This window comes from Stenotrophomonas sp. ZAC14A_NAIMI4_1 (assembly GCF_003086915.1).
GTDB lineage: Bacteria > Pseudomonadota > Gammaproteobacteria > Xanthomonadales > Xanthomonadaceae > Stenotrophomonas.
This window is the reverse complement of record NZ_CP026002.1, coordinates 1,813,751-2,275,123: the sequence shown is the minus strand read 5'-3', so window position 1 is coordinate 2,275,123 and position 461,373 is coordinate 1,813,751. Positions and strand designations below refer to the sequence as shown.

The following is a 461,373-nucleotide window of genomic DNA, read 5'->3' as shown; positions in this document are numbered from 1 at the left end:
AGAGCCGGCGTGCGGTATCGACTCGCGTTGCAGCAGGGTGTTCTGAGCCAAGGAATGTCAGCCAGCTGTCCAGTGATGCTCGTGGCGACAGATTCTCCTCGTAGACAACCAGGCATTCCTTGCCCAGCCTCTCAAGTACTGCAGTGTTGCCAATTGCCTCCTCTAGGCGAATCATCTCTCCAGCCTCAAGAAGTTCGCTGTAGGCAGTTCGATGGGTGAAATTCTCCCTGAGGAAGGTCTTCCAGTTTGCACTCGTCACCGCGCAAATGGCGGGGATGCCATCCGGGCCATCGACCGGGATAAATGATGGCTTTCCGAGAGACATGGCTTCCATCACGCCTCTGCCGATCCCGACGAATACATCCTGGCTGTGCAAGTACTTCGGGCCAGATTCCGTGGAGGCGGCATCCGAAACCATGTAGCGAGGAAATGGGATCTGGATCGCCTGGATGTCACGCAGCAGGGCTTCGTCCTGTACCGTTCCCAGGTGCGTAAAGGAGATCCGCTCCGCAATGGCCGGAGAGGTCATGTGGGAGAGGGCGCGGTGAAGCATCATTGCGGGGCGACGCTTATCCGACGCGATTCTCATCACGGTAGCGATCGCGACGCGCCCCGGCCCTCTATCGGGTACGGTAGCCTTGCCCAAGTACTCTTGGTCAAACGCCGGCGGAGTGACCCGGCCAGGGACCAGCGCCATATGCCGATTGGGTTCGAGTTGTCGATAGACGTCGTAGTCTTTCAAGTGAAAGACTGCGACTGAAATGCCCGCCAGCAGCCGCGGATGGCGGGCTGCGTCACCGCCCGGTTTCAAGTGGACGTGCCTCACCCGGAGACCGGTTGCAGCAAGAGCTGAAATGCAGCTAAACATCCATCCGACGGTCACAAGAGTGACGCGACGCTCCGAACGGCCGTCAATAATGTGCCTGACAGCCTTTCGAAGTCCATGAATGCCATTTGGGGAAAATGGGCTGCATGTGTGGATGTGGCGATATCGTGGATCTCCGTCAAATACCGGCGACGGAACGTCTCCCCACGTCAAGACATCAACGTCCAGCTCGCTTGAAAGCAAGTCGGAGATCTCCTTGATGGAGCGATAGTGCCCACCGATGCCAGTATTGACACCTTTGAGAGATGACACCAGGAAGATCACGCTATGTCTCATTGAGTCCGCCGCATTGCAGATTCTAGGTATTTGACCGGGGAGAGTACGGCGACTTACGCCTCGACGTCAGCGCCAAGTGAACGGAGCTTGGAGACGAATCCGACATAACCTCGGGAGATCTGCCAGGCGTCTGAAATCTCCGTCTCGCCCTCCGAAATCAGGCCGCACAGCGTCAGCGCAGCGCCCGCGCGAAGATCCAGTGCGCGGACCTTGGCGCCCACGAGGTTGCCGCCCTGTCCGTGCAACCGCAGCATGTCGCCATCTACGCTGTACTTGACGCCCATCTTCGCCATTTCTTCCGCGTAGCCATATCGACCGGGGAACCGGAGGTCGATAATGCGGGACTCGCCACGGGCTTTCGCTGCCCACGCTGCCAGAATCGGCTGCACATCAGAATTGATTCCGGGATGCGGTCCGGTGCTGATTTCAACCGGGTAGCAGCGATCTCCACGAACGATCAGCGACTCTTCGCCTTGATAGAGCTTGGCTCCAGCCTCTCTCAGGTGAGCAAGGACGACTGCGAGATCTGCGTAGGGGAAATCACGGATCTCGATATCACCACCGGTCATGGATGCCGCCACGAGCCAAGTGATGGCTTCCATGTTGTCCGGAATCACTCGATGATCGACTGCGTGAAGCGCGTCCATGCCGATCACCTCAATGTGCTCTTGGCCATGCACGACAATCTTTGCTCCCATGCCCTTCAGCATCGAAACCAGATCAAGAATCTCGGGTCGGATGTGCGGATTCCAGATCCGAGATACACCCTTTGCCAAGCTTGCGGCCAGAATGGCATTCTCAGTGGCACCGGTTGAGCGCATCGGCAGGTGGATCTCCGCGCCGACAAGGCCGTTCGGGGCCTCCGCGCAAAGCTGATCGCCTTCTTCCCAGATACGCGCGCCCAAGGCCTCCAGAAGCATGACGTGAAGGTCGTACTTTCTTTCACCAAGCTTGCAGCCGCCCGGCAGCGGGACGCTGCCTGCGCCAAGACGCGCGGTCAGTGCGCCCAGGATCAGCAGGGTGTTGCGGATAGATCTGCCTTCCCAGATCAAGCTCGACTCGAGCTTCCTGTTCTCGGAAATTCGAATGGTTGTGGCATCAATCAGCTCGACCGACTTGCCGAGTGCGGAAAGCATGTCAACATGGACTTGTGCGTCAAGCAGCTCGGACGGGTAGTTGCGCAATACGACGTCGCCCTCTGTGAGCAGCGAAGCGGCAAGCAGGCGAAGCGCAGAATTCTTGGCTCCAGCGAGCGTTACCTGCCCCGACAGTTGAGATTTGCGAACTTTGATTACGCTGTTCAATTTGATAGTCCTTGAATGTGAGAAGTCAGTTTAGGCGGATCGCGAATTCGTCGGTGCTACGGTGGGGCGAAACCGTTACTCTGAAGCTGTCCGGGACGTGGCCCGCGACCATCATCATCACAACGGCATGCTCTGCCGGGATGCCGAACTCTGAGCGAAGCGCGTGATCATCCAGTGCATCCATGCTCCAGTTGAGCATGCAGACCCCATAGCCTTTGGAGTGCAGGGCGTAGTTGAGCGACATGGCGAAAAGACCGCCGTCAACCCAGCCTTGATTGCGCTCGCCGGACTTATAGAAGGCTCGCATGTCGCTGGTCACAATGAACAGGGCGCCAGCGAGATCGCCGAAACCTCTGTTTCCGCTCTGACGAGCGAGGGCTCGGTCGATGACTGTCCTGTCGTTAGAGAAATAGGCGCGCGCAGAGGCTCTATTGCAGACAGACGGGGACTTTCTTGCGATGTGTATCGAGTCGATCAGATCGGACTCGCTGATTGCCTCGCCGGTGAAGTTGCGCACGCTCGATCTGTCCAGTGCGAATGATCGAAAGTCAAAGTTCGCTCGGGACAGAAACTCTTCCCGCGTGACGTCGAGGTAGCCTGCGAGAGCCTGGGCAGAAGGGTCGAGCTGATCCTCGCCGGCCCCAGCGCTGGTCCCCGTCCCGCCGTTGGGCTGGAACGCTCGGTGGGAAGCCAAGGTCGCCATGCAGAGTCGATAGACTTCGTCATCGCCATGGGTATCCTTGTACCAAGCCGCTTGGTTCCGGATATTGTTGGCCTTCGCTTTGCCAAACCCCGGCGTCGGCGAAGGAAGCGCCATTCCCTTCTCCAGCGAATGGGTGAGGCGAAGAAGGTGCATGGCTGCTGCCTCCTTGTCCATTCGACGAACGTCCGAACGTGAGTTCCTGGAGCGTTGGAAGCGATAAAGGTCGTATGCGTGATTGACCAATACGTTCAATCCGCTGCGTCGAAGGACCTTCGAAACAAAAACTCGTAGATTCATCTGAAAGTCCAGTAGCTATTCGTTTGCGCCCGGGCGCAGCTTGCGCAATGCAAGCCACACCCCGACTGTGTAATGGGCGGAAAGCAACAGTGCATACGCGAGGAGCGCTTGGTCTATGGTCGCGCCGAGCTGCTCGCCTATCCAGAAACAGCCGAACGTCAGCAGAACCCTTTGGATGTTCAGGAATAGTACTTCCCGTTGTCCGTCGAATACTGACATCAGGTACGAAACGGTTGCGCGATTGACGAACTGCGCAATCATAAGTATCGATAGGAATGAGGCGAAGTGCCCAGCAAGTGCCCACTTGCTTCCGAATGCATGGGTAAAGATCCATTCGCCCGCAAACATCAGGGCGATTGTCGGTGCAAGAGCGAGCAGGAGCACTGTGCGAATCACAGAGAATGTGAGGGCCCGGATCTCCCTTGGCTTTCTGCGGCCCAGTTTGGAGATCCCGGCAAAGTATGCCTTGCCTACGCTATCCGCCATAAGCGTTGCAGGAACAGCCAGCGCTGTGAACGCAAGGGCGAGTTGTCCTGTCGCGTCCTTTCCGTAGAAGGTGGCTGAAAGAAGCACAGGCATCTGCGCTGAGCCAACCAACAGTACCTGCGAGGGGAGCCTGTACGCTGGGAACGACCAGTACCGCTTTGCCAGCCTCTTCATTCGTGTCACTGACACGAACCTGGCCAGTCGGCGATATTCCTTGCGCTGAGTCAGCGCCAGTGACGAAATTCCCCCGCTCTGGGAAACGAGTTGCCCGAGCATCAGGCCAAATGGCCGGAGGCCTGCGAGTCCCAGTGCGATCTTCAGCCCCTCTCCCATGAGCGACTGGACAACCTGGGTGCGGGCAATAATCGAGAAGGCATGCTTTCGAGTCGCCCACATGGTCAGTCCTTCGTAGACGGCAACAGCCACAGCCCCGACGATCACAAGGCCTCGCCACGGCGTAAGGGCGTCCATCTCCAAAGCCCCGAGCAGTCCAGGTCCAAACAGCCACATTGCTGCACCGCCAAGCATGGAAATTGCTACGACAAGCAGTGCGGAAAGCGCCATGACGTTGGCGGCTGCTGCATCCGTCTTCGGAAGCGGCACCGCAATGACATACCTGAGGGTCATCACCGGAACGATGATGTTTACCAGTGCGCTGTAGATGGCCAGGACTGCATAGTCGTCAGGGCTATAGATGCGTGCAAGGACCGCGATTGACGCAATTCCGATCAGCTTCGCGAACCCGGCGCCCATGGTCAGTGAGATCGTCCCCCGCAGAATGCCAGAGGCATCTTTGCCCTTGAAGCGATCTCGCAGTTTTTGAAAGAGCTTCACGGGGTGATGCCTACAGATGCTGCCAAGGATGGTCGCGCGAGGCACGGAATGTCCTCGCGATATGAAGTTTGGTGGGCGCTGGGGCTGCTCGCTCAGTCGGATCCGAACAGGTCTCGCGTGTAGACCTTCGCTGCCACGTCATCAAGAATGCTCGAGTGCCGATTGGCGATGATGATGTCTGCTTCCTGCTTGAATGCAGCTAGATCGTTGACGATGCGGGAGTTGAAGAAGTTTTCTTCGTTGAGCGTCGGCTCGTGGACAATAACTTCAATGCCCTTGGCCTTGATCCGCTTCATGACCCCCTGAATCGCGGATGCCCTGAAGTTGTCCGATCCCGACTTCATGACGAGTCGGTAGATGCCAACAGTCTTGGGGTTGCGTCGGATGACCTCATCCGCAACGAAGTCCTTTCGGGTCCGATTGGATTCGACGATTGCGTGGATCAGGTTCTGCGGGACATCCGTGTAGTTCGCGAGGAGCTGCTTGGTGTCCTTGGGGAGGCAGTATCCGCCGTATCCAAACGAGGGATTGTTGTAGTGGCTGCCGATGCGCGGGTCCATGCTGACCCCATCAATGATCTGGCGTGTGTCGAGTCCGTGCGTCGCTGCGTACGTATCGAGCTCGTTGAAATATGCAACGCGCATTGCAAGATAAGTATTGGCGAAAAGCTTGATGGCCTCTGCTTCAGTAGCATCAGTAAAGAGGGTTTCGACATCCTTGCGGATGGCGCCCTCCTTCAGAAGCTCGGCGAATGTGCTTGCACGCTCAGAGCGTTCGCCGACGATGATGCGGCTTGGATGGAGGTTGTCATACAGTGCCTTGCCCTCGCGCAGAAACTCAGGCGAGAAGATGATGTTGTTTGATCCGTACTTGGCTCGCAGCTCTTGCGTGCAGCCAACCGGCACCGTCGACTTGATCACCATGACAGCGTCAGGGTTGATGTCGATTACATCCTTGATTACGGACTCAACCGATCCAGTATTGAAGTAGTTCGTCTGAGGATCGTAATCAGTAGGCGTTGCAATGATGACGAAGCGAGCGCCGTGATACGCGTCCTTTCGATCAAGCGTTGCGGTCAGATTCAATGGCTTGTTTGCCAGAAAATCTTCAATCTCACGGTCTTCGATGGGCGAATGGCGAGCGTTGATCTTTGCAACCCGCTCAGGATTGATGTCAAACGCAACCACTTCGTGGTTCTGGGCCAGGAGGACGGCGTTGGAGAGGCCTACATAGCCAGTTCCGGCCACAGCAATCTTCATTTCAAAAAATCCCTTTTTTCCGCAACCAATCTGACGGAGCTGTTCAATCGCCAGCTGGTTGCGATGCTGGTCGAGTCTCAAGATTTCCGGCAAGTGGAGGAGCCATCAATGTAGGGGTCCACCCTGCCATGCGTCGGGAATCCTACTACACGCCGGTTGGCGATTGCCCGGCATTTCCCGTTCAGCATGGGCCAGATCATCCGGCGGCGTATGGTCGTCAGCCCAGTGCCCAAGGGGCCCTGCAGAGGGGACGGGATGATAGCAGGGCAGGGCTGCAAGCGTGGACCCGGCCTCCGCCAGAAGGGTCAGACCCTGCGGGCTGCGACATGAGGCGGCCCTTGCTGCTCTGGGCCTCCAGGCCTCCCAAGAGCGGTGATTCGCGCCGGCCACCCGTTGGAGGTAGACTGGGGGGCTAGGCGAGGGTAGGGGGTTCCGGGGTCACCTGTCGGTGCTTGACCTCCCTCAGTATCTGCGTGCTCATCTGTGTGGTGCACAGCCGCGCCGTGAGCGTGCAGTTGGATTCAACCAATCTCCAAACGAACTGCCCTGGGTCGTTGGAGTTGTTCCCGAATTTAAGTGGAAGCGATGACCAATAAAACGGAATCCCGAGCAGTCAAGGATGATGATATCGATCTGCGGGAGTTGATCGGAGTCCTGCTTGATCGAAAGTGGTGGATCGTGATCACGACTGCCGTCTTTCTTGTACTCGGCGTGCTTTATGCCCTCCTGGCCAAGCCGATTTATCAGGCTGAGGCCATGGTGCAGGTGGAGTCGAAGGTCCCCTCGCTTCCCGGTTTGGCCGATCTTTCCTCGCTGAGCGGAAGCGGTAGCACGATGGCTACCACCGAAGTTGCTCTTCTCACCTCGCGCGCGGTGGTGGGGAAGGCGGTGGACGAGCTCCACCTTGATATTTCTGCCACGCCCGTGCGTTTCCCCGTTGTTGGCGATTTCATTGCCAAGCGCTTTCAGCCCGAAACGCCTGATGCCGTCGCTTCGCCCCTCTTCGGTATGTCGAGCTACGCTTGGGGTGGAGAGAAGATCGTCGTTGATCGGCTGGAAGTGCCGGCCACTCTGTTCGACATTCCCTTGACTCTGGTCGCTGCTGGTGACGCCTCGGGGTCGTTCGTCGTTCTTGGTGACGATGACGAGGAGCTCCTGCGCGGCAAAGTCGGCGAGCGCGCCAGCGGCCACGGTGTCTCCGTCGATGTGTCCAAGCTGAACGCGCGGAGCGGCACGAGATTCCAGCTTGTGAAGCAGCGCAGGCTGAGTGTTATTTCGGATCTCCAGCAGCTGGTGCTTGCTTCTGAGCAGGGGCGGGATTCGGGCATCTTGCAGGTCACCTATCAGGATGCAGACCCGGTTCGCGCGCAAGCGCTGGTCCAGCGAGTCGCTGAGGCCTATGTCCGCCAGAATGTGGAGCGAAGCTCGGCTGAAGCCGCTTCCCAGCTTCAATTCGTGAGAGAGCAGCTGCCGACAATTCGCAAGCAGGTTGAGCAGGCCCAGGCAGCAATGAGTGCCTATCAGTCGCGCTCGAACGCTGTAGATATCACGATGCAGACCCGGGGCTTGCTTGAGCAGGAAGTTGCTGTCGAGGCGAGCATCCAGCAGTTGCGTCTGAAACAGGCGGAGATGGACCGCGCTTTCACCCGCGAGCATCCCGCTTACAGGGCCCTGATGAAGCAGATTGGTGATCTGGAGGGCCGCAAGGCTGGGTTCCAGCGCCAGGTCGGCCAGCTGCCGGATACCCAGCAGGAACTGCTTCGCCTGACCCGTGATCTTCAGGTCAGCAACGAGCTCTATACGGCGCTCCTCAATCAGGCGCAGCAGCTTGACGTCGCTCGTGCAGGTGCAGTCGGCAATGTGCGCATCGTTGACTCGGCGGTGGTGGACGTAACCAATCCCGTCAAGCCCCAGAAGAAGCTGATCGTAGTCATCGCCACGCTTCTCGGCGGATTCCTCTCGGTTGCCGTCGTTTTCCTCCAGCGCATGCTCAACCCGGGCATCGAAGACCCGGCGGACATCGAAGCCCTCGGCCTGCCGGTCTACGCCGCGATCCCGCTGAGCGTGTCCAACACCCTGCCCAAGCTGCGCAAGGGCAAGCACGGTACGCGCGTGGTGGCCGACGGTCGCCAGCACCTGCTGGCGGTGAGTGCCCCGGCCGACCCGACCGTGGAAGCGCTGCGGAGTCTGCGTACCAGCCTGCACTTCGCCATGCTGGAAGCGAAGAACAACATCCTGACCATCTCGGGCCCGCGCCCGGGCGTGGGCAAGACCTTCGTGTCCACCAACCTGGCCGCGGTCATCGCGCAGGCGGGCCAGCGCGTGCTGGTCATCGACGCCGACATGCGCAAGGGCACGCTGCACAAGATCCTGGGTGTGTCGCACCAGAAGGGCCTGTCGGACGTGCTGGGCGGCAAGCTCAGCGTCGACGACGTGATCCATCCGGTGGCCGGCCTGGACAACATGCACTACATGGTGCGTGGTGACATTCCGCCGAACCCGGCCGAGCTGCTGATGCACCCGCGCTTCGCGCAGCTGCTGCAGGACATGTCCGGCAAGTACGACCTGGTGATCGTGGATACGCCGCCGATCCTGGCCGTGACCGATCCGGCGCTGGTCGCCACCCACGCTGGCTCGAGCCTGCTGGTCACCCGTTTCGGCGTGAACCAGGCCAAGGAAATCGAGCTGACGCTGCAGCGCTTCGAGCAGAACGGCGTGCAGATCAAGGGTGCGATCTTCAACGCGGTCGAGAAGCGTGCCACGGGCTATTACAGCTACGGTTACTACGAGTACAAGTCTGACGAAAAGGCCTGATCTTTTCGCAGGGCAGGACACCGGGGCCCGGTGCGCGCAGGCGCATCGGGCCCTGTCTTTTCCAGGTCCGCGCCGCCGTCCTTCCAGCGCAGGAGTATCCTATCGCCATGGCTGACACCCCTCTTTCCGCGCCGCATCCGGCGCCGACGCCGCGCTGGCGTCACTACTGGTCCCTGATGCGCGCCGATCGCCCGATCGGCACCCTGCTGCTGCTGTGGCCCACCTGGTGGGCGCTGTGGCTGGCCGCTGGCGGCCTGCCGCCGCTGTGGACCCTGTTCGTGTTCACCGCTGGCGTCTGGCTCACCCGTTCTGCAGGCTGCGTCATCAACGATTACGCCGACCGCTGGCTGGACCCGCACGTGGAGCGCACCAAGGCGCGCCCGCTGGCCACCGGGGCGATCAGCGGCCGTGCGGCGCTGGCGCTGTTCGCCGTGCTGATGCTGGTGGCCTTCGGCCTGGTGCTCACCCTGAACGGGTTGACGATCGGCCTGAGCTTCATCGGCGTGTTCCTGGCCGCCAGCTACCCCTATCTCAAGCGCTACACGCACCTGCCGCAGGTCTACCTGGGCATGTCTTTCGGCTGGGGCATCCCGATGGCCTTCGCCGCCGTGCAGGGCGAAGTGCCGATGCTGGGCTGGCTGCTGTACGCCGGCAACATCCTGTGGTCCACCGCGTATGACACCTGGTACGCCATGGTCGACCGCGAGGACGACCTGAAGATGGGCTCGCACTCCACCGCCATCCTGTTTGGTGAGCTGGACCTGGTCATCCAGGGCGTGCTGTACGCGCTGTTCCTGGCCACGATGGCCCTGGTGGGCGTGCGTGGCGGGATGGGTGGGTATTACCTGGCTGGCGTGGCGGTGGCCACGGTGCTGGTGGTGTACGAATTCTGGATCTGCCGCAACCGCGAGCGCGGGCCGTGCTTCAAGGCGTTCCTGCACAACAACTGGGTAGGCGCGGCGCTGTTCGCCGGCATCGCCGTGGACCTGGCGCTGCGCTGATCGACCGGGGTCGGATCCCTTTCCCACCGGGAAAGGGCTCTGACCCCATCCTGGGTTGCCGGTAGAGTCGAGCTTGCTCGACTGATCCGCGCGGCCAAGCCAGAGCAGTCGAGCAAGCTCGACTCTACGACCAATAGGTGGCTGACAGCCCGCACCTCACCGCCCAGAATCGGCCCATCGAACCTGGGAGGGTAGGCGATGGCCTCGACGGCAGCAGTACAGGATGGCTGGATGGCGCGCGCGGCGCTGCGTTCGGCCGCCTGGGCGGAAAAGTGGTTCCCCGACGCGTACGTGTTCGCGGTGCTGGGCGTGGTCATCGTCGCGGTGGCGGCGATGGGCTTCGGCTCGACCCCGCAGGCCACGGCCAGCGCCTTCGGCGACGGCTTCTGGAGCCTGATCCCCTTCACCATGCAGATGGCCTTCGTGGTCATCGGCGGCTATGCGCTGGCCACGGCGCCGGTGGTGGCGCGCTTCATCGATTTCCTCGCGCGGGTGCCGCGCACCGGCCGCGGTGCCGTGGTCTACGTGGGCCTGGTCAGCATGTTGGCCTCGCTGCTCAGCTGGGGTTTCTCGCTGGTGTTCGGCGGCCTGCTGGTGCGCGCGCTCGCACGCCGCACCGAGCTGCGCATGGATTACCGCGCCGCCGGTGCCTCGGCCTACCTGGGGCTGGGCGCGGTGTGGGCGATGGGCCTGAGTTCGTCGGCCGCGCAGCTGCAGGCCAACCCGGCCAGCATGCCGCCCGGCCTGGTGGAAATCACCGGCGTGCTGCCTTTCACCGAGACCATCTTCCTGTGGCAGTCGATCGCGCTGACCGCGGTGCTGATCCTGGTCTCGCTGCTGATTGCCTGGCTGACCGCGCCGGCCGCTGGCAGTGCACGTACCGCCGAGGATTTCCCCGGTGCCGCGCAGGCCGAACCCGAGCCATTGCAGCAGCGCACGCGCCCGGGTGAATGGCTGGAGTACAGCCCGCTGCTGACTGTGCTGCTCTCGCTGCTGGCCTTCGGCTGGCTGTTCAACGAGTTCGCCAACAAGCCGGTGGTCACCGCCATCGCCAACCTCAACACCTACAATTTCCTGTTCATTTCGCTCGGCCTGCTGCTGCACTGGCGCCCGCGCAGCTTCCTCAACGCAGTGGCCAAGGCGGTGCCCAGCACCACCGGCGTGCTCATCCAGTTCCCGCTGTACGGCGGCATTGCGATGATCCTCACCCACGCGGCCGGCGGCGATGGGCAGACCCTGGCGCATCGCCTGTCCAGCCTGTTCGTGCACGTGGCCAGCACCGATACCTTCGCCCTGGTGATGGGCGTCTACTCGGCGGTGCTGGGCTTCTTCGTGCCCTCCGGCGGTGGCAAGTGGATCATCGAAGCGCCGTACGTGATGCAGGCGGCCAACGAACTGAAGGCGCACCTGGGCTGGGCGGTGCAGGTCTACAACGCGGCCGAGGCCCTGCCGAACCTGATCAACCCGTTCTGGATGCTGCCGCTGCTGGGCGTGCTGGGCCTGAAGGCCCGCGACATCGTCGGCTTCACCTTCATCCAGCTGCTGGTGCACATTCCGCTGGCGCTGGGCCTGCTGTGGCTGCTGGGCATGACCCTGACCTACGTGCCGCCGGTGATGCCGTAGGGCAGATTCGGGGCTCATGTGGGGTCAGAGCCTCTCCGCTGGAGAGGATCCGACCCCGGGGTCAGATCCCTTCCGCGGGAAGGGCTCTGACCCCAGACCCTCAGCCCGCCGCCTGCTTCTCGATCTCCGCCTTGCGCAGCAGGAACCGCTGCACCTTGCCGCTGGGCGTCTTCGGCACCTGCACCACGAACTCCACCTGGCGTGGGTAGGCATGCGCGGACAGGCGATGGCGCACATGCTGCTGCAGTTCGTGCGCCAGCGCGTCGCTGCCTTCGAACCCATCACGCAGGATCACGAACGCTTTGACGATCTCGGTCCGCTCCGGGTCGGGCACGCCGATCACCGCCGCTTCGGCCACCGATGGATGCTCCATCAGCGCGCTCTCCACGTCGAACGGCCCGATGCGGTAGCCGGACGAGGTGATCAGATCATCGGAGCGACCGATGAAGCTGATCGAACCGTCGTCCTCGCATTCCACCGAATCGCCGGTGCGGTAGTAGCCCTCGGCGATGGCCGGGGTCTCCGCCCGGTAGTAGCCGGTGAACCACATGATCGGTGACTGCTTCAGGTCCACCGCGAGGATGCCGGGCGTGCGCGGTGGCAGTTCATGGCCGTTTTCATCCAGCACGGCCACGCGGTAACCCGGCATCGCAAAGCCCGATGACCCCGGGCGCACGCGGTGGACCAGCGCATGGTGGTTGTTCACCACCATGCCGGTCTCGGTCTGCCCGTAGTGGTCCAGCACGGTGGTCTGCAGGTGCTCGGCAAACCAGCGGGCAATCTCCGGGTTCAGCGGTTCGCCGGCACTGCTGACCACGCGCAGCTGGCCCTTGATGCCGGCACTGGCCTGGGGGCCGGCGGCGATGATCTGCCGGTACGCGGTGGGCGAGCCGGCCAGGTTGGTCACTCCCAGCTGGCCGATGATGGTGTTCAGGCCATGCACGCTGAAGCCGGCTTCGCTGAAGGTGGTGGCGTGGCCCAGCAGCAGCGGGCCGATCACCGCGTAGTACAGGCCATAGGCCCAGCCAGGGTCGGCGATGTTCCAGAAGACGTCGTCCGCGCGCAGGTCGACGGCCAGTTCCATGTAGCTGGCAAACGCCATCATCGCGCGCAGGGGCACGGGCACGCCCTTGGGGCTGCCGGTGGTGCCGGAGGTCGACAGCAGGGCCATCAGCGCATTGCCGGGCAGCAGCACCGGCTCCAGCGTTGGCGCGGCCGCCACTGTGGCCGCACGCCAGTCGATGTCACCGTCGCGCAGTGCGTGGCCGGGGGCGAGCACTGTGGCCACCGGCGGGCAGGCATCGAGTTCGTCCAGCTTGCTGCGGTGTGCGCTGTCGGTCACCAGCAGGCGGGTGCTGCCGGTCTTCAGGCGGCTTTCAATGGCCTTGGGGCCGAACGCGGTGAACAGTGGCTGGTACACCGCGCCCAGGCGCCAGGTGCCGAGGATGGTGGCCAGCAGGTCCGGCGTACGTGGCAACAGGCCGGCCACCACATCGCCCGGGCCGACGCCGGCGGTACGCAGCACCTGCGCGGCGCGGGCGGCGGCATCGCGCAGGTCGTCGAAGGTGTACAGATGCAGGGCGCCCTGCGCATCGATCCAGCGCAGGGCCAGACGATCGCTTCCGCAGTACCGGTCGCAGCATTCCACGCAGGCGTTGATGCCCTGGTCCAGGCGCCCCTGGAAGCGGTCCTGCCACTGCGCGATATCGAAGCCATCGCGGGCTTCATCGTAGGAAGGGCGTACTGCGGTCTGCGGGGCCATGCGCGTCTCCGGCGGGTGTCCGCCTGACCATAGCGGTGCCGCGCGCGGCTGCAAATGGGACCATGGGTGTAGGCCGTCATGCGCGCGTCACACGGGCCGAGGCCGCTGAATGCGGCTGTTGCCGTGCGGGCATGAGCACATGCACACGTCGCATGAATCCTTCAGGGGCTTGTGCCGCAAGGGGCGCGCGGTCTTTTGTGGGGCGCGTGCACGCCAGCCTAGCTGCGTTGCAACGCATGGTTAACCTTCGGCTGCAGAGGATGGCCCCGTCCACCGCATTCCGCGCGTGGCTTCGGAGACACGGACATGGCACAGCAGAACCAGCAGAACCAGAAAGGTCAGCAGAACCAGCAGGGTCAGCAGAACCAGCAGGATCAGCAGCAGGGTCGCGGTCGTGACCAGCAGCAGCAACAGCAGCAGGACCAGCAGCAGGACCAGCAGCAGAAGCGCAACCAGCAGCAGGGCAGCCAAGACGAAGAAGAATGACCCTGGCCCCCCCCCAGGTCTGAATACTGAAGCCCCGCCTCGCGCGGGGCTTCGCTTGTACAGCGCGCCGATTTAAAGCACGCCGACCCATTCCAGCACCGCGCTGGCGGCCATGTCGTTGGGGTTGGTGCCCGGCAGGCCCTGCGGCACGTCCATGCCCATGCCGCGGTACAGGTCCACCCAATGCTGGGCGATCTCCCCGGTCTGCGGGTTGCGGAAATTCATCGGCTGCAGTGCGAACACATGGTGCGCGCGGAAGGCACGCTCGATGAAATCCGAACAGTAGTAGCTGTCCTCGTTCAGCACGTAGGCCGTGTTGTACGGCTTGCCCAGCATCGTGCGCGCTTTGGCGACCGCATCGGTGATCGCACCGGCCGGCGCCGCACGCAGCCGGTACACGACGATCTGCCGCTGCTTGCTGCGGGCGTCGCGCTGGAAGTCGAGCAGGGCCTGCTGCCGCGAGCCCTTCTCATCGGCATGCAGTACCTGCCAGCCGTGCGCGCCGGCAGCCACCAGGGCCACGTGGTCGAAGCTGGTCGCGCCCTGCGTGGCGGTGGCATCGTCGATGGCCGCACTCAGTCCGCTGTGCCCGGCGGTGACGAACAACAGGTCGCCCTCGCGCACCTGTACGCCTGCGGCCAGCGCAGTCGAGAGCGGGGCGAGCAGCAGGCCGATGACCAGCAGGAAAGTGCGCATGTGAAGGCCGGACAGGCGGGGAACGGGCTAGTCTACCCCCGCCGCGGTCTGCCCATGGCGTAGAGTCGAGCTTGCTCGACTGCTTCCGCCAGGCGCAGTCGAGCATGGCTCGACTCTACAAAGGAAGCTGTCATGAACATCCGCAGGATGCGATGCATCACCGCCGCCACCGTGCTGCTGCTTGCCGCCGGCACCGCCAGCGCGCAGACGCTGCACGCCGACGACCGCAGCTGGTTCGCCGATGCGGCGGCCGAGCAGGACGCACGCGCGAAACTTGCCACTGCCATCGCGACGCTGCGCGATGCCGGACCCGAGGATCCGGCCGTGCGCGTACAGCAGGCTGACCGGCTGTTCGGCCAATGCCTGCGCCACCATGGCTATCTGCACCTGCAGGCCGCACGCAATGCGCGTGATGTGCGCCTGGTGCAGGCACAGGAAGGTATCGCGGACCTGTGTGGCGATGCCGCGCGCATCGCACGCAAGGCGTTGGTCAGTGCGCCGGCCGATGCGGGCTGGGTGGCCCCCTATGCCTGGCTGCGCACGCGTGCGCTGGGCACCACCGGCAGCTCCACGGCGCCGCGCGCCGCAGGCCTGGACGATGCCGTGGACGAGGTGGCCAGCCCGGCGCTGGATGCATTCGCACGCCTGCAGCGGCAGCTGTTGCAGCACGCCAGCTACCCGCGCTTCGAGCGCGATGGGCGCACGCTGGACAGCAGGAAGGACAGTACGGCCCTGGCCCAGCACCCGGATCGCGCGCTGCGCGAGGCCGGTTGGAAGGGCTACTGGCAGGGCGTGGCCTCACAGCGCGAAGCCATGGCCAGCACGCTGCTGGCACTGGTGCATGTCAATGATCGTGCCTCGCAGCTGCAGGGCGATGGCAGCGCACCCGAACGCAGCTACCGGCACATGGGCCTGGACACGCCCGCGGTGCTGGCCACGCTGGCCGCAGTACAGCGCCATGCGCCGCAGCGCCGCGCCTACCAGCAGGTGCTGCTGCAGCATGCCGAACGCATGGGCCTGGCCGACCCGCAGATCTGGGATCTCAGCCTGCCCGATGCCGGCTTCGTGCCGCCGGTCCTCAGCCTCGAGCAGGTGCGCGACACCGCCACCGGGGCGATGCAGGGGCTGGGCCCCGAGTACGCCGGTGAAGTGCGCGCGCTGCTCGACCCCGCGCAGCAGCGCATGGACCTGGCGCAAACGCTGGGCCCGCGCACGGCCGATGCCTTTGCGGTCACGGCGCCGGGCGCGCCCGCGCTGCTGTTCGTCGGCGAGCGCCGGGGCACCCTGGAAAGCGACGTGGAGGCCGTGCACGAAGCCGGCCACGCGGCACACGGCCAATGGATGCAGCGCGGGCAGGTCTCGGCGTTCTACCGCAACGGCACCTCGTGGTTGAACGAGGCCTACGCGATCTTCAACGAACTGGAGTTCCGCGACCAGCTGTACCAGCAGGCGCAGGATCCCCGCGCCAAGGCGTACTACCTGAAGTCGCTGCTGGATGACATCGTGCTGCAGCTGTTCATCGCTTCGGAGGAAGCGCAGCTGGAGCAGTCGATCTACCAGGGCGTGTCCGCCGGCACGCTGGGTACGGCCGATGACCTCGATGCGCTGACACTGAAGGTGCTGTCCGGCTACGGGATGATGGCCGAACGCTACCCGGCGCTGGGTGCCACCTGGGAAACCAAGCGGCTGATGTACGAAGACCCGCTGTACCTGGCCAACTACCTGTTCGCCGGCCTGGTGGCGGTGCAGCTGTACGTGCAGGAACAACAGGATCCGCAGGGCTTCCGCCAGCGCTATCTGGCCGTGCTGTCCGAAGGGTTCGACCGCGCCCCGCAGGAACAGGTGGCGCAGTTGCTGGGCCACGCACCGGACTGGGCGGAACTGGTCGACGCCGACCTGCAGGTGTTCGATGAACAAGTGGCGCGCCTGCAGGCGCTGCATGCGCAGATCGAAGCCGGGCAGGGCAGCTGAGGCGACATTCATGGAACACGTGATGGCACGATCGCAACGCCTGCACCGGCATCTGCTGGCCTACCTGTGGTGCGCCCTGTTGCTGTGCGCGCTGCCCGCGATGGCCATTGGCCAAGCGCCGGTGCCCACGTTGGACTCGCCGGTGGTCGATCCCACCGGCGTGCTCTCGGCCAGCACCACCGAGCGTCTGGAGCAACAGTCACGCGCGCTGTTCGAACGCAGCGGCGGCGCGCAGCTGCAGGTGCTGGTGGTGGGCAGCACCGGCGATGAAAGCATCGAAGCCTACGCCCAGCGGGTGTACGACCAGTGGCAGCTGGGGCGCAAGGGCGTGGATGATGGCGTGCTGCTGCTGGTGGCCGTGCAGGACCGGCACGTGCGCATCCAACCGGGCTATGGCCTGGAAGGCGCGATTCCCGATGCGTATGCCAAGCGCATCATCGAAGAAACGATCCTGCCGCGCTTCCGCGACGGTGACATCGACCAGGGCGTGATCGACGGCAGCGCGCAGCTGGTCGCCTTGATCGATGGCGAGCCCTTGCCACCGCCCCGCAGCAACCATCTGCTGGACCTGGCCTGGCAGGCCATGGACAGTATCCTGCTGCTGGCCGTGGTCTGCGCGTTCGGCCTGGGACGCTGGCATGGCCGCGCTGCGGCCGTCCCGGCGCGGCGCTGGTGGTCGCTGCTCTTGAAGTGGCTGGCCATCATCGTGCTGGCCGCTCTGGGCATGGCGGCGTGGAAGCCGCGTCTGCTGGTGCCAGTGGTGTTTCTGTTGACCTTGGTGGTACCACTGGCCTGGTCCTGCGGGCACCGCTGGAACCAGAGCGCAGCAACGCGGCGCCTGGTGTGGGCCATGCTGGCCGCCAGCACGGCCATCTGCATCTTCGTGCTGGTTACGCGGGGCACCGTTCCGGGTCTGTTCGTGCACGCTGCGCTGTATTTCTTCGCCGGCATCGCCTGCGTAGTTGCGTGGTTCCCTTTGGCGCTGACGCGCAATCGCTGGCAGACCAGTCGACGCGGATTTGCCGTGCGCGCGCTGGCGTTCTGCGGCGTGTTCGGGGCAGGCCTGGGCTGGGCGCTGACCCGCTCTGATCCGTTCGATCCCGTCGCGCTGCTGATCGTCTTCGGCGCAGTGGGCTACATCGGCTGGAACGTGGCGATGCTGATCGGGACGGGCGGCGGTGGCGGCGGTGATGACGACGACCGCCGCAGCGGCGGTTCGGGCTCCTCGTCGTCGTCGAATAGCAGCTGGTCCGGCGGCGGTGGCAGCAGTGGCGGTGGCGGCGCGTCGGGCAGTTGGTAGGTGTCAACCTTGGTTGACACAGTCCCACCGACCATCCACGCATGGCGTGGATCTACTGGATCACGCGCCACCCCTGCGCGGTATCGGCAATCTCGCCGCTGCCCTGCACATCGCCCACGCGCAGCGTCAGGCCCTGCGCGTTGGGCAGGTCCTTCTGCTCGGGGAACCAGCGGCGGTCGGCGGCGACCACGATCAACAGTCCTTCGTCATCGCCCATCGGCGCGAACTGCGGCGAGGGCGTGCTGAGCGGCTGCAGCCCGAAGCGCGCGCTGGTCTCGGCGCGTACCGCATCCACGTCCGCGCTGGGCAGGCCCACTTCGCTCAGGCAGGTCAGCTCGCTGCCGTGGAACGCGCCGCTGCGTGCGCTGGCTGGCAGGCGCTTGCGGCCGATCAGCTCCAGGATCAGGCCATCGGGCCCGGTGAAGTACACCGACTGCGACTGCCAGGTGCTCTCCAGCGCGAAGTAATCAATGCCTTCGGGATTGCGTTGCAGCGGCACGCGCTCGCGCAGCCACGTAATGGCCTCGTTGAAGCGGTTGTCCGGCACGTTGAAGGCCAGGTGCACGCCGCCCAGCGGCTGGCCATCGGCCGGTTGCAGCTCGATGGTGCTCCAGCCGATGTGCACGTGGTGGCCGACCACGCGCAGCTGCAGCACGTCGTGGAACCAGGCGGCGACGGTACCCACATCGGACACCGGCAGGGTGAGGTGTAGCAGGCGCATGATGCGGTCTCCTTGCGTGCGCGATGCTTCGATTCTATTACGCGCGTGGCAAGGGCGTCCCCACGACGACTTCCTCCTGTCGCGTTCACGTAACGCCCGCTTCACACATCGCGCCGAGACTGCGCGACTTGTCCAGGCCGCCTGTACAGGCGCGCCTGACCCTGTCGTGCAGTCCCGGAGTACCCGTCGTGCAGAGCTCGTTGTTGTCGCGTTCCATCCTCCTCGCCCTTTCCATGGTCAGCGCAGGAGGCGCGATCGCAGCAGATGCCAGTACGGCAGACACCGCCGGTGGTGGCACCACCCACGCCGCGCCGACCCAGCTGGACGCCATGCTGGTCACCGGCACCCGCGCCTCCAACCGCACCCAGTTCGAAACGCTGGCGCCGGTGGATGTGTTCACCAAGGAAGACATCAAGTCGGTCGATTCCACCGACCTGAAGGACGTGCTGGCGCAGCTGGTGCCGTCGTTCGTGGTGCAGCGCCTGCCGATGGCCGATGGCCAGGTGTTCGTGCGGCCCGCCACCCTGCGTGGCCTGTCGCCGGACCAGACCCTGGTGCTGGTCAACGGCCGCCGCTTCCACCGCAGTGCGCTGTTGGGCAACCGCGGCGCACAGGCCGCTGACCTGGCGCAGATCCCGACCAGCGCCATCAAGCGCATCGAAGTGCTGCGCGATGGTGCATCGGCACAGTACGGTTCGGACGCCATCGCCGGCGTCATCAACATCATCCTTGAAGACAGCCCCGGCACCGAGATCACCGCAGGCTACTCGCAGTACGCGCAGGGCGATGGTGCCTCGCGCGACTTCAGCGCCCGCACCGGCTGGGCGCTGGGCGACTACGGCAGCCTGGCGCTGTTCGCCGAATCGTCGAACTCCGATGCCACCTCGCGCACCCGCCAGCGTCCCGATGCCATCGCCTTCCAGGCCGCGCATCCCGATCTGGACGTGCCCAACCCCGTGCAGCGCTGGGGCCAGCCGGAACTGGAAAGCCGCCGCGTGGGCTTCAACCTGAAGGCCAATGCCAGCGATACGCTGGAGGTCTACGCCTTCGGCCTGTACAGCCACAGCGATGGCGTCAGCGATTTCAACTGGCGCAACCCGGACACCACCACCGGCGCCTATCGCACCACCAGCATCTTCCCCGGCTGGGATCTGCGTTCGCTCTATCCGGTGGGCTTCAGCCCGCAGTACGGCAACGTGCAGAACGACCTGCAGCTGGTGGGTGGCCTGCGTGGTGAGATCACGCCCAAGCTGCGCTGGGATGCCAGCGCGTCGTATGGCCGCAATGCCATCGACTACAGCCTGGACAACTCCATCAATGCCTCGCTTGGCCCGGACAGCCCGACCTCGTTCGACCTCGGCCGCCTGACCCAGACCGAGAAGAACGCCAACGTCGATTTCAACTACGAATGGGACGTGGCCGCGCTGGCCAAGCCGGTCAACGTCGCCTTCGGTGCCGAGTTCCGCCAGGAAACCTATGAAGTGCGCGCCGGCGACCCCGCCTCGTACGCGGTCGGCCCCGGCGCAGTGGCCGGCCTGGAAGCCAATTCCAACGGCGCGCCGGGCTTCTCGGCCAGCCAGGCGGGCAAGTGGGACCAGCGCAGCCATGCTGCCTATGTCGATATGGAAGTGCCGCTGGGCGAACGCTGGAGCATCGGTGCCGCCGGCCGCTATGAAGACTTCTCCAGCTTCGGCAGTACCGTGGACGGCAAGCTGTCGGCGCGCTTTGCCATCACCCCGGACGTGGCCCTGCGCGGCACGTTCTCCACCGGCTTCCGCGCGCCCACCCCGGCGCAGTTGAACACCACCAGCACCAGCCAGGGCCTGGACACGCGCACCCTGCAGATCTTCACCAGCGGCCGCCTGTCGCCGAACGATCCGCTGGCACAGCTGCTCGGTGCCAAGCCGCTCACCCCGGAAGAATCGCGCACCGCCTCGCTGGGCCTGACCTGGCGCACCGACATGGGTCTGTCCGGTTCGGTGGATGTGTACCGCATCAAGCTCACCGACCGTTTCAGCCAGTCGGCCAGCTTCGCCATTCCCGCCGGCACGCCCAATCCGCTGGGCTACACCTCGGTCAACTACTTCACCAACGATTTCGACACCACCACCAGCGGCGTGGACGTGGTCGGCAACTACCTGCGCGACCTCGGCGCCGGCCGCATGACGCTGACCCTGGCCTACAACTTCAACCGCACCCGCGTGGACAATGGCAGCACTTCGGTGGCCACCAACGAGACCCAGCGCGTGCTGTTCGAAGATCGCCTGCCGGAGCACAAGGGCAGCTTCACCGGCAGCTGGGACGTGGGCGCGTGGTCGCTGATGGCGCGCGTGCGCTACTACGGCGCGTGGACCGATTCGACCGGCAACGCCGCTGGCGACATCTACCAGCGCTTCGGTGACATGACCTTCCTCGACCTGGCCGTGGGCTATCGCATCAACGAGCACCACAGCCTGCGCGTGGGCGTGGACAACGTGTTCGACCGCTACCCGGACGAGGCGACCTTCCAGGCCAGCCGCGGCCTGATCTACTCGCGCAACGCACCCTACGACACCGATGGTGCCAACGTGTACGCGCAGTACCGGCTGACCTTCTGATGGACAGCCGCCGCCGTAACCTGCTGCGCGCCGGCACGCTGCTGCCGGCCGCCGCAGCGCTGTCTTCACTGCCTGCCATGGCCGCCGCGCGTTACGCTGCGCCCATGCAGATTCCCGCAACGACCGTGGCGCCGGACGTGCTGGCCCGCGATGAAGGCTACTGGGCCGCCGTGGCCAGCCACTTCGACATCACCGATGAAGTGAACCACCTGGAAAACGGCTACTGGGGCGCGATGGGTCGCGAGACCCTGGCCAGCTACCAGCGGCACACCGCCGAGGTGAACCGTGGCAACGCCTGGTACGGGCGGCACACCTTCCCCGCCGAGTACATGGCCGTGCACCGCCAGGTGGCGGACATGCTGGGCGTGGGTGCCGATGAGATCGCGCTGACCCGTGGCGCCACCGAGGCGATGCTGGCCCTGATCGGCGGCTACAACCGCCTCGCGCCCGGCGACCAGGTGCTGTACGCCGACGTGGACTACGACAGCATGATCGGCGCCATGCGTTGGCTGCAGCAGCGCCGTGGCGTGCAGGTGGAGCGCATCGCCCTGCCGGCGGTGCCCGACCACGCGCAGATCCTGCAGGCCTACGATGCCGCCTTCGCGCGGCTGCCGCGCCTGAAGCTGGTGCTGCTGACCCAGGTCAGCCACCGCCATGGCCTGGTGCTGCCGGTGGCGGAGATTGCCGAACGTGCGCGTGCGCGCGGAATCGATGTGATCGTGGATGCGGCCCATGGTTTCGGCCAGATCGCCTACGCCGTGCCGGACCTGAAGGCCGATTTCGTGGGCATCAACCTGCACAAGTGGATCGGCGCACCGGTGGGCGTGGGTGCGATGTATGTCCGCAAGGGCCGCGTGGCCGACCTCGACCCGTACATGGGCGAGGCGGACGATGGCCGCGTCGGCAGCCGCGTGCACACCGGCACGGTGAACTTCGCGGCGTACCTGGCGCTGCCCGAAGCCATTGCCCTGCACCAGCGCATCGGTGCGGCCAACAAGCAGGCGCGCCTGCGCTACCTGCGCGAGCGCTGGACGGTGCCCGCCCGGCAGATGGCGCATCTGGAAGTGCTGTCCTCGCCTGACCCGGCACTGGCCAGCGCGCTGGCCAGCTTCCGCCTGCGCGGGCGCACCAGCGTGGCCGACAATATGGCGCTGCAGAAGCGCCTGCTGGATGAGCACCGGGTGTTCACCACGCATCGTGATGGCCTGGAATCCGGCGCCTGCGTGCGGGTCACGCCTTCAGTGTTCACCCGGCCGCAGCAGATGGATGCATTGGTGGACGCGCTGGCCGGCATGTAGTTCTGGTAGGTGCCGACCGTTGGTCGGCATGTAGTTCCGGTAGGTGCCGACCGTTGGTCGGCATTTGTTTCTGGTGGGTGCCGACCGTTGGTCGGCACAAAAACCCCGGCCGGCCAGGAGAGGTACGCCAGCCGGGGCACCACACAACGCCCTAGATCACTTCTTCTCTTCCCACTGCACCAGGTCCGCCTCCGCCGCGCGGATACCCGCGGTCGACAGCAGCTTGGTCGTGGCATCCAGCGCCGCGTTCACCGACGGGTATTCCACAATCGCCCGCCCCGAAGCCTTCGACACCTTCACCACCGTACCGCCAGTGGCCGCTGCCGCCTTCTGTGCCGCCGCCGCATCGGTGAAGAACACCTTGACCCTCGATGTCGCCACCACCGGTGCGCCATCGCTGGACACCGCAGCCGCAAACTTGCGGGTGCCCGCATCAGCAGCACCCAGCGAACGCTTGCTGCGCGAGCCGCTGGTCGCCGCCGCCGACGGGGTGATCTGGAACTGGCCGCTGGCCGCCTGCTGCACGGCCACCGTGGGCGCCAGCTGGAAGCGGTTGCCGCCCACATCGAACGAGCGGCCGGTCGCCTCCGCCTTCAATGCCTGCACATCCACGGTGGACAGCGTGCGCGCCGCCGGCGTGGCGCCTGTGCTCTGCGCCCAGGCCGGGCCGGTCATCGCCGCGAAGGCGAGGGTGCTCAACAGAATGGTTGTCTTCATCATCAGTGCCCCAGAACGCGGATCTTGAAGAATTCGAGGTTGCCGCGCGATGCAGCGCCGGCGGCTTGCCCCATGTCGGTCACTTCCAGCGTCCACGTGCCCGTGGCGCTTTCATCCAGGAACGCGTTGCTGGACAGCAGATCCCAGTTGGTGAAGTTGCGCTGCACGCCACCCGTGCCGGAACCGATGGCGGTGAACGCCGGTTGCACCACGCTGCGCGTGCCGCTGGGCGACACCAGCACGAACTGCAGTTGCCGCGTGTTGCTGTGGTTGACCCGGAAGCCGAGCTGCACGCTTTCGACGTTGCGCGCACCATTGGCCACCTGGAAGGTCAGCCGGCCGGCCGTGGCCGAGGTGCTGCCGATCGCCACGCTGCGGGTGGTGGTGCGCCAGCCGGTGTCCAGCAGCGGCCCGAGCGACTGGAACGTATCGGCCACCTGCACCGCGCGTGCGGCATTCACCACGCCAAAGCCATACCAGTTGCTGAAGGCGCGGCCAGCGGCGTTCACCGTCCAGCCCGGCACCAGCGTGCGCCCATCGGCCAGCGTCACCGCCGGCTGGTTGGGATGGGTGCGGGTGGCGGTGGTGGCCAGGATGTACTTCACGTCGCGGTAGCTCAGGCGCGGGTTGGCTTCCAGCACCAGCGCGGCCACGCCGGACACCATCGGCGCCGAGGCGGACGTGCCGTTCATCTTGGCCGTGTAGTTGCAGGTGCTGTCGATGGCCGACAGGTTGCTGTCCAGGCTGTTCTCGCGCGCGCTGTTCTTGTTGCTGCCCACCGTGCAGCCGCCAACGTCGGTGGTGACGATGGCCGGGTCGTAGGCGCGCGCCACCAGGCCCGGTGCGTACTGCGCCTGCAACCCGTATTCGCCACCGAAGGCCGATACCCACAGTGCCGAACCGGTGGACGAGTACGACGAACGCACGCCATCGGCGCGCACCGCACCCACGGTGATCACGTTGAACAGGTTGTTGCGCGGGTCGCGGCCGGCCGGCACGCAGCCGGTGTTGCGGTTCTTGGTATCGGTGGTGCAGACATCCTGGGTCTGGCTGACCGAGGCGTTGTTGAAGTTGTTGCCGGCCGACTTCACGTAGATGCCACCGCGGCCACCACGCGTGCCCGACAGCGCCTGCTCATAGGACGCCACATCGTTCTGGCTGAAGGCCAGTGGCAGGTTCGGGTTGCCCGGCCCGGCGCCCCAGCTGTTGTTGAACACCTGCACGTCGGCCGATTCGGCGCCATCCCACCACGAGTATTCGATGTTGCTCAGCTGGTTGCCCTGCGCGTTGGAAGCCAGCACGTTGAAGCCCTTCAGCGTGGCTGCGGGAGCGACGCCACGCACGCCCACGCCATTGGCACCCACCGCACCGGCGATGCCGCCGACCATGGTGCCGTGGTGGTCGGCATCGGGGTTGGAGGGGGAGGGGTTGGTGGAGCCGTTGGCGAAGTTCCTGCCGGGCACCGCCGCCACGTTGGCGGCCAGGTCGGGGTGGGCGATCTGCAGGCCGTCATCGACGATGCCGATCACCACGCCCTGGCCGCGGATGCCATTGCGGTACAGGCCATCCACGTTGAGATCGTTGCCCGCCACCGGCAGGGTGTCGGCCGGTACCGCCTGCCCGGTGTTGAGCAGGTGCCACTGCAGGTTGGCCAGGGGATCGGCCTGCTGCGCCTGGGCGCTGGCAGCCAGGCTGCCCAGTACCAGCGCAGTGGCCAGGGCCAGCCGCGCGGAACGCGGTGGCACGGTGCGGAGCGTGTTTCGCTTCATACACGAGTCCTTCTGTTGTGAATCGGCATGGCAGAACGGCGGGGCGGAACTGCCCCATCGCCCTTGGCCAAACGCAGCACAACGAAGAACCCCCTACCTCTCGTGCGCGCGGAGATGCGGTTGTGCAAAGCGCGTCACAAACACTTATTCCGGCCGGGAATAACGACCCTCTTGCCGGCGCTCATCCACGCATGGCGTGGATCTACCGCTCTGGTGGGTGCCGACCGTGGGTCGACATCATTTGCTCTGGTGGGTGCCGACCGTTGGTCGGCACATCCCTCCGGGCCACGGACCCCGGCCGCCAGGCATGGCCATCCCCCACCCATGCCATCATGTTTGAACCGCGGATCGCCGCCCGCTTTCCCAGGAAGACACATGGTCAGGAAAGACCCGGACATCGAAGCCGCCGTGGACGAGGCGTTCCGCCCCATCCTGACCTGGATGGCCAATGAGATCGCCTCAGGCCGCGCGCCCGACGCAGCGGGCGTTCGCCTGCGTACGGCCGATACGTGGGAGACCATCACCGACATCATCCAGGACTACGGGGAAACCCTCGTGCCACTGCCCGAGGCCACTTGGGAAACCTCGGTCAGCCAGTGGGATGGCGAGCGCTGGAAGGTCCTGGTCGACCTGCATACGGCCGCAGAAGGGCGAAGTGACCTGGTGATGGATGTGTCCATCACCGAAACCGAAACCGGCTTCGCCTACAGCCTGCATCTGGTCTACGTTCCCTGAGAGGCAGCGCCGATCTCCATCCACGCATGGCGTGGATCTACTGCCCTGGTGGGTGCCGACCGTTGGTCGGCACATCCCTCGTGGCACATCCATCCAAGCAGGGGGCGGGGGCGACCGGCCATCATCGCGCGACCTCCCCGCCGGCTGTGCTACTACGGCCGTGCAACCTTTCCCCTTCGGAGCACGACCATGGTCAACCCCGTCGCCCAGGCCCATCGCGGCCCGGGCACCACGCTTTTCAGCCTGTTGAACCCGATACCGTTCGGCTTCTTCGTCGGCGCGCTCATCTTCGACATCCTCTACCTCAACACCGCCGAGGTGATGTGGGGCAAGGCCGCGGCCTGGCTGATCACCTTCGGCCTGCTCATCGCCATCATTCCGCGGCTGATCAACCTGTTTGCGGTATGGCGCCGCAACGGTACCGCCACCGGCGTGGACCGCGTGGATTTCCTGCTCAACCTGGTGGCCATCGTGCTGGCCATCTGGAATGCCTTCGTGCACAGCCGCGACGCCTACGCGGTGGCCGTGCCGGGCACCATCCTCTCCGCCCTGACCGTGGGCTTGATCGCCATCGGTTTCATCCTGCTGTCGCTGCAGCTGCCGGTGCTGCACGGAGGTCGTCATGGCTGATCGCATCCTGCCCACGCTGGGCATCCTTTCCCTGGCGGTGATGCTGGCCGCCTGCGCCGGCAAGGCCGAGTACCACCCGGCTGACCAGTCCGGCGCACAGCCGCCGCTGCCCAAGCCGGCCAACTTCCTCATGCCGCCCATGCAGGTGCCCAAGGGCGTGGGCTGGGCCGACGGCCAGTCGCCCACCGTGGCCGACGGCCTGAAGATCGAACGCATCGCCGCCAACCTGCAGCACCCGCGCCGCCTGCTCACCCTGCCCAACGGCGATGTGCTGGTGGTGGAGGGCAATGGCCCCGGCGAAGAACCGGTCACCACGCCCAAGCAGTGGATCGCCGGCAAGGTGAAGGCGCGCTCGGGCAAGGCCGGCAAGGGCGGCAACCGGGTCACCCTGCTGCGCCGCACGCCGGGTACCGATGCCTGGACCCAGCACGTCTACATCGAAGGCCTGCATTCGCCGTTCGGCATCCAGCTCATCGGTGACACGCTGTACGTGGCCAACACCGGCAACATCATGCAGTACCACTACGTGCCCGGCGAAACCCGCATGTCCGACAAGGGCCGCGAGTTCACCGACCTGCCCAGCACCATCAACCACCACTGGACCAAGGAACTGCTGGCCAGCCCCGATGGCAGCAAGCTGTACGTGGGCGTGGGTTCCAACAGCAACATCACCGAAAACGGCCTGGCCGTCGAATACCGCCGCGCGGTCGTGCTGGAAGTGGACGTGGCCACGCGTGGCAGCCGCATCTTCGCCTCGGGCATCCGCAACCCCACCGGCCTGGACTGGGAGCCGAGCACCGGCAAGCTGTGGGCCGTGGCCAACGAGCGTGATGAGATCGGTGCCGACCTGGTGCCCGATTACCTGACCTCGGTGAAGGAGGACGGCTTCTACGGCTGGCCCTACAGCTACTACGGCCAGCACGTGGACGAGCGCGTGCAGCCGCAGCGGCCGGACCTGGTGGCCAAGGCGATCGTGCCCGACTACGCCATCGGCTCGCACGTGGCGCCGCTGGGCCTGCTGTTCTACACAGGCCAGTCGCTGCCGGCGAAGTACCACGGTGGCGCCTTCATCGGCGAACACGGCAGCTGGGACCGCTCGCCGCTGAGCGGCTACGAAGTGGTCTACGTGGCCTTCAAGGACGGCAAGCCGACCGGCCGCCCGGAGGCCGTGGTCAGCGGCTTCACCTCCAAGGATGAAAAGACCCTGATGGGCGCGCCGGTGGGCATGGCGATGGACGCCGACGGCGCGCTGCTGGTGGCCGACGACGTCGGCGATGTGGTGTGGCGGGTCTCGGCGAAGTAGAGTCCGCCCATCACCAGCACCACGCCATAGGCTGAGGAGTGACAGGGATGTCCAGGGCACTGATATGGGCCACGCTGCTGTGCACGGGCTTTGCCGCTGCCAACCCGGTGTCCGCATCGGGTTGGCAGGGCAGCTATTCCAACGTCTGCGTGCACCCGCAAACGGGTGACCTGCTGGGCGCGGAGCTGTCCTTCATCGCCTACGGCGGCGGTACGGCCGTGCTCTGGCAGCCTTTCGAGGGCGAGGGGCTGCCACCGCAGGTGCTGGTGCTGCGCGAGGAGCGCGGCACCACGGTAGCCGCCGAGGATGCGAGCGCGCCCGCGCTGTTCTCGATCACGCGCGAGCGCACGCGGATGCGTGTGCGTTACCTGCAGGGGCAGGCCGGGGAAACCATCGTGCTGCGGCCCGGTGCCTCGCAATGGATGGGCGCCCGCCCACCGGTGTGCAGGGCCTGAATGTGTAGAGCCGAGCCCATGCTCGGCTGCTTTGGCTCTGCTTTTGTAGAGTCGAGCCGTGCTCGACTGCTGTTGATAGAAGCAGTCGAGCACGGCTCGACTCTACAAAAAGCGAGAACCAGCCGAGCATGGGCTCGGCTCTACACGGATGAAGTACCACCACGCAGCCCACTGAACACCGATTCCGCTGCAAATCCCACGCCACCCAGCAGCACGCCGAAGTACACCACCGTGGCCACCACGAACGCATAACCGGCCGCCACCGCCGCGCCATCGCGCTGGATGAACCCGATCGCGAACGACATCAGCGCCAGCGCGGGCAGAGTGTTGCTGAAGGGAATCGGCCCGGCCGGTGCCATCAGCAGCAGCGTGGCAAACACCAGCGCCAGGTTGTTCAGCCGCATCATCTTCTTCGAACGCACCATCACCGCCAGCCGCATCGGCTGCGACAGCCGCTCCATGCGGTGCACCCACTTCAGGGCGCGGCCCAGGCTGGCCTTCAGCTTTTCGGTGGCCACCTCACGCTCGGCCAGGCGGCGCGGCACCCACAGCGGGCGGTCGCGCACGCGGCTCAGGCCGATCAGCAGGATGGACGCACCGAACACCGTGCTCAGCCCGGGAATCGACACCGGAATCAGGAAGATCGCCGAGAGCAGGATCACGATCAGCATCAGCCCCTCGTCGCCCAGCGCCTGCAGCAGCGTGCCCACGCGGATCTGCTCGCCGGGCAGGCCGTGGATCAGGTCCTCGATCTGCTCGGCCAACGGTGCGGTGTCGGTAGCCTCGGGGGCGCGGTAGGTCATGCGTCTGGATCTCCAGGGTAGGGCGGTCATGGGGGCCGTCCTGCGGTGGGGGCGCACAGGCTTGCTGAGTATCCCTGCAGCCGCGCCCGGCGGTATGAACCGCGCATGAGGCGGGCAGGTGCACGACTGACCTAAAATAGCGGTCCCCACATGCAAGGTTGGACGTTGATGGACATGGGCCGCAGGCAATCGACCATCGCACTGGTCGCCATCGATATGGATGGCACCCTGCTGGACCCCGCCCATAAGCTCACCGAGCGGGCCAAGGCGGCCATCGCGCAGGCACGCGCGCTGGGCGTACACATCGTGCTGACCAGCGGCCGCCCCGTATCCGGCCTGGCGCCGTTCCTGCAGGAACTGGGCATCAACGGTGACGACGACTACTGCATCGCCTGCAACGGCGGCCTGGTGCGGCGCCTGGGCACCGGCGAGAACGTGGCCGAGTTCCCGCTCAGCTTCGAGGATTTCCGCTACTGCGAACAGGTCGCGCGCGATATCGGCGTGCACTTCCAGGCCCTCGACGGCCAGCGCCTGTACACGCCCAACCAGGACATCAGCCGCTACACCGTCATCGACTCGCATCTCTCGCACGTGCCGCTGTCGTACCGACGCGTGGAGGACATGGACCCGTCGATGTCCTTCATCAAGCTGATGATGATCGACGAGCCCGAGGTGCTGGACGCGGCCATCGCGCATCTGCCGGCCGAACTGACCGAGCGCTTTGCCGTGCTGAAGAGCGCACCGTTCTTCCTGGAAGTGTTCGACCACCGCGCCGGCAAGGGGCCCAGCCTGCAGAAGCTGGCCGAGCACCTGGGTATCGACCGCGCCAACGTCATGGCCATCGGCGACCAGGAAAACGACCTGACCATGCTGCAGTTTGCCGGCACCAGCGTGGCGATGGGCAATGCCATCGATGCAGTGAAGGCGGTGGCGCGTTTTGAAACCACCACCAATTCCGAAGATGGCGTGGCCAAGGCCATCGAACGGTTCGTACTGCAGTAAGCCATTGCTCCGGTAGATGCCAACCTTGGTTGGCACACGTAGAAGCAAAGCGCCGACCAAGGTCGGCCTCTACCAAGCCAGCACGATACCTGCGTATAGCCGCGCTGTACCACGGTGCAATGGTGCGCGCGGCACGGCAGTGCAACACTTCCGCCCGTCGAAATCACCCCATCGCATCGCCCGGCAGTTGACCGTCTTGCTCTGCCCCTGACCGGCGCGCAACGCGCCGCTCCCCCTTCAACGCAATCGCATTCCAGCTACAGCATCGCCGCCGGTGCTGCCACGCGCTGGGCGTGCGCCTGCGCCTTCTTTCCCCTGCACCTGGATCCGGCCATGAACACCCCACCCACGACCCTGCTCGCCCTGGCCCTCAGCGCCGCCCTCGCCGCACCCGCTTACGCTGCCGAAACCAGCGACGCGCCCACCACCCTCAATGCGCTGCAGGTCATCGCCACGCCGCGTGGCGCGGCCGTCGCACCCACGCAGGTGGTCGGCCCGAACCGCTACATCATCAACGCCGCCGACCTTGATGCCATGGTCACCGGCAACAACGCCCTGGCCATGCTCAAGGCCGTGCCTGGCGCCAGCTACACCGCCACCGATGGCCTGGGCCTGGATATCTCCGCCACCAGCCTGTTCGTGCGCGGCTTCCGCATGAATGAAATGGGCATCACCTTTGAAGGCGTGCCGCTGAATGACAGCGGCTTCCTCTCGCTCACCGGCACCAGCGTGGTCAACGTGGGCGTGCCCGACGGCATCGGTTCGATCACCGTCAGCCCGGGCGGCGCACCGGTCAGTGTGTTTTCCAGCAGCGCCAACGGTGGCAGCCTGGAATATCGCCTGCGCGACCTGCAGGACACCGCCAGCCTGCGCATCAAGCAGGGCATAGGCAGCAACCGCACCCTGGTCACCACCGTGTCTGCGCAGACCGGCCAGATGGGCGAGCACGGCCCAAAAGTGCTGGTCGACCTGCAGCGCGTCTCAGCGGACAAGTACCAAGGCGCAGGCACGCAGGATTTCCTGCGCGGCAACCTGAAGGCGCAGCAGGAGGTGGACTGGGGTGATTTCACCGTCTTCGCCTCCGACAGCAAGGCCAAGGTCTGGGGTTACAACAACATCTCCTTCGACATGATCCGAAAGCTGGGCTGGAAGGCCGACAGCTTCTACCCCGATTACGCCTGGGCGTACTACGTGGCCTCGCCGGAGAATGCCGATGAATCCTGCGGTGCCTACACTTGCGGCGAGCTGTCCGAACTGATTCCCTACGACACCGGCCAGATCACCCGCGATCGCGTGGCGTCCATCAACCACCGTTTCCAGATCACGCCCGCATTCAGCGGCAACGTGCAGCTGTACAACGCCAACAGCCACACCCAGGCCACGCTGACCGACCCGACCGTACCATCACCCAATGGTGCGCCGTTCTCCGAACAGGTGCAGACACCGCGCGTGAACCGCCTCGGTGGCATGGCCAACCTGCAGTTCGAGGTCGGCGCGCACACCATCAGCGCGGGCTTCTGGCAGGAGAAGAGCAAGGCCGCTGCCCGTACCGACTGGTACCAGCAGCCGCTGCTGGGGCAGGGCAAGCCGCTGAAGGCCACCGGCCCGTTCGATGTGCATGGCCCGGCCTTCCTCACCGACAACGCCTCGCGCTGGGTCACCCGCTCGCAGCAGCTCTACCTGCACGATGACATCGCGCTGAGCGACACGCTGAAGCTGGGCGTGGGCTTCAAGGCCGTGGATTTCCGCACCGAAGGCGGCGGCCTGGGCGATGCCGTGGACCGACCGGTATATGGCGCGCTGCGCGCCAAGGACAACGTCCTGCCGCACGTCTCGCTGTTCTGGAGCCCGAGCGACGCCACCGATGCCTTCATCGACGTGGCCAACACGATGAACGGCTATCGCGTGGCCCAGCGCGGCAACATCGGCTATACCGCATCGGCGTGGACCATCAGCGACCAGGAAGAGTTCGACCGCGTGGCCGGCACGCTGCGGCCGGAGAAGAACTGGAACTTCACCGTGGGCGCAACGCATCGCTTCGAGCGGCTGACGCTGACCGGCGATGTGTTCTACAACGATATCCGCAACCGATTGCTGTCAGCGGCCATCGGTACGCAGTTCGCGCAGATCAGCACCGTGCGGCTGATGCCGAAGATGCACGTGATTGGCGCCGACCTGGGCATTACCGCGGACATCACCGATCGCGTGCAGTTCTACCAGGGCGTGGCCGTGGCCCGTTCGTATTACGGCAGCGATTTCGTGGTGGGCGATACCGTGTACCCGATCAAGGGCAACGCCCAGCCGGGGTATCCGCAGGTGTCGCTGGTGAGCGATCTGTCCGCGCATCTTGGCAACTGGCGCTTGGGTGCCACCAGCACCTCATACCTGCGCCAGCCCTTTACGTACGAGAACGATATCCGCGTGCCCACGTTCTGGCAGGTGAACACCTACGCCGCATACACGCTGGGCGAGGGCAGTGTGCTGCCCGGGTTGGAACTGCGGCTGGATGTGAGCAACCTGTTCAACCGCAACAACATCGGCACCGCCACGATTGCCGGTTCCTCGTTCTCGGGCGATTACCAGACGCTGCAGCGCAGCGCCCCACGGCAGGTGATGTTCAGTACCGCGATGCAGTTCTAACGGCGGGAATGGGCCGGGGTCGGATCCCTCCGCGAATGCGGAGGGCTCTGACCCCTCGCCATGCGCCCGCAATCCGGTAGCGCCGGGCCAAGCCCGGCGGAATGTCTCCGGCACCGAAAAACCTGCCAACCAAGGTTGGCATCTACCAAAACGGCACACGCATTACCCGGGGTCGGATCCCTCCGCGATAGCGGAGGGCTCTGACCCCTCGCCATGCGCCCGCAATCCGGTAGCGCCGGGCCAAGCCCGGCGGGATGTCTCCGGCACCGAAAAACCTGCCAACCAAGGTTGGCATCTACCAAAACGGCACACGCATTACCCGGGGTCGGATCCCTCCGCGAATGCGGAGGGCTCTGACCCCTCGCCATGCGCCCGCAATCCGGTAGCGCCGGGCCAAGCCCGGCGGGATGTCTCCGGCACCGAAAAACCTGCCAACCAAGGTTGGCATCTACCAAAATGGCACACGCATTACCCGGGGTCGGATCCCTCCGCGAATGCGGAGGGCTCTGACCCCAGTAGATCCACGCCATGCGTGGATGCTCTCCGCAACCGGGGTCAGAGCCCTTTGCTCCGCAAAGGGATCTGACCCCTCGCCATGCGCCCGCAATCCGGTAGCGCCGGGCCAAGCCCGGCGGAATGTCTCCGGCACCGAAAAACCTGCCAACCAAGGTTGGCATCTACCAAAACGGCACACGCATTACCCGGGGTCGGATCCCTCCGCGAATGCGGAGGGCTCTGACCCCAGTAGATCCACGCCATGCGTGGATGCTCTCCGCAACCGGGGTCAGAGCCCTTTGCTCCGCATAGGGATCTGACCCCTCCAACCACTGCACTTTGCACAACCTGCACTGATATTCCGGCACCAGCGCAAGGTTCCCACAATGTTGCTGGGGCATGCTGTCCAGCATGGCCCAGCCCGATCCCGTCTACCTGCCCACCCGCCCGCGTGCCCACGGACGCCCGCGTCCGGTGCCCTACGCGGCGCCGACGGTCGACCTGCAGGCCGAATACCAGTTCTGGCAGGCCTACGAGCGTCTCGTCCGCCCGCTGCCCGGTGGCGGCCTCCGCTTGGCCTGGCTGGTCTTCCAGAACGTCTACCGCGCCCGCGAACGCTTCCCCGATGACACCCACGAAGCGGCACTCGCACGCGTCCTCTTCGGCAGCAACATGACGCCTGAGCGCGCGGTCGAACTGCAGGACCTCTACGGTCTCGTCAGCCGCCGCTTGGCGACTGTCGCCGCGCGGGGGCCCCGTCCGTAGCGTCGAGCTCGCTCGACGGCGCCCCTTATAGATCGCGCGCCCACACCTGGCTGACCTGGTCCTTGCCGAAGCGGTGGTGCTGCTCTTCCTCAACCAGCGCGAAACCGGCCTTCTCGTACAGCCGCACGGCATCGTGCAGTACCGCGTTGGTCCACAGCACCATGCGTGAGTACCCCGCCGAGCGCGCGAACGCGATGGCTTCCCCCACCAGCGTGCGGCCAACGCCCAAGCCGCGTGCACTCGCATCCACATACAACATGCGCAGCTTCGCGGTGTTGGCATCGTGGCGCACCACGAACACCGAGCCGATGATGTCGCCGTGCTGTTCGGCAATCCAGCAACGGTCTGACGCAGGGTCATGGTCGCGCAGATACTTCGACACGATCTCGGCCAGCAATGCCTCGAACTCGCTGTTCCAACCGTACTCGGTGGCATAGAGCTGCGCTTGCTTGTGCACGACCCAGCCCATATCGCCGGGCTGGGGGCCGCGCAGCAGGTAATCCCGGTTGCGCTCGCCCAGCAGTGCACTGATGCGCGCCATCGCCTCCACCACACCCTGTCGGTGCGCTTCGGTGAGCGGTTCAAGCAGCGCCATGGCTTCCTGCCGCGAGGCCGCGTCGTAGGGCTGGAACGTCTCCTGCCCGTGCGCGGTCAGGCTCAGCAGCTGCGAGCGGGCGTCATCCGGATTGGGGGACTTCTGCAGCAGCCCCCTGGCTTCCAGCGATGCGATCACCCGGCTCAGGTAGCCGGCGTTGAGCCCAAGGTCACTGCGCAGATCCGAAGCGCGGGCCGCACCCCTACTGGAGAGTTCGTACAGCACCCGCAGCTCCGTCAGCGAGAAGTCGCTGCCCAGCATGCGGTCCTGCAGCACCCCGATCCGGCGGGTGTAGAAGCGGTTGAAGCTGCGGACCTGTTCGGCCAGATCGGTCAAGGCAGGGGGAATGGCGGGCATGATTGTTAGAGATGGTTGCTTTAGGCAACCAGTATTGGTTGCCCGAGGCAATTAATCAACCTTGGTCCAAGTAGATCCACGCCACGCGTGGATGCACGTCGCGGCCCGCGCGCACGCCCTCAACCCTCCGGCCGCACGCGTTCCTGGATGAACGCCGTAAGCGCCAGCGCGGCCATCGCCAGCCCCTCCAGCACGCGGTCGCCTACGTATTCGTCAGGGTCGCCGTTCTGCTGCGCGCGAATGGCCGCCAACAGTATCTCCTGCACGATTCGCTGGCCCGCCAGCGCGCAGTCGGCATCAGCCAGGGCGATCTGCCGGCCACGCACCTGATGGCGCTCGGGCCAGGGCTGGCCATCGGACGCAGCGCCGGCACCAATGCTCTGCAGAATGGCGATGAGGCTGTTGAAATCGAAGGAAGAGGGGGCGTCCTGGTTGGGGCGCGGGGAGGGGGAATGCGGCTTGGTCATGGCTGGCTCCGTGCAAACAGGCAGAAGCCGCCACCGATAAAGGTGGCGGACGATGCGTGGCTCGAAAACCGGGCTGTTAGGAAACCGGCGGGCACAAGGCCCCCACGCACCGCCCGCCATAGCCGGCAGACGGATTGCCAGCCGGCACCACGCGAAGTGGTGCCGACTGGCAAGCGCAAACTACTTCCCAACAGAACGGGTTTTCGAGTCCCGGCCACCCGTTTTCGGTGGCGGTGCCAGAGTTGCTGGATGTAGTTGGGAAAGGCAAGGGTTGGGGGTCAATGCCGCCAGAACCCATGACGCTTTTGGCATTGTCGCATAGCCCTTGGATCTGCAAGACGCTTGTCGGACAGGCGTCTCGGGATTCTGGAAGTGTGCCCGTCGATCCCTCACGCTGCGGGAATCTCAGGGAGACAATCGCGACACTCGCATTCGAGCCGTCGGTCCAGTTGCGACAGTCATGATCAATGCTTGGCGTGCCTTATCAGTACGTGCCGCGGGCACGGGTGGGTCCCATCCAAGCCGGACATGCCGCAGACCGCCCTCGCCGTAGGTGATAGGTGAATAGATAGAAAAGATATCCATAGTGTCTTGACATCCGCAAAGCACGCGGGCAAACTGGCATCACTCCAGACACAAGAGATATCTTCAATGTCCTACGAAATCGCCGGCGCCGAGTCCGCTGCCACCGACCTGATCCTCGCCCTGGCTGAGGTCATCTACTACATCGCTGACGATGCAACGGCCGCCAGCGCCCTGGTCGGCGTTGAGCCCGCCGTCTATGGAGCCCACGTAGGCGACGCTGGACAGAATCCGGTCCGGGCGGCCGCAAGCCGCTCTCGCCTGGTCGGCCTGACCGGTCGTATTGTCAGGTACGCAAAGGATGGGGCCTGGCCCGCAAGCATGGCGGACTTTGCGGATGCACTCACCGACTTCGAGGTAAGTGCCGAACTGCTCAAGGGGAAAGACGGTCCGTGCCTGTACGGTCCGGACTCGGTGGCCCGCATGCCTGAAGCCTCTGCGGCGGTCCTGCTCGAGGTACTCACTTCCGCACAGGCCCGACTCGCAATCGATCTGGGAGCGGATATCACAGTGCCCATGCTTGCTGCTCTGGCCGGTGTATCGGAAAAGACGATCCGCATGGCCTCCAACCCCAACAACGACCGCCCGCTGAAGACAGTCAAGGACGGTGCTGCAACGCTTATCCAGCCTGACGACGCACTCGAATGGCTGAGCCGCCGGGCTGACTTCAAGCCGTCGCGGTACTTCGCATCCGAGGACAGCCGGCCGCGCCTCGGGACGTTCTGGGAACTGACGGCCCACCTGCGATCTGTGCGCATTGAACGTGGTGAGTCCGTTGAAAGCCTTGCGGACGAGCTTGGCTGGTCAGCCAAGACTGCGGCTGCCTACAGCAAGCTTGAAAGGGGCGAAGCGCCGAAGGATCTCGTGAGCTTGCAGCCGCGTCACCTTGAGCAGCTCGCTCGACACCTCGGCATTTTTGAGCCAGTGGAGTTTGCCCGCGAGGTCTATCCCCTGATTGCCACCGCCTACGGCGAGGCACTCGCCAAGGAGCAGCTGCCGTGATCCCGACCACCCACGCCTGCAAGCGGATGGAGCAACGTGCCATCCCCGCAGACTTCGTCGAACTGCTTGGCTGTTTCGGCATCGCGCTCAACTCGCGCCACGGTGTCGACAAGCTTGCCCTGCCACGCCGCGAAGCCAAGCACCTGCGCCGCCGTATCGAATCCCTTCTGCATCGTTGGGACCACCTGGTAGACGCTTATGCAGTGGTGTCGGACGCCGACATCCTGATCACCACTGCCCACACCACACATCGCGCCCATCGCCGTCGCATGGCCCGCCCCTCCATCACCCGCTGAGGAAAACATCATGAACTCGACGCTCGATCGCTTCCGCTCTGCCATTCTCAATGCCGCGCCGTCAGACGGTATCGCGCCGGATCTGCTGATTTCGCGATCCGGACAGCTCGAAACCTACTACGCACCCTTCGAACACGTGAACACCGATGCACGCGTGGTGCTCGTGGGCATTACGCCTGGACTCTTCCAGGCGCAGAAGGCGCTCGAGCAGCTGCGTATCGGGCTTCGCTCCGGGCTCAGCGATGCCGAAGCTCTGCGCACGGCCAAAGAGGTCGCCAGCTTCTCGGGACCGATGCGCACCGCGCTGGTACAGATGCTGGACTGTGTGGGGCTGCATGCCGCGCTCGGCCTTGGTAGTTGTGCCGAACTGTTCACTGGCGCCAGCGACCAGGTGCACTACACCTCGGCACTGCGCAATCCTGTGTTGGCCAGTGGCCAAAACTACACTGGCAATCCGGCGATCCTGCGCACGCCGTATCTGCGGTCCATGGCGGAGGAGTGGCTTGGCGATGAAGCGCGGCAGCTGCCCGACGCACTGTGGGTTCCGCTGGGTAAGGAACCGACTGCGGTGCTGCGCAGTTTCGTAGCACAGGGGCTCATCCAGAGCGACTGCCTGCTGGATGGCCTGCCGCATCCCTCTGGAGCCAATGCAGAGCGGATCGCGTACTTCCTTGGACGGAAGCAGCGCGAGCACCTGTCGGCCAAGACAAAGGCGGACACGATCGACGCGGCGCGCGATGAGCTTATGCGCAAGGTGGGGCGCTGCGAGGCGCGTTGAGTGGGATCACCGCGGCCCAAGGCTCACCTTCGTCGATCATCCAAAGCAGCTTCCCGCGAGCGATCTTGCCTGGCAACTCATCCGAGTGTCGAAACGCCGTATGGGGATAGGGTTGAGGTGCTGGATGAAGCGCTGGGTAATTCTCTGAAGAAGTGAGGGGGGCCGGCCGCCACCAGTGCTAGGCGGCGGCAAGGCGCTGAAGCGGTCGCTGACACCTGTCACTTGCTCAGCGGGTCCGGCCCGTCAATAGTGAGCGCCACCCACCGCCCTCCGTGCGGGCACTCACTGAAAGGACGTCCCGTGAACCTCCTGCTGCCCATCCTCTCGCACACCCCGATCTGGGTCTGGGTGATCCTGGCGTACCTCATCACCCGTGGCGTCGCGGCCATGCGTCCAGGACAGACCTCGCTGCGCAGGTTGGCGATCGTGCCGGCCCTGTTCACTGTGTGGGGCATCTGGTCGATCAGCCACCGCTACGGCGGTTCGCTGGTGGCGTGGAGCGAGTGGCTCGCCGGCATCTGTGCGGGTGCGATGCTTGGCTGGCTGCTGCTGCGCCGCGCGACGCTGACGGTGAATGAGGCGACAGGCCGGTTGTGGCGCAGTGCGGACTACAGCTTGCTGCCGCTGCTGCTGGTCACGTTCCTGGTGAAGTACGGGTTCGAGGTGGCGCTTGCGGTGTCGCCTGCGATGAGTGCAAACGGCAACTTCAGTGCTGCGTACCTGCTGTTGTCCGGCGGGTTCACCGGCATCTTTGTTGGCAAGTATCTGCGGTATCTGTCGGTGCTGCGCAAGGGCATGCCCAGCAATCTGGGCCCGGTGCATTGAGGTAGGGAGGGGGCTGACGGCTCTTCGATCGAAGCTTTGGCCAAGCCCAAGCTTGTCCATCGAGCCTGCTGGGTCTGGTTGTACGCTGGCTTGGCGGTGCTTTGTGGGTAAGTCGTGTAACCGGACTCCGGGGTCCGTCTAACAGGTAATCAAGCCGCATGGACAGCTCTGATCGCATCTCGCTTGATGATCTCTCAGATGTCCGCAAGGCCGTATCGGTCATGCGTTTACGATCAATTCTCGCCGCAGGTGCCGGCGGAGTCATCTTCAGCGCTTTCGTGGTCGCGGCATGGCTTTGGGTACGCCCTGGAGAGGTTTCTGCGGCCATTTTCCTGGCGGCGGTCAGCTACGTCCTGTTCGGCCTGCCGCTATTGGTGCATTGGGTGCGACACTGGCGCAGGATCTATCAGCGCCTTGCGGACGTTGAGCTGCGAGTCCAGGCTGGTGAGGTCGTGTACGGGTCGCAAGTGAAGTTCCCATAGCTTGTGGCCTGACAGTTCATTCAAGCCGAGCTCGCTGCGCGGGTCGGCTTAATTCCAGAGTTAGGCCTCGTCAGATGATCTCTCAGTACTCCACAGTGGTCGTTACGGAGATTCGGCATCCGCCAACGTTCTACGATCCATTCAAGATCAATAAGGCGCTGCCCCAGGTTGGGGACCGAGGTGCTGTCGTAGATTTACTGCGTGGATTCGGCCAGCCCGACCGATACGTTGTTGAGTGCGTCAGTGCGTCTGGTGAGACAATTTGGCTTAGCGATTTCTCGGCCGATGAGCTGGCCTTAGCACCGCCGGGGGCCTAACAACTCATTCAAGCCGAAGCCGCTTCGCGGCTCGGCTTAGCTCAGGCGTTGAATGTCCGCTTCTGGCCGGAAGCGGACGCTCCGCCAGGTCTACTGACGTCTACTGGTCCAAGGCAGAATCCTGCGCCTCCGAGTGCAACCACTGACGGAACGTCATGACCTTGGGAAGCGATGCACACTCAGGGCGATAGACGATGTAGTAGGCCAGTGTCGCGGCAACAGAAATCTCCGGAAACAGCCTGACGAGGCGGCCGCTGGCGACATCCTCGCGTGCCATGACGCTACGCGCCAATGCGATACCCCTTCCTTCCACCGCTGCCTGTAGCACGGCCGCGGAGTTATTCACCTGCATGCCGCGCATGGCATCCACGTTGTCCGCAGCGGCACGGTGCAGCCATTCACTCCATGTCATGAAGCCGGTTCTGCTGTCCACTGACAGATCATGAATCAGTGGCAAGCCAGCAAGTTGCGCCGGCTGCAGCAGGGGCCCGTGCGCCTCAAGCCAGCCCGCTGAGCAGACCGGGAAGATCTCCTCATCCATGAGCTTGTCAGCGGTCAGTCCGGGCCACTGTCCCCTGCCATAGCGGACGCCAATGTCGATGGCGTCCTGTTCGAAATCCACCAGGTTGAGACCGGTGTGGAGACGGACGTCGGTTTCAGGACATGCGGCCTGGAACCGCTCCAGCCGGGGCAACAGCCACTTCGACGCAAACGCAGGGCTGGTGGTCACGGTCAGCAGGCCGCCTCTGGCACTTTCCTGCAGTCGCGAAAGGCCGCGCGTCAGCCGGTCCAGGCCTGCGCGGATATCAGGCAGCGCCCGTTCCGCCGCATCGGTGGGCGTCAGCCGGCGGCTGCCGCTGCGCTCCCGCACGAACAGCTCGACGGACAGGGACTCTTCCAGACTCCGCACAAGCTGGCCTATCGCGGCGGGGGTTACGTGCAGTTCCGCGGCTGCGCCACTGAAGCTCTGATGTCTTGCGGCGGCCTCGACTGCCCGTAATGCGGTGAAGTTCAGATGGATCTTCATGACGGGATAGTTTTTCTTTGCGTCATCGAAAGAATAAACCATTTGAGGGCGGCGCGAGGTGAGCCGAAGATCCTCGCCATCTTCCCGCAATCCACGGCAGGCGACCGCCCCCAATGAACAGCCCGCGCATTACCCCCTGGCAGGACGGACACCCTGCTCCGGCAAGCCTGCTGGCCGACATCCAGGCGCGCCGCCCAGGCGGCCTGCTGATCGGCATCGATCGCCTGCTGTTGCGCAGCCCTCCTCTGGCGGAAGGCTGGAACGGCCTGATGCGCCGGGTGCGTGCCGAGTTTGAACTGAAGCTGGAATACCTCGAGCTGATCATGCTCCGCGTCGCGGTCCTGAACGGCGCGTCGTTCGAGTGGGATGTCCACTATCCGGTTTACCTGCAGGCAGGCGGCACGGAAGCGAAGGCCGCTGCACTCCAGCAGGCTGAGCCCGACGCAGAGTTTTCCTCGCTGGAAAAACTCCTGATTGAGCTCACCAACCAGTCGACGCGAGGCGTGGTGGTGGAAGACACAGTCATTGAGGCGCTCAAGCAGAGCTTGGGGGAGCGCCAGGCCGTAGAGGCGGTCGCGACGGTCGCGGCCTACAACATGGTCTCCCGTTTCCTGGTTGCTCTGGACATCCGTTGAACCCCTGACGCGAGGCATTCGCCGCGCACCTACATACATTGGAAACTCACATGAAAAATATCTTCGAAGGCAACAAGGTCCTGGTCGTCGGTGGCACCAGCGGTATGGGCAAGGAGACTGCACGCAAGGTGCTGGAAGGTGGTGGCCGCGCAGTCATCGTAGGTCACCGCTCCGACAAAACCGAGGAAGCGCGCGCAGAGTTGTCTGCGTTCGGTGCAGTAAGCGCCCTCACCGCCGATCTCACGTCAGAAGGCGGGCTCAAGGGCCTCATCGCGGACATCGAGCATTCTCACTCCGATGTGGATCTACTGGTGAACGCGGCGGGTGTGTTCTTCCCCAAGCCGTTCCTGGAGCACACCGATGCAGACTATGACCAGTACATGCAGTTGAACAAGGCCTTCTTCTTCATCACGCAGAAGGTTGCGGCCAACATGATCGCGAAGAACTTCGCCGGCTCCATCGTCAACATCGGTTCGATGTGGGCACGCCAGGCGATCGCCGCGACGCCGTCCTCGGCGTACTCGATGGCAAAGGCCGGCTTGCATTCGTTGACCCAGCATCTGGCGATGGAGCTGGCTCCCCAGAAGATCCGCGTCAATGCGGTCTCGCCGGCCGTGGTTCAGACCCCGATCTACGAGGGCTTCATCCCCAAGGATCAGGTCCACAGTGCGCTTCAGGGTTTCAACAGCTTCCATCCGATCGGTCGTGTGGGCACTCCGCAGGACGTTGCTGAAGTGGTCGCGTTCCTGCTGTCCGAGAAGGCTGGATGGGTTACCGGCGCCATCTGGGACGTGGACGGCGGCGTGATGGCTGGCCGCAACTGATCTCACCTTGAACCTTGCCAGGCCCATTGCGATGCATCGGACCTGGCGGGATCCAATCGCAAGAGTGCTTAGAAATGATGAATGACTGGAACAACTATCGTGAGTCCCTGATTGAGAAGGTCGGGGAGTTTGGCAAGGTCAACCCGGATGTACTGCGTGGTCTGGGAACGATCGATGGCGCTGCAACAAAGAGCGGCCATCTTGAACCGAAGATCCATGAGTTGATCGCCCTGGCAGTGGCTGTGACCACCCGCTGCGACGGTTGCATCACGGTGCACACCAAGAAAGCCGTGGACCATGGTGCATCGCTTGAAGAAATCAGTGAGGCGCTTGGCGTGGCTATCGCCCTCAACGCTGGCGCTGCACTCACGTATTCGGCGCGCGTTCTCGAGGCGCGCGACCAACTGCTCGCGGGCTGAAGCGGCCCATTCACCAGGAGAGCCACCATGGTCTATCTGCAAATCACCCTCGCCATTGCTGAATCCAACCGTGGAGCAGCTGCGGAGGTGTACGCCAAGTACAAAGGCCCGTTTCTTTCCACCATCCCCGGCGCAACGTCCAAAGATCTCCTTGTCCGCAAGGAAGACGTCCAGGTGCTGCATGGCTTCGACAGCGAGCAGGACGCAAAAGCCTACCTGGCAAGCGCAATGTTCCAGAACGATGTCGTACGCGAGCTTGGCCCGCTGCTGTCCGCAGATCCGGACGTGCGTATCTACAGCGTGGTCTGAGTAAAAACCGTTGAATCACGGCCCCGGGAACCCTCCTGGGGCCGTGCTGTTCGCCCAATTCCGCCAACCCCTTGCCTGACCCAAGCCATGCAGATCAACGCCGACTTCAATTCCATCGTGTTAGTGACTCCCGATGACTACATCTGGGTTGACTCGCCACAGGCCGGGGTGAAGCGCGTCATGCTTGATCGCATTGGTGCAGAGAAGGCCAGAGCAACAAGCTTGGTGCGATACGCTCCTGGTTCGACATTTCCGTCGCACGCTCATCCCGGCGGCGAGGAGATTCTTGTGCTGGAAGGCGTCTTCTCCGATGAGCTTGGCGATTGCCCGGCGGGCACCTACCTGCGCAACCCTCCCGGATCACGGCATGCACCGGCCAGCCGGGAAGGATGCTTGATACTGGTCAAGCTGCGGCAGATGAGTGCAGACGAGACGGCGACCCTGAGGCTGGACACGAATGCCGGACAGGTGTGGGAACACCTTACCGATCGTCGGTTGTGCCGAGTATTCGAGAGCCCGGAGGAGCGCGTTCGTATCGAGCAGGTGGAGCCCAGCCGGACGCTGTTTCCTCAGATGCAGGCGCCCGCTGAGATCCTGGTCTTGAAAGGCGAGCTGCAGCTTGCCGTCGGTAGCCGGACCCAAACCGTTGCGGCTGGAACATGGTTGCGGGCAGGTGGACCGGATGCCAGCCGCTGCCTCGCGTCGATGGTGGCTGGCAGTCACGGCGTCACTGTCTACGTCAAACAGGGAACAGTGGTGGAGCGTCCGCACCTTACGGCTGCAGAGGCATTCTCATGACCACCGTGGACGTGATCATCGTTGGCGCTGGCCTTGCGGGCCTGCATGCCGCTCGACTGCTGGAAGCGGCAGGCGTCACTGACTATGCCGTGCTGGAAGGCCGCCCGCGCATGGGCGGGCGCATCCATGCGTTTGAGCCTGCTCTGCCGGGGCGCGTAAGCGGGAACGGCGGCTTTGACCTTGGCGCGACCTGGCTATGGCCCGGGTTCCAGCGTGAACTGGCTCTGTTGGTGCAACAGCTTGGGCTGCCCGTCGTTCCGCAGGAACAGGACGGTGACATGCTGTTCGAGCGTGCCGTCCACGAACCGACTGCACGCTTCGCCGGCATGGCCGCGATGCCGCCATCGTTCCGCATCGTAGGCGGCATGGGGCAGTTGCTTCACGCTGTCGGTTCGGCCGCCCAGACGGAGAGGATTCACCTGGGGACGCGTGTCGTTCAGATCGGTGCTGAAGCCGATGGGGTTGTTGTCTCCGCAATCAGGAACGGCGTGCCGGTCACGTGGCATGCGCGAGGTGTTCTACTGGCACTACCCCCGCGCTTGGCGGTGGCCACACTGACATTCGATCCTCCGCTTCCCGCCGATGCTCGCCACGCGTGGCAGTCCACCGGCACGCATATGGCCGCACACGCCAAGTACCTCGCGGTGTATCCCAGCAGTTTCTGGCGGGATCGCGGCCTTTCAGGCGAGGCACGCAGTCTGGTGGGCCCGCTGGGAGAGATCCACGATGCGTCATCGGACGGCCAAGCAGTGCTCTTCGGCTTCTTTGCACTGCCTGCTGCTGAAAGGGCGCGTATCCCGGCCGAGGAGCTGAAGCATCGCTGCAGAAGCCAGCTTGCGCGCTTGTTTGGCGATGCTGCACGTGAGCCGCTCGCCGAGGCCGTCCAGGACTGGAGCGCCGAGTCTTTCACCGCTACGCCGGCCTGCGCCGCACAGACCGCCGGGCATGGCTTCATTCCCGACCTATCACCCGGAGACACGCCTTGGGTGGGACGATTGTTCGGGGCCGGCAGTGAATGGTCTCCGTCCAACCCGGGCTATCTCGCGGGTGCGATCGAGGCTTCTACCCGTGCCGTGCAGGCATTTCTCTCTTCGACCCATCTGAGAGTACAACCATGATGCAATCCACTGACTACGGCGCCATGGAATCGGCGGCACCGGGCCTGCTCCGGTGGTCCCGGCGCCCGCGCCCCACGCCTGCAGACGATGAGGTGCTGTTGCAGGTCGAGGCATGCGGGATGTGCGGCGCGGATGTCTCTGACATCGCGAGACCCGACGCATCACATCTGCGGCGGGTGCCCGGCCATGAAGTGATCGGCAGGATCATCGATCGCGGCAGCAATGTGCCGGTACGCTGGGAAGTAGGACAACGTGTAGGCGTGGGCCGTCTGCGCGGGCATTGCAATGCGTGCGCCTACTGCCGACAGGGCCGATTCGCGCTGTGCACGGATCAGAAAGTGCTTGGCGTTTCCCAGGATGGTGGCTACGCCGAGTTGATGCTCGCCACGTCGACCGGCCTGGTGTCCATCCCTGATGAAATGGAGTCCACGGCTGCAGCGCCCATCCTGTGCGCCGGCCTGGCGACGTTCAACGCCCTGCGCCGCTGTGGCGCAGCGCCCGGCGACACCGTAGCGATCCACGGTGTGGGTGGCTTGGGGCACATGGCCATCCAGTACGCTCGGCGCATGGGGCTTCGAGTCATTGCCGTGGGACGGGGAGATGACATTGCCGCTGCGGCCATCGAGCTGGGTGCGCACCGCTATCTGGACACGAACCATGCAGATGCGGCCGTAGAACTGCAGCGCCTGGGCGGGGTGCAGGCCATCATCACCTCTGTCGGTGACGCCGAGGCTGTGCAGCTGCTGCTGCCTGGGCTGGCTGCGGGCGGCACCCTCATGGTGCTCGGGGTCGGCAAGACCCCGCTGTCCATTGCAAGTGGCTACCTGGTTGGGGGCGAGCGCACCATCCAGGGCTCGATGACCGGATCACCTGATGACAGCGAGCGGGCGTTGCGATTCAGCGAGCTGACCGATGCCATGCCCTGGATCGAATGCCTTCCCCTGTCCCAGGCGCAGCAAGGACTGGAACGACTGATGTCCGGCGATGCAACGTTCCGCATCGTGCTGGTGCCCGATGAGCAGGTGTCGGCGCGGGAGTCGGTCAAGTGAGCCCGGCAACGATGGAAAGCGATGCCGAGCTGCTCCCGCCGGCCCAGCACCGCGCTAACGTCTGGCGGTTGGCCCTTGCGCAGGCGCTCGCCGGCGCGAACTCCGTAGTGATCTACGCGACGGGTGCCGTGGTCGGGAGTGACCTGGCCCCCTCGCAGACGCTGGCAACGCTGCCCATTTCAATCTTCGTGGTCGGCATGGCGCTCTGCACATTGCCGGCAGGCTGGATCGCCGAGCATCATGGCCGCCGCACGGCGTTCTTCGCAGGCACTGCCGCGGGCGTCGCCGCCGGCGTCGTGGCCATGTTCGCGGTGCTGGCGTCCAGCTTCTGGCTGCTGTGTGCGGCTACGTTCCTGGGCGGGGCCTATGCAGCCGTCGTGCTGTCGTTCCGATTTGCCGCCGCTGATGGCGCACCCGCGCACAAACGCGCGCGAGCGCTTTCGATGGTAATGGCGGGCGGCGTCGCCTCTGGGGTGGTGGGGCCTCAATTGGTGTCACTCACCATGCGTCTCTGGCCCGGCCACCTGTTCGCAGCGACGTTCCTGGTCCAAGGCTTGGTCGCCGCAGTGTCGGCCGGCCTGCTGGCCGGTGTGCGGCTGCCGCATGTCGCGCCGGCAATCGGCATGTCCCGTGAACCACTGTCCTCCGTCCTGCTCGACCCGCGTTTCATCGCTGCGGTGATCTGTGGCGCAGTGTCGTACATGCTGATGAATTTCATGATGACAGCGGCTCCGCTGGCCATGCACATGCACGGCCACGCGCAGGAGTCGTCCAACCTGAGCCTGCAATGGCACGTCATCGCGATGTACCTGCCAAGTTTCTTTACCGGCAAGCTGATCGCGCGCGTGGGTGCGAAGCGCGTTGCGGCTGCCGGCCTCGTACTGACGGGTGCCGCCGCTGTCGCGGGCCTGCATGGAATGGAAGTATTCGACTTCTCCCTCAGCCTCATCCTGCTGGGGCTGGGCTGGAACTTCGGATTTCTGGGCGCGTCGGCGCTGGTGCTGGAATGCCATGGAAACGTGGACAAGCGGCGTGTCCAGGCATTCAACGATTTCCTGATCTTTGCGGTGATGGCGGTCGGCTCGTTCCTGTCCGGATGGATCCTTGCGCGCCATGGCTGGCATGTTGTCCTGTGGTCTTCGTTCGTCCCACTGGCGCTGGCCATGGCTGCCTTGCTGGTGACCGCCAGACCCAGGCCGCTGGAGCGGAGCTGATTGCACGACACACCGAGCAGCACGGCGTGCGCTGGCGGCGCCTGCCACGTGCGGCAGGCCTCCGTGGGTATGTCCGCTTCTGGCCGGACGTGGACATCGGTGGGTTAAGCCAGCAAGACCTCAATTACTGGCAAAACTACACCGATCCCAAACCCCCACCCCGCAACCTCCAAAGCAACGCCTGCCTCGCATGCGCCACCCGCGGCTGCCTCAGCCCCGCCGCCGTCCACATCAAGTAGTAATCCAGCCTCGCCCGTCCCACAGGCCCTTCAATCTCCACCAGCGTTCCGCGCTCCAGCGCATCCGCACACAGATAGTGCGGCAGCACCGTCCAGCCCACCCCCAGCTGCAACGGCCGCTGCAGCCCACGCAGATCCTGCCCGAGCAGCGCAGGCAGCGGTGGGCGCACATCCAGCTGGTTGAACTGCAACCACGCATCCACCAGCGGCCGATCCAGGCTGTAGGCCAGCAACGGCTCCTCGCACAGCGCTGCACCACAATCCGCACGCGCCGCGATGCGCTGCGCAACTTCCGGTGCAGCCACCGCCAGCAGCGGCTCCTGCCGCACCGTTTCGCAACGCAGCCGATCATCTTCGGGCGGGTAGACCGTAATGCCCAGGTCGCACGACCCATCCAGCAGCATCTGGCAGACCACGCTGGTGCTGCCGGTCTGCAGCCGCACCCGCATGCCCACCTTGATGAGCGGCACCAGTTCGGCGGCCACCACTTCGGCCAGGAAATCCGCGTGCCCGACGATATGCAGCGCGCCGGCCACTTCGTCAGAACGCGTGCGGGCAGCAGCCAGCGCGGCCTCGGCCTGGTCAAGCTTGTCGCCCACATCGGCCGCCAGTTCGTCGGCGGCCGGCGTGGGCTCTACGCCGCTGGGCAGGCGATGGAACAGGGTGCGGCCAAGCGAGGCTTCCAGGCCGGCGATGTGTTGTGACACCGCAGGCTGGGTCAGGTTGAGGCGGCGCGCGGCGCCACTGATCGACCGCTGGCGGTAGACCTCGATGAAGGTGCGCAGGCGGGAGAGCGACATGGGGCGGACCATAACATTATTTATGACCCTTCATCGAAAGCCTCGTTGGCCGGGGTCGGGCAGGGGGCGTAGCCTTTCTTCCATGGCGAAAGCCCTTGTGCTGCAAGGGGTTTCGCGTCCTCCCCCACGTCTTCCAAGAGGCTGCCCCAGATGGATACCAGCACCCACGCCACTGAACTGAACACGATCCTGCGGGCCATGCGCGCCCATCAGATTGCCCAGGGCCCGGCCACGCTCGAGCAGCGCCGCGACCGCCTGCAGCGCGCCGCCAGGCTGCTGCTGGAGCAGCGCGAGCGCATCGCTGAGGCCATTTCCAGGGATTTCGGCCAGCGCAGCCGCTACCAGTCGCTGCTGGTGGACGTGGGCACCACCGCCGCCACGCTCAACCATGCCGCCGCCAATGTGGGCACGTGGATGCAGAGCGAAGACGTGGAGGCACCGGTAGCCGGGATGCAGACGCGCATCGAACACCAGCCGCTGGGCGTGGTCGGCATCATCAGCCCGTGGAATTTCCCGATCAACCTGGCCTTCGCCCCGCTGGCCGGCGTATTCGCGGCAGGCAACTCGGCGCTCATCAAGCCGTCCGAACTCACCCCGGCCACCTCTGAACTGCTGGCCGAACTGATCGCGGTCTACTTCGACCCGATGGAGCTGGGCGTGGTGCTGGGCGATGCCGAGGTGGGCAAGGCCTTCAGCGAACTGCCGTTCGACCATCTGGTGTTCACCGGCAGCACCTCCGTCGGCCGCCATGTGATGCGTGCGGCGGCCAACAACCTGGTGCCGGTGACGCTGGAGCTGGGCGGCAAGTCGCCGGTGGTGGTGGCGCCCGATGCCGACCTGCAGACCGCCATCGAACGCACGCTCACCATCAAGACGTTCAATGCGGGGCAGATCTGCCTTTCGCCGGATTACCTGATGGTGCCCGAGGGCAGCGGCGCCGCGCTGGTGGAGCATGCGCGCCAGTTCATGGCCCGCATCTTCCCGACCCTGCAGGACAACGAGGACTACACCTCCATCGTCAGCCAGCGCCATTTCGACCGCCTGGTCGGCCTGCTGGCTGATGCGGCCGACAAGGGCGCGGCGATCATCTCCCTGGCCCCGGCAGGCGAGCCCGCGTTCGATGCGGCCACCCGCAAGATCGCGCCGCACCTGGTACTGAACGCCACTGACGACATGGACATCATGCAGGAAGAGATCTTCGGGCCGCTGCTGCCTGTCATGTCCTACGCTGCTGCCGCAGAGCCGATTGCCTACATCAACGCGCACCCGCGCCCGCTGGCGGCCTATTACTTCGGCAACACCGCGGAAGGGCAGGCGGCATTTACCCAGCAGACCACGTCCGGTGCGCTGGTCATCAACGATGTGATGACGCATGCATCGGTGGAAGAACTGCCGTTTGGTGGCGTGGGCGCGTCGGGCATGGGCGCCTACCACGGCGTGCATGGCTTCCGTCAGTTCAGCCACCGCAAGGCGGTGGTGGTGCAGGCCAATGATGGGGCGTCGAACCTGCGCCTGCGTGCGCCGTATGGGGACAAGGTGGGGGCGCTGGGTGAGGCGCTGGGTAATTCCTTGAAGCGCTGATTCCAATAGCCTATGTTGCGGGGTGCATGAGCAATGGCCCCGCCCGGGGAAACAGATCCGGAAGTGATGCCGCATCTGCAGATGCAAACGCGGATGCATTCAACACATGCATTGCAGGCAAACAGGAGTGCCGACAGTGAAGTATGCGATGGCTACCATTGCGGGTTTGGCTGTGCTCTCTGGTTGCGCAAGCTTCGGCGGCGATATGGTCGTGCGCGTTTCGGGAAGCGTGCCGACAGGCCAGAGTGATGATGGCGCGCTCGGTTGCGAGCTGAGCATGCTCGGGGAGAGCGGCAACGTGGTTTCGTCGACACCCGTCGGGCGCGTGTTCTCGGTTCCCATGATGGTCGTAGCCGGTCCCGAGCCCAAGGGTTACCACTTCATCGTCCAGTGCAGGGACGGCCAAAGATTCGAGACCAGCGTGGTTCAGATCAGCAGCCAGCGCTCATATGCCAGGCATCTGGACCTGGGAGAGCTTCAGGCGCGGTAGCTGCGATCAGCATGGGCATGCAGGACGTCGACCGCCGGCCAGGAAGCAGTCGCTGACACCTGTCACTTGTTCAGCGGGTCCGGCCCGTCAATAGTGAGCGCCACCCACCGCCCTCCGTGCGGGCACTCACTGAAAGGATCTCCCGTGAACCTGCTGCTGCCCATCCTCTCGCACACCCCGATCTGGGTCTGGGTGATCCTGGCGTATCTCATCACCCGTGGCGTCGCGGCCATGCGGCCAGGACAGACCTCGCTGCGGCGGCTGGCGATCGTGCCGGCGCTGTTCACTGTGTGGGGCATCTGGTCGATCAGCCACCGCTACGGCGGTTCGCTGGTGGCGTGGAGCGAGTGGCTGGCCGGCATCTGTGCGGGTGCGATGATTGGCTGGGTGCTGCTGCGCCGCGCGACGCTGACGGTGAATGAGGCGACAGGCCGGTTGTGGCGCAGTGCGGACTACAGCTTGCTGCCGCTGCTGCTGGTCACGTTCCTGGTGAAGTACGGGTTCGAAGTGGCGCTTGCGGTGTCGCCTGCGCTGAGTGCCAACGGCAGCTTCAGTGCTGCTTATCTGCTGTTGTCCGGTGGGTTCACCGGCGTTTTTGTTGGCAAGTATCTGCGGTATCTGTCGGTGCTGCGCAAGGGCATGCCCGGCACTCTGGGCCCGGTGCATTGAGGTAGGGAGGGGGCTGACGGCTCTTCGATCGAAGCTTTGGCCAAGCCCAAGCTTGTCCATCGAGCCTGCTGGGTCTGGTTGTACGCTGGCTTGTCAGCCGGACCCGGCCGACCTGGGATCGCGCTGTACCAAGGGGAGAGCCCGCCATGCGGTGCTTTGTGGGTAAATGTGTAACCGGACTCCGGGGTCCGTCTAACAGGTAATCAAGCCGCATGGACAGCTCTGATCGCATCTCGCTTGATGATCTCTCAGATGTCCGCAAGGCCGTATCGGTCATGCGTTTACGATCAATTCTTGCCGCAGGTGCCGGCGGAATCATCTTCAGCGCTTTCGTGGTCGCGGCATGGCTTTGGGTACGCCCTGGAGAGGTTTCTGCGGCCATTTTCCTGGCGGCGGTCAGCTACGTCCTGTTCGGCCTGCCGCTATTGGTGCATTGGGTGCGGCACTGGCGCAGGATCTATCAGCGCCTTGCGGACGTTGAGCTACGAGTCCAGGCTGGTGAGGTCGTGTACGGGTCGCAAGTGAAGTTCCCATAGCTTGTGGCCTGACAGTTCATTCAAGCCGAGCCCGCCCCCCGGTCGGCTTGCCTCCAGAGTTGAGCGTCCGCTTCTGGCCGAAAGCAGCCACTCCGCCGATGTCCAGCGCCTCAACACCGCTTCCCTGATGCGCCAGCGGCACCCCCGTATAACCCGCCACAACCCCACGCCCAACCAACCCCCTACCCATTCGGGTATCCCTCCGCACTCAGCTTGGGATTGGGCCCCGCCCGGGCCAGCACCACACTGATCGCCTCTGTCGCAGAGCCTTTCGGCTCGAAGGAGGCCTCATGTTCAGATCCATCCTGTTGCTCGCGGCGCTCTGCCTGTCAGCCCCCGCGCTTGCCGATGTACCCCCGTTCCCCGACAGCTTCCATGCCAGGGAGGTGGCGGCGAACGGCGTGAACCTGCACGTGCGCGTTGGCGGAAAGGGGCCGGCCATCCTGCTGCTGCATGGCTACGGCGAGACGGGCGACATGTGGGCGCCCCTTGCTGCCGCACTGGAAAACACGCACACGGTCATCGTGCCCGACCTGCGGGGGATGGGGCTTTCCTCCCACCCGGCCGGTGGCTACGACAAGATGAACCAGGGGCGTGACATGCAGGCGCTGCTCGCCTCGCTGGGCGTTGAACGCTACGACATCGTCGCGCACGACATCGGCAACATGGTGGCCTTTGCGCTGGCCACGCAGCAGCCGGAGCGGGTCGGCCGGCTGGTGCTGATCGATGCGCCGGTGCCTGGCGTGGGCCCCTGGGACGAGATCCTGAAGACGCCGCTGCTGTGGCACTTCCGGTTTGGCGGCCCGGACATGGAACGGCTTGTGGCAGGCCGCGAGCGGATCTACCTGGATCGCTTCTGGAACGAATTCTCCGCGCATCCCGATCGCTTCGATGAACGCTCGCGCCAGCATTACGCGGCCCTCTACGCGCGCCCCGGCGCCATGCGCTCGGGCTTCGCGCAGTTCGCTGCGTTCGATCAGGATGCGACCGACAACCGCGCGTGGCTGGCGACCGGCAATCGGCTGTCCATGCCGGTCCTGGCGCTGGGCGGCGAGAAGTCGTTCGGCCTGACCATGGCCGTGGTGATGCGTGCTGCGGCATCGGACGTAACCGAAGGCACCATCGCAGACTCCGGGCACTGGATCATGGAAGAGAACCCCGCGGCCACGGTCAGCCGTGTCGTCTCCTTCCTGGGGGAAAAACAGTGAACGCGCGTGCCATCGCTGCCGCGCTGTGCGGCATTGCCATCGCATTGGCAGCGCATGCGGATGCTGGCAGCGGACAGGCCCGGCTGACACCGGGCGAGATCGCCAGCCTCGGCAAGGGCGGCGCAGGGCCCGGCACCTCCGGCGTCGACGGCATCCGTACCACCGTGCTGATGGGCGACCCCAGCAAACCCGGCCCGTATGCCATCGAAATCCGTGTGCCGCCGCATACCCGGATCGCGGCGCACACACACCGCGATGCGCGAAGCGCGGTGGTGGTGAGCGGGACCTGGTACTTCGGGTACGGGGCTGCGTTGACCGAGGACCGCCTGAAACAGCTGCCGGCCGGCAGCTTCTACACCGAGCCGGCCGATGATGCCCATTTCGCGCTGACCCGTGATGACCCCGCGGTGGTCTACATCACCGGTGTCGGCCCGACAGATACGCACTTCACTGCGCACCGCTGAAGGAGTTGCCATGACATCCCCGAACGTCATTCGTGATCCTGCAACGGACCACCTGCTGACGCCGCAGAACGCGGCACTGCTGATCATCGACTTCCAGCCGGTACAGGTCGCCTCGATCACATCGATGGAGCGCCGCGAACTGATTGCGAACGTCGTTGCGGTCGCACGTGCAGCGAAGCTCTACGGCCTCCCTATCGTGCTTTCGACCGTCAACGTCGCCACCGGTCTCAACACGCCGACGATCCACCAGTTGGCGGACGTGCTGGGCCCGATCGAAGCGGTTGATCGCACCTCGATCAACGCGTGGGAGGACGAGGACTTCGTCGCCGCAGTGAAGGCGACCGGCCGCAGGAAGCTGATCATGGTCGCGCTGTGGACCGAGGTGTGCCTTGCGTTCCCGGCACTGGATGCGCTGGACGAGGGCTTCGAGGTCTACCCGGTGGTGGATGCGGTGGGTGGCACGTCGGTCACCGCGCATCGCGCCGGGCTGGAGCGGATCGTGCAGGCCGGCGCCCGACCCATCACCTGGATCCAGCTGGCGTGCGAGCTGCAGCGCGACTGGCGAAGGGAAGCGACCCGGGCCGGCTTTGCTGACATCGTCTTCTCCTCGATCCACCCCTGAACTCGCCTGGGGAAGGCGGGCGGACCGATTGTCGAAACCTCGGTTATCTCCAATACTGGCCAGACTGACAGACCCGCTGTCTCTGCCGGCAAGGCGAAATGGGTGACAGTGCAATGACCCGGTCCCGAACCGCTCCGACGGCGCTGTCGCTGCTGCTGGCCATCAGCGCGCTGTTCTTCGCCTCGGCCTGCCTTGCCCAGCGCTCGCCGTCCGGGTTTGCGCCGTTCAAGCACGTGCGGGTAGCCGCCGATGATGGCGCGCCGGATGGCGTGCTGCGCATCGCGCAGACGGCCGATGGCTACCTGTGGTTCGCGGGTGACACGTTGTACCGGTTCGACGGTGCGACGTTCGAGCAGATCGACTGGCCCGAAGGTTCGGGACGACGGCATGCATCGCCGTCGGCGCTGATGACCGACAGGAAGGGCGAACTGTGGGTGGGCCTGCGCGATACCGGTGGCGTGGCGGTCTACCGGCACGGTGCCCTGCAGGACATGCACATGCCGGATCCTCCGCGAGGACTGGCGGCCTTCGCGCAGACGCCGGACGGGGCGATCTGGGCCTCCTCGCTCGGCCTGGACAAGCGGCTGCAACGGCTGGGCGACGCCGGTTGGGAGCGCATGGATGAGAGGCTGGCGCTGCCCCCTGGCTACATCATGGATCTGGTCGTGGCCCGGGATGGTGGCCTATGGGTCGCGCTGAGCGCGGAAGACGGCGGGAGTGGCACGCTGGCCCTGCTGGCGCCTGGCGCAGACCGGTTCCAGACCATGGAGGTGCGGTTGTCCGGGCGGCCCAAGATCGCCCTCGACCGCAAAGGCACCTTGTGGACCTCCGATGCGGCCGGCACCCGGATGCTGTTCGGTCCTGACGGTGCCCCTGCAAAGGGGGGCATCGTCTTTCCGGCCTTGCCGGGCACCTCGCGGGCCGCCTTCGCGTTCGACCACGATGGCGGGCTGTGGGGCACGACAGGCGCGGTGGGCGTATTCCACATCGCGGATCCCTTCACTCCGCGTGCCACGCAAGCCGGGAGCGTGAATCCGTTCCGGGAAATCAATGGCCTCACCTCCGACATCAGCTACGTGCCGTTCGTCGACCGGGAGGGCAATGTCTGGATCGCGACCGAGAGCGGGATCGATCAGTTCCGTCGTGCGAGTGCGATCCAGGAGGCCGCGATACCGGCGGATCCCGCCTTTGGCTTGACGATGGCCAAGGCACGCGATGGCAGCGTGTATGTCGCCACCCGGAGAACCCTGTTCCTTGCGCCGCCGGGAGCGGCCCCCAAGCCGATCCGTGCCCTCGACAGTGATGAGGTGTCGATGTGCCCGGCACGCGACGGTGGCGTGTGGCTGGTGCAGCGCAGCCAGACGCTGCTGCTCCACGGCCAGCAGGCGGTGATCGGGCCGGGCTACCCGGGCGAGGAGGGGAGGATTGCCTGCGCCGAAGACGCGGGCGGACGCCTCTGGCTCGGCCTCGCAAGCGGCCAGCTGATATGGCGCGACGGGGACGGCTGGCACCGCGCGTCGGGCGAGCTGGCCAAGCTCAACCTCTGGGACCTGACCACCACGCCCGCCGGCAACCTCGCGCTGATCGTGCCGGCTGACGTTGCGGTGCTGGAGGGGGACCGCCTGAAGACGATCCGGCTTGCCCCCACCGGCATCGGTACGCCGTGGGCGATCCTGCCCGGCAATCTTCCCGGCTCGCGGGACCTGTTCGTGAGCGGCAGCAGCGGCCTGGTGAGGATGCGAGGCGACCGGCTGCGCCAGCTGGATGAGCGCCGCTTCCCCTGGATTACCTGGGTGCGGACGCTGCAGCAGACGCCGGACGGTGAAACGTGGCTTTTCAGCCGCACGGGCGCGTACAAGGTGGCCACGGTCGATTTCGATCGCGCCTTCGACGATCCACGGGCGCCGCTGCCCCATACGAAGCTTGATGCGCTGGATGGCCTGGCAAGTACCGTCCAGAAAGGCGGTTTCGCCGGCACGCAGAGCGTCCTGGCGGGCGATGGCCGGATCTGGTTCCTCAACCGGCAAGGTGCTGCCTACATCGACCCGGCGCACCTGCCGTCGAACAAGATCGCACCGCCCGTCACCATCCGTGCGCTTTCAAGCGGGGGGCGCACCTGGCGCGACCCGACGAAGCTCACGCTGGCGGCCGGCACCCGCACCCTCGACATCACCTACGCCGGCCTGAGTTTCACCGTGCCGCAGCGCGTCCACTTCAAGTACAAGCTTGAGGGCGTGGATGAGCAATGGGTCGACGCGGGCACGCGGCGTACCGTTTCGTACTCGAATCTCGGGCCGGGGCAGTACCGCTTCCTGGTGATGGCCACCAACAACGACGGCGTCTGGAGCCAGCAGAGCGCGCGGCTCGACATCGGGATCCGCCCGACGTTCGTGCAGAGCTGGCCCTTCCGGCTGCTGTGCGGCGTCGCACTGGTGGTGCTGCTGTGGTTGGCCTACTCGCTGCGGCTGCGGGCCGTCGCGCGCAGCGTCAGGTTGAGGATGGCCGAGCGCGTCGAGGAGCGCGAGCGCATCGCGCGCGAACTGCACGACACACTGCTGCAGGCCATCCAGGCCCTGACCCTTCGCTTCCAGCTGGCGGCGGATGATCTGCCGCCCGGCTATCCGGGACGCGCATCGCTGGTGTCCGCGATCGATACCGCCGACCGGGTGATCGCGGAGGGGCGCGACCGTGTGCGGGAGCTGCGGACACAACAGGAGGGCAACATCGAGCAGGTGATGTGCGACCTGATCGCGCAGACGGGGTTCGATCCCGCCGTCGAGGTGGCGATGGCGGTCCATGGCTCGCCGCGCCGGCTGGATCCCCTGGCACTGGAGGAGGTCACCGCCATCGCGGGCGAGGCGCTGCACAACATGCGCCAGCACGCCGCAGCGGGACGGGTGGCGGTGGAGATCCGCTTCGATTCGAGTTTCGGCCTGCGGCTGGCCGATGACGGGGTGGGGATCGCGCCGGGCGTCGCCGCCAGCGGTGGCAGGGACGGCCACTTCGGCCTGGTGGGCATGGCCGAACGTGCGCGGAAGCTGCGTGCCCGCCTGTGCGTGGAGCCGCTCGCAGACGGGGGCACGGAAGTCGTACTCTCAGTGCCCGGCGCCATCGCCTACAAGCGCGACGAGCGGCGCCCCTTCGGACGCTTCGGACGGTAAGGAGCTACAGATGCAAGCCGCACCCCAAAGTCCTGCCCGCATACGCGTCCTCGTCGTTGACGACCATGCGATGGTGCGCGATGGCATCAGCATGCTGCTCAACCGGCAAGCGGACATGGAGGTGGTTGGCGAAGCGTCGGATGGGGCGGAAGCCATCGCGATGTACCGACAACTGCTGCCCGACGTAACGCTGATGGACGTGCAGATGCCGGGCGTCGGCGGCGTGGAGGCCATTGCCGAGATACGCCGGCTCTCACCCAAGGCGCGGATCCTTGTCCTGACGACCTACCCGGGCGATGCGAACGCCGCCCGCGCCATTCGGGCGGGTGCCATGGGCTACCTGCTGAAGAACGGCATCCGCTCGGAACTGGTCGATGCGGTTCGCGCGGTGCATGCCGGCCGTCGTGCGGTGTCTGCCGAGATTGCGTGCGAGCTGGCGGCGCACGCACTGGATGATCCGCTGACCGAGAAGGAAATCGCCATTCTCCAGCTGGTGGCGGATGGGTTGGCGAACAAGCAGATTGCTTCGCAACTGCACCTGTCGGTGGAAACCATCAAGGCGCACCTGAAGACGATCTTCGGCAAGTTGGGCGTCCATGACCGGACGCATGCGGTGACACTGGCGGCGCGTCGCGGTTACATCAATCCGTTTGCATCGGGCTGAGGTGGGTTGGTGGGGCTCATCTGGGCACTGGCTGATTCATCTGGATCCAAACCAGGGCAGGCGACGCACGCCTGCCTGTCGCGGTAGCATTCTTCCCGCCGCAGCCGCGGCTGACGAGAATGTCGCCCATGCGTGGATCGCTGGTTGAGTGGGTAATTGTGATTGCCGGGCTGCTGGGCGTGATCGGGCTTGTGAATCCGGAGTTCCAACCCAGCAGGGGACTGCTGAACGCCGGCGGCGTCATTGCGGTGGCAGCCACTTTCTGCGCCGTGTGGGCGCACCCCAGGCCCGAGGCCGTTTACTCACCTCTTCATGGCAGCCGCAGGCTGGCGCGTTCGCCGTACTCCCCGATATGGGTGGTGCTCCCGATGGCACTGGGGGCCGCATGGGTGTTCACCGTCTACGGCGCGGGCCTGGTCCTGGCCTCCGCCCTCGGGGTCGAGCACACCCGAAGCGGGATCGTGATGTACAGCGCAAGGCACGAGCCCTCTGGGCGCTCGCACCGGCGCCTCTGCACGAACCTCTCCGTTGTACTGCAGACAGAGCGCGGACCGAGGCACATCAGGCATTGCGATGTGCATCTGGCGGGCAGACTCCTGCCCACTGGCTTGACCGTAACGTACCGCACGCGCGAATCGTCACTTGGGCTGTTTGCTGTGCGGGATCCCGCTCTGCCACAGGTGGATGCGGCATTGGAGATGGCCAGGCGAGCAGAGGAGCAGACGGCCCGCGCCGAGGGACGACGCTAGCGTCTGGCATCCTCCAGGGATGGGACACAGCATGAAAAATACGCAGCCACGGAGTTCCAGGGCCAGGCCTCAGACGATGCAGATCCAATGACTGAAACTACATTTCGCATGATTGTACTGCTGGCGATGATTGTCACCGTGGGTGGCATCGTGGCTGACGAACGTGGTGCAAGGACGCTTCCGATACTCCTGCGCGAAGAACGGCTCAGGATCAAGGAGCGTGTTGTTGCGTACAGCAAAGCGCATCCATTTCATGCAGCCCTGCGGATGCTTGTCGTTGTCGGCTATCTTGCTTCTCTCGCAGCCATGGCGTTCTTTGTCCAGTTCAGTCCTTGGGCATTCCTCGTCTTTACCGTGGGGTGGAGCGCCTTGACGATTGCCGACGCCCCTCATGTCATTTCGCGTCCGTTCTCCCTGTTCTACGAAGCATCACTTCTGCTGAACGGCGTCATCCTCGCGCTGTGTCTGTACTCTCCACTATCAGACAAGTTCGCCCCCGCTTTCACCGGGTGAGGGCAGAGCCCTTCAATAAGCCGACGCTACTTCGAGGCGTGGCTCGGTCAGGGCGTTGAGAGCTGTTGCGATCAACAGCGAGGTGGATAGACAGGAGACTCTCATGTTCCTGCCTTGCCCCGATCCAGCTGGCGATACCCGATCGCCTCTGCGAGGTGTGCCGTCCCGATCCCCTCGCACGCCTCCAGATCCGCAATCGTGCGTGCCACCCGCAGAATCCGGTGCATCGCCCGCGCCGATAACTGCAGCCGCTCAATCGCCTGCTCCAGCAGATCCTGATCACCCTCGCTCAACCGCGTACACGCCCTCAGCGCCGCCGGTGGCAGATGTGCGTTCAACCCACCCCGCGCGCGCTGCCGTGCATGCGCCGCTTCCACCCGCGCCCGCACCACCGCGCTCGGCTCGCCCAGTGGTGTGCTTTCCCTTAACTCCACCGCATCCATGCGTGCCACGCTGATATGCAGGTCGATCCGGTCCAGCAGTGGCCCTGACACCCGCGCGCGGTAGCGGGTAATGCGCTCATCCGTACACAGGCAGCGGTTGCTGCGGTCGCCCGCCCACCCACATGGGCAAGGATTCATTGCCGCCACCAGCTGGAACCGCGCCGGGTACTGCACGCTGCGCGCCGCGCGCGCGATGCGGATGTGCCCGGATTCCAAGGGCTCACGCAGCGTTTCCAGTGCGCTGCGGTTCCACTCCGGCAGCTCGTCCAGGAACAGCACCCCGTGGTGCGCCAGCGAAATCTCGCCGGGGCAGGGGGGATTGCCGCCACCCACCAACGCCGCCGCACTGGCACTGTGGTGCGGTGCCCTGAAGGGGCGCTGCCGCCAGCGTCGCGGGTCCAGCCCTTCGCCACTCACCGATGCAATCGCGGCCAGCTGCAGTGCTTCGTCCTCTTCGGTGTCCGGCAGCAGGCTGGGCAGGCGCGAGGCCAGCAGGGTTTTGCCGCAGCCGGGGCTGCCGATCAGCAGCAGGTGGTGGCCCCCGGCGGCGGCCACTTCCAACGCGCGCCGCGCATGTGCCTGCCCACGCACGTCGGCCAGATCGGGCAGGGGCAGCGGTGTGGTGTCCACGCGCTGCACCGGCGGTAGCAGGCGTGGGTTGCCCAGCCCGGCGCAGCATTCCAGCAGGGTGCGGGCCACGCGCACATCCGCATGCTCGGCCAGCGCAGCCTCGGCAGCATTGCCCGGCGGCACCACCAGGATGCGCCCGGCCTCGGCGGCGGCAATCGCGGCCGGCAGCGCGCCGCTGACGGGCCGCAGTTCGCCGGTCAGGCCCAGCTCCCCGAGAAATTCGTAGGACAGCAGCGACTGCGGTTCGACCTGGCCGCTGGCAGCGAGGATGCCCAGCGCGATGGCCAGGTCGTATCGCCCGCCTTCCTTGGGCAGGTCGGCCGGGGCCAGGTTCAAGGTGATGCGCCGCTGCGGAAAATCGAAGCGCGCGCAGAGCAGGGCGGCACGCACGCGCTCGCGTGACTCGCGCACGCTGGCTTCGGCCAGGCCGACGATCTGGGTGACCGGCAGGCCGCCGGACAGATGCACTTCCACCCGCACCAGCGGGGCATCGACTCCGGCGCGGGCACGGCTGTAGACCAGCGCCAGGCTCATGTGTGGTTTCCTGCGAAGGGGCGCTTGATGGTGCCGCCCGTGGACGGCTGGCGACCATCGGGGTTTGCGGGCGGAAGGGCTAGGAGGATTCTGGGAAGTTTGTGGGACCGGTTTCGCCTCGATGGTAGCGACTGCCCTCATGCTGGAAGGCAGACTCCAACGCGCAAAGCCGCTGCAGGCGGCGTGCGTTACCACCGCCTACGAAAGCTTGGCCGGCGCAGTTGCGGTGACTGATATGGCATCGTCAGGTTGATCGACCTCTGCCTTCAGGAAACGGTCCTAAGCTGAATCCTTGGACGATGGCGACATCGCCCCCCTCGCGCCTGCCCGCCACCGCCTCGCTTTTGTCATCCCGGAGCCATTGGTACAGGCTTTGGGAAGTGATCCCAAGGCGCGAGGCAACCTTCGCAACCGAGAAGCCCCTTTTAGTGGCCTGTTTGACCGCATCCGCCTTCAACTCATCAGTGTATTACTTGCTCCCCCACACACAGAAGCCGCTCTTGTTACCACTGATTATGCCTCTGAATTGTCTGCTAAATCCTAGCTGGTCCAATTCAGGTGTTAACAAAGCTACAAGATATTCTCCCTAAGTCCATCCTCATTCTTGTTGCTTTTGGGGGCTGGCCACTCGGATCGGCTCAAGTTGGTCCGATCTGCCGCTAAGACCTCCCACGCTATCGCCTTGAATCTCGCTGGGGATGGCGGATAGATCCCGCTACATGTTGTGGAAAAGCCAATAGGTACGTTGAGATTTGCAGAATGAAAGTCCGAGATGAGTCCGGAAAATGCCTTCTGATGATCTGTATTTCTATGAAGAAATTTGAATTTTCTTGAGGAAACAGAGCCGTCAATAGGGAGTGTGTCTCGGCCTTCGCCTGTAAATGGACGTCGTGACAGCACGGCATCTATGTTCGTGGAGTGCCCCGCTAGAACAAACAGGCAGACGGCTTCTGGGTGTGCTCTTTTCATCAGACTAAGCCTCACGAAGTCTGCCACTACGTTCGACACAGAGCAGTGCGAAGAGCCAGCCCATTTTGCCTCGATCAGAACCTGTGGTTCAGATGCGGGCATTCGCTTGTCGTCATATATAAGCGCAAAATCCACATTTCGCCTCCGACCTCCCCCACTCGCTTTTCCTGCATCTGGCACGCGCTGGATTGCACCCAAGGGGTAGTCTGCATGCACACGAGCTGCCTTGTGATCCCCATGCAGAGAACTCGCGACGCTCCCTATCGCAGCCTTGAAGGAACTTTCCGAAAAGAGCCCGGCCCTGAAACAGCACGCCTCAAAGTGCATCCAGCTTCCCAGAGCCTCGGCGAAACGGCGCGTGTGTTTCATACGCATACGCTGGTCCTTCGTAAATTTGTTTAAGAGGGAAAGCGATAGCTTGGCCCAGAATACAGCGTTGAGCCAGCGCCTTGATGGCGAAGCCATTCAGTACATCTAGGTGCTGGAGAATGCTTAGACGCAAGTTCCGGGTATAAAACCACGCTGTAGCGTAGGCATGCTCGCATGGCAAGAAAGTACAGTCACTTGAACTCCCAGGATCGCGCACTGCTCCAGATCGAGATCAGCCACGGCGCAGGCATTCGTTCCGCTGCCCAGCGGCCAAGTCGCAGCTCGTCCATGCTGTCCTGTCAGCTTCGGCGACGGGAAGGATGACGATCACGCTGATACGCTGGCACGTCAGCGGAACTATCAGCGTCGCAGGAGCAGCGTATGCGAGCACGATGCTGTCGAGGGAGGCGCGCGGTTCCAAAGCATTGAAGACGACGTTGCTGTACCTCTGGTCGCCCCAGCAGATTTCTGCCAAGCATGCGCCGCATGCATGCTTACGCCCGGACTCAGCGCGTCAGCCACAAACCAATCTATGCCAGCATCTACGCTCATCCGCGTGGCGGGCTGAAGGAGGAACTAGTGGATGCCCTGGCGCAGAGCATGCCAGCGCTGGACTTCGATGGACGACCGCTGTCAAGCGGACTTTCTGATACGACCACACCTGTTCGCTCGCTGGCGCGGGCCACACGGTGCCAAGCAGCACGATACATGCCGCAACCGAGGTCAACGCGGTCCTCTTCACTCGCTTACCCCCGTGGGCGCAAGCGTTCGTGGATGAACGCCGTCAACGCGATATCGGCCATCACCAGACCCTCCATCACACGGTCGCCCACGTAACGATCGGGCTCGCATTCTAGGGTGTTCGCTCCGGTGCCAGCAGCAGCTCGTGCACGATGCGCTGGCCCGTCAGGGCGCAGTTGGCACCGGCCAAGACGATTTGCCACCTGCACAGCGCTTGACGTTCGGGCCAGGGCTTCGCACGGCCACGAAGCTGCTGGGATCACGCGCGGCGGCGGCCGATGGCGCTTCCTAGATCGCGCGCGGCGGTTAGAAGCCGCCGCCGATTAGGGGGGCGGACGATGCGTGGCTCGAAAATCGGGCCGTTAGGACATTACCAGCGACTACAAGACCCCCATGTACCGCCCGCCATAGCCGGCAGGCGGAGTACCTGCCAGCACCGCGCGCGATGGTGCCGAATGGCAAGTGCAAACAACATCTCGACAAAGAGGGCTTTCGACGCCCGGTCATCCGTTTCGAAGGCACTATCGGAATTGTGGGATCTTAGTGTGTTCAGTATTACCGTGCTCGCTGATGCCGGTCGGTAAAACGTCTATACCCCTCTCTGATGAAATATTCGCTGCCGATAATGGCTTTCGCTAAGGCCGCTTGCCATGAGTTTACACCTCCTGCTTTCACTTCCCCTTTGGCATAAAAGTTCAGGACGCTGATCATCGCGGTTTCACCCACGTTGCCCCTTACGTCGGAAATGAGTTCGGCGTAGACGGTCAGTCTAGTGGCAGCTTGAATGCCATATCTTCTAGCAAGGTCGAGTGCGTTGAAGTGATTCGTTACCCTCTTCGCTCGCTCTTCCGGCCAGTCCGCAGGGGGGGAGGCCGAGTAGATAGCAAGAATCTCATCCGTTTCAACGATTTCTGCCCGAAGCCACTGTTCCGTCATTACGGCGGAATCCTCGAAGTAGGGGTGAGACGAAGCTTTCTCCATAGTGCAGACATCATCAGCTTTGGTGGTATTGCAGTCTCTGCATGATGGTACGAGATTGATGGGGAGAATCGAATAGCAGGAGTACCGTCCCTTTGGCAAAAAGTGATCTATAGTTTCGACGCTTCCTACTCCGCAGTACGGGCAAATATTCCCCTTCGCGGACATTTTTATGGAATCGTAGTGAATTCGGGCGCTCTTCGATGCTGGAACCATTTGCTTCGAGTACAGAGATTTCAGGTCGGCCCTTGTAGCATCTAGGAGCACAAGATTCCCGTCTCCGCCACGAGGGTGAGGTTGCGCTCTGTAGAGCTCCCTGGCGTCCGCCATCTGCAGGTACTCGCGTTCGCCCAATTTCATTAAATCAGCGATCTGTGTGCATCTAACTTTCGTTGGGGCATCATTAATCCCTGAGACACAGGCTAGATGTACCACTTCTTGCGAAACTCCGGGCCTCTCCAACAGGATCAATTTTTACCTCCCGCCTTCGTCGAGTCCCGTGAAGAGACCATCGAAGCGAGGATAGATATCCCTTCCATACCTATCTTTCCATCGAAGTTTTCTAGGATCTGATCCAGGCTGAATCCTCGGTCCACTTCCTCCTGAAGCAATGCGTGAAATCCTGATTTTGAAACCTCCAGGCCAAACACCTCCGATGTCAGAACGCCGACGTTCTCCGCGAAGGTTTCTCTGGCTGGCCGATCTTTACGCCACTCTAAACCGGATCGCGCAATCTTCCAGACACAGCTTCGAGGGACTTCTTGAACCATTACGGGTGAATGGGTGGCGACAATTGCCACTCCATTTCTATCGTGAAGAATTTCGGAAAGTGCGCGTGTGAAAGCCGACAGTAGTGGCGGGTGCAAATGACTCTCTGGCTCATCCATCAAGAGCAGGGTTTTCTCTTCGACGAGATGGACCAAGGCGGTAGTCGTCAGCAGGACGATCTTGTGGCCTGAGCTCATTTTTTTGAAACGCCTTCTCGCAATGGAAACTGCCTCTTCTTCGCCATACTTGTCGAAAGCAGTGGCGATCTGACTGAGTCGCATTGCCGCAAAATTATCGTCGGACTCAAGGCGATTGATGGCTTTCAACCATCGCTTCCTTCTTATGGTCTGAGACATGCAGGCGAGAAGTGCGCTCTCAAAATCTTCGAAAAGGTCGTGCTCTGATTTGAGTCCACTGGCGCGCCCCTCCTCTTCATGTTCCTTCGGCACTCCGAGTCCATCAGCTTGACGGGATTTCATCCCAAGGTAAGCATATTTTGGCCCGGATGTTGCTTCTAGGCTGTCGGGTGGGGGGATGAATGGATCGAATACGCTGAATGAGATTGAGATCAAGCCATTAAGTGGTTCGGTGGTGGCTCCGAAACTCCCTGGTTCACGCGTGCGAGATCGGAACTCGCCACTGCTCTTCTTGGCATGGTCGGGGTGTATCGCTGCAACCATTCCATTCAGGATTGTGGTTTTTCCTATGCCGTTGCGTCCAATTAGAATGTGAATATTGGTAGGGGGTTTCGAGTCCGCTTCGACGTTGAACGATAGCTCAACGGGAGATCTTTCGTCATCTCCCGGATCTTTGTAGTCAAAGCGGTAGCTCGTCAATACGGCTCCGCCTTCAATGACTCTTCGATATTGAGTCCTTATGATCTGCTCACTGACTCCCCGTAGTAGGGATGTGGCATAGACATCCTCGCTCTGCGCCACCGCCAGTGCGGTGTCACTGTAAGCGACATCGCGAAGGCCCGTCATTACAAATTCTTTCTCGTCTTCTCTGAGTTCAGAGATTTTGCTGTAGAAATCTACGTCCAGCCCAATGGAAAACCACTCTTTTGAAAGCTTAGAGAAAGTTGCTTCCATTGCATCAAGCGTCCAGCCATGGGCTTGACCCCGGTAGCCGATTTTGACATCACCAAGAGCTAGGTGCTCGCCGTTCTCTCTAATTAAGTGGACTGCGAACTGGGTTTTGTAGGAGTAGTCATCCCAATTGTTGGGAATGAGTTGGACAGTGCCCCGAGAGTTCGAGGTCGCATACTGGCCGTACTTCTTTGTTAGAAATTTCATGCTCTATAAATCCAGTTATATTTCGGCATTCCATTGGTATGTCACGGCGGAGGACTGGCGTATCTTTCGTTTGCTGCGCGCAACAAGAATCATTTGGGCTGCTAGATCGGCATCCACGCGAGTGTGCAGCGTCGAATTTGCCTCCCTGCGAGGCGAGATCCAGGAGTTAAGCTTTAGATGGAAGGAGCCTTGCCGATTGTTCGCCTTCTTCTATCGCGTGGCGCCGTGCCTTTCCAACTCACGCACGGTGGCTTCCAGCGCATCCAGCTTCTCGCGAGTCTTCAGCAGCACGGCGCGCTGCACTTCGAATTCCTCGCGCGTCACCAGGTCGAGCTTGGCCAGGCCGGCCTGCAGCGCGGTCTTGAAGGTGGCCTGCAGTTCCTCGCGCGATTCGCGCAGGCCCGGCGGGACCAGGTCGCTCAGGCGGCGGGCAAGGTCATCGAGGTGGTTCAGGTCGATCATGGGGGACTCCGTGGCCTGGCAGGCCGTTCGCGCATAAGGATACTGCCGGCCCGTGCGGCCGCACAGGCGGCGGCGGTTTCGCGCCGGGTGCGTTCAGGCGCTATCCTCCACGCCGGAATACAGGAGATCGACGATGAAGATGGTCATGGCGGTGATCAAGCCGTTCAAGCTCGACGACGTGCGCGAAGCGCTGGCCGAGCGTGGGGTTACCGGTATCACGGTGACCGAGGTGAAGGGCTTCGGCCGGCAGAAGGGCCATACCGAGCTGTACCGTGGCGCCGAGTACGTGGTCGACTTCCTGCCGAAGGTGAAGCTGGAAGTGGCGGTGACCGATGACCAGGTGGAGCTGGTGGTCGAGGCGATCGTGAAGGCGGCGGGCACCGGCAAGATCGGCGATGGCAAGGTGTTCGTGTACGACCTGGGCAGCGTGGTGCGTATTCGTACCGGCGAGCTGGACGCGGACGCGCTGTAAGCGCGCCGCGTGGCGTCTGGACGCGGCTGGGTAGAGTCGACTGTCAGTCGACAATCGCGCGCAGCGCGGGCATTTCGGGTGCGGATGGAAGGGCAGTCGACCAACGGTCGACTCTACCGCTTCGCCCACTTGTAGAACCGCTTCCAGCCCTGGCGCACGGCGGCGACCCAGCCCGGGTCGGCCACCAGCGCGGCCTGCGCGGCGCTCGGCGCCTGGCCGGTCACGCGCTGGCGGATCTTCAGCAGGTTCTTCATGTCACTGCGGCGCATCTGCCGGCTGAGCGGATTGCGGCGCAGCCAGCGCGGGGCGCGCCAGGCCGAGGTGAAATCCAGCAGTACCGGCACGCCGCCGCTCACCACCACGTTGGTGCCGTGCAGATCGTTGTGGGTGATGCCGGCCGCGTGCAGGCGGCTGAGCGCGTGCTGCAGCTGGTCGAACACTTCATTGCCCACCGCCTGCGCGGTGCTGAGCGTCTGGCCCGGAATGAATTCCATGCCCAGGGCGAGGCCGCCGAGGGTGCCAAGCAGGGCCGGGGCATGCTTCCAGCCACCCAGGCGCTGCAGGATGCGCGCTTCGCGGCGCACCATCAGGCGGGCGATCAGCGAAACCGGGGTGCCGCGGTAGCGCGAGTAGTCCTTCACCACCGCCGGACGGCCGTCCAGGCAGGTGCGGTAGACATCGGGGGCGAGGAAGCGATCACCGCGCTTGAGCAGCAGCGGGGCCACGGCATCATCGCCGCAGGACGGGGAGGGGGAAACAGAGGAAGTCATGGCGGGGTCTCGGACGACGACCCGGTGGGTGGCGCTGCAGCGTCAAGCGAACCGGTACGACTGGAGGGGAGGTAGCTAAACTTTCGTTAAGTGAATTTTAGTACCGCCGAGTTCGCTAATCCACGTTTTGTCGGAGAAATGTCGGGGCCGTGGCTGGAACAGTTCGTCGCGCCTGATCGGACAATTTCGTCTCACTTGTCCAATTATTCGTGATGAATCAATGGTTTGACTGAATAATGCGCTGCACGAATGGCAGCAGTGCGTCGCGCAGCTGGTCCAGGCCGGGCTGCTCGATGGGGAAGTGGCCGCATTCGTCCAGCAGTACCCGCTGCTTGGGCGCGGCCAGGCGCTGGAAGAAGCGATCGCTGATCGCCACCGGGGTCCAATCGTCGCAGGCCGGGTGCACCATCAGCACCGGGCAGCGCTGGAACTGCTCGGGTTCCAGCGCCGGGGCGGTGTCGAACAGGGACGCCAGCAGACCCAGCGGCACGCGGTTGCCGCCGCCCAGCGGGTCGGCGCAGACCAGCGCGGTCAGGGCCGGGTCGCGCGACATGCGCTGCATGTGGGTGAACCAGCGCACCGGCACGCGCTGGCCGCGGGTGAGGCGGCTGGTAGGGCGCAGCGTGGGCAGCAGGGCGCGCATCCACGGCTGGCGCACCAGGGCGGCCTGCACGTCGGGGTCGCGCGGGTCAGCCAGGGTGGTGGCCACCAGACCCTGCACCCACGGCGATTCGGCCGCCACCAGATAGGCCAGGTAGCCGCCGATGCTGGCACCCAGCAGCACGATCGCGCGCGGCCGGCGCTGGTACTCGGTCTCGATCAAGGCCAGCAGGGCCTGCTTCCACGTGCCGTAATCGACGGCTTGCCAGGCCGCTGGGCTCAAGCCATAGCCGGGCAGGTCCGGCGCCACCACTTCATGCCCGGCCGCGGCCAGGCCGGCGGCCAGTGGGGCGAACATGCGGCCATATCCGCCGGCGCCATGCACCAGCACCACGGTCGCGGCGGCATCGGCCGGGCCGTGGCGGTCCAGGCGCAGGGTTCCCCCAGCCCAATGGAAGGCCTCGCTGCGTGGCGTGGCCGCTGGCTGGCCCGGGAAGAAGTCCGCATAGCGGGCGCTGAGGGCGGGGTAGGGGGCGTGGTGGAAGGCGGGCATCCGTACCAGTGTAGGTCGGTTGTTCAGCTACGTGATGCTGAACAGGGTGCTTGGGTAACTTGACCCGGGGGCATTGGCTGCCGACCATAAGCTGTTAACCCGCGACATCGGCGGCCGCCCCCACCCGGCACGTCACCGTCCCCTGCCGCGTCCCCACCTGGTGCAGGCCGCGCGGCCGCATCGTTCGTTTCCCTGTCCGGCGCCCGCTGGAGGAAAGTGCTTTGATCATCAAGATTGTCCTGGCAGCGCTGTTCGTGGCCTGCGTGCTGTACATCCATTACCGCGGCAAGGTCCGCGCGCGCTGGTCGCGCCAGTTGCTGGACCACTCCAGCTTCATGGCCCCGATCAACGTGATCATGTACCTGTTCTCGAAGGTGCCCACCACGCCGTTCCTGGACCCGGGCAAGGAGCTCCCCCAGCTGGAGCCGCTGCGGCAGAACTGGCAGGTGATCCGCGACGAAGCGCTGGCCCTGCGTGACGCGCAGAAGATCGCCGCCTCCAGCAGCTACAACGATGCCGGCTTCAATTCGTTCTTCCGCCGTGGCTGGAAGCGCTTCTACCTGAAGTGGTACGGCCCGTCGCATCCGTCGGCCAAGGCCATGTGCCCGAAGACCGTGGCGCTGATCGAATCGATTCCCGATGTGCGCGCGGCGATGTTCGCGCAGTTGCCGCCGGGCAGTGAGCTGCGCCCGCACCGTGATCCGTTCGCCGGTTCGCTGCGCCTGCACCTGGGCCTGAGCACGCCCAACGACGATGGCTGCTACATCGTGGTGGACGGGGTGAAGAAGAGCTGGCGCGACGGCGAGTGGATGATGTTCGATGAAACCTACATCCACCACGCGCACAACGAGACCGACCAGGATCGCGTGATCCTGTTCTGCGATATCGCCCGTCCGCTGCGCTTCGGCCTGCCGGGCCTGTTCAACCGCGCGGTGGCGTCCACGCTGCTGGCCGGCGGTGCCTCGCCGAACCTGCCGGGTGACCCGACCGGTGGCGTCAACAAGGCCTTCGGTGGCGTGTACAAGGTGCGCCTGAAGGCCAAGGCCCTGCGCGAGCGCAGCGTGGTGGCCTACCAGGTCATCAAGTGGGGCCTGGTGGTGGCGGTGATTGCCGGTATCTGGGCGATCTGACCGAACGGTCGTTCATGGGGTTGCCGGCCAGCGGCCGGCACTACCGCAAAGCAAAAAACCCGCGCTGTCGCCAGCGCGGGTTTTTCATTGGGCGGGTGCCGACCGTTGGTCGACACACCTTGCCATCAGCCCTTGAGGGCTGATGCCACGAACGGCGGGGTCACCAGCACGCCGGTGTGCAGCGCGGCGGTGTAGTACAGGGTGTTGAAGGTCTTGGCAGCCGAGTCGGCCTGGCGGAAGTCGAAGCCGCTCTCGCCCTTGCGCGCCATGGTCACGCTCCACCAGCCGGTGGGGTAGCACGGCTGCGGGAACGGCAGGGTCTTGAACGAGCCGAAGCCGGCCTTGCCCATCTCGGTGCGCATCTCGTTGATCAGCTCCAGCTGCATCAGCGGCGATTCGGACTGCTGCACCAGGATGCCGTCGTCCTTCAGGGCCTTGAAGCAGCTCTCATAGAAGGCCTTGTTGAACAGGCCTTCGCCGGGGCCGACCGGGTCGGTCGAATCGACGATCACCACGTCCACGCTGCCGGCCGGGCAGTTGGCCATGTAGGCCACGCCGTCGTCGAACAGCAGCTCGGCGCGGGCGTCATCGTTGGAATCGCACAGCTCCGGGAAGTGCTTGCGCGCCATCACGGTGACCTGCTCGTCGATATCGCACTGGGTCACGCTCTCCACGCCCTTGTGCTTGAGCACTTCGCGCAGGGTGCCGCAGTCGCCACCACCGATGATGACCACGCGCTTGGGCGCGGCGTGGGTGAACAGCACCGGGTGGCTGATCATCTCGTGGTAGAAAAAGTTGTCCTTGCTGGTCAGCATGATGGCCCCGTCGATGGTCATCAGGTTGCCCCAGTCGGTGGTCTGGAAGATCTCGATCTTCTGGAACGGCGACTGCACCTCGTCCAGCTTGCCGGTGATGCGGAAGCCGATGGCCGAGCCAGTGCGTTCGAAGTGTTCGATGTACCAGTTGCTGCTGTCAGTCATTGGATTACGGTCCTGTTCGGAGGGTTGAAGCCGGGCTGGCGGGCGGGGCCGCGTGGCACAGATGCCACATCCGGACGGATCGGCCCGTTCAGGTTCAGACCTGCCACGGGCGCGGGCGCGCATGATAACGAACCTGTGGGCATATAGGCGTTATCATGCCCCCCCTTTTATTGCCAACAAGGCCGACTGCAATGACCGATTGGTCCCTCGACCAAGCCCGCAAGACCTACTCGATCCCGCATTGGGCGGATGGTTATTTCGATGTGGATCAGGCCGGGCACATGGTAGTGAGACCGACCGGGGCAGATGGCCCGGTGGTGTCGCTGCCCAAGGTGGTGGACGCTGCACGTGCCGGCGGCGCCAAGCTGCCGCTGCTGGTGCGCTTCCCGGACATCCTCGGCCAGCGCCTGGGCAAGCTGCAGGCGGCGTTCGCGCAGGCCCAGCAGGACTGGGAGTACCCGGGCGGCTACACCGCCGTGTACCCGATCAAGGTGAACCAGCACCGCGGCGTGGCCGGCACCCTGGCCAGCCACCACGGTGAAGGCTTCGGCCTGGAAGCAGGCAGCAAGCCCGAGCTGATGGCCGTGCTGGCACTGTCGCGCCCGGGTGGCCTGATCGTCTGCAACGGCTACAAGGACCGCGAGTACATCCGCCTGGCCCTGATCGGCCGCAAGCTGGGCCTGCAGACCTTCATCGTCATCGAGAAGCCGTCCGAGCTGAAGCTGGTGCTGGAGGAATCCAAGGCACTGGACGTGAAGCCGGGCCTGGGCGTGCGCATGCGCCTGGCCTCGCTGGGCGCCGGCAAGTGGCAGAACAGCGGTGGCGACAAGGCCAAGTTCGGCCTGTCCCCGCGCCAGCTGCTGGACCTGTGGAAGTCGCTGCGCGATACCGAATACGCCGACTGCCTGAACCTGCTGCACTTCCACATGGGGTCGCAGATCTCCAACGTGCGCGACATCGCCAACGGCATGCGCGAAGCCACCCGCTATTTCGTCGAGCTGTCACAGCTGGGCGCGAAGATCACCCACGTGGACGTGGGCGGCGGCCTGGGCGTGGATTATGAAGGCACCCGTTCGCGCAGCTTCTGCTCGATCAACTACGGGCTCAATTCGTACGCCAGCAACATCGTGCAGCCGCTGGCCAACGCCTGCGAAGAGCACGGCCTGACCCCGCCGCGCATCGTCACCGAGTGTGGCCGCGCGATGACCGCGCACCACGCGGTGCTGATCGCCAACGTGTCTGAGGTGGAGCAGGCGCAGGAAGGCCGCGTGCCGGACCAGCACGACGACGAGCCGGCCTCGATCCGCCACCTGCGTGAGATTCACGAGGAACTGGACACGCGCCCGGCGGTGGAACTGTTCCAGGAAGCGCAGCACTTCCACGCCGAAGGCCTGGCCAGCTACGCGCTGGGCCAGATCGACCTGCCGCAGCGTGCGCGCATCGACGATCTGTTCTACGCCATCGCCCACGGCGTGCGTGCGCGCCTGAGCTACGACGAAAAGAGCCACCGCCCGGCACTGGATGAACTGAACGAGCGCCTGGTCGACAAGTACTTCGTCAACTTCAGCGTGTTCGAATCGATTCCCGATGCGTGGGCGATCGACCAGGTGTTCCCGATCGTGCCGATCGAACGCCTGAACGAGACCCCGGACCGCCGCGGCATCATTGCCGACATGACCTGCGATTCGGACGGCATGGTCAAGACCTATGTCGAGAACGAGAGCCTGGACACCTCGCTGCCGCTGCACGCGATGAAGCACGGCGAAAGCTACCGCATCGGTTTCTTCATGGTGGGCGCGTACCAGGAAATCCTGGGCGACATCCACAACCTGTTCGGCGATACCGACGCGGTGGAAGTGGTGGCCGATGCCGATGGCTACGCCATTACCCAGCAGCGCCGCGGTGACACCACCGATGTGATGCTGGACTACGTGGGCTACAAGCTGGACGACCTGCGTGCGGCCTACGCCCAGCGCGTGGCGGCGGCCGAGCTGTCGCCGGAACGTGCGCAGGAGCTGTCGCAGGCGCTGGAAGCCGGCCTGACCGGTTACACCTACCTGTCCGACGAACCGCTGGCGTGATGTCTGCAGTGCGCCGGGGATGACCCGGCGCGACCGATGCCGATGAGCGCGCGCGCGATTTTCCATCTGTTCCTGCATGCCGCCGTGCCAGCCCTGCTGGCATGGCTGTTCTGGCGCAAGCGTTTCGCGTCCGCCTGGCTGCTGTTGCTGCTGGGCTGGATCATCGACCTGGACCACCTGCTGGCCGACCCGATCTACGCGCCCAACCGCTGCAGCATCGGCTTCCACCCGCTGCACACCGCACCGGCCATCGCCGTGTATGCGGGCCTGTGCGTGCCGAAGAAGACGCGGCTGGTGGGCATCGGGTTGATGATCCACATCGCGCTGGATGCCATCGACTGCTGGTGGATGCACCACCGCTGAGCGCTGTAGCGCCGAGCCGATGCTCGGCTGCCGTTCGCGGTCCACTGTAGAGCCGAGCCCATGCTCGGCTGCAGCGGCGCCAGCCGAGCATGGGCTCGGCTCTACAGCAGCGTTACGGCGCCGCCAGCGGCAGCTCCAGCCGCGCGCGTAATCCGGGGTTCTCGTTGGACAGGCGCAGCGAGCCACCGTGGCTGGCCGCGATCTCTGCGGCGATCGCCAGGCCCAGGCCGCTGCCTTCCACCCGCTCGTCGAGGCGCACGCCGCGCTGCAGGACGCTCTCCAGCTTGGCCTTGTCCAGGCCCGGGCCGTCGTCGCGCACTTCGATGTGCAGCCGGTCGTTCTGCGCCAGCGCACGCAGGCGCACTTCGCTCTGGGCCCACTTGCCGGCGTTGTCCAGCAGGTTGCCCAGCATTTCCTCCAGATCGGTGACGGCGCCGGCAAAGGCGATACCGCGCGGCACATCCATCTGGAAGCGGATGCGGCGGCCGCCATGCACGCGGGTCATCAAGCGGCACAGGGCTTCGGCGGTCGGGGCCACCTCGCTGCTTTGCCGATGGTCGACGGCCAGGCCTGCGGCCAGGTAGCGGTCGATGCTGGCACGCATGCGCGCGCCCTGTTCGTGCAGGGTGCGGCGCCAGTCGCGGCCTTCGCCCTGGGCTTCGGCGGCCAGCACGCTCAGTGGGGTCTTCAGGGCATGGGCCAGGTCTTCGGCGCTGCTGCGTGCACGCGCCACCATGCGCTGGTGGTGGTCGAGCAGGGCATCGAGCTCATCGGCCAGCGGTGCGATCTCGCGGTCCAGCTGGCGGCGGTCGATGCGCTCTGCCTCGCCACGGCGGATGCGTTCGATCTGCTGGCCCAGCCCACGCAGCGGGCGCAGGCCGAAATGGACCTGGCTGGCCAGCACCGCCAGCCACGCCGCCACCAGGATGCCCAGCGCCAGCGCACTGCGGTTGCGGAAGGCGGCGACATCGGCGTCCAGCGCCTGCCGGTCATGCGCCACCAGGGCGACGTACGCCTGCGTGGCACGCGGCAGGCGCACCTGCTGCACGCGCGCGCGCAGCGACTGCTGCATCGGCCCGGACAGGTCACGCTCGGCCGGGCCCGCTGGGATGGCGGGCAGGGTCTGGTCCCACAGCGATCGCGACTGCAGCAGCACCTTGCCGTGGCTGTCGGCGATCTGCCAGTACGCACCGGAAAACACCCGCTGGAAGCGCGCGTCGTTCGGCTCCTGGCGCAAGCGCAGTTGCCCGTCCGGATCGATCTCGGCCTGCGCCAGCAGGGTCAGCATGTCCTGCTGCAGCTCGCCATCCAGGCGGTCGCGCGCGCTGCGCTTGAACAGCTCGCCCAGCAGGACGCCGGCCAGCACCGAAACCAGCACCAGGCCGATGCCGGCCACCAGCAGCAGCCGCCGGCGCAGCGAAGGTTGCCGCGCGCTCATGCTTCGGCCAGCCGCCAACCCTGGCCACGCACGGTATGGATGAGGTCCACACCCAGCTTGCGGCGCACGCGCCCCAGCAGCACGTCCAGCGCGTTGGAATCGGGGTCGTAGCCGCTTTCGAAGATCTGCTCGCCCAGACGGTCGCGGCTGATCACGCTGCCGGCGTGGTGGATGAAATAGCTCAACACTCGGAACTCCTGCGGACTCAGCGCCAATGCCTGCCCGTCCATTTCAAAGCGGCCGGCATTGACGTCCAGCTGCAGCGGGCCGCACTGCAGGCGGGGGCTGGCGTGGCCATGGCTGCGGCGGATCAGGGCGCGCAGGCGCAGCACCAGTTCATCGGCCTGGAACGGCTTGGTGAGGTAGTCGTCGGCGCCGGCATCGAAACCGGCCAGCTTGTCGTGCCAGCGCCCGCGTGCAGTCAGCACCAGCACCGGGAAACTGCGGCCGTTGCCGCGCCAGCGTTCAATCACGCTCAGGCCGTCCAGCCCGGGCAGGCCGAGGTCGACGATGGCGGCCTGCAGGTCCTCGATCTGGCCGATCTCTTCGGCCTGGCGGCCATCGGCCACGGCCTGCACCACGTAACCGGCCTGTTCCAGCAGCGGCTGCAGGCGTTGGGCCAGCGCCGCATCGTCTTCGGCCAGCAGGATGCGCATCAGTCGTCCAGTTCCGTCTTCAGCAGCCTGCCGTTACGCGCATCATAGTCCAGCTCCACCACCACGCCGTCGGCGCGCAGGATTTCCACCTCGTACACGCCATCGTCCAGTTCCACTTCCAGCAGCTGGCCGGGGTGGCGCCGGAGCGCATCGCGCACCACGCCTTCCAGCGCGACGTAGCGGCCCTGCTGCACGGCCCGGCGCGCGACATCCTGCGCCGGGTCCTTGGCAGGCTGGGCGGCGGTCGTGGGGCTGGCCAGGGCCAGCAGCAGCGGCAGGGCGAAAGGAAGCAGCACGGTCGGTTGCGACAATACAGGGAGGAGGGCGCGAGTGTGCCGGTGTGTCCTAACCATTGGCTAACAGCGTTGGCTAAGGCGCTGTTAGCCAGGCGGGGCATCGTGGCGGTGCCGGGATGGTCCGGCACCGAACAGGAGAACCCCCATGTTGAAGTCGCTCACCCTCGCCACCGTCGTCGCCCTGGCCTTCGCCCCGGCCGTGCAGGCGGCACCGCTGGGCATGGCCCAGGTCGAACAGACCCTGCGCAAGGCCGGCTACACGCAGATCCATGAGATCGAGCGCGATGATGGCCTGTGGGAGGCGGATGTCAGCCGTGCCGATGGCCGCTTCAGCGAGGTCTATGTCGACCCGAAGACCGGCGAGATTTTTGACGAGCACGATGGCCGCGCGCTGCTGGGCACCGAGCAGGTGCTGGCCAAGGCACAGGCCCATGGCCTGCGTGAGATCCATTCACTGGAACGCGATGGCGCGACCTGGTCGCTGGAAGCGCGCAACGCCCGCAACCAGCGCGTAGAGGTGCGCCTGAGCGGGCACGACGGACGGATCCTGCACAGCGAGCGTGATGGCTGGCTGGATTGACCTGCGGGTAGTGCCGGCCGCTGGCCGGCAACGCATGATCGGTCCAAACCTGCGAGTCGCCGGCCAGCGGCCGGCGCTACCAGCCGTACGGCGGCGGGTAATCCCAGTAGCCCGGGCCACCGCGGCCATAGAAGCCACCGCCATATGGGCCGAAGCCCGGGCCGTTGCCTTCGCTGACATGGATGTTGAGGTTGACCCCGCGGGTCTTGCCCTCATCGGTGGTGTAGTTCTTGCTGAGGTTCAGCGTGGCAGCGTTGTAGTGCGAGTTGCCGTAGCCCTTGGAGTAGCCGATGCCGGTGGTGAAGCTGCCGGACACCTTCAGCTTGTCGTCGGTTACGTCGGCGATCCTGGCATCGTCGTGCACGCGCGGGCCGCTCTTGTCACCGTAATAGGTGCCGGGCGGGTCCTGCTGCACGGTCGGGTCGTTGAGGTAGCGCATCGGTGCCTGCGGCACGGACAGGTCCAGACCGTTCGACTGCGGGGCCGTGGCGCCCGCGGCGGACTGGGCAAGGACGGTCCCGGGCAGGCTGGCCAGGCACAGCAGCAGGGTCAGGGGACGGATCATCACGATGCTCCAACGGGCAGGGACCGCGCCACGCGCGGCGGTACAGGCCGACGCTAACAGGCGCAGCTTGAATGATGCCTGTCGCCGGCCCGTAGAGTCGAGCTTGCTCGACTGCCCGTAATCCAGTCGAGCAAGCTCGACTCTACGGCAAGCGGTCGAACCCGAAAAGATCCTGCAGCGGGTGCCGGCGCCGCTCGATCCGCGCCCGCAGCAGCCCCGCGCCGATCATCGAATAGGTGATGCCGTTGCCGCCGTAGGCCATGGCCAGGTGAACGCGCGGCCCCCACTGCGGGTGCGGGCCGAAGAATGGCAGGCCGTCGGCGGTCTCGGCGAAGGTGCCGGCCCAGGAAAACGCCGGGGTCGGCTCCAGCTGCGGGAACCAGTGCTGCAGCTGCTTCATCAGCTGCTTCGCCTTGCCCTGCACCCGCCGGTCGCGGCGCGCCGGGATGTCGATGGCATCGTCCAGCCCGCCCACCAGCAGCCGGCCCTCGCCGGTGGCACGCAGGTACAGGTAGGGGCGCGCACTTTCCCACACCATCGTGCGCTGCAGCGGGCCCAGCACCCCGGCATCGATGGGGTCGGTGATGAAGGCGTAGCTGCTGCGGTTGCGTGCCACCCGCTGGTCGATCCAGCGCTGGTTGGCGTAGCCCATCGCGAGCACGACGTGCCGCGCGCGGATCGTCGCCCCGGCCTCGGTGCGGGCGGTGACGCCGCGCGCGGTGGCGTCCAGGCGGTGCAGCACCGTGCGGTCATGCACATGGCCGCCGCGGCGGCGCACGCGCTTGAGCAGGCCATAGGTGAGGCAATACGGATCGACCCGCGCGGCCTGGCGGGTCAGCAGCGCACCGCCGGCGTCCACGCCAAAGCGCTGCTGCAGGTCGTCCGGTTCCAGCCAGCGCGCATCCAGCCCGGCCTGCCGGCGTGCGGCGCCCTCGGCCATCAGCACCGGCACGTCGCGGTGGCGGCTGGCCAGGTACAGGCTGTCCATGCGCTGGAAATCGACGTTCTTCAGCCCGCGCGCCACCTCGCCCAGTGCCGGGATGGCATCGGCGCAGGCGCGGTAGGCCAGTTCGGCGGCGTCGGCACCGTACTGGCCGGCCAGGTCCAGCAGGTGGGTGTCGATCTCGTACTGCAGCAGCGCGGTGCTGGCGGCGGTGCTGCCCCAGCCGATGTCGCGCTGCTCGATCAGCGCCACCTCGTGGCCGTGGCCGGACAATTCATCCGCGATCAGCGCGCCGGTGACACCGCCGCCCACCACCAGCACATCGCAGCGCAGGTCCTGCTGCAGCGGCGGGAAGGCCTGGATCAGCCCGTTGCTTACGGCCCACCACGGGTAACCGCTCTTCAGGTCCATGGGGCGGGCTCAGGCAGTGGGGTGGCCGGTATGCGGGGTGTGGATCAGTTCGGACAGATCGAAGCCCTGCAGGCGGGCCGCTGCAAGATAATGTTCCTGCACGGTGGCATCCAGTCGCGGTTCGCGGGCCAGCAGCCAGAGGTATTTGCGGTCCGGGCTGCCGACCAGGGCGACGCTGTAATCGGGGGCCACCTGGATCACCCAGTAATCGCCCTTTGCGAAGGGCAGCCAGCGCAGGCCCTTCGGCAGGAAGCTGACCTCCAGCCGCGCCACATCGTTGTCTACCGGGCAGGCTTCGCCGGTGGCCTCCTCGACCTCGCCGTCCATGCGGCAGCGGTTGGTGACGCCGACATTGCCGTTGTCGTGCAGGGTGTAGTGCGCGGTGACATCGGTGCAGCCGTCCGGCTCGTGGCGCATGGGCAGGCGTGCGATCTCATACCAGGTGCCCAGGTAGCGGGGCAGCTTGAGGTCGGCGACGGTCTTCAGTGGCGGGTGGTCGGTCATCGTGCTTGGTGCCGGAAGAAACGGACCCCCACCATGCCGCCGGGCTCGCCATGGGCAGGTGAAACCGGGGCGAGCGCCACGTCCAGAACATTGCGTCGCCCGCGCGGCGTGCCAGTGCCCGCCGGTGCGGCGCTATGCTTGCGCCAGCGCCGCGTTTTTCCCCATACCCGCGAAGTGGAGGTGCCGATGTACCAGGTGATCCTGTTGAAGAGTGAAACCGCGTTTGCCCGCGAGCAGTGGCCGCAGGTGGACGATGTGGTCGATTACGAAGGCGTCAGCTACAGCCTGCGCGCCGGCCCGCGGCAGCCGCTGCCGACCGACCACGACTGGCATCCCATTGCGGTGTACGCGCCGGATGAGATCAGCGAAGAGGAATTCCAGGACTGGTACGCGCTGCAGCAGCCCCAGGTGGAAGAGCTGCGGTTGAAGTACTGAGGGCCGGGTAGAGTCGACCGCTGGTCGACTGCTTCTGGCGGGACGCCCTGGAAATCCCGCGCTGCGCGCGGCAGTCGACCAACGGTCGACTCTACCTCCGTCGCCGAGGTTCGCAGCGCCCTCCATCCAGCCTTTACCAGCCGTGCCGTATAGTCGCGCGCAGGCGCGGTGGTCCGCGCGAACCGGTGTGGCTGGCTTGCTTTCCTTCTTCCGAACGATCCTGGGGCGTGGCCCTTCGCTGGCGCTGCTGTTGTGTGGCGCGCTGCTGCTGGCCGCGCCGGTGCTGGCCCAGGATGATGACCCGACGCCGAAGCAGCAGCTGGCCCAGTTCGATGCCAGCCTGAAAGAGGTGGATCGCAAGCGCGATGCCGCCGAGGCCACGGAAACGCTGGCGATGCTGTCCGAGACCGCATCGCAGGTGCGCCGCGATGCCGAGGCCCTGGAAAAGAGCCTGCAGCCGCAGCTGGACCAGTTGACCGAGCAGCTGGCCCAGCTGGGCACGGCACCGGAGGGCACCACCGAGCCGCCGGAGCTGGCGACGCAGCGGCGCAACCTGACCCGCCAGCGTGATGCGCTGGCGTCTTCAATCGCGCAGGCAAAAGCCAGCGCCGTGCGTGCCGGCCAGCTGGCCACCGACATCGAGAAGCAGCGCACCGCACAGCGCACCGAGGAACTGGGCCAGAAGGTCGATTCGCCGCTGTCGCCGTCGCTGTGGCGCAAGGTCGCCAAGCAGCTGCCGGTGGATATCGCGCGGGTCACGCCGCTGGCCGCGCAGGGCCGTGATGCCCTGGTGGATGCGCTGAACAAGGAAGGCTGGTGGACGCCGCTGCTGGGCCTGCTGGCCGCGCTGGTGATGATGTTCCCGCTGCGCCTGTGGCTGCGCGCGCTGGGCCGGCGCTTCGCCGCCTCCGACCGTGCACCCGATGGGCGCCTGCGCCGCTCGGGCCTGGCCATGTGGCTGCTGCTGGTCGGCACCCTGCTGCCGGGCTATGCGGTGGTGGTGTTCATCGCGTCGCTCAACGCCATCGGTGGTATCGCCCCGCGCCTGCAGAACGTGGCCGACGGCGTGGTGCAGGCCACCTTCGTGGCGGCCTTCATTGCCGCGCTCAGCGCCTGCCTGCTGGTGCCGACGCGGCCCTCGTGGCGGCTGCTGAACCTGGATGACACCGCCGCGCTGAAGCTGCGCAAGTACGCCTGGGGTGCGGCCGCGCTGGCCTGGTTCAGCACGGTGCTGGTTGCCATCGACCGGGCTACGCGCACCAGCGACGTCACCACGGTGGCGCTGGACGGCGTGATCGCGCTGACCTACCTCGGCCTGATCATGGCCATGCTGGTCACCTTGTCGCGCCTGCACCGCCGCCAGAATGCCGAAGCCGAGGCCAAGCTGGAGGCGCAGGCCGATGGCGTGGGTGCGGCAGTGCCGGTACGTCGCAGCAGCTGGCTGGTGCTGGCGCGCGTCGCCGGCAACCTGGCCGTCACGGCCGCCATCATCGCCAGCCTGCTGGGCTACGTGAACTTCGCCAAGTTCGTCAACGAGCAGTTGATTGGCGGTGCCATCGTGGTGCTGGCGGCGATGCTGCTGTTCAAGTTCGTCGATGACTTCAGCACCTGGCTGCTCAACGCCGACAGCAAGGTCGGGCAGACCATCCTGCTCAGTACCGGCCTGAGTGTTTCGCGGCTGGAGCAGGCCGGCGTGCTGCTGTCGGCGATGCTGCGCGCGCTGGTGGTGCTGATCGCGCTGCTGGCGCTGGCCGCGCCGTTCGGCAACGTCGGCACGATCGTCGAGCGCATCGCCGCGCTGGCCAACGGCATCACGATCAACAAGGACCTGACGCTGCAGCCGGGCCGCATCGTGACCGGCGTGCTGGTGCTGCTGGTGGGCGTAGGCCTGACCCAGCTGATGCAGCGCTGGCTGACCGACACCTACCTGCCCAAGACCGAGCTGGACCTGGGCGCGCGCAATTCGATCAGCACCATTGCCGGTTACGTCGGCATCATCCTGGTGGGCCTGTGGGCGCTGACCGCGATGGGCCTGGACATGAAGAACCTGGCGCTGCTGGCCAGCGCGTTGTCGGTGGGCATTGGTTTCGGCCTGCAGGCGATCATCCAGAACTTCGTGTCGGGCCTGATCCTGCTGGCCGAGCGCCCGGTGAAGATTGGCGACTGGGTGAAGCTGGGTGACCAGGAAGGCGACATCCGCCGCATCAACGTGCGTTCGACCGAGATCCAGGTGGGCGACAAGTCGACGCTGATCGTGCCGAACTCGGAGCTGATCACCAAGACCATCCGCAACATGACGATGGGCAACAACCAGGGCCGTATCCAGATCCAGTTCGCGGTACCGACCAGCACTGACGTGGCGGGCCTGAAGCAGGCGCTGCTGGATGCCTATGGCGCGCACCAGGCGGTGCTGGCGCAGCCGGCGCCGTCGGTATTCATTGACAGCATTGCCGGCGGCCAGATCACGTTCAACAGTTTCGCTTACGTGGCCAGCCCGAGGCAGGTGTATGGCACGCGCAGCGATCTGTATTTCAGCCTGCTGCAGATACTGGCCGAGCGGGGGATTCCGCTGTCGACCCCGACTGACATCCACCTGGTACGCGATACCCCGCCGGAGTAAGAGGGGGTTCTTTTTGCAGGGCTTGCAGCCCTGCACCTGCTGAAATCAACGTCAACGTCAAAAGCCTGCATTCCGTGGGTTGGCGGGGTGGGTCCGGTTGCGGGGGACGCCGTAAACCCATCCATGGGGGCTTGGTCGCGGCATCCATGCCGCTCACACCCCCGCAACCGGACCCACCCCGCCTTCGACAGTTCTCCGCGATCTGTTGGAACGACGCTCTGCTGTGGTGGGTGCCGACCGTTGGTCGGCACGGGGTCGAACATTAATATCTGACAGATTTCATCCACGTATGGCGTGGATCTACTGGGACGACGTTCTGCTCTGGTGGGTGCCGACCGTTGGTCGGCACGGGGTCGAACATCAATATCTGACAGATTTCATCCACGTATGGCGTGGATCTACTGGGACGGCGTTCTGCTTTGGTGGGTGCCGACCGTTGGTCGGCACGGGGTCGAATATCAATATCTGACAGATTTCATCCACGCATGGCGTGGATCTACTGGGACGGCGTCCTGCTTTGGTGGGTGCCGACCGTTGGTCGGCACGGATGATTTCATTTGATATCTGACAGATGTGCCGACCAACGGTCGGCACCTACCCACAGCCGCGTGAACCTGTCGAAGGCGGGGCACTGTGGGTTTGCGGGGTGTGAGCCGCATGGATGCGGCGACCAAGCCCCCATGGATGGGTTTACGGCGTCCCCGCAAACCCACAGTGCCCCGCCATCCCACGGAATGCCGCTCTGGCTTTGGCCGTTGCCCTGGGTTGAAGCAGGTGCAGGGCTACAAGCCCTGCAAAAAAACCTCTTACCCCCGCGGTCGCCCGCGCGACGGCACCAGCGCAAACGTATCCACCGCCAGCTTCTCGGCATGGTTCAACCACGCCCGGATCTCCAGATCATCCACCTCGTGGTCCAGGCCAAACGAGACGTTGATCTTGCCGTCCGCATCCGGCTGTACCCACTGCTGCGCCAGCACCACCTTGCGCTGCGACGATACCGCCTCGATCCAGAAACCACGGTCAGGGCGCGTGCTCGCCACCAGTTCCAGCATGTACTGGCCCGCACGGGTGCGGCGGCCCTTCTGGGTGATCATGTGCGCCTGGCGCACGCTCGGGCGCGGGCCCTGGAACGATTCCAGCGGTGCATCCACCGCGATGCCGCCACGCAGGTCGTCATCGCGGAACAGCTTGATGCCGTTGTCGCGGTTCACCAGCAGCGCGCACCAGTCACCATCGGCCGAGCCATCCTCGAACGCGGTGCAGCGGTCCACATAGGCCAGGGTGTTGTCCGGGTCGGCATCGTCGAACTGTCGCGAGGTGTTCTCCAGATACACCGACTTCAGGCCCCAGTCCTTGTCGTACTCCAGCAGCACCGGCGGCTGCACGTGCTGCAGTCCCACCACCACCTGGTCATCACCATCGATCTTCAGCTCGCGGGTGGGTTCGCCCAGCCACAGCGAGCGGGCGAAGGCCAGGTACTGCGGGTAATCGCGGCCGCCGTCACGCTGGGTCGCCACGCTGGCACTCGGTGCACGGTGGGTGTCGATCAGCGAACGGCCAAAGCCCATCGTCTTCAGCTGCGGGTCCAGCAGGCTGAGCAGCGTCGCACCCGAATCGAGGGTGGTGCCGGCGTCAGCTTTCAGCTGCTGCGGGGCAATGCCATCGCCCAGGAACAGCAGCAGGTTCTCGCGCTTCTGCCTGGTCAGGATGCTGGTGAGGTCGTTGGGCATCGCCAGGTGGTCCGAGGCGATCACGATCAGCGTGTCCTTGCCGTACGGGCTGGCCTGGATGCGCTGCACCAGCTGAGAGATCAGCCGGTCGCTGCACTTCAGTGCGTTGAGCATGTTGATGTTGCCGTAACTGCTCTCATAGCGCTGGCCCTTGCACGCCACGGGCAGGTGGCCGGCCGGGTGGTGGGTGTCCATGGTCAGCGTGGTCAGCATGAACGGCTCGCCCTTGCGCGAGAGCTGTTCAAAGCGCTGGTAGGCCGTGTCCAGCAGCACGTCGTCGTGCACGCCCCACGGCGAGTAATGCACGCGGCCGATCTTCTTCTGCTGCTTGAACCACTCCAGGTCGTGCACTTCATCGAAGCCGTGGCTGGCCAGGAACTGGCCCTTGCCGGCGAAGCGGCCGCTGGCGCCGCCCAGGTAATGGTTGGTGTAGCCCTGCTGCTTCAGGTAATCGCCCAGGCACACGGCCTTGGGCAGGAAGCTGCCCATGCGGTCCATGCTGTTCTCATCGCCCTGCGAGGTGGTCAACGGCACGCCACACATCGATGACACCAGGCCGGCGATGGTCCAGCCGCTGCCCTCGGCCGATGCCAGGCCGCGCACGTCCAGCGACTGGCTGGCCAGGCGGTTGATGTTGGGCATCAGGCCCGGGAACACGTTCTCGTCCAGGTAGGTGCGCTCCAGGCTTTCGCCATAGATCCAGACGATGTTGCGCGGGCGCTGCAGCGGCTGCGTCGGCACCTGGTATTCGGGGGCGATGCGGGCGAAATCGACCGGGCGCAGCTGCTGGTACAGGCGCTGGCCATCGCGTGCCAGCGGGCTGACCATGATCGTGGCGATCCACACCACCGCGAAGCCCGCGAACCATGCGCCGCCGTGGCCGGGGCGACGCCAGCGCTTCACCCGCGTGGCGAACAGCGGCAGCAGCGAGACCACGATGAGCCCGATGTAGCCGGCGATGTAGCCCTTGAAGTCCGCGATACCCGCGCCTTCCATGTCGGCGCCCAGGTGGTAGAGCGTTGCTGCGTTCAGGCCATCGCCGGACAGCTTGTCGATCAACCACCACGTGCTGAGCAGGAGCAGCAGCAGCGAAAAGGTGCTCGCCTTCCACCACACCCACTTATCGGAGGCGAGGAACAACCAGGCCAACAGCAACAGCGACAGCAGCAGGATCCAGAGCATAAGCGGCTTCGGCAGTGACGGGAGGTGGTGATGGACGTCGTACCGACGCGTGTCCATCCGACCAGCGCTGCCTCAAGCACACATGCATGACAGGCTGATGACCCGATAGTGCATGCACGAACCTGACTGAAATGTTTGTTTGTTACATGAGGTGAAAACGCGTGCTGCAGGTAAAAACAGTGTGAATGCAGCTACGCGATTTCATTAAGAAACGGCGCGATTTCCCGTTTCTTCAACGATGCCCGCGTTCCTCGCGCGCACGTGCACGCCGATCAAACAGCAACGCGCTGGTCACGATGCCCAACCCAAGCACGACGCCGATCAGCATCAGGAACAGTGCGATGGCAGGGTAGCCGAACAGGTGCCAGCCGGTTTCCAGCTTCATCATCAGCGAGGCAGCCATGATCAGCGCTGCACTGATGATGCCGGCCGCCACGCGGTTGGCGATCTTCTGCAGGTTCTCCATCAACCGCGATTCTTCCAGCCCGGTCACCTTCATCTGCAGGCGGTTCTCGGCCAGCAGCGCCATGATGTCGGTCAGCTTGCGTGGCCCATCGCGCAGCAGCTGCTGCAGCTCCATCGCCTCGCTGGCGAGGTTGGCGGCCGACAGCGATTTCTTCAGGCGCGCGCGCATCACGTGCTGCAGCTGTCGCTCGACGATGCGGCGCGTATCCAGGTCCGGCGCCAGCAGGCGGCAGACGGTTTCCAGGTTGAGCAGGGCCTTGCCGACCAGGCTCAGTTCCGGCGGCGTGCGCAGGCCGGACGCGGTGGCGATGCGCACCATGTCCAGCACCACGCGGCCTTCGGAGAAGCTGCCGCTGGCGGCATAGCGTGCGATCAGCTGGCCGGTCTCGCGCAGGTAGCGTTCCTCGTCGAAGGCTTCCAGGCGCGTGCTGATGCTGATCAGGTCGTCAGCCACTTCCTCGCCGCGGCCATCAACGGCGGCGAACAGGATCTTCAGCAGGCGCTCGCGCAGGCGCGGCGGCATGTGCGCGACCATGCCCAGGTCGAAGATCGCCAGGCGCCCGTCGGGGGTCACCCGCAGGTTGCCCGGATGCGGGTCGGCATGGATCTCGCCATGCACGAAGATCTGGTCCAGGTAGCCACGGATCAATGCGGCGGCCAGGGGATCCATCGCCTGCTCGGTGCGGCGCACGTCGGGAATCGCGTCCACGCGCACGCCGGTGGCCAGCTCCATCGTCAGCACGCGCTGGCTGCAGTAGTCCCACAGCGGCTGCGGTACCCACAGGCGCCGGAACGGCTTGAGGTGGCGGCCGAAGCGCGCGAGGTTCTCGGCCTCGGCGTGGTAGTCCAGCTCCTGCATCAGCGTCTTGGCGAATTCGTTGAGCCAGTCGCGCAGGCGCACGCGGCGACCGACCTGGGTGAGGTGGTCGGCCGCCAGGGCGAAGCTGCGCAGCGCCTCCAGATCCGAGCGCAGCTGTGCGGCGACTTCCGGCTTCTGCACTTTCACCGCCACCTGGCGGCCGTCGTGCAGCACGGCACGATGCACCTGCGCGATCGAGGCGCAGCCCAGCGGCTCGGGGTCGAACGAAGCGAACAGTTTGTTCACCCCGGCACCCAGTTCCTGTTCAACGATGGCGTGGATGCGCTCGACGGGAATCGGCGCCACGTTCTCCTGCATGCGCTCCAGCGCCGTGGCGAATTCGGGCGGCACCATGTCCGGCCGCGTGGACAGCATCTGCCCGAGCTTGACGAAGGTCGGTCCCAGCGCTTCGAGGTCGCTGACGAACTGCTCCGGGTTGCCGTCGGCCGGCACGTCGGTATGGCTGCCGGCCGCGTCCAGGTTCATGCCGGAAAAAACGCCCGAATGGCGGTAGCGCATCAGCAGGCGCAGGATCTGGCTGCGCCGGTTCATGCCCTTGACCAGCGGGGGATTGGCCGTGGCGGTGGACGGATTGCTCAAGCGGAACTCCCATGCAGGCAAGACAGGGGTAGTGCCGGCCGCTGGCCGGCAACGCCGGGGCGGGGCGGCTGCCGGCCAGCGGCCGGCACTACCGGGGCCCTGCAGTGTGGCCGGGCGGCGGTAGGCACGCGGTGAACCCGCTTCCGCAGCAGGCACCGGATCAGTCAGAATCCGTCCATCCCCTCTTTGGATCCACCATGGCCGGTGCCAGCCTGTTTGCCCTGCTCGACGATATCGCCACCCTGCTCGACGACGTCTCGATCCTCACCAAGGTCGCGGCAAAGAAAACCGCCGGCGTGCTGGGCGACGACCTGGCGCTGAACGCGCAGCAGGTGACCGGCGTCAACGCCAACCGCGAACTGCCGGTGGTGTGGGCGGTGGCCAAGGGCTCGCTGGTGAACAAGGTGATCCTGGTGCCGGCGGCGCTGGCGATCAGCGCGCTGGAGGCCTGGCTGCACAGCCGGGGCTGGAACGTGCCGCTGATCGTGCCGCTGATGATGATCGGCGGTGCCTTCCTGTGCTTCGAAGGCGTGGAAAAGCTGGCCCACCGCTTCCTGCATTCGTCCGACGAGGACGCCGAGCACCAGGCTGAGCGGCGCAAGGCGCTTGCCGATGCGCAGGTGGACATGGTGGCGTGGGAAAAGGACAAGGTGAAGGGCGCCATCCGCACCGACTTCATCCTCTCGGCCGAGATCATCGTGCTGACCCTGGGCGTGGTGGCCACCGCGGCCTTCACCCAGCAGCTGGTGACCCTGGCCGTGGTCGCGCTGGCGATGACGGTGTTCGTCTACGGGCTGGTGGCCGGCATCGTGAAGCTGGATGACGTGGGCCTGTACCTGTCGCGCAAGGGCGGGGCGGTGGCCGCGTTCGGCCGTGGCCTGGTGGTGTCCGCGCCGTGGCTGATGAAGTTCCTGTCGGTGGCCGGCACCATCGCCATGTTCCTGGTCGGCGGCGGCATCCTGGTGCACAACGTGCCGGTGCTGCACCACGCGGTGCAGGGCTTCGGTGGCGAAGGGCAGTGGGGTTGGCTGATCAGTGCGGCGGCGAACATGGTGGTCGGCATCGTTGCCGGTGCGATCGTGCTGGCCGCGGTGACCGGCATCCAGAAGCTGCGCGGGAAGTAACAACGGCCGCCGGGCGAAGGGCGTGCCGACCAACGGTCGGCACCCACCAGGGCGGGATTACCCCGCCTGCACCCGGTTCTTGCCCTGGCGCTTGGCAACATACAGGGCCTCATCGGCGCGGCGCAGCAGGGCCTCGGCATCATCGCCGGGCTGCCACTGCGCCATGCCGGCGCTGAAATGCACCGGTACGCGCTGGTCCTGCACGGTCAGCACGCGATGGGCCAGCGAGCGCTGCAGGCGCTGCACCGTGGCCATGCTGTCGGCGCCCGGGGTTTCCGGCAGCACCAGCACGAACTCGTCACCGCCGAGCCGGGCAACACCATCGGTGGCGCGCAGCAGCAGCCGGCAGATCGACACCAGGTGCTGCAGCAGGGCATCACCGCCGGCGTGGCCATGGGTATCGTTGGTCTGGTGGAAGTCATCCAGGTCGATCACCGCCAGGCCCAGCGGCGTGTTGTTGCGCGCCGCCCGTGCCATTTCCCGCTGCAGCATTTCGTCCAGCCCGCGCCGGTTCAGGGCCTGGGTCAACGGATCGATGCGGGCCAGGTCGCCAGCTTCGCGCAGTTCCTGTTCCAGCTCGGTGATGCGCCGCTCGGCCCGTTCCACTTCCTGCCGCGCGCTGGCCAGGTGGTCACGCGCCTGCGCGGCCTGCTGCTGCACCTTGCCGGTGTCGTGCATCACTTCCTGCAGCAGGTGGTTGAGGTCGGCGATGCTGCGCGCCTCGCGCAGCTGCAGGGCATAGGTGCCGATGCGGTCGTGGTACTCACCGGTACTGGCGGCCATGCCGTCCATGCGCTCGATGAACTCGCCCATCAGGCCGCGCATCGCCGCCTTTGAATCATCGATGCCCTGGCGCAGCAGCCCCTGCTTGTAGATCACCTCGCGCAGTTCCGCGCGCGTGCGCTCGACCGACTCCGCTTCCAGCGGCCCGGCCAGCAGTTGGCGTACGGCGGCGATCTGCCCCTGCAGCCAGCTGCGGTCATCCAGCAGCTCGCTCACGTTTTCCAGCAGCAGGGCAAACAGCTCCAGCAGCAGCGCCTGCTGTTCCTGCCAGCTTTCCGCACGCACGCCCACCTGGTGGCCCAGCTCGCGCACGCCCTGTTCGATGGGCTCCAGCGGCGCTCCCGGCTGCCATTGCCGCAGCTGGGCGGCCAGCGCCTGGGCCTGCTCGCGCAGGTCCGGGTCGTGCAGCAGCAGCGACACCACCGCGCCGCCCAGCAGCAGGCGCAGCTGTTCGGACAGGCGCAGGCTGTCGGGCTGGCCATCGGGCGAATGCTGCTCGATGGTGCGGATGTACTTGTCGATCAGCTGCCGCATCGCCCGGCCATAGCGCGGCCAGTCGGCGCTGGCCTGCGCCGACTGCAGGCGGTCGCCCATGTCGCCCAGCTCGCCGGGCAGGGTGGCCATGCCATTGGCAAAGGCGGCCAGCAGCGGCTCGGGTGCATCGGCGCCGGCAAACAGCTGCTGCAGGGCCACGGCCGTGCCGCCCTGCAGGACCACCCGGTCGCCACGGCCATCGTCGGGCACCGCGCGCGTGTGCGCCGGCGGTCCCAAGGCGGTGCCGGGGGCAGGGCGGTGGTCGGGCTGGTCCGTCATGGCAAGAAAATCCTGGGGCTGGCAGGGACTGGTGACAGCATATCGGCGCGGCCGCCGACGGCTTGAACGGCTACGATGGGCGACAGGATGCCGCAGTGGAGGTGGGTATGCGCGTGATGTTGCTGGGGGCGACCGGCCTGGTCGGCGGGCTGGCCCTGCCGATGCTGCTGGACGACCCGCTTTGCCGCGCGATAGTGGCCCCGACCCGGCGCCCGCTGGGCCTGAGCCATCCGAAGCTGCATGCTCCCGTGCTGTCGTTCGACGCGCTGCCCGATGCGCCGGACTGGGCGCAGGTGGATGCGGTGATCTGCGCCCTGGGCAGCACGATGGCCCAGGCCGGCAGCCGCGAGGCCTTCTACCGCATCGACCACGATTACCCGCTGGCCTTCGCCCGGCTGGCGCGCAGCCAGGGCGCCCGCGTGCTCGTGCTGAACTCGGCCGCTGGCGCCAATGCAGGCTCGGCGTTCTTCTACAACCGGGTGAAGGGCGAGCTCGAGCGCGATCTGCGCGCGCTCACCTTTGCTTCGCTCACCCTGGTGCGGCCGGGCCTGATTGGTGGGCAGCGGCAGCAGGTACGCCGTGGCGAACACTTCGCCCTGCAGTTGCTGGGCGCGCTGGGGCCGGTGCTGCCGCGGGCATGGCGGATCAATCCGGCCAGCCGTATCGCCAGGGCGCTGGTGGATGCTGCGCTGGCGCCGCCGCCGGGCGAGCACGTGGTGGCGTCCAGCGCGCTGGTCGGCTGATGTCGCGTGCGCTGCGCCTGAGCCAACTGCTGCAGCTGCTGCGCCGGCACCGCCGGCCGGTGGCCGGGCAGGCGCTGGCCGATGCGCTGGGCATCAGCCTGCGCACGCTGTACCGCGACATCGAGACGCTGCGCGCACAGGGCGCCGACCTGCGTGGTGAGGCCGGCGTGGGTTACCAGTTGGTGCCCGGCGACGTGCTGCCGCCGATGACCCTGCCCCCGGCCGAGATCGATGCACTGGTACTGGGCCTGCGCTGGGTGGCCGCGCGCACCGAGCCGGCGCTGGCCGACGCCGCCCGTGATGCGCTGGCACGCATCGCCCACGTACTGCCAGCGGCACGCCGCGAAGCACTGCGCGACAGCGGCCTGCGCGTAGGTCCCTCGAAAGCCGCGGCGAAGGTGCCACCGGCGCGGCTGCAGGCAGTACGCGAGGCGGTAGGCGCGCAGATGCGGCTGCAGTTTGCCTATGAGGATGCACAAGGGCAGCGCACCGAGCGCGTGGTCTGGCCCTTCGCGCTGGGCTATTTCGATGAAGTGCAGATGCTGGCGGCGTGGTGCGAAAGCCGCGAGGACTTCCGCCATTTCCGCCTGGACCGCATCTGCCGGGTACGCACGCTGGAAGCGCGTTACCTGGTGCCGCGCGGCACGTTGCTGCGGCGCTGGCAGAAAGCACAGGGCATCGCCCCGGATTGGCTGGACCAGTCGTGAGTTGCCGGCCGGCGGAGGTAGAGAAGCGGGGGTAGAGTCGACTGGTAGTCGACTATCGCGCGCCGCGCGGGACTTTCTGAGGCAAGAGCAGTCGGCTGACAGTCGACTCTACCAAGGCAGAAACAGAAGCCAGCGCCGCCACGCTGCCGACAGGATCTGTCAGCAGGGCCGCACCACCATGGACACTCCCAACAACGGAGGTTCCCCATGTTCAAGCCCAGCACCCTGCTGCAGTACGTGCGTGATGTCACCGCCAGTGCCACGTTCTACAGCAGCATCCTCGGCACGCCGCCGGTCGAGCAGTCGCCCGGCTTCGCCCTGTTCCTGCTTGGCGATGGCGCGGCGCTGGGCCTGTGGCAGCGTGATGGCGTGCTGCCAGCGGTCACCGCAGAAGCCGGCGCGGCCGAGCTGGCGATGGTGGTGGCCAACGCTGCAGAAGTGCAGCAGCTGCACGACGCCTGGCGCGCACTCGGCGTGCAGATCACCCAGGCGCCGGTCACCCTGGAATTCGGCCACACCTTCGTTGGCGTCGATCCCGATGGCCATCGCCTGCGTGTCTACAGCCGCGCCGAAGGGTTGGTTGCGCGCGATTGATCGCCACGCTGCGCCCACAAAAAAACGCCGGGCAATGCCCGGCGTTTTTTCAGTTCATGTGCCAACCAACGGTTGGCACCCACCCATCAGCTGGCCAGTGCCAGGTCGTCCATCATCGCGCGCAGGAAGCGGGCCGCTTCGCCGCCGGTGGCGGCGCGGTGGTCGAAGGTCACCGACAGCGGGATGACCTTGTGTGCTTCCACGCCGCCCATCACCGGGGTCATCTGGTGGCGGGCACGGCCGGCACCGATGATGGCCACGCACGGCGGCACCACGACCGGGGTCGCGTAGCGGCCGGCGAACATGCCGAAGTTTGACAGCGAGATGGTGTAGCCGCTCAGTTCGGAGGCCGCGATGGAACGGGCTTCCACCTGTTCGCGCAGGCGGTTGACGCCTTCGCGGATGCCGCGGGCATCGAGCATGTCGGCATTGCGCAGCGCCGGCACGAACAGGCCGTCGTCGGTGTCCACGGCGATGCCGATGTCCACCTGCGCGTGCAGGGTGCGGGTCAGCGCTTCGCCGTCGAACCAGGCGTTCATGGCCGGCACCTTCTGCGCGGCCACCACGATCGCGCGCACCAGGCGGGCGGTGACGTCGTTGCCCGGCAGCCAGGCGTGGATGTCGGCGTCGTCATTCAGCGTGGTCGGCACGACCTTGCTGTGCGCATCGGCCATCACCCGCGCCATGTTGCGGCGCACGCCCTTCAGCGGCTCCGGCTGGCCCTTGGCGACCACGCCCGGCGGCTGGGTACGCATCGGCTTGCCGGCGGCGGACAGCGGGGTGCGGGCTTCGCTCTGCACCGGCGCAGCCACCTGGGCCGGGGCCGGGGCGGTATACGCAGCAGCGGCGGCTACCGGTGCCGGGGCAGCCCCCAGCTTGGCGCTGCCGTCGGCCGCAGCCTGCTTGACGTCGGCCATGGTCACCGCGCCATCGGCGCCGGTGGCGCGCACGCGGGCCAGGTCCACGCCCAGCTTGCGCGCGGTGGCACGCACGGCCGGCACGGCCTTGACGCCACCGACGGCCAGCGCCTGTTCGGTGTGCACGGCATTGGAGCTCTGCATCGCGCCGACCACGGTGCCGGCGTCATCACGCTCGGCCTTTTCTTCAGCGGCGGCAGCCACCGGGGCGGCCGGCAGCGGCGGCGGGTTCGGTGCGGCCGGGGCCGCCGGGGCCGCCGGGGCGTGCCCGTGGCTGTGGCCGGTGTCCTGGCCATCGGCGCGCTGCGGCAGGTTCGGGTCGATCTCGAAGCTGGCCAGCACCGCGCCGGTCGGGATGATGTCGCCGGCGGCGCCGGACAGCTTCAGCACCTTGCCGGACACCGGCGAGGGCACTTCCACGACGGCCTTGGCGGTCTCCATCGACACCAGCGGCGCGTCCAGCTTGATCACGTCGCCTTCCTTGACGAACCACTCGACGATGGTCGCGTCCGGCAGGCCTTCACCCAGGTCGGGCAGGTTGAAATTCTTGGTCTGGCTCATGTGCAGTTCTCTTCCAGCAGTTCCAGTTCGCGGGCCGGCAGCCAGCCCGTCGCGCCATTCGCGCGCTCGGACCACCACCACCCACCATGTTCGTGATGCAGCTTCACCATCTCGCCGTTTTCCACATCCAGCTCGCGGGCGTCGTAATCGCGCAGGGCTTCGGCGCGACCATCATCCAGCAGCTGCAGCCAAGCGACGGGCGCCCATCCAGCGCGCCCATCGTTGGTGCGTACCCAGGCAAACGCCGGCCATTCCTCGTCACGTACACCGACTTCGACGATCTGGCCGGTGCGGAACCGGAGCGGGTTGGAATACTGGCTGCGGTAAGCCCCAAGGAGGCGGGCCCGCATGTCAGCCTGCCGCCACCGCGCGCTTGGCCGCGGTCACGATCCGGTCCACGCTGGGCAGGTACTTCATTTCCAGGCGGAACAGCGGAATGTGGGTGTCGTAGCCGGTAACGCGCTCGACCGGGGCCAGCAGGTCGTACAGGGATTCCTCGGCCAGGCGCGCGGCGATCTCGGCACCGAAACCCGCGGTCTTCGGGGCTTCCTGCACGACCACGCAGCGGCCGGTCTTGGCCACCGATTCGGCGATGGTGGCGAAGTCCAGCGGACGCAGCGTGGCCACGTCGATGACTTCGGCACTGATGCCTTCGCCGGCCAGCTTGTCGGCCGCTTCCAGCGCTTCCTTCACCTGTGCGCCCCAGGCCACCAGGGTCACGTCGGTGCCGTCGCGCAGCACGAAGCACACGTCCAGCGGCAGCGCTTCGCCGTCGTTGACGACCACTTCCTTGTACTGGCGGTAGATGCGCTTGGGTTCCATGTAGATCACCGGGTCGGGATCACGCATGGCGGCCAGCAGCAGGCCGTAGGCACGCTGCGGGCTGGACGGCAGCACCACGCGCAGGCCCGGCACGTTGGTGAAGATCGATTCGTTGGCTTCGCTGTGGTGTTCCGGCGCGCGGATGCCACCGCCCCACGGCACGCGCAGCACCATCGGGCAGTGCAGGCGGCCACGGGTACGGGTGCGCAGGCGCGCGGCGTGGCAGATGATGTGGTCGACCATCGGGTAGACGAAGCCGTCGAACTGGGCTTCGGCCACCGGCTTCATGCCCTGTGCGGCCAGGCCGACGGTCAGGCCGGCAATGGTGGTTTCATCCAGCGGGGTGTCGAGGATGCGCTGCGAACCAAAGCGCTGCTGCAGGCCGGCGGTGGCACGGAACACGCCGCCGTTGACGCCCACGTCCTCGCCCAGCACCAGCACCGACGGGTCGTGTTCCAGCTCCCAGGCCAGGGCCTGGGTGATGGCTTCGATCAGGGTGATGGGGGTAGCGGTCATTGCGATATCTCCACCGGCGACAGCGGCGCTGTCGGCGGCATTGGCCTGGGAAGCGGATGCGCCCGTCTTGATGTCATCCATGGCGCTGCTCCAGGGCAATGGCGGCCGCGCGCTGGGCCAGCAGGTCCGCCGGCGGATCGGCATACAGGTAGTCGAACATCGCCTCGACCGGCTGCACCGGGGTATTGAGGTACTGGTTCACTTCCTCGTCCACCTTGGCCGCGCACTGCTCGACCCAGGTCTTTTCTTCGTCTTCGCTCCACACGCCCTGGGCGATGAGGTACTTGCGCAGGCGCAGCATCGGCTCACGGGTCCAGGCGTCCTTCACTTCGGCGTCGTCGCGGTAACGGCGTGCGTCGTCGGCGGTGGTGTGGTCGGACAGGCGGTAGGTCAGCAGCTCCAGCACGGTACCGCCGTCGCCAGCCAGGCCGCGTTCGCGTGCCTGTTCCATCGCGGCCAGCACGGCGATCAGGTCATTGCCGTCCACCTGCAGGCAGTGCAGGCCACCGGCCAGGCCCTTCTGGGCCAGGGTTTCGGCGCCGGTCTGGGCCGAACGCGGCACCGAGATCGCCCAGCCGTTGTTGACGATGCACAGGATCAGCGGGAGCTTGTAGGCACCGGCGGAATTGAGCGCGGCGTAGAAGTCGGTCTTGGAGCTGCCGCCATCGCCGCACACCGCCACCGCGATCTGCGCTTCGTTGTTGAGCTTGAACTTCAGCGCAGCGCCGGCAGCATGCAGGCACTGGGTGGAGATCGGCACGCAGAACGGGAAGTCCTTCACCGCGTTGCCGGTGTAGTCATTGCCGCGCTCGTCGCCGCCCCAGTACATCAGCACGTCGTACGGGCGCACGCCACGCATGAACATCGCACCGTATTCGCGGTAGCTGGGCGCGAACACGTCGCCGGCCTTCATCGCAGCGCCGATGCCGACGTGTGCGGCTTCGTGGCCCAGGCAGGCAGCATAGGTGCCGAGCTTGCCGGTGCGCTGCAGCGCGATGGATTTGCTGTCGAACGTGCGTACGTACAGCATCTGCTTGAACAGCGGCACCAGGACGGCCGGATCCTTCAGGGATGCGGGCAGGTCGTCACGGACGAGCTTGCCGTCCGCGTCCAGGTACTGCAGGTATTCGATCTTGAACTCAGCGGCAACCGTCATTGCGTACTGCACCTTCGACAGAGAAGTTACAAATGATATGAATCGCCATGTTAAGGAACGCGTACGAAATAGCCTTCCTGCGGCGCAACACGGGGATTCCCCTTTGTACCCCTGGCGACGGCTCGGGGGCCAATAACAACAACGTATTCAGTCGTTGCTGCAAAGCATCAGAATACGCCTTTGGCTGACTGCCGGCGCAACGGCGCGAAAGGTTCCACGCGCAACGGCGGTTCCACAGGCCACTGCACGCCCCGGTATGGTCCGTACGCTGCCCCTTGCCCGCTGCCCGCACGGCAGGCAACGCGCTACCCTTGCCGCCCCTGATCTGGTCCCGCCCATGTCCGTCGACAACAACCAACGCGATCTCGAAGCCGGCATCCACACCGACCTGCACGGGCGCCTGACCTACGGCGGCTACCTGCGGCTGGACCAGCTGCTGACCGCGCAGCAGCCGCTGTCCAACCCGCCGCACCACGACGAGATGCTCTTCATCATCCAGCACCAGACCTCGGAGCTGTGGCTGAAGCTGCTGGGCCACGAGCTGCGGGCGGCGATCGGCTTCCTGCAGCGCGATGAAGTCTGGCAGTGCCGCAAGGTGCTGGCGCGCAGCAAGCAGGTGCTGCGCCAGCTGACCGAGCAGTGGTCGGTGCTGGAAACGCTGACCCCGTCCGAGTACATGGGCTTCCGCGACGTGCTGGGCCCGTCCTCCGGTTTCCAGTCGCTGCAGTACCGCTACATCGAGTTCCTGCTGGGCAACAAGAACGCGCAGATGCTGCAGGTGTTCGAGCATGACGTGGAAGGCCAGGCGCAGCTGCGCAGCGTGCTGGAAGCGCCGAGCCTGTACGAGGAATTCCTGAAGTACCTGGCGCGCTTCGGCCACGCCATCCCCGACCTCTACACCGACCGTGACTGGACCCAGCCGCACGTGTCCGACGACAGCCTGCAGCCGGTGTTCGCCCGCATCTACCAGGACACCGATCGCTACTGGCGCGAGTACTCGCTGTGCGAGGACCTGGTGGACCTGGAAACCGCCTTCCAGCTGTGGCGCTTCCGCCACATGCGTACCGTGATGCGGGTGATCGGCTTCAAGCGCGGCACTGGCGGCTCCTCCGGAGTGGGCTTTTTGCGACAGGCATTGGAGCTGACCTTCTTCCCCGAGCTGTTCCAGGTGCGCACCAGCCTGCAGGTGGCACCACCGGCCGGCCCGGCCTGAGCCCCATTCAGCAAGGCCGCCGGCGATGGGCTGGATCGTTTCAGATGCAAGTTCAGCGAGCAGGCCGTGACCTGCCTCAAACGGCGTGTATTTGACGTGAACGCCAGAAGTCGGTGATCCTCGCGCGTTGCTCCAAGCGCACATCGGATGTGCCGTCCATCCACCGAACCAGGAAACCCGCATGAGCCTAAACGCCACTGCGAACACCCCAGAGCCGGCCGTGCCGGAATTCAAGACCCTGATGGGCCACCCGCGCCCGTTGTGGATGCTGTTCATGACCGAGTTCTGGGAGCGCTTTGCGTTCTACGGCATCCGCTGGGCCTTGGTGCTGTACATCGTTGCCCAGTTCCGCAACGGCAGTGCCGCCGGCGAAGCCGACGCCAGCCGCATCTACGGCGCCTACCTGGCCCTGGTGTACGCCGCGGCGATCTTCGGTGGCTACGTGGCCGACCGGGTGCTGGGCTACCAGCGGTCGATCCTGACCGGCGCGGTCATCATGGCCGCAGGCCTGTTCATGATCGCCCTGCCGCAGGAGCACATCTTCAAGCTCGGCCTGGCCACGATCATCGTCGGCAACGGCATGTTCAAGCCCAACATCTCCACCATGGTCGGCAAGCTGTACGGCCTGAAGGATGAGCGCCGCGATTCGGGCTTCACCATCTTCTACATGGGCATCAACATCGGCGCGATGATCGCCCCGGTGCTGACCGAGTACCTGGCCCGCAAGATCTTCGGCACCGCCGAGATGCCGTCCTACAAGATCGTGTTCATCGCCTCCGGCGTGGGCATGCTGGTTTCGCTGGTGTGGTTCTACATCGGTCGCGCCGGCCTGAAGGGCATTGGTGCACCGCCGGCCGGCGCCGAAGGCATCGGCCCGATCATCAAGGTGGTGGTGGGTGCGATCGTCGCCATTCCGGTGTCGTACTTCCTGCTGGCCACCGGCGCCGCTGCGCTGGCCTGGATCCTGGGCGCGATGTTCACCGTCCTGGCCATCCTGCTGCTGGTGGAAGGCATCCGCGAGGGCAAGGTGCAGCGCGACCGCGTGATCGCCATGCTGATCATCTTCGCCTTCAACGTGATGTTCTGGATGTTCTTCGAACAGGCGGGCAGCTCCTTCACCTTCCTGGCCGACAACATCGTCAACCGCAAGTTCGGTGACTGGACCTTCCCGACCGCGTGGTTCCAGTCGGTCAACTCGGTGGCCATCATCACCCTGGCGCCGATCATCGCCTGGATCTGGGTGGCCATGGGCAGCGCCAATCCGTCCATCCCGCGCAAGTTCGGCCTGGGCCTGCTGTTCAACGGCGCCGCCTTCGCCCTGCTGATGTTCGCCCTGTCGCAGATGGTCGTGGACGGCAAGATTCCGTTCTGGACCCTGTTCATGGTCTACGTCATCCAGTCGGTGGGTGAGCTGTGCCTGTCGCCGATCGGCCTGTCGATGGTGACCAAGCTGGCCCCGGTGCGCCTGGTCGGTTTCGGCATGGGTGGCTGGTTCCTGTCCACCGGCATCGGCAACAACCTGTCGGGTATCTTCGCCGGCGCGGTGTCCGGTGAAGGTGGCATGACGATCGAATCGGCACTGAAGGGGTATACCTTCGGTTTCTGGGCCCTGATCGGCTCCGGCGTGGTGCTGTTCCTGGTGGCCCCGCTGATCAACAAGCTGATGCACGGCGTCAAGTAAACACAGAGGGTAGTAGGCATGCGTACAACGTTCGGCAGTGCAGTGGTGGCAGTGGTGTGTGCGGCGCTGATCGGCGCCTGTTCCCAGCAACCGCCGCCGGCACCGGCCGAACCGACGCAGCCGCTCGACACCCGTCCCACCGAGCCACCGGCCGCTGATCCCAGCGCGCCGGTGGCCTCGGGCAACACCCCGGCGGCGGCCGATATCGCCGCCATCGCCGGCCTCAATGCCAGCTTCGACCCGGCCCGCGACCCGGCCGCCGATCTGGAAACGGCCAAGGTCGAAGCCCAGCGCGGCAACAAGCACATCATCCTGGACGTGGGCGGCGAGTGGTGCCCCTGGTGCCACCTGATGGACCAGTTCGTGGAAGGCGATGCTGAGATCCGCCGCTTCCGCGATGCGAACTACGTCTGGATGAAGGTGAACTACAGCGAAGAGAACGAGAACGCGGCGTTTCTCTCGCAGTACCCGCAGGTTAAGGGTTACCCGCACCTGTTCGTGCTCGATTCGGATGGCACCCTGCTGCAGTCGCAGTTCACCGGCGAGCTGGAAAAAGCAAAGAACGAAGGCAAGGGCTACAACCGCAGCAAGTTCATGGCCTTCCTGAAGAAGTGGGCGCCGCAGCGCTGACCCGAATTTGTAGAGTCGAGCCATGCTCGACTGCCCGGCATGCTCGACTGCCGTGGCTCGACCGCTACAGAAACCCACCCCATGGCCGCTAACGGCAAGGACGTCAGTCGACAGGATCGTCGGCTGCCCCTACCGGAGCGCCCATGCACACCGACCACGCCCAACGCCTGCCCGAAGCGGCCAGTGACGCCGCCCCCGAGGGGGTGAGCCTGCCGCCGCAGGATGCCCTGCTGGATGACGCAGGCACCGGCGAGGACACCGTGGAGCTGGCGCCGCCGCGCCACCGCCTGCCGCAGATCGCCCTGCCGGACAACGTCGTGCTGAAGGGCGCGGTGAAGAAGCTGGTTGAACAGAAGTCGCGCCTGGACCGCCTGGCCGCCGAGGGCCAGTTGGCTGGCCTGCTGCCGCCGGAATGGCAGGGCAATGGCCTGCGCGCGATTGATCTGCCCAGCTTCGTGCAGGGCGTACTGCCGTTCCTGCACACCGGCGAACGCGGCGAGACCGCGCCGGCACGCCTGCCGGTGCGCCACGTGCTGGGCGACGACAGCCGCTGGGGCGTGGACGACGTGGCCGAACCGAAATCGCTGGCCTGGTACCTGGCCGCGGATGAGCGCGCCACTGCTGGCAGCAAGGACGTCGCCGAAGCCTGGCTGGTCGGCGCGCTCGGCCTGGCCTGGATGCAGGAAGGGCGCAGCCGCCCAGGGTTCCTGCGCGCGATGGACCAGGACAGCATGGCCGCACGGGTGACCATGCTGGGCTACCCGCCGCCGGGCGAGCTTGCCCTGTACAACGTGACCGCGCACGGCCAGGCGCAGATCTGGTGCGTGTACGGCCGGCGCAAGGTGCGCCCGCTGGTGGCGCCGTGGCTGAGCGTGCCGCTGCTGACCGCCTATGGCGTGGCCGCGCCGGGCGCGTGGCCGGCCAGCTTCCCGCCGGTGGAGGCGGTGGCCGAGGCCATCGCCGCCGCCCGCCCGGGCCGGCTGGTGCCGGAAGTGGACCTTGGCAAGGTGGTGGCGAAGATCGCCGAAGACACCGCCTCGGAGGCCTGGCAGCCGGTCAGCCTGCTGCAGCTCAACACCTGGTCGCCGCGCTGGACCTTCTTCCTCGGCACCTTTGTCGGCCTGCCATCACTGCTGCTGGTAGCTGCCGCGCTGGCGCTGCCCGGTGCGATCGAGGCGGCTACGGTTGCCGCCTCGCTGGGCTTTGCCGGCGGTGCCATCGCCGCGTTGGCCGTGCCGTGGATCCATGCGCGGCGCAAGCACCTGAGCTGAGCGCCGGGGTCGGATCCCTTTCCGCAGGAAAGGGCTCTGACCCCATCGCAGCCATCCACGCATGGCGTGGATCTACTCGCGCACGAGCCGCAGCGCGGTCGCGTAGGCCTTGGCGAAGCTGGTGAAGTCGCGCAGCCGGTTCAGTGACAGCAGGAACCCGGGCGGGCAGGGCTTCAGGCGATGGTGTTCAAACCAGGCATCGGCGATGGACTCCACCGTCGCCAGCGCCTCATCGATGCACTGCAGGTCGGCCTCATGATCGAGGGTGATGGGGGAGGGCGCCGGGTCTTTGCGGCGGGCGGATCGGGACATGGCGGGATTCCTGGGCCTGGATCAACGGGCGTTCAACCCCGGCAGCGGTGCTCCGCTGCGTGCCCAACCTCGCCCCGGCCGGAGCGTTCGTCCAATAGGCAAAATCACTCGATTGAGGCCCTTGGATAGGCCTGATCTGTCCAGGACGATGCTACCGGGCCAATCCCGAAACATCAGGTGGCAACGCCGACAGCCAGTGACGCGTGAGGCCCGGGTGCCGCTCGTCGGCGGACACCCAATTGCACGCGATCAACGTCATCAACGACGGCCCGATGGACCCGCGAAGGGTTGCCGACGACACACCGGGCGAGGCAGGCAACGTCATCCACGCATGGCGTGGATCTACCGGAACGGCGGCCGGCACTACCGGGGACCGGGGCAGGCGCCCCGGAAACCTTCCCCTCAGACGCCTTCGCCCATCCGCTCCAGGCCATCGCCGGCCAGCCGCAGGATCAGCTTCTCCAGCACCTGCTCCTCTTCCTCGCTCAGCACCGACATCAGCTTGCGGGTGATCTCGATCACCAGCGGCGCGATCGTCTCGTATACCTCGAAACCGGCCGCCGACAGCGCCAGCACCGAGCGTCGGCGGTCATCGCCGTGCGTCTCACGCTTGATGAAACCGCGCTCCAGCAGGCGCGCCACCGCGCGGCTGACCGCGACCTTGTCCATCGCCGTGCGATCGGAAACCTCGCTGGCCGACGACCCCGGGTACAGCGCCAGGATGGTGATCACCCGCCACTCGGGAATGGCCAGGCCGTAGCGGTCGCCATAGAGCTTGGCAATGTTGCCGCTCACACGGTTGGACAGCACGCTCAGCCGATACGGCAGGAACTGTTCCAGGTCGAGCAGGACGTGCGAGGCACGCACGCGGGTGGAGGCGGGGTCGGCTGGGCTCATGCTGCGGTGCACCTTGCTGGTGGTTTCAAGTGTAACTATAAGTGGTATGTCCGGACCCTGCATTCTCGCCGGGTCCACCCTAGCCCGCACCTGGTTTGTACCGATGCGGTACCGATTCGGAGCCACGCCATGAATACCGCAGTCCCGACCGCCTCGCACCCGAACCCCGGCATGCAGGTCACCACCTTCGAAAACCCGATGGGCATCGACGGCTTCGAGTTCGTCGAATTTGCCGCCCCGGCCGGCCGTGGCCAGGAGCTGCACGAGTACTTCCGCAAGATGGGCTTCAGCGCGGTGCTCAAGCACAAGCAGCGTCCGATTACCGTCTATCGCCAGGGCGACGTCAACTTCCTCGTCAACGAAGACCCCGATTCCTTCGCCGCCGACTTCGCCGAAAAGCACGGCCCCTGCGCCTGCGGCTTTGCCATCCGCTTCAAGAAGCCGGGCCAGGAGGTCTACCAGACCGCCCTGGGCAACGGCGCCGAGGCCATCGCCTTCAAGCCGGACAGCAAGGCGGTCAACGCCCCGGTCATCAAGGGCATCGGCGATTGCATGCTGTACCTGGTCGACCGCTACGGCAGCGCCGGCAGCGTCTTCGATGGCGACTACGAGGTGATCGACGGCGCCGACCTGCGTCCGTTCGGCTTCGGCCTGACCTTCATCGACCACCTGACCCACAACCTGTACTTCGGCAACATGCAGCAGTGGTCGGATTACTACGAGCGCCTGTTCAACTTCCGCGAGATCCGCTACTTCGACATCAAGGGCCTGAAGACCGGCCTGGTGTCCAAGGCGATGACCGCCCCGGACGGCATCGTGCGCATCCCGCTGAACGAGTCGTCCGACCCGAAGAGCCAGATCAACGAGTACCTGGACGCGTACAAGGGCGAGGGCATCCAGCACATCGCCTGCTTCACCGACAACATCTACGAGACCGTCGAAGCCATGCGCGCGCAGGGCGTGGACTTCCTCGACACGCCGGAGACCTACTTCGATGTGATCGACCAGCGCGTGCCCAACCACGGTGAAGACGTGGCGCGCCTGGCGAAGAACAAGATCCTGATCGATGCCGACCCGGAAACCCACCAGCGCAAGCTGCTGCAGATCTTCACCCAGAACTGCATCGGCCCGATCTTCTTCGAGATCATCCAGCGCAAGGGCAACGAAGGCTTCGGCGAAGGCAACTTCACCGCGCTGTTCGAGAGCATCGAGCGCGACCAGATCCGCCGCGGCGTGCTGTAACGTTCATCGGCAGCGCCGGGCAACGCCCGGCGGCTGCTCACCTGTAGAGCCGAGCCATGCTCGGCTGCTTTCCGTTCCGGCATCGCCGTTCCAGGAGCCACCATGTCCACCGCCATCACCGCCCGCGGCTACCAGTCCGGTTTCGGCAACGAATTCGCCACCGAGGCCGTCGCCGGCGCGCTGCCGGTCGGGCAGAACTCACCGCAGAAGGTGGCCCACGGGCTGTACGCCGAACAGCTGTCGGGCACCGCGTTCACCGCACCGCGCGGCAGCAACCGCCGCAGCTGGCTGTACCGCATCCGCCCGGCGGTGACCCACGGCGAGTTCACCCCGTTCGCGCAGTCGCAGCTGCAGTGTGATTTCGGCGCGCAGCCGGCCTCGCCCAACCAGATGCGCTGGAGCCCGCTGCCGCTGCCGGAACTGCCGACCGATTTCGTCGAAGGCCTGTACACGATGGGCGGCAACGGCTCGCCCGATGCGCACGCCGGCGTCGGCATCCATCTGTACGCAGCCAACCGGGACATGGTGGGCCGCTACTTCTACAACGCCGATGGCGAACTGCTGATCGTGCCGCAGCTGGGCGCGCTGCGCCTGCTGACCGAACTGGGCGTGGTCGAGGTCGAGCCGCAGCAGATCGCGGTGATTCCGCGTGGCGTGCGTTTCCGCGTCGAGCTGCCGGACGGCCCCAGCCGCGGCTACATCTGCGAGAACTACGGCGCGCTGTTGAAGCTGCCGGACCTGGGCCCGATCGGTGCCAACGGCCTGGCCAACCCGCGTGACTTCGAAACGCCGCACGCCGCGTTCGAGGACGTGGACGGTGATTTCGAACTGATCGCCAAGTTCGAGGGCCGCCTGTGGCGCGCGCCCATCGATCATTCGCCGCTGGACGTGGTGGCCTGGCACGGCAACTACGCGCCGTACCGCTATGACCTGCGCCGCTTCAACACGATCGGCTCGATCAGCTACGACCACCCGGACCCCTCGATCTTCCTGGTGCTGCATTCGCCCAGCGACACGCCGGGCACCAGCAACATGGATTTCGCCATCTTCCCGCCGCGCTGGCTGGTGGCGCAGAACACGTTCCGCCCGCCGTGGTTCCACCGCAACATCGCCAGCGAGTTCATGGGCCTGGTGCACGGCGCCTACGACGCCAAGGCCGAAGGCTTCGTGCCCGGTGGCGCATCGCTGCACAACTGCATGAGCGGGCACGGCCCGGATGCGCCGACCTTCGACAAGGCGTCCAACGCCGACCTGTCCAAGGCCGATGTCATCAAGGACACGATGGCCTTCATGTTCGAGACCCGCGCGGTGATCCGCCCGAGCGCGCAGGCGTTGTCCGCCGGCCACCGCCAGGGCGATTACCAGCAGTGCTGGAACGGCCTGCGCAACCATTTCCGTTGATCCACTGCATCCACGCATGGCGTGGATCTACTGGCGGGATGCGGGATCCACGCATGGCGTGGATCCACGTGGTCAATCCGACCGGGTGATGTTGTAGATCCACGCCATGCGTGGATGTTCCCGCGACCCTACGCCGTTGCCGCGAAGGCGTCGCAATGCTCCGTCGGCAGCGCCTCCAGCAGGCGCTGCCGCACGCGCTCGCAGTAGCCGTCGGAGGTCATGCCCGGCAACGCCTGCAACGCTGCCTGCAGCACCTTCACCACATCCTCTTCGGCGCGGGCCTGCTGCAGGTCGCGGAACAGGGCGGCGGCCATCGGATTGCGCTGCATTTCCAGGATGCCCAGCAGGTAGATGCGCGCGGCCACCAGCGAGCGGCGGCGCTCCACCGGGGCGGCGGGTGCAGGCGCAGGCGCAGCTGCAGGGGCCATTGCGGGTGCCACCGCCGCCGTCGGGCGGGGAGCCACGGGCGGTGACGGTGCCGGCGGTGGTGGCGCGGGCGCGCCGGTTTCCAGGTAGCCGCCCTGGACCAGCTGGATCACCATGGCGGGCGCCTCCTGGCCGATCAAGCCGGTCAGGTCGGCGATGCTGCGCTGGCCATCACACAGGATCAGCAGCCGGCGCTGGCGCATGTCCAGCGGCGCGCGGTGGGCCTGCAGCGCGGTTCGGGCGAGGTCGGTCTTGCGCGGTTGCATGGAAAGGACAGCCAAGTCGGTGCACGCCGAGCCTGAACGAGGGCCATGAAACGGCGATGACAATGCAGCGCCTGCACGCGCGCTGCGCTAGCGTGCCAGCACCCTGTGCCAAGGACCCGCACCCATGAAACACCTGCCCATCGCCGGCCTGCTGCTGTTGTCGCTGGCCGCCTGCAACCGCACCGCCGACGCCCCCGCCGAGGCCTCTGCCCCGGCCAAGGACACGGCGACCGCCACCGCCCCGGCTGATGCCGACCTGGCGCCGACGTCCCCGGCCGACCCGCGCAGCGACAGCCCGGCGCGGCTGGATGGCTTCGGCGGCGCCCACCTGGGTGCGCCCATCGCCGAGGTGCGCAGTGGCTTCGGCACGCCGCTGCAGGGCCTGGGCACCGATGCGGCAGGGAAGCCGCTGCCGGCCGATGACAACAACGACGGCTGCTACTTCCTCCGCCCGCAGGATGCCGAGGACCCGCGCCTGATGATCGAAGGCCGCAAGCTGGTGCGCTACGACGTGCGCAGCACCGGCATCGTCGCCCCGGGCGGCGGCAAGGTCGGCATGACCTTGGGCGAGCTGCAGCTGCTGTACCCCGAACGCGCCGACCTCGGCCCGGACAAGTACGACGAGAAGGCCCAGCACCTGCGCGTTCGCCCGGCCCAGGAAGGCGCGGCCATCATCGATTTCGCGCTGGGCGCCGACGGCAAGGTCGGCAGCTGGCGGGTCGGCCAGACCCCGCAGGTGGATTACGTGGAAGGCTGCGGCTGACCACGGCCGCCGTGGCTCACCCGCCAAGGGTGGGCCACGCGTAGAATCGCGCCACGACCGCTGGGGAGTGCTCGATGATCGCCATTTCAATTGCCTGGTTCCTGCTTGGCCTGCTGCTGCTGGCGCTGGGCGGGGATTCCATCGTCAAGGCCGTCGCCGGCCTCGCCCAGCGCTTCGGCGCCAGTGCCTTCACTGCCGGCCTGCTGCTGCTGGGCGTCGCCACGTCGCTGCCGGAACTGGCGGTCAATGCGCGCGCGCTGTGGCTTGGCCAGCCCGAGCTGGCCCTGGGCAACGCCATCGGCAGCAGCATCGCCAATCTCGGCCTGACCCTGGCCGTGGCTGCCATCGCCGCGCCGCTGCTGCTGCGCGCGCGCCTGCAGGGCGTGCTGTGGTGGTCGCTGCTGGCCGCCGGCCTGCTGCTGATCGTGTTCGGCCTGGATGGTCGCCTGCAGCGCTGGGAAGCCGGCGTGCTGGTGGCGGGCTTCGTGCTGGTGCAGATCGTGCTGCTGCGCCGCGGGCGCCTGGAAGCGCCGGACGTGCAGGCGGTCATCGCCGAATCCGCGCTGAGCCGCACCAGCCTGCCGCTGAACGTGCTGCGCGTGCTGATCGCCGCGCTCACGCTCTACTGGGGCGCGCGCCTGGTGGTGGGCGCTGCGGCGGATTTCGGCACGGCGCTGGGCTGGACCCCGCTGCTGGTGGGCCTGTTGCCGGTGGCCATCGGCACCGCGCTGCCGGAAGTGGCCGCGGCCCTCGCGGCGGCGCGGCGCGGCCACGGCGACATGGTGCTGGGCCACGTGCTGGGTTCCAGCGTGGTGAACCTGCTGCTTGTGATCGGTGCGATGGGCCTGCTGCAGCCGCTGGCGCTGCCGGCCTCGTTCGTTCGCCTGGAACTGCCGGCGCTGCTGGCCTTCGCCCTGGTGCTGTACCCGATGCTGCGCGGTGACCTGCGCATCAGCCGGGTGGAAGGCGCGATTCTGCTGGGCGCATTCGTTGCGTGGCTGGGGCTGGAGATCGCCTTGGTCCTGTAGATCCACGCCACGCGTGGATGACCTACCGTGCCGACCAACGGTCGGCACCCACCATCAATGAGCTGTGCCGACCAACGGTCGGCACCTACCGGTTCTGCGGCGTGTCCTCTTCCCGCGCCGGTTCCGGCGGCGGCAGCTGTTCTTCCTTGGCGCGTTCGTTGCCGGGCAGGCTGGGCCGGGTTTCCATCAGCAGCGACAGCGCGGCCTTGGCCATCATGTGCGCGCTGATCGGCGCGGTGATGAACAGGAACACGGTGATCAGCAGCTCGCGCGGCTGCGGGTCCTGGCCCAGGAAGATGTGGTAGCAGACCGAACACGCCAGCACGCAGCCCACGCCCAGCGTGCTGGCCTTGGTCGGCGCGTGCAGGCGCTTGAAGAAGGTCGACAGCTTCACCAGCCCCAGCGCACCGACCAGGATGAAGAAGCAGCCAAACAGCAGCAGCACCGACAGGGCGATCTGGATGAAGGTGATCATTCGACGATGTCCCGGCGCAGCACGAACTTGCTCAGCACCACCGTGCTGCCGAAGCCGAGCATGGCAATGACCAGCGCCGCTTCGAAGTAGATCGCCGAGTTGAGGTACATGCCGAACAGCATCAGCTCGGCGATGGCGGTCACCGACAGCGTGTCCAGCGCGAGGATGCGGTCGGGCACGGTCGGGCCGCGCAGCAGGCGCCAGGTGCCCAGCAGCATGGCCAGGCCGACCACGTGCATGCACACCACCAGGGTGGTCTGGATGATCTGGAATCCAGTCATGGGAAGATCTCCATCAACGGGGCTTCGTAACGTCGCTTGATCGTGTCGATCAGCTCCTGCGGGTCTTCCAGGTGCAGCACGTGCACCAGCAGGTACTTGCGGTCATCGCTCAGCGCGGCCGACACGGTGCCCGGGGTCAGGGTGATCATGCTGGTCAGCGCGGCGATGCCATGGATGTTGGCGATATCCAGCGGCAACCAGATGAAACCGGGGTGGATGTTGCGCTCCGGGCCGAGCACCTGGATGGCCACGCGGATGTTGGACATCAGGATGTCCCACAGGGTGACCACCAGCAGCCTGGGCACCGGCCGCAGCGTGCCGATGCGGGCGAACTCGCGGTCCAGGCGCGCGGCGAACAGCGGCACCACCACGCCCAGCACCAGGCCCAGCACGATCTGGCCGAGGGTGAAGCTGTCGGACATCAGCACCCAGAACGCCACCACCATCATGCTCAGGGCGGGCGAGGGGAACACGCGGCGGCGGAAGGAGCGCTTGGCGGTCATGGCTGGCGGATCTCCGGCGTGGTCGCGCGCAACTGCTGCACGTAGTCACCCGGCTGCAGCAGCTGGGCGGCGATGGCATCGGTGTGGCGCATCAGCGGTGCAGCACCCAGGGTCATGCCGATGCCGTAGGCCAGCAGCAGGCAGGCGGCGTACAGCTCGATGCGGCGCAACGGTGCCTTGCGCGGCGGCGGTGCTTCCGGGTCGGGCAGCGGCACGCGCCAGAACAGGCGGATGCCACCGCGGGTCAGGCCCATGATGACCAGCAGGCTGCTGGCCAGCACTGCCGTCCAGACCGCACCGGTGTACTGCGCGGGCATGCCGGCCAGTAGCGCGGCCTTGGCCAGGAAGCCGGACAGCGGCGGCAGGCCGGCCACCGAGACCGCGCCGATCAGGAACAGCACGGCCGGCGTTTCCTTGCCCGGCATCGGTGCCACCACTTCCTTGCGATCGCTGGCACCGCCACGGCGGCGGCGGATCAGGTCGGCGATGAGGAACAGCGCCGCCGCAACGAAGCTGCTGTGCGGCAGGTAGTAGAGACCGGCCGACAGTACCTTCGGCGTGCCCACCGCGAAGGCGATGAACAGCGTCGCGGCCGAGACGATGACCAGGTAGGAGATCAGCACGCGCAGGCGCGCAGCTGCCAGTGCGCCCAGACCGCCCAGCACCAGGGTGGCCACGCCGGCCCACAGCAGCCAGTCGCGGCCGTAGCCGGCCAGCGCGCCGGCGTCTTCGCCGAACCACAGCATCTGCACGCGCAGCACGGCGTACAGGCCGACCTTGGTCATGATCGCAAACAGCGCGGCCACTGCGGCCGGCGCACGCGCATAGGACTCGGGCAGCCACAGGTACAGCGGCATCAGCGCGGCCTTGGCGCAGAACACCAGCAGCAACAGGCCGATGGTCGCCTTCACCAGGGTCAGCTGCGAGGCCGGCACTTCGGCGATGCGCTGCGACAGCTCGGCCATGTTCAGCGACCCCAGCGAGGCGTACAGCAGGCCCAGCGCGATCAGGAACAAGGTCGAGGCGGTGACGTTGAACACCACGTAGTGCAAGCCGATGCGCATGCGCAGGCCACGGCCACCACTCAGCAGCAGGCCGTAGGAGGCGATCAGCATCACCTCGAAGAACACGAACAGGTTGAAGATGTCGCCGGTGAGGAACGCACCGTTCAGGCCCACCAGCTGGAACTGGAACAGGGCATGGAAGTGCGGCGCGCGCCGGTCCCAGCCCGAGCAGGCGTGCATCAGGCAGGGGATGGCCAGCAGCAGGGTGGTCAGCAGCATCCACGCCGACAGGCGGTCGGCCACCAGCGCGATGCCCAGCCGCGACGGCCAGTCACCCAGCAGGTAGACGTTGATGTCACCGCCGGCGGTCTGGGCGAACAGCAGGCCCACGGCCAGCGCCAGCGCACCCAGTGCGGTCCAGGCCACGCTGCGCTGCACCTTCGGGCCGTATCGGCGGTGTTCGACGAACAGCGACAGCGCGGCGCCGAGCAGCGGAATCAGGATCGGCAGGATCACCAGATGGTTCATGCCTGGTCCTCGCCCCGACGCGGCGGTGCGTCCTCATCCGGTTCGTGGGCATCCACGTGGTCGCTGTGGTTGTCGCTGCGGCTGCGCATGGCCAGCACGATGCTCACCGCGGTCATCGCGAAGGCGATGACGATGGCGGTCAGCACCAGCGCCTGCGGCAGCGGATCGGTGTAGTTGCCCAGGTTGCTGTCCAGGCCTTCCTTCAGTACCGGCGCCTTGCCCAGCACCACGCGGCCACCGGCGAAGATCAGCAGGTTGGTGGCATAGGACAGGAAGGTCATGCCGAGAATCACATCGAAGCTGCGCGCGCGCAGCAGCAGGTAGATGCCAATGGCGGTCAGCACGCCGATCGCGGTGGCCAGGGCCAGTTCCATCAGTGCATCTCCCCGGTACGGGCCGAACGGCGTTGCAGGTCGATCTCGCCCTTGCGCGCGCTGCGGGTGCGCGAAGGCTTCACGGTGGCCATCATCGATAGCATCAGCATGGCGCCGCCGAACACCACCAGGTAGACGCCGATGTCAAAACCAATGGCGCTGGCCAGCGGCACCTCACCGATCAACGGCAGATGCAGGTCGAGGTGGCCGCTGGTCAGGAACGGCACGCCGAACAGCATCGAGGCGCTGCCGCTGAGCAGGGCGATCAGCAGGCCCATGCCGATGCAGCGGATGTAGTCGAAGCCGAAGCGCGACTCCACCGACGCGGTGCCCTGGATCACGTACTGGATCAGCAGCGGCACCGCCAGCACCAGGCCGGCAATGAAGCCGCCGCCGGGCGCGTTGTGGCCGCGCAGGAACAGGAAGATCGACACCGTCAGGGTGAGCGGGAACATGATCTGGGCCAGATCGGCCGGTACCGGCAGCTTGATCGGCGGGCCGGGCATGATCTGTTCCGGCGCCATGCGCGTGCGCCGCAGCAGGGCATGCACCACCAGCGCGGCAATGCCGAACACGGTGATCTCGCCGAAGGTATCGAAGCCGCGGAAGTCGACCAGGATCACGTTGACCACGTTCTGCCCATAGGCTTCGGGCAGGGCGCGGGCGAGGATCTCGCCGGCCATGGTGTTCGGCGGCAGGGTCATCGCGCTGTAGGCCAGCGCGCCGAGGCCGCTGCCGGCGAGGATCGCGATGACCGCATCGCGGCGCTTGCGCCAGCGTGGCCGCTCCGGCCCCGACTGGGCGGGCAGGTAATTCATGCCCAGCAGCATCAGCACCAGCGTCACCATCTCCACCAGCAGCTGGGTCAGCGCCAGGTCCGGGGCGGACAGGAACACGAAGGTCAGCGACACCATCAGGCCCACGCCACCCACCAGCAGCACCGCCAGCAGGCGCTGCTTGTACACGCGCAGGGTGGCCACGGCACAGGCCATCATCACCAGCCACAGCGCCCAGCCCAGCAGCGGGATCGGCTGCGGCTTTGTCCAGTTCGGCGAGGCCGGGTTGGCGATGTACGGCGCGGCGGCCACGGTGATCGCCACCAGTACCAGGCCCAGCAGCATGCGCTGCAGGCTGCCGTTGGCGATGCCGTTGGTCAGGCGCATGGCCAGCGCGGAAATCGTGTCCAGCTGCGCGTGGAAGACGTTGCGGCCGGTGGCGGTGTTCTGCACGCCGTGCAGGTTGATCAGCTTGCGCAGGCCGAAGTACAGGGCCACGCCGCCGACCACGCCGATCGCGCTCATCGCCAGTGGCAGGTTGAAACCGTGCCAGACCGACAGGCTGTACTCGGGCATGGCGCTGCCGAGGATGGAACCGGCCGCGGCGTGCAGCACCGGTGCCACGGTCAGCGCCGGGGCGATGCCCACCGCCACGCAGATCACCACCAGGATCTCCACCGGCACCTTCATCCAGCGCGGCGGCTCGTGCGGTACGCGGTCCAGGCCATGCGGGCCGGGGCCGAAGAATGTGTCGTGGACGAAGCGCAGGCTGTAGGCCACGCCGAACACACCGGCCAGCAGCGCGGCGATCGACACGGCCGTGCGCATGGTGCCTGGCCCGCCGGCGGTCAGCGCCTCGGCAAACAGCATTTCCTTGGACAGGAAGCCGTTGAGCAGCGGGATGCCGGCCATCGCCAGCGAGGCGATGATCGCCAGCGCGCTGGTGAAGGGCATCAGCCTGCGCAGCCCGCCCAGCTTGCGCATGTCGCGGGTGCCGGTCTCGTGGTCGATGATGCCGGCGGCCATGAACAGCGAGGCCTTGAAGGTGGCGTGGTTGAGGATGTGGAACACGCCGGCCACCACCGCCATCGGCGTGGACAGGCCGAACAGCAGGGTGATCAGGCCCAGGTGCGAGATCGTCGAATAGGCCAGCAGGCCCTTCAGGTCGTGCTGGAAGATCGCGTTCCAGGCGCCGATCAGCAGGGTCAGCGCGCCGATGCCGCTGACGGTATAGAAGAACAGGTCGCTGCCGGCCAGGGCCGGGTGCAGGCGCGCCAGCAGGAACACACCGGCCTTCACCATGGTGGCCGAATGCAGGTAGGCCGACACCGGGGTGGGCGCGGCCATGGCGTGCGGCAGCCAGAAGTGGAACGGGAACTGCGCGCTCTTGGTGAAGATGCCGGCCAGCACCAGGAACAGGGCGTAAGGGTAGAGCGCGCTGGCGCGGATCTGCTCGCCGGCGGCCAGCACCACGTCCAGGTCGAAGCTGCCGACGATGCGGCCGATCAGCAGCACGCCGCCGAGCAGGGCCAGGCCGCCGCCGCCGGTGATCACCAGCGCCATCCGCGCGCCCTCGCGGGCATCCTTGCGGTGCGACCAGAAGCCGATCAGCAGGAACGAGCTGATGCTGGTCATTTCCCAGAACACCATCAGCAGCAGCAGGTTGCCCGACAGCACCATGCCCAGCATGGCGCCCATGAACAGCAGCAGGTAGCAGTAGAAGCGGTGCGCGTTGTCCTGGCTGCTGAGGTAGTAGCGCGCATACAGCACCACCAGCGCACCGATGCCCAGCACCATGCCGGCGAACATCCAGGCCAGGCCATCCAGGCGCAGGGCGAAATCCAGCCCGATCTGCGGCAGCCAGGGCACCAGGGTGCGGACCACCTGCCCGTCCATCACCGCCGGGGTCAGCCAGCCGAGGATGGCCAGGCCGCCCAACGGCGCCAGCGCCGCCAGCCAGGCGGCTGTCGAGCGGGAACTACGGGGGAAGGCCGCAACAGCCACTGCCATCAGGAACGGCAGGGCCAGCAGCAGGGGCAGGCTGGGGAGCATGCAGGGAATCCATGATTCACGAGCAGGTCATTGAGTCTAACAGTCAGCCAAATGTCGCGGAAACCCATGTAACGGCTACAAACGGCATGTAACGTGCGCTATTCATCTTTTTTGCGATGCGGCACGCCCTTTTCCATGCCTTGCAGGGTGCGGTCGCCGGCTTTGCCGGATCGGCTCCCTACGCCCGCGCATGGGGGGCTGCGCCCCGCGTGGCAACGGCTGGGGGCCGCACGGCGGTCATGCAGGCAGGCCTGCGCCGCCCGTGCATCGCAGGCTGGCAGGTCGATCGTGCAGCAGGGGTGACGGGCCGCGCCCGTTCAGGAAACGATGGCCGGAGGGCGCGGGGGAAGCGTCAGTAGCGCCAGTCGAGCTTGCGGTAAGCCTTGGCCATCACCCAGGCCGGTCCGATCAGCAGGTAGGTCAGGTCGGTCAGGAAGCTGGGTTTGCGGCCTTCGAACTTGTGGCCGATGAACTGCGCCACCCAGGCCACCACGAACACGCCCACCGCCAGCCAGAACAGGTTGTGCAGGCCGATTTCGGCTTCCAGCAGGCGGCACAGGCAGCCGAACACGAAGAACTGGATGAGCATGCCGATGCCCAGCGGGCGCGACAGCTTGTTGTAGAAGCACCAGGCGCTGAACATCGCAAAGGCGGCCCAGATGCCGTACTGGAACCAGGTGATCAGCGGCGGTACGCACCACAGCAGGGCCACCACCGACCACAGGATCGCCGGTACCGCCACCACGTGGATGCGCTGGTTGATCACATTGCGGTGGTCGTCGGAGTAGCTGGCGAAGTAGCGGTCGATCGGCCGCGCAAGCTGGGTGGTGGTCTGCATGCTGCCAGCATACTCCCGCAGCACCGCGCGATCATGGGGGGCGCAAAATGGTGGGCCGGCGGGGTGGGGCCGACCTGGTAGCGTCGACTGTCAGTCGACTGCTCTTCCATCAGATCGCGAAATTCCCGCGCTGCGCGCGATAGTCGACCAACGGTCGACTCTACCGGGTCCAATTCATCGGGCGCATCTCCCGCCACGCCCGCAGTAGAGCCAGGCCATGCCTGGCTGCGCGAACGCCCCCGGCCAGACCGGCCGGGGGCGCAGGGGCATCAGTCGACGCTGATCCCGGCCAGGCGCTGCAGCGCCTCGGCGTACTTGGCGCGGGTGCGCTCGATGATTTCGGCCGGGATGGCCGGGCCCGGGGCGGTCTTGCCCCAGTCCAGCGTCTCCAGGTAATCACGCACGAACTGCTTGTCGTAGCTCGGCGGGCTGGTGCCCACTTCGTACTCGTCGGCCGGCCAGTAGCGCGAGGAATCCGGCGTCAGCATCTCGTCCATGATGTACAGGCGGCCATCGGCATCGGTACCGAACTCGAACTTGGTGTCGGCCAGGATGATGCCGCGCTCGCGGGCGTAGTCCGCGGCGAACTTGTAGATGCGCAGGGTGGCATCGCGCACGCGCTCGGCCAGGTCCGCGCCCACCTGCTTGACCATCGCATCGAAATCGATGTTCTCGTCATGGTCGCCGACGGCGGCCTTGGTGGACGGGGTGAAGATCGGCTCGGGCAGCTGCTCGGCCTGGCGCAGGCCATCGGGCAGGTCGATGCCGCTGACCTTGCCGGTGCGCTGGTAGTCCTTCCAGCCGCTGCCGATCAGGTAGCCGCGGGCGATCGCTTCCACCGGCACCGGCTTCAGCTTGCGGGTGACCACCGCGCGCTTGGCGTACAGGGCCGGGTCCACGCCCTCGGGCAGCACGCTGGCCACGTCGATGCCGGTCAGGTGGTTGGGCATCAGGTGCGCGGTCTTGGCGAACCAGAAGTTGGAGACCTGGCAGAGCATCTCGCCCTTGCCCGGGATCGGGTCGGGCAGGACCACATCGAACGCCGACAGGCGATCGGTGGCCACCATCAGCAGGTAGTCGCCCGGCGGGGTCCCTGCAGGCAGCCGCTCGCGCGGGATATCGAACACATCACGCACCTTGCCGCGATGGCGCAAGGGCAGGCCGGGGAGATCGGATTGCAACAGCGTGGTTGGCACGGGCACTCCTGGGGCGTTGTCGATACGGCTGCCCAGCGGACCCGGCGGGCCCGCTGGCCAGCGGGCGGCCTAGTGTAAAGCGGTCCGGGCCCGCTGTGACGTAAAATGAGCGTCCATTTCGTCGGCCGACCCCGGAGCGCCATGCGCTGGTACGGAAAACTGCTCGGTTTCATCGCCGGTGCCCTGCTGTTCCGGCCCAATCCGCTGTTCGGGGCGGTCATCGGCCTGCTGCTCGGCCATGCCTTCGATTCGGACTGGTTCCGCCTGAACAAGGAAAACCCGTACCGCGAGCTGGGGCTGACGTCCGAGGCCACCGACGCCGAGGTCGAGCGGGCCTACCGCAAGCTCATTTCCCAGTACCACCCCGACAAGCTCGGCGGCGCGGCTCCCGAGCTGCAGCAGCAGGCCGAGCAGAAGTCGCGGCGGATCAACGCCGCCTACGACCGCATCAAGACGCTGCGCAAGCGCTGACCCCTTTCCCTCGTCCCCAAGGCCCCGGCCATGTCCAACTGCCTCATCGCCCCGTCCATCCTGTCCGCCGATTTCGCCCGCCTGGGCGAGGAAGTGGACAACGTCCTGGCCGCCGGTGCGGACTGGGTCCACTTCGACGTGATGGACAACCATTACGTGCCCAACCTGACCATCGGCCCCATGGTCTGCCAGGCCCTGCGCAAGCACGGCGTGACCGCGCCGATCGACGTGCACCTGATGGTCGAGCCGGTGGACCGCATCATCCCGGACTTCGCCGAGGCCGGCGCCACCTACATCAGCTTCCACCCGGAGGCCAGCCGCCACCCGCACCGCACCATCCAGCTGATCCGTTCGCTGGGCTGCAAGCCGGGCATCGTGCTGAACCCGGCCACCCCGGTGGACATCCTGGACTGGGTGCTGGATGACCTGGACCTGGTGCTGCTGATGTCGGTCAACCCGGGCTTCGGCGGCCAGGCCTTCATCCCCTCGGCGCTGGACAAGCTGCGCGTGGTCCGCCAGAAGATCGATGCCAGCGGCAAGGACATCCGCCTGGAGATCGACGGCGGCGTGAAGGCCGACAACATCGGTGCGATCGCCGCTGCCGGCGCCGACACGTTCGTCGCCGGTTCGGCCATCTTCAACGCCAAGACCAGCTACCAGGACGTGATCGCGCAGATGCGCGCGAATGTCACTGCGGCGCGGGGCTGAGCCATGAGTACGGTGGCCGTGTTGAACATCCGCCCGGCCACCGTGGCCGATGCCGGCCTGATCCTGCATTTCATCCGCGAGCTGGCCATCTACGAGAAGGCCGAGCATTCGGTGCAGACCGATGAGATCGGCATCGCCGAGAGCCTGTTCGGCGCCGATGCCACCGCCCGCGCGCTGATCTGCGAAGCCGGCGGCGAGGCCATCGGCTATGCGGTGTATTTCTACAATTACTCGACCTGGCTGGGCCGCAAGGGCATCTACCTGGAAGACCTGTATGTCAGCCAGGAAAAACGCGGTGCCGGCGCCGGCAAGGCGCTGCTGAAGTACATCGCCCGCCAGGCGGTGGCCGAAGGTTGCGGCCGCTTCGAATGGTCGGTGCTGGACTGGAATACCCCGGCCATCGAGTTCTACACCGCTGCCGGTGCGAAGCCGCAGGACGAGTGGACCGTGTACCGGCTGCAGGGCCAGGCGCTGCACGATTTCGCCAACGGCTGAGGCAAAAAAAAGGCCGCGCCAAACACTGGCGCGGCCCTGCTGCATTCGTGGGAGGCTGATCCTGCCTCCATCCGTCGTCCCTGCTATGGACTTCCATGTTCCGGGTCGGCGATGACACCCGCATGACATGGCGGTTGCGGCACCGCGTCGGTTCCCCTGCACCCTCATCCACGCATGGCGTGGATCTACTGCTTCCAAGCGTTGGCGTTCACCGGCCGCGAACGCGCGGTTGCTAGCCTGTGCCACCCCCACTGGAAGCACCTGCATGACCACCCCGCGCTGGCGCCTGATACTCAACGGAAAATCCGCTGGCAATGACGATCTGCGCAGTGCCGTCGGCCACTGGCGCGGGCAGGGCGTGCAACTGGAAGTGCGGGTGACGTGGGAAGAAGGCGACGCCGAACGCTACGTGGCTGAAGCCATCGACCACGGCGTGGATGTGATCGTGGCGGCCGGCGGTGACGGCACGCTCAGTGCGGTCGCCGAAACCCTCGCCCATCGCGATGAACCGGCCGACGCACTGCCATCGCTGGCCCTGGTGCCGATGGGCACGGCCAACGACTTCGCCACGTCGGCCGGCATTCCCACCGAACCCTCGGAGGCCTTCGCCCTGATCGGGCAGGTGCCGGCCAGGCCCATCGACCTGCTGCGCGTGGAGGCGGATGGCACGCCCTGGTGGTGCGCCAACCTCGCCAGTGGCGGCTTCGGTACCCAGGTCACCGTGGAAACCGATGCCGGCCTGAAGAAAATGCTCGGCGGACTGGCCTACGTCATCACCGGCATTGCCAAGCTGGGCCGCATCGAGCCGATCACTGCGCGCCTGTCTGGCCCGGATTTCAGCTGGGAAGGCGGTTTCATCGCGCTGGGCATCGGCAATGGTCGCCAGGCCGGTGGCGGCCAGCAGCTGTGCCCGCAGGCGCTGATCGACGATGGCCTGCTGGACGTCACCGTGGTGCCCGAACTGGACGGCGAGGTGGCCGCGACCCTGGGCCAGATGCTGACCGGTGGCAAGGAGGCGGCACTGGAGCGGGTGGCGACCCGCGCGCAGCTGCCGTGGCTGCAGATCGACGCCCCGCAGGCGTTGACACTGAACCTGGACGGCGAGCCGGTGCAGGCGCAACGTTTCCGCATCGAGTGCGTGGCCGGACGGGTGCGGATGCACCTGCCGGCCGACTGCGAGCTGCTGGCGGGGCAGGGGTAGAGTCGACCGGGTAGAGTCGACTGTCAGTCGACTTACGCGCCTGGCGCGGGCATTTCCGCTGCTGATGGAAGAGCAGTCGACTGACAGTCGACTCTACCGGCGCCCCAACGCACCCAAGCCCCCTCGTCCGTCCGGCCATCACCCCCAACGGCTGGTTCAGTTTCACAGGGTTTCCCTCCCGGGCAAGCTGCGTTACAGTCAAGGGGTGTCCAGCCTGACGACCCCGCATACCCTTTCTTCCGCACGCCGTTGGTGGCGATGGTGGCCCGTTGCCGTCGTCCGCCCCCATAACGCTGTGTCCCGGAAGGAAAGTCGTCTTGAATTCGCTCGCTCAGTTTCAGCAGCAGGCCGCTGAAGGCCACACCCACATTCCCGTCGTCCGTGAAGTGCTGTCCGACCTGGACACGCCGCTTTCGGTCTACCTGAAGCTCGCCGACGGCCCCAACACCTACCTGTTTGAATCCGTCGAAGGCGGCGAGCGCTTTGGTCGTTACTCGATCATCGGCCTGCCGGCACGTCGCGTGTACGCCTTCCACGGCCACACCCTGACCGTGCGCGAGGATGGCCAGGTGGTGGACACCCGCGAGGTCGCCGATCCCTTCGCCGAGGTCGAGGCGCTGCGCAGCGCCCACTCGGTGCCCAAGCTGGACGGCCTGCCGGGCTTCACCGGCGGCCTGGTCGGCTGGTTCGGCTTCGAATGCATCGGCTACATCGAACCGCGCCTGGCGCCGCCGGCCGGCCGCGATGAGCTGGGCACGCCGGACATCCTGCTGCTGGATTCCAACGAGCTGGCGGTGTTCGACAACCTCAAGGGCCGCCTGTACCTGATCGTGCATGCCGACCCGCGTGTCGAAGGTGCCTTCGAGCAGTCCCAGGCCCGCCTGGATGCATTGACCGCCAAGCTGCGTGCGCCGGGTGCGGGCTATCCCGCCCCGCTCAACAGTGATGTGCTGGACGAATCCGATTTCGTTTCCGGTTTCACCCGCGAAGGCTTCGTCGATGCGGTCCAGCGCAGCAAGGAATACATCCGCGCCGGCGACATCTTCCAGGTGGTGCTCAGCCAGCGCCTGAGCGTGCCGTTCAAGGCGCGCCCGGTGGATGTGTACCGCGCGCTGCGTGCACTGAATCCCTCGCCGTACATGTATTTCCTCGACGTGGGCGACCTGCAGGTGGTCGGTTCCTCGCCGGAAATCCTGGTGCGTTTGCAGGACGGTGAAGTGACCGTGCGCCCGATTGCCGGCACCCGCCCGCGCGGCGCCTCGCCCGAGCTGGACCAGGCGCTGGAAGCCGAGCTGCTGGCTGACCCGAAGGAGCGCGCCGAACACCTGATGCTGATCGACCTCGGCCGTAACGATGCCGGCCGCGTGTCCAAGGCCGGCACCGTGGAAGTGGGCGAGCAGTTCGTGATCGAACGCTACAGCCACGTCATGCACATCGTCAGCGAAGTGACCGGGCAGCTGCAGCCGGGCCTGAGCTATGCCGACGTGCTGCGCGCCACGTTCCCGGCCGGTACGGTCAGTGGCGCGCCGAAGATCCGCGCGCTGGAAGTGATCCGCGAGCTGGAGCCGATCAAGCGCAACGTGTATGCCGGCAGCATCGGTTACATCGGCTGGCATGGCGATGCCGATACCGCCATCGCGATCCGCACTGCGGTGATCAAGGACGGCCGCCTGTACGTGCAGGCTGGCGCCGGCATCGTCTACGACTCGGACCCGGACAAGGAATGGGACGAGACGATGAACAAGGGCCGCGCGCTGTTCCGTGCCGTCGCCCAGGCCGCCAAGGGGTTGTAGTTGCTGGGCGCCCTGTTGGGCGCCCGGTCGGCATGGGCATGTCCGCTGATGTGACCGGCCGTCGCCTCCCGGCACGGCCGTACGATTCACCCCTTACCTGTGAAGGCCTTGCTTCCGACGATTCGAAGCGCTGTCGTTCCAATCGACTGGAACTCTTTGGATCCGTCCAAAGGTGCGGCGAGCTTTATCATGGCAGTCACATCTGCATCCTCACCTCCCCACGCATCCAGATAGGATGCATCGATGGAACCGGATACGGACACCGACTGGCCTGGTGCTACTGCGGTCACGTTGGACAGAAGGGCGCCATCGAGCATGTGCGAGGGAAGCGTCAGTTGGCGCTGCGTCCGGTTGTCATGAAGAACAATGTAAGGGCCACCGTAGCGAATGAATTCCAATGGCAGATTGATGGGCGTGTCCTTGACGTTCCTGACGCTGATATCGAAGGCGATTCTGTCGCCATCAAAGATGCAGGGAGTCTGCCCCTTGCAGCTGGCAGTGATTTCAAAGTCAGGATTTCTATCCATGGAGCGATCTCCTGCGTTGATTAGGCTGCTGAATCCCATTGCAATGCAAAAGGCTATCTGACGCTGCATTCGATTCTCCTACCTGTGTGGCGCGCTAGAAATGCTTGAACTTCCAGGGCGATCTGCCACGCATGCCTGAGCTCTACGCTGGTGTTGTTCTGGGTTGACATGATTGTGGCGCCCGAATCGTCATCTGCCTTGTTTGCTGGAATCTGTAGGGCATCTGGGCTCAATGTTCCATCGGGGCGATAGTATCTCAATGTCCAGTCGTTCATCCGGTCGTAGGAATACTCGTCAGCTACGCCGAAGCAATGTGCATACTCATGCGCAAAGGTCCATGTGGTTGTATCCTTCCACACGTTGATATTCATGTTTACGACGTGCTCACGCAGTTGGCTTGGACTTACATTCATTGCGTAGTGATGGCCTCTGGCAACCCATTCGACTTTGAATACTATGGGGAAGGTTTTGGTGCCGCACGGGGCATCGAATATCTCCAGCGTGAATTTGTTGTTCCACAGTGTCTGAATGCCTGCCTCCATCCGCGACTTGGCCGCATCCATGTCCTCTTGCGAAACTGTTGCGCCAGCACCTAATCCAGTTTGCACAGCAGTTGCCTTGATACGAACCAGTACTTCCACATCGCCTGTGGATTTCAGTGGTACAGAGATTTTGAACTTTCTTTGCAGGCTTAGGTCCAGAGGGTTTCCGTTCTCGTCATGCACGAGGTAGTAGCGTCCATGTGCATTTGTCGCTACCTCAATCTCGTGATCCTCGGCCCAGCATACTGAAGCCCTTCGCCGTGATCTGAGCGTGGATCTCCGATCCGGCGACTCTGCCGGAATGTTCGAAGTGGCGCCTGCCTGGCGCGTCGTAGCCGTAGGTGGTGCCTGAGCACTGGGGGTCGATGCAACTCCCTGATCCACGAAAACCAGGTTCTGCCGCCCCGCAATCAGCGAGCATCCACAACTTGCCCGGTCGCCCTGCCGGGCAGCGGCGTTCCCATCCACGATCAGCGTGGCATCGCCGGTAATGATCGTGCCGGGGCCATGCGTCGGACAGATCGTGCGGTCACCTACTCGAGCCATGGGCCGCCCCTCGATATCGGTGAACGGTGAGCCGGTGAGAACGCTGCCGCCACTACTGAGTCTGTCGCCCACGACAATGAATAATCGCGCCATCCTGGCGCTCCTGTGCTGCTGGAGAGTGCGAAGGAGGATGAGCGGGAGGGAACGCCGCCTCAATCGCACTGGCACGCAACTGCAAGGGCGGTCACATAGGGCCAGGTAAAAGTCTGAAAAACCAGGACGGAACCCTTTCCGCACCAAGGCAATTGCGACATACACGAGGTGACCCCGGTTCTGCTCCCTGATCAGGCAGATAAATCTCCCCGCCCCGGGGCGTTCGGGATCTGATACGCTTGGCCCATACACCGCAACGGCGCTTCCAGGCCGCTGCCTCCGGTAATCGCCCCCCAGAGTTGTCCGATGACCCGCACCCTGCTGAACAACGTAGCCAAGTGGTGGCGCTTCCAATAGGAAGCGGCAGGTCGTCGCGGTCCCGGACCGCACCTTGCCGCCGTATCGGCGGGCAAGATCCAATAGAACGCTCCCCGGCACGGCGGCTCCCCCAACAGGAGCTGGTTGATTGCTGCACAAAGCGTACCCCCGACATACTGATGCGACGCGGCGGCCACCTGGAGTGGGCGCCTTGCCTGGCCGTGCGTATTGTCTGCAGCAACGCGTCTCCCGCCCTCCCCACCTGCCGACAAGGAACACCGCATGAAGCTGCTTAGCGCATGGTTGTTGTCGTCCACCTTGGCCACGATGGCCCCCTCTGCATGGGCGCAGGCCAACACCATCCCCTCGCAGCCGCATCTGCTGGTGAAGGGGCAGGGTACCCGCACGGTGATGCCCGACCGGTTCGGCCTGCAGTTGAACATCGAAGAAACCGACATGGACGCCGATGCCGCGCGCCGCCGCGTGCAGGACAACGTCGCCCGCGCGCTGGCGCTGTTCAAGCAGAACAATGCAGTGGAAGGCAGCGTGCGCGCGGACAACCTGCGCATTGGCCCGGCGACGCGCTATGAGCAGAGCCGGCAGGTCTTCATCGGCACCCGCGTGTCGCGCCAGCTGCGTGCCAGCTTCGCCAGCGTGAAGGCGATGCAGGACGTGCTGGGGGCGCTGAAAGCCAACGAGAACGTGCAGGTCAGCAGCGTCGCCCCCTCCTATTCGGGCGAAGTGGCGCTGCGACGCGAACTCAAGGGTGAGGCGGCGGCAAAGACGCGCCAGTCCGCGCAGGGCCTGGCCAAGGCCTACGGCACCCAGCTGCGCGGGCTGTACAGCATTTCCGATGTGGCGCCGGACTTTGCCTACGGCATCCAGGCGGGTCGATGGCCGGCGTCGGACGACGGGGATGAGGTCGATGTTCCCGAGCCGCGCGCGAACGACATCACCGTGACCGGCAGTGCCGCGCCCAGGGCGCCGGAATCCCTCGAAGCCGGCCCCATCACCTACACCGAAAACGTGTACGCCATTTTCCTGATAAGCGACGGAACCTGACCATGTTGTGGATGATCGACAACTACGACAGCTTCACCTACAACCTCGTGCAGTACCTGCAGACGCTGGGCGCCGAAGTGAAGGTGGTGCGCAACGATGCGATGAGCGTGGACGAGATCGCCGCGCAGAAACCCGAGCGCATCGTCATCTCGCCTGGCCCGTGCACGCCCAACGAAGCGGGCGTGTCGCTGGCACTGATCGAGCGCCTGGGCCCGACCACGCCCATCCTCGGCGTGTGCCTGGGCCACCAGGGCATCGGCCAGGTCTACGGCGGCACGGTCATCCGCGCCGGCAACATCATGCATGGCAAGACCTCGCCCATCCGCCATGAAGGCAAGGGCGTGTTCGCCGGCCTGCCGGACCGTTACCAGGCCACCCGCTACCACTCGCTGGTGGTGGACAAGCACAGCCTGCCCGACGCGCTGGAAGTGACCGCCTGGACCGAGAACGAGGACGGCTCGATCGAAGAGATCATGGGCCTGCGCCATCGCCAGTTCCCGGTGGAAGGCGTGCAGTTCCACCCCGAATCCATCCTCACCGAACACGGCCACGCCCTGCTGCGCAATTTCCTGCAGCGCCCGGCGGCCTGATCCAAGGAGCATTCCCATGAGCTTCTCCCCCCAGGAAGCCCTGCAACGCACCATCGAGCACCGCGAAATCTTCTTCGACGAAATGGTCGACCTGATGCGGCAGATCATGCGCGGCGACGTTTCGCCGATGATGACCGCCGCCATCCTCACCGGCCTGCGGGTGAAGAAGGAAACCATCGACGAGATCGCTGCGGCGGCCACGGTCATGCGCGAATTCGCGCTGGCGGTGCCGGTGGCCGACAACACCCACCTGGTCGACATCGTCGGCACCGGGGGCGATGGCTCGCACACCTTCAACATCTCCACCTGCGCGATGTTCGTCGCCGCCGCCGCCGGTGCGCGCGTGGCCAAGCACGGCAACCGCAGCGTGTCGTCCAAGTCCGGCAGCGCCGATGCGGTGGAAGCGCTGGGTGCGGCCATCGAACTGCAGCCGGCCCAGGTGGCGGCGGCCATCGAAAAGACGGGCATCGGCTTCATGTTCGCGCCGATCCACCACCCGTCGATGAAGGTCGTCGCGCCCGTGCGCCGCGAGATGGGCGTGCGCACCATCTTCAACATCCTCGGCCCGCTGACCAACCCGGCCAGCGCACCGTCGGTGCTGATGGGCGTGTTCCACCCCGATCTGGTGGGCATCCAGGCGCGCGTGCTGCGCGAGCTGGGCACCGAGCGCGCCATGGTGGTCTGGGGCCGCGACAACATGGACGAGATCTCGCTGGGCGCCGGCACCCTGGTCGGCGAGCTGCGCGACGGCAAGGTGCGCGAGTACGAGATCCACCCGGAAGACTTCGGCATCGCCATGTCGGCCAGCCGCAACCTGCGCGTGGACAGCCCGGAGCAGTCGATCCAGATGCTGCGCGCGGTGCTGGACAACACCCCGGGGCCGGCGCTGGACATCGTGGCCCTCAATGCCGGCGCCGCCCTGTACGTGGCCGGCGTGGCCAGCGACATCGGCGACGGCCTGGCCCGCGCCCGTGCCGCCATCGCCAACGGCAGCGCCCGCCAGCGCCTGCAGCAGTACGTTGATACCACCCGCGCGCTGGTTGCCTGAGCGCGCGGTTCAGCCTGACCCACCCGATGGCCGATAATGGCCGTCCTCACCGCCCCCGCATTGAACCGACGACGATGAGCGACATCCTGCAGACGATCCTGGCCCGCAAGGCCGAAGAAGTGGCCCAGCGCCGCGCCCAGCGCCCGCTCGAGGCGTTGCAGGCCGCCCTGGCCAGCGCCCCGCCGGTCCGTGGCTTCGTGCGCGCCCTGCAGGCGGCCGTGGCCAACGGCGACCCGGCGGTCATTGCCGAGGTGAAGAAGGCCAGCCCGTCCAAGGGCGTCATCCGCCCGGACTTCCGCCCGGCCGACATCGCCGTCAGCTACGAATTTGGCGGCGCCAGCTGCCTGTCGGTGCTGACCGACGTCGATTTCTTCCAGGGCGCCGACGCCTACCTGCAGCAGGCCCGCGAGGCCTGCACGCTGCCGGTGCTGCGCAAGGACTTCGTGATCGACGCCTACCAGGTGTACGAGGCACGCGTGCTGGGCGCCGACTGCATCCTGCTGATCGTCGCCGCGCTGGACGACACCCAGCTGGCCACCCTGTCCGAACTGGCGCTGTCGCTGGGCATGGACGTGCTGGTGGAAGTGCACGACATCGACGAGCTGGAGCGCGCGCTGCAGGTGCCGGCGCCGATGATCGGCATCAACAACCGCAACCTGCGCACCTTCGAAGTCTCGCTGCAGACCACCCTGGACATGCAGAAAGCGGTGCCGCGTGACCGCCTGCTGGTGACCGAAAGCGGCATCCTCGGCCCGCAGGACGTGGCCCTGATGCGCGACGCCGGCATTCACGCTTTCCTGGTCGGCGAGGCCTTCATGCGCGTGGAAGAGCCGGGCGAGGGCCTGCGTCAGCTATTCTTCGCGGCATGACAACGCACTATCCAACGCCGCGCGAGGATGCGCCGCTGGTGGTCTTCGACTTCGACCACACCCTCTACGACGGCGATTCGGGCACCCACCTGTTCGCCTCGCTGATCAAGCGCAACCCGTTGCGCATGCTGGCCGCGCTGCTGGTCACGCCGATCGCCGGGCCGATGGTGGCGATGCTGCCGACCCGCCGTGCCGGCATTTCGGTCTATGTGTGGATCGGCAGCTTCGGCCTGCACCGCGCGCGTGACTTCAACAAGGTCATCGACGCCTACGTGCTGCGCAACGAGGCGCAGATGCGCGCCAAGCTGCTGCCGCAGGCGCTGGAAGTGTTCGCCGCGCACCGGGCCAAGGGCGACCGCGTGGTGGTTGCCACCGGCGCGCCGCCGGAGCTGGCCCGCGCCATCCTGGCCTTCGTGGCCCACCAGGACGTGCCGGTGATCGGCACCGAGGTCGGCCCGCGCCTGGGCGGGGTTGGCCCGACCCGGCACTGCCACAACGAAGAAAAGATGCGCATGCTGCGCGAGCGCGGCTATGGACAGATCGACATTGCCTATTCCGACAGCACCGCTGACCTGCCGCTGCTGCTGGCGGCCAAGGCCCCGGTGGTGGTGAACCCGAAGCCGGGCAAGGTGGACTTCTTCCGCCGCGTGCTGCCGGCCGGTACACGCATCCTCAACTGGGGCTGCGTGGACCGCGGTGGCGAGAAGGCCTAGTCCGGGCCGGGTCAGAGCCCCTTCGGGGATCTGACCCCATCAGAGGGCGTATCAGGGGTCGGATCCCCGAAGGGGCTCCGACCCCATCGCACGCCCGGCAAACGCTCAGCGCCCCAGGTACCCGAACAGCGCATGGCCGATCTGGAACAGGCTGATGGCCAGCACCAGCACGCCCACGGCGATCAGCACCCAGCGTTCCTTCAGCCGCTTCACCAGCAGCGCCGCCACCGGCGCGGCCATCATGCCGCCGATCAGCAGGCCGGCCACGATCTGCAGGTGATGCAGCCCCATCGACATCAGGAAAGTGGCTGAAACCGTCAGGGTCACCACGAACTCGGACGCATTCACCGTGCCGATGGTGGTGCGCGCCTGGCCGCCGCGGGCGAGCAGGGTGGAGGTGGCCACCGGGCCCCAGCCGCCGCCGCCGCTGGCATCGAGGAAGCCGGCGACGAAGCCCAGCACGGGCACGCGCTTGACCTCGCCCTTGGGCATCAGCCGGCCAGCGGCACGGGCCAGGATGATGATGGCCAGCACCAGCAGGTAGAGGTAGATCAGCGGGCGGATCACGTCGCCGGGCAGCTGGGTCAGGCCGTAGGCGCCCACCGCGCCGCCTATCGCGCCGGGAATGGCGAGGCGGAAGAACAGGCGTTTATCGACATTGCCGGCGACCAGGTGCGACACACCAGAGGCGCCGGTGGTGAACACTTCGGCGGTGTGGATGGCCGCACTGGCCTGTGCCGGCGGGATGCCCATGGCCAGCATCACCGACGAGGACACCAGGCCGAAGGCCATGCCCAATGCGCCATCGACCAGCTGTGCGCCCAGGCCGATGAGGATGAACCACCAGAATTCGCTGCTCAGTTCCATGCACCGAGCCTAGCGGATGCGCGTGTGCGGGGCGTGCGATGGCATGTCGCACGTCCGCCGATCCGCCGGGCATGGCCCGGCGCTACGGTGATGCGTGCCTCGTGGTAGCGCCGGGCCATGCCCGGCGGACACGGTTTTCTCAACGGGTGCCGTACAGCACCACGGTCTTGCCGCGGGCATGCAGCAGGCCGTCGGTCTGCAGCTTCTTCAGCACGCGGCCGGCCATTTCGCGCGAGCAGCCGACCAGGCGTGCCAGTTCCTGGCGCGAGACGCGCAGCTGGCTGCCCTGCGGGTGGCTCATCGATTCCGGCTCCTGGGCCAGATCGTGCAGGGTGCGCACGATGCGGTCGGTCACGTCCAGGAACGCCAGGCGGCTGGCCTTGCGGCTGGTATCGAGCAGGCGCTTGGAGATCTGCTGGCCCAGCGCATACAGCAGGCGCGGGGCATCGGCCGAGAGCGGGCCCAGGAACAGCTGGTGCAGGCGCTCGTAGCTGATCTCGGCCAGTTCACAGGCGGTGCGCGTGCGCAGGATCACCTCGCGGCGGTCCGACTCCACGAACAGGCCCATCTCACCGACGAACTCGCCTGCGCCGAAATAGCCCAGCACCAGCTCGCGGTCGTCATCTTCCTCGGCCATGATCGAAACCGAGCCGCTGATGACGTAATACAGGGTCCCCGCCGGGTCTCCAGGGCGGAAGACGTCGGTCCGGGTGGGGTATCGCCGCCGATGGCTGTGAGCCAGGAAACGGTCGATTGTGGCGATGTCCAAGGCCAATGGGCTGCTAGCTAGGCGCACGGTTGACACGATAGGGGCGCTCCCTCTGCGCATGAACGGATTCACAGGTTCGATGGCGGAGCTTAACCAGCGCACCTGTTAAGGGCAAATAGTGTGCCAGAGTCGTGAGCTCTTCACGTTCCCCCCGGGGGCACTTTGCCCCATAATTCACCCTTTCCCTTCTTACACAGGAATCGACCGCCGTGGTCAAGCCGTTGCCTCGCCTGAGGTTGCAGGGTTTCAACAACCTCACCAAGGCGCTGAGCTTCAACATCTATGACGTGTGTTACGCGCGCACCGAAGAGGAGCGTCAGCGTTACATTGAATACATCGATGAAGAGTACAACGCCGACAGGCTGACTCAAATCTTGACCGATGTCGCCGAGATCATCGGCGCGAACATCCTGAACGTGGCCCGCCAGGACTACGATCCGCAGGGTGCCTCGGTGACGATCCTGATCTCCGAAGAGCCGGTGATCGACAAGAAGCAGGCCGGCAAGGAGCTGATCTCCGATGCCGTGGTCGCGCACATGGACAAGAGCCACATCACTGTCCACACCTACCCGGAGACCCATCCGCAGGAAGGTATCGCGACGTTCCGTGCCGACATCGACGTGGCCACCTGTGGCGTCATTTCGCCGCTGAAGGCCCTGAACTACCTGATCGAGAGCCTGGAATCGGACATCGTGATCATGGACTACCGTGTCCGTGGCTTCACCCGCGATGTGAAGGGCAAGAAGCACTACATCGATCACAAGATCAACTCGATCCAGAACTTCCTGGCCAAGAACATCAAGTCGCGTTACGAGATGTTCGACGTCAACGTCTACCAGGAAAACATCTTCCACACGAAGATGCACCTGAAGGACTTCGACCTGGACCAGTACCTGTTCGAGGAAAAGGCCAAGAACCTGTCGTTCAAGGAACGCATGAAGATCGAAGCGCTGCTCAAGCGCGAGATCGAAGAGCTGTTCCACGGCCGCAACCTGTCCGAGTAAGACCCGTGCGCGATGCCCTCCGGCATCGCCACCCAGGCGGGACGACCCGCCCCGTGGAACGCGCTTTTTGCGCAGTTTGCAGTTCCACGGTGATGTACCGACCCACGGCCCGGTGTGAAAACACCGGGCCGTTTTGTTTTTCTTCAACAAGGTGAGGAGCCCCCCATGCCCTGGATCTACCTTCTGCTGGCTGGCCTGTTCGAAATCGGCTTCGCGCTCGGGATGAAGTACTCCGAAGGCTTCAGCAAGCCGCTGCCCACCGCTGCCACCGTGGTGTCGGCCCTGATCAGCCTGTACCTGATGAGCCAGGCAATGAAGTCGATTCCGGTCGGCACGGCCTATGCCATCTGGACCGGCATCGGCGCCATGGGCGTGGCGGTGCTGGGCATTTTCCTGTTCAACGACAGCGCGTCGCCGGCGCGCCTGGCCTGCGTGGGCCTGATCGTGGCCGGCGTGATCGGCCTGAAGCTGGTGTCGCCGAACTGAAAGGTGGGGTCGGATCCTTTTCCCAACGGGAAAAGGCTCTGACCCCAGCAAGTAGCGTGATGCGTCATGGGGTCAGAGCCCTTTCCCATGGGAAAGGGATCCGACCCCGGCAGGTAGCGTGATCCGTCCTGGGGTCGGATCCTTTTTCCAACGGGAAAAGGCTCTGACCCAGCAGGTAGCGTGATCCGTCATGGGGTCAGAGCCCTTTCCCATGGGAAAGGGATCCGACCCCGGGCTGCGGTTACAGCCGGTAGGCGATGTGCTTCATCACCTTCGACGCCAGGGCCATCGCGCCCGGGATCGGGAACGGCAGGCGGCGGGCGCCGGCCTGCTCGGCGTGCTCGGCATGGCGGGCCTCGTCTTCCTTCATCACCCGGATGACCGCGCGGCTGCGCAGGTCGCCGGCCGGCAGGTCGACCAGGTGCTCGTCCAGGTGGGCTTCCACCTGGCGCTCGGTCTCGACCACGAAGCCGAGGTTCCAGCCATCGCCGCGCAGCCCGGCCAGGGTGCCGATGGTGTAGCTGCCGGCGTACCACAGCGGGTTGAACAGGCTGGGGCGGCTGTCCAGCTCGGCCAGCCGGGTGGCGCACCAGGCCAGGTGGTCGGTTTCTTCCTGCGCCGCTTCCAGCAGGTGCGCGCGGGTGGAGGGGTCACGGGCGACCGCGGCCTGGCCGAAATACAGACCCTGCGCGCAGACCTCGCCGACGTGGTTGATCCGCATCAGGCCAGCGGCATGGCGGCGCTGCGCCGTGTCCATCCCCGGCTCGCCGGTTTCGGCCGCCGGGTAGGGGCGCGATGCCGGCGGGTTGCCGAACACCGTGTCCAGGGCGCGCTGCGCCTCGGTCAGCAGATGGTCCAGCGGGGTGGTCTGGCGGAGCACGGTCATGGCGGCATGGGTGGGGCGGGGGACCCCCGATTCTCGCCCGGCCCCGGTCCCCTGCCAACCCGGTACAGGGGGCGGCTTGCGCCGGGGCGCCGGGGTGAGTACAATCCCGCCTCTTACGCTTCACCTTTTCACAACGCGTGGCAGAGTTCCGGCGAGCCTTTCGCCGCAATGAGCCCGACCTAACCTAGAGTTCTTCATGAGCACTTTCACTGCCAAGAACGAGACCGTCCAGCGCGACTGGTACCTCGTCGACGCCGAGGGCAAGACCCTGGGCCGTCTCTGCACCGAGCTGGCCCGCCGTCTGCGTGGCAAGCACAAGCCGGTCTACACCCCCCACGTTGATACCGGCGACTACCTGGTCGTCATCAATGCAGAAAAGATTGTCGTCACCGGCAAGAAGCTGCAGGACAAGATGTATCACCGTTTCACCGGTTACATCGGCAACCTGAAGACCGAATCCCTGGCCCAGGCGCTGGAGCGTCACCCGGAGCGCGTCATCGAGACTGCCGTCAAGGGCATGCTGCCGAAGGGCCCGCTGGGTCGCCAGATGTACCGCAAGCTCAAGGTCTACGCCGGCACTGAGCATCCGCACGCCGCACAGCAGCCGCAGGTTCTGGATATCTAATCATGGCTATCACTCAAAACTACGGCACTGGCCGCCGCAAGTCCTCCACCGCTCGCGTGTTCCTGCGCAAGGGTACGGGCAACATCACCGTCAATGGCCGTCCGCTGGACGAGTTCTTCGGTCGTGAGACCGCGCGCATGATCGTGCGCCAGCCGCTCGAGCTGACCAAGAACACCGAAAGCTTCGACATCCTGGTCACCGCCGCTGGCGGCGGCACCACCGGCCAGGCCGGTGCGATCCGTCTGGGCATCGCCCGTGCTCTGGTCGAGTACGACGAAACCCTGAAGTCCGAGCTGCGCAAGGCTGGCTTCGTGACCCGTGACGCCCGTGAAGTCGAGCGTAAGAAGGTCGGTCTGCACAAGGCCCGCCGCGCCACCCAGTTCTCCAAGCGCTGATTTGCCGCGCCTGGTTGGGCTCCTTCGGGAGCCCGCTGGCTGGAAAAGCAAAAGCCCGGCTTCGGCCGGGCTTTTGTCGTTCTGGGGTCGTGGATTTCCTGATTGCCGGCCAGCGGCCGGCACTACCCATGGTTTCTTTTGTCGGGAGGTGGGGTCAGAGCCTTTTCCTGCGGAAAAGGATCCGACCCCAGAGTTCTCTCTGGAGAGGAGTCCCGGGATCAGGTGGAATGCGTGACCAAATTAAAAAGAAAAAGGCCTGATCTTTCGATCAGGCCTTTTTCTTTTTAATTTGGCTGCCCCTGATGGATTCGAACCACCGATGCCTGAGTCAGAGTCAGGTGCCTTACCGCTTGGCTAAGGGGCAATGTAACGAAAAACTATTTTGTCACTTTTCACGCTGAAAAACAACTTGATTTTCAGTGTGGTGGCTATGGGTGGACTCGAACCACCGACCCCAGCATTATGAGTGCTGTGCTCTAACCGGCTGAGCTACATAGCCTCGGTGAGCCAGCTATTCTGCTCATGTGTATCGGGCCTGTCAACACTTTTGTGCCGAGCTTGTGGGCCGACAGACGGCATGGGATAGTCCCGACCAGTAGATTTTCTTAGGAGTCCGCATCGTGATCGATCCGGACGGCTATCGACCGAACGTCGGCATCGTGCTGATGCGGCAGGATGGGCAGGTGTTCTGGGCACGACGCGTGCGCCGGGATGGCTGGCAGTTCCCGCAGGGTGGCATGAACACCGACGAGACCCCGGTCGAGGCCATGTATCGTGAACTGCAGGAAGAGACCGGCCTGCTGCCCGAGCACGTAGAAGTGCTGGGGGCGACACCGGGCTGGCTGCGCTACAAGCTGCCGGCCCGGGCCATCCGCCGTAACGAGCGGCAGGTCTGCATCGGCCAGAAGCAGGTCTGGTTCCTGCTGCGCCTCACCGGCGATGAATCGCATGTGCGGCTGGACCATACCGACTCGCCCGAGTTCGACAACTGGCGCTGGGTCGATTTCTGGTACCCGGTCGAGCATGTGGTGATGTTCAAGCGTGGGGTCTATGCGCGTGCCTTGCGCCACCTGGCGCCGTTGGCGCGCGGGGTGGCCGGGCAGGGGGTGACCGCCATGCCCAAGACCGCGGCCGAGGCCTGGATGCCGGGCAATACCGCGGGCCACGACCGCCCCCGCAAGCGCCCGCGCAGCAAGGGTTACTGGCCACGCAAGGCGCAGGGCGACGCGCCCTCCAGCTGAGTGGATGAACGGTAGCGAGAATGGTTCAGGTCTCTGATTGACAACCATTCTCGTTTCCATTGGAATGGGCACCAGGCCGCTTCTGGCCTGTCAGCCCGGTTCCCGCCTGTGTACGTCTGCATCTGCAACGGAGTCACCGACCACCAGATCCGCGAGGCCGCCAGCCATGGCGTCACCACGGTGGGCGAGCTGACCATGCGTACCGGTTGTGGCGCGACCTGCGGTTCCTGCCTGGACATGGCCGGCGACCTGCTGGCCAAGGCGCTGGCCACCCACGACCTGCCGCTGCCGGTGCTGGGCCTGCAGGCTGCCTGAGCCCGGTTCAGGCGTGCTGGACGATCGTCCAGCAGCTCCCATCCCCACGCTGGAATACATAGACGAACGCGTCATCGTGCGCGTGATCGCCCAGCGGCAATTGGCCGATGAATCGCAAGGGACGCCCCTGCTCGATCGGCCACGCCGCTTCCTGCAGCCAGCGCGGTGGCCGCTTGACCGAGAGGAAATGCGCGCGGATGTGGGCCTGCAACGCGGCCCGCAGGACGTCTGGCGCGACTTCGCCGTGTCCGGCCAGCCAGTGCGCGAGATAGCCTTCATCCAGTGACAGCCAGCGCGGCTGTGCAGACCGCAGTGCGCGGTCGCGTGCGTCGGCCGCCTTCCTTGCGGCCTGGTCGACCTCCACTTCCCCTTCACCGCCAGGCAGCACCTGCGCCAGCACGCTGCGCAGGTTGAGCAGGTCATCGGCGCGGGCCAGGTCCAGCGAGCAGGCCCAGCTGTAGAGGTCCGGCAGCGGCAGCCAGGCCGGCAGCGGTCGCGCCGCTTCCAGGGCCGCCGCCAGGGCCGCATCGCGGTACAGCACCGCCTCGAAGGCGTCGGCGTCCATGCGCAGGGCGGCGAAGGCACGCACCAGCTGCCAGGGGTCGTTGGAATCGTCGCTCATGTCCATCGCGCAGGGGGAGGGGCCGCCCAGCATGCCAGCTTCGGTGGCGGGGCGAACCCGCCAATGAGCACGATTCGCGTTCCTTCACGGCGGCGGCGAACCGGGTACAGTGCCCGCGTTCTCAGCGCTAGGAGCCAGCCATGAAAGGCGACGCCAAGGTCATCGAATTCCTCAACAAGGTCCTCTTCAACGAGCTGACCGCGATCAACCAGTACTTCCTGCACGCCAAGATGTTCAAGAACTGGGGCATCAAGGAACTGGCGGAGTATGAGTACAAGGAATCGATCCACGCGATGAAGCGCGCCGACGCGCTGTCCGACCGCATCCTGTTCCTTGAAGGCCTGCCGAACTTCCAGGCGCTGGGCAAGCTGCGCATCGGCGAGAACCCGCCGGAAATGCTGCAGTGTGACCTGTCGCTGGAACAGGACGGCGTGGTGGTGCTGCGCAACGCCGTGGCTTACGCCGATTCGGTGGGCGACTACGTGAGCCGTTCGTTGTTCACCAGCATCCTCGATGCCGAGGAAGAGCACATCGACTGGCTGGAAACCCAGCTGGACCTGGTCGAGCGCATCGGCGAGCCGAAGTACCTGCTGAGCAAGCTGGAAGACTGATTCAACATGTAGAGTCGAGCTTGCTCGACTGCGTCCTCCAACAGCAGTCGAGCATGGCTCGACTCTACAAAGCGGTAGTCGAGCATGGCTCGACTCTACAAAGCGGTAGTCGAGCATGGCTCGACTCTACAAAACGGTAGTCGAGCAAGCTCGACGCTACCGTTCCTGGGCCAGGTAGCCGGTCAGCGCCACGCGTGCGCGGGCGAACTCGGCCACCAGCAGCGCCACTGCCACGGCGGGGCGCTGCAGGCTGCCGGCGCGGGCTTCGTGCTCGATGCGCCGGGCGACGGCCGACAGTGACAGCGCGCCGACATTGGCGCTGGATGACTTGAGACTGTGCGACAGCGCCTGCAGGCGCTCGATGTCGTTGCCCTGCGCGGCCTGCTGCAGGGCCTGCACCATCGCAGGGGCATCTTCGAGGAACACGGCCACGATCTGCAGTGCGGCCGCTCCGATCACCGCCTGCAGTTCCTCGAGCACGCTGCGGTCGAGCACTGGCTGCGGCGGCGTGTCTGCTTCGGGCGCGGGAGGTGGAGTCGAGCCTGCTTCCAGTCGAGCATGGCTCGACTCTACAAGCGCGGGCGCTTTGCCCCAGCGCTGCAGCAGCGCATGCAGGGTTTCGCGGTTGATCGGCTTGGACAGGTAATCATCCATGCCGGCCTGCAGGCAGCGTTCGCGGTCGCCGGCCATGGCGTTGGCGGTCATGGCGATGATCGGCAGCCGCGCGCGGCCTTGTGCCGCTTCCTCGCTGCGCCATTGGCCGGTGGCGGCATAGCCATCCAGTACCGGCATCTGGCAATCCATCAGCACCACGTCGATACCGCCCTGACGCAGCGCCACGAGGGCCTGCTCGCCGTCGGCGGCGTTGCGCACCTCGCACTGGAACACCCGCAGCAGCTGTTCGGCCACCATGCGGTTGACCGCGTTGTCCTCCACCAGCAGCACGCGCAGGCCCAGGGGCGGCAGCATCGCCGGTGCCTGGCCATGCTCGGCCGTGGCCAGCAGGGCCGCCGGCCGTACGCTGGCGGTGGGCGTGGCCAGCAGGGCGTGCAGGGTGGCGTCGCTGAAGCCGCCCGGCAACTGCTGCTGGCGGGCCTGCGTGGGCGCGGGCTCGTCCTGCAGCCACAGCACCTGCAGCGTGTCCTCCGTGCCGCGCTCTGCCAGCGTGCGCAGCAGCGTCGCTTCGCCGCCGCGGCGCTGGCGGGCGTCCACCAGCAGCCAGGCCGGCGGCGGTTGGCCGGGGCGTGGCGCCGCACGCAGGCGCTCCAGCAGGAGATCGCGTTCGGCCAGCACCTGCACCGGCAGCCCGTGGTGGGCGGCAATGCGTTCCACGCGCGCCTGCAGGGCCACATCGGCACTGTGCAGCAGCAGCGGCGAGGGCGCGCGCGCCAGTGCCGGCAGGTCGCCGGGAATCTTCAGCAGCGGAATCTCGAACCAGAACGTGGCGCCTTGGCCAGGCGTGGACTGCACGCCAATCTGGCCGTGCATCAGGTCGATGATGCGCTTGCAGATGGCCAGGCCCAGGCCGGTGCCGCCATACAGGCGGGTGGTCGACGCATCGGCCTGACTGAAGGACTGGAACAGCCGTGACTGCAGCGTGGCGTCGATGCCGATGCCGGTGTCGGCCACTTCGAAACGCAGCTGGTGCTGGGCCGGGCCTTCGCCCAAACGCTGCACGCGCAGCTGGACCTGGCCGCGTGCGGTGAACTTGATGGCGTTGGCCAGCAGGTTGGTCAGCACCTGGCGCAGGCGCACCGGATCGCCACGCACCGGCAGGCGCACGGCAGGGTCCAGCTGCAGGCCGAGCACCAGGCCCTTCGATTCGGCGGCGCGCTGCAGCAGCTGCACCACGCCATCAAGCAGTTCGCGCAGGTTGAAGCTGGTGATCTCCAGCTCCAGCGCCTGCGCTTCCAGGCGCGAGTAGTCGAGGATGTCATCGACGATGCGCAGCAGCTGCTGCGAGCTGACCGATGCGGTGGCCAGCATCTGCCGCTGGTCGTCGCCCAGCGGCCCGCGTGCGATCAGCTCCAGCATCGGCAGGATGCCGTTGAGCGGCGTGCGGATCTCGTGGCTCATGGTGGCCAGGAATTCGCCCTTGGCCAGGGCGGCCGCTTCGGCGGCCTGCTTGGCCTGCAGCAGCTGTTGTTCCAGCTGGCCCTGGCGTTCGGTGGTGCGGCGCAGCTGGTCGCGCTCGCTGGCCAGCACGGTGCGTTCGCGCTGCACTGCCGCCAGCGCCTGGCCGCGTTGGCGCAGGCGCAGGCCAAGGGCCAGTGCCACGCCGATGGCCAGCACCAGTGCCGCCAGCAGCGCGACCGTCAGCGGCACTCAGAGCACCGCGTTGTGGAAGTCGAAGTTCAGGTCGCTGCCCGCCGACTGCACCATGTTGCCCTGGATGTAGTCCACGCCACCGACCCACATCGCCGCGGCTGCCTGCGGATCCTCGATCTGCTGGCCGATGATCTGCAGGCCTGCGGCATGCGCGCGATCGATCGCCCGGCGCAGTTCCTCGCGGGTGCCCGGGTTGGAATGGCTGCTGGAGAAGCGCGCGGCCATGCGCACGAACGACAGCGGCAGCTGGGTGAGCAGGGCATCGGCTTCGCTGCCGGGCTCGAACTGGCTCAGGCAGAAGCGCACGCCGGCACTGGCCATGCGCTGGCAGAACTGCTGCAGCGGCACGGTATGGATGAGCGCGTCGGGCAGGCGCACGTCGATCACCAGCGCGCTGCCGGGCAGGTCGCGCTGCTGCAGCGATTCCAGCAGCCAATCGGCGAAGGCATCGCGCTGCAGCGTGCGCAGCGACTGCGAGACGAACAGGTTCAGCGGCTGCGTCGCGTGCCGGTACAGGTCGAGCAGGCCCATCGCATGCTCCAGCACCTGCTGGTCCAGATCGGCGATGCGGCCGGCCGCTTCGGCGGCTGGAATGACCTGGCCGGCGGTGAGCACGGTGCCATCGGCCTGGCGCAGGCGCAGCAGCAGCTGGTACTGCGCGGTATCACCACCGGCCACGGCCACGATCGGCTGGTAGGCCAGTTCCAGCTGGCCTTCCAGCAGGGCCAGGTGTTCCTGCTCGGTCATCGCCTGGCGATGCACGTGGCCGGCCACCCCAGCGGTGAGCAGGCGCGCCTGCAGGGTGGTGCGTTCGATGGCTTCCAGCGCGCTGTTGGCATCGTCGAAGCCCGGCGACAGCGGCGCATAGCCGACCACGCCACGCAGGTGAACCGATTCATCGTCGCGGATGACGAAGGCGCGCGCGGACAGCTGTTCGCGCAGCGCGGCGGCGATGCCTTCCAGGCTTTCCTCGTCGGCACCACGGGCCAGCAGCAGGAAGCTGTTGTCGTTCAGGCGTGCCAGCAGGTGCGGGTGGCCGGCCTCGGCCAGGCGCTGGCCCGCCTGCACCATCAGCCGCTCGAAGGCGGCGTAGCCATAGCGCTCGCGCAGGCCCAGCGCGCTGGAGATTTCCACGAAGAACACGCCGCCACGGTCGCGCTGTTCCAGCGCAGCGTTGAGCTGCTGCAGCACGTGGTGGCGGGTGGGCAGGCCGGTTTCCGGGTTGCTGGTGGCTGGCGCACCGTTGGCGCCGGGCAGGGTGGCGGCCTGCGCGCGGGCGCGGCGGATGCGGTTGGCCACGGCTGCGATCAGGTGGCGCGGGCGGATCGGCTTGCTCAGGTAATCGTCGGCGCCGCTGTCGAGCACTTCGAACTGGCGCTCCGGGTCCGGGTCGCCACTGAGGAAAACGATCGGCAGCAGCTGCATGCCCGGCTGCTGGCGGATCATCGCGGTCAGCCGCATGCCATCCAGGCCCGGCAGGTGCAGGTCCATCAGGATCAGGTCGGGGCGCTGTTCGCGGATCGCCTGCTGTACGCCATCGGCGTCGGACAGCACCACTGCCTGCATGCCGGCACCGTGCAGCACGCTCTGTGCGAACAGCGCCTGGGCGCGGTCGTCTTCGACGATCAGCACGCGGTACGGCGAGTCGGACGGCGCCGGGGCATCACTGCTGTTGCCTGCATCCATCGGCGCGGACGGCAGCGGCGGCGGCGTCGCCAGTCCGTCGGTCGCATCTGCCGGTGCGGAGGGGACCACGGCAAGACTGGGCGCGGCGGCGGCCGGGGCACTGGCCCAGCGCTGCCAATGATCGGCCGGAGGGGTTTCAGCGCGTCCGGGGCGTGCGCCCGCGGGGGATTCATTTGCGGACATCAAAGCTCCTGGTGTTCGCCGCCATTATGCGCCAAGCCCGGCAGTCAGCCGGTGCGTGGTTGGCCTGCAGAGGCCGTGCCGCCAGCACGTGCAAGCCATCGCACGCCCTTCCACAGGGTGCGCCAGACCAGCCATACCAGCAGTGCGCCGGCCAGGCTGCAGGCCAGTACCACGACCAGGGCGATCCAAGGATGGGCCAGTGCCAGTGCCAGGCCGCCGACCACCACGGTGTCCTCGGCGACCGAGGCGACCCAGTTGCTGGCCGGTTCCGGCGACGTGTTGAGCAGGGCGCGGGTGCCGGCCTTCAGGCCGTGGCTGGCCAGGGCCACGCCGGCGCCGGCCAGCAGGGTGCCGGTGCCCAGCTGGCCATCGGGCGAGAGCGTGGCGGCGGCCAGGAAGGCGCCGGCCGGTACCCGCGCCAGGGTATGCACGAGATCCCAGATGGAATCGACGCCGGGGATCTTGTCGGCGAAGAATTCGGCGATGGCCAGTGCTGCCGAGGTGCCCAGCACCCACCACGATTCGGTGGCCTGCAGGGCCGGTGGCAGGTCGACCCAGCCGAGCAGGCCGGCCAGGCCGACGCCGAACACGGTGAGGTACACGCGGATGCCGGCCAGCCAGGCCAGCAGGATGCCGATCACGAACAGGTGGGCTTCGGTCATGGCGGGGCTCCGGCGACGGAACTGTGCGGGGTGCCACACTATCGGCGATGACGTGGCTGAACACCACCGGCCGCTGGCGGCCGGCACCGGGGAAAGCCCCCGTTCCTGTCATACACTAGCCCGTCGTTTGCTACAGGGGCCGTGCTGGTGTCGCCATTGCGAGTCCACGGAGACTACCCATGAACAACCGCCCACCCGTGCGCGTACAGGTCCGCCTGCCCGGTGCCAAGCCGCCGCCGGTCGACCGTCGGCGCCTGCTGGTCATCGCCGGCATCTGGCTGCTGAGCCTGGTGCTGGCGGTGCTGGGCGGCTGCTGGCTGGGCGCGCCGCGCGATGCCCAGGGGCAGCGCCTGCAGGCGGCCGAGAAGCGCGCCGACACGGTGCAGGCGCAGCTGACCGAGCTGCGCCAGAAGCAGGCCACGCTGGAAGCCTCCGACCGCATCAGCCGCGCCGCCAACACCGAGGTGCAGTCCTCGCTGGCCGAGCGCGACGAAGAGATCGCCGGGCTGCGTGCCGACGTGGCCTTCTATGAGCGCCTGGTCGGTTCGACCAGCCAGCGCAAGGGCCTGAACACCCATTCGATCGAGTTCAGCCCCGAATCGGCCGGCACCTGGCAGTACGCCGTGGTGCTGACCCAGAACCTCAACCGCGGGGCCATCAGCCAGGGGCAGATGCGCTTCACCGTGGAAGGCGTGAAGAACGGCAAGCTGGCCACGATCAGCTGGGATGAGCTGCACCAGCGCAGCAAGGTGCCGGGACAGGATTACTCGTTCCGGTACTTCCAGCAGCTCACCGGCAGTGTGATGCTGCCGACGGACTTCACCCCGCAACGGGTGAGGGTGACACTGGGGAGTGGTGCAGGGGGCACCACGCAGGTATTCGACTGGAAACAGGCCGGCGCACCGGCCAGCAAAGGGGAGTAGGCAGATGTTCGGAAACAGCAAATCCAGCCGTGATGGCCAGTTGGTGGTGGATGCCCTGATCGGCAACCAGGTGGTGATCCGCGGTGATGTGGAATTCAGTGGTGGCCTGTACGTGGAAGGCCGCATCCATGGCAAGGTGATCGCCCAGGAAGGCGCCAGCGGCGCGACCCTGACGGTGGCCGAGCATGGCGTCATCGAAGGCGAGATCCGCGCCCAGGTGGTGGTCATCAGTGGCCGCCTCGACGGTGACGTGCACGCCAGCGAGAAGGTCGAACTGACCCCGAGCGCGCGGGTGAACGGCAACGTCCACTATCAGGTGGTGGAAATGAACGCCGGTGCCCAGCTGAATGGCCGCCTGATCCACGCCAGCAGCCCGGTTGCGGCCCTGCCGGCGCCGGAAGGCGAAGGCGAAGCGACGGAAGGCAAGGGCGGCACCGCCGCGCGCCGCAAGCTGGCCGAGGCGATGGCTTGAAAGCCATTCCCGGCGCCCCCATGCTGAGGCCATGAGCACGCTAGTTTCCCTGCCCGGCGCCACGCCGGCCGCCGCTCCCGACTACCAGTCGCTGGAGCGGCCGCTGAACTTCACCGAATCGGCCGCGGCCAAGGTGAAGGAACTGATCCAGGACGAGGGCAACCCCGACCTGGCCCTGCGCGTGTACATCGAGGGCGGTGGCTGTTCCGGGTTCCAGTACGGCTTCGAGTTCGACGAGAACCGCGCCGAGGACGACCTGGCGGTGCAGACCAGCGGGGTCACCCTGCTGGTCGATCCGCTCAGCCTGCAGTACCTGATGGGCGCCGAGGTGGATTACACCGAGAGCCTGACCGGTGCGCAGTTCGTGATCCGCAACCCGAACGCGAAGACCACCTGCGGCTGCGGCAGCAGCTTCAGCATGTGATGCCGGGCGCGGGGCCGATGCCTCGCGCTGCCGTTGCGCGCAAGACCGACTGATTGCGCACAGCGCCGACCTTGCCACCTGCGGCAATTGGCGGCAGGCTTGTCGGATGCTCAATACTCCTTCGCCGCTTTCCGGTTTCGCCTTCGTGGCCGAGCCGCTGGAGCGCGCCGATGCCCTGCGCGATGATGCCGATGCCCTGGCACGCCTGTGGCCGGATGCGCGCATTCTTGTCCTGGACCAGGACGGCACCGCCTTCACCGGTGAGGACGACCAGCCGGTCGCGCTGACCGGCGTCGATATCGGCGGTGGCCCCGGTGCGGCCATCTTCCTCGGCCTGCGCGCGGGCCAGGCCTGGTTCTCCGTCGAAGCCACCAACGTCACCCAGACCGCACCGCGCCGGCTCGACCTGCGCCAGGCGGCACTGCTGTGGAGCGTGGCCGATGCCACCGCCTTCAGCTACGCCCGCGGCATGTCCTACTGGCATTCGCGCACGCGCTTCTGCGGTGTGTGCGGTGGTGCGGTGGCCTTCGCCCGCGGCGGCTTCGTCGGCCGCTGCGCACAGTGTTCCACCGAGCATTACCCGCGGGTCGACCCGGCGGTGATCGTGGCGGTGGAAAACCAGGGCCGTCTGCTGCTGGGCCGCCAGTCCAACTGGGCGCCGCGCCGCTATTCGGTGCTGGCCGGCTTCGTCGAGCCCGGCGAGACCTTCGAGCAGACCGTGGTGCGCGAGGTGCACGAAGAGAGCAAGGTGCGGGTGACGTCCTGCCAGTACCTCGGCTCGCAGCCGTGGCCGTTCCCCGGCGCGCTGATGGTGGGGTTCCGCGCGCAGGCGCAGGACGACGTGCCGACCGTCAACGGCGAGCTGGAAGACGCACGCTGGTTCACTGCTGAAGAGGTGGGCGCGGCGCTGGCCCGTGACGTCGAGGACGATGGCGAAGGCATCCGCCTGTCGCCGCCGATCTCGATCTCGCGCGGCCTGATCGAACACTGGTACCGGCAGCAGCAGGGCTGATCGCTGCGGCCGTGCCGGGCGGTGCCGGCGGCCGCATTGCCGCCACCTGAACACGCGCCGGGTTACAGTCGGGTTCATCGCTGAACGCGCCGCTGCGGCAGGTAAGGTAGCGGCGCAGAATGCTTGTTCGTAGGGAGACCTGCCATGTTCACCACCCTGGTCGCCGTGTTGGTGGCGCTGGCCCTGGGCCACGTTGCCCCGGCTGCTGCCGCCACGCTGCGCCGTTTCGACGGCTTCCGGCGCTGGCTGGGCTGGTTGGACGGGCATGGCGGACGGGCATGGCAGGGGCCGGCCGGCGTGGCGCTGGCGATCGTGCCGCCGCTGCTGCTGATGGCACTGCTGGCTTGGTTGCTGCGCGGGGTGCTGTTCGGCCTGCCCGGCCTGCTGCTGGGCGTGGCGGTTCTGGCCTGGTGCTGGGGCCCGCGCGACCTCGACCGTGATATCGAAGCGATCATCGATGCCGACGACGCAGCGGGCCGCCAGGCGGCGGTACGCCACCTGCAGGCCGCCGGTGGCAGCCTGCGCGAGGACGTGCCCTCGCTGGTCGAGGCGACCGTGCTCAATGCACTGCGACGCTGGTTCGCGGTGCTGTTCTGGTTCCTGCTGCTGGGCCCGGTCGGTGCATTGGCCTATCGCCTGCTGGCGCTGATGGCCGAGAGCCCGATGCGGGCACGCGTGCCGGTGGAGCCACTGGCGCTGGCACAGCGCCTGCTGGCCTGGATCGAATGGCCGGTGGCGCAGCTGATGGCGTTCTCGATGGCGTTGGTCGGCAACTTCGATACGGCGTGGAAGGCGTGGCGGCAGGCCCATGGCGAGCGCCTGGCCGGTGGCATCGGCTTCCTCGGCGCGGTGGCGCGGGCCAGCGTGAATGCCGAACTGCGCGAAGAAGCGCATGACTACACCGAAGCGGGCCTGTTGCCGGTATGGCAGCGGCTGCCGGACCTGCGCGATGCGATGAGCCTGGTGTGGCGGATGCTGCTGCTGTGGCTGGCGGTGCTGGCGCTGCTGGTCATCGCCGGCTGGGTGACGTAGATCCACGCCATGCGTGGATGGCGCGGTGCTGCACAGCGCTACGGCGTGTAACGATCGTCGAAGTCGAGGTAATCCTCGTGCAGGCCCTGCACCAGGCGTCCGGTCGGTTCGTCGTTGGCGTCGGTTTCCATCAGCAGCCAGCCGGGCATGCCGTCTTCGCGCATCGCCGGACCTTCATCCACGGCCATCACGAAGCTGTTGCCCAGCGCCTTGCCGTACGCATGCAGCAGCGCGTGCAGGGCCTGCGGATCCACCGCACCGCGCAGCGTCGCCAGTGTCTGTTCCAGTTCCGGGCGATCAAACAGCGCCTCGGACAACGCACTGTCCACATCGTCGGCCAGCGTGTGCACATCGCGGAGCATCAGGAAGCGCGCGAACTGCGGCAGGTCCTCGCCCAGTTCGCTGTTCACCCAGCTGCGCGGATCACTGCAGCCGGCAGCCTTCATGGCCGCGGTCAATTCATCACGTCGATCAGTCATCGCACCAGCATAGCCGAGCGAAGCGAGCCGCTTCTGCTTTTGCGTTTGATCTTCTTTTTCTTCCGTGGTGGACGCACACGGAAACTGTCAGGGGCCGGGCCAAGCGCGGTGCCAGTCGACTGACAGTCGACGCTACCTACACCGGTGCCAGCGCAGTGAACGGCGCCCACGGCAGGTTGCGCAGCAGCGCATACCCCGGCAGCACCCACAGCCAGAACTTCGGGTTGGCCAGCAGCCGCATCAACGGATCGAGCGCCTTCATGCGCACGCCCGCCATGTGCAGCAGCATCAGGAACAGGAAGGGCAGGCTGATGACCAGCAGGGGGTTCATCGCCATCGCGCCGGGCAGGTCGAAATGGACCAGCGAATACAGGCAGCGGGTGCTGCCGCAGCCGGGGCAGTAGAAGCCGGTCAGCGCATACAGCGGGCAGCTCGGCAGCGGATTGCCGGGCACATACGGGTTGACGTGGCGCAGCACCACGGCAGCACCGGCGGCCAGGCCGGAAGCGGCCAGCAGCGGGGACCAGCGGCCCAGGCGGGAGGGAACGGGAGGTGGAGGCATGCAGGGAGATACGGGACCCGGCGCGCGGCCGGATCCCGTAGCAGGCATCAGTAGCTGCTGCCGCCGCTCAGGGCGCCCATGCCGCCGATGGCCATGATCAGGATGAAGTACAGCACGCCGACGACCAGCGCCGCGATGGCCGACCAGATGGCCCACTTCTTGGCCTTCTCCGACGATTCCTGGGCACCGGCGATGTCACCGGCGGCCAGCTTGCCGTTGACCTGTGCGGCGTAGACGATCGACACGATGCCGGCAGGCAGGCAGCAGAACAGCGTGGACAGGATGGCCCAGACCAGGTGGTTCGGGATCTGCGGGGTAGCGGTATTCATGGTTCAAGCTCCTCGATGGGTGGTGGTGGTGAATCAATGGTCGGAAAGAGCGCCCAGAACGGCCAAGCCGCCGAACAGCCCGAACCACAACAGCAACAGGACCGGCAGCGCCACGGCCGAAGCCGCCGCCCACCAGCCCGCCTTGCGCGATGCAGCGTAAGCCCCGGCCAGATCACCGGCCGCGCGGCGACCATCGACCTGCGAGGCATACACGATCGATACCACGCCCAGTGGCAGGCAGCAGAACAGCGTCGTCAGGATCGCCCAGACCAGATGGTTGGGGATGTAGACCGGACGGCTGGGCTGTGGTGGTTGATTCAAAGCAAGACTCCATTCCTTGGCGGTCGATCTGTCGCAGACAGACCGAACCTCCCCCCTGTGGGTGCGTAATCTACCGCAACCGGCGGCCCATGTATGCGTTTACATGCCCGCCGCGCTTGGCTCGGCAGCAGACGGGGGAGTACTGGAACGGTTTCCGGGTGCCGGTTTCCCTGCGGAAATGCTCAGGCGTGGTCGCCGCGCAGGGCGCGCACCTGCGCCTCCAGCGCGGGCGCATCGGCGCTGTGGCCGTCCACGGCTGCAGCGGCCACCACCTGCACGGTGGCGCGGAAACGCCGCGGCACGCGCATGCGGCCCAGGCGCGTGTCGCGCCGGCTCCACATGCTCGACCACATGCCACGCAGGGCCATCGGCACCACCGGCACCGGGCGCCGCTCGAGGATCTTCTCAACGCCGGACTTGAACGGCGCCATGCTGCCGTCCTTGGTCAGCGCGCCCTCCGGGAAGATGCAGACCAGCTCGCCCTCGGCCAGGGCCGCATCGATCTCGTCGAACGCGCGCTGCATCAGCGCCGGGTCTTCGCGCGCGCCGGCGATGGGAATCGCCTTGGCGGTGCGGAAGATCCAGCGCATCACCGGGATGTTGAATATCTTGTAGTACATGACGAAACGCACGGGGCGCGGGATCGTCGCCGACAGGATCAGCGCGTCCATGTAGCTGACGTGGTTGCAGACCAGCAGCGCGGCGCCCTCGTCGGGGACGTTGGCCTCGATGCCGTGCGGGCGCAGCCGGTACAGCGAGCGCACCATCAGCCAGCTGAGGAAGCGCATCAGGAATTCGGGGACGATGGTGAAGATGTAGATCGCCACGATGGCATTGGCGATGGCCAGCGCCAGGAACTGCTGCGGGATGGACCAGTGCAGCAGCTGGTGCGCGGCCAGCGACAGCAGCGCCGCGGCGACGATGAAACCGGAATTCTGGATGTTGAGTGCGGCGAATACGCGCGACATCTGCGCCTTCGGCGTGCGGCTCTGGATGAGCGCGAACAGTGGCACCACGAACACACCGGTAAACAGGCCGATGCCTACAAGATCGATGACGATGCGCACGCTGCCCGGCTGCTGCAGGAACGCCAGCACGCCCAGGTTCTGCACGGTCGCTTCGCCGGTGCGGGCGAAGTACAGGTCCAGCAGGAAGGCGGTCATGCCGAACGCACCCAGCGGCACCAGGCCGATTTCCACCGTGCGCGCCGACAGCTTCTCGCACAGCAGCGAACCGACGCCGGTGCCCACCGAGAACAGCGCCAGCGCGAACAGGTACAGCTTGGGCTCGCCGCCCAGGTTGACCAGCGCGTAGTTGGGCAGCTGCGAGGTCAGCACGGTGCCGACGAACCAGAACCAGGACACGCCGAGGATGGCGTTGCGCACCGCCTTCTGCTGTCGCGCCATGCGCAGCACCACCAGTGACTCGGGCAGCGGGTTCCAGTTGATCTTGAGGTCGGGGTCGCCGGCGTCGACCCGGGGAATCATGCGCGCGGCGAGATTGCCGCAGATCGCCAGCGCGATGACGGCCGTTGCCGCCACGATCGGACCATGGCTGCCGGCCAGCAGGAACACCGAGCCGCCGATGATCATGCCCGACAGGATCGAGATCGAGGTGCCCATTTCGACCAGGCCGTTGCCACCGGTCAGTTCCTCCGGTTTCAGTACCGAGGGCAGTACCGAGTACTTCACCGGGCCGAAGAGGGTCGACTGCATGCCGGTGCAGAACAGCGCCACCAGCAGGAACGGCAGGTTCTCGGTAATGAACCCGATGGCCGCAAGCGACATGATCACGATCTCCATGGTGGTGGTGATCACGATCAGCCGCGATTTTTCCAGTTTGTCGGCGATCTGCCCGGCCAGGGCCGAGAACAGGAAATACGGCAGGATGAAGATGGCCGGCGCCAGCGTGGTGTACAGCGAGCGCTGCTCGTCCGATACGCCCAGGTAGAACAACAGGCCGATGATGGCCTGCCGGTACACGTTGTCGTTGAAGGCGCCCAGCGCCTGCACGATGAAGAACGGCAGGAAGCGGCGCTGGCGGAGCAGGGCGAACTGGCTGTGACCGGACATGGAATCTCCTTGACCGGCGCAGCCTAGCATTCCTGCCCAACTCTGGTGGGTGCGGACCGTTGGTCCGCACACCTCGCACACCCGATCCGCCTCACACGATATCGTCGACCACGCCACCATCCACGCGCAGGGCAGCGCCGGACGTGGCCGAGGCCTGCGCCGACGCCAGGTAGACCACCATGTTGGCCACTTCCTCGACGGTGGCCGCGCGCTGGATCACCGACGCCGGGCGGTGGGCCATGACGAATTCACGGCCGATCTGCTCCAGCGGCTTGCCGCTGCGTGCGCGTTCTTCCTCGAACATCGCCGCGAAGCCGTCGGACAAGGTCGGGCCGGGCAGCACCGCGTTGACGGTGACGCCGCTGCCGGCCACGCGCTTGGCAAGACCGCGCGACAACGACAGCTGGGCAGTCTTGCTGACCCCGTAATGGATCATGTCGGCCGGGATGTTGCGTGCCGATTCGGAGGAAATGAACAGCACCCGGCCCCAGCCGGCATCGACCATGGCCGGCAGCAGGGCGCGGGCCAGGCGCACGCCGGACATCACGTTGGTCTGCCAGTAGCGCTCCCAGGTGGCGTCGTCGGTGTCGAAGAAATCCTGCGGGCCGAAGATGCCGGCATTGTTGACCAGGATGTCGATCTTCGGCAGGCCGGCCAGCAGGGTGTCCACGCCGGCCGCATCGGAGAGGTCGGCGGCCACGCCGATCACCTCGGCGCCGGGCACGGCGGCCAGCAGGCGCTGGCGGGCGCGCTCGGTGCTGTCGGCGCTGCGGCCGTTGATGACCACCGTGGCGCCGGCGGCGGCCAGGCCCTCGGCGATGGCCAGACCGATGCCGGCGGTGGATGCGGTGACCAGCGCGGTGCGGCCGCCCAGTTCGATCTTCATGGGGAACATCCAGCAAAGGAGGAGATTGGCCAGTATCCCCCTGACGCTGTGATCTGCATGCAGCGCCAGCTGCAACACAATGGTGCGGCATTGGCAGGTGCGGACCGTTGGTCCGCATGGAAACCGCCCCGGTAGGTGCGGACCGTTGGTCCGCACGAAACCGCCCCGGTAGGTGCGGACCGTTGGTCCGCACGAAACCGCCCCGGTAGGTGCGGACCGTTGGTCCGCACGAAACCGCCCCGGTAGGTGCGGACCGTTGGTCCGCATGGAAACCGCCCCGGTAGGTGCGGACCGTTGGTCCGCACGCTCCATCAGGTCAGGGTGGTGACCGCCTGGTTCGCCGCCGCGCGTACTTTCGGCAGCAGCCGCAGCACCAGCGCCATCTGCGTGCGGATCAACTGCAGCTTCGGCGGCATCGCTTCTTCGATCTGTTCCAGCTCGGCGGCCACGGCACGGTCGGCATCGTTGTCCTCCTCGCTGACCGGCTGCCGCGCGGTCAACGCCGTGGCCAGCTGCTGCAGCGCCTTGCGCACCCGGTCACCAGCGGCCAGGGCCAGTGGATCGCCGGCGTAGCTGTCCACCTGGTCGCGGTGTGCGCCCAGCGCGGACAGGTGGCCAAGCAGGGTGTTGGACAGGGCCAGGAAGTGGAAGCCGGCATCGAGGTTGCGGCGCACGTGGCCGGGCTCGCGCAGCATGTTCGACAGCGCCGTGGACAGGGCCGCGTCGGCGTTGTGCATGTCGCGGCGGGCGATGCGGTAGGCCAGGTCATCGCGCATGCCGCTGCGGTACTGGCCCAGCACCGAATCGAGGTAGCGCGAGGCGGTATCCAGCACCCGTGCCAGCACCAGGTGCAGCTGCCGCCCCTGCCAGTCGGGCAGGATCAGGAACGCAGCGGCAGCGGCGATGGCACAGCCCAGCACCGTGTCGACCATGCGCGGGACGATCAGCACGAAGCCGTCGCCGATCAGGTTGAAGCAGGTCAGCGCCATCACCGTGATCGCCGCCGAGGCCACCAGGTAGCGGTCGGTGCGGTTGTAGAAGAACAGCAGCGCCGACAGCAGGGCGATCAGCAGCTGCACATGCAGCTGCGGGAACAGCTGCAGCAGCGCCCAGGTCAGCACCAGGCCGGCCAGGGTGCCGACCACGCGCTGGGCCAGGCGCTGGCGGGTGGCGCCGAAGTTGGGCCGGCACACGAAGACGATGGTCAGCAGCACCCACGAACCGTGCTGCGCGTCGAACAGGCGGATGGCGAGGAAGCCGGCGACCAGCGCCACGGCCATGCGCAGGCCGTGGCGGAACAGCACCGAGCCCGGCGTGAGCTGCTGGCGGATGCGCACGCCCATCTCGCGCAGGGTATGTGGATTGCTGTCACGCAGCCGGGTGTCGACGTTGTCCAGGCTGGCTTCGGAACGTTCGGCATCGAGCAGGCGGCGCTCGATGCTGCGCAGGTTGTGCACCAGCAGGTCCAGCGAACCGAGCAGGCGCTGCCACTGCGGGCGCTGCTGGTCGCGCAGGTAGGCCAGCGCATCGGCCAGGTCGCGGCCGGCCTGCTGGTTGCTTTCGCCGTACACGAACGGGCGGCGCAGGCGGATGGCTTCGCCGAGGCGCGCACAGGCCTGGCCCTGCAGGTCAAGCAGTCGCTGGCAGCGGTACAGCACGTCGCTGTGGAAGAACGCATCGACCAGCGCGCCATAGGGATAGTGCGAGGAACTGGCGCGTTCGTGGAAATCCTGCGCCATGTAGTACAGGCGCAGGTACAGGCCGGAATTGACGCCGGGCCGGCCGGAGCGGCCGAAGCGGGCCAGGATCGCGGCCTTCGCTTCATTGAGCGCGCCGACCACGCGGCGGTTCTGTTCGGCCAGGTCCAGCTGGCGGCGCTGCAGGTCGGCTTCGCGCACTGGTTCGAACAACGTGGCCTTGAGCTGCAGGTAGCGGCCCAGTTCCACGTACAGGCGGGCGACCCGTTCGCGCACGGGGCGGTTGGCGAACAGCGCCGTCCACAGGATCGACAGCAGGCCGTACCAGACCGCGCCGATCAGCAGGTGGCTGGCCGCCTCCATGGCGCGCGGCAGGTCGCCGGCGCCGCCGTGCTGCTCCAGGCCGATCATGGTGTAGATGGCCAGGGTCACCGTGGCCTGGGCGATGGACGCGTAGCGTTCGCCCAGCGCGCCCAGCAGGGTCAGGCAGAACGTGGACAGCGCCAGCGCGCCGATGAACACCCACGGCAGCGGGAACAGCCAGATGACCGAGGCGGCGGCGATGCAGAAGCACAGCAGCGACAGCAGCACCGCCTTGGTGCGGCCCCACCAGTTGTCATCGGTCTCGGCGATGGCGCTGGCGATGATGCCGAGGAACACCCCGGGCAGGGCCGGCAGCGCGTCCAGGTGCCAGCACACGCCCAGCGCCGTGGTCAGGGCGATGAAGACGCGCAGGCCGTAGCTGGCCTTTTCGTGTGCCCACAGGCGGCTGAAGCGGGATTCGCGGGTGGACATGCAGGCTCGGGGGGCGGGATGCCCCCCATTATTGCGGTGCGCGCGTGAAATGGGGGGAGCGATGTGCGGACCAACGGTCCGCACCCACCTTGGGCGGTCCGCACCCACCTCGGGCGGGGAGCTGGGTTACATCTCCCAGCGCACGCTCACGGCGAAGGTGCGTGGCAGGCCGACACCCGCGTTCGACCAGTATTTGCGGTTACCCAGGTTCTCCACGCTGGCGCGCAGGGTGACCGGGTGGCCCGAGGCGAGCAGGCGGTAACCGACGCCGGCGTTGACCAGGGTGTAGTCGGGCAGCTTCAGGGTGTTGTCGGCGTCGTACCAGACATCGCCGTAGTAGCGCACGGCCGCATAGGCTTCCAGCCCGTCCACCCACGGCAACTGGTAGTTGGCGTGCAGCACGCCGCTCCAGCGGGCCGCACCGGCGGTGCGGTTGCCTTCCTGCGATGCACTGGCCGGGGACAGCTTGTCGTAGGTCGGGTCCAGCCAGGTCACGCCGCCGCCGACGGTCAGCGCGTCGCTCAGGTGCAGGTCGGCGCTGGCTTCCACGCCTTCATACAGGGTGATGCCGTCCTGCACCAGGAACTTGCCGGCGTTGGTCAGCAGGTCGATGTTGGCCCCGCGTTCCAGCCGGAACGCCGCCACGTTCGCATTCCAGCGCGGTGCTTCCACCTTGGCGCCGATCTCGTACTGCTTGCTGATGGTCGGGTCCAGCACATCGCCGGCATTGATGTAGGTGTTGCCGACGCGGCTGCCGGCTTCCAGCGATTCGATGTAGCTGGCATACAGGGTCACCGCATCGCTGGGCTTGTACATCACCGCGTAGGTCGGGGTGACCGGGTAGGTGTGGTAGCTGCCCTTGGTTTCGAAGTCGTTGTAGCGCCAGCCGGCCAGCACCGACCAGCCACCGCCGACATCGATGGTGTCGCTGGCGAAGACCGCCTGCTGCACGGTTTCATCGCCACGGCTGAGTACGCGCGAGCCCACCGCGTCGTGGCGGATGGCCGAACGCTGGTAGAGGTTGGCGCGGCCGATGTTGCTCCACTCGTAGGGACGGTCCCAGCCCAGCCCGGTCTGGTGGCTGACGCCGGCCACCAGCTGGTGCTGCAGCGGGCCGGTGCGGAAGCTGCCCTGCACCAGCGCCTGGGCCAGCTTCCACTCGCTCTTGCCGCCCAGCTCGTACACGTTCACGTCGTAGTCGCCGTTCACATCGTCGATGTAGGCGAAGATCTTGTTGACGTCATTCCACGATGTGGTGACGCCGTAGCTCAGGCTGGCCTTCCAGTCGCTGTTGATCTGCCAGTTGAGGGCGGTCGACAGCAGGCTGGAGCGGGTGTCGTAGTAGGTGCCGGGCACGCTGTTGTCGACGTCACCGGCGATCGGGCGCGGCAGCGAGGTCAGGCCGATGAAGTAGTACTGCGGCGATTCCTCGCTGAGGTCGCGCGACTGGAACACGCCGTCGAAGGTCCAGGTGAGCGCATCGCTCAGACGCGCATCCAGGGACAGCGCGCCGACCTTGCGGTCGACATGGCCACCGTTGAAGGTCTCGCCTTTTTCCTGGTACGCGTTGAAGCGGTAGCCGAACATCTGCTCGTTGCCGAAACGGCCGCCGACATCCACGCCGCCGCTGGCGATGCCCTGTTCGCGCCAGCCGAGCTGGGCGCTGAAGGTGGTGGTGTCGGTCGGCTTCTTGGTGATGTAGTTGACGATGCCGCCGGGTGCGCCGAAGCCGTACAGGAAGCCACCGGGACCCTTCAGCAGGTCCACCTGCTCCATCACTTCCAGCGGCCATTCGGTGCCCCATGAGGAGACCTGCAGGCCGTTGACGCGGTAGCTGTCGAAGTTGAGGTCGATGCCGCGGTTGCGGATCGGCGAGCTCCAGCCGCTGGCGTAGGCGCTGACCTGGGTGGTGACCGACGGGTCGAACAGGAAGACTTCGCCCAGCGAGACGACCTGGCGCTGCTCGATCTGCTCGCGGCCGACCGCGGTGATCGCGAACGGGGTGTCGCGCAGGGCGCGGTCACCGAGGGCGCCGGCTTCGGTATGGGTGCGTTCGGCGGTGACCTTGATCGCATCCAGGTCGGTGGCACTGCGGGTATCGGCCGGGGCTTCGGCGTGGGCGGCACAGGCGGCAGACAGAGCCATGGCCAGCACGGCCAGGCGGGGGGAACGGGTGGGCAGCATCGGTGGGGGATCCTCGGCGGACAGCACGCGACCGTCCGCGGTGGCGGAAGGGAAGGGGTCGATGGCTGGGATCACGCAGGCGTGCCGGCAAGCGGCAGCGGGGCGTCGCTGGGGGAGGCGGCGCAGGACCGTGGCTGGATGCGAATTGTTCTCTTTTCGTTACGGCGCGTCAAACCCGGAGGCGTGCGGACCAACGGTCCGCACCCACCAGGGGCATGAGGCGTGCGGACCAACGGTCCGCACCCACCAGAACTGGTAGCGCCGGGCCATGCCCGGCGGATCCGATCACGCCCGCTGCGCGCGCTTCAGCAGCTTTGCTTCGCGCTTGCGCGCGCGGCGTGCCCGCCAGCGTTCGGCCAGGCACGAGAAGATCACGTACAGCGCCGGGGTGCTCAGCAGCGTCAGGCTCTGCGAGAACAGCAGGCCGCCGATCATCGCGATACCCAGCGGGCGGCGCAGCTCCGAGCCCTCGCCGAGGCCGATCGCCAGCGGCACCGCCGCCAGGATCGCCACCATGGTGGTCATCATGATCGGGCGGAAGCGCACGATGCTGGCCTCGCGCGCCGCCTCGCGTGGCGCCAGGCCATGCTCGCGCTGCGCCACCAGGGCGAAGTCGATCATCATGATCGCGTTCTTCTTGACGATGCCGATCAGCAGCACCAGCGCGATCATCGAAATGACCGACAGTTCGGTGTTGGTGCCGAACAGCGCCAGCAGCGCGCCCACGCCGGCCGCCGGCAGGGTGGACAGGATCGTCACCGGGTGGATCAGGCTCTCGTACAGCATGCCCAGCACCAGGTACACGGTCAGGATCGCCGCCATCACCAGGATCAGCATGTCGCTGGGGTCGGAATTGAAACCGAAGCCCGCATCGTCGGCCAGGCGGATGTCGCCCGGCATGCGCATGCCGGCCACCGTCGCGTCGATGATCGCCTTGGCCTCGCCGGCACTGACGCCCGGTGCGAGGTTGTAGCTCAGGTCCATCGTCGTGTACTGGTTTTCATGGGTGATCTGCGACGGCGCCAGCCCCGGTGCCTGGCGGGCCACCGCGGTGATCGGCACCATCTCGCCGCTGCGCGCCTTCACGTACACCTCGTCCAGCGCCGCCGGCGTGGCGGTCTGCGACGGCAGCGCGTTGACCACCACGCTGTACTGGTTGATGTCCGAATAGATCGTGGAGATCTGGCGCTGGCCGAAGGCCCCGTACAGCGCGCCATCGATGGCACCCACCGAGATGCCCAGGCGCGCGGCCTTGGCCCGGTCGATCTCGATGTTCTGGCGCAGGCCGGCGTTGTCGACGTCGGTGCCGACGTCGCGCAGCTTCGGGTTCTTCTTCAGCGCTGCCTGCAGCTTGGGCAGCCATTCCTGCAGCGCGGCCAGGTCATTGCCCTGCAGCGAGATGCGGTACTGCGCGCCCTGGCTGTTGCCGCCGCCATCGTTGCTGGGCAGGTCCTGGATGGCCCGCAGGCGCAGCTGCAGGTCGGGGTAGCGGTCGGCCTTGGCGCTCAGGCGGGCCAGCGCATGGGCGGTGGTCTCGCGGCGGCCTTCCTTGCGCGACTTCAGCTCGACGTTGAACTGCGCGCTGGAACCCTGGCGGCCACTGCCCAGGCGCACGCCCACGGTCTTCACCGCCGGGTCGGCCATCAGCATGTCAGTGATGCGGCGCTGGCGGGCCACCATGTCCTCGAAGGATACGGTGGCGCTGGAATTGGCGCGGCCCCAGATCAGGCCGGTGTCCTGCGGCGGGAACGCGCCCTTCTTCACCGCACCGAACAGGAAGATGGTGACGCCGATCAGGATCAGCGGGGTGAGCGAAAGCAGCAGGGCATGGCGCAGCGAGAAGTCCAGGAACACCGTGTAGATGCGCAGCATGCGGTCGTGCCCGGCATCGAGCCAGCGGCCGAAGCGCGACGGTGCGGCGGTGTGGTCATGCGCGCTCAGGAAGCGGCTGCACAGCGCCGGGGTCAGGGTCAGCGAGACGATCATCGAGACCACGATGGCCGCCACCAGGGTGACGGTGAACTCGCGGAAGAACGCGCCCATCATGCCGCTGGCAAACAGCAGCGGGATGAACACCGCCACCAGCGAGGCGGTGATGGAGACGATGGTGAAGCCGATCTCGCGCGCGCCGGTGAAGGCCGCCTGCAGGCGCGGCATGCCCTCGTCGAGGTGGCGCATGATGTTTTCGATCACCACGATGGCATCGTCCACCACGAAACCGATCGCGATCACCAGGGCCAGCAGGCTCAGGTTGTTGAGGGTGAAGCCGAGCGCGTACATCACCAGCGCGGCACCGGCCAGCGACAGCGGCACGGTCACCGCGGCGATCAGCGTGGGCGCCAGCCGGCGCAGGAACAGCGCCATGGTCAGCACCACCATGGCCAGGCTGATCAGCAGGGTGATCTGCACTTCATGCAGCGATGAGCGGATGGTCGGCGTACGGTCGAAGTACGGCGTCATGGTGGTGCCGGGCTGCAGGTAGTCGCGCAGCGCGGGAATCTGCGCCTTCACCCGGTCCACGGTTTCGACGATGTTGGCGCCGGCACGGGTGAACACGTACATCACCACGGCCGGCTTGTGGTTGAACCACGCGGCCTGGTAGGCATCCTGCTGGCCGTCGTAGACGTTGGCGATGTCCTTCAGGCGGATCACCCGGCCATCGCCCTGGGTCTTGACCACCAGCTCGGCGAAATCGGCGGCGCGCGCCACCGAATCGTTGGCGATGATCGCCGTGGTGGTGTTGCCGTCGCTGAGGAAGCCGGTGGGCGAGGTCACGTTGGCCGCACGCACGGCATTGCGCAGGTCGTCGGCGGTCAGGCCGAGGGCGTTCATCAGGCGCAGGTTGACGTCCACGCGCACGGCCGGCGTCGAGGCACCGGCGATGTCCACCGAGGCCACGCCGCTGATCTGCCGGATGCGCTGGGCCAGCAGCGAATCGGCGACGTTGTACAGCTCGTCGGCCGACTGCGTCTGCGAGGTCAGGGCGATGGCGATGACCGGATCGTCGTTCGGGTTCGCCTTCTGGTACATCGGCGAACCCAGCCCCGAGGGCAGGTCGGCCTGTGCCGAGTTGATCGCGGTCTGTACGTCCAGCGCGGCCGAATCGATGTCGCGGTCGGTCTGGAAGATCATGAAGACCAGCGAGCTGCCTTCCGAGCTCGACGAGCGCATGCGGTCGATGCCCGGCAGCTGGCCGAGGTGGCGTTCCAGCGGCGCGGTCACCGTGGAGGCCATGGTCGCCGCATCCGCACCGGCCTGGCTGGCGTGCACGAAGATCACCGGGATCTGGATGTTCGGCAGTGCCGACACGCCCAGCCGCAGGTAGCAGATCAGGCCGATCATGAACAAGCCGATGGCCAGCAGGGCAGTGCCGATCGGGCGGCGGATGAAGGGGCCGGACAGGTTCATCGTGCGGCCCCCCGCAGCAGCGGGGCGTGGATCATGCCTGCGGCTCCTGCAGCGTGCCGTCACGCAGGGCGCGCTGCTCGCGGCGGCGGGCCAGCCACTCGGAGAAGCGTTCCATGTACAGGTAGATCACCGGCGTGGTGTACAGGGTGACCAGCTGCGAGAGCAGCAGGCCGCCGACGATGGCGATGCCCAGCGGGCGGCGCAGCTCCGAACCGATGCCGGTGCCCAGCGCCAGCGGCAGCGCACCGAGCATGGCCGCAGCGGTGGTCATCATGATCGGGCGGAAACGCAGCAGGCAGGCGCGGCGGATCGCTTCGTGCGCGTTGGCACCGGCACGGCGCGCTTCGATGGCGAAGTCCACCATCATGATGCCGTTCTTCTTGACGATGCCGATGAGCAGCACGATGCCGACGATGCCATCCACCGACAGGCTCAGCCCGCACACCATCAGCGCCAGCAGCGCGCCGACGCCGGCCGGCGGCAGGGTGGAGATGATCGTGATCGGGTGGATGTAGCTTTCGTACAGCACGCCCAGCACGATGTAGATGACCACCAGCGAGGCCAGCAGCAGCCACACCACGTCGGTCTGGCTGCCGGTGAATTCGGCCGCCTTGCCGATGAACTCGGCATGCAGGTGGGCCGGCATGTCCAGGCTGTCCTTGGTTTCCTGGATGGCCTTGACTGCATCGGACAGCGAATAGCCCGGGGCGATGTTGAAGGACACCGTCACTGCCGGCAGCTGCTGCTGGTGGCTGACCACCAGCGGCGCGCTGGTGACCTTGCCTTCGGCCAGCGCCGACAGCGGGATGATGTTGCCCGCACCGACGGTGATGCCGGTGTTCTGCGCGCCGATGCCGGTGGCGGTGGACGAATTGGACGAGGTGACCTGGCCGAAGCTGGTGGCGTTGGTGCCGGTGAGGGCGCCTGCACCGTTGGAGGCCACGGCCAGCTGTTCCATCAGCGCGGTGCTGGTGCGGAACTCGGGCGCGACTTCCAGCACGACGCGGTACTGGTTGAGCTCGGTGAAGATGGTCGAGATCTGGCGCTGGCCGAACGCATCGTAGAGCGTGTCATCGATGGTCTGCATCGGCACGCCCAGCACGCTGGCCTTGTCGCGGTCGATGTTCAGTTCCAGGGCGCGGCCCTGGTTGGACAGGTTGTTGTCCACGTCGGCCAGTTCCGGGCGCTTGCGCAGCGCCTCGGTCAGGCGCGTGGCCTGGGTGGCCACGGTGGCCGAATCCACGTCCGACAGCGAGTACTGGTACTCAGTGGCGGCCACGCGGGTATCCAGGGTCACGTCCTGCACGGGCTTGAGGTACAGCGCCACGCCGGGAATGCCAGCCACGGCCTTCTGCAGGCGCGGCAGGATCTCATCCAGGCCGTCACGCTCGCCGCGTTCCTTCAGCACGATCGACAGCTGGCCCTGGTTGAGCGTGGGGTTCATGCTGCCCGCGCCGATGAAGGCCGACACGCCGGTCACGTCTGGATCCTGGCGCAGTGCTTCGGCCACCTGCTTGGTGCGCTGCTCCATCTGCGGGAAGGCGATGTTCTGGTCGGCCTGGACCACGCCGGTGATCAGGCCGGTGTCCTGTTCGGGCAGCAGGCCCTTGGGAATCAGCACGTACAGCAGCACGGTCAGCACCAGCGCGGCGCCGGCCACGGCCAGGGTCAGGCGCTGGTGGCCCAGCACCCAGTCCAGGCTGCGCTCGTACAGGCCCACGGTGCGCGTCCACAGGTTCTGCTTGCCGGCTGCGGCCGCGCGCTCATGCGCGTCCTCGCCCTCGGGCAGGGCGTCGGGCTTGAGCAGGTAGGCGCACATCATCGGGGTCAGCGTCAGCGAGATCAGCATCGACAGCACGACGGCGATGCTCAGCACCCAGGCGAACTCGTGGAACAGGCGGCCGGTGACGCCGGGCATCAGCAGCAGCGGCAGGAACACCGCCACCAGCGAGACGGTCAGCGACAGCACGGTGAAGCCGATCTGGCGCGCGCCGATCTCGGCCGCTTCCTTGCCACTCTTGCCCTGCTCGATGTAGCGGACGATGTTCTCGATCATCACGATCGCATCGTCGACCACGAAGCCGGTGGCCACCACCAGCGCCATCAGCGAAAGGTTGTCCAGCGACATGCCGGTGAAGGCCATCACCGCGAAGGTGCCGGCCAGCGACAGCGGCACCGCCACCGAGGGAATGATGGTGGCCCAGAACCGGCGCAGGAACACGAAGATGACCGCCACCACCAGGCCGATGGTGAGGATCAGGGTGAACTGCACTTCGTGCACCGAGGCGCGGATGGTCTCGGTGCGGTCGTTGAAGATTTCCAGGTGCACGTCGGCCGGCAGCACGCCCTGCAGCTGCGGCAGGATCGCGCGGATGCGCTCGACGGTCTGCACGATGTTGGCGCCCGGCTGGCGGCGCACTTCCAGCAGCACGGCCGGCTTGCCATCGGCCCAGGCGGCCAGCTGGTCGTTCTCCACGCCGTCGATCACGTCGGCTACGTCGGACAGCCGCACCGGGCGGCCGTTCTTGTAGCTGATGATGGTGTCGCGGTACTCGGCGGCGCTGGCCAGCTGGTCGTTGGTGCCGATGCTGTAGGACTGGGTCTTGCCGTTCAACGAACCCTTCGGCGCATTGACGTTGGCCTGGGTGAGCGCGCTGCGCAGCTCCTCCATGGTCAGGCCCATGTTCGACAGCTGCGCCGGGTTGACCTGGATGCGCACGGCCGGGCGCACGTTGCCGGCGATCGACACCAGGCCCACGCCCTGCACCTGCGACAAGCGCTGGGCGAGGATCGAGTCGGCGTAGTTGTTGACGTCACGCAGCGGGCGCGTGTCCGAGGTCAGCTTGAGGGTGACGATGGCCGCATCGGCCGGGTTCACCCGGTTGTAGACCGGCTGGTAGGGCAGCGAGGAGGGCAGGGTGGCCTGGCGGATCGCCGCCTGCACGTCCTGTGCGGCGATGTCGATGTCGCGGTCCATCGAGAACTGCAGGATGATCGTCGACAACCCTGCCGAGGAATCGGAGGTCATCAGTTCCAGCCCGGAGATCTGCCCGAACTGGCGCTCCAGCGGCGTGGTCACCAGCGAGGCCATGGTGGTCGCGTTGGCACCCGGGTACTGAGTGGTGACCACCAGGCTGGGCGCATCGATTTCCGGCAGCGCCGACACCGGCAGCTTGCGGTAACCGAGGATGCCCAGCAGCAACAGGCCCGCCATCAACAGCGAGGTAGCGATGGGACGGCGGATGAAGATCGTCGAAAAGCCCACGGACTGATCCTTGCTGGCGCTTCAATGGCAGCGCCGGCTGCGAGGCCGGCGCGAAAGGAAAGGGTGGCCTGCGCTCAGCGCGGGCCACCACCACGACGGCCACTGCCGCCACTCTTCTGTTCGGCGGCCTTCAGTTCGGCCTCGGTCGGTGCCGCCGGCGTCTCGCCCGGCTTCAGCGCGGTCACCTTGCTGCCCGGCTTCAGGCGGAACTGACCTTCGCTGACCACGCGCTCGCCGCCCTTCAGGCCTTCGGCGATCTGCACCTGGCTGTCGCCCACTTCCACGCCGCTGCGCACGGTCTGCATCTTCACCGTGTTGTCGCCCTGCACGACATAGACGTACTCGCCGTCCGGGCCGCGCAGCACCGCCTGGGTGGGAATGACCACGCCACCGCCGATCGTGCGCAGCTGCATGCGCACGTTGACGAACTGGCCCGGCCACAGGCCGTTGTCGGTGTTGTCGAAGATCGCGCGGGCCTTGAAGGTGCCGCTGTCGGCGCTGATCAGGTTGTCGACCACGTCCAGCTTGCCGTCACCGGACAGCACGTGCGAATCGGCGCGGTCCAGCGCGGCCACCGGCACGGCACCGGCGTTCTGTGCCTGGCGCACGTCGCCGAGCTGGCGCTCGGGCAGGTTGAACAGCACGTGGATCGGATGGATCTGGGTGAGGGTGACCAGCGCGGTACCGGCGCTGACCACGTTGCCGGCGTCGACCGCGCGGATGCCGGCGATGCCCGAGATCGGCGCGGTGATGCGGGTGTACTGCAGCTGCACCTGCGCGGCACGCGCGCTGGCTTCGTTGGCGGCCACGGCGCTTTCGTACTGTGACACTTGGTTTCGCTGTGTATCCAGATCGGTCTTGGCGACGAACTGGCGGTACTCCGGCGCGTTGGAGCGCTGGTAGTTGGAGCGCGCGGTAGCCAGCAGCGCCTCGTTCTGGCGCTTGGCGGCCACGGCCTGGTCGTAGCTGGCCTGGGCGCTGCGCGGGTCGATCTGTGCCAGCAGGTCACCCTGCTTCACTTCCTGGCCCTCGCGGAAATTGAGGCTCATCAGCTGGCCGCCGACCTGCGGGCTCACCGTCACCGTGTTCATCGCGGTCACCGTGCCCAGCGCGCTGGCATACACCGGCACGTCCTGGCGCGTGGCATCGACCACGGTCACCGGCACCGGGCCGGCATCGGGATCCTCACCGCCCTGGCGCGCACCTGCGGCCTGGCCACCGGCCTTGTCCTTGCCGCCACCGAGGACGCGCACGCCCACCACCGCCAGCACCAGCACTGCCACGACCAGCAGCACGATCTTCCAAACACGTGACATTCAAGGACTCCAAGAGGGCTGGTCGGGGCGGACCCCGGATGGCAATGCGCAAAGCATACCTGTGGCCCGCTACGTTTCCTGCATGACGTATGGGACGGGCGCTAAGACCGGGCGCAGCGAAGGAGGTTCCCGTAGCGGCGGTGTTGGCCTACATTCAGGTGCAGACCCCTTCCGTGGAGACCCCGATGCGCCGTTCCCTGCTGCTGTCCGCCCTGCTGCTGGCCCTGCCAGCCCTTGCCCACGCCCAGCAGGCCGAGCGCCCGGAGGTGACCGCCGCCGCGCAGCGCCTGCAGGCCCAGGTGGTGGAGTGGCGCCGTGATTTCCACCAGCACCCGGAACTGTCCAACCGCGAGGAGCGCACCTCGGCCGAGGTCGCCAAGCGCCTGCGTGCGATGGGCCTGAAGCCGAAGACCGGCATCGCCCACCACGGCGTGGTGGCGATCATCGAAGGCGGCAAGCCGGGTCCGAAGATCGCCCTGCGCGCGGACATGGATGCGCTGCCGGTGACCGAGCAGACCGGCCTGCCGTTCGCATCCAAGGCCACCGCGCAGTACCGCGGGCAGACCGTGGGCGTGATGCATGCCTGCGGCCATGATGCGCACACCGCCACCCTGCTGGGCGTGGCGCAGGCGCTGGTGGCGATGAAGAAGGACCTGCCCGGCCAGGTGATGCTGATCTTCCAGCCCTCCGAGGAAGGCGCGCCGCCGCCGGAAGAGGGCGGTGCGGCGCTGATGCTGAAGGAAGGCCTGTTCGCCGACTTCAAGCCGGAAGCGGTATTCGGCCTGCATGTGTTTTCCAGCGTGCAGGCGGGCCAGATCGCCGTGCGCGGTGGCCCGCTGATGGCCGCGTCCGATCGTTTCGGCATCAAGGTGGTCGGTCGCCAGACCCATGGTTCGGCACCGTGGAATGGCGTGGACCCGATCGTGGCCACCGCCGACCTGATCGGTACCGCGCAGACCATCGTCAGCCGCCGCGCCAACCTGTCAAAGCAGCCGGCGGTGCTGACCTTCGGCGCGATCAACGGCGGCATCCGCTACAACATCATTCCGGATGAAGTGGAAATGGTCGGCACCATCCGCACCTTCGACGAGGGCATGCGCCAGCAGATCTTCGCCGACCTGCGCAACGTGGCCGAGCACACCGCGGCCGCGCACGGTGCCAAGGCGGTGACCGACATCTACGAAGCGGAGGGCAACCCGGCCACGGTGAACGACCCGGCGCTGACCGCGAAGATGCTGCCGAGCCTGCAGGCGGTGGTGGGCAAGGACAACGTGTACGAGCCGCCGCTGCAGATGGGCGCGGAGGATTTCTCGCTGTACGCGAAGGAAGTGCCGGGCATGTTCTTCTTCGTCGGTTCGACCAGCGTGGGCATCGACCCCGCGACGGCGCCGGCGAACCATTCGCCGAAGTTCCTGCTGGATGAGAAGGCGTTGGACGTCGGGTTCCGCGCGCTGATGCAGGTGAGCCTGGATTACTTGAACGGTGCTGCTACCCCGGCGGGGTAAGGGTTCCGGCAGGGCTTGCAGCCCTGCACCCGCAGAATCAACGTCAACGTCAAAGGCGTGCATTCCGTGGGTAGGCGGGGTGGGTCCGGTTGAGGGGGACGCCGTAAACCCGTCCATGGGGGCTTGGTCGCGGCATCCATGCCGCTCACACCCCCTCAACCGGACCCACCCCGCCTTCGACAGTTTTCTGCGGTCTGTTGGAACCTGCTGCTGATGGTGGGTGCCGACCGTTGGTCGGCACGGCAGACGTCATGGACGTCTGAAGGATCGGCTTTTGATTTTGATTTTCCTGATCTTTCCCGGGGTGGCGCGGGAAACTGTCCGTGGCCGGGAGGGTGGGTTGGCTGGGAACGGTGCTGCTACCCCGGCGGGGTAAGGGTTCCGGCAGGGCTTGCAGCCCTGCACCCGCTGAATCAACGTCAACGTCAACGTCAAAGGCGTGCATTCCGTGGGTAGGCGGGGTGGGGCCGGTTGAGGGGGACGCCGTAAACCCATCCATGGGGGCTTGGTCGCGGCATCCATGCCGCTCACACCCCCTCAACCGGACCCACCCCGCCTTCGACAGTTTTCCGCGAGCTGTCGGAACGGCGTTCTGCTTTGGTGGGTGCCGACCGTTGGTCGGCACGGCAGACGTCATGGACGTCTGAAGAATCGGCTTCTGATTTTGATTTTCCTGATCTTTCCCGGGGTGGCGCGGGAAACTGTCCCGGGCCGGGTGGGTAGGTTGCGCAGGGGTGCGAGCGCCATGGATGGCGCTCACAAGCCCCCATGGGTGAGGGCGCTTTGCTTGCGAAGCACTGCTTCGCGAGTGCCCGAACGCACAGCCGCCAGCGGCTGAGCCGGACCCCGGAGGGGGGTTCACGGCGTCCCCTGCGCGGCCTACCCACCCGGCCAACTCTCAGTCCCCAGGCTTTCAGCACCCACCACGGAGGGGCTCCGCCGTTGGCCGACCCGGCCGAAGGCCCGCCCCCGCCGCGATACAATGGCACCCATGAACACCCCCCAGGACTCCAGCCTCGGTCGCGAGGTCAGTTACCCGCCGCAGTACGATCCCGGCCTGCTGTTTCCCATCCCCCGCATCGGGGCCCGCACCGAGATCGGTCTCGATGACGCCGCGCTGCCGTTCGTCGGCCACGACCGCTGGCATGCCTTCGAACTGAGCTGGCTCGACCCGCGCGGCAAGCCGCAGGTGGCTGTGGCTACCGTGCAGGTGCCCTGCACGTCGCCGCGCCTGATCGAATCGAAGTCGTTCAAGCTCTATCTGAACTCCCTCAACAGCACCCGCATGGAAAGCGCCGATGCGCTGCGCGAGCGCCTGGTGGCCGATCTGTCGGCCTGCGCGGGCGCGCCGGTGCAGGTGCAGTTCGGCCTGCCGCCGCTGGTCGAGTCGCCGCTGGGCGAGTCCATCGACGGGCTGGACGTGGAGATCGACTGCTACGGCCCGCCGCAGGCGGACTACCTCGCTGCCGATGGCGGGCAGGTGGTGGAAGAGACGCTGGTCTCGGCGCTGCTGAAATCCAACTGCCCGGTCACCGGCCAGCCGGACTGGGCGACGGTCAGCCTGCGTTACCGCGGCCCGAAGATCGACCGTGCCGGCCTGCTGCGCTACCTGGTCAGCTACCGCGAGCATGCCGAGTTCCACGAGCAGTGCGTCGAGCGCATCTTCAGCGAGGTCTCCACGCGCTGCCAGCCGCAGTGGCTGGAAGTGGAAGCGCGCTACACCCGCCGTGGCGGCCTGGACATCAATCCCTGGCGGGCCAGCCACGGGATCGCCGGCCCGGCCGCGACCGTCCGCGAGCTGCGCCAGTAACCGCCGCAGGCGGTTACGGGTAGCGCCGGGCCACGCCCGGCGAGCGCAGCGGCCAGAACAGAAGCCGCCGGCCAGCGGCCGGCGCTACCGTGGTTTGCAGGCGGTTACGGGTGGTGCCGGGTCACGCCCGGCGAGCGCAGCGGCCAGAGCAGAAGCCGCCGGCCAGCGGCCGGCGCTACCGTGGTTCGCAGGCGGTTACGGGTCGTGCCGGGCCATGCCCGGCGAGCGCAGCGGCCAGAGCAGAAGCCGCCGGCCAGCGGCCGGCGCTACCGTGGTTTGCAGGCGGTTACGGGGTGCGCCGGCCGCTCTGGGCCCCGATTGTTCAGCCGCCCCCCGTGGCGGCTTCACATCTGCACCATCCCCATTTAACAACCACCATGTCACCGTGCCATCCACGTAGTCATGCAGACGGGAGTGTGTGGATGAGCACCGAGAAGAAGGCCGATTTCTCCGGCGTCACCGCCAGCGTCGACAGTACCGCCGAGCTGGTACCCAAGGCGGACTTCTCCGGCGTCACGTCATCGGTGGACAGCACCGCCGATGTGGTCAGTGTCGGCACGTACACCGTGCAGAAGGGCGATTCGCTGTCGAAGATCGCCAAGCAGCACCTGGGCGATGCCAATGCCTGGAAGAAGATCTTCGAGGCCAACCGTGATGTCCTCGACGACCCGGACAAGATTTTCCCGGGCCAGACCCTGAAGTTGCCGCCGAAATGACCGGCCCGCGCCCAGCGGCGCACGAAGGCCGTCCGACAATCCCTGGGAGGAACACCCGAATGATCAAGACCAACCCGCTCCATGCCGCCCTGATCGCCGCCCTGCTGGGCAGCGTTGCCCTGGTCGGTTGCAAGAAGAACGAAGAATCCACCGACAACAACGCCGCCCCGGCGGCGACGACCCCGGCCGAGCCGGCACCGGCACCCATGACCGGTGCGCCGCCGCCGATGGCTGAAGCCGCTGCGGTCGCCGTATCTGCCGTCACCGTGGGCAAGACCGCTGCCGCTGACAAGTCGGTGGCCCCGGCCGCACTGTTCGCGCCGAAGGACGATGTGATCGTCTCGGTGCGTACCGATGCCGCCGCGAACAACGTCACCGTCGGTGCCAAGTTGACCTTCCAGGACGGCCAGGTGGCCGGCGAGCAGAACGCCACGCTGAACGCTTCCGGTGCCGAGACGACCAACATCACCTTCAAGAACGCCAATGGCTGGCCGGCCGGCAAGTACCGCGCCGAAGTCATGGTTGATGGCAAGGCGGCCGGAACGCCGCAGGAGTTCGAGGTCAAGTAAGTCCCGCCGACTCTCTCCCGGTTGGACTCACGATGGGCGCAGCCGCGAGGCTGCGTCTTTTTTGTTTGTGGCTCCTGGGAAAGCTCCATCCACGCATGGCGTGGATCTACTGGCGGGCGTGGCACGCATGGCGTGGACCTACGGGCAGGCACGCCAAGCATGGTTGCATCCGATACCACGCAGCTGGATCACAGCGTTGCCGTGGTGCAGTACCGCAGCGTATGGGATGGCTTTGCCCCGCGCGGCTGAAAACGCGACAATGCAGGGGTTTCCCCGCCGCGCGCCCACCCTGACGGCGACGGGGGAAAGTGACACGGTTGCACGTGGCACGGCGCCTGCGCCGGCCTTCCCCTGAGAACCGCTACAGAGTCCAAGTCCCCCATGTCCAAGATCCTCTACACGCTGACCGACGAAGCACCGTTCCTGGCTACCCAGTCGCTGCTGCCGATCGTCGACGCCTACACCGCCACCGCCGGCATCGTGGTGGAAACCCGTGACATCTCGCTGTCCGGCCGCATCCTGTCGCTGTTCCCGGAACTGCTCAGCGACGCGCAGAAGGTCAGTGACGACCTGGCCGAGCTGGGCCAGCTGGCGACCACCCCGGACGCCAACATCATCAAGCTGCCGAACATCTCCGCCTCGGTGCCGCAGCTGAAGGCGGCCATCAAGGAACTGCAGGACCAGGGCTACCCGCTGCCGGATTACCCGGAAACCCCGGCCGACGACCAGCAGCGCGACTACAAGGCGCGCTACGACAAGGTCAAGGGCAGTGCGGTGAACCCGGTGCTGCGCGAAGGCAACTCCGACCGCCGCGCACCGCTGTCGGTGAAGAACTACGCACGCAAGCACCCGCACCGCATGGGCGCCTGGGCGGCCGACTCGAAGTCGCACGTCGCGCACATGGCTGCCGGTGATTTCTACGGCAGCGAGAAGTCGGCCACCGTGGCCAACGCCGGTTCGCTGAAGATCACCTTCCACGGCAAGGACGGCAGCGCCGTCGTGCTGAAGGAAAAGACCGCGGTCAAGGCCGGCGAGATCGTCGATGCCGCCGTGATGAGCCGCAAGGCACTGGCCGCCTTCATCGGCGAGCAAATCGCTGATGCCAAGGCCCAGGGCGTGCTGTTCTCGCTGCACCTGAAGGCGACCATGATGAAGGTCTCCGACCCGATCATGTTCGGCGTGGCGGTCAACGAGTTCTACAAGGACGTGCTGGCCAAGCATGCCGACGTGCTGAAGCAGGCCGGTTTCGATGCCAACAACGGCATCGGTGACCTGGCCGCGCGCCTGCCGTCGCTGCCCGAAGCCACCCGCGCCGCCATCGAAGCCGACCTGGCCGCCGAGTACGCGCAGCGTCCGGGCGTGGCCATGGTCAACTCGGACAAGGGCATCACCAACCTGCACGTGCCGAGCGACGTCATCGTCGACGCCTCGATGCCGGCGATGATCCGCGACTCCGGCAAGATGTGGAATGCCGAAGGCAAGCTGCAGGACACCAAGGCCGTCATCCCCGACCGCTGCTACGCCGGCGTCTACCAGGCCGTCATCGACGACTGCAAGGCCAACGGTGCCTTCAACCCGGCCACCATGGGCTCCGTGCCGAACGTCGGCCTGATGGCGCAGAAGGCCGAAGAGTACGGCTCGCACGACAAGACCTTCCAGATCGCTGCCGATGGCGTGGTCAAGGTCACCGACGAGGCCGGCACCGTGGTGTTCGAACACGCCGTGGAAGCCGGTGACATCTGGCGCATGTGCCAGACCAAGGACGCGCCGATCCAGGACTGGGTGAAGCTGGCCGTCGAGCGCGCCCGCCTGAGCAGCACCCCGGCCGTGTTCTGGCTGGATGCCGCCCGCGCCCACGACGCGCAGGTCATCGCCAAGGTCGAGCAGTACCTGAAGGACCACGACACCAACGGCCTGGACATCCGCATCCTGCCGCCGGTGGAAGCGACCGCCTTCTCGCTGGACCGCATCCGCAAGGGTGAGGACACCATCTCGGTGACCGGCAACGTGCTGCGCGACTACCTGACCGACCTGTTCCCGATCATGGAACTGGGCACCAGCGCCAAGATGCTGTCGATCGTGCCGCTGATGGCCGGTGGTGGCCTCTTCGAGACCGGCGCCGGTGGTTCGGCCCCGAAGCACGTCCAGCAGTTCGTTGAAGAGGATTACCTGCGCTGGGATTCGCTGGGTGAATTCCTGGCCCTGGCCGCGTCGCTGGAACACCTGGGCAACCGCTACGACAACGCCGCTGCCCGCGTGCTGGCCAAGGCGCTGGACGAAGCCAACGGCCAGTTCCTGGACAACGACAAGTCGCCTTCGCGCAAGCTGGGTGGCATCGACAACCGCGGCAGCCACTTCTACATCGCGCTGTACTGGGCCCAGGCCCTGGCCGCGCAGGACGAAGACGCCGCACTGAAGGCCCGCTTCGCCCCGCTGGCCAAGGCACTGACCGACAACGAGCAGAAGATCGTCGACGAGCTGGCCGCGGTGCAGGGCAAGGCCGTGGACATCGGCGGCTACTACCGCCCGGACGTGGCCAAGGCCAGCAAGGCCATGCGCCCGAGCGCGACCTTCAACGCCGCGCTGGAGCAGCTGCGCGGCTGATCCATCGCCCGCAGGAAGTGACATCGAAACCCGCGCTCCGGCGCGGGTTTCTTTTTGTCCGGAGCGAGGGGTCAGAGCCCTTCTGCACGCAGAAGGGATCTGACCCCTTGTTGCCCCGGGGTCGGATCCCTCTGCTCCGCAGAGGGCTCCGACCCCATTTCCCGGAACCGTCAAAACGGCATGAAACTTGCCCACGATGGCCGTCGCAGAACGGATCAGTGCGTGCCTGCGGTCGCCCTCGATCTGAGCAGTCGATCACGACGGCCGCGCGTGGCGATGCCCTAGCCTTGGCGACGCGAGACCGCCGGGGAGGCGGTCGCCCGGGGAACACGGATGGCACGCGTGCTGGTGGTGGGAACCGATCTGCAGGGCGAACAGGCCCTGCTGCAGCGGCTGCGCCTGGCCTCGGCCCTGCCCGATGGGCAGGTGTGCCGCAGCCAGGACCTGGACGACTGCGACCTGCTGGTGGTGCGCGATACGCCGGCGCTGCGCAATGCCGCGCTGCGCATGCGCGAGCAGCGGCCGCGCCTGCAGTGCTGGATCGAAGGCATCGGCGGCCAGCTGCGCGAGGGCCATGGCCGCCAGGATGTCCTCGATGATGGGGCCATCGGCCGCGCGCTGCGTGGCATGCAGGGCAGCGCCGAACCCGCGCCGGTGCGCCTGGCCGACGGCGCCCATGCCATCACCCGCCTGCTGCGCGAGCGCCTGCCGGTGCGCCAGGGCCATGCACTGCTGGGCGAGAGCGGGCAGCCGTTGCTGCTGCTGGATCTGGAGCAGGACCAGGCCGTACTCCTGCAGGAGCCGGCTGCCGTGCTGGTGGAACGCCTGGCCCAGGGTTTCGAACATCTCCATCTGGACGCGCTGACGCCGGCGCAGTTCCGGGTGCTGGCAGGCAACCGCGCGCGCCAGCCGTTGCGGCCGCTGCTGTGGCAATGGGCGCAGCGCAGCCGCCACTGGCACGCACTGGACGAGCGCCTGCGCGGTGCGGCGGTGAAGCTGCTGCGCTGGCCCGACTTCCGCGTGCTCGGCCACGACCACGATGGATTCCGCCTGTGCTCGCTGCTGCTCAAGCGCGCGTGCACGGTGGACGAGTGCGCGGCGTTGCTGGAGCTGCCGCCAGCCGCCGTGCGTGATTTCATCCATGCCGCCTACCTGTGTGGCTACGCGCAGCTGCAGAACGCCGCGCCGGTGCCCGTGGCCGCGCGCGGCAGCAGCGCCGACCGCGGCCTGCTGGCGCGCCTCTGGCGCAGCCTGCGCGGGAGCGAGCGCAATGCGTGAGCACAAGGTGGTGGTGCTTGGCGGCATGGGCAGTGGCAAGTCGACCCTGGTACGCAGCATCGCGGCCGGTGCGGTCATCGACACCGACGTCGCCAACAGCGATCGTGCGGGCGCGGACAAGGCCTCGACCACGGTCGCCCTGGACTACGCCGACATCGACCTGCCCAACGGTGAGCGCCTGCGCCTGTACGGCACGCCCGGCCAGCAGCGCTTCGACTTCCTGTGGCCGATCCTGCTGCAGGGTGCGCGTGGCGCGGTGCTGCTGCTGGATGCGCGCCGCGCCGGCGTCGCTGACGAACTGGATGCCTACCTGCAGGCGCTGCGGCCTTTTGCCGGCACGCTGGCGCTGGTGGTGGCGGTGACCCACCTGGACCAGGTGCCCGATGCGCAGCTGGACGACTGGGCCAGCCGTGCGTGCCTGGATGACCAGCCGCTGCCCCTGCTGCCCGTGGATGCGCGGGACCGCGCGCAGGGGCTGCTGCTGATGGATGTACTGATGAGCGAAATGGAAGCACACGCGCTGGTGGCCCTGCATGGCTGATGGACAGGTGGCGACGCTGCCCGATGCCGGCCAGCGCGAGCGCCTGCAGCCGCTGCTGCAGGATCTGCAGCAACGCGTGGAAGGGGTGCGCACGGTGGTGCTGGCCAGTGTCGATGGCTTCGCCCTGGTCAGTGCCGGTGCCGAAGGGCGCGGCGAGCGGCTGGCCGCGATGACCAGCGCGATGCTGGCCCTGGCGGCGGCGGTGGGTCGCGAGCTGGCGCTGGGCGATCTGCAGACGCTGATGCTGGAAGCACTGGGCGGCAAGGTGTTGATGCTGGCGATCCAGGCCGAAGGCCGCGCGCCGTTGCTGCTGATGGCGGCCTGTGACCAGCGCAGCGTGATCGGCCAGGTGCTGTGGCAGAGCAGGGAATGTGGCCAGGCGATCCTGGCCGAACTCAGCGGATCGTGAGCCCGGCCGCAGGGGAACGAGGGGCTCGAACCAACACTGACAAGGGGATACGACGTGGCTGGACTGACCGAATCGCTGAATGCACTGATGGGTATCGACGGCGCGCAGGCCGTGGCGCTGGTCGACTACGAGAGCGGCATGCTGCTGGGCGAAGCCGGCGCGGGCATGGACATGGAAGTGGCCGCCGCAGGCAACACCGAAGTGATCCGCGCGAAGATGAAGACCGCCGCCTCGCTCAACCTCAATGACAGCATCGAGGACATCCTCATCTCGCTGGGCAAGGCGTACCACATCATGCGCCCGGTGGCGAAGAAGCGGGGCCTGTTCTTCTACATCGTGCTGGACCGTGCGAAGAGCAACCTCGCCCTGGCCCGGCGCAAGGTGCAGGACGTGGAGTCCGAGCTGGCGATCTGAGTACCCTGCCTGTGTAGAGCCGAGCCCATGCTCGGCTGCTTCTGCTCCGGCCTTTCGTAGAGTCGAGCTTGCTCGACTTCTGCCAGAAGCAGTCGAGCAAGCTCGACTCTACACAACCCACCCCAGGCCGGCGTATGGTGGATGCCCGTCTCCCTGCCGAGCCGTGCATGTCCCAGCCTGACATCGCCGCCGACCTGGCACCGCGCATCGCCGTGGCCATCCGCGATGGCTTCGAGGACTACCACGCCCGTTTTGCCGCGATCACAGCGCGGGCGCGGCTGCGCTTCGAGCAGCGCGACTGGACCGCCGCGCGGCAGGATGCGGTCGAGCGCATCGCCCTGTACGACCTGTGCATCGCCGAGCGCATGGACGCGCTGCGGCGCATGGCCGGCGATGCCATCGGCGTGCGCGCGCTGTGGCTACAGGTGCACGCGCACTACAGCGCGCTGCTGCAGGGGCTGATCGACGCCGAGCTGTACAAGACCTTCTACAACACCCTGGCGCGGCGCCTGTTCGCGACCCGGGGCGTCGACCCGGCGCTGGAGTTCATCGCGTTCGATATCGAACCCTCCGATGCGATCACCCACCCGGTGGCGCGCCACACCTATGCGGTGTCGCCCACGCGCCCGGTGGAAGCGCTGCAGCGGGTGCTGGCCGACTACCGCTTCGACGTGCCGTATGCACACCAGCTGCGCTGCGCAGCGGCCATCGCCATCCGCCTGCAGGATGACCTCGCGCACTGGGGCGACACCCCGGTGCGCAGCATCGAACTGCTCGACACCGTGTTCTACCGCGAACGCCGTGCCTACCTGGTCGGCCGCGTGTTCGGCGAACACCGCTTCTCGCCCTGCATCATCGCCCTGGTCAACGACGAACAGGGCCTGCGTGCCGACGCGGTGCTGACCCGCCGCCGTGATGTCGCCCATCTGTTCGGTGTCTCGCGCAGCTATTTCCAGGCCGGCCTGGCCACGGTCGGTGACGCGGTGGTGTTCCTGCGCAGCCTGCTGCCCGGCAAGCCCATCGACGAGATCTACACCGTGCTGGGCCGCGCCAAGCAGGGCAAGACCGAGCGCTACCGCACCTTCTTCCGCCACTTCAACGAACACCCGCACGAGCGCCTGGTGCACGCCGAGGGCACCCCGGGCATGGTCATGGCGGTGTTCACCCTGCCCAGCTACCCGCTGGTGTTCAAGCTGATCCGCGACCGCTTCGCCTGGCCCAAGGCGATGTCGCGGCAGCAGGTGGAAGAGAAGTACGCGCTGGTGTTCAACCTGGATCGCGTCGGCCGCCTGCTCGATGCACAGCCGTACCGCCACCTGCGCTTCCCGCGCGAGCGCTTTGCCCCGGCACTGCTGGACGAGCTGCTGCAGCAGTGCGCGCAGAGCGTGCGCGTGCAGGGCGATGAGATCGAGATCGCCCTGTGCTACGTGCAACGCCGTTTCCGTCCGCTGAACCTGTACCTGCGCGAGCAGGGCGCGCCGGCCGTGCGCGCGGCCGCGCTGGACTACGCGCAGGCGATCACCGACATGGCCCGCAACAACATTTTTCCCGGTGACATGCTGCCGAAGAACTTCGGTGTGTCGCGGCATGGTCGCGCGGTGTTCTATGACTACGACGAGCTGTGCCTGGTCAGTGACTGCGTGTTCCGCGCCTGGCCGCAGCCGCGCACGCCGGAAGAAGCACTTGCCGACGAGCCGTGGTTCCACGTTGGCCCACGGGACGTTTTTCCCCAACGCTTCGGGCCGTTCATGGGGCTGCCGGCACAGGAGCTGGCAGCGGTGCGCGAGCACTACCGCCACCTGTTCGATCCCGCCTGGTGGCAAGGCCTGCAGTCCCGCTTCGCCAGTGGCGATTACCCTGACACGCCACCGTATGCCGCCGATCATCGATTGGCCTGACCGACCCGGCCACTGGCCCTGCGGCGCGAAACTCGGTTAGGCTGGACCATCATTGCCAAGGATCCGGTACCGATGCGCTCATCCCTTTGTCTTGCCCTTGCCCTGGCGGTCGGCAGCGTTACCGCCATCACCGCTTTTGATGCCCCTGCGCAGACCACGAAGGCGGTGCGCGCCACCGCCGAGGCCAGCATGGTGCTGACCGGCACCATCGACGTGGCCACAGACGGCTCGGTCAGCAATCTCGTACTGGACCAGCGCGAGCGCTTGACGCCCACGATCGCTGGTTTCGTCGACGGCACCATCCGCAGCTGGCGCTTCGAACCGACCGTGCAGGACGGACGTGCGGTGTCGGTGACGGCACCGATCCGCGTGCGCCTGCTCGGCAAGCCTGCAGCTGACGGCACGATGGAAGTACGCATGACGGGCGTCAACTTCAACGTGTACAGCGACAAGGATACCGACACCGTGACGCGGCGCGAGATGGGGCCGCCGAGCTATCCGCAGCAGGCGTTCCGCAACGGCGTGCAGGGCGAGGTGGTGCTGCTGATCAGGGTGGACCGGAATGGCAATGCAGCCGACGTCGCCACCGAGCAGGTGAACCTGGGGGTCGTGGGGCCCGAGCGCTCCATGCGGCAGATGCGTGATCTGTTTGCCAATGCCAGCACCGCCGCCGCCCGCAAGTGGACCTTTGCACCGCCGACCACCGGCAAGGACAAGGACGCTGCCGAGTGGACGGTCCGTACGGTGGTCAGCTACACGATGAGTGACGGACCGGGCGTCCAGCCAACGCCCTATGGCGTCTGGAAGCCCTTCATCCCGGGCCCGCGCCAGTCGGCGCCGTGGCGCCAGCAGGATGTCGCGCAGGAGGGTAGTGACCTGCTGCCGGCCGGCGGCGTGTACATGGTGGATGGTGCCAACCGTGGCCTGCGTCTGCTGACGGCACTGGCAAAGGACTGAGTTCCATCCGGTCCCTCGTGTTCCAGGACGGCGTGGCATGCCGCGCGCTGGCAACGAGGGACCTGTCTTTCAAGCACAAGGAGTGAGTGTGATGCGATCTTCCCTTTTCCTGGCCCTGACGCTGGCCCTCGGCGGCGGCGCCGGCTGCATCGGCAACGCAGACGCGCAGAGCGTGCGCGAGGTGCGCAAGCAGATGGAGGCCAGCATGACGCTCAGCGGCGTCATCAACATCGGCCGCGAAGGCCAGGTCGAAGGCTTCCAGCTGGACCACCGTGACAAGGTGGCCGCCGACGTGGCGCGCCTGGTCGAGGGCACGGTCAACAGCTGGCGCTTCGAACCGGTGCTGGTGGACGGCAAGGCCGTGCGCGCGCGTACCGATGTCCGCCTGCGGCTGCTGGCGGACAGCCTGACCGGCTCCACCATGCAGGTCCGCGTGGCCGATGCGAACTTCGGCCCGGTCGATGAAGAGAACACGCTGTCCAGCGACAACGTCAGGGCGCTGAAGATGCGCCCGCCGGTCTACCCGGAACGGGCGGCGGCCATCCGCGGCCAGGGTGAGGTGACGCTGCTGGTCAAGGTCGGGCGCGATGGCAAGGTGGCCGACGTGGTTGCCGAGCGTACCAACCTGACCGTGGTGGCGCCGGAGCGCCAGATGCAGATGCTGCGCGACGTGCTGGCCAAGGCCAGCGTGAGTACTGCCCGCAGCTGGACGTTCAGCATTCCGACCACCGGCGAGTACAAGGACGAAGAATTCTGGACCGTGCGCGTGCCGGTCAACTACGCCTTCGACTCCCGGTCGGAGCGTTACGGCCGCTGGTCGGCCTACATCCCGGGCCCGCGCCAGCAGGCACCGTGGAAGACCGGCGAAGACGAAAAGGCCACCGGTAGCGATCTGCTGCCCGAAGGCGGCGTCTACATGGTCGGCCGCAACGACGGCCCGCGCCTGCTGACCCCGCTGGGCTGAGCGGCGCGGTGACGACAGCGCCGGGTATCGCCCGGCGCTTCGGTATGCAGGTCACTCCGCGTGCGGGTACACCACCACGCGGTTGCGGCCTTGTTCCTTGGCCAGGTACAGCGCCTTGTCGGCCAGCCGCAGCGCCTGTTCCACATCGGCATGGAACGTGGGGAAGTGGGCCACGCCCAGCGACACGGTGATGCTGCCGACCGGTGCGAACGGCTGCCCGGCAATCGCCTGGCGCAGGCGCTCGGCGGTCTGCTGCGCCGCCGTTACGCCAACGCCCGGCAGCAGCACCAGGAATTCCTCGCCACCGGCGCGGCACAGCACGTCGGTCTCGCGCGAATGGCGGCGCATCTGCTCGGCGATATGGACGATGGCGGCATCGCCGACGTCATGGCCGTGGCCGTCGTTGATCGACTTGAAGCGGTCGATGTCCAGCGCCACGATCGCGAACGGCTGGCCCTGTGCCTGCAGCATCTCCAGCGCGTTCTGCAGCCCGCGGCGGTTCAGCAGCCCGGTCATCGGATCGGTGCGGCTGGCGCGGTTGAGGGTACCGATGCGGTCCTGCAGTGCGTTGAAGCTGTACAGCACCGCCTGCTTCAGCTGCGCCACTTCGAAGTACCACGCGCGGATGCCGGTAACGTGGTTGATCGCATTGCCGGTGTCTTCGCCTTCCTGCACGTTGCGCGCCAGCTGCCACAGCGGCATCGAGATGCGCCGCGCGAACCACCAGGTGATCAGCAGCGACAGCACGCCCAGCGGGATCGCGTTCCAGATGACCGAGGTCATCAGGCGCGACAGCGGCTGCAGGGTCGCCTCGGCCGGGCGCTGGGCGATGATGCCCCAGCCGGTGACCGGCACCGGCGCATAGCCGGACAGCTGGGCCACGCCATGGTTGTTGACCAGCTGCTGGCTGCCGGAACGACCGCCCATCACCGCCTTCACCGCCGCGTTGTCCAGCGCGTAGGTGCCCACTTCCTTCGGGTTGTTGTGGTAGATGATGCGGCCGTTGTGGTCGACCACGTACAGGTAGGACCCGTCGCGGTAGTAGTGCTTGCCCAGCAGCGTGTGCAGCGCGCTGCGCTGGCGCAGGTACAGCGTGCCGCTGACGTAGCCGAGGTAGGTGCCCTGGCGGTCGAAGACCGGGTGCGACAGCGAGATCAGCAGCTTGCCGGTGGCCGACTGGTAGGGATCGCTGATCAGCGGCTGGCGGCGCGCCAGTGCCTGGTTGCTGCCGAAGCTCTTGAGCACTTCGCCCTGCAGCTGCAGGGTCTGCGGGGAGGTGGCGATGACCAGGCCGCTGGCATTGACCACCAGCGAGGAGTTGAAGCTGCTGGACTGCAGCTGCAGGCGGCTGGCTTCGTCCTGCGCGTGGCCGGCATCCAGCCCGCTCTCACCGAGCCGGGTGGCAGCGTAGGCCAGCTGCTGCTGCGCGGACAGCAGGAAGGTCTGCGTCGTTTCGGCCAGCTTGCTGGTGTAGACGCGGTTGGCTTCCAGGGTGTTGCCCACCAGTTGGTCGCGCTGCACGCGGTAGCTGGCCAGCAGCGTGTTGCCGAGGGCGATGAGCGTACTCAGCAGGGCCAGCGCAAGAATCAGCTTGCCCAGGTTGAGGCGGTTGGAGATGGGTGGCATGCAGCGACGGCGCCCACTGCTGCGGCAGCGCAGCCGGGCACGAACGGTGGGGGAGCCGCCATTATGGGCACATTCGCATGCCTTGGGGTTAAGTACGGTGTCCCGGTGTCAGCGTTGCAGGCGCCGCCGCAACGTATCGCGCACGCGTTCGGCACCCGCCGCATCCAGCGGCGCGAGCACGCCACGCGCATCCTGCGGCACATGCGCGGCCGTATGTTCGCCCGCATCGAACACATAGTGGTCGAGCATCGTGCGCCAGTGCGCGCGCTGTTCCGGCGGAAGGTCGCGCAGGGCGAGGATGGCCAGCATCAGCGCATTCATCGGCGAATCCATCCACGCCGGCCCCGGCCGCCACCAGCTGTTGACCAGCACGTTGAACGGTTCCAGGCCCTCCATGTGGTGCCACCACAGCGAGGGAATGAACACCGCATCGCCCGGTTCCAGCTCGGCCACCTGGGCCTGCTCCCACGCTTGGGCGAAGCGCGGGAAGCGCTGCAGGTCCGGTGCATGGAAATCGACCAGGCTGATGGCCTGCCCGGCGGGGGTGAAATCCAGCGGCCCGACATACAGGTTCTCGACCTGCGCCGGCGCGAACAGGGTGACGCGACGGCGACCGGCCGCCACGCACGCCAGGTTGTCCGGCACGTCCTGGTGGGCGGCGATGCGCGAGCGGTTGCCGATCCAGATGCTGGCCAGCGGATCGGCGACGCCCAGGTGCAGCGGGTTGGCCTGGCTGAAGCCGGGCAGGAAGCTGTCCAGCGTGGTCGAGGCAACGTAGATCGACGGCGGCGCGGGATCGCTGGCGTACTTCAGCAGGGTGGCCAGCACCACCTTCAGCGGGATCTGTTCGCGGCGGAAATTGAAGCCGCTCATGTCCTCGTTGTAGAACAGCCGCCCGCGCGTGTCGGGTGCGGCGGTGGTCGCCGTCACCGGCATCTGCCCGTGGTCGAAGCCGGCCAGGTGGGCCACCGCCTCGACGGCGGACCGGCGCGCGGCCCTCACCAGTGGCCAGTGCGCCACCAGCCCACGGATCACCTTCGGCGTCGTCCAGGTGGGCAGCTGCGCGTGCAGCTGCGCCGGGTCCAGGCCGTGGATCTCTTCGATGGGGCGGGGCTGGGGCAGCATGCGCGGGTATCCGGAGCGGAGTGGAGCCGAGCATGGGCTCGGCTCTACAGCAGTGCACAAGCCGACCCTGTAGAGCCGAGCCCACGCTCGGCTCCACAGTACTGCAGCAGGTCAGAACTTGTAACGCACGCCGAACATGTAGCGCGGGCCGGTCTGGGTGGCGTAGCGCAGCATGTTGGTGTGGCGCGAGTAGGTGCGCATGGTCTCGTCGGTCAGGTTGATCGCTTCCAGGCTCAGAGTCAGCTGCTCGCTCACCGCGTAGCTGATGTTCAGATCGAGCTGGCCGTAAGCCGCGGTGTAGTTCGGGTTCGGGCCCTGGCCGCCGATGCCGTTGAGGAACTTGTCGCGCCAGTTGTAGGCCGCACGTACCTGCCAGGCATTCCTGTCGTAGAACGCGACCAGGTTGGCCGAGTCGCTCAGGCCGATCATCGGGTACTGGTCGCCCAGGCTGAGGTTGTTGAAGGTCAGCCCGGACTTCACCTTGGTGTAGTTGGCCGCCAAGCCGAAGCCGGACTGGCCGAACAGGTGCTGCACCGCCACTTCCCAGCCATCCAGGTGGTCCGAGTGCTGGTTGGCCGGCACGGTGATGTCGAAGCCGGCGATCGGATCGGTCGGCAGGCCTTCGATGGTGCCGGTCAGCTGGCCGGCCGAGTTGACGCCGGTGAAGTTCACGCCCGGGTCGCCGGCATGGTTGGTGAAGATGTAATCGCGGATGCAGGGCATGTCGGTGCCGCCGCACGACGCCAGTGCCTCGTTCCAGTAGGCACCGCCGACGGGCGTGTGCAGGTTGCCGCTGTTCTCGCGCACCACGGTGTCGCTGATGAAGTTCTTGATGTTCTTGCGGAAGAAGCCGGCCGAGGCGTAGCTGGCCTCGCCGTAGTACCACTCCAGCGAGAGGTCGAAGTTGTCCGAGATCAGCGGCTCCAGGCTGGGGTTGCCGCGGCTGCCGCTGCCACCCTGGGTGCGCACGATGTCGGCCAGCGACTGGCCGCTCTGGATCTGCGTCCAGCTCGGGCGGCCCAGCGTGCGGCTGTAGCTGCCGCGCAGCGCCAGCGATTCGCTCAGGTCCAGCTTCAGGTCGACGTTGGGCAGCACGTAGTCGTACTTGCCGCGGCCGCCGATGAAGCTGCTTTCCGGCGCATAGACGATGTTCAGTTCGTTGGCCGAGCCCCAGCTGATGCCGGTCGGCACGCGCACCATGGCGTTGGATTCCACTTCGGTCTGCTCGTAACGCACGCCGGCGGCCACGTGCAGCGGCATCGACCAGTCAAAGGTGGTGCGGTACTGCAGGAAGGCGCTGCGCGTCTTCTCGGTGGTGCGGATGTCTTCGGAGTACTCGCTCGGTGCGTAGTAGCAGGTCGGGCAGGCCGGGTCGGCAGCGGTTCCGACCTGGGCGGCGCGGTCGATCAGGCGGTCGAAATCGAACACCAGGAACTGGCCGGTCAGGCGCGGATCGCTGTGCCCGGAGAAGGCCTTGAAGTACTTGGCCATGTTGTCGGCGTACCAGATGTCATCGGCATAGTCGGCCGGTGAACCGAGGCCGCCCCAGGTATTGCGCTGCATGATGGCCGAGGCCGAGCGGTTCTCCACCTGGGTGTGGCCGATGCCGAAATCCAGCGCCGAATAGTCGGCGAAGCGGAACGTACCGCGGCCCTGGTACTGCTGCACCTCGGACTTGTTGTAGCTGTTCTGGAACACCGAGCCGGTGACCAGCGCATCGGAGGCCTGCACGCCGCCCGGGGGCAGGGCGATGTTGATGATCGGCAGGTCACCGCTGTAGTCGACGGTGGTCTTGCCGCGCACGAAGGCGGCCACGCCAAGCACGCCGGCCGAGCCGTAAGGGCTGTCCGGCTGCGATTCGGCGGTGGAATTGTGCGCATCAAACGACAGGTCCAGGGCGTCGTTCACTTCCCAGTCCACGTTGAAGCCCAGCGAGTGCATGCCGGTCTTGGTGGCCAGCCGCGCGCCGCCCATCGACACGTCCGAATTGGTCATGTCTTCGCTGTAGATGATCGGTGCAGCCACCGGGCCATTGGTCCAGGTGCTGTCGCCCGGGCCGTAGTTGAACCACACCGACAGCTCGCTGCGCTGCTGCTGCACCTTGTTCTCGACATAGGTGTAGTCCAGCGTGGTGGTGACATTGTCGGTCGGCTTCCACTGGAACGTGGCCTGCGCGTTGGTGCGCTGGCGCTGCACGCCGTTGACGTTGTAGGCGGTGTTCTGCGGCCGCCCATACACATCGTTCGGGCCCGGCCGGTTGGTGATGCGGTCCGAGTAGCCCTGGCCCGGCTGCGGCAGGGTGCGCCCATCGGTGGTGTTGTTGCCGTAGAACGTCGCCCAGCCCTCGGCCACGGTGGCCTGGTTGAAGCCGGAATCGCGCTCCTGGTGGCTGGCACTGAAGGCCACGCCGAAGCGGTCGTCGGCATAGCGCTGGCTGAAGATGCCCGACAGTTCGCCGGTGACGTTCGACCCCTGCAGCGTGCGCGGCAGGTTGTCGTTGGAGGAATCGTTGACCGCCTTCAGGCCGAGGCTGATCACCGGCTCCGATTCCAGCGGCCGCAGGGTCTTGATGTTGATGGTGGCGCCGATGCCACCGGCCGGGTTGTCGGCGCGGCTGGTCTTGTACACCTCCACCGCCGAGATCGATTCGGAAGCGAGGTTGGCGAAGTCGAACGAGCGCGAACCGTTCAGGCCGGCACCGCCGTTGCCGAGGTTCGACGCAGGCATCTGGCGGCCGTTCAACAGCACCAGGTTGTAGTCGGGGCCGATGCCGCGCACGGTCACCTTGGAACCTTCGCCGCTGGAGGTGCGGTCGATCGAGACGCCGCTGATGCGCTGCAGCGATTCGGCCAGGTTGGTATCCGGGAACTTGCCGATGTCCTCGGCGACGATGCCATCGACCACGCCCTGGCTGTCGCGCTTGAGGTTCATCGACGACTGCAGGCTGCCGCGGATACCGGTGACCTGCACGGTATCGAGCGTGGCCGGGTCGGGCGTGTCGCCGGCAGGTGCGTCCTGCGCCCATGCCGGTGCGGCGAGCGCTGCGAGCAGCGCGGAAGTGAGCATCGTCTTGCGAGGTACTGCCTTGTACGTCTTCATGGAAGCTCCCTCCCCAGGGAATTCGGTTGTGTCGTTGCGGCGTTGTCTCGATCGCGGGTTACTGCACGTGGCCGGATTGGAGCGACGGTTGACAGCGTTGTCAACAAACTGCCATCAAGTGCGCCTGGCCAACGCCTGCGTGGGCCGCGATGTAACCGTTGCCATGCACCTGCTCACGCCGATGAATTGCCTTTGGCTGCGGCATCTGCAGCGCTTTTTCAGGCATGACAGCGCTGCCAATCGATCGGCGGAAAAACGTTGTGCGGTGCAGAACGAAACTGCGCGGATGCCGCGCGAGGGTGCTTCAGCGTGGAGGGAGGAGGGGACTGACAGCGCTGGACAACGGCAATGGCCGGTGGATGTCGTGCATGTCCACTGGATGGCTTGAATCACTGACCGGGAGGACAGGTTCTGGACATGGTGACGACTGTCAGCGGACAGCACGTGCGGCGACGCCACAACGGGCGCGTCGGCCCGCTGCGGCAGGGCTCAGCGCCGGCGCGGTGCGGCGGTGGATTCGCGTTCCAGCACCGCGTGCTCGACGGTGATCATGCGCCCGGCCGCCTCGGCGCGGATGTGCTCGATCAGCTGCTCGGTGGCCAGCCGGCCCATGTGCGCGGTCGGCTGGCGCACGGTGGTCAGTGCCGGGTAGATGTGCCCGGCAATCGGCGTGTCGTCGAAGCCGCACACCGACAGATCGCGCGGCACGCGCAGCCCACGCTCGCCGGCCACGCGGTAGACCGCAGCGGCCATGTCATCGTTGGCCGCGAAGATCGCCGTCGGCGGATCGTCGAGGTCGAGCAGGACGTTGGCCGCGTCCACGCCGGACTCGAACGAGAACTGGCCATTGGCCACCAGCTGCGGATCGTAGGCAATGCCGGCCTCGCGCAGCGCCTGGCGGTAGCCGGCGTGGCGCCACTGGCAGGCACCATGCGCGCGTGGCCCCTTGATGTGGCCGATGCGGCGGTGGCCCTGCGCAACCAGGTGTCCGATCAGCTCGACCACCGCGGTGGTTTCATCCATGCGCACGCCGATGCGGCCTTCCGGATGGCGTGGCGCGATGCAGGCGAAGGGAATGTCCTGTTCTTCCAGCCAGGACAGCACCACCTCGTCATCGGTCAGCGGCGGGATCAGCACCACGCCGTCGGGGCGCGAATTCTCGAACAGCGCGGCCAGGTCGGGCAGGGTGCGGCGGCCGGTGCCGACCGGGCCCAGGATCAGGTTGTAGTGCTGCGCATGACAGGCTTCCAGCATGCCGCTCTGGATTTCCATCAGGTAGTTGCGCGAGGGATTGTTGTAGACCAGCGCCAGTGCGTACGAGCGCTGGCCCGCCAGGCTGCGCGCGGACAGGTTCGGCTTGTAGCCCAGCCGTGCCACGGCCGCCAGCACGCGCTCGCGCGTCTGCTCGCGCACGTTCGGCTCGTGGTTGAGCACGCGGGACACGGTCTTGATCGAAACCCCGGCAACGGCGGCGACATCCTCGATTCGACTGCGCATGGTGCGATGGTTCCTCCTGGAAGGCGGCGGGCACGCGGCGATGGTAGTGCGTGCTGGCCCGGTCGATGTTGCCGAAGCAGGCGGATGGTGCCACGACAGGAGGGGCGATGGCACGTCCCGATTCCGTGTCGCGATGCAGCACCCGCGCACTGCGATGGCGTGCCGATGATGCGCCAGGCCCCGTGGTCGCGGGACGGTCGGCACGTTGCCCGCGGCCAACGATTGACAGCAGCGGGGTCGCCTTATATGACAGCGCTGTCAGGAGCAGTGCGCAAGCGCCCATGCCGGCGTGCGGTCGCAGACACGCGCGCCAGGAATTTCATCCACGGAGGTAGAGCCCAGTGAATCGCCCCACCCAGACCCTTCTTGCCAGCTGCCTGTTGGCCGCCCTTGCCGCGCCCGTCGGTGCCGCACCGGCCAGCGGCGAACGTCTGCAGGACTGGCCGCGCGTGCACAGCGCGATCACCCCCGACGCGCAGATCGAAAGCCGCGTGCAGCAGATCCTTTCGCAGATGACGCTGGCGCAGAAGATCGGGCAGATGACCCAGGCCGAGATCAAGACGATCACGCCGGAGCAGGTGCGCCGCTACTACATCGGCTCGGTGCTCAATGGCGGCGGCTCGTGGCCGGGCATGGACAAGCACGCCAGCGTGCAGGCTTGGCTGGAGCTGGCCGATGCCTACCATGCCGCCTCGCTGGCCACCGACGCGAAGACGCCGGTGCCGGTGATCTGGGGCACCGATGCGGTGCACGGCCACAACAACGTGCTGGGCGCGACCCTGTTCCCGCACAACATCGGCCTGGGCGCCGCCGGTGATCCCGAACTGATCGAGCGCATCGGCGAGGCGACCGCGCGGTCGGTGCGCGCCACCGGCATCGGCTGGGTCTTCGCGCCCACCCTGGCCGTGGCCCACGACCCGCGCTGGGGCCGCACCTACGAAAGCTATTCGTCCGACCCGGCAGTGATCCGCAGCTTCGCCCACGCCTACGTGAAGGGCGCGCAGGGCGCCTTCAAGGTTGACGGCAACGTGGTCACCACCGCCAAGCACTACCTGGGCGACGGCGCCACCGACAGCGGCCGCGACCAGGGCGAGGCGCTGGTCGACAAGGCGACGATGATCAACGTGCATGCGCAGGGCTACTACGGCGCGCTGGCCGAAGGCGCGCAGACCGTGATGGCCTCCTTCAACAGCTGGAACGACCGCGCTGGTGGTGTCGACTACGGCAAGATGCACGGCAGCAAGGCGCTGCTGACCGATGCGCTGAAGGACAAGATGGGCTTCGACGGCTTCGTCGTCTCTGACTGGAACGGCATCGCCCAGGTGCCGGGCTGCCGCAACGACAGCTGCGCGCAGGCCATCAACGCCGGCATCGACATGGTGATGGTGCCCGATGACTGGAAGGTCTTCATCGACAACACCACCGCGCAGGTGCAGAAGGGCGAGATCCCGATGGCGCGCATTGATGACGCAGTGACGCGCATCCTGCGGGTGAAGCTGCGTGCCGGGCTGTTCGAACACAAGCCGTCCGACAGCCGCTACGCCGGTGATGCCAACGCCGTGCAGCACCGCGAGCTGGCGCGGCGTGCGGTGCGCGAATCGCTGGTGCTGCTGAAGAACGAAGGCAAGGTGCTGCCGCTGCGCCGCGACGCGCGCGTGCTGGTGGTCGGCAAGGGTGCTGACAACATCGGTGACCAGTCCGGTGGCTGGTCGCTGACCTGGCAGGGCACCGAGAACAGGAATGCCGACTTCCCCAACGCCGATTCGGTGCTGGGCGCGCTGCGCGCCGAACTGGGTACGGACAAGGTCAGCTTCAGCGCCGACGGCCAGGGCATCGATCCGAAGGCATTCGACGTGGTGCTGGCGGTGATCGGCGAGACGCCGTATGCGGAAACCAATGGCGACATTCTGGCCTCGGACACGGTGAGCCACAGCCGCGCGTATCCGCAGGACCTTGCTGTGCTGAAGGCGGCGGCTGCGACCGGCAAGCCAGTGGTGACGGTCTATATGTCCGGCCGCCCGATGTACACCAACGACCTGCTCAACGTGTCCAGCGCCTTCGTCGCGGCCTGGCTGCCGGGCACCGAAGGCAAGGGCGTGACCGATGTGCTGGTGGCGGGCAAGGGCGGCAAGCCCGCGCACGACTTCCGTGGCCGCCTCAGCTTCCCGTGGCCGGGCGTGCCGTGCCCGGCACCGATCGACCAGCCCGATGCGAAGAAGCCGTCGCTGTTCGCGCTGGGCTATGGCCTGAGCTACGCCAAGGGCGGCAAGGTCGCGCGCCTGGACGAAGCCAACCCGGACAGCTGCGGTGAAGTGACCGTGCTGCCGATCTTCAACCGTGCCGACACGCCGCCGTTCGCCCTGCACGTGGCCGCCGCGGGTGCAACCCAGCCGCTGGGCAGCGATCTGAACGCCACGCTGCGCTGGCCCACCGCCAAGCCGGTGGTGCAGGTGCGTACCGTGCAGGTGAACACGCAGCAGGACGCCAAGGAAGTGACCTGGCTGGCCCCCGCGCAGTTGATCGCACGCAGCACCTCGCGCCGCAACCTGGGCGCACTGGCGCGCAGCAACGGCGCGCTGCAGTTCGATGTGCAGCTGGTGAAGCGCCCGGCCTCGCCGGTGAAGGTGACCATGCAGTGCGGCAGTGGCTGCGAGGGTGGGGTGGATATCGCGCCGTTGCTGGGCAAGCTCTCGCCCGGCCAGAAGCAGACGGTGACCGTGCCGCTGGCGTGCTTCGCCAAGCAGGGCGTGGCACTGGGCGCGGTGGAAGCCCCGTTCGTGGTGACCGCCGACAAGCCGTTCGCTGCAGCGTTCACCCAGGTCAAGCTGACCGCCAACACGGCGAATGCCGAGGGTGCGGTGGCCTGCCCGTAAGCCACGCGGTGGCGCCGGGTGATGCCCGGCGAGCGGGGCAAAGCTTGATGTCGTTCCGTCCACGTGTCCTGGTGCGCCGCTAAACTGGCGCACCAGGAAGCGATCCGCGTGTCGTGCGGATCCACAGACAAGGACGACCATGCGCCGTTTACTCCAGAGCGTGAGGCTGCAGCCTCATGGTTCCACCATCGATGTCACGTGCGTCACCGACGCACGCGCGCTGCTTGAGCTGGTGCGGCAGGGCGCATACGCGCAGGCCTCGGCGGTGATGGCTGATCTCCACGAAGGCAGCCAGGTGGATTTCTACGCTTACCTCGGCAAGCAGGTGCAGGCGCCTGCGCTCGCCGCGCAATGGCACGCACACGCGCCCGATTCCATCGATGCCACACTGCTGCTGGCCTTTGCCGAGTTGGGCGAAGGCTGGCGCCTGCGCGGCGAAACCTACTTTCATGAAATCCCCGAAGCGCGCCGGCGCGCCTTCCCGCTGAAGTTCCAGGCGGCGCAGCGGCGGTTCAAGGCACTGGCCGAGCGTGCGGACGCACCGCCGCTGGCGTTCTATGGCCTGCTGCACTGTGACGTGGTGTGCGACATCGAACGTGAGGCGCGCAGCGAGCGCTTCGCGCAGGTGATGGCGCTGGCGCCGTACCACGCGCCCTCGGTCTACATGCTGGCCAAGGCCAGCATGGAAAAGTGGGACGGCAGTGACGAGGAGATGTGGGCGTACCTGCGCTGGATCAGTGACAACGCCCCGCGCGGCCGCGATGCCCATGCGGCGATCGCGGCGCACGTGGTGGAATGGACCTACCCGTGGATGGACGAGTGCGATGCGCCGCTGGAGATCGTCGGGGTGGTGCGTACCGCCAACGTGCCCGGTCTGGCCGACCTGGTGCGCAAGGCGCTGCTGGACTGGCTGGACGTGCAACCCGCTGGCCTGGAACGCGCGCTGGCGGCCTGCACCTCATCGCGTGAGCGCCGCCATCGCGCCGAGTTCGCCCTGGCCCTCTACCTTGCCGGTGCCTGGGACGAGGCGCGCGTGGTGATGAAGGCGCAGGGCGGCAAGGTGCCGGTCGAACCGTGGTGCTACCTGGCCTATCGCGGCAGCAGCATGCTCAGCGAAATGCTGGGCGGCACGCTGCGCTGTGCGGGCTTGGCCCACGACCGCATCTGCCGCGACCTCGGCCTGGACCCGCGCGAGGTCTGCGCGTAGAGGCATCTCGCCGGGCATGGCCCGGCGCTATCGGTAGATCCACGCCATGCGTGGATGCCTGCCGCCGCGAAGGCCAAAAAAAAGCCCCGCAGTGCGGGGCTTTTCCCTTATCGCTTCATGGAACCGAAGAACTCGTCGTTGGACTTGGTGTTCTTCATCTTGTCCAGCAGGAATTCCATCGCGGCCATTTCATCCATCGGATGCAGCAGCTTGCGCAGGATCCAGATCTTCTGCAGCAGTTCCGGTTCGATCAGCAGGTCTTCGCGGCGGGTGCCCGAACGGTTGATGTCGATGGCCGGGAACACGCGCTTTTCAGCGATGCGACGGCTCAGGTGCACTTCGCTGTTGCCGGTGCCCTTGAACTCTTCGTAGATCACCTCGTCCATCTTCGAGCCGGTGTCGACCAGCGCGGTGGCGATGATGGTCAGGCTGCCGCCTTCTTCCACGTTGCGCGCGGCACCGAAGAAGCGCTTCGGGCGGTGCAGGGCGTTGGCGTCCACACCACCGGTCAGCACCTTGCCCGAGCTCGGCACCACGTTGTTGTAGGCGCGGGCCAGGCGGGTGATGGAGTCCAGCAGGATCACCACGTCCTTCTTGTGCTCGACCAGGCGCTTGGCGCGCTCGATGACCATTTCGGCCACCTGCACGTGGCGCGCGGCCGGCTCGTCGAAGGTCGAGCTGATGACCTCGCCGCGCACGGTGCGCTGCATTTCGGTCACTTCTTCCGGGCGCTCATCGATCAGCAGCACGATCAGGTGCACGTCCGGGTGGTTGGTGGTGATGGCCGTGGCCACCTGCTGCATCATCATCGTCTTGCCGGCCTTTGGCTGGGAAACGATGAGCGAGCGCTGGCCCTTGCCCTGCGGCGCCATCAGGTCGAGGATGCGGCCGGTGATGTCTTCCGACGAACCGTTGCCGCGCTCCAGGGTGAAGCGGCGACGCGGGAACAGCGGGGTCAGGTTCTCGAACAGCACCTTGTTCTTCGACGCTTCGATCGGCTCACCGTTGATGGTGTCGACGATGTTCAGTGCGAAGTAGCGCTCGCCGTCCTTCGGGAAGCGGATGCGGCCGGAGATGTGGTCGCCGGTGCGCAGGTTGAAGCGGCGGATCTGGCTGGGCGAGATGTAGGTGTCGTCCGGGCCGGCCAGGTAGCTGGCCTCGGCCGCGCGCAGGAAGCCGAAGCCGTCGGGCAGGATTTCCAGCACGCCGTCGGCGGCGACGCCGTCACCGTGGCGGGTCAGCACCTTCAGCAGGGCGAAGATGACGTCCTGCTTGCGGGCGCGGGCGACGCCTTCGGAGATCTGCAGCTGCTCGGCGATTTCCAGCAGCTTCTGCGCCGGCATGCGCTTGAGGTCGCTCAGCGAGTAGACCGGGAAGCCTTCCGGCACGTTGGCGTGCGGGCGCGGCACGAAGGGCTGCTGCTCGCCACCGTCCTGCGGCATGCCGTCATCGCGGCCACGGCCACCACGGTCGCGGTCGCGACGGTTGCGGAAGCGGTCGCGGCGGTTGCCCTGGCCCTGCTGGCCGTTCTGGCCACCCTGGTTGTAGGGATTGTTGTTCTGGCCCTGGTTCTGGCCACCGCCCTGGTGGTTCTGCTGGCGCTGGCCGGATTCGCGGCCTTCGCCGCCATCACCGCCGCCGGAGGCGGGGGCTTCAGCAGCGGGCGCGCTCGGCGCGGGGGCGGCTGCGGCCGGTGCCGGCGCTTCGGGCGCGGGTGCCAGCGGCAGGGTCGGCTGCGCGGGCGCAGCGCTGGTTTCGGCGGCGGCCGGAGCGGCTGCCTTGCTCACGCGGGGCTTGCGCACGCGCTTTTCGGCGGGCGCATCGGCGCTGCCGGTTTCGGGAGTGTTATCGGACAAGAGCGTTATTCCTCGCTTGAAGGTGCGAGCGCCCGGCTGGGGCGGCGAACGTTGGGAATGGGTCTGGAAGAAACTGCGTCCAGAGGGTGCGGCACGCGAACGCGGCCGGATATGCCGACACTATCATCGGCCAGCGGCGCCGTGCAAGGGTCACCGGGTATTGCATTCATGCGGGCGCCGGGCGCCCAGCGGCAGCCGCGGTCAGCGGCTGCCGTGGAACAGCAGGATCAGGCCAGGGCCTTGTCCAGCAGGCCGGCCAGCTGGGCCTTGCCTACCGCACCGATCTGCTCGCCGACCTTTTCGCCGTCCTTGAAGACGACCAGGTACGGGATCGAACGCACGTGGTACTTGGCGGCCAGCGCGCGGTTGTTGTCGACGTTGACCTTGGCGATCTTGGCGCGGCCCTGGTAGGCGTCGGCCAGTTCGTCCAGCGCGGGGGCGATCATCTTGCAGGGGCCACACCACTCTGCCCAGAAATCGACCAGCACCGGTTCCTTGGAATTCAGCACGGTGCTATCAAAGTCGGCATCGCCGACGTGTACAACCTTGTCGCTCATCTTGGTTTCTCGTCTTGGATTGCACCCGGCCAGGCCGGAGGTGGGTGAACTGGGCCATGCCCGGTGGCGCGACCCTCGTCGTTGCCTCGCAGCGGTCTGCCGCGGTGCGTTCGGCGGGATGCCTGGACGCTCACGGCCGGCAGTGTACCCCTATCGCGCGGCGGGGACAGTTGCTGGCTGGAACCCAGCGTATCGTGATCGTGTCCCAGCCCGGTATGTGTCGGATTTCACTGTCTTCGAGGAGATGGGGGTGGCACCGGGGCAGGGCCAGTGGCCGGCACAGGGCCGTTCAAGTGGCGTGCGGCTGGGTGAAGGCCCCGTGCGCGCGAGTCGTCTCCCGGCTCTGTGAGACAGGCGGTTCCGGTTTGCCGGCCCGAGTGCGTTAAACTGGGGCATTGTGCGGCGTGCGGACCGGGTGGTCCCAGCCTGCCAACCCGCCGCAGGGGACGCAGTTTGCGACGGTGCCCCTAGACGCTGAAGTGCCAGCCGCCCCGTGGGCCGGCGGCCATACCAAGACGGACACATGAGCGACAAACCGCTGACCGATTTGACCTTCTCCTCCTTCGAGCTGCATCCGGCCCTGCAGGCCGGCCTTGAAGGAGCCGGATTCACCCGCTGCACCCCGATCCAGGCGCTGACCCTGCCGGTCGCGCTGCCCGGCGGTGATGTTGCCGGCCAGGCGCAGACCGGCACCGGCAAGACGCTGGCCTTCCTGGTCGCTGTCGTGAACCGCCTGCTGACGCGTCCGGCACTGGCCGACCGCAAGCCGGAAGACCCGCGCGCCCTGATCCTGGCACCGACCCGCGAACTGGCCATCCAGATCCACAAGGATGCGGTGAAGTTCGGTTCCGACCTGGGCCTGCGTTTCGCCCTGGTCTACGGCGGCGTCGATTACGACAAGCAGCGCGAACTGCTGCAGCAGGGCGTGGACGTGATCATCGCCACCCCGGGCCGCCTGATCGACTACGTGAAGCAGCACAAGGTGGTTTCGCTGCACGCCTGCGAGATCTGCGTGCTGGACGAAGCCGACCGCATGTTCGACCTGGGCTTCATCAAGGACATCCGCTTCCTGCTGCGCCGCATGCCCGAGCGCACCACCCGCCAGACCCTGCTGTTCAGCGCCACCCTCAGCCACCGCGTGCTGGAACTGGCCTACGAGCACATGAACGAGCCGCAGAAGCTGGTGGTCGAAGCCGAGACCATCACCGCTGCGCGCGTGCGCCAGCGCATCTACTTCCCGGCCGATGACGAGAAGATCCCGCTGCTGCTGGGCCTGCTGTCGCGCAGCGAAGGCGCGCGCACCATGGTCTTCGTCAACACCAAGGTGTTCGTCGAGCGCGTGGCGCGTTCGCTGGAAAAGGCCGGCTACCGCGTCGGCGTGCTGTCCGGCGACGTGCCGCAGAAGAAGCGCGAGAGCCTGCTCAACCGCTTCCAGAAGGGCCAGCTGGAAATCCTGGTGGCCACCGACGTGGCTGCGCGCGGCCTGCACATCGATGGCATCAAGTACGTCTACAACTACGACCTGCCGTTCGACGCCGAAGACTACGTGCACCGCATCGGCCGTACCGCGCGCCTGGGCGAAGAGGGTGATGCGATCAGCTTCGCCTGCGAGCGCTACGCGATGGGCCTGCCGGACATCGAGGCGTACATCGAGCAGAAGATTCCGTCCGAGCCGGTCACCAAGGAACTGATGACCCCGCTGCCGCGCCCGGAGCGCCCGGCCCCGGCCGAAGGCGAGGAAGGCGACGACAACGAAAGCGTCGGCCAGATCTTCCGCGAAGCGCGCGAAGCCCGCGCCGCCGAGGAAGAGCGTCGTGGCGGTGGCCGCAGTGGCGGCCGTTCCGGCAGCGGCGGTGGTGGCCGTGGTGGTCGCGACGGTGAGCGCAGTGGCGAACGCCGCCCGCGTGGCCCGCGCAAGCCGCGCGTGGAAGGCGAGCAGGCTGCTGCCGCGCCGGTCGCCGGTGCCGAAGGCGCCGCAGCCCAGGCCCCGCGCCCGCCGCGTGCCGAAGGCGCACCGGAAGGTGCCGCCGATGGCGAGCACAAGACGCGCAAGCGTCGTCGTCGTCGCCACGGCCGTCCGGTCGAAGGTGCCGAGGGCGTGCAGAACACCGCCGGCAATGGCGCCAGCCCGGTCACCCCGGTGCAGGTGGTGGCCAAGCCGGTGCGTACCGCCGCCGACACCGGTGATTCGTTCCTGACCCGTATCGGCCGCAAGATCCGCCGGATGCTGTCGGGCAACTGATCGGTGTGCCGACCAACGGTCGGCACCCACCACGATCAGCGGGTAGCACCCGACCGTTGGTCGGGTGGCCTTGACCGGCGTGCCGACCAACGGTCGGCACCCACCAGGTCGGCAGGTTTTCGCCGGGCATGGCCCGGCGCTACCGATCCGTCGCGCCGGTCCTGCATAATCGGGGCATGAGTGTCCTGCGCTTCGACAATGTCAGCAAACAGTACGCCGGTGGCCACGAAGCCCTGACCGATGTCAGCTTCGAAGTAGCCCCCGGCGAAATGCTGTTCGTCACCGGCCATTCCGGGGCGGGCAAAAGCACCCTGCTCAAGTTGATCCACCTGGACGAGCGGCCCAGCCGCGGCGCGGTGGTGTTCGACGAGCGCAACCTGCTGAAGGTGCGCGGCGGTGACATCCCGCGCCATCGGCGCGCGGTGGGCGCGGTCTACCAGGACCACCGCCTGCTGATGGACCGCTCCATCGCCGAGAACGTGGCGCTGCCGCTGATCCTGCGCGGCACCCGCCGCGGCGATATCGCCAAGCGCGTGCGCTCGGTGCTGGAACGCATGGGCCTGGGCCACCGCGAAAAGGCACTGCCCTCGCAGTTGTCGGCTGGTGAGCAGCAGCGCGTGGGCATCGCCCGCGCGATCGTCGGCGAACCCAAGCTGCTGGTGGCCGACGAGCCGACCGGCAACCTCGACCCGACCCTGGCGGCGGAGATCATGGCCCTGTTCGCCGAGCTGCCCTCGCGCGGCACCAGCGTGCTGGTGGTCAGCCACGACCTGCCGCTGCTGCGCCGCATGCGCAAGCGCGTGCTGATCCTCGACCATGGCCGGCTGGCGGACGACATCTCGCCGCAGGACCTGGCGGAGTAACGCATGGGCAAGAACGAAAACAGCGAAGCCGCCGCACCGTCGCGCCTGGGCGTGTGGTTCCACCACCACGCCCACAGCGTGGTGTTCAGCCTGGGCCGCGCCTGCCGCAAGCCGTGGGCCACCCTGCTGACGGTGATGGTCATGGCGCTGGCGCTGGCATTGCCGCTGGGGCTTTCCATCGCCCTGGACAACCTCAAGCAGTTCGCCGGCAGCGTGCAGCAGTCGCGCGACATCAACGTGTTCCTCAAGGCCGATGTCGATGGCCCCGGCGCGCTGCGCCTGGCGGGCGAACTGCGCGACCGCCAGGACGTGGCCAACGTGACCGTGCGCACGCCCGAGCAGGGCCTGCAGGAACTGCGCGACGCCGGCCTCGGCGAAGCCATCGATGCACTCAACGACAACCCGCTGCCGTCGCTGCTGGTGGTGACCCCGGGCCAGGGCCAGGATGACGCCCGCCTGGCGCGCGCGCTGGAAAGCCTGCCCGGTGCCGACCTGGTGCAGCACGATGCCCTGTGGCGGCAGCGCCTGGATGCCTGGCTGGCCTTCGGTGCGCGCCTGGTGCAGGTGCTGTCGGCGCTGCTCGGCGCAGGTGCCGCACTGGTGGTGGGCAATACCGTGCGCCTGGACATTCAGGCCCGCCGCGAGGAAATCGGCGTGCTGCAGCTGCTGGGCGCCAGCGATGGTTTCATCCGCCGCCCGTTCCTGTATCTGGGTGCCTGGTATGGCCTGGGCGCCGGTACGGTTGCGCTGGCCCTGATCGGCGTGGCCGGTGCCGCCCTGCGCACGCCGCTGGCCGAACTGTCGCGCAGCTACGGCAGCCCCTTCGTCCTGCACGGCCTGGACCTGCTGCATGGCAGCCTGGTGCTGCTCGGCACCCTGCTGCTGGGCTGGCTGGGTGCCTGGCTGGTGACCGGCCACTTCCTCCGCCAGACCCGCCCCACCGACACCTGAGACCGGCATGCGACCGCAAGCGTTGAAGCACCTTGAAGGGCCCGCGACGCGGGTGATGGTGGTCGATGGTTCCAAGCTGGTGCGCAGGCTGATCGCCGACGTCCTGCAGCGTGACCTGCCGGGCGTGGAGGTGATCGGCTGCGACAGCATCGAGGAAGCGCAGAAGGTGCTGGAGCAGGGGCCGGTGGACCTGGTGACTACCTCGCTGACCCTGCGCGATGGCGACGGCCTGGCGCTGGCCAAGCGCGTGCGCGAAGCCGCCGGCCAGGCCTACGTGCCGGTCATCGTGGTCTCCGGCGATGCGCAGCAGCACCTGGAACAGCGCCGCTTCACCGAGTACGTCACTGACTATTTCGACAAGGCGCTCGGCCACGAGGCGCTGGCGACCTTCATCCGCGGCTACGTGCAGCCGCAGACCATTCCCGGCGCCACCATCCTGTATGTCGAGGACAGCCGCGTGGTGGCCGAAGCGACCAAGCGCATGCTCGAGCGGCAGCAGTTGAACGTGATGCACGTGGTCAGCGCCGAGGAAGCCTTCACCCTGCTCACCGCCGAATCGCTGGGCCGCAGCCGCCACCGCATCGACCTGGTGCTGACCGACGTCACCCTGAAGGGTGAGCTGAGCGGCCGCGACGTGGTGCAGCGCGTGCGCGTGGATTTCGGCTACGGCAAGCGCCGCCTGCCGGTGCTGGTGATGACCGGTGACGGCAACCCGCACAACCAGACCGGGCTGCTGCAGGCCGGCGCCAACGATCTGGTGCTCAAGCCGATCGAGGAGCGCCTGCTGGTGACCAAGGTGCTGTTCCAGTTGCGGCTGGCACGTTTGAACGATGGACCCCTGTTGTGATAGAAGTGGCGTGATGATGGATGACGTAGTGGATACCCCGGCGATCCAGCTGGAACCGAGCTGGAAGCAGCATGTCGGTGATTACCTGTTGCAGCCGCAGATGCGCGAGCTGTCCGCCTTCCTGCGCCAGCGCAAGGCTGCCGGTGCAGCGGTATTTCCGCCGGGCCCGCAGATCTTCGCCGCCTTCGACGCCACGCCCTTCGAGCAGGTGAAGGTGGTGATCCTCGGCCAGGACCCTTACCACGGCCGCGGCCAGGCCCACGGCCTGAGCTTCTCGGTGGCGCCGGGCGTGCCGGTGCCGCCGTCGCTGCTGAACATCTACAAGGAGATCGAGGGCGACCTCGGTATCGCCCGCCCCGACCACGGCTGCCTGGTGCCCTGGGCGCAGCGCGGCGTGCTGCTGCTCAACGCCGTGCTGACGGTGGAGGAGGGCCAGGCCGGTGCCCACCAGGGGCGTGGCTGGGAAGGCTTCACCGACCACGTGGTGGACGTGCTCAACCGCGAGCGCGACGGCCTGGTGTTCATGCTCTGGGGCGCGTACGCGCAGAAGAAGGGCAAGGTGATCGACACCCGTCGCCACCGCGTGCTGAAGTCGCCGCATCCCTCGCCGCTGTCGGCGCACCGCGGCTTCCTCGGTTGCCACCACTTCTCGATGGCCAACGAGTACCTGCAGCGCCAGGGCCAGGCACCGATCGATTGGTCACTGCCACCGCGCGCCAGTCTCTGACGGCGCGCGGGCTCGACCCTACTCGGTCAGCATTTCAATGATGGCGTGGGCGACCTGGCGCTTGCGTGGCGGCAGTCGCCGCAGCAGGGACAGGATCGCGCTTTCCTGCGTGCTGCGTGCCGGGTCGATTGCGACAGATTCCGGAGCGACCAGCTCGCCGTCCTCGGGACGCCCGGGGCCACGACCGGTGGCCAGCCACTCAAAGTGGACCTGCGTCACAATCGCGAGTTTCGAGAGATGCTGCACACTGGGAACGGTACCGCCGTCACGTTCCCACTGAGCCACGGCGCTGCGGCGGACCCCGCAATGCAACGCCAACTGTGTTTGAGAAAGGCCAGCCGTTAGTCGGGCCCGGCGGATTCTGTCGCACATCGCCTGCATATTTCACCCCCTCTCCATGTTCGGTAAGCGCTGCTTCCCTGACAGCAATACTTTTTCTGCGTGTACAGAATTGCTGTCCCTTTCTGCACTTCAAGAGGCTTGCGCGTCGTTCCTGCGCGCCAGCAAGCGCCTCTTCCCCCCGATTTCACGCCGTCTTGTTTGACGGCCTTTCGTTGCCCCGGATTAATCGAACCGAACCGGAAATGAACGCAGTCCCACGCAGGGAGCGACACCGGCGGAGCGATTACTCCAGGACGACGCGCTGATCACGTCGCCACGGCGTGCCTCTGCCAAAAATCGGCGGAGAACGATGCATGGTTAATGTGAAGGGCGTGAAAGCATCGTCATTGCGCTGGCAGGCGCTGGTGATGCTTGTGGTGCTGGCAGTGCTCTCCTGCCTGGGCCGCGCACAGGCCCAGTCCGCCTGCACTGCCGGGGCCTGCGTCAGCGCTGGACCGCGCCTGGTGTCGGTTGATTCCACCCAGAGCCCGATCCTCAACCTGCTGTTCAGCGCGCTGCTGCCGGGCACCAGTCTCACGCTCAGCGTCGCCGACTGGAACAGCCTGGCGGGCGCCAACGTCAACCTCAATGCACTGTTGACCCAGCTCAATGGCGGCGTCACCGTCAGCGACCCCAGCCAGGTGCTCAACACCAACATCACCCTGGGCCAGCTGCGTGCGGCGATGGTGCAGGTGCTGCAGGCCGATGGCCAGACCGCTGCGGCCAACGTACTGAACGTGCTGCCGCTGGGCGTGGCCGGCACCTCCGGCAGCATCCGCCTGGCCGACATCCTGCAGGTCGCGCTGCCGACCGGTTCGCTGGCCACGGTGCGCCTGAACGTGCTCGACCTGCTGACCGGCGGCGTGCAGCTCTACAACTTCCGCAACGTGCTGACCACGCCGACCCCGATCACGGTGAACACCGCGGCCCTGGGCCTCAACGGCGTGGCCAACGTGCGCCTGTGGGCGCAGGTGATCGAACCGCCGAGCTACAACTGCGGCACGGTGGGCGCGGCATTCCACAGCGCGGCCATCCGCATCAAGCTCGACCTGGACCTGGTGCAGGGCCTGAACACCGGCACCCTGACCGCCGCGTTGAATGGCCTCAACCTGCTCGGCGTCTCGCTGTCCAACACCAGCATCAGCGCCGACGTGCTGCACCTGCAGGTCTACGCCGATGTCGCACGCGCCGAAGGGTCGATCTCGGCGGTGAACCTGGTCGGCAACGCGGTGACCCTGCAGGCGCGCCCGGGCCTGGTCAACCTGTATGTCGGCCAGATCAGCGATGCCACCTTCTTCAACCGCAGCACGGTGCTGACCGATACGGCGCTGACCACCGCCACCCTGACCAGCCTCAGCGTGAAGGTGCGGGTGGGCGTGACCCTGCTGGGCGCCACGGTGCCGGTAGCCGACATCACCATCCCGATCGCGGTGGGCATCCGTGGCTTTGCCACGGCGACACCGGGCCTGCAGAGCGCAAGTTTCACCGGGCCCTACCCACAGACACGCACGCTCACCGCCGGCACGGTCAGCGCGGCCACGCTGGTCTCCACGCTGGTCAACTCACTCAACATCCAGCTCATCAGTGGCAATCCACAGGTAACCCTGCTGGGCTCGTTGCCGCTGCCACTGCCGGTGGCCGATCTGGTCAACGGCATCGTCAACACGCTGCTGACGCCGGTGCGCACGCTGGTCAATGCGGTGGTGACGCCGGTGCTGACTGCGGTGCTCGGCGGCGTGGTCGACAACCTGCTGGCCCTGCTCGGCATCCGCGTGGGCCAGGCGGTGTTCACCGTGGAAGGCGTGACCCAGGCCTGCGCCGCCACCCTGCAGCTGGTGAAGGACCTGCAGCCGACCAGCGACACCGGCCGCTTCAACCTGTCCATCAGCTACAACGGCAGCACGGTGGGCTCGGCCAGCAACGTCGGCAACAACGGCGCCACGGCGGCGATCATCACCGTGCCTGGTGGCAGCTATGCGCTGGCCGAGGCGGCGGCGGCCGGTACCACGCTGACCCGCTATGCCAGCACCTGGCAGTGCACCGACCAGAACAACACCGTGGTTTCGTCGGGCAGCGGGGGCAGCTTCACCCTGCAGGCGCCGGCGATGACCGCCACCGCCACCACCCTGGTGTGCCGCATCACCAACCGCACGCGCCAGGCCGATCTGTCGATCACCAAGAGCGATGGCAGCGGCACCTATACGCCCGGCGGCACTGCGACCTACACGCTGCAGGTGGTCAACAACGGGCCCGATGCGGTGACCAATGCGACGGTCACCGACACCCTGCCCAACGGCACCACCCTGCGTGGCGCGTGGACGTGCAGCGCGACCAGCGGCAGTACCTGCGCGGCGGCCAGCGGCGGCGCGGCAGGCGGCAATGCGGTGAACGTGGGCGTGAACCTGGCCAACGGTGGCCAGGCAACGATCAGCGTGCCGGTCAGCTTCAGCAACAACCCGGGCGCCTACTAGCGCGCGGTGCAGTGCAGTGCAGTGCGCGCGGGGAATGCCCCGCGCGGGGGAAGGACAGGACCACCGATGCCGGATGCCTGGAACAGGCGACGGCGTGCATTCGAGGACGGACGCATGGCAGCAGTGGGCAGGCAGGGCAGGGCAGGCAGGGCTTTGGCCGGCATCGCGCATGCCATGGCCGTGCTGGCATTGCTGCTGCCGCCGCCGCTGCTGGCACAGAGCTACCCGAACCCGTTGAACAACACCGCTACGGTGACCGCGCCGACCGACGTGGCTGACCCCACGCCGGGCAACAACAGCGCCACCGATACCAACGCCCTGGCCCTGCAGGCGCAGCTGAGCGTGAGCAAGACCCTGGTCAGCGCCAGCCCGGTGGCTGCAGGCGGGCCGGTGCAGTACCGCATCCAGGTGAACAACGCCGGGCCATCGGCGGCCAGCGGCGTGGGCGTGGTCGATACGGTGTCCTCGCTGCTGACCAACGTGGCCTGGACCTGCCAGCCGACCACGGCGGCGTCGTCCTGTGCGCAGCCCAGCGGCAGCGGCAACGCGGTGAACGTGCTGGTCAGCGTGGGCGTGGGTGACAGCGTGGTGCTGCTGGTGAACGGCACGGCGCCGGCCGCAACCCCGGCCACGGTGCCGGCCAACAGCGTGTCGCTGGTGCTGCCGTCGGGTACCACCGACCCGACCCCGGGCGACAACACCGCCACCACGCCGGCCGTGCCGGTGCAGGCCAACGCGCTGGTCGCGGCCAACGACAGCTTCACCACGCCCGTTTCCTCCACCACCGGTGGCAGCACGCCGACGGTGCTGGGCAACGACACCCTGAACGGCCAGCCGGTGGTCGGCGGCAACCTGATCATTTCGCTGCAGAACGCGCCGGCGGGCTTCACCATCAACAGCGCGGGCGTCATCGCGGTGCCGGCCGGTGCCGCGGCAGGCGCAACGCCGATCGGCTACCAGATCTGCGAGAACGCCTCGCCGACCAACTGCGCCACCGCCACCGCGAGCCTGGTCATCGCGCCGACGGCCGTGGCTGACAGCTACAACGTGAACGCGGGCACGCCATCGCTCACCGGCAACCTCGCCGCCAACGACAACGCGCCGGCCGGCGCCACCTACAGCCAGACCGGTACGCCGGTGGCCGGTGCAACCATCAGCAGCACCGGCACGCTGACCTACGCACCGGCCGGCAATATCGCCCAGCCCGTGCAGATCAACTACCAGGTGTGCCTGCCTGCGCCGAATGCCAGCGTCTGTTCGACGGCGATCGCATCGGTGGTGGTCGATGCCAACGTGCTGGTGGCCAACGACGATACCTTCGCCGCGCCGCTGCTGCCGGGTGCGGGTGGCACCACGCCCAGCGTGCTGGGCAACGACACCTTCGACACCGCCCCGGTCACGCCGGCGCAGGTGACGCTCAGCCTGGTCGGTGCGCCCAGCGGCTTCTCGATCAACCCCAACGGCACCATCGTCGTGCCGGCCAGCGCTGCTGCGGGTCCGCGGGCGTTGACGTACCAGATGTGCGATGCCAACGCCGCCACCAACTGCGCGACGGCCACTGCCAACCTGGTGGTCAGCCCGGATGCGGTGGACGATGCGGTCAGCACCCCGGGCGGTGGCCGGCCGGTGACCGGCACCCTGGCTGGCAATGACAACTTCGCCAGCGGCTCGGTCTTCACTCTGGGCACCCAGGCCACCCGCGGCACGGCCGTGGTCAATGCCGATGGCACCTTCACCTACACCCCGGCCAACGCGAGTACCGGGCCGGATACCTTCACCTATCAGCTCTGCCTGCCGGCACCGAACGCCACCGTCTGCGATACCGCCACGGTGACCGTGAGCGTGGCTGCCAACCAGCTGGCCGCCGCCGACGACCTGTTCGCCACGCCGCTGCAGCCAGGCACCACCACCGCCGTCAGCCTGCTCGGCAACGACACCCTCAACGGCACGGCGGTGGCCCCGGCGGGCGTCAGCCTGGCACTGAGCGGTGCACCGGCCAGCGTCACCGCCAACACTGCCGGCCAGCTGCAGGTAGCCGCCGGCGCCGCAGCGGGCGCCTATGCCTTCACCTACCAGATCTGCGAACTGCCGGGCGGCACCAACTGCGCCACCGCCAACGTGCAGCTGGTCATCGCCCCTGATGCGGTGGACGACAGCTTTGCCGCGACCGCGGGCGTAGCTTTGGCCAACACCGTGGCCGGCAATGACAACGTGCCTGCGGGATCGCAGTTCAGCCTGCTCGCCGGTGCCGCGCACGGCACGGTCAGCGTCGCTGCCGATGGCGGCTTCAGCTACACCGCGCAGGGCACGTATTCGGGCGCGGACAGCTTCCGCTACCAGGTCTGCCTGCCGGCGCCCAATGGCGGCATCTGCGATGCAGCCACGGTGACGTTGAACGTGGCGGTCGCCGCCGTGGTGGCGGGCAATGACGACTTCACCGCCGCGCCGGTGCCCGGCACCGGCGGCACCACCGCCAGCGTGCTGGCCAACGACACGCTCAACGGTGTGGCGATCGACGCAGCGCAGGCCACCCTGTCGCTGATCAACGCGCCGCCGGCCGGCTTCACGCTGGCGCCCACCGGCGAACTGCAGGTACCGGCGGGTGCTCCGGCCGGACCGCTGAGCCTGACCTACCAGCTGTGCCAGGCCGGCACCAGCAACTGCGCCACCGCCACCATCGCCGTGGTCATCGCGCCGCAGGCCGTGGCCGACAGTTTCAGCACCCAGGTGGGTCGCGCGGTCAGCGGCAATGTGTCGGTGAACGACCGCGTCGCTGCCGGCAGCACCTATGCCGTCACTGGCACCGCGCCGCAGGGGCTGGTGTTCAACGCCGATGGCAGCTTCACCTACACGCCGCCGGCGCAGTACACCGGCACCACCACCTTCAGCTACCAGGCCTGCCTGGCCGCGCCGTTCAACACCGTCTGCAGCACCGCCACGGCCACCATCAACGTCAACGCCGGCACGCTGGTCGCCAACGACGATGACTTCCGCGGCAGCCTGCTGAATCCGGCCACCGGTGGCACCACCATCAGCGTGCTGGCCAACGACACCATCAACGGTGCGATTCCGCCGGCCCCGGCCGAAGTCATCCTGAGCCTGCTGGGTGCGCCCAGCGGCTACGTGCTCAACCCCAACGGCACCATCTCGGTGCCCGGTGGCGCCGCTGCGGGTGCGGTGAACTTCGGCTACCGCCTGTGCGAGGCCGAACTGCCGACCAACTGCGATGACGGTGCGGTGCAGCTGCTGCTGGCACCGGTGGCGGTGAATGACAACGTCAGCACCGCGGTGGGCGTGCCGGTCAGCGGCAATGTCGGCAGCAACGACAATGTCCCCGCCGGTGCCACCTTCAGCGTTACCGGCGCCGCGCCGGCGGGCCTGGTGCTGGCCGCTGGCGGTGCGTTCACCTACACGCCGCCGGCCGGCACCCAGGGCATCGTCACCTTCGCCTACCAGGCCTGCCTGCCGGCGCCGAACGGCACGGTGTGCGCGGGCGCGACGGTCACCCTCAACGTCAACGCCGGCACCCTGGTCGCCGGTGATGATGATTTCCGTGCGACCCCGATCGGTGCCGGTGGTGGCAGCACGTTGTCGGTGCTGCTCAACGACAGCCTCAACGGTACCCAGCCGCCGGCATCGGCCGATGTGCTGCTGAGCCTGGTCGGTGCGCCGTCGGGCTTCACCCTGGATGCCAATGGCGTATTGAACGTCGATGCGGGCGTGCCGTCGGGCGCGCTGACGCTGACCTACCAGCTGTGCGAAACCGCGCTGCCGAGCAACTGCGACTCGGCGCAGATCCGCCTGGTGGTGTCGCCCACCGCCGTGGCCGACGTGTTCTCCACGCCGGCCGGGCAGCTGCTGTCGGGCAGCGTGGCCAGCAATGACAATGCGCCGGTGGGTGCAGTGTTCACGGTGTCGGGCACCACGCCGGACGGCCTGCAGCTGGGCCGCGACGGCACCTTCCAGTACACGCCGCCGGCCGGTTTCACCGGGCCGGTGAGCTTCAGTTACCAGGCCTGCCTGCCGGCACCGGACGGCGCGCTGTGCAGCACGGCCGGGGCGACCATCAACGTCAACGCCGGCACCCTGATGGCGATGGACGACGACTTCAGCGCGACGCCGCTGGCGCCGGGCGCGACCAGCAGCACCAGCGTGCTGGTCAACGACAGCCTCAATGGCAGCGTGCCGCCGCCGGCCGGCAGCGTCACCCTGGCCCTGGTGGGCGCGCCGTCGGGCTATGCGCTGACCACGGCGGGCCTGCTGCAGGTGCCTGCCAGCGCCGCCGCCGGCGCCACGGTGCTGAGCTACCAGATCTGCGAAACCGCTGCGCCCAGCAACTGCGCCAGTGCCAGCATCCGCCTGGTGGTGACGCCGTCGGCGCAGAACGACAGCTATTCCACTGCCGCCGGCCAGCCGTTGAACGGCAGTGTCGGTGACAACGACAACGTGCCGGCCGGTGCGGTGTTCACCATCGTCGGCGCCACGCCCGCCGGCCTGAGCTTCGGCGGCGGTGGCAGCTTCACCTACCTGCCGCCGGTCAACGCGGCCAGCCCGATCACCTTCACCTACCAGGCCTGCCTGCCGGCACCGAACACCGCGCTGTGCGCCACCGCCACGGCCAGCATCAACATCACGGTCGGCAGCCTGGCAGCCAACAACGATGATTTCAGCAGCACGCCGGTCAACCCGGTGACCGGTGGCAGCACGCCGTCGGTGCTGCTCAACGATGCATTGAATGGCAGCACGCCGCCGGCCGCCGCCGATGTGCTGCTGAGCCTGGCCGGTGCACCGGCCGGCATCAGCCTCAACCCGGATGGCACCGTGAGCGTTGCCGCGGGCGTGCCGGCCGGTGGCCGCACGCTGACCTACCAGTTGTGCGAAGCGGCGGCGCCGGGCAACTGCGCCACTGCCACGCTGCGCCTGGTGGTAGCACCGTCGGCCGTCGACGATGCGCTGTCCACGCCGGCCGGCGTGGACCTGGCCAGTTCGGTGGGGGGCAACGACAACGTCGGCAGCGGTGCGCAGTTCAGCGTGGTCGGTACTGCACCGGCCGGGTTGTCGTTCAATGCCGATGGCAGCTTCGTGTACACCCCGGCGGCCGGCTTCAGCGGCGCGGTGACCTTCAACTACCAGGTGTGCTTGGCGGCGCCCGACAACGGCATCTGCGCCCAGGCCACCGCCACCCTCAACGTCAACAGTGGCACCCTGGTCGCGGTGGATGACACCATCGCCGCACCGGTCGCCGCCGGCAGTGCCACGTCCAGCGTGCTGGGCAACGACACGCTCAACGGTACGACGCCGGCCGCGACCGACGTGGTGCTCAGCCTGGTCGGTACGCCGTCCGGTTTCTCGATTGCCGCCGATGGCACGATCGCCGTGGCCACCGGCACCGCATCGGGCGCTGCCTCGCTGACCTACCAGGTCTGCGAAGCGGCCGCCACGACCAACTGCGCCACTGCCAACGTGGCCCTGGTGGTCGCACCGGCGCCGGCCAACGATGCCTTCGCCGTGCAGGCGGGCCTGTCGGTCACCGCCAACGTGGCCAGCAATGACGGCATGCCGGTGGGCTCGACCTTCGCCCTGCAGGGCACGCCGCCGGCCGGCGTGACCTTCAACGCCGATGGCAGCTTCACCTATGCGCCGCCGGCCGGCACCACCAGCCCGACCAGCTTCGTCTACCAGGCCTGCCTGCCTGCGCCGAACAGCGCGGTATGCGCGACCGCCACGGCGACGCTGAACATCAACAACGGCGCCCTGCTGGCCAACAACGACAGCTTCGGTGCGATCGCGCCGGGTGCTGCCACCGCCAGCGTGCTGGCCAACGACACCCTCAATGGCATCAGCCCGCCGGCACCGGCCAATGTGGCACTGACGCTGGTGGGCGCACCGGCTGGTTTCAGCATCAGCGCCACCGGCACGGTGTCGGTGCCGGCCGATGCGGCCAGTGGCGCCACCACGCTGACTTACCAGGTGTGCGAAACGGCGGCGGCCAACAACTGCGCCACCGCCAGCATCGCACTGGTGGTGCGGCCGACGCCGCAGAACGACACCATCAGCGTGCAGGCCGGCCAGGCCAATACCGGCAACGTCGCCGGCAATGACGCGATGCCCGCCGGTTCCACCTGGAACGTGCCGTCGCCGCCGCAGGGCCTGGTGTTCAACGCCAATGGCAGCTTCACCTACACGCCGCCGGCGGGCACCCTGGGCCCGGTCACCTTCAGCTACCAGGCCTGCCTGCCTGCGCCGGATGCCGCCGTGTGCGGCACCGCCACGGCAACCCTCACCATCGCCGTCAGTGCCATCGTCGCCAACGACGATGCGTTCGCCGCGCCGCTGACGGCCGGCTCGGTGACGCCCAGCGTGCTGGCCAACGACGTCCTCAACGGCGTTACCCCGCCGCCGTCGGCGGCCGTGCAGCTGCTGCTGGTGGCGCCGCCGGCCGGCTTCATCATCAACAACGATGGCAGCGTGCAGATTCCGGCCAGCGCGCCGGCCGGCGCCACCACGCTGTCCTACCAGCTGTGCGAGACCGCATCGCCGACCAACTGCGCCACCGCGGCCATCACCTTCGTGGTGACCCCGGCGCCGCAGGCCGATGCGTTCGCGGTGCAGGCCGGCGCGAGCCTGACCGGTGCCAGCGTGGCCACCAACGACAACCTGCCGGCGGGCTCCAGCTGGGCCGTGCAGGGCACCCCGCCGGCCGGGCTGGCGTTCACTGCCGATGGCAGCTTCAACTACACGCCGCCGGTGGGCACCCTCGGGGCGGTCACCTTCACCTACCAGGCCTGCCTGCCGGCGCCCAACACGGCGGTGTGCAGCACCGCTACGGCCACCATCAACGTCAACACCGGCACCCTGGCCGCCGCCAACGACAGCTTCAGCGGCATCGCGGCGGGCGGTACCACGGCCAGCGTGCTGGCCAACGACAGCCTCGACGGCACGCCGCCGGTGGCCGCCAGCGTGCAGCTCAGCCTGGTCGGCGCGCCGGCCGGCTTCGCCATCAATCCCGACGGCACCATCGCCGTGCCGGGTGGCGTGCTGTCCGGCGCCACCACGCTGACCTACCAGATCTGCGAAGCTGCCGCGCCGAGCAACTGCGACACCGCTACGGTGGCGCTGGTGATCACCCCCTCGCCGCAGGCCGATGCCTACTCGGTGCTGGCGGCGGGCACCATCAGCAACGGCAACGTGGCCGCCAACGACAACCTGCCCACCGGCTCGCAGTTCTCGGTGCAGGGCACCGTGCCGGCCGGCCTGTCCTTCAACAACGATGGCAGCTTCATCTACACGGCGCCGGCCAATACGCCCAGCCCGGTGACCTTCACCTACCAGGCCTGCCTGCCTGCGCCGGATGCGGCGCTGTGCGGCACGGCCACGGTGACGCTCAACATCAACGACGGCACGCTGGCGGCGGCCGATGACAGCTTCACCGTCGCGCCGGGCGGCAGCACCGGTACCAGCGTGCTGGCCAACGATGCGCTCAACAACGTCTCGCCGCCGGCCGCCGGTACGGTGCTGGTGAGCCTGGTCGGCGCGCCGGCCGGCTTCGTGCTCGCGGCCGATGGCGTGCTGACCGTGCCTGCCGGCATCGTGTCCGGCCCGCTGACCCTGACCTACCAGGCCTGCGAAGCGGCGTCGGCCGGCAACTGCGACACTGCCAGCATCGCGCTGGTGATCCTGCCGGCACCGCAGGCCGATGTGTTCGGTGTGCAGGCCGGGCAGGTGCTGTCGGCCAGCGTGGCCGGCAACGACAACATGCCGGCCGGTTCCAGCTGGACGGTGCAGGGCGCCACGCCGGCCGGCCTGGTGTTCAACACCGATGGCAGCTTCAGCTACACGCCGCCGAGCGGCGTCACCGGCGCGGTCACCTTCCTCTACCAGGCCTGCCTGGCCGCACCGAACGCTGCGAGCTGCGCCACCGCGCAGGCCACGCTGAACGTCAGCAACGGCACCCTGCTGGCCGGTGACGACACGCTGGCCGGCATTGCCCCGGGCGGCACGTCCGCCGCCAGTGTGCTGGCCAACGATTCGCTCAACGGCGTCAGCCCGCCTGCGCCGGGCGACGTGGTGCTGAGCCTGGTCGGTGCACCGGCCGCGTTCACCCTCAATCCGAACGGCACCATCACCGCGGGCAGCGGTGCGATGTCCGGCCCGACCACGCTGACCTACCAGATCTGCGAAGCCGTGGCGCCGGGCAACTGTGCCAATGCCAGCGTCACCGTGGTGGTCAACCCGGCACCGCAGGATGATGCCGCCGCCGTGCAGGTGGGGCAGAGCCTCAGCGCCAGCGTGGCCAGCAACGACAACATGCCGGCCGGTTCCAGCTGGAGCCTGCCGGGCACGCCGCCGGCAGGTTTCAGCTTCAACGCCGATGGCAGCTATACCTATGCGCCGCCCGCCGGGACCAGCGGTCCGGTGGTGGTGGCCTACCAGGTCTGCCTGCCGGCACCCAACGCCAACCTGTGTGGCACCGCCACGCTCACCCTCAACATCAACAACGGCGCGCTGGTTGCGGCCGATGACACCCTGTCCGGTGTGGTCGCCGGCAGCACCTCCAGCACCAGCGTGCTGGCCAATGATTCGCTCAATGGTGTGTCGCCGCCGGCCGATGCCACGGTGGTGCTGAGCCTGGTCGGTGCGCCGGCCGGCTATGCGATCACCCCGCAGGGCACGATCAGCGTGCCGTCCAGCGCGGTCTCCGGCCCGGTCACCCTGACCTACCAGATCTGCGAAGCCGCTGCGGCCAACAACTGCGATACCGCCAGCGTCACCGTGGTGGTCCGTCCGTCGCCGCAGCCGGATGCCTTCGCCGTGCAGGTCGGGCAGACGCTGTCGGACAGCGTGGCGGGCAACGACAACGTGCCGCCGGGTGCGCAGTACAGCGTGCAGGGCACCGCGCCGGATGGCCTGGTGATGACCGCCACCGGTGCCTTCACCTACACGCCGCCGGCGGGTCGCCTGGGCGTGGTCACCTTCGATTACCAGGTCTGCCTGCCTGCGCCGAACGCGGCAGTCTGTGGCGTCACCACGGCCACCCTCACGATCAACAACGGCACCCTCGTGGCCGGCGACGACAGCTTCAGCAACATCGCGCCGGGCAGCACCGTGGGCACCAGCGTGCTGGCCAACGATTCGCTCAATGGCGTGTCGCCGCCGGCTGCCGGTACGGTGACGCTGGCCCTGGTCGGGGCACCGGCCGGCTTCTCGATCAGTGCTGATGGCCTGGTCACCGTGGGCACCGGCGTGCAGTCCGGCCCGACCACGCTGACCTACCGGATCTGCGAGGCCGCCTCGCCGGCCAACTGCGACACCGCCAGCGTGCTGGTGGTGGTCAGCCCGGCGCCGCAGCCGGATGCCTTCGCCGTGCAGGCCGGGCAGACGCTGGCCAACAGCGTGGCCGGCAACGACAACATGCCGGTGGGTTCCACCTGGAGCGTGCAGGGCACCGCACCGGCCGGGCTGAGCTTCAACACCGATGGCAGCTTCACCTATGCACCGCCGGCCGGCACCGCCGGGCCGATCACGGTGACCTACCAGGCCTGCCTGCCGGCACCGAACGCGACGCTGTGCGGCACCACCACGTTCACCCTCAACATCAACAACGGTGACCTGGTGGCTGGCGATGACGTCATCACCGGCGTGGTTGCCGGTGGCACGTCGGCCGCCAGCGTGCTGGCCAATGACCGCCTCAATGGCGCCAGCCCGGCCCCGGCAGCCGATGTGCGGCTGTCGCTGGTGGGCGCACCGGCCGGCTTCACCCTCAATCCGGATGGCACGATCACTGTCGGCAGCGGCGTGCTGGCCGGTTCCACCACGCTGCGCTACCAGCTGTGCGAAGCGGCGGCGGCCAACAACTGCGATACCGCCAGCGTCACCGTGGTGGTCAGCCCGACGCCGCAGGCCGATGCGCTCTCGGTGCAGGCCGGCCAGCAGCTGGTCAACAACGTGGCCGGCAACGACAACATGCCGGCCGGTTCGACCTGGAGCCTGCAGGGCACGGCGCCGGCCGGCCTGGTGTTCAACGCCGATGGCAGCTTCAGCTACACGCCGCCGGCCGGCACCCTCGGTGCCGTGACCTTCAGCTACCAGGCCTGCCTGCCGGCGCCGAACGGCAGCGTCTGCGGCACCGCGACGGTCACCCTCAACGTCAACACCGGCACGCTGCTGGCCGGCGATGACAGCTTCAGCAACATCGCACCGGGCACGGCTACGCCCAGCGTGCTCGGCAACGACTCGCTCAATGGCGTGACGCCGCCGCCGGCTGCCTCGGTGTCGCTGAGCCTGGTGGGTGCGCCCACCGGCTTCGGCATCAATCCCGATGGCACGATCAGCGTCGGCAGCGGCGTGGTGTCGGGCAGCACCACGCTGACCTACCAGATCTGCGAAGTGGCGGCGTCCAGCAACTGCGCCACCGCCAGCGTCAACGTGGTGGTGAGCCCGGCACCGCAGGCCGATGCCTTCAGCGTGCAGGCTGGGCAGTCGGTGAACAACAACGTGGCCGGCAACGACAACATGCCGGCCGGCTCGACCTGGAGCGTGCAGGGCACGGCGCCGGCGGGCCTGCTGTTCAACAGCGACGGCAGCTTCAGCTACGCGCCGCCGTCGGGCACGACCGGCCCTGTCAGCTTCACCTACCAAGCCTGCCTGCCAGCACCGGATGCGGCGCTGTGCGGCACCGCGACGGTCACCCTCAACGTCAACAGCGGCACCCTGGTGGCGGGCAACGACAGCTTCACCGGTATCGCCCCGGGCACCGCCACGCCCAGCGTGCTGGCCAACGATTCGCTCAATGGCGTGTCGCCGCCGGCCGCTGGCAGCGTCACCGTCAGCCTGGTCGGTGCACCGGCCGGCTTCACCATCGCCGCCGACGGCACGATCAGCGTCGGTACCGGCGTCACTGCAGGCACCACCACGTTGACTTACCAGGTCTGCGAAGCGGCGGCCTCGAGCAACTGCGCCACCGCCACGGTGACCGTGGTGGTCAGCCCGACGCCGCAGCCCGATGCCTTCAGCGTGCAGGCCGGGCAGGTGCTCTCCAACACGGTGGCGGGCAACGACAGCATGCCGGCCGGTTCCAGCTTCAGCGTGCAGGGCGCGACGCCGGCCGGGCTGGTGTTCAACACCGACGGCAGCTTCACCTATGCGCCGCCTGCCGGCACCACCGGCGTGGTCGGCTTCACCTACCAGGCCTGCCTGCCCGCGCCGAACGCGGCGCTGTGCAACACCGCCACGGTCAGCTTCAACATCGGCACCGGCACGCTGCTGGCGGCCAATGACAGCTTCAGCGGCATCGCCCCGGGCGGTACCACGTCCAGCGTGCTGGCCAATGACTCGCTCAATGGCGTGTCGCCGCCGGCCGCCGGGACGGTGACCCTGGGCCTGGTGGGTGCGCCGGCCGGCTTCGCCATCAATGGCGATGGCACGATCAACATCGGCGGTGGCGTCACCTCCGGGGCCACCACGCTGACCTACCGCGTGTGTGAAGCGGCAGCGCCCAGCAACTGCGCCACCGCCACGGTGAACGTGGTGGTCAGCCCCGTACCGCAGGCGGATGCGTTCAGCGTGCAGGCCGGGCAGACGGTGTCCAACACCGTTGCCGGCAACGACAACCTGCCGGCCGGCTCGACCTGGAGCCTGCAGGGCACCGCGCCTGCCGGCCTGGTGTTCAACGCTGATGGCAGCTTCACCTACCAGCCGCCGGTGGGCACCACCGGTGCGGTCACCTTTACCTACCAGGCCTGCCTGCCGGCACCGGATGCGGCGCTGTGCGGCACCGCCACGGTCACCCTCAACGTCAACACCGGCACCCTGGTGGCCGGCGATGACAGCTTCCCCGGCATCGCCCCGGGCGGCACCACGCCCAGCGTGCTCGGCAACGACTCGCTCAATGGCGTCACCCCGCCGCCGGCGAACACGGTGACCCTGGGCCTGGTCGGCGCGCCGGCCGGCATCAGCATCAACCCCGATGGCACGATCAGCATCGGCAGCGGCGTGCCCTCCGGCCCGACCAGCATCACCTACCAGGTGTGCGAGGTGGCCGCGCCCAGCAACTGCGCCAACGCAACGGTGAGCGTGGTGGTCAGCCCGGCGCCGCAGCCGGATGCCTACAGCGTGCGCGCGGGCCAGGTGCTGTCGAACACGGTGGCGGGCAACGACAACATGCCGGCCGGTTCGACCTGGAGCGTGCAGGGCGCAACGCCGCCGGGCCTGGTGTTCAACGCCGATGGCAGCTTCACCTACACGCCGCCGGCCGGCACCCTCGGCGCGGTCACCTTCACCTACCAGGTGTGCCTGCCGGCACCGGATGCCGCGCAGTGCGGCACCGCGTCGGTCACTCTCAACGTCAACACCGGCACCCTGGTGGCGGGTGATGACAGCTTCAGCGGCATCGCCCCGGGCGGCACCACGCCCAGCGTGCTGGCCAACGACTCGCTCAACGGCACATCGCCGCCGGCGGCCGGCACCGTGACCCTGACCCTGGTGGGCGCACCGGCCGGCTTCGGCATCAACCCGGACGGCACGATCAACATCGGCACCGGCGTCACGTCCGGGCCGACCACGGTCACCTACCAGGTCTGTGAAGTGGCCGCGCCCGGCAACTGCGCCACCGCCAGCGTGACCGTGGTGGTCAGCCCCGCGCCGCAGCCGGATGCCTTCAGCGTGCAGGCCGGGCAGACCCTGGCCAACAGCGTGGCCAGCAACGACAACATGCCGGCTGGTTCGGTGTGGAGCGTGCAGGGCACGGCCCCGGCGGGCCTGCTGTTCAACGCCGATGGCAGCTTCACCTACACGCCGCCGGTGGGCACCAGCGGGCCGGTCAGCTTCACTTACCAGGTCTGCCTGCCCGCGCCGAACGCGGCCCTGTGCAGCACCGCCACCGTCACCTTCAACGTGGGTGGCGCGGCCAACGTGGTGCTGGCGGTGAACGATGACTTCAGCAGCACGCCGGTCGATCCCTCGGTGGGCGGCACCATCGCCCGCTCGGTGCTGGACAACGACAGCTTCAACAACGTCTCGCCGCCGCCGGTGGGCAGCGTGGTGGCCAGCCTGACCGGCAGCACGCCGGGCTACACCATGAACAACCAGGGCCAGATCATGGTGGCCCCGGGCGTACAGGCCGGGCAGGTGCAGCTGGCCTACCAGCTGTGCGAGAACGGCGTGCCGACCAACTGCACCACCGCCATCGCCACCGTGCTGGTGCAGGGCCCGGTGGGCGCACTGCTGGCGGTGGATGACACGGGTGGCCCGGTCGGGCCGGAAGGGCGCACCCGCCTGCTGAATGTGTTCGCCAACGACACCTTCAACAGTGCCGCGCTCGACCCGGCCCAGGTCAACTTCGTGCCGGTGGCCACCAACGCCCTGACCTTCAGCGCCGATGGCTGGGTGGACGTCGCTGCGGGCCTGGCACCGGGCAGCTACAGCACCACCTACACGCTGTGCCTGGTCAACCAGCCCACCGTCTGCGACGTCGGTACCGTCACCGTGACCGTCATCGCCGCCGAGCCGGGCGTGGTGGCCGAGGATGACCGCGTCGACATGCCGCAGAACGGCGTGGTGGACATCGACGTGCTCGGCAACGACCGCGTGGATGGCACGCCGGTGGATCCGGCCACGGTCACTGTCACCATCACCGCGCCGCCGCCGTATGGCGATGCCACGGTGCTGCCGAACAAGCACATCCGCTTCGCGGTGCTGGCCAACTTCGCCGGTATCCAGAGCCTGGATTACCAGGTCTGCGATGTCGCCGATCCGTCGATGTGTGCCAGCGCATCGGTGGCCATCGCCGTCGAGCCGAACGTGCTGACCCTGGTCGATGACGCGGTGACCGCCGAAACCAGCGGCCCGCTGCTGATCAACGTGCTGGCCAACGACACCACCCGCAGCGCGCCGCTGGACCCGGCCTCGCTGCAGGTGGCGGCCGCACCCGCACACGGCACCGTACAGTGCGCCAACGGGGCATGCACGTACACGCCGGCCGCGGACTTCAGCGGTACCGACAGCTTCCGCTACCGCGTCTGCGACCTGAGCGTGCCGACCCCGTTGTGTGCCGAAGCCAACGTGGCGGTGACCGTGGCCGGCCAGCAGGTCGTGCTGCGCCTGACCAAGGTGGCCGCCAAGCGCAGTGCGCAGATCGGCGACCTGGTGCGCTACACCGTCACCATCGACAACGTGGGCGAGGTCGATGCCAACGGCGCCACGCTGCTGGATACGCTGCCGCCGGGCTTCACCTTCGTCAGTGGTGGCTTCGCGGTGCGCGATGCCGACAACGATGCGCGCACCAGTGGCGTGCAGCCGCTGCGCATCGACGGCATCGACGTGCCGGTGGGCGAGCGCGCCACGGTGGTGTACTACCTGCGCGTCGGCGCAGGCACCGGCACCGGCGTGCACACCAACCGCATCACCGCCATCGACGGGCAGAACCGCAGCATCGCCAACGTGGCCACGGCCGACGTCGATGTCAGCGTGGATCCGCTGCTGGATGAAAGCCTGATCATCGGCAGCGTGTTCGACGACCGCAACGGCAACGGCATCCAGGATGACGGCGAACGCGGCATCCCGGGCGTGCGCGTAGCGGCGGTGGAAGGCCTGGTGATGGAAACCGATGCGTTCGGGCGCTACCACCTGGTCGGCATCCCGGGCGGCGAAGCACGCGGCCGCAACTTCATCCTCAAGGTCGATCCGTCGACGCTGCCGGCCGGTGCGCGCTTCACCACGCCCAACCCGCTGGTACGGCGCATCACCCCCGGCCTGCCGGCGCGCTTCGACTTCGGCGTGCACATGCCCGACGGTGTGCTGAGCCGCGAAGGTACGCCTGCCGCCGTGGTGCCACGCCCGGCGCGGGTGGAACTGGGCCAGGCGCTGTTCGCGCCGGGCAGCGCCACGCTGGCCGCCGACCGCGCCAGCGTGCTGGACAAGGCCGCCCAGGCACTGCTGGCGCGCGGCGGTGGCCGCGTGCTGCTGGTCGCCACGGCGGGCGAGGAAGCCCTGGCCCAGCAGCGTGCGCAGGCGGTGCGTGGCGCACTGGCCAGCCGCCTGCCAGCCGACGTCGCCGCCGCCACCCGCATCGAGGTGCATGGCGGTGATGGCCGCGTCCTGCAGCAACTGACGATCGAACCGCCCAGCGGGCCACCGCCGGCCGGCCCCAACAGCGGGGAGGGGCGCTGAGATGAAGACCCACCACCGGAGCCCTGCCCTGATCGTGCGAGCCCTGCTTCCCCATGCGATGTCCTGCAGCGTGTTGGCCCTGCTGCTGGCCGCCCCCCCGGTACTGGCCCAGCAGGCCGCGCCGATGGCATCCAGCGACGTGCGCTGCGAGGGTGATACCTGCCGCAGCGACGACGGCGAGCTGCTGCGGATCGGTGATGACGCCGACACGCCGCTGCTGCCACTGCCGGGGCAAGCCGATCCGTCCGCCGCCGGCAGCGTGCCGCTGGTACCGGCGGTCACCCCGGACGTGTCCGCGCGCGGTGGCCAGTTCATGGCCGAGCTGCCCAACGGCGGCGTGGTGTGGGCCACCGAAGACCCGAGCATGGTGCCGCCCAGCCTGAGCGTGCAGGCTGCCGCCACCGTACCGTTCGAAAATGGCCGGGTGATCCGCCCGCTGCGCTTCCACAGCTACAACAACTACGCCTCCTTCATCGAGAAGCTGGAAGTCACCCTGTACCGCGGCACCGATACCGACCTGGTGACGCCGCTGGCGCGCATCGAGCTGCCGTCCGACTACGTGGGCGATGCCGAATGGGATGGCACCGTGCCGGAACAGTTCAAGCTGCGCACCGGCGATGAACTGATCTACGTGGCACGCGCGTACGGCGCCGGCGGTTCGTTTGATGAAACGCAGATCCAGCGCATCCAGCTGGTCACCCCGGCCGACTTCGACCGTGGCCTGCAGGTGACCCGCGACAACGTGCAGAAGACCCTCGGCCAGGCGCTGGACGGGGCGAGCGCACAGGACCTGCAGGTCAGCAACAGCATCTACGGGCAGAGCATGCTGCGCCTGCAGAACATTCCCATCCATGGCTCGCGCGTGCGCCTGTACGGCCGCAACCTGGAACCCAACAGCCGGGTGCGCATCAACGGCCAGGATTTCCCGGTCGACCTGGAGCAGAAGTTCGCTGCCGAATTCCTGGAGCCGGTCGGCCAGCACCGCTATGACGTGCGGGTGGAATCGCGCGATGCACCGTCCGCGCAGCGCCAGCTGGACGTGGACGTGACCGGCCGCTACCTGTTCCTGGTCGCCATTGCCGATGTCACCTTGTCCAAGAACAGTGCCAGCGGCAACGTGCAGCCGCTGGCCGCCGATGACCGCGACACCGATGGCTTCCTCAGCGAAGGCCGGCTGGCGTTCTACCTGAAGGGCAAGATGCGCGGCAAATACCTGGTGACGGCGCAGGCCGACACCCAGGACCGCGAACTGAAGTACCTGTTCCGCGATTTCAGCCGTGCCGATGCGCAGGATGTGTTCCGCCGCCTCGATCCGGACCTGTACTACCCGGTGTACGGTGATGACTCCACCACCTACCGCGATGTCGATACCCAGGGCCGACTGTACCTGCGCGTGGACTGGGACCAGAGCCAGGCCCTGTGGGGCAACTTCGCCACCGGCATCACCGGCACCGAATACGGCCAGTACGTGCGTTCGCTGTACGGCGGCGCGTTGAACTGGCGTTCGCTGTCGGCCACGCCGCTGGGCGAAGCGCGTTCGCAGTTGAAGGTGTTCGGTTCGGAAGCGCAGTCGGCGCCCGGCCACAGCGAATTCCTCGGCACGGGCGGCAGCCTGTACTACCTGCGCCACACCGATCTGCTGCCGGGCTCGGAACAGGTGGTGCTGGAAGTGCGCGACCGCACTACCGGCCGCACCGAAACCCGCGCCACCCTGCAGGAGGGCGTGGACTACGAGATCGACGACCTGCAGGGCCGGCTGATCCTGACCCGCCCGCTGGCGCAGCTGACCCGCGAGAACGTGCGCAGCATCACCCGCGACATGCCGCTGGATGGCTACGACCAACTGCTGCTGGTGGACTACGAATACGTGCCGCTGGGCTTCAGCAGCGACGATGTGACCTATGGCGCACGCGGCCGCCAGTGGATCGGCGATCACGTCGCGGTGGGCGGTACCTGGGTGGAAGAGAACCGCAGCGGCGAGAACTACAGCCTGAAGGGTGCCGACCTGACCCTGCAGGCCGGCCGCGGCACCTACCTGAAGATGGAACAGACCCGCACCGATGCCACCGCAGCGCCGGTGTTCTATTCGGACAACGGCGGCCTCAGCTTCATCCGCCGCAACCCCTATGAAGGCCGCCGTTCGGGCAAGGCCTCGGCGGTGGAAGCCCGCGCCAACCTGCGCGAGCTGGGCTGGACCAGCCAGGACTGGAGCCTGGGCGCATGGTGGCGCGATGTCGATGCCGGTTTCTCGGTGGCACGCCAGGACACCGGCCTGCCGATCCAGGAATACGGCGCGGAATTCCTCGGCTACCTCACCGATGATTTCAGCCTGTATGGCCGCCACACCCGCACCGAGCAGGGCGAACTGGCGCTGGAGCAGAGCCAGCTGACCGCCGAATGGCGGCTGGGCAACGATGGCCAGTTGACCGGCGAACTGCGCCGGGTGCGCGAGGAACAGGAACTGCAGGACGTCTCGGCGCTGCTGGCGGCGATCGGCTACCGCCAGCGCTTCGGTTCCTCGTGGGAGCTGTACGGCACCGGCCAGGTGACGCTGGACGATGACGGCGGGGCCTATGAGAAGAACGACCTGCTGACCCTGGGCGCGCGCTATCTGTTTGGCGACCGCAGCAGCGTGGGTGCCGAACTCAGTGGCGGCAGCCGCGGCCATGGTGGCAAGGTCGATGCCGAGTACCGCATGGCGCCCGACCACAGCCTGTACGGCAGCTACAGCTACAGCACCGACCGCACCGGCACCGATCCGTTGTTCGACAGCGGCCTGCAGAGCGGCTGGACGGTCGGCCAGCGCTGGCGCCTGAGCAACCAGGTGAACGTCTACAACGAAAGCCAGTACCTGAAGGACCGCCGGCAGGACAGCGCGGGCCTGGTGCACACCTTCGGCATGGATTTCTATCCGGCGCAGGGCTGGAACCTCGGCTTCACCCTGATGGATGGCGAGCTGGAATCCACCGTGGGCCGCATCAACCGCCGCGCGTACAGCGTCAGCGGTGGCCGCACCGATGCGGTGGCGCAGTGGAACAGCAAGCTGGAGTACCGCCGCGACAGCGGTGCCGAGCAGCGCGAGCAGTGGGTGACCACCAACCGCCTGCTGTACAAGCTCAACGAAGACTGGCGCTTCGCCCTGCGCGCCAACTACGCCGATACCCAGGACCGGATCAACCCGGTGGCCGATGCCAAGCTGGTGGAGACCAACGTCGGCTTCGCCTGGCGCCCGCACGACAACACGCGCTGGGCCGGCTTCGGCAAGTTCACCTACCTCTATGACGTGGCCTCGCTGGGCCAGGAAGGTGGCAACCTGTACGACCAGCGCTCGCAGGTGCTGTCGCTGGAAGGCATCCGCCAGATCGGCGAGCGCTGGGAGATGGCCGCCAAGCTGGCCTCGCGCTGGGGCGATTACCGGACCGGTCGTGGCGAGGGCGCCTGGCTGGACAGCCGCGCCGACTTCGCAGCCCTGCAGCTGCGCTACCGCCTGTTCGCGCAGTGGGAGGGGCTGGCCGAGCACCGCTGGCTGAAGGTGCGCGATGGCGGCGTGCGCAAGGGCTGGCTGCTGGGCGTGGACCGCCGCGTGGGCGAGAACTTCAAGGTCGGCGTAGGCTACAACTTCACCGAGTTCAGCGATGACATGACCGAGCTGAAGTACGACCAGAAGGGCTTCTTCCTGAACATGGCCGGGTACTACTAGCGCTGCCTTGCCACGCAGGGTGTGGCGCTCGCGGACTGGCTGGGCTGAACGACCGGCAACATTGCCGGGCTGAATGGGGTGGGCCGATGGGATTTTGCGGCCCAAAACGACCATTCATGCACTTTATTCGGGGCAAGTGATTGATTTTACTGGTATTCGACCATGGTCGAGCCTGCTCGCCATTGTCATCAATACGCGATAGGGTAGGGATGTTGAATCGCCCATTGTTCCGTTGACGGAACACTGGAACTTCCTCCCGCTTTAGCAGTCCAAAAGCCGGACTGCTAAGATGAGCCCCTATGAGCCAGAACACCTCTACTGCCCTTGTGGCAAACAATCTCCCGATTCCCAGTGCGCTCGGTTCGCTGGACGCCTACATCGGTGCCGTGCACCAGATTCCGGTGCTGTCGGTCGATGACGAACAGGACCTGGCCCGTCGTTTCCGCGACGGTGACGATCTGGACGCCGCACGTGAGCTGGTGCATTCGCACCTGCGCTTCGTGGTGCACGTGGCCCGCGGTTACAACGGCTACGGCCTTGCGCTGGGCGACCTGATCCAGGAAGGCAACATCGGCCTGATGAAGGCGGTCAAGCGCTTCGACCCTGACATGGGCGTGCGCCTGGTGTCCTTCGCCGTGCATTGGATCCGTGCAGAGATGCACGAGTTCATCCTCAAGAACTGGCGCATCGTCAAGGTCGCCACGACCAAGGCGCAGCGCAAGCTGTTCTTCAACCTGCGCAAGTCGAAGACGCGCCTGGGCTGGATGAACGCGGCCGAAGTCAGCGCCGTGGCCAAGGATCTGAACGTGTCCGAGCGCGAGGTCATGGAAATGGAATCGCGCCTGTCCGGCCGCGATATCGGTTTCGATGCGCCGACCGACGAGGACAACGACCACGCGCCGCCGTCGCCGGCTGCGTTCCTGGTGTCCAACGACGAAGATCCGTCGATGGCCTACGAGCGGGAAGACAGCGAAGACAACCAGATGCAGCTGCTGCGCGAAGGCCTGGCCGAGCTGGATGCGCGCTCGCGCGACATCATCCGCCGCCGCTGGCTGGATGCCGACAGCAAGGTGACGCTGCAGGAACTGGCCGATGAGTACGGCGTGTCCGCCGAGCGCATCCGCCAGGTCGAAGCGAACGCGCTGAAGAAGATGAAGGCGCTGTTCACCGCGTAAGGCGGAGTGGCGTTGGAATGAAGAAAGGCCCGGCAATGCCGGGCCTTTCTTGTTTGTGGGGCTCATCCACGCATGGCGTGGATCTACTTCGGCGGTACGGCATCCAGTAGAGCCACGCCATGCGTGGATGCTCTGCGGCGGCTCATGCAGTGACCAAAGCCCAAGAGAAGGGGCGTGCGAAAAGCCGACTGCTGCAGACGATGCACGACGCGGCGGTCAGTCTGCACGCTCACGACCTCATCGATACGCCTCGTTTGAGGATCTATGAGGCGCTGTGTCTTAAGCCTGTCTCCGCGTGCAGCAATACCCAGCCAAGGAGGTCGACGCCCGCGAAAGCGCGTTGATTGATCGCACCGAACTGGCCAGTTCTTTGAATGGCAGAAGGCCCGGCAATGCCGGGCCTTTCTTGTTTGTGGGGCTCATCCACGCATGGCGTGGATCTACTGACGCCGCGCGGGCCTCAACCCTCGCGTGCGATCGCGCGCCAGCCGATGTCGGTGCGGTGGAACTCGTTGGCCCAGGTCACCTTGGCCACGCCGGCGTAGGCATTGGCCTGCGCGTCGCGCACGCTGTCGCCCAGCGCGGCCACGCACAGCACGCGGCCACCCGCACTGAGCACCTGGCCCTGCGCATCCAGCGTGGTACCGGCATGGAACACCTTGGCGTTGGCGGGCACTGCGTCCAGGCCGGAAATCACGTCACCGGTGATCGGCGCTTCCGGGTAAGGCCTGGCGGCCAGCACCACGCCCAGCGACGGGCGCGGATCCCATTGCGCGTCCACCGCGTCCAGGCGGCCATCGATGGCCGCTTCCACCAGATCCACCAGGTCCGACTGCAGGCGCAGCATCACCGGCTGGGTTTCCGGGTCGCCGAAGCGCACGTTGAACTCGATCACCTTCGGCGCACCGCTGGCATCGATCATCAGGCCGGCATAGAGGAAGCCGGTGAACGGGATGCCATCGGCGATCATGCCCTGCACGGTCGGGTTCACGACTTCGTGCATCACCCGGGCATGCACCTCCGGGGTCACCACCGGCGCAGGCGAGTAGGCGCCCATGCCGCCGGTGTTCGGGCCGGTATCGCCATCGCCGACGCGCTTGTGGTCCTGCGAGGTGGCCATCGGCAGCGCGTGCACGCCATCGACCATCGAAATGAAGCTGGCTTCCTCGCCATCGAGGAATTCCTCGATGACCACGCGCGCACCGGCATCGCCGAAGGCGTTGCCCGAGAGCATGTCACGCACCGCGTCCTCGGCCTCGGCCTGGGTCATCGCCACGATCACGCCCTTGCCAGCGGCCAGGCCGTCGGCCTTGACCACGATCGGTGCGCCCTTCTTGCGGATGTAGGCCAGCGCAGCATCCACCTCGGTGTGCACGGCATAGAACGCGGTGGGGATATTGTGGCGGGCCAGGAAATCCTTGGCGTACGCCTTGCTGCCTTCCAGCTGCGCGGCGGCGGCGGTCGGCCCGAAGATGCGCAGGCCGGCGGCGCGGAAGCGGTCGACCACGCCGGCCACCAGCGGCACTTCCGGGCCAACCACGGTCAGCGCCACGCCTTCGGCCTGGGCCAGCGCCAGCAGGCCGTCGATGTCGGTCACCTTCACCGCCACGTTGCGGCACTTGTCTTCGGTGGCGGTGCCGGCATTGCCGGGCGCCACGATCACTTCGGTGACACGGGAGGACTGGGCCAGCTTCCATGCCAGGGCGTGTTCGCGGCCGCCAGAGCCGATGACAAGAATCTTCTTCATGTGGGAAGTATCCGAACGGAGAAATCAGGAGGGAGAACGGTGGAGGGGAACTGCTCAATCCTCGCGCTTCAGCGCAGGGTTGGTCAGTGCTTTTGCTTCTGCTTCGAGTTGGCGCAGGTCATCGACCGCCTCCTGCTCGGCCTCGACCAGCTCTTTGCTGCGGCGATGCTGATCGAACACCCCGTAGCGCTCGGCAATGATCGCTTCCATCTGCTGGTGCGAGACGTGGCCAGCACCTTCCAGGATCGCGCGCTCATTGAAATCGAGGAATCGATCAGTCTGGGTCAGCCAGTCGGCCATGCGCATCTCGATGCGGCGTTCGGCGCGGTCCTCGGCAAAATCCAGGAACATGGTCACCAGGCGATTGAGCTGCTCCAGCTCCTGCTGAGCGAGGTAATTCTTGGAAACCACGGCATCGGACTTCCTGATGCGCTCGCCTTGCCAATGGGTCAGACCGAGCGTCGCCGAATCAGGGGCCGCGCGCTCAACGATCAACTGGGCAGCAGTACGGCCGGTGACGGCGTAGACGAGCTTGTTCTGGATGGTGGCGAAGAAGCTCTTGGCCGTCTGCGCAGTGCCGTCGTAGTCGCTGCTGCTGGCTTTGAACAGATCGCGCAGGGTTTGATAGAACCGTTTCTCCGAACTGCGGATATCGCGGATGCGGCGCAGCAGTTCCTTGAAGTAGTCGGCTCGTTCGGCATCCTTCAGTCGAGCATCGTTGAGCAGGAAGCCCTTGGCCAGATACTCGGCCAGCGACGAGCCAGCCCAGCGCCGGAACTGGCGGCCGCGTGGGGAGCGCACCCGGAATCCGACCGCCAGGATCAGCTCAAGTCGATAAAGCTGCGTCCTGTATCGCTTGCCATCGGCAGCAGTCGTCAAGTCAAACTTGACAACTGAATCGGCCGGAAGCTCCCCTTCCTCCAGGATCCTCCGGACGTGAAGACTGATGTTCTGCTTGGTCGTATCAAACAGCTCGGCCATCTCGCCCTGGGTCATCCACACCGTCCCCTCCGCAGCGCGCAGGTGGACCTCCGTCCGGCCATCGTCGGTACGGTAGAGGATCAGTTCGCCGAGGGTGCTGTTCATGGCCGGTCGATATGCCTCACTCGCAGCCCTCGCGTTGCAGCGCGTCGGGGAAGGAATAGGTCCAGGTCTTCGGGTCCAGCGTGAAGCGGTGCGTGCGGCGCACGTTGGTGCCGCCACAGCTGCTGCCGGTTTCCTCGATCAGCAGCGGCCAGGTGCGCGCGCTGCGGTTGCTGTCGTCCATGCGCAGTTCGAACTCGATGTCGAACATGCGGGTGCGGCAGTCTTCGGCCTGCTCGGCGTCATCGCAGTCGTAGGCCGCGGTGTTGTCGATGTGGCTGCGCACGCTACCGGCGTCCACCAGACCGTTCGGGCCGGGCAGGATGAAGCTCTGCGTCTGCAGCGAGTAGCCCTGGCCGTACCAGCCGCTGACGTTGCGGAAGCCGTAGAAATCGCTGCCGAAGCGCAGGATCTCGACGCTGCCCGGGCGGCCGCTGCTGCCATAGGTGCCGCCGGTCAGCTCGGCCGCCACCTCGAAGCCGTCGGCGGCCGGGCGCAGCACGTAGAAGTCGATGGTGCCCGCGTCGGCATGGCCGGCGTCGGCCACTTCGCCGCACACCGCCAGCAGCTGCTGCCAGCTGTCACCGTTTACCACCGGCTGCTCGGCGCACACCGCCCAGTCGACTGGGCGGCTGTCACCGTCCTGCGCCCAGCTGCCGCGCCAGTCGTCGGACAGTTGCGCGTCCTTGCCGTAACGCGCCGTCAGGAAGGCCTGCAGGCGCGCGGTGCGGCTGGCATGCCCGGCCGCTGCGGTGCTGCCCGCGGCGGGCGTCTCTGCCTGCGGGGCAGTGGCGGGTGCCGGCTCGGCGGCCGGCTTGCAGCCGGCCAGCAGGACCGCGCCCAGCAGGGCGGGCAGGAGCAGGGGTTTGATCGAAACTGCGGACATCCGTGTCGCTCCAGGATCAGTGGCGGAAGTGGCGAACGCCGGTGAACACCATGGCCAGGCCATGTTCGTCGGCGGCGGCGATCACTTCGGCGTCGCGCATCGAACCGCCCGGCTGGATGACCGCCTTGATGCCGGCGGCCGCTGCGGCATCGATGCCGTCGCGGAACGGGAAGAACGCATCGGACGCCATCACCGAACCTTCCACCACCAGGTTCGCGTCGGCCGCCTTGATGCCGGCGATGCGCGCGGAATAGACGCGGCTCATCTGCCCGGCGCCGACGCCGATCGTGCGGTTGTCCTTGGCGTAGACGATCGCGTTGGACTTCACGAACTTGGCCACCTTCCACGCGAACAGCAGGTCGGTGAACTGCTTGTCGGTCGGTGCCAGCCTGCTCACCACCTTCAGCTCATCGCGGGTCATGCCGCGGTTGTCGGAAGACTGCAGCAGCAGGCCCGAGCCCACGCGCTTGCTGTCGAAGTTGTTCAGGCCATCACCGTGCGGGATGCGCAGCACGCGCACGTTGGCCTTCTTCTGCGCGTATTCCAGCGCGGCCGGCTCGTAGTCCGGGGCGATCAGCACTTCGACGAACTGGCGGTCGAGGATGACCTTCGCAGTGGCCGCATCGAGCGGCTTGTTGAAGGCGATGATGCCGCCGAAGGCGCTGGTCGGGTCGGTGGCGTAGGCCAGCTCGTAGGCATCGCCGTTGCCGGCACCGACAGCCACGCCGCACGGGTTGGCATGCTTGACGATGACGCAGGCCGGCGCATCGAACTGGCGCACGCATTCCCACGCCGCATCGGCATCGGCCAGGTTGTTGTAGCTCAGTTCCTTGCCCTGCAGCTGCTGGAACGTGGCCAGGGTGCCCGGCACCGGGTACAGGTCGCGGTAGAACGCGCCGCTCTGGTGCGGGTTCTCGCCGTAGCGCAGGTCCATCACCTTCACGAAGGTGGAGTTCATCTGCGCCGGGTACTCGGCACGGGCCGGCACGGCGGCATCGGTGGCGGTGACCGCCGACAGGTAGTTGCTGATGGCCGCGTCGTACTGGGCGACGCGGTTGAAGGCCGCCACCGAGAACGCGAAGCGGGTGCTGGCCGACAGCTGGCCGTTGTTGGCCTCCAGCGAGGCCAGCAGTTCGGCGTACTGCGACGGGTCGGTGGCCACCGCCACGCGGGCGAAGTTCTTGGCCGCCGAGCGGAGCATGGCCGGGCCGCCGATGTCGATGTTCTCCACCGCGTCGGCCAGGGTGCAGTCGGCCTTGGCGGTGACCGATTCGAACGGATACAGGTTCAGCACCAGCAGGTCGATGGCGCCGATGCCGTGCTCGGCCATCACCGCGTCATCCAGGCCCGAACGGCCCAGCAGGCCGCCGTGCACCATCGGGTGCAGGGTCTTGACCCGGCCATCCATCATTTCCGGGAAGCCGGTGACGTCGGCCACGTCCTTCACGGCCAGGCCCATGTCGCGAATGGCCTTGGCGGTGCCGCCGGTGGACAGCAACTCCACGCCGCGTGCAGCCAGCGCGGTGGCCAGCTCGGCCAGGCCGGTCTTGTCGGAAACGGAGAGGAGGGCCCGACGGACGGGCAACAGATCAGCAGTCATGGGGACAGGGCAATCGGCAGCGGAGCGGGGCCGATATTGTAGTTCGTGGGGGCCGGTGGCGGGCGCTGCCGACGCGCTTTGCTGGCCCCGGCAGGGGAAAACGGCCTGCATCGGCATGCCGGGCTGAACACGCCATGGGGTAGGCTATGCCGGAACTGCCAGGGATCAGCGGGTTCAGATCGTGTCGATCTATGCATTGAAAGGACGTTTCCAGGACCTCTTGCGTCCGGCCGTGCGCGGTCTCTACCGCATGGGCATCACCGCCAACGCGGTGACCGTGGCCGCCGCCGTGGTCTCGCTGCTGGTGGCCGCCGCCGTGTGGTGCTGCGCGCCCGCGCAGCCGCTGCTGTACCTGCTGCTGCCGCTGTGGATGCTGCTGCGCATGGCGCTCAACGCCGTGGATGGCATGCTCGCCCGCGAGTTCGGCCAGCAGTCGAAGCTGGGCGCCTACCTGAACGAGTTGTGCGATGTGATCGCCGATGCGGCGCTGTACCTGAGCCTGCTCAGCGTGCCGGGCGTGCGCCCCGAGGCGCTGTGGCTGCTGGCCTGGACCGCGGCGCTGAGCGAATACGCCGGCGTACTGGGGCTGATGGTCGGTGCCAGCCGCCGCTATGACGGCCCGATGGGCAAGAGCGACCGCGCCTTCGTGATCGGGGCGCTGGGCCTGCTGCTGGCGTTCGGGTGGGTTGGCGCGATGACGGTCACTGGCGTGGCTGCGGCCATGGCCGCACTGTGCGTGCTGACGATGATCAACCGCGTCCGCCGCGGGCTGCAGGAAGCGGCGATTCCGCCGCAGTAAACAACTACAAACCAAAAAGACAATCTGGAGATTGCATGCGTCAGGCGCAGGAACGGGAATTCCACAGCTTCGACCAGGTACCGCTGTTCTACCGGTACTGGGCGAGCACCACGACCACCACGCCGGCCAGGGCCATCGTGCTGCTGCATCGCGGCCACGAACATTCCGGGCGGGTCACCCACCTGGTCGATGAGCTGGACCTGCCCGACACCGCCTTCTTCGCCTGGGATGCACGTGGCAACGGCCGTTCGCCGGGCGCGCGCGGCGATGCCCCGGGTTTCCCGGCGCTGGTGCGCGACCTGGACAGCTTCATCGCCCACATCGGTGCCGAGCATGGCATCGCAGTGGAGGACATCGTGGTGATCGCGCAGAGCGTGGGCGCCGTGGTTGCCGCCACCTGGGTGCACGACTACGCGCCGCGCCTGCGCGCGCTGGTGATGGCTTCGCCGGCGTTCAAGGTGAAGCTGTACGTGCCGTTCGCCCGGGCGGGGCTGGGCCTGATGCAGAAGCTGCGCGGCAACTTCTTCGTCAACAGCTACGTCAAGCCGCAGTGGCTGACCCACGACCCGGCGCGGGTGGAAAGCTACCGCACCGACCCGCTGATCACCCGGCCGATCTCGGTGCGCGTGCTGCTGGGCCTGTACGAGGCCGCTGACCGCATCGTCGCCGATGCGCAGGCGATCAGCGTGCCGGTGCAGCTGCTGGTGTCCGGCTCGGATTTCGTCGTGCACCGTGGCCCGCAGGACCGCTTCTACGAGCGCCTGTCCAGCCCGATCAAGGAGCGCGTGCACCTGCCGGGCTTCTTCCACGACACGCTGGGCGAACGTGATCGCGCGCCGGCACTGGCGCGCATCCGCAGCTTCATCCAGGCGCGTTTCGCCGAACCGCTGCGCGAGCTGTCGCGCCGCGATGCGCACCGCCATGGGCCGACCTTCGAAGAGTCGGAGATCCTGGCCTGGCCGCCGGAGCGCAACAGCCTGGCCGACCTGCGCTGGCGCGTGGTGCGTGGCGGCCTGCGGGTCGGCGGCACGCTCTCCGAGGGCATCGCGCTTGGCCTGCAGACCGGCTTCGATTCGGGCAGCACACTGGACTACATCTACCGCGACGAAGCACGCGGCAAGGGCCCGCTGGGGCGCATGGTCGACCGCAACTATCTCGATGCGATCGGCTGGCGTGGTATCCGCATCCGCGGCCAGCACCTGCAGGAACTGCTGCGCGATGCCGCCCAGCGCCTGCGCGGGCAGGGCATGCCGGTGCGCGTGCTGGACGTGGCGGCCGGCCATGGCCGCTACGTGCTGGAAGCGCTGGGCCAGGGTGAGCAGCGCGCCGAACGCATCGTGCTGCGTGATTTCAGTGCGTTGAACGTGACCCAGGGCCAGGCCTTGATCGAGCGCCTCGGCGCGGCCGACATCGCCCGCTTCGAACAGGGCGATGCGTTCGACCCGGCACAGTTGGCGCAGGTCGACCCGGCGCCGACGCTGGCGGTGGTCTCCGGCCTGTACGAACTGTTCCCCGACAACGATGCGGTGCTGCGTTCGCTGCAGGGCATCGCCGCGACCGTGCCGGTGGGCGGCTACCTGGCCTATACCGGCCAGCCCTGGCACCCGCAGCTGGAGTTCATCGCCCGTGCGTTGACCAGCCACCGGGGCGGCGCAGCGTGGGTGATGCGGCGCCGTACCCAGCAGGAAATGGACGAGCTGGTGCGTCTGGCCGGGTTCGAGAAGGTGGCCCAGCGCATCGACGCGTTCGGCATCTTCACCGTGTCGCTGGCGCGCCGGACTGCGTGATGGCGACGCTGGCCGCAACCCCGCTGGCTGCGGAGGGGCGCCCCTGGCGGCGCGCCCTGCTGTGGCTGGTGCTGCTGGGTCCGTTCTTCTTCGCCAGCTATGGCTTCGCCAACTGGATGGCCGGGCGCCACGCCGCGCTGCCGGTGATGGCGTTCGCCTGGGAAGCGCACATCCCGTTCGTACCGTGGACGATCGTGCCGTACTGGTCGATCGACCTGTTCTACGCGATCTCCTTCTTCCTGTGCCGGCAGCGCCTCGAGCTGGACCGGCACGCGCTGCGGCTGTTCAGTGCGCAGGTCATCGCGGTGGCCTGCTTCCTGCTGTGGCCGCTGCGCTTCAGCTTCCAGCGGCCGGAGATCGACGGCGTGTTCGGCTGGCTGTTCGATGTGCTGCTGGGCTTCGACAAGCCGTTCAACCAGGCACCGTCGCTGCACATCGTGCTGCTGATCGTGCTGTGGGTGAAGTACGCGCAGTACCTGCAGGGCGCATGGCGCTGGCTGCTGCACGCATGGGCGCTGCTGATCGGTGTTTCGGTGCTGACCACCTTCCAGCACCACTTCATCGATGTGCCCACCGGCCTGCTGGCCGGCTGGCTGTGCGTGTGGCTGTGGCCGGAGCAGGGCACCCCGCCGCCGCGGGCGTGGCGCACGGCGCGCGATCCAAAGCGCTGGCGCCTGGCCTCGTTCTATCTGCTGGGCGCGGCAGTGCTGCTGGTGCCGGTGCTGCTGGGGGGCGCGGCGCTGTGGCTGCTGTGGCCGGTGGTGGCGCTGCTGCTGGTGGCGCTGGCCTATGCCGGGCTGGGCGCGGCGGTGTTCCAGAAGCGCGCCGATGGGCGGCTGACGATGGCCGCGCGCTGGCTGCTGGCGCCGTACCTGGCGGCGGCCTGGATCAATTCGCGGCTGTGGACGCGCGGTGCGCCGCAGCCGGTGGAGGTGGCCGGCGGGGTGTGGCTGGGACGCATTCCCTGCGCGGCACTGCCTGCCCCGTTGCGCGGTGTGGTCGATACCTGCGCCGAATTGTCCTGCCATGCGCCGGGCGCGGCCTATGCCAGCGTGCCGATGCTGGATCTGGTGGTGCCGTCTCCCGCGCAGCTGGCTGAAGCTGCCGAGGCGATCGAGCGCCTGCGCGCGCACGGGCCGCTGCTGGTGTGCTGCGCGCTGGGCTACTCGCGCAGCGCGGCCAGCGTGGCCACCTGGCTGCTGCGGACCGGGCGGGTCTGCAGCGCCGCCGAGGCCGTGGCCCGGGTGCGTGCCGCGCGGCCGTCCATCGTCCTGCATGACGTTCATCTACAGGCCATCGCGGCCGCCGCCGCACCGGAGAGCACCGCATGAGCACCGCTGCCGATCTGCCGATGATGCACCTGCTGCTGCGCCAGGGCCGGCTGCCCGCTGCGCTGTCACTGGGCCTGCTGCTGGTGGCGCTGTTGCTGCTGGGCGTGGAACCTGGGCTGGCGATGTTCGCCGCCGGCCTGCTGCTGCTGAGCGTGGCAGTGGGCGTGGTGCAGGCGTATTACGCGGTTCGGGTGCAGCTGGACGCCAGCCTGCTGCAGCTGCTGCTGCGCGAGCACCTGCAGGGTGATGCCGCCGCCGAGCGGGTGGACGCGGCCCTGCACACCGCCGGCCTGCGCCGCCGCGATGCGCAGGCGCCCGTGCGCGGCTGGGAGGCACGCTGGATCGGCATGCGCCGCCTTCTGGTGCGCCAGTACGTGGCCACGCTGCTGCAGTTTTCGGTGCTGCTGCTGGCCGTGCTGTGGCCGCAGACCTGAGCGGAGGTGTCGATGTTTGCTGAATTGATCGCCCGTGCCTGCAGTGGCGCGATCCATGTAGTGACCGGGGCGCGCGCGCTGTGGATCGGCTGTGCGCCGTCCAGCGAGCACCGCGTGTACTACGGCAACCACGCCAGCCATGGCGATTTCGTGCTGATCTGGTCGTCGATGCCGCCGGCACTGCGGCGCCAGGTGCGGCCGGTGGCTGCTGCCGAGTACTGGCAGGGCGATGCACTGCGCCGCTACCTGATCGATGCAGTGTTCAATGGCGTTCTGGTCGAGCGCGATGCGGCGCGCCGCCAGCAGGATCCGTTGCAGGGGCTGCGCGATGCGGTGGACGAGGGATGCTCGTTGATCCTGTTTCCCGAAGGCACGCGCAACATCGGTGATGAGCCGCTGCTGCCGTTCAAGAGTGGCATCTATCACCTGGCGCGGCAGCGCCCGGAACTGGAGTTCGTACCGGTGTGGATCGACAACCTCAAGCGGGTGATGCCCAAGGGGCGTTTCCTGCCGCTGCCGCTGCTGTGCACGGCCACGTTCGGCACGCCGCTGCGGCTGCAGGCCGATGAGGACAAGGCGGCGTTCCTGGCGCGCAGCCGGCAGGCGCTGCTGGACCTGGCACCGAACGGAGGCCGCGCATGAGTTTCCTGCTGGATGTCTCCGGCGATCTGGCCACGCAGAGCGTAGGCCAGCAGACCGGCCTGCTGTTTGCCGGTGTCGGCGCGGTGCTGGTGCTGGCCACGCTGGTATCCGAAACCCTGCGCTGGCGCCAGCGCGGCAACCCCAGTGCGGTCATCGCCAACCTCGTTTCGCGCATCCGCGCGTGGTGGGTGATGGCGATCGTGGTCGGCGGTGCGCTGCTGTTCGGCCGCGCCGGGGTGATCGTGCTGTTCGCCATCATCTCGCTGTTCGCGCTGCGCGAATTCATCACCCTGGCGCCGACCCGCTCGGGTGACTACTACGCGCTGCTGGCGGCGTTCTACATCGTGCTGCCGTGGCAGTACTACCTGGTGTGGATCGACTGGTACGGCATGTACACGCTGCTGATTCCGGTCTACGCGTTCCTGTTCCTGCCGATCCTGTCGACCATCGGCGGTGACACCACGCACTACCTGGAGCGTACGGCCAAGGTGCAGTGGGGGCTGATGATCTGCGTGTTCTGCATCTCGCACGTGCCGTTGCTGCTGAACCTGCACGTGCCCGGCCACGACCCGTCGCGCAACGTGCTGCTGTTCGCCTTCCTGGTGATCGTGGTGCAGTCCTCGGACGTGCTGCAGTACATCTGGGGCAAGCTGCTGGGCAAGCGCCTGATCGCGCCGAAGCTGTCGCCGTCGAAGACGGTGGAAGGATTCGTGGGCGGCGTGCTGAGTGCCAGCGCGCTGGGTGCGGCGCTGTGGTGGATCACCCCGTTCACGCCGCTGCAGGCGTTCGGGCTGTCGCTGCTGATCAACCTGATGGGGTTCTGGGGTGGCCTGGTGATGTCGGCGATCAAGCGCGACCGCGGCATCAAGGACTGGGGCCACATGATCGAGGGCCATGGCGGCATGCTCGACCGGCTGGATTCGGTGTGCTTCGCCGCGCCGGTGTTCTTCCACGTGGTGCGGTATTACTGGAAGGCGGGTGGGGTGGGCTGATCAACCCGGGGTCGGATTCCTTCGCACAGCGAAGGGCTCTGACCCTGATTGCCATCGTTCATGCGGTTGCCGGCCAGCGGCCGGCACTACCCACGCGCGCTTACGCGCTGATGCCGTATTCCTTCAGCTTCTTGCGCAGGGTCGCGCGGTGGATGCCCAGCATCGCGGCGGCGCGGCTCTGGTTGCCTTCGCAGTGGTTGAGTACTTCCACGAACAGCGGAATCTCCATCTCGCGCAGCACGATCTCGTAGACATCGTCCGCGTCGCAGCCATCGAGGTCACGCAGGTAGCGGCGCACGGACTGGGCGACGTGTTCACGCAGCGGTGGCCGGGCAGCGCCACGACTGTTGTCAGGACGAGAAAGGACAGCGTTCAAGGGGGTTCCCGATTCGGTGGCCCGTGCGCGCGGAGCGCGCGGCCGGACGAGGTGGAGGCGGCCAGTCTAGCGCGAGCGTGCCCGACCTGCCACGGCTGGACGCCTTCGTCCCGATCAAAGGAACTCGAAGGTGAATGCGACCGTGGAGGCTGCCGGTTCCTGCACACGGAAGGCGATGCGGGCGCTCTGCCCCGGTTCCAGCAGTGCCGCGCCCGGGTTCTCGCCCAGGTACTGCGCGGGCGGGAACACACCGGTGCCGATCACCCGGCCATCGGCATCGGCCAATGACAGGCGCAGGTCGGGCCATGCCTGCGCCCAGCGCGCATCATTGCGGATGCTGGCCTGCACCTGCAGCACGCCGGCCTGCCCGGGCAACGGGCGGATCTCGCGGCTGGTCATGGTCAATGCAGTCGGTTCGCGCCATGCGGGCAGGCTGCAGCGAAGGACACCGCACAGCGCGCTGACCCACGGACGATGCCCGGCATCGGCGGCCAGCCGCGCGCGGTCGGCCAGTACGCTCTGCAGCACCAGCAGCAGGGCCAGCCCGGCCACCAGTGCCCAGTGCCAGCGTGGCGTCGGCAGGGCACGCGGGCGCACGCCGAGGAAGCTGGGTGCATCGCTGGCCGGAGTGGCCGATGCGGTGTCGTCACTGCCGGTGGACGTTTCGATGACAGTGTCATCGGACTGTCGCGTGTGCGCCGGTGCCGGTGCCTGTTCCAGCAAGGAGGTGTCCACGACCGGCTCGGCGCGCGGCCCGGACCCCGCCGCCTGTCCGGCAGCGGCATCGGCGGTGTCGTCAGCGGGGGCCTGCGCCTGCCCGGTCCGGGGCGGCGCATCGGTTCCCGGCGCGGAACGCAGGAAGGTGGCAAGCGGACGACGCGGCGGGTTCGGCTCGGACATGCTCAGGGCGCGGGCTCGGATCCAGCCGTCATTCAACCACGATCAGGCGCGGCGTACGCCGGTGATGCGCATCCAATCGCCATCCTGGGTGGCCTGCAGGTCGTCGAACCACGCAGCATAGCGCTGCAGCAGTTCGCCTTCCTGGCCATGCAGGATGCCCGACAGCGCGATGCGGCCACCGGCAGCAACGCGTGCGGCCAGCAGTTCGGCCAGCGCATCCAGCGCCGAGGCGAGGATGTTGGCGACCACGATCGGATAGGTGGCCACCGGTTCGTCCTGCGGCAGGTAGACGTGCATGCGGGCCTGTTCGCCGTTGCGCTCGGCGTTGTCGGCGGTGGCGATCAGCGCCTGCGGGTCGTTGTCCACGCCGATGGCCTCGGCGGCGCCCAGCTTCAGCGCGGCCAGGGCGAGGATGCCCGAGCCACAGCCGAAGTCGAGCACGCGCTGGCCCTGCAGCGCGCCATCCACGGCCAGCTGGTCCAGCCAGCGCAGGCACAGCGCGGTGGTCGGGTGGGTACCCGAACCGAAGGCCAGGCCCGGGTCCAGGCGCACCACGGCGGCGTCGGCGGCCTGCGCGGCCTCCGGCAGTTCATGGTTCCACGGCACGATCCAGGTGCGGCTGCCGAAATCCATCGGCTGGAACTGGTCCAGCCAGGCGCGTTCCCAGTCTTCGTCCTCGACCGCGCGGAAGCTGCCGCCGGTCCAGTCCAGTTCCGGGTCGAACGCCTCCAGCGCAGCCAGCAGCAGCAGCGCGTTGCTGTCGGCCGGGAACAGCGCGCTCAGCACCAGGGTGTCCCACAGCGGCGTCTCGCCCACGCCCGGCTCGAGGATGGCCTGCTCGTTGCTGGTGTCGGCCTCGGCATCGAGCAGGGTGACCGCCAGCGCGCCCACGTCCTCCAGCGCGTTTTCATAGCGGGGCTGGGTGGCTTCGGTGCAGCGCAGGGTCAGTTCCAGGAACGGCATGGCGGTGGGGGCAATCGCGGGAAAGGGGGCCATGCTAGACCATCCGGCCGTCTCCGTATGCTCTGAGATGCTGACCCAGGCTGAACGAGACCGGTTCAGACATGCCTCCCGGGCCTTGCTAGACTTGGCGCTTTCCTGCCCGACGTGCCGTAACCGACCGCCGATGGCCCTCGCCCCGACCCTGAAAACCTGGTTGCTCGTGCTGCCGGCCGTGGCCGTGCTGGGCGTGGCCGGTTATCGGGCCAGCGGCCATGGCCATTCCGCGCAGGTGGATGTCGGCGAACCGTTGGCCGTATCGACGGCCACGGTGCAGGAAGCGCTGGAGCCGGTGATGCCCGAGGCCCTCGCGCGCCGCCTGGCCGGCTTCGAGCGCAGCGCCGCGTTGCCTTCGGGCCTGCCGCTGGATATCCGCGCCGACATCGAGGGCGAGACCGATCTGTTCGCCTACGCGCAGCGGCTGAAGGTGCAGGCCGAGCAGGGCAACCACGAAGCGCGCTGGATGCTCAGCCGGGTCTACGACTACTGCGCGCAGTATGCGGTCGACCCGGGTGGCTACCGCCTGGACAACAACGTGCTGGCCGGCCTGGGCCTGAGCGCGGCACCGGCGATGGTGCAGGCGCGCGAACGCGTGGCCCAGCGCTGCGGCGGTTTCGTGCCGGGTGACAAGCTGGGGCCGTCGCTGGTGTTCAACGAACGCCGCCGTGCAGCCCTGCAGGGCAACCTCGCCGCCGAAGCGGCACTGTTCGCCGAGGGCGAGCCGCTGCACAGCAACGAGCAGTACCGCCGTGACCTGGTCGAACGCGTGCGTACCTCGCGCGATCCGGAGGCCTACATGGCCCTGGCGCCGGGCATGGGCACGCGCGCTGCCGGCGACAAGGCGCTGGTGGACATGGTGGCCGGTGAACAGCTCAGTGAGATGGCATGGCGGGTTGCGGCCTGCCAACTCGGTCTACCTTGTGGGGCCGACAGCGTGCTGATGAACAGTTACTGCGCGAACGGAGGGATCTGTTCGCAGGATGGGACACAGGATTTCCAGGATTTCGTGTATGACGCTGCGGTATCGCGGCAAGGTGCGGGGAAGATGAACGAATGGATCAAGCAATTGATTGGAAAGAGGAACGGGCAATGAATTACCGTCGATTCCTGCACGGGGCCAAGTTCTGGTTCTGGGTGGCGTTGTTTGTCGCGTATTCGGCCGGCGCCGTTGGCCTGCTGATGATCGACACCTACGAGGATCGCTACCGGCACCTTTCCAAGGTTGAACTGACCTCGGTGAAGGCGCAGGAAGACGTGCGCCGCGCCGGTGCCAGCCAGGTGGCCGCGGTGTACCGCGCGCAGAGCGGCGCGCCCTTCGCTGCGTTGCCGGCGGGCAGTACCTTCCAGGTGGTCTGGCCCGATGGTTCGACCGAGACGATGGTGATCATCGACCCGACCTCGCCCAATGGCGTGCGTCCGCTGGCCGATACGCAGATTCCTGCCGAAGTCGCCGACAAGCGCTGACCCGATTCTGTAGAGCCGAGCCCACGCTCGGCTGCGCTTGCAGCAAGCCGAGCGTGGGCTCGGCTCTACAGGAAACAGGCAACAAAAAAGGGCGGGGAAATCCCCGCCCTTTTCGTGTCCAGCATCTGCCGCCGATCAGGTCAGCGCGATCGGCTTGTTCTTGCGCTCGGCCAGACGCTTTTCCAGGTAGTGGATGTTCTGCCCACCCGCCTGGAAGCCCTTGTCGCGCATGATGCGCTGCTGCAGGGCCACGTTGGTCTTGATGCCGTCCACCACCATTTCGCTCAGCGCCACCCGCATGCGGGCGATGGCGGTTTCGCGGTCCGGGCCGTGCACGATCAGCTTGCCGATCATCGAGTCGTAGTTCGACGGCACGCGGTAGCCACTGTAGATGTGGGTGTCCACGCGCACGCCGGGGCCGCCCGGCGGATGGAAGCCGGTGATGGTGCCCGGGCTCGGCACGAAGGTTTCAGCATCTTCGGCGTTGATGCGGCACTCGATGGCATGGCCGCTGAGCACCACGTCGCTCTGCTTGATCGACAGCTTCTGGCCGGCGGCGATCTTCAGCTGCTCGGCCACCAGGTCGATGCCGGTAACCATTTCGGTAACCGGATGCTCCACCTGGATGCGGGTGTTCATTTCGATGAAGTAGAAGCGGCCGTCTTCGTACAGGAACTCGAAGGTGCCGGCGCCGCGGTAGCCGATGCGCACGCAGGCTTCGGTGCAGACCTTGCCGATCTGTTCGCGCTGTTCGGCGCTGATGCCCGGTGCCGGTGCTTCTTCCACCACCTTCTGGTGGCGGCGCTGCATCGAGCAGTCGCGCTCACCCAGGTGGATGGCATTGCCCTGGCCGTCGGCCAGCACCTGGATCTCCACGTGGCGCGGGTTCTCCAGGAACTTCTCCATGTAGACCTCGCCATTGCCGAACGCGGCCTTGGCCTCGGCCTTGGTCGTCTCGATCGAGGTCTTCAGCGAGGCTTCGGCGTGCACCACGCGCATGCCGCGGCCACCGCCGCCACCGGCCGCCTTGATGATGACCGGGTAGCCGATCTCACGGGCGATCTTGGTGTTGGCGACGATGTCATCGCCCAGCGGGCCGCCCGAACCGGGCACGCACGGCACGCCGGCGGACTTCATCGCGCGGATGGCTTCGACCTTGTCACCCATCATGCGGATGGTGTCGGCCTTGGGGCCGATGAAGATGAAGCCGGACTCCTCCACGCGCTCGGCGAAGTCGGCGTTCTCCGACAGGAAGCCGTAGCCCGGGTGGATGGCCTGGGCGTCGGTGACTTCGGCCGCAGCGATCAGCGCCGGGATGTTGAGGTAGCTCTGCGGCGACGGTGCCGGGCCGATGCAGACCGACTCGTCGGCCATGGCCACGTGCTTGAGGTTGCGGTCGACCGTGGAGTGCACGGCCACCGTGCGGATACCCAGGGTGTGGCACGCGCGCAGGATGCGCAGCGCGATCTCCCCTCGGTTGGCAATGACGACTTTGTCGAGCATGGCGTGCCCCTCAGCCGATCACGAACAGCGGCTGGTCGAATTCCACCGGCTGGCCGTTCTCGCCCAGGACGGCGACGATGGTGCCGGACTTGTCGGCTTCGATCGGGTTGAACATCTTCATCGCTTCGATGATGGCCAGGGTCTCGCCTTCCTTGACCTGCTGGCCAACGGTGACGAACGCCGGCTTGTCCGGAGCGGCCGACGCATAGAAGGTGCCGACCATCGGCGAGCGCAGCACGTGGCCTTCCGGCAGGGCCGGGCCCGGCTTGGCGGTGCCGCCGGTGGAGGCTTCGGTCGGCGACTGCATCGGCATGGCCTGCGCAGCCGGGGCGGCCGGCGCGGCGTACACCGGGGCGGGCATCGGCGCGGCGTAGCCGGCCACCGGGGCGCGCGACAGGCGCACGGACTCTTCGCCTTCCTTGATTTCGATTTCAGCCAGGTTCGACTCTTCCAGCAGGTCGATCAGCTTCTTGATTTTGCGCAGATCCATGAGGGCCTCTTTGGTTTCTATCTAGGTGAGGTAGAGCGCCGGCTGGCGCCCGGGTCGACAATCAGGTGGCGGACATCCGCAGCAGCGCCGCGTCCATCGCGTAGCGGTAGCTGTCGGCGCCGAAGCCACACACCACGCCCACTGCCTTGTCGCTGAAATAGCTGTGCTGGCGGAACGGTTCGCGGGTGTGCGGGTTGGACAGGTGGATCTCGATGAACGGCACGGCCACCGCCGCCAGCGCATCGCGCAGGGCGACCGAGGTGTGGGTGAAGGCGGCCGGGTTGATCAGGATGAACGTGGTACCGTCGGTGCGTGCGGCCTGCACGCGGTCCACCAGCACGTGTTCGGCGTTGGACTGCAGGCTTTCCAGCGCATGCCCGGCCGCAGCGGCCTGGGCGGCCAGCGCCTGGTCGATGTCGGCCAGCGTGGTGTGCCCATAGACCTCCGGCTCGCGGGTACCGAGCAGGTTGAGGTTGGGGCCATGCAGGACCAGCAGCTTCGCCATGGAATCCGATCAACGGGAAAGGGCGGCAGTCTGGCGGAACCTGCGGATGCTGTCCAGTTCGGCGAAATTGCAGGTGTTTAAAACAATCGTTTGAAAAATCGTGGAAGCGCTTGCGGCCCTATGGGTGGCGGCGGATCAAGGCCCGCTGAACGCCATCGCGGCGGGGATGCCCGCACGTAGGCCGACGATGACGTAGATCCACGCCATGCGTGGGTGGCCGCGCGCCGCGCCCCGCGCTCACGTCTCCAATGGCACCGTCGGCACCACGTTCGGGAACACCTCCTCCAACGCCTCGGTCTGCCCGGGTTTCGGCACCGGCCAGTTGTAGGCGTTCACCGGCTGCGCGCGGTTCACCCACAGCGCGTAATACAGGTGGTCGGCACGGCCATCGCCGGTGTTGGGGTGGATGAGGATGGTCAGGCCCAGGCTGTTGAGCTGCAGCCACGGCACCAGCACCGGCAGCAGGTCGTTGCTGAAGCCGAAATAGAACGAGGGCGTGACATGCGGGCCGCGTGGCTCCAGGTTCCAGTTGCCCAGTTCCACCGGGAAGCGCTCGGCCGCCCAGCGCCGCAGCAGGGCGGCCTTCTGGTAGCTGTCTTCGTCGAAATAGATATGTGCGTGGTAGCTCTTGATAGCGGTATAGGCGCGCGGCCGGCTGGGCAGTGGCGATTCGCCCGGGCGCACGCTGGACGGGCGCGGCGTCGCTTCGGCGGCCGTAATCTGGCCCCAGGGGCTGTGGCCCTGCGCGGGCGGCGGCACGATCGGGCGGAAGCCTGGCTGGCCCGGCTCGGTGGTGTTGGCGGCGGCGCTCGCAGCGCTGGCCGTGGCCAGCCCGCCCACGGCCACGCCGGCCGAGGCGATCAGGCGCCGGCGCACGGGCGAGAGCAGGTCGGCCCAATGGGCATCTTCGGCCACGTCGAAAGGTGGGGCAGGGGTGTGCGGTGGCATGGCCAGCGTCCTGATGGCAGAGGCGCCACGCTCGGCGATGTGGCTGGCAGCGTCCAATAAGCAGCAGGTATCAGGTGATGCCGGGCAGCGGCCGCCACGTTGAGTCGTGGTGGCCGCCGGGCTAGGGTGGCCGGACCGCCGCCCTGGATGTCCGCCATGACTGCTCCCGACGCCGATACCGCCCGCCGACGCGCCGCCTTCCGGCAGCTGCATGCGCAGGGCTGCTTCGTGCTGCCCAACCCGTGGGACGTGGGCAGTGCGCGCTATCTGCAGCGGCAGGGCTTCCAGGCCCTGGCCACCACCAGTGCGGGCTGCGCGTGGAGCGAGGGCCGGCCGGACGGTGCTGTTTCGCTGGAAGCGACGCTGGAACACCTGCGCCTGATGGCGAGCGCGACGCCGCTGCCGCTGAACGCGGATTTCGGCGATGGCTTCGGTGCGACGCCGGACGCGGTCGGCGAGGCGGTCACCGCTGCACTGGGCACCGGCGTTGCCGCGCTGTCGATTGAAGATGCCAGCGGCGTGGCCGGAGCGCCGCTGCGGCCGCTGGAGGAGGCGGTGCAGCGCCTGGCCACCGCCCGTGCCGCCATCGATCGGGCAGGTGCCGATGTGCTGTTGGTGGGGCGTGCGGAAAACTTCTTCGTTGGCGTGCCTGATCTTGAGGACACCCTGCAGCGGCTGCGTGCCTATGCCGCGGCCGGTGCCGACGTGCTGTACGCACCGGGCATCACCACGCGCGAGCAGATCGTGGCGGTGGTTGCGGCAGCCGGGCCGAAACCGGTCAACCTGCTGGTCGGCGGGCCGAGCCCGCTGACGCTGCAGGACATCGCCGCACTGGGCGTGCGCCGGGTCAGCCTTGGCGGCGCACTGGCGCGCGCGGCATGGGGCGGGCTGATGCAGGCCACCGATCCGATCCTGCGCGAGGGCCGTTTCGACGGCCTGCAGCAGGCCGCTGCGGGCGCAGCCCTGAACGACCTGTTCCGCTGACGCCATGGACAACGTAACCGCCCATGCAGCGCTGGTGAGGGAGATGGACGCGCTGCGCCAGGCGCCGGCGCAGGCGTTGCTGGCCCGGGTCGACGGACCGGCCCAGGTGTGTGTGCTGGAGCGCGACGACGGTCCACTGGAGCTGGAGATCCACGTGCGCTGGCACGATGCCGGGCGCACAGCGCTGCGCCTGGAGGGCCACGCGCGCGGCGGCAGCACCTGGAGTCACGAACACCTGCAGGAAACCCTGGTGCTGCCGCTGAAGGACCTGGAGTAGATCCACGCCATGCGTGGATGGAGCCACGCCAGTGGGGTCAGAGCCCTCCTCCGAAGGGATCCGACGCCGGCCGGGTGGGGGGCAGATCCCTTTGCACCGCAAAGGGCTCTGACCCCGGTGCCTGCTCAGAACCGCGCGGTCAGGCCGACGAAGAACGTCCGCGCGCCACCGTCGTAGTCGTTGCCGTCTTCGAGCGTCGACACGTCGTCCAGGTTCAGCACACCCGCACGCAGGGTCAGGTTCTCGTTCACGTCATAACCGGTCACCAGGTCCACCGTGGTGTACGCCTTGGCGAAGGTCGAGCTGGACGAGGCCACCAGCTGCTTGCCGATGTGCTGCGCGCTGAGGTTCAACGACCACGCATCGGTCACGTCCCAGTTCAACGAGGTGTTGGCGGTGATCTTCGGCACCACCAGCAGGCTGGCACCGGTGGTGCGGTTCTTCGATTCCAGCATGCGCGTGGCATTGGTGGTCCAGCTCAGGCGTTCGTGCAGCGGCACGGTCACGCTGGCTTCCACGCCGCGCGTGCGGGCCTTCTGGATGTTCTGCGCCACCGTCCACCAGAAGCCGTTGACGAAGCTGGTGGTCTGGCCGGGGATGTCGCGCAGCGGCACCTGTTCGATCTTGTCGTCGAAGTTGGTCAGGAAGTAGGTGGCCGACGCCGACCAGCCGTTCTGGTCGAAGCCCACGCCCAGCTCGTAGTTGGTGCTGGTTTCCGGTTCCAGGTTCGGGTTGCCGGCCATGTAGCAGCCAGTGGTGCCGTCAGCGCTCACCAGGCGGCTGTTCCAGCCTTCCGGGGTCAGGCTGCCGCAGCCACGGCCACCGGACTGGGTGGCGGCACCGGCGGTGCCCTGCTTCAGGTTGGGCGCGCGGAAGCCCTTGGACACGCCGCCGCGCACGGTCCACGCATCCCCCGGGTGCCACACGCCGTAGATGCGCGGGCTGACGTTGTCGTCGTAGTTGTCGGTGTTGTCCCAGCGCACGCCCAGGGTCAGCACGAAGCGCTCGTGCAGGGTGACGTGGTCCTCGGCGAACAGTGCCCACGAATCGGCTTCGCTGGTCGGGCTGATGCGGCTGCTGCCGGTCCAGGTCACCGGCACGGTGCCGATGGTGTCGCTGTTTTCCAGCTGCTCGCGCTTCCACTGGCCGCCCACGTTGAGGCTGTGTTCGAAGCCCCAGTGGAAGCCGGTGGTGAAGGCGGTATCGAACACCGTTTCCTTCGAGTGGTTGCCCACCGCGCTGCCCTTGTCCTTGTAGTCGTTCTGTACGAGGGTGGTCTTGGACGTGGTGGTGTCGCCGTAACGGCCATCGTGGCCGAGCACGTAGCCGGTCTGCACCAGCTTGGACAGGCCCCAGGCGTACACATCACCGGCACCGGTGTTGCGCTGCACGCCACGCGAGCCTTCGATGGTCAGCGCGTGGTCGTCGTTGAGGCGCCAGTGGAACTGCAGGTTGGCATTTTCCGCCTTGCTGCCGGGGGTCTGGTCTTCCAGGCGGTCGGACTTGCGGTCGGTGACGTTGGCACCGATGCGCACGCCGAGGTTGTCGGTGAGCGGGCCGCTGAACAGCGCGCCCATCTGCGTGGTGTCACCGCGCGTGGACGAGTCGGGCATGCTGTGGTTGAAGGTGACCGAGCCGCCCCAGTGGTCGGCGATCTTGCGGGTGATGATGTTGATCACGCCGCCCATCGCATCCGAACCGTACAGCGAGGACATCGGGCCGCGCACCACTTCGATGCGCTCGATCATGTCCGGCGACAGCCAGTTCAGATCCTGCGGGCCAAGGTCGTCGCGGTAGTTCACGCCGGAGGAATTGCCCTGGCGGCGGCCGTCGATGAGGATCAGCGTGTACTGCTCGGGCAGGCCGCGCAGGCGGATCTTCGACTGCGCGCCGGACAGCGCATAGCCGCCGGTCACGCCCGGCACGGTGCTCAGCAGCTGGCCGATGCTGGTGACCGGCTTGCGCTCGATCTCCTCGCGGCTGATGACGCTGATGCTGGCCGGCGCATCCTTGATCCACTGCTGGGCGCCGGTGGCGGTGACCACCACGGTATCCATCTGCTTGGCCGAAGCGGCATCAGCGGAGGCATCGGCGTGGGCGGTGCTGGCCAGTGCAAGGCCGATGGCGGCGGCCAGGGCGGCAACGGAACGACGGGGTTTCAGAACGGCGTGCGACATCGCGCAGTACTCCTGTTGAGGGTCCACTGGCGATGGCTGGGACGTCCGTGTGTGGGGGTTTCAGAATTCTTTAACAATCGTATCACGAATCATTCGCATTTGACGTTTGGTGACACATGAACGCTTGCATGGGCGGCGCGGGGCCGCGCCGATCCAGCTGAAATCAGCGTCCTGCGTGAGGTGCTGGTGGAAACATGTTCGTTAGTTACCATTGGTAACTAATCACTTCGCGAGCGTCTCCCATGCACAGCCTCATCGTCGTCGCCCATCCTGATCCCGCCTCCCTCACCCATGCCGTCGCCGCCCGCATCGGCCAGGCCATCACCGGCGCCGACGCGCGCAACACCGTCACCGTGGCCGATCTCGCCGCCGAAGGCTTCGATCCCCGTTTCAACACCGCTGACATCGGCCTGTTCAAGCAGGGCGCAGCGGTGCCGGCCGACGTGGCCGCCGAGCACGCGCGCGTGGATGCCGCCGACACGCTGGTGCTGGTCTATCCGTTGTACTGGTGGTCGTTCCCGGCGTTGCTGAAGGGCTGGATCGACCGTGTGTTCACCCAGGGCTGGGCTTACGCCGACGGTGCCGACGGCAAGGTGGAAAAGAAGCTGCAGCGGCTGCAGGTGCACCTGGTCGGTATCGGTGGCGCGGGCGCGGAGATGATCGAACGGCGCGGCTATGGTGCGGCGATGAAGACGCAGATCGACATGGGCATCTTCGATTACTGCGGTGCCACCGTGCGTTCGTCCACGCTGCTGCTCGATGCTGACAGTGGCCAGGCGCAGGCGCATCTGCAGACCGCTGCGGACATCGGCCGTACCATAGGCACACCCACCCGCTGACATGGAGCCGCTGCATGTCCACCACCGCCACGCCCACCCGCCGCCGGATGTCGCGCGAACAGCGCGGCCGCCAGTTGCTGGACGTGGCCTGGACCCTGGTGGGTGGCGAGGGCACCGATGCACTCAGCCTGGGCCGCCTGGCCGAGGCCGCAGGCGTGACCAAGCCGGTCGCCTACGATCACTTCACCACGCGCAACGGGCTGCTGGCCGCGCTGTACGCCGACTACGACCAGCGCCAGACCGCCGTGTTCGATGCGCGCATCGGCGCGGCGCCGGCGCGCCTGGATGCACGCGCGCAGGCCATCGCATCGGGCTACATCGATTGCGTGCTGTCGCAGGGCAGCGACATCCAGGCGATCCTTGCCGCATTGGCCGGGTCACCTGAGCTGCGCGACGTGCGCCACCGCTACCAGCAGGATTTCGTCGACCAGTGCGCGCAGTGGCTGGGCGCGTTCGCGAACGACGGCGATGTACCCGTGGCCGGGCGCTGGGCGATCCTGGGAGCCGCCGAGTCGCTGTCCGAAGCGGTGGCCGCGGGCGCGCTGCAGCAGCCGGATGCGGAAGCGGAGCTGCAACGGCTGATCATCGACACCGTCAACCGCGCGCGCTGATCGCCGCGTCGCGCTGCAGCTGCGCGAAACCTTCCCGCAGGCACTGCTGGACCCACGCGTTCCGCGTTTCCCGCGTGGGCGCGCCGAGGGTGATGTTGATCAGCCGGTGCGTTGCCTCTTCGCTGTCGCGGCACGCGGTCGCCGCCAGGCAGAAGCCTGCCGCGCGGGTATAGCCGGTCTTCAGGCCATCGATGCCGTCGCTGCCGTCGCTGCCCAGCAGCGTGTTCTGGTTGTCCTTGCAGAACGTGCCGTGGCTGAAGTGGCGCTGCGCGGTGATGGCCAGCACCTGCGGATGATCGGCCAGCAGCCGCGCAGCGAGCATCGCCATGTCATGCGCGGTCGATACATGGCCCGGCGTGGTGATGCCCGAGACTGAGACGAAGTGCGTGTCGCGCAGGCCCATGCGTGCGGCCGCAGTGTTCATCCGCTGCACGTACGCAGCCTCCGAACCTGCCAGGTGGCGGGCCAGCGCCAGCGCGGCATCGTTGCCGGACACGATCATCAGCCCTTCCAGCAGGCGGCCCAGGGTGATGGTCTCGCCCGGCACCAGGCCCATCCGCGTTTCGTCGGCAGCGACCGCGTGTACGTCGCGCGCATCGACGGTCGTTGTATCCGACCACGCGTGGCCATTGTGCGCGATGGCTTCATAGGCCACGTGCGCGGTCATCAGCTTGGTCAGCGAGGCCGGCGCGCGTGGCAGCCTGGCATCGTGCTGCTGCAGGATGCGCAGCGTGGCCGCATCCACGGTGATCGAAGAAAGAGCCGGTACCGGCGAATCGGTCAGTGACATCATCAACGCAATCGTACGCAGCGTGCAGGCAGCAATGCCGCACGAATCTGCAACATTGCAATGATATAACGAGCCGCTGTTGGCGGTGTCGCCGCCGTTCGTACCGCAGGAATCCCCATGACCCGACCCCTCGCGCGACGCTGGCTGTGCCCGTCGATCCTGGCTGCGCTTGCCGCGCTCACTGCCTGTCAGCCGACGACGCGCCCCGATGCGCCCGTGGCCACTGCCACGACCGACGGAGCGCGCCCGCACAACGTCATCGTGATGATCAACGACGGCGCGGGCTGGGGCACCTGGGATGCGGCCGCGTACTGGCAGTACGGCAGCCGCGAAGGCGCGCCGTATGCAGACTTCCCGCAGCGCCTTGCGGTCACCACCTTCCCGCTCAACGCCAGTGGCCAGCCCACCCGCGACGATTCGCAGCGCATCGGCTATGACCCCGCCCAGGCGTGGGACACCACCGAAGTTCCGGCACCGGATCTGCCCTTCGTCGCCTACCAGTACCTGGCGGCTGTGGCCACCGACAGCGCCGCCGCCGGCACCGCGCTGTCGTCCGGCGTAAAGACCTACAACAACGCCATCAACTACAACAACGATGGCCAGCCGGTGGAGTTCAATACCCTGCGCGCCAAGGCACTGGGCATGGCCACCGGCGTGGTCACCTCGGTGCCGTTCCCGCATGCCACGCCGGCCGCGTTCGCCGCGCAGGCCGAATCGCGCAACAGCTACCACCAGATCGCCCACCAGATGCTGGCCCAGGGCCACATGGATCTGGTGATGGGTACCGGTGGCCCCGGCTACAGCGTCGATGGCAGGCCCTGCGCGGACGGCATGGACAAGGTCGCCGCGGAAGGCTGCCAGAACCCGTGGGAATGGGTGTCGCAGCAGGATTGGCAGCAGCTGGAAGCGGGCACGCCGATTGCCGGCAACCCGGCCGGAGCCTGGCGCCTGATCCGCAGCAAGGACGACTTCGCCGCGCTGGCCGACGGCCGCCTGCCGGCTGACCGCCCGCTGATCGGCGTGCCGCGCGTGGCCAACACCCTGCAGCAGGCGCGACAGCTGCCGGTGGTCGGTCGCGATGCCGCCACGCCGTCAGGGGTGAAGAAGATCGACAGCGTGCCGGACCTGGCCACCATGACCCGGGGTGCGCTGCGCTTCCTGCAGCAGCGCTCGCCCAAGGGCCTGTTCCTGATGGTTGAAGGCGGTGCCACCGACTGGGCCGCGCACACCAGCGCCTGCGGTACCGAGTGGCATTACGGTGCCTGCACCGACCAGCCGCAGTACGGCCGCCTGATCGAGGAAACCGCCGAGTTCAACGACGCGGTGTCGGCGGTGGTCGCGTGGATCGAGCAGAACGGTGGCTGGGAGCGCAACCTGCTGATCGTCACCACCGACCACGACAACAGCATGCCGATGGGCCCGGACGCGCAGAAGGTAGCCTTCGAGCCGGTGCGCAACAACGGCCGCGGGCAGATGCCGGGCATGAGCTTCCGCCCCACCGGCAACCACTCCAACGGCCTGGTGCCGCTGTGGGCCAAGGGCAACGGCGCCGAGCTGCTGGGCCAGCGCGTGCGCGGCGTCGATGCCGGCTACCGCCAGCACGTGCGCTGGAACGACGGCAGCTACATCGACAACACCGACGTGGCCAAGGCCGTGCAGGACGCCCTGCAGCGCTGACCCGCCCTTTGTAGAGTCGAGCCATGCTCGACTGCTCTGCTCATCGCCCTTTGTAAAGCCGAGACATGCTCGACTGCTCTTCGCCCTTTGTAGAGTCGAGCCATGCTCGACTGCTCTTCACCCATCAACCACGCAGGCCAAAAACCGCGCCAGCACCGGGTTGCGGTTGTCGGCCTTCCAGAACACCACCTGCTGCACGCGCGGCGCGTCCTTCAGGCGAACGAAGGACACGCCGGGCATGCCCATGCGCTGCAGCGAGGCCGGCACCAGCGCGATGCCCAGCCCTTCGCCCACCAGGCTGACGATGCTCTGCTGAAGCTGCACCTCCAGCCGCACATCGGCTTGCAGGCCGGCGGCATGGAAGCTGGCTTCGATGGCTTCGCGCAGGGTTGGCACCACGTCGGCCGGCGCGGTGATCAGTGCTTCGCCGGCCAGGGCGGTGATATCGACGCTGCGGCGGCGGGCCAGGCGATGGTCGGCCGGCACCACCACGCACAGTGGCTCCTCCTGCAGCGGCAGCAGTTCCAGGCCGCGCAGCGACGCAGGCGCAAAGCCGATGCCCGCATCCAGCGCACCCGAGCGGACCCCGTCCAGCAGGGCCATCGGCAGGGCCTCACGCAACCGCAGCTGCACCTGTGGATGCGCAGCAATGAAGCGACGGGCCAGCGGCGGTACCGAGCTGTGCGCTGCATGCATCATGAAGCCCACCTGCAGCTCGCCCAGCTCGCCTGCACCCACCTGGCGGGCAGCGTGGCAGGCCTGCTGCAGGGCATTCATCACCCCGCGGGCGTCTTCCTGGAAACGCTGGCCAGCGGCTGTCAGGCGCACGTGGCGCGAGTCGCGCTCCAGCAGCGCCACGCCCAGCGATTCCTCCAGCGCGGCGATCTGCCGGCTCAGCGGCGGCTGGGTGACATTGAGCCGTTCGGCGGCGCGACCGAAGTGCAGGGTTTCAGCGACGGCCAGGAAGTAACGCAGCGGGCGGATGTCGATCATGCGCGAATGGTATCGCTGGCGCCCGTTAAAAGCATTGGAAGGTATTGATGATGGCGCGTAGCCTGCGCGGCATTCCCTCCCTCCGCGCTGCCCATGCTGTCCGTCCTGGCCATCGTCCTCCCCGTGTTCGCGCTGATCTTTGCCGGCTGGCTGGCCCGCCGCAGTGGCGCGCTGGGCCCGCACTCGACCAGCGAACTGAACCGGTTCGTGGTGCAGCTGGCGCTGCCGGCGCTGCTGTTCGACGTGGTCGCCAACGCGCACTGGCAGCAGTTGTGGCACCCGGGCTTCATCGCCAGCTTCGGCGGTGGCACGGCGCTGCTGTTTGCCGCCACGGTGTGGTGGCGCCGACGCCGCGGCCACGCGCTGGCCGATGCCAGCATCGACGGGCTCAACGCCGCCTATGCCAACACCGGCTTCGTCGGCTTTCCGCTGGCGGTGGCCGCGCTCGGGCAGTCGGCGCTGGCGCCGACCCTGGTCGCGACCCTGCTGACGGTGTGCGTGTTGTTTGCCGCCGCCATCGTGCTGATCGAGATCGGCCTGCAGCGCGAGCAGCGCCTGCACCATCTGCTGGGCAAGGTGGCGCGCTCGCTGCTGCGCAATCCGCTGCTGCTGGCGCCGCTGGCCGGCGTGCTGCCGATGGCGCTGGGCCTGTCGATGCCCGCACCGGCGGAAACGTTCCTGAAGCTGCTGGGCGGTGCGGCGGCGCCGTGCGCGCTGATCGCGCTGGGCCTGTTCCTCGGAGAGCGGCGCTCGCCCGTGCCGGGTGCTGGGCGCAGTGCCGTGGTGCTGGGCGGATTGAAGCTGCTGGTGCACCCCCTGCTGGTGTGGCTGCTCGCTACGCAGGTATTCGCGCTGCCGGCCGCGCTGGCGCACGCCGCCGTGCTGATGGCCGTGCTGCCCACCGGTACGGGGCCCTTCATGCTGGCCGAGTTCCACCGCCGCGAAGCATCGACCACGGCGGCCACGGTGCTGGGGACAACGCTGCTGTCGTTGCTGACGGTGACCGGATACCTGGCGCTGCTGCAACGGTAGAGCCGAGCCCATGCTCGGCTGCTTCTCGCTCTCTGTAGAGTCGAGCTCGCTCGACTGCCATTCGCTCTTTGTAGAGTCGAGCTTGCTCGACTGCTTCTTCCGCTTCAGTCGAGCAAGCTCGACTCTACAGAACGCAAGCGCCCTCACCGCACCAGCGTCACCGCCTGCCCGGCACGCGCGAAGGCTTCGCCCAGCAGCGGCCCCTGCTTGATCGCCTCCACTTCGGCGAACAACGCCTGCAGCGCGTCTGCCGGCCGCGAAGCCGGGGCGGCCACCGCCTGCTGGATCGCGGTGAAACGATCAGCCAGCACCCGATGCCCGGGATGCGCCTGCGCCCAGGCCTGCAGCGGTTGGCGGACCCCCGCCGCCGCATCCAGCTGCTGCTGGTCGAACAGCTCGATCGCCGCGGCCGAGGTGGCGGCGCGTTCGATCTGCGCGTGCTGCAGTTCGCGGCTCAGGTACAGGTCATAGGCCGCACCGCGGCCCACCGCGATACGCACGCCTTCGCGGTCGAGGTCGGCCACCGTGCGTGCCGGGCTGGCCTCGCGCAGCAGGTAGGTGCCTTCGATTTCCACGTAGGGCGCACTGAAGGCAATGCGGTCGGCACGCGCCGGGTCCACCGCCAGGAAGGCCAGGTCCCAGGCGTCGCCAGCGGCTGCGGCCACGACCGAAGCCGCTGCCTCGTGGCAGGTGAAGCGGGCCTGCACGCCCAGCCGCTGCGCCAGCGCCGTGGCCAGTTCCAGCGATGGCCCGCGCGGCGACCGGGCATCGCCCTGGGCCAGCACCGGATTGCCCAGGTTGATCGCCACCCGCAGGTGGCCGCGCGGTGCCAGCGCGTGGCGGTGGTCGGACAAGGGCATGCGGTGCTCCAGCAGGACGCGGGGGAGCTTCAGCATGCCAGCGGCGGCGTGCGGACCGCGTACGCGTGCGCTTACGCCTGTGCGGCAAACGTGCCGTGGAAGCCCAGCGGCACCGCATAGGGCAGCCACGCCTGCGCCAGCGGACCGTCCTGCACGTGGCGCGCATCGAGTACGGCAAGGCCGCTGCGCTTGTTCACCGGGTCCAGCAAGGTGCCAACCAGCCAGCCATCATCCGGGTTGCGGCTGCCAGGGCGGGGCACGAACACATGCTCCTCGGCCATGATGTCGCTGCCGTAGCGCCACACCTGGCGGCGCCCGCGCTCCACGTCGAACGCCGCGACCGCATTGAAGTACGGCGTGTTGCTGGCGCCATCGACGGTCGGTGCATACAGGCGGGCGGCGCGGCTGTCGGGCGTGCGCGGGTCGAACAGCGGGAACTCCACCGTGCTGATGCCCGTGCCCTGCCAGCGTGCCTGGCCGCGGCGCAGGTCCAGGTGCAGTTCCACCAGGGTGCTGTGGCCGTTCGTGGCATGCGCGCCGTCGCCGGCCATTGCTTCCTTCATCGGCGAACGCGCTTCGTCCATGTTGTCGCGGCGCACGGCGCGCACCACGATGCCGTCCTTGCTCCGGTGCGCGTCACCGAAGTGGTAGATCGCCGCGAACGGTGCTTCAAACCATTGCGCCTTGTCCGGGGCATCCTTGGCGACCACCGCGATGTTGGCCGCGCGCTGCGGTGCGAACTGCATGCGTTCGAAGAAGCTGCCGCCGCTCTCCTTGAAGTCGAAGGGTGCCAGCACGAACACCAGATGCGTGTCGGTCATGGTGAAGGCATGCAGGTAGCCGCGGCCCGGCGTCGCGATCACATCGGCGCTGCGCAGCTGGCCGTCCTTGCCGATGTGCCAGACCAGCAGGCCGGCGCCACCCATCAGGCTGATCGAACCGAAGTTCCAGACGCTGCCGTCGCGGTCTACCAGCGGGTGCGCCGAGAACGGCAGGGCCGCCAGGTCGGGCCGCCAGGTCACCGGGCCGATGGTTTCCAGCGAATCGGGGTGGACCTCGAACGCCGAACCGGATTCGCACAGGGCAAACACACGGCCATTGAGCGCCATCACCGAGGTGTTGGCCACGTTGGCATCGTCATTGTTGCGCACCGCCTGTGCGTTGGGGACGCTGGTGCCGGCGGCGGGGTAGAGGAAGCGCCCGGCCTTCTGTTCACGGGTGAACTTGGGCGTGGCCACCATGCGTGCGCGGTGGGTCAGGCTGCCGTCGCCGTTGAAATGCCAGCCGTGGACCATGCCGTCGCCGTCGAACCAGTGGTCGTAGCGCAGGGTGCCGCGCTCGCTCCAGGCCGGGCCGTTGCGGTACAGGGTGCCGGCCAGGCCGGCGGGCAGCCGCCCCTGCAGCTGCACCGTGGCCGGGCCCAGCGTCTCGCTGCTCACCCCGCGCCAGCCCAGCAGCCATGGATGCGCCTGCAGGCCCTGGGCGAACTGCGCCGGGTCGTTGGCGAAGGCCGGGGCGCTGCGCAGGGCGGTGGCGCCCAGGGCCAGGCCAGCGGTGCTGCTGATCAGGGTGCGGAGGAAGCGGCGACGATCCATGGCGGGCCTCGGTGCAGGGTGGGAATCAACGCAGGGTGATGTCGATGGCGGTGCCGGCGGCGGGCAGCGTGAAGCGGGCTTCCTCGAAGGTCGGCTTGCGCATCACCTGCGGATTGTTGCTGAAGCCGTAGCCTTCGATCGGCATGCCCACCAGGTTGGTGTCGAGCTTGCCGTTGTCATTCTCGTCGTGGGTCAGCAGCACGGCGTAGTTGCCGGCCGGCAGATCCTTGAAGGTGAAGTGCAGGCTGTCGCCCTGCGGGTGTGCCTGCTGTGCCTGCACCGGTGCGGCCTTGCCGTTCCAGGCCTCGTCGGAGGACACCAGGGCGGCGCGCAGGGTGCCGGTCTGGGCGCGGACATCGTGCACGTTCACGGTCAGCTCGGCGGCGTGAGCGGTGCCGGCCAGCAGCAGGCCAGCAAGCAGGGAGCAGGTCAGGGCGGTGCGGATCATGGCGGCGGTTCCGTCTGGAGGTGTGGGGCCAGTCTGCGCCGGGGGCTGGCCTGGGTTCAGGGCCAGTGGTCATCGATCCGGCGTGCCAGAAGTCACTTTCTGCGCCGGACCCATTGCCGTCGGGTGCCCGCGCCGGTCAGCATGCGGCCATGCCCAGCCTGCTCCGCCATCTGCTGCGTCCCCTCAGCCTCGCCGGCGCGGTCACCGTGCTGGTGGTCGGCCTGTCGTTCGGCGTGCAACGCAGCGATGCCGGGGCGAGCCTGCTGCTGCTCGGTCTGTTCCTGCTGTTGTTCGTGGCGCACGGCTGGGCGCGGTTGCCCACCCGTGTGCGCGCGGTGGCCGCCGTGCTGCAGGCGCTGCTGGCCGTCGCCCTCATCGCCCTGCAGCCACGCACGGGCACTGCACCGGTGCTGCTGGTGGTGCTGGTCGCACAGCTGGCCGAGCATTGGCCGCCGCGCTTCGTGCTGGTGGTTGCGCTGCTGGCCAACCTGGCCGAGTACGCCGTGCTGCGCCACAGCGGTTTCACCCAGCCGCTGCTGGTGGTGCTGCTGTACGGTGGCTTCCAGGCCTTCGCTGCGCTGACCGCGCACTACGCGCGCAGCACGGCGCTGGCCCGCGACGAGCTGGCGCGGGTCAACGCCGATCTGCTGGCCACCCGTGCCCTGCTGGCCGACAGCGCCCGCGATGCCGAGCGGCTGCGCCTGGCGCGCGAGCTGCACGACGTGGCCGGGCACAAGCTCACGGCCATGCGCCTCAACCTGCGGGCGCTGGCCGCCGATCCGGTACTGGCCGGGCGCGAGGGCCTGCAGACCGCCGAACAGCTGTCCGGCGAACTGCTGTCCGACATCCGCCAGGTCGTGCAGTCCATGCGCGATGATCGCGGGCTGGACCTGGATACCGCCCTGCATGCATTGGCCGCGCCGTTTCCGCGCCCGCGCCTGCAGCTGCAGATTGCCGATGGCGTGCGGGTGACCGACCCGCGCACGGCCGAGACCGTGCTGCGCCTGGTGCAGGAAGCCCTGACCAATGCCGCACGGCATGGCGAAGCCGATAACGTGTGGCTGACAATGACGGAAGAGGAATCCAGGTTGCGTATCGATATCCGCGATGACGGCCAGCGCGCCGAGCGCATCCGCGAAGGCAATGGCATTTCCGGCATGCGCGAGCGGCTGGCCGACGTGCACGGCCAGCTGGAGCTGGCCCGTACCGAGCAGGGTGGCATGCACCTGATCGCACGGTTGCCGGCATGAGCGGCGCACCGATCCGCGTCGCCCTGGCCGATGACCAGGCCCTGGTCCGTGCCGGCCTGCGTGCGCTGCTGCAGGGGCTGGGCGTACAGGTGGTGCTGGAAGCCGAGGATGGCCAGGCGCTGCTGGATGCACTGGCCACGCAGCCGGTGGACGTGGTGCTCAGCGATATCCGCATGCCCGGCCTGGATGGCATCGGGGCGCTGCGGCAGCTGCGCGCCCGCGGCGATGCCACACCCTGCCTGCTGCTGACCACCTTCGATGAAAGCGACCTGCTGCTGCGCGCCAGCGAAGCGGGTGCGCAGGGATTCCTGTTGAAGGATGCGGCGCCGGCCGACCTGCGCGAGGCGATCGAGCGGGTGGCCGCTGGCGAAACCCTGCTGCTGCCGGTCAGCACCGAACCGGTGCGCTCGCGCTACCGTTTCCACGACGAAGCACCGCCCAGTGATACCTTCGGCGAACGCGAAGTGGCCATCCTGCGCCTGCTGGCCGGCGGCTACAGCAACAAGGAAATCGCGCGCAGCCTGTTCCTGGCCGAAGGCACGGTGAAGAACTACGTGTCCACCATCCTCGACAAGCTCGGCACCCGCGACCGTACCCGCGCGGTGCTGAAGGCGATTACCCTGCGCATCATCTGAAGCGGAGTGGTGCAGCGATGAACCCTGTCATGCATGTCGAGATTGCGGTGGCCGACCTGGCCCGCGCCATCGCGTTCTACCAGCAGTGGCTGCAGGTGGTGATCGACGCTCCGGTGCATGTGCACGACTGCACGATGGCCTACCTGCCGTTCGATGATGACGCCGGCGGCGCCAGCATGGCCCTGGTGCACGGCGCGGACTATCGCCCGTCCGAGCAGGGCGCGCGCATCTACATCGGTGTCGATGATCTGGACGCCAGCCTGGCCCGCGCGCTGCAGGCCGGTGCCGCGCTGCGTTTCGGCCCTGCCGAGGCCGGCGGCTGGCGCGTGGCGGAGATCGCCGACAGCGAAGGCAACCGCATCGCCGTACAGGCCCCGATAGCGACCTGATAACCCTCTGTAGCCGAGCCCATGCTCGGCTGCCGTTGGCCCGTAGAGTCGAGCTTGCTCGACTGCTCCGCGCACCCAGTCGAGCAAGCTCGACTCTACACGGCCGTCGCCTGCCACCGCTGCAGCCACCCGGCAATGGCCGGGTCCAGCCGCGCATCCTCCGGCAGCCTTATGCCAAACCCTTCCTGCAACACCTGCCGCACGTCGGCCACGTCGCGCAGTGCGCGCTTCTCCGGCGCCTTTCCCGGGCGGTACTCGGTGTAGTGGCCGCTGCCAACGGTGCGGCGTCCCTCCGGCCAGGTCAGCGACGCACGCAGTTCCCCGGGGAAACTCGACTGCGGGTGCGTGCACACATACCAGTTGCCCACCTCGTTGTCGGCCGCCGCGGGCGACGTCAGGTCGAAGCGGTACAGCGGCCGCCAGTCCTCGCCGCTGCTGGCCGCCAGCAGGAAATCGCCATCGTCCAGCCGCTGCAGCCGGTAGCGCTCATGCGGCGTGTCCTGCGCCGAGGTCGCGTGCAGGCGCAGCGGCACGGTCGGGGTCAGGCTGCCGAAGCCGGTATCCACCAGCCAGTCCTCGCCGTCCAGCCGCACCCGGATCAACAGGTGCGTGCGCGGCGTCAGTTCACCCTCGCTGGCCGACAGCAGCACGCGCGCACTCAACGCATGGGCGTCGAAGCCCAGCGCCTGCAGCAGCGCGAGGAAGGCGCCATTGAGCTCGAAGCAGTAGCCCCCGCGCTGCGCCTCCAGCAGCTTGCGCTGCACGCGGTCCAGGTCGATCGGCACGGGGTCGCGCAGCAGGCAGGTCAGGGTCTCGAACGGCACATGGGCATTGTGGCGCTGCTGCAGCAGGGTCAGCCCGGCCAGGGTGGCCGGCGGCGCGGCCTGCAACTGCAGGCGCTGCAGGTATCGGGGGATGTCGAGCGCGGTCATGACGGCACCAGGCGGGGCAGGGGCACCTACTGTGCAACCGCAACCGGGGTTGAGGTCAAGGGCGGGCGCCGATGTCATCGCCCCGTCGCCTGCGGCCGGTACAAAGACCGCGACCGCCGGCTCGGCGGCCCGATGCGGAAAACAGTCCTAAAGTCTTTCTGATCCAGGCCGATACAGGTGCGTCCTTTCGCCTGGAGTCTGTCATGTCGACCGCGGTTGTTCGCCTTCGGTCCCTGCGCACCCGCCTGGTTGGGCTGCGCTCGGCGTTTCCTGCCCTGTTGCGCTGGCTGCAGCCGCACCGGCTCAGCGTGGCCGACAAACTGAAGGCCACCCTGTGGGTCTGCGGCCTGGGCCTGGTCGCCATTGCCGGCGCCTACGCCTGGACCGGCCACGCCAGCGGGCAGGCCGCCCGCACCCAGGCCAGCTACCAGCGTGGCAGCGATCTGGCGGCGGCGCTGGCCACCCGCGTGGCCGAAGCGCGGCGCCTGCAGACCCAGTATGCGCGCAGTTTCGATGATGCCGACCGCAGCCAGCTGCTGGCCACCCAGCAGGAACTGAAGGACGACCTGCAGGCGCTGCGCGCGATGCCGATGGATGCGGCCCGTCGCAAGGCGCTGCAGTCCTTGGCCGAGGCGGTCGACGGCTTCTCGCAGGGCATCGCCGCCCTGTTCGAGCGCGTGGATGAAATGGGCCGCGGCGACGCCGGCCTGGCCGCGCAGCTGCAGCAGGCCGCCGATGCACTGCAGGCGAACGTGGCCGCGCTGCAGCGTCCGGCACTGGAGCTGCACGTGCAGAAGATGCGCCGGCAGGAGGCCCTGCTGCTGCTCGATGGCGACTCCACCCACGCCGACCGGGCCAGCGAGGAGAAGCTGCCCTTCGACCTGGCCCTGGCCGGGTTGCCGGCCGAGGCGCAGGAAAGCCTGCGTACCGACATGGATGCCTACCAGGCGGCGCTGCTGGGCTACACCGCCGCCCGCGTCGGCCTGGATGTGGAAGCACAGTCGCTGGTCGATGCGGCGGCCGGCGTGGCACCGGCACTGGCCGCGTTCCAGAAGGCACAGGTGCAGGCGCTGGCGCTGGCGCAGGCACGCCAGCAGGCCGGTGCACGCACCCTGAGCGTGCTGTTCGCCGCGACGCTGGCCCTGGTGGCCGGCGTTTTGATCACCAGCCTGGTGCTGGTGCTGCGCGCCGTGCGGCGCCCGATCCAGGACACGCTGCGCTTTGCCAGTGACATCGCCGACGATCGCCTGGACACCACCCTGCGCGTGCACAACGCCAACGATGAGATCGGCCAGCTGGCGCAGCGCCTGATCGACATGCAGCAGCGCCTGCGCGCGCGCATCGAGGAGGAACGCGCGGTGGCCCGCGGCAATACCCGCGTGCGCCAGGCACTGGACAGCGCACAGACCGGGTTGATGGTGATCGATGCGGAAGGGCAGGTGGCCTACGCCAATCCCGCCCTGCTGCAACAGCTGGGCATGCAGGCCGACGCGCTGGTTGGCAGCGATGCCGTGCGCCTGCACCCGGCGATGACCAGCCTGGCGGGCGTGCGCCGTCGCGAGGAGCGCGAGATCAATCATCTCGGCGTGCGCTACCAGCTCATCGCCAACGCCATCATCGACGAGGATCACTTCCTCGGCGTGGCGGTGGAATGGCGCAGCCGCGCGCTGGAAACCCTGCTGGAAACCGAAGTGGCCGCGCTGGTCGACGCCGCCGCACACGGCGAACTGCACGGCCGCATCGCCCTGGAGGGCAAGCAGGGCTTCGTGCGCACGCTGTCCACCAGCATCAACCACCTGCTGGCCACGTTCGAAACCAACCTGGGCGACCTGCAGGCGCTGCTGGCGGCACTGGCCCGGGGCGACCTGAGCGTGCGCATGGAAGGCGACCTGCAGGGCGTGTTCGCGCGCATGCGCGACGATGCCAATGCCACCGTCGGCCAGCTCGGCCGCATCGTCACCCGCATCCAGCAGGCCACCGCGCGGCTGGACGTGGGCGTGGGCGAGATCGTCGCCGGCCACCATGATCTCTCGCAGCGCACCGAGCAGCAGGCGGCCAACCTGGAAGAAACGGCTGCGTCGATGCACGAGCTGACCGACACCGTCGGCCGCAACGCCGATGCCGCCGGCCGTGCCGATGCGCTGGTGCAGGGCGCGGCGGCGGTGGCCGCACGAGGCGGCCAGGCCGTGGGCCAGGTGGTGGCCACCATGCACGGCATCAGCGAAGCGTCGCGCCGCATCGGTGACATCACCCAGTTGATCGACGGCATCGCGTTCCAGACCAACATCCTGGCGCTGAACGCCGCCGTGGAAGCCGCGCGTGCCGGCGAACAGGGCCGCAGTTTCGCCGTGGTGGCCTCCGAAGTGCGGTTGCTGGCACAGCGCAGCGCCGAGGCTGCCAAGCAGATCAAGGGCCTGATTGAAGACTCGGTGGCCCGCGTCGGCCAGGGCAATGTGCAGGCCGAACAGGCTGGCACCACCATGGGCGAGATCGTCGGCAGCGTGCAGCAGCTGGCGGAACTGCTCACCGCCATCCGCAGCGCATCGCAGGACCAGCATGCGGGCATCGCCCAGGTGAACCAGACCATCGTGCAGATGGAATCGAGCACCCAGCGCAATGCCAGCCTGGTGGAGGAAGCCGGTGCCTCCACCGCGCACATGCAGACACAGGTCCAGGCTTTGGCTGAAGCGGTATCGGCGTTCCGCCTGCAGCCGGAGCGACGCCCGCGCGTGGCGGCGTGATGGCCTGATCGCCTTCGCCGGGCATGGCCCGGCGCTACCGTTCAAACCCTTGGGGTAGCGCCGGGCCATGCCCGGCGGACGGGATCAATACACGTCGCGGCGGTAGTGCCCGCTCTCCAGCAGCGTTTCCACCGCATCATCGCCCAGCGCCGCACGCAGCACCTGGTCAACACCTTCGGCCATGCCCTGCAGCGAGCCACACACGTGGATCACCGCCCCACGCGCCAGCCACGCCTGCAGTTCCGCAGTAGCGGCCTGCAGCTGGTGCTGCACGTAGCCACCGCCATCAGCATCACGCGAGAACGCCAGGTCAACGCGTGCCACGTGGCCCTCGGCCTGCCACTGCGCGATCTCCTCGCCGAACAACTGGTCGTGCGCACGCTGGCGCTCGCCGAACAGCAACCAATGGCCGTGTTCGCTGTGCTGGGCAGCTTCGCGCAGCAGGCTGCGCAGGCCGGCAATGCCGGTACCGTTGCCGACCAGCACCATCGGCGCGCCGGCCTGGCGGTGGAAGCCGGGGTTGCGGTGCACGCGCGCGGCAATGCGGCTGCCCAGCGGCGCGTGCAGCGACAGCCAGCCCGAGCCCAGGCCGGGGCGGCCCGCAGCGTTGTGCACCAGGCGCACCACCAGTTCCACTGCACCATCGGCGGCGCACGACGCGATGGAGTACTCGCGCCCGGGCAGCATCGGCAGGCCGACCAGCCACAGCGCAGCGTCCTGTACCGGCAGCGCGGCGCCTTCGTCGGGCAGCACGCGTTCGCCTGCCAGGTCCAGCAGCGTGCGGGTGCCATCGTCGAGCAGCAGCGGCTGCAGCGGGTCCAGCCCGCGTGCTTCCAGCACCGTCGTGGTGTGCTGCACGCTGTTGCGCGGTGCGATGTGCAGGATGTCGCCGGCCTGCCAGGTCGTGTCGGCAGGCGGTGCCAGGCGGATCTTCCAGATCGCGCCGCCCAGGCTGCCCGGGTTCAATGCTTCGCGTGCCAGCAGCTGCCAGTCGTGCATCTGCGTGGCCGGCGGCAGCACGCTGTCATCGGTGTCGATGCCGGTCAGTGCGCCCAGCTCGCGCTGCCACTGGCGCAGGGCCACCACCGAGGCGGCATCCACGTCGATGCGCGGGAACAGGGGCTGTGCCCCGTTGCCTGCCAGCCACGCGTCCACCTGTGCACCGAACGCGCAGTAGTGCGGGTACTGCCGATCACCCAGCGCCAGTACGCCATGGCGCAGGCCCGAGAGATCCACGTTCTGGGCCAGCAGCAGGCGTGCCGCACGGCGCGCGCTGTCCGGCGGCTCACCATCGCCGAAGGTGCTGAGCACGAACAGGACCTGCGGGCTGTCCTGCAGCAGCGCAGCGGTCACCCGCGCCAGCGGCAACACCTGCACCGGGTGGCCGGCGGCCTGCAGCTGTGCCGCCGCGCGCCAGGCCAGCTGTTCGGCCAGGCCACTCTGGCTGGCATGGATCACCCGCCACGGCGTGCCTTCGCCGCCGCTTTCCTGCGCTGCGGGCAGGGTCTGCCGCAGCGCACGTGCCGCGCGCTGGCTGCGCCGGCGGTCCAGGTACAGCATCCAGCCGGTGATGAAGAACAGGCTCATGGCCAGGCTGCTGAGCATCACCACCACCCGGCCGGGCAGGCCGAAGTAGCTGCCCGAATGCAGTGCGAACATGCTGGTGGCCAGCTTGCCGCCGCTGCCCTGGCGCTCGTAGGGGCGCGCTTCCAGCAGTGCGCCGCTGGCCGGGTCCAGCTGCAGCAGGTCGTGCGCGCGGTCGTGGTGGCCGCCGCGCAGGGCAGGGTCACCGGACATCACCCGCACGTTCAGCACCTGGCCCGGCTTTTCCGGCAGGCGCAGGTCGATGTAGCCGCTGCGCACGCCGGGCTGCACGTACAGCGTGGCCTCGACGTGCTGCAGGTCGAGGGTCGCATCCGGGGCAACCTTGTGCTTGGCCGGTGCAGGCACGCCCAGCACGCTGTTGGCCGCGCTGCGGTACCAGTCGAACGACCACCACAGGCCGGTCAGCGCACTCATCAGGTAGATCAGCAGCACCCAGGTGCCGACCACCGAGTGCAGGCTCCACAGGAAGCCGCGGCCGCTGCGTTTCCATTCCACCGCCAGCCAGCTGCGCCAGTGCCACCAGCGCCGTGGCCAGCGCAGGTAGAGGCCGGACAGCGCGAAGAACAGCAGCGCGATGGCGCAGCTGCCGACCACGACCTTGCCGCGCTCGCCAGCGGCCAGGTGCCGGTGCAGGTCTTCGACGAAGTCGAAGAACGCCTGGCCACGCAGGTGGCTGAAGCGTTCGCCGTTGTAAGGATTGAAATAGACCCAGTGTTCCTTGCCGCCAGCGAAGCGCGCCACCGAGGGGCGCTGGCCGGTGGCATCCACGCGCAGGCGCTGCAGCGGCCGATCGCTACCGGCCTGCAGCAGCGGCACCAGTTCGCTCAGGGCCAGGGCCTGCTGGCCGTCGGCGTGGTGCTCGGCGATGGCGGCGAAGCCGGGATTGGCCGCGCGCAGCAGCTCGTCCTCGAAGGACAGCGTGGCGCCGCTGAGGCCCATGATGGCCAAGAGGGTGCCGGCCGTGATGCCCAGCAGCCAGTGCAGTTGGAACAGGACGTTCTTGAACATCGGGGAGAGAGGCCGTTGAGGCTGCCGCCCGCATCCTGCGCAACAGCAAATGAGAATTAATCCGTAATTCTCCGGGCGCGGACGGGCTGCGGTCAAGGAGGGTTTTATTGCAGGGCTTGCAGCCCTGCACCCGCTTCAAGCCACAGCAACGTCAACGTCAAAAGCTGGCTTCCCGTGGGTTGGCGGGGTGGGTCCGGTTGAGGGGGGCGCTGCAAGTACGTCCATGTAAGCTCGGTCGCCGCATCCATGCGGCTCACGCCCCCTCAACCGGACCCACCCCGCCTTCGACAGTTTCCTGCGAGCTGTCGGAACGACGTTCTGCTTTGGTGGGTGCCGACCGTTGGTCGGCACGGGGTCGGATCCCGTTGCTGCGCAACGGGCTCTGACCCCAATTCGGAATTTCGATATCTGAGAGATTTCATCCACGCATGGCGTGGATCTACTGGCCGGGCTATGACCCAAGATTCATTTCGATATCTGACAGATGTGCCGACCAACGGTCGGCACCCACCAACAGCCGCAGGAATCTGTCAGAGGTGGGGCGGTGTGGGCTTGCAGGACCGCAGGCGCCATGGATGGCGCCTACGAGCCCCCATGGATGGGTTTACGGCGTGTCCTGCAAGCCCACACCGCCCCGCCATCCCACGGAAAGCCCGCTTCGGCTTTTGACGTTGCCGTTGCATTGAGCAGGTGCAGGGCTGCAAGCCCTGCAAAACACCCTCACTCCACCCAGCCTGCAATCTCACCGTGCTCGAATGGCCCCAGCTTGGCCTTCACCATCCGCCCCTGCGCATCAAACAACACGCTGTACGGCAGCAGCCCCTGCGCATTGCCCAGCTGCACGCTGGCATCGCGTGGGCCCGGGGTGTCCAGCACGATCGGGTACCCCACCGGCACCCGCTGCAGGAAATCAGCCACGCCCTCCGGCGTATCCAGCGCCAGACCCAGCACCTGCACGCCGTGCGTGCCCTGCGCGTCGGCGAAGCGGGCCAGCTCGGGCATTTCCTCGATGCAGGGCCCGCACCAGCTGGCCCAGACATTCACCAGCAGCGGTCGCCCGCGGAAACGCTGGCGGATGTCCACTGGTTGCCCGTCCACGCCGGGCAGTACCAGTGCCGGCAACGCATCGCCGGCGCGAAGGACAGGCATCGGAGACTTCACAGCAGCGGGCGTCGAAGCCGCCGGCGCCGGCGCTGGCGTCAACCGATGCCCGGCCCACAGGCCAAGGCCGGCGGCCAGCACCGCTGTCCACAGCAGTGCGGGCCGTTGCCAGCTCATCGGGCGGTGCGCAGCAGCGCTTCTTCCACCAGGGCCTGGGTCAGCAGCGTCGGCAGCACGGTCGGCGGTGCGCCCGGGCCGTACACCACGTACAGCGGCACGCCCACGGCCTTGTGCTCATCCAGGAATGCGGTGATCTGCGGGTCCACGTTGGTGTAGTCGCCGCGCATGTACACCGCGTTGGTGCGCTTGAGCAGTTCCTTGAACTCCGGGCGCGACAGCACCGCGCGTTCGTTGGCCTTGCAGCTCACGCACCAGTCGGCGGTCATGTTCACGAATACCACGCGGTTGTCCGCACGCAGGCGGTCCAGCATCTGCGGCGAATACTCCACCACGTTGTCACTGGCGGCCTGGGCGGCGCGCGCCGGCGGGGCCAGCTGGGTCACGCCCCACACCGGGGCAAGCGCGGCCAGGGCCAGCAGCACGCCCAGCAGGCTGGCGCCACGCTTGCTGCGCCAGCGGCTGGTCTCGAACAGCCACAGGCCGGCGGTCAGCAGCAGCAGGCCACCCAGGGCCAGCGCCATGCCGTCCACGCCGCGCTGCTTGCCCAGCACCCACAGCAGCCACAGCGCGGCGGCATACATCGGGAAGGCCAGCACGTGCTTCAGCGTTTCCATCCACGGGCCGGGCTTGGGCAGACGGCGGGCCAGGGCCGGCACGAAGCCGATCAGCAGGAACGGCAGGGCCAGGCCCAGGCCGAGGAACAGGAACACCAGCATCGCCGCGATCGGCGGTGCCACGAAGGCGTAGGCCACGGCGGGGCCGAAGAACGGACCCACGCAGGCGCTGCCAACCACGCAGGCCAGCACGCCGGTGAAGAAATCGCCGGCCGGGCCACTGCGGCGGGCCAGTGACTGGCCCAGGTTGCCGATGCCGCCGCCCATGGTGAACACGCCGGACAGGCTGAGGCCGACGGCGAACATGATGTAGGCCAGCGCCGCCACCACGCCCGGGTGCTGCAGCTGGAAGCCGATGCCCACTGCGTTGCCGAGCATGCGCAGGCCTACCATCAGCGCGCCGATCACCGCGAAGGCGACCAGCACGCCCAGCGTGTACCACATGGCATGGCTGCGGGCGCGCTCGGCGCTCTCACCGCTCTGCGCCAGGCTCAGCACCTTCAGCGACAGGATCGGCAGCACGCAGGGCATCAGGTTCAGTACCAGGCCGCCGCCCAGGGCCAGCAGCAGCACCCACAGCAGGGAACTGTCGGTCTTCGGCACGCTGCCCGGCGGCTTGGTGCGCTTGGCATTGTCCTGCTGCGCATCGGCGGCGAACGCATCACCGCCCGCGGCGCTGTCAACGGCAGCGCCGGTGGCATCGTTGGGCACGGTCGGCAGCAGGCGCCGCGGCGTGCCATCGGCCTCCTCGCGCGGGCTGTCGCTGGCCGTGGCAGGCGCCGCAGTGGCCGTGCCGTTGCCGGCGGCGGTCAGCGTGCCGGCCGGAATCGACAGCTTCACCCGGCGGGTCATCGGCGGGTAGCAGATGCCATCGGTCTGGCAGCCCTGGAAGGTCACCACCAGGGTGCTGTCCACGGCCTCGGTGCGGGTGCGGCGCAGCGGCAGCGGCACTTCCACCTGGTTGAAGTACACCGAGACATCGCCGAAGTGCTCATCGCGGTGCGACTGCGCGGCCGGCCAGCGCGGCTTGTCGGCCAGCACGCCGGTGCTGCCTTCCAGCTTCAGCGAGGTGCGGTCGCGGTACAGGTAATAGCCCGGCGCGGGGGTGAAGCGCAGCAGCAGGGTGTTGCCATCGCTGGCGATGGCATCGAAGCCGAACGCCTGTTCCGACGGCAGCGGCAGGGCCTGGGTGTTGCTGGCGCCCGGCAGGCGCAGGCCACCGCCGGCACCGGCCAGCGGGTTGTTGAACGGCGTCACCCCGGTGGCACGTGCGGTGGGCAGCGCGGCCTTGCCGCCGGCGCCGGGCAGGGCCACCTGCACGATGCGCTTCTGCGGCGGGTAGCACACGCCGGCATCGGCGCAGCCCTGGTAGCGCACTTCCAGGCTGATGGTGCCGGCCGCATCGGTCGGTGCGCCGGGCAGGGTGGCCTGCAGGCGCTCGCGGTAGGTCTCCACCTCGCCGAAGAAGTCGTCGTGGTGCTTGTTGCCGGCCGGCATCTGCAGGGCACCGGCATTGAAGGCCGGATCGGCCTTGACGCTGGTGCGGTGGCGATACAGGTAATAGCCGGGGGCGATCTTGAACTGCAGTTGGATCTGGCCACGTTCGGGCGCACTGGCGGTCAGCGCGAACGCCTGGTCGACCGGCAGCAGATCCTTCTCATCCAGCGCGAAGGCCGGCAGGGACAGCCAGAGCAAGGCGCACAGTGCGGCGCCACGAGCAAACAACTTCATCAATCGGTGTCCTCCCGGGTCTGTGCCCGGATCCAGTCCAGATACGCCGGCAGGCCGGCCCGGGTTTCGACCGCGATGCACTCCGGGAGTTCATACGGATGCAGTTCGACGATGCGGGCGATTGCGTCATCGACGCGGCTCGCCGTGGTCTTCACCAGCAACTGCAGTTCGGCGTCGGTGATGACGTCGCCCTGCCAGCGGTAGGTCGACTGTGCGCCATCCAGGCGGGTGACACACGCTGCGAGGCGCTCGCTGACCAGCGCGTGCGCGATGCGCTCGGCACTGGCCCGGTCCGGGCAGGTGGTCAACAGCAGCAGGATGGGATCGACGGTCGACATGACCGCCGAGTATAGGGCCGCCGCCGGGTCAGGACCCGGCGGCGGCATGGACCGCTGCGTTGCGCGGTCAGTTGGCCAGCTGGCAGCTGGTCGGTTTTGCCGAGGTGAACAGGGCGGGGGTCGCCCACTCGGGGTGGTCGATGAACGGGTTGCGGTTGCCCTGGAACGAGTAGATCACGTCATTTCGCGCACGTTCGGCGGCATCCGGCGGGTCGGACAGGTGCCAGTCGATCAGGGTCGACAGCAGGCCCATGTAGGCCGGCGAGCTGCTGGTCTTGACGATCTTGCTGCGGTCGTCGGTCAGTTCCAGGTCCGGTTCGGACTGGCCGGTGGCCGCATCCTTGCCGCCCTCATAGCGGATGGCCATGTACATCACCGCACGCGCCATGTCGCCCTTGCGCTTGCCCCACACCTCGAAGGTGCCGGTGTTGCCGTCGGGGGTACGCACCCAGTTGGAATTGCCCGGGTAACCGCCGCTGCCGCCGCCCTGGCCGTTGTTGGCCTCGGTGGCGCGCTCGCCGCAGTTGGCATCGCACTTGCCGAACGGCTTGTTGCCGCGGTCGGCATTCCACTGCGCATCGGTCAGGTACAGCATGTGGGTGTCGGTGTACGGGGCGTACGGCAGGCCCTTGTCGCCGGTGGTGCTGGCAAAGCCCAGCGAGTTCGGCCAGGTGTGCTCGCGGTTGTAGGTCAGGCCGCTGCCCGTGCCCGCACGGCTGCTCACCTTGGTGTAGCTGTGGTTGCGGTAGGCATCGAGGATCTTGCCGCTGTTGTTCGGGTCTTCGTCGGCAATTTCCAGGATGGTCCAGGTGCTGGTACCCGAGCCGCTGTACGGGTAGGCGGTGTGGCCCTTGATGGTCTCGTGCAGCGAGCAGCGCAGCTGGCTCGGGCTGGAGGTGTTCACCTTGGAGTAGTAGCCCTCCGGGGTGCCCGGATTGCCGGGATTGCCGGGGTCCGGATTGCCCGGGTCCGGGTTGCCGGTGGTGCTGGCCACGGTGAAGGCGATGCGGCTGTCAGCGGCCGGGTGCGCGCCCTGGTTGTCGGTGATGCGCGCGGCGCGGATGTCGAAGCGGCAGGCCTCACCGGCCACCAGGGCGGTGTTGGTCGACAGCTTCACGGTCTTGCCGCTGCCCGGCCAGGTCAGCGGCACGCTGCCCGACTTGCCGCAGCTCAGGGCAAAGGCGCCGCTGGCCAGGGTCACCGTCTCGCTGAACACCACTTCCAGATCGGCCGCGGCCGGGAAGGTGCTGCTGCCCTGCGCCGGGGTGGTGGTGGTGACCGACGGCGGCGTGTTCGGGCCGCCCGGGGTACCGCCACCGCCGTTGAAGGTCTGGTTGTTGTTGCAGCGGCCGAAGGTTTCACCGGCCGATTCGGCCCAGGTGAAGTGGGCGTACTGGCTGCCGCTGCCGGTCAGCTGCAGCGAGGTGCCCGGGGCGGTGCTGTTGGTTTCGGCAACCGGGATGTTCTGGCTGGTCATGCCGGCGGCGGGGCCACCGGAGGCGGTGATCGCGCCTTCGTAGCTGAGGAACTGGACCACCTTGCCGCTGGCGTCGACCAGGGCGATGCCGTCGTTGGGGCCGTTCTGGAGGCCGTTGGTCGGGTAGGTAACCACCGCGAGGGTGGCGCTGCCGCAACCGGCGGCGGTGCCGGCCGGCACCGGTTTGTTGTCGTAGACCACGGCCGCCGAGGCGTTGGCGCCGTTGTACAGGTACAGGCGGTAGCCGGACAGGTCCTCGCCCGCGGTGGCGACCACTTCGATGGCTTCGCCGACGTCACCGGCCGGGGTGCTGTCGTCGTAGTGCAGTTCGTTGATGAAGACCTCGGCCTGGGCCGGCGCGGCGGCCAGCGCCAGCAGGCAGGCGGCGGCGAGCGGGGACAGCAATCGCATCGACTACTCCTTGTGATTGGGAATGCCGGGCGAGCCTAAGGCCGAACGCGTGACACTTTGTCGTAACTGAACGTCAGATATCTGACACTGCGACGCAGTTCACCAAAATTGCGGGAACCGACCCTGGCTCCCGTCTGTCCGTCGCCGCAGCGCACGGTCGAAAAATTTTCCGCCACGGGGCTTGAAAGGCCCGGGGGCAGCTCCATCTCTGTCCTGCTCCCGACCTGTCGGGCTTTTTCACGAGCAATGCTGGCAGTCACCTGGGGTGAGTGCTAACATCGCCAGACTTTTTCAGACCAATCAATAACTTAAGAGGTCTCTCATGAGCATCAAGCCGCTGCACGACCGCGTTGTGGTCAAGCCGATCGAAGCCGACGAAATCTCCGCCGGTGGCATCGTCATTCCGGATTCGGCCAAGGAAAAGTCCACCAAGGGTGAAGTCGTCGCCGTCGGCCCGGGCAAGGCCCTGGACAACGGCACCGTACGCGCCCCGTCGCTGAAGGTTGGCGACAAGGTCATCTACGGCCAGTACGCCGGCAGCTCGTACAAGAGCGAAGGCGTCGAGTACAAGGTCCTGCGCGAAGACGACGTGCTCGCCATCATCGGCTGAGCCTCGGCGCGACCTGCTTTCCTGTAAGACATCCCTTTTCGTCGCCGGGCCTGGCCCGGCGCAAACATCGAGGTAATCGCAATGGCTGCCAAGGATATTCGTTTCGGTGAAGACGCCCGTTCGCGCATGGTGCGCGGCGTCAACGTTCTCGCCAATGCCGTCAAGGCCACCCTGGGCCCGAAGGGCCGCAACGTCGTGCTGGAAAAGAGCTTCGGCGCTCCGACCATCACCAAGGACGGCGTCTCCGTCGCCAAGGAAATCGAACTGGCTGACAAGTTCGAGAACATGGGCGCGCAGATGGTGAAGGAAGTTGCTTCGCGCACCAACGACGACGCTGGCGACGGCACCACCACCGCCACCGTGCTGGCCCAGGCCCTGATCCGCGAAGGCGCCAAGGCTGTGGCCGCCGGCATGAACCCGATGGACCTCAAGCGTGGTATCGACAAGGCCGTCGTGGCCGCCGTTGCCGAGCTGAAGAACATCTCCAAGCCGACCGCCGACGACAAGGCGATCGCCCAGGTCGGTACCATCTCGGCCAACTCGGACGAGTCGATCGGCCAGATCATCGCTGACGCGATGAAGGAAGTCGGCAAGGAAGGCGTGATCACCGTTGAAGAAGGCTCGGGCCTGGACAACGAGCTGGACGTGGTCAAGGGCATGCAGTTCGACCGCGGCTACCTGTCCCCGTACTTCATCAACAACCAGCAGTCGCAGACCGCTGACCTGGATGACCCGTTCATCCTGCTGCACGACAAGAAGATCTCCAACGTCCGTGACCTGCTGCCGGTGCTGGAAGGCGTCGCCAAGGCCGGCAAGCCGCTGCTGATCGTTGCCGAAGAAGTCGAAGGCGAAGCGCTGGCTACCCTGGTGGTCAACACCATCCGTGGCATCGTCAAGGTCGTGGCCGTCAAGGCTCCGGGCTTCGGCGACCGTCGCAAGGCGATGCTGGAAGACATGGCCGTGCTGACCGGCGGCACCGTGATCTCCGAAGAAGTTGGCCTGTCGCTGGAAAAGGCCACCATCAAGGACCTGGGCCGCGCCAAGAAGGTGCAGGTTTCCAAGGAAAACACCACCATCATCGATGGCGTGGGTGACAAGGCTGCCGTCGACGCTCGCGTCGGCCAGATCAAGACCCAGATCCAGGACACCTCCTCGGATTACGACCGCGAGAAGCTGCAGGAACGCGTTGCCAAGCTGGCCGGCGGCGTTGCCGTGATCAAGGTCGGCGCTTCGACCGAAATCGAAATGAAGGAAAAGAAGGATCGCGTCGACGACGCCCTGCACGCTACCCGTGCAGCCGTTGAAGAAGGCGTGGTCCCGGGCGGCGGCGTTGCCCTGGTCCGTGCGGTCACCTCGCTGGCTGGCCTGAAGGGCGCCAACGAAGACCAGAACCACGGCATCCAGATCGCCCTGCGTGCGATGGAAGCCCCGCTGCGCGAAATCGTGGCCAACGCCGGCGAAGAGCCGTCGGTCATCATCAACAAGGTCAAGGAAGGCACCGGCAGCTTCGGCTACAACGCCGCCACCGGCGAGTTCGGCGACATGCTGCAGTTCGGCATCCTGGACCCGACCAAGGTGACCCGTTCGGCGCTGCAGAACGCTGCCTCGATCGCTGGCCTGATGATCACCACCGAAGCCATGGTTGCCGAAGCTCCGAAGAAGGACGAGCCGGCCATGGGTGGCGCGGGTGGCATGGGCGGCATGGGTGGCATGGGCGGCATGGACTTCTAAGTCCACGCGTTCCCGACGTAATGAAAAACCCCGCCGGAAGGCGGGGTTTTTTTATGGGCGCGGATCGCGATGCCTGCCATGAAATCTTCCAACTGCTTGATATAAATGAATTTACCTTCGCTGTGTTAGCATGCTTACATGGACATCAAAGGTCAGATTCTTCGGAAGATCAGGCCCCGGAAAGCGGAGGCATTCCTTCGCTCGGAATTTGATGGTCTGGGTGGGCGCCGCCAGGTCGGGGCGGCACTGAAGGCGCTGGTGGAATCACGACAACTGGAGCGCATCCAGCGCGGTATCTACGCGCGGCCCGCTGCGATTGCGAGATTGGGACGCCACACGCTTTTGGCAGGGCTTCACCCTTCGAAGCGACCGCCACTGACCGGCGTTACCCGTTGGGCGCGGATGCGCGCCAAGCAGGAGGGGGTTGTTCATACGGTTGGCTACATGGACGCCTGGGCGACGGCGGTGACGTCGCTGGCCGGCGATAGCGTCGCCAGCGATGAGACGGATGATCTACTGGTGGCATTGACGCGCCATGGCAAGCTGCCAGCGCGCGAAATGGTCAAGCTGGTGATGGAGCATCATCGCAGGCTCAAGGATGTTTGATCCCTTCGGTGATTTCGCATCTGCAGGCTATCTGCGGAATCACGAAGGTGAGAAGGATCCCGATCTGATCAAGATTGCGGAACATCAACTGTTCCGCGCGCAACTGCCGGCCGCACTTGCCTTTCTCGAGCAGGTTGAGGAGGTGGACTATGACGCTTTCCTGGAGGTCCATCGGATCCTGTTCGAGGGACTCTACCCGTGGGCGGGTCAGGATCGGCAGATACTTGTGCCGGGAAAGCATGTCAGCAAGGGTGATGTCCATTTCTGCCATCCTTCCGAGTGCCGGCGGGCGGTCGCGTATGCGCTTCGGCTTGCAAATGACACGAAGAGGATGCGCGAATGCCCGGGTGAGATCATGGGGATCTTCGCGTATGGGCATCCATTTCTTGATGGGAATGGCCGCACGATGCTGGTTGTCCACTCCGAACTCTGTCACCGTGCGGGCATATCCGTAGACTGGACGCGGACAAGCAAGAACGCCTACCTGGCTGCATTGACTGAGGAAATCGAACAGCCTGGCCAAGGCCATCTCGATGCCTATCTCGCACCCTATCTCGGCCCAGTCGCTGGCAGACATGTCTGGAACCGCAGCATCATGGAACTGCGCGGGCTCGACGGTGAGAACGCGGGCGCCGACCTGGCCGCTTCGTATCAGGATCCGCAGGTTGAGGCGGACTACGAGGCATTCGAGCAGGCGCGCAACTACCCGATTCCCTAGTGGAGTGAACGAGCACAGGCTTGATTGATATGCTCATTCCAATATACTTAGGCGCCTAATCATTGCTATGAATGTGATGCTGGAAGCAAAACACAACGCACTCATGGAAGAAGCCGGCCGCCGCGGCCACGCCAACCTGGCGCAGCTCCGTCTATGTTTCCAGCTGCTTTCCCTGTCCACCGCCATCGACCGCGACTGCGCCACCCGGCTTGCCCCGCACGGCCTCAGCGAAGGCCGTTTCATCGTGCTGTTCCTGCTGCATGGCGCGGGCGGCACGCTGCCGCCGCACGAGCTGGCCGAACGCGCAGGCGTCACCCGCGCCACCATCAGCGGCCTGCTGGACGGCCTGCAGCGTGAGGGCCTGCTGCAGCGCAGGCACGATGCCGAAGACGGCCGCCGCCTGCAGATCGTGCTGACCGCACGCGGCAGACGCCTGGCCGAAGAGCTGTTCAACCAGCACACGCAGTGGATCGGCGGGCTGTTCAACGGGCTGGATGCCACCGAACAGGCGCAGCTTTCGCAGCTGCTGGGCAAGGTCTGGCTGCACACCGACAGTGGGCGCGAGTCCACGCCATGAGCGCTGTCATCAGCGCCGCGCGCAAGCACGAACTGAATTTAGGCGAGGCGGCCAGCACCCATCTGGCCGAGTGTCTTGCCGTGGATTTCGCAACCTTGCTGCACACGGTTGCGGCGCTGCCAGACGCCGCCGTGCAGCGCATGCGTGATGCCGCCAGCAAGGGCATCACCCAACGCATGGCGCTGGCGGCAACACTGCTGCGCGAAGCAGGGCAGGGTGACCCCGCGCGCTGGCAGTCGCATCCCTCGGACACCGTGCGCGGTTGGGCCTGCTACCTCATCGGCAGTGATGCCACGTTGGCTCTCAGCGAAAAGCTGCAGGCGATACAGCCACTGGCCGATGACGCGCACTTCGGCGTACGCGAATGGGCGTGGCTGGCGGTGCGTACCGATCTCGTGGCGGCACCACTGCAGGCGCTGCAACTGCTGCTGCCGTGGGCGCATGAAGCCTCGCCCTACCTGCGCCGCTTCGCCTGCGAAGCACTGCGCCCGCGCGGCGTCTGGGCCAGCCACATCGCCCTCTTCAAGCAACAACCGCAACACGCACTGCCGCTGCTGGAAGCCCTGGCCAACGACCCCGAGCGCTACGTGCAGGACTCGGCGGGCAACTGGCTCAACGATGCCAGCAAGACCCAGCCGGAATGGGTGCGCGAGCTCTGCGCGCGCTGGCAGCGCGAACACAGCAGCGCAGCAAACGCGTACATCCGCAAGCGCGCCCAACGCTCTCTCAGCACGCCGTAGAGTCGAGCTTGCTCGACTGCTGTAGATCACGCGCGAAGGGCCGTCGAGCAAGCTCGACTCTACCCGGCAAACCCACCACCCCAAGGAAGGCCCCAATGCCCCACATCCTCATCGAACACTACACCGCAACTCACGCCTGGGCTGCACTCGCGCCCGAGCAACGCAGCGCCTTCTTCGCCCGCATCGGCGCCGGCATGCAGCAGTTCGACGCAGCGCGCATCACGCCGTTGGCAATGGGCCGCGTCGCCCGTGATGTGCCGCATGGCAGCACCGAGCAGTTCTACGCCGTCTGGCAGTGCGCCAGCCGCGCCGACGCCGACGCACTGGTCGCCGGCATCAGCGCCACAGGCTGGCATCAGTACTTCACCACTACCAACACGGTCGGCGCCGTGGACGAAATGCCGCAGCACCTGCACGATCTGGCGACCTGCGCACCGCAGTAGATCCACGCCATGTGTGGATGAAGCCCCACGCCACCCGATAGCGCCGGGCCATGCCCGGCGGCTCTCCCGTACTCCGCCAGTGCCTGACTACCGCGGCCGCACCCGCTCGGCCGCATGCGTGCCCAGTTCCAGGCAGGCCATCATCAGGCCTTCCATCACGCGCGGGCCGACATCATGTTCCGGCCCGCCATTCTGGCGGCTGCGCTCGGCGGCCAGCAGCACCTCATGCACGATACGCAGCCCGGCAAGCGCGCAATCGCCATCGGACAACTGGATGCGCCGGCCGATCGCCAGATTGGGCTCGGGCCAGGGATGGCCATCGCTGCCGGCACCCGCGCCGATGCGTTGCAGGCTTGCGATGAAACTGTGGGGATCAAGCGCGGCGTCGTCGGCGTTGGTGCTGGTCGAATCGTCGTGGTTGCGCCCCGGAAAAGGGACGTGCTTTGCATTCATGGCATGTGCTCCGTACAGAAAAGACGGCAGCGCCACCGGAATAGGTGGCGGACGGTACGTGTCTGGAAGCCGGGAAACAGAAGTAAACCGGTGGACCCTTGGGTCCCCACGCACCGCCCGCCATGGAACGCGGACGATATGCCAGCCGGCGCCGCAACACGCGGCGCCGGCTGGCAAACGTTTCTTCTGTTGCACGGGCTTCCAGACCCGGCCACCCGTTTTCGGTGGCAATCCATCTAGTGCACATGCCTGCGCGCAGCACCAAGGGCATCCGCGACAGCCATGAAAACGCGGCGCAGTATTGCATACGCCGGAGGCCATGAAATCCGCTGTTTCACCCGTATTTTTCTGCGGTTGAACTTCGCACGTGAGAAGGAATAGATGCGTCACGTAGCGTTCCTCCATGCAGGTCATTCCCGACACGATCAATGAACGCGCAAATGATGCGTCCTCCGGAATGACGCTTCTTCCCGGCGAATGAATTCAAGTGTTCTGGGACAATTTCTGGCTGCCCACGTTGGCGGGAAGTCGAAGCTCGCATGGAGGGCGAGCATCATGTCAGTCATCCAGGAATATGCACTCGCAGATTGCATTCGCGAGCTTGTTCGATTCGTCGACGGGCAGACTTCCAGTGGTGCAGAGGATGCGCATGCTCCCGCGTTTGCGTACCTCCTCACGCCCAAACAGTGCGATGACGTCGATCGAGTCTGTGACGAGAACGGCTGGTTACGGTTGAACTGCTACGCGGTCATGCTTGGTCCCGGTGAAATACGGCACGTTCTGGATGCCCGTAGGCAGAAAGACGGCCTGATGCGTTCCGAGATCGAAGAGCTTCTGGCCAAAGCATACAGTCCGCGTAGCCTCATGAGATGCAATCCGCCGGGCGGTTCCGACGCTGCACCACGGCGAAGCGAGCAGCAGTCCTTCATGCTCAACACGCACCAGAAGCTATACATCGGGGGTACGCCGTACTACGCGACGGCGGTACTGGAAATCCGTGTTTCTGGATCCAGAAGATACTTGGCCCCGGTGACGTGCTATCACGTGACCGAGGCCAAGAAACGAAAGATGCTGAAGTGACTACGTAGGAAGGACGGCCTCATTGGCAGGCTTCCGCACTCAAGCGAACAGCCCCGGCGCCAACAATTTCCCTTCATATGTCCCTTGCGGGACTTCGCAGCTCCGCCGACAAATTTTCTGCTGTCTGCGTAGTCGGCGCTCACTATACCGGCGCCTCAGGGGAGCCGCAACGAACCTTCCAGAAGTTGGGGGGAAGGCGTCATCGTCGGTTCCTTACACGGCTGCCACCGTACAGCTTTCACACTGGCCACTGCCGAATGAGGCTGAGCAGGCCAGGGCACATGCGCCTGTCACCAATACGCGGTAAACATGAGAGCTGCCCATGTCCACCCGCAGGGAAGTCGATCATGCAGAGCAAGCTCCAGGTCACGCTGTACGGAACTCTTGGCGACAGCCCGGCGCTGCAGTTGCCGGGGCTGGAAGGGCCGTCGGTGGCCATCCTGGAATCGACCCTGCGCCAGCTCGTCTCCGATCTCTACACCGCCCGCGCACTGCTCAACCCCGAGCAGCTGGGCGAGGCCCAGAAGCAACTGGACCGCGTGGTGGAGCGCTGGGTGGACATCCATGAAGGCCTGCTGCTGGATGTGGAAGTCCATAGTCGATAGGCATCGCTTCCTGTCTGTTGCGGACAAGTGCACTCGCGCCCGCTGTGTCGCAAATGGCCATGTCCGACCTGAATTTGCAGGAGTCTTGGCGTGTGTAGCCAATGGACACGTAGACAGTTTCGGTCCAATTACGACATTCAGAATCGCTTCTGACCTTGGTCGAGTCGCAACCGGCCACGTCCCTCAAGAATGCAACCATTCGTAGTGCGCTGCCGGGCAGAGTGTGGCCCTGCTGATTGACGCATTCCCAAGGACGTGATGCATGAAAGGACGCCTGCTGGCCGGGCCCGTGCCTGTGGATTCCCGAAGCCGCCGGATCGATATCCGCTGGCCTGGGAGGGCCCCGGCACCTGCCCTCTGGCCGCATGCGCTCCGCTACCGCGACGCATTGAATGAACCTTTCCGGCTGGATGTCCTTTGCCGGGGCAACGATGCCGCCGCTGACACCGATGCGCTGAAAGGACGCATCGTGGCGCTCGGCATCGACACCGGTGGCCAGCAGCGGCGCTGGCTGTGTGGCGTGGTGTCAGGCATCGTTGCGGGCTGCGGCAGCGGGCATTATTCGACGGTCGAGCTGACGGTGGAGTCGGCCCTGTCAATGCTCGATCGCCGCCGTACCTGCCGGGTGTTCCAGGACCGGACCGTGCCAGAGATCATCGCTGCCATTCTTGACGAGCATATGGCCCGAAATCCCGTCATCGGGGCCTGTTTCTCCTACCGAACTTTACTCGACCGGCACTATAGCCCCCGGTCCTACTGCGTGCAGTTCAACGAAAGTGACCAGCATTTCATCGACCGCTTGCTCGCCGAAGAGGGCATCACGTACTTCTTCAGGTTCGATGGCGGCGACGACAGCGGTGGCCATCACATGGTCCTGACCGCTGCCGGTAGCCTGCCAGGCGAGCCGCCCCGGTCGCTGCAGCTCCTTGCGGCGGGCGCTGCAGCAACGGGCCGCCAGCAGTGGATCAGCCAGTGGCAACGGGTCAGCCAGCTCACCACGCACAGCGTCGCACTGGCCAGCCACGACTATCGCCCCGCCTGCGCGCTGCGTGGCCGGGATGAAACCGTTGTGGAGCAGGGCAGTGGGAGCCATCAGGCCGGCCGCTCCCTGAGCGATTACCAGGCACTTGCACCGTACTACGCCGACCACGACCGCGAGCTGGGCGCGTACGCCCGCCTTCGCATGCAGGCTGAAGAGATGAAAGCCGCCACGTTCCATGGCGAGGGGCCGCCCAGCGACCTTCCCATCGCCAGCAGCTTCGTGCTCGAAGATCCATCCGCCAGTGCGGACACGGCACGGCAGCCTTCCGCCTTCATCACTACGTCCACGCACATCGAACTGCGTAACAACCTGCTGGAGGCGGCGCTGTGTTCGCCTGCGGTTGATGAGGCCATCGCCGGCGAAGATCTGGCCGCCGGATACGGCGACCATCTGCGGTTCACCGCCGTGGCCGCCGGCGTACCGCTGGTACCCCGTTATGCCGGTCTGTTCGACCGCCCCACCGTCCATGGCATGCAGACCGCCACCGTGGTCGGCCCCGCGGGCGAGGAGGTCCATACCGATGAACTCGGGCGCATCCGCATCCGTTTCCACTGGCAGGAGTCTGACCAGCACCCGTCCGATACGCCGGAGGCCAGCGAGCGCTCCTCGACCTGGGTGCGTGTGTCCTGGCCTGGGGCTGGGGATGGCTTCGGGTATCAGTTTCTGCCACGCGTCGGCCAGGAAGTGCTGGTCGCCTTCCTGCACGGGGATATTGATCGCCCCGTGGTGGTGGGCGCGCTGCATAACGGACGCCAGGCACTGCCAAGGTTCAGTGGCCAGCATGGCCTGCCCGGCAACCGCGCGCTGGCAGGCATGCAGTCGCGCGAGCATGGCGGCGAAGGCTACGGCGAGCTGTTGATGGACAACACTTCAGGTGAAGTCCGTACGCGCCTGGCCGCCAGTCCATTCGCGAGCGAACTCAACCTGGGCCACTTGAGCACGCCTCGCAGGGACGGCCACGCCCAGCCGCGCGGCGAGGGCGCCGAACTGCGGACCGATGCTGCACTGGCCCTGCGCGCCGCGCACGGTCTCCTACTCAGCACCTACGCGCGCCAGATGGCGTCGGGCGAGCAGTTGGACCGGCAGGAACTGCTGGCACTCCTGGACGACTGCACCCAGCTCTTCCGGGGCCTGGGTGAGGCGGCCGCCGCGCGTGGTGCCTCAGCCTGCGAGGACGAAGGCATGGCGGAGCTTGTGCGCGCCCTGCGCGAATGGCCCGATGCGAACGCGCCAGGGGAAGGGGCACCGCTGGTGGCCGTGGCGGCGGAAGGGGGGCTGGTCAGCGCCACGCCGGCATCCCAACTGCAGTACGCCGGCCGCAACCATGATGTGGTGGCAACCGACGATGTACAGAGCAGCAGCGGCGGCCACACCCGGCTGATGGCGGGGCGTGGGCTTTCCCTCTACGCGCAGGATGAGCACCTACAGGTGATCGCCAACCACGGCAACGTGGTTCTGCAGGCGCAGCAGGCCGACCTGCAGGCGAGGGCGGAAAGCAACCTGCTGCTGGCGGCGGGCGAGGGCGAGGTGGTGATCTCCGCGCCCCGTATCCGTCTGGTGGCCGACGATGGCAGCTATCTCACGCTTGGCGGCGGCATCGAGCTGGGCACCGACGGAGCCGCCGTGGTGCATGCCGCGCGCCATGACTGGTTGGGCGCGAAGACCGAAAGCGCAGACACGACGGCATTTGCACGTGACCCGGCCAGCCGGCAGCTGCGCTTCCACTACGAAGGCGATCTGCAGGCCGTTGCCGCAGGCGTGCAGCACACGCTGTCGCTTGACGATGGAGATACCGTGCAGGGCACCGCCGACGCCGAAGGGCTGGGCGAAGCCGTGCAGCGTGATGGCATGCAGCGCGTGCAGATACAGGCGCGACAGAAGATCGAAGATGCCCAAGGAGAAACCGATGGCTGAGCGCATCGTAACGGACAACCTCGCCACCCGCTTGCTGCCCAATGCTACCCAGCCGAAGAACGTGGCCATCCCGCGGGCACGGCCGGGCGTGGTGATCTTTCTGCATGGGGTGAATGACCCGGGTGCATCTTATGCCTCGGTGGAGACTGGACTGTGCCAAGGGCTGAATGAGCGGCTGGACCGGCAGGATCTGAAGCCGGGGCGGTATGGCGAACGGTTCTGGGAGGCGAAGAGCAAGGATCGCAGGACGCGGAGCAAGGAGCATACTGAGATCCTTGATGACCCAGACACCAATCTCTACAAGCGAAATGACGCACACGCCAAGAGCGTGCTGATCCCGTTCTACTGGGGCTACCGCGCGGCAAAGAACGAGATCCTGCGGGATGAGAACGGTGATCCCGCCAAGGTGCGCACCCAGTACCAGGACAAGAGTGGCAATCGTCTCGATCGCCACTTCGGTAAGCCGGGCGGGTTCTTTGTCAATGCCACCAACAACCTGCCGGAGATGTATGGCGAGGGTTTCGATGCATTCAAGCGGCATTTCGCCAATCCGCACCTGGACCGCACCAAGTTCATGGGCGCCTGCCCGCATCGGCGTTACTTCGTGCTGGCTGCCGAGCGGTTGGCAGCGCTGGTTACCACGATACGCAGCATCTACCCGTCCGAAACCATCACCATCATGGGCCACAGCCAAGGCACGCTGATCACCTTGCTGTCGCAGGCCTTGCTGATCGACCGCGGCGCGCGTTGCGCCGATTGCGCGATCATGGTGGCCAGCCCCTATTCGCTCATTGCCGAGAAGACGCCGGCCGGGGGAGACACACTGCGCACGTTGCAGCGCATTGTCGAGCGGATGACCAAGACACCCTATGCGTTGCCTTCATTGGATGACCTGGCGGCCGGTCAAGCCAAGTCATATGGGCGTGCAGGCGCTCGCTGGAACGCGGGGCAAGGCCAGCGACTGGGCAAGGACGGTGCAATGGTCGTATTCCCCGAGCGCGACAACCGAGGCAAGGTTTACCTGTACTTCAGTCCCGATGACACCACGGTAGGGCTGGCCGATGTATCGGGTATCGGCACGCTGGGCGTGCCTGATCTTGTCGATGGCGGCCGCCCCGGCATGACCCGACTGGCGAAAATCGGCTTCAAGCAACGTATGTGGACCAAGCGCCATCGCGATGGTAAACCCGTGATGGTCGGCGATGCGCCCGCACACCTTGCGTTGAGAGCTGAAGGCGAGGTTCGCTACGTTGGCGACACGACCGCCATAGAAAGCCTCGGTGGAGTAGTCAAATGGGGCGTGGCGGCAGCCATGACGGTGGCCATCGCTGAAGACAGCCAGGTGCTCATCAACGCCGAAGCGCTGGTGCCGCCACACGCACCCCAGATGTTCGGTGGGGAAGCAGTGAAGGGGACGCCCACCACGCCCGGCATGGACCGGCCAGACGTTGTCAGTGTGCATGCGGCGCTGGGTAAGGCCGGTGCAAAATTTCCGGGCATTCCTTTGCCGAGGGAGTACATGCGGCTCAGCCCAGAGGCTGCGTTGGAGAAGTACAACAAGGATAAGGAAGAAGACGACCAGACCAGCGAAATCCGTGCAGCCGGTTGGCTCAAAGGCAAAGAGCGCGAGATGACACCCAACGAGATACGCGAGTGGATGAGTCGCTCCGACGAGGTGCTGGACGAGAACAGCTACCACTCTGGCGTGCTGCGTGATCCGGAGAACCATCGCTGGGTGACCGCAATGGATGTGGCGATCGGGCAAGGGCACAGCCTGGACGATCCGCAGTGGCGGGAGCTGCTGACGTTGATGGCGGATTGGCGGATGACGGACAAAGAAATGGAGAAATTGCAGAAGAATTCGAAGTGGGCAGAGCTCGATCCGAGAGTTCGAGATCTGGTGAAGGCTTCGGGCAAGTACTACCTGACAGGTGAGTTCCCTCCTGCCTCCTTGGTAGATATTAAGAAGCTGCCCTCCCTGATCGATGGCCATATTCCGGGAGGCGGCTGAGCATGTTGCATTTCCAGGATGCGCGGCCAAGCGCGAAACCTTACGTCTGGTCTGCGTGCCTGCTGAGCATTTCATGGGGGGCATTGTTGTTGGCTTTGGCGCTCACAGATGACACAGGTGCTGCGATGACCACGAAGGAGATGGGGTATATGGCTAAGGCAGTTCTCATGGGTGGGGCAGCTCTCAGCGCCTTGGTGGCATTGGCGTTTGGCGGGCATTGGGCGTTCAATGCAGCGACCAACAGATCATCGCTGGAGGCGCTGCCGGGCACAGTGCCGGTCGCTGGACTAGACGTGGTTGATCGAGATGATCCAACGTGGTCGCTGGAGATCCGCGGGCTCGGAATTACGCCTGGCGAACGCTTTCAGTCCGAAGCGTGGTCAAAGATTCTAGAAAAGCATGATGACTTTGCGTCTATCTACTCGCAGGATCCGCTCGACTACACGGACTCGGAACAATGGCGACGAGACAGCGCTGAGATAAGAATGGGTGCAGCGTTCAAGTACGCGGTCAGCGATGCGGTTGCTTACTGGCCGATCCCCAGCTTTGCTGTGGAACCGCCGAATGTCGGGAAGTTTGAGTTCATGCGCGCGGCTGGGCTGATTGACGCAGGTCGATTTGGTGGCTCGCTTGGCGTTACGTTGTTTCTGTGGCAACAGGATGCCAATACCACGCGTGCGCAACCAACGATCGAGAAGATCTATAACTTCTTCGATGAAAACCCTGAACCGCCTGCAGTCGTCCTGGCTGTCCGCGATGGAGAGGTCATGCGTGACCGCTACAGTCCGCAGGATAAGCCTCTCATCTCAGAGGGCCGCTACGTCCCCTCCATCATCGACACCACCGCCGTGATCACACTGGCCCGCAGTGATCGGGTGGACCGCTATCTGCGCCCCTATGCGCCCACCTATCGCGAGAACAACCAGGACACGCGATTTGATCTGAGCAAGCTGTGGTTCCATTACTTCGAGGCCGAGCGGCGCGTCGGGGAGGAGTACGAGGCCCGGCAACGTGCACGTGGCGTGCAGGATCCCTGGTTCCCCGGCACGCTCCCCACCGAAGAGTGGCAGGCAACCCTCCCCGAACTCTGGAAGCACACCAACAACGTCGGTCCCGGCAAGTTCACGCAGACGCCCTGGCTGCCAGTGCGCTGGCCGCAGCACCAGATCGACGAATTCGACCAGATGCCGCAACTGGGGCATCTGCATCGGCCGATCAAGGTGATGCTGCACGATGCCGAGGGCAAGCCGCTGAAGCCCGCCCTGCAGGCCCAGGCGCTGGCCGAGGGCTGGAAACAGGCGCTGGCAACGTTGCCCGAAGGTCATGCCCCCGTGCGTGTTTTCCACGACAGCCACGACGGTACCGCACTGGGTATTGCCTTGAATGCGGCCCTGCATTCCTTGAACACAGATGGGCATGGCCTGGAATTGAACAACGTGGACGAGGGTTACGACATCGGCCGCCGCATCGGCAACGTGGGCATTACCAGCCCTGTGGTGCAGATCGGCCTGGGCGCCATTGCCAGCTACCACCAGGGCGGCGTGAGTGCCGTGGTCTATGCCGGTGCCGATGGCAGCGCGACGATCCAGATGGTGCGGCCGCCCAGTCACGGGGAAAAGGCGCGTAACGATGCCCAGCATCGAACGGCCGATCCCTTCATGTGGCGGGTGCCAGGTGGGGGCAGCTGACCAACGTGGAGGTTTCAAAGCTGCCTTAAGCGGTGCTCGTCGAGCCCGAAGCGCGTGCGCGTGGTCTCCCTGCAGCTCCAAGCGCCTTGTGCTCAGCCGTTTACTTGGACGTAGCCCGTTTGCTGCTCGGCATCGCTGCGATCTGTATCAGTCCATTGCCACATCAGAAATCAAGAATCGAATGCCATGAAAGAAGCAGAATCCCGCAGTGACGTATCCGCTTGGTACCGGTTTGGGTTGTTCATGTCCGGAGTTTTCCTTTGTACCGTGTACGCGGCGCTGTTCGGGTTCCGCTCGCTCAGGATTAGTGGAATGGAGGCGCTCGCCGTTGCTGGCGTTGTCATGTGGGTGGTCGGCGTGGGGACGATAGCGTCCACCATCCTGATGTGGCTGTACGCCATCAAACAGAAGCCGTGGCAACGTGGCAGGAGGTCATTCTGGTTCACGCTTCAGCTGGTTCTGATTCTTGGCCCGTGGTCTCTGATCGGCATATTCACGCTGATCTTCCTGGTGGAAGCTTGAGCCCGATGATGTACCCAGACTCCAGCGGGTCTGGGCCGGCGCAGCACCCTACGCGCGTTGACCTGAAATGAAATCGCCTGTCTGTCTGGGTGACGCCACCAGCAGCGGTGGCGAAGTGGTGGACTGTCAGTGCGACGGCACGCACAAGGTCAATGGCCATCCCATCGCTGTGGTGGGGGATCAAGCCACCTGCCCGTTGCATGGGGGCACCTTCCCATTTGTTGAAGGCGACCCGGCGCGCTTCATGGGAGGCAAGCCCATCGTGCTGGAAGGGCATCGCCTTGCCTGCGGCTGCCACGCCATCGCTGCGGCAGCACTGCGCATCGGCGCGAACTGAACTGCCTGAACAGCTCCCGCAGTTGCCAATGAAACATTTTGCACTGCGCAAAAGCTGTGCTATCAATACACCCCATGAACGCCGTCCACGCCAACTTTTATTGGTATTACTTTCCGAAGCCCCAGGCGGAGGAAGGACTGCGTTCACCCTGAAGAAACCTTCAGACGCATTCCCGAAAGCCGCCAGCGAACCTGGCGGCTTTTTTCATGTCGCCACGCTGGGGACCCCCAACGTTCCGGAGAACCCCCGCAATGCCCCCGCACACCGACGACCTGCGTATCCGCACCATCGAACCGCTGACACCGCCCGCCCAGCTGCTGGCGATGCTGCCGTGCGACGATGAAGCCTCCGACACCGTCAGCGCCTCGCGCGCGGCCCTGCACGAGATCCTGCATGGCCGTGACGACCGCCTGGCGGTGGTGGTGGGCCCGTGCTCGATCCACGACCCGCACGCGGCCATCGAATACGCCCAGCGCCTGAAGCCCCTGCGCGATGCGCTGGCCGGCGAACTGGAAATCGTCATGCGCGTGTACTTCGAAAAGCCGCGCACCACGGTGGGCTGGAAGGGCCTGATCAACGACCCGGACCTGGATGGCAGCTTCAAGATCGACAAGGGCCTGCGCATTGCCCGCGGCCTGCTGCGTGACATCAACAAGCTGGGCCTGCCGGCCGGCGTCGAGTTCCTCGATGTGATCTCGCCGCAGTACATCGCCGATCTGGTTGCCTGGGGCGCCATCGGTGCGCGCACCACTGAAAGCCAGGTGCATCGCGAACTCGCTTCGGGCTTGTCCTGCCCGGTCGGCTTCAAGAACGGCACCGATGGCAACGTCAAGATTGCCGCCGATGCCGTGGGCGCAGCATCGAACCCGCATCACTTCCTGTCGGTCACCAAGCAGGGCGGCACCGCCATCGTGTCGACCACCGGCAACCCGGATTGCCATGTGATCCTGCGCGGTGGCAAGCAGCCGAACTACGACGCAGCCAGCGTCGGCGAGGCCTGCCACGCACTGGCCAAGGCCAAGCTGCCGACGCGCCTGATGATCGATGCCAGCCACGCCAATAGCCTCAAGAACCCCGAAAACCAGCCGAAAGTGATCGAGGACATCGCCACCCAGCTGGAAGACGGCGAACAGCGCATCGTGGGCGTGATGGTGGAAAGCCATCTGGTCGGTGGCCGCCAGGAACTGGTGGAAGGCCAGCCGCTGGTCTACGGCCAGAGCATCACCGATGGCTGCATTGATTGGGACACCACCGTGCAGGTGCTGGAGCGCCTGGCCGCTGCCGTGCGCGCCCGCCGTGAAGTGAAGGTGTCCGAAGCCGCTTGAGTGCGGCACGTGTGTGGATGGCGGCCAGCGCCTGCGGGGGTGCGGCCGCGATCAGGGTCGGTCGGAGTTGGAGACCGGCCCGTCCGCACCGGCGATGCGCCTGGCGCTGCGTAAGTACGACAGCGCCAGGTACATCGCCGGGGTGGAGATACCGGTTCTTGTAGTCGAGCCATGCTCGACTGACGCAGTAGATCCACGCCACGCGTGGATGATTGCCCGCCCATGACGGCTACGACCCGTCGGCAACCACATCAGCGCCGGCTGGGCGCTCCCGGCTATCGATGATCCTGCGCCTGGCAGGCATCCATCGAAACCGTACCTCACTGATTCCACTGAAGAATCTGCAGGCTGCAGACGAGTCTCGACCGTGCCCGGCGCTGTCCGCCGCAAACGACTATTCCGCTGGGCGCTTCTACCCTTCAGGCTTATCAGTCAGCGCGCCACCTACCCTCGGCTCAGGACGGAACGCTGCGAACTGCTTTCTGAGCTGCCATCTGTAGAGCGTCACTTGCTCCAGCGGAGCACACCATGAACAAAGCTACCCCTCGGATGTGTCCCGCCTGCCAGCAGGCGCAACTGGTGGCATCCACGCGCGAACGGCATTTCAATCCACGCGGCCAACGCGTAGTGGTCGAGCTGCTGGTGATGCAGTGCCCCGCTTGTGGCGCTACGGCAACCAGTGCGGCACAGCAGATTGAAAACCTCAGCAGGCTTGCCGCACGGCGTGAACACTATGGGGGCCTGCTGCTGGGGGAAGATGTGCTGGCGCTCCGGCGGCGCTATGGCTTGACCCAGCGCGCAGCGGCCAAGCTCTTTGGAAAAGGCGCAATCGCGTTTTCCCGTTACGAGAATGAAGCAACGTATCCTGACGATGCCACGACGATGCTGCTCGCGCTGGCGACGGAGAAACCGGACGTGGTGCGATGGCTTGCCGAGCGCACGGGCACGGTGGTGCCATTGCTGGACCCGCCGCGGGAAGCTGCAACCAAGCCTGCACGGCGTGTGGCGAGAAGCCGTAGGGCCACACCCGGCACGCCGAGGGGGCCTGCCCGCTCAGCGCGCTGATCCGCCGTTCTGTAGAGTCGAGCCATGCTCGACTGACGCAGAACGCAGTCGAGCATGGCTCGACTCTACATGGCCTTCTTTTTCCGCACCCTCGCCAACGCCAGGTACATCGCCGGCGTCGTGTACAACGTCAGCCACTGGCTGACCAGCAACCCGCCCACAATCGCGATGCCCAGCGGCTGCCGCAGCTCCCAGCCCTCGCCATTGGCCAGCATCAGCGGCAGCGTGCCCAGCAGCGCCGCCAGTGAAGTCATCAGGATCGGCCGCAGGCGAAGCCGCGCCGCATCCATCACCGCGTCGTGCGCGCTCAGGCCACGGCGTTCGCCGGCCAAGGCGAAATCCACCAGCAGGATGGTGTTCTTCATCACCACGCCCACCAGCAGGAACAAGCCCAGCAGGGCGATCAGGTTCAGTTCGTTGCCGAACACCCACAGTGCCAGCAGCGCGCCGATGCCGGCCGAGGGCAGGGTGGACAGGATCACCAGCGGCTGCAGGAAACTCTCGTAGAGAATGCCCAGCACCAGGTAGACCGCCAGCGTGGCGCCCAGCACCAGCCACAGCTGGCGCGCGCGCAGGCTGTCCAGGCCACCGGCTTCACCGGACAGCTTGGCCTGCACGGTGCGCGGCAGCATCAGCTTCGCCATGGCGGCATCGATTGCCTGCGTGGCCTGCTCCAGGCCCACGCCCGGGGCCAGCGAGAACTGGATCCAGATCGAGGCGAATTGTTCGCTGTGGTAGATGCGGTCCGGCGCCATGCCATAGCGCCAGCTGGCGATGGTGGACAGCGGAATGCGCTGGCCGCTGCCATCCACCACCTGCAGGCGCGCCAGCGTGCCGGGGTCCTGGGTGTGCCTGGGGTCCAGTTCCATCACCACGCGGTACTGGTTGAGGCTGTCGTAGAGCGTGGCGACCTGGCGCTGGCTGAAGGAGTTGTTGAGCATGCTGGCCACCGTGCGCAGGTCCACGCCGTGGCGTGCGGCGGCCTCGCGGTCGATGTCCAGCACCACCTGGCGCATGCCGGCCTCGCCCTGCGCTTCCACGTCCACCAGCTCGGGCAGGGCGCGCAGCGCGGCGCCCACCTTCGGGGCCCACTCGCGCAGCGGCGCCATGTCCGCCGACAGCAGCTGGAACTCGTACTGGCCACTGCTGCCGCCGCCTTCCAGGCGGATGTCCTGGTCCACCCACAGGTACAGATTGCCGCCGGGCAGCTTGGGCAGGCGCGCGCGCAGGCGGTCGATCACTTCCTGGCTGGACACCTTGCGCTCGGCCAGCGGCTTCATCTTGATCATGATGAAGGCGTTGTTGACGCCGTTGCTGCCACCGATATAACCGATGATGTCCTCGATGGCCGGGTCGGACAGCAGCAGCGTGCGGTAGGCATCGATCTTCGGCTGCATGGCCTGGAATGAGAGGCCATCATCGCCGCGCGCGAAGCCGCGCAGCTGCGCAGTGTCCTGCTTGGGCACCACGCCCTTGGGCACCTGCTGGAACAGCCAGGCATTGAGCGCGATGACCGCAACGAAGACCAGCAGCGGCCAGCGCAGGTGGCGCAGGCTGGCCTGCAGCGTGCGCAGGTACGCCGCACGCACGCGCTCGAACAGCGCGTTGCTGCCACGCTGCCAGCGCGAGGCATGCTGTACGTCTTCCACGAACAGGCGCGCACACAGCATCGGCACCAGGCTCAGTGCAACCACCACCGACACGCTCATCGCCGCCACCAGAGTCAGCGAAAATTCGCGGAACAGGCGCTCGACGAAGTCATCCAGGAACAGGATGGAGACGAACACCACGGCCAGCGCGACATTCATCGATAACAGCGTGGCACCCACTTCGGCCGCGCCACGCACCGCGGCCTGCCAGCGGTCGGCGCCAAGTTCGCGGTGGCGCGCGATGTTTTCCAGCACCACGATCGCATCGTCCACCACCAGCACGGCGGCCACGATCAAGGCCATCAGCGAAAGCGTGTTGAGCGAAAAGCCCATCAACGCGACCAGCGCCAGCGTGCCGAACAGCACCACCGGAATGGCCACGCTGGGCACCAGTGCAGCCCGCCAGTGGCCCAGGAAGGCCAGCACCACCAGCACCACCAGGGCGATGGCCAGCACCAGGGTCAGCTCGGCTTCGTGCAGGGTGGCGCGGATGACCAGCGAGCGGTCCATGACCAGGCGCATGTCGACGTTGGACGGCAGCAGCGCGTGCAGCTGCGGCAGCTGCGCCTGGATGGCATCGACAGTGGCGATGATGTTCGCGCCTGGCTGGCGGCTGACGATCAGCAGCACCGCCGGGCGTTCGTTGTGGAAGCCGCTGGCATAGCGGTCTTCCACCCCGTCGGCCACCACCGCTACATCGCCGAGGCGCAGCGTGCGGTCGTCGCTCACCTTCACTGCCAGCTCGCGGTACTGCGCGGCCTGGCGCAGCTGCAGCGGTGCTTCCAGCTGCCAGTGCTGGCGGTCATCGCCCACCGCACCCAGCGGCCGCACTGCGTTGGCGCGTTCGATCACCTGGGCCACGTCTTCCAGGGCCAGACCGGCATGGTTGAGCGCATTCGGGTCCAGCGATACGCGCACCGCCGGCAGGGCACTGCCGCCCACCTGCACTTCGCCCACGCCCGGCACCTGCGAAAGCTTCTGCGCCAGCACGGTGGAGGCCAGATCGTACAGCTGGCCTGGCGGCAGCGTGTCCGAGGTCATGGCCAGCGCCAGGATCGGCGCCTGCGAGGGATTCACCTTGCGGTACTGCGGCATGCCCGGCATGCCACTGGGCAGCTGCCCGCGTGCGAGGTTGATCGCCGCCTGCACTTCGCGCGCGGCTTCGTCGATGTCGCGGCCGAGCACGAACTTCAGCTCCACCGAGGTCTGCCCCTGGGTGCTGGCCGAATCGATGCGCGAGATGCCGGGCAGGCTGCCGAGGGCGCGTTCCAGCGGCGTGGCCACGGTGGCGGCCATCGATTCGGGCGAGGCGCCGGGCAGGCTGGCGCTCACTTCGATGGCCGGGTAATCCACCTGCGGCAGCGGTGCCACCGGCAGCAGCAGCAGCGCCAGCAGGCCGGCCAGTACCAGCGCCACTGCCAGCAGGATCGTCGCCACCGGTCGCTGCACGCAGGCCTGGGCCAGGCGTGCGATAGGGCTCATGCGCGCGCCTCTTCAGGCGTGGCAAGGGTGGCCGAGCGCGGGCGCTGCAGGCGGTCGAAGGCCAGGTAGATGACCGGCGTGGTGAACAGGGTCAGCACCTGGCTGACCAGCAGGCCGCCGACCATCACCCAACCCAGCGGCTGCCGCAGTTCCGCGCCGGAACCACTGGCCAGCATCAACGGCACCGCGCCGAACAGTGCAGCCAGCGTGGTCATCAGGATCGGACGGAAGCGCAGCAGCGCCGCCTGGTGGATCGCCTCGCGCGGTGTCATGCCACGCGTGCGCTGCGCGTCCAGCGCGAAGTCGATCATCATGATCGCGTTCTTCTTCACCAGGCCGATCAGCAGCACGATGCCGATCACGGCGATCAGGTCCAGGCTGCGCCCGCTCACCCACAGTGCCGCCAGCGCGCCCACCGTGGCCGATGGCAGCGTGGACAGGATGGTGATCGGGTGCACGAAGCTTTCATAGAGCACGCCCAGCACGATGTACATCACCACCACCGCGGCCAGGATCAGCCACAGCGTGGACGACAGCGAGCTGCTGAACGCCGCCGCCGCGCCCTGCAGGCGCAGTTCGATGCTGTCGGGCAACGCAACCTGCGCGCGCGCCGCTTCCACGGCCGCGGTGGCTTCGCCCAGTGATGCGCCCGGTGCCAGGTTGAACGAGATCGTGGCCGCCGGGAACTGGCCGACATGGTTGCGCAGCAGCGCGGCCGGCCCCAGTTCCACCCGCGCCACGGCGCCCAGCGGCACGGCCTGCCCGGTGCTGTTGCGCACGCGCAGGCCACTGATGGCATCGGGCCCGGGCTGGCGTGACGGATCGGCTTCCAGCACCACGCGGTACTGGCTGGCCTGGGTGAAGATGGTGGAAATCTGCCGCTGCCCGTAGGCGTCGTACAGTGCGTCGGCCACCGCTTCGACGCTGACGCCCAGGCGCGCGGCCGCATCGCGGTCGATGTTCACCCGTGCCTGCCGGCCCTGCATCTGCAGGTCGCTGGCCACATCGCGCAGGGCCGGCTGCTGGCGCAGGGCCTGCAGCAGCTTCGGCGTCCACGTTTCCAGCGTCTGCTGTTCCGGCGTGGTCAGGGTGAACTGGTACTGGTTGCGGCTGATGCGGTCTTCGATGCCCAGCTCCTGCACCGGCTGCAGGTACAGGGTGATGCCGGGGATCTTCGACACGCGCTGCTGCAGGCGCTCCATCACCACGGCGGCGCCGTCGCGGTCGCCATGCGGCTTCAGCTCGATCAGCAGGCGGCCGGTGTTGAGCGTGGCGTTGTTGCCGTCCACGCCGATGTAGGACGACACGCTGGCCACCGCTTCGTCCGCTTCGATGGCAGCCGCCAGCGCCTGCTGGCGCTCGCGCATGGCCTGGAACGAGATGGCCTGCGGTGCTTCGCTGATGCCCTGCACCAGGCCGGCATCCTGCACTGGGAAGAAGCCCTTGGGCACGGCGAAGTACAACGCCACGGTCAGGGCCAGCGTGGCGACGGTGGCCAGCAGCATCAGCGGCTGGCGCTGCAGCACCCACTGCAGCTGGCGGTCGTAGACGGCGATGATGCGGTCGAACACATCCTGCTTTGGGGTCGGAGCCCTGGCGGGATCCGACCCCTGGGCCGGGGTCAGATCCCCTTGGGGCTCTGACCCCTTCGCATGCGGCTTGAGGAACCGCGCGCACAGCATCGGCGTCAGGGTGAGCGACACCAGCAGCGAGATCCCGATCGCCACTGCCAATGTCACCGCGAACTCATGGAACAGCGCGCCCACCAGGTCGGCCATGAACAGCAGCGGGATCAGTACGGCGATCAGCGAGACGGTCAGCGAGACCAGGGTGAAGCCGATCTCGGCCGCACCCTTCAGCGCGGCTTCGCGTGGGCTTTCGCCTTCTTCCAGATGGCGGGCGATGTTCTCCAGCATCACGATGGCATCGTCCACGACGAAGCCGGTGGCGATGGTCAGCGCCATCAGCGTGAGGTTGTTGAGCGAATAGCCGGCCAGCAGCATCACCGCGAAGGTGCCGATGAGCGACAGCGGCACCGCGACGCTGGGAATGAGTGTGGCCGGCAGGTTGCGCAGGAACACCCAGGTGACCAGCACCACCAGGCCGATGGCCAGCACCAGTTCCTTCTGCACGCCGCGCACGGAGGCGCGGATCGATTCGGTGCGGTCACTCAGCACGTTCATCTGCACGCCGGCCGGCAGCGTGGCCTGCAGCTGCGGCAGCAGCGTCCGCACCTGTTCGACCACGGCGATCACGTTCGCGCCGGGCTGGCGCTGGATGTTCACCAGCACCGCCGGCGTGGTGCCGCTCCAGGCGGCCAGCTGGCGGTTCTCGGCGCCATCGGTGATGGTGGCCACATCACCCAGCCGCAGCGGCGCGCCTTCGCGCCAGGCCAGCACCAGGGCGCGGTACTCCTCCACGCTGCGCATCTGGTCATTGGCATCGAGCATCACTGCGCGGATCGGGCCATCGAAACTGCCCTTGGGCAGGTTGACGTTGGCCGCCGCGATCGCGGTGCGGATGTGGTCCATGCCCAGGCCGTTGGCAGCCAGTGCAGCCGGATTCACCTGGATGCGTACTGCAGGGCGCTGGCCACCGGCCAGGCTGACCAGGCCGACGCCGGGCAGCTGCGCCAGGCGCTGCGCGATGCGGGTATCCACCAGGTCGTGCACCTGCGGCAGCGCAAGCGCCTGCGAGGTCACCGCCAGGGTGAGGATGGGCGTGTCGGCCGGATTGACCTTGCGGTACACCGGCGGCACCGGCAGATCGCCGGGCAGGAAGCTGCCGGCCGCGTTGATCGCCGCCTGCACGTCCTGCTCGGCCACGCCCAGCGAAACGTCCAGGCCGAACTGCAGGGTGATGACCGAGGCACCCCCTGAGCTGGTGGAGGACAGCTGCTTCAGGCCGGGAATCTGCCCGAGCTGGCGTTCCAGTGGCGCGGTGATCGTGCGCGTGGTCAGTTCCGGGCTGGCACCGGGGTACAGCGTGGTGATCTGGATGATCGGGTAATCGACCTGCGGCAGCGCCGCCACCGGCAGCAGGCGGTAGGCCAGCACGCCCGACAGCAGCAGCGCCACCATCAGCAGGGTGGTGGCGACCGGGCGCAGGATGAACGGGCGCGACAGGTTCATGCGCCGGCCTTGGCCGCCTTCGCCGTGGCAGCGGGTTCGGCCACGATTTCCACGGCGGTGCCATCTTCCAGGCCGTCGATGCCTTCGATCACCACCTGGTCGCCGGCCCGCAGGCCGGAGCGCACGGCCACGCGGCCCTCATCGGCCGGCCCCAGCACCACGGTGCGGCGCTGTGCCTTGTTGTCCTTGTCGACGATGTGCACGTAGTTGCCCTGGCTGCCGAACTGCACGGCCGCATCGGGAATCAGCAGCGCCGGATGTTCGCCCAGCTGCAGGCGCACGTTGACGAACTGGTTGGGGAACAGGGCCAGGCCCGCGTTGTCGAACTGCGCGCGCAGCTTGAGCGTGCCGGTCGCCGTGTCGATGCGGTTGTCGACGCTGGACAGCGTGCCCTGTGCAAGCGCCTTGCTTTCGCCGCGGTCCCAGGCTTCCACCGGTAGGCCGGCCTGCGCCTGCACGGCATCGAGCAGGGCCGGCAGTTCGGGTTCGGGCACGGTGAATAGCACGCTGATCGGCGCGGTCTGCGCCAACGTCACCAGGCCTTCGGTATCGCTGGCGTGCACCAGGTTGCCGACATCCAGCCGGCGCAGGCCGACGCGGCCACTGACCGGCGCGGTGATGCGGGTGTACTGCAGCTGCAGTCTTGCCTCATCCACCGAGGCCTGGTCGCTGATGCGACGGCCCTGCAGCTGCCGTACTTTGCTCTGCTGGTCGCTCAGTTCCTGCCCGGATACGTAGTTCTGCTTCTGCAGTTCGCGGTAGCGCTGCAGCTGGCGTTCGGCGTTCTCGAGTTCCGCCAGGTTCTGCTGCTGGGTGCCCTGCGCCTGCGCCAGCTTCACTTCATACGGGCGCGGGTCGATCTGTGCGAGCAGGTCGCCGGCTTTCACCTGCTGGCCTTCCTGGAAGTGCAGGCGCAGCAGTTCGCCATCCACGCGGCTGCGCACCACCACGCTGTGCAGCGGGGTGACCGTGCCGACGGCCTTCAGGCGCAGCTGCAGCGGTTCGGCGCTGGCCCGGGCCACGCGCACCGGCACGGTCTTGCCCGGGCCTGCGGCGACGGTCGCTTCGGTGCGCGGCCACGCCCACCAGGCCACCAGGCCGGCGACGATGACGGCGACGGCGATCACCCACGCGCGGCGGGAACGGGGCGGGGTGCTACGGGACGGCTCAACAGCGGACATGGGGCATCCTGCGCCCTGCGCACGCGCAGGGACATGTACGCCCGGTCGCGCATCATGCGCAGCGGGCAACGGGGGAGGGGAGTGTCTGGCGGGACCGCGACGCGGTGTGGCTGGATGCCGTCGCGCGAGCGACGGGGCGTCAATGGTAGCCAATCAGTCAGACGATTGCCGCATGACCAAGGTCATGCCCGACCGCTCTTGTAGAGTCGAGCTTGCTCGACTGCGTTTGTAGAGTCGAGCCATGCTCGACTGCTTCTGCCAGGAACAGTCGAGCATGGCTCGACTCTACAAAGAGCGCTCAATGCACTTCGTCGTGGTAGACGAACTTGGGCATTTCCCAGCGGTAATGGATCGCCAGCAGGCGCAGCGCGAAGCCACCACCCAGGCAGCACAGGATGGCCGTCGCATCGGCCACGCCCCAGCGCAGCAGCAGCAGGTACACCGCGCCGGTCAGCAGCGAAATGATCGCGTACAGCTCCTTCTGGAAGATCAGCGGCACCTCGTTGCAGAGGATGTCGCGCAGCACGCCGCCGAAGGCGCCGGTGAGCATGCCGGCGATCAGCACGATGGGCATCGCATGGCCGGCCTCGCGCGCGATCGAGCAGCCGATCAGGGTGAAGGCGATCAGGCCCAGGCCATCGAGCACCAGGAAGGTGCGGCGGAAATGGTGCATCCAGCGCGCCACCCAGGTGGCGATCAGCGCCGCGCACACGGTGAAGCCGAGGTACTCGGGGTGCTTCACCCAGCCCAGCGGGTAGTGGCCGAGCAGGATGTCGCGCAGCGAACCGCCGCCAAGGGCGGTGACGCAGGCGATCATGACCACGCCGAACAGGTCCATGCGGCGGCGGCCGGCGGACAGCGCGCCGGTCATGGCTTCGGCGGAAATGGCAACGAGATAGATGATGGACAGCAGCATGGGACAGGCTCCGGGCGCGGTGGGGCCGGCCATGCGCGTATACCGCCACTGCCTGCGCAATGACGGGATGACGATGACCGGTGCCGCTCCCGCTGTCCTTTTGCCTGAGAGTTCAGCGGCGTAGGCCGCGTGCCCCTTCGGCGGATCGTTCCGGGCGTGCCCGGTGACCTCTCTCCAGCTCGGCGAGTCGAATGCATGGTTGGTGGGATTCCAGCCCACCGGCCTGAGCGATCATGGGAGCCTGCGCCTTCGGCGGGCGCCAGCGTGGCGCCTCTCTCCTGCATTCGGGCGCCAGTATATCCGCTGCAGTGCAGCACGGCATAATCCGGGCATGGCCCCGTCCCTTCGCCCGTGGTTCCTGTACCTGCTTGAATGCCGGGACGGCAGCTATTACGCCGGCATCAGCACCGATGTGGAGGCGCGTTTCGCCGCCCACCAGGCCGGCAAGGGCGCCCGCTACACGCGGGCCCGGCCGCCGCTGCGCGTGCTGGCCGTGCGTGAATACCCGGACCGCGCGGCCGCCTCCCGCGCCGAGTGGCAGCTGAAGCAGCAGCCACGCGAACGCAAGCTGGCCTGGCTGCAGGCCCCGGCCGAGGCCGTCCCGTAGATCCACGCCATGCGTGGATGGGGCACATCCGGCCATGCCATGATCGCCACAGCCATCGACACAGGAAGCGGTTCGATGAAACCCCGCTGGATGCTGCTGTTGACCCTCGGTACCGCCCTGCCGGCGTGCGCCCAGACCCCGCCACCGCTGCAGCACGGGCAGATCGGCAGCGCCGCAGAGCTAACCGCGCAGCGTGGCCCGGCCACGCCCGAGCCCATCCACCTGCGCCGCGACCGGGTGCCGCCTGATCTGGTCGACCTGATTCCGCTGGCCGAAAAATGGGGCATCGGCGATGACCTGCTGCGCGAGGAGATGCAGGCGCGTGCGACCGCCGCGGAGAAACAGGCAATGGGCGATGCGTTGAAGGATCGCCATGCGCGCATCACCGCCTGGCTCGACAGCTTCCCGCAGGGCCAGCCGATGTCCGACGAAGCCGCCGCGTTCATGTACATGCAGATGGGCGCCGATGAAATGGGTCTGATGTAGATCCACGCCGTGCGTGGATGACGCCCTCCAGCCCACGCTTGCCCTGCTGGGCGATACGCCCGACGAGCGCCGCAAGTGAGTGCGTGGCGCGCTTGCGTAGAGCCGAGCCCATGCTCGGCTGCGTTGGCAGTTCAGGAGCCGAGCATGGGCTCGGCTCTACACCCTCATTTGCACATGGCGTGCGTGAATGCCGCCGCCGTGCTCAGCTCTCCATCGAGACGCCAAGCACTTCGCCGTCCTCATCGAACTCGACACTCAGCACATACTGCGAGACGTCGCCCGGCAGCTCGAAATCGACGTGCACCGAACCCTCGTCTTCCCACGGCTCGCGCGGCTGCAGCAGGCCCAGCACCGCGCCGGCCGCCGGCGTGGCCGTGCCCAGTTGCGCGTTCCAGTAATCGGCTTCGATCTCGTCCAGATGATGCTGCACGAACAGGTCGACGCTGTCCTCGCCTTCTTCGGTGCCCAGCAACTGTTCAAGGGCGGAGCGTGCGCGTTTCTGCTGGGCGGTCGGGGTGGTCAGGGCATTCCTTTGGGTAGTGATTGGGAGGCGGGTCAGAGCCCTTTCCTGCGGAAAGGGATCCGACCCCTTCATGCCCGGGGTCAGAGCCCTTTCCTGCGGAAAGGGATCCGACCCCTTCATGCCCGGGGTCAGATCCCTTTCCGCAGGAAAGGGCTCTGACCCCGGCGTAGTGCAGGCCGTTACCTCGGCCGTCGGTCTTCCTGGTCATCACCAAAAATGATGCGCGCGCTGCGCTGGTAGCTCCAGTACGCCACCGCCCAGTTCAGCAGCACCACCACGCGGTTGCGGAAGCCGATGAGGAAGAACACGTGCGCGGCCAGCCAGAACCACCAGGCGAGGATGCCCGACAGCTGCAGCTTGCCCAGATGCACGATGGCGGCCATGCGGCCGATGGTGGCCAGGTTGCCGTAGTCGGCGTACTTGAACGGCCCCGGTGCCGGCTTGCCATGCAGGCGCGCGCGGATGGCATCGGCTACGTATTTGCCCATCTGCTTGGCGGCGGGCGCCACGCCGGGCACCGGCTTGCCGTTGGCTTGGTTCACCGCGGCCAGGTCGCCGGCCACGAACAGTTCGGGGTGGCCGGGCAGGGTCAGGTCGGGCTGCACCAGCACGCGGCCGGCGCGGTCCAGCGGCACGTCCAGCGTGCGCGCCAGCGGCGAAGCGGCCACGCCAGCGGCCCAGACCACGGTGCGTGCGGGCACGAACTGCTCGCCCAGCGTGAAGCCCAGGCTGTCGATGTCACTCACCGGAGTGCCGGTCAGCACTTCCACGCCCAGCTTTTCCAGCTGCCGGCGGGCCTTCAGCGAAAGCACCTCGGGGAAGGAGGACAGCACCCGCGGGCCGGCCTCGACCAGGCGCACCTTGGCGCTGGCCGGGTCGATGTGGCGGAATTCATTGCGGAGGGTGTGGCGGGCGATCTCGGCCAGGGTGCCGGCCAGTTCGACGCCGGTAGGGCCGCCTCCGACCACCGCGAAACTCAGCCAGGCGGCCTTCTTCGCCGGGTCCGGTTCGGCCTCGGCACGTTCGAAGGCCAGCAGCAGCTTGCGGCGCAGGGCGATGGCATCGTCCAGGGTCTTCAGGCCCGGCGCGTCGGCGGCCCACTGGTCGTTGCCGAAGTAGGCGTGGGTGGCGCCGGTGGCCAGCAGCAGGCTGTCGTAGCCCAGGGTGCTGCCGTCGGCCAGCTGCACTTGGCGGGCGGTCTTGTCGATGGCGACGACCTCGCCCAGGCGCACTTCCACGTTGCGCTGGTGGCCGAGGATATGGCGCAGCGGCGCGGCGATATCAGGGGCCGACAGGCCGGCGGTGGCGACCTGGTACAGCAGGGGTTGGAACAGGTGGTGGTTGCGGCGGTCGAGCAGGGTGATCCTGATCTTCTCGCGGGCCAGGGCCCGGGTGGCCCAGAGGCCCGCAAAACCGCCGCCGATGATGACCAGGTGGGGGACTGGTTCGCGGCGCATCGACGTACTCCAGAGGGGGATGGATGTCGCCCTGCATCATCGCACGTCACATGGCCGGCAGTGGCCATGGGCGATACTCCGCTCAGCCTGCAGCCCACCGAGGAAATCATGTCCGAACCGGAAAAGCGCATCGCCCTGTTGATCGACGCCGACAATGCGCCGGCATCGAAGATCGACGAAGTCCTGGCCGAGGTGGCCCGCTACGGCGTGGCCAACGTGCGCCGCGCCTATGGCAACTGGAAAAGCCCGCGCCTGAAGGGCTGGGAATCGGTGCTGCACGAGTACGCCATCCGCCCGATCCAGCAGTTTGCCTACAGCAAGGGCAAGAACGCCTCTGACATGGCCATGGTCATCGATGCGATGGACCTGCTGTACGCGCGCAATCTTGATGGCTTCGCCATCGTGTCCAGCGATGCCGACTTCACCCCGATGGTGATGCGCCTGCTGACCGACGGCGTGAAGGTGTATGGCTTCGGCGAGAAGAAGACGCCCGAGCCGTTCGTCAACGCCTGCTCCAAGTTCACTTACCTGGAAGCGCTGGGCCAGACCCATGCCAGTGTTCCCGATGCCGAGGCCGGGGCAGAGCAGGCGCCCAGCGGGCAGGTGGCCAGCGACGAGGTGCGCCCGCGCAAGAACAGCGCGGAACTGCGCAACGACACGCGCCTGGTGAAGATGCTGCGGCGTGCGGTGTCGGCCGCCGAGGGCGAGGATGGCTGGTCGCACCTGGGGCCGGTTGGCAGCCAGATCGGCAACCAGGCCTCGTTCGACCCGCGCAACTATGGCTACGGCAAGCTGAGCGACCTGCTGGCGGCCATCGGCCTGTTCGAGCTGAAGAAGGACGGAAAATCGTCCTACGTGCGCGCGCTGCCGAAGAAGAACCGGTGATGCCACGCGCATCGCGTTTGATGGGCGTATCGTAGCGGCACCGCGCCACCGTGGCGCACCGCTGCAGGCAAGGAAAACCGCAATGTTGAAGATCTGGGGCCGCCGTAATTCCAGCAACGTCCGCAAGGTGCTGTGGTGCGCCGAGGAAATCGGCCTGCCGTATGAATCCATCGAAGTGGGCGGCAGCCATGGCGGCACGCAGTCGGCCGAGTACGTGGCGATGAACCCCAACAGCCTGGTGCCGGTGATCGAAGACCACGGCCTGCCGCTGTGGGAATCGAACACCATCGTGCGCTACCTGAGCGCGCGCTATTCGCTGGGCACGCTGTACGCCGAAGACGCGATGGAACGCGCGCAGGCCGAGAAGTGGATGGACTGGAGCACCTCGCGGATGGCCGCGCTGTACTCCGAACTGATCTGGGGCATCATGCGCACCGCGCCGGCCGACCGTGATGAAGCACGCATCAGCGCCGCCATCGTGCGCGCCGGTGATTACCTGGCGATGGCCGATGCGACCCTGGCCAACCAGCCGTGGCTGTCGGGCGAGAAGTTCGCGATGGGCGACATTCCGCTGGGTTCGTTGATCTACGCCTGGTACGAACTGCCGATCCAGCGCCCGGAGCTGCCGCACCTGGCCGACTGGTATGCCCGCCTGCGCGAGCGCCCGGCGTACCAGCGCGGCGTGATGTCGCCGCTGACGTAAGCGATGGCGACCGGGGTCAGAGCCCTCTCTGCGAGAGGGATCCGACCCCAATGCCGCGGGGTCGGATCCCACCCGAAGGGTGGGCTCTGACCCTTCAATACAGGTCCGTCGGATCCACATCCAGCGACCAGCGCACCTTGCGTGCCTCCGGCAGCGCATACAGCTGCGGCACCAGCTGTGCCAGCACGCCGTGCAGCGGTGGCCGCTGCATGGCCGACAGCAGCAGCTGCGTGCGCTGGTAACCGGCGCGGCGCGGCATCGGCGCCGGCATCGGCCCATAGGCTTCCACCACGTTCTGTTCGCCCAGCAGCTGCCGCGCCGCCAGCAGGAACGCGTTGGCATGCTCCACCTGCTGGGCTTCGGCACGCATCAGTGCCAGGTGCGCGAAGGGCGGGAAGCCTGCGGCCTGGCGCTGGTTCAACTCGGCCTGCGCGAACGGGTGGTAGCCACCGCTCACCAGGGTTTCCAGCAACGGGTGCCCCGGGTGATGGGTCTGCAGCCAGACTTCGCCGGGGTCGCGCGCGCGACCAGCACGGCCCGCCACCTGGATCAGCTGCTGGGCCAGCTTCTCGCTGGCGCGGAAGTCGGCCGAGAACAGGCCTTCGTCGATGCCCACCACCACCACCAGGGTCAGCTTGGGCAGGTCGTGGCCCTTGGCCAGGATCTGCGTGCCGACCAGGATGCCGGGCTGATCGCCCAGCTTCGCCAACTGCTGTTCCAGGGCATCGCGGCGCGAGGTGGTGCCACGGTCGATGCGCACCACCGGGTAATCGGCGAAGGCGCTGACCAGGTGCTCTTCCAGGCGTTCGGTACCGATGCCCTGCGGCTGCAGCGCGAGGCTGCCACAGGCCGGGCAGGCCAGCGGCGCCGGCTGCCGCGCACCGCAGTGGTGGCATTGCAGGCGACGGCCGCCGCCGTGCACGGTCATCGGCGCATCGCAACGCTGGCAGGGCGCGGTCCAGCCGCAGTCATGGCACAGCAGCACCGGTGCATAGCCGCGGCGGTTCTTGAACACCAGCACCTGCTGGCCGCGCTGCAGGTGTTCGCCGATACCGGCCAGCACGTCGGCAGAGAGCCCATCGTGCAGCGGCCGCTTGCGCACATCGAGGATGCGCACGCGCGGTGGCCGTGCATCACCGGCGCGCTGCTTCAGGCGCAGGTGCGTGTAGCGGCCGGCATAGGCGTTGTGCAGGGTTTCCAGCGACGGCGTGGCGCTGCCCAGCAGCACCGGGATGCCCAGTGCCTTGGCCCGCACCAGGGCGAAATCGCGGGCGTGGTAGCGGATGCCGTCCTGCTGCTTGTAGCTGCCGTCGTGTTCCTCGTCGACGATCAGCAGGCCGGCCTGCGGCAGCGGGGTGAATACCGCCGAACGAGTGCCGACGATCACCCGTGCCTCGCCGCGCGAGGCAGCGGCCCAGACGCGGGCGCGCTCGTTGTCGTTCAAGCCCGAATGCAGTGCATGCACCGCGATGCCGAGGCGGCCGCGGAAGCGCGCCAGGGTCTGCGGGGTCAGGCCGATTTCCGGCACCAGCACCAGCGCCTGCTTCCCCTGCGCCAGGCAGTGGATGATGGCCTGCAGGTAGACCTCGGTCTTGCCGCTGCCGGTCACTCCGTCCAGCAGAAAGGCGTGGAAACCCTCGGCGGCGGTGATCGCGGCCACGGCCTCGGCCTGCTCCGGGTTCAGGGTGGGGCCGGGCAGTGGCTGCGCATGCTGCGGCGCCACGCTCAGGGCCACGCGCTCGGCCAGTTCGCGCTTGGCCAGGCTGCGCGCGGCGGTGCGCCAGTCGTCCATGCGCGCGCCCAGCACGTCTTCGTCGACCACGGCCTCGCCCAGCAGTTCGGCCAGTTGCCGCGGGCGGGTGCCGGCGCGCAGCTTTTCGCGCTGGGCCTGGCCGGCGGCGGTCAGCTGCCAGCCCCAGTGATGGGTGTCGGGCAGGGCCTCGCCGTGCCGCAGTGGGCCGGGCAGGGCGGTGTTCACCACTTCGCCCAAGGGTGAATGGGTGTAGCGGGCCAGCCACTGCAGGCTCTGCCACAGCTCGCCCTGCAGCAGCGGCTGCGGGTCGCACCAGGCCAGTGCCTGGCGCAGGCCCTGGCCGTCGTCCACCTGGCCGTGCCCGGCCACCGTCCCCACCAGCTCGCGGTTGCCGAACGGCACCTTCAGGCGGCAGCCGACCGGCACGGCCGGGCCCGGGCCTTCCGGTGGCAGGTAGTCGAACAGGCGCGGAAGCGGGACGGGCAGGGCGACCTGCAGGGTCGGGATGGGGGCGAGCATCGGGGCAGTGTAACGGGCAGGGCGGGGGCCGATGGCAGAGGCAATGGCGTCGCCCGCGCCTTCCGGTGAATCATAAATGTCACCTAAATATCGGTGGCTATTAGAGATTCAGTCTTATCCACATCTTCTGTGGATAACGTTGTGCGTTACCGGTCGGCGGGCGCGCGTGAGGCCGATGGCGACGGCTTTACACTCGGGTTGGTCAAAAAATAGCCATACTAAAAACAGTATCAAAATCAATGAGTTGATTGTGAAACATTGCTGAAACAAGGTGAATCCGCGGCTTCACAACGAATCGGCCGGGGACCGCATTGATGCTGTGCACAACCTGCAGCACGAAGTGCCCGTGGGCGCAAGTCCTGCCGGCTGCCGATGGGCTGCCGCTATCATGCCGTCAGACCTTTGGAGTAACCGATGACGGCTGTGCCCGCCCCTGTTTCCTCGACCGCGGCCGGCGCGCTGTCGGCGTTCCTGCGTGGCGTCGAGCGCCGCGCGCTGGTGGTTGCCGAGCTGCAGTGCGGTGACCCCGCCCGCGCCGAGCAGACCCTGGTGGCGGTGATGCGCGCCTTCTCCGCCGTGGCCAGTGACCTGCCGATGGCGCAGTGGCCGACCCGCTTCTGGACCCTGCTGGGCCAGCGCCAGGCCCTGCGCGAGCCGGCCGCCGGGCAATGGCCGCCGTCGCTGGCCGCGCTGGGCGACATGCCACCGCTGCCGCGCCTGGCCCTGCTGCTGCGGATCGGTGGCAGCCTGGATGAAGGCATCGCCACCCGCGTGCTGGACATCGATGAGGATGGCTACCAGCAGCTGCTGGGCGCCGCCTGCCCGCGTGATGCCCAAGGCCAGCCCGACGCCGCTGCCTGGCGCGGCCTGGCCGAGCAGGTGCAGCTGCGCATCCGCGATCTGCCGGCCAAGCGCCTGCAGCAGCTGCAGCAGCCTGCTGCACCGGCTGCGAACAACCAGGCCCCCACCGCCAGCTGGCGCACGCCGGAGCGCGACGAGCGCTCCACGCCCAAGCGCCGCCGCCCCAACAGCGGTGCGCCGCGCTGGCGCGGCCCGGTCATCCTGCTGGTCACGGTGGTGGTGCTGCTGGCGGCCGCCCTGGGCTGGCGTTACTGGCAGCATCACGCGACGGCCAGCGATGCACCGCTGCCGGAAGGCGTGGTCGCCGAGTCCGGTCCGGTCACCGTTGAAGCCCTGCCGGCCAGTGAGGTGCAGCCGACCGCTGCCGCCGATGGCCATGCGGCCGAGGACGCCGCCATGCTGGCCGACCGCGACTATCCGCTGGCTGCCGATGCCGACCTGTATGCGTGGAGCGCTGCAGGCGGCCCGCTGCCCGTGGATGAATCCGAACCCAAGCCGACCCGCCCCGAGCCGGTCGGTGCCGCGCTGGAAACCGCTGCTGCCGATGAATAAATTCCTGTTTGCCAGCGTGCTGCTGGCCCTGCCGCTGTCGCTGGCCGCCGCGCCGCCCTCGCTGGAGGTTCCGCTGCCGCCCGCACCAGCGGGCGCAACGCCGGCATCGATGGCCGATACGCGATCGCCTGCCGCCTTCGCCCAGCTCAGCCCGGAGCAGCAGCGCCAGCGTCGTGCCGATTACGCCTCGTGGAAAGCACTGCCGGAGGGCGAGCGCGAACGCATCCGCCAGGCGGCCGCCCGCTTTGCCGCGCTGCCGGCCGAACAGCAGCAGCGCCTGCGCGAGCAGTTCCAGGCCCAGGACCAGACCTTCCGCGATGGCTGGCGGCTGGGGCCGCAGCTGGGCATGCAGTTCCCCAAGCTGCACGGCCTGTTCGGCCTGGTGCCGCCGGAGCAGCGCGAGGCCGCGTTGGCCGCGCTGCGCCAGCTCAGTCCCGCGCAGTTGACGCAACTGACGCTGGTGGCCCAGCGCACCCCGCCGCAGGAACGCGACGCCGTGCGCAGCGCCTTCCTCGCCGTGCCGGCGGCCGAACGCGACGCCTGGCTGAAGCGCCAGGCCGGCCAGTAGAGTCGACCGTTGGTCGACTTCCGCGCAACACGCGCGTGTTGCCGGGATCCACGTGAAGAGCAGTCGACCAACGGTCGACTCTACCCAGCGGGCGGCACCGTTTGCCCGTAAAATGACCGGCCGCAACCCGGTGCCTGTGCCCTTCGCGCGCAACCGTAGTTGGCGTCCTGTACTCCCATGTCTACTGCAACCTCCACGCCGCGCTTCCGCAAGGAAGTCGGCGCGACCGGTCTGCTCGCCCTGCCTTTGGTGCTGGGCCATGTATCCACCGGTCTGATCTCCTTCGTCGACAACGTCATTGCCGGCCACCACGCCACCGCCACCCTCGCTGCGGTGACCATCGGTACCGCGCTGCTGTGGCTGCCGATGCTGATCCCGATCGGCACGCTCATCTCGCTCACCGCCTCGGTGTCGCAGCTGCACGGCGCCGGCCGCGAGCGCGAGATCGGCCCGCTGTTCCGCCAGGCGCTGTGGCTGGCGCTGGGCCTGGGCCTGATCATGTTCACCTTCCTCACCGTGGTGCCGCCGCTGCTGCCGGCCTTCGGCATCGCCCCGGACATCGTGCCGGGGGCCACGGCCTTCCTGCATGCGGTGCGCTGGGGTGGCCCGGCGCTGACCCTGTACTTCTGCATGCGCTATCTCAGCGAGGGCATGCACTGGACGCTGCCGACCATGCTGCTCGGCTTCGGCGGCCTGCTGGTGCTGGCGCCGATGGGCTACGTGCTGGCCAATGGCAAGTTCGGCTTCCCGGAAATGGGCGCCGAAGGCCTGGGCATCGCCTCGGCGGTGATGATGTGGCTGCAGGCCATCGCCTTCGGCACCTACCTGTGGTTCACCAAGCGCTTCGCCCACCTGCAGCTGTTCTCGCACTTCGAGGGCCCGCGCCCGGCGGCGATCTGGGACCTGCTGCGCACCGGCCTGCCGATCGGCATCACCGTGCTGATGGAAGGCGGCCTGTTCATCGTCACCGCGCTGCTGATCGGCCGCCTTGGTGCCAACGAGGCCGCCGCGCACCAGATCGCGATCAACGTCGCGCAGCTGTGCTTCATGATCCCGATGGGCGTGGCCGAGGCCACCACCGTGCGCGTGGGCCATGCGGTCGGCCGTGGCGATGGCTTCGGCGTGCGCCGCGCGGCGTGGGCCGGCTACGCGATCATCATGGGCACGCAGACGCTGTCGGCGGCGGTGCTGCTGTTCGGCCACGATGCCATTGTGGGCGTCTACACCAACGACCTGGCCGTGGCCGGCCTGGCGTCGACCCTGCTGCTGTACGCGGCCACCTTCCAGTTCCCCGATGGCATCCAGGTGTTGTCGGCCGGCGCGCTGCGCGGGCTGAAGGACACGCGCGTGCCGATGTTCATCGCCATGTTCGCGTACTGGGGCCTGGGCATGCCGCTCGGTGCCGGGCTCGGCCTGGGCCTGGGCATGGGGCCGCAGGGCATGTGGATCGGCCTGATCGTCGGCCTGACCGCCGCTGCCATCCTGATGGGCTGGCGCCTGCGCCGCAGCAGCCTGCGCATCGGCCAGTCGGCCCTGGAATGATCGTCGCGCCCGTCACCACACCCCGTGACGGGCGAACCCCTGACTTGTGTCCGATGCCGCCTCACACGGCACCGGCTATGCTGTTACCACGGCAAGAAGCCATCCGGAGCGCTCCATGAACCAACCCGTGCCCCCGCTGCCCCCGGCGCATCGCAACCCCGTCGCCAGTTTCTTCATCGGGCTGTGGGACGTGATGAATTTCACCCGCAGGCTGATCCTCAACCTGGTGTTCTTCGGCCTGCTGCTGTTGGTGGTGGTGATGTTCATCGTCGCTGCAGGCATGGGTGCCGGTGCCAGCAAATCGCTGCAGGACCGCACCACCCTGGTGATCGCGCCTGAAGGCAAGCTGGTCGAGCAGTTCAGCGCCGACCCGGTCAGCCGCGCGCTGGCCAAGGCCGTCGGCGACAACGGCGCCGAGGAAGTGCAGCTGCGCGACCTGCTGCGGGTGATCGAATCGGCCAAGGCCGACAAGAAGATCGAGCGCGTGGTGCTGGAACTGGACAAGCTGCAGCCGTCCGGCTTCGCCTCGCTGCGTGAAGTGGCCGGTGCGCTGCAGGACCTGCGTGCCTCGGGCAAGCAGATCGTGGCCTTCAGCCAGAGCATGGGCCAGTCGCAGTACCTGCTGGCCGCGCAGGCCGACGAGGTCTACCTGGACCCGATGGGCTCGGTCGTGCTCGAGGGCCTGGGCCGCTACCGCCAGTACTTCCGCACCGGCCTGCAGGACAAGCTGGGCGTGGACGTGCACCTGTTCAAGGTGGGTGAGTACAAGTCCGCCGCCGAACCGTACGTGCTGGATGCGGCCTCGCCGGCGTCCAAGGAAGCCGACCTGTTCTGGATGAACGACGTGTGGCAGCGTTACCTGGGCGACATCGCCAAGGCGCGCCGCCTGGATCCGGCGCAGCTGGCCGCGGGCATCGATACCCTGCCCGAGGGCGTGGCCGCTGCCGGTGGCGACCTGGCCAAGTTCGCCCTGCAGCAGAAGCTGGTGACCGCGCTGAAGACCCGCGAGGAATTCGAGGATCTGATGATCGAGCGCGGCGTGGCCGATGAAGACGCCGACGGCGGCTTCCGCAACATCGACTTCGCGTCCTACATGGGCCAGCTCGACGCGCGCCGCAATCCGGTGGACAACCGTCCGCAGGTGGCCGTGGTGGTGGCATCCGGTGAGATCAGCGGTGGCGACCTGCCTGCCGGCCGCATCGGTGGCGACTCGACCTCGGCGCTGCTGCGCGCCGCGCGCGACGACGACCAGGTCAAGGCCGTGGTCCTGCGCGTGGATTCGCCGGGCGGTGAAGTGTTCGCGTCCGAGCAGATCCGCCGCGAAGTGGTGGCCCTGCAGGCTGCCGGCAAGCCGGTGGTGGTGTCGATGGGCGACCTGGCCGCATCCGGTGGTTACTGGATCAGCATGAACGCCGATCGCATCTATGCCGATCCGTCGACCATCACCGGTTCGATCGGCATCTTCGGCATGATCCCCAACTTCAGCCGTGCGCTGGACAAGTTCGGCGTGCACACCGATGGCGTGGGCACGACCCGCTTCGCCGGTGCCTTCGATGTCACCCGCCCGATGGACCCGGCCGTGGGCCAGGTCATCCAGTCGGTGATCAACAAGGGCTATGCCGACTTCACCGGCCGCGTGGCCGAGGCCCGCAAGAAGCCGGTCGAGGCCATCGACGAAGTGGCCCGTGGCCGCGTCTGGAGTGGCGCGCAGGCCAAGGAACGCGGCCTGGTCGATGCCTTCGGCGGTATGAAGGACGCGGTGGCCGACGCTGCCAGCCGTGCCAAGCTGGGCAATGAAGACAAGTACCGCGTGCGTTACGTCGAGAAGCCCGCCACCCCGTTCGCGCAGTTCATCAGTGGTTTCGCTGGCAGCCATGCCGGTGCCTGGATGCTGGCCGATTCGGGCATGGCGCGGATGATGCTGGCGCGCACGATGCCGGAAGTGGATACCCAGCTGCGCTTCGTCGAGAACGCCGCGCGCGAGAAGGGCAACGGTGCACCGGTGAAGGCACTGGCGTACTGCTTCTGCGGGTTCTGACCGGCGATTGCCGCCAATGAAAACGCCCGGCTTCGGCCGGGCGTTTTTTTTTCTGCGGGGTCGGATCCCTTTGCACCGCAAAGGGCTCCGACCCCATGTGTCATTGCGTTGCCTCAGCCTCAGCCTCGGCCTTGCGCTCGCGTTCGGCAGCGTCGTCTACGGTCTTCTGCACGCCGTTGGCGCGGTCCAGCGGCTGGTTGATGGCCTTGGCCAGCGCCTGCGGCTCCGGCGGCTTCTCGGGGTTGGGCGGGGCCGGCCGCTGGCAACCGGCCAGCAGTGCGACCGACAGGCAGGCGGGTATCAGCAGACGCATGGTGGTGCTCCGGGGCGGGTGATGCGGCAGTGTCGCACTGTCGTCACCTGCCGTCCGTGACGCGTATCCTTGCGGCATCGAAATACAGCGGGCGCGGCCCCGGAGGACTCATGACCCAGCAACGGTGGCGCCTGGATGGGCAGACGGCCCTGATCACCGGCGCCAGCGCCGGCATCGGCCTGGCGATCGCGCATGAACTGGCCAGCTTTGGTGCTGATCTGATGATCGTCGGCCGTGACATCGACATGCTGGAGACCGCGCGCGACGAACTGCTCGACGTGTATCCGCAGATGCAGGTGCACGCGCTGGCCGCCGATGTCTCCGATGACGAAGACCGCCGGCAGATCCTGGACTGGGTGGAAGACCACAGCGATGGCCTGCACATCCTGGTCAACAACGCCGGTGGCAACGTCACCAAGGCGGCGACCGAGTACTCCGAAGACGAATGGCGCCAGATCTTCGAAACCAACCTGTTCTCGGCGTTCGAGCTGTCGCGCTATGCGCACCCGCTGCTGGCGCGGCACGCGTCCTCGGCCATCGTCAATGTCGGCAGCGTTTCAGGCCTGACCCATGTGCGCAGTGGCGTGGTGTACGGCATGACCAAGGCCGCCATGCACCAGATGACCCGCAACCTGGCCGTGGAATGGGCCGAGGATGGCATCCGGGTGAACGCGGTGGCGCCGTGGTACATCCGCACCCGGCGCACGTCCGGCCCGTTGTCCGATGCCGATTACTACGAAGAAGTGATCAACCGCACGCCGATGCGCCGCATTGGTGAGCCGGAGGAAGTGGCTGCAGCAGTGGGCTTCCTGTGCCTGCCAGCATCGAGCTACGTCACCGGCGAGTGCATCGCGGTGGACGGTGGCTTCCTGCGTTACGGGTTCTGACCCTTTCGCCGGGCATGGCCCGGCGCTACCGGCGATGGTGCGGCGCCGGACGGGTAGCGCCGGGCCATGCCCGGCGGACACTCAATCCGGTACCCGGCAATCACTCGCGGCCAGCACGGCCTGCAGCCGTTCGCGCTCGGCGCGCGCGTCATCGCGGTTGTCCGCCGAGGCAAAGCGCTCGCGGCCGCGTGCAGTGCGGAAGCGCTGCTGCCAGCTGCCACAGCGCTGCGCCTCGGCCACTTCGGTGCAGCGGTCGCGGACCACTTCGCAGCTGGCGGCATTGACCGGGGTGGCACCGCCCAGGCCGCTGACGTTCATCAGCTCGCAGCGACCCGGTGAGGCTTCGTATTCGTGCAGGTACTGCCCGCCCTGCGAATCCAGGCACTGGAAGATGGGCGGCAGCGGCAGCTTGGGCAGCGCCGTGTCATCGACCGTCGCATCGCCGGGGCGTGGCAGCAGGGCGCTGTCGAGGATGGCATCGCCGCCTTCGCGTTCGACCATGTAGGCCTCGCTGATGATGCGTTCCTGGCCCGCGCGCGGGGGGGCGGGGGTGGTTGCCGGCGCCGGCATCGGGGCGGCTGCTGGCGGCGCGGCCGCGGCCGGTGCCGGAGCCACGGGTTCGGGGGCTGGCGGCGGTGCCGGTTGTGCAGACCCAGGCAGCTTCACGATCGACTGTTTCATGCCGGCCGCGCACGGCACGCGCTGCACCACGGGAACGTCGCTGCTGCCGGTGCAGCGGTAGATCACCGTTTCGTCGGCTGCCGCAGCGCCGGGCAGCAGGCACAGCGCCAGCCAGATCAGTTTTTTCATGGCAGCAGCCTACAACAGCGGCCACTGCCCGGTGGCACACGCGGTGGCCGACGCCCCGGTAGATGCCAACCTTGGTTGGCACACGCGGTCTGTAAGCGCCCACCAAGGTGGGCATCTACCAGAGCAGGAGCGCAGCGCCGACGATTTACCCGTGCAGCAGCGCTCAGCCGCCGCTGCAGTCCTGTGACAGGCGCGCGTCGATGCCGCGCTGCTCGGTGCTGATGGCGGTGCGCTCGCTCTGCAGCGCGCTGTTGTAGCGGCGGTCCAGCTCCCAGCGGCGGTCGCGCAGGCGCGAGCAGACCTCGCGTGCGGGCAACTGGGTGCAGGCGTCGCGCACCAGCACGTTGCCGCCGGGCACGTTCACCCCATAGCCGAGCGGAGGCCGGTGCACCGGGATGCCTGCACCGCCGGGCGGCGGCCCGATGCCGATGGCGCCACCCCCCGGGCCTGGGCCCGGCGGCCGCGGGCGTTGCCCGCCATAGGGGCCCGACGGGTACCAGACCGTGGTCCATACCGGCACCCAGCGCGGATTGCCCTCGTTGTTGTCGCTGGTATAGCGGCTGCCGTCGTCGCGCACGCATTCGTACATCGGCTGCGGCGGCTGTATGTAGACGTGGCGCACTTCGCGCACGCCCATGTCCGGCGTCGCCGCTGGCGCCGGCGGCGGAACATCGGTGCTGGCGGTACGCGGCGGCGGGTCGCGCGGCCGCTGCAGGTCGCGCACTTCCTGGCGGCCACTGCTGCAGGGCTTGTCCTGCAGGGCGACGGCGCCATTGCTGCCGACGCAGCGGTAGACCCGCACGTCATCGGCGGCAAGGGCCGCCAATGGCATCGACAGTGCCAGGCACAGGGCAGGGCGCAGCAGCTTCATGGCTGCAGCCTGCACGCATTGCCGTGGCGGCGCAATCGGCGCATCAGGAGCGCAGGATGCTTCCGCTGAGCGCGTCGCGGATGGGCGTCGGCTGGGCCAGGCCACCGGTCTGGCCATCGAGGAGGCCGTCCAGCAGCCGCAGCAGGCGCGGGTCCAGTTCTTCGCGGCTGCGCGCGGGCGGCTCACCGGCCAGGTTGGCACTGGTGGATACCAGCGGCCCGCCCCAGGCGCGGCACAGCGCCGACACCAGCGGGTGGGCACTGATGCGCACGGCAATGCCGCTGTGGTCACCGGTCACCCAGTGGCGCGCGCGCGGGCCGGCGGGCAGGATCCAGGTGTTGGCGCCGGGCCAGCTGGCCAGCACCGCGCGCTGCCGCGCATCGGGCAGGGCCTCCATGCGGACCCAGCCTTCCAGCTGCGGCAGGTCGGCGGCGACCAGGATCATGCCCTTCTCGACCGGACGCTGCTTCAGGCACAGCACCATGTGCACCGCCGCCTCATGCGCGGGGTCGCACCCCAGGCCCCAGACGGCTTCGGTCGGGTAGGCGATCACGCCTCCCGTGCGCAGCGTGGCCACAGCAGTATCGAGGGTGAGTTCTTTCATGGGGGATGGCCGGCCCGACGTGGGCCTCCATTATCCCCCTGCGGCGTGCAGAACGGGTGGTGGGTGGTGGGTGCGGACCGTTGGTCCGCACATTCCGGCAGATCATCCACGCATGGCGTGGATCTACTTCGCGGCCTTCTTGACGGCTTTCTTTGCCGCCTTCTTGGCCGGAGCCTTCTTCGCCGCAGCCTTCTTCGCCGGGGCCTTCTTGGCCGCCGCCTTCTTCGGCGCGGCTTCCTTTTTCACTGCCGCCTTCTTGGCCGGTGCCTTCTTCGCAGCGGCCTTCTTGGCGCCGAAGCCCTTGCGCACCGGCTTGCCGGTTTCTTCCATCAGCTGCTGCACTTCAGCCAGGGTCAGCGAGGCCGGCTCACGATCCTTGGGGATCTTGCCGTTCATCTTGCCGTCGCTGATGTACGGGCCGAAACGGCCGTTCAGCACCTGGATGTCGCTGCCTTCGAATTCCTTGATGATGCGGTTGCGCGCGATCTCTTCCTTCTCCTCGACCAGGAACACCGCACGGGCCAGGTCGATGGTGTAGGGGTCGTCTTCCTTCTTCAGCGAGGCGTAGGTGCTGCCGCGCTTGGCGAACGGGCCGAAACGGCCGATGCCGACGCTGACCGGCTCACCGTTGTCCTCGCCCAGCGCGCGCGGCATCAGGAACAGTTCCAGCGCGTCTTCCAGGGAGATGGTGTGCATCGACTGGCCGGGGCGCAGCGAGGCGAACTTCGGCTTCTCCTCGGCGTCCTCGGCGGTGCTGCCGATGGCCGCGTACGGCCCGAAACGGCCCAGGCGCACGCTGACCGGCTTGCCGGTCTTGGGGTCGGTACCCAGTTCACGGGCACCGCTGGCCTCGGCGCGGTCGACCGATTCCTTCTTGTCTTCCACCAGCTCCTTGAACGGTTCCCAGAAGCGGGCCATCAACGGGATCCACTCTTCCTCGCCGCGCGAGACGGCATCGAGCTCGTCCTCGAGCTTGGCGGTGAAGTCGTAGTCCACGTACCGGGTGAAGTGGCTGGACAGGAACTTGGACACCGCACGACCGACGTCGGACGGGCGGAAGCTGCGGCCTTCCATTTCCACGTACTTGCGGAACAGCAGGGTCTGGATGATCGAGGCGTAGGTCGAGGGACGACCGATGCCGTACTCTTCCAGCGCCTTCACCAGGGCCGCTTCGGTGAAGCGCGGCGGCGGCTGGGTGAAATGCTGGTCGGCCACGATGCGTTCCAGCGGAATGCGGTCGCCCGGCTTCATCGCCGGCAGCTTGCGGCCTTCGTCTTCGTCCTCGGCGCTCTTGTTGTCCTTGCCTTCCTCGTACACGGCCAGGAAGCCGGGCACGACCACGGTGGTACCGCTGGCGCGGAACACGTGTTCGCTGCCGGCGGACAGGTCGACGCTGACGGTGTTGAGCGTGGCCGGGATCATCTGGCAGGCCACCGCACGCTTCCAGATCAGCTCGTACAGGCGGCGCTCGTCGTCGGTGAGGAAGCGGGCGACCTGGGCCGGGGTCCGCAGGGCCGAGGTCGGGCGCACGGCTTCGTGCGCTTCCTGGGCGTTCTTGGACTTGGTCTGGTAGGTGTTGGGCTGGTCCGGCAGCGAGGCAATGCCGTAGTCACGGGCGATCACGTCGCGGATCTCGGCCAATGCGTCCTGCGACAGGTTTACCGAGTCGGTACGCATGTACGAGATCAGGCCGACCGTGCCTTCGTCGCCGATGTTGACGCCTTCGTACAGCTTCTGCGCCACCTGCATGGTCTTGCGGGTGGTGAAGCCGAGCTTGCGCGAGGCTTCCTGCTGCAGGGTGGACGTGGTGAACGGCGGCGCCGGACGGCGCTTGCGCTCCTTGCTGGCCACGTCGGTGACGTGCAGCGAACCCTGCGCCGCCTGCTGGATGCGCAGGCGGGCAGCCTCGGCGGTGTCGCCGTCGGTGACGGTGAACTGCTCGAACTTCTGCCCGTCCAGCTTGATCAGCTTGGCGTTGAAGTGCTGGCTGGGGTGCGCGCACTCGGCGCCGACGGACCAGTATTCGCGGGCGATGAAGGCTTCGATCTCCTCCTCGCGCTCGACGATCATGCGCAGCGCCGGGCTCTGCACGCGGCCGGCGGACAGGCCGCGCTGCACCTTGCGCCACAGCACCGGCGACAGGTTGAAGCCGACCAGGTAGTCCAGCGCGCGGCGCGCCTGCTGGGCGTCCACCAGGTCGCTGGCGATGGCCCGCGGCTGGTTGATGGCTTCCTTGATGGCGCGCGGGGTGATCTCGGTGAAGACCACGCGCTGCATCGGCTTGTCCCCCACCAGCCCGCGTTCCTTCAGGATCTCGGCGATATGCCAGCTGATCGCTTCACCTTCGCGATCCGGGTCGGTCGCCAGCAGGATGTCGTCGGCGCCCTTGGCGGCCTTGGCGATGGCATCGACGTGCTTCTCGTTCTTGTCGATGACGTCGTAATGCATGGCGAACCCGTTGTCCGGGTCGACCGCGCCTTCCTTCGGGATCAGGTCGCGCACATGCCCATACGAGGCCAGGACGGTGTAATCCTTGCCGAGGTATTTGTTGATCGTCTTGGCCTTGGCCGGCGATTCGACGATGAGCAGGTGCTTGGGCATGTCGGGAAAGGTCTGTGGGCGGACCGGGGGAAGGGGCCGCTAGGGTGGAGCAAACGGCCGCATTAGTGAAGCGGCCACGGGCAAATCCATAAACTGAACGCCCGGTAATGTGCCGGGCGTTCAGGTTTCCTTATTAGAGGAATCACGCCCGAGCCACCCGTGTCAAGCGGCCCGGTGTGAGGAAAAGCGTGGCGGGACGGCGATTCCCCCGTCCCTCGTGCCCTGTCGCGGGCCGGGGCAGGGGGCGGGCTTACGACTGCCTGGCAGCCATCACCACGCTCATCACCAACAGGCCGGCATAGGCCAGCGCGGCCAGTATCGCCAGCACGATGACCACCACGGTGACCGTGCCCAGTTCGTGGCGCTGGCGGTCCGGGTGGTCGGTGTAGGCCCATTTGTCCACCACCAGGGTGTCCGCGATCATGTCGTGCAGGCCCTGCTTGCGGGCGGTCATGCCGGCCATGAAGCCAGAGACGATATAGGCCAGGCCACAGCTGAACACATAGGACAGGAACAGCGCGGCCCAGCGGCCCAGGCTGCGGCCGGTGCCCAGGCGCTGGCCATCGGTGCGGACGACCTTGATGCCGACGGCCATCTTGCCCAGCGTGGCCTGGCGGGCGGAGGCGTGCATCATGGTGAAGTACACGGCCTGGATGACGGTCGGCAGCCCGTACACGCCCAGCACGATGAACAGCATCATGCCCGGGGAGCTTTCCGGCGAGTTGAGATCGCCCATGAAAGCGGTCATGCCGCCGAACATCATCGCGCCGACCACGAACACCACGACCAGCACGCCGATCATCACCATGGAATCGATGGACGCTGCGGCAAAGCGCTTCCAGAACCCGGCATAGACCACCTCGCCACCGGTCACCACCGTGGTGTCGGCATAGCCGCCTGCGGCGCTGGGGGCGCTGTAGGGCGAGCTGAGGGCGCCGGTACCCGGCAGCGGCGCGGTGCCGTTGTCGATGGCGGCATAGTCACCGCGCAGGTCGAAGCCGCCCGAGGCGGTGCCCTCGCTGGCGTTGGCCAGGGTCTGCAGGCCCAGTTCATCCACCACCTGGCGCAGGGCGGCCCACTGGCCCATGCCCTCGCGCCACACCAGCGTGTCCAGGGTCAGCTGCCCGCGCTGGAAGCGCTGGCGGATCTCGGTGACCGGGAACGGTCCCTGGCGTTGCTGTCCTTCGGCAAAATACCACTCAGTCATTGCTGTCCCCTGTTGGGTCGTCCTTGGAATTCATGCAGCCTGCGCGGCCGGCGGCTCAGCCGTGGCACGCCTTCGGCAGGTATTTGTTGTCGCTTTCGCCGCTGCATTCCCAGCGGCCGCTGTCGCGATCGTATTCCAGCCACAGCAGATCGCCGTCGATGCTCTTGCCAGGCATCGCCAGCGTCCCCTCGATACCGCAGTGGCCGTTGTTGAAGCGGCCGATGTTCACCGCCGAGAGGCCGGCCTGGGTGAAGTCGCCAGGGGCCGGGAAGCCGGCGTCGTTGGCGCCAGGGCAGCGCCCCTGCTCTTCAGCGAAATGTTCAACCTGGGCCTGCAGCGGGTGCAGCGCATCCGCCGCGACGGCGACCTTGGCGCGTAAGGTGTAGTCGTTGTAAGCGGGCAGGGCGATCGCGGCGAGGATGGCCAGGATCGGCACCAGCACCAGCAGAGCAACGCCGCCGATGATGGCGGTCAGCGCGCAGCCGGACAGGCCCTTTTTGGGCGGCGGCAAGGTCGCGCTGGCGGTGGCGCGGTAAGGCGCTTCCGGCGGCAGGATGGGCGGTTGCGGAGCGGCCGGCGGCGGCGGCGGGGCACCGACCGGGGCGTCCACGGCCGGCACGATCAGGCCAAGTTCGTCGACCACGCTGCGCAGGGGCTGCCATTGCGGCAGCCCGTCGCGCCAGACCAGGGTGTCCAGGGTGATTTCGTTGCTGCGGAAAAGCTCGATCAACTGTTCCGCCGGCAACGGGCCTTGCTGGCGGTTGCCTTGGGCGTGAAACCACTCACTCACGGGGACGCTCCTGAATGCGCTCGGTCCCCAAGTGTAAGGTCAGTGCAGGGGTTCTGGCTCGTCCATGAACATCTGCGTTTCCATCCAGGCGTAGGCCGCTTCGGCGCCCGGCTGGTTGAACAGCACCATCAGCACGACCCACTTCAGGTCGTCCAGGTCCAGTTCGTCCTGGTCCAGGGCCATGGCACGGTCCAGCACCAGCTCGCGCTGGTCGGCGTCGAGGATGCCGTGCTGCTCCAGGTACAGCAGGAAGCCGCGGCATTCCACATCCAGCTTGTCCAGCTCCGGGCCGTGGAAAACGCGCACGGGACCGTCGACCCGGGCCTGCGCCACGCTCGGCCGCTGGGCAGCCAGCGCGTCGAGCCAGTCAAAGGCCTTGTTGATCTCGGTGGGGCTGAAACCGGCCTGGATCAGGCCATTCTGCAGCGAGTCGCGGTCGCGGATCAGGTCCGCATCTTCGCTGAAATAGTGTTCAAACAGGTACAACAGTACGTCAAGGATGCTCTCTTTCATTGCCCCTCGGCCTGCGTCGGGCGACGCTGTGGAGGTGAAGAAACTAGGGAGTTCGACAGTAGCGGCCGTGTACGCACACCACGATTCCCGCCAGTTCCATGGCCAGCAGCATGGAGGACACCTCAGGCGCCGTCAATCCACAACGCGTGATCAATGAATCCATACCGCTTGGGTTGTGGTCCAGCGCCTGCCACAAGCTCTGGTAGTCAGGGTCGTTCGCCCACCGGTCCGGCAGGTCTGCCGGCGAAGCCTGTTCAGTGGGGGTGGCAAGGCGGCTTTGCAAGCCGGGCAGTTGCTGGCGCAGGGCAGGGGCCAGCAGCTCCAGCATGTCTTCGGGCCGCTCGATCAGGGCCACGCCTTCACGGATCAGCCGGTGGCAGCCGGCCGCGCGCGGGTTCAGCACCGAACCGGGCACTGCGCCGACCTCGCGCCCGGCCTCCGCCGCCAGGCGCGCAGTGATCAGGGCGCCGGAGCGCTGCGCGGCTTCAATGACCACCGTGGCCAGGGCCAGCCCGGCCACCAGCCGGTTGCGCGCCGGAAACTGCCCCGCCCGCGCCGGGGTGCCCGGCGGGTACTCGCTCAGCACGGCACCTTCGTCGGCGATGCGGGCCTGCAGGCGGACATTGCCGGGCGGGTAGGCCTGGTCTGGGCCGGTGCCGATGACCGCCACCGTACGCCCGCCCGCATCCAGCGCGGCGGCATGGGCGGCCGCATCAATGCCGGCGGCCAGGCCGCTGGTCACCGCCAGGCCGGCCTCGACGAAGCAACCAGCAAAGCGGGCGGCGAGGGCGCGCCCGGTGGGCGTCGGCGAGCGGCTGCCGACCACCGCCACCGCGGGGTGCCAGGCCAGGCTGGCGTCGCCCGCCACGAACAGGGCCAGCGGGGGCTGCGGGATGTCCTGCAGCAATGGCGGAAAGGCGGGGTCGGCGCAGCCCAGCAACTGCCGGCCCGGTTGCTGCAGCCAGCGCAGGGTGGTGGCCAGCGCTGCGGGGTCGGGCTGCTGCAGTGCTGCGCATTGTTCCGCCGAACAGCCGTGGGCGCGCCAGCCGGCTACCCCCAGGGCGAGGGCGGCGTCGGCATTGCCGCTGGCCAGCAGCAGGGCGCGGCGTGGCGCCAGCGGGCCGCCGGCCAGGACCAGGCGGGCGAGGGCATCGGGGGTGGGGGTGGAATCAGGCATCGCCCGACTATCGGCCACGGGCGACGAAGGCGCCCTAGGGCGCTTTCGCATGTTGCTGTCAGGGGAGTCCGCCGAAGGCGGGTAGAGTCGACCGTTGGTCGACTATCGCGGGCGGTCGGGAGAGCAGTCGACCAACGGTCGACTCTACCGGGGCCCGCCAGCTGGGTAGAGTCGACCGTTGGTCGACTATCGCGCGCAGCGCGGGGTTTTCGCGGGCGATTGGGGCCTGCCAGACGACGAAGGCGCCCTGGGGCGCCTTCGCGTAGCTGGCGGTAGGGAGAGCAGTCGACCAACGGTCGACTCTACCGGGGCCCACCAGCTGGGTAGAGTCGACCGTTGGTCGACTACCGCGCGCAGCGCGGGGTTTTCGCGGGCGGTTGGGGCCACAAACGACGAAGGCGCCCTGAGGCGCCTTCGCGTAGCTGGCGGTCGGGAGAGCAGTCGACCAACGGTCGACTCTACCGGGGCCCACCAGCTGGGTAGAGTCGACCGTTGGTCGACTATCGCGCGCAGCGCGGGGTTTTCGCGGGCGATTGGGGCCTGCCAAACGACGAAGGCGCCCTGGGGCGCCTTCGCGTAATGCAGCCCGGCTGGAACGCTTACTTCGCGTCCGGGTGCTGGGCGCTGTAGCCCACCTTCACCGGCTTCACGCCCTGCATCACCAGCGCATAGCTGACGTTGTCAAAGGTGCGGAACACCATCGCGTGGGCGGCGTACTCGTCCGGCAGGCTGACCCGGCCCGCGCCGGTGGACGGCGAATCGTCCATGCGCGAGGAATTCGGGTACTTCATGCGATGGGCGACATGGCTGCCCTGGCGCCACAGCGAGAACACCGTGCCGTTGTCCACGCCCCGGCTGCGGCCGGCCGAGATGGCGATGACATCGCGCGGGCCGCCGGCATTGAACATGTCGGTCACGGCCAGCACGCGCACGTCCAGGCCTTCCAGGCTGGCCGCCGGCACATGCGGGAAGAACTGCAGGTCGTACGGCTGGGCTTCCACCGGGACCAGGCGGTCACCGGCGCGCACTTCGCGGCCGTTGGTGTTGGCGTCCAGCACCAGGGTGGAGGCTTCGGTCTTGCCGCCAGCCACCTTGGTCAGGGTGCCCAGGCCGACCTGGGCCAGTTCATAGCCCAGCACGCCGCGGCGGTGGTTGGGCGCGTTGTAGGCCTGCCACAGGTTGCCGCTGCCCGGGGTGACATCGCCGTTGGCGGTCAGGTCCTCGGTCGGCTTGGGCTGGCCGTAGCGCACGGTCGGGCGGACCACGGCCCAGCGCTGGCCCACCTGGGCATCGGCCAGACGGACATAGACGGTCTGGCCGCTGGTGGCGCGCAGGCGGTTGTCTTCCAGGCCGGCCACGTAGGGCAGCTGGTCGATGCTGTCGACCACGCTCAGCTGCTTCAGGAAGGGTTCGACCTCCGAAAGCGGCACGCCGGTCACCGGGGCTTCCGTGCGCGGGCCGGGCTGGGCCGTCACGCGGTCCAGGTAGGCCAGGCTGAGCACGTCACCCGGGTAGATGAGATGCGGGTTGGCGATCTGCGGATTGGCCTGCCAGATCTCGGGCCACAGCCAGGGTTTCTGCAGGAAACGTCCTGCGATGTCCCACAGCGTGTCCCCTTTGCGGACCACATAGGTGTCCGGGTGCCCGCCGTTCACTTCAACGGCGGTAGCATAGGCAGCCACGGTCAGCATCGCCGCAGCGACGACCGTACGAAAACGAAGCAACATAGGTGCGAAGCCCTGATTCCCCAACAGGTTCGCGCACTATAGTCCAGAAACCGGGGCGCAAGGCAAGCGTTGCAGATAGAATCTGCGACGTATGCCGGCGTATCCCCGGCCCCCAACCCGGAAACAGCCATGGCCCTGCTCCCCATTCTTGAGTTCCCCGATCCGCGCCTGCGTACCAAGGCTGCGTTGATCGATGCCGCCGAGGTCACCACCCCGGCCTTCCAGACCCTCATCGACGACATGTTCCAGACCATGTACGACGCCCCGGGCATCGGCCTGGCCGCCAGCCAGGTGGACGTGCACAAGCGCTTCATGGTCATCGACGTGAGCGAAGAGAAGAACGAACCGCGGGTGTTCATCAACCCGGAAATCGTCGCCAAGGACGGGGGCCAGGTGTACCAGGAAGGCTGCCTGTCGGTGCCCGGCATCTTCGCCGACGTGACCCGCGCCGATTCCATCACGGTGAAGTTCCTGGACCGCCAGGGGCAGCCGCAGGAGCTGAGCACCGACGGCCTCCTGGCCGTGTGCGTGCAGCACGAGATGGACCACCTGGACGGCAAGCTGTTCATCGATTACCTGTCGCCGCTGAAGCGCGAAATGGTCCGCAAGAAGCTGGCCAAGCAGCGCAAGCACGTCGCCTGACCGCCATCGCGGGCCGCCCTTCACGGCGGCCCCTGCCTGCGCTTCCGGCGCGGGCTGTACGGCGCCGGCCGACGGCGCCGTTGTTCTTTCTGCACGAATCCATCCTGCAAGTGGGGTAGCCATGAGGATTGTCTTTGCCGGTACGCCGGAATTCGCGGTGTCGTCGCTGCGTGCGGCCGCGCGCCATCACGAGGTCGTGGCCGTCTACACCCAGCCCGACCGCCCGGCCGGCCGTGGCCGTGGCCTGGCGCCGTCGCCGGTCAAGCTCGAAGCGGTCGCCCGTGGCATTCCCGTCTATCAGCCGGAAACCCTGAAGGACGAGGCTGCCCAGCAGCAGCTGCGTGACCTGCAGCCGGACCTGATGGTGGTGGTGGCCTACGGCCTGATCCTGCCCCGCGCCGTGCTGAACATCCCGACCCACGGCTGCTGGAACGTGCACGCCTCGCTGCTGCCGCGCTGGCGTGGCGCCGCGCCGATCCAGCGCGCGATCCAGGCCGGCGATGCCACCACCGGCGTGTGCCTGATGCAGATGGAAGCGGGCCTGGATACCGGCCCCGTGCTGCTGCACCAGGAGCTGGCCATTGCCGACACCGCCACCGGTGGCGACCTGCATGACTCGCTGGCCGCGCTGGGCGCGCAGGTGCTGTCCGATGGCCTGGGCCTGCTGCGCGCGGGCATCAAGCCGATCGCGCGGCCGCAGCCGGCAGAGGGCGTCACCTACGCACACAAGCTGGACAAGGCCGAAGCGAAGCTGGACTGGGTGCAGGACGCGCAGGCACTGGCGCGCACCGTGCGTGCGTTCAACCCATGGCCGATCGCCGAAGCGCAACTGGCCGGCGAGCGCGTGCGCATCCATGGCGCCGTGGCACTGGATCTGGCCCACGGCCAGGCCCCGGGCACCGTGCTGGCCGCCGGCCGCGAAGGCATCGACATTGCCTGCGGGCAGGGCGCCCTGCGCCTGCGCGTACTGCAGCGCGAGGGCGGCAAGGCGATCACCGCCGCCGATTACCTCAATGCGCGCCGCGATCTGCGCGTGGGAGCGTAAGCCGGTGTCGAAGCAGAACGATTTCTCCATTGCCAAGGCCGCGCCGGGCGCTGCGACCCGCATGCTGGCCGCCCGCGTGCTGGCCCAGGTGTTCACCCGTGGCCGTTCGCTGAAGGCCGAACTGGCCTGGGCCCTGCCCAAGCTGGCCGATACCCGTGACCGCGCGCTGCTGGAAGCCCTGTGCTTCGCCGTGCTGCGCCGTCGCAGCACCTATGACGCCGCGCTGCAGGCGTGGATGCAGAAGCCGCTGTCGGCGCGCGATGCCGACCTGCGCACCCTGCTGATGGTCGGTTTCGCCCAGCTGGACGTGCTGGAACTGCCGGCCCATGCGGCGCTGTCGGCCACCGTCGACGCCGCGCGCGCGCTGGGCCGCGAGCGTCAGGCCGGCCTGGTCAACGCCATCCTGCGCCGTGCGCAGCGCGAAGGCTTCCCCGAACAACCCGCGCGCGACGCGTTCCCGGCCTGGCTGGCCGAGGCGGTCGAACGCGACTGGCCGCAGCAGGCCGAGGCGATCTTCAGCGCCAGCCTGCAGCCGGCCCCACTGTGGCTGCGCGCCAACCGCCAGCTCGGTGGCCGCGACAAGGCGCTGGCCGCACTGGCAGAGGCCGGCATCGCCGCCGAGGCCAGCCCGCTGAGCGCCGATGCGCTGCGCCTGGCCGTGGCCAGCCCGGTCAACCAGCTGCCGGGGTTTGCCGAAGGCGCGTTGTCGGTGCAGGACCTGTCGGCGCAGTGCGCGGCCGATGCGCTGGCGCCGCCGGCCGGTTCGCGGGTGCTGGACGCCTGTGCTGCCCCGGGTGGCAAGTCCGCGCACCTGCTGGAACGCGACCCGAGCCTGCGCCTGCTGGCGCTGGACATCGATGCGCGGCGCCTGGCCCGGGCCAAGGACACCTATGCGCGCACCGGCGTGGGCGAGCACGTGCAGACCCAGGTGGCCGACGCCAGCGATACCGCGGCCTGGTGGGATGGCACCCCGTTCGACGCCATCCTGCTGGATGCCCCGTGTTCGGCCACCGGCGTCATCCGCCGCCAGCCGGACGTGATGTTCCACCGCCGTGCCGAGGACGTCGAGGCGCTGGTGGGGGTGCAGGCACGCCTGCTGGAAGCCTGCTGGGCGATGCTCCGCCCCGGCGGCGTGCTGCTGTATGCCACCTGTTCCATCCTGCGCGCGGAGAACGTGGACTAGGTGCGCGCCTTCCTGAAGTGGCATCCGGACGCCCAGGCGGCGCCGCTGGATGACGCTTTCGGCTTGGACTGCGAGGGCATCGCCCGCCAGCGCCTGCCCGGTGAAGACGATGCTGACGGATTCTTCTACGCGCGTCTGCTAAAAACAGCCTGACCTCTCCGCTGTCCAAGTCCTCATGCTGAAAACCCGCGCGTCACGCGAGACGTGGTTGTTCGTAGTGATGGCCCTGCTGGTGCTTGGCGCGGGGCTCGGCTTGCGCGACCCCTGGCCGTCGGACGAGCCACGTTTCGCGCTGGTCGCCAAGCAGATGGTGGACAGCGGCCAGTGGCTGTTCCCGCACCGGGGGCTGGAGCTGTATTCGGACAAGCCGCCCATGCTGATGTGGTGGCAGGCCACCTTCTACAGCGTGATCGGCAACTGGCGGGTGGCCTTCCTGCTGCCCTCGCTGATCGCCGCGCTGGGCACGCTGTGGTGCGTGGTCGACCTGGGCCGGCGGCTGTGGACGCGCCGGGTCGGCCTGTACGCCGGCTGGGCGCTGCTGTTCGCGCTGCAGTTCACCTTCCAGGCCAAGAAGGCGCAGATCGACCCGCTGCTGGTGCTGTTCATCACCCTGGCCAACTACGGGCTGCTGCGCCACCTGCTGCTGGGGCCGGCCTGGCGCTGGTGGTGGGCGGGCTGGTTCTTTGCTGGCATCGGGGTCATCACCAAGGGCGTGGGCATGCTCGCGCTGCTGATGATCCTGCCGGCGGCGATCGCCTCGGCACGGCACTGGCCGCGGGTGCGCCTGCATGCGCGCGATCTGCGCTTCTGGCTGGCGCCGCTGGCCTTCGTGCTGGCCGCTGCGTTGTGGCTGGTGCCGATGGTGATGACGGCGCTGGCGACGAAGTCGGGCGAGTACCAGGCCTACCTGGACGACATCCTGTTCCGGCAGACGGCCAAGCGCTACACGCAGTCGTGGGATCACCACCAGCCGTGGTGGTACTTCCTGGGCACGATGCCATCGATGTGGATACCGGCGTTCCTGGCCCTGCCGTGGGCGATCCCGGCGTGGCGGCGGCGCCTGCAGCGGCGCGATGCACGCTACCTGCTGCTGCTGGGCTGGTGGCTGCTGATCGTGCTGTTCTTCTCCATCCCGCACGGCAAGCGCGACGTCTACATCCTGCCCACGCTGCCGATGTTCTGCCTGGCCCTGGCGCCCCTGATACCGGGGCTGCTGCGCCGGCGTGACGTCCAGCGGCTGCTGGGCGGCTTCACCCTGCTGCTGGCGCTGGGCACCTTGGCCGCCGGCGCGTCGGCCCTGCTCGGCACGCCCGGTTTCGAGGCCAGGCTGGTGCTGGAGCGCGGGCTGGCCCCGGGGGCGATGGAGGCAATGGCGTGGGCGGCGCTGGCCATGGGCGGTGCCGGCATTGCCAGCCTGCTGCTGTTCGGCCCGGCCCGGCGGCACCTGGCGCTGGTCTCGATGCTGGCCGTGGTGTGGGTGCTGTACAGCCTGGTCGGCTACCCGGTGCTGAATGATTCCAGCTCCGCCCGCGGCCTGATGCGCTCGGTCGGGGCGCGCATCGGTGCCGATGCGGAGCTGGGCCTGGTGGCCTGGAAGGAACAGAATTTGCTGATGGTGGACCGCCCGGCAGCGACCTTTGGTTTCACCGTGCCCTGGCATGAGCAGCTGCAGGCGGGGGTGCAGTGGCAACAACTGTCGCCGCAGCGGCGCTGGCTGCTGGCCCACGAGGACGCGCTGCTGGGCTGCGTGGACCGCGACGGGGCGGTGCTGGCCGGTGTCGCCAACCGTCGCCGTTGGTGGTTGGTACCGGCCGGAGCGGTGCATGGCCCCTGCGTGCCGACCGAAGCCGAACTGAAACGTGAACGACGGTTGCAGAGAAACGAGCAATAACGTGGCGGCTGGATTGTCCAGACTGCCCAAGCGTGCACAAAGGCAGTAAAACATCAGGCGGGCGGTCTGCGACATGGGCCGCCGTTTTCTTCCGCATGACCGCAGCGATCAATCCCGACGTGCCAGCTTCACCGGACAACCTGAACCCCACCCGCGCCGATCCGTTGCCCGCGCCTGCCGGCGGTCGCCTTGGCGCTGCGCACTGGATCGCGCAGATCGGCCTGTTCTGCATGCCGGCGCTGGTACTGACCGTACCGGTGAACCTGTTGCCGTATGCGTTGACCCTGCTGGTCAGCACGCTGCTGGCGCCGGAGCTGTTGTGGCGTGCGCGGGGCATGGGCGGCACGCCCGTGCGCGCGCTGACCGCGCTGATGCTGGCGGCGGTGGCGCTGGGCCTGCTGTCGGTGCTGCTGTTCGAGCAGGGCCTGCGTGATGTCGACAACCGTTCGCGGTTCCTGGTCATCCCGTGGATCGCACTGTGGATCTGTGCGCTGCGCCCGGACCTGCGCTGGCTCTGGCGCGGTGCGCTGGCCGGCCTGCTGGGCAGCTTCGTGCTGTCGCTGGTGCAGGTGCTGCAGGGCGCGCCGCGTGCCGAGCTGACCACCAATGCCATCGTGCTGGCCGACATCGTGGTCATGCTGATGGTGCTGCTGGTGTTCTGCCGCCCGTCGCGACGCTGGTCGCTGGTGATTGTCGGCATGGCGGCCGGCTGCGGCACGATCGTGCTGACCGGCAGCCGCGGTGTCTTCGCTGCGTTGCTGGCGCTGCTGGTGGTCCTGGCCCTGAGCCTGCGCTGGCGGACCGGCGTGGCCCGCCTGTCGGTGCTGGCGGGCATGCTGGCCATCGGCGCCACCCTGCTGCTGTCGGTGCCCGAACTGCGCCACCAGGTGCGCCTGACCGAACTGCACAGCGATGTGCAGAAGCTGGAGCAGGGCGACGTCGATTCCTCTGCCGGTGCGCGCGTCGAGCGCCTACAGGTGGCCTGGCAGACCTTCCTCGACCATCCGCTGACCGGTGTTGGCATTGGCCACTTCGACAGCGCCATGCAGCGCGTGCCGGCCTGCCGCGAAGACCCCGACGAAGTGCGCTGCCACCTGGGCCATGCACACAACGACGTGGCCGAATGGGCGGCGACCCAGGGCCTGCCCGGCCTGCTGATGCTGATCGCGGTGTACGGCGTGCCGCTGTGGGTGTTCGTCCATCTGCACCGGCGCAGCGGGCGGGTCACTTTCCGCGGGCCGGCGGCGGCGGGCGTGATGATCGTCATTGCCTACGCGTTGTGCGGGCTGACCCAGTCGATGTTCGCCCACCAGATGACGGCCAGTTTCTACGTGACCATCGTAGGCCTGCTGACCGGCCTGTCGCTGCTGGAAGGCGCACGCCACCGGGCGAAGGCCTGACGGGATACCGGGGTCGGATCCCTTTCCGCAGGAAAGGGCTCTGACCCCAGTGGATGTAGGTCATCCACGCATGGCGTGGATCTACTGGTAGGTGCCGACCGTTGGTCGGCACCGATGCTGGATCAATCGTTGCGCGGGTCGGCCACGGCCTGGCCGTTGCCCAGCATCCACAGCATGATGGTCTTCTGCCGCACGTAGTTGGCGCGCACGTAGGCGTAGACCAGGCCGTGCCAGCCATCGCGGAAGCCACCGCGGAACACGAAGCCGCGCCAGAACCGCCAGGCCGGTGCCAGCACCAGCTTGCCCAGCGTGGCCCGCTTGCCGCGTGCAAATTCGTGCTCGGCCATCATCCGCGCGTACTTCTCGGTCTTGGCCAGCTGCTGCTGCAGCGAGCGGTAGGGGTAGTGGATGAGATCACCGCGCAGGGTGCCGACGCTGCCATCGACGCTGGCTGCTTCGTGGATCTCGCGCTTGCCGCGCCAGCCGCCCTGGCGCCGGTCGAACAGGCGCATCACCCGGTCCGGGTAGGCGTTGCCGTGGCGCAGGAACTTCCCGAAATACTCCGAGAGGCGGGCGAAGCGGTAACCGGCGTGGCCGCTGAAGCCGCCGTCGCGGGCCTGCTCGATGGCCGTGCGCAGCTCGGGGCTGACGCGCTCGTCGGCGTCCAGGCACAGCACCCAGTCGTAGCGGGCCTGCTCGACGCAGAACGCCTTCTGGCTGCGGAAACCATCGAACGGGCGCTGCAGCACGCGGGCACCGGCGGCCTCGGCAATCGCCACGGTGGCATCGGTGGACTGCGAGTCCACCACCACGATCTCATCGCAGAAGGCCAGCGAGGCCAGGCAGTCGCCGATGCGCCCGGCCTCGTTGAACGCGATAATGCACGCCGAGATGCGAGGCCGTTCGATGGGAGCGGTCGTGGAGGACATGATGGCCGGGTACCTGTTGTTTGCGACGGAGCGCTATGCGCTGCCTATTCTCGCCCCGTTGGCGCAGGCCTTGCACGCGTCCGGGCAGGAGGTAGCTGCCTGGTTCGAGGGCGGCGCGGCTGGCAGCAGCCTGCCCGAGGTGCCCAGCATCGGCCTGAAGCAGGCCCTGGCGATGCGCCCGCGCGCTGTGTTCAGCGCCGCCAACTGGGTGCCGACCTTCCTCTCCGGCGCCAAGGTGCAGCTGTTCCATGGCTTCAACGTGGAGAAGCGCGACAGCGCCCGCGGCCACTTCCGGGTGCGCGGCATGTTCGACCTGTACTGCACGCAGGGGCCGGCCACCACCGCACCGTTCCGGCAGATCGCCGAGCAGCAGGGCCACTTCGCCGTGGCCGAGACCGGCTGGCCGAAGCTGGATCCGCTGTTCCGCGACGATGGTGGCGAGAGTGCCGCGCTGCGTGCGCCGGCCGGCGGGCGTCCGGTCATCCTGTTCGGCTCGACGTTCACCGAGCGGCTGAGTGCGGCCCCGCACCTGCTGGCGCCGATCGCCGCCGATATCGCCGCCGGTGAGCGCTACTGGCTGCTGACCCTGCACCCCAAGTGCCCGCCGGAACTGTTCGAGCGCTACCGCGCGCTGGCCGGCGCCAATGCGCGCTTCATCGAGCCGGAACAGGTGATGGCCGCCCAGCGTGCGGCCGACGTGCTGGTGTCCGATACCTCCTCGATCGTTTCGGAGTTCATTGTCCAGCACAAGCCAGTGGTGACCTTCCGCAACCGCGTGCCCAAGCCGCACATGATCGACTTCGATGATGCGACGCTGCTGCCGGCGATGCTGCAGCGCGCGCTGCACCCGGAGGCGGCGCTGCAGGCCGAGATCGTGCGTTATGCCGATGCCATCCACCCGTTCCGCGATGGCCGCTCCAGCGAGCGGGTGATCGCCGCGACCGAGGATTTCCTGTCCGGCGAAATGGGCGCGCTGCGGAGCAAGCCGTTCGGCAGCTGGGTACGTGACCTGCAGATCCGCAAAGACCTGGGGTACTGGGGCCCGTCGCAGCGGTGATGGGGTAGAGTCGACCGTTGGTCGACTGCTCTCCATGAATTGTCCGGAAACCTCGCGCTGCGCGCGATAGTCGACCAACGGTCGACTCTACCGGCGGGTGTCCATGTACCCCGCCATCACCAGCGCAGCTTGCGCCGCGCGAGTGCTGCGGCCAGCTGCTCCATCACCTGTTGCGCCTGCGCCTGTGGCAGGTAGTTCAGCGCCAGCGCGACATCGCCATGGGCACCGGCCGTGTCCAGCTGCAGGCTGGCGGTGCCCAGCAGCTTGTCCAGTGGCGAGCGCTGCAGGCGCAGGCCCTGCACCTTGTCCAGCTCGGCCCAGCGCCACCAGCGCTGCCACCAGCCGCCGCGCACGGCCACGAACTGGCCATCCAGATGCCAGCCCATGCGCGCCATCTGCCGATGCGCCACCAGCAGCGCCACCGGCAGCCAGGCCAGCACCAGCAGCCCCCAACGGCCCCAGCGCCAGTACGCAGCGGCCGCCAGCAACGGCACCAGCACCAGGCTGCCCAGGCTCAGCCGCCACCAGCCGCGCTGCGGAAGGGCATGCCACTGTGCCGGTGGCCACTGCAGTTGCGGCAGCAGGTGCTGCACCAGCCCTTCGCAGGTGGTGGCTGCGGCCAGCGGCGCCAGCTCGCGCAGGGCGCGGTCGTCATCGCGTGCGGGGCCGCCGGCGGCGCTGTCGATGCGCAGTTGGCGCAGGCCGAACCAGCGCTGCAGCGTGCCTTCGCGCAGGGTCCATGCCTGGATGCGGCGCCGCGCCACGCTGCTGCGGGTGCGGCTGAGCAGGCCCGTGGACACCGTCAGCCGGCGTTCGCGCTCGCTCAGGGTGAAGCCGTGGTAGCGCAGCACGGTCAGCACCACCGACAGCACGCGCAGCCCCAGCCAGCCCAGCAGCAGGGCAGCGGCCACCAGCAGCAGCGTGCCGGTCAGGCCCGCGTGCAGGTGGCTGACGTAACCGAAGGCCTGGCGGCCACCGCGCTGGAGGGCGTCGTCCATCATCGGCCGCGGCACGGTCTGGAACAGCACGCCGACGGCGGCCGCGGCCAAGGCCCAGCCACGGTTGGAAAGTAGGCCCATGCGCAGCACGTCCCACGCCGACAGGCGCAGCAGCACGCGCTCATCCTCGTCGCCGGCGCTGTCCTGCGCTGCATCACCAGCCACGGCCTGCGGCGCCTGCCCGCGCTGGCGCACCAGCCGTTCCAGCGCCAGCGCCTGGTCCAGCTTCAGCACGCGCATCTCTGCTTCCGGACGCACGCCACCGGCCGATTCCAGGCGCAGCTCCGCCACCCCGAACAGGCGGTGCAGCGGGTTCTGCCGCACCTCCACGTTGTGGATGCGGGCGAAGGGAATCTCGCGGCGGTTGCGCGACAGCAGGCCGCTGCGCACGGTGATCGCATCACTGCCGATGCGGTAGCGGTAGCTGAGGTACTGCAGCACCGAGACCAGCACCAGCACTGCAATGGCCGACAGTGGAACCAGCTGTGCCCACATCGGGTCGCGGTCGCCGCGCTGGCCGAACACCAGCAGCGCCACCAGCGGCAGGAGGTAATGGCGCAGCTGCATCAGCAGCACGAACAGCCACGACCAGGGATGCAGGCGATGCTCCTGGCCATAGACAGGCAGCGCAGGCGGCAGGGACGGCGGCAGGCTCACAGCGCGTCGGCGTCCTGGTCGAGCTGGTGCGCGAGGGTATCGCGCAGGCGCTCGGCATCGGCCTCGTCCAGGCCGCTGACGGTCACCGCGCTCAGGCGCGTACCGGCCGTGTGTACGATCAGCGTGGCCAGCCCGGCGCGGCGTTCCAGCGGCCCACGGCGCAGGTCCAGGTGCTGCACGCGGGAAATGGGGATGCGGGTTTCCAGCTGCCACATCAGGTCGCGGCGCAGGCCCAGGCCCTGGGCATCCAGCCGCCAGCGTGTGCGGGTCATCCGCCGGTGGCCGAGCCAGGCGCCGAACGCAAGGCCGGCCAGCAGGCCGACCGATGCACCCCACAGGCCACCGGGCAGATCGAAGAACCACCAGGCGGCGGCCAGTGGCGCGCCAGGCACGAACAGGCCGCCAAAGGCGCCCCCCAGCGCCGCCAGGCGGGCGGCGCGCAGCGGCAGCGGTTGCCAGTGGTCCAGGTGGTCCAGGTGGTCCAGGTGCGGCGATGCAGGCGAAGGCAGTTCGGTCACGCGGGCGTCCGTCGGGCAGCGGGGCAGGGCGGTGGTGGCCGTGGCCACCCCGCGCAGACGGTAGCAGGTCGGCCGCGTTACTGTGCGGCCTGGATCAGCGCGTCCACATCGAGCATGTGGCCGGCACGGTCGGCCTTGGTGCGCAGGTAGTGCTCGTTCTCCGCGGTGATCTCGCCGGTGACCGGAATGCAGTCCAGCACTTCGATGCCGGCATTGCGCAGGCGCTGGGCCTTGGTCGGGTTGTTGCTGAGCAGGGCCACGCGCGAAATGCCCAGGCCGCGCAGCATCGCCACTGCACTGCCGTAGCGGCGCTCGTCGGCACCGAAGCCGAGCTGTGCATCGGCGTCGATGGTGTCCAGGCCGTCGTGCTGGTAGCCATAGGCGCGCATCTTCGCGGCAATACCGGTGCCGCGGCCTTCCTGGTCCAGGTACAGCAGGACGCCGCCACCCAGTTCCTTCAGCTTGCGCAGGCCGCGCCGCAGCTGGTCGCCGCAGTCGCACTTGAGCGAACCGAACAGGTCACCGGTCAGGCACGAGGAATGCACGCGTACCGGCACCACCGCCGACAGGTCGGGCTCGCCGACGATGATCGCCACCTGGTCGCGCTGGGCTACGCCGCCGCGGAACACCGCGAAGGTGGTCATGCCGACATCGCGCAGCGGCACCGGCGAACGCGCCACCAGTTCGTAATCGTGGGCGGCGTGGGCCGCGCCTTCGGCCAGGTCGCACAGGGCCACCTCGGCCGCACCGTCGAAGGTGTGGTCGCCGGTGTCCAGGCGCACGGCCACCATCGCCGGCAGCAGCAGGCCCAGGCGGGCCAGTTCCACCGCGCCGGCATCGAAGTCGTCGCCCGCGCTCCAGCCTTCCGGCATCGGGCCCGGTTCGCGCAGGTAGCCCAGCGAGGGCAGGGCATCGAAGGCTACGCCGGCCAGCGGCAGGCGAGCACCCTCGGCGGCCTCCACGCCCAGCACGCGGGCCCGGGTGGCGGTCAGGAACAGGTAATGGCGCTCGCGCGCGGCGCTGGCGAAGGCGGCGAAGCTGCTGGCCGTGGCGCTGTCCAGCGCGATCACCGCCAGGCGTTGGCCGTGGCCATCGTGCAGCAGCACCGGGCGACCGGCACGCAGCTCGGCCACCGCGCGTTCGCAGCGGATCGCGGCGGGATCGCCGAACAGGGAAGAAGCAGGCATGGCAGGACCGGGGGAGGCGGACATCGCAGTCTCTATGGGGGCGCCAGCGCGGTATTCAACGTACTGCGGCAGCCGGTCGCAGGCCAGCCGCCGCCGTCCTCAATGCGGATGTTCTTCGGTGGCGTACGGGTCATCTTCGCCGCTGCCCGGCGGGCGCAGCGTGTAGCGCTTGTAGGTCCACTGGTACTGGGTGGGATCGCGGCGGGCGATGCGCTCGATGCCGGCGTTGAGCGCGGTGGCCGCCACCTGCGGGTCCGGGTCGGCCACGGCCGGGTCGGTCGGTTCGATGTGCAGGGCGAATTCCATGTCCGGCCCGATGCGCTCGCACCAGCCGTACAGCACGGTGGCGCCGGTGCGCTCGGCCAGGCGGTTGACCAGGGTCATGGTCAGCGCCTGCACGCCGAAGAACGGCACGAACACGCCGTCGCCGGCCTTGGGCTGCTGGTCGGGCAGGATGCCGGTGGCACCGCCGTCCTTGAGCACTTTGAACAGCTGGCGCACGGCCGGGCCTTCGGCGCGCACCTGCTGTACGTTCTGGCCGCCACGCACCAGCTGCAGGAAGGCGTCGCTGGCCTCGTCTTCCGGTGGCTTGTAGACGATGGCGATCTGCCCGCGCGAGGCCAGCCACTGGTTCAACAGCTCCCAGTTGCCGTAGTGCGGGGCGGCCACGATCACGCCTTTGCCGCTGGCCAGGGCCGCGTCGTACAGGGCCGCGCCGTGCTGTTCCTTCAGGTGCAGGCGCAGGTTGTCGGCCGGCGGCCGGCTCCACAGGCGCAGGGTTTCGATGGCCTGCAGGGCGGTCGAGCGCAGCAGCTCGCGGTGCAGGCGGTCGCGCGCGTCGCCGGTGATCTCCGGGTAGGCCAGTTCCAGGTTGCGCCGGGTCACCCGGCTCTCGCGGGCGTTCAGGCGGATCCACGCCCAGGCCACGGCGTGCGCGAACCCCCGCAGCAGCGGCCAGGGCAGGCGGGCGAACAGGGTGGTGGCGCGATGGACCAGCCGGGCTTTGCGTTGCGGATTCATTGGCCCCAGTTTAGCCAAGGGCGCTGCTATCGTGGCCGCCCCCGTTAACTGGAGCCCCTCGATGCTCGTCCTGATCCAGCGTGTCACCCAGGCTGCCGTGCATGTGGAGGGCGAGGCGGTCGGGCAGATCGGCCCCGGCCTGCTGGCCCTGGTGGGCATGGAACCGGGCGATACCGAGGCGCAGCTGCAGCGGATGGCCGATCGCCTGCTTGGCTACCGTGTATTTGCAGATGAGGCGGGAAAAATGAACCGTTCGCTGCGCGATACCGGGGGCGGGCTGCTGCTGGTCAGCCAGTTCACCCTGGCCGCCGATACCCGGTCGGGCATGCGCCCCAGCTTCACCAGCGCCGCCCCGCCGGACGAGGCTGAACGCGGGTTCAATCGATTTGTCGGGATCTGCCGTGAAAAACACGCCCCGGGGGTGGAAACGGGCCGGTTTGGTGCCCATATGGTCGTCAGCCTGGTCAACGACGGTCCCGTGACCTTCCTTCTCAGGCCCTAGGCCGCCGGGACCACCGCCCGGCAGGCGGGGCCCCGGGCTGGTATAATGCTACGTTCCCTATTTCTCCCTAGCCGGTGGCGCGAGCACTACATGGCCAACGAACGTCCTGCCCAATCCGAAATCAAGCAACTGATCAGCAAGGGCCTGGAACAGGGCTACCTGACCTACGCCGAAGTCAATGACCATCTGCCGGACGACATGGTCGACCCGGAACAGATCGAAGACATCATCGGCATGATCAACGGCATGGGCATTGATGTCCATGAAGTTGCGCCGGATGTGGAAACCCTGCTTCTCAACGACGGCAACACGGGCAACCGTGAGGTCGACGACACCGCGGCCGAAGAAGCCGCCGCAGCGCTGAGCGCGCTGGACACCGAAGGTGGCCGCACCACCGACCCGGTGCGCATGTACATGCGCGAAATGGGCACCGTCGAGCTGCTGACCCGCGAAGGCGAAATCGCCATCGCCAAGCGCATCGAGGAAGGCCTTTCGCAGGTGCAGGCCGCACTGGGCCAGTTCCCGGTTTCGGTCGAATCGCTGCTGTCCGACTACGACGCCCACAAGGAAGGCAAGAAGCGCCTGGCCGAAGTGATCGTCGGCTTCAACGACCTCTCCGACGAAGTGCCGGCTCCGGCCGCTGCTGCGTCTGATGACAGCGACGACAGCGATGACGACGCCGACGAGGACGAGGACGATGATGTCGACGGCGGCGATGAAGAAGCCGCACCGACCGGTCCGGACCCGGAGGAAGTCGCCGCGCGCATGCAGGCGCTGACCGACGCGTTGAATGCCTTCAAGAAGGCCGCCGCCAAGGGCGACAAGAAGAACCTGCCCAAGCTCCGCGAGGAGATGTCGGCGGTGTTCGTCACCCTGAAGCTGCCGCTGCCGCTGACCGACGTGCTGACCAAGCAGCTGCGCGACACCATGGCCGACATCAAGTCGCATGAGCGCCGCGTGCTGAACCTGGCCACCGTCACCGCCCGCATGCCGCGCAAGGACTTCATCCGTTCCTGGGAAGGCAACCAGACCAACCTGGAATGGGTGGAAGACGCACTGAAGCGCAAGCAGAAGTGGTCCTCGGCGCTGCGTGAGGTGAAGGACCAGATCGTGTCCGAGCAGCAGGCCACCATCGACATTGAAAAGCTGACCCTGCTGGACCTGGACGAGCTGAAGGAAATCAGCCGCGCCATGGCCTACGGCGAAGCCAAGGCCCGCAAGGCCAAGAAGGAAATGGTCGAGGCCAACCTGCGCCTGGTCATCTCCATCGCCAAGAAGTACACCAACCGCGGCCTGCAGTTCCTCGACCTGATCCAGGAAGGCAACATCGGCCTGATGAAGGCCGTGGACAAGTTCGAATACCGCCGCGGTTACAAGTTCTCGACCTACGCCACCTGGTGGATCCGCCAGGCGATCACCCGCTCGATTGCCGACCAGGCACGCACCATCCGTATCCCGGTGCACATGATCGAGACGATCAACAAGTTGAACCGCATTTCCCGCCAGATGCTCCAGCAGTACGGCCGCGAGGCTACGCCGGAGGAGCTGGCCAAGGAAATGGACATGCCGGAAGACAAGATCCGCAAGGTGATGAAGATCGCCAAGGAGCCGATCTCGATGGAAACCCCGATCGGCGACGACGAGGATTCCCATCTGGGCGACTTCATCGAGGACACCAACGTGGAGTCCCCGATCGAGAACACCACCAACATCAACTTGTCTGAAACCGTGCGCGACGTGCTGGCCGGCCTCACCCCGAGGGAAGCCAAGGTGCTGCGCATGCGCTTCGGCATCGACATGAATACCGACCACACGCTGGAAGAGGTCGGCAAGCAGTTCGACGTGACCCGCGAGCGCATCCGCCAGATCGAAGCGAAGGCCCTGCGCAAGCTGCGTCACCCGAGCCGCTCGGAGCAGCTGCGCAGCTTCCTGGATATCGACTGATACCCAGCGACGGCTGATGTGTTGAGAGAAACCCCGCTTCGGCGGGGTTTTTCTTTGGTAGCGCCGGGCCATGCCCGGCGGATTTTTTGAAGTATTCGTAATTTTTACGTAACACTATTTCTGATTTATGCTGCGGCTAGCTTTGTAAAAACCCATGTAAAACAATAGTTTTCAAGTTTTACCCCGCTTGCAGGCCGCATTCTTTTGCGCTAAATACGTAACACTATTCGTCCCCAAGGCCCACTCATGGCCCGCCGCGCGCTCCTGCACCCCCAGGATCTGATCGCCCAGCTTCCCCCCGGCCGGCCACAGCCGGCGGCCGCGCTGGCCGAGCGCCTGGGCGTGAACCGCATGACGCTCAGCCGCCTGGTCGCGGCCAGTGGCGATCAGGTCGTGCGCCTGGGGCAGACGCGCGCCACCGCCTATGCCCGGCGCCAGCCCTCGCGCGTGGGCAGCGAATGGCCGCTGTACCGCCTGCGCGAAGACGCCACGCTGGAAGAGCTGGGTCGGGTGATCGCGCTCAGTGGCGACACCTTCCACGTGGATGCCAGCCGTGCGCGGCCCAACCTGCTGCGCGCGCCGGACGGCGACATCGCCGCCTTCTTCCCGGGCCTGCCGTGGTACCTCGACGATCTGCGCCCGCAGGGCTTCCTCGGCCGCAGCTTCGCGCATGGCCGTGCGCGCGGCCTCGGCCTGCCCTCGGACCTGACCCGCTGGCAGCGCGACGACGTGCTGGTGGCGCTGGTGCATGGCGGCGGAACCGAGACCGGCGACCTGTTGCTGGGCGGCGAGGCCGTACAGGCGGCCCTGGCTGCACTGGATGCACCGCCTGACCGCGTGGCTGCACGCGACCGGGCGCAGCAGTACCCGCAACGTGCGCGTGCCGCATTGGCCGGCGAAGACGTGGGGTCGTCGCCCGGCGGCGAGCAACCCAAGTTCACCGCCACGGTAGACAGCGAAGGCGGTCGCCGCGCGGTGATCGTGAAGTTCGCCCAGCCCGATGGCGGCGAGGCCGCGCAGCGCTGGGCCGATCTGTTGGTGTGCGAACACCTCGCGCTGGAAACCTTGCGCGCCGCTCGCGTGGATGCCGCCAGCAGTGAGTTGCTGCAGACGCCCACGCACACCTTCCTGGAAGTCACGCGTTTCGACCGCAGCGCCGATGTGCTGGGGCGCCGAGGCTTTGTTTCGCTGTTGTCGCTGTCGTCCGCGTTTACCGGTGAAGCGACGCTGGAGTGGCCGCGCGCGGGTGCGCAGCTGCAGGCGCTGGGCTGGTTGTCTGCCGATACCGTGCAGGCCATGGCGCGGCTGCATGCGTTTGGCCGGTTGATCGGCAACAGTGACATGCACCAGGGCAACATCGGTTTCCGCCTCGTTGATCGCGGCCCGTTGCCGCTGGCACCGGCCTACGACATGTTGCCGATGTCGTTGGCACCATCGCGGTTGGGTGTGCTGCGGCAGGATGCGGTGCTGGAGGCTGTGGCGCCGCGTGAGAGCGGCGAGCTGGAGCATCTGCGCTGGGCCGCGCCGCTGGCGAGCGAGTTCTGGGAGCGCGTTGCGGTGGATGGGCGGGTGGGGTCGGATGGACTGCGCGCGCTGGCGCGAGGGAATGCCGAGCGGGTGAGGGCGATGGGGGCGCGGTTCGGGTGATTTCGCGCTGTGTCGCATCTGCCGTTTGAATTCTTCCTGGCGCGGCCGCAGTCTGGCCGGGCAGATGCTCAACACATCCCGTAGGCGGGCCGGACATCACCGGCATCGATGCAGACGCGCAGCAGGCCACGCATACCGCGTGCGGCCTGTTGCATAGACCCTTATGCATCTGGAGTTACGCCATGAATGATGTGGAGCACGACACACTTGATTCCCTGCAGATCGACTTCCCGCCGCTGCTGGACTGGGACGACGTACAGCAGGACGAGCGCGAGGACCGGCTGGGGTTCGCCCGGCGCACGACGTTTGCATTGCTGACGCTCTCTGGCTCGGGACTGGTTGACGGCTTTGATGGTGGCAATCAGCCAGGGCTTGAATCGGCCCGGCGGACGGTGGCTCTGTTCCAGGCGCACCTGCGGCAGATGCAGCACTTTGCGGAGATTGCCGAGGTGCGGCTGGAGCAGGTGGCCAAGGCACTGGCCGTTGATGCCTGAGTAGCCGGGCGGGGGCGCGCTCCACTACACTGTGGCGCTGCGCAGGGCCTATAGCTCAACGGTTAGAGCAGAGGACTCATAATCCTTTGGTTCCAGGTTCGAATCCTGGTGGGCCCACCACATTGACATCCAGCGATGCCCGGGAGCGATTGAACTTATGTTCTTTGGGCACTCTTTCTGTTCGTTTGCATCCGCTAACATCTAACTGCATTCGCAGAAGAGAATAAATAGAGCGGTATGTCGACCGCTTGAAGGCCTTGGACAACTCACATGTTGTCCGAGGCCAAGCTAAGTCCGCTTAAACGAATGGGGAGCTTCCTCCGTGTAGAGGAATCCAACGGTCACTGCATTGAGGTTCAGCGATCGGGCGTGCAAGTGTGGCGGTACCATCGCCGCTGCGAGGTGGAGCCAATTCAGCTCAGGTGATGAGATGCTGGCGAGATAGGGGGGCGCCAAACCTGAGTCTGCGGAGGGGGCCTAAGTCAACAGGCCATGATGCCGCACATAGTGGCAATATCCAATCAGACCGATTACGTCCCCACCCATCTCGTGAGCGGATAAATTCAATAATTTGAGGCGATGCTTATGCCAACGAAAGCGTTCATTGATCAAAAGCAGATCATGATAAGGGATGCTCTTTCAAGATCGCCTGCCTATGAGTTCTGCCTGCGCACGCTTGAGGGCAAGGAACATCGTCCATTCCTGATACCCGAGAGCGTAGAGGATTGGTTAAACGCCGCCGTACGTAGAGGGTTGGCAGAGTTGGAGCCATTTGAGAAGTTGACCAAGAAGCAGCGTGAGGAGCGGGCAAAGAAGATCGTGCTGCACTGTGAGGCGTTGCGCGAACTACTTATCCCCTTCTACCGCGAAGAGATCGGGCTGGATTGGCCATTCCAGCCATTTTTCGATGGCGCAGCCCTCGAAAGCGCACTGAACTACCAAGAGCGCATGGGTGTCAACTTCGCAGATGAAGAGGACAAAGAGGAAGACTTGGTTCATAAGCGATTTTCCATCTACCACGGCATCATGGCTGATCTGGGCCTGGTCTTTGACGCGATTCACCAAGGTGCCTTAATGCTCCCAGAGTTGAAAACGGAAATTAAAAAGCCCAATGATCCTAATGTGAAGCGGCTTCGATTCATTAGGCGCTTGACTGAGGATCTACATCGCTATTTTGGGAAGCCTCATCGAGCGATTGTTTTAGCGTTGACCTCGGTGTTCTTTGATGCAACCGATCTGGATGAGGCGGCAATCTCAAAGCTTGCCCCGGTGAATGCAGCAGTGCGTAGGCTCTGAGCCTAATCTCATTTTTTGCAATTAGATTCAGCCTGAGCGCATTTGGAGATTGTAGGAATAGACGGCATGTTAGCCGCCCGTCTTGATCGTTAGATTTCGACTCACCCGCCGCTTATCGGCCACACGGTGCAGTCAATGAACACATGCAGATATGAGTATTTTGGGCGCTTCACCCTTAGATGCAAGAAGGTGAAAGTAGGCCGCTCTGTGTTGTTTGAGCTGGCGACGGCCGGCCTACTTGAAACGACAAACCTCCGTGCAGCTCGATTTGTCTACTACGGCAACTTGTGCGGACATCCTGCTCGCCTTGCAGTGGCCCAGCTTGCTGTCAGCAATTTTTGGAACACTCGGCCATTCGATCTTGAGCTCGTAATCGGAGCCGGCGATCGGCAGAGGCAGCGGCCGAGGCCACTGGCGAAGTGCAGGACAAGAGGGGCGGAATGCTGGCTAGGTCGGCAGAATGTCGTCCATCTGATGCATACCCTTGACGAAGGTTCTGTGAAGAGCCAGGGGCATCGATTGGGTGTAGACCCTAAGGTTGCGCCTAACCGGTGGCGATCTCGGGCAATCATGATCTCTGCGACAGCATCAATGGCAGTTGTTATCAGATGCGCGTTCCCAAGCTTCATCCACTTGGATGGCGTTTCGGTAGCACTCATTGTGCTCGCTCTGATGCCGTGGATGCGTTCAGTCATCAAGGTGGTTGAACTGCCTGGAATTGGAAAGATTGAAATGCGGGAAATTGAGCCGATTGCCCAAGATGCGCAGGTAGCTCACCGGTCGCGCGAGACTTGAACCTGACGGGGCGCACTGGGAGATTGTTACTTGGGAGAACGACACCGCTGACGCCGCGGACTCTCAGACGCGGACGTCATCAGATCAAAATTGAGGCAGGGGCTGGCTACTTGGCCGCGGCCATGGTGCCTGAAATGGGGGGGCTGATGGGAGCGCCTCAGTGCCGATTGAAATTATGATGCTGATCGCAAACGTGTCCGGTGGGGGCAAGACCTGGTTGAGCAACAGCCACTTCACGCTGAGTGCCGATGGAGATGCCCTGACTGCAATTGATCGCACCAACAACGAATTCATTCGATTTCGATGCCCCGCCCGACAAGCGGAAAAAGCCGTCCGTGAGTGATCGCCCTATAATCCATCGACACGCTTGACACCCAGCCCGCCGCAGTAGACCTTTCCCAGCATGACTATCGATATCGAATCGCTCAGCCTTCGGGAGCTGGGCGCACTGGTGGCTGCGGCCGAACAGCGCAAAGCCCTCATCACCACCCGCCGCCCGGCCGCCGCCGTGCGCCGCCTGCTGAAGGCCGCTGCCGCCGAAGCCGGTTACACCATCGAAGAACTCTTCGGCGATGAAGCCGCAGAAACCGCCCCACCCGCGCGTAAACCCGCCCGCCGTAAAACCGGCAGGGTCGCCGCCAAATACCGCGATCCGGAATACAAGCGCCTGACCTGGACCGGCCGTGGCCGTATGCCGCGTTGGCTGGCACACAAGGTGTCCATGGGCCACAAGGTCACCGATTTCCTGATTCCGGGCCTGGCCAAGCCGACGGCGGGCAAGACCAGCAGCATCGGCAAGCGCACCGTCATCAAGAAAGCCTGAGGTCTGCGTCCCACTCCCGCGCACGGGGTGGGGCTGCCCGCGCATTGCGCATCTGAATCGATCTAATATGCTCCCATCTATCCAGCACGGGAGCGCATGGCATGGCGTTGGGCAAGTGGATGATGGCCGCCTGCATGGCAGCGGCACTGGCAACGGGCGCGCAGGCCGCGTCGCCTGCCACCTCGGGTAATCCGATCCTGAAGGGTTGGTATGCCGACCCGGAAGCGGCGGTATTCGCCAACCGCTACTGGATATTCCCGACCACCTCGGCGGACTACGATGCGCAGATCACCTTCGATGCATTCTCGTCGCCGGATCTGGTGCATTGGACCAAGCATGCCGACGTCCTGAACGCCAGGAACGTGCCCTGGGCCAAGCGCGCGATGTGGGCGCCGTCCGTGGTGGAAAACAACGGCAAGTACTACTTCTTCTTCGCCGCCAACGACATCAAGACCGACAGCGAACTGGGTGGCATCGGCGTGGCCGTGGCCGACTGCCCGGAAGGCCCGTACAAGGATCTGCTGGGCAAGCCGCTGGTGGGGGCTTTCCACAATGGCGCGCAGCCCATCGACCAGTTCGTGTTCAAGGATGACGACGGCGCCTGGTACATGATCTACGGCGGTTGGAAGCACGCCAACATCGTGCGCCTGAAGGATGATTTCACCGGTGTGCTGCCGCTGGCCGATGGCACGCTGTTCAAGGAAATCACGCCGGCGCCGGAATACGTGGAGGGCCCACTGATGTTCAAGCGCGGTGGACACTATTACTTCATGTGGTCCGAAGGCGGCTGGGGCGGCCCGGATTACACGGTGGCCTATGCCATTGCCGATGCACCCACCGGACCGTTCAAGCGCGTCGGCACGGTGCTGCAGCAGGATGAAACCATCGCCACCAGTGCCGGCCACAACTCGGTCATCCAGGTGCCGGGCACCGACCGCTGGTACATCGTCTATCACCGTCGCCCGCACGGTGACACCGCCCGCGACCATCGCGAGACCGCCATCGAGCGCATGCACTTCGATGCGCAGGGCCACATCCTGCCGGTGAAGATCACCCATGAGGGCGTGGCGGCCGATCCGCTGCGCTGAGGGCCGCCACCGGATTCTTCCGGCGGCGGTTGTCAGGCGCGGTTGTGCGACCGCGTCTACGCGGGATTCATCAGCGCGAAGATCGCATCGTAGGTGCCGTCGCGTTCGGCCCAGCGTCGTGCCTGGTCAGCGTCCAGTAGTACTTCGCCGCGTGGATGATCGCCGCGTTCCAGCTTCAGCAGCACCTGCTGCACGTAATCCTGCACGGGCATGGCGCGAGGGTCGCTGGCCTGCGCGGCGCCGGTCAGCCCGGTCTGCACGTAGGGCGGCGAGAGTTCCAGCACGTCCACCGGCAGGTGGCGCAGTTGATGGCGCAGCGATACCAGCCATGAATGCAGGAAGGCTTTGCTGGCGCAGTACGTGGGGAAGCTGGCCAGGGGCAGGAAGGCCAGCGACGAGCTGGTGGCCATCAAGGTCGCGCTGCGCTGCCGGGTCAGCAGCGGCAGGAAGGTCGCGACCGTGCGCAGCACGCCCAGGATGTTGGTGTCGACGATGGCCTCGGCATCGAGGTCGTCCCAGTGGCCGCTGGCCAGATCTTCCGCGCGCGAGATGCCTGCATTGGCCATGAGCACGTTCAGCGAGGGAAAGCGCGCGTGTACGACCTCGGCCACCTGCGCCAGCGACGCGGGGTCGCCGAGCTCCAGTGGCAGGCCGGTCATGCCGGGGCGTTGCGCGCAGATGGCGTCCAGCAGTGCGGGGTCGCGGCCGGTGATGATGACCTGGTTGCCACGGTCATGCAGGGCTTCGGCGAATGCGCGGCCAATGCCACGGCTGCCGCCGGTGATGAGAATGGTGTTGCCGGTGAGCTTCATGGGAGTGCCTTTCCAGAGGGTCTGGGGAAAGGCCACGGCAGGATGCATCCCTTCCAGCAGGAAGGGGAGGGCAGGACGGTACCGTGGCGCCTTTGATCCGGGTTCCCTCTGCTGAGGCCCTCCCGGGTGTGGGCGCGTTGGATGACGATAACGCCTGCGGCAGCGCCGGATGCAGGGCTGCGGCGCAGACTTTAGGCCTGTGCGGGTGGGGCGTCAATGTGGCGGCTGCTGGCGCTACTGGCTCTGGAAGACCGCCAGCTGCGCGGCGAACGCGCGCTGGTACGCCGGCCGCGCCGTCGCGCGCGCCACGTAGGCAGCCAGCAACGGGAACTCATCGACGATGCCGCTGCTCTTCAGGCGCAGCAGCACCGACACCATCAGCAGGTCGCCGGCACTGAACGCGCCGTCCAGCCAGGGGCCATCACCGAGCCGTGCTGACAGCTCATCCAGCCGCCGCCGCACGCGCTCATCCAGCATCACCAGCCGTTGCGCGTACCAAGACTGCTCGCGCTCCAGCACCCAGGCCATCGAGCGCTCGACGATGGGCGGTTCCACCGTGTTCAAGGCGGCGAACATCCAGACGATTGCGCGCATGCGGCCCGCTGCATCCGCGGGAAGCAGGCCCGGATGCTGCTCGGCCAGATGCAGGATGATCGCGCCCGATTCAAACAGCCGCAGATCGCCTTCCTCATAGGTGGGAATCTGCCCGAACGGATGGCGCGCACGGTGCGCGGGTTCCTTCATCTCGGCGAAGGTCAGCAGCTGCACGTCGTAGGTGATGCCCAGTTCCTCCAGCGCCCAGCGCACGCGCATGTCGCGGGCCAGGCCCTGGCCACGGTCGGGGGAGGTGGCGAAGGCGGTGAGGATCGGGTGCATGGCGGTGCTCCTGCAGGCGAAGGGCCTGCCTTTCCTGTTCCGACGAACGACGGGGGCGGGAATCGACACATGACCGCACCGCAGGGTGTCATGGCGGTGTCCCGGGAGGAAAGGGATTACAGCTGGCCCATGCCGCCGTCGGCGATGATCTCGGTGCCGACGATGAAGGCCGATTCGGGCGAGGCCAGGTGCAGCACGGTGGCGGCGATTTCTTCCGGGGTGCCGAACCGGCCCAGCGGAATCTGGCTCTGGATCTGCGCGGCGGTGGCGTCCAGCGCGCCCGCATCCAGGCCCAGCTTGCCGTACAGCGGGGTGGTCACCGGGCCGGGGCTGACCACGTTCACCCGCACGCCGCGCGGCAACAGTTCGGCGGAAAGGGTTCTGGCCAGCGAGATCAGCGCGGCCTTGCTGGCGGCGTACACGGTGGTGTCTGGCATGCCGATGTGCGCGTTGATGGAGCCGTTGATGACGACCGATGCGCCAGGATTCAGCAGCGGCAGCAGGGCCTGCAGCTGGAAGTAGGGGCCCTTGGTGTTGGTCGCGAAGATCTGGTCCCACAGTGCTTCGTCCACATCGGCGAAGGCGGCGAAGCGGGCGGTGCCCGCATTGAGGAACACGGCGTCCAGGCGCACCCCGTCGGCGGCCAGGCGGGCGGCGAGGGCACGGGCGTCGGCCAGGTTGCCGGCGTCGTTGGCCAGGGCCAGGGTGTCAGCGCCGAGGGCGGCCTTGGCCACTTCCAGCGCGGCGGCGTCGCGGCCGGTGATGACCACGCGGCCACCCTGCTGGGTGAAGGCCATGGCGGTGGCCAGGCCGATGCCGCTGCTGCCGCCGGTGACGAGGAGGGTCTTGTTGCTGAAACGGTTCATGGTGGAAAGTCCTTCGATGCCGGCTCTTTGCCGTGAGCCCATGCTGCGCTTGGCTCTGGCCGTTTCCGTGCCACAATTCCGACGAACTCGTTCGAAGGGATCGAACATGTTGTCGGCAGACGAACTGGCCCTGTTGGAAGCCATCCGCGAGAGTGGCAGCCTGTCCCGTGCGGCGGCCCGGCTGGGCAAGGCGCCCTCCACCGTTTCGCACGCGGCCCGGCAGTTGGAAGCGCGCTTTGATGCCCTGCTGTTCGACCGCCGCCGCTACCGCCTGCAGCTGACCCCGGCGGGGCAACTGCTGGCGCAGGAAGCCGCGCGGCTGCTGCTGGATGTTTCGCGGCTGACCCGGCGGGTGAAGCAGGTGGCCGGTGGCTGGGAAGACCGCTTGTGGATCGTCACCGACGAGGTGCTGGAGTTTGAAACCCTGCTGCCGGTCATCCAGGCGTTCGATGCACTGGAATCAGGCGTCGGCCTGCGCATCACCCACGAAGTGCTCACCGGCACCTGGGATGCCCTGCGCGACGGCCGCGCGGACCTAGTGATCGGGGCGACCAACGAACCGCCGGTGATTCCCGGGCTGCGCTGGTTCGAGCTGGGGGTGATGGACTGGGTATTCGCGGTGTCGCCGCGGCATCCGTTGGCGCGCGTGCAGGAACCGGTACCGGCGGCGGCGCTGCTGCAACACCGCGCGGTGGTGGTGGCCGACACATCGCGCCGGCTGGATGCACGCGGCTACGGAGTGCTGGGTGGCCAGCCATCGCTGGCGGTGCCGAACATGCGCGCCAAGATCGAAGCACAGCGGCAGGGGCTGGGCGTGGGCTGGTTGCCGCGCGATCGCGTGGCCAGCCTGCTTGCACGCGGTGAGCTGCTGGAGAAAACCATGGAAGACCCGCGCGAGCCCAACCTGCTGTACGTGGCCTGGCGCGGTGATCACGACGGGCGCGCGCTGCAGTGGTGGCTGCAGCAACTGAAGAATGCGCGTCTGGCCTCGCGCCTGGTGAGGGGCATTGATCCGCACGTGGCGGACTGAGCCGGCTGCTAGAATCGCGGTCCTTTTTTTTGCCGCTGTATCAAGGAAGATGTTCATGCGTTGTCTGTCTGCTGTTGCGCTTTGCGTCGCGCTGGTCGCGTGCGCGCCCGTTGCCCTGGCTGCCGAGGAGGAGGATGCCAGCACCATCGCGTTCAAGGCGGTCAGCCCGGTCGTCAATGCGTTGATCAACGCGGACACCGCAGCAGAGCTGATGGAGAAGGCCGAGGATGACGCGCTGACACCGCTGCAGTCGCTGGCGATGTACCTGGCTGCGGCGCGCCAGGATCCGGAACTTTCGCAGGCGTCGTACCACGCGGCAGCGCTGTTTGCGCGCCGTGGCGACGATGCACTGGCCGAGCGCTACCTCGACGAGGCGGACGAGCGCGGCATGTGGTTCGCGCCGGTGCTGGCCGAGGATGATGACTTCAAGGATCTGCGCGCCGCGCCGTTCTTCAAGCGCGTGCTGGCCAACACGCAGGCACGTTATGCCCAGGTGGCGGCTGGCAGGGTGGGTGCGATCTCGGTGCTGGAGCCGTCCAGGGGCATTGCGTTGCCGGCATGCGCGCCGGTGCTTGTGTGGTTGCATGGCTATGGCATCAACGGCTATCTGGACAGCAGCGACCAGCCGCTGGCCGACGCAGGCGTGGTGATGCTGGGCATCAACGGTACGCAGATGCGTGAGTCCTTGGACAGCTTCAGTTGGACCGGCCCCTACGAGGGCACGCACAAGGCGGTTCAGAAGGGCCTGGATGAATTGGCCACACGCCGTTGCATCGATCGCAAGCAGGTTTACCTGATGGGCTTCTCGCAGGGGTCCCAGCATGCAGGTGCGTTGCTTGCGCAGCACCCGGCCGACTATGCCGGTGCGCTGCTGGTGTCACCCGGTGGCTGGCGCCAGCCGGTGCCTACCGAAAGTGCGGCACGTGGCAAGCGCGTATTTGTCATCAACGGGGAGCAGGAAGGGCCGGCCAACCAGAAGATGAGTGCGGATTTCCGCGCGCTGTTCGGTCTGGACAACACGCTGAAGTCGCGCACGCACGGCGGTGGCCACAGCTATCCGCAGGACTGGCAGGCCAGCTTCCCGCAGGCGATCGGCTGGTTGATGGGGAAGGACGGCTGATCGCCCGCAGCGCCATCGGCGAGAGCTTCCGGCGGCGTGAAAAATGTGTGGCGCAACGTGAAGGGTTATGCCGTGTTGGGCCGCGTGATTTCCGCATCAATCGCTGCTCACCCGCGCCGCACATGCACTTCTCCACTCTGGTCCTGCAGGCAACGGACACACCGCTGCCCTCATCCCGCAGACCCGATCAAGGAGAAACACCATGAGCACCCAGTCCACCATCGAACACCGCCTCAACGACCTGATCGAGATCGCCCGCGACGGCAAGTCGTTCTATGAAGAAGCCGCCACCAAGGTGAAGGACACCGAGCTGTCCGCACTGTTCGTGCGCATCGCCGGTGTCAAGGCGCGCATCGTGTCCTCGCTCAGCAGCGCTGTCGTCGCCACCGGTGGCAAGCCGGCCGAGCACGGCACCATGGTCGGTTCCATGCAGCAGTTCTACGGCAAGGTGCGCGCCGCCTTCGGCGATACCAACTACGGCTACGTGGCCGAGCTGGAGGAATCCGAAGACCGCCTGCTGGGCGCCTTCAAGGACGTGCTGAACGACAACGACCTGCCGCCGGCCGTGCGCCAAGAAGTGACCGCGTGGCTGCCGGAAGTGCAGGATTGCCACCGCGTGATGCGCGACCGCAAGCATGCGATGAAGGCGGCCTGATCCCCAGCTTCGGCTGAGTGATCGCTGCAGTGCAAGGCCCCGCCATTGGCGGGGCCTTGTCGTTATTGGCCCAGACGAAGGGTCAGCCCTGTTGGGGGTAGGGCGACGCCGGTGCGGCAGGGGCCTGCGGTTCGTCCTGCATCTGTTGCTGCTGCTGGCGCTGCGCATTGGCATGCCGTGCATGCCCGCCCTCGCGGCCGATCGCCGCCATGTGCTGGCGGTTGCGGCTGATCGCCTCACCGCCCTTGCGGCCGGCGACGCGTGCCTCGGCGGAACTGAATTCATGCGCGTTGCCCGATGCGTGGGCCGCGCGGCCGCCCTTGGCGGCGATGGCGCGTTGCTTGTCTTCATCCATCGAGGCGAAGCCGCGATTCTGTGCGCCGTGGGGTGCATTGGCCATGCTGTGTCTCCTGTGCGGAAGGGACGCCGCCAGCTTCGACGACCGCTTCCATCCTGCACAGGCGGGGCTAATGGCAGGTGCATATCCCCACCGCTGCTTTCACGCCGGCCACGCATGCGCTTGACGCCCCGCTACCAGACCGCGCACGTGAACAGGCTGTTGCCGAGCCTTCGCCCGCGCCTAGAATCGGACCATCCCGGTAGCTCCCGGGCGTTGTCGAGTGAATGGATTCAATGAAGATCCTGTTGACCGGAAGTTCCGGGCGGATCGGCCGCGCGATCTTTGGTGCGCTGGCTGCCGAGCACGACGTGGTGGGGTTGGACCGCAGCCCGTTCAACACCACCCGCATCATTGCCGATATCACCCACCGCCAGGCGCTGGAGCGCGCCGTGCGGGGCGTGGATGCGGTGATCCACACCGCAGCCCTGCACGCACCGCATGTCGGCCTGGTGCCTGATGAGGTGTTCCAGCAGATCAACGTGGACGCCACCGCGCAGCTGCTGCAGCTTGCCCGGCAGGCGGGGGTGCGCCGCTTCGTGCTGACCAGCACCACGGCGCTGTACGGCCACGCCGTGGTGGCCGGTGGCTGCCGCTGGATCGATGAAACCACCGACCCGCTGCCGCGCACCATCTACCACCGCACCAAGCTGCAGGCCGAAGCGCTGGCCGAGCGCGCGGCAGGGCCGGGGTTTGACGTGCGCGTACTGCGCATGGCGCGCTGCTTCCCCGAGTCGCCTGAACGCATGGCGATGTTCCGCCTGCATCGCGGTATCGATGCGCGCGACGTGGCCAGCGCGCATGCGGCACTGCTGGTGGACGAGGGCGGGGCCTTCCAGCGCTACATCGCCTGTGCGGCCACGCCGTTCCAGCGCAGCGACTGCCTGCAGCTGGCCGCCAACCCGCGCCAGGTGCTGGCCCGGCGGGTGCCGCAGCTGCTGGCCGAATTCGAGCGCCGCGGCTGGCCGCTGCCGCTGAGCATTGACCGCGTCTACGACAGCAGCCGCCTGCGCCAGGCGCTGGGCTGGCAGCCGCGCTTCGGCCCGGAGGGCGTGCTGCAGCAGTACGCGGCGGGCAGCATCGAAGTGCTGCCGCGCACGCAATGGGTGGGCGACCGCGTGGTGGAGTAGAGTCGAGCTTGCTCGACTGCTCCTGGCATCAGTCGAGCAAGCTCGACTCTACGCGGAGGAACGTCGAGCGCGCTCGACGCTACGTGAGTCCATTCAGGTTCCCGCAGGCGGTTTTCCTCAACCCGCCCCGTCTGCGGCCGCTAACCCGGTGCGTGCCTTGCCACCGTGGGTTCCTATCCGCAGCCGGCGGGCGGCCGCGCGAGGGATCGCGCATCTGCGCGGTACCGTCGTGGTGCCGGTTGTCCTGAACTGCCTGCGGATCCATCCATGCCTTCTTCCCGCTCTGCCGCTGCCCGTCGCCCGGGCAGCATCGCCCACAAGCTGATGCTGGGCACTGCTTCGATCGCGCTGCTCTGCTTCGGCGTGACCGCCTTCCTCATCTACCGCCAGGCCAGTGCCAGCCTGGTCAATGCCTCGCGCCAGACCATGGGCAGCGAAGCGATTGCCGAGGCGCGCAAGGTCTCGGCCGATCTGGGCACGGCCTTCGCCAGCAACGATGCGATGGTGGAAACCGTGCTGGCCCAGCGGGCCCGCGGCGATGCACCGGACCGTGCCGCGCTGGCCGCGGTCATCGGCGAACAGCTGAACGCGCACCCGGAATGGGTGGGCAAGAGCACCATGTGGGAGGCCAATGCCTTCGATGGCAAGGATGCGGACTTCGTCGACAGCGAAGCGCACGATGCCACCGGGCGTTTCATGAGCTACTGGGCCTGGGAAAACGGCAAGACCCAGCAGTCGCCGATGACTGCCTACACCGATCTGCCCGACGGCTCGGGTGACTGGTACATGGGGCCGAGCCGGGACAAGCTGCCCAAGGTCAGCGAGCCGTATGCCTACGCCATCGGTGGCCAGCAGGTGCTGATGAGCACGCTGAGCACGCCGATCGTGGAAAACGGCACCTTCCTGGGTGTGTTCACCGTCGATTTCTCGCTGGCGGCGCTGCAGAAGCACCTGGCCACGCTGACCCCGATGGGGGCCGGCCGGGTCGAACTGCTTTCGCCCAAGGGCGTGGTGCTGGCAGCAGCCAATGCTGCCGAGATCGGCAAGCCGCGCAGCGATGCGGCCACCCAGCAGATGCTGGCGCAGATTGCCGAGGGCAAGACGTTCGAGGCGTTCGAGCCGGATGCTGAAGGCAACGTGCGCCTGTACGTGCCGATGCAGGTGGGCGATGCCCCGCAGCACTTCGCACTGGGCGTGGTGGTGCCGCACGCGGTGATCGTGGCCGAAGCCCGGCAGCTGCTGTGGCTGACCCTGCTGGTCGGCGTGATCGCCGCGCTCACCCTCAGTGCCGGTGTCTACGTGCTGCTGCGCCGCCTGGCCATCCGCCCGCTGGCGCAGGCCGTGCGCATCGCCGGTGACGTGGCGGCCGGCAAGCTGGACACCGCACTGCCGCCGCGCAGCAACGATGAAGTGGGCCGCCTGCTGGAAGCGATGCAGGGCATGCGTGGCACGCTGCAGGCGGTGATGGCGGCGCAGGCGGACATGGCGCAGCGCCATGACGAGGGCCAGATCAGCTACCGCATGGATGCCAGCGCCTTCCCCGGCGAGTACGGCCGCATGGTGGCCGACAGCAACCAGCTGGTGGCATCCAGCAACGCGGTCACCCAGCGCCTGGTGGACGTGATGCGGCGCTACGCGGTGGGCGACCTCAGCGTGGACATGGACGCCCTGCCGGGCGAGAAGGCGGTGTTCACCGCCGCCATGGCCACCACCAAGGCCAACCTGGGGGCGATCAACGAACAGATCCAGCAGCTGGCGGCCGCCGCGGCTGCCGGTGATTTCGCCGTGCGTGGCGATAGCCAGCGCTTCGAGCACGACTTCCGCCGCATGGTGGAAACGCTCAACACCATGATGCAGGTGAGCGACCACAACCTGGCCGCGCTCTCCACGCTGCTGCGCGCGATTGCCGCCGGCGACCTGAGCACGCGCATGCAGGGTGATTTCCACGGTGTGTTCGCGGTGATGCGCGACGATGCCAACAGCACGGTGCAGCAGCTGACCCAGATCGTCGGCCAGATCCAGCAGTCGGCGGCGAGCATCCGCCTGGCGGCCGGCGAGATTGCTTCGGGCAACAGCGATCTGTCGCGCCGCACCGAGCAGCAGGCGGCCAACCTGGAAGAGACCGCCGCGTCGATGGAGGAACTGACCTCCACCGTGCGCCAGAATGCCGAGCACGCGCAGCAGGCCAACAGCCTGGCGGCATCGGCGGCCGGCGTGGCCAGCGAAGGCGGGCAGGTGGTCGGCCAGGTGGTGCAGACCATGGAGCAGATCGAGAACTCTTCGCAGCGCATTGCCGAGATCATTTCGGTGATCGACGGCATTGCGTTCCAGACCAACATCCTGGCGCTGAACGCGGCAGTGGAAGCGGCGCGAGCCGGCGAGCAGGGCCGCGGTTTTGCCGTGGTGGCCAGTGAAGTGCGCGCGCTGGCGCAGCGCTCTGCCGGCGCGGCCAAGGAGATCAAGGGGCTGATCGACGCCTCGGTGGCGCAGGTCGGTGCAGGCGCGCAGCTGGTACACGGTGCCGGCCGCACGATGCAGGAGATCGTCGGCCAGGTGGGCCGGGTGAACGACATCATGGCCGAGATCTCGGCCGCCTCGCGCGAGCAGTCGGCGGGCATCGAGCAGGTCAACCAGACCGTGGTGCAGATGGACGAAACCACCCAGCAGAACGCGGCGCTGGTGGAAGAGGCGACGGCCGCCGCACGGGCAATGGAAGACCAGGCCGAGCAGCTGGCGGTGGCGGTTTCGCGCTTCCGCCTGCAGGCAGATGCGCCGGCGGCGGCGAAGCTGCGCGCGGCCTGACGGCGCAGACGACGACGCCCGGCCGGAGCCGGGCGTCGTCAGTGCACATCCGCACCACTGGCCGTGCGTCAGATGAAGCCGTCGAACGGGTTCCAGCTGGCACGGCCCTTTACCTGTTCCAGGTAGTAGCCGTAGTTGGTGCAGTGGGCCAGCAGCGCGCAGAACCCACCGATCAGCCCTTGGACCAGGATGGTCGGCAGCACGAAGGCCAGTGCGAACAGGCCGATGAAGATGGCGATCACCACCAGCGCCTTGCGCCACATGCCCAGGGTCAGCAGGTAGATCCAGCTGAAGAACAGGGCAAGGAAGTTGATGTTGATCGTCAGGCGCTCGCCGACGGGCAGCGCTTTCCAGGCCGGCGCGAAGCGCGGATCCTTGGGCGAGCCGTGCTGCTGGTAGAAGTTGAAGCGGAACTGCCACTTCGCGTCGAAACGGGAAAGATCGATGGCGTTCATGGGCACGTCCGTGTAAGAAAACGTTTTCATGATAAATGCGTCGCATTCAGCCAGCCAGTCCGGGCCGTCAGAAATGTGACGCTGAACCAGTCAGGGCCTTGCGTCCGGGCGTCGCACCGTCACCCACCCTTCTTGTTTTTAGGATAGGGTGCGCAGTTCCGCTGTCGCTTGGGCCTTGGCCTGCGGTCGGCGGGATGTCCACGGAGGTTGCATGACCACACCTGTTACACCGGAAAACGCACCCGGCCCGGTGCTTCTGCCGACACCCGAAGTGGTGCAGGCACAACAACTGCTCGCCCGCCAGCAACTGGCGGTGGCGATGGACCGCGCGCGCGCGGCGGCCAGCCGCGATCCGGCTGCGCCCGAGACGATCTAGCCCTGGCGGGTGCCAACGCTGGTTGGCACCCTTCTGCGCAGAACGAGCATCGGCCAACCCAGGTTGGCGTCTCGCGGCGCATCTGTGGCCGAATTCCCTGATTGGGAATCGTTATCATTTTGCTCGATCCAGTTTCCGTCGCGCCTGCGTGTGCGCGGCATGCTCGAGCCCGCCATCGCCCGTTTTTTGCTGAATGGGGGAAATCCCCGGCGTAAACCTTCGCGCTCACCTTACATTTGCCCTCTTATGCTGGGCCGCATTTTCGATTCCGCCCCGTTGGAGATCGTGTGGGTTCCGGTAGTGACAGACATCGACTGCGCGGCGTGACGCCGTCGCAGGCAGGACAAGTGCGGGCGCCGGGAATGCGCGCGGGGAACCCTGGTGCATGCCGCCTGGCCAGGATGGCCAGTTGCGCTGCCTGGGCGGAGTAGACGCGATGGAAGCTCAAACCACCTCCCACGCCGGCCCGGGCAACCCCGAGCTGGATGCCGGCTGGGCGCTGTTGCCGCCCGAAGCCCCCCTGCAGATGCCCGAGCAGACCCTGCGCGAAGGCAAGCTCAAGGTCCGACGCCACCGCACCTCGCCGCGCATGATCAAGCTGCGCCGCCTGTACCTCTTCGGTGGTACTGCGGCGATGACCGCCGTGGCCACGCGGATGATGTGGCGGGTACTGTCCACCGACGGCATCAGTGTGCTCGAGGCCTGCCTGCTGGTGCTGTTCGTCGGCCTGTTCGCCTGGATCGCGCTGTCCTTCGCCAGTGCCGTGGCCGGCTTCCTCACCGCCGTGTTCGACCGCGGCTACCGCCTGGGCATCGACCCGGACAAGCCGTTGCCGATCGTGCACAGCCGCACCGCGCTGCTGATGCCCACCTACAACGAAGACCCGCGACGGCTGCTGGCCGGCCTGCGCGCGATCTACGAATCGGTGGCCGCCACCGGGCAGCTGGAACGCTTCGATTTCTTCGTGCTCAGCGACACCCGCCGCGAGGACATCGCCCGCGCCGAAGAGCTGGTCTTCAACGAGCTGCGCGAACTTGTGCCCGATGGCCGGGTGCGCCTGTTCTACCGCCGCCGCAGCGACAACGGCGCGCGCAAGGCCGGCAACATCGCCGACTGGGTGCGCCGTTTCGGCGGCGCCTACCCGCAGATGCTGATCCTGGACGCCGACAGCCTGATGACCGGCGACAGCATCGTGCGTTTGGTGGCCGGCATGGAACACAACGCTGACGTCGGCCTGATCCAGACCCTGCCGTCGGTGATCGGCGGCCGCACCCTGTTTGCCCGCATGCAGCAGTTCGGTGGCCGCGTGTACGGGCCGGTCATCGCCCGCGGCGTGGCGTGGTGGCATGGCGCCGAGAGCAACTACTGGGGCCACAACGCGATCATCCGCACCCGCGCCTTCGCCGACCAGGCCGGCCTGCCGGCCCTTCCCGGGCGCAAGCCGTTCGGCGGCCACGTGCTCAGCCACGATTTCGTCGAAGCCGCGCTGATGCGCCGGGGCGGCTGGGCCGCGCACATGGTGCCCTACCTGGGCGGCAGCTACGAAGAAGGCCCGCCGACCCTGACCGACATGCTGGTGCGCGACCGCCGCTGGTGCCAGGGCAACCTGCAGCACGGCAAGGTGGTCGGCAGCCGCGGCCTGCACTGGATCAGCCGCGTACACATGCTGATCGGCATCGGCCACTACTTCACTGCGCCGATGTGGGGCATGTTGATGCTGATCGGCATCGCCATCCCGCTGTTCCAGGAAGGCATCGATTTCAATGCGCTGCTGCACCTGTCGCCCAGCGTGTACTGGCGTGCGCAGGACGAGGAGCAGGTGGTGCGCCTGTTCGGCGCGACCATGGCCGTACTGCTGCTGCCCAAGGTGCTGGGCTACCTGGCCATGCTGCTGGATCCGGTGGATCGGCGCGGCTGCGGTGGCGCCTTCCGCGCCTTCGTGTCGATGCTGGTGGAAACCGTGCTGGCCGCACTGATGGCGCCGGTGGTGATGTACGTGCAGTCGCGCGGCGTGGCCGAAGTGCTGTCCGGCCGCGATTCGGGCTGGGACGCACAGCAGCGCGACGACGGCGGCATTTCCTGGATGGCGCTGGTCCGTGGCTATGGCGGGCTGGGCGTGTTCGGTGCCTTCATGGGTGTGCTGGCCTGGGCGGTATCGCCGTCGTTGGCCGCGTGGATGGCACCGGTGGTGATCGGCATGGTGCTGGCCATTCCCGTGGTGGCGCTGACCTCCTCGCGCGGGCCCGGTGGCTTCCTGCACCGCCTGGGGCTGCTGGACATCCCCGAGGAAAACACCCCGCCGCCCGTTCTGGTGCGTGCCGCCGAACTGCGCCGCGAAGCGGCCCAGCAGCCGCCGCTGTACTGATCGCCCCATGGCGGCGGCATAATGCGGCTCGAACTTGAAGGAGCCGCATCATGCTGCAAACGGTGGAACAGGAAACCGGCGCCTCGCCGCAATGGTCGGTGATCTGGCTGCATGGCCTGGGGGCCGATGGCCATGATTTCGCGCCGATCGTGCCCGAGCTGGTGCGCCCGCACTGGCCGGCGCTGCGCTTCGTGTTCCCGCATGCACCGGTGCGGCCGATCACGATCAACAACGGCGTGCCGATGCGCGGCTGGTACGACATCGTCGGCATGGATTTCCGCTCGCGTGCCGACATGGCCGGCGTGCGCGAATCGGTGGCCCAGCTGGATGCGCTGATCGCGCGCGAGATCGAACGCGGCGTCGCCGCCGACCACATCTTCCTGGCAGGCTTCTCGCAGGGCGGGGCGGTCATCCTCAGTGCTGCGCTGGAACGTACCGCGCCGCTGGCGGGCCTGATCGCACTGTCCACCTACCTGCCCGATGCAGAAGCCGCCCGCCGCGTCGACGGCGCCGTCGACGTGCCGGTGTTCATGGCCCACGGCAGTGGCGATCCGGTGATCCCGCTGGCGGTGGCCGAGCACAGCGCGCAGGTGCTGCGCACGCTGGGCCTGTCGCTGCAGTGGCAGCGCTACCCGATGGCGCACCAGGTCTGCGCCGAGGAAATCCAAGCGCTGGGCGACTGGCTGCAGGAACGGCTGGGCGTGGCCTGAGCCATGGCTGCCAGCGCCAGCGCCCCGTGGATGCCGGAACTGTGCCGCCTGCCGCGCATGCTGGCGATGCTGGGCCTGGCCGAACTGGTGGTGGTGGTGCTGGCCCTGGCGCCCGATGGCAGCCGCCACTGGACGCTGGGCGAGCTGGCCTCGGCCAGCGGTTTCGCGTTGTGGCTTGCGCTCGCGGTCAGCGCCTGCCTGTGCCTGCTGCGGCGCGCACTGTCGACCCTGCCCGAGGTGCTTGGCGCGGTGCTGGCCATCGGCTTGTCGGCATTCATCGCGGTGGCCTGCGCCGGCGTCGTCCACGCCCTGTACGCGGTGCTGGGTGACAACTTCACCCGCGGCATCAGCTTCTGGCGTTTCACCCTGGGCAGTGCTGCAACCACCGCCCTGATCACCGCGCTGGCGCTGCGCTATTTCTATGTCAGTGACCGCTGGGCCGCGCAGGTGCAGGCCAACGCGCGCGCGCAGGCCGACGCCCTGCAGGCGCGCATCCGCCCGCATTTCCTGTTCAACAGCATGAACCTGATCGCCAGCCTGCTGCACCGCGACCCGGCCGTGGCCGAGCGTGCGGTGCTGGATCTGTCCGATCTGTTCCGTGCAGCGCTGGGCGCCGGCGAGGGTGATTCGACCCTGCGCGACGAATGCGAGCTGGCCGAGCGTTACCTGTCGATTGAATCGCTGCGCCTGGGCGAACGCCTGCAGGTGCGCTGGCAGCGCGAGGAACCCCTGCCATGGGACCTGCCACTGCCGCGCCTGGTGCTGCAACCGCTGGTGGAAAACGCGGTGCTGCACGGTATTTCGCGGTTGCCCGAAGGCGGCACGATCGAGCTGCTGCTGGCCTGCACGAACAATGAGCTGCAGATCACAGTTCGCAATCCGGCGCCGGATCCGCAGGCCCCGGGGCTGGCCCTGGCACGCGGTGCCGGCCACGCCCAGCACAGCATCGGCCATCGGTTGGCGTGGCGCTTTGGCCGTGCCGCGCGGATGACGGCCGGCTGGAGCGAAGGCTACTATGCCTGTCAAGTGACAGTGCCGATCCAGTGAGGGAATGAGCGTGAGGGTAGTCATCGCCGATGACGAACCGCTGGCCCGCGAGCGCCTGCGCAGCCTGTTGGCAGCGCAGGAGGGCATCGACGTGGTGGCCGAGGCCGGCAACGGCGAACAGGCCCTGCATGCGTGCGCGGAACTGCAGCCGGACCTGGTCCTGCTGGACATCGCCATGCCTGGCCTGGACGGCCTGGAAGCCGCGCGTCACCTGGCCAGTTTCGAACCGCGGCCAGCGGTGGTGTTCTGCACCGCCTACGACGCGCACGCGCTGTCGGCCTTCGAGGCGGCAGCGATCGATTACCTGATGAAGCCGGTGCGCGCCGAACGCCTCGCGGCGGCCATTGCCCGTGCGCGCACGTTCCTGGCCGGCCGCGATGGCCAGCCCGAGCACAGCGGCGGCCAGGCCCGCAGCATGCTGTGCGCGCGCCTGCGTGGCAGCCTGCGCCTGATTCCGCTGGATGACATCCACTACCTGCAGGCCGAAGAGAAGTACGTGGTGGTGCACCACGCACGCGGCGAAGACCTGATTGAAGAATCGCTGAAGTCGCTGGAAGAGGAGTTCGCCAGCCGCTTCGTGCGGATCCACCGCAACTGCCTGGTGGCGCGCCATGAACTGGTGGAGCTGCGGCGCGGCGTGGGCGGGCAGGTGCAGGCGGTGCTGCGGCATGGCAAGCAGCCGCTGGAAGTGAGCCGCCGGTGCGTGGCGACGCTGAAGCAGGAACTGCGGCATCTGTAGGGTTCCGCGCGGCCTGCGGCCGCGACTGCTTTCAGATCAACATCAAGATCAATGGCAACAGCAACGGCGGGTTGGTCGGCTCGTTGCTGCTACGTGCTGGGTCGGGCCGGGGTGGGGTGGCGGGACACGCCGTAAACCCATCCATGGGGGCTCGATGGCGCCATCCATGGCGCCAACGGTCCCGCCACCCCACTCCGGCCCAACCCTCTCGTTTCTCCTGCGCCGGACGGCAAGAGCAGAGCATTGTTGTTATCGGGTGGGGAAAGAGGGGTCAGATCCCTTTTCCTGCGGAAAAGGGATCTGACCCCGGAAGCCTCCGGCTTTTGATTTTTCTTTTGATCTTCCGTGGCTGGCGCGCACGGAAACTGTCAGGGGCCGGGGCGGTGGGGTCAGGCGGGGTGTCCGCGGCATGGATGCCGCGGCCAAGCCCCCATGGATGGGTTCACGGCGTCCCCGCCTGACCCCACCGCCCCGGCCAAGCACGGCTTCTGCTTTGATAGCACCCGCCACGAGGGGCTCCGCCGTTGGCCGTATCCCGCCGATAGGCGCGATAATGCCCGGATGGAAACCGTCCGCATCGCCACCCGCAAGAGCCCGCTCGCCCTCTGGCAGAGCGAACACGTCGCCGACCGCCTGCGCCAGGCCTACCCCGGCCTGCACGTGGAACTGGTGCCGATGAGCACCCGCGGCGATGAAGTGCTCGACCGCTCGCTGGCCGCCATCGGCGGCAAGGGCCTGTTCCTGAAGGAACTGGAGCTGGCCATGCTGCGCGGCGATGCCGACTGCGCGGTGCATTCGCTGAAGGATGTGCCGATGGAACTGGATGCGCCGTTCGCGCTGCCGGCCATGCTGACCCGCCACGACCCGGCCGATGGCTTCATCTCCAACCTGTATGCCTCGCTGGATGCGCTGCCCATCGGCGCGCGCGTGGGTACGTCCTCGCTGCGCCGGCAGGCGCAGCTGCGCGCGCTGCGCCCGGACCTGCAGCTGCTGGACCTGCGCGGCAACGTCAACACACGCCTGGCCAAGCTCGACAACGGTGGCTACGACGCCATCGTGCTGGCCGTGGCCGGGCTTGAACGGCTGGGCCTGGGCGATCGCATCGTGGCCCGCCTGCAGCCGCCGCAGTGGCTGCCGGCGCCGGCGCAGGGCGCGGTAGCGGTGGAGTGTGATGGTGGCAACGCGCGGCTGATGGAATTGTTCGCCCGCCTGGACGACGCTGATACCCGTGCCTGCGTGGAAGCGGAGCGGGCGATGAACCGCGCGCTGCATGGCAGCTGCCATGTGCCGGTGGCGGCCATCGCACAGTGGCAGGGCCAGGATCTGCACCTGCAGGGCATGGTCGGCAGTGCCAGTGATGGCCGCGCGGTGCGCGCCGAAGCTGTGGGCCCGGCCAGCGATCCGGAAACGCTGGGCCAGCAGGTGGCCAGGATGCTGCTGGACGGCGGTGCGGGCGAGCTGCTGAACGTCTGAACCGCGCGCCCGTAGAGTCGAGCTTGCTCGACTGGGCCGTTCGTAGAGTCGAGCCATGCTCGACTGGGCCTTCCGTAGAGTCGAGCCATGCTCGACTGGCTGGCCAACAGCAGTCGAGCATGGCTCGACTCTACAAAAGAAGACGGGCGCCCTGGGCGCCCGTTTCTCATTTGAACTTGTAGACCACGTTCATCGTGGTCAGCGTATCGGTCCGGCGCTTGTCGTCGGCCACGTCGCTGTTGTAACGGGCCTGCCAGCCGGCCTTCAGGGCCAGGTGTTCGTTCATGCTCACCGACACGCCGAAATCGTTCTGGCCGAAGGTGTTGTACGAGCCCGATTCGACCAGCAGGTTGTTGACCAGGTCGGTGTTGCCGGTGATGGCGAACTTCAGCTCGAACTGGCCCTGGCCGATCAGGCCGGTGCGGGTGCGGTCGTCCTCGGTGCTGTGGGTACGGCTGACACCCGGGCCCAGCAGGGCGTCGAAGGAGAGGCGCTCGGTGTTGATCAGGCGGGTACCGTAGCCCAGGCCGAACGAGCTGCGGCGATCATAGGTGGCGAAGTCATCGCGCTCGGTACGCACCTTGGCGAACAGCTGGCGGTGTTCGCCCAGCTGCAGCGCGCTGCCGGCGGCGCCGGTATAGCGGTTGGCCGTGGTGTTGTCGCGGCGGGAGGTGCTGCCGTCGTCGTTGGTCTCGGTCACCTTGGAGCTGGAGCGCAGGCCGAACAGGTCCATGGTGTGCACCCAGTCGCCATCGGTGTAGCGCAGGCGCAGGGCGCCGTTGAAGCTCTCGGTGCTGCTGTTGCCGCTGGCTGCGGCAAAGCCCAGTTCGCCACCGCTGCCGCTCCACGGCGAAGTCATCGCCGCCAGTTCGGAGGCATCCTGGGCATACGCCAGCGGCGCGCACAGCAGCAGGGGCACAAGCAGGGTCACGCGCAGGGACATCAAGGCTTCTCCGAAGCGGTTAACAACCCGTGATGATACTGGATGCGCCATAGCCGCCAGAACCGGTCGGAAGCAGCGCTTCAGCAGGCGTTATCGCCATCGCCCATTCAGGGGCGCTCGATGCGCAGGGCCGGGTCGTTGAAGCGCGAGTAGCGCAGGCGCAGCTGGTAGGGGCGGCCCTGGTTGCTGCCGCTGCGCACGATCTGCCGCGGCAGCCCCTGGTCGTCCACCCAGTATTCCAGCCGCTCGCCGGCCTCGCCCAGCAGTCGGTAGTGGCGGGTATCCACCCCGTCCAGCGACTGCCGGCCCAGATCCTCGGCCCGCAGCTCGGCCGCGGGGGCATCCTTGGGCAGCGGGCTGCGCCACTGCTCCATCAGGCCCGGCGGGGTGGGTACCTGCTGGATGGCGCTGCCGGCCTGCAGGAACATGGTGTCACCGATGATCGTCTGCTGGCCGGCCGGGGTCTGCACCCGGAAGCGGTCGGGCGCGACGAAGTCCATGGCGCTGCGCACCGGCTGCGCCGCACCCTGCAGGTCCAGTTCGGCGTGGAAGCTGCGCAGGCCGGCCAAGCGCTCGCTGGCGGCCAGCACCGCGTGCGCCGGCTCGGCGGCGGGTACCGGGGCGCCGGCGGCCGCCGGTGCGGGGGCGCGATCACAGGCGGCCAGCAGCAGGCAGGCCAGCAGGGGCAGGGCAGGCAGGCGGCGCATCGGGCGCTCCATGGGGCGGGGGGCGCCCACGATAGCCCAAAGCCCCCACACAACGCCCGCGACTCGGACATAATCAGGGGCATGGACCGATACGAACGCATCACCGCCCTGCATCGTCTGCTCAAGTCCGCGCGCTATCCGGTGACGGTGGCGACCCTGCAGGACAAGCTCGGTTGTTCCCGTGCCACCGTCTACCGTGATCTGGCCTTCCTGCGCGACGCGCTGATGGCCCCGATCGAGGGCGACGGCGAGGCCGGCTTCCGCTACATGGCTGACGAGAGCGATCGCTTCGAGCTGCCCGGGCTGTGGCTCAGCTCGGAGGAGCTGCACGCCCTGCTGGCCTCGCAGCACCTGCTGGCGCGTACCGGCGGCGGCGTGCTGTCGTCGGTGCTGGCCCCGCTGCAGCAGCGCATCGAAAGCCTGCTGGCGGCCCAGGCCGGCGTCTCCAACTGGCCGGTGGACCGGGTGCGGGTGATCCCGCACCGCGGCCGCAAGTTCGATGAAGGCAGCTTCCGCACCGTCGCTTCGGCCGTGCTGGAGCGCAAGCAGCTGGCGTTCGAGTACCGCGCCCGCTCCACCGACGAGTCGACCCGGCGCACCGTCTCGCCGCAGCGCCTGACCCACTACCGCGACAACTGGTACCTGGATGCCTGGGACCACGACCGCGAAGCCCTGCGCAGCTTTGCCGTGGACCGCGTGCACAAGGCGCGGGTGGTCGACAGCGGTGCCCGCGACGTGGCCGAATCCGAGCTGGATGAACAGCTGGGCGCCAGCTACGGCATCTTCTCCGGCCAGCCCAAGGGCTGGGCGACCATCCTGTTCAGCGCCAAGGCCGCGCGCTGGGTGGCCGATGAGCACTGGCATTCCAAGCAGCAGGGCCGTTTCCTGCCCGATGGCCGCTACGAGCTGAAGGTGCCCTACAGCGTCTCGCGCGAGCTGCTGATGGACGTGCTGCATTACGGTTCCGATGCCGAGATCGTCGAGCCGGTGATGCTGCGCGAGCAGGCCAAGGCGCTGCTGGACCTGGCCCTGACCAACTACGAAAACTCCTGATCCTCCCCCCGAGAGACCCGTTGCCCCCATGAAGAAGACCCTGTTGCTGCCCCTGTTCGCCGCTGCGCTGGCCCTGACCGCCTGCGGCAAGTCCGGCGAGCCTTCGCAGAAGCTGGTGGTGGCCGCCACCGCCGTGCCGCACGCGGAGATCCTGGAAGTGGTCAAGCCGATCCTCAAGGAGGAAGGCGTGGACCTGGACGTGCGCGTGTTCAACGACTACGTGCAGCCCAACGACCAGCTGGTGCAGAAGCAGGTGGACGCCAACTACTTCCAGACCGAGCCGTACCTGGATGCCTACAACCGCGACCGCAAGACCGACCTGACCAAGGTGATCGGCGTGCACATCGAGCCCTTCGGTGCGTACTCGCGCAAGGTGAAGTCGCTGGCCGACCTGCGCGAAGGCGCCGACGTGGTCATCCCCAACGACCCGAGCAACAACAGCCGCGCGCTGATCCTGCTGCACAAGGCCGGCGTGATCGAGCTGAAGGACCCGAGCAACGCCCTGTCGACCCAGCGCGACATCATCGCCAACCCGAAGAAGCTGAAGTTCCGCGAGCTGGATTCGGCGATGCTGCCGCGCGTGCTCGACCAGGTCGACCTGGCCCTGATCAACACCAACTACGCGCTGGATGCGGGCCTGAACCCGACCCAGGACGCGCTGGCGATCGAGAGCAAGGACTCGCCGTACGTGAACTTCCTGGTCGCGCGCCCGGACAACAAGGACGACGCCCGCGTGCAGAAGCTGGCCAAGGCGCTGACCAGCCCGCAGGTGAAGGCCTTCATCGAAACCAAGTACAAGGGCGCGGTGCTGCCGGCGTTCTGATATTGAGGTAGCGCCGGGCCATGCCCGGCGGAATGGGTGTTCGCCGGGCATGGCCCGGCGCTACCGCCTTCAATCGACGTGGAAGGCGAGGGTGGCGGCCACGGCCTGCTGCCACCCGGCATACAGCCTCTCGCGTCGCGCCGTGTCCATCTTCGGCTCGAAGCGCTGGTCCAGGCCCCACTGCGCGGCAATCTGCTCGCGGCTTTCCCAGAACCCCACCGCCAGGCCGGCCAGATAGGCCGCCCCCAGCGCGGTGGTTTCGGTCAGCCGTGGCCGCAGCAGCGGTACGCCGAGGATGTCGGCCTGGAACCCGGCCAGGAAATCGTTGCCGATCGCACCGCCGTCGGCGCGCAGTTCGCTCAGGGCAATGCCCGCATCGGACTGCATCGCATCGAGCACGTCACGCGTCTGGTAGGCCATCGCCTCCAGCGCAGCGCGCACGAAGTGCGCCTTGCTGGTGCCCCGGGTCAGGCCGAACATCGCGCCGCGCACATCGCTGCGCCAGTACGGCGCGCCCAGGCCGACGAAGGCCGGCACGAGATAGACCCCGCCGCTGTCGTCCACCTTCGCTGCCAGTGCCTGGCTGTCGCTGGCGTGGTCGATCATGTGCAGCCCGTCGCGCAGCCACTGCACCACCGATCCAGCGATGAAGATCGACCCTTCCAGCGCATATTCCACGCGCCCGCCGATGCCCCAGGCGATGGTGGTCAGCAGGCCGTTGCGCGAGCGCACCGCCTGCGTGCCGGTGTGCATCAGCATGAAACAGCCGGTGCCGTAGGTGTTCTTGACCATGCCCGGCTGGAAACAGGCCTGGCCGAACAGCGCCGCCTGCTGGTCACCGGCGATGCCGGCGATCGGGATCGGGTGGTCGAAGAAGAACTGGGGCCGCGTATGCGCGTACACCGCGCTGGAATCGCGCACGCTGGGCAGCATCGCGCGCGGGATGTCCAGCAACGCCAGCAGGTCGTCGTCCCATTGCAGGGTGTGGATGTTGAACAGCAGGGTACGCGCGGCGTTGCTGTAGTCGGTCACGTGGGCCTGGCCGCCGCTCAGGTTCCAGACCAGCCAGCTGTCGATGGTGCCGAACAGCAGTTCGCCACGTTCGGCGCGCTGCTGCGCACCGTCCACGTGGTCGAGGATCCAGCGCACCTTGGTGGCCGAGAAATAGGCATCGATCAGCAGGCCGGTGCGCTCGCGGATCAGCGCTTCATGGCCATCGGCGCGCAGCCGTTCGCAGATGGCCTGGCTCTGCCGCGACTGCCAGACGATGGCATTGTGGATCGGCTGGCCGGTGGCGCGGTCCCACACCACGGTGGTCTCGCGCTGGTTGGTGATGCCCAGCGCGGCGATCTGCCGCGGGTCGATCTGCTCGCGGCTGAGCAGTTCGGTCATGGTTGCGTAGACGCTGGTGAGGATCTCGCGCGGATCGTGTTCCACCCAGCCCGGCTGCGGGAACAGCTGGCTGAATTCACGCTGCGCGCTGCCGACGATGTTGCCGCCGCGGTCGAACAGGATCGCGCGCGAACTGGTGGTGCCCTGGTCGATGGCCAGCACGTAGCGGGGCGTCATGGGGCGTCTCCGGTGGTGGTGGGGAAATCGTAATGCATCGGTCGCGCCGCGCGCCGCCGCTCTGGTAGCTGCCAACCTTGGTTGGCGCACGTGGGAGTACCGGGGTCAGAGCCCTTTCCGTGGGAAAGGGATCCGACCCTGCATCCACGCCTGCAGGCGTGCCACCTGCGCTGCATCCAGGCGCAGGCCCAGCTTGCCGCGTCGCCACAGCACGTCCTCGGCAGTCCGTGCCCATTCGTGCTGCTGCAGCCACGCCACTTCGCGCGCGTGCAGGCCACCGCCGAAGTCTTCCCCCAGGTCGGCCAGCGCGCTCGCGCCATCGATCAACGCTGCGCTGCGGCTGCCATAGGCTTCGGCCCAGCGTCGGGCGAGCGGGGCGGGCAGCCAGGGGGCGAGCCGCTGCAGCTGCGCCCACGCCGCACCGGCATCACCCCAGTCACTGCCGGGCAGGGCATCGCCGCGTGCCGTCCATGCCGGGCCCATGCCGGGCAGGTGGGCACGCAGCAGATCCAGGGCTTCTTCGGCCAGCACGCGGTAGGTGGTCAGCTTGCCGCCCAGCACATGCACGGCCGGTGCGCCACCGCCCTGCAACTGCAGTCGATAGTCGCGGCTCAGCTTCGCCGCCTGCGGATCGGTGGCGGCCAGCAGCGGGCGCACGCCGGCAAACTGCCAGACCACATCGGCGGCGCGGATCGGCTCGCGCAGGTAGCGGTTGGCGGCCGCGCACAGGTACTCCACTTCCGAGGGCAGGACGCTGCAGCGTGCCGGGTCGCCGCGGTAGTCGGTATCAGTAGTGCCCACCAGCAGGTGGTCGTGCGCGAACGGCAGCAGGAACACCACGCGTCCATCCGGCTGCTGCAGCAGGCAGGCACTGTGCGTGGGCCAGGGCCGGCGCAGGACGATATGGCTGCCCTGCACCAGGCGCAGCGCGGGTGAGCCGTCGCCCGGCAGCATGCGCTGCAGCACGCCACCGGCCCACGGCCCGGCCGCGTTGGCCACGGCGCGGGCCTGCACGGTGTGGGTCTGGCCGTCGCGGTCTTCCAGCGTCGCCCGCCAGTGCGTGGGTGTCTGCTGCAGATCCGTGCAGCGCGTACCGGTGAGGATGCGTGCGCCCCGGCCGGCGGCATCCAGGGCGTTGAGCACCACCAGCCGCGCATCGTCCACCTGTGCGTCGGCATAGCTGAAGGCCTGCTGCAGGTGCGGAGCCAGCCAGCTGCCGAGTGCATCGCCGGGCAGCTGCAGCGAGCGCGAGGCGGGGAAGGCCGGGCTGCGCCGGCCCAGGTGGTCGTACAACCACAGGCCCGCGCGCAGCATCCAGCGCGGTCGCAGGTGCGGTTCCCACGGCAGCACGAAGCGCAGCGGATGGACCAGGTAAGGCGCCTGCCGGCGCACCGTCTCGCGCTCGCCCAGCGCCTTGCGCACCAGGCCGAACTCGCGTTGTTCCAGGTAGCGCAGGCCGCCGTGGACCAGCTTGCTGCTGGCACTGGAGGTGTGCGCGGCCAGGTCATGCTGTTCGCACAGCAGCACGCGCAGGCCGCGGCCACTGGCATCGCGGGCGATACCGGTGCCGTTGATGCCACCGCCGATCACCAGCAGGTCGATTTCGTGCATGGTGCCCCCCAAACGTCAGTAGAGTCGAGCTTGCTCGACTGCCGTGAAAAGCAGTCGAGCAAGCTCGACTCTACAAAACAACAACGGGCCCCGCAGGGCCCGTCGTTTCAACACAGTGCAGCAGGCAACCGCTTAGAAGCGTGCACCGATACCGAAGCCCACGGTCCACGGGTCAAGCTTGGCTTCGCCAACCTTCTGGCCGGCAACCTTCAGGTCCGGGCGCGAGTGCATGTAGCGGGCATCGGCGCGGGCGAACCAGGTGGAGTTGATGTTCATGTCCACGCCCACCGTGCCAATGGCACCCTTGGCATCCTTCAGGCGGATGTCATCGCCACCGGCGAAGTTCTCATTGCTGAAGGCCGACTGGAAGTAGCCCACGCCCACGAACGGACGGAACACGTTGTCAGCCTGGCCGAAGTGGTACTGGCCGCTCAGCGCGACCGGCTGCTGTTCGACGCTGCCCAGGCGGGCATTGCCCGGACCCTTGACGCGGTGGTCGAACTTGTCGGCAGCGCCCCACAGCTCAACGGCCCAGTTGTCGTTGACGTAGTAGCTGAAGCTGACGGTCGGCGCCGGGCCGCCGTCGACCTTCTTGATGCCGTCGATCGGGTCATTCTTCGGCTGCAGCAGCGACACGCCGCCAACCACGGCAAAATGCTTGCCCGAGGCGGTGTCGGTGGCGCTGCTGTCCTGCGCGAATGCAGCAGGTGCGAAGGCAGCGGAGGTCAGCAGGGCGAGGCTCAGGATACGGATGGAACGCATGGGGGAATCTCCTGTCATTTCTTTTTTTGGGCCCCCGGTTGCGGGGCGATGTCACCGTAGTCGCCCCAACATGAATCGAATCCGACGCGCGTTAAAATTTGGTTCTACCTGTTCAGCGGGCAGCGCGAAACTGCTGTTTTAAAGGGGTTTTAGACAGATGCGATCATTCATGCAGTTGGAGGAAACGTGAGCAGCGATGCGTTGTGCATCGGCCTGCCTGCGCGCGTGGAGGTCGATTGCCGCGTGCTCGTGCTCGGCTCGATGCCCGGTGTCGCGTCGCTGCAGGAACAGCAGTACTACGCGCATCCGCGCAACCGCTTCTGGCCGTTGCTGGGTGATCTGTGCGGGTTCGATCCGGCGCTTGCCTACGAGGCGCGGCTGCGCGCGCTGGCCAGCGCCGGTGTCGGCCTGTGGGATGTGATCGGCCAGTGCCAGCGGCGCGGCAGCCTGGATGCGGACATCGTGCGCGGATCGGAAGTGCCCAATGCGCTGCCCGCACTGATCGCCGGCCTGCCGCGTCTGCGCCTGGTCGCCTGCAATGGCGGCGCGGCCTGGCAGGCACTGCAGCGCTGGGTTGTGCCGGATCTGGCGGCAAGGCCGGCGCTGCTCGCGCTGCCGTCCACCAGCCCGGCCAATGCCGCGTGGTCCCTGCCGCGCCTGCGCCAGGCCTGGCAACCGCTGGCTGACGCGCTGGCGACATGAAGCGGACATCGTCGGGACAATACGCTACCGACTGGAAGTGCCCGCAGGCCTTTGGCAACAGCGTGTCCCGGCGGCGTGCGTACTGAAAACACCTGTAACGGTTGGCGCTGGCCCCCTCTGGCCGCACAATAGACGTTTCCCTACACCAGATTGCCGGAGTTATCCCCATGGCCGAAATCAAGGAAGCACTTGTCCCCGATATCGGTGACTACAGCGATATCCCGGTAATCGAGGTGCTTGTCGCCGTCGGCGACACGGTCAAGAAGGACCAGGGCCTGGTGACGCTGGAAAGCGACAAGGCCACGATGGAAGTGCCGTCCTCGGTCGCCGGTGTGGTCAAGGAAATCAAGGTCAAGGTCGGCGACAACCTCTCCGAGGGCAAGGTCGTGGCCCTGATCGAAGTGGCTGAAGGCGAGGCTGCCAAGCCCGCCGCTGCTGCCCCGGCCCCGGCCAAGGCCGCTGCCCCGGCTGCCGCCACCCAGAGCGCCCCGGCCCCGGCCGCTGCTGCGCCGGCCGCCCCGGCTGCCAGCGGCGGCGCCGTTGAAGCGCTGGTGCCGGACATCGGCGATTACACCGACATCCCGGTCATCGAAGTGCTGGTCGCCGTCGGCGATACGGTCAAGAAGGACCAGGGCCTGGTCACGCTGGAAAGCGACAAGGCCACCATGGAAGTGCCGTCCTCGGTCGCTGGCGTGGTCAAGGAACTGAAGGTCAAGGTCGGCGACAACCTGTCGCAGGGTGCCGTGGTCGCCATCATCGAGGCCGAGGGCGCTGCCGCGCCGGCCCCGAGCAAGGCCGCCGCTGCCGCTGCCCCGGCCGCCGCCGAAACCGCCACCAAGGTCGAGCCGGTCGCCGTTCCGGCCCAGCCGGACAAGCTGGCCGCCCGCGAGATCGCCTCGGCCGGCACCCCGGCAAGCCCGCCGGTGCAGTTCAACGCCGATGGCGTGCTGCCGGCCAAGGTGCCGTATGCCACCCCGGCCGTGCGCGTGTTCGCCCGCGAACTGGGCGTGGACCTGCTGCAGATCAGCGGCACCGAGAAGGGCGGCCGCATCACCAAGGGTGACGTGCAGAAGTTCGTCAAGGCCGCGCTGAGCGGTGGCGTGCCGGCTGCTGCCGGTGCTGCCGTCGCCGCCGGTGGTGGCCTGAACCTGCTGCCGTGGCCGAAGGTCGACTTCAGCAAGTTCGGCGAGACCGAAGTGCAGCCGCTGTCGCGCATCAAGAAGATTTCCGGTGCGAACCTGGCCCGCAACTGGGCGATGATCCCGCACGTCACCCAGTTCGAACAGGCCGACATCACCGACCTGGAAGGCCTGCGCGTGGCGCTAAACAAGGAAAACGAGAAGGCCGGCATCAAGCTGACCATGCTCGCCTTCCTGATCAAGGCCAGCGCCGCGGCGCTGAAGAAGTTCCCGGAGTTCAACGCCTCGCTCGATGCCAGCGGTGAAAACCTGACCCTGAAAAAGTACTTCCACATCGGCTTCGCCGCCGATACGCCGAACGGCCTGGTCGTGCCGGTCATCCGCGACGTGGACAAGAAGGGCGTGGTGCAGATCGCGCAGGAAACCACCGAACTGGCCAAGAAGGCACGTGACGGCAAGCTGGGCCCGGCCGACATGAGCGGCGGCTGCTTCTCGATCAGCTCGCTGGGCGGCATCGGCGGCACCGCGTTCACCCCGATCGTCAACGCACCGGAAGTGGCCATCCTCGGCGTCTCCAAGTCCGCCATCCAGCCGGTCTGGAACGGCAAGGAATTCGCACCGAAGCTGATGCTGCCGCTGTCGCTGAGCTACGACCACCGCGTCATCGATGGCGCCCTGGCCGCACGCTTCACCACGTACCTGTCGCAGGTACTGGCCGACATGCGCCGCGTGCTGCTGTAAGGCACCGCTTCGCCCCCACCGTGCGGCCGCTGCCCCCTGGCGCGGCCGCGTGAACAGATGCAGTGACAGCCCGCCGGCGCAGCCGGCCGGGCACGAGGAAAACCACCATGGCCACGATTGAAGTCAAGGTTCCCGACATCGGCGATTACAGCGATGTGCCGGTGATCGAAGTGTTGGTCGCCGTCGGCGATACGGTGAAGAAGGATCAGGGTCTGGTGACCCTGGAATCGGACAAGGCCACCCTGGAAGTGCCGTCCTCGGCCGCCGGCGTGGTCAAGGAAATCAAGGTCAAGCTGGGCGACACCCTGTCCGAAGGTGCCGTGGTCGTGGTGCTGGACGCTGAAGGCGCCGCCGAAGCCCCGGCCAAGGCCGCCGCACCGGCCCCGGCCGCCGCCGCCCCGGCCAGCAAGCCGCCGGTGACCCCGTCGCACCGCGCCCCGGCCGAACCGGCTGCGCCGAAGCCGGCGCTGTCCAGTGGCAAGCCGGCCGACATCGAATGCGAAATGGTCGTGCTGGGCTCGGGCCCGGGCGGCTACACCGCCGCTTTCCGCGCCGCCGACGTCGGCCTGGACACCGTGCTGGTCGAACGCTACGCCAGCCTTGGCGGCGTCTGCCTCAACGTGGGCTGCATCCCGTCCAAGGCCCTGCTGCACGCCGCAGCGGTCATCGACGAAGTGGCCCATGCCGGTGATTTCGGCGTCGAGTTCGGCAAGCCGACCATCACCCTGGACAAGCTGCGCCAGTACAAGGAAAAGGTCGTCAACCAGCTGACCAAGGGCCTGGCCGGCATGGCCAAGCAGCGCAAGGTCCGTAGCGTGCAGGGCGTCGGCAGGTTCATCTCGGCCAACGAACTGGAAATCACCGCGGCTGACGGCAGTACCCAGCTGCTGCGCTTCCAGAAGTGCATCATCGCCGCCGGCTCGCAGGCGGTGAAGCTGCCCAACTTCCCGTGGGACGACAAGCGCGTGATGGATTCCACCGACGCGCTGGAGCTGGCCGAAGTGCCGGGCTCGCTGCTGGTCGTCGGCGGCGGCATCATCGGCCTGGAAATGGCCACCGTGTATGCCGCGCTGGGCAGCAAGGTCACCGTGGTCGAGTTCATGGACCAGCTGATGCCGGGCGCCGACAAGGACCTGGTCAAGCCGCTGGCCGACCGCCTGAAGAAGCAGGGCATCGAAGTGCACCTGAAGACCAAGGCCTCGGGCGTCACCGCCGATGCCAAGGGCATCACCGTCACCTTCGAAGCCGCCGAGGAAGGCCAGTCGCCGGCCCTGGCGCAGGGCACCTTTGACCGCGTGCTGGTGGCCGTGGGCCGCTCGCCGAACGGCAAGAAGATCGATGCCGAGAAGGCGGGCGTGCAGGTCACCGAGCGCGGCTTCATCCCGGTCGATCGCCAGATGCGTACCAACGTGCCGCACATCTTTGCCATCGGCGACATCGTCGGCAACCCGATGCTGGCCCACAAGGCCACGCACGAAGGCAAGCTGGCCGCCGAAGTGGCCGCCGGCCACAAGAAGGAATGGGTCGCCCGCGTGATTCCGTCGGTGGCCTACACCAACCCGGAAATCGCCTGGGTCGGCGTCACCGAGACCGAAGCCAAGGCCAAGGGCCTGAAGGTCGGCGTGGCCAAGTTCCCGTGGGCCGCCAGCGGCCGCGCGATCGGCATCGGCCGTACCGAGGGCTTCACCAAGCTGATCTTCGACGAAGAGACCCACCGCATCATCGGTGGTGCCATCGTCGGCGTGCATGCCGGTGACCTGCTGGCCGAGATCGGCCTGGCCATCGAGATGGGGGCCGAAGCCGAAGACATCGGCCACACCATCCATGCCCACCCGACGCTGAGCGAATCGGTGGCGATGGCGTCGGAAATCTACGACGGCACGATCACCGATCTGTACATGCCGAAGAAGAAATAACGCGCCTGCGTGTTGCACACGGAAAACCCGGCGAAAGCCGGGTTTTTTGTTGCCCGCACGGGGCGAGTGCATAAAAAAACGCGGCGCCGGTTGCCCGGGCGCCGCGATGGAGAGAGCTCTGTAACCCTCGATCAGAAGGTCAGGCTGATGCCGGCAATCGGACCCTTGAACTCCTGCTTCAGGCCGACCACGCCGTCGCTGCCCTTCTGGTCAACATCCAGCTTGAACCAGTCGTAGCCGGCGAACACGCCGAAGGTCTCGGTGAAGCGGTATTCGACGATGGCGTTGGCACGGCTCAGGTCGCCGTCGTAGTCATCGAAGCTGCCCCACTTGGTATTCAGGTACTGGCCCTGGATGTTGATCAGCCAGCGGTCGGCCGGGTTGAAGGTCAGGCGGGCGCCGACCACCGGTGCCACGCCGCTCTCGCTCTCGTCCAGGAAGCGGCCGTTGTAGACGTTGCCCAGGTCGGCAAAGCCCTTGGCGCTGACCTTGGCCCATTCGGCACCCAGCTGCAGGCCGAGGTCGAACTTTTCGGTGTCCACCACCGAGTAGTCATACACCAGGCTGGCGACCTGGTACTTCAGCTCGGCCTTGACGAAGCTGCCTTCCGGCACGTTGATCTGGCCGAAGGCGATGCCGTCATCCAGCGTCTCGCGGCGGTCCTTGTCCCACTTGAAGTAGTCAAAGATCAGGCGCTGGCGGTCGCTGACGCGGAACACGCCGTCAATGCGCGGCTCCCATTCCTTGCCGCCCATCTTGAAATCTTCGCTGACATTGACGTCCTGGCCGGCGACAGTGGTGTTGCCGCGGATGGTGTTGTCGTTCTCGATGTTCATCGCACCCACGCGCAGCGTGAAGCGCGGGTCGCCTTCCGCAGCATGGGCAGCATTGGCAAACGACGCGCCGGCGGCGAGCAGCGAGAGGGCGAGCAGGGTGGGTACGGGGCGCATCGCAGAGTCCTTGCAGTGGTTAATTCGGAATGAAGGCCACTGTGCCGGACGTGCTCGTCCACCCTACGTGAACGTATGGTCCACGTCGCGTGGACGGTTCAGCGCCGTCATGACGCTGCAAAGAAGATGGCCCCGGAGCGGACTACGGGGCCATCCTGGGACCTGCGGGGCGAAGCGTCGACGAGGTTGCTGCAGGCAGGTCGAAAGGTGGGACAGGGCGCGCGCGGGAAAGTTCCGCAGCCTGCGACCAAAGTTGAATGCGCTGCACTGCAACATGGTGCGGACGCTATTGTCCCCCCTGTGGTCCGTAAAAATCCTGCCGATTCGGCAACTTGCGGCTGCGGGGATGAACAGGCAGCGGTTGTCTCACAAATTGTCCCATTGCTATAATTTGGCGGCTCGATGAGGCACGCACGCTGTAACGGCCTCCGCCCTTCACAAGAACCATGTGGGACATCCTGTGCTGAACTCCGTTGAAGCGGGTCGGCGACTGATGCTGCGCGCCGCGGTCTATCCGCTGGTCGCAGTGGCTGTCCTGGCCCTGGTATTCCTGCTGCTGGCGGGGCAGAAGGCCGCACTGGGTGCGCTGCTGTCCGGCGTGGCGGTCTCGGCCGGGGGTTGGGTGGCGGCGCGGATGGCACTGAGCGGGGGTGCGGTCGCGGCAGGTTCGGCGATGGCTCGCCTGATCATTGCGGTGGTTGCGAAGTGGGCAGTCGTTTTCGGCGTCCTGCTGGCGGGTTTCCTGGTCTTCAAGCTGCCTGCATTGGCGCTGTTGGCCGGTATCGCCGTCGGTTTGATGTTCCAGGTCCTGGCTCTGGCCAGGCGTTGACAGAATTCAATTAACTAAGGTTCCGGACACATGGCGGGCGAGGCTCTAACCCCTACCAGCTACATCCAGCATCACCTGCAGAACCTGACCGCACCGGTCGGCAACGGCGAAGGGATGTTCTGGCACATCCACGTCGATACCATCCTCACTTCGGTCCTGATGGGCCTGGTGATCGTGGTCGCGTTCTGGATGGGTACCCGCAAGGCCACCGCCGGCGTGCCGGGCAAGTGGCAGGCGTTCGTGGAAATCTGCCTGGAGTTCGTTGACCGCCAGGCCAAGGACACCTACCACGGCAAGAGCAAGCTGGTCACGCCGATCGCCATCACCATCTTCTTCTGGATTCTGCTGATGAATCTGCTGAAGATGATCCCGGCCGATTTCATCGCCAAGCCGCTGGAAATGGCCGGCGTGCACTACTGGAAGCCGGTGCCGACCGCTGACGTCAACGCCACCCTGGGCATGGCCTTCAGCGTGTTCTTCCTGATGCTGTTCTTCGCGCTGAAGTCGAAGGGCCTGCTGGGCTTCATCAAGGAATTCCTGACGGCGCCGTTCGGCAAGTGGATGATGCCGTTCAACCTGATCCTCAACATCGTCGAGTGGCTGAGCAAGCCTATCTCGCTGGCGATGCGACTGTTCGGCAACATGTTCGGCGGCGAAATCGTGTTCCTGCTGATCTGGGTGCTGGGTGGTGCCGGTTTCTTCGGTGCCATTGCCGGTGGTGCATTCGGTCTGGGCTGGATGCTGTTCCACCTGCTGGTGATCCCGCTGCAGGCCTTCATCTTCATGATGCTGTCGATCGTGTACCTGAGCCTGTCGGAAGACGCTCACTGAGTTTCAAGCTTCAACCAGTTTCACCTTCATCCGTTTCATCACCCTTAGCAACTTAGTTCCTGGAGATAACCATGTACTTCGCCGTCCTGACCAACTTCGCGCAGATTCAGAGCTCCACCGCCCTTGCCGTCGGCATCATGATCGGCCTGGCCGCGCTGGGCGCTGGCCTGGGTCTGGCCATCATGGCTGGTAAGTTCCTGGAGTCGGCCGCCCGCCAGCCGGAACTGATCCCGGTCCTGCAGGTCCGCATGTTCATCACCGCCGGCCTGATCGACGCCGCGTTCATCATCTCGGTCGCCGTCGGCCTGCTGCTGGCCTTCGCCAACCCGCTGTCGGCTGCCTTTGCTGGCGCCGTCACCAAGGCTCTGGCCGGCTGATACAGCGGTTTGAGACGACCGGGTGCTGATGCACCCGGTTTCGGATGAAGGCCGGATGCGCTGCTTCGGCGGCGCATCCACCCCGAAACCAGCGATCGAGCTAACCATGAATATCAATTTCACCCTTCTTGCGCAGGCGCTCGCCTTCGCTGGTCTGATCTGGATCATCGCGACCAAGATCTGGCCGCCGCTGATGAACGCGATCGAAGAGCGCCAGCAGAAGATCGCTGAAGGCCTCGCTGCTGCCGACCGCAGCCAGAAAGATCTGGCCCAGGCGCAGGACAAGGTCAACGAAGCGCTGAAAGAAGCACGCACCAAGGCCAACGAGATCATCGACCAGGCCCACGCGCGCGCCAACCAGATCGTTGATGCTGCCCGTAACGAAGCAATCACCGAAGCCACCCGTCAGAAGGAACTGGCCCAGGCTGAAATCGACGCCGCCGCCAACCGTGCCCGTGAAGATCTGCGCAAGCAGGTGTCCGCGCTGGCCGTGACCGGTGCCGAAAAGCTGCTCAAGCGCGAAATCGACGCCAACGCCCACAAGGCGCTGCTCGACGAGCTGGCCTCGGAGATCTAAGGATGAGCCAGGCCCTCACGCTTGCCCGCCCGTACGCCCGCGCCGCCTTCGCGACCGCGCGCGACGAAGGCACGTTCGCGCCGTGGTCGGACGCCCTGGCGTTCTCCGCCCACGTCGCCGCCGACCCGCGCGTGGCGGCCCTGCTCGCCAACCCGGAGCTGGGTCGCGACGAAGCCGTCGCACTGCTGGCACCGGAAACCCACGGTGAGACCTACTCGCGTTTCCTCGCCGTGCTGGCCGAATCGCATCGTCTGCCGCTGCTGCCGGAAATCGCTAGCATGTTCGACGCCCTGCGCGCCGAAGCCGAGCACGTGGTCAAGGCCACGGTGACCTCGGCGGCCGAACTGTCGGCCGGTGAGCTGGACGCGATCAAGGTCGCGCTGCGCAAGCGCTTCAACCGCGAGGTCGAAGTGACCACCGCGGTCGATGCCTCGCTGATCGGCGGTGCCGTCATCGACGCCGGCGACGTGGTCATCGATGGTTCGCTGAAGGGCAAGCTGGCCCGTCTGCAGACCGCGCTCGCTAACTGAATTCATTTAACGTCCGGCCCCGCTGCCGGCACTAGGACTTGACGATGGCAACCACGCTCAACCCCTCCGAAATCAGCGAACTGATCAAGAACCGCATCGAGAAGGTCAAGCTGGCCGCGGAATCGCGCAACGAAGGCACCGTGACCAGCGTGTCCGACGGCATCGTGCGCATCTTCGGTCTGGCCGACGTGATGCAGGGCGAAATGATCGAACTGCCGAACAACACCTTCGCCCTGGCCCTGAACCTGGAGCGCGACTCGGTCGGCGCCGTGGTCCTGGGTGACTACGAGCACCTGCGCGAAGGCGACGTCGCCAAGACCACCGGCCGCATCCTGGAAGTGCCGGTCGGTCCGGAACTGCTGGGCCGCGTCGTGAACGCGCTGGGCGAGCCGATCGACGGCAAGGGCCCGCTGGGCACCGACCTGACCGCTCCGGTGGAGCGCGTTGCTCCGGGCGTGATCTGGCGCAAGTCGGTCGACCAGCCGGTGCAGACCGGTTACAAGTCGGTCGACTCGATGATCCCGATCGGCCGTGGCCAGCGCGAGCTGATCATCGGCGACCGCCAGACCGGCAAGACCGCGATGGCCATCGATGCGGTGATCAACCAGAAGGGCACCGGCATCAAGTGCGTGTACGTTGCAATCGGCCAGAAGGCTTCGACCATCGCCAACATCGTGCGCAAGCTGGAAGAAAACGGCGCACTGGCCCACACGGTCGTCGTTGCCGCCACCGCTTCCGAATCGGCTGCCATGCAGTACATCAGCGCCTACTCGGGCTGCACCATGGGTGAGTACTTCATGGACCGCGGCGAAGACGCGCTGATCGTGTACGACGATCTGTCCAAGCAGGCCGTGGCCTACCGCCAGATCTCGCTGCTGCTGAAGCGCCCGCCGGGCCGTGAAGCCTACCCGGGTGACGTGTTCTACCTGCACTCCCGTCTGCTCGAGCGCGCAGCCCGCGTGTCCGAGGAATACGTCGAGAAGTTCACCGAAGGCAAGGTCACCGGCAAGACCGGTTCGCTGACCGCGCTGCCGATCATCGAAACCCAGGCTGGCGACGTGTCCGCCTTCGTTCCGACCAACGTGATCTCGATCACCGACGGCCAGATCTTCCTGGAAACCGACCTGTTCAACGCCGGCATCCGCCCGGCCGTGAACGCCGGTATCTCGGTGTCGCGCGTCGGTGGCTCGGCCCAGACCAAGATCATCAAGAAGCTGTCGGGCGGCATCCGCATCTCGCTGGCCCAGTACCGTGAGCTGGCTGCGTTCGCGCAGTTCGCCTCGGACCTGGACGAAGCGACCCGCAAGCAGCTGGAGCGTGGCCAGCGCGTCACCGAGCTGATGAAGCAGAAGCAGTACGCGCCGATGTCGATCGCCAACCAGGCACTGTCGATCTACGCCGTCAACGAGGGTTACCTCGACGACGTGCCGGTCAACAAGCTGCTGGCCTTCGAAGAAGGCCTGCACGCCCACTTCGCCAACACCCAGGGCGAGCTGATCGGCAAGGTCAACGCCACCGGCGGTTGGGACAACGACATCGAAGGTGCCTTCAAGAAGGGCATCGCCGAGTTCAAGACCACCGGCAGCTGGTAAGACAGACGTGTGGCGGGGCCTGGCCCCGCTACACCGTTGATTGCAGCGGGGCATCGCCCCGCTCTACGGGAATCAAAGATGGCAAGCGGACGCGAAATCAAAACCAAGATCAAGAGCGTGCAGAACACCCGCAAGGTGACGCGCGCCCTGGAAATGGTCTCGGCCTCCAAGATCCGCAAGGCGCAGGATCGGATGAAGACCTCGCGTCCGTACGCGCAGGCGATGAAGCAGGTGATCGGCCACCTGGCCCAGGCCAGCACCGATTACCAGCATCCGTTCCTGGTCGAGCGCGAGCAGGTCAAGCGGGTCGGGTTCATCGTGATCTCCTCCGATCGCGGCCTGGCTGGCGGCCTCAACAACAACCTGTTCCGCAAGATGCTGGGCGAAGCCAAGGCATGGCAGGACAAGGGTGCTGAAGTGGACCTGGTGACCATCGGCCAGAAGGCATCGACCTTCTTCCGCCGCGTGAAGGTCAACATGGTCGGCAGCGTGACCCACATCGGCGACGTGCCGAAGCTGGAATCGCTGATCGGTGTGATCAAGGTCATGCTCGACGCCTTCACCGAAGGCAAGGTCGACCGCGTGTACCTGGTCTACAACCGCTTCGTGAACACCATGACGCAGAAGGCCAGCTTCGATCAGCTGCTGCCGCTGCCGCCGGCTGAAAAGCAGGTCGCTCACCACGACTGGGATTACCTGTACGAACCCGATGCCGCGACCGTGCTCGAGCACGTGATGACGCGTTACATCGAGTCGCTGGTCTACCAGGCACTGCTGGAAAACGTTGCCTCCGAACATGCCGCACGCATGGTCGCGATGAAGGCGGCGAGCGACAACGCCAACAAGCTGATCGGTGAGCTGCAGCTGGTCTACAACAAGGCACGCCAGGCAGCGATCACCCAGGAAATTTCCGAAATCGTCGGCGGCGCGGCAGCAGTCTGACCGCGTTCGTTCAAAGCACACATTTAGAGGATGCAGCAATGAGTCAGGGCAAGATCGTTCAGATCATCGGCGCGGTCGTCGACGTCGAATTCCCGCGTGAGTCGGTGCCGAAGGTGTATGACGCACTGAAGGTCGAAAACACCGAAATCACCCTCGAAGTCCAGCAGCAGCTGGGTGACGGCGTGGTGCGTACCATCGCCCTCGGTTCGACCGACGGCCTGAAGCGCAACCTGGTGGCCGTCAACACCGACCGCGGCATCTCCGTGCCGGTCGGCGCTGGCACCCTGGGCCGCATCATGGACGTGCTGGGCCGTCCGATCGACGAAGCCGGCCCGGTGGCCGCCAGCGACAGCTGGGAAATCCACCGCGCGGCCCCGTCGTACGAAGACCAGTCCCCGGCCACCGAACTGCTGGAAACCGGCATCAAGGTCATCGACCTGATGTGCCCGTTCGCCAAGGGCGGCAAGGTCGGCCTGTTCGGCGGCGCCGGCGTCGGCAAGACCGTCAACATGATGGAACTGATCAACAACATCGCCAAGGCGCACAGCGGTCTGTCCGTGTTCGCCGGCGTGGGTGAGCGTACCCGTGAGGGCAACGACTTCTACCACGAAATGAAGGACTCCAACGTCCTCGACAAGGTGGCGATGGTGTACGGCCAGATGAACGAGCCGCCGGGCAACCGTCTGCGCGTCGCCCTGACCGGCCTGACCATGGCCGAGTACTTCCGCGACGAGAAGGACGAAAACGGCAAGGGTAAGGACGTCCTGCTGTTCGTCGACAACATCTACCGCTACACCCTGGCCGGTACCGAAGTCTCGGCACTGCTGGGTCGCATGCCGTCCGCCGTGGGTTACCAGCCGACCCTGGCCGAGGAAATGGGCGTCCTGCAGGAGCGCATCACCTCGACCAAGAACGGTTCGATCACCTCGATCCAGGCCGTCTACGTTCCCGCGGATGACTTGACCGATCCGTCGCCGGCGACCACCTTCGCCCACCTGGACTCGACCGTGACCCTGTCGCGTTCGATCGCCTCGCTGGGTATCTACCCGGCCGTCGATCCGCTGGACTCCACCAGCCGCCAGATGGACCCGCTGGTCATCGGCCACGAGCACTACGACACCGCCCAGCGCGTCCAGCAGACCCTGCAGAAGTACAAGGAACTGAAGGACATCATCGCCATCCTGGGCATGGACGAACTGTCCGAAGAAGACAAGCAGGCCGTGTCGCGCGCCCGCAAGATCGAGCGCTTCTTCAGCCAGCCGTTCCACGTGGCCGAAGTGTTCACCGGCTCGCCGGGCAAGTACGTGTCGCTGAAGGACACCATCCGTGGCTTCAAGGCCATTGTCGATGGCGAGTACGATCACCTGCCGGAGCAGGCGTTCTACATGGTCGGCAGCATCGAAGAAGCGGTCGAGAAGGCCAAGAAGATGGCTGAGAAGGCCTGATCATGAGCACCATCCGTTGCGACATCGTCAGCGCCGAGCAGGAAATCTTCCGTGGTGAAGCGACTCTGGTCGTGGCTACGGGTGAGCTCGGCGAACTGGGCATCGCGCCCAAGCACGCACCGCTGATCACCCGCCTGAAGCCGGGCAAGGTGGTGGTGACCACGCCGAACGGCGAGCAGCTGGATTTCGCCATTTCCGGCGGCATCCTGGAAGTGCAGCCGCAGGTGGTCACCGTGCTGGCCGACACCGCGATCCGCGCGCAGGACATCGACGAAGCCTCGGTCCGCAAGGCCAAGGAAGAAGCCGAGCGCATCCTGGCCAACCGCGGTGAAGCCATGGAAGTGGCCGAGGCCCAGCAGAAGCTGGCCGAAGCCGTGGTGCAGCTGCAGGCGCTGGAGCGCCTGCGCAAGACCCTCAAGCACTGAGGTTCGCGCCACCCCGCAGAAACGCCGGCCATGTGCCGGCGTTTTTGTTTGTGCCGTCAGCGCAGGCATCGGCGGGGGTAGAGTCGACCGTTGGTCGACTGCTCTTCTGTATGGCCCGCGAAAACCCCGCGCTGCGCGCGATAGTCGACCAACGGTCGACTCTACCGGGTAGGTTTTCCCGCGGCCCCGAAGGGTAGAGTCGTCCGTCAGCGATACACCACATAGCGCATCAACAGGAACGACACGCCGGCCAGGCCGCCTTCCACCAGCGGCTTGGCCAGCCAGGCGTATTCCAGCCCCAGCGCGTGGTCGGCGGTAGACACCAGCAGCGTGCTCGCCGCGGTCAGCAGCAGCCACAGTGGCAGGAAGCGGGCAAAGCGATGCCAGCCCAGGCGCTGACGGCCCTGCGCATCGGCGAAGGTGATCCGCCCGTTCAACCAGAAGCCCAGCAGCATGCCGGCCACGCGCCCGGCGATGTTGCCCGGCGCCACCGGCATGCCCGCCGCCGTAAGGGCGACAAACACCAGCCAGTCCAGCAGCAGCTGCAACAGGCCGATGATGATGTAGGCACTTCCCTGGCGGAGCAGGCTCATGGCGGCAATAGAGGCGGGCAGGCCGCCATGTTAACGACCGACGCTCTAGAATCACCGGCAACGAACCACGGACCGCTGCCCATGACCCAAGCCCTGCACGTCATCATCCTCGCCGCCGGCGCTGGCAAGCGCATGAAATCCGTGTTGCCCAAGGTGCTGCAGCCGATCGCCGGCCAGCCGATGCTGGCCCACGTGATCGCCGCGGCGCGGGAACTGCAGCCGTCCGCCATCCACGTGGTGTACGGGCACGGCGGTGAAGCCGTGCGGCAGCGCTTCGCCGACCAGACCGACCTGCTGTGGGCCGAACAGGCGCAGCAGCTGGGCACGGGCCATGCCGTGGCCCAGGCCATGCCGGAGGTGCCCGATGCCGCGCAGGTGCTGGTGCTGTACGGCGACGTGCCGTTGATCCGTGCGGACACGCTGCGCCACCTGCTGGCCCAGCCAGGCCGCCTGGCGGTGCTGGTGGCCGAGGTTGACGACCCGACCGGGTACGGCCGCGTGCTGCGCGACGCCGAAGGCCGGGTCGGTTCGATCGTCGAACAGAAGGACGCCAACGACGACCAGCTGCGCGTGCGCACCATCAATACCGGCATCATCGCCGCCGAGTCGACCGCGCTGCGCCGCTGGCTTTCGCAGCTGTCCAACAGCAACGCGCAGGGCGAGTACTACCTGACCGATGTGTTCGCCTTCGCCGCACACGAGTACACCCCGGCGGAGATGGCCCTGGTGTCCGATGCGCAGGAAGCCGAAGGCGCGAATGATCCGTGGCAGCTGTCGCAGCTGGAACGTGCCTGGCAGCGCCGCGCGGTGCGTGCCCTGTGCACCCAGGGTGCGCGCGTGCTCGATCCGGCGCGCCTGGATATCCGCGGCGAGGTCACGGTCGGCAGCGACGTGCTGATCGATGTCGATGTGATTCTCGAAGGCAAGGTGGAGCTGGCCGATGGCGTGACCGTCGGCCCGTTCACCCGCCTGAAGGACGTGCGCCTGGGGCCGGGCACCGAAGTGCGCGCGCACTGCGACCTGGAAGGCGTGGTGACCGAAGGCGCGGCACAGATCGGCCCGTTTGCGCGCCTGCGCCCGGGCACCGTGCTGGCCGATGGCGTGCACGTGGGCAACTTCGTGGAAACCAAGAAGGTCACCCTGGGCGTGGGCAGCAAGGCCAACCACCTGACCTACCTGGGCGATGCGGTGATCGGCAGCAAGGTCAACATCGGCGCCGGCACCATCACCTGCAACTACGACGGGGTGAACAAGTCGACTACGACCATCGGCGACCAGGCCTTCATCGGTTCCAACAGCGCGCTGGTGGCACCGGTGACGATCGGCCAGGGCGCGACCATCGCGGCCGGTTCGGTCATTACCCGCGATGCGCCGGATGACAAGTTGACCCTGGCCCGCGCACGACAGGAAACCATCGATGGCTGGAAGCGGCCGGTCAAGAAGTCCTGAGGCACCGCCGCTATCCACGCATGGCGTGGATCTACTGGTAATGCTATCCACGCATGGCGTGGATCTACTGGTAATGCCATCCACGCATGGCGTGGATCTACTGGTAATGCCATCCACGCATGGCGTGGATCTACTGGGGAATGGCCGCCAAGGTAGCGCCGGGCCATGCCCGGCGGCAGTAGATCCACGCCATGCGTGGATGCGGCCAACCGATCAACCCACCGGCAGCAGGATCGACACGCACAACCCGCCGTCACCGCGGTTCTGCAGCGATACGCGTCCGCCGTGCGCTTCAACGATCTCGCGGGTCAGTGCCAGGCCCAGGCCGGTGCCGTTGCGCTTGGTTGAATAGAACGGCATCAGCGCGTTCTGCAGCACCTGTTCGTTCATGCCTTTGCCGCGGTCCAGCACGTCCAGGCGCAGCCACTGCGGCAGCCGCGTCAGCTGCACCTGCACATCGTCGTTGGGCGGGTCGGCTTCGGCGCAGGCTTCGTGTGCGTTCTTCAGCAGGTTCAACAGCGCCTGGCCGAACTGGGCGATGTCGATGCGGCTGCTCAGCGTCTCGTCCGGCTCGCGGTCCATGCCGAAGGGAATCTGCTGGCGCAGGCTGGACAGGAACGGCGCCCAGTGCACGGTCTGCAGCTGCGGCTGCGGCAGCTTGGCAAAACGCGCATAGCCGCGGATGAAGCCTTCCAGGTGGCGCGCGCGATCCTCGATGGTGCTGAAGATCTCCGGCAGGCGGTCGAAGCGTTCGCGCTTGACCAGCTCGCCACCGGAATGGGCCAGCGAGGCAATCGGTGCCAGCGAGTTGTTCAGTTCATGGCTGATCACCCGGATCACCTTCTTCCAGGTCTGCACTTCCTGGCGGCGCAGTTCGGCGGTCAACTGGCGTACCAGCAGCAGATCGTGCGGGCGACCATTCAGATGGAACGCGCGCCGCGACAGGTGGTAGACCTGTTCGTCATCCTCGTCGGGCTCGATGCCGTCCTCCATTTCCGCACGCACCGCGAACAGGCTGTCGCCACCCCGCGCGATGGCATCGCGCAGTTCCACCGGCAGCTGCTCCAGCACCTCTTCCATGCGCTGGCCTTCCAGCTTCCAGCCACCGTGCAGCAGCTTGCGCGCGGCCAGGTTGGAAAACACCACGCGGGAAATGCCGTCGCCACCTGCGGCGATCAGCAGCATTGCCACCGGCGTGTTCTGCACCATGGTGTCCAGCAGCAGTTCGCGCTGCACCAGGCCCTGGCGCTGCTCGCGCAGCACGTCGCCCAGCTCGCGGTGTGCCTGCACCAGGTCGCCCAGCTCGTCGTTGCCCGGCCAGTACACACCGAAGTTGAACTCGCCATCGCGGTAGCTGCTGGTGGTGCCGGCCAGGGCACGCATCAGCGATCGCACCGGTGCCGTGGCACGGCGCAGCGACCACCACATCAGCGCCAGCAGCACGACCGAGGAAATGCCCGTCACCCACCAGCCGTGGTTCATCCAGTAGGCCAGCAGCCACGGCAGCGCGGCCGCCAGCGCCAGCACCGGCAGCAGGCGCAGGAACAGGCGGAAGGTGAAGGAGCGCCGTTTCATTCGCGCGGGATGCCGTGGCGGTCCATGCGGCGGTACAGCGCCTGGCGGCTCAGGCCGAGCTCGGCCGCCGCCTGGGCGATGACGCCGTGGTTGCGGGCCAGTACGTCCTCGATGCGCGCACGGTCGGGATCGTTGCCGGTGCTGGGCGCCGGTCGCGGTGCGGCCGGGGCGCGCGGCAGGTTGAGGTCGGCCACCTCGATGCGGTTGCCGCTGGCCAGCAGCTCGGCGCGTTGGATCACGTTGCGCAGCTCGCGCACGTTGCCCGGCCACGGGTGCCGCTGCAGTACGGCGGCGGCAGCGGTGGACAGCGGCTTGCCGGCCGTGAGGAAACGCTCGGCCAGCGGCACGATGTCGCCCGCGCGCTCGGCCAGCGGCGGCAGCGCCAGTTCCACCGTGTTGAGGCGGTAATAGAGGTCTTCGCGGAAGCTGCCATCGCGGATCATCGCCGGCAGATCGGCATTGGTGGCACTGACCACCCGCACCTTGACCTGGCGCTCGCGGTTGGAGCCCAGGCGCTCGAAGCGGCCGGTTTCCAGTACGCGCAGCAGCTTCATCTGCCCGCCCAGCGACAGGTTGCCGATCTCATCCAGGAACAACGTACCGCCATCGGCGGCTTCGAACTTGCCCTCGCGCGCCTTGTTGGCACCGGTGTAGGCACCGGCTTCGGCGCCGAACAGTTCGGCCTCGATCAGTTCGGAGGGCAGGGCACCGCAGTTGACCGCGACGAACGGGCCCTTGGCCACCAGCGAGTTGGCCTGGATGATCTGCGCGATCTTTTCCTTGCCGGCGCCGTTGGGGCCGGTGATCAGCACCGGCAGCTCCGAGCGGGCGACCTGGCAGGCCAGGGCGATGATGCGCTCGCTGGCGGGATCGGCGAACACCGCACCGCACAGTTCGTACTTCTCTTCCAGCGCGTTGCGCTGGCGTTCCTCGCGTGCACGCCGCTGGTCCAGCTCGCGGCGGGCTTCGGACAGTTCCAGCAGGTTGTTGACCGTGGTCAGCAGCTTGCGGTCATCCCAGGGCTTGGCCAGGTAATCGGCGGCGCCGGCCTTGACCAGGTCCACCGCGCTGCTCAGGTGCGTCCAGGCGGTCAGCAGGATGACCGGCAGGTCGGGGTGGCGCGCGCGGATCTGCGCGAACAGGGCCTCGCCTTCCTCGCCGGAGGTGGTGTCCTCGGTGAAATTCATGTCTTGGATGACCAGGTCGACCGCGTGGCTTTCCAGCATCGCCAGGCCATCGGCCGGGCTCTGCGCCTGCAGCGTGTCGATGTCATGCAGGGAAAACAGCACGTCCAGCGCGGTGCCTACGCTGGCGTTGTCATCGATGATCAGGATCGCAGGCATGGACGCATTCTGGAAAAGGGATGGGCAGCGCCGAGAGAGCCGTGAACGGCCAGCGCTACCCATCAAGCATAGCCAAACCGGTGGCCCCGCAGGGGCCGGAGAAGATCAGCGCGGCGGCGGTGGCGGCGCCGGTGGGGGCGGTGCCGGCGGCGGTACCAGCACGGCCTTCCAGGTGGCCACCGCAACCGGCACGCTGAACGTGCGGCTGTCGCGGCGCAGCAGCAGGTAGGCTTGCGTCCTGCCTGCGGCGTCGGCCTTGCGCAGGGCGGTGGCCAGCTGGTCGATCTGCCGCACCGGCGTGTCGTCCACGCGCAGGATGCGGTCGCCCCGGCGCACGCCGAAGCGCGCCTCGGGGCTGGCTGCATCGACCTGTACCTGGCCTTCGGTGGAGCGCAGCGCCAGCCGCGCGCCATCCTGCTGCCAGTTCATCGTCTGCACCGTGCTGCTGCCGGCCAGCACCGGCAGCGGCAGCGCCACGGTCATCGCAACTGCCAGGGCCAGGGCGCGCATCTCACGCGCCCCGGGTGGCAACGGCCGGCGGCACGGCGGCGGCGCGGCGGGCCGGGCCGAACACGGCCACCTGGCCCAGCACCCACAGCAGCACCGCACCCAGCGGCAGGTACAGCAGCGGCATGCGCGGCAGCTCGTACATGTTCATCAGCGCCAGGTTGATCGCGTATGCGGCCAGCATGCCCAGCACGATGCCCAGCGTGGCCAGCAGGAAGTTCTCGGTCTGGAAGTAGCGCAGGATCTGCCCGCGGGTCGCGCCCAGTGCACGGCGGATGCCGATCTGCTTGCTGCGCTGCTGCACCCAGAAGCTGGCCAGGCCGATGATGCCCAGCGCGGTGACCACCAGCAGCGCGATGCACACCGTCACCAGCAGGCCCACCATGGCACGGTCGTTCTTGAAGTAGTCCTTGCGCTGATCCTCGTAGGTCTTCTTGTCGCGCATCAGGCGGTTGGCATCGTTGCGCTCCAGCGCGGCGACGGCGGCCTTGAGCACTTCATCGCGGCGCTCCGGTGCAGTGCGCAGCATGTAGGTGCCGCCCTCGTCGAAGCCGCGGCGCAGCGGCATCAGCATCGACTCGTTCCAGTTGTCGGCCCAGCCGGTGGGCGTGGTGAGGGTGTCGACGATGCCGATGACGTGCAGCGGCTGCTTGCCCATGTAGTAGGTCTTGCCCAGCGCGCTGCCGTCCGGTTCCATCTTCGCCGCGGTGGCCTGGCTGAAGATCACCGGGATGGCCGTGTCCTTGGAACCGGCCTTGGAGACGGTGGCGTAGTCCATGTACTCGTCGGGCAGGAAGTCACGCCCGGCGATCACGTTGATGCCCATCGTGCGGATGCCATCCTCGGACATCGTGTACATCGATGCCTCGGTGGTCGGCCGTTCCTGGTCCTGCTGGCGCTGGATGCTGCTGCTGGACGAGCCGCCGCGGAACGGCAGCTGGTTGATGATGGTGGCACTGGTGACGCCGGGAATGGCGCGCAGCGACGCCAGGTCCTCGCGGGTGCGGGCCATGCCGTTGGTCTGCTTGCCGATGCCGCTGACGCGGACCATCACCAGTTCGTTCTCGGCGATGCCGCTGGGCATGCTGATCTTTTCCACGCGCTGGCTGACCAGGAACAGCGCGTTGCAGACGATGGCGCAGGTCAGGGCGACTTCCAGCACGATCAGGGCGGCGGCGGTCTTGTGCCGGCGCAGGGTGCTGAGGATGGGGCGGATGTCCATGGGAGTCCTCGTTCCGGTACTTACTGCGACTTGAGCTGGATGGCCGGGGTGACCTGCATCGCGCGCCAGGCGGGCAGGAAACCAGCGGCGATGCTGGCAAACAGGGTCAGGCCGATGGCCAGCAGCAGCATGCTGCCGTCCAGGTGGGCCAGCTTGGCGTAGTCCACCGGCTGCTGGCGCACGGCGAACAGGCCGAGCAGGGCCACGCCGATGCCCAGCACGCCACCGACCACGCCCACCGCACCGGCTTCCACCAGGCACTGCAGGAAGATCTGGCCGCGGCTGGCGCCGAGTGCGCGGCGCACGCCGATCTCGCCGCTGCGGCGCAGGAACTTGGCCAGCAGCAGGCCCACGGTGTTGACCAGGCACACGCCCAGGAAGCCCAGCGCCAGCCACAGCTGCAGGCGCACATCGCTGGGCACCGCGCCGTTGAAGTCCAGCCACTGCATCACGTTGCGCAGGCGCACGTTCGGCGGGCGCTCGAAGCGGCCGGCCTCACGCTGCTGGCTGGAATAGTTTTCCAGGTAGCGGCGGTAGTCATCGGCCTTGCCCGGGTCCATCTCGGCCCAGTACTGCAGCCAGGTGCAGGGCGCGTTCAAGGTATAGCTGTCGCCGTCGGGGTTTTCGCCGAAGCAGTTCATGTTGCCGCTGCTGCCCAGCTTCAGGTCCATCGACGTGGACATCGGCAGCAGCAGATCCTCGTCCTTGCCGTAGCTGCCGGTGGTGAGGTCGAAGAACTGCGGCTCGGGGTTCCATTCCTTCATCACGCCGACGATGCGGAAGCTCTGGCCATCCATGCGGATGTCCTTGCCCACGCTGTTGCCGCCCTGGTAGAGCTTGTCATTCAGCGCCTTGGAGATGACCACCACGCGCGCGCGGCCGTCGTCATCCTGGCGGGTCCAGGCACGGCCGTACTGCATCGGCACGTTGAACATCGGGAAGAAGTCGGCCGAGGTCCAGCGGGTGTCGATCGAGAACGGCTGCAGCGTGCTGCCCTCCGGCTCGATGGTGCCGCCGCCGCCGCTCATCAGCGCCTGGCGCTCGGCCTTGGCTTCGCGCAGCAGGGCCTCGCCATCGAAGCGGGTCATCTGCGTATTGGGTTCCTCGCCGGGCACGTAGCCGCCACGGGGGCCCGGGTCCAGCTGCACGTAGAACAGGCGGTCGCTCTTGTCCGGGATCGGATCGCCGGAGAGCACATGGAAGACGGTCAGGGTGGTCATCGAGGCACCGATGCCCAGCGCGATGGCGACCACCATCAGCGCGGTCAGGACCTTGTTGCGGCGGAAGCTGCGCGCCGCCAGACGGGCGTAGTAGGCGAACATGGTCGGGCCCTCACTCGTTGACGGCGACGATGCGGCGCGGCGTGGCCAGCACCGGCTCACGCACCAGGTCGGTCACCTGGCCATCGACGATGTGCACGTTGCGCTGCGCGCGCGCGGCCAGTTCCGGGTCATGGGTGACCATGACGATGGTGGTGCCGGCCGCGTTGATCTCTTCCAGCAGCTCCATCACGCCACGCGCCATCTGCGTGTCCAGGTTGCCGGTCGGTTCGTCGGCCAGCAGCAGGCGCGGGCTGCCGGCCAGGGCGCGGGCGATGGCGGCGCGCTGCTGCTGGCCGCCGGACAGTTCGTTGGGGTAGTGCTTCATGCGCGAGCCCAGGCCTACCTGGTTCAGCGCCTTCTCGATGCGCTCGCGGCGCTCGCCGGCGCCCATCCTGCGGTAGCGCAGCGGCACGTCCACGTTGTCGAACAGGTTCAGGTCGGGAATCAGGTTGAAGCCCTGGAAGATGAAACCGATCTTCTGGTTGCGCATGCGGCTGCGCGCATCATCGCCCAGCGTGCTCACGTCCTCGCCGTCCAGCAGGTAGGTGCCGCTGGTGAAGGTTTCCAGCAGGCCGGCGATGTTGAGGAAGGTGGTCTTGCCGGAGCCGGAAGGACCGGTGACGGCGACGAACTCGCCCTCCTTGACCTGCAGTTCCAGCGAGCGCAGTGCGTGGGTTTCCACCTGTTCGGTACGGAAGACCTTGGCGACCGAACGCATTTCGAGCATGTACATGGGGTGTCCTCTCTCCAGGATGTGTCAGTTGACGGAGACGCGTTCGGCGTCCTTGAACAGGTCGCTGCCCGAGACCACGATGCGGTCACCCGGCTGCACACCCGACTTGATTTCCACTTCGCCCAGGCTGCTGACGCCCAGTTCCACCGGCCGGCGCACGGCAGTGCGGCCGTCCATCACGTAGGCCACGCCGTTGCCCTGTTCGACGAACGGGCCACGCTCGACCTTCATCACGTTGCGGCGGGTATCGAGCAGCACGCGCACCGACATGCGCTGGCTCTGGCGCAGGCCTTCCGGCTGCGCGGCGGCAAAGCGCACGCGGGCGTTGACCTCGCCGTTGACCACTTCCGGCGAGACCGCGCTGATCTCGCCCGGGAACGGCTTGCCGTTGCCGCCGGTCAGCTGTGCGGGCATGCCGATCGCCAGGTCACGGGCGAAGCTCTCCGGCACCTTGATCTCCACTTCGAACTTGGACAGGTCGACCACGCCCAGCACCGGCGCGTTGGCCGCCAGGTTGGTGGCCTGGGTGGCCTGCACCTGGCCGACCTGGCCGTCGAACGGCGCGCGCAGGGTCAGCGCATCCACCTGGCGCTGCACTTCGGCCACCACCGCCTTCTGGCGGTCGGCCAGCAGGCGCTTGTTGCGTGCATCCAGGTCGGCGCCCTGGCTCTGCAGGCGCGCATCGGTGGTGGCGTTGGCCAGGGTAATGTCGGCCTTCTTCAGCGAATCCTGGGCCTTGGCCAGGTCGATCTGCGGCACCGCGCCGCCATCGTAGCCGCGCTGGTAGCGCTGCAGGTCGCGGTCGGCGGCCTGCCGCTCGATGCTGGCCTGGTCGGTTTCCTTGCGCGACTTGGCGCGGGCCAGGGTGGCGTCCAGCGCCGCGCGGCTGGCTTCGGCTTCCAGGCCGGCCATCGTGGCCTGTTCCTGGGCCAGCTTGCTGCGCAGTTCCGGGCTGTCGATGATCGCCAGCTCCTGGCCCTTCTTCACCACGTCACCGGCCACCACCTTCAGGTCCACCGTGCCTGCCGAGATGGCGTACAGGGTGGGGCTGTTGGCGGCGATGACGCGGCCGTCGGCGGCGATGTCGCGCACCAGGTCGCCGCGCTGCACTTCGGCGATGCGTACCCGGCTGCTGTCGAAGGAGCGGCTGGCGTTGGACCAGGCATGCACGGCCCAGCCGATGGCGGCCAGCAGGGCAATGGCGCCCAGGGCCGGCCAGCGGTAGCGCTGCCAGGCCGCACGGGGGGCGCTGGCGGAGGGGGCGGAAACGATCTGGTCCTGGGCAGAGGTGTCGCGGATCATCGGGAGCATGCCTTTCGGTGGTGCCAAAGACCAAGCACGCTCCGTGCCAACTTTTTTTCACGCTTTTTCAATGGCTTGCGATTGGGTTTCGCGTGTCCGGGTGTCCGCGGACACTGCTGCGGACACTTTCATTAAGCGGACAGGAGGGACGGCACGGGCACCCACGCTAGAATGCGGCGACCGTCTTCAAGGAAAAGCGCGACATGTGTGGAATCGTGGGTGCGATCGCTGATCGCGATGTGGTGCCGGTGCTGATCGAAGGACTGAAGCGGCTGGAGTATCGCGGCTACGATTCCTCCGGCATCGCGGTGATCGACCGCGCAGAGCGCGCCGACGTGCGCCGCGTGCGCCGTACCGGCCGGGTCTCGGAAATGGCCACCGCCGCCGAAGCCGAAGGCTTCCATTCGCAGCTGGGCATCGGCCATACCCGCTGGGCCACCCATGGCGGGGTGACCGAGGCCAACGCGCACCCGCACATCAGTGCCGGCGTGGCGCTGGTGCACAACGGCATCATCGAAAACCATGAAGAACAGCGCGAGAAGCTGCGCGCGCTGGGCTACACCTTCGAGTCGCAGACCGACACCGAAGTGATCGCCCACCTCATGCACCACCACCTGAAGGGCGGCGACAGCCTGCTGGGCGCGCTGCAGCGCACGGTGAAGGAACTGACCGGTGCCTACGCGCTGGCCGTGGTCAGCCGTGCCGAGCCGGACCATTTCGTCTGCGCACGCATGGGCTGCCCGCTGCTGGTGGGCCTGGGCGAAGGCGAGAACTTCGTTGCTTCCGATGTCTCGGCGGTGATCTCGGCCACCCGCAAGGTCATCTTCCTGGAAGAGGGCGACACCGCCGACGTGCGCCGCGACGGCGTGCAGGTGTTCGACGAGCACGACCAGCCGGTCGAGCGTGACGTGCACCTGTCCGACGTCTCGCTGGCCTCGCTGGAGCTGGGCCCGTACCGCCACTTCATGCAGAAGGAAATCCACGAGCAGCCGCGCGCGCTGGGCGACACCATCGAAGCGGCCATCGACGCCGGTGGTTTCCCGGCCGAGCTGTTCGGCAAGAATGCCGAGGCCGTGCTGGCCGGCATCGAAGGCGTGCAGATCCTGGCCTGCGGCACCAGCTACTACTCCGGCCTGACCGCGCGCTACTGGATCGAATCCATCGCCGGCCTGCCGTGCAGCGTGGAAATCGCCAGCGAGTACCGCTACCGCGCGGCGTACGCCAACCCCAAGCACCTGATCGTGACCATTTCCCAGTCCGGCGAAACGCTGGATACGATGGAAGCGCTGAAGTACGCCAAGTCGCTGGGCCACAAGCACACGCTGTCGATCTGCAACGTGCCGGAAAGCGCGATCCCGCGTGCCAGCGAACTGGTCTGCTACACCCGTGCCGGCGCCGAGATCGGCGTGGCCTCGACCAAGGCCTTCACCACCCAGCTGGCCGCGCTGTTCCAGCTGACCGTGGTGCTGGGCAAGCTGCACGGCCGCGTCGATGCCGCCCAGGAAGCCGATTACCTGGAGCAGCTGCGCTTCCTGCCGGGCAGCGTGCAGCACGCGCTGAACATGGAACCGCAGATTGCCGCCTGGGCCGAGCGCTTCGCGCGCAAGAGCAGCGCGCTGTTCCTGGGCCGTGGCCTGCACTACCCGATCGCGCTGGAAGGCGCGCTCAAGCTCAAGGAAATCTCGTACATCCACGCCGAGGCCTACCCGGCCGGTGAACTGAAGCACGGCCCGCTGGCGCTGGTGGACGAGGACATGCCGGTGGTGGTGATCGCGCCCAACGACAGCCTGCTGGAAAAGGTGAAGTCGAACATGCAGGAAGTGCGCGCCCGCGGCGGCGAGCTGTTCGTGTTTGCCGACCAGGACAGCAATTTCAGCGAGTCCGAAGGCGTGCATGTCATCCGCACCCCGCGCCACGCCGGCGTGCTCAGCCCGATCGCGCACACCATTCCGGTGCAGCTGCTGGCCTACCACACCGCGCTGGCGCGCGGCACTGATGTGGACAAGCCGCGCAACCTGGCCAAGAGCGTTACGGTGGAATAAGGGCGGGAGGGTCCCCCGCGATGCGGGGGGCTGCCGGTAGCGCCGGGCCAAGCCCGGCGGAGACACCCTTCAGGTTTGGATGGGCCTGACGTCAACCGTCACCCGGCCCGCACCCGGGTTTCATGGGATGATGCGGCACCCCACCCATGGCCCGCGCATGCCCACCCTGACAGACCCCGATCTCCTGAACGACATTGCCGAGATCGGGCGGATCCAGTCGGTACCGCGCATCCTGGAAACCGTTGCGCATATCACCGGCTCGCGGTTCACCGCCATTGCCCGCGTAAACGAGACTACCTGGACGGCCTGCGCCACCCTGGACACCCTGGGCTTCGGGCTGGTGCCGGGCGGGCAGCTGGTGCTGGAAACCACCATCTGCGACGAGATCAGGCAGTCATCCACCTCCGTCGTATTCAAGCACGCCAGCGCGCACCCGCTGTATTCCACGCACCACACGCCGCGCATCTACGGGCTGGAGAGCTACGCCTCCGTGCCCATCCACCGGCCGGATGGGCGCTTCTTCGGCACGCTCTGCGCCATCGACTCATCGCCGGGCAGCTTCGACGAAGCGCACGTGCAACGATCAATGGAACTGCTGGCCGAACTCGTCGGTAATTATCTCGACACGGAAGATCGCCTGGCGGAAGCAGCAACGGCGCTTTCCGATGCACAGCGTGTCTCCGATCTGCGCGACCAGTTCATTGCCGTACTCGGGCACGATCTTCGCAGCCCGTTGCAGGCCATCAGCATGGCAGCGGATTCGCTGGAAACGGAGGCAACGGGGCGCCAGCAGCAGATGCTTGCCCACATCACAGCCGGCGTCACGCGGATGGATGGCCTGATCAATGATGTGCTTGATTTCGCCAGGGGGCGCCTGGGCGGCGGCATTCCGATCTCGCTGCAGCACTGCCATACGTTGCAGGCAGACCTCGAGCGGGTGGTGCAGGAAGTGGCGATTGCCAGCGGGCGCAAGGACATTGATGTGCACATGCAGATTGGAGGCAGCATGGTCTGCGATTCCAAGCGGCTTGCGCAGCTGCTGGCCAACCTGCTGACCAATGCGGCGCAGCACGGCGGCCGCTCGGCACCCATCACGCTGAGCGCGCACAGCACCGCCGATCTTTTCCAGCTGGATGTGCACAACGCGGGCTGCATCCCGTCTGACAGATTGGGCGCCATCTTCAGCCCGTTCTCACGCGAGAAGGGCGAGCTGCCCCGTCCAGGGCTCGGCCTGGGTATCTACATCGCTTCGGAGATTGCCAAGTCTCACGGTGGCACGTTGACCGTGGCGTCCAGCGAAAGTGGCGGCACCCGGTTCACCTTCCAGATGCCCACCGCGAAGCTCCCCTGAAGGTCGATGCACACTCCTTGACAGGGGAGAACGATCGTTCTACCTTGGCGTCGTGGACACCATCACCAACGACACCAAGCAGAAGATCCTGGCGACCGCCGAGGCCCTGATCTACCAGAACGGCATCCATGCCACCGGCATGGATCTTCTGGTGAAGACCTCCGGCGTGGCGCGCAAGAGCATCTACCGCCATTTCGAGAACAAGGACCAGGTCGCCGCCGAGGCATTGAGCGCGCGCGACGTGCGTTGGCTTGCCTGGTTCAGGCACGAGTGCGAACAGGCCGACAGCGCCGAAGCGCGCATCCTGCGCATGTTCACCGTGCTCAAGGGCTGGTTTGAATCCGAGGATTACCGCGGCTGCGCGTTCATCAACACCGCAGGCGAGGTCGGCAACCCCGATGATCCCATCCGCCGGATTGCCAGGCACCACAAACAGAAGCTGCTCGATTACACGCTGGAACTTACCGGGCAACTGGGTATCGAGCAGCCAGCCGCCCTGGCGCGGCAGTTGCTGGTTCTCATGGAAGGTGCCATCACCGTATCGCGCGTCATGGGCGACTACGACGCTGCAGACACTGCCAGGGACGTGGCGCAGGTCTTGTTGAAACAGTCCCGGCGATAACGCCCGGGCAACTCCCATCCGCTGAAGTAACCCGTGTATCCATCCCCGTTGGAGGCCCCACCGTGCCCGCTGAACAGTCCCGTCCGCCGCTTCCTCCGTTCACTCTTGAATCGGCGACCCAGAAAGTCCGCCTGGCCGAAGACGGCTGGAACTCCCGCGATGCCGACAACGTCTCGCTCGCCTATTCGCTCGATACCCAGTGGCGCAACCGTGCCGAATTCACCAGCGGCCGCGAAGAAGCCCGCCAGTTCCTTGCGCGCAAGTGGAAGAAAGAGCTTGAGTACCGCCTGATCAAGGAGCTGTGGGCGTTTACCGAAAACCGCATTGCCGTGCGCTACGCCTATGAATGGCATGACGACTCTGGCAACTGGTTCCGTTCCTATGGCAACGAGAACTGGGAGTTTGGTGCCGACGGCCTGATGGAGCGCCGGTTCTCGTGCATCAACGACATGCCGATCAAGGAGAGCGAGCGCAGGTTCCATTGGCCGCTGGGGCGTCGCCCGGATGATCATCCGGGGCTGTCCGACCTGGGTATGTGAGGGTGGTTGGCCGTTGAAAGCCCCCGGCCACGCACCGGCGGGGGGCATTCATTCGACCGCACCTACCTGCGGACTTCGAAGATCCGCGCCGTCGTCATACTGATGTGGCATTCGATGGCATCGATGCGCTCGAATGAGTCGTTCTCATCCTCTGGCCGGGTGTTGATGGGGCCGCATCGATCTGTCTTTGAACGGATCCAGCTTCGCTGCGCGTCAAGCTCGCTTGCCTGCTCATCCTTCGGCAGCTTCTTCCAGAGTGTGTTGAGCTCGGCATCTTCAGCGCGGTAGCGCTTGAGCACTTCCTCCAGTACCAGGTGGCGGCCTGTGACGGCGAGTGTTGTGATGACATGCAGCGACCACGCGCCATTGAAGCTGGAAAGGTCTGCCTTGATCGAGCCGTCGTCAGTCTCGTGGATCTTGTACGCGAAATTCTCAAAGTAGATTCGGCTCCCGCCAAACCGCCCCTTGCCGTTGTCCAGGACGCGCATCTTCTGGTACTGGCTCCGCTTCATTACCTCAGCGACTTCCGCGGGGATCTCAATGGCCAGCGTTGCCTGGCATCGAAGTGGGTTTCCGCTGCGGAACGGACCTGAGCTGCCACTCTCTGTTGTCTCAATGTGGTCCAGCGAGATCGGAATACCCGCAAGCTGGTCCGTGTACGCCGCGAAAGGCCTGTTGTCGAGCTTTCGCGGTGGATAGATGTAGTCGCTGTAGGTATAGCCACTGGCCGTGCGACGAATCGTCTCCATCGCTGCAACGACCACGTCTTCGCGACTGCACGAGACTTCGCGGGGTGTTTCGCTCGTCGCGGTGCATCCGGTGGAAAGGGCAGAGCCTGCGAGGGTGATAGCCAGGAGGAACGTGGGGGTTTTCATGGTCGGGTTGCTGATCTTCTTCAAGCGGAATCGCCGGCGCACTGACGTACGCCCTGAAAGACCGTCCTGGCGCGGAATGGCGCATCCTGCGGTAGCACTTGCCTGAGCTGCGTCTGGTGGAGCGCTGTGCTGATGACAAGCCGTACCACCTTGCGTGAAGCAGCATCTGGCTGCCACTGGCCAGCAACCACGGTTGGGCGCTGCGCGACGCTGCGGTGCACAGGCAAAGGCTCAGTCGCGTTGGAGCTGCCAGCACGGCGCTCTGGGCGAGCTGTGAGGTTCCGTGTTGAAGACGACAAAATGCGCCGTTGATCACGTCGCACTGTCAGCGCCGGGGCGCCAAGAAGCCCCGACGCCAGGCAAAGCGCCCCGGCGCAGCGCACGGTCACCCGCACACCACGCCGGGGCATCACGGCTTACCAGCCGATACCCACACCCACGCCCATGCTGCGCTCACCACTGTTGGTGAAGGCGCCATTGAGGCTGAAAGTGGCCGAGCCCTTCTCGTTCAGCACGCGCTGGTAGCCCACCGCCATCGCCGATTCGCCCTCGGCATAGCCCACGCCCGCACCCAGGCGGTTGTACGTGGCCAGGCCGGCGGTGTTCATCGCCATCGCGGTCTGCGCGCTGCTCATCGCCGCCATGCGGTTGAAGCGCTTGTCCATCTTGTTCAGGCGCGCATCCACTTCACGGGCGATGCCATCGCTGTAGTCGTTGGCGCGGGCCAGCATCTTTTCCAGCTCGGCGGTATCGACCTGCGGCTTCGGCGATTCCGGCGCCTCTGCCTTGGGCTGCGGCGAGGACTTCGGGGTGTTGCCGGTGTTGGCGGCGAGCTTGTCGTCGTTGCTGGCGGATGAGGTGGGCTCCTCAACCACCGGCGTGGAGGCAGGCGTGCCCGCATCGTCAGAAGCCAGAGCCATCAACCGCGACTGCGGCTGGCCGTCGATGCGCTGTTCCAGGCCATCCATGCGGCCGTTGAGCTGCTGCTGCATGGAATGCAGCTGGCCACCGTTGACCGCATCGCGGCTGCCGGCCGCAATCAGGCCGTTACCCACGTTGGAGAGAATCATGCCGTTGGCACCGGCCAGGGTGAGCTGGTTGAGACCATCGGCGCGGGCGGCGGGGGTGTCCTGGAAGACGGAGCGGAGCTGGCCTTCGACGCGGTCCATGCGGGAGGAAGCGCGCACCACCGCGCCATCGAGGACGGTGAGCGCATCGCCCACGGTGTGCTGACGGGTGTTCTGCACGGTGTAGGTGGGAGCGGTCACGTTGCCAGTAGCGTCCATCTTCGCGCCGCCGCCGAGGGTGGCGAGGGTGTCGTTCAACTGGCCGACGGTGGTGGCGTTGTGGTCGGCGGTACCGCGGGCGAGGTTAGTCAGACGGCGCTGCAGTGCGCCATCGCCAAATGATGCTGTACGGCTCTCTGTTGCGACAGATCCTTCACCAATAGCGACGGCATTCAGCGCAGTCTTTCTCACCGCACTACCGGCACCAAGCGCTAGCCCGCCACGCTCCTCGACCACAGCCCGAACACCAAGTGCAAAGCCATCGGTGGCACTGTCGTGAACCCAAGAAGCGCGGCCCAGTGCAACAGAGTTCTCACCCAGTGCACGCGAATAGCTTCCAAGCGCTACGGCTCCATCCTTGGTGGGCGCAGCCACTGCAGAGTCGCCCATGGCAATTCCAAGACGTCCCGCCTGCGCCTTTTCATCATCGATAGGTGTACCCACAGCAACATGCCTTGATGCAGCCTCAACGCGCGCCGCAATATCAGCAATCAACGTCTCCGCGCCAGCCACGCTCGCGTTGGTTGCGGCCAGCTGCCCGCCCGTCACAGCATCGGTGCTACCAGCAACAAGCGCGCCTTCCGCAACCCCAGTGATCTTCCGCTTGCCATCACTCTTGTTACGAACATCCAGCACGGAACCGGAATTGTTTCCACCCAGGCGAACACTGCCCGACGGTCCATCCTCTCGCACCAGCCCCTCCAGCACAGTTACCTTGGCCACTGCATTGTCCGCGGCCTTTGCCGCGCCCTGCGCCAGGGTTTCGGCACCACGGGCCATCTCGTCGGTAGCGAACAGCTGTGCGCCGGTCACCGCCTCGCTGCTGGTATCGGACACGTCACCCTTGGCGACGTTGACGATCTTGCGCCCCTTGCTGGCACTGCCCACGGAGACCTGATCCTCAGCGGTGGTCTGCGAGCCGGAACCCAGCGCGATCGAGCCCGCATGGCGCGCGGAAGCGCCTGCGCCCAGCGCAATCGCATTGTTGGCCAGCGCCTTGGCCGAGTTGCCCATCGCCAAAGCCGAACTGCCCTTTGCCTCGGTGTAGATGCCACTGGCCAGTGCACCGGCTCCCGTCGCCTGCGCTTTGTTGGTGTCGTTACCCACGACTCCGTGCGCTGTAAGATAGGTCGAGGCCTTTACCTGGCCCAGTGCGGCATCCGCAGCAGTCTTTGCGCTAACGGCCGTGTTGTGAGTCTCGAACAGCTGGTTTCCCGTCACCGCCTCCATGCTGCCCGATTCGACCAGGCCATCTGCCATGTTGACGATCTTTCGCTGCACGGTGGCATTACCCACGGACACCTGATCAATACCAGTGGTCTCCGAACCACTACCCAGCGCAACCGATCGGCTATGCGTGGCGCTGGCAGATGCGCCCAGCGCCGAAGAGTACGCGCCCGTGCCTTTAGCGTCATAGCCAAGGCTGACCGCATTGGTGCCTGCGGATTTGGCTATGTAGCCGATGGCCGTGCTGCCTGATCCACCCGCGGCGCTACTGTTGCCCAGTGCAGTCGCGGCCCTTGATCCTGCATTCGCGGAACGGCCCAATGCCGTTGAGTACATTTCCTTGGCCTGCGCTTCGTTGCCAACGGCCACGGCGTAATCACCCGCGCTGGCGTTGCCACCGACAGCAGTGCCGTAAGTCGCGCTGGCGTTCGCGCTCTGGCCAATCGCGAGCGTAGCGCTGCTCAGTTGACTGGCTGTGGCCTCTGCCTTGCTCATTGCCGCCTTGGCGGAAGCCGCAGCGCTCGAAGCGACACCATGGGTGTCGTTCAGCTGTTGGCCGTTCACCGCGTCAGTGCTGGTGGAATCGACCTTGCCCTTGGCCACGCCTGTGATCTGGCGGTTGCTGTTGCCACTGTTGCGAACGTCAAGGGTCGTGCCACTGTTGCCACCGCCGATGCGGACGTTACCGTTGCTGGCCGTCTGGCTTAGCAGCGTCGAGAGCGTGTTGGCCTTGCCAAGCGCGCTATCGGCATTGGTCTTGGCACTATCGGCCGTGGTCTGCGCGGTGTTCGCGGATGCCTGCGCAGAACTGGCCAGGTTCCTGGCGTCGGAAGCGCTGTTCTGAACCCGGTTCAACTGCGTACCATTGACCGCGTCTGTGCTGCTTGAACCAATCGTTCCCTCGGCAACCCCGGTGATCTTGCGCGCGTAACCACTGCTGTTGCGAATGTCGAGCAGCGAACCACTATTGCTGGCGCCGATGCGGACGTTGCCGTTGCTGGCCGTCTGGCTGAGCAACGTCGAAAGCGTGTTGGCTTTCGAGAGTGCACTGTCAGCGTTGCTTTTCGCTGTGTTGGCCGTGGCCTGCGCCGTGGCAACATTCCGATTGGTGTTGGCGAGCTGATTGACGTTCACCGCATCGGTGCCGTTGCTGCCTTCGCGTACATTTGTAATCCGACGCTCACCCCCGCTCCTGCCTACTGAAACCGTATTGGAACCGGAGCTCAAAGAGTTCGCGCCAATTGCAACAGAATTCGTGTCATCGGCATACGAACCGCTACCGATGGCGATTGCATTCTCCGATCTTGCCTGCGCATTCTGGCCGAGTGCTACTGCACCTTTGACGGTGGCACGCGAAGACCGACCCACCGCTGTGCTATGGCTGCCGGTGGCCTGAGCATCGTGCCCGAACGCGGTGGCGTAGCCACCACTGGTCACAGCGTAGTTTCCCACTGCGGTGGATTCGGTGCCACTGATCCGCGCGCGTGAACCCAGCGCGAGCGTGTCTTGGCCGCTGACCACTGCATCGGCGTAGTTGCCACTGGTGACGATCGCCATCTGGTAGTTCAATCCGCGCGGCGCGATTGCAGAGGCCATTGCATTCAAGGGAGAAGCCGACATCAGCACGATGCGCTCTTTCTGTACCTCCAGGCGCTTTGGCTCTTCTTTGGAGGCTTCAGTGTCATCCGCATGATTGGCAGCCGAGGCCGTGCTGGCTGCGGCCAACAGGAATGCTGACATCAGCACCCGCGTCCGGGCCGGCTTTCCACGCGGCGAACTCAGTTCACTGGCCACCACCCAGCAGCGCCGGGTGGCATTCCAGATACGTCGATAGATGCGGTTCATTGAAGCTCCTTAACAACACGGGGAAAGAGTGCCCAGCGCGCGTGCACGGGCCAGGAAATGGACGGGGATCAGCCTGCCGACGCGGAGACGGTCTGCACGTGCTCGCGGTAGCCGTCGCGGGTGAGGCGATAGCGCAGCTGCAGGCTGTTGCCCGGCTTGGGCTGGAAGGGCAGTTCCAGTGCGGCATCCGGGTACAGGCTGTGGGTGATGTCATGGGCCGTGCAGGCACCCGCGCGCGTGCACTCGGCCACGCTGGTAATGCCCACGCGCAGGCTGCCGGTGTTGAGCAGAGTGTTGCCCTGCAGCTGCAGCGCCACCTCGCCATCGGCGGGCAGCACGTTGACCAGTGCGCCCCATACCAGGCTGACCCCTACATTTGCCTGCGAGCCGGGTTCACCTTCAATCGTGGTTTCTTCTGGTCCGCGTACACCCTCGAAGTACACGCGGTAAGCAGTTTCTTTCTCAACCGGCTGCAGCGGAATGACGCGTATCAGGCGGTTGCCGCCGCCAGCCAATGCGAACTTGCCAGGCGTCACGGCGATGGCGGCCTCGTGCGGCTCAACTTCGCTTTCCTGCTCGTTGGCGCTGGCAGGGTTGTCGATACGGCGTAGCGTGGCCTGCACGTACTGCGCCTGGGTGGACTGCGAGTACACGCGGATCTGCGTGCTGCGCTTGCCTTCCACCGACGAGCGCATGGGGTGCACGGTCAGATTGGCGTGGGCTGGCGCTGCAAGTAGCAGCGCTACCGGCAGCAACAGGTAGACGAACTTGTTCATGAGGATCTCCGTGGGAATCAAGGCCGGGCGGTGGGCACGCGCAGTTCCACCTTCAACTCACCGGTGTAGACGCCTTCGCGCTTGCTGCTGGCTGTGAAGGACGGCGTTTCCAGCGTGATGGGCGTGGGGACGCAGTAGACGGGCTGGTCCAGCTTGGGCAGCTTGACCAGCCGCAGTGCGGTCTTGTCGACGCCCAGCAGCTGCTCTTCCACGCCGTTGCGCATGCGGCGCTTGCTGCCGGCGTAGTTCAGCCAGACGTTGAAGCTCACGCGCTCGCGGTCATCACCGGTCGCATCGCGGTGCCAGAGGGAGTAGTCGTCGCCGACGCTGGGCCGTGAGCCTGTGTCCCGCACCGTGACACCGAGGTACTCGCTCTGCGAACCCAGGCCGTCGTACAGGCACATGTCGAGGTCTTTGCTGCCGGCGATGTCTCCGTTACGCGGATCGTAGCGGAGGTCCATATTGACGTTGGCGTTGCCGTTCTCGAATCCGGGCAGGTAGATCGCGACCGCGTCGTAGTCGGTGATCGTGAAATCGAAGTTGAAGATATAGGTGGCTAGGTGCTCGGAAGGCGGGCGGCGCAGACGGAGTTCGAGAGTGCCTTTCCAGTGCCCGGCGGTGAGTTTGCGCAGCGAAGTGCTATCGAGCGCAATAGCACTTCCCGTCCCAACAATAGGCGTACCAAGACAGGTTTTTCCGTCAGACGAGTGGGCTGTCTGGACGTTGGAATGCCAGTAATCCGCATTGCACGACACTGCGGGATCGATACGATTGATGGATACAGAAATGGAAACATCAGTGCGATAGCCGCTGCGTTGCTCCAAGAACACCAAGGGCACATCACTGGGAATGCCGTAGGTGGCCGAGTGTGTATCCTCCACAGGGCACCGCCCCTTTGCCGAGTCACTCGCGGACGGGCACGTAAAGTACAACGCGCCATACTGCTTCGACGGGTCAAGGTGATCGTGGGCGATCAGCGTCCTTCGCGGCCACACCTCGATGTCCGCCGGAATCGCAGAGCGATCCCAGCTCACCACCACATCCTGGGTAATCACCCCGCTGGGCGGTTCCATCTGCGGCGGCCTCTGCGCCCACGCCTTCGGCACCACCACCGCCAGCGCACACACCAGCATCCATACAAACAACACGCGCCGGCTCATGGCGTCTCTCCTGCAGCAGCGGTCTGGGGTACAACAGCAATCAGTGCCTGTTCCTGCAGCAGACGGGTCACGCGGGCCTGCTGGCGTATCTCTGGCGGCAGCAGCGCCACGGCAAGCGGTTCGCACTGCACCGCGCCTACCAGCAGCACCACGCTGCGGCGCTCGCGTATCTCCAGTGGGCACTGCAGCAGGTGGTCGTTCTGCAGCAGGTACAGCGTCTTCTCAAAGCGGGGGAACTCGGCCACGAAGCCGCCATTGGCGCTGGTGCTTGGCACCGGCGCATTGAGAATGCGGGCGCCGCCCAGTGGCAGGCCGGCCACATCGCGTGCGCTGCCGATGAAGGTGTAGGTCACCTCGATGGGCACCGGCATGCGAACCAGCCGGCCCGGCGAGAGGAACAGCGGCCGCATGCCCGAAGCACCGGTTACCCGTACCGAGGCGATGCCTTCCAGCGAGCTGGCGTCCTGCAGCTCGGCACGGTGGCTCTGGTAGGCCTGCAGCGGCATCAAGCGGCGCTCGCCCAGCTTCAGTCGCTGGCGGCGAGCGCCGCCCACCTGAAGCTCGGCGGCCAGGCCGCTCAGGTCCAGGTCGTCGGTGTCATCCACCTGCACGGCCAGGCCGGCATCGGCGGTGGCGCCGCCGCCCCAGTACAGCCCACGCCGGCTCAGAGCAAAGCTGGAGGCGTGGTTGGCACTGTAGGAATACGTGTTGCGGCCCGGCTGGCGGTACCCGGCCAGCGTCGCGCCGGTCTGGCCCACCTTGCTCTGCAGCTGCGCGCCCAGCGAGGCGCTGTAGCGTTCATTGTTGGTGGCGCGAAGCTCGCCATTCACTTCGCGGTAGTTGGCGTCCACGTCCTGGCGCAGGCTCTGCGCCACGCTGTAGGTCACGTCGGGGCGCTGGTGTTCGGGCTGGCGTGCATCCACCGCATAGCGGCGCTGCGAGCTGCCGCGTTCGCCCTGCTGCAGCCGGCTCAGGCTGAGGCTGAGGAATACGCCGCGGTCGCGCGTTGCCGCTGCACCCACAGCGGCGTCGTTGCGCTGCTGCCACACGCCCGTGCGGGTGGACACGGTGAATTCGCCCCAGCGGTGGGTACGGCTGTAGCTGGCCTGCCAGGTGCGGCTGCGCTGTGCTTCGCGCTGTGGGCGCAGCGGGTCGGGCGGCAGCCACGGCAGCAGCCCGTCCAGGGGGTCATCGCCAAAGCCGGGTAGTTCGCGTGCGGGCCGCCAGGTCTGGCGGCGGGTATAGCCCACGTAGGCACTGCCGCCGGCAAGCGGCAGCGACATCGACGCGCTGAGCGAATCGCTGCAGCCCAGCCGGTCGCGTGCATCGTCCTGGAAGCGGCAGGCATTGCCACGCATGCGTTGCTGGTAGACGTTCCACGCCGCCGTACGGCGGTAGGACAGCTGGTGCTGCTGGCCGCTGCTGCCGTCACTACCGCGCAGCACGCTGAAGGCGCCGCGCACATCCTGGGTAGTGAACTGGCGGCGCACATCCAGCCGCACTTCGCCATAGGTGAAGCCGGCAATGTCAGCCATGCCCGCAGTGACGGCCATATCGCGCACTACCGGCACGCGCACGCCCGCGTGCAGGGCCTGGTCGCTGTCGAAGGTGGTGCTGCGGCGCTCATCGCGCTGGCCCAGCTGCACGAACCACTGCATGCGGCTGTCGGTCCAGTCGCCGCCCTTGTCGAACGGCGCGTCCTCGCTGCGCACCAGGATGCCGTCCTCGTACACGCGCAGGGTGACGTTGTAGCTGCCCATCGGGAAGTTGCGGGTGTCGAGCTGGTTGACGCCCGCCTGCAGGTAGAAGGTCTGCAACAGACGCTCGCCATCGAAGGCATCCACGCGTGCGTCGCGCGCCAGCAGCACGGTCAGCGGTGACGCCTGCACGGCGCCGTCGGCATCCACGTAGGCGTAGGTGGTGCCGAAACGCACGCCGCGGAAGCGGTCCAGCGGCAGCATGCCGAAGGCGAAGGTGCCGCCCTGCGTGCTGGACAGGTTGCGGCGGTCCATCAGGCCGGCCTGCACGTAGTGCTCCTGGCCGAGGTCGTGCCGGTAGTACGCGCTGTCCAGCTGGAAGTCATCACGGCTGCCACCATGGCGATACTGCTGGCGGTTGTAGTTCCACTCGCCTGCCAGGTGGCCACGCGCGAACACGCCCAGCGTGCCTGCGCCCTGTGCGCTCAACGACTGGTAGTCGCGGCCGCCGCTCATGTTGAAGGTCTGCCGGTGCAGCCATGCGTTCTCGGCGTTGGGGGTGACTGTGTGGAAGCGGTGCGGCTCGCGCACTTCACCGGGAATCCATTGGCGGGCCACGAACAGGCGCACCGTGCCCTCACCCTCGTCGTAGAGCGCGCGTACGGCAGCGGGTTCCTCGGGCGGTGCCATGTAGCCGCACCCCGCCGCAGCGCCGCCGTAGCGGCAGGCCAGATGGCTGTTGCGCGGCATCGGCTGTGAGAGCGCGGGAAGGAGGGCGGCCTGCGCTTCGGTAGTCAGCCCCAGGGCTTCGGCGACACGCTGCGGGTCCAGCAGCTGCACGTCATCCAGCGTGACCCGCACCGGTGACAACCCGGCCGACTGGCCAAACAGGCTGATGTCCAGCTGCTCGGTCTGGCCTTCAACCAGATCTTCGAAACCGGCGGGGACGGTACGCGCTTCGCATAGCGCGGGGGCCAGCGCGAGGGCGAGCGCCATCGCCAGCCGGGTAACGGCGGGGGCGGGAATGTTCATGCAGTGGCAATCGAATTAGGGCCGGCCCGCGATTGCGGGCCGGCGGGTGGTGCTTACGGCTTCTGGCGCATCACGATGGTGGCCATGCCCTGGTACTGGGCCGATGCCAGATCGCCGGCGGTAGTCTGTTCGATGACCAGCGGCAGCACGATCGAACGGCCGGTAATGGCACCGTCGAAAATCTGGGTTGCCAGCAGGTCCTGCGCGGTCGTGGTCAGCTTCATGTTGTTCAGGCTGACGGTCATCGGGACGCGCTTTGCCGACGGGCTGCCCACGTTCGGGATCAGCTCCACATCGCTGCCGAGGGCGACTTCGATGTCCTTGGTTTCGTCGTTGGAGAAGATGCGGGTGTTCTCGCGCCACGGGCTGAGGCCGCGGCCGCCCGGCTGGTAGGTCAGGGTGACGATGTCATCCAGGGCGCTGCCGTCTTCCTTCTGGAACGCAAGCGTGGCGTCCACATTCGCGTAGAGGGTGATGTTGGTGTCGATGGCAAACGCGGACGACGATACGGTGGCCAGCGCTGCAGCGAGCGCGGCCTTCTTGATAATGGCGTGCATGGAGGTTGTCTCTCTCGGACAATGATTGGAATGGTTCCCGTCCTGCTGTGGAAGCGCAAAGAAGGGGCGTCGCCCGCGTGAGGGTGCGTGGCGACGGAGAGAATGTTAGGAGCCGATCAAATGGAAAGCCATGCAAACATTCAGATATTTGAATGCATTGTTGGTTTCTTCCTGCAGCGTGGATTATCGCGCATGCGGAATTTGAAACGTCTTGTACGCGCACTGTGCGGCGTGTTCGATTATCTCTGTGCCCTGTACGTTCTGGAACTGCAAGTTATTGCATTGCTACAGCACTGCTTGCCTGTGAACCTAGCCGGTCAATACGGCTGCATCACAGGAGAACTCCGATGTTTACTCGTCTCAGGCGCATCGCACGATGCGCCCTCGTCGCACTGCTTCCGCTTTTCGGCAGCGCATGCGCACCGGCTGCGCAACCGGTAGTGGCGGTGCCCGGTTCGGTCGTCAGCCTGTCGCCACCGCCTGGGTTTGAGTTGGCGCCCAACTACTCAGGCTTTGTCAGTGAGGACGGGCGTTCCAGCATTCTGATTGCGGAGCTGCCGGCCCAGGCCAGCGATGACGTTGGTGCGCTGTTTGCTGACGAAGCCACGGCGCGCGAGCGCTTCGCCACCCAAGGCGTACGCGTGGATCGCCTGGAGCTGCTCACGGTCGGTGGGCAGGCTGTTCCTGTCGCCGTTGGCAGCCAGACCGCGCATGGCTACACCTTTGATAAGTGGGTGGCCTTCTTCAGAGGGTCGCCGACGGTGCTGGTGACCCTCCAGGCAACGGCCGATCGCAAACTGACCCACAAGGAGGCCATGCGTGTCCTGGCATCGGTCACGTTGCGGCAGCCGGCAACGCCGGAGGAGAAGGTCGCTGAACTGCCTTTCACTGTCAGCGCAGCGTCACCGTTCCGGAGGATCGACACGCTGGCGGGCTCGTCAGTGATCTTCACTGCCGGCGCGCTGGATACCGACCCTGAGGGCACGCAGCCGTTGGTGGTTGTCGCGTCCCAGCTTTCGCTGCCTTTCAGTTCGGATGATCTGGATGAGGTTTCCAATCAGTTGATCGCGGGCACGGTCAAGATCAAGGGTGGCACCGTGGTATCCCGCAGCGAGGTGGGCTTTGCCGGTATCCGGGGCTACCGCGTTGACGGCATTGCGCCCGAAGGAAGCCGCTACCGGCATTACCTCGCGCTGTGGCCAGGTGATCGCTTTGTTCGCATGATCGCCATTCTCCCCGCCGGCAGCGGCCCCGAAGTGGAAGAAGCCGTGGACACGATGGCCGCTTCGGTTCGTTTCAAGGATTGAGCTGGATCTACCAAGGCGGCTGGAAACCGGTTCCCCGGTAGATCCACGCCATGCGTGGATGAACCCCCGAATAGCCCCCAGGCACCTGGATACAGGCGTCTATACAGTAGATCCACGCCACGCGTGGATGAGCCATCCCGAACAGCATCCACGCACAGCGTGGATCTACCAAGGCAGTTGGATGCAGGCATCGGTTCAGTAGATCCACGCCACGCGTGGATGAGCCATCCCGAACAGCATCCACGCACGGCGTGGATCTACCAGGGCAGTTGGATACAGGCGTCGGTTCAGTAGATCCACGCCACGCGTGGATGAGCCATCCCGACCAGCATCCACGCACGGCGTGGATCTACCAGGGCAGTTGGATACAGGCGTCGGTTCAGTAGATCCACGCCACGCGTGGATGAGCCGCCCCGGACAGTATCCACGCACGGCGTGGATCTACCAGGGCAGTTGGATACAGGCGTCGGTTCAGTAGATCCACGCCACGCGTGGATGAGCCGCTCCGGGCAGTATCCACGCACGGCGTGGATCTACCTTGATACAACGAAGGCGGCTAGTGGCCGCCTTCGCAGGGTGAATCAGTACTCGATCCAGGCATCCCGCCAGGCCGAGCCGGTGCCCGGGCGGTAGGGCTCTGCGTTGATGTTGCACCAGGCGCCCTCCGGGAACGGGCGGCAGGCGTACAGCTTGCCATCGGTTCCCTTCACCACCGTCTGGCCGGGGATATAGCTGCCAAGCCCGGCGGGGTAGACGAAGTCGTAGTCGCCCGGCGGCGGATCAATCGGATCGGGATCCGGCACGCGGGTATCGAGCTGGAAGCGATGGCCCGGCGTCAGGTACACGCGGTTCTCGGTGGCCGATGCCACCGGCGTGATCACGCCGTTCTGCAGCACGCCGACGCGCGCGTGGCGGGCACTGGCATTGACCTTGCGGGCCAGCGCCAATGGCCACTGCGTGGCACCGGTCTGGCCCGCCACCAGGGTGATCTCCGGGCGTTCCACATCGTTGCCGTTGGCATTGAACACGCGCAGGCTCAGGGTGGTGCCCACCTCCAGCGCTCCACGCGCGGTGACCGGGCCGGCATCCTGCCACTGCGGGGGCGGGTTCACGCCGCCACCGCCTTCAAAGCGGACATCGGCGCAGGTGTAGAAGGCCTCGGCGGAATCCGAGCGCTGCCAGGTGTTGTAGATCACGTGCTGGCCGGTGCGCTTGGGCAGCGGGCAATCCAGCTTGTAGACATCGCCGGAGAGCGGCACGTTGCCGAGCGTGCAGAATTCTTCCAGGTCCCCCCAGCGCAGCGGGCTGCCCGGCTGCCAGCCCTCGCGGGTGACATAGAACTTCCAGTCGCGGGTGGCGTGCGGGGCAGGTGCCTTGTACTCGAAGGTGTAGCGGCCGCGCGCATCGCCACGGATGGGCGTGGTCTGCCAGTCGCTGCGGTTCAGGTCCAGGCCGCGGTACTTGCTGTTGCCGCCGCTGCACAGCTCGCCATCGGGCACGACGGCCTGGTGGTTACCGTTGGCGGCCGCTTGGTTGATGCCTGCCCAGTCATAGAAGGGCTGTGCACCGCCGATGGCCTTTGCCGCGGCACAGGCCGGGTTGGTCGGGTTTTCCGGGTTGCCCTGGTAGCAGGAGTAGACGCGGCTGGACGGCTTGGACAGGGTGCCGTGGGCGAACGCGGTGCCGGAGGCGGCTACGCTGCCGAGGATGGCCAGCGCGAGTGCTGCCCGATGGGAGTGACGCATGGAGAATCTCCTGTGGGTGGTGGAACCCCATGAGTGTCGATGCGTGTGTCTGCGGTTGCCATGCAACTACTTGGATAGTTTCAGGCTGTTTTCTGGAATGGAATGCAGTGCGCAGAAGAGAGTGTCGACCAACGGTCGACACCCACCAGAGAAGGGCGTGTCTACCAGAGCGAGGTTAAACGTGCGGGACGGGCGCGCCGAAGCGGTTGTCACCCGGGGTGCTTGGTAGCAGCATGAACACCAGCACCGCAAGGTTCGCAAACGGTACGAGCAGCAGCAGGTACCACCAGCCGGAACGGTCGGTGTCATGCAGGCGGCGCACGGTGACCGAAACCAGCGGTACCAGGATCGCCAGCCACACCACCACGCCCAGGCCCATCGATACCCATGCCAGTGCCTCCGAGCCGGTATAGCCGGCAATGAAGCTCAGCACATGCAGCGGCATGAACACGATCAGGATGAACAACTGGAACCACCAGTATTCACTGCGGCTGGCACGTCCGCTGAACTGCGCGTAGCGGGTAAGGGGGATCATCATCTTGTGCATCGGTACGCTCTCCAGAAAGAAGCGCGCACTATCGCCGTGTGGGCGAATGATCTCCATGCAATTTATTGCAATTGCAGCGCGAGAATATGTAGAGCCGAGCCCGTGGTCGGCTCCGTGCGGAACCGCGTGTCGACCAACGGTCGACACCTACCGGGGTGCTGGGCGTGTCGACCAACGGTCGACACCTACCGGTGGTGCTGGGCGTGTCGACCAACGGTCGACACCTACCGGGGTGCTGGGCGTGTCGACCAACGGTCGACACCTACCGCGTGGGCTCAATGCGTGACTTTCGCCTCGGCATCGCGTGCGGTGCCGTAGTCGTCCAGCCACTGGAATTTCAGGCTTCCTGGCACGGATGCACCCGACGGCAGCGGCAGGTTCAAGCGCTCGCCCGGTGCCACCATGTCCACCTCGATCACCTTGCCATCGGGCAGCGTCAGCCCGCTCAGCGTCACGTGGTAGGCGCTCGGGTTGTACACCTGCAATGCTTGCCCTTCGGCACGCCATTGCAGCGCAGCCGCTGCATCACGTGCATGGCCCGGCAGGCCAGCCGGGCGATAGAACAGCTTTACCCGCGTGCGGATGGCGAACTGCAGCAGATTCTGGCCTTCCACCGCTTCGGGCTTGGGCGGAATGTCCAGCAGGTTGAAGTACAGCAGCGACTCGCGGTCGGCGGGCAGCGCGGCCCCGGCCATTGGCGCATACGTCAGCCGGAACGCCTGCGCGTGCCCGGCCTCGATGCGGCGCGTGGTCGGTGTCAGCACAAACGGCAGCTTCTGGCTGCCGGCCTTGGCACTGGCGTCGCCATCGTCCAGCCACACCTGGGCCAGGGCGACCTTGTCGCCGCGGTTGTTGGCGTTCACCGTTACCGCACCCTTGCTGCCGTCGTAGACCACGCGAGTGCCCTGCAGGGTCACCGCCGCGGCGGCGGGCAGTGCGGTGCCTGCGCAACCCAGTGCCAGCATCAATGCGTATGCGCGAATGTTCATGGGAGTGTCCTCGGAAAAACCGCCCGACAGCACGCCGCCGGGCGGGGGCGCTTACTTGTAGACGATGTCCATCTGCGCGGTGGCATTGGCCGAGCCGGCCACCAGGTCAGCAGCGGCACCGGTCTTGGTGTACCAGACGCTGTGCTTGAGGGTCGCCGGTACGGTATCGGTCACGTTGACGAACTGGGTCGGGGCGTTGTTGATTTTCAGCAGCGTATCGGTGCTGTCATAGATCTTGTACGCCACACCTTCAGCGGCGCTGGCGGCGGTAAGTGCCAGTGCGCCATCGGCCGTGGACGAGCCGCTGAACTTCACTGCCACATCATGCGAGCCGGCGGCGCCCGGGCAGGCCACGGCCACGTCCAGGTCGCGACGGCCGATACGTTCGGCACCCTTCAGGTCTTCCAGATCCATCTTGCCCATCGCCACGGCAACGCCGCCATTGATGGTGGCGATGCAGGTGGTCTCGACGATCTCACCGGAAATGGTCAGATCAGCCGCATTCACGGCCGGGGCGGCGGCCAGCAGGATGGCCAGTGCCATCGGGGTCTTCAGGTTCTTCACGGTGTGCTCTTCTCTAGATGATAGGGAACGGGAATGCAGCAGTAGCCAACGTGGCGACAGCAGCAAGGCGTGCGGGTTCAAGGGCGATGCCGGCTTGCGATCCAGGAATCGGCGCGTGGTTCTACGTCCCTCTGGGTTCTCGCACCGGCGCATCATCCGCCAGCGTTGCCAAGCCATCCATGCAACATGTTGCAAAACACAGGTTCCGCTGCAGAAAACGCGCAACTTTGCAACAACTTGCATGTTCCAAAAGGCGCCCGCCGCCTACGCTGCACGCCTCCCATCACTACCGGGGCTGCACTGCGGCCGCGCCGACGCCATGCGCCTGTGTTTCTCTCCCTGTCAAAGCGCTACGCAGTGTTCGCTGCGCCATACCGCACTGGCTGTGGCCATCAGCACCACACTGATGTTTGTGGGCGCGCTGCCTGCGCATGCGCGTCCGGGCGGCGAAGTGGAATTCAGTGAGGGATTCGCTACCGGCTTCGGCAGTAACAACCTTGCGCGCTTCAGCGTGGGCAATCCGGTGGAACCCGGTCACTACAACGTCGATATCCATCTCAACGGCGAGTTCGTCCGCCGCGATGATATCGAGCTTGTCGAATCCGATACGCCCTATGTGGCAACGCCCTGCGTGCCTGCGCAGCTGCTGCTTTCGCTGGGCCTGAGCGACGCCGCACGCGAAGCCGTGGAGGCGGCCGACAACCCGCAGTGCGTCGATCTGCAGGCCGTGATCGACGGTGCGCGTGTCACCTACGACGACAGCCAGCTGCGCCTGGATATTTCGCTGCCGCACGTGGCGCTGCAACGCCAGGCACGTGGCTTCGTTGCACCAGAACTGCGCGACCACGGCATCACCGCCGCGTTCTTCGGCTACACCGTCAACCACTACCGCAGCCAAGGCCAGCAGAACAGCTACGCCGGTATCACCAGTGGTGTGAACCTGGGCGCGTGGCGGCTGCGCCATCGCAGTTCCATCAGCCACAACGCGCAAGGCACGCACTTCAATACGCTCAACAGCTACCTGCAGCGCGACCTGCCGCGCTGGAACAGCCAGTTCACCCTGGGCCAGAGCAACACCGGTGGCGAACTGTTCGACAGCGTCGGTTTCACCGGTGTGCGCGTGGCCACCGATGAACGCATGCTGCCAGATTCGCTGCGTGGCTATGCGCCTGTGGTGCGCGGCGTGGCGCAGGGCAATGCGCGCGTCACCATCCGCCAGAACGGCGCGGTGCTGTACGAAACCACCGTGGCGCCCGGCCCGTTCGCCATCGACGATCTCTACCCCAACGCCGGCAGCGGCGATCTGGAAGTGGCCGTCACCGAGGCCGATGGCCGCGAGGAACGCTTTACCGTCGCCTTCTCGGCCGTGCCGCAGGCGCTGCGCGAAGGCAGCCAGCGCTTCAGCATCACCGCCGGTGAGCTTCGCAACACGGGCCTGTACCAACAGGCGCTGCGCTTCACCGAAGGCACCTATGCGCGCGGCGTCAGTAACCGTGTGACCCTGTTGGGCGGCGTGCAGGTGGCCGAGCACTATCAGGCGGGTCTGGCTGGCGCAGCGTTCAACACGCCGTTTGGTGCCATCGGTGCCGACGTCACCCATGCGCGCGCAAACGTGCCCGGCCTGCCCGCGCAGTCGGGCCGCAGCTACCGGCTGAACTATCAGCGCAGCGTGGCGCGCACCGGTACCAACCTGGGCCTGGCTGCGTACCGGTACAGCACCGAAGGCTTCCTCACCCTTACCGATGTTTCGCAGCTGTCGTTCGACCGGCCGCAGGCCGCAGATGCGTTCGTCATGCGTACGCGCCAGCGCTTCCAGATGAATTTCTCGCAGCGCGTGGGCACGCGTGGCCAGCTGTACCTGGCCGGTGGTCATGTGACCTACTGGAACCGCGCCGGCAAGCACAACGATCTGCAGCTGGGCTTCCACAGCAGCTACCGAAGCGCCAACTACACGGTGTCCGCCACGCGCTACCGCATGGCCAGCGGCGCGCCAGACACGCGGCTGTCATTCATGCTCAGCCTGCCGCTGGGCCGCACCAGCAACGCGCCGCGCGCCACGGCCACCTACAACGACAGCCGCCTGGGCAGCCAGCAGCAGCTGGGCATCAACGGCAACCTGGGCGAGGGCCGTGCGTTGTCCTACAGCCTGTCGGGCAACCGCGGCCAGGGCGGCAGCGGCTACAACACCTATGCCAGCTACCAGGGCAGCCGCACCGATCTCAGCGCTGGCTACAGCCATGCCAACGGCAGCAGCAGCTTCAATGCAGGCGCCACCGGCAGCGTAGTGCTGCACCGTGGCGGCATCAACTTCGGCCCCGCGTTGGGCGACAGCTTCGCGCTGGTGGACGCACAGGGTGCACAGGGCGCCACGGTGGGCAGCGGTCGCAACGTCACCGTGGCCGGCAATGGCTACGCCGTGCTGCCCTATACCAGCCCGTACCGCTGGAACCAGATCAACCTGGACACCGCCCACCTGCCGCTGGATGTGGAAGTGCAGGCCAGCTCGCAGCGCGTGGCGCCCAGCGCCGGCAGCATCGTCAAGGTCAGCTTCCAGTCGCGCAATGAACGGCTGTGGCTGATCGATGCCAGCGATGCCGATGGCACCCCGCTGCCCTATGGCGCGCAGATCGTGCACGCCGATGGCCGCACGCTGGGCCAGGTGGGGCAGGGCGGTGTGCTGGCCCTGCGCGGGCTGGAGGCGACCGGCTTCGTGCACGTGCAGACCGAAGACGGCATGGCCTGCCGCCTGCAGTACGCCATGCCCGAGGCAGCTGATGCACAGGGCCAGTACTGGTCGCAGGCGCGTTGCGTGGCGCTGCCGCCGGCAGCGCAGGCAGACGATGTTTCCGATTCAACGACCGGAGCTTCCCAATGAAAGCCCAGCACCTCCTTTCTGCTGTGCTGCTGCTCGCCGCTGCCGGGCAGGCCAGCGCCGATTCGGCCATCCTCACCTTTACCGGCAACGTGCTGCCGGGTACCTGCACCGTCACGCCGAACGTGGCCGTCACGCTGGACAACATCCCGCTCAATGACCTGGTACCCGGTTCCGTGAACCTTGGCTATCAGAAGCCGGTGGTGCTGCATTTCACCGGCTGCGTGGGCGTGAGCAGCGTCGAGGTGACCTTTGACGGTACGGCCGACCCGACGCAGAACGGCCAGTGGAAGAACCTGGCCGTCGGTGGCGCCACCAATGTGGCCGTCCTGTTGCTGGAGGGCACCAGCGGCAACACAACGTTGACCAGGGGCATGAAGAGGGTGGTCACCATCGGTGGTGCCGCCGCTGGCCGCTTGGACATGCGAACCAGTTACTCCCACTGGCCCGGAACGGTACCGACACCAGGGGATGTCAGTACGCAGATCACCGTCATTGCTGATTACCGATGAGCCATGGCTGGGTAGTACTCGACCCACTCACTCCCGCTCCGGCCAATGAATTTCCATCTTCAATCCTTGGAACGTCCCGATGAAAACCCAACATAGTGTTCTGGCGATGCTGATGCTCGCCACCATGGGCCAGGCCCGCGCCGATTCGGCCACCATCGATGTGATCGGCAAGGTGTTGCCCGGTACCTGCACCATGGCCAACGTGCCGGTAGCCCTGGACGAGATAGACGCGGTCGACCTGGGCACGGGCGGGGAGCACGGCCTGAAACCGGCCGTGCTGAACTTCACCGGCTGCCTGGGCGTGACCAGCGTCGAGCTGACCTTCGACGGCACCGCCGACGCCACCCAGGATGGGCATTGGCAGAACCTGAGCACTGGCGGTGCGACCGGTGTGGCCGTAGCGTTGCTGGATGGCACCACTGGCAACGTCTTCCTGAAGAAGGGCGCCACGAAGGCCGTCACCATCAACGGTGCAGCCGCCGGCAGACTGGACATGCGCACCGGCTACTACCGCAAGGCCGGCACGCTGCTGAAGGCGGGTGATGTCAGCACGCAGATCACTGTGACGGCGGATTACAAATGACGCGCGCAAACGCGCCGCGCGGCATCACGATACCAGCTGCACGGGCTGCGCTTTGCGCGCTGTTGCTCGCCAGCGCAGGCGGGGCGATGGCGTGCACCGGCCTTGGTCAGAGCGCCAATCTCGACATCGACCACGAGGTGCTCAATGACCCCGCGCCGGGAGTTGTCCTGACCGGATGGCTTGGTTTCGCTTCGGTGAACATTGCACAGGTACTTGGATGCACACAGGATGCGCTGCCGATGGAGATCAACCCGAGCTTTACAGGGTTGACCGCGGTCGGGACCGTGAACTACGAGGGAGAAACCTATGTGACCTATCAAGTCAGCCCAACGTCGCCGCTGCTGATCTTCAGGCACTCGGGATATCCGGGCGGCGGGAGTGGCGGCTCGGGGTTCCACCACACGCCGCTGACCATCGGAACGCGCGCAAGCATCGAAGGGCTTCGACGGGGAGCCAACGATGCGATCAACTCCACGTTCACTGTCGCGGTTGTCTCGCGTGGTGGCCCGATGCAGACAACCTCAGCGAGTCTTGGAACGGGGACCACGTGGCTGCGGGACTTCCCGTCACTTGTCATGCAGCATCCCATCCGCGTCAATCTGCGGCTCCGCAATCCGACCTGCAGCCTCAACCATGCCGGCTTCAGTCTGACCGACGTCTCGGCTGACGTGCTGGGGGCCGCGGGCAGCAGTAGCAGCGAGCAGGCGTTCCAGGTGAAGCTGCAATGCGATGCCGCAGGCGTGCCGGTCAAACTGACCCTGACCGATGCGAACGCGCCCACGGCAACCGGAAGCCTGTTGAAGCCCACGGCCAATGCCACGGCGGAGGGTGTGCAAGTCGAGTTGCTGCGCAATGGGGTGCCGGTGGCGCTGGGGCAGCAGTGGAACCATGGTGCATCCAGCGCCGGCGCACAGAACATCGATCTGCAGGCGCGCTATACGCGAGTGCCCGGCGCCTTCAAGATCGGCGCGGTGGAAGGCCAGGCGGTATTGACGGCGGATTATCGATGATGGCTCATGATCCTCTGGTCAGCGTGGACGGCCGGTCATTTCCTGCTTTCGTGCTGCGCGGCCAACCGCAGTCTCCGCTCCTCATCTTCCGGCATGTCGCTGCTTCATCCAGTCCGGGCCAGCCTGCGCGCACACAGCCGTTCGATATTCGTGCGGTCTCTTCCATCGGCGGGTTGAACATCAACAGCAACACCCAGTGGTCGTATGTCGCCACCGCGGCGGTTCCGCGGCAGCGACATGCGCGGCGTGACTGATCAATCACTTGGGACGATCATCCATGTGGCGCCGCAGTTTCCCCATCTGGTAAAAAAAATACCTACCCTGCGGGATGTGTCTGCCGCCGATCTGCCCGCCGCGGACCGAACCGCCGGCCTGAGCGGTTTCAAGGTGGCCATGAACTGCAACGGCCAGTTCCCGGTGACGATGAAACTGACCGACGCCAACGCGTCGGGCAACACCGGCAGCCGCCTGACACCCACCAGAAACGCCACGGCGGGCAGCGTGCGCGTGCAGCTGCTGCGCGAGGGCACCCCGGTGGTGCTGGGCCAGACCTGGTCCATCGTGCAGAGCCAGACGGGCAACCAGGACATCGCGCTGTCGGCGCGCTATTGCCGCGAAGCCGGTACCTTCCACAGCGGTGTGGTGGAAGGCCAGGCGGTGATCGAGGCGACGTACCGTTAAGAGTGCTGAGGGGCAGCGGCCGACTGCCGGCTGAACCGGGTACTCGGCCCAGCGGCTTTTAAAACTTTTCGTATGGGAACTGCAGGGGCACGGTGCGTTGAATGGCGGACGTCATTCCGCCGTCGCATGCACGCATGCGGGCGGAGCCCACTGCCAACATGGAGCCCCGCCCATGCAGTTCCTGCTTAAACGATTCACTGCACTCGCCCTTACCACTCTCCTCGCGGCCTGTTCGCCCTCCGCACCGGATGCCGCCGCCGAGCTTCTCTCGGTGCAGGTCCAGACCCTGCAGACCGAGGACGCCGCACTCCATGTGGTCCTTCCTGGCAGGGCCGTTGCCGCCCACGAGGCGGAAGTTCGCCCGCAGGTGGATGGCATCGTGGCCAGGCGCCTGTTTGAAGAGGGCAGCCAGGTCCAGGCCGGGCAGCCGCTCTATCAGCTTGACGACATCACGCTGCGTGCAGGTCGGGATGAAGCCAAAGCACGCTTGAACTATGCCTACGCCACCTGTGGTGCCGCCCGCGAGGAGGCTCGGCGCTTGGCACAACTGGCCGAAGCGCAACTGGCCAGCCAGCAGGACAAGGAACGGTCGGCGGCGGCACACCAGCGTGCCGAAGCGGAAATACAGATGGCGCAGGCCTCGCTGCAGACCGCAAAGGTGGCGCTGGATCACGCGCGTATCGCCGCACCCATCAGTGGCCGGGTCGGGCGATCCAACGTGACCGAAGGCGCGCTGGTCAGCTCGCACCAGCCCGTGGCGCTCACCACGGTGCGCGGCCTTGACCCGATGTATGTCGACCTCTCGCAGTCCGCTGCCGAGTGGTTGCAGCTCAGGCGGGATATCGCCGATGGGCGGCTGCGGGATAACCGGCAGCTGCCGGTGGATATCCAGCTGGAGGATGGCAGCTGCCTGCAGCAGACCGGCACCCTGCAATTCTCCGACGTGAGCGTCGACCCGGCCACGGGCACGTATGCACTGCGGGTCCGTGTTGCCAACCCTGATGGTGTCCTGCTGCCGGGCATGTACGTATCGGCTTCCCTCGGCGCCGGCGTGCGCCGTGATGCACTGCTGGTGCCGATGCAGGCCGTCTCGCGCGATGCATCCGGCAAGACGCACGTCATGGTGGTCGACGGTGAGGGGACGGTCGCCAACCGCGCCGTCCAGCTGGGCCGGGCACTGGGCGAGCGTTGGCTGGTGGAAAACGGCCTGCAGGCCGGCGAGCGCGTGGTGGTGCAGGGCCAGCACAAGCTGCAACCGGGTAGCCGCATCTCTCCCGTGGAATGGAGCGGGCACGCGCAAGGCACAACCGATACCGCATCCTCTACCCGGGAGGGCTGATGGCACGCTTCTTCATCGATCGCCCCATCTTTGCCTGGGTCATCGCGCTGCTCATCATGCTGGTGGGCGGCTTGGCCCTGGTGCGCATGCCGGTCGCGATGTACCCGGACGTGGCACCGCCCACCATCACCATCACCGGCATCTATCCCGGCGCGTCGGCCAGTGTCATCGAGGAGACGGTCGTGCAGGTGGTGGAGCAGCAGCTGGCGGGGCTGGACGGCATGCTGCACTTCTCCTCGCAGAGCTACTCCTACGGTGGCTACGCGATGATCAACGTGGTCTTCAGGAACGGCATCGACCTGGACCAGGCGCAGACCCAGGTGCAGGGCCGGGTACAGCTGGCCATGCCATCGCTGCCCGAGGCGCTGCAGCGCCGCGGGTTGGCCGTGACCAAGTCGAACGGTGGCTACCTGCAGATGCTGGCCTTTGTCTCTGAAGACGGGCGAATGAACGAGGCCGATGTATCGGACTACGTGGGTTCTACCGTGGCCGACGCCATCCGGCGGGTGCCCGGGGTGGGGCAGGTGCGTGAGTTTGGCGGCAAGTACGCGATGCGTATCTGGCTGGACCCGGTGAAGATGGACCGCTACCAGTTGTCCGTGGACGAGCTGGTAAGCGCCATCGGCGCGGAGAACCTGCAGGTGCCGCTGGGTGAGATCGGCGGCGCACCGGCCGTGCAGGAACAGCAGTTGAGCGCGTTCATTGAAGGGGCCTCGCCCAAGCGCACGGCGGCCGAGTTTGCCCAGGTGGTCATCCGCAGCCAAGAGCACGGTGGCGTGCTGCGGCTGGGCGATGTGGCACGCATTGAACTGGGGGCGGAGAGCTACGACTTCGGCAACCGTCTCAACGGAAAGCCCGCCGCTGGCATCGGCATTTCGCTCGCGCCGGGGGCCAACGCACTGGAAACCCGGGCGGCCATCGACAAAGCGGTGGAAGCACTGGGCCCGGGCATGCCGGCGGGGGTGAAAGCGGTAGTTCCGTACGACACCACGCCCTTTGTGCGGCTGTCCATCAAGGGCGTGGTCAAGACCCTGCTGGAAGCGGTCGTGCTGGTATTCGTGGTGATGTATCTGTTCCTGCAGAATCTGCGGGCCACACTCATCCCCACCATCGCCGTGCCGGTGGTGTTGCTGGGCACCTTCGGCATTCTCGCGTTCCTGGGCTTCTCGGTGAACATGCTGACGATGTTCGCCATGGTGCTGGCCATCGGCCTGCTGGTGGACGATGCCATCGTGGTGGTGGAAAACGTCGAGCGCATCATGGCCGAGGAAGGGCTCTCGGCACGCGATGCCACGCGCAAATCAATGGATCAGATCACCGGTGCCCTGGTGGGCATTGGTGTGGTGCTGTCGGCCGTGTTCGTGCCGATGGCCTTCATGCAGGGCGCAACAGGTGTCATCTACCGGCAGTTCACTGCCACGCTGGTCTCTGCCATGACGCTGTCGGTCATCGTTGCGATCATCCTCACCCCAGCCCTGTGCGCCACGCTGCTGAAGCCCGTTGCCCACGGCGGCGGGCATGCCGCGACAGGCGTGCTTGGGCGGCTGTTCGGCGCCTTCAACCGGCGGTTCGACAGCGCCAGTTCGGTGTACCAGCGCGGCGTCGGCGGCATCCTCGCCCGGCCCCGGCGCTTCCTGTTGGCCTTCCTGGCACTCAGCGCGGTGATGGCCGCGCTGTTCGTGCGCCTGCCCAGCTCCTTCCTGCCCAATGAAGACCAGGGCACGCTGGTGGTTCTGGTGCAGACGCCGGTGGGCTCCACACTGTCGCGGACACAGGACGCGCTCGCATTTGTGGAGAACTACTTCCTGCAGGAAGACGCGGTTGTCGAATCGATGTTTACCGTCGCCGGGTACAACTACTCCGGCATGGGACAGAACTCGGGCCTGGCCTTCCTGCGCCTGAAAGACTGGTCCGAGCGACCGGCGGCAGATTCGGCCGACGCCATTGTGGCCCGCGCGTCGAAGGCCCTGGCCAGGCACGGCGACGCCAGCATGTACGTGCTTTCGCCGCCGCCTGTGCCGGGCCTGGGCGAGGTCTCCGGTTTCAGCTTCTTCCTGAAGGACGACGCGGGGCACGGGCATGCGGCCTTGGCAGCAGCACGTGACCAGCTGCTCGCCGCCGCCGCAGAGAATCCAGTGCTCGCCCGGATGCGCGCCAACGGCATGGAAGACGCACCCACCTTGAAGATCGACGTGGACACCGCCCGTGCGCGTTCGCACGGTTTGGACCCCGCCAATGCACTGGCTACCCTCAGCGCAGCGTGGGGCGGGCGCTACGTGGCCGATTTCGTGGACCGTGGCCGCACCAAGCGTGTGTATGTACAGGCGGATGCGCCCTTCCGCATGAAGAAGGACGATCTGAACCTGTGGTCGGTGAAGAACGCGCAGGGCAGCATGGTGCCTTTCGCCTCGTTTGCGCGTGCGGACTGGTCGCACGCATCGCCGCGTCTGGAGCGGCAGAGCGGTGTATCGGCCATGGAGATTCAGGGCGAGCCGGCCCCGGGCATTGCGTCGGGCGAGGCGATGGCGGAGATCGAGCGGCTGGCGGCAGAGCTGCCCGCAGGGTTCAGCGTGGAGTGGACAGGTGCGGCGGTGCAGGAGCAGGAATCGCGTGCGCAGGCGTTGCTGCTTTTCGTCCTCTCCATCGTGGTCGTGTTCCTGTGCCTGGCCGCCCTGTACGAGAGCTGGGCGGTGCCGACGGCGGTGCTGCTGGTGGCGCCCTTGGGCATTCTCGGGGCGGTGCTGGCCAACACGGTTGCCGGGCTGGAACGCGACATCTACTTCCAGGTGGCCATGCTCACCACGGTGGGCCTGACCAGCAAAAACGCCATCCTCATCGTCGCCTTCGCGCGGGAGCACCTGCAGAACGGTGCTGAGCTGATCGACGCCGCGCTGCACGCCGTGCGCGACCGCCTGCGGCCGATCATCATGACCTCGCTGGCCTTCGGGCTGGGCGTGCTGCCGCTGGTGCTGGCCAGCGGCGCTGGCTCGGGCGCGCAGCGGGCCATCGGCACCGGTGTGCTGGGAGGGATGCTGGTGGGTACCTTGCTGGGGTTGGTGTTCGTGCCGCTGTTCTTCGTGATCGTCATGCGCACGTTTGGGCGTCGATAGTGCCGACCCGCTGTAGAGCCGAGCCCATGCTCGGCTGCAGTTCGTACAGGCACTTCAGCCGAGCATGGGCTCGGCTCTACAGGAATCTACGGGTAGCGCCGGGCCACGCCCGGCGGAATTGCATCCGGTAGCGCCGGGCCACGCCCGGCGGAATGGCCTCAGGCCACGTGCACCTGCTCATCCACATACTCAGACAACCCACGGCAGGCCAGCAGCAGGCCCTCGCGCACGTCGTTGCCGATCTGCTGCGCCTCATCGCCATCCTCGCGCACGCGCTCGCTGGCATGCAGCAGCTCCAGCAGCACGGTCAGTCCGGCGTTTGCCCGGTTGATGCGTGCCAGGGCCATGCACTGGCCGGTGTTGCGCCCTTTGCGGCGCAGCGGCTGGCCATCGGCGCCTTCCACTTGTCGGATGCGCTGCAGACTGCCCAGCAGGGTGATGCCTTCCCCAGACTGCTGGGCGGCAAGGGTGGATTCCAGCGGCTGGGCGAGTTCATCGGGCAGCGTGTTGGCGGCCTCGCCCAGGGTGGCGAAGAGGTAGGGGTAACGTGTGGTGCTCATGACGGCTTCCTTATGCATGCGGCAAAGAGAAGCCACCCTGCTTGAGAGCGAGGGCGGCGGACGGTGCGTGGTTCCAATACCGGAGGCTGATGCAAACGCCGGCGGGCCGAAGCCCCCACGCACCGCCCGCCATAGACGCGCGGGCAGAATGCCTGCCGGCGCCACCCACAGGGGATGGGCGACGCCGGCAGGCAAGCGTAACCAACACATCAACCTAACGGGATTGGAAGCCCGTGCCACCCGTTTTCGGTGGCGGTACATGATTCGCACTGGACGCCCGTGCTGCCAATGAGGAAAGTTTCAAAGTAGAAAAAATACGAATGTTTGCAGCGACGTGGCGAAAGCCATCAGAACGTGCAGATTGCGACAGAACTGTAGAGTCGAGCCATGCTCGACTCACCACGCGCAAAGCAGTCGAGCATGGCTCGACTCTACAAAGGCATTGCGTCGTGCAAACAAAAACGGCGCCGGATTGCTCCGGCGCCGTTTCAGTTCTGCCTCACCACTTGTATGCGACGCTCAGGTTGGCAGTCGCTTCGCGGTACCCATGGTCACCGCGCATCACGCCCAGGCCACCCCAGGCACTCAGCCCGGAGCGGAAGTCCACGCGCGCGCCGGCATTCAGCTCGTAGCGGTTGCGCGGTACGCTGGCCTTCAGCGCTTCATCGTCAAACGCCATGCCGTTGCTGGCGCCATCGCGGTACCAGTTGGCCACCACGTACGGGCTGACCGAGGCGCCGGCGGTGCTGTGGCCTTCGCCCTGCAGGCGCAGGCCCGCGCGGCCAGACAGGCCACTGTCGCCCAGGCTGCGCACCACCGTGCCGTTGGCTTCGGTGTGGCGGTCAATGTTGGCATCGGTGTAGACCAGCTGCAGTTCCGGCTGCAGGTGCAGCGTGGTGTTGCCAATCTGGCCGATACCGAAGCGGTAACCGGCTTCCAGCGCGCTCTGCCAGATATCCGAGTCGTAGCGCTCTTCGGCCAAGCCCTCGCCCTGCACGCGGTTGCGGAACTGGCCGCGCTGCACGCTGGCATCCACATATAGTGCATCGGTGGTCCAGCTGCTGTACACGCCCAGCGCGCCGCCTTCCACCTTGCCCTTGGCGCTGTAGCCGGTCAGCAGCGAACGCGAGGTGGCGCTGGACTGGGCCAGCGTACCCATCACGCCCACACGGCCACGGCCGCCATCGAAGACGCCCAGGTCGGCGCCCAGCTGCACGCGCGAGCGGTCCACGCGCAGGTCCAGCTGGTCTTCCACCGCCGACAGCTTGCTCTGGTTGGCGTCCACGCGGGCCCAGCCACGCACGCCGTCCTCAGCGGCCATGCTGCCACCCTGGCGGTCGCGCCAGGAGTGGCGCAGCAGCTGGTCCATCGCGAATTGGTTGGCCAGGTACGCGCCGGCTTCCGGGCGCAGCACCGGGGTCGGGTCCACCGGATCAACCGGGTCCACCGGGTCGATCGGCTGGCACTCCGGCAGGGTCGGGTCCACCACGCACGGGTCCGGCACGGTGGCCAGTTCCGAACGCAGGTACCAGCCGCCATTGGTGGCATCCTTGAACAGGAAGTACTCGTACTGGCCACCCACGGCACGGCCCTGCAGATCGAACTGGCCGTTGGACGCGCCGCCCACACGGATCAGCTCGATGCCCTTGTCGGTCTTGGCACCGGCACCGCCAGCGTTGAGCACACGCACGTTGGCCTGGCCGCTGGTGTCGCCGGTAACGATCAGCTTATCGGTGGCCGAGGTGTCATCGCCCAGCGTGGTGTTGAACAGCAGGGTGCCGCCGTTGCCGGTGAAGGTATCTGCCGTGAGGGTGTTGAAGGTGCTGCCATTGCCGAGGGCGACGGTGCCGGTGTTGCCCAGGGTGAGCTGGCCGACGTTGCTGTCGCCGGTCAGCAGCCAGGTGCTGTCACCACTGATGTCGGCGGAGGTGACGTCGAAGAAGCGGCCATCAATCTGCGCCTTGTTGCGCAGGAACACGTTCAATGTGCCGTCGGAGACGGTGGTGGGGTCGAAGGTGACATTACCGGCCAACCGGGCATTGTCCACGTTGAAGTTCACCGTGCTCGAGCCGAGTGCGAACCCGGCATCGTCACGCACCAGCAGCAGGTTGCCGTCAGCACCCAACAGCTGTGCGCCCCGGGCGACCGTGATGTTGTAGATGTTCTCGTCCAATGGCATGACCTGGATGGCCGCGCCGCGGCCAGAAGCCACCGTGGAATTGTCGATGTTCAGGGTCACCCGGCCTGCCGGGTTGGTTTCCCCCCACAGCATTGCACCCACGTTGGCGCCGTAGACATTCGAGCCGTTGGTGATGTCCAGACGGCCGAACTGCTGGCGAACACCCAGACCACTGTTGTAGGGCTGCGCGGCAGAGTTGGGCGCGTCTTCCACCCGCACCTGCACACCATTCAGCAGGGCATAGGGATCGCGATCACCCGATCCTGCAATGTTGCGCGACAAGTCGACACCGACCGAGGCCGCTGCCGTGGGCCGCATGTCGGCGGCGTTGACGATGATGGAGCCGCCAGTGAACGCGGCAGACGTGTTGCCGCCGGCCAGGTGAATGCCGCCACCACGGAAGTGGGTGCCGGTGGCGGTCAGACGCGCGTCATCTTCGAGCGTGACAGACGTCTGGCTCGCCGCGCCCAGGCCTACGCGGGTCACGGTGCCGCCCACCAGCTCCACAGTGGAGGTATCACTGGCCGTAATGGCGTTCGTCTGTGCGTCGTTGCCGGTCAGGTTCGATCCATTGATCAGCGTCCATTCTTCAACCGGATCGGTTGCCGTCAGTTGGCGATCCTCATTGTCGAGATCCCCGGCCAACGCCGTGCCCAGTGGCAGGGTGGCGAGCGCCAGCAGCAGGCTGCGGGCCAGCGGGCGAAGGGTCGGGAGCGATGCAGGGCGGGGCAGGTGGATCATGGTCATGTCCTTTGCGATGGTGATGACGGCGACGGCATTGGCATCAAGTCCATACACCCTTGTTCAGCGAGGTGATGTATATGCCAGTGCCGTGTGAAGACGTAGTGACTGATGCGGCCGTTCGCGCAGCAAGTTGTCTTGATCGACCCAAAGTGTCCGTCTGGCCCCGATCGCGTCCCATGCAACTAGTTGTAAAAACCGCTTGGTGAGCTGGCGGATTCAGGTGCCGGTAAACACTGCGGCCGCCTGTCGCACCCGGCTTGCAACGCTTTCTATAGGCGTCGTGTTGCACCCGCACCAGCATGTGCTCCTTCCCCAGGAGACATGCGATGCACACACTCACCCCCATTCGCAGCACGCTGGCCGCAGCACTGGCCCTGGCGCTTGCAGGCCCGCTGCCGGCCCTGGCGCAACAGGTCGTGGCCGATGGCGATGACCAGACGCCGGCCGCCGGTGACTACACCACCACCGATCCGGTGGAACCGGGCAACCCCGCCGGCCATGCGTTCTATGCCATCAACGGCGGCACCATCGTGCCGGCCGGCGAAGTGAACCTGCGCACCGAGGGATTGCGCGCGGCGGCGGTACACGTGGATGGCGCTGGCAGCCGCGTGGCGCTGGCCGGAGGCAGCATCACCACCATCGGCCATGGTGCGGCCGGTGTCTCGGTGCTCAACGATGGCCAGGTCAGCCTGGCCGGTACCCGCATCGAAACCCAAGGCAACGAAAGCCACGGCATTGCCGTGCGCGGCGGTGCCGTACAGGCCGAGAATGTGCAGATCGTGGTGGCCGGTCCGCTGTCCACGGGCGTGCTGGTCAACGGCGGCAGCGCGGTGCTGAGCAACAGCACCATCGAAACGCGCCGTGAGGGCCGTGCGCTGCAGGTGGCTGCGGGTACCCTGCAGGCCGAGGGCATTGTCGTTGACCACCAGTCCTCGGGAGCCGCGATGCTGATTGAGAACGGCGGCGATCTGTCGCTGCGTTCCAGCGTGATCAATGGCAACGCTGCCAGCAGTGGTGGTGTCACCGTCCAGGCCGGTGGCAGGGCGTTGCTGGAAAATGTGGATATCCGCCTTGAGCCGGCCACTGCGGGTAGCGCGCTGTTGGTGGGCGGGGACCTGGAGTATCGCGGAGGCACCATCACCTCGGCGTCGACGGGAAGTGCCGCCATCTTCCTTTCAGACGGCGGGTCACTGGCACTTCATGAGGTGGACGTGGTCGGCGGAACAGGTATCCGTCTCAATCCCGACGCCACGCTGGAAATGCGAGGCGGCTCGGTGGATTCGCTGGGGGACGGCATTGACCTGAATGCGCGGAACAATGCAGCAGACATCGCCGGCGCGTCCATCAATGCCCGCAATGGCAGCGGCATCGTGATGTGGGAAAACAGCACCCTGCAACTGAGCGGGTCGACGGTGAAGGCTGCGGGCGCTGATGGCTATGGTATCGCGCACCTCGGTGGCGGCCACGCGGACATCACGGGCAGCCATATCCATACCACCGGCGAGCGTGGCATCGGCGTGTATGCAAATCCGCGTACCGGCCCGGCATCGCATCTGGAGTTCAGCGGAGGAACCGTGCTGACCGAGGGCGCCGAAGCGATGGGCGCAGTGGCGTATCAGGGGGGCAATGTGGCCTTGGCCGATGCGTTCGTGACCACCCGTGGCAGCAAAGCGCATGGCCTCTATGCCCATGGTCGTGGTGAGCTGGCGGTCAGTAATACCCATGTGCGCGCGGAAGGCGAGGACGCGTGGGCAGCGGTCATCAACGAAAACGGCAAGCTGTCCATCGACGGCGGCTCGCTGGTCAGCGCGCAGCACGGTGGCGTGTGGGTGCGCAGCAGCCGCGACCCGGGTTTGACCTTGAGCAACGGCGCGCTGGTGTCCGGCGGCAACGGCATCGCGCTGGCGCTGGATGCTGCGGTGGCCGGGCGCTTCGATGTGAAGCTGGAGGGTGGTTCGCAGATGGTGGGCGACATCGTCATCACCCCCGAAGACGAGGACGCCGGCCTGGTGCCGCAGTCGCAGGTGCACGTGCTGTTGAGCGGCGGTGCGCTGTGGCAGGGCAGCTCGCAGCTGGTGCAGGGCATGGCGCTGGACGGTGGCAGCCAGTGGACGCTGACCGGCGATGCCCGCGTGCAGGATCTTGCCGTGCGCGACAGCGTGGTGGCGCTGTCTGATGGCAGTGGTCGATTCAACGTTCTGACCGTGGACGGCGATCTGCACAGCGAAGGGTCCACCTTCCTGTTCAACGGTGCGCTGGCCGGTGACACCTCGGACATCGACCGACTGCATGTGCGCGGCGATGCCAGCGGTGATGCGTCCATTGTGGTGAACAATATCGGCGGCGTGGGTGCGGCCACCTTCGATGGCATTCAGTTGATCCGCATCGACGGTGCATCGCTGGCGGACTATTCGCTGGCCGGGCGCGCGGTGGGCGGCGCCTACGAGTACTTCCTGTTCAAGGGCGGCCTGCTGGACCCGAACGATGGCAACTGGTACCTGCGTTCGCAGTGGTTTGATATCTGCCAGGACGATCCCAACGCGCCGGGCTGCGTGGTGGACCCGGTGGACCCCATTGATCCGATCGACCCGGTTGATCCGATTGACCCAATCGATCCGGTTACCCCGCCGCCGGTGCTGCGCCCGGAAGCAGGTGCATACCTGGCCAACCAGTCTGCCGCGGTGAACATGTTCGCGCACCGCCTGGGCGACCGCACGGGTGCGGTTGCGATGGGCGATGAGCGTGCCGCCTGGGCACGCGTAAGCCGCAGCACTGCCGACTTCACCGCCGTGGGCAACCAGCTGGCCGTGGATGGCAACACCTCGGTGCTGCAGATCGGCAGCGACGTGCTGCGGCGGGGCAATGCTGCGTTCGGCGTGATGCTGGGAAGCGGCCGCGCCGACAACACCGTCGCATCGCGCCTGACCGGCTACAGCGCCAAGGGGCGCGTGCAGGGCACCGCCGTAGGCATGTACGGCACGTGGCTGCAGCAGGCCGATGGCACCGATGGCGCTTACGTGGATGCGCAGCTGCAGTACGGCCGCTTCAGCAACCGCGTGCAGGGCGATGCGCTTGCACGTGAAGCGTACGACTCGCGCACGCGCAGCGGCTCGCTGGAGGGCGGCTATACGTTTGCTGTGTGGCAGGGCGCATCCAGCAACCTGTATGTGCAGCCGCAGGTGCAACTGACCTATACCGATTACGACGCCGATCGACACGTGGAAAGCAATGGCACGGTCGTGGATGGCGCAGAGGCAGGCGGGCTGGCCGGACGCGTGGGTGTGCGCGCGTTCGGCCGGCGCGCAGGCATGGGCACGGTGGTGCAGCCGTATGTGGGCGTGAACTGGCTGCGCAGCAGCGGCCGCAATGCCATTGATTTCAGTGCTGAGACGCTGCGCGCGGATATGCCGCGCAACCGCTATGAGGTGCAGGCCGGTGCCGAGCTGAAGATCAGCCAGCGCCTGGGCGCATGGGGCGGCCTGGGCGTGGAGCGGGGCGATCACGGCTACCGCAATGTGAATGCCCAGGTGGGTGTACGCCTGGGCTGGTAAGTGAAGAAGGCGGGGGTCAGAGCCCATTGCGTTTGCAATGGGATCTGACCCCCTTCGGTAGCGCCGGGCCACGCCCGGCGTAGTGCGTCAGGCTGCCTGCACCTGCTCGTCCACATATTCGGACAACCCACGGCAGGCCAGCAGCAGGCCCTCGCGCACGTCGTTGCCGATCTGCTGCGCCTCATCGCCATCCTCGCGCACGCGCTCGCTGGCATGCAGCAGTTCCAGCAGAACGGTCAGACATGTAGCGAAGAAGCCGCCCTGCTTGAGAGCGAGGGCGGCGGACGGTGCGTGGTTGCAATACCGGTGGTAACTCCAGTGAAACGCCGGCGGGCCGAAGTCCCCACGCACCGCCCGCCATGGAGGCGGGGGCAGAATGCCTGCCGGCGCCACCCACAGGGGATGGGCGACGCCGGCAGACAAGCGTAACTGGTGTTACCAGACGGGATTGCAAGCCCGTGCCACCCGTTTTCGGTGGCGGTACATGATTCGCATTGGGCGCCCGTGCTGCCAATGAGGAAAGTTTCAAAGTAGAAAAAGTACGAATGTTTGCAGCGACGTTGCGAAAGCCGTCAATGCGTGCAGATTGCGACAAACCTTAGCGCCGAGCCCATGCTCGGCTCACCGCGCGCAGAGCAGTCGAGCGTGGCTCGACTCTACAGAAGGCAAATACAGCCGAGCGTAGGCTCGGCGCTAGAGACGCTGAGGCCGGCGCCAATTGCGTCAATCGGCGCCGCACATACCGCGACGAAAATTCCGGAACTGCGCCGCAGAAGGGGAATATCCAAGTAGTTGCATTGAATTATCGTGGGACTGGGAACAAGGTTGCAGCACCGCTGAGACGTGCCTAGGGAGAGCGCCGTGTACAGAGTTGTCGTTGCTGATGATCACCCTGCCGCACGTCTTGGAATGAAACTGGTTGCAGAGATCTGGGGGCGGTGCGATGTGGTCGCAGAGGTCGCAAACGGCCGGGATCTGGTCGAGGCCATCGAGGCGGAATCTGCGGATCTGGTCATCACCGACTTGAGCATGGCGCAGGCGGGATCCACCGACGGCCTGGCCCTGATCAAGCTGCTCAGGCGCCGCTACCCAAGAGTGAGAGTGGTGGTGCTGACGATCTCGGGCAGCGCGGTGATCGTCGATGCCCTGGTCGGGCTGGGCGTCAGTGGCGTGGTGTCCAAGCGTGATGATGTTGACGAGCTGCTCGAGGCGCTGCGCAATGTGGAACGCGCCGGTACGCATGTCGGAAAAAGTTTCCAGGGTGAAGACCTGGTCCCTGAGGTCTCTCTTCCCGAAGCGGACTTGACCAAGGCCGAGATCGACGTGCTCAGGCAGCTCGCAAACAACCTTTCGGTCACGGCCATTGCCGCGCGCAGCTCGCGCAGCGTGGCGACCATCAGCAAGCAGAAGACCAGTGCGATGAAGAAGCTGGGCCTGGTCGACACCATGCAGCTCTATACCTATCTGAGATCGCTGCGAGGGGGCGTCCGCACCGGCTGACCGCCATGCCGGCAGCGGTGACCGTCCAACTACCCCAGCAAGGAGAACACTGGCTTGACCCGGAGACTTGTGGCGGCGCTTGCTGCCCTGTTCCTGTTGTGCGTGCTTGCACCACCTGCGGGTGCGCGCGGGGAAGAACCCTCTGCTGCCGGCGGCCACGCCTCTTCGGCCATGCACCTCAGCCCTGCCCAACAGCGGTTCATCGCCGCACGGCCGGTGGCGGTGGTGGGGTATGTGGGGAACTGGCCTCCGTTCGAAATGGTGGAAGACGGTCAGCCCGCGGGGCTTTCGCCAGCGCTGCTTGCCGACCTGGCGAAGCGGTTGGGGCTGACGCTTCGCTTCGAGCGGTTCAGTGGTTTCCAGGAACTTCTGGCTGCCGCCTGCTCAGGCCGTGTCGACGTGCTGATGAACGTCTCGCTGAGCGCCGGCCGCACCCGCTGCCTGGTCTATACGGACCCCTATGCAGAGGCCCCGGTCGGGCTGATTGCGTACCCCCATGACCCCCAGCTGCGCGCCGACCCGGCCCTGGTGGGCGTGCGTCTGGTGACCACGGCGGGTGCTGCAACGGAAGAATATGCGAGGAAGCGGTTTCCGCAGGCTGTGCACATCGGCGTTTCAGCGCCCCTGGAGGCGATGGAACTGGTCGCCGAGGGAAGCGCTGATGTTTTCTTGGGCGACGCGCAGGTGGCAACGCGCCTGCTGCAGAACCCGCGCTTCCAGGCGCTGGCGCTGATACGTCCGAGTGGGCTGCCGAACGATCTGCTGCACTTTGCGGTGCCCAATGCGAAGCAGCCGCTGGTGGAGGCCCTGAATGAGGCGCTCGGTTCGCTCAGCGCCGCGGAGCGGCAGGCGTACCGCGACCGCTGGCTGGCCCCGCTTGCCTGGAACGAACGGGGCGAGTTCGCCTTGAGCGCCGAGGAAGAGCAGGCGATGCGCCACACGTTGCGCGTGGGGTGGCCCAGCGATTTCGCGCCGATTGCGTTTGCCGACAGGAGCGGGCGCCCCTCGGGACTGGCCAGTGAATACCTTCGCAAGCTGCGGGTGATCGGCGCTCAGTTCAGCCCGGTGCAGGCGGCGCCGTGGAAAAGCATCCGCGAGGCGATACGCGAGGAGGCCGTGGACGTGGTGGTGGCCGTGCCGCGCGATGGCACGTGGCTGGGCGAGGATTGGATCTACAGCCAGCCCTTTGCAACGGTCGCCAACGTTGTGGTTGCTGCTCGGGATGGGGTCGATATCCGTTCGCTGGGCGATCTGAACGGGTTGCGCGTTGCGTCGTCTGACCCGGACCGGCTTGCCGGGTACGTGCAGTCGGTCGCACCACGGGCGCGGGTGGTGCCGGTGCCGAGTACGGAGCGCGGCCTCCAGGACGTCGTTGCGGGGAATGCGGATGCCTATGTTGGCAACCTGGCCGCCATCGACGCGGTGATCCGCGCCCGGCATTCGGGGCAACTGGAGGTGGTGGCCACGACCGGGCTCTCCGACGAGCTGAGTTTCGCGGTACAGCGCCGGCATGCACCGCTGGTGACGGTGATGGATCGCATGCTGTCGCAGATGGATCCAGGGGAGAAGCAGGATCTGCGCAGCAAGTGGATTGCGGTGAGCTACGGCAACGGGGTGGATTGGGCCACGCTCTGGCGCTGGCTGGTACCGGTGCTTGGCATCCTGCTGACCGCCATCCTGGTGCAGGGCTGGAACCAGGTGCGGCTTGCACGCGAGGTGCAGCGGCGCAAGGAGACCGAGGTCGAACTGGAGCGCGCGCGGGCGCTGGCGGAAAGGGCGGCCGAGGCGAAGGCCGGGTTCCTGGCGACGATGAGCCACGAGATACGCACCCCGATGAGCGCCATCATGGGCATGGTCGAAATTCTGGATGGCACGGAACTCACGCCGGACCAGACGGACATCCTGGCCATCGTCGGCGAGGCCACCCGCACCCTGCGGCTGCTGCTGGACGATGTGCTGGATGTTTCGCGGCTGGAGGGCGGTGGCATGCAGCTCAATCCCGCCGCGACCGATGTGACCGCGCTGATGTCGGGCATCGGTGAACTGATGGAGCCTGACATCTGGCGCAAGGGCGTTGAGCTCAACATCCGGATTGAGCGTGATCTTGCGCCGGCGTACCTGCTGGATGAACTGAGGCTGCGCCAGATCCTGTTGAACCTGGTGGGCAATGCCACGAAGTTCACGGCGCAGGGTTCGATTGACCTGTCCGTTGACGTGCTTGCGCCGCGGCCCGGGGAAGCGACGCAGCGGCTGCGCTTTGCCGTTGCCGATACCGGCATCGGCATGAGCGCCGAACAGTTGCAGGGTGTGCTGGAGCCCTTCGTGCAGGCAACCGCTGCCACGGCACAGGAGCACGGTGGCACCGGCCTGGGCCTGGCGATCGTAAAGGGCCTGGTCGAGTTGATGGGCGGAACCGTGGTCATCAGCAGTGCGCTCGGCCGCGGCACTGAGGTGAGCTTCGTCCTGGAGGCGCCGCTGGCACAGCGGCAGGCCGGGGAGCATGCGGAGGAGGCGACGCCGCCCATGCCGCGCCGCTGGCGGGTGCTGGTGGCCGAAGACGATGCCGCGAACCGGCTGATGATGCAGTACCGGCTGGATATCCTGGGCCAGGACGTTGTTGTGGCCGCCGACGGTGCACAGGCGTTGGAGAGGTTGAAGCGCGCGGGCGACATCGACCTGCTGCTGACCGATTGCCAGATGGCCGGCATGGATGGCTATGCGCTGATGCGGGCCGTGCGCGGGTCGGACGATGCAGCCATGGCGCGGCTGCCGATGGTGGCGATGACGGCCAGCACGTCCGACGCGGTCATGCAGGCATGCACCTCGGCCGGGGCGGACCGTGTGCTGCTGAAGCCGTTTGATATCGCGGCGCTTCGTTCCACGATGATGTCGCTTCTGGGGGGCGATGAAGTTGGGCCGCCATCGGGCCGGGTGCAGCCGCTCGGGGGTCGCGCCTGCGACACGGGTGCCCCGGACGCGCTGCAGGCGGTGGCGGACCACGCCTGGCAGGCGCTCTGCCGCCAGTTGGGGGGCGCGGCGGTGGCCGTGCAGATGGTCGATGTTCTCGCCGTCGCGTTCGGTGAGGATGCGCCCGCCCTTCGGCAGGCACTGCGGGCGGGGGATGCACAGGAAGCGTGCCGGCGCATCCACCGCATCACCGGTGGTTTGGCGGTGACCGGTCTGATTGCGTTGGCCGACGAAGGAAAGCGGCTTGAGGAGGCGTACAGCGGCGGCTGCGCGCTGCACCCGCAGGTAGAGCACTTCCTGCAGGCGGCGGGTGCCGCGATTGTGCAGCTGTCGCTGTGCGCGCGCGCAGCGCTGCACGCGCCAGCCCCGCTGTGACGGAGCCGGCGCGCGTCTGGCAGGTGCCTCAGGGTTCCTGGTAGTCGCGCTCGTCGTAGCCGCCATAGACCAGGCAGGTCAGCTGTGCCGAGCCGTCCTGGGCGATCGACAGCACACCCATGCTGGTATCGCGCTCGGGCTTCCGGCCGAGCTTGGAGGCGGTGCGTACCGCGGCGGCGTTGGCCGAGAGCTGGGCGGTGTAGCTGGCGCCCAGTTCACCATCGGGATCGATGTAGACCGACACCGAGCGGACGTGCAGGCCGAACACGGTGAACGGCACCGGCGGCTTGATCGGTTCGTCGGTGCCATCCAGCTTGCTGGACAGGCCTGCCAGGGCGGCTGCGGCGGCGTCCGGGTCGGCGCGGCATTCCAGCGCGGCCTGCAGGGTCGGTGCCAGCTTCTGCCAGTGCGCCGCGTCGATGGTCGTGGCGGCCTGTGCCGCCGGCATGGCCAGCAGGGCAGCGATGATCGGGGCGAACGTGCGGGTGGGGGACAGCGTCATTGCAGTCATTCCTTTGCGTGCGGGCCGGGAATTCTACGCAAAGCCACCTGGATGAACAGCGCCATATTGCGACGCAGCATCGAAGGCGTACAATCCGCCTCGGCCAGTCGGCTGCTGTAACCCGCCTCCCGCCGTACCCCCCTGCAACGCACAGTGCCGGGGCGTTCCGGGGACGTCGCTACGGACCAGCGCACTCCCCAGGACCCACGCGTCCGCATGACCTGCCTGTCCCGCTGTCGGGGCCGGGCGCATCGCTGCGCGTGCCTTTCAACCGAAACGCCCTTAGTTGTCGTCGCCCCCATGTACGGCTTCCGCGCCCTGCGCGCCTCCGCGTCACCCCATCTTCCCACCCTCATCGGCGCCAGCGCCGTGCTGCTGTGGAGCCCGGTCCTGGGCATGCTGCGCACGATCACCGAGATCTTCGGTGCGGTCGGTGGCGCCGCGTTGGTCTTCACCGCTGCCGCGGTGTTTTCGGCGCTCATCCTGGGCGTGCCGCGCCCCTCGCATCTGCCGCGACGCTACCTGCTGATCGGCGGCGCGTTGTTCATCGGCACCGAGATCTCGCTGTCGCTGTCCATCGGCATGGCCCACCACCGTGGGCAGGCGCTGGAACTGGTGATGATCAATTACCTGTGGCCCTGCCTGACGGTGCTGCTGACCGTGCTCACCCGCATGCAGCGCGGCAACTGGCTGCTGCTGCCGGCCACCGTGCTGTGCCTGCTGGGCGTGGTGCTGGTCATCACCGGCGAAGGCGCGTGGTCGCCGGCGATGCTGCTGGCCAACCTGCGCAGCAACCCGCTGGCGTACGCGCTGGCGCTGGCGGCCTCGTGCATGTGGGCCACCTATTCGGTGGTGACCAAGCGCATCGGTGGCTCGCGCAATGCGGTGCCGTTGTTCATGGTCGCCACCGCCGTGGTGCTGTGGCTGAAGTACGCGCTGGGCGATGCGCCGCCGCTGCACCTGCACTGGGGCGGCCTGGCCCAGGTGGCAGTGTTCGGCCTGCTGACCGCCACCGCCTACTCGTGCTGGAACCATGGCCTGCAGCACGGCAACGTCACCTCGATGGCGATCTTCTCCTACTTCGCGCCGGTGCTGTCGGTGCTGTGGAGCAGCGTGTGGCTGTCGCTGCAGCCGGGCATGGGCTTCGCGCAGGGCGTGGCCTGCGTCACCGCCGGTTCGCTGCTGTGCTGGTGGGCCACCCGCGCGCGGCCGCTGCCGCCGCCGGCACCGCCGGCCGCACATACAGTCTGATCCTCCGCTTGGCGAGGCTCGACTTCCCTTTGTGGGAGGGCACTTGCGGGTGCCTGCCGCTACCTTGCTGCACCGCATGATGTGTCCATCCGACGACGCTGCTACGTTTCGTGTCCCCCGGTGTCATCGGTTGCCCGGCACCCTCGACCGCCAGTAGCAGTGATTGCAAGGGATTTTCATGACGCACAGGCTGAATCTAAAAAAGACACCGGTTACCTTTGCCGCCAGCGCGCTGGCCAGCGCCGTGCTGCTGGCGCTGGCCGGCCCGGCCACCGCCCAGGACGCTGCGGCGGCCAACCCCACCGAACTGGATGCGGTGACGGTAACCGGCTACCGCGCCAGCGTGGAGAAGGCGCTGGACATCAAGCGCTCTGAAAAGGGCATGGTCGATGCGATCGTGGCCGAGGACATCGCCAACTTCCCCGATCTGAATCTGGCCGAATCGCTGCAGCGCATCCCCGGCGTGACCATCACCCGCGATGCCGGCGAAGGCCGCAACATTTCCGTACGCGGGCTCGGGCCGGATTTCACCCGTGTACGCATCAACGGCCTGGAGGCGCTGACGACGGTGGGCGGCTCGGACCAGTCCGGCGGCACCAACCGCAGCCGTGGCTTCGACTTCAACGTGTTCGCCTCGGACCTGTTCTCGCAGCTGATCGTGCGCAAGACCGCCTCGGCCGACGTGGAAGAGGGCTCGCTGGGCGCGACCGTGGACCTGCGCACCGCGCGCCCGTTCGACTACGACGGCTTCACCTTCGCGGCCAGCGGGCAGGGCAGCTTCAATGATCTTGCCGAGAAGGCCAGCCCGCGTGCGGCCGCGCTGATCGCCGATACCTGGGCCGACGGGCGCTTTGGTGGCCTGCTGTCGGTGGCCTATTCCGAACGGCGCGTGCGCGAGGAAGGCAGCAACACCGGCCGCTGGTACAGCGCCAGCAGCAACGGTGGCTTCAGCCCCAGCTCGCCGTTCACCGCCGGTCTGGCCGATGGCGTGTGGCACCCGTATTTCCCGCGGTACACGCTGCTGGAACACGACCAGAAGCGCCTGGGCGTGACCGCATCGCTGCAGTGGAAGCCGACCGACAACACCGAGTTCGCGCTGGATGCGCTGTATTCAAAGATCGATACCGTGCGCAGCGAGAAGTACATCGAGGCGATCTCGTTTGCCTACTCGGCGCAGAAGCAGAACATGGTGCTGCGCGACGGCTACATCGACCCGTCCTCCGGCGCGCTGCTGTACGGCCTGTTCGATGGTGCCGGCGTGCGCTCCGAACAGCGCCGCGACGAGTGGAACACCGCCTTCAAGCAGGTCTCGCTGAGTGGCGAGCACCGCTTCAGTGATGCGTTCAAGGTCAACCTGCTGGCTGGCCATTCCAGCTCGAAGCACGCCAACCCGGTGCAGACTACGCTGATCATGGACAAGTCCAACGTGTCCGGCTACAGCTACGACTTCCGCGACAGCGTCACCCACCCGACCTTCAACTACGGTATCGACCCCACTGACGCCAATGGCTGGACCCTGGCCGAAGTGCGCCTGCGCCCGCAGTACGCCAGCAACAGCTTCGACAACGGTGCGCTGGATTTCACCTGGAACTTCGGCCCGTCGTTCACCCTGCGCGGCGGCCTGCTCGCCAAGGACTATAAGTTCGACACCAGCGAGTACCGCCGGCAGAGCGAAACCGTGGTGCCGACCTTTGCCGATGGCAGCTACACCGTGCCGGCGGCGCTGGTGGACATCGCCCGCCTGGGCGGCGTGGCCGGTTCGCCCGATGCCTGGGCTGTGCCGGATCTGGCCGCGCTGTCACAGCTGTTGGGCATCTACAGTGGGCAGGGCATCTACCAGCTGTATGAGCGCAACGCGACCCGCCGCAACGTGGAAGAACGTGACCGCGGTGCGTGGCTGATGGGAGAGTTCGGCTTCGATATCGGCAGCGTGCCGGTGTCGGGCAACGTGGGCGTGCGCCGGGTGAAGACCAGCCAATCCTCCACCGGTTATTCCACGGTGGACGGCGCGATGGTGCTGACCCATGTCTCGCGCGATTACACCGATACGCTGCCGTCGCTGAACCTGGTGGCCGAGCTGGCGCCGGACCTGATGCTGCGCTTTGGTGCGGCCAAGGTGATGGCACGCCCGGGCCTGTCCTCCCTGACCCCGGGCACGACCCTGAGCCTGTCCAGTGGCCATCGCTACGTCAACGGCGGCAATCCGAACCTGGACCCGATCCGCGCACGCACGTTGGACCTGGGCGTGGAGTGGTACTTCCAGGAAGGCGGCCTGCTCGGCCTGGCCCTGTTCCACAAGGACATCGAGAGCTTCGTGCAGGGCACCAGCACGGTCATGCCGTTCAGTGCCAGTGGCCTGCCGGCCAGCCTGCTCGACGGTACCGGCGTGTCGCCGAACGAGGACTTCACTTTCACCCGTCCGTTGAACACGCCCGGTGGTGACCTCAAGGGTGCCGAGTTCAACTACGTGCAGCCCTTCAGCTTCCTGCCGGGACGCTGGAGCAACCTGGGCCTACAGCTGAACTACACCTGGGTCGATTCGCAGATCCAGTACCTCACCTCCACCGGTGCGGCCTCGCTGAAGACCGACCTGACCGGGCTGTCGAAGAATTCGTACAACAGCACGCTGTTCTACGAAGGCGAGAAGCTGGGCGCGCGCGTGTCCTATACCCACCGCGACGGCTATTACACCCAGGTGCCCGCCAGCGTGCAGGGCTTCAGCTTCCACGGCATGGATGCGGTTGACACGCTGGATGCCTCGATCAGCTGGAAGATCGACGACCATCTGGAAGTCAGCCTGGAAGGCATCAACCTGACCAATGAAACCAGCAACGAGTGGGTAGGGACCACGGCGTGGAAGCTGCCGCTGACCTATACCCAGACCGGCCGTGAATTCCTGCTCGGCCTGCGCTACAAGTTCTGATGGTTGCCTCTCGATCGCGGCCGGCACACGGCGCCGGCCGCACGTTGCTCCTCTTGCCTGCAGGACGCCGCATGCCGCACACACGCCTGTTTTTCCTTCCCCTGGCCGGCCTGCTGATGCTCGCCGCACTGCCGGCCGCTGCGCGCGACTGGGTGGTTGCCGTCGATGGCAGCGGTGACTACCGCAGCGTGCAGGCGGCTATTGATGCAGTCCCCGATGGCAACCGTACGCGGCAGACCATCGTGCTGCGTGAAGGGCTGTATCGCGGCGTGGTGAAGGTGCCGAAGGAAAAGACCCGGGTGACGTTGCGCGGCGCCGGCGCAGGCGCGTCCATCCTCAGCTGGAACAACTACGCCGATCTGGTCGACCCGGCCACCGGCAAGGCGATGCGCACCAGTGGCTCGGCCACGGTGTACGTGTATGGCGATGAATTCATCGCCGAAGACCTGACCATCGAGAACACCGCCGGCAACGTCGGCCAGGCACTGGCACTGTATGCCGCACCCCCACGCGGCGGCTTCCGCAACGTGCGCCTGCTCGGCAACCAGGACACGCTGTACACGCACGAAGGCAGCGTGCTGCACTTCAAGGATTGCTACATCGAAGGCACGGTGGATTTCATCTTCGGTGCGGCCATCGCGCTGTTCGATGACTGCACGATCGTGTCCAAGGGCAAGCTGGGCTGGGTCACCGCGGCGTCCACGCCGGAAGGGCAGCGCTTCGGCTACGTGTTCCGCCGCGCGCTGCTGCGTGGCGAAGGTGCGGGTACCGCCTACCTGGGCCGGCCGTGGCGGCCGTTCGCGCGCACGGTGTTCCTGCAGTCCAACCTGGGCCCGCACATCGTGCAGGCCGGGTGGCACAACTGGGACAAGCCCGATGCCGAACGTACCACCTATTACGGCGAATTCGGCAGCGTCGGTGCCGGTGCCTCACCGGAAGAACGCGTGGCGTGGTCGCATCACCTGTCCGGTGACGAGGCTGCGCAGTACACCACCGACGCGGTGCTCGGCAGCTGGCGACCGTTCCCCTGACTTTGCACGGTCAGGCGGTTGCGCGTGCGTCGGCCGCGCGGCGGCGAACTTGAGCGGCTTGAAAGCGCTGTATTCAGCGCCGGTTTTGCCGCGGGTGCGATTCTCGGAATCGTCGACAAGTTCCACGACGAAGCGTCCCATCGGTGCCGGTAGTGGCCGGGCAGGGCAGTCGTAGAATCGAATCGTCCGAGGCCCCTGCGGGTTGCCCTTCACCGGCCTCGTTCGCGTTGCAGCACCGTGCTGGCCGATGCAGTCCTGCGGCCACCCCGTGCGCCAGACGTGCGCTGAAAGGTCTGTTCCCGGGGAGGGGGCGATTCGGAAGAGCACACTTTTTTGACTTCAGTGACCTGCACCAGGAAACAAGAATGAACGTCCGCGAACTCCTGCAATCCAAGAAAGAAGCTGTCATCACCATCGATTCGGAAGACACCATCGGTGCCGCCGCCCACAAGATGAGCGCGAATAAAATCGCTGCCCTGGTGGTGATGAAGGACGAGGTGCCGGTCGGCATCATCTCCGAGAAGGACATCGTGCGCAGCCTGGCCGACGACGGCCCGCAGGCCGGCCGCCGGGTGATTTCCACCGTGCCGACCACCGGCCTGGAAGGCATCGCGCCGGAGGCCACGCTGAAGCAGGCCATGTCCCTGATGACCTACTCGCGCCGTCGCCACCTGATGGTCACCGATGGCAACCGCCTGATCGGCATCCTCAGCCTGGGCGATATCGTGAAGAACGTGCTGGGCGAGCTGGAGCTGGAAAAAGCCGTGCTGCAGGACATCTACATGGCGGCCCACTGAGGCAGCCACGCAGGACGAACGAAGCCGGGCACTGCCCGGCTTCTTCGTTGTTGGCCCCGGGCCATGCCCTGGTGGGTAGCGCCGGGCCACGCCCGGCGAGCGCGCAGCGCTGGAATCAGAAGCTGACCTTCACCGAATCCGCGCTGTACGTGGCCGGGCCGTGGTAGACCACTTCGATGTTGTTGCCGTCCGGGTCGAGCACGAAGGCGCCGTAGTAGCCCGGGTGGTAGGAGCGTTCGCCCGGCGCGCCGTTGTCGGTGCCGCCAGCGGCCAGGGCGGCGGTGTGGAAGGCATCGACCGTGGCCGCGTCGCGGGCCTGGAAGGCCAGGTGGTGGCGGCCGGTCAGCTGGCCGGCGGCGGCTTCGCTGCTGGCGGTGGAAATGAACAGTTCGTCGGCCCAGAAATAGTCCGGGCCTTCACCGGCAATGGGAATGCCGATGCTGTCGAACACCGCCTGGTAGAAGCGGCGGCTGGCGGCCAGGTCGCGCACCACCAGCTGCAGATGATCGATCAGGCGCCCGCGATGCAGTTCCATCGTTTCCATGCGTACCTCTACAAGAAGGGGACCGCTGTGGTAGCGCCGGGCCGTGCCCGGCGAGCGCCTGGCGCGGCCGGTCAGGCGTTGGCGATGATCTCGACCCAGTAACCGTCCGGGTCCTTGATGAAGGCGATGTTCTTCATGCGGCCGTCGGTCAGGCGCTTCTGGAACGGCACGCCCAGGTCTTCGAAGCGCTGGCAGGCCGCTTCCAGTTCCGGCACCGACACGCAGATGTGGCCGAAGCCGCGCGGGTCGCTGTTGCCGTCGTGGTAGACCGGGCCGTCCTGGGTCTCGGTGCCGTGGTTGTGGGTCAGCTCCAGCACGCCCGGCAGGCCGGCCATCCACACGCGGCGGGTGGCATCGTCCTCGGGCACGGCCACGCCGGCCGGCACGTAGGCCAGGAAGTACAGGCTGAACTGGGCTTCGGCGAAATCACGCTTGTCGATCAGCTGGTAGCCGAGCACGCGGGTGTAGAAGTCCAGCGAGGCGGTGATGTCCTTGACCCGCAGCATGGTGTGGTTGAACACGAAGCCGTGGGTTTCGGCCGGGGCCTGGGCAGCCACGCCGGGGATATCGCGCAGGGCGGGAAGGGTCATGGGGGAAAGTCCTTCAGACAGGGCCGTGTTGGCCGGATGGGGCCATTCTACCGGCCGCCACCTGACGGCACTGCGACGTACAATGGACGGATCGCACCGTTCCGTCCTGACAACGATTGCCCGCCATGTCGCAGCGTGAATGGGTGGCCGCCGCCATCCGCAAGATCGAAGCCGATTTCAACCGTTCCGCCGATACCCACCTGATCCCGCTGGCGCTGCCCGGGTTCGATGGCATCGACGTGTACCTCAAGGATGAATCGAGCCACCCCACCGGCAGCCTGAAGCACCGGCTGGCACGCTCGCTGTTCCTGTATGCGCTGGCCAATGGCTGGCTGCGCGAGGGGCGGCCGGTGATCGAGGCGTCCAGCGGCTCGACCGCGGTGTCCGAAGCCTACTTCGCGCGCCTGCTGGGCCTGCCGTTCATTGCGGTGATGCCGGCCACGACTTCGCCGGAGAAGATCGCCGCGATCGAGTTCCATGGCGGCCGTTGCCACCTGGTCGAGCGCGCCTGCGACCTCAACTGCGATTCGGAACGGCTGGCCCGCGAGACCGGCGGCCACTTCATGGACCAGTTCACCTACGCCGAGCGGGCCACCGACTGGCGCGCCAACAACAACATCGCCGAGTCCATCTTCAAGCAGATGGCCGAGGAGCCGAGCCCGATCCCGGAGTGGATCGTGTGCAGCCCCGGCACCGGTGGCACCGCGGCCACGCTCGGCCGTTACGTCAGCTACCGCCGGCACGACACGCGCATCCTCTGCGCGGACCCGGAAGTGTCGGTGTTCTTCGACGGCTACCAGGCCGCCGTGGCGGGCGAGCCGGACTGGCGCGGGCTGACCTGCAGCGGCGGTTCGCGGGTGGAAGGGATCGGCCGGCCGCGGGTGGAATCGAGCTTCATCCCGACCAGCGTCGATGCGATGGTGAAGGTGCCCGATGCACTCAGCCTGGCGGCGATGCGCCATGTCAGCCGCCAGATCGGCCGCCGTGTCGGTGGTTCCACCGGCACCAATTTCATCGGCGTGCTGCAGGCGGCGCAGTGGATGCGCGAGGCCGGCCACCAGGGCAGCATCGTCAGCATCCTGTGTGATGCCGGCGAGCGCTACGCGCACAGTTATTACGACCCGGCGTGGTATGGCCGGCAGGGCATCGACGTGGACGGTGCCGACGCACAGCTGGCCGCAGCCGTGGCCGGGCAGGGCCTGCCCGCGCTGCCGTGGTGCAGCCTGGAAGCGTTGTAACGCGTCTGGCTGCACGAGCCTCGACCGGTAGAGTCGACTGTTAGTCGACTGCTCTCTGCTCAGACCGCGAAAATCCCGCGTTGCACGCGATAGTCGACTAACAGTCGACTCTACCGGTCACCGGTCACCGGTCACCGGTCACCGGTCACCGGTCACAGGCCCCTCGGCGCTCAGTACCCCGCATCCATGTAGGCATCCAGCAGGATGTCGCGCAGTGCGTCGGGCAACGCCTCGATGTCCATCGCGCGGTCGTCCTGGTGCAGGTGCGGGTCCAGCACGCTGGCGCGGCCCTGGGCCAGCGCTTTCAGCCACAGCAGCACGCAGATCACGAACTCGCGCTCGTGCCCGGGCTGCAGGCGGCTGGCACCGCGTTCGATCACTTCGAACGGATACCATTCCTGCGTTTCGCTGAGCCGGCCGCCCTGGCGTTGCAGGGCTTTCAGCTGGGCCAGGTGGCGCGGCGCATCGTCACCGGCATCGCACAGCGCGGCGATCCATGACAGCTCGTCCGTGGTGGCCGTCAAGGCCAGCGAACGGGCGGATGAGGCGGTGGTGCTTGGAGCCAGACCTTCCATGTGGGGCCTCCTCGTGACGTACCGCTGCGGTCTCCCCCGCACCGCCAGCTTCGGCGCGGGCCCGTAAGGCCGACGTGAATGCCGGGCTCCCTGGAAAGCTCCATCCACGCATGGCGTGGATCTACTGGAAGCGCCCGTAACCTCTCCCTCCCCCTTGTCTGGCGGCCCCGCCAGCGCCATATCGACAGGGCTGCCCGCCTGCCGGGCCCGTAACCTGGAGACCTGCCGTGACCGCTGCCAACCCCTTGCTCGATGCTTCCGGCCTGCCGCGCTTCGAGGCGATCCGCCCCGAGCACGTGGGGCCGGCGCTGGATGTGCTGCTGGCCGAGGCCGAAGCCGCCGTCAGCGCCGCCGAGCAGGTGCAGCCGGTCCGCTGGGACACCTTCGTGACCCCGCTGGACGATGCCACCGAACGCCTGTGGCGCGCCTGGGGCCTGGTCGGCCACCTGCAGGGCGTGGTCAACACCCCCGAACTGCGCGAGGCCTACAACAGCAACCTGCCGCGGGTCACCCGCTTCGCCAGCGCGCTGGGCCAGAACCTGGCGCTGTACCGCCAGTACCAGGCACTGGCCGCCAGCCCGGAAGCGGCCGGCTTCGACCAGGCCCGGCGCAAAGTGCTGGACAACACCCTGCGTGATTTCCGCCTGGGCGGTGCCGAACTGGACGCCGACGCGCAGCAGCGCTTCGCTGCGATCAAGGAGGAGCTGTCGGCGCTGTCGGCGAAGTTCTCGCAGAACGTGCTCGACGCCACCGATGCCTGGTCGCTGATCGTGGAAGACGAAGCGCGCCTTGCCGGCGTGCCGGACGACGTCAAGGCGGCTGCGCGTGCCGCCGCCGAAAAAGACGGCAAGACCGGCTGGAAGCTGACCCTGCAGATGCCCTGCTACCTGCCCGTGCAGACCTGGGGCGAAGACCGTGACCTGCGCGAGATCCTGTACCGCGCCAGCGCGCAGCGTGCATCTGAATTTGGCGACGAGGCGCTGGACAACGGCGGCAACATCGACCGCATCCTCGCCCTGCGCGCGGAACTGGCCGCACTGCTGGGGTTTGCCTCGTACGCGGATTACTCGGTGGCCACCAAGATGGCGCAGGACCCGGCCGAAGTGCTGGCCTTCCTGCGTGACCTGGCCACCCGTGCCAAGCCGTTCGCGGGCAAGGACCGCGCCGAGCTGGAACAGTTCGCCCGGGAGCAGCTGGGCATCGACAGCCTGCAAGCCTGGGACCTGGCGTTCGCCGCCGACCGCCTGAAGCAGGCGCGTTACAGCTATTCCGAACAGGAAGTGAAGCAGTACTTCACCGAGCCGAAGGTGCTGGGCGGCCTGTTCTCGGTGATCGAGCAGCTGTATGGCCTGCGCGTGCAGGACGACAGCGCGCCGGTGTGGCACGAGGACGTGCGTTTCTTCCGCCTGGTCGATGCGCAGGGCGCGCTGGTCGGCCAGTTCTATCTGGATCTGTACGCGCGCGAAGGCAAGCGCGGTGGCGCATGGATGGATGATTGCCGCAACCGCCGCGCGCGCGCCGATGGCAGCGTGCAGACGCCGCTGGTCTACCTGGTGTGCAACTTCGGCCGTGGTGCCAACGGCAAGCCGGCCACCTTCAGCCACAACGAAGTGACCACCCTGTTCCATGAAATGGGCCATGGCCTGCACCAGTTGCTGACCCGCATTGGCGAACTGGGCGTGGCCGGCATCAACGGCGTGGAATGGGATGCGGTGGAGCTGCCCAGCCAGTTCATGGAAAACTTCTGCTGGGAATGGGACCACCTGCAGGGCATGACCGCGCACGTGGACACGGGCGAACCGCTGCCGCGCGCGCTGTACGAGCGCATGCTGGCCGCGCGCAACTTCCACAGTGGCATGGCGACCGTGCGCCAGCTGGAATTCGGCCTGTTCGACATGCTGGTGCACAGCCAGTTCGAACCGGCGCAGGACAGCGTGCTGGCGCTGCTGGACCGCGTGCGTGGCGAAGTGGCGGTGAACCATCCGCCGGCCTGGAATCGCTTCCCGCACCAGTTCAGCCACATCTTTGCGGGTGGTTACGCGGCCGGTTACTACAGCTACAAGTGGGCCGAGGTGCTCAGCGCCGATGCCTATGCGGCGTTTGAAGAAGCGCCGCAGGCCTTGGCCGAAACCGGTGCGCGCTTCCGCGACGAGATCCTCTCGCGTGGTGGCAGCCGCCCGGCGGCCGAGAATTTCAAGGCGTTCCGCGGGCGCGCGCCGCAGATCGATGCGTTGCTGCGGCATTCGGGCATGGCGTAAACGCGCTGGCGTCATCCACGCATGGCGTGGATCTACTGGAACCTGCCTTGGTTGGCATGTCGCCGCCAACCACGCACGTGCCGGCCAGCGGCCGGCACTACCGACCGCGGGCGCGCGCCGCAGATCGATGCGTTGTTGCGGCATTCGGGCATGGCGTAACCGCGCTGGCGTCATCCACGCATGGCGTGGATCTACTGGAACCTGCCTTGGTTGGCACGTCGCCGCCATCCACGCACGTGCCGGCCAGCGGCCGGCACTACCGCACAGCGGTCATTCGGCGTAGATCATCTTCCGGGTCATGCCGCCGTCGACGATGAAATCCTGGCCGGTGCTGAAGCCGGACAGCGACGACAGCAGGTACACCGCCAGTGCGCCGATGTCCTCGGGTTCGCCCACGCGACCGACCGGGTGCTGGCCGTGGTCGGTGGCCGAATAATCCGGTGCACGCCGGCGCGAGGGCGCCTGCCAGGCCGTGGTGCCGATCCAGCCGGGGCTGATGCTGTTCACCCGCACCGCGGGGCCAACGCTGATCGCCAACGCATGGGTGAAGGCCACCAGCCCGCCCTTGGCCGCAGCATAGGCTTCGCTGTTCGCTTCGGACTGCCAGGCGCGGGTGGAGGCCACGTTGATGATCGAACCAGCGGCACTGGCTTTCAGCGCGGGCAGCGCGTGCTTGCTGCACAGGAAGGCGCCATGCAGCGAGGACAGTCGCCGCTGCCACTCGTCCCATTCCATGTCCTGCAGCACGGTGCCGTGCGGGCCAGCGATGCCGGCGTTGTTGACCAGGCCATCGATGCGGCCGAAACGCTGCTGCGCCGCGTCGATGAAGGCGCGCACGCTGGCTTCGTCGGCGATGTCCAGGCGCTGGAACGCGGCATCGTCGCCACGCTGCCATTCGTCCAGGCAGGCCTGGCCTGCTTCCACGTCCAGATCGCCGATGAGCACGCGGCCACCGGCGCCCAGCACGGCCTGGGCGATGCCACGACCGATGCCGTTGGCACCGCCGGTGATCAGCACCACCATGCCCTGCAGCGGTGCCGCCGGCCACGCGGCGATGGGCGGGGCCGCGCTCATGACAGGTCTTCGCCGCGCAGGCGACGGTGCCAGCCGGCCACGCCGATGCGGTCCAGGGTCTGGATGTTGCGCTCGACGATCACGTCCGGGTCCGGGAAGGCGTCCACGGCGCGCTCCACGCTTTCCTCGCGCAGCAGGTGCAGGGTGGGGAAGGGCGCGCGGTTGGTGTAGTTGCTGGCATCGTCGGCGGCCACGCCATCGAACTGGTAATCCGGATGGAAGCTGGCCACCTGCAGGATGCCCTGCAGGTCCAGCGCCTCGATGGCGGCGTCGGCGTTGTCCAGGAAATCGTTGTAGTCGAGGAAATCGGTCAGCACCTGCGGGTGCACGATCAGCGTGGTGTCGATCTGCTCGGCCGGGGTATCGCGCAGCAGCACCAGTTCCTCGGCCAGCTGTTCCACCAGCGCTTCGGGCGTGGTGGCGTCGCTGAGCACGAAGCGCACCTGGTCCTTCACGTACACCGCCTTGGCGAACGGGCACAGGTTCAGACCGATCACGATCCGCTCCAGCCACAGGCGGGTGGCGGCGATCGGGTCGTCGGTGGGCAGGGCGGTGTCGGTCATGGCGGGCGCTTCGGCTGGCGGGGGCCGCCATTGTAGGCAGTCGCCCGGCGTCGCGGCGTTCACTGTCCACGCACTGGACAGTGGCGATGCTGGAAAGTCCCATCCATTCAAGCGCTTGCCGATATCGCACCGATGGCCGATTGCCTGCGCGGCGGGCCAGGCGTGCAATGGACGCACGACACAGGAGGACACCCCATGACTGCATCTTCCCCGTGGCTGCCGGACGAACTCTGGTCCGGCGCCTTCTTCGACGGCCAGTGGCAGGCCGCCACCCAGCGCCAGCCGGTGATCGAGCCGGCCACCGGCCAGACCCTCGGCGAGGTCGGCCTGGCCGACGCCGCCCAGGTCGCCACCTCGGCCGCCGCTGCGGCGCAGGCCCAGCAGGCCTGGGCGGCCGCCCCGTACGAACAGCGCGCCCAGGTGCTGCGCCAGGCTGCGCGACTGGCCGAAGACAACATCGACACCCTGGTGGAATGGCTGGTGCGCGAAAGTGGCTCGACCCGCCTCAAGGCCGGCTTCGAGGCCAAGGTGACCATCAAGGCGCTGCACGAAGCTGCCGCACTCCCTTCGCGCAGCACCGGCGAAATCCTGCCGTCCGAACCGGGCCGGCTGAACCTGGCCCGCCGCCGCCCGCTGGGCGTGGTCGGGGTCATTTCGCCGTTCAATTTCCCGCTGTACCTGGCCATGCGTGCGGTGGCGCCGGCCATTGCACTGGGCAATGCCGTGGTGCTCAAGCCGGATCCGCGCACGGCGGTCTGCGGCGGTGCGGTCATCGCGCGCCTGTTTGAACAGGCCGGGCTGCCGGCCGGCCTGCTGCACATGCTGCCCGGCGATGGCGCCGCCGGTGCCGCGCTGACCAGCGACCCGCACGTGGCGATGATCCAGTTCACCGGTTCCACCGCCGCAGGCCGCAAGGTGGGCGAAGCGGCCGGCAAGCACCTGAAGAAGGTCTCGCTGGAACTGGGTGGCAAGAATTCGCTGATCATCCTCGACGATGCCGACCTCGACCTGGCCGTGGCCAATACCGCCTGGGGCGTGTACCTGCACCAGGGCCAGATCTGCATGGCCACCGGCCGCGTGCTGGTGCACAGGAAGATCCATGCCGCGTTCCTGGAAAAGCTGGTGGCCAAGGCGAAGTCGCTGAAGGTGGGCGACCCGGCACGCGAAGACGTGGCGATCGGCCCGCTGATCAATGCCACCCAGCGTGACCATGCCGCCCGCGTGGTGGCCGATGCGGTGAAGGCCGGTGCCACGCTGGAAGCCGGCGGCACCCACCAGGACCTGTTCTTCGCGCCCACCGTGCTCGGCAACGTGGCCGCTGACAACCCGGCGTTCAACGAAGAGATCTTCGCGCCGGTAGCGGTGGTGGTGCCGTTCGATGATGACGACCAGGCCGTGCAGCTGGCCAACGACAGCGAGTACGGCCTGTCGATGGCGATCGTGTCCAGCAACGTCGGCCGCGCGCTGAAGCTGGGCGAGCGCCTGCGCACCGGCCTGCTGCACATCAACGACCAGACGGTGAACGACGAAGTGATCAATCCCTTCGGCGGCGTTGGTGCATCCGGCAACGGCACCAGCATCGGCGGCCCGGCGAACTGGGAAGAGTTCACCCAGTGGCAGTGGCTGACCGTCAAGGGCGAAGCGCCCGCCTATCCGATCTGATCGAAGGAACCATCACGATGAACGACAACACCGCAACGCGTGAGATCACCGCCGCCGTGGTCCGCGGCAAGGAACAGCCCTTCGTCATCGAGCAGGCGCAGCTGCGCGGCCCGCAGGACGACGAGGTGCTGGTGAAGGTGGTGGCCACCGGCCTGTGCCATACCGATCTGATCGTGCGCGACCAGTACTACCCCGTGCCGCTGCCGGCGGTGCTCGGCCATGAAGGCGCCGGCATCGTCGAAGCCGTGGGCCCGAACGTGCGCGACCTGAAGGTGGGCGACCACGTGGTGCTGACCTACGGCGCCTGCGGCCACTGCAATCCCTGCCGCGGTGGCCACGGTGCCTACTGCAAGGATTTCTTCGGGCTCAACTTCGGTGGCGACGATGGCCACGGCCATACCGCCATCACCGATGCACAGGGCCAGCCGCTGCACGATCACTTCTTCGCGCAGTCCTCGTTCGCCACCTTCGCCCTCGCGCGTGAGATCAACGCGATCAAGGTGCCCGACGATGCACCGCTGGAACTGCTGGGCCCGCTGGGCTGCGGCATCCAGACCGGTGCCGGGGCGGTGCTCAATTCGCTGAAGGTGCGCTCGGGCAGCAGCTTCGCCAGCTACGGTGCCGGCGCGGTGGGCCTGAGTGCGGTGATGGCGGCCAAGGTGGCCGGCGCCACCACCATCATCGCCATCGACGTGGTGCCGTCGCGCCTGGAGCTGGCGCTGGAACTGGGCGCGACGCACGTGGTCAACAGCCGCGAAACCGATGTGGTGGAAGCGGTGCGTGCGATCACCGGTGGCGGTGCGGACTTCGCGCTGGAATCCACCGGTCGCCCGGAGGTGTTGTCGGCCGGCATCGAGGCGCTGGGCGGGCTGGGCATGATGGGCGTGGTGGGTGCGCCGAAGCTGGGCACCACGGCCAGTTTCGATGTGAACAACCTGCTGCTGGGCGGGCGCAGCATCCGCGGCATCGTCGAAGGTGACAGCGTGCCGCAGGTGTTCATCCCGCAGCTGGTGACGCTGTTCCTGCAGGGCCGGTTCCCGTTCGACAAGCTGGTGAAGTTCTATCCGCTGGAGCAGATCAACCAGGCGGCCGAGGACAGCACGCGCGGCATCACCCTGAAGCCGATCCTGCGGATCGCCGCATAGCCCCCGGTAGTGCCGGCCGCTGGCCGGCAACGCTGTTGGTAGGTGCCGACCGTTGGTCGGCACTGCAGTTGGTGGGTGCCGACCGTTGGTCGGCACGGCTGCAGTTGGTGGGTGCCGACCGTTGGTCGGCACGGCTGCGCGCCCGTGCAGTGCGCGGGTGTACTCTGCTTCCATGATGGCCACGACAGTCGGGCAACAACAGCTGGTCGCCGCGCGCGCTGCGTTCGCGGAAGGCGATGTGCAGTCCCTGGCGGTGTTGCCGCTGCCGCTGCAGCATTCCTGGCAGCGTTCACGCGCGGCCGGCGTGCAGCCGGGGCAGGAGCCTTACTACCCGCCGCTGCAGGGCGATGGCCTGCGCCTGAGCGATCCCGAAGACCGGCGGCTTGCGCGCTGCGTGCAGCCCGAGCTGGAACAGCTGTGGGCCGCCTTCGGTGGCCGTGGGTGGACGATGTTCTGCGCCAACCGCGAGGGCCTGGTCATCGCGCAGCAGGCGCATGGCCTGGAAGATGCGCCGCTGCTGCGGCCGATCCAGGTCGGGCGGCGGTTGGGTGAGGCCGAGATCGGCACCACTGCGCCGGCGGTCAGCCTGGCCGACGATGTGCCGGCGCTGGTGCGCGGCAACGAACATTACCTGCAGCGCTTCGCACCGGTGTTCTGCCTGAGCGAGCCGCTGCATGACCTCGATGGCCAGGTCTGCGGGGCGATCGACATCACCGGGCTGGGCGAGCGTGATCCGGCGCTGCTGCAGGGCTACTTCCGGCAGGCCGCGCTGGCCAGCGAGAACCGGCTGTTCCAGGGCCTGGCCGATGTGCACCTGCTGGCCGTGCAGCACGATCCGCGCTGGCTGGCCACGCCCCTGCAGGGGCTGCTGGCGGTGCAGGACGATGGGCAGCTGCGGGCGGCCAACCGGGTGGCGCGGCGCCTGCTGGGCCTGCCGCGCCGTGGGCCGTTGCCGCTGCTGTCGATGCAGGCGGTGTTTGCCGGCGCCAGTGCGGCGCAGCGCCGTCGCCTGCTGCAGCCCGGGCCGGCGCATCGGGTGCGGCTGGGCGAGGGCAGTGCGGTCTACCTGCAGCACCTGCGGGCACCGCGTGCACCGCGTGCACCGCGTGCACCGCGCGCCCGGGCAGCGGCACCGGTAGCCGTGGCCGACGTGCCACTGCGCCAGCAGCAGCGCCAAGCCGCACGGCGTGCGGCGCAGGCGGCCGAAGGCAATCTCAGCCTGGCCGCCCGCCAGTTGGGTATTTCGCGCACCACGCTGTACAAGCTGCTGCGCGATTGACCCGGCAGTCCGCCGGGCCATGCCCGGCGCTACCGCGGCGGCCCGGGGCGCGCCGGGTCATCCATCGCGCGCCATCCCGGTAGCGCCGGGCCATGCCCGGCGGCGGGTCATCAATCGCGCGATCCCCCGGGTAGCGCCGGGCCACGCCAGGCGGCATCCATCAATCGCGGAAGTTGTTGAACTGCAGCGGCAGCTCGAACTTGCCGGCCTTCAGCACGGCGATGGCGTCCTGCAGGTCGTCGCGCTTCTTGCCCTGCACGCGCAGCTTGTCGCCGTTGATCTGGCTTTCGACCTTCAGCTTGGCTTCCTTCAGCGCAGCAGCGATCTTCTTGGCGATCTTCTGCTCGATGCCCTGCTTGACGGTGATCTTCTGCCGGGCCTGGGCCAGGTTGGTCTCGATGTCGCCGAACTCCAGGCTCAGCACGTCGATGCCGCGCGCAGCCAGGCGGGCGCGCAGGATGTCGTTCATCTGCTTGAGCTGGAACTCGGTCGGCGCAGTCTGGTTGATGACATCGCCCTCGCGCTCGAACTTGGCTTCCACACCCTTGAAGTCGAAGCGGGTGGCCAGTTCGCGGTTGGCCTGGTCGATGGCGTTGGTCAGTTCGTGGGTGTCGACTTCAGACACGACGTCGAAGGAAGGCATGGGCGTGGCTCCGCGGAATTCAGTGGCCGCCATTCTATCGCGGCGCCCATGACCGGCGCCCGGCCGGGCACGCGGTCGGCGATAATGGGCCATGAACGCGCAACGCTCCCCCTCTCGCGCAGTGACCTGGATGGTCGCCGCCGTGGCCTGCTTCTCGCTGATGGACGCCGGCATGAAACAGCTGTCGGCCAGCTATCCGTCGCTGGAAGTCACTTTCCTGCGTGGCGCCGCCTCGCTGCCCTTCGTGCTGGTCTGGGTGCTGGCCAGCGCCGGCCCGCGTTCGCTCATTCCCCGCCGGTGGGGCCTGCACCTGCTGCGCGGTGGCCTCGGCATGGCGATGATCGGTTGCTTCGTGTTCGCCCTGCGCGATCTGCCGCTATCCACCGCCTACAGCATCTACTTCGTAGCCCCGCTGCTGATCGCCGCCCTGTCGGTGCCGCTGCTGGGCGAGCGCGTCGGGCCGCGCCGCTGGGTGGCCATCGGCGTCGGCCTGCTGGGGGTGATCGTGGTGCTGCGGCCGGGCGTGGATGGTTTCATCTCCATCCCCGGCCTGATGGTGCTGGCGGCCGCCACGGCCTATGCCATCGCCGCGATCACCGTCAGCCTGCTCACCCGCACCGATACCTCGCAGTCGATGGTGGTCTGGTTCCTGGTCATCATGGCCATCGGGGCCGGTCTGCTGGCATTGCCGGGCTGGGTGCCGCTGCAGCTGGCCCATGCGCCGCTGATCGCCGGCATGGGCCTGGCCGGTGCGCTCGGGCAGATCGCCCTGACCCGTGCCTTCCAACTGGGCGAGGCGTCGATGATCGCGCCGCTGGAATACAGCGGCCTGGTCTGGGTGATCGGCTGGGATCTGGCCTTCTGGGGCCAGCTGCCCGATGGCTACACCTGGGCCGGCGCAGCCATCATCGTGGCCTCGGGCCTGTACCTGCTGCACCGCGAGCGCCTGAACCGGGTGCAGCCGCCGAAGCCGCTGGACCACCCCTGAGCTTGACCGGGATGGGGTCAGAGCCCCTGCGGGGATCCGACCCCGGGGTCAGATCCCCGCAGGGGCTCTGACCCACACCGTCATCCCCGCTGCACGCTACTTAGAACCAAAAGGAATAACATTCTGGCCCAAGGCGCAGGCGCGCAACCGCCGGCGCTGGTAGGCTGCACGCCCCTTCCATCGCCCCGCCGGTGAGCCACGCCCGTGATCGAGTTCCAGCGCCTGCACAAATCCTATGCCGTTGCCGGCCGCCAAGTCAGCGCGCTGCAACCGCTGGACCTGACCATCGAGGCCGGCGAAGTGTTCGGCATCATCGGCCATTCCGGCGCGGGCAAGTCGACCCTGATCCGCATGATCAACCGCCTGGAGGAACCCAGCGGTGGGCGCCTGCTGATCGGCGGTGAAGACATCACCGCGCTGGATGCCGACGGGCTGCGCGCGCTGCGTCGGCGCATCGGCATGATCTTCCAGCACTTCAACCTGCTGTCCTCGCGCACCGTGGCCGGCAACGTGGCCTTCCCGCTGGAACTGGGCGGCATGGCCAGGGCCGAGATCGACGCGCGCGTGGCCGAGCTGCTGCAGACCGTGGGCCTGCAGGACCACGCAGCGAAGTATCCGGCGCAGCTGTCCGGCGGCCAGAAGCAGCGCGTGGGCATCGCCCGGGCGTTGGCGACCCGCCCGCAGATCCTGCTGTGCGACGAAGCCACCAGTGCGCTCGACCCGCAGACCACGGCGTCGGTGCTGTCGCTGCTGTCGAAGATCAACCGCGAGCTGGGCCTGACCATCGTGCTGATCACCCACGAGATGGACGTGATCCGTCGCGTCTGCGATCGCGTGGCCGTGCTGGATGCCGGGCAGCTGGTGGAAACCGGTCCGGTCACGCAGGTCTTCCTGCACCCGCAGCACCCGACCACGCGCCGCTTCGTCAGCGAATCGGAGCATGTGGACGAGGGCACGCTGCACCGTGATTTCGACGTGGTCGGCGGCCGCATCGTGCGCCTGACCTTCCTCGGCGGTGACACCTACGAGCCGTTGCTGGGCAGCGTGGCGCGGCAGACCGGCGTCGACTACAACATCCTGTCCGGTCGCATCGACCGGATCAAGGACACCCCGTATGGCCAGCTGGTGGTCGCCCTGGTGGGCGGTGACCAGTCCGCCGCGCAGGCCGCGTTCGTGGCTGCCGGCGTGCACGTTGAGGAACTGCGCCGATGATCGTCGCCACTGCTGAAGGTTTCTTCCGCCACCTGGATGCGGACAAGTGGGTGGATATCGGCAAGGCCACCATCGAGACGCTGCTGATGATGGCTGGCTCGCTGCCGCTGACCCTGGCCATCGGCCTGCCGATGGGCGTGCTGCTGTATGTGTTCGGTGCGCCGCAGATGAAGCGCCGGCCGCTGGCCTATGGCGTGTTGGCGATCGTGGTGAACCTGCTGCGCTCGGTGCCCTTCATCATCCTGATGGTGGTGCTGATTCCGGTGTCGCTGTGGTTGATGGGCCAGTCGATCGGCGTGCTCGGCACGTTGCCGGCGCTGGTGATCGGTGCGGCGCCGTTCTATGCGCGCCTGGTGGAAACCGCGCTGCGCGAAGTGGACCGTGGCGTGGTCGAGGCGGCGCAGTCGATGGGCGCCACCACCTGGCAGCTGGTGACCCGGGTGCTGCTGCCCGAAGCCCGTCCGGGCCTGATCGCGGCCGCTACGGTCACCACCGTCGCCCTGGTCGGCTTCACCGCCATGGGCGGCGCGATCGGTTCGGGCGGCCTGGGCGACCTGGCGCTGCGCGAAGGCTACCAGCGCAACCGCACCGACGTGGCCCTGGTCACCGTGGTGGTGCTGCTGATCCTGGTGCAGCTGCTGCAGATGCTCGGCGACCGCCTGGTCGCGCACTACACCCGCAAGTAACCCGGTGCCGGGCGTCGCCCGGCGTCGTTCGGGTAGCGCCGGGCCATGCCCGGCGGCGGCCTGACGCAATCCGTCCATTGAAAACCTGAATCGCCGAACCGGGACTGGCAGCACATCCAGCCTCTTGGTATATTCCGTTTTGCGTAATACGTTTTGCGGAATGATCCGGTCCTTCCGCTGCAAGCACACCCGCGCCTTGTTTGAAGGCCACTGTCTACGCGCCTGGCTGCCGATTCGACGGGCAGCGGAACGCAAGCTGCAGATGCTCGACTCGGCACAGACGCTGGCGTTCCTGCGCAGTCCGCCCGGCAACCGGTTGGAGGCGCTGGCTGGTGACCGCAGGGGGCAGCACAGCCTGCGCATCAATGATCAGTGGCGGTTGTGTTTCATCTGGACCGACAGCGGCCCTGAATCCGTGGAAATTGTTGACTACCACTGAGGCATTCGCCATGAAGCCAACCGACAATCGCATGCGGGCCATCCATCCCGGCGAGATCCTGCGCGAGGAGTTCCTTTCCCCGCTGGCCCTGAGCGTGAATGCACTGGCGAGGGCATTGGATGTTCCGGCCACCCGCCTGCATGCCATCGTTCACGGCGAACGTGCGATCACCGCTGATACCGCTGCCCGGCTGGCGCGCCATTTCGGCGGGGATGCTGCATCGTGGCTGGCGCTGCAGGCGACCTACGACCTGAAGACGTTGGCCACGCTCGGCGAGATCGAGCGCCGCGTGCAGCCGCGGGCCGCGTAGCGCGCGGCGAATCCGCCGGGCCATGCCCGGCGGCGCTTTGCTCAACGCACGTTCGGGACTTCGTAACCCAGCTTGCCCACCTGGTCGGGGTGCTGCGGCACGCGTTTGAGCTTGTCGGTGTTGACGCCGTACTCGTCGCGCAGGCGCTCGGCCAGCTCCTTGTACAGCGCTTTGTCCATGTCCGGCTGGCGCGCGAAGATCCAGGCCATTTCCCGGCCCGGGTAGCCGATCATCGCCCACGAATAGTCCGGGGCCACTTCCAGCACGCGCGAATGGGTCGGCACGATCCGGTAGAACCAGGTGCGCCAGGCGTGGTTGCCGCTGTCGGCGTCGACGCTGGCGCGTGCGCGCACTTCCTGCTGGGGCGCACTGAAGCCATCGCGGTAGCGGTAGACGATGCCCACCTTGTTGTCTTCGCGCAGCGTGTACTCGTTGACGCTGGCCACGTGCCCACGTTCGATGAAGTTCGGCACGCGGCCGATCACATACCACGTGCCCATGAAGCGCTGCAGGTCGATCGGCGCACCATATTCGGATGCCCCCGATGCGCTGGCGCGGGGTGACGGCGGGTCGCTGGCGGCCAGCGCGGGGCCTCCAAGGGACAGAGCCAGCAACACGGCGCAGAACGGGCGGATCGAGGACATGCGGGAGCGAGCTCCATTGGGTGCCCAAGCATGGTCGACTGTGTGTGCTCGATCCGTCAATGGTGTCGCAGCTCTTGAGAAGGCGGCACGCCAAGCTGGCCACCATCGAATCGCCGAGAACGCCCATGAACGCTCGCTCTTCCCGTCGCAACCCTGCTGAACGCGACAGCTTCGCATCCGACCGCCGCCTGCTGCGCAGCGTGCAGCAGCTGGCCCTGGCCGGCCTGGCCCTGGTGCTGGTGTGGCCGGCCGCGCGCGGCAGCAGTGTCTGGCTGGGCTGGCTGCCGCTGTGGCTGGTGGGCATGCCGCTGGCGGCCTGGTGGGCGCTGCTGGGCTGCCCGTTGCCGTTGCGGGCGTGGCTGCGCCGCCTGCGCCAGCCGGGGGTACAGGCCCGTCGCCTGCCGGCGCGCGCGCGTCGCACGCGTACCGCCGCAGCCTGACCTTCGACACGGGGGCGGGCCCGGGGTTCCGTGGTAGCGTTCCAGCGCTTATGACTGCCTGGAACCGCAATGTCACGACTCGCTTCCGCCTGCCTGTTGGCCGGCATGATGACCGCTGCTTCGGTGGGGACCGCCGTGGCCGCTGAAGAAACCGACCGTTACGCCTGGCTGGAGGACGTCACCGGCGACAAGCCGCTGTCCTGGGTCAAGGAACAGAATGCCAAGTCCGAGGGCCGCCTGGCGCAGACCCCGGCCTTCAAGCAGATGGAAGCCAGCATCCGCGAGGTGCTCGATTCGGACGCCAAGATCCCCGGCGTGCAGAAGATCGGCGACTACTACTACAACTTCTGGAAGGACCAGCAGCACGAGCGCGGCCTGTGGCGCCGCACCACCCTGGCCGAGTACCGCAAGGCCTCGCCGCAGTGGGAAACCGTGCTCGACCTGGATGCACTGAACAAGGCCGAGGGCGAGAACTGGGTCTGGCACGGCGCCGACTGCCTGCGCCCGGATTACAGCCGCTGCCTGATCGCGCTGTCGCGCGGCGGCGCCGATGCCGATGTCACCCGCGAATTCGACCTGGCCAACAAGACCTGGATCAAGGACGGCTTCTTCCGCCCCGAATCCAAGGGCGGCCTGGGCTGGATCGACCGCGACTCGGTGTTCGTCTACACCGATTTCGGCGCCGGTTCGATGACCACCTCCGGCTACCCGCGCGTTGCCAAGCTGTGGAAGCGCGGCACGCCGCTGGCGTCGGCCAGCGTGGTCTATGAAGGCAAGCCGGAAGACATGTACATCGCGGCGATGCACGATGACACCCCGGGCTTCGAGCGCAACCTGGTCAGCCGCACGCTGGCGTTCTACAACAACGAGGTCTACCTGCGCGCCGACAACGGCACGCTGACCAAGATCGACGCGCCGAACTCGGCGGAAAAGGGCCTGCACAAGCAGTGGCTGACCCTGGAACTGCGCGACCCGTGGACCGTGGGCGGCAAGACCTACGCCTCCGGTTCGCTGCTGGCGACCCAGCTGGACGATTTCCTGGCGGGCAAGCGTGATTTCGAAGTCCTGTTCACCCCGACCGCGACCACCTCGCTGGCCGGTGCGACCTGGACCAAGAGCCACCTCGTGCTGAACGTGCTGGATGACGTCAAGAACCGCCTGTCGGTGCTGACCCCGGGTGCCAGCGGCTGGCAGAAGAGCGAGTTCGTCGGTGCACCGGCCTTCGGCACCCTGGCCGTGGGCGCGGTGGACAGCAACGACAGCGATGCGGTGTGGCTGACCGCCACCGATTACCTGACCCCGACCACCCTGGCCCTGGCCGAGATCGGCAAGGCCCCGGAAACGCTGAAGACCATGCCGGCCTTCTTCGATGCCGAGGGCAAGGTGATCGAGCAGCACTTCGCCACCAGCAAGGACGGCACCCGCGTGCCGTACTTCGTGGTGCACGACAAGGCGATGAAGCTGGACGGTTCCAACCCGACCCTGCTGTACGGCTACGGTGGCTTCGAGATCTCGCTGACCCCGAGCTACTCCGGTGGCATGGGCCGCGCCTGGCTGGAGAAGGGCGGCGTGTACGTGGTCGCCAACATCCGTGGCGGTGGCGAGTACGGCCCGCGCTGGCACCAGGCGGCACTGAAGCAGAACCGTCACAAGGCCTATGAAGACATGGCCGCGGTGGCGCAGGATCTGGTCAAGCGCAAGATCACCACGGCCAAGCACCTGGGCGTGCAGGGCGGCAGCAACGGTGGCCTGCTCACCGGCAACATGCTCACCCAGTACCCCGAGCTGTTCGGTGCGGTGGTGGTACAGGTGCCGCTGCTGGACATGAAGCGTTACAGCCACCTGTTGGCCGGTGCTTCGTGGATGGCCGAGTACGGCAACCCGGACACCAGCGACTGGGAGTTCATCAAGACCTTCTCGCCGTACCACCTGTTCGACGCGAAGAAGACCTACCCGCCGGTGCTGTTCACCACCTCCACGCGCGATGACCGCGTGCACCCGGGCCACGCCCGCAAGATGGCGGCGAAGATGATCGATGCCGGCAAGGACGTGACCTACTACGAGAACATCGAAGGTGGCCACGGCGGCGCAGCCAACAACGCGCAGGCCGCACACATGTCGGCCCTGGCCTACAGCTTCCTGTGGGAGCGGTTGGGCGGCAAGTAAGCAGAACGGAAAACGCCGCCCCAGGGCGGCGTTTTTCTTTACCGGGTAGCGCCGGGCCATGCCCGGCGAGCGCGTGGCGCTACCGGAATCGCTTCAACCCACGCGCAATGCGCTCCACCGCCTCCTGCAACCGCGGCACTTCCTGCGTATAGGCCAGCCGCACGTGCTGGTTGGCACGATGGAAGCCGAAATCCAGGCCCGGGGTGAACGCCACGTGCTCGGTTTCCAGGAAGTGCGCGCAGAACGCCTGCGCATCATCAGTGAAGGCGCTGACATCGGCATACAGGTAGAACGCGCCCTGCGGCTCCACCTCGATGCGGAAACCCAGCTCGCGCAGTGCGGGCAGCAGGAAATCACGGCGCTGGCGGAACGCCTCGCGGCGCTGCTCGAAGATCGCCATCGATTCCTCGCTGAAACAGGCGAGGGCGGCATGCTGGGCGATGCTCGACGCGCTGATGTACAGGTTCTGCGCCAGCTTCTCCAGATCAGGCACGGCCGCCGGCGGTGCCACCAGCCAGCCGAGCCGCCAGCCGGTCATGCCGAAGTACTTGGAGAAGCTGTTCAACACAAAGGCGCTGTCATCCACCTGCAGCACGCTGGGCGCATCCAGGCCATAGGTCAGGCCGTGGTAGATCTCATCCACCACCAGGTGGCCGCCGCGGGCATGCAGCGATGTCGACAGGGCGGACAGTTCGTCGGCCGACAGCACCGTGCCGGTCGGATTGGCCGGAGAAGCAACCAGCGCACCGACGCTGTCGGCGTTCCAGTGCTGTTCCACCAGCGAGGGCGTCAGCTGGTAGGCGGTATCCGGGCCAACCGGCACCAGCTGCGCGCCGCCTTCCACCAGGCGCAGGAAGTGGCGGTTGCAGGGGTAGCCGGGGTCGGCCAGCAGCCAGTGGCGGCCCGGGTCGACCAGCAGGCTGCTGGCCAGCAGCAGCGCACCGGACCCACCCGGGGTGACCAGGATGCGTTCGGGGTCGATATCCAGCGCGTAGTGGCTGCGATAGAAGCCACTGATGGCCTGGCGCAGGGCCGGCAGGCCGCGCGCGGCGGTGTAGCGGGTGTGGCCGGCGGCCAGTGCGGCTTGGCCGGCGCGCACGACCGGCTCGGCGGTGGTGAAGTCCGGTTCGCCGATCTCCAGGTGGATCACATCGTGGCCCGCCTGTTCCAGCGCCTGCGCGCGGGCCAGCAGGGACATTACGTGGAACGGGGCGATTTCATGGCTGCGCCGGCTGTAGCCCGGCGTGTGGGGCAGGGTACTCATGCGCCCATGGTACGCCGGGCGGCAAGGGTGCGCCGCAGCGGTGGTAGAGTCGAGCTTGCTCGACTGCGGTTGCGGTCAGTCGAGCAAGCTCGACTCTACCTACGCCACGGACGCCATTGCGTAACCGCACCAGGACCCCTATCTCATGAAATCCACCCTCTGCCTGTTGCTTGCCAGCCTGATGACCAGCACCGTTACCGCCGCCACCCCGCCCGTTCCGCCGGATGCCGCCAAGCACCCGCACGTGGTCAAGGCGCCGTTCGGCGCCACCCGCAACGATGACTATTACTGGCTGCGCGACGACAAGCGCGAGAACAAGGACATGCTGGCCTACCTGCAGGCCGAGAATGCCTACACCGACCAGCTGCTGGCGCCGCTGAAGCCGCTGGAAGACACCCTGTACAAGGAAATCGTCGGCCGCATCAAGCAGGACGATGCCAGCGTGCCGGCGCGCGAGCGCGGCTACTGGTACTACAGCCGCTACGAGACCGGCCAGGATTACCCCATCCACGCGCGCCGCAAGGGCAGCATGGATGCCGCCGAGGAAATCCTGCTGGACGTCAATACGATGGCCGCCGGCAAGGGCTACTTCAGCGTCGGTTCGATGGAGGTGAGCCAGGACAACCAGCTGCTGGCCTGGGCCGACGATGATGTCGGCCGCCGCCAGTACACGATCCGCTTCAAGGACCTGGCCACCGGCAAGGTCCTGCCCGACGTCATCACCGGCAGCTCCGGCGACCTGGTCTGGGCCGACGACAACCGCACCGTGCTGTATGTCGAGAACGATCCGGAAACGCTGCTGACCGTGCGGGTGAAGAAGCACGTGCTGGGCACCCCGGCCAGCGCCGACACCGTCGTCTATGAAGAAAAGGACGACAGCTTCTACATGGGCATCGGCCGCACCCGCGATGATCGCTTCATCACCATCGGCGTGCACAGCACCGTGTCCTCGGAAGAGCGCTACGCGCCGGCCAGCGACCCGACCACCTTCACCGTACTGGCGCCGCGCCAGCGTGACGTCGAGTACGACGCCGACCACTACGATGGCCGCTGGGTGATCCGCACCAACGATGGCGCGAAGAACTTCAAGCTGGTCACCGCGCCGACCGATACCACCTCCCGCGCGCAGTGGAAGGACTGGATCGCGCATGACGATGCAGTGTTCATCGAAGGCTTCGAGCTGTTCGATGCGTACACCGCCATCGCCGAGCGTTCCGAAGGCCTGGAGCGCATCCGCCTGCTGTTCAAGGATGGCCGCAGCGATTACGTGAAGGCCGACGAGCCGGCGTACTCTATGGGCCTGGGCGACAACACCGAGGCCGATACGCCGTGGCTGCGTTACGTCTACACCTCGATGACCACCCCGACCACCGTGTTCGAGCTGAACACCGCCACCGGCGAGCGCCGCCAGCTGAAGGTGCAGCCGGTGATCGGCTATGACGCCTCGAAGTACGAAACCGACCGCGTCTGGATCACCGCGCGTGACGGGGTGAAGGTGCCGGTGTCGCTGGTCTACCGCAAGGGCTACCAGAAGGATGGCACGGGCGCGCTGTTCCAGTACGCCTACGGCAGCTACGGCATGTCGATGGACCCGTACTTCAACCAGACGGCGGTGAGCCTGCTCGACCGTGGCGTGGTATATGCCATCGCCCACATCCGCGGCGGCCAGGAAATGGGCCGCGACTGGTACGAGAACGGCAAGCTGCTGCACAAGCAGAACACCTTCAACGACTTCATCGACGTCACCCGCGGCCTGGTCGCCCAGGGCTGGGCGGCGAAGGATCGCGTGGCCGCCTCCGGTGGCAGCGCCGGCGGCCTGCTGATGGGTGCGGTGGCCAACCAGGCGCCGCAGGACTACCGGGTGATGGTGGCGCAGGTGCCGTTCGTCGACGTGGTCACCACCATGCTCGACCCGACCATCCCGCTGACCACCAACGAGTACGACGAGTGGGGCAACCCGGAGCAGAAGCCGTACTACGACTACATGCTGTCCTACTCGCCCTACGACAACGTCAAGCAGCAGGCCTACCCGGCGCTGTTCGTGGGTACCGGCCTGTGGGATTCGCAGGTGCAGTACTGGGAACCGGCCAAGTGGGTGGCCAAGCTGCGTGACGACAACACCGGCCACTACCCGATCGTGTTCCGCACCAACATGGAAGCTGGCCACGGCGGCAAGTCCGGGCGCTTCCAGCGTTACCGCGAGCTGTCCGAGTCGTACGCGTTCGTGCTGCAGCAGCTGGGCATCGTCCAGCCGTGATCGCGACAGGGTGCCGGGCACTGCCTTGCACCCTGAACCGGTATCCTTGCGGCCATGACCGCACCTGCGCCACCGCCTCCGGATGACACCCCGCCACCGCGCGTGGTGCGTTTCCGCTGGGCGTGGTGGCTGCTGGCCTACGCCAGCCTCGGCACCGGCATCGTCGGCATCTTCGTGCCGGGCCTGCCGACCACCGTATTCATCCTGATTTCGGCCTGGGCCGCCTCGCGCGGCTCCGAGCGCCTGCACAACTGGCTGCTGCAGCACCCGCGCTTCGGCCCGGCCATCGCCAACTGGCAGGCGCACGGCGCCGTCAGCCGCTACGGCAAGTGGATGGCCACGATCACCATGGCCGTGTGCGCCGGCATCATGCTGTGGTGCGTGCCGATCGCCTGGGTGAAGTGGTTCTCCATCGGCAGCATGGCCGTGGTGGCAATCTGGCTGTGGACGCGCCCGCTGCCGCCACCGGCGGGGTAGAGTCGACCGTTGGTCGACTGCTCTCCCGGCCGCCGGCGAAAACCCCGCGCTGCGCGCGATAGTCGACCAACGGTCGACTCTACCAACCGCTCAGCCGCCAATGGCTATACTCGGGCGCATGAAGATCCCCCATCGCAACGCCATCCTGATTCCGCTGGCAGCGGCCTCGCTGCTGTTCCTGTCCGCCTGTGGCAACAAGGGCCCGCTGGTACTGCCGCAGAAGCCGGTGCCGGTGGAAGAGACGGTCGAACCGGCCGCCGCGCCCGAAGCCACCCCGGAAGCCACGCCCGAAGCGACCCAGCCGACCAGCGACGGCAGCCCCTCGGTGACCCCGGACCCGATCAAGCCGGTGGACGGTGGGAATGAGTAAGGCCGGCTCCACGGCCCTGCGCTTCAGCAAGATGCATGGCGCGGGCAACGATTTCGTAGTGATCGACCTGCGTGACGGCACGCCGCCGCCCACCCCGCAGCTGGCCGCGCGTCTGGCCGACCGCCATACCGGCGTGGGCTGCGACCAGATCCTGACCATCGAGGCCCCGCGCGCGGAAGGCTCGGTGGCGTCCTACCGGATCTGGAATGCCGATGGCTCCAATTCCGAGCAGTGCGGCAATGGCGCGCGCTGCGTCGCGGCCTGGCTGGTGCGCGAGGGCAGTGCGCAGGGCGAGCGCTTCGTGATCGACAGCCCGCTGGCCAGCCACGACGTGCAGGTGCTGGGCGATGGCCGCTTCTCGGTGGCCATGGGCGTGCCGGCGTTCGAACCGGCGCAGGTGCCGCTGGTGGGCTTCGCCCATCCGCGCGACGAGTACCTGATGCCGTTGCAGGGCGAAACCGTGCGCTTCTCGGCGGTGTCGATGGGCAACCCGCACGCGGTCATCGAAGTGGGCCTGATCGATGCCGCACCGGTCGAGCGCGTCGGCTCGCTGCTGCAGCAGCATGCGTCGTTCCCGCAGTCGGTCAACGTGGGCTTTGCCCAGGTGATCGGCCCGGACCACGCGCGCCTGCGCGTGTACGAGCGGGGCGTCGGCGAAACCCTGGCCTGCGGCAGCGGTGCCTGTGCCGCCGCCGTCACCCTGATGCAGCGCGGCCGCCTGCAGAGCGATGCTCGCATCAGCCTGCCCGGTGGCGAACTTCGCATCCAGTGGCCGGGCGATGGCCAGCCGGTGGTGATGGCCGGCCCGACCGCATTCGTCTTCGAAGGGGAGTGGACCGCATGAGTGAGACCGTCGACAAGCTCGGGGGCCATGACGTCGCTGCGTGGTTGCGGCGGCATCCGGGCTTCCTCAAGCAGTTCCCCGACCTGGCCCTGACCCTGGTGGTGCCGCGCGATGACGGCCCCACCGCGTCGCTGGCCAGCTACCAGCTGGAAGTGCTGCGCGAGAAGAACCGCGAGCTGGCGCGACGGTTGGCCGACCTGGGCGCGACCGCACAGGTCAACGAGCGGTTGGCGGTGCGCACGCACCAGCTGACCCTGGCCCTGATGAAGCAGGACACCGCCGCTGACACCCTGCGTGCAATGGCGGCGTCGCTGCAGGAAGATTTTGCCGGCGACCTGGTGCGCCTGGTGGTGCACGCGCCGGTGGCCGGGCTGGAGCAGGCCGAGTGGCTGCAGGTGATCGCCGCCGACGATGCGCAGCTGGGCCCGTTCCGCGATTGCCTGAAGGACGGCGAGCCGATCTGCGGGCGCCTGCAGCCGGAAAAGAACGCGGTGCTGTACGGCGCGCGCAGCGACGAGGTGCAGACCACCGCACTGCTGCCGTTGCCCGGCATCGGCCTGATCGCCGTCGGCAGCCACGATGCCAACCGCTTCTACCCGGGCATGGGCACGCTGTTCCTGCGCATGATGGGCGATGCCCTGGTGGCTGGCCTGAAGCGCTTCGAGCGCTGAGCGGGGCCGCACGACGATGAGCGCGGTTCAGCACTTCCTGCAGCACCTGCAGGTGGAACGGCGGATGTCGGCGCACACGCTCGATGCCTACCGCCGCGACCTGGATGCACTGTCGGTCTGGGTCGAACCGCGCGGGGTGGCCGTGGAGGCCCTGGACGCCGAAACGCTGCGCCAGTTCGTCGCCGACGAACACCGCCGCGGGCTGTCGGCCAAGAGCCTGCAGCGCCGGCTGTCGGCCTGCCGCAGCTTCTACGCCTGGCTGCTCAAGCACGGGCGCATCGAGGTGAGCCCCGCAGCCACCCTGAAGGCGCCACGCGCACCGCGGCGCCTGCCGCAGGTGCTCGATGCCGATGAAGCCGTGCAACTGGTTGAACTGGAGCCGGAAGGCGAACTCGGCCGCCGCGACCGCGCGCTGCTGGAACTGTTCTATTCCTCCGGCCTGCGCCTGAGCGAAGTGTGTGCGCTGACCTGGCGCGACCTGGATTTCGACAGCGGCCTGGTCAACGTGCTGGGCAAGGGCAACCGCCAGCGCCGGGTGCCGTTCGGCCGCCCCGCACGCGAAGCGCTGCTGGCCTGGCGCGCGGAAAGCGGCGGTGGCCCGGCGACGCCGGTGTTCCCGGGCCGCAACGGGCCGATCAGCCAGCGTGCGGTGCAGATCCGCATCCGCCAGCTGGCCCAGCGCCAGGGCCTGTTCAAGCACGTGCACCCGCACATGCTGCGGCACAGTTTCGCCAGCCACATTCTGGAATCGTCCGGCGACCTGCGGGGCGTGCAGGAGCTGCTTGGCCACGCCGACATCGCCACCACCCAGATCTACACCCATCTGGATTTCCAGCACCTGGCCAAGGTCTACGACGCCGCGCACCCGCGCGCCAAGCGCCGCAGCAAGGACGGGTAGCGCCGGGCCATGCCCGGCGGGCGCGATGGCCTCCGCTTGATCTGCATCAGGGCAGGGCGGGGCACAGTGGCGCATCGTGGCCGCAGGCCACGAGGAACCGCCGCCATGGCAAAGCCCATTCCGCTGCATCCCAAGCATCCCGAGCGTATCTGCTGGGGCTGCGACCGCTACTGCGCGGCCGACGCGCTGGCCTGCGGCAATGGCTCCGGCCGCACCCAGCACCCCATCGAAACCCAGGGCGAGGACTGGTACCTCGCCTGGGGCATCGAACCCAATCCGGACCGGCTTTCGCATGCCAAGCGCTGAACGGCAGCCATCCGCGCAGGCTTGATCGCTCCCGGCGCTGTCCCCATGTCCCGTGAACAGCTATCGGAGGCCGCATGGACCCCAGTCAGAATCCCACTGTTTTTCACGCCACCACCATCGTCTGCGTCCGTCGCGGCGAGCATGTGGCCATTGCTGGCGATGGCCAGGTCACGCTGGGTCACACGGTGATGAAGGGCAATGCGCGCAAGGTGCGCCGCCTTGGCCGCGACGGCCAGGTGCTGGCCGGCTTCGCCGGTGCCGCCGCCGATGCCTTCACCCTGTTCGAGCTGTTCGAGGCCAAGCTGGAAAAGCATGGCCAGCTGCAGCGCGCCGCCGTCGAGCTGGCCAAGGATTGGCGTACCGAACGCCGCCTGGGCAAGCTGGAAGCCCTGCTGGCGGTGGCCGACAAGGAAACCTCGCTGATCATCAGCGGCACCGGTGATGTGATCGAGCCGGAGGACGGCATCATCGCCATCGGTTCCGGTGGTTCCTATGCCCTGTCGGCCGCGCGCGCACTGATGGCGCACACCGAACTGGATGCGCGCACGATTGCCAGCGAAGCGATCGGCATCGCCGGCGACATCTGCATCTACACCAACCGCAACGTGGTGGTCGAGGAGCTGTAACGCTCCCCGATCCGCCGGGCATGGCCCGGCGCTACCGACAACGAATTCGTGAGCACATCCATGTCGAAGATCGAAGTTTCCTCCGCCACCATGACCCCGCGCGAGATCGTGCAGGAACTGGACCGGCACATCGTCGGCCAGCACGACGCCAAGCGCGCGGTGGCCATCGCCCTGCGCAACCGCTGGCGCCGCATGCAGCTGGTGCCTGAGCTGCGCAATGAAGTGATGCCGAAGAACATCCTGATGATCGGCCCGACCGGTGTCGGCAAGACCGAGATCGCGCGCCGCCTGGCCACCCTGGCCAACGCGCCGTTCGTGAAGGTCGAAGCGACCCGCTTCACCGAAGTGGGCTACGTCGGCAAGGACGTCGAGCAGATCATCCGCGACCTGGCCGATACCGCGGTCAAGCTTTACCGCGAGCAGGCCAAGGTGCGCGTGCGTACCCAGGCCGAAGAACGCGCCGAAGACCGCATCCTCGACGCACTGCTGCCGCGCCGCAGCGGCGGCATTGGTTTCGACCCGGAAGTGGCCCGCAACGAGCCGTCGGCGCAGGACAACGAGACCCGCATCAAGTTCCGCAAGATGCTGCGCAACGGCGAGCTGGACGATCGCGAGATCGAGCTTGACCTGGCGGCCAACGTCAGCATGGACATCATGACCCCGCCGGGCATGGAAGAAATGGGCCAGCAGCTGAAGTCGATGTTCGCCAACCTCGGCGGCGGCGCCAAGGCGCACAAGCGCACGCTGGCCATCAAGGCCGCGCGCCCGCTCCTGGTGGAAGAAGAGGCCGGCAAGCTGGTCAACGAGGACGATATCCGCACGGCGGCGATCGAAGCCTGCGAACAGCACGGCATCGTCTTCATCGACGAGATCGACAAGGTCGCCAAGCGTGGCGACAACGTGGGCGGTGGTGATGTATCGCGCGAAGGCGTGCAGCGCGACCTGCTGCCGCTGGTGGAAGGCTCCAATGTGTCCACCAAGTACGGCACGATCAAGACCGACCACATCCTGTTCATTGCCTCGGGCGCGTTCCACCTGGCCAAGCCCAGCGACCTGATTCCGGAACTGCAGGGCCGTTTCCCGATCCGCGTGGAGCTGGGCGCGCTGAGCAAGAACGATTTCGTGCGCATCCTGACCGAGCCGAAGGCCGCGCTGACCAAGCAGTACGAAGCGCTGCTGGCCACCGAAGGCGTCAAGGTCAGCTTCACCGCCGATGCCATCGACCGCCTGGCCGAGATCGCGTTCCAGGTGAACGAGCGCCAGGAAAACATCGGTGCCCGCCGCCTGCACACCGTGCTCGAACGCCTGCTGGATTCGCTCAGCTACGAGGCGCCGGACCGCGACGGCGAAACCCTGGCCATCGACAGCGCCTACGTCGATGCACACCTGGGTGAGCTGGTGCAGGACCCGGACCTGAGCCGCTACATCCTGTAATGCCAGGCGGGGTCGGATCCCTCGCATCGCGAGGGCTCCGACCCCAAGCCCAGCAACAGAAAAGGCCGCCGAAAGGCGGCCTTCTTTGTTTGCGCGTACGACATCCACGCATGGCGTGGATCTACTGCCGGGCGGTGCCCGGCGGATCCGACCCTACGGCAGCGGCTCGGGAATCGAGCCCGGCACGAACACGCCTTCCTTCACGTAGGCGGTCAGCGTCATATCCAGCGCGAGCATGCCGTCGCGCTTGAGGTCCATCAGTTCCGGTTCGACCATCGCCCCGTGCAGCACGCCCAGCACGGTGGCGTGCAGCATGCGCGCGGCGATCTTCGGGTCGGCGCCGTCGCGCAGCTGGCCCAGGTCCTGCGCCCGGCGCAGGGCGCGCTCCATCCGGTCCAGCGCATCGCGGAAGCCGGACTGCTGCAGCTCGGCCAGCGCCCGGCTTTCCGAGGAGGCATCGCTGCGCAGCATGATTTCCATGGTCTTGCGCAGGCGCTCGTCTTCGGACAGTTCGATGAACGAGTAGATCATCACCGCGCGCAGGTCGTGGATCGGCGTCCGCCGTTCGTCGCTGGAGGTGCGCTCCAGTTCCTGCATGAAGGGCAGGTGCACCCGCTGGATGATCGCGGCCAGCACCTCGGTCTTGTTCTTGAAGTGCCAGTAGACCGCGCCACGGGTATAGCCGGCGCGGGCGCCGATCATCTCCAGCGTGGTCCGGGCCACGCCGTGTTCATGGAAGCAGGCCTCGGCCGCATCAAGGATGCCTACGCGGGTTGCCTCGGTGTCTTCTTTGGTCTTGCGCGCCATGGGTCGGAGAGTGGGTACCAGTGCCGGTGAAACCTGGCTGAATTGTACCGCTTTACAAACAAACAAGCATGTATGTATATTTCACCCCCATGCTCCCCGTCGTGTATGCGCGCCTGCTGATGCCTGCGCCGTGCGCGGGGATGCCTGCCCGCTGCGACAACCGCGCCCCAGGACCGGGATGCGGCTGCGTATCACGGCAAGCTGAGAATCTTTTCCCTTCCCCGAGCCCCAGCCCCATGCCCCTGACCCGAATCCGCCCCTTCCTGCTGTCGCTGGCCATCGCCGCGACCGTGGCCGCCTGCGGTGGCCAACCCGAACAGCCCGAGCAGGGCCCCGGCCAGGTGACCGTGGTCACCCTGAAGTCGGAAAGCGTGGGCCTGACCCGCGAACTGCCGGGCCGCACCAATGCCTTCCTGGTGGCCGAAGTCCGCCCGCAGGTCAGTGGCATCGTCGCCAAGCGCCTGTTCACTGAAGGCGGCCTGGTGAAGGAAGGGCAGCCGCTGTACCAGATCGAAGACGCCAGCTACCGCGCCCAGGCCAACAGCGCCCGCGCCCAGCTGGCCCGTGCCGAGGCCACCGCCAACGCCGCGCGCCTGAGCGCCAAGCGCATCACCGAGCTGGCCAAGGTCGATGCGGTCAGCCAGCAGGACCTGGAAAACGCCATCGCCACGCAGAAGCAGGCCGAGGCCGACGTCGGTGCCGCCAAGGCCGCGCTGGACGCGGCCAACGTCACCCTCGGCTATGCCCGCATCACCGCGCCGATCAGCGGCCGCATCGGCAAGTCCAGCGTCACCCAGGGCGCGCTGGTCAGTGTCGGCCAGGCCGACGCGCTGGCCACCGTGCAGCAGCTCACCCCGATCTACGTCGACCTGACCCAGTCCTCGGCCGAGCTGCTGCAGCTGCGCCGCGAACTGGCCGCTGGCCGCCTGCAGGACAACCAGACCCTGCCGGTCACCATCCTGCTGGAAGACGGCAGCGAGTTCCCGCACAAGGGCGCGCTGGAGTTCTCCGAAGTGAGCGTCGACCCGACCACCGGCAGCTACGCGCTGCGGGTGAAGGTGGACAACCCCGAGGGCCTGCTGATGCCGGGCATGTACGTGCGCGCGGTGATCGGCGGCGGCGTGCGCGCCGATGCCGTGCTGGTGCCGATGCAGGGCATCGCCCGCGATGCCAAGGGCGATACCAGCGCCATGGTGGTCGGCAAGGACAACAAGGTCGAAGTGCGCCCGGTGAAGGTCAGCCGCGCGCTGGCCGACAAGTGGCTGGTCGAGGACGGCCTGCAGCCGGGTGACAAGGTCATCGTCGAAGGCCTGCAGAAGATCGGCCCCGGCATGCCCGTGCAGGCCACCGAGAAGGGCGCCGCCCCGGCACAGCCGGACGCCGCCCCGCAGCCTGCCGCCCAGCCGGCCGGCGAAGCGAAGTAAGCGGAGAATTCCATGGCACGTTTTTTCATTGATCGACCCATCTTCGCGTGGGTGATCGCCATCATCATCATGCTGGCCGGTGCGCTGGCGGTGATGAAGCTGCCGGTGTCGATGTATCCGGAGGTCGCCCCGCCGGCCGTCGAGATCAGCGCCACCTACCCGGGTGCATCGGCCAAGGTGGTCGAGGACTCGGTGACGCAGATCATCGAGCAGAACATGAAGGGCCTGGACGGCCTGATCTACTTCTCCTCCAACAGCTCGGCCAACGGCCAGGCCACCATCACCCTCACCTTCGAAGCCGGTACCAACCCGGATATCGCCCAGGTGCAGGTGCAGAACAAGCTGCAGCTGGCCATGCCGCTGCTGCCGCAGGAAGTGCAGCGGCAGGGCATCAACGTGGCCAAGTCCAGCAGCGGCTTCCTGCAGGTGCTCGGCTTCGTGTCCAACGATGGCAGCATGGATGCCAACGACATCGCCGACTACGTGGGCTCCAATGTCGTCGACACGCTCAGCCGCGTGCCGGGCGTGGGCAACATCCAGGTGTTCGGTGGCAAGTACGCCATGCGCATCTGGCTGGATCCGAACAAGCTGCACACCTACAAGCTGTCGGTCGATGAAGTGACCGCGGCGATCACCGCACAGAACGCACAGGTGGCCATCGGCCAGCTGGGCGGCGCGCCGTCGGTGAAGGGCCAGCAGCTCAACGCCACGATCAACGCGCAGGACCGCCTGCAGACCCCGGAACAGTTCCGCAACATCCTGGTGCGTGGCGGCACCGATGGCAGCGAACTGCGCCTGGGCGACGTCGCCCGTGTCGAACTGGGTGCGGAAAGCTACGACTTCGTCACCCGCTACAACGGCAAGCCGTCCACCGGCATCGCCATCACCCTGGCCACCGGCGCCAACGCGCTGGCCACCGCTGAGGGCGTGCGCACCGCGCTGGACGAGATGAAGGCCAGCTTCCCGGCCGGCCTGGAAACCGTCGTGCCCTACGACACCACCCCGTTCGTGCAGGTCTCGATCAAGGGCGTCATCAAGACCCTGATCGAAGCGATCGTGCTGGTGTTCGTGGTGATGTACCTGTTCCTGCAGAACTTCCGCGCCACCCTCATCCCGACCATCGCCGTGCCGGTGGTGCTGCTGGGCACCTTCGGCGTGCTGGCCATGCTCGGCTTCTCGGTCAACATGCTGACCATGTTCGCCATGGTGCTGGCCATCGGCCTGCTGGTGGACGATGCCATCGTGGTGGTGGAGAACGTCGAGCGCATCATGTCCGAAGAGGGCCTGTCGCCGCTGGAAGCCACCCGCAAGTCGATGGGCCAGATCACCGGCGCGCTGGTGGGCATCGGCCTGGTGCTGTCGGCGGTGTTCGTGCCGATGGCCTTCATGAGCGGCTCCACCGGCATCATCTACCGCCAGTTCTCGGCCACGATCGTCTCGGCCATGGCGCTGTCGGTGCTGGTGGCCATCGTGCTGACCCCGGCGCTGTGCGCGACCATGCTCAAGCCGCTGAAGAAGGGCGAGCACCATGTCGCCCACAGCGGCCTGCTGGGCCGTTTCTTCAACGGCTTCAACCGTGGCTTCGACCGTTCCAGCGAAACCTACCAGCGCGGCGTGAAGGGCATCATCCATCGCCCGTGGCGCTTCATGGGCATCTTCGTGGCCCTGGCCGTGGTGATGGGCGTGCTGTTCGCGCGCCTGCCCAGCTCGTTCCTGCCCAATGAAGACCAGGGCATCATGATGGCGCTGGTGCAGACCCCGGTCGGCGCCACCCAGGAACGCACCCTGGAAGCGATGGCCAAGCTGGAAGACCACTTCCTGAAGAACGAAGCCGATGCGGTCGAGTCCATCTTCGCCGTGCAGGGCTTCAGCTTCGCCGGCATGGGCCAGAACGCGGGCATGGCCTTCGTCAAGCTGAAGGACTGGAAGGAGCGCGACGCCGACCACAGCGTGGGTGCGATCACCGGGCGTGCAATGGGCGCGCTGGGCCAGATCAAGGACGCCTTCATCTTCGCCTTCCCGCCGCCGGCCATGCCGGAGCTGGGCATCGGTTCGGGTTACACGTTCTTCCTGAAGGACACCAGCGGCAAGGGCCACGACGCCCTGCTGGCCGCGCGCAACCAGCTGCTGGGTGCGGCGGGCCAGAGCAAGCTGCTGGCCAACGTGCGTCCCAACGGCCAGGAAGACACGCCGCAGCTGCGCATCGACGTGGACGTGGAAAAGGCCAACGCCCTGGGCTTGTCGGTCAGCTCGATCAACAACACCCTGGCCGCGGCGTGGGGCAGCAGCTACATCGATGACTTCATCGACCGTGGACGCGTCAAGCGCGTGTACGTGATGGCCGATGCACCGTTCCGCATGAACCCGGACGACTTCAACGTCTGGTCGGTGAAGAACGGGCAGGGCGAGATGGTGCCGTTCAGTGCCTTCGCCTCCAAGCGCTGGGACTACGGTTCGCCGCGCCTGGAACGCTACAACGGCGTGTCGGCGATGGAGATCCAGGGCGAGCCCGCCGCGGGCGTGGCCTCTGGTGATGCCATGGCCGAGATCGAGCGCATCGCCAAGGACCTGCCGACCGGCTTCGAGATCGAGTGGACCGCGCTGTCCTACCAGGAACGCCAGGCCGGTTCGCAGACGCCGCTGCTGTACACGCTGTCGCTGCTGATCGTGTTCCTGTGCCTTGCCGCGCTGTATGAAAGCTGGAGCGTGCCGACCTCGGTGCTGCTGGTGGCGCCGCTGGGCATCCTCGGTGCGGTGCTGGCCAACACCTTCCGCGGCATGGAGCGCGACATCTACTTCCAGGTGGCGATGCTGACCACGGTGGGCCTGACCAGCAAGAACGCGATCCTGATCGTCGAATTTGCCAAGGAAAACCTGGAGAAGGGCGCAGGCCTGATCGAAGCGACGATGCATGCGGTGCGCGACCGCCTGCGCCCGATCATCATGACCTCGCTGGCCTTCGGCCTGGGCGTGCTGCCGCTGGCCATCGCCTCCGGTGCGGGTTCCGGTGCGCAGCGCGCCATCGGTACCGGCGTGCTGGGCGGCATGCTGGTGGGCACCGTGATGGGTGTGTTCTTCATCCCGCTGTTCTTCGTGGTGGTGCAGCGCGTGTTCAACCGCAACAAGGGCAACGGGAGTGGCACGCCGCCGGCCCCGCGCGATGACGCTGCCCATGGAGGTTCCCATGAATAAGACCCCCTTGCTGCTGGCGCTCGTCGCCAGCCTGGGCCTGGCCGGCTGTTCGACCCTGGCGCCGAAGGACACCGCCGTTGCTCCGGGCATTCCGGCGCAGTGGCCGGCCGAGGCCAGCCAGGGCGAAGTCACCGATGTTGCTGCACTGGGCTGGCGTGACTTCTTCGCCGATGAGCGCCTGCAGCAGGTGATCGGCCAGGCGCTGGACAACAACCGCGACCTGCGCGTGGCCGTGCTGAACGTGGAAAAGGCACGCGGCCAGTACCGCGTGCAGCGCGCCGACCGCGTGCCCGGCCTGGCCGCCACCGGCCAGATGGAACGGCAGGGCACCAACGCGGGCGTCACCGAGCAGTTCACCGCTGGCGTGGGCGTGGCCGATTTCGAGCTGGATCTGTTCGGCCGCGTGCGCAACCTCAGCGAGTCTGCGTTGCAGCAGTACTTCGCCGTGGCCGCCAACCGCCGCAACGCGCAGCTGAGCCTGGTGGCCGAGACCGCCACCGCCTGGCTGACCTACGGTGCCGATGCGCAGCAGCTGAGGATTTCCGAGGCAACGCTGAAGACCTACGAGGATTCGCTGCGCCTGGCCGAGGCCCGCCATGAACGCGGCGGCAGTTCCGGTCTGGAACTGAGCCAGACCCGCACGCTGGTGGAAACCGCGCGTACCGATGCCGCCCGCCTGCGCGGGCAGCTGGCCCAGGACCGCAACGCGCTGGCGCTGCTGGCCGGTGGCCAGGTCGATGCGGACCTGCTGCCGGACAGCATCGAACCGCAGCTGCTGGCCCTGGCCCCGCCGCCGGCGGGCCTGCCCAGCGACGTGCTGCTGCAGCGCCCGGACATCATGGCCGCCGAACACCAGCTGCTGGCGGCAAACGCCAACATCGGTGCCGCGCGCGCCGCGTTCTTCCCCAGCATCACCCTGACCGGCAGCATCGGCAGTGGCTCGGGCGAACTGTCCAACCTGTTCGACAGCGGCACCCGCGTGTGGAGTTTCCTGCCGAAGATCACCCTGCCGATCTTCCAGGGCGGCAAGCTGCGCGCGAACCTGGCCGTGGCCAATGCGGACCGCGATATCGCCCTGGCGCAGTACGAGAAGGCGATCCAGAGCGGTTTCCGCGAAACCTCCGACGCGCTGGCGCTGAATGTCAGCCTGGACGAGCAGGTGAGCGCGCAGCAGCGCCTGGTGGATGCGGCCGAAACGGCCAACCGCCTGTCGCAGGCACGCTATGACGCCGGCCTGGACAGCTTCGTGACCCTGCTGGACGCACGCCGTACCGCCTACAGCGCGCAGCAGACGCGCCTGCAGACGGAGCTGGCCCAGCAGACCAACCGCATCACCCTGTACAAGGTACTGGGCGGCGGCTGGCACGAGCGCGGGTAAACCCCGGTAGCGCCGGGCCACGCCCGGCGGCCTTGTTTCCGGCGTTCATTGCATCGCATGCGGGACCGCGCTTCGCACTCGCCGGGCATGGCCCGGCGCTACCAGGCGGGGTGATCCCGGTAGCGCCGGGCCGTGCCCGGCGGCTTTGCTTTTGGCATTCATTGCATCGCATGCGGGACCGCGCTTCGCGCTCGCCGGGCATGGCCCGGCGCTACCAGGCGGGGTGGTCCCGGTAGCGCCGGGCCGTG

Annotated in this window: 391 protein-coding genes, 3 tRNA genes, 3 pseudogenes and 2 riboswitches (1 of these 399 running past the window's edge); of the genes and pseudogenes, 232 read left to right on the top strand and 165 right to left on the bottom strand. The window is 66.9% G+C overall.

What is annotated here, in order from left to right; genetic code table 11:
* The 5 genes from C1926_RS21470 to C1926_RS10330 all read right to left on the bottom strand — a co-directional run.
* Positions 1–1,150 carry the 5' portion of a hypothetical protein gene (locus tag C1926_RS21470; RefSeq protein WP_159095076.1) on the bottom strand. It extends 89 nt beyond the left edge of the window, so 1,150 of the gene's 1,239 nt are visible here — the first part of the coding sequence; the start codon lies at positions 1,148–1,150; the stop codon falls past the left edge of the window.
* A 65-nt stretch (positions 1,151–1,215) separates the two neighbouring features.
* A complete protein-coding gene (locus tag C1926_RS10345) occupies positions 1,216–2,466 on the bottom strand; it encodes a UDP-N-acetylglucosamine 1-carboxyvinyltransferase (RefSeq protein WP_108759121.1) in 1,251 nt (416 codons plus the stop codon).
* Positions 2,467–2,491: 25 nt separating this feature from the next.
* Positions 2,492–3,466 (bottom strand): nitroreductase family protein, encoded by a 975-nt coding sequence (locus C1926_RS10340; protein ID WP_108759120.1) that lies wholly within the window; start codon positions 3,464–3,466, stop codon positions 2,492–2,494.
* Between the two features lie 15 nt (positions 3,467–3,481).
* Positions 3,482–4,786 carry an oligosaccharide flippase family protein gene (locus tag C1926_RS10335; RefSeq protein WP_108759119.1) on the bottom strand — a complete coding sequence of 435 codons (1,305 nt, stop codon included), beginning with the start codon at positions 4,784–4,786 and terminating at the stop codon, positions 3,482–3,484.
* Positions 4,787–4,878: 92 nt separating this feature from the next.
* Positions 4,879–6,045 (bottom strand): nucleotide sugar dehydrogenase, encoded by a 1,167-nt coding sequence (locus C1926_RS10330; RefSeq protein WP_108760672.1) that lies wholly within the window; start codon positions 6,043–6,045, stop codon positions 4,879–4,881.
* A 585-nt stretch (positions 6,046–6,630) separates the two neighbouring features.
* Between C1926_RS10330 and C1926_RS10325 the strand changes: the two genes are divergently transcribed.
* From C1926_RS10325 to C1926_RS10315, 3 genes are all read left to right on the top strand, one after another.
* The gene (locus C1926_RS10325; RefSeq protein WP_108759118.1) at positions 6,631–8,859 is read left to right on the top strand and encodes a polysaccharide biosynthesis tyrosine autokinase; all 2,229 of its coding nucleotides are present in this window, start codon (positions 6,631–6,633) and stop codon (positions 8,857–8,859) included.
* Between the two features lie 107 nt (positions 8,860–8,966).
* The gene (ubiA, locus tag C1926_RS10320) at positions 8,967–9,860 is read left to right on the top strand and encodes a 4-hydroxybenzoate octaprenyltransferase (protein WP_108759117.1); all 894 of its coding nucleotides are present in this window, start codon (positions 8,967–8,969) and stop codon (positions 9,858–9,860) included.
* A gap of 198 nt (positions 9,861–10,058) precedes the next feature.
* Positions 10,059–11,483, top strand: a complete 1,425-nt coding sequence (locus C1926_RS10315) for a TIGR00366 family protein (RefSeq protein ID WP_174214092.1) — start codon at positions 10,059–10,061, stop codon at positions 11,481–11,483.
* 100 nt (positions 11,484–11,583) lie between these two features.
* Here C1926_RS10315 and C1926_RS10310 read toward each other — a convergent pair whose 3' ends face one another.
* From C1926_RS10310 to C1926_RS10300, 3 genes are all read right to left on the bottom strand, one after another.
* On the bottom strand, positions 11,584–13,245 hold the full coding sequence (locus tag C1926_RS10310; RefSeq protein WP_108759115.1) for an AMP-binding protein: 1,662 nt from the start codon (positions 13,243–13,245) through the stop codon (positions 11,584–11,586).
* A 240-nt stretch (positions 13,246–13,485) separates the two neighbouring features.
* The gene (locus C1926_RS21465; RefSeq protein WP_159095075.1) at positions 13,486–13,716 is read right to left on the bottom strand and encodes a hypothetical protein; all 231 of its coding nucleotides are present in this window, start codon (positions 13,714–13,716) and stop codon (positions 13,486–13,488) included.
* Between the two features lie 87 nt (positions 13,717–13,803).
* Positions 13,804–14,427, bottom strand: coding sequence for a YiiX/YebB-like N1pC/P60 family cysteine hydrolase (locus tag C1926_RS10300; protein ID WP_108759113.1), 624 nt, complete (start codon positions 14,425–14,427; stop codon positions 13,804–13,806).
* A 147-nt stretch (positions 14,428–14,574) separates the two neighbouring features.
* On the opposite strand from C1926_RS10300, the gene C1926_RS10295 reads away from it, so the two are divergent.
* Positions 14,575–16,398 carry a M3 family metallopeptidase gene (locus tag C1926_RS10295; RefSeq protein ID WP_254057410.1) on the top strand — a complete coding sequence of 608 codons (1,824 nt, stop codon included), beginning with the start codon at positions 14,575–14,577 and terminating at the stop codon, positions 16,396–16,398.
* Between the two features lie 22 nt (positions 16,399–16,420).
* Positions 16,421–17,698, top strand: a complete 1,278-nt coding sequence (locus tag C1926_RS21800; protein WP_159095074.1) for a TPM domain-containing protein — start codon at positions 16,421–16,423, stop codon at positions 17,696–17,698.
* 52 nt (positions 17,699–17,750) lie between these two features.
* On the opposite strand, the gene C1926_RS10285 is transcribed toward C1926_RS21800, so the two are convergent.
* A complete protein-coding gene (locus C1926_RS10285; protein WP_108759110.1) occupies positions 17,751–18,419 on the bottom strand; it encodes a VOC family protein in 669 nt (222 codons plus the stop codon).
* Positions 18,420–18,607: 188 nt separating this feature from the next.
* On the opposite strand from C1926_RS10285, the gene C1926_RS10280 reads away from it, so the two are divergent.
* Both C1926_RS10280 and C1926_RS10275 read left to right on the top strand, forming a co-directional pair.
* The gene (locus C1926_RS10280) at positions 18,608–21,016 is read left to right on the top strand and encodes a TonB-dependent receptor (RefSeq protein WP_108759109.1); all 2,409 of its coding nucleotides are present in this window, start codon (positions 18,608–18,610) and stop codon (positions 21,014–21,016) included.
* On the top strand, positions 21,016–22,314 hold the full coding sequence (locus C1926_RS10275) for an aminotransferase class V-fold PLP-dependent enzyme (protein WP_108759108.1): 1,299 nt from the start codon (positions 21,016–21,018) through the stop codon (positions 22,312–22,314). Before C1926_RS10280 ends, C1926_RS10275 begins: the two co-directional genes overlap by 1 nt.
* A 156-nt stretch (positions 22,315–22,470) precedes the next feature.
* Here C1926_RS10275 and C1926_RS10270 read toward each other — a convergent pair whose 3' ends face one another.
* Both C1926_RS10270 and C1926_RS10265 read right to left on the bottom strand, forming a co-directional pair.
* A complete protein-coding gene (locus C1926_RS10270; RefSeq protein ID WP_079224020.1) occupies positions 22,471–23,034 on the bottom strand; it encodes a DNA breaking-rejoining protein in 564 nt (187 codons plus the stop codon).
* Entirely contained in the window at positions 23,034–24,800 is a 1,767-nt protein-coding gene (locus C1926_RS10265) for a S8 family serine peptidase (protein ID WP_108759107.1), read from the bottom strand. The genes C1926_RS10270 and C1926_RS10265 overlap by 1 nt, the downstream gene beginning before the upstream one ends.
* Before the next feature lie 375 nt (positions 24,801–25,175).
* On the opposite strand from C1926_RS10265, the gene C1926_RS10260 reads away from it, so the two are divergent.
* The 4 genes from C1926_RS10260 to C1926_RS10245 all read left to right on the top strand — a co-directional run bounded on the left by C1926_RS10260 (position 25,176) and on the right by C1926_RS10245 (position 27,923).
* The gene (locus C1926_RS10260; RefSeq protein ID WP_108759106.1) at positions 25,176–25,535 is read left to right on the top strand and encodes a hypothetical protein; all 360 of its coding nucleotides are present in this window, start codon (positions 25,176–25,178) and stop codon (positions 25,533–25,535) included.
* A gap of 189 nt (positions 25,536–25,724) precedes the next feature.
* Positions 25,725–26,165 carry a DUF2231 domain-containing protein gene (locus C1926_RS10255; RefSeq protein ID WP_079224014.1) on the top strand — a complete coding sequence of 147 codons (441 nt, stop codon included), beginning with the start codon at positions 25,725–25,727 and terminating at the stop codon, positions 26,163–26,165.
* Positions 26,158–27,468 (top strand): sorbosone dehydrogenase family protein, encoded by a 1,311-nt coding sequence (locus C1926_RS10250; protein WP_079224012.1) that lies wholly within the window; start codon positions 26,158–26,160, stop codon positions 27,466–27,468. Before C1926_RS10255 ends, C1926_RS10250 begins: the two co-directional genes overlap by 8 nt.
* Before the next feature lie 47 nt (positions 27,469–27,515).
* Positions 27,516–27,923 (top strand): hypothetical protein, encoded by a 408-nt coding sequence (locus C1926_RS10245; RefSeq protein ID WP_108759105.1) that lies wholly within the window; start codon positions 27,516–27,518, stop codon positions 27,921–27,923.
* A gap of 140 nt (positions 27,924–28,063) precedes the next feature.
* Here C1926_RS10245 and C1926_RS10240 read toward each other — a convergent pair whose 3' ends face one another.
* Positions 28,064–28,726, bottom strand: coding sequence for an exopolysaccharide biosynthesis protein (locus tag C1926_RS10240; RefSeq protein WP_108747581.1), 663 nt, complete (start codon positions 28,724–28,726; stop codon positions 28,064–28,066).
* Between the two features lie 168 nt (positions 28,727–28,894).
* Between C1926_RS10240 and yidA the strand changes: the two genes are divergently transcribed.
* From yidA to C1926_RS10225, 3 genes are all read left to right on the top strand, one after another.
* Positions 28,895–29,728, top strand: a complete 834-nt coding sequence (gene yidA, locus C1926_RS10235) for a sugar-phosphatase (protein WP_108759104.1) — start codon at positions 28,895–28,897, stop codon at positions 29,726–29,728.
* 333 nt (positions 29,729–30,061) lie between these two features.
* Positions 30,062–32,368, top strand: a complete 2,307-nt coding sequence (locus C1926_RS10230) for a TonB-dependent receptor (protein ID WP_108759103.1) — start codon at positions 30,062–30,064, stop codon at positions 32,366–32,368.
* A gap of 894 nt (positions 32,369–33,262) precedes the next feature.
* A complete protein-coding gene (locus tag C1926_RS10225; RefSeq protein WP_254057395.1) occupies positions 33,263–33,628 on the top strand; it encodes a hypothetical protein in 366 nt (121 codons plus the stop codon).
* 25 nt (positions 33,629–33,653) lie between these two features.
* Here C1926_RS10225 and C1926_RS10220 read toward each other — a convergent pair whose 3' ends face one another.
* Together C1926_RS10220 and C1926_RS10215 are read right to left on the bottom strand one after the other, a co-directional pair.
* Positions 33,654–34,580 (bottom strand): helix-turn-helix domain-containing GNAT family N-acetyltransferase, encoded by a 927-nt coding sequence (locus tag C1926_RS10220; protein WP_108759102.1) that lies wholly within the window; start codon positions 34,578–34,580, stop codon positions 33,654–33,656.
* A 119-nt stretch (positions 34,581–34,699) separates the two neighbouring features.
* A complete protein-coding gene (locus C1926_RS10215) occupies positions 34,700–35,047 on the bottom strand; it encodes a hypothetical protein (protein WP_108759101.1) in 348 nt (115 codons plus the stop codon).
* Between the two features lie 651 nt (positions 35,048–35,698).
* Here C1926_RS10215 and C1926_RS10210 point away from each other — a divergent pair.
* The 5 genes from C1926_RS10210 (at position 35,699) to C1926_RS10190 (ending at position 39,012) form a co-directional block, all read left to right on the top strand.
* Entirely contained in the window at positions 35,699–36,631 is a 933-nt protein-coding gene (locus C1926_RS10210) for a helix-turn-helix transcriptional regulator (RefSeq protein WP_108759100.1), read from the top strand.
* On the top strand, positions 36,628–36,927 hold the full coding sequence (locus C1926_RS10205; RefSeq protein WP_108759099.1) for a hypothetical protein: 300 nt from the start codon (positions 36,628–36,630) through the stop codon (positions 36,925–36,927). Before C1926_RS10210 ends, C1926_RS10205 begins: the two co-directional genes overlap by 4 nt.
* 10 nt (positions 36,928–36,937) lie before the next feature.
* Positions 36,938–37,705: a hypothetical protein gene (locus C1926_RS10200; RefSeq protein ID WP_108759098.1), complete on the top strand. Its 768-nt coding sequence runs from the start codon at positions 36,938–36,940 to the stop codon at positions 37,703–37,705.
* A 300-nt stretch (positions 37,706–38,005) separates the two neighbouring features.
* Positions 38,006–38,530: a DUF6622 family protein gene (locus tag C1926_RS10195; RefSeq protein ID WP_108759097.1), complete on the top strand. Its 525-nt coding sequence runs from the start codon at positions 38,006–38,008 to the stop codon at positions 38,528–38,530.
* Positions 38,531–38,688: 158 nt separating this feature from the next.
* Positions 38,689–39,012, top strand: a complete 324-nt coding sequence (locus tag C1926_RS10190; protein WP_108759096.1) for a hypothetical protein — start codon at positions 38,689–38,691, stop codon at positions 39,010–39,012.
* Positions 39,013–39,429: 417 nt separating this feature from the next.
* Here the strand turns inward: C1926_RS10190 and gcvA are convergent, their stop codons facing one another.
* Positions 39,430–40,356 (bottom strand): transcriptional regulator GcvA, encoded by a 927-nt coding sequence (gcvA, locus tag C1926_RS10185; RefSeq protein WP_108760670.1) that lies wholly within the window; start codon positions 40,354–40,356, stop codon positions 39,430–39,432.
* Between the two features lie 113 nt (positions 40,357–40,469).
* Here gcvA and C1926_RS10180 point away from each other — a divergent pair, with 113 nt between their 5' ends.
* The 8 genes from C1926_RS10180 (at position 40,470) to C1926_RS10145 (ending at position 46,722) form a co-directional block, all read left to right on the top strand.
* A complete protein-coding gene (locus C1926_RS10180; RefSeq protein ID WP_108759095.1) occupies positions 40,470–40,991 on the top strand; it encodes a carboxymuconolactone decarboxylase family protein in 522 nt (173 codons plus the stop codon).
* 50 nt (positions 40,992–41,041) lie between these two features.
* A complete protein-coding gene (locus C1926_RS10175) occupies positions 41,042–41,815 on the top strand; it encodes an SDR family oxidoreductase (protein ID WP_108759094.1) in 774 nt (257 codons plus the stop codon).
* 77 nt (positions 41,816–41,892) lie between these two features.
* Positions 41,893–42,234, top strand: a complete 342-nt coding sequence (locus C1926_RS10170) for a carboxymuconolactone decarboxylase family protein (RefSeq protein WP_197587313.1) — start codon at positions 41,893–41,895, stop codon at positions 42,232–42,234.
* A 27-nt stretch (positions 42,235–42,261) separates the two neighbouring features.
* Complete coding sequence (locus tag C1926_RS10165; protein ID WP_108759093.1) at positions 42,262–42,543, top strand: hypothetical protein; 282 nt, start codon at positions 42,262–42,264, stop codon at positions 42,541–42,543.
* 87 nt (positions 42,544–42,630) lie between these two features.
* Positions 42,631–43,341 (top strand): cupin domain-containing protein, encoded by a 711-nt coding sequence (locus C1926_RS10160; protein WP_108759092.1) that lies wholly within the window; start codon positions 42,631–42,633, stop codon positions 43,339–43,341.
* The gene (locus C1926_RS10155; RefSeq protein ID WP_216822053.1) at positions 43,338–44,459 is read left to right on the top strand and encodes an FAD-dependent oxidoreductase; all 1,122 of its coding nucleotides are present in this window, start codon (positions 43,338–43,340) and stop codon (positions 44,457–44,459) included. Before C1926_RS10160 ends, C1926_RS10155 begins: the two co-directional genes overlap by 4 nt.
* Positions 44,459–45,508 carry a zinc-binding dehydrogenase gene (locus C1926_RS10150; protein ID WP_108760668.1) on the top strand — a complete coding sequence of 350 codons (1,050 nt, stop codon included), beginning with the start codon at positions 44,459–44,461 and terminating at the stop codon, positions 45,506–45,508. The genes C1926_RS10155 and C1926_RS10150 overlap by 1 nt, the downstream gene beginning before the upstream one ends.
* An 11-nt stretch (positions 45,509–45,519) precedes the next feature.
* Positions 45,520–46,722 (top strand): MFS transporter, encoded by a 1,203-nt coding sequence (locus tag C1926_RS10145; protein WP_108759091.1) that lies wholly within the window; start codon positions 45,520–45,522, stop codon positions 46,720–46,722.
* Positions 46,723–46,858: 136 nt separating this feature from the next.
* On the opposite strand, the gene C1926_RS10140 is transcribed toward C1926_RS10145, so the two are convergent.
* The gene (locus C1926_RS10140) at positions 46,859–47,761 is read right to left on the bottom strand and encodes a LysR family transcriptional regulator (RefSeq protein ID WP_108759090.1); all 903 of its coding nucleotides are present in this window, start codon (positions 47,759–47,761) and stop codon (positions 46,859–46,861) included.
* A gap of 135 nt (positions 47,762–47,896) precedes the next feature.
* On the opposite strand from C1926_RS10140, the pseudogene C1926_RS10135 reads away from it, so the two are divergent.
* The 11 genes and pseudogenes from C1926_RS10135 to C1926_RS10085 form a co-directional block, all read left to right on the top strand.
* Positions 47,897–49,342 (top strand): annotated as a pseudogene (locus C1926_RS10135) (coniferyl aldehyde dehydrogenase); the annotation flags it as partial.
* A gap of 136 nt (positions 49,343–49,478) precedes the next feature.
* On the top strand, positions 49,479–49,832 hold the full coding sequence (locus tag C1926_RS10130) for a hypothetical protein (protein ID WP_108759088.1): 354 nt from the start codon (positions 49,479–49,481) through the stop codon (positions 49,830–49,832).
* 144 nt (positions 49,833–49,976) lie between these two features.
* Complete coding sequence (locus C1926_RS10125) at positions 49,977–50,501, top strand: DUF6622 family protein (protein ID WP_108759087.1); 525 nt, start codon at positions 49,977–49,979, stop codon at positions 50,499–50,501.
* A gap of 212 nt (positions 50,502–50,713) precedes the next feature.
* Positions 50,714–51,037: a hypothetical protein gene (locus C1926_RS10120; protein ID WP_108759086.1), complete on the top strand. Its 324-nt coding sequence runs from the start codon at positions 50,714–50,716 to the stop codon at positions 51,035–51,037.
* Positions 51,038–51,327: 290 nt separating this feature from the next.
* Positions 51,328–52,245 carry an alpha/beta hydrolase gene (locus C1926_RS10115; RefSeq protein WP_108759085.1) on the top strand — a complete coding sequence of 306 codons (918 nt, stop codon included), beginning with the start codon at positions 51,328–51,330 and terminating at the stop codon, positions 52,243–52,245.
* On the top strand, positions 52,242–52,709 hold the full coding sequence (locus C1926_RS10110; protein ID WP_216822052.1) for a cupin domain-containing protein: 468 nt from the start codon (positions 52,242–52,244) through the stop codon (positions 52,707–52,709). Before C1926_RS10115 ends, C1926_RS10110 begins: the two co-directional genes overlap by 4 nt.
* A gap of 10 nt (positions 52,710–52,719) precedes the next feature.
* Complete coding sequence (locus C1926_RS10105; RefSeq protein WP_108759084.1) at positions 52,720–53,331, top strand: isochorismatase family protein; 612 nt, start codon at positions 52,720–52,722, stop codon at positions 53,329–53,331.
* A gap of 113 nt (positions 53,332–53,444) precedes the next feature.
* Complete coding sequence (locus C1926_RS10100; RefSeq protein WP_159095073.1) at positions 53,445–56,492, top strand: sensor histidine kinase; 3,048 nt, start codon at positions 53,445–53,447, stop codon at positions 56,490–56,492.
* Positions 56,493–56,502: 10 nt separating this feature from the next.
* Positions 56,503–57,156: a response regulator transcription factor gene (locus C1926_RS10095; RefSeq protein WP_108759082.1), complete on the top strand. Its 654-nt coding sequence runs from the start codon at positions 56,503–56,505 to the stop codon at positions 57,154–57,156.
* A 128-nt stretch (positions 57,157–57,284) separates the two neighbouring features.
* Entirely contained in the window at positions 57,285–57,905 is a 621-nt protein-coding gene (locus C1926_RS10090) for a hypothetical protein (RefSeq protein WP_159095072.1), read from the top strand.
* A gap of 108 nt (positions 57,906–58,013) precedes the next feature.
* The gene (locus C1926_RS10085; RefSeq protein ID WP_108759080.1) at positions 58,014–58,418 is read left to right on the top strand and encodes a hypothetical protein; all 405 of its coding nucleotides are present in this window, start codon (positions 58,014–58,016) and stop codon (positions 58,416–58,418) included.
* 101 nt (positions 58,419–58,519) lie between these two features.
* Here C1926_RS10085 and C1926_RS10080 read toward each other — a convergent pair whose 3' ends face one another.
* From C1926_RS10080 to C1926_RS10055, 5 genes and pseudogenes are all read right to left on the bottom strand, one after another.
* Positions 58,520–60,025 carry a YifB family Mg chelatase-like AAA ATPase gene (locus tag C1926_RS10080; protein WP_108759079.1) on the bottom strand — a complete coding sequence of 502 codons (1,506 nt, stop codon included), beginning with the start codon at positions 60,023–60,025 and terminating at the stop codon, positions 58,520–58,522.
* Positions 60,026–60,307: 282 nt separating this feature from the next.
* A pseudogene (locus C1926_RS10075) lies at positions 60,308–60,482 on the bottom strand (transposase); the annotation flags it as partial.
* Between the two features lie 2,177 nt (positions 60,483–62,659).
* Positions 62,660–63,553, bottom strand: coding sequence for an HNH endonuclease signature motif containing protein (locus C1926_RS21460; protein ID WP_159095071.1), 894 nt, complete (start codon positions 63,551–63,553; stop codon positions 62,660–62,662).
* The gene (locus C1926_RS10060; protein ID WP_108759076.1) at positions 63,550–65,145 is read right to left on the bottom strand and encodes an AAA family ATPase; all 1,596 of its coding nucleotides are present in this window, start codon (positions 65,143–65,145) and stop codon (positions 63,550–63,552) included. Before C1926_RS10060 ends, C1926_RS21460 begins: the two co-directional genes overlap by 4 nt.
* Positions 65,146–65,355: 210 nt before the next feature.
* Positions 65,356–65,607: an accessory factor UbiK family protein gene (locus tag C1926_RS10055; RefSeq protein ID WP_108759075.1), complete on the bottom strand. Its 252-nt coding sequence runs from the start codon at positions 65,605–65,607 to the stop codon at positions 65,356–65,358.
* 133 nt (positions 65,608–65,740) lie between these two features.
* Here C1926_RS10055 and C1926_RS10050 point away from each other — a divergent pair, with 133 nt between their 5' ends.
* Positions 65,741–66,079: a P-II family nitrogen regulator gene (locus tag C1926_RS10050; protein ID WP_079223976.1), complete on the top strand. Its 339-nt coding sequence runs from the start codon at positions 65,741–65,743 to the stop codon at positions 66,077–66,079.
* A gap of 113 nt (positions 66,080–66,192) precedes the next feature.
* Here the strand turns inward: C1926_RS10050 and C1926_RS10045 are convergent, their stop codons facing one another.
* A complete protein-coding gene (locus C1926_RS10045; RefSeq protein ID WP_079223975.1) occupies positions 66,193–66,849 on the bottom strand; it encodes an RIO1 family regulatory kinase/ATPase in 657 nt (218 codons plus the stop codon).
* Between the two features lie 217 nt (positions 66,850–67,066).
* Positions 67,067–68,002 carry an alpha/beta hydrolase gene (locus C1926_RS10040; RefSeq protein WP_108759074.1) on the bottom strand — a complete coding sequence of 312 codons (936 nt, stop codon included), beginning with the start codon at positions 68,000–68,002 and terminating at the stop codon, positions 67,067–67,069.
* A 224-nt stretch (positions 68,003–68,226) separates the two neighbouring features.
* Between C1926_RS10040 and C1926_RS10035 the strand changes: the two genes are divergently transcribed.
* Positions 68,227–69,132: an aspartyl/asparaginyl beta-hydroxylase domain-containing protein gene (locus tag C1926_RS10035; protein ID WP_174208738.1), complete on the top strand. Its 906-nt coding sequence runs from the start codon at positions 68,227–68,229 to the stop codon at positions 69,130–69,132.
* 125 nt (positions 69,133–69,257) lie between these two features.
* Here C1926_RS10035 and speE read toward each other — a convergent pair whose 3' ends face one another.
* Complete coding sequence (speE, locus tag C1926_RS10030; RefSeq protein ID WP_079223969.1) at positions 69,258–70,112, bottom strand: polyamine aminopropyltransferase; 855 nt, start codon at positions 70,110–70,112, stop codon at positions 69,258–69,260.
* Positions 70,113–70,303: 191 nt separating this feature from the next.
* Here speE and speA point away from each other — a divergent pair, with 191 nt between their 5' ends.
* A complete protein-coding gene (speA, locus tag C1926_RS10025; protein WP_079223967.1) occupies positions 70,304–72,193 on the top strand; it encodes an arginine decarboxylase in 1,890 nt (629 codons plus the stop codon).
* A gap of 42 nt (positions 72,194–72,235) precedes the next feature.
* Positions 72,236–72,556: a DUF6122 family protein gene (locus C1926_RS10020; protein WP_079223965.1), complete on the top strand. Its 321-nt coding sequence runs from the start codon at positions 72,236–72,238 to the stop codon at positions 72,554–72,556.
* 112 nt (positions 72,557–72,668) lie between these two features.
* On the opposite strand, the gene C1926_RS10015 is transcribed toward C1926_RS10020, so the two are convergent.
* From C1926_RS10015 to C1926_RS10005, 3 genes are read right to left on the bottom strand one after another with little or no spacing between them, the layout of a single operon-like run.
* A complete protein-coding gene (locus C1926_RS10015) occupies positions 72,669–73,994 on the bottom strand; it encodes an ATP-binding protein (protein ID WP_108759073.1) in 1,326 nt (441 codons plus the stop codon).
* Positions 73,991–74,650, bottom strand: a complete 660-nt coding sequence (locus tag C1926_RS10010) for a response regulator transcription factor (protein WP_108759072.1) — start codon at positions 74,648–74,650, stop codon at positions 73,991–73,993. Before C1926_RS10010 ends, C1926_RS10015 begins: the two co-directional genes overlap by 4 nt.
* Positions 74,650–74,943: a PepSY domain-containing protein gene (locus tag C1926_RS10005; protein ID WP_343125654.1), complete on the bottom strand. Its 294-nt coding sequence runs from the start codon at positions 74,941–74,943 to the stop codon at positions 74,650–74,652. Before C1926_RS10005 ends, C1926_RS10010 begins: the two co-directional genes overlap by 1 nt.
* 148 nt (positions 74,944–75,091) lie before the next feature.
* On the opposite strand from C1926_RS10005, the gene C1926_RS10000 reads away from it, so the two are divergent.
* Positions 75,092–75,526 (top strand): PepSY domain-containing protein, encoded by a 435-nt coding sequence (locus C1926_RS10000; RefSeq protein ID WP_108759070.1) that lies wholly within the window; start codon positions 75,092–75,094, stop codon positions 75,524–75,526.
* 76 nt (positions 75,527–75,602) lie between these two features.
* Here C1926_RS10000 and C1926_RS09995 read toward each other — a convergent pair whose 3' ends face one another.
* From C1926_RS09995 to C1926_RS09985, 3 genes are all read right to left on the bottom strand, one after another.
* Positions 75,603–76,091: a hypothetical protein gene (locus C1926_RS09995; protein WP_079223958.1), complete on the bottom strand. Its 489-nt coding sequence runs from the start codon at positions 76,089–76,091 to the stop codon at positions 75,603–75,605.
* Between the two features lie 142 nt (positions 76,092–76,233).
* Positions 76,234–77,445 (bottom strand): FAD-dependent oxidoreductase, encoded by a 1,212-nt coding sequence (locus C1926_RS09990; RefSeq protein WP_108759069.1) that lies wholly within the window; start codon positions 77,443–77,445, stop codon positions 76,234–76,236.
* Between the two features lie 9 nt (positions 77,446–77,454).
* The gene (locus tag C1926_RS09985; RefSeq protein ID WP_108759068.1) at positions 77,455–77,949 is read right to left on the bottom strand and encodes a lipocalin family protein; all 495 of its coding nucleotides are present in this window, start codon (positions 77,947–77,949) and stop codon (positions 77,455–77,457) included.
* Between the two features lie 186 nt (positions 77,950–78,135).
* On the opposite strand from C1926_RS09985, the gene C1926_RS09980 reads away from it, so the two are divergent.
* The gene (locus C1926_RS09980; RefSeq protein ID WP_079223952.1) at positions 78,136–78,384 is read left to right on the top strand and encodes a hypothetical protein; all 249 of its coding nucleotides are present in this window, start codon (positions 78,136–78,138) and stop codon (positions 78,382–78,384) included.
* Positions 78,385–78,571: 187 nt separating this feature from the next.
* Positions 78,572–81,004: a DUF3772 domain-containing protein gene (locus C1926_RS09975; RefSeq protein WP_174214090.1), complete on the top strand. Its 2,433-nt coding sequence runs from the start codon at positions 78,572–78,574 to the stop codon at positions 81,002–81,004.
* An 806-nt stretch (positions 81,005–81,810) separates the two neighbouring features.
* Here C1926_RS09975 and C1926_RS09970 read toward each other — a convergent pair.
* Both C1926_RS09970 and C1926_RS09965 read right to left on the bottom strand, forming a co-directional pair.
* Entirely contained in the window at positions 81,811–83,916 is a 2,106-nt protein-coding gene (locus C1926_RS09970) for a phosphoglycerol transferase I (protein WP_108759066.1), read from the bottom strand.
* Between the two features lie 232 nt (positions 83,917–84,148).
* On the bottom strand, positions 84,149–85,792 hold the full coding sequence (locus C1926_RS09965) for an AarF/UbiB family protein (RefSeq protein ID WP_234458342.1): 1,644 nt from the start codon (positions 85,790–85,792) through the stop codon (positions 84,149–84,151).
* A 245-nt stretch (positions 85,793–86,037) separates the two neighbouring features.
* Here C1926_RS09965 and C1926_RS09960 point away from each other — a divergent pair, with 245 nt between their 5' ends.
* Positions 86,038–86,964, top strand: coding sequence for a DUF808 domain-containing protein (locus tag C1926_RS09960; protein WP_108759064.1), 927 nt, complete (start codon positions 86,038–86,040; stop codon positions 86,962–86,964).
* 57 nt (positions 86,965–87,021) lie between these two features.
* On the opposite strand, the gene C1926_RS09955 is transcribed toward C1926_RS09960, so the two are convergent.
* Entirely contained in the window at positions 87,022–88,560 is a 1,539-nt protein-coding gene (locus tag C1926_RS09955) for a GGDEF domain-containing protein (protein ID WP_108759063.1), read from the bottom strand.
* Between the two features lie 107 nt (positions 88,561–88,667).
* Between C1926_RS09955 and C1926_RS09950 the strand changes: the two genes are divergently transcribed.
* From C1926_RS09950 to C1926_RS09940, 3 genes are all read left to right on the top strand, one after another.
* Positions 88,668–89,303 carry an NAD-dependent dehydratase gene (locus tag C1926_RS09950; protein ID WP_108759062.1) on the top strand — a complete coding sequence of 212 codons (636 nt, stop codon included), beginning with the start codon at positions 88,668–88,670 and terminating at the stop codon, positions 89,301–89,303.
* Complete coding sequence (locus C1926_RS09945) at positions 89,303–90,010, top strand: YafY family protein (protein ID WP_108759061.1); 708 nt, start codon at positions 89,303–89,305, stop codon at positions 90,008–90,010. The genes C1926_RS09950 and C1926_RS09945 overlap by 1 nt, the downstream gene beginning before the upstream one ends.
* 207 nt (positions 90,011–90,217) lie before the next feature.
* Positions 90,218–90,604 (top strand): VOC family protein, encoded by a 387-nt coding sequence (locus C1926_RS09940; protein WP_108759060.1) that lies wholly within the window; start codon positions 90,218–90,220, stop codon positions 90,602–90,604.
* Positions 90,605–90,690: 86 nt separating this feature from the next.
* Here the strand turns inward: C1926_RS09940 and C1926_RS09935 are convergent, their stop codons facing one another.
* From C1926_RS09935 to pdhA, 4 genes are read right to left on the bottom strand one after another with little or no spacing between them, the layout of a single operon-like run.
* Complete coding sequence (locus tag C1926_RS09935) at positions 90,691–92,082, bottom strand: dihydrolipoamide acetyltransferase family protein (RefSeq protein WP_108759059.1); 1,392 nt, start codon at positions 92,080–92,082, stop codon at positions 90,691–90,693.
* Positions 92,079–92,432: an SH3 domain-containing protein gene (locus tag C1926_RS09930; protein ID WP_079223933.1), complete on the bottom strand. Its 354-nt coding sequence runs from the start codon at positions 92,430–92,432 to the stop codon at positions 92,079–92,081. Before C1926_RS09930 ends, C1926_RS09935 begins: the two co-directional genes overlap by 4 nt.
* 1 nt (position 92,433) lies before the next feature.
* Positions 92,434–93,501 (bottom strand): alpha-ketoacid dehydrogenase subunit beta, encoded by a 1,068-nt coding sequence (locus C1926_RS09925; RefSeq protein ID WP_079223931.1) that lies wholly within the window; start codon positions 93,499–93,501, stop codon positions 92,434–92,436.
* Positions 93,494–94,576, bottom strand: coding sequence for a pyruvate dehydrogenase (acetyl-transferring) E1 component subunit alpha (pdhA, locus tag C1926_RS09920; protein ID WP_079223930.1), 1,083 nt, complete (start codon positions 94,574–94,576; stop codon positions 93,494–93,496). Before pdhA ends, C1926_RS09925 begins: the two co-directional genes overlap by 8 nt.
* Positions 94,577–94,913: 337 nt before the next feature.
* Between pdhA and C1926_RS09915 the strand changes: the two genes are divergently transcribed.
* From C1926_RS09915 to C1926_RS09900, 4 genes are all read left to right on the top strand, one after another.
* Positions 94,914–95,789 carry a tryptophan 2,3-dioxygenase family protein gene (locus C1926_RS09915; RefSeq protein ID WP_108759058.1) on the top strand — a complete coding sequence of 292 codons (876 nt, stop codon included), beginning with the start codon at positions 94,914–94,916 and terminating at the stop codon, positions 95,787–95,789.
* A gap of 181 nt (positions 95,790–95,970) precedes the next feature.
* The gene (locus C1926_RS09910; protein ID WP_108759057.1) at positions 95,971–97,470 is read left to right on the top strand and encodes an oligopeptide:H+ symporter; all 1,500 of its coding nucleotides are present in this window, start codon (positions 95,971–95,973) and stop codon (positions 97,468–97,470) included.
* Between the two features lie 18 nt (positions 97,471–97,488).
* Positions 97,489–98,100 (top strand): thioredoxin family protein, encoded by a 612-nt coding sequence (locus C1926_RS09905; RefSeq protein WP_079223927.1) that lies wholly within the window; start codon positions 97,489–97,491, stop codon positions 98,098–98,100.
* A gap of 143 nt (positions 98,101–98,243) precedes the next feature.
* Positions 98,244–99,371: a hypothetical protein gene (locus C1926_RS09900; RefSeq protein WP_108759056.1), complete on the top strand. Its 1,128-nt coding sequence runs from the start codon at positions 98,244–98,246 to the stop codon at positions 99,369–99,371.
* Positions 99,372–99,443: 72 nt separating this feature from the next.
* Here C1926_RS09900 and C1926_RS09895 read toward each other — a convergent pair whose 3' ends face one another.
* Together C1926_RS09895 and C1926_RS09890 are read right to left on the bottom strand one after the other, a co-directional pair.
* Complete coding sequence (locus C1926_RS09895) at positions 99,444–99,683, bottom strand: hypothetical protein (protein WP_079223925.1); 240 nt, start codon at positions 99,681–99,683, stop codon at positions 99,444–99,446.
* Between the two features lie 402 nt (positions 99,684–100,085).
* Positions 100,086–100,580: a MarR family winged helix-turn-helix transcriptional regulator gene (locus C1926_RS09890; protein WP_079223924.1), complete on the bottom strand. Its 495-nt coding sequence runs from the start codon at positions 100,578–100,580 to the stop codon at positions 100,086–100,088.
* A 129-nt stretch (positions 100,581–100,709) separates the two neighbouring features.
* Between C1926_RS09890 and hppD the strand changes: the two genes are divergently transcribed.
* Both hppD and hmgA read left to right on the top strand, forming a co-directional pair.
* Positions 100,710–101,822, top strand: coding sequence for a 4-hydroxyphenylpyruvate dioxygenase (gene hppD / locus C1926_RS09885; protein WP_174208704.1), 1,113 nt, complete (start codon positions 100,710–100,712; stop codon positions 101,820–101,822).
* 102 nt (positions 101,823–101,924) lie between these two features.
* On the top strand, positions 101,925–103,223 hold the full coding sequence (gene hmgA / locus C1926_RS09880; RefSeq protein WP_108759055.1) for a homogentisate 1,2-dioxygenase: 1,299 nt from the start codon (positions 101,925–101,927) through the stop codon (positions 103,221–103,223).
* Between the two features lie 128 nt (positions 103,224–103,351).
* Here hmgA and C1926_RS09875 read toward each other — a convergent pair whose 3' ends face one another.
* Positions 103,352–103,915, bottom strand: a complete 564-nt coding sequence (locus C1926_RS09875; RefSeq protein WP_108759054.1) for a hypothetical protein — start codon at positions 103,913–103,915, stop codon at positions 103,352–103,354.
* A gap of 124 nt (positions 103,916–104,039) precedes the next feature.
* Between C1926_RS09875 and C1926_RS09870 the strand changes: the two genes are divergently transcribed.
* Together C1926_RS09870 and C1926_RS09865 are read left to right on the top strand one after the other, a co-directional pair.
* Positions 104,040–104,678 (top strand): hypothetical protein, encoded by a 639-nt coding sequence (locus C1926_RS09870; protein ID WP_108759053.1) that lies wholly within the window; start codon positions 104,040–104,042, stop codon positions 104,676–104,678.
* A gap of 74 nt (positions 104,679–104,752) precedes the next feature.
* Positions 104,753–105,706: a sodium:calcium antiporter gene (locus tag C1926_RS09865; protein ID WP_108759052.1), complete on the top strand. Its 954-nt coding sequence runs from the start codon at positions 104,753–104,755 to the stop codon at positions 105,704–105,706.
* Positions 105,707–105,791: 85 nt separating this feature from the next.
* Here the strand turns inward: C1926_RS09865 and C1926_RS09860 are convergent, their stop codons facing one another.
* The 8 genes from C1926_RS09860 to C1926_RS09825 all read right to left on the bottom strand — a co-directional run bounded on the left by C1926_RS09860 (position 105,792) and on the right by C1926_RS09825 (position 113,733).
* Positions 105,792–106,181: a Na+/H+ antiporter subunit G gene (locus C1926_RS09860; RefSeq protein WP_108747544.1), complete on the bottom strand. Its 390-nt coding sequence runs from the start codon at positions 106,179–106,181 to the stop codon at positions 105,792–105,794.
* The gene (locus tag C1926_RS09855; protein WP_079223917.1) at positions 106,178–106,462 is read right to left on the bottom strand and encodes a K+/H+ antiporter subunit F; all 285 of its coding nucleotides are present in this window, start codon (positions 106,460–106,462) and stop codon (positions 106,178–106,180) included. Before C1926_RS09855 ends, C1926_RS09860 begins: the two co-directional genes overlap by 4 nt.
* Positions 106,459–106,965 (bottom strand): Na+/H+ antiporter subunit E, encoded by a 507-nt coding sequence (locus C1926_RS09850; RefSeq protein WP_079223916.1) that lies wholly within the window; start codon positions 106,963–106,965, stop codon positions 106,459–106,461. Before C1926_RS09850 ends, C1926_RS09855 begins: the two co-directional genes overlap by 4 nt.
* On the bottom strand, positions 106,962–108,497 hold the full coding sequence (locus tag C1926_RS09845; RefSeq protein ID WP_108759051.1) for a monovalent cation/H+ antiporter subunit D: 1,536 nt from the start codon (positions 108,495–108,497) through the stop codon (positions 106,962–106,964). The genes C1926_RS09850 and C1926_RS09845 overlap by 4 nt, the downstream gene beginning before the upstream one ends.
* Positions 108,494–108,871 carry a Na+/H+ antiporter subunit C gene (locus C1926_RS09840; protein WP_108759050.1) on the bottom strand — a complete coding sequence of 126 codons (378 nt, stop codon included), beginning with the start codon at positions 108,869–108,871 and terminating at the stop codon, positions 108,494–108,496. Before C1926_RS09840 ends, C1926_RS09845 begins: the two co-directional genes overlap by 4 nt.
* The gene (locus C1926_RS09835) at positions 108,871–111,699 is read right to left on the bottom strand and encodes a monovalent cation/H+ antiporter subunit A (RefSeq protein WP_108759049.1); all 2,829 of its coding nucleotides are present in this window, start codon (positions 111,697–111,699) and stop codon (positions 108,871–108,873) included. Before C1926_RS09835 ends, C1926_RS09840 begins: the two co-directional genes overlap by 1 nt.
* Positions 111,700–112,051: 352 nt before the next feature.
* Positions 112,052–112,537 (bottom strand): Mpo1-like protein, encoded by a 486-nt coding sequence (locus tag C1926_RS09830; RefSeq protein ID WP_079225412.1) that lies wholly within the window; start codon positions 112,535–112,537, stop codon positions 112,052–112,054.
* A gap of 269 nt (positions 112,538–112,806) precedes the next feature.
* Positions 112,807–113,733 (bottom strand): phosphoribosylaminoimidazolesuccinocarboxamide synthase, encoded by a 927-nt coding sequence (locus C1926_RS09825; RefSeq protein ID WP_079223909.1) that lies wholly within the window; start codon positions 113,731–113,733, stop codon positions 112,807–112,809.
* Between the two features lie 141 nt (positions 113,734–113,874).
* Between C1926_RS09825 and C1926_RS09820 the strand changes: the two genes are divergently transcribed.
* The 5 genes from C1926_RS09820 (at position 113,875) to trpE (ending at position 118,401) form a co-directional block, all read left to right on the top strand.
* The gene (locus tag C1926_RS09820) at positions 113,875–114,204 is read left to right on the top strand and encodes a DnaJ domain-containing protein (protein ID WP_079223907.1); all 330 of its coding nucleotides are present in this window, start codon (positions 113,875–113,877) and stop codon (positions 114,202–114,204) included.
* Positions 114,205–114,234: 30 nt separating this feature from the next.
* Positions 114,235–114,912 carry a ribulose-phosphate 3-epimerase gene (rpe, locus tag C1926_RS09815; RefSeq protein WP_079223905.1) on the top strand — a complete coding sequence of 226 codons (678 nt, stop codon included), beginning with the start codon at positions 114,235–114,237 and terminating at the stop codon, positions 114,910–114,912.
* Positions 114,913–114,924: 12 nt separating this feature from the next.
* On the top strand, positions 114,925–115,407 hold the full coding sequence (locus C1926_RS09810; RefSeq protein ID WP_108759048.1) for a GNAT family N-acetyltransferase: 483 nt from the start codon (positions 114,925–114,927) through the stop codon (positions 115,405–115,407).
* Between the two features lie 265 nt (positions 115,408–115,672).
* On the top strand, positions 115,673–116,608 hold the full coding sequence (gene yegS, locus C1926_RS09805) for a lipid kinase YegS (RefSeq protein WP_108759047.1): 936 nt from the start codon (positions 115,673–115,675) through the stop codon (positions 116,606–116,608).
* 317 nt (positions 116,609–116,925) lie between these two features.
* Entirely contained in the window at positions 116,926–118,401 is a 1,476-nt protein-coding gene (gene trpE / locus C1926_RS09800) for an anthranilate synthase component I (protein WP_108759046.1), read from the top strand.
* Positions 118,402–118,487: 86 nt separating this feature from the next.
* On the opposite strand, the gene C1926_RS09795 is transcribed toward trpE, so the two are convergent.
* Positions 118,488–118,997, bottom strand: coding sequence for a hypothetical protein (locus C1926_RS09795; RefSeq protein ID WP_159095070.1), 510 nt, complete (start codon positions 118,995–118,997; stop codon positions 118,488–118,490).
* The gene (locus tag C1926_RS09790) at positions 118,982–120,109 is read right to left on the bottom strand and encodes a PAAR domain-containing protein (protein WP_108760666.1); all 1,128 of its coding nucleotides are present in this window, start codon (positions 120,107–120,109) and stop codon (positions 118,982–118,984) included. Before C1926_RS09790 ends, C1926_RS09795 begins: the two co-directional genes overlap by 16 nt.
* Positions 120,110–120,709: 600 nt before the next feature.
* Between C1926_RS09790 and C1926_RS09785 the strand changes: the two genes are divergently transcribed.
* From C1926_RS09785 to C1926_RS09765, 5 genes are all read left to right on the top strand, one after another.
* Positions 120,710–121,489, top strand: coding sequence for an SIMPL domain-containing protein (locus tag C1926_RS09785; protein ID WP_108759045.1), 780 nt, complete (start codon positions 120,710–120,712; stop codon positions 121,487–121,489).
* A 2-nt stretch (positions 121,490–121,491) separates the two neighbouring features.
* Positions 121,492–122,079 carry an aminodeoxychorismate/anthranilate synthase component II gene (locus C1926_RS09780; protein WP_046983686.1) on the top strand — a complete coding sequence of 196 codons (588 nt, stop codon included), beginning with the start codon at positions 121,492–121,494 and terminating at the stop codon, positions 122,077–122,079.
* Positions 122,080–122,095: 16 nt separating this feature from the next.
* Positions 122,096–123,127, top strand: coding sequence for an anthranilate phosphoribosyltransferase (trpD, locus tag C1926_RS09775; RefSeq protein WP_108759044.1), 1,032 nt, complete (start codon positions 122,096–122,098; stop codon positions 123,125–123,127).
* A 74-nt stretch (positions 123,128–123,201) separates the two neighbouring features.
* Positions 123,202–123,996, top strand: coding sequence for an indole-3-glycerol phosphate synthase TrpC (gene trpC, locus C1926_RS09770; protein WP_108747535.1), 795 nt, complete (start codon positions 123,202–123,204; stop codon positions 123,994–123,996).
* Entirely contained in the window at positions 123,993–124,709 is a 717-nt protein-coding gene (locus C1926_RS09765; RefSeq protein WP_079223887.1) for a haloacid dehalogenase-like hydrolase, read from the top strand. The genes trpC and C1926_RS09765 overlap by 4 nt, the downstream gene beginning before the upstream one ends.
* A gap of 105 nt (positions 124,710–124,814) precedes the next feature.
* On the opposite strand, the gene C1926_RS09760 is transcribed toward C1926_RS09765, so the two are convergent.
* Together C1926_RS09760 and crp are read right to left on the bottom strand one after the other, a co-directional pair.
* Positions 124,815–125,576 carry a sulfite exporter TauE/SafE family protein gene (locus C1926_RS09760; protein ID WP_108759043.1) on the bottom strand — a complete coding sequence of 254 codons (762 nt, stop codon included), beginning with the start codon at positions 125,574–125,576 and terminating at the stop codon, positions 124,815–124,817.
* Positions 125,577–125,715: 139 nt separating this feature from the next.
* Positions 125,716–126,405: a cAMP-activated global transcriptional regulator CRP gene (gene crp / locus C1926_RS09755; protein WP_079225401.1), complete on the bottom strand. Its 690-nt coding sequence runs from the start codon at positions 126,403–126,405 to the stop codon at positions 125,716–125,718.
* A 149-nt stretch (positions 126,406–126,554) separates the two neighbouring features.
* Here crp and speD point away from each other — a divergent pair, with 149 nt between their 5' ends.
* Together speD and sugE are read left to right on the top strand one after the other, a co-directional pair.
* On the top strand, positions 126,555–127,349 hold the full coding sequence (gene speD / locus C1926_RS09750) for an adenosylmethionine decarboxylase (protein WP_006473908.1): 795 nt from the start codon (positions 126,555–126,557) through the stop codon (positions 127,347–127,349).
* A 165-nt stretch (positions 127,350–127,514) separates the two neighbouring features.
* Positions 127,515–127,835: a quaternary ammonium compound efflux SMR transporter SugE gene (sugE, locus tag C1926_RS09745; RefSeq protein ID WP_108747533.1), complete on the top strand. Its 321-nt coding sequence runs from the start codon at positions 127,515–127,517 to the stop codon at positions 127,833–127,835.
* Positions 127,836–128,076: 241 nt separating this feature from the next.
* Here sugE and coq7 read toward each other — a convergent pair whose 3' ends face one another.
* Positions 128,077–128,721, bottom strand: a complete 645-nt coding sequence (gene coq7, locus C1926_RS09740) for a 2-polyprenyl-3-methyl-6-methoxy-1,4-benzoquinone monooxygenase (RefSeq protein ID WP_108747532.1) — start codon at positions 128,719–128,721, stop codon at positions 128,077–128,079.
* 196 nt (positions 128,722–128,917) lie between these two features.
* On the opposite strand from coq7, the gene rplM reads away from it, so the two are divergent.
* Together rplM and rpsI are read left to right on the top strand one after the other, a co-directional pair.
* Positions 128,918–129,346 (top strand): 50S ribosomal protein L13, encoded by a 429-nt coding sequence (gene rplM, locus C1926_RS09735; RefSeq protein ID WP_006398837.1) that lies wholly within the window; start codon positions 128,918–128,920, stop codon positions 129,344–129,346.
* 2 nt (positions 129,347–129,348) lie between these two features.
* Positions 129,349–129,741, top strand: coding sequence for a 30S ribosomal protein S9 (gene rpsI / locus C1926_RS09730; protein WP_079223875.1), 393 nt, complete (start codon positions 129,349–129,351; stop codon positions 129,739–129,741).
* Between the two features lie 290 nt (positions 129,742–130,031).
* Here rpsI and C1926_RS09725 read toward each other — a convergent pair.
* Positions 130,032–130,105, bottom strand: a tRNA-Gln gene (locus C1926_RS09725).
* 58 nt (positions 130,106–130,163) lie between these two features.
* Positions 130,164–130,240 (bottom strand) — tRNA-Met (locus C1926_RS09720).
* 121 nt (positions 130,241–130,361) lie between these two features.
* Between C1926_RS09720 and C1926_RS09715 the strand changes: the two genes are divergently transcribed.
* Complete coding sequence (locus C1926_RS09715; RefSeq protein WP_108747531.1) at positions 130,362–130,982, top strand: RNA pyrophosphohydrolase; 621 nt, start codon at positions 130,362–130,364, stop codon at positions 130,980–130,982.
* A 108-nt stretch (positions 130,983–131,090) separates the two neighbouring features.
* Positions 131,091–131,297 carry a bacterioferritin-associated ferredoxin gene (locus C1926_RS09710; RefSeq protein ID WP_079223871.1) on the top strand — a complete coding sequence of 69 codons (207 nt, stop codon included), beginning with the start codon at positions 131,091–131,093 and terminating at the stop codon, positions 131,295–131,297.
* Positions 131,298–131,304: 7 nt separating this feature from the next.
* Here C1926_RS09710 and C1926_RS09705 read toward each other — a convergent pair whose 3' ends face one another.
* On the bottom strand, positions 131,305–131,919 hold the full coding sequence (locus tag C1926_RS09705) for a hypothetical protein (protein ID WP_159095069.1): 615 nt from the start codon (positions 131,917–131,919) through the stop codon (positions 131,305–131,307).
* Positions 131,920–132,059: 140 nt separating this feature from the next.
* On the opposite strand from C1926_RS09705, the gene bfr reads away from it, so the two are divergent.
* On the top strand, positions 132,060–132,530 hold the full coding sequence (gene bfr / locus C1926_RS09700; RefSeq protein ID WP_079223868.1) for a bacterioferritin: 471 nt from the start codon (positions 132,060–132,062) through the stop codon (positions 132,528–132,530).
* Between the two features lie 156 nt (positions 132,531–132,686).
* Here the strand turns inward: bfr and C1926_RS09695 are convergent, their stop codons facing one another.
* From C1926_RS09695 to C1926_RS09685, 3 genes are read right to left on the bottom strand one after another with little or no spacing between them, the layout of a single operon-like run.
* Positions 132,687–134,855: an ATP-binding protein gene (locus C1926_RS09695; RefSeq protein ID WP_108759041.1), complete on the bottom strand. Its 2,169-nt coding sequence runs from the start codon at positions 134,853–134,855 to the stop codon at positions 132,687–132,689.
* Positions 134,856–136,727, bottom strand: a complete 1,872-nt coding sequence (locus C1926_RS09690; RefSeq protein ID WP_108759040.1) for an EAL domain-containing protein — start codon at positions 136,725–136,727, stop codon at positions 134,856–134,858.
* A gap of 44 nt (positions 136,728–136,771) precedes the next feature.
* Positions 136,772–137,389 (bottom strand): DUF4126 domain-containing protein, encoded by a 618-nt coding sequence (locus tag C1926_RS09685; RefSeq protein ID WP_079223863.1) that lies wholly within the window; start codon positions 137,387–137,389, stop codon positions 136,772–136,774.
* Positions 137,390–137,568: 179 nt separating this feature from the next.
* On the opposite strand from C1926_RS09685, the gene C1926_RS09680 reads away from it, so the two are divergent.
* From C1926_RS09680 to ampE, 5 genes are all read left to right on the top strand, one after another.
* Complete coding sequence (locus C1926_RS09680; RefSeq protein ID WP_108747527.1) at positions 137,569–138,312, top strand: DUF6776 family protein; 744 nt, start codon at positions 137,569–137,571, stop codon at positions 138,310–138,312.
* A gap of 4 nt (positions 138,313–138,316) precedes the next feature.
* On the top strand, positions 138,317–138,784 hold the full coding sequence (locus C1926_RS09675; RefSeq protein WP_079223860.1) for a polymer-forming cytoskeletal protein: 468 nt from the start codon (positions 138,317–138,319) through the stop codon (positions 138,782–138,784).
* Positions 138,785–138,815: 31 nt separating this feature from the next.
* Complete coding sequence (gene erpA, locus C1926_RS09670) at positions 138,816–139,208, top strand: iron-sulfur cluster insertion protein ErpA (RefSeq protein ID WP_108747525.1); 393 nt, start codon at positions 138,816–138,818, stop codon at positions 139,206–139,208.
* A 106-nt stretch (positions 139,209–139,314) separates the two neighbouring features.
* Positions 139,315–140,220, top strand: a complete 906-nt coding sequence (nudC, locus tag C1926_RS09665) for an NAD(+) diphosphatase (protein ID WP_108759039.1) — start codon at positions 139,315–139,317, stop codon at positions 140,218–140,220.
* Between the two features lie 144 nt (positions 140,221–140,364).
* Entirely contained in the window at positions 140,365–141,252 is an 888-nt protein-coding gene (ampE, locus tag C1926_RS09660) for a regulatory signaling modulator protein AmpE (protein WP_108759038.1), read from the top strand.
* A 38-nt stretch (positions 141,253–141,290) separates the two neighbouring features.
* On the opposite strand, the gene C1926_RS09655 is transcribed toward ampE, so the two are convergent.
* The 11 genes from C1926_RS09655 to C1926_RS09605 all read right to left on the bottom strand — a co-directional run bounded on the left by C1926_RS09655 (position 141,291) and on the right by C1926_RS09605 (position 158,566).
* A complete protein-coding gene (locus C1926_RS09655; RefSeq protein ID WP_159095068.1) occupies positions 141,291–141,731 on the bottom strand; it encodes a hypothetical protein in 441 nt (146 codons plus the stop codon).
* A gap of 136 nt (positions 141,732–141,867) precedes the next feature.
* Positions 141,868–142,293, bottom strand: coding sequence for a DUF2752 domain-containing protein (locus tag C1926_RS09650; protein ID WP_079223852.1), 426 nt, complete (start codon positions 142,291–142,293; stop codon positions 141,868–141,870).
* A gap of 47 nt (positions 142,294–142,340) precedes the next feature.
* Positions 142,341–142,622: a CD225/dispanin family protein gene (locus tag C1926_RS09645; RefSeq protein WP_079223850.1), complete on the bottom strand. Its 282-nt coding sequence runs from the start codon at positions 142,620–142,622 to the stop codon at positions 142,341–142,343.
* Positions 142,623–142,655: 33 nt separating this feature from the next.
* Positions 142,656–142,943 (bottom strand): CD225/dispanin family protein, encoded by a 288-nt coding sequence (locus C1926_RS09640; protein WP_108747523.1) that lies wholly within the window; start codon positions 142,941–142,943, stop codon positions 142,656–142,658.
* Positions 142,944–143,125: 182 nt separating this feature from the next.
* Complete coding sequence (locus C1926_RS09635) at positions 143,126–145,015, bottom strand: MFS transporter (protein WP_108747522.1); 1,890 nt, start codon at positions 145,013–145,015, stop codon at positions 143,126–143,128.
* Positions 145,016–145,106: 91 nt separating this feature from the next.
* Positions 145,107–145,901, bottom strand: coding sequence for an SDR family oxidoreductase (locus tag C1926_RS09630; RefSeq protein ID WP_079223837.1), 795 nt, complete (start codon positions 145,899–145,901; stop codon positions 145,107–145,109).
* 311 nt (positions 145,902–146,212) lie between these two features.
* Positions 146,213–148,393: a YccS family putative transporter gene (gene yccS / locus C1926_RS09625; protein ID WP_079223835.1), complete on the bottom strand. Its 2,181-nt coding sequence runs from the start codon at positions 148,391–148,393 to the stop codon at positions 146,213–146,215.
* A gap of 126 nt (positions 148,394–148,519) precedes the next feature.
* Complete coding sequence (locus C1926_RS09620) at positions 148,520–150,577, bottom strand: TonB-dependent receptor (RefSeq protein WP_108759036.1); 2,058 nt, start codon at positions 150,575–150,577, stop codon at positions 148,520–148,522.
* Positions 150,578–150,862: 285 nt separating this feature from the next.
* Entirely contained in the window at positions 150,863–153,985 is a 3,123-nt protein-coding gene (locus C1926_RS09615) for an efflux RND transporter permease subunit (protein WP_079223831.1), read from the bottom strand.
* A gap of 31 nt (positions 153,986–154,016) precedes the next feature.
* Entirely contained in the window at positions 154,017–157,250 is a 3,234-nt protein-coding gene (locus tag C1926_RS09610) for an efflux RND transporter permease subunit (RefSeq protein ID WP_108759035.1), read from the bottom strand.
* A gap of 74 nt (positions 157,251–157,324) precedes the next feature.
* Positions 157,325–158,566, bottom strand: a complete 1,242-nt coding sequence (locus C1926_RS09605; RefSeq protein ID WP_079223828.1) for an efflux RND transporter periplasmic adaptor subunit — start codon at positions 158,564–158,566, stop codon at positions 157,325–157,327.
* Positions 158,567–158,751: 185 nt separating this feature from the next.
* On the opposite strand from C1926_RS09605, the gene C1926_RS09600 reads away from it, so the two are divergent.
* The 12 genes from C1926_RS09600 to C1926_RS09545 all read left to right on the top strand — a co-directional run bounded on the left by C1926_RS09600 (position 158,752) and on the right by C1926_RS09545 (position 172,231).
* Complete coding sequence (locus C1926_RS09600; RefSeq protein ID WP_108760665.1) at positions 158,752–160,071, top strand: M20 family metallopeptidase; 1,320 nt, start codon at positions 158,752–158,754, stop codon at positions 160,069–160,071.
* A 991-nt stretch (positions 160,072–161,062) separates the two neighbouring features.
* Positions 161,063–161,881, top strand: a complete 819-nt coding sequence (queF, locus tag C1926_RS09595; protein WP_108759034.1) for an NADPH-dependent 7-cyano-7-deazaguanine reductase QueF — start codon at positions 161,063–161,065, stop codon at positions 161,879–161,881.
* 422 nt (positions 161,882–162,303) lie between these two features.
* Positions 162,304–162,597, top strand: coding sequence for a LysM peptidoglycan-binding domain-containing protein (locus tag C1926_RS09590; RefSeq protein ID WP_079223824.1), 294 nt, complete (start codon positions 162,304–162,306; stop codon positions 162,595–162,597).
* 59 nt (positions 162,598–162,656) lie between these two features.
* Positions 162,657–163,166, top strand: coding sequence for a hypothetical protein (locus tag C1926_RS09585; protein ID WP_108759033.1), 510 nt, complete (start codon positions 162,657–162,659; stop codon positions 163,164–163,166).
* A gap of 381 nt (positions 163,167–163,547) precedes the next feature.
* Positions 163,548–165,770, top strand: coding sequence for an NADP-dependent isocitrate dehydrogenase (locus C1926_RS09580; protein ID WP_108759032.1), 2,223 nt, complete (start codon positions 163,548–163,550; stop codon positions 165,768–165,770).
* 333 nt (positions 165,771–166,103) lie between these two features.
* Positions 166,104–167,048 (top strand): hypothetical protein, encoded by a 945-nt coding sequence (locus C1926_RS09575; RefSeq protein WP_108759031.1) that lies wholly within the window; start codon positions 166,104–166,106, stop codon positions 167,046–167,048.
* Positions 167,041–167,589: an ATP/GTP-binding protein gene (locus C1926_RS09570; protein WP_108747517.1), complete on the top strand. Its 549-nt coding sequence runs from the start codon at positions 167,041–167,043 to the stop codon at positions 167,587–167,589. The genes C1926_RS09575 and C1926_RS09570 overlap by 8 nt, the downstream gene beginning before the upstream one ends.
* Positions 167,582–167,998 carry a roadblock/LC7 domain-containing protein gene (locus tag C1926_RS09565; RefSeq protein ID WP_108759030.1) on the top strand — a complete coding sequence of 139 codons (417 nt, stop codon included), beginning with the start codon at positions 167,582–167,584 and terminating at the stop codon, positions 167,996–167,998. Before C1926_RS09570 ends, C1926_RS09565 begins: the two co-directional genes overlap by 8 nt.
* A gap of 54 nt (positions 167,999–168,052) precedes the next feature.
* The gene (locus C1926_RS09560; protein ID WP_079223818.1) at positions 168,053–168,412 is read left to right on the top strand and encodes a hypothetical protein; all 360 of its coding nucleotides are present in this window, start codon (positions 168,053–168,055) and stop codon (positions 168,410–168,412) included.
* 167 nt (positions 168,413–168,579) lie between these two features.
* On the top strand, positions 168,580–170,310 hold the full coding sequence (gene aceK / locus C1926_RS09555; protein WP_108759029.1) for a bifunctional isocitrate dehydrogenase kinase/phosphatase: 1,731 nt from the start codon (positions 168,580–168,582) through the stop codon (positions 170,308–170,310).
* 72 nt (positions 170,311–170,382) lie between these two features.
* Complete coding sequence (locus tag C1926_RS09550) at positions 170,383–171,267, top strand: energy transducer TonB (RefSeq protein WP_108759028.1); 885 nt, start codon at positions 170,383–170,385, stop codon at positions 171,265–171,267.
* Positions 171,268–171,358: 91 nt separating this feature from the next.
* A complete protein-coding gene (locus tag C1926_RS09545) occupies positions 171,359–172,231 on the top strand; it encodes an energy transducer TonB (RefSeq protein WP_343125651.1) in 873 nt (290 codons plus the stop codon).
* A gap of 51 nt (positions 172,232–172,282) precedes the next feature.
* Here the strand turns inward: C1926_RS09545 and C1926_RS09540 are convergent, their stop codons facing one another.
* The 3 genes from C1926_RS09540 to C1926_RS09530 all read right to left on the bottom strand — a co-directional run bounded on the left by C1926_RS09540 (position 172,283) and on the right by C1926_RS09530 (position 178,081).
* Positions 172,283–173,857, bottom strand: a complete 1,575-nt coding sequence (locus C1926_RS09540; protein WP_108759026.1) for a sensor domain-containing diguanylate cyclase — start codon at positions 173,855–173,857, stop codon at positions 172,283–172,285.
* 108 nt (positions 173,858–173,965) lie between these two features.
* Positions 173,966–174,982 (bottom strand): cupin-like domain-containing protein, encoded by a 1,017-nt coding sequence (locus tag C1926_RS09535; protein WP_108759025.1) that lies wholly within the window; start codon positions 174,980–174,982, stop codon positions 173,966–173,968.
* A gap of 111 nt (positions 174,983–175,093) precedes the next feature.
* Positions 175,094–178,081 carry a TonB-dependent receptor gene (locus C1926_RS09530; RefSeq protein ID WP_108759024.1) on the bottom strand — a complete coding sequence of 996 codons (2,988 nt, stop codon included), beginning with the start codon at positions 178,079–178,081 and terminating at the stop codon, positions 175,094–175,096.
* Here C1926_RS09530 and C1926_RS21455 point away from each other — a divergent pair.
* Entirely contained in the window at positions 178,080–178,469 is a 390-nt protein-coding gene (locus C1926_RS21455) for a hypothetical protein (RefSeq protein ID WP_159095067.1), read from the top strand. The genes C1926_RS09530 and C1926_RS21455 overlap by 2 nt on opposite strands.
* Before the next feature lie 101 nt (positions 178,470–178,570).
* Here C1926_RS21455 and C1926_RS09525 read toward each other — a convergent pair whose 3' ends face one another.
* Positions 178,571–179,578 carry a LacI family DNA-binding transcriptional regulator gene (locus tag C1926_RS09525; protein WP_079223810.1) on the bottom strand — a complete coding sequence of 336 codons (1,008 nt, stop codon included), beginning with the start codon at positions 179,576–179,578 and terminating at the stop codon, positions 178,571–178,573.
* 341 nt (positions 179,579–179,919) lie between these two features.
* On the opposite strand from C1926_RS09525, the gene C1926_RS09520 reads away from it, so the two are divergent.
* Together C1926_RS09520 and C1926_RS09515 are read left to right on the top strand one after the other, a co-directional pair.
* A complete protein-coding gene (locus C1926_RS09520) occupies positions 179,920–182,451 on the top strand; it encodes a glycoside hydrolase family 3 protein (protein ID WP_108759023.1) in 2,532 nt (843 codons plus the stop codon).
* Positions 182,452–182,590: 139 nt separating this feature from the next.
* Positions 182,591–183,658 (top strand): hypothetical protein, encoded by a 1,068-nt coding sequence (locus C1926_RS09515; RefSeq protein WP_159095066.1) that lies wholly within the window; start codon positions 182,591–182,593, stop codon positions 183,656–183,658.
* 107 nt (positions 183,659–183,765) lie between these two features.
* Here the strand turns inward: C1926_RS09515 and rho are convergent, their stop codons facing one another.
* Both rho and trxA read right to left on the bottom strand, forming a co-directional pair.
* A complete protein-coding gene (rho, locus tag C1926_RS09510; protein ID WP_108759021.1) occupies positions 183,766–185,514 on the bottom strand; it encodes a transcription termination factor Rho in 1,749 nt (582 codons plus the stop codon).
* A 227-nt stretch (positions 185,515–185,741) separates the two neighbouring features.
* Positions 185,742–186,071 carry a thioredoxin gene (trxA, locus tag C1926_RS09505; RefSeq protein WP_093818163.1) on the bottom strand — a complete coding sequence of 110 codons (330 nt, stop codon included), beginning with the start codon at positions 186,069–186,071 and terminating at the stop codon, positions 185,742–185,744.
* Positions 186,072–186,594: 523 nt separating this feature from the next.
* Between trxA and rhlB the strand changes: the two genes are divergently transcribed.
* The 5 genes from rhlB (at position 186,595) to ung (ending at position 191,701) form a co-directional block, all read left to right on the top strand.
* On the top strand, positions 186,595–188,313 hold the full coding sequence (gene rhlB / locus C1926_RS09500) for an ATP-dependent RNA helicase RhlB (RefSeq protein WP_108759020.1): 1,719 nt from the start codon (positions 186,595–186,597) through the stop codon (positions 188,311–188,313).
* A 176-nt stretch (positions 188,314–188,489) separates the two neighbouring features.
* Positions 188,490–189,176, top strand: a complete 687-nt coding sequence (ftsE, locus tag C1926_RS09495; protein WP_079223801.1) for a cell division ATP-binding protein FtsE — start codon at positions 188,490–188,492, stop codon at positions 189,174–189,176.
* Between the two features lie 3 nt (positions 189,177–189,179).
* Positions 189,180–190,127 (top strand): permease-like cell division protein FtsX, encoded by a 948-nt coding sequence (gene ftsX / locus C1926_RS09490; RefSeq protein ID WP_108759019.1) that lies wholly within the window; start codon positions 189,180–189,182, stop codon positions 190,125–190,127.
* A gap of 7 nt (positions 190,128–190,134) precedes the next feature.
* Positions 190,135–190,974 carry a response regulator gene (locus tag C1926_RS09485; protein ID WP_108759018.1) on the top strand — a complete coding sequence of 280 codons (840 nt, stop codon included), beginning with the start codon at positions 190,135–190,137 and terminating at the stop codon, positions 190,972–190,974.
* Between the two features lie 13 nt (positions 190,975–190,987).
* Positions 190,988–191,701 carry a uracil-DNA glycosylase gene (gene ung / locus C1926_RS09480; RefSeq protein ID WP_079223795.1) on the top strand — a complete coding sequence of 238 codons (714 nt, stop codon included), beginning with the start codon at positions 190,988–190,990 and terminating at the stop codon, positions 191,699–191,701.
* Positions 191,702–191,719: 18 nt separating this feature from the next.
* Here ung and C1926_RS21910 read toward each other — a convergent pair whose 3' ends face one another.
* Positions 191,720–192,073, bottom strand: coding sequence for a helix-turn-helix transcriptional regulator (locus C1926_RS21910; RefSeq protein WP_301554042.1), 354 nt, complete (start codon positions 192,071–192,073; stop codon positions 191,720–191,722).
* A 323-nt stretch (positions 192,074–192,396) separates the two neighbouring features.
* Between C1926_RS21910 and C1926_RS09470 the strand changes: the two genes are divergently transcribed.
* From C1926_RS09470 to rpoH, 4 genes are all read left to right on the top strand, one after another.
* The gene (locus C1926_RS09470; protein ID WP_159095065.1) at positions 192,397–194,553 is read left to right on the top strand and encodes a DUF11 domain-containing protein; all 2,157 of its coding nucleotides are present in this window, start codon (positions 192,397–192,399) and stop codon (positions 194,551–194,553) included.
* Between the two features lie 114 nt (positions 194,554–194,667).
* Positions 194,668–209,718, top strand: a complete 15,051-nt coding sequence (locus C1926_RS09465) for an Ig-like domain-containing protein (RefSeq protein WP_159095064.1) — start codon at positions 194,668–194,670, stop codon at positions 209,716–209,718.
* Position 209,719: 1 nt separating this feature from the next.
* Positions 209,720–213,418: a TonB-dependent receptor gene (locus C1926_RS09460; protein WP_254057392.1), complete on the top strand. Its 3,699-nt coding sequence runs from the start codon at positions 209,720–209,722 to the stop codon at positions 213,416–213,418.
* Positions 213,419–213,717: 299 nt separating this feature from the next.
* Positions 213,718–214,593 (top strand): RNA polymerase sigma factor RpoH, encoded by an 876-nt coding sequence (rpoH, locus tag C1926_RS09455; RefSeq protein WP_079223786.1) that lies wholly within the window; start codon positions 213,718–213,720, stop codon positions 214,591–214,593.
* A 460-nt stretch (positions 214,594–215,053) separates the two neighbouring features.
* On the opposite strand, the gene purD is transcribed toward rpoH, so the two are convergent.
* Genes purD through purH form a run of 4 tightly spaced genes read right to left on the bottom strand, consistent with a single transcriptional unit; the run spans position 215,054 to position 219,909 of the window.
* Positions 215,054–216,340, bottom strand: coding sequence for a phosphoribosylamine--glycine ligase (gene purD / locus C1926_RS09450; RefSeq protein ID WP_108759013.1), 1,287 nt, complete (start codon positions 216,338–216,340; stop codon positions 215,054–215,056).
* Positions 216,341–216,394: 54 nt separating this feature from the next.
* Positions 216,395–217,426 carry a RhuM family protein gene (gene rhuM / locus C1926_RS09445; protein WP_108759012.1) on the bottom strand — a complete coding sequence of 344 codons (1,032 nt, stop codon included), beginning with the start codon at positions 217,424–217,426 and terminating at the stop codon, positions 216,395–216,397.
* A 16-nt stretch (positions 217,427–217,442) separates the two neighbouring features.
* Positions 217,443–218,309: a hypothetical protein gene (locus tag C1926_RS09440; protein ID WP_108759011.1), complete on the bottom strand. Its 867-nt coding sequence runs from the start codon at positions 218,307–218,309 to the stop codon at positions 217,443–217,445.
* Between the two features lie 16 nt (positions 218,310–218,325).
* On the bottom strand, positions 218,326–219,909 hold the full coding sequence (gene purH / locus C1926_RS09435) for a bifunctional phosphoribosylaminoimidazolecarboxamide formyltransferase/IMP cyclohydrolase (protein WP_108759010.1): 1,584 nt from the start codon (positions 219,907–219,909) through the stop codon (positions 218,326–218,328).
* A 181-nt stretch (positions 219,910–220,090) separates the two neighbouring features.
* Between purH and C1926_RS09430 the strand changes: the two genes are divergently transcribed.
* From C1926_RS09430 to C1926_RS09405, 6 genes are read left to right on the top strand one after another with little or no spacing between them, the layout of a single operon-like run.
* A complete protein-coding gene (locus C1926_RS09430; protein WP_108759009.1) occupies positions 220,091–220,708 on the top strand; it encodes a CDP-alcohol phosphatidyltransferase family protein in 618 nt (205 codons plus the stop codon).
* A 35-nt stretch (positions 220,709–220,743) separates the two neighbouring features.
* A complete protein-coding gene (locus C1926_RS09425; RefSeq protein WP_108759008.1) occupies positions 220,744–222,495 on the top strand; it encodes a bifunctional alpha/beta hydrolase/class I SAM-dependent methyltransferase in 1,752 nt (583 codons plus the stop codon).
* Complete coding sequence (locus tag C1926_RS09420) at positions 222,495–223,826, top strand: phosphatase PAP2/dual specificity phosphatase family protein (RefSeq protein WP_108759007.1); 1,332 nt, start codon at positions 222,495–222,497, stop codon at positions 223,824–223,826. The genes C1926_RS09425 and C1926_RS09420 overlap by 1 nt, the downstream gene beginning before the upstream one ends.
* Positions 223,823–224,260: a hypothetical protein gene (locus C1926_RS09415; protein WP_108759006.1), complete on the top strand. Its 438-nt coding sequence runs from the start codon at positions 223,823–223,825 to the stop codon at positions 224,258–224,260. Before C1926_RS09420 ends, C1926_RS09415 begins: the two co-directional genes overlap by 4 nt.
* 12 nt (positions 224,261–224,272) lie before the next feature.
* Positions 224,273–224,902, top strand: a complete 630-nt coding sequence (locus C1926_RS09410; RefSeq protein WP_079223777.1) for a lysophospholipid acyltransferase family protein — start codon at positions 224,273–224,275, stop codon at positions 224,900–224,902.
* The gene (locus tag C1926_RS09405) at positions 224,899–225,894 is read left to right on the top strand and encodes a phosphatidate cytidylyltransferase (protein WP_108747497.1); all 996 of its coding nucleotides are present in this window, start codon (positions 224,899–224,901) and stop codon (positions 225,892–225,894) included. Before C1926_RS09410 ends, C1926_RS09405 begins: the two co-directional genes overlap by 4 nt.
* Positions 225,895–225,994: 100 nt before the next feature.
* Here the strand turns inward: C1926_RS09405 and fis are convergent, their stop codons facing one another.
* The 3 genes from fis to prmA form a co-directional block, all read right to left on the bottom strand.
* Positions 225,995–226,270: a DNA-binding transcriptional regulator Fis gene (gene fis / locus C1926_RS09400; RefSeq protein WP_006397198.1), complete on the bottom strand. Its 276-nt coding sequence runs from the start codon at positions 226,268–226,270 to the stop codon at positions 225,995–225,997.
* Between the two features lie 114 nt (positions 226,271–226,384).
* Positions 226,385–227,170 (bottom strand): DUF3426 domain-containing protein, encoded by a 786-nt coding sequence (locus tag C1926_RS09395; RefSeq protein WP_108759005.1) that lies wholly within the window; start codon positions 227,168–227,170, stop codon positions 226,385–226,387.
* Positions 227,171–227,212: 42 nt separating this feature from the next.
* Positions 227,213–228,133: a 50S ribosomal protein L11 methyltransferase gene (prmA, locus tag C1926_RS09390; RefSeq protein WP_108759004.1), complete on the bottom strand. Its 921-nt coding sequence runs from the start codon at positions 228,131–228,133 to the stop codon at positions 227,213–227,215.
* A 163-nt stretch (positions 228,134–228,296) separates the two neighbouring features.
* Here prmA and C1926_RS09385 point away from each other — a divergent pair, with 163 nt between their 5' ends.
* Together C1926_RS09385 and C1926_RS09380 are read left to right on the top strand one after the other, a co-directional pair.
* On the top strand, positions 228,297–229,262 hold the full coding sequence (locus C1926_RS09385; protein WP_079223773.1) for a hypothetical protein: 966 nt from the start codon (positions 228,297–228,299) through the stop codon (positions 229,260–229,262).
* Positions 229,259–229,633, top strand: coding sequence for a hypothetical protein (locus C1926_RS09380; protein WP_079223772.1), 375 nt, complete (start codon positions 229,259–229,261; stop codon positions 229,631–229,633). The genes C1926_RS09385 and C1926_RS09380 overlap by 4 nt, the downstream gene beginning before the upstream one ends.
* A 135-nt stretch (positions 229,634–229,768) precedes the next feature.
* On the opposite strand, the gene accC is transcribed toward C1926_RS09380, so the two are convergent.
* The 4 genes from accC to C1926_RS09360 all read right to left on the bottom strand — a co-directional run bounded on the left by accC (position 229,769) and on the right by C1926_RS09360 (position 233,079).
* Positions 229,769–231,136 (bottom strand): acetyl-CoA carboxylase biotin carboxylase subunit, encoded by a 1,368-nt coding sequence (gene accC, locus C1926_RS09375; RefSeq protein ID WP_108759003.1) that lies wholly within the window; start codon positions 231,134–231,136, stop codon positions 229,769–229,771.
* Between the two features lie 10 nt (positions 231,137–231,146).
* The gene (accB, locus tag C1926_RS09370; protein ID WP_108759002.1) at positions 231,147–231,626 is read right to left on the bottom strand and encodes an acetyl-CoA carboxylase biotin carboxyl carrier protein; all 480 of its coding nucleotides are present in this window, start codon (positions 231,624–231,626) and stop codon (positions 231,147–231,149) included.
* Positions 231,627–231,687: 61 nt separating this feature from the next.
* Complete coding sequence (aroQ, locus tag C1926_RS09365) at positions 231,688–232,131, bottom strand: type II 3-dehydroquinate dehydratase (RefSeq protein ID WP_108759001.1); 444 nt, start codon at positions 232,129–232,131, stop codon at positions 231,688–231,690.
* A gap of 237 nt (positions 232,132–232,368) precedes the next feature.
* Positions 232,369–233,079 carry a DOPA 4,5-dioxygenase family protein gene (locus tag C1926_RS09360; RefSeq protein ID WP_108760664.1) on the bottom strand — a complete coding sequence of 237 codons (711 nt, stop codon included), beginning with the start codon at positions 233,077–233,079 and terminating at the stop codon, positions 232,369–232,371.
* Between the two features lie 156 nt (positions 233,080–233,235).
* Here C1926_RS09360 and C1926_RS09355 point away from each other — a divergent pair, with 156 nt between their 5' ends.
* Both C1926_RS09355 and C1926_RS09350 read left to right on the top strand, forming a co-directional pair.
* On the top strand, positions 233,236–234,063 hold the full coding sequence (locus C1926_RS09355; protein ID WP_108759000.1) for an isocitrate lyase/phosphoenolpyruvate mutase family protein: 828 nt from the start codon (positions 233,236–233,238) through the stop codon (positions 234,061–234,063).
* Positions 234,064–234,067: 4 nt separating this feature from the next.
* On the top strand, positions 234,068–234,340 hold the full coding sequence (locus tag C1926_RS09350) for a hypothetical protein (RefSeq protein WP_108758999.1): 273 nt from the start codon (positions 234,068–234,070) through the stop codon (positions 234,338–234,340).
* Between the two features lie 125 nt (positions 234,341–234,465).
* Here C1926_RS09350 and C1926_RS09345 read toward each other — a convergent pair whose 3' ends face one another.
* The gene (locus tag C1926_RS09345) at positions 234,466–236,517 is read right to left on the bottom strand and encodes a TonB-dependent receptor (RefSeq protein WP_174214089.1); all 2,052 of its coding nucleotides are present in this window, start codon (positions 236,515–236,517) and stop codon (positions 234,466–234,468) included.
* A gap of 242 nt (positions 236,518–236,759) precedes the next feature.
* Between C1926_RS09345 and C1926_RS09340 the strand changes: the two genes are divergently transcribed.
* Positions 236,760–237,356, top strand: coding sequence for an NAD(P)H-dependent oxidoreductase (locus C1926_RS09340; protein WP_108758998.1), 597 nt, complete (start codon positions 236,760–236,762; stop codon positions 237,354–237,356).
* A gap of 47 nt (positions 237,357–237,403) precedes the next feature.
* On the top strand, positions 237,404–237,967 hold the full coding sequence (locus C1926_RS09335; protein WP_108760662.1) for a TetR/AcrR family transcriptional regulator: 564 nt from the start codon (positions 237,404–237,406) through the stop codon (positions 237,965–237,967).
* Here the strand turns inward: C1926_RS09335 and C1926_RS09330 are convergent.
* Positions 237,951–238,757 carry a D-alanyl-D-alanine carboxypeptidase family protein gene (locus C1926_RS09330; protein WP_108758997.1) on the bottom strand — a complete coding sequence of 269 codons (807 nt, stop codon included), beginning with the start codon at positions 238,755–238,757 and terminating at the stop codon, positions 237,951–237,953. The genes C1926_RS09335 and C1926_RS09330 overlap by 17 nt on opposite strands.
* 117 nt (positions 238,758–238,874) lie before the next feature.
* Here C1926_RS09330 and C1926_RS09325 point away from each other — a divergent pair, with 117 nt between their 5' ends.
* The gene (locus tag C1926_RS09325; protein ID WP_108758996.1) at positions 238,875–240,434 is read left to right on the top strand and encodes an alkaline phosphatase; all 1,560 of its coding nucleotides are present in this window, start codon (positions 238,875–238,877) and stop codon (positions 240,432–240,434) included.
* 117 nt (positions 240,435–240,551) lie between these two features.
* Here C1926_RS09325 and C1926_RS09320 read toward each other — a convergent pair whose 3' ends face one another.
* Positions 240,552–241,427 (bottom strand): LysR substrate-binding domain-containing protein, encoded by an 876-nt coding sequence (locus C1926_RS09320; RefSeq protein WP_079223734.1) that lies wholly within the window; start codon positions 241,425–241,427, stop codon positions 240,552–240,554.
* Between the two features lie 93 nt (positions 241,428–241,520).
* On the opposite strand from C1926_RS09320, the gene C1926_RS09315 reads away from it, so the two are divergent.
* Positions 241,521–242,459 carry an AEC family transporter gene (locus C1926_RS09315; RefSeq protein WP_108758995.1) on the top strand — a complete coding sequence of 313 codons (939 nt, stop codon included), beginning with the start codon at positions 241,521–241,523 and terminating at the stop codon, positions 242,457–242,459.
* Positions 242,460–242,602: 143 nt separating this feature from the next.
* On the opposite strand, the gene C1926_RS09310 is transcribed toward C1926_RS09315, so the two are convergent.
* The 3 genes from C1926_RS09310 to C1926_RS09300 form a co-directional block, all read right to left on the bottom strand.
* Positions 242,603–243,319, bottom strand: coding sequence for a transporter substrate-binding domain-containing protein (locus C1926_RS09310; RefSeq protein WP_108760661.1), 717 nt, complete (start codon positions 243,317–243,319; stop codon positions 242,603–242,605).
* A gap of 71 nt (positions 243,320–243,390) precedes the next feature.
* Positions 243,391–244,914: a carotenoid oxygenase family protein gene (locus C1926_RS09305; RefSeq protein WP_108758994.1), complete on the bottom strand. Its 1,524-nt coding sequence runs from the start codon at positions 244,912–244,914 to the stop codon at positions 243,391–243,393.
* A 25-nt stretch (positions 244,915–244,939) separates the two neighbouring features.
* The gene (locus C1926_RS09300; RefSeq protein ID WP_108758993.1) at positions 244,940–245,362 is read right to left on the bottom strand and encodes a DUF2141 domain-containing protein; all 423 of its coding nucleotides are present in this window, start codon (positions 245,360–245,362) and stop codon (positions 244,940–244,942) included.
* Between the two features lie 149 nt (positions 245,363–245,511).
* On the opposite strand from C1926_RS09300, the gene C1926_RS09295 reads away from it, so the two are divergent.
* The 3 genes from C1926_RS09295 to C1926_RS09285 are packed head-to-tail and all read left to right on the top strand — an operon-like array spanning position 245,512 to position 247,636.
* Complete coding sequence (locus tag C1926_RS09295; protein ID WP_108758992.1) at positions 245,512–246,612, top strand: histidine kinase; 1,101 nt, start codon at positions 245,512–245,514, stop codon at positions 246,610–246,612.
* Positions 246,609–247,247 (top strand): response regulator transcription factor, encoded by a 639-nt coding sequence (locus C1926_RS09290; protein WP_079223725.1) that lies wholly within the window; start codon positions 246,609–246,611, stop codon positions 247,245–247,247. The genes C1926_RS09295 and C1926_RS09290 overlap by 4 nt, the downstream gene beginning before the upstream one ends.
* Positions 247,248–247,264: 17 nt before the next feature.
* Positions 247,265–247,636, top strand: coding sequence for a VOC family protein (locus tag C1926_RS09285; RefSeq protein ID WP_108758991.1), 372 nt, complete (start codon positions 247,265–247,267; stop codon positions 247,634–247,636).
* A 95-nt stretch (positions 247,637–247,731) separates the two neighbouring features.
* On the opposite strand, the gene C1926_RS09280 is transcribed toward C1926_RS09285, so the two are convergent.
* Complete coding sequence (locus C1926_RS09280; RefSeq protein WP_108758990.1) at positions 247,732–248,568, bottom strand: arylamine N-acetyltransferase; 837 nt, start codon at positions 248,566–248,568, stop codon at positions 247,732–247,734.
* A gap of 203 nt (positions 248,569–248,771) precedes the next feature.
* Here C1926_RS09280 and C1926_RS09275 point away from each other — a divergent pair, with 203 nt between their 5' ends.
* Positions 248,772–251,309 carry a methyl-accepting chemotaxis protein gene (locus C1926_RS09275; protein WP_108758989.1) on the top strand — a complete coding sequence of 846 codons (2,538 nt, stop codon included), beginning with the start codon at positions 248,772–248,774 and terminating at the stop codon, positions 251,307–251,309.
* Positions 251,310–251,393: 84 nt separating this feature from the next.
* On the opposite strand, the gene C1926_RS09270 is transcribed toward C1926_RS09275, so the two are convergent.
* The 5 genes from C1926_RS09270 to C1926_RS09245 form a co-directional block, all read right to left on the bottom strand.
* On the bottom strand, positions 251,394–253,922 hold the full coding sequence (locus C1926_RS09270; RefSeq protein ID WP_108758988.1) for a sulfite reductase flavoprotein subunit alpha: 2,529 nt from the start codon (positions 253,920–253,922) through the stop codon (positions 251,394–251,396).
* Positions 253,923–254,642: 720 nt separating this feature from the next.
* Positions 254,643–255,200 carry a TlpA disulfide reductase family protein gene (locus C1926_RS09260; protein ID WP_108758987.1) on the bottom strand — a complete coding sequence of 186 codons (558 nt, stop codon included), beginning with the start codon at positions 255,198–255,200 and terminating at the stop codon, positions 254,643–254,645.
* Entirely contained in the window at positions 255,197–257,551 is a 2,355-nt protein-coding gene (locus C1926_RS09255) for a protein-disulfide reductase DsbD domain-containing protein (RefSeq protein WP_108758986.1), read from the bottom strand. Before C1926_RS09255 ends, C1926_RS09260 begins: the two co-directional genes overlap by 4 nt.
* Positions 257,548–257,886 carry a divalent-cation tolerance protein CutA gene (gene cutA, locus C1926_RS09250; protein ID WP_108758985.1) on the bottom strand — a complete coding sequence of 113 codons (339 nt, stop codon included), beginning with the start codon at positions 257,884–257,886 and terminating at the stop codon, positions 257,548–257,550. Before cutA ends, C1926_RS09255 begins: the two co-directional genes overlap by 4 nt.
* A gap of 67 nt (positions 257,887–257,953) precedes the next feature.
* Positions 257,954–259,774: an endonuclease gene (locus C1926_RS09245; RefSeq protein ID WP_079223702.1), complete on the bottom strand. Its 1,821-nt coding sequence runs from the start codon at positions 259,772–259,774 to the stop codon at positions 257,954–257,956.
* A gap of 322 nt (positions 259,775–260,096) precedes the next feature.
* On the opposite strand from C1926_RS09245, the gene C1926_RS09240 reads away from it, so the two are divergent.
* The 7 genes from C1926_RS09240 to C1926_RS09210 all read left to right on the top strand — a co-directional run bounded on the left by C1926_RS09240 (position 260,097) and on the right by C1926_RS09210 (position 265,199).
* On the top strand, positions 260,097–260,384 hold the full coding sequence (locus tag C1926_RS09240) for a co-chaperone GroES (protein WP_079223700.1): 288 nt from the start codon (positions 260,097–260,099) through the stop codon (positions 260,382–260,384).
* An 81-nt stretch (positions 260,385–260,465) separates the two neighbouring features.
* A complete protein-coding gene (groL, locus tag C1926_RS09235; RefSeq protein WP_006473018.1) occupies positions 260,466–262,115 on the top strand; it encodes a chaperonin GroEL in 1,650 nt (549 codons plus the stop codon).
* Between the two features lie 138 nt (positions 262,116–262,253).
* Positions 262,254–262,721 carry a hypothetical protein gene (locus C1926_RS09230; protein ID WP_100462233.1) on the top strand — a complete coding sequence of 156 codons (468 nt, stop codon included), beginning with the start codon at positions 262,254–262,256 and terminating at the stop codon, positions 262,719–262,721.
* Positions 262,714–263,439: a Fic family protein gene (locus C1926_RS09225; RefSeq protein WP_108758984.1), complete on the top strand. Its 726-nt coding sequence runs from the start codon at positions 262,714–262,716 to the stop codon at positions 263,437–263,439. Before C1926_RS09230 ends, C1926_RS09225 begins: the two co-directional genes overlap by 8 nt.
* Before the next feature lie 76 nt (positions 263,440–263,515).
* Complete coding sequence (locus C1926_RS09220) at positions 263,516–264,016, top strand: MarR family transcriptional regulator (protein WP_108760660.1); 501 nt, start codon at positions 263,516–263,518, stop codon at positions 264,014–264,016.
* Positions 264,013–264,756 carry a DNA alkylation repair protein gene (locus C1926_RS09215; RefSeq protein WP_108758983.1) on the top strand — a complete coding sequence of 248 codons (744 nt, stop codon included), beginning with the start codon at positions 264,013–264,015 and terminating at the stop codon, positions 264,754–264,756. The genes C1926_RS09220 and C1926_RS09215 overlap by 4 nt, the downstream gene beginning before the upstream one ends.
* A 95-nt stretch (positions 264,757–264,851) precedes the next feature.
* Positions 264,852–265,199, top strand: coding sequence for a DUF6616 family protein (locus C1926_RS09210; RefSeq protein WP_108758982.1), 348 nt, complete (start codon positions 264,852–264,854; stop codon positions 265,197–265,199).
* Positions 265,200–265,286: 87 nt separating this feature from the next.
* On the opposite strand, the gene C1926_RS09205 is transcribed toward C1926_RS09210, so the two are convergent.
* The gene (locus tag C1926_RS09205; RefSeq protein ID WP_108758981.1) at positions 265,287–265,652 is read right to left on the bottom strand and encodes a hypothetical protein; all 366 of its coding nucleotides are present in this window, start codon (positions 265,650–265,652) and stop codon (positions 265,287–265,289) included.
* Positions 265,653–266,207: 555 nt separating this feature from the next.
* Here C1926_RS09205 and C1926_RS09200 point away from each other — a divergent pair.
* The 9 genes from C1926_RS09200 (at position 266,208) to C1926_RS09155 (ending at position 277,241) form a co-directional block, all read left to right on the top strand.
* Positions 266,208–266,732, top strand: a complete 525-nt coding sequence (locus C1926_RS09200; RefSeq protein ID WP_159095063.1) for a hypothetical protein — start codon at positions 266,208–266,210, stop codon at positions 266,730–266,732.
* A 347-nt stretch (positions 266,733–267,079) separates the two neighbouring features.
* Complete coding sequence (locus C1926_RS09195) at positions 267,080–267,337, top strand: hypothetical protein (protein ID WP_108758979.1); 258 nt, start codon at positions 267,080–267,082, stop codon at positions 267,335–267,337.
* 262 nt (positions 267,338–267,599) lie between these two features.
* Entirely contained in the window at positions 267,600–270,293 is a 2,694-nt protein-coding gene (gene tssI / locus C1926_RS09190) for a type VI secretion system Vgr family protein (RefSeq protein ID WP_108758978.1), read from the top strand.
* Positions 270,286–272,304, top strand: a complete 2,019-nt coding sequence (locus tag C1926_RS09185; RefSeq protein WP_108758977.1) for a DUF3274 domain-containing protein — start codon at positions 270,286–270,288, stop codon at positions 272,302–272,304. The genes tssI and C1926_RS09185 overlap by 8 nt, the downstream gene beginning before the upstream one ends.
* 2 nt (positions 272,305–272,306) lie before the next feature.
* Positions 272,307–273,992, top strand: a complete 1,686-nt coding sequence (locus C1926_RS09180) for a DUF2875 family protein (RefSeq protein WP_216822051.1) — start codon at positions 272,307–272,309, stop codon at positions 273,990–273,992.
* Between the two features lie 186 nt (positions 273,993–274,178).
* Positions 274,179–274,514 (top strand): hypothetical protein, encoded by a 336-nt coding sequence (locus tag C1926_RS09175; protein ID WP_108758976.1) that lies wholly within the window; start codon positions 274,179–274,181, stop codon positions 274,512–274,514.
* A 67-nt stretch (positions 274,515–274,581) separates the two neighbouring features.
* Positions 274,582–274,851, top strand: coding sequence for a PAAR domain-containing protein (locus tag C1926_RS09170; RefSeq protein ID WP_108758975.1), 270 nt, complete (start codon positions 274,582–274,584; stop codon positions 274,849–274,851).
* Between the two features lie 251 nt (positions 274,852–275,102).
* Positions 275,103–276,176 (top strand): 3-deoxy-7-phosphoheptulonate synthase, encoded by a 1,074-nt coding sequence (locus C1926_RS09165; protein WP_108758974.1) that lies wholly within the window; start codon positions 275,103–275,105, stop codon positions 276,174–276,176.
* 528 nt (positions 276,177–276,704) lie between these two features.
* Positions 276,705–277,241 carry a type II TA system antitoxin MqsA family protein gene (locus C1926_RS09155; protein WP_108758972.1) on the top strand — a complete coding sequence of 179 codons (537 nt, stop codon included), beginning with the start codon at positions 276,705–276,707 and terminating at the stop codon, positions 277,239–277,241.
* A gap of 65 nt (positions 277,242–277,306) precedes the next feature.
* Here C1926_RS09155 and C1926_RS09150 read toward each other — a convergent pair whose 3' ends face one another.
* The 4 genes from C1926_RS09150 to C1926_RS09135 form a co-directional block, all read right to left on the bottom strand.
* Positions 277,307–280,372, bottom strand: a complete 3,066-nt coding sequence (locus tag C1926_RS09150) for an efflux RND transporter permease subunit (RefSeq protein WP_108758971.1) — start codon at positions 280,370–280,372, stop codon at positions 277,307–277,309.
* On the bottom strand, positions 280,369–283,503 hold the full coding sequence (locus tag C1926_RS09145; protein WP_108758970.1) for a multidrug efflux RND transporter permease subunit: 3,135 nt from the start codon (positions 283,501–283,503) through the stop codon (positions 280,369–280,371). Before C1926_RS09145 ends, C1926_RS09150 begins: the two co-directional genes overlap by 4 nt.
* Positions 283,500–284,684, bottom strand: a complete 1,185-nt coding sequence (locus tag C1926_RS09140; protein WP_108758969.1) for an MdtA/MuxA family multidrug efflux RND transporter periplasmic adaptor subunit — start codon at positions 284,682–284,684, stop codon at positions 283,500–283,502. Before C1926_RS09140 ends, C1926_RS09145 begins: the two co-directional genes overlap by 4 nt.
* A 298-nt stretch (positions 284,685–284,982) precedes the next feature.
* Positions 284,983–285,600: a trimeric intracellular cation channel family protein gene (locus tag C1926_RS09135; protein ID WP_079223669.1), complete on the bottom strand. Its 618-nt coding sequence runs from the start codon at positions 285,598–285,600 to the stop codon at positions 284,983–284,985.
* Between the two features lie 84 nt (positions 285,601–285,684).
* Positions 285,685–285,788: riboswitch (glycine riboswitch) on the bottom strand.
* A 13-nt stretch (positions 285,789–285,801) separates the two neighbouring features.
* Positions 285,802–285,891, bottom strand: a riboswitch (glycine riboswitch).
* A gap of 40 nt (positions 285,892–285,931) precedes the next feature.
* Between C1926_RS09135 and C1926_RS09130 the strand changes: the two genes are divergently transcribed.
* Both C1926_RS09130 and C1926_RS09125 read left to right on the top strand, forming a co-directional pair.
* Positions 285,932–286,207, top strand: a complete 276-nt coding sequence (locus C1926_RS09130) for a GIY-YIG nuclease family protein (RefSeq protein ID WP_079223667.1) — start codon at positions 285,932–285,934, stop codon at positions 286,205–286,207.
* A 75-nt stretch (positions 286,208–286,282) separates the two neighbouring features.
* Positions 286,283–286,693 (top strand): hypothetical protein, encoded by a 411-nt coding sequence (locus tag C1926_RS09125; protein WP_108758968.1) that lies wholly within the window; start codon positions 286,283–286,285, stop codon positions 286,691–286,693.
* Between the two features lie 202 nt (positions 286,694–286,895).
* Here C1926_RS09125 and C1926_RS09120 read toward each other — a convergent pair whose 3' ends face one another.
* A complete protein-coding gene (locus tag C1926_RS09120) occupies positions 286,896–287,288 on the bottom strand; it encodes a DUF2004 domain-containing protein (protein ID WP_108758967.1) in 393 nt (130 codons plus the stop codon).
* A gap of 107 nt (positions 287,289–287,395) precedes the next feature.
* Complete coding sequence (locus tag C1926_RS09115; RefSeq protein ID WP_108758966.1) at positions 287,396–288,673, bottom strand: NAD(P)/FAD-dependent oxidoreductase; 1,278 nt, start codon at positions 288,671–288,673, stop codon at positions 287,396–287,398.
* A 108-nt stretch (positions 288,674–288,781) separates the two neighbouring features.
* On the opposite strand from C1926_RS09115, the gene C1926_RS09110 reads away from it, so the two are divergent.
* A complete protein-coding gene (locus C1926_RS09110) occupies positions 288,782–289,558 on the top strand; it encodes an NYN domain-containing protein (protein ID WP_079225393.1) in 777 nt (258 codons plus the stop codon).
* A gap of 82 nt (positions 289,559–289,640) precedes the next feature.
* Positions 289,641–290,261: a glutathione S-transferase gene (locus C1926_RS09105; protein ID WP_079223662.1), complete on the top strand. Its 621-nt coding sequence runs from the start codon at positions 289,641–289,643 to the stop codon at positions 290,259–290,261.
* Positions 290,262–290,355: 94 nt separating this feature from the next.
* On the opposite strand, the gene C1926_RS09100 is transcribed toward C1926_RS09105, so the two are convergent.
* A complete protein-coding gene (locus C1926_RS09100) occupies positions 290,356–292,533 on the bottom strand; it encodes a primosomal protein N' (RefSeq protein ID WP_108758965.1) in 2,178 nt (725 codons plus the stop codon).
* 414 nt (positions 292,534–292,947) lie between these two features.
* Here C1926_RS09100 and C1926_RS09095 point away from each other — a divergent pair, with 414 nt between their 5' ends.
* The 4 genes from C1926_RS09095 (at position 292,948) to sppA (ending at position 298,094) form a co-directional block, all read left to right on the top strand.
* On the top strand, positions 292,948–293,946 hold the full coding sequence (locus tag C1926_RS09095) for a hypothetical protein (RefSeq protein ID WP_108758964.1): 999 nt from the start codon (positions 292,948–292,950) through the stop codon (positions 293,944–293,946).
* Positions 293,939–294,514 carry a DUF3106 domain-containing protein gene (locus C1926_RS09090; protein ID WP_079225391.1) on the top strand — a complete coding sequence of 192 codons (576 nt, stop codon included), beginning with the start codon at positions 293,939–293,941 and terminating at the stop codon, positions 294,512–294,514. Before C1926_RS09095 ends, C1926_RS09090 begins: the two co-directional genes overlap by 8 nt.
* A gap of 177 nt (positions 294,515–294,691) precedes the next feature.
* Positions 294,692–296,056 (top strand): MATE family efflux transporter, encoded by a 1,365-nt coding sequence (locus C1926_RS09085; RefSeq protein ID WP_108747464.1) that lies wholly within the window; start codon positions 294,692–294,694, stop codon positions 296,054–296,056.
* Positions 296,057–296,171: 115 nt separating this feature from the next.
* Positions 296,172–298,094, top strand: a complete 1,923-nt coding sequence (sppA, locus tag C1926_RS09080) for a signal peptide peptidase SppA (RefSeq protein ID WP_108747463.1) — start codon at positions 296,172–296,174, stop codon at positions 298,092–298,094.
* A gap of 100 nt (positions 298,095–298,194) precedes the next feature.
* Here sppA and C1926_RS09075 read toward each other — a convergent pair whose 3' ends face one another.
* Positions 298,195–298,407, bottom strand: coding sequence for a hypothetical protein (locus C1926_RS09075; RefSeq protein ID WP_108758963.1), 213 nt, complete (start codon positions 298,405–298,407; stop codon positions 298,195–298,197).
* Between the two features lie 110 nt (positions 298,408–298,517).
* On the opposite strand from C1926_RS09075, the gene C1926_RS09070 reads away from it, so the two are divergent.
* A complete protein-coding gene (locus C1926_RS09070; protein ID WP_079223656.1) occupies positions 298,518–299,294 on the top strand; it encodes an SDR family oxidoreductase in 777 nt (258 codons plus the stop codon).
* Between the two features lie 81 nt (positions 299,295–299,375).
* On the opposite strand, the gene C1926_RS09065 is transcribed toward C1926_RS09070, so the two are convergent.
* The 9 genes from C1926_RS09065 to C1926_RS09025 form a co-directional block, all read right to left on the bottom strand.
* Positions 299,376–300,104, bottom strand: coding sequence for a hypothetical protein (locus C1926_RS09065; protein WP_108758962.1), 729 nt, complete (start codon positions 300,102–300,104; stop codon positions 299,376–299,378).
* 163 nt (positions 300,105–300,267) lie between these two features.
* A complete protein-coding gene (locus C1926_RS09060) occupies positions 300,268–300,975 on the bottom strand; it encodes a DUF4124 domain-containing protein (protein WP_108747460.1) in 708 nt (235 codons plus the stop codon).
* 43 nt (positions 300,976–301,018) lie between these two features.
* Complete coding sequence (locus tag C1926_RS09055) at positions 301,019–301,579, bottom strand: Sua5/YciO/YrdC/YwlC family protein (RefSeq protein WP_108758961.1); 561 nt, start codon at positions 301,577–301,579, stop codon at positions 301,019–301,021.
* Between the two features lie 123 nt (positions 301,580–301,702).
* Entirely contained in the window at positions 301,703–304,180 is a 2,478-nt protein-coding gene (locus C1926_RS09050; protein WP_108758960.1) for a DNA topoisomerase I, read from the bottom strand.
* 250 nt (positions 304,181–304,430) lie between these two features.
* Positions 304,431–305,387, bottom strand: coding sequence for an RDD family protein (locus C1926_RS09045; protein ID WP_108758959.1), 957 nt, complete (start codon positions 305,385–305,387; stop codon positions 304,431–304,433).
* 55 nt (positions 305,388–305,442) lie between these two features.
* Positions 305,443–306,177 (bottom strand): GYF domain-containing protein, encoded by a 735-nt coding sequence (locus tag C1926_RS09040; RefSeq protein WP_108758958.1) that lies wholly within the window; start codon positions 306,175–306,177, stop codon positions 305,443–305,445.
* A gap of 39 nt (positions 306,178–306,216) precedes the next feature.
* Positions 306,217–306,690 carry a DUF494 family protein gene (locus C1926_RS09035; RefSeq protein ID WP_079223647.1) on the bottom strand — a complete coding sequence of 158 codons (474 nt, stop codon included), beginning with the start codon at positions 306,688–306,690 and terminating at the stop codon, positions 306,217–306,219.
* 43 nt (positions 306,691–306,733) lie between these two features.
* Positions 306,734–307,867 (bottom strand): DNA-processing protein DprA, encoded by a 1,134-nt coding sequence (gene dprA / locus C1926_RS09030; RefSeq protein ID WP_108758957.1) that lies wholly within the window; start codon positions 307,865–307,867, stop codon positions 306,734–306,736.
* Between the two features lie 599 nt (positions 307,868–308,466).
* The gene (locus tag C1926_RS09025) at positions 308,467–309,594 is read right to left on the bottom strand and encodes a LysM peptidoglycan-binding domain-containing protein (protein ID WP_108758956.1); all 1,128 of its coding nucleotides are present in this window, start codon (positions 309,592–309,594) and stop codon (positions 308,467–308,469) included.
* 129 nt (positions 309,595–309,723) lie between these two features.
* On the opposite strand from C1926_RS09025, the gene def reads away from it, so the two are divergent.
* From def to C1926_RS09000, 5 genes and pseudogenes are all read left to right on the top strand, one after another.
* Positions 309,724–310,236 (top strand): peptide deformylase, encoded by a 513-nt coding sequence (gene def / locus C1926_RS09020; protein ID WP_079223642.1) that lies wholly within the window; start codon positions 309,724–309,726, stop codon positions 310,234–310,236.
* A 121-nt stretch (positions 310,237–310,357) separates the two neighbouring features.
* Positions 310,358–311,281, top strand: a complete 924-nt coding sequence (fmt, locus tag C1926_RS09015; protein ID WP_108758955.1) for a methionyl-tRNA formyltransferase — start codon at positions 310,358–310,360, stop codon at positions 311,279–311,281.
* Between the two features lie 4 nt (positions 311,282–311,285).
* Positions 311,286–312,617 (top strand): annotated as a pseudogene (gene rsmB, locus C1926_RS09010) (16S rRNA (cytosine(967)-C(5))-methyltransferase RsmB).
* Positions 312,618–312,639: 22 nt separating this feature from the next.
* Complete coding sequence (locus C1926_RS09005) at positions 312,640–314,355, top strand: glycosyltransferase family 39 protein (protein ID WP_108758954.1); 1,716 nt, start codon at positions 312,640–312,642, stop codon at positions 314,353–314,355.
* A gap of 95 nt (positions 314,356–314,450) precedes the next feature.
* Positions 314,451–315,755: an O-antigen ligase gene (locus C1926_RS09000; protein WP_108758953.1), complete on the top strand. Its 1,305-nt coding sequence runs from the start codon at positions 314,451–314,453 to the stop codon at positions 315,753–315,755.
* Between the two features lie 122 nt (positions 315,756–315,877).
* On the opposite strand, the gene C1926_RS08995 is transcribed toward C1926_RS09000, so the two are convergent.
* Positions 315,878–316,684 carry a glycosyltransferase family 2 protein gene (locus C1926_RS08995; protein WP_108758952.1) on the bottom strand — a complete coding sequence of 269 codons (807 nt, stop codon included), beginning with the start codon at positions 316,682–316,684 and terminating at the stop codon, positions 315,878–315,880.
* Here C1926_RS08995 and C1926_RS08990 point away from each other — a divergent pair.
* Positions 316,683–317,741, top strand: coding sequence for a CDP-glycerol glycerophosphotransferase family protein (locus C1926_RS08990; RefSeq protein ID WP_108758951.1), 1,059 nt, complete (start codon positions 316,683–316,685; stop codon positions 317,739–317,741). The two genes, C1926_RS08995 and C1926_RS08990, sit on opposite strands and share 2 nt — an antisense overlap.
* 116 nt (positions 317,742–317,857) lie before the next feature.
* On the opposite strand, the gene C1926_RS08985 is transcribed toward C1926_RS08990, so the two are convergent.
* The 4 genes from C1926_RS08985 to C1926_RS08970 all read right to left on the bottom strand — a co-directional run bounded on the left by C1926_RS08985 (position 317,858) and on the right by C1926_RS08970 (position 322,121).
* Complete coding sequence (locus C1926_RS08985; protein WP_108758950.1) at positions 317,858–319,396, bottom strand: PH domain-containing protein; 1,539 nt, start codon at positions 319,394–319,396, stop codon at positions 317,858–317,860.
* Positions 319,393–319,914, bottom strand: coding sequence for a PH domain-containing protein (locus tag C1926_RS08980; protein WP_254057389.1), 522 nt, complete (start codon positions 319,912–319,914; stop codon positions 319,393–319,395). Before C1926_RS08980 ends, C1926_RS08985 begins: the two co-directional genes overlap by 4 nt.
* Before the next feature lie 77 nt (positions 319,915–319,991).
* Entirely contained in the window at positions 319,992–321,125 is a 1,134-nt protein-coding gene (gene ribA, locus C1926_RS08975) for a GTP cyclohydrolase II RibA (RefSeq protein WP_108758949.1), read from the bottom strand.
* A 75-nt stretch (positions 321,126–321,200) separates the two neighbouring features.
* On the bottom strand, positions 321,201–322,121 hold the full coding sequence (locus tag C1926_RS08970) for a lauroyl acyltransferase (RefSeq protein ID WP_108758948.1): 921 nt from the start codon (positions 322,119–322,121) through the stop codon (positions 321,201–321,203).
* 61 nt (positions 322,122–322,182) lie between these two features.
* Here C1926_RS08970 and dtd point away from each other — a divergent pair, with 61 nt between their 5' ends.
* From dtd to C1926_RS08925, 10 genes are all read left to right on the top strand, one after another.
* Positions 322,183–322,623 carry a D-aminoacyl-tRNA deacylase gene (gene dtd / locus C1926_RS08965; RefSeq protein WP_079223626.1) on the top strand — a complete coding sequence of 147 codons (441 nt, stop codon included), beginning with the start codon at positions 322,183–322,185 and terminating at the stop codon, positions 322,621–322,623.
* A 90-nt stretch (positions 322,624–322,713) separates the two neighbouring features.
* On the top strand, positions 322,714–324,567 hold the full coding sequence (gene rpoD, locus C1926_RS08960; protein ID WP_108758947.1) for an RNA polymerase sigma factor RpoD: 1,854 nt from the start codon (positions 322,714–322,716) through the stop codon (positions 324,565–324,567).
* Positions 324,568–324,813: 246 nt separating this feature from the next.
* Positions 324,814–326,214: a type II toxin-antitoxin system HipA family toxin YjjJ gene (yjjJ, locus tag C1926_RS08955; RefSeq protein ID WP_108758946.1), complete on the top strand. Its 1,401-nt coding sequence runs from the start codon at positions 324,814–324,816 to the stop codon at positions 326,212–326,214.
* A gap of 182 nt (positions 326,215–326,396) precedes the next feature.
* The gene (locus C1926_RS08950) at positions 326,397–326,708 is read left to right on the top strand and encodes a hypothetical protein (protein WP_108758945.1); all 312 of its coding nucleotides are present in this window, start codon (positions 326,397–326,399) and stop codon (positions 326,706–326,708) included.
* A 44-nt stretch (positions 326,709–326,752) separates the two neighbouring features.
* A tRNA-Ile gene (locus C1926_RS08945) sits at positions 326,753–326,828 on the top strand.
* 465 nt (positions 326,829–327,293) lie between these two features.
* Positions 327,294–328,004: a hypothetical protein gene (locus C1926_RS08940; RefSeq protein WP_159095062.1), complete on the top strand. Its 711-nt coding sequence runs from the start codon at positions 327,294–327,296 to the stop codon at positions 328,002–328,004.
* A 474-nt stretch (positions 328,005–328,478) separates the two neighbouring features.
* Complete coding sequence (locus tag C1926_RS21450; RefSeq protein WP_159095061.1) at positions 328,479–328,799, top strand: hypothetical protein; 321 nt, start codon at positions 328,479–328,481, stop codon at positions 328,797–328,799.
* A gap of 178 nt (positions 328,800–328,977) precedes the next feature.
* Positions 328,978–329,142: a hypothetical protein gene (locus C1926_RS21445; protein WP_159095060.1), complete on the top strand. Its 165-nt coding sequence runs from the start codon at positions 328,978–328,980 to the stop codon at positions 329,140–329,142.
* A gap of 60 nt (positions 329,143–329,202) precedes the next feature.
* A complete protein-coding gene (locus C1926_RS08930; RefSeq protein WP_108758942.1) occupies positions 329,203–329,622 on the top strand; it encodes an H-NS histone family protein in 420 nt (139 codons plus the stop codon).
* Positions 329,623–329,723: 101 nt separating this feature from the next.
* A complete protein-coding gene (locus tag C1926_RS08925) occupies positions 329,724–330,710 on the top strand; it encodes a glycoside hydrolase family 43 protein (protein ID WP_108758941.1) in 987 nt (328 codons plus the stop codon).
* Positions 330,711–330,766: 56 nt separating this feature from the next.
* Here C1926_RS08925 and C1926_RS08920 read toward each other — a convergent pair whose 3' ends face one another.
* From C1926_RS08920 to C1926_RS08910, 3 genes are all read right to left on the bottom strand, one after another.
* The gene (locus tag C1926_RS08920) at positions 330,767–331,522 is read right to left on the bottom strand and encodes an SDR family NAD(P)-dependent oxidoreductase (protein WP_108758940.1); all 756 of its coding nucleotides are present in this window, start codon (positions 331,520–331,522) and stop codon (positions 330,767–330,769) included.
* Between the two features lie 234 nt (positions 331,523–331,756).
* Positions 331,757–332,398, bottom strand: a complete 642-nt coding sequence (locus C1926_RS08915; RefSeq protein WP_108758939.1) for a glutathione S-transferase family protein — start codon at positions 332,396–332,398, stop codon at positions 331,757–331,759.
* 116 nt (positions 332,399–332,514) lie between these two features.
* Positions 332,515–333,264 carry an SDR family oxidoreductase gene (locus C1926_RS08910; RefSeq protein WP_108758938.1) on the bottom strand — a complete coding sequence of 250 codons (750 nt, stop codon included), beginning with the start codon at positions 333,262–333,264 and terminating at the stop codon, positions 332,515–332,517.
* A 106-nt stretch (positions 333,265–333,370) separates the two neighbouring features.
* Here C1926_RS08910 and C1926_RS08905 point away from each other — a divergent pair, with 106 nt between their 5' ends.
* From C1926_RS08905 to C1926_RS08895, 3 genes are all read left to right on the top strand, one after another.
* Entirely contained in the window at positions 333,371–334,294 is a 924-nt protein-coding gene (locus C1926_RS08905) for a LysR family transcriptional regulator (protein ID WP_108758937.1), read from the top strand.
* Positions 334,272–335,414 (top strand): hypothetical protein, encoded by a 1,143-nt coding sequence (locus C1926_RS08900; protein WP_159095059.1) that lies wholly within the window; start codon positions 334,272–334,274, stop codon positions 335,412–335,414. The genes C1926_RS08905 and C1926_RS08900 overlap by 23 nt, the downstream gene beginning before the upstream one ends.
* A 202-nt stretch (positions 335,415–335,616) precedes the next feature.
* Positions 335,617–336,069 carry a PA2169 family four-helix-bundle protein gene (locus C1926_RS08895; protein ID WP_079223597.1) on the top strand — a complete coding sequence of 151 codons (453 nt, stop codon included), beginning with the start codon at positions 335,617–335,619 and terminating at the stop codon, positions 336,067–336,069.
* A gap of 82 nt (positions 336,070–336,151) precedes the next feature.
* Here the strand turns inward: C1926_RS08895 and C1926_RS08890 are convergent, their stop codons facing one another.
* Positions 336,152–336,469 carry a KGG domain-containing protein gene (locus tag C1926_RS08890; RefSeq protein ID WP_079223595.1) on the bottom strand — a complete coding sequence of 106 codons (318 nt, stop codon included), beginning with the start codon at positions 336,467–336,469 and terminating at the stop codon, positions 336,152–336,154.
* Between the two features lie 233 nt (positions 336,470–336,702).
* Here C1926_RS08890 and C1926_RS08885 point away from each other — a divergent pair, with 233 nt between their 5' ends.
* Positions 336,703–337,596 carry an NAD(P)-dependent oxidoreductase gene (locus C1926_RS08885; protein ID WP_108747445.1) on the top strand — a complete coding sequence of 298 codons (894 nt, stop codon included), beginning with the start codon at positions 336,703–336,705 and terminating at the stop codon, positions 337,594–337,596.
* A gap of 267 nt (positions 337,597–337,863) precedes the next feature.
* Entirely contained in the window at positions 337,864–340,398 is a 2,535-nt protein-coding gene (locus C1926_RS08880) for a methyl-accepting chemotaxis protein (RefSeq protein ID WP_108758935.1), read from the top strand.
* A gap of 68 nt (positions 340,399–340,466) precedes the next feature.
* On the opposite strand, the gene C1926_RS08875 is transcribed toward C1926_RS08880, so the two are convergent.
* Positions 340,467–340,853: a DUF2628 domain-containing protein gene (locus tag C1926_RS08875; RefSeq protein WP_108758934.1), complete on the bottom strand. Its 387-nt coding sequence runs from the start codon at positions 340,851–340,853 to the stop codon at positions 340,467–340,469.
* Between the two features lie 211 nt (positions 340,854–341,064).
* Here C1926_RS08875 and C1926_RS21665 point away from each other — a divergent pair, with 211 nt between their 5' ends.
* From C1926_RS21665 to hemC, 6 genes are all read left to right on the top strand, one after another.
* The gene (locus tag C1926_RS21665) at positions 341,065–341,229 is read left to right on the top strand and encodes a hypothetical protein (protein ID WP_174214088.1); all 165 of its coding nucleotides are present in this window, start codon (positions 341,065–341,067) and stop codon (positions 341,227–341,229) included.
* A gap of 436 nt (positions 341,230–341,665) precedes the next feature.
* Positions 341,666–343,594 carry a glucans biosynthesis glucosyltransferase MdoH gene (mdoH, locus tag C1926_RS08870; RefSeq protein ID WP_108747442.1) on the top strand — a complete coding sequence of 643 codons (1,929 nt, stop codon included), beginning with the start codon at positions 341,666–341,668 and terminating at the stop codon, positions 343,592–343,594.
* Between the two features lie 50 nt (positions 343,595–343,644).
* A complete protein-coding gene (locus C1926_RS08865; protein ID WP_108758933.1) occupies positions 343,645–344,304 on the top strand; it encodes an alpha/beta hydrolase in 660 nt (219 codons plus the stop codon).
* Positions 344,305–344,307: 3 nt separating this feature from the next.
* Entirely contained in the window at positions 344,308–345,351 is a 1,044-nt protein-coding gene (locus tag C1926_RS08860) for a sensor histidine kinase (RefSeq protein WP_174208701.1), read from the top strand.
* A gap of 4 nt (positions 345,352–345,355) precedes the next feature.
* Positions 345,356–346,090: a LytTR family DNA-binding domain-containing protein gene (locus C1926_RS08855; RefSeq protein ID WP_174213518.1), complete on the top strand. Its 735-nt coding sequence runs from the start codon at positions 345,356–345,358 to the stop codon at positions 346,088–346,090.
* A gap of 561 nt (positions 346,091–346,651) precedes the next feature.
* The gene (gene hemC, locus C1926_RS08850; RefSeq protein ID WP_108758931.1) at positions 346,652–347,563 is read left to right on the top strand and encodes a hydroxymethylbilane synthase; all 912 of its coding nucleotides are present in this window, start codon (positions 346,652–346,654) and stop codon (positions 347,561–347,563) included.
* A gap of 166 nt (positions 347,564–347,729) precedes the next feature.
* On the opposite strand, the gene C1926_RS08845 is transcribed toward hemC, so the two are convergent.
* Positions 347,730–348,506 carry a DUF481 domain-containing protein gene (locus C1926_RS08845; RefSeq protein ID WP_108758930.1) on the bottom strand — a complete coding sequence of 259 codons (777 nt, stop codon included), beginning with the start codon at positions 348,504–348,506 and terminating at the stop codon, positions 347,730–347,732.
* Positions 348,507–348,613: 107 nt separating this feature from the next.
* A complete protein-coding gene (locus C1926_RS08840) occupies positions 348,614–349,213 on the bottom strand; it encodes a hypothetical protein (protein ID WP_108758929.1) in 600 nt (199 codons plus the stop codon).
* 81 nt (positions 349,214–349,294) lie between these two features.
* Here C1926_RS08840 and C1926_RS08835 point away from each other — a divergent pair, with 81 nt between their 5' ends.
* Positions 349,295–350,266, top strand: a complete 972-nt coding sequence (locus tag C1926_RS08835) for a YafY family protein (protein ID WP_108758928.1) — start codon at positions 349,295–349,297, stop codon at positions 350,264–350,266.
* 28 nt (positions 350,267–350,294) lie between these two features.
* On the top strand, positions 350,295–351,089 hold the full coding sequence (locus C1926_RS08830; RefSeq protein WP_079223577.1) for a MetQ/NlpA family ABC transporter substrate-binding protein: 795 nt from the start codon (positions 350,295–350,297) through the stop codon (positions 351,087–351,089).
* 69 nt (positions 351,090–351,158) lie between these two features.
* On the opposite strand, the gene glpK is transcribed toward C1926_RS08830, so the two are convergent.
* From glpK to C1926_RS08815, 3 genes are all read right to left on the bottom strand, one after another.
* Positions 351,159–352,658, bottom strand: coding sequence for a glycerol kinase GlpK (gene glpK, locus C1926_RS08825; protein WP_108758927.1), 1,500 nt, complete (start codon positions 352,656–352,658; stop codon positions 351,159–351,161).
* Positions 352,659–352,763: 105 nt separating this feature from the next.
* Positions 352,764–354,269, bottom strand: a complete 1,506-nt coding sequence (glpD, locus tag C1926_RS08820) for a glycerol-3-phosphate dehydrogenase (RefSeq protein WP_108758926.1) — start codon at positions 354,267–354,269, stop codon at positions 352,764–352,766.
* A gap of 132 nt (positions 354,270–354,401) precedes the next feature.
* Positions 354,402–355,031 carry an OmpW family outer membrane protein gene (locus tag C1926_RS08815; RefSeq protein WP_079223573.1) on the bottom strand — a complete coding sequence of 210 codons (630 nt, stop codon included), beginning with the start codon at positions 355,029–355,031 and terminating at the stop codon, positions 354,402–354,404.
* Between the two features lie 186 nt (positions 355,032–355,217).
* On the opposite strand from C1926_RS08815, the gene C1926_RS08810 reads away from it, so the two are divergent.
* The 3 genes from C1926_RS08810 to lpdA all read left to right on the top strand — a co-directional run bounded on the left by C1926_RS08810 (position 355,218) and on the right by lpdA (position 359,529).
* Positions 355,218–355,733, top strand: coding sequence for a DNA-deoxyinosine glycosylase (locus C1926_RS08810; RefSeq protein WP_108758925.1), 516 nt, complete (start codon positions 355,218–355,220; stop codon positions 355,731–355,733).
* 167 nt (positions 355,734–355,900) lie between these two features.
* Positions 355,901–357,613 carry a dihydrolipoyllysine-residue acetyltransferase gene (gene aceF / locus C1926_RS08805; protein ID WP_079223569.1) on the top strand — a complete coding sequence of 571 codons (1,713 nt, stop codon included), beginning with the start codon at positions 355,901–355,903 and terminating at the stop codon, positions 357,611–357,613.
* Between the two features lie 107 nt (positions 357,614–357,720).
* A complete protein-coding gene (lpdA, locus tag C1926_RS08800) occupies positions 357,721–359,529 on the top strand; it encodes a dihydrolipoyl dehydrogenase (protein WP_108758924.1) in 1,809 nt (602 codons plus the stop codon).
* 131 nt (positions 359,530–359,660) lie between these two features.
* On the opposite strand, the gene C1926_RS08795 is transcribed toward lpdA, so the two are convergent.
* Complete coding sequence (locus tag C1926_RS08795; protein ID WP_108758923.1) at positions 359,661–360,479, bottom strand: hypothetical protein; 819 nt, start codon at positions 360,477–360,479, stop codon at positions 359,661–359,663.
* 493 nt (positions 360,480–360,972) lie between these two features.
* On the opposite strand from C1926_RS08795, the gene C1926_RS08790 reads away from it, so the two are divergent.
* The 9 genes from C1926_RS08790 to C1926_RS08750 all read left to right on the top strand — a co-directional run bounded on the left by C1926_RS08790 (position 360,973) and on the right by C1926_RS08750 (position 368,027).
* A complete protein-coding gene (locus tag C1926_RS08790; RefSeq protein ID WP_108758922.1) occupies positions 360,973–361,308 on the top strand; it encodes a hypothetical protein in 336 nt (111 codons plus the stop codon).
* A gap of 30 nt (positions 361,309–361,338) precedes the next feature.
* A complete protein-coding gene (atpB, locus tag C1926_RS08785) occupies positions 361,339–362,139 on the top strand; it encodes a F0F1 ATP synthase subunit A (protein ID WP_108758921.1) in 801 nt (266 codons plus the stop codon).
* A 71-nt stretch (positions 362,140–362,210) separates the two neighbouring features.
* Positions 362,211–362,516 carry a F0F1 ATP synthase subunit C gene (atpE, locus tag C1926_RS08780; protein WP_005411133.1) on the top strand — a complete coding sequence of 102 codons (306 nt, stop codon included), beginning with the start codon at positions 362,211–362,213 and terminating at the stop codon, positions 362,514–362,516.
* Positions 362,517–362,622: 106 nt separating this feature from the next.
* A complete protein-coding gene (locus tag C1926_RS08775; RefSeq protein WP_108758920.1) occupies positions 362,623–363,093 on the top strand; it encodes a F0F1 ATP synthase subunit B in 471 nt (156 codons plus the stop codon).
* A 2-nt stretch (positions 363,094–363,095) separates the two neighbouring features.
* Positions 363,096–363,623, top strand: coding sequence for a F0F1 ATP synthase subunit delta (locus tag C1926_RS08770; protein WP_108758919.1), 528 nt, complete (start codon positions 363,096–363,098; stop codon positions 363,621–363,623).
* Positions 363,624–363,667: 44 nt separating this feature from the next.
* Positions 363,668–365,215 (top strand): F0F1 ATP synthase subunit alpha, encoded by a 1,548-nt coding sequence (atpA, locus tag C1926_RS08765; RefSeq protein WP_079223558.1) that lies wholly within the window; start codon positions 363,668–363,670, stop codon positions 365,213–365,215.
* Between the two features lie 78 nt (positions 365,216–365,293).
* Entirely contained in the window at positions 365,294–366,157 is an 864-nt protein-coding gene (atpG, locus tag C1926_RS08760; protein WP_049435859.1) for a F0F1 ATP synthase subunit gamma, read from the top strand.
* Between the two features lie 38 nt (positions 366,158–366,195).
* Positions 366,196–367,602, top strand: a complete 1,407-nt coding sequence (atpD, locus tag C1926_RS08755) for a F0F1 ATP synthase subunit beta (protein ID WP_079223556.1) — start codon at positions 366,196–366,198, stop codon at positions 367,600–367,602.
* Between the two features lie 2 nt (positions 367,603–367,604).
* Positions 367,605–368,027, top strand: coding sequence for a F0F1 ATP synthase subunit epsilon (locus tag C1926_RS08750; protein ID WP_005411127.1), 423 nt, complete (start codon positions 367,605–367,607; stop codon positions 368,025–368,027).
* A 206-nt stretch (positions 368,028–368,233) separates the two neighbouring features.
* On the opposite strand, the gene C1926_RS08745 is transcribed toward C1926_RS08750, so the two are convergent.
* The gene (locus tag C1926_RS08745) at positions 368,234–368,620 is read right to left on the bottom strand and encodes a GtrA family protein (RefSeq protein WP_108758918.1); all 387 of its coding nucleotides are present in this window, start codon (positions 368,618–368,620) and stop codon (positions 368,234–368,236) included.
* A gap of 81 nt (positions 368,621–368,701) precedes the next feature.
* Between C1926_RS08745 and glmU the strand changes: the two genes are divergently transcribed.
* Complete coding sequence (gene glmU, locus C1926_RS08740; RefSeq protein ID WP_108758917.1) at positions 368,702–370,069, top strand: bifunctional UDP-N-acetylglucosamine diphosphorylase/glucosamine-1-phosphate N-acetyltransferase GlmU; 1,368 nt, start codon at positions 368,702–368,704, stop codon at positions 370,067–370,069.
* 213 nt (positions 370,070–370,282) lie between these two features.
* On the opposite strand, the gene C1926_RS08735 is transcribed toward glmU, so the two are convergent.
* The 7 genes from C1926_RS08735 to C1926_RS08705 all read right to left on the bottom strand — a co-directional run bounded on the left by C1926_RS08735 (position 370,283) and on the right by C1926_RS08705 (position 378,073).
* Positions 370,283–371,644: an ATP-binding protein gene (locus tag C1926_RS08735; protein WP_108758916.1), complete on the bottom strand. Its 1,362-nt coding sequence runs from the start codon at positions 371,642–371,644 to the stop codon at positions 370,283–370,285.
* On the bottom strand, positions 371,641–372,987 hold the full coding sequence (locus C1926_RS08730) for a sigma-54 dependent transcriptional regulator (protein WP_108758915.1): 1,347 nt from the start codon (positions 372,985–372,987) through the stop codon (positions 371,641–371,643). Before C1926_RS08730 ends, C1926_RS08735 begins: the two co-directional genes overlap by 4 nt.
* A gap of 105 nt (positions 372,988–373,092) precedes the next feature.
* Positions 373,093–373,497: a PDZ domain-containing protein gene (locus C1926_RS08725; RefSeq protein WP_108758914.1), complete on the bottom strand. Its 405-nt coding sequence runs from the start codon at positions 373,495–373,497 to the stop codon at positions 373,093–373,095.
* A 1-nt stretch (position 373,498) separates the two neighbouring features.
* Positions 373,499–374,716: an FtsX-like permease family protein gene (locus tag C1926_RS08720; protein ID WP_079223542.1), complete on the bottom strand. Its 1,218-nt coding sequence runs from the start codon at positions 374,714–374,716 to the stop codon at positions 373,499–373,501.
* A 20-nt stretch (positions 374,717–374,736) separates the two neighbouring features.
* Positions 374,737–376,038, bottom strand: a complete 1,302-nt coding sequence (locus tag C1926_RS08715; protein WP_108758913.1) for an ABC transporter permease — start codon at positions 376,036–376,038, stop codon at positions 374,737–374,739.
* A gap of 10 nt (positions 376,039–376,048) precedes the next feature.
* Positions 376,049–376,771, bottom strand: a complete 723-nt coding sequence (locus C1926_RS08710; protein ID WP_079223539.1) for an ABC transporter ATP-binding protein — start codon at positions 376,769–376,771, stop codon at positions 376,049–376,051.
* A gap of 24 nt (positions 376,772–376,795) precedes the next feature.
* Entirely contained in the window at positions 376,796–378,073 is a 1,278-nt protein-coding gene (locus C1926_RS08705) for an efflux RND transporter periplasmic adaptor subunit (RefSeq protein ID WP_108758912.1), read from the bottom strand.
* Positions 378,074–378,276: 203 nt separating this feature from the next.
* Between C1926_RS08705 and glmS the strand changes: the two genes are divergently transcribed.
* The 4 genes from glmS to C1926_RS08685 all read left to right on the top strand — a co-directional run bounded on the left by glmS (position 378,277) and on the right by C1926_RS08685 (position 382,627).
* Positions 378,277–380,115 carry a glutamine--fructose-6-phosphate transaminase (isomerizing) gene (gene glmS, locus C1926_RS08700; protein ID WP_108758911.1) on the top strand — a complete coding sequence of 613 codons (1,839 nt, stop codon included), beginning with the start codon at positions 378,277–378,279 and terminating at the stop codon, positions 380,113–380,115.
* A 157-nt stretch (positions 380,116–380,272) separates the two neighbouring features.
* Entirely contained in the window at positions 380,273–381,466 is a 1,194-nt protein-coding gene (locus C1926_RS08695; RefSeq protein WP_108758910.1) for a GAF domain-containing sensor histidine kinase, read from the top strand.
* Between the two features lie 52 nt (positions 381,467–381,518).
* Positions 381,519–382,088, top strand: coding sequence for a TetR family transcriptional regulator (locus tag C1926_RS08690; protein WP_108758909.1), 570 nt, complete (start codon positions 381,519–381,521; stop codon positions 382,086–382,088).
* A gap of 62 nt (positions 382,089–382,150) precedes the next feature.
* Entirely contained in the window at positions 382,151–382,627 is a 477-nt protein-coding gene (locus C1926_RS08685) for a nuclear transport factor 2 family protein (protein ID WP_108758908.1), read from the top strand.
* A gap of 62 nt (positions 382,628–382,689) precedes the next feature.
* Here C1926_RS08685 and C1926_RS08680 read toward each other — a convergent pair whose 3' ends face one another.
* From C1926_RS08680 to C1926_RS08655, 6 genes are all read right to left on the bottom strand, one after another.
* Positions 382,690–383,526, bottom strand: coding sequence for a lysozyme inhibitor LprI family protein (locus C1926_RS08680; RefSeq protein WP_159095058.1), 837 nt, complete (start codon positions 383,524–383,526; stop codon positions 382,690–382,692).
* A gap of 392 nt (positions 383,527–383,918) precedes the next feature.
* The gene (locus C1926_RS08675; RefSeq protein WP_108758906.1) at positions 383,919–387,860 is read right to left on the bottom strand and encodes an ESPR-type extended signal peptide-containing protein; all 3,942 of its coding nucleotides are present in this window, start codon (positions 387,858–387,860) and stop codon (positions 383,919–383,921) included.
* 68 nt (positions 387,861–387,928) lie between these two features.
* Complete coding sequence (locus tag C1926_RS08670) at positions 387,929–388,636, bottom strand: pilus assembly protein (protein WP_108758905.1); 708 nt, start codon at positions 388,634–388,636, stop codon at positions 387,929–387,931.
* Positions 388,637–388,653: 17 nt separating this feature from the next.
* Positions 388,654–389,796, bottom strand: coding sequence for a CfaE/CblD family pilus tip adhesin (locus tag C1926_RS08665; protein ID WP_254057388.1), 1,143 nt, complete (start codon positions 389,794–389,796; stop codon positions 388,654–388,656).
* Complete coding sequence (locus C1926_RS08660) at positions 389,793–392,525, bottom strand: TcfC E-set like domain-containing protein (protein WP_108758904.1); 2,733 nt, start codon at positions 392,523–392,525, stop codon at positions 389,793–389,795. The genes C1926_RS08665 and C1926_RS08660 overlap by 4 nt, the downstream gene beginning before the upstream one ends.
* Before the next feature lie 53 nt (positions 392,526–392,578).
* Positions 392,579–393,082: a CS1 type fimbrial major subunit gene (locus tag C1926_RS08655; protein WP_108758903.1), complete on the bottom strand. Its 504-nt coding sequence runs from the start codon at positions 393,080–393,082 to the stop codon at positions 392,579–392,581.
* A gap of 347 nt (positions 393,083–393,429) precedes the next feature.
* Between C1926_RS08655 and C1926_RS08650 the strand changes: the two genes are divergently transcribed.
* Entirely contained in the window at positions 393,430–394,389 is a 960-nt protein-coding gene (locus C1926_RS08650; RefSeq protein WP_108758902.1) for a hypothetical protein, read from the top strand.
* A gap of 581 nt (positions 394,390–394,970) precedes the next feature.
* Here C1926_RS08650 and C1926_RS08645 read toward each other — a convergent pair.
* From C1926_RS08645 to C1926_RS08630, 4 genes are all read right to left on the bottom strand, one after another.
* Complete coding sequence (locus C1926_RS08645; RefSeq protein ID WP_108758901.1) at positions 394,971–396,134, bottom strand: lytic polysaccharide monooxygenase; 1,164 nt, start codon at positions 396,132–396,134, stop codon at positions 394,971–394,973.
* Positions 396,135–396,309: 175 nt separating this feature from the next.
* Complete coding sequence (locus C1926_RS08640; protein ID WP_108758900.1) at positions 396,310–396,681, bottom strand: DUF805 domain-containing protein; 372 nt, start codon at positions 396,679–396,681, stop codon at positions 396,310–396,312.
* A 275-nt stretch (positions 396,682–396,956) separates the two neighbouring features.
* The gene (locus C1926_RS08635) at positions 396,957–397,670 is read right to left on the bottom strand and encodes a fimbria/pilus periplasmic chaperone (protein WP_108758899.1); all 714 of its coding nucleotides are present in this window, start codon (positions 397,668–397,670) and stop codon (positions 396,957–396,959) included.
* A gap of 51 nt (positions 397,671–397,721) precedes the next feature.
* Positions 397,722–398,234, bottom strand: coding sequence for a fimbrial protein (locus C1926_RS08630; RefSeq protein ID WP_159095057.1), 513 nt, complete (start codon positions 398,232–398,234; stop codon positions 397,722–397,724).
* A 406-nt stretch (positions 398,235–398,640) separates the two neighbouring features.
* Between C1926_RS08630 and C1926_RS08625 the strand changes: the two genes are divergently transcribed.
* The 8 genes from C1926_RS08625 (at position 398,641) to C1926_RS08595 (ending at position 408,341) form a co-directional block, all read left to right on the top strand.
* A complete protein-coding gene (locus tag C1926_RS08625; RefSeq protein WP_254057387.1) occupies positions 398,641–401,109 on the top strand; it encodes a fimbria/pilus outer membrane usher protein in 2,469 nt (822 codons plus the stop codon).
* Positions 401,106–401,618, top strand: a complete 513-nt coding sequence (locus C1926_RS08620) for a fimbrial protein (protein WP_108758897.1) — start codon at positions 401,106–401,108, stop codon at positions 401,616–401,618. The genes C1926_RS08625 and C1926_RS08620 overlap by 4 nt, the downstream gene beginning before the upstream one ends.
* Before the next feature lie 79 nt (positions 401,619–401,697).
* Positions 401,698–402,201 carry a fimbrial protein gene (locus C1926_RS08615; protein WP_108758896.1) on the top strand — a complete coding sequence of 168 codons (504 nt, stop codon included), beginning with the start codon at positions 401,698–401,700 and terminating at the stop codon, positions 402,199–402,201.
* Positions 402,198–403,211 (top strand): fimbrial protein, encoded by a 1,014-nt coding sequence (locus tag C1926_RS08610; protein ID WP_108758895.1) that lies wholly within the window; start codon positions 402,198–402,200, stop codon positions 403,209–403,211. The genes C1926_RS08615 and C1926_RS08610 overlap by 4 nt, the downstream gene beginning before the upstream one ends.
* Positions 403,211–403,465, top strand: coding sequence for a hypothetical protein (locus tag C1926_RS21440; RefSeq protein WP_216822049.1), 255 nt, complete (start codon positions 403,211–403,213; stop codon positions 403,463–403,465). The genes C1926_RS08610 and C1926_RS21440 overlap by 1 nt, the downstream gene beginning before the upstream one ends.
* Positions 403,449–403,892: a fimbrial protein gene (locus C1926_RS08605; RefSeq protein WP_159095055.1), complete on the top strand. Its 444-nt coding sequence runs from the start codon at positions 403,449–403,451 to the stop codon at positions 403,890–403,892. The genes C1926_RS21440 and C1926_RS08605 overlap by 17 nt, the downstream gene beginning before the upstream one ends.
* Positions 403,893–404,064: 172 nt before the next feature.
* Positions 404,065–405,231, top strand: coding sequence for an efflux RND transporter periplasmic adaptor subunit (locus tag C1926_RS08600; protein ID WP_108758893.1), 1,167 nt, complete (start codon positions 404,065–404,067; stop codon positions 405,229–405,231).
* Positions 405,231–408,341 carry an efflux RND transporter permease subunit gene (locus C1926_RS08595; protein ID WP_108758892.1) on the top strand — a complete coding sequence of 1,037 codons (3,111 nt, stop codon included), beginning with the start codon at positions 405,231–405,233 and terminating at the stop codon, positions 408,339–408,341. Before C1926_RS08600 ends, C1926_RS08595 begins: the two co-directional genes overlap by 1 nt.
* A 158-nt stretch (positions 408,342–408,499) precedes the next feature.
* Here C1926_RS08595 and C1926_RS08590 read toward each other — a convergent pair whose 3' ends face one another.
* Positions 408,500–408,901 (bottom strand): hypothetical protein, encoded by a 402-nt coding sequence (locus C1926_RS08590; protein ID WP_108758891.1) that lies wholly within the window; start codon positions 408,899–408,901, stop codon positions 408,500–408,502.
* A gap of 499 nt (positions 408,902–409,400) precedes the next feature.
* Positions 409,401–411,821: an autotransporter outer membrane beta-barrel domain-containing protein gene (locus tag C1926_RS08585; protein WP_108760655.1), complete on the bottom strand. Its 2,421-nt coding sequence runs from the start codon at positions 411,819–411,821 to the stop codon at positions 409,401–409,403.
* A gap of 329 nt (positions 411,822–412,150) precedes the next feature.
* On the opposite strand from C1926_RS08585, the gene C1926_RS08580 reads away from it, so the two are divergent.
* Complete coding sequence (locus C1926_RS08580; protein WP_108758890.1) at positions 412,151–415,375, top strand: autotransporter outer membrane beta-barrel domain-containing protein; 3,225 nt, start codon at positions 412,151–412,153, stop codon at positions 415,373–415,375.
* 87 nt (positions 415,376–415,462) lie between these two features.
* On the opposite strand, the gene C1926_RS08575 is transcribed toward C1926_RS08580, so the two are convergent.
* Positions 415,463–415,798 carry a hypothetical protein gene (locus C1926_RS08575; protein ID WP_159095054.1) on the bottom strand — a complete coding sequence of 112 codons (336 nt, stop codon included), beginning with the start codon at positions 415,796–415,798 and terminating at the stop codon, positions 415,463–415,465.
* Positions 415,799–416,218: 420 nt separating this feature from the next.
* Here C1926_RS08575 and C1926_RS08570 point away from each other — a divergent pair, with 420 nt between their 5' ends.
* Positions 416,219–416,875, top strand: a complete 657-nt coding sequence (locus C1926_RS08570; protein WP_343125650.1) for a response regulator transcription factor — start codon at positions 416,219–416,221, stop codon at positions 416,873–416,875.
* 54 nt (positions 416,876–416,929) lie between these two features.
* Positions 416,930–420,217 (top strand): transporter substrate-binding domain-containing protein, encoded by a 3,288-nt coding sequence (locus C1926_RS08565; RefSeq protein WP_159095053.1) that lies wholly within the window; start codon positions 416,930–416,932, stop codon positions 420,215–420,217.
* 28 nt (positions 420,218–420,245) lie between these two features.
* On the opposite strand, the gene C1926_RS08560 is transcribed toward C1926_RS08565, so the two are convergent.
* The gene (locus tag C1926_RS08560; protein WP_108758886.1) at positions 420,246–420,719 is read right to left on the bottom strand and encodes a hypothetical protein; all 474 of its coding nucleotides are present in this window, start codon (positions 420,717–420,719) and stop codon (positions 420,246–420,248) included.
* A gap of 300 nt (positions 420,720–421,019) precedes the next feature.
* Here C1926_RS08560 and yddG point away from each other — a divergent pair, with 300 nt between their 5' ends.
* The 4 genes from yddG to C1926_RS08540 all read left to right on the top strand — a co-directional run bounded on the left by yddG (position 421,020) and on the right by C1926_RS08540 (position 426,721).
* On the top strand, positions 421,020–421,970 hold the full coding sequence (yddG, locus tag C1926_RS08555) for an aromatic amino acid DMT transporter YddG (RefSeq protein ID WP_108758885.1): 951 nt from the start codon (positions 421,020–421,022) through the stop codon (positions 421,968–421,970).
* Positions 421,971–422,148: 178 nt separating this feature from the next.
* Positions 422,149–424,893: a TonB-dependent receptor gene (locus C1926_RS08550; RefSeq protein ID WP_108758884.1), complete on the top strand. Its 2,745-nt coding sequence runs from the start codon at positions 422,149–422,151 to the stop codon at positions 424,891–424,893.
* 71 nt (positions 424,894–424,964) lie between these two features.
* Complete coding sequence (locus C1926_RS08545) at positions 424,965–425,924, top strand: pectinesterase family protein (RefSeq protein ID WP_159095052.1); 960 nt, start codon at positions 424,965–424,967, stop codon at positions 425,922–425,924.
* Between the two features lie 365 nt (positions 425,925–426,289).
* On the top strand, positions 426,290–426,721 hold the full coding sequence (locus C1926_RS08540) for a CBS domain-containing protein (RefSeq protein ID WP_079223479.1): 432 nt from the start codon (positions 426,290–426,292) through the stop codon (positions 426,719–426,721).
* 115 nt (positions 426,722–426,836) lie between these two features.
* Here C1926_RS08540 and C1926_RS08535 read toward each other — a convergent pair whose 3' ends face one another.
* On the bottom strand, positions 426,837–427,265 hold the full coding sequence (locus tag C1926_RS08535; RefSeq protein ID WP_108758882.1) for a VOC family protein: 429 nt from the start codon (positions 427,263–427,265) through the stop codon (positions 426,837–426,839).
* Between the two features lie 71 nt (positions 427,266–427,336).
* The gene (gene gloA, locus C1926_RS08530) at positions 427,337–427,855 is read right to left on the bottom strand and encodes a lactoylglutathione lyase (protein WP_079223476.1); all 519 of its coding nucleotides are present in this window, start codon (positions 427,853–427,855) and stop codon (positions 427,337–427,339) included.
* A gap of 125 nt (positions 427,856–427,980) precedes the next feature.
* On the opposite strand from gloA, the gene C1926_RS08525 reads away from it, so the two are divergent.
* Positions 427,981–429,093, top strand: a complete 1,113-nt coding sequence (locus tag C1926_RS08525) for a PLP-dependent cysteine synthase family protein (protein ID WP_108758881.1) — start codon at positions 427,981–427,983, stop codon at positions 429,091–429,093.
* A 170-nt stretch (positions 429,094–429,263) separates the two neighbouring features.
* On the opposite strand, the gene C1926_RS08520 is transcribed toward C1926_RS08525, so the two are convergent.
* On the bottom strand, positions 429,264–429,668 hold the full coding sequence (locus tag C1926_RS08520; protein ID WP_079223472.1) for a hypothetical protein: 405 nt from the start codon (positions 429,666–429,668) through the stop codon (positions 429,264–429,266).
* Positions 429,669–429,895: 227 nt separating this feature from the next.
* On the opposite strand from C1926_RS08520, the gene C1926_RS08515 reads away from it, so the two are divergent.
* Positions 429,896–431,926 carry a M3 family metallopeptidase gene (locus C1926_RS08515; RefSeq protein WP_108758880.1) on the top strand — a complete coding sequence of 677 codons (2,031 nt, stop codon included), beginning with the start codon at positions 429,896–429,898 and terminating at the stop codon, positions 431,924–431,926.
* A 270-nt stretch (positions 431,927–432,196) separates the two neighbouring features.
* On the opposite strand, the gene C1926_RS08510 is transcribed toward C1926_RS08515, so the two are convergent.
* On the bottom strand, positions 432,197–433,000 hold the full coding sequence (locus C1926_RS08510) for an SDR family oxidoreductase (RefSeq protein WP_108758879.1): 804 nt from the start codon (positions 432,998–433,000) through the stop codon (positions 432,197–432,199).
* On the bottom strand, positions 432,997–433,563 hold the full coding sequence (locus tag C1926_RS08505) for a DUF1415 domain-containing protein (protein ID WP_079223466.1): 567 nt from the start codon (positions 433,561–433,563) through the stop codon (positions 432,997–432,999). Before C1926_RS08505 ends, C1926_RS08510 begins: the two co-directional genes overlap by 4 nt.
* Positions 433,564–433,758: 195 nt before the next feature.
* On the opposite strand from C1926_RS08505, the gene C1926_RS08500 reads away from it, so the two are divergent.
* The 3 genes from C1926_RS08500 (at position 433,759) to C1926_RS08490 (ending at position 437,649) form a co-directional block, all read left to right on the top strand.
* A complete protein-coding gene (locus C1926_RS08500) occupies positions 433,759–435,225 on the top strand; it encodes a benzaldehyde dehydrogenase (RefSeq protein ID WP_108758878.1) in 1,467 nt (488 codons plus the stop codon).
* Positions 435,226–435,242: 17 nt separating this feature from the next.
* Positions 435,243–436,370: an NAD(P)-dependent alcohol dehydrogenase gene (locus tag C1926_RS08495; RefSeq protein ID WP_108758877.1), complete on the top strand. Its 1,128-nt coding sequence runs from the start codon at positions 435,243–435,245 to the stop codon at positions 436,368–436,370.
* Between the two features lie 175 nt (positions 436,371–436,545).
* Entirely contained in the window at positions 436,546–437,649 is a 1,104-nt protein-coding gene (locus tag C1926_RS08490; protein ID WP_254057386.1) for a helix-turn-helix domain-containing protein, read from the top strand.
* A 160-nt stretch (positions 437,650–437,809) separates the two neighbouring features.
* Here C1926_RS08490 and C1926_RS08485 read toward each other — a convergent pair whose 3' ends face one another.
* Positions 437,810–438,292, bottom strand: coding sequence for a YajQ family cyclic di-GMP-binding protein (locus C1926_RS08485; protein ID WP_108747403.1), 483 nt, complete (start codon positions 438,290–438,292; stop codon positions 437,810–437,812).
* Between the two features lie 91 nt (positions 438,293–438,383).
* On the opposite strand from C1926_RS08485, the gene C1926_RS08480 reads away from it, so the two are divergent.
* The 5 genes from C1926_RS08480 to C1926_RS08460 all read left to right on the top strand — a co-directional run bounded on the left by C1926_RS08480 (position 438,384) and on the right by C1926_RS08460 (position 441,927).
* Entirely contained in the window at positions 438,384–439,280 is an 897-nt protein-coding gene (locus tag C1926_RS08480) for a DMT family transporter (protein WP_108758875.1), read from the top strand.
* A 204-nt stretch (positions 439,281–439,484) separates the two neighbouring features.
* On the top strand, positions 439,485–440,492 hold the full coding sequence (locus C1926_RS08475; protein ID WP_079223455.1) for a methionine ABC transporter ATP-binding protein: 1,008 nt from the start codon (positions 439,485–439,487) through the stop codon (positions 440,490–440,492).
* A complete protein-coding gene (locus C1926_RS08470; protein WP_079223454.1) occupies positions 440,489–441,178 on the top strand; it encodes a methionine ABC transporter permease in 690 nt (229 codons plus the stop codon). Before C1926_RS08475 ends, C1926_RS08470 begins: the two co-directional genes overlap by 4 nt.
* A 160-nt stretch (positions 441,179–441,338) precedes the next feature.
* Positions 441,339–441,617, top strand: coding sequence for a type II toxin-antitoxin system RelE/ParE family toxin (locus C1926_RS08465; RefSeq protein WP_108758874.1), 279 nt, complete (start codon positions 441,339–441,341; stop codon positions 441,615–441,617).
* Positions 441,618–441,627: 10 nt separating this feature from the next.
* Positions 441,628–441,927, top strand: coding sequence for a HigA family addiction module antitoxin (locus C1926_RS08460; protein ID WP_079223451.1), 300 nt, complete (start codon positions 441,628–441,630; stop codon positions 441,925–441,927).
* A 41-nt stretch (positions 441,928–441,968) separates the two neighbouring features.
* On the opposite strand, the gene C1926_RS08455 is transcribed toward C1926_RS08460, so the two are convergent.
* Positions 441,969–442,571, bottom strand: a complete 603-nt coding sequence (locus C1926_RS08455; RefSeq protein WP_108758873.1) for a lipocalin family protein — start codon at positions 442,569–442,571, stop codon at positions 441,969–441,971.
* 125 nt (positions 442,572–442,696) lie between these two features.
* Between C1926_RS08455 and C1926_RS08450 the strand changes: the two genes are divergently transcribed.
* Positions 442,697–443,011, top strand: a complete 315-nt coding sequence (locus C1926_RS08450) for a hypothetical protein (RefSeq protein ID WP_108747401.1) — start codon at positions 442,697–442,699, stop codon at positions 443,009–443,011.
* A 69-nt stretch (positions 443,012–443,080) separates the two neighbouring features.
* Positions 443,081–445,177, top strand: a complete 2,097-nt coding sequence (locus tag C1926_RS08445; RefSeq protein WP_079223446.1) for a prolyl oligopeptidase family serine peptidase — start codon at positions 443,081–443,083, stop codon at positions 445,175–445,177.
* Positions 445,178–445,256: 79 nt separating this feature from the next.
* Here C1926_RS08445 and C1926_RS08440 read toward each other — a convergent pair whose 3' ends face one another.
* Positions 445,257–446,441 (bottom strand): pyridoxal phosphate-dependent aminotransferase, encoded by a 1,185-nt coding sequence (locus C1926_RS08440; protein ID WP_108758872.1) that lies wholly within the window; start codon positions 446,439–446,441, stop codon positions 445,257–445,259.
* A 145-nt stretch (positions 446,442–446,586) separates the two neighbouring features.
* Between C1926_RS08440 and C1926_RS08435 the strand changes: the two genes are divergently transcribed.
* The 9 genes from C1926_RS08435 (at position 446,587) to hslU (ending at position 454,324) form a co-directional block, all read left to right on the top strand.
* Positions 446,587–448,698 (top strand): S9 family peptidase, encoded by a 2,112-nt coding sequence (locus C1926_RS08435; protein WP_079223442.1) that lies wholly within the window; start codon positions 446,587–446,589, stop codon positions 448,696–448,698.
* Between the two features lie 54 nt (positions 448,699–448,752).
* Positions 448,753–449,175, top strand: coding sequence for a YbaN family protein (locus C1926_RS08430; protein WP_079223441.1), 423 nt, complete (start codon positions 448,753–448,755; stop codon positions 449,173–449,175).
* A 118-nt stretch (positions 449,176–449,293) separates the two neighbouring features.
* Positions 449,294–449,545: a lipoprotein gene (locus C1926_RS08425; RefSeq protein WP_108758871.1), complete on the top strand. Its 252-nt coding sequence runs from the start codon at positions 449,294–449,296 to the stop codon at positions 449,543–449,545.
* Complete coding sequence (gene dapF, locus C1926_RS08420) at positions 449,538–450,389, top strand: diaminopimelate epimerase (RefSeq protein ID WP_108758870.1); 852 nt, start codon at positions 449,538–449,540, stop codon at positions 450,387–450,389. Before C1926_RS08425 ends, dapF begins: the two co-directional genes overlap by 8 nt.
* The gene (locus tag C1926_RS08415; protein WP_079223435.1) at positions 450,386–451,060 is read left to right on the top strand and encodes a DUF484 family protein; all 675 of its coding nucleotides are present in this window, start codon (positions 450,386–450,388) and stop codon (positions 451,058–451,060) included. The genes dapF and C1926_RS08415 overlap by 4 nt, the downstream gene beginning before the upstream one ends.
* Before the next feature lie 16 nt (positions 451,061–451,076).
* Positions 451,077–451,958 (top strand): tyrosine recombinase XerC, encoded by an 882-nt coding sequence (gene xerC / locus C1926_RS08410; protein ID WP_079223433.1) that lies wholly within the window; start codon positions 451,077–451,079, stop codon positions 451,956–451,958.
* A gap of 105 nt (positions 451,959–452,063) precedes the next feature.
* Positions 452,064–452,264 carry a DUF3079 domain-containing protein gene (locus C1926_RS08405; protein ID WP_108758869.1) on the top strand — a complete coding sequence of 67 codons (201 nt, stop codon included), beginning with the start codon at positions 452,064–452,066 and terminating at the stop codon, positions 452,262–452,264.
* Between the two features lie 74 nt (positions 452,265–452,338).
* Positions 452,339–452,890: an ATP-dependent protease subunit HslV gene (gene hslV / locus C1926_RS08400; RefSeq protein ID WP_108758868.1), complete on the top strand. Its 552-nt coding sequence runs from the start codon at positions 452,339–452,341 to the stop codon at positions 452,888–452,890.
* A gap of 60 nt (positions 452,891–452,950) precedes the next feature.
* Positions 452,951–454,324: an ATP-dependent protease ATPase subunit HslU gene (gene hslU / locus C1926_RS08395; protein ID WP_108758867.1), complete on the top strand. Its 1,374-nt coding sequence runs from the start codon at positions 452,951–452,953 to the stop codon at positions 454,322–454,324.
* A 153-nt stretch (positions 454,325–454,477) separates the two neighbouring features.
* On the opposite strand, the gene C1926_RS08390 is transcribed toward hslU, so the two are convergent.
* Positions 454,478–455,131, bottom strand: coding sequence for a TetR family transcriptional regulator (locus C1926_RS08390; protein ID WP_108747397.1), 654 nt, complete (start codon positions 455,129–455,131; stop codon positions 454,478–454,480).
* Between the two features lie 236 nt (positions 455,132–455,367).
* Here C1926_RS08390 and smeD point away from each other — a divergent pair, with 236 nt between their 5' ends.
* The 3 genes from smeD to smeF are packed head-to-tail and all read left to right on the top strand — an operon-like array spanning position 455,368 to position 461,125.
* The gene (gene smeD / locus C1926_RS08385; RefSeq protein WP_108758866.1) at positions 455,368–456,555 is read left to right on the top strand and encodes a multidrug efflux RND transporter periplasmic adaptor subunit SmeD; all 1,188 of its coding nucleotides are present in this window, start codon (positions 455,368–455,370) and stop codon (positions 456,553–456,555) included.
* A 12-nt stretch (positions 456,556–456,567) separates the two neighbouring features.
* Positions 456,568–459,747 carry a multidrug efflux RND transporter permease subunit SmeE gene (gene smeE, locus C1926_RS08380; protein ID WP_254057385.1) on the top strand — a complete coding sequence of 1,060 codons (3,180 nt, stop codon included), beginning with the start codon at positions 456,568–456,570 and terminating at the stop codon, positions 459,745–459,747.
* Positions 459,728–461,125 (top strand): multidrug efflux RND transporter outer membrane subunit SmeF, encoded by a 1,398-nt coding sequence (gene smeF / locus C1926_RS08375; RefSeq protein WP_159095051.1) that lies wholly within the window; start codon positions 459,728–459,730, stop codon positions 461,123–461,125. The genes smeE and smeF overlap by 20 nt, the downstream gene beginning before the upstream one ends.
* The last annotated feature ends 248 nt before the right edge of the window (positions 461,126–461,373 follow it).

Bases quoted from the DNA above. Each gene is read 5' to 3' on its own strand.
- C1926_RS10340 (WP_108759120.1), bottom strand. From the start codon at position 3,466: ATGAATCTACGAGTTTTTGTTTCGAAGGTCCTTCGACGCAGCGGATTG.
- C1926_RS10330 (WP_108760672.1), bottom strand. From the start codon at position 6,045: ATGAAGATTGCTGTGGCCGGAACTGGCTATGTAGGCCTCTCCAACGCC.
- C1926_RS10325 (WP_108759118.1), top strand. From the start codon at position 6,631: ATGACCAATAAAACGGAATCCCGAGCAGTCAAGGATGATGATATCGAT.
- ubiA (WP_108759117.1), top strand. From the start codon at position 8,967: ATGGCTGACACCCCTCTTTCCGCGCCGCATCCGGCGCCGACGCCGCGC.
- C1926_RS10315 (WP_174214092.1), top strand. From the start codon at position 10,059: ATGGCCTCGACGGCAGCAGTACAGGATGGCTGGATGGCGCGCGCGGCG.
- C1926_RS10310 (WP_108759115.1), bottom strand. From the start codon at position 13,245: ATGGCCCCGCAGACCGCAGTACGCCCTTCCTACGATGAAGCCCGCGAT.
- C1926_RS10300 (WP_108759113.1), bottom strand. From the start codon at position 14,427: ATGCGCACTTTCCTGCTGGTCATCGGCCTGCTGCTCGCCCCGCTCTCG.
- C1926_RS10295 (WP_254057410.1), top strand. From the start codon at position 14,575: ATGCGATGCATCACCGCCGCCACCGTGCTGCTGCTTGCCGCCGGCACC.
- C1926_RS21800 (WP_159095074.1), top strand. From the start codon at position 16,421: ATGGCACGATCGCAACGCCTGCACCGGCATCTGCTGGCCTACCTGTGG.
- C1926_RS10285 (WP_108759110.1), bottom strand. From the start codon at position 18,419: ATGCGCCTGCTACACCTCACCCTGCCGGTGTCCGATGTGGGTACCGTC.
- C1926_RS10275 (WP_108759108.1), top strand. From the start codon at position 21,016: ATGGACAGCCGCCGCCGTAACCTGCTGCGCGCCGGCACGCTGCTGCCG.
- C1926_RS10270 (WP_079224020.1), bottom strand. From the start codon at position 23,034: ATGATGAAGACAACCATTCTGTTGAGCACCCTCGCCTTCGCGGCGATG.
- C1926_RS10265 (WP_108759107.1), bottom strand. From the start codon at position 24,800: ATGAAGCGAAACACGCTCCGCACCGTGCCACCGCGTTCCGCGCGGCTG.
- C1926_RS10260 (WP_108759106.1), top strand. From the start codon at position 25,176: ATGGTCAGGAAAGACCCGGACATCGAAGCCGCCGTGGACGAGGCGTTC.
- C1926_RS10255 (WP_079224014.1), top strand. From the start codon at position 25,725: ATGGTCAACCCCGTCGCCCAGGCCCATCGCGGCCCGGGCACCACGCTT.
- C1926_RS10250 (WP_079224012.1), top strand. From the start codon at position 26,158: ATGGCTGATCGCATCCTGCCCACGCTGGGCATCCTTTCCCTGGCGGTG.
- C1926_RS10245 (WP_108759105.1), top strand. From the start codon at position 27,516: ATGTCCAGGGCACTGATATGGGCCACGCTGCTGTGCACGGGCTTTGCC.
- C1926_RS10240 (WP_108747581.1), bottom strand. From the start codon at position 28,726: ATGACCTACCGCGCCCCCGAGGCTACCGACACCGCACCGTTGGCCGAG.
- yidA (WP_108759104.1), top strand. From the start codon at position 28,895: ATGGACATGGGCCGCAGGCAATCGACCATCGCACTGGTCGCCATCGAT.
- C1926_RS10230 (WP_108759103.1), top strand. From the start codon at position 30,062: ATGAACACCCCACCCACGACCCTGCTCGCCCTGGCCCTCAGCGCCGCC.
- C1926_RS10225 (WP_254057395.1), top strand. From the start codon at position 33,263: ATGCTGTCCAGCATGGCCCAGCCCGATCCCGTCTACCTGCCCACCCGC.
- C1926_RS10220 (WP_108759102.1), bottom strand. From the start codon at position 34,580: ATGCCCGCCATTCCCCCTGCCTTGACCGATCTGGCCGAACAGGTCCGC.
- C1926_RS10215 (WP_108759101.1), bottom strand. From the start codon at position 35,047: ATGACCAAGCCGCATTCCCCCTCCCCGCGCCCCAACCAGGACGCCCCC.
- C1926_RS10210 (WP_108759100.1), top strand. From the start codon at position 35,699: ATGTCCTACGAAATCGCCGGCGCCGAGTCCGCTGCCACCGACCTGATC.
- C1926_RS10200 (WP_108759098.1), top strand. From the start codon at position 36,938: ATGAACTCGACGCTCGATCGCTTCCGCTCTGCCATTCTCAATGCCGCG.
- C1926_RS10190 (WP_108759096.1), top strand. From the start codon at position 38,689: ATGGACAGCTCTGATCGCATCTCGCTTGATGATCTCTCAGATGTCCGC.
- gcvA (WP_108760670.1), bottom strand. From the start codon at position 40,356: ATGAAGATCCATCTGAACTTCACCGCATTACGGGCAGTCGAGGCCGCC.
- C1926_RS10180 (WP_108759095.1), top strand. From the start codon at position 40,470: ATGAACAGCCCGCGCATTACCCCCTGGCAGGACGGACACCCTGCTCCG.
- C1926_RS10175 (WP_108759094.1), top strand. From the start codon at position 41,042: ATGAAAAATATCTTCGAAGGCAACAAGGTCCTGGTCGTCGGTGGCACC.
- C1926_RS10170 (WP_197587313.1), top strand. From the start codon at position 41,893: ATGAATGACTGGAACAACTATCGTGAGTCCCTGATTGAGAAGGTCGGG.
- C1926_RS10165 (WP_108759093.1), top strand. From the start codon at position 42,262: ATGGTCTATCTGCAAATCACCCTCGCCATTGCTGAATCCAACCGTGGA.
- C1926_RS10160 (WP_108759092.1), top strand. From the start codon at position 42,631: ATGCAGATCAACGCCGACTTCAATTCCATCGTGTTAGTGACTCCCGAT.
- C1926_RS10155 (WP_216822053.1), top strand. From the start codon at position 43,338: ATGACCACCGTGGACGTGATCATCGTTGGCGCTGGCCTTGCGGGCCTG.
- C1926_RS10150 (WP_108760668.1), top strand. From the start codon at position 44,459: ATGCAATCCACTGACTACGGCGCCATGGAATCGGCGGCACCGGGCCTG.
- C1926_RS10145 (WP_108759091.1), top strand. From the start codon at position 45,520: ATGGAAAGCGATGCCGAGCTGCTCCCGCCGGCCCAGCACCGCGCTAAC.
- C1926_RS10140 (WP_108759090.1), bottom strand. From the start codon at position 47,761: ATGTCGCTCTCCCGCCTGCGCACCTTCATCGAGGTCTACCGCCAGCGG.
- C1926_RS10120 (WP_108759086.1), top strand. From the start codon at position 50,714: ATGGACAGCTCTGATCGCATCTCGCTTGATGATCTCTCAGATGTCCGC.
- C1926_RS10115 (WP_108759085.1), top strand. From the start codon at position 51,328: ATGTTCAGATCCATCCTGTTGCTCGCGGCGCTCTGCCTGTCAGCCCCC.
- C1926_RS10105 (WP_108759084.1), top strand. From the start codon at position 52,720: ATGACATCCCCGAACGTCATTCGTGATCCTGCAACGGACCACCTGCTG.
- C1926_RS10100 (WP_159095073.1), top strand. From the start codon at position 53,445: ATGACCCGGTCCCGAACCGCTCCGACGGCGCTGTCGCTGCTGCTGGCC.
- C1926_RS10095 (WP_108759082.1), top strand. From the start codon at position 56,503: ATGCAAGCCGCACCCCAAAGTCCTGCCCGCATACGCGTCCTCGTCGTT.
- C1926_RS10090 (WP_159095072.1), top strand. From the start codon at position 57,285: ATGCGTGGATCGCTGGTTGAGTGGGTAATTGTGATTGCCGGGCTGCTG.
- C1926_RS10085 (WP_108759080.1), top strand. From the start codon at position 58,014: ATGATTGTACTGCTGGCGATGATTGTCACCGTGGGTGGCATCGTGGCT.
- C1926_RS10080 (WP_108759079.1), bottom strand. From the start codon at position 60,025: ATGAGCCTGGCGCTGGTCTACAGCCGTGCCCGCGCCGGAGTCGATGCC.
- C1926_RS10060 (WP_108759076.1), bottom strand. From the start codon at position 65,145: ATGAAATTTCTAACAAAGAAGTACGGCCAGTATGCGACCTCGAACTCT.
- C1926_RS10055 (WP_108759075.1), bottom strand. From the start codon at position 65,607: ATGATCGACCTGAACCACCTCGATGACCTTGCCCGCCGCCTGAGCGAC.
- C1926_RS10050 (WP_079223976.1), top strand. From the start codon at position 65,741: ATGAAGATGGTCATGGCGGTGATCAAGCCGTTCAAGCTCGACGACGTG.
- C1926_RS10045 (WP_079223975.1), bottom strand. From the start codon at position 66,849: ATGACTTCCTCTGTTTCCCCCTCCCCGTCCTGCGGCGATGATGCCGTG.
- C1926_RS10040 (WP_108759074.1), bottom strand. From the start codon at position 68,002: ATGCCCGCCTTCCACCACGCCCCCTACCCCGCCCTCAGCGCCCGCTAT.
- speE (WP_079223969.1), bottom strand. From the start codon at position 70,112: ATGACTGACAGCAGCAACTGGTACATCGAACACTTCGAACGCACTGGC.
- speA (WP_079223967.1), top strand. From the start codon at position 70,304: ATGACCGATTGGTCCCTCGACCAAGCCCGCAAGACCTACTCGATCCCG.
- C1926_RS10020 (WP_079223965.1), top strand. From the start codon at position 72,236: ATGAGCGCGCGCGCGATTTTCCATCTGTTCCTGCATGCCGCCGTGCCA.
- C1926_RS10015 (WP_108759073.1), bottom strand. From the start codon at position 73,994: ATGAGCGCGCGGCAACCTTCGCTGCGCCGGCGGCTGCTGCTGGTGGCC.
- C1926_RS10010 (WP_108759072.1), bottom strand. From the start codon at position 74,650: ATGCGCATCCTGCTGGCCGAAGACGATGCGGCGCTGGCCCAACGCCTG.
- C1926_RS10000 (WP_108759070.1), top strand. From the start codon at position 75,092: ATGTTGAAGTCGCTCACCCTCGCCACCGTCGTCGCCCTGGCCTTCGCC.
- C1926_RS09995 (WP_079223958.1), bottom strand. From the start codon at position 76,091: ATGATCCGTCCCCTGACCCTGCTGCTGTGCCTGGCCAGCCTGCCCGGG.
- C1926_RS09990 (WP_108759069.1), bottom strand. From the start codon at position 77,445: ATGGACCTGAAGAGCGGTTACCCGTGGTGGGCCGTAAGCAACGGGCTG.
- C1926_RS09985 (WP_108759068.1), bottom strand. From the start codon at position 77,949: ATGACCGACCACCCGCCACTGAAGACCGTCGCCGACCTCAAGCTGCCC.
- C1926_RS09980 (WP_079223952.1), top strand. From the start codon at position 78,136: ATGTACCAGGTGATCCTGTTGAAGAGTGAAACCGCGTTTGCCCGCGAG.
- C1926_RS09970 (WP_108759066.1), bottom strand. From the start codon at position 83,916: ATGCTCTGGATCCTGCTGCTGTCGCTGTTGCTGTTGGCCTGGTTGTTC.
- C1926_RS09965 (WP_234458342.1), bottom strand. From the start codon at position 85,792: ATGAACCGGCGCAGCCAGATCCTGCGCCTGCTGATGCGCTACCGCCAT.
- C1926_RS09960 (WP_108759064.1), top strand. From the start codon at position 86,038: ATGGCCGGTGCCAGCCTGTTTGCCCTGCTCGACGATATCGCCACCCTG.
- C1926_RS09955 (WP_108759063.1), bottom strand. From the start codon at position 88,560: ATGACGGACCAGCCCGACCACCGCCCTGCCCCCGGCACCGCCTTGGGA.
- C1926_RS09950 (WP_108759062.1), top strand. From the start codon at position 88,668: ATGCGCGTGATGTTGCTGGGGGCGACCGGCCTGGTCGGCGGGCTGGCC.
- C1926_RS09945 (WP_108759061.1), top strand. From the start codon at position 89,303: ATGTCGCGTGCGCTGCGCCTGAGCCAACTGCTGCAGCTGCTGCGCCGG.
- C1926_RS09940 (WP_108759060.1), top strand. From the start codon at position 90,218: ATGTTCAAGCCCAGCACCCTGCTGCAGTACGTGCGTGATGTCACCGCC.
- C1926_RS09935 (WP_108759059.1), bottom strand. From the start codon at position 92,082: ATGAGCCAGACCAAGAATTTCAACCTGCCCGACCTGGGTGAAGGCCTG.
- C1926_RS09930 (WP_079223933.1), bottom strand. From the start codon at position 92,432: ATGCGGGCCCGCCTCCTTGGGGCTTACCGCAGCCAGTATTCCAACCCG.
- C1926_RS09925 (WP_079223931.1), bottom strand. From the start codon at position 93,501: ATGGATGACATCAAGACGGGCGCATCCGCTTCCCAGGCCAATGCCGCC.
- pdhA (WP_079223930.1), bottom strand. From the start codon at position 94,576: ATGACGGTTGCCGCTGAGTTCAAGATCGAATACCTGCAGTACCTGGAC.
- C1926_RS09915 (WP_108759058.1), top strand. From the start codon at position 94,914: ATGTCCGTCGACAACAACCAACGCGATCTCGAAGCCGGCATCCACACC.
- C1926_RS09910 (WP_108759057.1), top strand. From the start codon at position 95,971: ATGAGCCTAAACGCCACTGCGAACACCCCAGAGCCGGCCGTGCCGGAA.
- C1926_RS09905 (WP_079223927.1), top strand. From the start codon at position 97,489: ATGCGTACAACGTTCGGCAGTGCAGTGGTGGCAGTGGTGTGTGCGGCG.
- C1926_RS09900 (WP_108759056.1), top strand. From the start codon at position 98,244: ATGCACACCGACCACGCCCAACGCCTGCCCGAAGCGGCCAGTGACGCC.
- C1926_RS09895 (WP_079223925.1), bottom strand. From the start codon at position 99,683: ATGTCCCGATCCGCCCGCCGCAAAGACCCGGCGCCCTCCCCCATCACC.
- C1926_RS09890 (WP_079223924.1), bottom strand. From the start codon at position 100,580: ATGAGCCCAGCCGACCCCGCCTCCACCCGCGTGCGTGCCTCGCACGTC.
- hppD (WP_174208704.1), top strand. From the start codon at position 100,710: ATGAATACCGCAGTCCCGACCGCCTCGCACCCGAACCCCGGCATGCAG.
- hmgA (WP_108759055.1), top strand. From the start codon at position 101,925: ATGTCCACCGCCATCACCGCCCGCGGCTACCAGTCCGGTTTCGGCAAC.
- C1926_RS09875 (WP_108759054.1), bottom strand. From the start codon at position 103,915: ATGCAACCGCGCAAGACCGACCTCGCCCGAACCGCGCTGCAGGCCCAC.
- C1926_RS09870 (WP_108759053.1), top strand. From the start codon at position 104,040: ATGAAACACCTGCCCATCGCCGGCCTGCTGCTGTTGTCGCTGGCCGCC.
- C1926_RS09865 (WP_108759052.1), top strand. From the start codon at position 104,753: ATGATCGCCATTTCAATTGCCTGGTTCCTGCTTGGCCTGCTGCTGCTG.
- C1926_RS09860 (WP_108747544.1), bottom strand. From the start codon at position 106,181: ATGATCACCTTCATCCAGATCGCCCTGTCGGTGCTGCTGCTGTTTGGC.
- C1926_RS09855 (WP_079223917.1), bottom strand. From the start codon at position 106,462: ATGACTGGATTCCAGATCATCCAGACCACCCTGGTGGTGTGCATGCAC.
- C1926_RS09850 (WP_079223916.1), bottom strand. From the start codon at position 106,965: ATGACCGCCAAGCGCTCCTTCCGCCGCCGCGTGTTCCCCTCGCCCGCC.
- C1926_RS09845 (WP_108759051.1), bottom strand. From the start codon at position 108,497: ATGAACCATCTGGTGATCCTGCCGATCCTGATTCCGCTGCTCGGCGCC.
- C1926_RS09840 (WP_108759050.1), bottom strand. From the start codon at position 108,871: ATGGAACTGGCCCTGGCCACCGCGATCGGCGTGCTGACCGCCATTGGC.
- C1926_RS09835 (WP_108759049.1), bottom strand. From the start codon at position 111,699: ATGCTCCCCAGCCTGCCCCTGCTGCTGGCCCTGCCGTTCCTGATGGCA.
- C1926_RS09830 (WP_079225412.1), bottom strand. From the start codon at position 112,537: ATGCAGACCACCACCCAGCTTGCGCGGCCGATCGACCGCTACTTCGCC.
- C1926_RS09820 (WP_079223907.1), top strand. From the start codon at position 113,875: ATGCGCTGGTACGGAAAACTGCTCGGTTTCATCGCCGGTGCCCTGCTG.
- rpe (WP_079223905.1), top strand. From the start codon at position 114,235: ATGTCCAACTGCCTCATCGCCCCGTCCATCCTGTCCGCCGATTTCGCC.
- yegS (WP_108759047.1), top strand. From the start codon at position 115,673: ATGACCACCCCGCGCTGGCGCCTGATACTCAACGGAAAATCCGCTGGC.
- C1926_RS09795 (WP_159095070.1), bottom strand. From the start codon at position 118,997: ATGCAGCGTCAGATAGCCTTTTGCATTGCAATGGGATTCAGCAGCCTA.
- C1926_RS09790 (WP_108760666.1), bottom strand. From the start codon at position 120,109: ATGGCGCGATTATTCATTGTCGTGGGCGACAGACTCAGTAGTGGCGGC.
- C1926_RS09785 (WP_108759045.1), top strand. From the start codon at position 120,710: ATGAAGCTGCTTAGCGCATGGTTGTTGTCGTCCACCTTGGCCACGATG.
- C1926_RS09780 (WP_046983686.1), top strand. From the start codon at position 121,492: ATGTTGTGGATGATCGACAACTACGACAGCTTCACCTACAACCTCGTG.
- trpD (WP_108759044.1), top strand. From the start codon at position 122,096: ATGAGCTTCTCCCCCCAGGAAGCCCTGCAACGCACCATCGAGCACCGC.
- trpC (WP_108747535.1), top strand. From the start codon at position 123,202: ATGAGCGACATCCTGCAGACGATCCTGGCCCGCAAGGCCGAAGAAGTG.
- C1926_RS09765 (WP_079223887.1), top strand. From the start codon at position 123,993: ATGACAACGCACTATCCAACGCCGCGCGAGGATGCGCCGCTGGTGGTC.
- C1926_RS09760 (WP_108759043.1), bottom strand. From the start codon at position 125,576: ATGGAACTGAGCAGCGAATTCTGGTGGTTCATCCTCATCGGCCTGGGC.
- crp (WP_079225401.1), bottom strand. From the start codon at position 126,405: ATGCGCAGAGGGAGCGCCCCTATCGTGTCAACCGTGCGCCTAGCTAGC.
- sugE (WP_108747533.1), top strand. From the start codon at position 127,515: ATGCCCTGGATCTACCTTCTGCTGGCTGGCCTGTTCGAAATCGGCTTC.
- coq7 (WP_108747532.1), bottom strand. From the start codon at position 128,721: ATGACCGTGCTCCGCCAGACCACCCCGCTGGACCATCTGCTGACCGAG.
- rplM (WP_006398837.1), top strand. From the start codon at position 128,918: ATGAGCACTTTCACTGCCAAGAACGAGACCGTCCAGCGCGACTGGTAC.
- rpsI (WP_079223875.1), top strand. From the start codon at position 129,349: ATGGCTATCACTCAAAACTACGGCACTGGCCGCCGCAAGTCCTCCACC.
- C1926_RS09705 (WP_159095069.1), bottom strand. From the start codon at position 131,919: ATGAGCGACGATTCCAACGACCCCTGGCAGCTGGTGCGTGCCTTCGCC.
- bfr (WP_079223868.1), top strand. From the start codon at position 132,060: ATGAAAGGCGACGCCAAGGTCATCGAATTCCTCAACAAGGTCCTCTTC.
- C1926_RS09690 (WP_108759040.1), bottom strand. From the start codon at position 136,727: ATGTCCGCAAATGAATCCCCCGCGGGCGCACGCCCCGGACGCGCTGAA.
- C1926_RS09685 (WP_079223863.1), bottom strand. From the start codon at position 137,389: ATGACCGAAGCCCACCTGTTCGTGATCGGCATCCTGCTGGCCTGGCTG.
- C1926_RS09680 (WP_108747527.1), top strand. From the start codon at position 137,569: ATGAACAACCGCCCACCCGTGCGCGTACAGGTCCGCCTGCCCGGTGCC.
- C1926_RS09675 (WP_079223860.1), top strand. From the start codon at position 138,317: ATGTTCGGAAACAGCAAATCCAGCCGTGATGGCCAGTTGGTGGTGGAT.
- erpA (WP_108747525.1), top strand. From the start codon at position 138,816: ATGAGCACGCTAGTTTCCCTGCCCGGCGCCACGCCGGCCGCCGCTCCC.
- nudC (WP_108759039.1), top strand. From the start codon at position 139,315: ATGCTCAATACTCCTTCGCCGCTTTCCGGTTTCGCCTTCGTGGCCGAG.
- ampE (WP_108759038.1), top strand. From the start codon at position 140,365: ATGTTCACCACCCTGGTCGCCGTGTTGGTGGCGCTGGCCCTGGGCCAC.
- C1926_RS09655 (WP_159095068.1), bottom strand. From the start codon at position 141,731: ATGACTGATCGACGTGATGAATTGACCGCGGCCATGAAGGCTGCCGGC.
- C1926_RS09650 (WP_079223852.1), bottom strand. From the start codon at position 142,293: ATGCCTCCACCTCCCGTTCCCTCCCGCCTGGGCCGCTGGTCCCCGCTG.
- C1926_RS09645 (WP_079223850.1), bottom strand. From the start codon at position 142,622: ATGAATACCGCTACCCCGCAGATCCCGAACCACCTGGTCTGGGCCATC.
- C1926_RS09635 (WP_108747522.1), bottom strand. From the start codon at position 145,015: ATGTCCGGTCACAGCCAGTTCGCCCTGCTCCGCCAGCGCCGCTTCCTG.
- C1926_RS09630 (WP_079223837.1), bottom strand. From the start codon at position 145,901: ATGAAGATCGAACTGGGCGGCCGCACCGCGCTGGTCACCGCATCCACC.
- yccS (WP_079223835.1), bottom strand. From the start codon at position 148,393: ATGTCCACCCGCGAATCCCGCTTCAGCCGCCTGTGGGCACACGAAAAG.
- C1926_RS09620 (WP_108759036.1), bottom strand. From the start codon at position 150,577: ATGCTGCCCACCCGTTCCCCCCGCCTGGCCGTGCTGGCCATGGCTCTG.
- C1926_RS09615 (WP_079223831.1), bottom strand. From the start codon at position 153,985: ATGAACCTGTCCGGCCCCTTCATCCGCCGCCCGATCGGCACTGCCCTG.
- C1926_RS09605 (WP_079223828.1), bottom strand. From the start codon at position 158,566: ATGTCACGTGTTTGGAAGATCGTGCTGCTGGTCGTGGCAGTGCTGGTG.
- C1926_RS09600 (WP_108760665.1), top strand. From the start codon at position 158,752: ATGCGCCGTTCCCTGCTGCTGTCCGCCCTGCTGCTGGCCCTGCCAGCC.
- queF (WP_108759034.1), top strand. From the start codon at position 161,063: ATGAACACCCCCCAGGACTCCAGCCTCGGTCGCGAGGTCAGTTACCCG.
- C1926_RS09590 (WP_079223824.1), top strand. From the start codon at position 162,304: ATGAGCACCGAGAAGAAGGCCGATTTCTCCGGCGTCACCGCCAGCGTC.
- C1926_RS09585 (WP_108759033.1), top strand. From the start codon at position 162,657: ATGATCAAGACCAACCCGCTCCATGCCGCCCTGATCGCCGCCCTGCTG.
- C1926_RS09580 (WP_108759032.1), top strand. From the start codon at position 163,548: ATGTCCAAGATCCTCTACACGCTGACCGACGAAGCACCGTTCCTGGCT.
- C1926_RS09575 (WP_108759031.1), top strand. From the start codon at position 166,104: ATGGCACGCGTGCTGGTGGTGGGAACCGATCTGCAGGGCGAACAGGCC.
- C1926_RS09570 (WP_108747517.1), top strand. From the start codon at position 167,041: ATGCGTGAGCACAAGGTGGTGGTGCTTGGCGGCATGGGCAGTGGCAAG.
- C1926_RS09565 (WP_108759030.1), top strand. From the start codon at position 167,582: ATGGCTGATGGACAGGTGGCGACGCTGCCCGATGCCGGCCAGCGCGAG.
- aceK (WP_108759029.1), top strand. From the start codon at position 168,580: ATGTCCCAGCCTGACATCGCCGCCGACCTGGCACCGCGCATCGCCGTG.
- C1926_RS09550 (WP_108759028.1), top strand. From the start codon at position 170,383: ATGCGCTCATCCCTTTGTCTTGCCCTTGCCCTGGCGGTCGGCAGCGTT.
- C1926_RS09545 (WP_343125651.1), top strand. From the start codon at position 171,359: ATGCGATCTTCCCTTTTCCTGGCCCTGACGCTGGCCCTCGGCGGCGGC.
- C1926_RS09540 (WP_108759026.1), bottom strand. From the start codon at position 173,857: ATGCCACCCATCTCCAACCGCCTCAACCTGGGCAAGCTGATTCTTGCG.
- C1926_RS09535 (WP_108759025.1), bottom strand. From the start codon at position 174,982: ATGCTGCCCCAGCCCCGCCCCATCGAAGAGATCCACGGCCTGGACCCG.
- C1926_RS21455 (WP_159095067.1), top strand. From the start codon at position 178,080: ATGGAAGCTCCCTCCCCAGGGAATTCGGTTGTGTCGTTGCGGCGTTGT.
- C1926_RS09530 (WP_108759024.1), bottom strand. From the start codon at position 178,081: ATGAAGACGTACAAGGCAGTACCTCGCAAGACGATGCTCACTTCCGCG.
- C1926_RS09525 (WP_079223810.1), bottom strand. From the start codon at position 179,578: ATGCGCAGTCGAATCGAGGATGTCGCCGCCGTTGCCGGGGTTTCGATC.
- C1926_RS09515 (WP_159095066.1), top strand. From the start codon at position 182,591: ATGCGCCGTTTACTCCAGAGCGTGAGGCTGCAGCCTCATGGTTCCACC.
- trxA (WP_093818163.1), bottom strand. From the start codon at position 186,071: ATGAGCGACAAGGTTGTACACGTCGGCGATGCCGACTTTGATAGCACC.
- rhlB (WP_108759020.1), top strand. From the start codon at position 186,595: ATGAGCGACAAACCGCTGACCGATTTGACCTTCTCCTCCTTCGAGCTG.
- ftsE (WP_079223801.1), top strand. From the start codon at position 188,490: ATGAGTGTCCTGCGCTTCGACAATGTCAGCAAACAGTACGCCGGTGGC.
- ftsX (WP_108759019.1), top strand. From the start codon at position 189,180: ATGGGCAAGAACGAAAACAGCGAAGCCGCCGCACCGTCGCGCCTGGGC.
- C1926_RS09485 (WP_108759018.1), top strand. From the start codon at position 190,135: ATGCGACCGCAAGCGTTGAAGCACCTTGAAGGGCCCGCGACGCGGGTG.
- ung (WP_079223795.1), top strand. From the start codon at position 190,988: ATGATGGATGACGTAGTGGATACCCCGGCGATCCAGCTGGAACCGAGC.
- C1926_RS21910 (WP_301554042.1), bottom strand. From the start codon at position 192,073: ATGTGCGACAGAATCCGCCGGGCCCGACTAACGGCTGGCCTTTCTCAA.
- C1926_RS09470 (WP_159095065.1), top strand. From the start codon at position 192,397: ATGGTTAATGTGAAGGGCGTGAAAGCATCGTCATTGCGCTGGCAGGCG.
- C1926_RS09465 (WP_159095064.1), top strand. From the start codon at position 194,668: ATGGCAGCAGTGGGCAGGCAGGGCAGGGCAGGCAGGGCTTTGGCCGGC.
- C1926_RS09460 (WP_254057392.1), top strand. From the start codon at position 209,720: ATGAAGACCCACCACCGGAGCCCTGCCCTGATCGTGCGAGCCCTGCTT.
- rpoH (WP_079223786.1), top strand. From the start codon at position 213,718: ATGAGCCAGAACACCTCTACTGCCCTTGTGGCAAACAATCTCCCGATT.
- purD (WP_108759013.1), bottom strand. From the start codon at position 216,340: ATGAAGAAGATTCTTGTCATCGGCTCTGGCGGCCGCGAACACGCCCTG.
- rhuM (WP_108759012.1), bottom strand. From the start codon at position 217,426: ATGAACAGCACCCTCGGCGAACTGATCCTCTACCGTACCGACGATGGC.
- C1926_RS09440 (WP_108759011.1), bottom strand. From the start codon at position 218,309: ATGTCCGCAGTTTCGATCAAACCCCTGCTCCTGCCCGCCCTGCTGGGC.
- purH (WP_108759010.1), bottom strand. From the start codon at position 219,909: ATGACTGCTGATCTGTTGCCCGTCCGTCGGGCCCTCCTCTCCGTTTCC.
- C1926_RS09425 (WP_108759008.1), top strand. From the start codon at position 220,744: ATGCGTCAGGCGCAGGAACGGGAATTCCACAGCTTCGACCAGGTACCG.
- C1926_RS09420 (WP_108759007.1), top strand. From the start codon at position 222,495: ATGGCGACGCTGGCCGCAACCCCGCTGGCTGCGGAGGGGCGCCCCTGG.
- C1926_RS09415 (WP_108759006.1), top strand. From the start codon at position 223,823: ATGAGCACCGCTGCCGATCTGCCGATGATGCACCTGCTGCTGCGCCAG.
- C1926_RS09410 (WP_079223777.1), top strand. From the start codon at position 224,273: ATGTTTGCTGAATTGATCGCCCGTGCCTGCAGTGGCGCGATCCATGTA.
- C1926_RS09405 (WP_108747497.1), top strand. From the start codon at position 224,899: ATGAGTTTCCTGCTGGATGTCTCCGGCGATCTGGCCACGCAGAGCGTA.
- C1926_RS09395 (WP_108759005.1), bottom strand. From the start codon at position 227,170: ATGTCCGAGCCGAACCCGCCGCGTCGTCCGCTTGCCACCTTCCTGCGT.
- prmA (WP_108759004.1), bottom strand. From the start codon at position 228,133: ATGCCGTTCCTGGAACTGACCCTGCGCTGCACCGAAGCCACCCAGCCC.
- C1926_RS09385 (WP_079223773.1), top strand. From the start codon at position 228,297: ATGGCCCTCGCCCCGACCCTGAAAACCTGGTTGCTCGTGCTGCCGGCC.
- C1926_RS09380 (WP_079223772.1), top strand. From the start codon at position 229,259: ATGAATTACCGTCGATTCCTGCACGGGGCCAAGTTCTGGTTCTGGGTG.
- accC (WP_108759003.1), bottom strand. From the start codon at position 231,136: ATGCTCGACAAAGTCGTCATTGCCAACCGAGGGGAGATCGCGCTGCGC.
- accB (WP_108759002.1), bottom strand. From the start codon at position 231,626: ATGGATCTGCGCAAAATCAAGAAGCTGATCGACCTGCTGGAAGAGTCG.
- aroQ (WP_108759001.1), bottom strand. From the start codon at position 232,131: ATGGCGAAGCTGCTGGTCCTGCATGGCCCCAACCTCAACCTGCTCGGT.
- C1926_RS09360 (WP_108760664.1), bottom strand. From the start codon at position 233,079: ATGCCACCGCACACCCCTGCCCCACCTTTCGACGTGGCCGAAGATGCC.
- C1926_RS09355 (WP_108759000.1), top strand. From the start codon at position 233,236: ATGACTGCTCCCGACGCCGATACCGCCCGCCGACGCGCCGCCTTCCGG.
- C1926_RS09350 (WP_108758999.1), top strand. From the start codon at position 234,068: ATGGACAACGTAACCGCCCATGCAGCGCTGGTGAGGGAGATGGACGCG.
- C1926_RS09345 (WP_174214089.1), bottom strand. From the start codon at position 236,517: ATGTCGCACGCCGTTCTGAAACCCCGTCGTTCCGTTGCCGCCCTGGCC.
- C1926_RS09340 (WP_108758998.1), top strand. From the start codon at position 236,760: ATGCACAGCCTCATCGTCGTCGCCCATCCTGATCCCGCCTCCCTCACC.
- C1926_RS09335 (WP_108760662.1), top strand. From the start codon at position 237,404: ATGTCGCGCGAACAGCGCGGCCGCCAGTTGCTGGACGTGGCCTGGACC.
- C1926_RS09330 (WP_108758997.1), bottom strand. From the start codon at position 238,757: ATGTCACTGACCGATTCGCCGGTACCGGCTCTTTCTTCGATCACCGTG.
- C1926_RS09325 (WP_108758996.1), top strand. From the start codon at position 238,875: ATGACCCGACCCCTCGCGCGACGCTGGCTGTGCCCGTCGATCCTGGCT.
- C1926_RS09320 (WP_079223734.1), bottom strand. From the start codon at position 241,427: ATGATCGACATCCGCCCGCTGCGTTACTTCCTGGCCGTCGCTGAAACC.
- C1926_RS09315 (WP_108758995.1), top strand. From the start codon at position 241,521: ATGCTGTCCGTCCTGGCCATCGTCCTCCCCGTGTTCGCGCTGATCTTT.
- C1926_RS09310 (WP_108760661.1), bottom strand. From the start codon at position 243,319: ATGCCCTTGTCCGACCACCGCCACGCGCTGGCACCGCGCGGCCACCTG.
- C1926_RS09305 (WP_108758994.1), bottom strand. From the start codon at position 244,914: ATGGATCGTCGCCGCTTCCTCCGCACCCTGATCAGCAGCACCGCTGGC.
- C1926_RS09300 (WP_108758993.1), bottom strand. From the start codon at position 245,362: ATGATCCGCACCGCCCTGACCTGCTCCCTGCTTGCTGGCCTGCTGCTG.
- C1926_RS09295 (WP_108758992.1), top strand. From the start codon at position 245,512: ATGCCCAGCCTGCTCCGCCATCTGCTGCGTCCCCTCAGCCTCGCCGGC.
- C1926_RS09290 (WP_079223725.1), top strand. From the start codon at position 246,609: ATGAGCGGCGCACCGATCCGCGTCGCCCTGGCCGATGACCAGGCCCTG.
- C1926_RS09285 (WP_108758991.1), top strand. From the start codon at position 247,265: ATGAACCCTGTCATGCATGTCGAGATTGCGGTGGCCGACCTGGCCCGC.
- C1926_RS09280 (WP_108758990.1), bottom strand. From the start codon at position 248,568: ATGACCGCGCTCGACATCCCCCGATACCTGCAGCGCCTGCAGTTGCAG.
- C1926_RS09275 (WP_108758989.1), top strand. From the start codon at position 248,772: ATGTCGACCGCGGTTGTTCGCCTTCGGTCCCTGCGCACCCGCCTGGTT.
- C1926_RS09270 (WP_108758988.1), bottom strand. From the start codon at position 253,922: ATGTTCAAGAACGTCCTGTTCCAACTGCACTGGCTGCTGGGCATCACG.
- C1926_RS09260 (WP_108758987.1), bottom strand. From the start codon at position 255,200: ATGAGCTGGCAACGGCCCGCACTGCTGTGGACAGCGGTGCTGGCCGCC.
- cutA (WP_108758985.1), bottom strand. From the start codon at position 257,886: ATGTCGACCGTCGATCCCATCCTGCTGCTGTTGACCACCTGCCCGGAC.
- C1926_RS09245 (WP_079223702.1), bottom strand. From the start codon at position 259,774: ATGCGATTGCTGTCCCCGCTCGCCGCCGCCTGCCTGCTGGCGCTGGCC.
- C1926_RS09240 (WP_079223700.1), top strand. From the start codon at position 260,097: ATGAGCATCAAGCCGCTGCACGACCGCGTTGTGGTCAAGCCGATCGAA.
- groL (WP_006473018.1), top strand. From the start codon at position 260,466: ATGGCTGCCAAGGATATTCGTTTCGGTGAAGACGCCCGTTCGCGCATG.
- C1926_RS09230 (WP_100462233.1), top strand. From the start codon at position 262,254: ATGGACATCAAAGGTCAGATTCTTCGGAAGATCAGGCCCCGGAAAGCG.
- C1926_RS09225 (WP_108758984.1), top strand. From the start codon at position 262,714: ATGTTTGATCCCTTCGGTGATTTCGCATCTGCAGGCTATCTGCGGAAT.
- C1926_RS09220 (WP_108760660.1), top strand. From the start codon at position 263,516: ATGCTGGAAGCAAAACACAACGCACTCATGGAAGAAGCCGGCCGCCGC.
- C1926_RS09215 (WP_108758983.1), top strand. From the start codon at position 264,013: ATGAGCGCTGTCATCAGCGCCGCGCGCAAGCACGAACTGAATTTAGGC.
- C1926_RS09210 (WP_108758982.1), top strand. From the start codon at position 264,852: ATGCCCCACATCCTCATCGAACACTACACCGCAACTCACGCCTGGGCT.
- C1926_RS09205 (WP_108758981.1), bottom strand. From the start codon at position 265,652: ATGAATGCAAAGCACGTCCCTTTTCCGGGGCGCAACCACGACGATTCG.
- C1926_RS09200 (WP_159095063.1), top strand. From the start codon at position 266,208: ATGTCAGTCATCCAGGAATATGCACTCGCAGATTGCATTCGCGAGCTT.
- C1926_RS09195 (WP_108758979.1), top strand. From the start codon at position 267,080: ATGCAGAGCAAGCTCCAGGTCACGCTGTACGGAACTCTTGGCGACAGC.
- tssI (WP_108758978.1), top strand. From the start codon at position 267,600: ATGAAAGGACGCCTGCTGGCCGGGCCCGTGCCTGTGGATTCCCGAAGC.
- C1926_RS09185 (WP_108758977.1), top strand. From the start codon at position 270,286: ATGGCTGAGCGCATCGTAACGGACAACCTCGCCACCCGCTTGCTGCCC.
- C1926_RS09180 (WP_216822051.1), top strand. From the start codon at position 272,307: ATGTTGCATTTCCAGGATGCGCGGCCAAGCGCGAAACCTTACGTCTGG.
- C1926_RS09175 (WP_108758976.1), top strand. From the start codon at position 274,179: ATGAAAGAAGCAGAATCCCGCAGTGACGTATCCGCTTGGTACCGGTTT.
- C1926_RS09170 (WP_108758975.1), top strand. From the start codon at position 274,582: ATGAAATCGCCTGTCTGTCTGGGTGACGCCACCAGCAGCGGTGGCGAA.
- C1926_RS09165 (WP_108758974.1), top strand. From the start codon at position 275,103: ATGCCCCCGCACACCGACGACCTGCGTATCCGCACCATCGAACCGCTG.
- C1926_RS09155 (WP_108758972.1), top strand. From the start codon at position 276,705: ATGAACAAAGCTACCCCTCGGATGTGTCCCGCCTGCCAGCAGGCGCAA.
- C1926_RS09150 (WP_108758971.1), bottom strand. From the start codon at position 280,372: ATGAGCCCTATCGCACGCCTGGCCCAGGCCTGCGTGCAGCGACCGGTG.
- C1926_RS09145 (WP_108758970.1), bottom strand. From the start codon at position 283,503: ATGAACCTGTCGCGCCCGTTCATCCTGCGCCCGGTCGCCACCACCCTG.
- C1926_RS09140 (WP_108758969.1), bottom strand. From the start codon at position 284,684: ATGTCCGCTGTTGAGCCGTCCCGTAGCACCCCGCCCCGTTCCCGCCGC.
- C1926_RS09135 (WP_079223669.1), bottom strand. From the start codon at position 285,600: ATGCTGCTGTCCATCATCTATCTCGTTGCCATTTCCGCCGAAGCCATG.
- C1926_RS09130 (WP_079223667.1), top strand. From the start codon at position 285,932: ATGGCCCCGTCCCTTCGCCCGTGGTTCCTGTACCTGCTTGAATGCCGG.
- C1926_RS09125 (WP_108758968.1), top strand. From the start codon at position 286,283: ATGAAACCCCGCTGGATGCTGCTGTTGACCCTCGGTACCGCCCTGCCG.
- C1926_RS09120 (WP_108758967.1), bottom strand. From the start codon at position 287,288: ATGAAGGGGTCGGATCCCTTTCCGCAGGAAAGGGCTCTGACCCGCCTC.
- C1926_RS09115 (WP_108758966.1), bottom strand. From the start codon at position 288,673: ATGCGCCGCGAACCAGTCCCCCACCTGGTCATCATCGGCGGCGGTTTT.
- C1926_RS09110 (WP_079225393.1), top strand. From the start codon at position 288,782: ATGTCCGAACCGGAAAAGCGCATCGCCCTGTTGATCGACGCCGACAAT.
- C1926_RS09105 (WP_079223662.1), top strand. From the start codon at position 289,641: ATGTTGAAGATCTGGGGCCGCCGTAATTCCAGCAACGTCCGCAAGGTG.
- C1926_RS09100 (WP_108758965.1), bottom strand. From the start codon at position 292,533: ATGCTCGCCCCCATCCCGACCCTGCAGGTCGCCCTGCCCGTCCCGCTT.
- C1926_RS09095 (WP_108758964.1), top strand. From the start codon at position 292,948: ATGACGGCTGTGCCCGCCCCTGTTTCCTCGACCGCGGCCGGCGCGCTG.
- C1926_RS09090 (WP_079225391.1), top strand. From the start codon at position 293,939: ATGAATAAATTCCTGTTTGCCAGCGTGCTGCTGGCCCTGCCGCTGTCG.
- C1926_RS09085 (WP_108747464.1), top strand. From the start codon at position 294,692: ATGTCTACTGCAACCTCCACGCCGCGCTTCCGCAAGGAAGTCGGCGCG.
- sppA (WP_108747463.1), top strand. From the start codon at position 296,172: ATGAACCAACCCGTGCCCCCGCTGCCCCCGGCGCATCGCAACCCCGTC.
- C1926_RS09075 (WP_108758963.1), bottom strand. From the start codon at position 298,407: ATGCGTCTGCTGATACCCGCCTGCCTGTCGGTCGCACTGCTGGCCGGT.
- C1926_RS09070 (WP_079223656.1), top strand. From the start codon at position 298,518: ATGACCCAGCAACGGTGGCGCCTGGATGGGCAGACGGCCCTGATCACC.
- C1926_RS09065 (WP_108758962.1), bottom strand. From the start codon at position 300,104: ATGAAAAAACTGATCTGGCTGGCGCTGTGCCTGCTGCCCGGCGCTGCG.
- C1926_RS09060 (WP_108747460.1), bottom strand. From the start codon at position 300,975: ATGAAGCTGCTGCGCCCTGCCCTGTGCCTGGCACTGTCGATGCCATTG.
- C1926_RS09055 (WP_108758961.1), bottom strand. From the start codon at position 301,579: ATGAAAGAACTCACCCTCGATACTGCTGTGGCCACGCTGCGCACGGGA.
- C1926_RS09050 (WP_108758960.1), bottom strand. From the start codon at position 304,180: ATGCCCAAGCACCTGCTCATCGTCGAATCGCCGGCCAAGGCCAAGACG.
- C1926_RS09045 (WP_108758959.1), bottom strand. From the start codon at position 305,387: ATGACTGAGTGGTATTTTGCCGAAGGACAGCAACGCCAGGGACCGTTC.
- C1926_RS09035 (WP_079223647.1), bottom strand. From the start codon at position 306,690: ATGAAAGAGAGCATCCTTGACGTACTGTTGTACCTGTTTGAACACTAT.
- dprA (WP_108758957.1), bottom strand. From the start codon at position 307,867: ATGCCTGATTCCACCCCCACCCCCGATGCCCTCGCCCGCCTGGTCCTG.
- C1926_RS09025 (WP_108758956.1), bottom strand. From the start codon at position 309,594: ATGTTGCTTCGTTTTCGTACGGTCGTCGCTGCGGCGATGCTGACCGTG.
- def (WP_079223642.1), top strand. From the start codon at position 309,724: ATGGCCCTGCTCCCCATTCTTGAGTTCCCCGATCCGCGCCTGCGTACC.
- fmt (WP_108758955.1), top strand. From the start codon at position 310,358: ATGAGGATTGTCTTTGCCGGTACGCCGGAATTCGCGGTGTCGTCGCTG.
- C1926_RS09005 (WP_108758954.1), top strand. From the start codon at position 312,640: ATGCTGAAAACCCGCGCGTCACGCGAGACGTGGTTGTTCGTAGTGATG.
- C1926_RS09000 (WP_108758953.1), top strand. From the start codon at position 314,451: ATGACCGCAGCGATCAATCCCGACGTGCCAGCTTCACCGGACAACCTG.
- C1926_RS08990 (WP_108758951.1), top strand. From the start codon at position 316,683: ATGATGGCCGGGTACCTGTTGTTTGCGACGGAGCGCTATGCGCTGCCT.
- C1926_RS08995 (WP_108758952.1), bottom strand. From the start codon at position 316,684: ATGTCCTCCACGACCGCTCCCATCGAACGGCCTCGCATCTCGGCGTGC.
- ribA (WP_108758949.1), bottom strand. From the start codon at position 321,125: ATGTCCGCCTCCCCCGGTCCTGCCATGCCTGCTTCTTCCCTGTTCGGC.
- C1926_RS08970 (WP_108758948.1), bottom strand. From the start codon at position 322,121: ATGAATCCGCAACGCAAAGCCCGGCTGGTCCATCGCGCCACCACCCTG.
- dtd (WP_079223626.1), top strand. From the start codon at position 322,183: ATGCTCGTCCTGATCCAGCGTGTCACCCAGGCTGCCGTGCATGTGGAG.
- rpoD (WP_108758947.1), top strand. From the start codon at position 322,714: ATGGCCAACGAACGTCCTGCCCAATCCGAAATCAAGCAACTGATCAGC.
- yjjJ (WP_108758946.1), top strand. From the start codon at position 324,814: ATGGCCCGCCGCGCGCTCCTGCACCCCCAGGATCTGATCGCCCAGCTT.
- C1926_RS08950 (WP_108758945.1), top strand. From the start codon at position 326,397: ATGAATGATGTGGAGCACGACACACTTGATTCCCTGCAGATCGACTTC.
- C1926_RS08940 (WP_159095062.1), top strand. From the start codon at position 327,294: ATGCCAACGAAAGCGTTCATTGATCAAAAGCAGATCATGATAAGGGAT.
- C1926_RS21450 (WP_159095061.1), top strand. From the start codon at position 328,479: ATGCATACCCTTGACGAAGGTTCTGTGAAGAGCCAGGGGCATCGATTG.
- C1926_RS21445 (WP_159095060.1), top strand. From the start codon at position 328,978: ATGCTGATCGCAAACGTGTCCGGTGGGGGCAAGACCTGGTTGAGCAAC.
- C1926_RS08930 (WP_108758942.1), top strand. From the start codon at position 329,203: ATGACTATCGATATCGAATCGCTCAGCCTTCGGGAGCTGGGCGCACTG.
- C1926_RS08925 (WP_108758941.1), top strand. From the start codon at position 329,724: ATGGCGTTGGGCAAGTGGATGATGGCCGCCTGCATGGCAGCGGCACTG.
- C1926_RS08920 (WP_108758940.1), bottom strand. From the start codon at position 331,522: ATGAAGCTCACCGGCAACACCATTCTCATCACCGGCGGCAGCCGTGGC.
- C1926_RS08915 (WP_108758939.1), bottom strand. From the start codon at position 332,398: ATGCACCCGATCCTCACCGCCTTCGCCACCTCCCCCGACCGTGGCCAG.
- C1926_RS08910 (WP_108758938.1), bottom strand. From the start codon at position 333,264: ATGAACCGTTTCAGCAACAAGACCCTCCTCGTCACCGGCGGCAGCAGC.
- C1926_RS08905 (WP_108758937.1), top strand. From the start codon at position 333,371: ATGTTGTCGGCAGACGAACTGGCCCTGTTGGAAGCCATCCGCGAGAGT.
- C1926_RS08895 (WP_079223597.1), top strand. From the start codon at position 335,617: ATGAGCACCCAGTCCACCATCGAACACCGCCTCAACGACCTGATCGAG.
- C1926_RS08890 (WP_079223595.1), bottom strand. From the start codon at position 336,469: ATGGCCAATGCACCCCACGGCGCACAGAATCGCGGCTTCGCCTCGATG.
- C1926_RS08885 (WP_108747445.1), top strand. From the start codon at position 336,703: ATGAAGATCCTGTTGACCGGAAGTTCCGGGCGGATCGGCCGCGCGATC.
- C1926_RS08880 (WP_108758935.1), top strand. From the start codon at position 337,864: ATGCCTTCTTCCCGCTCTGCCGCTGCCCGTCGCCCGGGCAGCATCGCC.
- C1926_RS08875 (WP_108758934.1), bottom strand. From the start codon at position 340,853: ATGAACGCCATCGATCTTTCCCGTTTCGACGCGAAGTGGCAGTTCCGC.
- C1926_RS21665 (WP_174214088.1), top strand. From the start codon at position 341,065: ATGACCACACCTGTTACACCGGAAAACGCACCCGGCCCGGTGCTTCTG.
- mdoH (WP_108747442.1), top strand. From the start codon at position 341,666: ATGGAAGCTCAAACCACCTCCCACGCCGGCCCGGGCAACCCCGAGCTG.
- C1926_RS08865 (WP_108758933.1), top strand. From the start codon at position 343,645: ATGCTGCAAACGGTGGAACAGGAAACCGGCGCCTCGCCGCAATGGTCG.
- C1926_RS08860 (WP_174208701.1), top strand. From the start codon at position 344,308: ATGGCTGCCAGCGCCAGCGCCCCGTGGATGCCGGAACTGTGCCGCCTG.
- C1926_RS08855 (WP_174213518.1), top strand. From the start codon at position 345,356: ATGAGCGTGAGGGTAGTCATCGCCGATGACGAACCGCTGGCCCGCGAG.
- hemC (WP_108758931.1), top strand. From the start codon at position 346,652: ATGGAAACCGTCCGCATCGCCACCCGCAAGAGCCCGCTCGCCCTCTGG.
- C1926_RS08845 (WP_108758930.1), bottom strand. From the start codon at position 348,506: ATGTCCCTGCGCGTGACCCTGCTTGTGCCCCTGCTGCTGTGCGCGCCG.
- C1926_RS08840 (WP_108758929.1), bottom strand. From the start codon at position 349,213: ATGCGCCGCCTGCCTGCCCTGCCCCTGCTGGCCTGCCTGCTGCTGGCC.
- C1926_RS08835 (WP_108758928.1), top strand. From the start codon at position 349,295: ATGGACCGATACGAACGCATCACCGCCCTGCATCGTCTGCTCAAGTCC.
- C1926_RS08830 (WP_079223577.1), top strand. From the start codon at position 350,295: ATGAAGAAGACCCTGTTGCTGCCCCTGTTCGCCGCTGCGCTGGCCCTG.
- glpK (WP_108758927.1), bottom strand. From the start codon at position 352,658: ATGACGCCCCGCTACGTGCTGGCCATCGACCAGGGCACCACCAGTTCG.
- glpD (WP_108758926.1), bottom strand. From the start codon at position 354,269: ATGCACGAAATCGACCTGCTGGTGATCGGCGGTGGCATCAACGGCACC.
- C1926_RS08815 (WP_079223573.1), bottom strand. From the start codon at position 355,031: ATGCGTTCCATCCGTATCCTGAGCCTCGCCCTGCTGACCTCCGCTGCC.
- aceF (WP_079223569.1), top strand. From the start codon at position 355,901: ATGGCCGAAATCAAGGAAGCACTTGTCCCCGATATCGGTGACTACAGC.
- lpdA (WP_108758924.1), top strand. From the start codon at position 357,721: ATGGCCACGATTGAAGTCAAGGTTCCCGACATCGGCGATTACAGCGAT.
- C1926_RS08795 (WP_108758923.1), bottom strand. From the start codon at position 360,479: ATGCGCCCCGTACCCACCCTGCTCGCCCTCTCGCTGCTCGCCGCCGGC.
- C1926_RS08790 (WP_108758922.1), top strand. From the start codon at position 360,973: ATGCTGCGCGCCGCGGTCTATCCGCTGGTCGCAGTGGCTGTCCTGGCC.
- atpB (WP_108758921.1), top strand. From the start codon at position 361,339: ATGGCGGGCGAGGCTCTAACCCCTACCAGCTACATCCAGCATCACCTG.
- atpE (WP_005411133.1), top strand. From the start codon at position 362,211: ATGTACTTCGCCGTCCTGACCAACTTCGCGCAGATTCAGAGCTCCACC.
- C1926_RS08775 (WP_108758920.1), top strand. From the start codon at position 362,623: ATGAATATCAATTTCACCCTTCTTGCGCAGGCGCTCGCCTTCGCTGGT.
- C1926_RS08770 (WP_108758919.1), top strand. From the start codon at position 363,096: ATGAGCCAGGCCCTCACGCTTGCCCGCCCGTACGCCCGCGCCGCCTTC.
- atpA (WP_079223558.1), top strand. From the start codon at position 363,668: ATGGCAACCACGCTCAACCCCTCCGAAATCAGCGAACTGATCAAGAAC.
- atpG (WP_049435859.1), top strand. From the start codon at position 365,294: ATGGCAAGCGGACGCGAAATCAAAACCAAGATCAAGAGCGTGCAGAAC.
- atpD (WP_079223556.1), top strand. From the start codon at position 366,196: ATGAGTCAGGGCAAGATCGTTCAGATCATCGGCGCGGTCGTCGACGTC.
- C1926_RS08750 (WP_005411127.1), top strand. From the start codon at position 367,605: ATGAGCACCATCCGTTGCGACATCGTCAGCGCCGAGCAGGAAATCTTC.
- C1926_RS08745 (WP_108758918.1), bottom strand. From the start codon at position 368,620: ATGAGCCTGCTCCGCCAGGGAAGTGCCTACATCATCATCGGCCTGTTG.
- glmU (WP_108758917.1), top strand. From the start codon at position 368,702: ATGACCCAAGCCCTGCACGTCATCATCCTCGCCGCCGGCGCTGGCAAG.
- C1926_RS08735 (WP_108758916.1), bottom strand. From the start codon at position 371,644: ATGAAACGGCGCTCCTTCACCTTCCGCCTGTTCCTGCGCCTGCTGCCG.
- C1926_RS08730 (WP_108758915.1), bottom strand. From the start codon at position 372,987: ATGCCTGCGATCCTGATCATCGATGACAACGCCAGCGTAGGCACCGCG.
- C1926_RS08725 (WP_108758914.1), bottom strand. From the start codon at position 373,497: ATGCGCGCCCTGGCCCTGGCAGTTGCGATGACCGTGGCGCTGCCGCTG.
- C1926_RS08720 (WP_079223542.1), bottom strand. From the start codon at position 374,716: ATGGACATCCGCCCCATCCTCAGCACCCTGCGCCGGCACAAGACCGCC.
- C1926_RS08715 (WP_108758913.1), bottom strand. From the start codon at position 376,038: ATGTTCGCCTACTACGCCCGTCTGGCGGCGCGCAGCTTCCGCCGCAAC.
- C1926_RS08710 (WP_079223539.1), bottom strand. From the start codon at position 376,771: ATGTACATGCTCGAAATGCGTTCGGTCGCCAAGGTCTTCCGTACCGAA.
- C1926_RS08705 (WP_108758912.1), bottom strand. From the start codon at position 378,073: ATGATCCGCGACACCTCTGCCCAGGACCAGATCGTTTCCGCCCCCTCC.
- glmS (WP_108758911.1), top strand. From the start codon at position 378,277: ATGTGTGGAATCGTGGGTGCGATCGCTGATCGCGATGTGGTGCCGGTG.
- C1926_RS08695 (WP_108758910.1), top strand. From the start codon at position 380,273: ATGCCCACCCTGACAGACCCCGATCTCCTGAACGACATTGCCGAGATC.
- C1926_RS08675 (WP_108758906.1), bottom strand. From the start codon at position 387,860: ATGAACCGCATCTATCGACGTATCTGGAATGCCACCCGGCGCTGCTGG.
- C1926_RS08670 (WP_108758905.1), bottom strand. From the start codon at position 388,636: ATGAACAAGTTCGTCTACCTGTTGCTGCCGGTAGCGCTGCTACTTGCA.
- C1926_RS08665 (WP_254057388.1), bottom strand. From the start codon at position 389,796: ATGAGCCGGCGCGTGTTGTTTGTATGGATGCTGGTGTGTGCGCTGGCG.
- C1926_RS08660 (WP_108758904.1), bottom strand. From the start codon at position 392,525: ATGAACATTCCCGCCCCCGCCGTTACCCGGCTGGCGATGGCGCTCGCC.
- C1926_RS08655 (WP_108758903.1), bottom strand. From the start codon at position 393,082: ATGCACGCCATTATCAAGAAGGCCGCGCTCGCTGCAGCGCTGGCCACC.
- C1926_RS08650 (WP_108758902.1), top strand. From the start codon at position 393,430: ATGTTTACTCGTCTCAGGCGCATCGCACGATGCGCCCTCGTCGCACTG.
- C1926_RS08645 (WP_108758901.1), bottom strand. From the start codon at position 396,134: ATGCGTCACTCCCATCGGGCAGCACTCGCGCTGGCCATCCTCGGCAGC.
- C1926_RS08640 (WP_108758900.1), bottom strand. From the start codon at position 396,681: ATGCACAAGATGATGATCCCCCTTACCCGCTACGCGCAGTTCAGCGGA.
- C1926_RS08635 (WP_108758899.1), bottom strand. From the start codon at position 397,670: ATGAACATTCGCGCATACGCATTGATGCTGGCACTGGGTTGCGCAGGC.
- C1926_RS08625 (WP_254057387.1), top strand. From the start codon at position 398,641: ATGTTTGTGGGCGCGCTGCCTGCGCATGCGCGTCCGGGCGGCGAAGTG.
- C1926_RS08620 (WP_108758897.1), top strand. From the start codon at position 401,106: ATGAAAGCCCAGCACCTCCTTTCTGCTGTGCTGCTGCTCGCCGCTGCC.
- C1926_RS08615 (WP_108758896.1), top strand. From the start codon at position 401,698: ATGAAAACCCAACATAGTGTTCTGGCGATGCTGATGCTCGCCACCATG.
- C1926_RS08610 (WP_108758895.1), top strand. From the start codon at position 402,198: ATGACGCGCGCAAACGCGCCGCGCGGCATCACGATACCAGCTGCACGG.
- C1926_RS21440 (WP_216822049.1), top strand. From the start codon at position 403,211: ATGGCTCATGATCCTCTGGTCAGCGTGGACGGCCGGTCATTTCCTGCT.
- C1926_RS08605 (WP_159095055.1), top strand. From the start codon at position 403,449: ATGCGCGGCGTGACTGATCAATCACTTGGGACGATCATCCATGTGGCG.
- C1926_RS08600 (WP_108758893.1), top strand. From the start codon at position 404,065: ATGCAGTTCCTGCTTAAACGATTCACTGCACTCGCCCTTACCACTCTC.
- C1926_RS08595 (WP_108758892.1), top strand. From the start codon at position 405,231: ATGGCACGCTTCTTCATCGATCGCCCCATCTTTGCCTGGGTCATCGCG.
- C1926_RS08590 (WP_108758891.1), bottom strand. From the start codon at position 408,901: ATGAGCACCACACGTTACCCCTACCTCTTCGCCACCCTGGGCGAGGCC.
- C1926_RS08585 (WP_108760655.1), bottom strand. From the start codon at position 411,821: ATGATCCACCTGCCCCGCCCTGCATCGCTCCCGACCCTTCGCCCGCTG.
- C1926_RS08580 (WP_108758890.1), top strand. From the start codon at position 412,151: ATGCACACACTCACCCCCATTCGCAGCACGCTGGCCGCAGCACTGGCC.
- C1926_RS08560 (WP_108758886.1), bottom strand. From the start codon at position 420,719: ATGACGCTGTCCCCCACCCGCACGTTCGCCCCGATCATCGCTGCCCTG.
- yddG (WP_108758885.1), top strand. From the start codon at position 421,020: ATGTACGGCTTCCGCGCCCTGCGCGCCTCCGCGTCACCCCATCTTCCC.
- C1926_RS08550 (WP_108758884.1), top strand. From the start codon at position 422,149: ATGACGCACAGGCTGAATCTAAAAAAGACACCGGTTACCTTTGCCGCC.
- C1926_RS08545 (WP_159095052.1), top strand. From the start codon at position 424,965: ATGCCGCACACACGCCTGTTTTTCCTTCCCCTGGCCGGCCTGCTGATG.
- C1926_RS08540 (WP_079223479.1), top strand. From the start codon at position 426,290: ATGAACGTCCGCGAACTCCTGCAATCCAAGAAAGAAGCTGTCATCACC.
- C1926_RS08535 (WP_108758882.1), bottom strand. From the start codon at position 427,265: ATGGAAACGATGGAACTGCATCGCGGGCGCCTGATCGATCATCTGCAG.
- gloA (WP_079223476.1), bottom strand. From the start codon at position 427,855: ATGACCCTTCCCGCCCTGCGCGATATCCCCGGCGTGGCTGCCCAGGCC.
- C1926_RS08525 (WP_108758881.1), top strand. From the start codon at position 427,981: ATGTCGCAGCGTGAATGGGTGGCCGCCGCCATCCGCAAGATCGAAGCC.
- C1926_RS08520 (WP_079223472.1), bottom strand. From the start codon at position 429,668: ATGGAAGGTCTGGCTCCAAGCACCACCGCCTCATCCGCCCGTTCGCTG.
- C1926_RS08510 (WP_108758879.1), bottom strand. From the start codon at position 433,000: ATGAGCGCGGCCCCGCCCATCGCCGCGTGGCCGGCGGCACCGCTGCAG.
- C1926_RS08505 (WP_079223466.1), bottom strand. From the start codon at position 433,563: ATGACCGACACCGCCCTGCCCACCGACGACCCGATCGCCGCCACCCGC.
- C1926_RS08500 (WP_108758878.1), top strand. From the start codon at position 433,759: ATGACTGCATCTTCCCCGTGGCTGCCGGACGAACTCTGGTCCGGCGCC.
- C1926_RS08495 (WP_108758877.1), top strand. From the start codon at position 435,243: ATGAACGACAACACCGCAACGCGTGAGATCACCGCCGCCGTGGTCCGC.
- C1926_RS08490 (WP_254057386.1), top strand. From the start codon at position 436,546: ATGGCCACGACAGTCGGGCAACAACAGCTGGTCGCCGCGCGCGCTGCG.
- C1926_RS08485 (WP_108747403.1), bottom strand. From the start codon at position 438,292: ATGCCTTCCTTCGACGTCGTGTCTGAAGTCGACACCCACGAACTGACC.
- C1926_RS08480 (WP_108758875.1), top strand. From the start codon at position 438,384: ATGAACGCGCAACGCTCCCCCTCTCGCGCAGTGACCTGGATGGTCGCC.
- C1926_RS08470 (WP_079223454.1), top strand. From the start codon at position 440,489: ATGATCGTCGCCACTGCTGAAGGTTTCTTCCGCCACCTGGATGCGGAC.
- C1926_RS08465 (WP_108758874.1), top strand. From the start codon at position 441,339: ATGATCCGGTCCTTCCGCTGCAAGCACACCCGCGCCTTGTTTGAAGGC.
- C1926_RS08460 (WP_079223451.1), top strand. From the start codon at position 441,628: ATGAAGCCAACCGACAATCGCATGCGGGCCATCCATCCCGGCGAGATC.
- C1926_RS08455 (WP_108758873.1), bottom strand. From the start codon at position 442,571: ATGTCCTCGATCCGCCCGTTCTGCGCCGTGTTGCTGGCTCTGTCCCTT.
- C1926_RS08450 (WP_108747401.1), top strand. From the start codon at position 442,697: ATGAACGCTCGCTCTTCCCGTCGCAACCCTGCTGAACGCGACAGCTTC.
- C1926_RS08445 (WP_079223446.1), top strand. From the start codon at position 443,081: ATGTCACGACTCGCTTCCGCCTGCCTGTTGGCCGGCATGATGACCGCT.
- C1926_RS08440 (WP_108758872.1), bottom strand. From the start codon at position 446,441: ATGAGTACCCTGCCCCACACGCCGGGCTACAGCCGGCGCAGCCATGAA.
- C1926_RS08435 (WP_079223442.1), top strand. From the start codon at position 446,587: ATGAAATCCACCCTCTGCCTGTTGCTTGCCAGCCTGATGACCAGCACC.
- C1926_RS08430 (WP_079223441.1), top strand. From the start codon at position 448,753: ATGACCGCACCTGCGCCACCGCCTCCGGATGACACCCCGCCACCGCGC.
- C1926_RS08425 (WP_108758871.1), top strand. From the start codon at position 449,294: ATGAAGATCCCCCATCGCAACGCCATCCTGATTCCGCTGGCAGCGGCC.
- dapF (WP_108758870.1), top strand. From the start codon at position 449,538: ATGAGTAAGGCCGGCTCCACGGCCCTGCGCTTCAGCAAGATGCATGGC.
- C1926_RS08415 (WP_079223435.1), top strand. From the start codon at position 450,386: ATGAGTGAGACCGTCGACAAGCTCGGGGGCCATGACGTCGCTGCGTGG.
- xerC (WP_079223433.1), top strand. From the start codon at position 451,077: ATGAGCGCGGTTCAGCACTTCCTGCAGCACCTGCAGGTGGAACGGCGG.
- C1926_RS08405 (WP_108758869.1), top strand. From the start codon at position 452,064: ATGGCAAAGCCCATTCCGCTGCATCCCAAGCATCCCGAGCGTATCTGC.
- hslV (WP_108758868.1), top strand. From the start codon at position 452,339: ATGGACCCCAGTCAGAATCCCACTGTTTTTCACGCCACCACCATCGTC.
- hslU (WP_108758867.1), top strand. From the start codon at position 452,951: ATGTCGAAGATCGAAGTTTCCTCCGCCACCATGACCCCGCGCGAGATC.
- C1926_RS08390 (WP_108747397.1), bottom strand. From the start codon at position 455,131: ATGGCGCGCAAGACCAAAGAAGACACCGAGGCAACCCGCGTAGGCATC.
- smeD (WP_108758866.1), top strand. From the start codon at position 455,368: ATGCCCCTGACCCGAATCCGCCCCTTCCTGCTGTCGCTGGCCATCGCC.
- smeE (WP_254057385.1), top strand. From the start codon at position 456,568: ATGGCACGTTTTTTCATTGATCGACCCATCTTCGCGTGGGTGATCGCC.
- smeF (WP_159095051.1), top strand. From the start codon at position 459,728: ATGGAGGTTCCCATGAATAAGACCCCCTTGCTGCTGGCGCTCGTCGCC.